The sequence below is a fragment of the Acinetobacter sp. X9 genome (assembly GCF_054889255.1).
Genome location: NZ_CM142679.1, coordinates 3,516,230 through 3,873,679, shown reverse-complemented (window position 1 = coordinate 3,873,679; position 357,450 = coordinate 3,516,230). Strand labels below are relative to the sequence as shown.

Annotated in this window: 326 protein-coding genes, 11 tRNA genes, 6 rRNA genes, 5 pseudogenes and 1 riboswitch; of the genes and pseudogenes, 226 read left to right on the top strand and 122 right to left on the bottom strand. The window is 39.7% G+C overall.

The genetic code is table 11. The features are described 5' to 3' along the window. Window positions 1–681 precede the first annotated feature (681 nt). The 5 genes from rpmH (at window position 682) to mnmE (ending at window position 4,781) form a co-directional block, all read left to right on the top strand. Window positions 682–816: a 50S ribosomal protein L34 gene (gene rpmH / locus ACYU0V_RS18455; protein ID WP_000831329.1), complete on the top strand. Its 135-nt coding sequence runs from the start codon at window positions 682–684 to the stop codon at window positions 814–816. Between the two features lie 29 nt (window positions 817–845). Then, complete coding sequence (gene rnpA, locus ACYU0V_RS18450) at window positions 846–1,238, top strand: ribonuclease P protein component (protein ID WP_005063921.1); 393 nt, start codon at window positions 846–848, stop codon at window positions 1,236–1,238. A gap of 10 nt (window positions 1,239–1,248) precedes the next feature. Next, window positions 1,249–1,569 carry a membrane protein insertion efficiency factor YidD gene (gene yidD, locus ACYU0V_RS18445; protein ID WP_086393766.1) on the top strand — a complete coding sequence of 107 codons (321 nt, stop codon included), beginning with the start codon at window positions 1,249–1,251 and terminating at the stop codon, window positions 1,567–1,569. 5 nt (window positions 1,570–1,574) lie between these two features. After that, window positions 1,575–3,335, top strand: a complete 1,761-nt coding sequence (gene yidC, locus ACYU0V_RS18440; protein ID WP_002115440.1) for a membrane protein insertase YidC — start codon at window positions 1,575–1,577, stop codon at window positions 3,333–3,335. Between the two features lie 90 nt (window positions 3,336–3,425). Next, a complete protein-coding gene (gene mnmE, locus ACYU0V_RS18435; RefSeq protein WP_461848575.1) occupies window positions 3,426–4,781 on the top strand; it encodes a tRNA uridine-5-carboxymethylaminomethyl(34) synthesis GTPase MnmE in 1,356 nt (451 codons plus the stop codon). A gap of 48 nt (window positions 4,782–4,829) precedes the next feature. On the opposite strand, the gene ACYU0V_RS18430 is transcribed toward mnmE, so the two are convergent. Beyond that, window positions 4,830–5,093: a metal/formaldehyde-sensitive transcriptional repressor gene (locus ACYU0V_RS18430; protein ID WP_002115414.1), complete on the bottom strand. Its 264-nt coding sequence runs from the start codon at window positions 5,091–5,093 to the stop codon at window positions 4,830–4,832. Window positions 5,094–5,150: 57 nt separating this feature from the next. Between ACYU0V_RS18430 and dmeF the strand changes: the two genes are divergently transcribed. Together dmeF and ACYU0V_RS18420 are read left to right on the top strand one after the other, a co-directional pair. After that, entirely contained in the window at window positions 5,151–6,131 is a 981-nt protein-coding gene (dmeF, locus tag ACYU0V_RS18425) for a CDF family Co(II)/Ni(II) efflux transporter DmeF (RefSeq protein WP_213034659.1), read from the top strand. A 95-nt stretch (window positions 6,132–6,226) separates the two neighbouring features. Further along, a complete protein-coding gene (locus ACYU0V_RS18420; RefSeq protein WP_032038253.1) occupies window positions 6,227–6,925 on the top strand; it encodes a DsbC family protein in 699 nt (232 codons plus the stop codon). Window positions 6,926–6,977: 52 nt separating this feature from the next. On the opposite strand, the gene ACYU0V_RS18415 is transcribed toward ACYU0V_RS18420, so the two are convergent. The 8 genes from ACYU0V_RS18415 to ACYU0V_RS18380 all read right to left on the bottom strand — a co-directional run bounded on the left by ACYU0V_RS18415 (window position 6,978) and on the right by ACYU0V_RS18380 (window position 14,482). Beyond that, window positions 6,978–7,229, bottom strand: coding sequence for a GlsB/YeaQ/YmgE family stress response membrane protein (locus ACYU0V_RS18415; RefSeq protein ID WP_461848571.1), 252 nt, complete (start codon window positions 7,227–7,229; stop codon window positions 6,978–6,980). 172 nt (window positions 7,230–7,401) lie between these two features. After that, on the bottom strand, window positions 7,402–7,929 hold the full coding sequence (gene hpt / locus ACYU0V_RS18410; RefSeq protein WP_002115408.1) for a hypoxanthine phosphoribosyltransferase: 528 nt from the start codon (window positions 7,927–7,929) through the stop codon (window positions 7,402–7,404). A 214-nt stretch (window positions 7,930–8,143) separates the two neighbouring features. After that, complete coding sequence (guaD, locus tag ACYU0V_RS18405) at window positions 8,144–9,469, bottom strand: guanine deaminase (RefSeq protein WP_461848569.1); 1,326 nt, start codon at window positions 9,467–9,469, stop codon at window positions 8,144–8,146. Window positions 9,470–9,525: 56 nt separating this feature from the next. Continuing rightward, complete coding sequence (locus ACYU0V_RS18400) at window positions 9,526–10,581, bottom strand: aromatic ring-hydroxylating oxygenase subunit alpha (RefSeq protein WP_206236890.1); 1,056 nt, start codon at window positions 10,579–10,581, stop codon at window positions 9,526–9,528. A 292-nt stretch (window positions 10,582–10,873) separates the two neighbouring features. Next, a complete protein-coding gene (locus ACYU0V_RS18395; RefSeq protein ID WP_461848566.1) occupies window positions 10,874–12,034 on the bottom strand; it encodes a glutathionylspermidine synthase family protein in 1,161 nt (386 codons plus the stop codon). A 21-nt stretch (window positions 12,035–12,055) separates the two neighbouring features. Next, window positions 12,056–12,421, bottom strand: coding sequence for a hypothetical protein (locus tag ACYU0V_RS18390; protein ID WP_032053122.1), 366 nt, complete (start codon window positions 12,419–12,421; stop codon window positions 12,056–12,058). A gap of 188 nt (window positions 12,422–12,609) precedes the next feature. Beyond that, the gene (locus ACYU0V_RS18385) at window positions 12,610–13,566 is read right to left on the bottom strand and encodes a TerC family protein (RefSeq protein ID WP_017386224.1); all 957 of its coding nucleotides are present in this window, start codon (window positions 13,564–13,566) and stop codon (window positions 12,610–12,612) included. A gap of 319 nt (window positions 13,567–13,885) precedes the next feature. Then, window positions 13,886–14,482, bottom strand: a complete 597-nt coding sequence (locus tag ACYU0V_RS18380) for an undecaprenyl-diphosphatase (protein ID WP_060466610.1) — start codon at window positions 14,480–14,482, stop codon at window positions 13,886–13,888. A gap of 135 nt (window positions 14,483–14,617) precedes the next feature. On the opposite strand from ACYU0V_RS18380, the gene ACYU0V_RS18375 reads away from it, so the two are divergent. Then, entirely contained in the window at window positions 14,618–15,868 is a 1,251-nt protein-coding gene (locus ACYU0V_RS18375; RefSeq protein WP_461848564.1) for a low temperature requirement protein A, read from the top strand. Between the two features lie 67 nt (window positions 15,869–15,935). On the opposite strand, the gene mpl is transcribed toward ACYU0V_RS18375, so the two are convergent. Next, complete coding sequence (gene mpl, locus ACYU0V_RS18370; RefSeq protein ID WP_151283554.1) at window positions 15,936–17,309, bottom strand: UDP-N-acetylmuramate:L-alanyl-gamma-D-glutamyl-meso-diaminopimelate ligase; 1,374 nt, start codon at window positions 17,307–17,309, stop codon at window positions 15,936–15,938. Window positions 17,310–17,549: 240 nt separating this feature from the next. Between mpl and ACYU0V_RS18365 the strand changes: the two genes are divergently transcribed. Further along, the gene (locus ACYU0V_RS18365; RefSeq protein WP_075384089.1) at window positions 17,550–17,912 is read left to right on the top strand and encodes a DMT family protein; all 363 of its coding nucleotides are present in this window, start codon (window positions 17,550–17,552) and stop codon (window positions 17,910–17,912) included. A gap of 70 nt (window positions 17,913–17,982) precedes the next feature. Here ACYU0V_RS18365 and ACYU0V_RS18360 read toward each other — a convergent pair whose 3' ends face one another. Next, a complete protein-coding gene (locus tag ACYU0V_RS18360; RefSeq protein WP_060466613.1) occupies window positions 17,983–18,441 on the bottom strand; it encodes a hypothetical protein in 459 nt (152 codons plus the stop codon). A 228-nt stretch (window positions 18,442–18,669) separates the two neighbouring features. Between ACYU0V_RS18360 and purE the strand changes: the two genes are divergently transcribed. The 3 genes from purE to ACYU0V_RS18345 all read left to right on the top strand — a co-directional run bounded on the left by purE (window position 18,670) and on the right by ACYU0V_RS18345 (window position 22,308). Further along, window positions 18,670–19,185, top strand: a complete 516-nt coding sequence (gene purE / locus ACYU0V_RS18355) for a 5-(carboxyamino)imidazole ribonucleotide mutase (protein WP_002115451.1) — start codon at window positions 18,670–18,672, stop codon at window positions 19,183–19,185. Window positions 19,186–19,194: 9 nt separating this feature from the next. Beyond that, entirely contained in the window at window positions 19,195–20,316 is a 1,122-nt protein-coding gene (locus ACYU0V_RS18350) for a 5-(carboxyamino)imidazole ribonucleotide synthase (RefSeq protein ID WP_461848561.1), read from the top strand. A gap of 699 nt (window positions 20,317–21,015) precedes the next feature. Continuing rightward, on the top strand, window positions 21,016–22,308 hold the full coding sequence (locus ACYU0V_RS18345; protein ID WP_068550883.1) for a lytic murein transglycosylase: 1,293 nt from the start codon (window positions 21,016–21,018) through the stop codon (window positions 22,306–22,308). A 63-nt stretch (window positions 22,309–22,371) separates the two neighbouring features. Here the strand turns inward: ACYU0V_RS18345 and ACYU0V_RS18340 are convergent, their stop codons facing one another. From ACYU0V_RS18340 to ACYU0V_RS18315, 6 genes and pseudogenes are all read right to left on the bottom strand, one after another. Then, on the bottom strand, window positions 22,372–22,746 hold the full coding sequence (locus ACYU0V_RS18340; RefSeq protein ID WP_014207668.1) for a hypothetical protein: 375 nt from the start codon (window positions 22,744–22,746) through the stop codon (window positions 22,372–22,374). Window positions 22,747–22,847: 101 nt separating this feature from the next. Beyond that, window positions 22,848–23,855 (bottom strand): annotated as a pseudogene (locus tag ACYU0V_RS18335) (M57 family metalloprotease). 91 nt (window positions 23,856–23,946) lie between these two features. Further along, entirely contained in the window at window positions 23,947–24,852 is a 906-nt protein-coding gene (locus tag ACYU0V_RS18330) for a matrixin family metalloprotease (RefSeq protein WP_461848558.1), read from the bottom strand. 329 nt (window positions 24,853–25,181) lie between these two features. Next, a complete protein-coding gene (dnaK, locus tag ACYU0V_RS18325) occupies window positions 25,182–27,122 on the bottom strand; it encodes a molecular chaperone DnaK (protein WP_002115449.1) in 1,941 nt (646 codons plus the stop codon). A gap of 118 nt (window positions 27,123–27,240) precedes the next feature. Next, a complete protein-coding gene (gene grpE, locus ACYU0V_RS18320) occupies window positions 27,241–27,795 on the bottom strand; it encodes a nucleotide exchange factor GrpE (protein ID WP_461848555.1) in 555 nt (184 codons plus the stop codon). 162 nt (window positions 27,796–27,957) lie between these two features. Further along, a complete protein-coding gene (locus ACYU0V_RS18315; RefSeq protein WP_017386232.1) occupies window positions 27,958–28,851 on the bottom strand; it encodes a LysR family transcriptional regulator in 894 nt (297 codons plus the stop codon). Between the two features lie 107 nt (window positions 28,852–28,958). Here ACYU0V_RS18315 and ACYU0V_RS18310 point away from each other — a divergent pair, with 107 nt between their 5' ends. Then, window positions 28,959–29,825, top strand: a complete 867-nt coding sequence (locus ACYU0V_RS18310) for an MBL fold metallo-hydrolase (RefSeq protein WP_461848552.1) — start codon at window positions 28,959–28,961, stop codon at window positions 29,823–29,825. Window positions 29,826–30,216: 391 nt separating this feature from the next. Beyond that, window positions 30,217–30,447, top strand: coding sequence for a hypothetical protein (locus tag ACYU0V_RS18305; protein WP_000733015.1), 231 nt, complete (start codon window positions 30,217–30,219; stop codon window positions 30,445–30,447). Window positions 30,448–30,616: 169 nt separating this feature from the next. On the opposite strand, the gene ACYU0V_RS18300 is transcribed toward ACYU0V_RS18305, so the two are convergent. Further along, a complete protein-coding gene (locus tag ACYU0V_RS18300; RefSeq protein ID WP_461848547.1) occupies window positions 30,617–30,943 on the bottom strand; it encodes a hypothetical protein in 327 nt (108 codons plus the stop codon). Window positions 30,944–31,153: 210 nt separating this feature from the next. On the opposite strand from ACYU0V_RS18300, the gene ACYU0V_RS18295 reads away from it, so the two are divergent. From ACYU0V_RS18295 to ACYU0V_RS18255, 9 genes are all read left to right on the top strand, one after another. Beyond that, on the top strand, window positions 31,154–32,224 hold the full coding sequence (locus ACYU0V_RS18295; RefSeq protein ID WP_032057538.1) for an alpha/beta hydrolase: 1,071 nt from the start codon (window positions 31,154–31,156) through the stop codon (window positions 32,222–32,224). A 157-nt stretch (window positions 32,225–32,381) separates the two neighbouring features. After that, window positions 32,382–32,939, top strand: a complete 558-nt coding sequence (locus tag ACYU0V_RS18290) for a peptidylprolyl isomerase (protein ID WP_461848545.1) — start codon at window positions 32,382–32,384, stop codon at window positions 32,937–32,939. Window positions 32,940–33,329: 390 nt separating this feature from the next. Next, window positions 33,330–34,867 (top strand): 16S ribosomal RNA (locus ACYU0V_RS18285). Between the two features lie 59 nt (window positions 34,868–34,926). Further along, window positions 34,927–35,003 (top strand) — tRNA-Ile (locus ACYU0V_RS18280). A gap of 55 nt (window positions 35,004–35,058) precedes the next feature. Further along, window positions 35,059–35,134: transfer RNA gene (locus ACYU0V_RS18275), tRNA-Ala, on the top strand. Between the two features lie 352 nt (window positions 35,135–35,486). Then, window positions 35,487–38,377, top strand: a 23S ribosomal RNA gene (locus ACYU0V_RS18270). 21 nt (window positions 38,378–38,398) lie between these two features. Beyond that, the gene (locus ACYU0V_RS18265) at window positions 38,399–38,533 is read left to right on the top strand and encodes a hypothetical protein (protein WP_447512500.1); all 135 of its coding nucleotides are present in this window, start codon (window positions 38,399–38,401) and stop codon (window positions 38,531–38,533) included. Between the two features lie 32 nt (window positions 38,534–38,565). Further along, window positions 38,566–38,680 (top strand): 5S ribosomal RNA (gene rrf / locus ACYU0V_RS18260). Together the 16S, 23S and 5S rRNA genes with 2 tRNA genes alongside form the textbook arrangement of a ribosomal RNA operon. Window positions 38,681–38,830: 150 nt before the next feature. Continuing rightward, window positions 38,831–39,142 carry an ankyrin repeat domain-containing protein gene (locus ACYU0V_RS18255; RefSeq protein ID WP_174725012.1) on the top strand — a complete coding sequence of 104 codons (312 nt, stop codon included), beginning with the start codon at window positions 38,831–38,833 and terminating at the stop codon, window positions 39,140–39,142. A 45-nt stretch (window positions 39,143–39,187) separates the two neighbouring features. Here the strand turns inward: ACYU0V_RS18255 and ACYU0V_RS18250 are convergent, their stop codons facing one another. The 5 genes from ACYU0V_RS18250 to ribF form a co-directional block, all read right to left on the bottom strand. Continuing rightward, window positions 39,188–39,730 (bottom strand): NADPH-dependent FMN reductase, encoded by a 543-nt coding sequence (locus ACYU0V_RS18250; protein WP_174725014.1) that lies wholly within the window; start codon window positions 39,728–39,730, stop codon window positions 39,188–39,190. Window positions 39,731–39,866: 136 nt separating this feature from the next. After that, window positions 39,867–40,349 (bottom strand): FKBP-type peptidyl-prolyl cis-trans isomerase, encoded by a 483-nt coding sequence (locus ACYU0V_RS18245; RefSeq protein ID WP_057067883.1) that lies wholly within the window; start codon window positions 40,347–40,349, stop codon window positions 39,867–39,869. Window position 40,350: 1 nt separating this feature from the next. Continuing rightward, on the bottom strand, window positions 40,351–40,881 hold the full coding sequence (lspA, locus tag ACYU0V_RS18240) for a signal peptidase II (RefSeq protein WP_060466523.1): 531 nt from the start codon (window positions 40,879–40,881) through the stop codon (window positions 40,351–40,353). Further along, a complete protein-coding gene (gene ileS / locus ACYU0V_RS18235) occupies window positions 40,874–43,711 on the bottom strand; it encodes an isoleucine--tRNA ligase (protein ID WP_227062393.1) in 2,838 nt (945 codons plus the stop codon). Before ileS ends, lspA begins: the two co-directional genes overlap by 8 nt. Before the next feature lie 61 nt (window positions 43,712–43,772). Continuing rightward, the gene (gene ribF, locus ACYU0V_RS18230; protein ID WP_199114006.1) at window positions 43,773–44,774 is read right to left on the bottom strand and encodes a bifunctional riboflavin kinase/FAD synthetase; all 1,002 of its coding nucleotides are present in this window, start codon (window positions 44,772–44,774) and stop codon (window positions 43,773–43,775) included. Window positions 44,775–44,981: 207 nt separating this feature from the next. Between ribF and ACYU0V_RS18225 the strand changes: the two genes are divergently transcribed. Then, window positions 44,982–46,115 carry a TDT family transporter gene (locus tag ACYU0V_RS18225; RefSeq protein WP_199114007.1) on the top strand — a complete coding sequence of 378 codons (1,134 nt, stop codon included), beginning with the start codon at window positions 44,982–44,984 and terminating at the stop codon, window positions 46,113–46,115. Window positions 46,116–46,195: 80 nt separating this feature from the next. After that, window positions 46,196–46,762, top strand: coding sequence for a 5'-methylthioadenosine/S-adenosylhomocysteine nucleosidase family protein (locus ACYU0V_RS18220; protein WP_068562832.1), 567 nt, complete (start codon window positions 46,196–46,198; stop codon window positions 46,760–46,762). A gap of 37 nt (window positions 46,763–46,799) precedes the next feature. Here the strand turns inward: ACYU0V_RS18220 and ACYU0V_RS18215 are convergent, their stop codons facing one another. From ACYU0V_RS18215 to ubiG, 12 genes are all read right to left on the bottom strand, one after another. Then, entirely contained in the window at window positions 46,800–47,420 is a 621-nt protein-coding gene (locus ACYU0V_RS18215; protein WP_081309559.1) for a TetR/AcrR family transcriptional regulator, read from the bottom strand. Window positions 47,421–47,679: 259 nt separating this feature from the next. Continuing rightward, window positions 47,680–48,480 (bottom strand): ABC transporter ATP-binding protein, encoded by an 801-nt coding sequence (locus ACYU0V_RS18210; protein ID WP_068562831.1) that lies wholly within the window; start codon window positions 48,478–48,480, stop codon window positions 47,680–47,682. Window positions 48,481–48,493: 13 nt separating this feature from the next. Then, complete coding sequence (gene ssuC / locus ACYU0V_RS18205; protein ID WP_002120785.1) at window positions 48,494–49,291, bottom strand: aliphatic sulfonate ABC transporter permease SsuC; 798 nt, start codon at window positions 49,289–49,291, stop codon at window positions 48,494–48,496. After that, the gene (gene ssuD, locus ACYU0V_RS18200; RefSeq protein ID WP_014208027.1) at window positions 49,288–50,463 is read right to left on the bottom strand and encodes an FMNH2-dependent alkanesulfonate monooxygenase; all 1,176 of its coding nucleotides are present in this window, start codon (window positions 50,461–50,463) and stop codon (window positions 49,288–49,290) included. The genes ssuC and ssuD overlap by 4 nt, the downstream gene beginning before the upstream one ends. 26 nt (window positions 50,464–50,489) lie before the next feature. Continuing rightward, window positions 50,490–51,473, bottom strand: a complete 984-nt coding sequence (locus ACYU0V_RS18195; protein ID WP_461848538.1) for a sulfonate ABC transporter substrate-binding protein — start codon at window positions 51,471–51,473, stop codon at window positions 50,490–50,492. A gap of 72 nt (window positions 51,474–51,545) precedes the next feature. Further along, window positions 51,546–52,514: a sulfonate ABC transporter substrate-binding protein gene (locus ACYU0V_RS18190; protein WP_005804832.1), complete on the bottom strand. Its 969-nt coding sequence runs from the start codon at window positions 52,512–52,514 to the stop codon at window positions 51,546–51,548. A gap of 334 nt (window positions 52,515–52,848) precedes the next feature. Further along, on the bottom strand, window positions 52,849–54,204 hold the full coding sequence (gene argA, locus ACYU0V_RS18185; RefSeq protein ID WP_086398851.1) for an amino-acid N-acetyltransferase: 1,356 nt from the start codon (window positions 54,202–54,204) through the stop codon (window positions 52,849–52,851). 120 nt (window positions 54,205–54,324) lie between these two features. Beyond that, complete coding sequence (locus ACYU0V_RS18180) at window positions 54,325–54,654, bottom strand: RcnB family protein (RefSeq protein WP_002120775.1); 330 nt, start codon at window positions 54,652–54,654, stop codon at window positions 54,325–54,327. 212 nt (window positions 54,655–54,866) lie between these two features. After that, complete coding sequence (locus tag ACYU0V_RS18175) at window positions 54,867–55,280, bottom strand: RcnB family protein (RefSeq protein WP_009387402.1); 414 nt, start codon at window positions 55,278–55,280, stop codon at window positions 54,867–54,869. A 216-nt stretch (window positions 55,281–55,496) separates the two neighbouring features. Further along, window positions 55,497–56,243, bottom strand: a complete 747-nt coding sequence (locus ACYU0V_RS18170) for a YciK family oxidoreductase (RefSeq protein WP_002120710.1) — start codon at window positions 56,241–56,243, stop codon at window positions 55,497–55,499. 68 nt (window positions 56,244–56,311) lie between these two features. Next, entirely contained in the window at window positions 56,312–57,013 is a 702-nt protein-coding gene (locus tag ACYU0V_RS18165; protein ID WP_079381046.1) for an HAD family hydrolase, read from the bottom strand. Beyond that, entirely contained in the window at window positions 57,010–57,723 is a 714-nt protein-coding gene (gene ubiG, locus ACYU0V_RS18160) for a bifunctional 2-polyprenyl-6-hydroxyphenol methylase/3-demethylubiquinol 3-O-methyltransferase UbiG (RefSeq protein WP_005804826.1), read from the bottom strand. Before ubiG ends, ACYU0V_RS18165 begins: the two co-directional genes overlap by 4 nt. Window positions 57,724–57,903: 180 nt before the next feature. On the opposite strand from ubiG, the gene ACYU0V_RS18155 reads away from it, so the two are divergent. Further along, entirely contained in the window at window positions 57,904–58,521 is a 618-nt protein-coding gene (locus tag ACYU0V_RS18155) for a thiol:disulfide interchange protein DsbA/DsbL (protein ID WP_002120747.1), read from the top strand. 87 nt (window positions 58,522–58,608) lie between these two features. Here the strand turns inward: ACYU0V_RS18155 and ACYU0V_RS18150 are convergent, their stop codons facing one another. Both ACYU0V_RS18150 and ACYU0V_RS18145 read right to left on the bottom strand, forming a co-directional pair. After that, entirely contained in the window at window positions 58,609–59,256 is a 648-nt protein-coding gene (locus ACYU0V_RS18150) for a TetR/AcrR family transcriptional regulator (protein ID WP_025464204.1), read from the bottom strand. Window positions 59,257–59,394: 138 nt separating this feature from the next. Continuing rightward, window positions 59,395–60,033: a TetR family transcriptional regulator gene (locus ACYU0V_RS18145; RefSeq protein WP_033850857.1), complete on the bottom strand. Its 639-nt coding sequence runs from the start codon at window positions 60,031–60,033 to the stop codon at window positions 59,395–59,397. 173 nt (window positions 60,034–60,206) lie between these two features. On the opposite strand from ACYU0V_RS18145, the gene ACYU0V_RS18140 reads away from it, so the two are divergent. From ACYU0V_RS18140 to ACYU0V_RS18115, 6 genes are all read left to right on the top strand, one after another. Continuing rightward, on the top strand, window positions 60,207–61,232 hold the full coding sequence (locus tag ACYU0V_RS18140) for a ferredoxin reductase (protein WP_461848532.1): 1,026 nt from the start codon (window positions 60,207–60,209) through the stop codon (window positions 61,230–61,232). 30 nt (window positions 61,233–61,262) lie between these two features. Continuing rightward, window positions 61,263–62,405: a fatty acid desaturase family protein gene (locus tag ACYU0V_RS18135; RefSeq protein WP_078221350.1), complete on the top strand. Its 1,143-nt coding sequence runs from the start codon at window positions 61,263–61,265 to the stop codon at window positions 62,403–62,405. Between the two features lie 159 nt (window positions 62,406–62,564). Beyond that, window positions 62,565–63,281: a ribonuclease PH gene (gene rph, locus ACYU0V_RS18130; RefSeq protein WP_002120794.1), complete on the top strand. Its 717-nt coding sequence runs from the start codon at window positions 62,565–62,567 to the stop codon at window positions 63,279–63,281. A gap of 133 nt (window positions 63,282–63,414) precedes the next feature. Continuing rightward, window positions 63,415–63,549 carry a hypothetical protein gene (locus tag ACYU0V_RS18125; protein ID WP_262442144.1) on the top strand — a complete coding sequence of 45 codons (135 nt, stop codon included), beginning with the start codon at window positions 63,415–63,417 and terminating at the stop codon, window positions 63,547–63,549. A gap of 21 nt (window positions 63,550–63,570) precedes the next feature. Beyond that, window positions 63,571–65,739: a phosphocholine-specific phospholipase C gene (locus tag ACYU0V_RS18120; RefSeq protein WP_461848529.1), complete on the top strand. Its 2,169-nt coding sequence runs from the start codon at window positions 63,571–63,573 to the stop codon at window positions 65,737–65,739. A gap of 453 nt (window positions 65,740–66,192) precedes the next feature. Continuing rightward, a complete protein-coding gene (locus ACYU0V_RS18115) occupies window positions 66,193–66,360 on the top strand; it encodes an ABZJ_00068 family colistin stress protein (protein ID WP_000938939.1) in 168 nt (55 codons plus the stop codon). Here ACYU0V_RS18115 and nadC read toward each other — a convergent pair. Next, window positions 66,357–67,202, bottom strand: a complete 846-nt coding sequence (nadC, locus tag ACYU0V_RS18110) for a carboxylating nicotinate-nucleotide diphosphorylase (RefSeq protein ID WP_005804819.1) — start codon at window positions 67,200–67,202, stop codon at window positions 66,357–66,359. The genes ACYU0V_RS18115 and nadC overlap by 4 nt on opposite strands. A 171-nt stretch (window positions 67,203–67,373) precedes the next feature. Between nadC and ampD the strand changes: the two genes are divergently transcribed. Both ampD and murJ read left to right on the top strand, forming a co-directional pair. Then, window positions 67,374–67,943, top strand: coding sequence for a 1,6-anhydro-N-acetylmuramyl-L-alanine amidase AmpD (gene ampD / locus ACYU0V_RS18105; RefSeq protein ID WP_311078963.1), 570 nt, complete (start codon window positions 67,374–67,376; stop codon window positions 67,941–67,943). 72 nt (window positions 67,944–68,015) lie between these two features. Further along, the gene (gene murJ / locus ACYU0V_RS18100) at window positions 68,016–69,566 is read left to right on the top strand and encodes a murein biosynthesis integral membrane protein MurJ (protein ID WP_171061948.1); all 1,551 of its coding nucleotides are present in this window, start codon (window positions 68,016–68,018) and stop codon (window positions 69,564–69,566) included. Window positions 69,567–69,614: 48 nt separating this feature from the next. Here murJ and ACYU0V_RS18095 read toward each other — a convergent pair whose 3' ends face one another. The 5 genes from ACYU0V_RS18095 to ACYU0V_RS18075 form a co-directional block, all read right to left on the bottom strand. Then, window positions 69,615–70,310: an FKBP-type peptidyl-prolyl cis-trans isomerase gene (locus ACYU0V_RS18095; protein WP_461848524.1), complete on the bottom strand. Its 696-nt coding sequence runs from the start codon at window positions 70,308–70,310 to the stop codon at window positions 69,615–69,617. A 49-nt stretch (window positions 70,311–70,359) separates the two neighbouring features. Further along, a complete protein-coding gene (locus ACYU0V_RS18090; RefSeq protein ID WP_009387700.1) occupies window positions 70,360–71,085 on the bottom strand; it encodes an FKBP-type peptidyl-prolyl cis-trans isomerase in 726 nt (241 codons plus the stop codon). A 192-nt stretch (window positions 71,086–71,277) separates the two neighbouring features. Then, window positions 71,278–73,461, bottom strand: a complete 2,184-nt coding sequence (locus ACYU0V_RS18085) for a polysaccharide biosynthesis tyrosine autokinase (RefSeq protein WP_347747115.1) — start codon at window positions 73,459–73,461, stop codon at window positions 71,278–71,280. Between the two features lie 18 nt (window positions 73,462–73,479). Next, window positions 73,480–73,908: a low molecular weight protein-tyrosine-phosphatase gene (locus ACYU0V_RS18080; RefSeq protein WP_101664283.1), complete on the bottom strand. Its 429-nt coding sequence runs from the start codon at window positions 73,906–73,908 to the stop codon at window positions 73,480–73,482. A 2-nt stretch (window positions 73,909–73,910) separates the two neighbouring features. After that, complete coding sequence (locus tag ACYU0V_RS18075; RefSeq protein WP_101664282.1) at window positions 73,911–75,011, bottom strand: polysaccharide biosynthesis/export family protein; 1,101 nt, start codon at window positions 75,009–75,011, stop codon at window positions 73,911–73,913. A gap of 355 nt (window positions 75,012–75,366) precedes the next feature. On the opposite strand from ACYU0V_RS18075, the gene tviB reads away from it, so the two are divergent. From tviB to galE, 19 genes are all read left to right on the top strand, one after another. Continuing rightward, complete coding sequence (gene tviB / locus ACYU0V_RS18070) at window positions 75,367–76,641, top strand: Vi polysaccharide biosynthesis UDP-N-acetylglucosamine C-6 dehydrogenase TviB (protein WP_101664281.1); 1,275 nt, start codon at window positions 75,367–75,369, stop codon at window positions 76,639–76,641. Window positions 76,642–76,654: 13 nt separating this feature from the next. Next, on the top strand, window positions 76,655–77,779 hold the full coding sequence (wecB, locus tag ACYU0V_RS18065) for a non-hydrolyzing UDP-N-acetylglucosamine 2-epimerase (RefSeq protein ID WP_347747117.1): 1,125 nt from the start codon (window positions 76,655–76,657) through the stop codon (window positions 77,777–77,779). A gap of 36 nt (window positions 77,780–77,815) precedes the next feature. Further along, window positions 77,816–79,072: a UDP-N-acetyl-D-mannosamine dehydrogenase gene (wecC, locus tag ACYU0V_RS18060; RefSeq protein WP_101664279.1), complete on the top strand. Its 1,257-nt coding sequence runs from the start codon at window positions 77,816–77,818 to the stop codon at window positions 79,070–79,072. Window positions 79,073–79,095: 23 nt separating this feature from the next. Next, on the top strand, window positions 79,096–79,626 hold the full coding sequence (locus ACYU0V_RS18055) for an acyltransferase (RefSeq protein ID WP_158640831.1): 531 nt from the start codon (window positions 79,096–79,098) through the stop codon (window positions 79,624–79,626). Then, window positions 79,613–80,827 (top strand): hypothetical protein, encoded by a 1,215-nt coding sequence (locus ACYU0V_RS18050; protein ID WP_317809834.1) that lies wholly within the window; start codon window positions 79,613–79,615, stop codon window positions 80,825–80,827. Before ACYU0V_RS18055 ends, ACYU0V_RS18050 begins: the two co-directional genes overlap by 14 nt. A gap of 1 nt (window position 80,828) precedes the next feature. Then, window positions 80,829–81,920, top strand: coding sequence for a glycosyltransferase family protein (locus ACYU0V_RS18045; protein WP_317809832.1), 1,092 nt, complete (start codon window positions 80,829–80,831; stop codon window positions 81,918–81,920). A gap of 1 nt (window position 81,921) precedes the next feature. Further along, window positions 81,922–83,214 (top strand): O-antigen polymerase, encoded by a 1,293-nt coding sequence (locus ACYU0V_RS18040; RefSeq protein WP_317809830.1) that lies wholly within the window; start codon window positions 81,922–81,924, stop codon window positions 83,212–83,214. A gap of 2 nt (window positions 83,215–83,216) precedes the next feature. Beyond that, a complete protein-coding gene (locus ACYU0V_RS18035; protein ID WP_461848518.1) occupies window positions 83,217–84,251 on the top strand; it encodes a polysaccharide biosynthesis protein in 1,035 nt (344 codons plus the stop codon). Between the two features lie 2 nt (window positions 84,252–84,253). Next, complete coding sequence (wbjC, locus tag ACYU0V_RS18030) at window positions 84,254–85,363, top strand: UDP-2-acetamido-2,6-beta-L-arabino-hexul-4-ose reductase (RefSeq protein WP_461848517.1); 1,110 nt, start codon at window positions 84,254–84,256, stop codon at window positions 85,361–85,363. Window positions 85,364–85,375: 12 nt separating this feature from the next. Continuing rightward, window positions 85,376–86,506, top strand: a complete 1,131-nt coding sequence (gene wecB / locus ACYU0V_RS18025; protein ID WP_000734324.1) for a non-hydrolyzing UDP-N-acetylglucosamine 2-epimerase — start codon at window positions 85,376–85,378, stop codon at window positions 86,504–86,506. An 11-nt stretch (window positions 86,507–86,517) separates the two neighbouring features. After that, complete coding sequence (locus tag ACYU0V_RS18020) at window positions 86,518–87,711, top strand: glycosyltransferase family 4 protein (RefSeq protein WP_317809822.1); 1,194 nt, start codon at window positions 86,518–86,520, stop codon at window positions 87,709–87,711. Between the two features lies 1 nt (window position 87,712). Beyond that, a complete protein-coding gene (locus ACYU0V_RS18015; RefSeq protein WP_317809819.1) occupies window positions 87,713–88,669 on the top strand; it encodes an NAD-dependent epimerase/dehydratase family protein in 957 nt (318 codons plus the stop codon). A 3-nt stretch (window positions 88,670–88,672) separates the two neighbouring features. Further along, window positions 88,673–89,689, top strand: coding sequence for an MraY family glycosyltransferase (locus tag ACYU0V_RS18010; RefSeq protein WP_317809816.1), 1,017 nt, complete (start codon window positions 88,673–88,675; stop codon window positions 89,687–89,689). Further along, window positions 89,682–90,215 (top strand): PglD-related sugar-binding protein, encoded by a 534-nt coding sequence (locus ACYU0V_RS18005; RefSeq protein WP_057067830.1) that lies wholly within the window; start codon window positions 89,682–89,684, stop codon window positions 90,213–90,215. Before ACYU0V_RS18010 ends, ACYU0V_RS18005 begins: the two co-directional genes overlap by 8 nt. Window positions 90,216–90,427: 212 nt before the next feature. Beyond that, a complete protein-coding gene (locus tag ACYU0V_RS18000; RefSeq protein ID WP_461848514.1) occupies window positions 90,428–92,302 on the top strand; it encodes a polysaccharide biosynthesis protein in 1,875 nt (624 codons plus the stop codon). 11 nt (window positions 92,303–92,313) lie between these two features. Then, a complete protein-coding gene (gene galU, locus ACYU0V_RS17995) occupies window positions 92,314–93,189 on the top strand; it encodes a UTP--glucose-1-phosphate uridylyltransferase GalU (RefSeq protein WP_461848512.1) in 876 nt (291 codons plus the stop codon). Between the two features lie 106 nt (window positions 93,190–93,295). Then, entirely contained in the window at window positions 93,296–94,558 is a 1,263-nt protein-coding gene (locus ACYU0V_RS17990; RefSeq protein ID WP_461848511.1) for a nucleotide sugar dehydrogenase, read from the top strand. After that, window positions 94,555–96,225 (top strand): glucose-6-phosphate isomerase, encoded by a 1,671-nt coding sequence (gene pgi / locus ACYU0V_RS17985; protein ID WP_461848509.1) that lies wholly within the window; start codon window positions 94,555–94,557, stop codon window positions 96,223–96,225. The genes ACYU0V_RS17990 and pgi overlap by 4 nt, the downstream gene beginning before the upstream one ends. Continuing rightward, the gene (gene galE / locus ACYU0V_RS17980; RefSeq protein WP_461848508.1) at window positions 96,218–97,234 is read left to right on the top strand and encodes a UDP-glucose 4-epimerase GalE; all 1,017 of its coding nucleotides are present in this window, start codon (window positions 96,218–96,220) and stop codon (window positions 97,232–97,234) included. The genes pgi and galE overlap by 8 nt, the downstream gene beginning before the upstream one ends. Before the next feature lie 43 nt (window positions 97,235–97,277). Here the strand turns inward: galE and ACYU0V_RS17975 are convergent, their stop codons facing one another. After that, window positions 97,278–98,648, bottom strand: coding sequence for a phosphohexomutase domain-containing protein (locus ACYU0V_RS17975; RefSeq protein ID WP_461848507.1), 1,371 nt, complete (start codon window positions 98,646–98,648; stop codon window positions 97,278–97,280). Window positions 98,649–99,023: 375 nt separating this feature from the next. On the opposite strand from ACYU0V_RS17975, the gene lldP reads away from it, so the two are divergent. The 4 genes from lldP (at window position 99,024) to dld (ending at window position 104,604) form a co-directional block, all read left to right on the top strand. Beyond that, window positions 99,024–100,691, top strand: a complete 1,668-nt coding sequence (gene lldP, locus ACYU0V_RS17970; RefSeq protein WP_461848506.1) for an L-lactate permease — start codon at window positions 99,024–99,026, stop codon at window positions 100,689–100,691. Between the two features lie 37 nt (window positions 100,692–100,728). Further along, window positions 100,729–101,463 (top strand): transcriptional regulator LldR, encoded by a 735-nt coding sequence (lldR, locus tag ACYU0V_RS17965; protein ID WP_461849966.1) that lies wholly within the window; start codon window positions 100,729–100,731, stop codon window positions 101,461–101,463. Further along, entirely contained in the window at window positions 101,460–102,605 is a 1,146-nt protein-coding gene (gene lldD, locus ACYU0V_RS17960; protein WP_002050500.1) for an FMN-dependent L-lactate dehydrogenase LldD, read from the top strand. The genes lldR and lldD overlap by 4 nt, the downstream gene beginning before the upstream one ends. A 292-nt stretch (window positions 102,606–102,897) precedes the next feature. After that, the gene (gene dld, locus ACYU0V_RS17955; RefSeq protein ID WP_461848504.1) at window positions 102,898–104,604 is read left to right on the top strand and encodes a D-lactate dehydrogenase; all 1,707 of its coding nucleotides are present in this window, start codon (window positions 102,898–102,900) and stop codon (window positions 104,602–104,604) included. Window positions 104,605–104,652: 48 nt separating this feature from the next. Here the strand turns inward: dld and ACYU0V_RS17950 are convergent, their stop codons facing one another. Together ACYU0V_RS17950 and ACYU0V_RS17945 are read right to left on the bottom strand one after the other, a co-directional pair. Continuing rightward, window positions 104,653–105,867 carry an amino acid aminotransferase gene (locus ACYU0V_RS17950; protein ID WP_005309021.1) on the bottom strand — a complete coding sequence of 405 codons (1,215 nt, stop codon included), beginning with the start codon at window positions 105,865–105,867 and terminating at the stop codon, window positions 104,653–104,655. Between the two features lie 335 nt (window positions 105,868–106,202). After that, window positions 106,203–106,337, bottom strand: a pseudogene (locus tag ACYU0V_RS17945) (hypothetical protein). 45 nt (window positions 106,338–106,382) lie between these two features. Here ACYU0V_RS17945 and ACYU0V_RS17940 point away from each other — a divergent pair. The 8 genes from ACYU0V_RS17940 to ACYU0V_RS17905 all read left to right on the top strand — a co-directional run bounded on the left by ACYU0V_RS17940 (window position 106,383) and on the right by ACYU0V_RS17905 (window position 114,798). Next, entirely contained in the window at window positions 106,383–107,093 is a 711-nt protein-coding gene (locus tag ACYU0V_RS17940; RefSeq protein ID WP_014208068.1) for a GntR family transcriptional regulator, read from the top strand. Beyond that, entirely contained in the window at window positions 107,086–107,970 is an 885-nt protein-coding gene (gene prpB / locus ACYU0V_RS17935; RefSeq protein WP_004706036.1) for a methylisocitrate lyase, read from the top strand. The genes ACYU0V_RS17940 and prpB overlap by 8 nt, the downstream gene beginning before the upstream one ends. A 259-nt stretch (window positions 107,971–108,229) precedes the next feature. Further along, window positions 108,230–109,387, top strand: coding sequence for a bifunctional 2-methylcitrate synthase/citrate synthase (gene prpC / locus ACYU0V_RS17930; RefSeq protein ID WP_004795430.1), 1,158 nt, complete (start codon window positions 108,230–108,232; stop codon window positions 109,385–109,387). Next, window positions 109,387–111,993, top strand: a complete 2,607-nt coding sequence (acnD, locus tag ACYU0V_RS17925; RefSeq protein ID WP_461848500.1) for a Fe/S-dependent 2-methylisocitrate dehydratase AcnD — start codon at window positions 109,387–109,389, stop codon at window positions 111,991–111,993. The genes prpC and acnD overlap by 1 nt, the downstream gene beginning before the upstream one ends. Window positions 111,994–112,211: 218 nt before the next feature. Further along, a complete protein-coding gene (locus ACYU0V_RS17920; protein WP_063097886.1) occupies window positions 112,212–112,727 on the top strand; it encodes a hypothetical protein in 516 nt (171 codons plus the stop codon). A 322-nt stretch (window positions 112,728–113,049) separates the two neighbouring features. Further along, window positions 113,050–113,184: a zinc ribbon-containing protein gene (locus ACYU0V_RS17915; protein WP_001983336.1), complete on the top strand. Its 135-nt coding sequence runs from the start codon at window positions 113,050–113,052 to the stop codon at window positions 113,182–113,184. 122 nt (window positions 113,185–113,306) lie between these two features. Beyond that, the gene (locus ACYU0V_RS17910; protein WP_086354728.1) at window positions 113,307–113,882 is read left to right on the top strand and encodes a DUF4126 domain-containing protein; all 576 of its coding nucleotides are present in this window, start codon (window positions 113,307–113,309) and stop codon (window positions 113,880–113,882) included. A 406-nt stretch (window positions 113,883–114,288) separates the two neighbouring features. After that, a complete protein-coding gene (locus ACYU0V_RS17905; protein WP_151283533.1) occupies window positions 114,289–114,798 on the top strand; it encodes a GNAT family N-acetyltransferase in 510 nt (169 codons plus the stop codon). Window positions 114,799–115,428: 630 nt separating this feature from the next. On the opposite strand, the pseudogene ACYU0V_RS17900 reads toward ACYU0V_RS17905, so the two are convergent. Next, window positions 115,429–115,513, bottom strand: a pseudogene (locus ACYU0V_RS17900) (hypothetical protein); the annotation flags it as partial. A 740-nt stretch (window positions 115,514–116,253) separates the two neighbouring features. Between ACYU0V_RS17900 and ACYU0V_RS17895 the strand changes: the two are divergent. Further along, window positions 116,254–117,483, top strand: a complete 1,230-nt coding sequence (locus ACYU0V_RS17895; protein ID WP_461848496.1) for a beta-ketoacyl synthase N-terminal-like domain-containing protein — start codon at window positions 116,254–116,256, stop codon at window positions 117,481–117,483. A 98-nt stretch (window positions 117,484–117,581) separates the two neighbouring features. On the opposite strand, the gene ACYU0V_RS17890 is transcribed toward ACYU0V_RS17895, so the two are convergent. Further along, window positions 117,582–118,283, bottom strand: coding sequence for an SDR family NAD(P)-dependent oxidoreductase (locus ACYU0V_RS17890; protein ID WP_033850933.1), 702 nt, complete (start codon window positions 118,281–118,283; stop codon window positions 117,582–117,584). A 250-nt stretch (window positions 118,284–118,533) separates the two neighbouring features. Here ACYU0V_RS17890 and ACYU0V_RS17885 point away from each other — a divergent pair, with 250 nt between their 5' ends. The 7 genes from ACYU0V_RS17885 (at window position 118,534) to ACYU0V_RS17855 (ending at window position 123,980) form a co-directional block, all read left to right on the top strand. Continuing rightward, window positions 118,534–119,118 (top strand): TetR/AcrR family transcriptional regulator, encoded by a 585-nt coding sequence (locus ACYU0V_RS17885; RefSeq protein ID WP_417891171.1) that lies wholly within the window; start codon window positions 118,534–118,536, stop codon window positions 119,116–119,118. Between the two features lie 200 nt (window positions 119,119–119,318). Continuing rightward, window positions 119,319–120,518, top strand: coding sequence for an MFS transporter (locus tag ACYU0V_RS17880; RefSeq protein WP_461848493.1), 1,200 nt, complete (start codon window positions 119,319–119,321; stop codon window positions 120,516–120,518). Between the two features lie 487 nt (window positions 120,519–121,005). After that, on the top strand, window positions 121,006–121,509 hold the full coding sequence (locus ACYU0V_RS17875; protein ID WP_461848491.1) for a DUF2867 domain-containing protein: 504 nt from the start codon (window positions 121,006–121,008) through the stop codon (window positions 121,507–121,509). A 78-nt stretch (window positions 121,510–121,587) separates the two neighbouring features. Further along, on the top strand, window positions 121,588–122,289 hold the full coding sequence (locus tag ACYU0V_RS17870; protein ID WP_461848490.1) for a DUF1003 domain-containing protein: 702 nt from the start codon (window positions 121,588–121,590) through the stop codon (window positions 122,287–122,289). Between the two features lie 111 nt (window positions 122,290–122,400). Next, entirely contained in the window at window positions 122,401–123,066 is a 666-nt protein-coding gene (locus ACYU0V_RS17865; RefSeq protein ID WP_461848489.1) for an RluA family pseudouridine synthase, read from the top strand. Between the two features lie 127 nt (window positions 123,067–123,193). After that, the gene (locus ACYU0V_RS17860; protein ID WP_004706008.1) at window positions 123,194–123,574 is read left to right on the top strand and encodes a ribonuclease E inhibitor RraB; all 381 of its coding nucleotides are present in this window, start codon (window positions 123,194–123,196) and stop codon (window positions 123,572–123,574) included. A 25-nt stretch (window positions 123,575–123,599) separates the two neighbouring features. After that, window positions 123,600–123,980 carry a nuclear transport factor 2 family protein gene (locus tag ACYU0V_RS17855; RefSeq protein WP_461848487.1) on the top strand — a complete coding sequence of 127 codons (381 nt, stop codon included), beginning with the start codon at window positions 123,600–123,602 and terminating at the stop codon, window positions 123,978–123,980. A 43-nt stretch (window positions 123,981–124,023) separates the two neighbouring features. Here ACYU0V_RS17855 and ACYU0V_RS17850 read toward each other — a convergent pair whose 3' ends face one another. Further along, a complete protein-coding gene (locus ACYU0V_RS17850) occupies window positions 124,024–126,123 on the bottom strand; it encodes a TonB-dependent receptor (protein ID WP_461848485.1) in 2,100 nt (699 codons plus the stop codon). Between the two features lie 74 nt (window positions 126,124–126,197). Between ACYU0V_RS17850 and ACYU0V_RS17845 the strand changes: the two genes are divergently transcribed. Continuing rightward, complete coding sequence (locus tag ACYU0V_RS17845) at window positions 126,198–127,343, top strand: DUF1624 domain-containing protein (RefSeq protein WP_461848483.1); 1,146 nt, start codon at window positions 126,198–126,200, stop codon at window positions 127,341–127,343. Between the two features lie 39 nt (window positions 127,344–127,382). On the opposite strand, the gene ACYU0V_RS17840 is transcribed toward ACYU0V_RS17845, so the two are convergent. After that, on the bottom strand, window positions 127,383–127,850 hold the full coding sequence (locus ACYU0V_RS17840; protein WP_005804788.1) for an Lrp/AsnC ligand binding domain-containing protein: 468 nt from the start codon (window positions 127,848–127,850) through the stop codon (window positions 127,383–127,385). 136 nt (window positions 127,851–127,986) lie between these two features. Here ACYU0V_RS17840 and ACYU0V_RS17835 point away from each other — a divergent pair, with 136 nt between their 5' ends. From ACYU0V_RS17835 to ACYU0V_RS17815, 5 genes are all read left to right on the top strand, one after another. Continuing rightward, window positions 127,987–129,252: a D-amino acid dehydrogenase gene (locus ACYU0V_RS17835; protein WP_461848481.1), complete on the top strand. Its 1,266-nt coding sequence runs from the start codon at window positions 127,987–127,989 to the stop codon at window positions 129,250–129,252. 20 nt (window positions 129,253–129,272) lie between these two features. Beyond that, window positions 129,273–130,376: an alanine racemase gene (alr, locus tag ACYU0V_RS17830; protein WP_461848479.1), complete on the top strand. Its 1,104-nt coding sequence runs from the start codon at window positions 129,273–129,275 to the stop codon at window positions 130,374–130,376. Between the two features lie 10 nt (window positions 130,377–130,386). Beyond that, window positions 130,387–130,746, top strand: coding sequence for a RidA family protein (locus ACYU0V_RS17825; RefSeq protein ID WP_049064657.1), 360 nt, complete (start codon window positions 130,387–130,389; stop codon window positions 130,744–130,746). Between the two features lie 162 nt (window positions 130,747–130,908). Continuing rightward, complete coding sequence (locus ACYU0V_RS17820; RefSeq protein ID WP_004705996.1) at window positions 130,909–132,348, top strand: amino acid permease; 1,440 nt, start codon at window positions 130,909–130,911, stop codon at window positions 132,346–132,348. A 378-nt stretch (window positions 132,349–132,726) separates the two neighbouring features. Beyond that, window positions 132,727–134,151 (top strand): amino acid permease, encoded by a 1,425-nt coding sequence (locus ACYU0V_RS17815; RefSeq protein ID WP_081409944.1) that lies wholly within the window; start codon window positions 132,727–132,729, stop codon window positions 134,149–134,151. 62 nt (window positions 134,152–134,213) lie between these two features. Here ACYU0V_RS17815 and ACYU0V_RS17810 read toward each other — a convergent pair whose 3' ends face one another. Then, a complete protein-coding gene (locus ACYU0V_RS17810; protein ID WP_032010330.1) occupies window positions 134,214–135,095 on the bottom strand; it encodes a LysR family transcriptional regulator in 882 nt (293 codons plus the stop codon). 165 nt (window positions 135,096–135,260) lie between these two features. Here ACYU0V_RS17810 and ACYU0V_RS17805 point away from each other — a divergent pair, with 165 nt between their 5' ends. The 7 genes from ACYU0V_RS17805 (at window position 135,261) to ACYU0V_RS17775 (ending at window position 143,856) form a co-directional block, all read left to right on the top strand. Beyond that, entirely contained in the window at window positions 135,261–136,778 is a 1,518-nt protein-coding gene (locus ACYU0V_RS17805; RefSeq protein WP_212512047.1) for a CoA-acylating methylmalonate-semialdehyde dehydrogenase, read from the top strand. A gap of 11 nt (window positions 136,779–136,789) precedes the next feature. Next, on the top strand, window positions 136,790–137,680 hold the full coding sequence (mmsB, locus tag ACYU0V_RS17800; protein WP_461848476.1) for a 3-hydroxyisobutyrate dehydrogenase: 891 nt from the start codon (window positions 136,790–136,792) through the stop codon (window positions 137,678–137,680). Window positions 137,681–137,761: 81 nt separating this feature from the next. Further along, window positions 137,762–139,411, top strand: coding sequence for an AMP-binding protein (locus tag ACYU0V_RS17795; RefSeq protein WP_174739171.1), 1,650 nt, complete (start codon window positions 137,762–137,764; stop codon window positions 139,409–139,411). A gap of 11 nt (window positions 139,412–139,422) precedes the next feature. After that, window positions 139,423–140,550 carry an acyl-CoA dehydrogenase family protein gene (locus ACYU0V_RS17790; protein ID WP_191000866.1) on the top strand — a complete coding sequence of 376 codons (1,128 nt, stop codon included), beginning with the start codon at window positions 139,423–139,425 and terminating at the stop codon, window positions 140,548–140,550. Between the two features lie 21 nt (window positions 140,551–140,571). After that, window positions 140,572–141,345 carry an enoyl-CoA hydratase gene (locus ACYU0V_RS17785; RefSeq protein WP_191000865.1) on the top strand — a complete coding sequence of 258 codons (774 nt, stop codon included), beginning with the start codon at window positions 140,572–140,574 and terminating at the stop codon, window positions 141,343–141,345. Between the two features lie 12 nt (window positions 141,346–141,357). Further along, a complete protein-coding gene (locus ACYU0V_RS17780; protein ID WP_461848475.1) occupies window positions 141,358–142,383 on the top strand; it encodes an enoyl-CoA hydratase/isomerase family protein in 1,026 nt (341 codons plus the stop codon). 120 nt (window positions 142,384–142,503) lie between these two features. Beyond that, the gene (locus tag ACYU0V_RS17775) at window positions 142,504–143,856 is read left to right on the top strand and encodes an MFS transporter (protein WP_086376411.1); all 1,353 of its coding nucleotides are present in this window, start codon (window positions 142,504–142,506) and stop codon (window positions 143,854–143,856) included. An 89-nt stretch (window positions 143,857–143,945) separates the two neighbouring features. On the opposite strand, the gene abaI is transcribed toward ACYU0V_RS17775, so the two are convergent. Both abaI and ACYU0V_RS17765 read right to left on the bottom strand, forming a co-directional pair. After that, on the bottom strand, window positions 143,946–144,512 hold the full coding sequence (gene abaI / locus ACYU0V_RS17770; RefSeq protein ID WP_461848473.1) for an acyl-homoserine-lactone synthase AbaI: 567 nt from the start codon (window positions 144,510–144,512) through the stop codon (window positions 143,946–143,948). 63 nt (window positions 144,513–144,575) lie between these two features. After that, the gene (locus tag ACYU0V_RS17765) at window positions 144,576–144,992 is read right to left on the bottom strand and encodes a DUF4902 domain-containing protein (protein ID WP_002118068.1); all 417 of its coding nucleotides are present in this window, start codon (window positions 144,990–144,992) and stop codon (window positions 144,576–144,578) included. An 822-nt stretch (window positions 144,993–145,814) separates the two neighbouring features. Between ACYU0V_RS17765 and abaR the strand changes: the two genes are divergently transcribed. The 9 genes from abaR (at window position 145,815) to ACYU0V_RS17720 (ending at window position 162,885) form a co-directional block, all read left to right on the top strand. Further along, complete coding sequence (gene abaR / locus ACYU0V_RS17760; protein ID WP_046813537.1) at window positions 145,815–146,531, top strand: LuxR family transcriptional regulator AbaR; 717 nt, start codon at window positions 145,815–145,817, stop codon at window positions 146,529–146,531. A gap of 806 nt (window positions 146,532–147,337) precedes the next feature. Further along, the gene (locus ACYU0V_RS17755; RefSeq protein WP_373883574.1) at window positions 147,338–149,227 is read left to right on the top strand and encodes a fatty acyl-AMP ligase; all 1,890 of its coding nucleotides are present in this window, start codon (window positions 147,338–147,340) and stop codon (window positions 149,225–149,227) included. 50 nt (window positions 149,228–149,277) lie between these two features. Beyond that, on the top strand, window positions 149,278–151,053 hold the full coding sequence (locus ACYU0V_RS17750) for an acyl-CoA dehydrogenase (protein ID WP_373883741.1): 1,776 nt from the start codon (window positions 149,278–149,280) through the stop codon (window positions 151,051–151,053). Beyond that, window positions 151,050–151,310, top strand: a complete 261-nt coding sequence (locus tag ACYU0V_RS17745; protein WP_001030690.1) for an acyl carrier protein — start codon at window positions 151,050–151,052, stop codon at window positions 151,308–151,310. The genes ACYU0V_RS17750 and ACYU0V_RS17745 overlap by 4 nt, the downstream gene beginning before the upstream one ends. Beyond that, window positions 151,307–155,266, top strand: a complete 3,960-nt coding sequence (locus tag ACYU0V_RS17740) for a non-ribosomal peptide synthetase (RefSeq protein WP_373883573.1) — start codon at window positions 151,307–151,309, stop codon at window positions 155,264–155,266. Before ACYU0V_RS17745 ends, ACYU0V_RS17740 begins: the two co-directional genes overlap by 4 nt. A 24-nt stretch (window positions 155,267–155,290) precedes the next feature. Beyond that, the gene (locus ACYU0V_RS17735) at window positions 155,291–158,941 is read left to right on the top strand and encodes an outer membrane lipoprotein-sorting protein (protein ID WP_461848468.1); all 3,651 of its coding nucleotides are present in this window, start codon (window positions 155,291–155,293) and stop codon (window positions 158,939–158,941) included. Next, window positions 158,938–160,212 carry a porin gene (locus tag ACYU0V_RS17730; RefSeq protein WP_461848466.1) on the top strand — a complete coding sequence of 425 codons (1,275 nt, stop codon included), beginning with the start codon at window positions 158,938–158,940 and terminating at the stop codon, window positions 160,210–160,212. Before ACYU0V_RS17735 ends, ACYU0V_RS17730 begins: the two co-directional genes overlap by 4 nt. Before the next feature lie 53 nt (window positions 160,213–160,265). Beyond that, window positions 160,266–162,131, top strand: a complete 1,866-nt coding sequence (locus ACYU0V_RS17725) for an alpha/beta fold hydrolase (RefSeq protein WP_461848464.1) — start codon at window positions 160,266–160,268, stop codon at window positions 162,129–162,131. Further along, entirely contained in the window at window positions 162,124–162,885 is a 762-nt protein-coding gene (locus ACYU0V_RS17720) for a 4'-phosphopantetheinyl transferase family protein (RefSeq protein ID WP_199114059.1), read from the top strand. The genes ACYU0V_RS17725 and ACYU0V_RS17720 overlap by 8 nt, the downstream gene beginning before the upstream one ends. A 163-nt stretch (window positions 162,886–163,048) precedes the next feature. On the opposite strand, the gene ACYU0V_RS17715 is transcribed toward ACYU0V_RS17720, so the two are convergent. After that, window positions 163,049–163,124, bottom strand: a tRNA-Gly gene (locus ACYU0V_RS17715). 45 nt (window positions 163,125–163,169) lie between these two features. Further along, window positions 163,170–163,245 (bottom strand) — tRNA-Gly (locus tag ACYU0V_RS17710). A 230-nt stretch (window positions 163,246–163,475) separates the two neighbouring features. On the opposite strand from ACYU0V_RS17710, the gene ACYU0V_RS17705 reads away from it, so the two are divergent. The 5 genes from ACYU0V_RS17705 (at window position 163,476) to ACYU0V_RS17685 (ending at window position 166,309) form a co-directional block, all read left to right on the top strand. Further along, the gene (locus ACYU0V_RS17705) at window positions 163,476–163,784 is read left to right on the top strand and encodes a BolA family protein (protein WP_002114074.1); all 309 of its coding nucleotides are present in this window, start codon (window positions 163,476–163,478) and stop codon (window positions 163,782–163,784) included. An 11-nt stretch (window positions 163,785–163,795) separates the two neighbouring features. Continuing rightward, entirely contained in the window at window positions 163,796–164,188 is a 393-nt protein-coding gene (locus tag ACYU0V_RS17700; protein ID WP_005071964.1) for a SirB2 family protein, read from the top strand. Between the two features lie 76 nt (window positions 164,189–164,264). Further along, window positions 164,265–165,107 carry a ParA family protein gene (locus ACYU0V_RS17695; RefSeq protein WP_005071966.1) on the top strand — a complete coding sequence of 281 codons (843 nt, stop codon included), beginning with the start codon at window positions 164,265–164,267 and terminating at the stop codon, window positions 165,105–165,107. Window positions 165,108–165,117: 10 nt separating this feature from the next. Beyond that, a complete protein-coding gene (locus ACYU0V_RS17690; RefSeq protein WP_002114091.1) occupies window positions 165,118–165,504 on the top strand; it encodes a hypothetical protein in 387 nt (128 codons plus the stop codon). A 214-nt stretch (window positions 165,505–165,718) separates the two neighbouring features. Next, on the top strand, window positions 165,719–166,309 hold the full coding sequence (locus ACYU0V_RS17685) for a LysE family translocator (RefSeq protein ID WP_017399730.1): 591 nt from the start codon (window positions 165,719–165,721) through the stop codon (window positions 166,307–166,309). Window positions 166,310–166,317: 8 nt separating this feature from the next. Here ACYU0V_RS17685 and ACYU0V_RS17680 read toward each other — a convergent pair whose 3' ends face one another. Then, window positions 166,318–166,959 carry a DedA family protein gene (locus ACYU0V_RS17680; protein WP_005071971.1) on the bottom strand — a complete coding sequence of 214 codons (642 nt, stop codon included), beginning with the start codon at window positions 166,957–166,959 and terminating at the stop codon, window positions 166,318–166,320. A 194-nt stretch (window positions 166,960–167,153) separates the two neighbouring features. On the opposite strand from ACYU0V_RS17680, the gene ACYU0V_RS17675 reads away from it, so the two are divergent. Next, window positions 167,154–167,591, top strand: a complete 438-nt coding sequence (locus ACYU0V_RS17675) for a DoxX family protein (RefSeq protein WP_214286653.1) — start codon at window positions 167,154–167,156, stop codon at window positions 167,589–167,591. Between the two features lie 65 nt (window positions 167,592–167,656). Here the strand turns inward: ACYU0V_RS17675 and ACYU0V_RS17670 are convergent, their stop codons facing one another. Then, the gene (locus ACYU0V_RS17670) at window positions 167,657–168,874 is read right to left on the bottom strand and encodes a DUF445 domain-containing protein (protein WP_171056882.1); all 1,218 of its coding nucleotides are present in this window, start codon (window positions 168,872–168,874) and stop codon (window positions 167,657–167,659) included. A 385-nt stretch (window positions 168,875–169,259) separates the two neighbouring features. Here ACYU0V_RS17670 and guaA point away from each other — a divergent pair, with 385 nt between their 5' ends. The 7 genes from guaA (at window position 169,260) to ACYU0V_RS17635 (ending at window position 174,735) form a co-directional block, all read left to right on the top strand. Next, entirely contained in the window at window positions 169,260–170,828 is a 1,569-nt protein-coding gene (gene guaA / locus ACYU0V_RS17665) for a glutamine-hydrolyzing GMP synthase (RefSeq protein WP_002114136.1), read from the top strand. 172 nt (window positions 170,829–171,000) lie between these two features. Beyond that, window positions 171,001–171,345, top strand: a complete 345-nt coding sequence (locus tag ACYU0V_RS17660) for an SMI1/KNR4 family protein (protein ID WP_060466363.1) — start codon at window positions 171,001–171,003, stop codon at window positions 171,343–171,345. Between the two features lie 225 nt (window positions 171,346–171,570). Then, window positions 171,571–172,077: a PadR family transcriptional regulator gene (locus ACYU0V_RS17655; RefSeq protein WP_060466364.1), complete on the top strand. Its 507-nt coding sequence runs from the start codon at window positions 171,571–171,573 to the stop codon at window positions 172,075–172,077. A gap of 60 nt (window positions 172,078–172,137) precedes the next feature. Beyond that, complete coding sequence (locus ACYU0V_RS17650) at window positions 172,138–172,443, top strand: DUF3861 domain-containing protein (RefSeq protein WP_461848457.1); 306 nt, start codon at window positions 172,138–172,140, stop codon at window positions 172,441–172,443. 158 nt (window positions 172,444–172,601) lie between these two features. Next, window positions 172,602–173,549 (top strand): pirin family protein, encoded by a 948-nt coding sequence (locus tag ACYU0V_RS17645; RefSeq protein ID WP_262467903.1) that lies wholly within the window; start codon window positions 172,602–172,604, stop codon window positions 173,547–173,549. Continuing rightward, window positions 173,546–173,953, top strand: coding sequence for an OsmC family protein (locus ACYU0V_RS17640; RefSeq protein WP_002114081.1), 408 nt, complete (start codon window positions 173,546–173,548; stop codon window positions 173,951–173,953). Before ACYU0V_RS17645 ends, ACYU0V_RS17640 begins: the two co-directional genes overlap by 4 nt. 113 nt (window positions 173,954–174,066) lie before the next feature. Continuing rightward, window positions 174,067–174,735: a glutathione S-transferase family protein gene (locus ACYU0V_RS17635; protein WP_033851013.1), complete on the top strand. Its 669-nt coding sequence runs from the start codon at window positions 174,067–174,069 to the stop codon at window positions 174,733–174,735. A 39-nt stretch (window positions 174,736–174,774) separates the two neighbouring features. Here the strand turns inward: ACYU0V_RS17635 and ACYU0V_RS17630 are convergent, their stop codons facing one another. Further along, window positions 174,775–175,389 carry an SPOR domain-containing protein gene (locus tag ACYU0V_RS17630; RefSeq protein ID WP_005804763.1) on the bottom strand — a complete coding sequence of 205 codons (615 nt, stop codon included), beginning with the start codon at window positions 175,387–175,389 and terminating at the stop codon, window positions 174,775–174,777. A 158-nt stretch (window positions 175,390–175,547) separates the two neighbouring features. After that, window positions 175,548–177,338: an arginine--tRNA ligase gene (gene argS, locus ACYU0V_RS17625; RefSeq protein ID WP_104080461.1), complete on the bottom strand. Its 1,791-nt coding sequence runs from the start codon at window positions 177,336–177,338 to the stop codon at window positions 175,548–175,550. 494 nt (window positions 177,339–177,832) lie between these two features. On the opposite strand from argS, the gene ACYU0V_RS17620 reads away from it, so the two are divergent. After that, a complete protein-coding gene (locus ACYU0V_RS17620) occupies window positions 177,833–179,530 on the top strand; it encodes an NAD-dependent malic enzyme (RefSeq protein WP_057105003.1) in 1,698 nt (565 codons plus the stop codon). Between the two features lie 44 nt (window positions 179,531–179,574). Here ACYU0V_RS17620 and ACYU0V_RS17615 read toward each other — a convergent pair whose 3' ends face one another. Continuing rightward, window positions 179,575–180,495 (bottom strand): Dyp-type peroxidase, encoded by a 921-nt coding sequence (locus ACYU0V_RS17615; protein WP_063097935.1) that lies wholly within the window; start codon window positions 180,493–180,495, stop codon window positions 179,575–179,577. A gap of 158 nt (window positions 180,496–180,653) precedes the next feature. Between ACYU0V_RS17615 and ACYU0V_RS17610 the strand changes: the two genes are divergently transcribed. Then, a complete protein-coding gene (locus tag ACYU0V_RS17610; protein ID WP_005071994.1) occupies window positions 180,654–181,280 on the top strand; it encodes a LysE family transporter in 627 nt (208 codons plus the stop codon). 1 nt (window position 181,281) lies between these two features. Here the strand turns inward: ACYU0V_RS17610 and znuB are convergent, their stop codons facing one another. From znuB to ACYU0V_RS17595, 3 genes are read right to left on the bottom strand one after another with little or no spacing between them, the layout of a single operon-like run. After that, the gene (gene znuB, locus ACYU0V_RS17605) at window positions 181,282–182,091 is read right to left on the bottom strand and encodes a zinc ABC transporter permease subunit ZnuB (protein ID WP_461848451.1); all 810 of its coding nucleotides are present in this window, start codon (window positions 182,089–182,091) and stop codon (window positions 181,282–181,284) included. 3 nt (window positions 182,092–182,094) lie between these two features. Further along, entirely contained in the window at window positions 182,095–182,883 is a 789-nt protein-coding gene (gene znuC / locus ACYU0V_RS17600) for a zinc ABC transporter ATP-binding protein ZnuC (protein ID WP_347926795.1), read from the bottom strand. Then, a complete protein-coding gene (locus ACYU0V_RS17595; RefSeq protein ID WP_002114130.1) occupies window positions 182,856–183,353 on the bottom strand; it encodes a transcriptional repressor in 498 nt (165 codons plus the stop codon). The genes znuC and ACYU0V_RS17595 overlap by 28 nt, the downstream gene beginning before the upstream one ends. 127 nt (window positions 183,354–183,480) lie before the next feature. Here ACYU0V_RS17595 and ACYU0V_RS17590 point away from each other — a divergent pair, with 127 nt between their 5' ends. The 10 genes from ACYU0V_RS17590 (at window position 183,481) to ACYU0V_RS17545 (ending at window position 191,657) form a co-directional block, all read left to right on the top strand. After that, window positions 183,481–184,320, top strand: coding sequence for a metal ABC transporter solute-binding protein, Zn/Mn family (locus ACYU0V_RS17590; protein WP_002114115.1), 840 nt, complete (start codon window positions 183,481–183,483; stop codon window positions 184,318–184,320). Between the two features lie 170 nt (window positions 184,321–184,490). Next, entirely contained in the window at window positions 184,491–184,889 is a 399-nt protein-coding gene (locus ACYU0V_RS17585) for an ATP synthase subunit I (protein ID WP_005072004.1), read from the top strand. A gap of 104 nt (window positions 184,890–184,993) precedes the next feature. Next, complete coding sequence (atpB, locus tag ACYU0V_RS17580; protein WP_002114072.1) at window positions 184,994–185,869, top strand: F0F1 ATP synthase subunit A; 876 nt, start codon at window positions 184,994–184,996, stop codon at window positions 185,867–185,869. A gap of 84 nt (window positions 185,870–185,953) precedes the next feature. Next, window positions 185,954–186,199: a F0F1 ATP synthase subunit C gene (gene atpE / locus ACYU0V_RS17575; protein ID WP_000424060.1), complete on the top strand. Its 246-nt coding sequence runs from the start codon at window positions 185,954–185,956 to the stop codon at window positions 186,197–186,199. Between the two features lie 38 nt (window positions 186,200–186,237). Beyond that, window positions 186,238–186,708, top strand: a complete 471-nt coding sequence (locus tag ACYU0V_RS17570; protein WP_001024691.1) for a F0F1 ATP synthase subunit B — start codon at window positions 186,238–186,240, stop codon at window positions 186,706–186,708. Window positions 186,709–186,720: 12 nt separating this feature from the next. Beyond that, complete coding sequence (locus ACYU0V_RS17565; RefSeq protein ID WP_002114070.1) at window positions 186,721–187,257, top strand: F0F1 ATP synthase subunit delta; 537 nt, start codon at window positions 186,721–186,723, stop codon at window positions 187,255–187,257. Window positions 187,258–187,303: 46 nt separating this feature from the next. Further along, a complete protein-coding gene (atpA, locus tag ACYU0V_RS17560) occupies window positions 187,304–188,848 on the top strand; it encodes a F0F1 ATP synthase subunit alpha (protein ID WP_002114049.1) in 1,545 nt (514 codons plus the stop codon). Between the two features lie 77 nt (window positions 188,849–188,925). Next, entirely contained in the window at window positions 188,926–189,795 is an 870-nt protein-coding gene (gene atpG / locus ACYU0V_RS17555; RefSeq protein ID WP_002114131.1) for a F0F1 ATP synthase subunit gamma, read from the top strand. Window positions 189,796–189,825: 30 nt separating this feature from the next. Continuing rightward, window positions 189,826–191,220, top strand: coding sequence for a F0F1 ATP synthase subunit beta (atpD, locus tag ACYU0V_RS17550; RefSeq protein ID WP_002114045.1), 1,395 nt, complete (start codon window positions 189,826–189,828; stop codon window positions 191,218–191,220). Window positions 191,221–191,237: 17 nt separating this feature from the next. Then, window positions 191,238–191,657, top strand: coding sequence for a F0F1 ATP synthase subunit epsilon (locus ACYU0V_RS17545; protein WP_003655525.1), 420 nt, complete (start codon window positions 191,238–191,240; stop codon window positions 191,655–191,657). Window positions 191,658–191,715: 58 nt separating this feature from the next. On the opposite strand, the gene ACYU0V_RS17540 is transcribed toward ACYU0V_RS17545, so the two are convergent. From ACYU0V_RS17540 to ACYU0V_RS17525, 4 genes are all read right to left on the bottom strand, one after another. Next, the gene (locus ACYU0V_RS17540) at window positions 191,716–192,312 is read right to left on the bottom strand and encodes a hypothetical protein (protein WP_130174210.1); all 597 of its coding nucleotides are present in this window, start codon (window positions 192,310–192,312) and stop codon (window positions 191,716–191,718) included. Between the two features lie 141 nt (window positions 192,313–192,453). Next, complete coding sequence (locus ACYU0V_RS17535; protein WP_461848441.1) at window positions 192,454–192,999, bottom strand: glutathione peroxidase; 546 nt, start codon at window positions 192,997–192,999, stop codon at window positions 192,454–192,456. 120 nt (window positions 193,000–193,119) lie between these two features. Next, window positions 193,120–193,884, bottom strand: coding sequence for an AraC family transcriptional regulator (locus tag ACYU0V_RS17530; protein ID WP_461848439.1), 765 nt, complete (start codon window positions 193,882–193,884; stop codon window positions 193,120–193,122). Between the two features lie 21 nt (window positions 193,885–193,905). Further along, a complete protein-coding gene (locus ACYU0V_RS17525) occupies window positions 193,906–195,120 on the bottom strand; it encodes an MFS transporter (protein ID WP_086266220.1) in 1,215 nt (404 codons plus the stop codon). A gap of 135 nt (window positions 195,121–195,255) precedes the next feature. Between ACYU0V_RS17525 and ACYU0V_RS17520 the strand changes: the two genes are divergently transcribed. Both ACYU0V_RS17520 and ACYU0V_RS17515 read left to right on the top strand, forming a co-directional pair. Next, on the top strand, window positions 195,256–195,909 hold the full coding sequence (locus ACYU0V_RS17520) for a TetR/AcrR family transcriptional regulator (protein WP_081035512.1): 654 nt from the start codon (window positions 195,256–195,258) through the stop codon (window positions 195,907–195,909). Between the two features lie 103 nt (window positions 195,910–196,012). Next, window positions 196,013–196,933, top strand: coding sequence for a DMT family transporter (locus ACYU0V_RS17515; RefSeq protein ID WP_079380978.1), 921 nt, complete (start codon window positions 196,013–196,015; stop codon window positions 196,931–196,933). 392 nt (window positions 196,934–197,325) lie between these two features. On the opposite strand, the gene ACYU0V_RS17510 is transcribed toward ACYU0V_RS17515, so the two are convergent. From ACYU0V_RS17510 to ACYU0V_RS17500, 3 genes are read right to left on the bottom strand one after another with little or no spacing between them, the layout of a single operon-like run. Then, window positions 197,326–197,895: an L-threonylcarbamoyladenylate synthase type 1 TsaC gene (locus ACYU0V_RS17510; RefSeq protein ID WP_262442210.1), complete on the bottom strand. Its 570-nt coding sequence runs from the start codon at window positions 197,893–197,895 to the stop codon at window positions 197,326–197,328. A 51-nt stretch (window positions 197,896–197,946) separates the two neighbouring features. Beyond that, window positions 197,947–199,080 (bottom strand): DNA-processing protein DprA, encoded by a 1,134-nt coding sequence (dprA, locus tag ACYU0V_RS17505; RefSeq protein ID WP_032063701.1) that lies wholly within the window; start codon window positions 199,078–199,080, stop codon window positions 197,947–197,949. A gap of 20 nt (window positions 199,081–199,100) precedes the next feature. Further along, complete coding sequence (locus ACYU0V_RS17500) at window positions 199,101–200,255, bottom strand: LysM peptidoglycan-binding domain-containing protein (RefSeq protein ID WP_461848435.1); 1,155 nt, start codon at window positions 200,253–200,255, stop codon at window positions 199,101–199,103. 122 nt (window positions 200,256–200,377) lie between these two features. On the opposite strand from ACYU0V_RS17500, the gene def reads away from it, so the two are divergent. From def to ACYU0V_RS17480, 4 genes are all read left to right on the top strand, one after another. Then, window positions 200,378–200,908 (top strand): peptide deformylase, encoded by a 531-nt coding sequence (gene def / locus ACYU0V_RS17495; protein WP_002114101.1) that lies wholly within the window; start codon window positions 200,378–200,380, stop codon window positions 200,906–200,908. Between the two features lie 43 nt (window positions 200,909–200,951). After that, complete coding sequence (locus tag ACYU0V_RS17490; protein ID WP_461848432.1) at window positions 200,952–201,386, top strand: DUF2946 family protein; 435 nt, start codon at window positions 200,952–200,954, stop codon at window positions 201,384–201,386. 72 nt (window positions 201,387–201,458) lie between these two features. Beyond that, a complete protein-coding gene (locus ACYU0V_RS17485) occupies window positions 201,459–203,537 on the top strand; it encodes a TonB-dependent copper receptor (protein ID WP_461848430.1) in 2,079 nt (692 codons plus the stop codon). A 53-nt stretch (window positions 203,538–203,590) separates the two neighbouring features. After that, window positions 203,591–203,797 (top strand): hypothetical protein, encoded by a 207-nt coding sequence (locus ACYU0V_RS17480; RefSeq protein WP_126645095.1) that lies wholly within the window; start codon window positions 203,591–203,593, stop codon window positions 203,795–203,797. Between the two features lie 67 nt (window positions 203,798–203,864). Here ACYU0V_RS17480 and ACYU0V_RS17475 read toward each other — a convergent pair whose 3' ends face one another. Beyond that, entirely contained in the window at window positions 203,865–205,079 is a 1,215-nt protein-coding gene (locus tag ACYU0V_RS17475) for an oxygenase MpaB family protein (RefSeq protein ID WP_202745404.1), read from the bottom strand. Window positions 205,080–205,166: 87 nt separating this feature from the next. On the opposite strand from ACYU0V_RS17475, the pseudogene ACYU0V_RS17470 reads away from it, so the two are divergent. The 8 genes and pseudogenes from ACYU0V_RS17470 (at window position 205,167) to cysK (ending at window position 212,729) form a co-directional block, all read left to right on the top strand. Then, window positions 205,167–205,737, top strand: a pseudogene (locus ACYU0V_RS17470) (TetR/AcrR family transcriptional regulator). A gap of 519 nt (window positions 205,738–206,256) precedes the next feature. Continuing rightward, a 16S ribosomal RNA gene (locus ACYU0V_RS17465) occupies window positions 206,257–207,794 on the top strand. Window positions 207,795–207,853: 59 nt separating this feature from the next. Then, a tRNA-Ile gene (locus ACYU0V_RS17460) sits at window positions 207,854–207,930 on the top strand. Between the two features lie 55 nt (window positions 207,931–207,985). Beyond that, window positions 207,986–208,061, top strand: a tRNA-Ala gene (locus ACYU0V_RS17455). A 352-nt stretch (window positions 208,062–208,413) separates the two neighbouring features. Next, a 23S ribosomal RNA gene (locus ACYU0V_RS17450) occupies window positions 208,414–211,304 on the top strand. Window positions 211,305–211,325: 21 nt separating this feature from the next. Continuing rightward, window positions 211,326–211,460 (top strand): hypothetical protein, encoded by a 135-nt coding sequence (locus tag ACYU0V_RS17445; RefSeq protein ID WP_447512500.1) that lies wholly within the window; start codon window positions 211,326–211,328, stop codon window positions 211,458–211,460. Window positions 211,461–211,492: 32 nt separating this feature from the next. After that, window positions 211,493–211,607: ribosomal RNA gene (gene rrf, locus ACYU0V_RS17440) — 5S ribosomal RNA — on the top strand. Between the two features lie 123 nt (window positions 211,608–211,730). After that, window positions 211,731–212,729: a cysteine synthase A gene (cysK, locus tag ACYU0V_RS17435; RefSeq protein WP_461848427.1), complete on the top strand. Its 999-nt coding sequence runs from the start codon at window positions 211,731–211,733 to the stop codon at window positions 212,727–212,729. A gap of 55 nt (window positions 212,730–212,784) precedes the next feature. Here cysK and ACYU0V_RS17430 read toward each other — a convergent pair whose 3' ends face one another. The 4 genes from ACYU0V_RS17430 to ACYU0V_RS17415 form a co-directional block, all read right to left on the bottom strand. Beyond that, window positions 212,785–213,393: a lytic transglycosylase domain-containing protein gene (locus ACYU0V_RS17430; RefSeq protein ID WP_081039240.1), complete on the bottom strand. Its 609-nt coding sequence runs from the start codon at window positions 213,391–213,393 to the stop codon at window positions 212,785–212,787. A 280-nt stretch (window positions 213,394–213,673) separates the two neighbouring features. Continuing rightward, entirely contained in the window at window positions 213,674–213,907 is a 234-nt protein-coding gene (locus ACYU0V_RS17425) for a DUF2798 domain-containing protein (RefSeq protein WP_202744957.1), read from the bottom strand. Window positions 213,908–213,911: 4 nt separating this feature from the next. After that, entirely contained in the window at window positions 213,912–214,478 is a 567-nt protein-coding gene (locus ACYU0V_RS17420) for a flavodoxin family protein (RefSeq protein ID WP_202744958.1), read from the bottom strand. Window positions 214,479–214,496: 18 nt separating this feature from the next. After that, window positions 214,497–214,982 carry a DUF2938 domain-containing protein gene (locus ACYU0V_RS17415; RefSeq protein ID WP_461848424.1) on the bottom strand — a complete coding sequence of 162 codons (486 nt, stop codon included), beginning with the start codon at window positions 214,980–214,982 and terminating at the stop codon, window positions 214,497–214,499. 81 nt (window positions 214,983–215,063) lie between these two features. Here ACYU0V_RS17415 and ACYU0V_RS17410 point away from each other — a divergent pair, with 81 nt between their 5' ends. From ACYU0V_RS17410 to ACYU0V_RS17395, 4 genes are all read left to right on the top strand, one after another. Continuing rightward, window positions 215,064–215,468, top strand: a complete 405-nt coding sequence (locus tag ACYU0V_RS17410) for a helix-turn-helix domain-containing protein (protein WP_461848422.1) — start codon at window positions 215,064–215,066, stop codon at window positions 215,466–215,468. 150 nt (window positions 215,469–215,618) lie between these two features. Beyond that, on the top strand, window positions 215,619–216,878 hold the full coding sequence (locus ACYU0V_RS17405) for an esterase-like activity of phytase family protein (protein ID WP_461848420.1): 1,260 nt from the start codon (window positions 215,619–215,621) through the stop codon (window positions 216,876–216,878). 212 nt (window positions 216,879–217,090) lie between these two features. After that, window positions 217,091–219,469: a YgiQ family radical SAM protein gene (locus tag ACYU0V_RS17400; RefSeq protein ID WP_461848418.1), complete on the top strand. Its 2,379-nt coding sequence runs from the start codon at window positions 217,091–217,093 to the stop codon at window positions 219,467–219,469. Between the two features lie 313 nt (window positions 219,470–219,782). Beyond that, a complete protein-coding gene (locus ACYU0V_RS17395) occupies window positions 219,783–220,283 on the top strand; it encodes a DUF2726 domain-containing protein (RefSeq protein ID WP_017385843.1) in 501 nt (166 codons plus the stop codon). Window positions 220,284–220,430: 147 nt separating this feature from the next. Here ACYU0V_RS17395 and ACYU0V_RS17390 read toward each other — a convergent pair whose 3' ends face one another. After that, complete coding sequence (locus ACYU0V_RS17390; protein WP_002121652.1) at window positions 220,431–220,784, bottom strand: RidA family protein; 354 nt, start codon at window positions 220,782–220,784, stop codon at window positions 220,431–220,433. A 193-nt stretch (window positions 220,785–220,977) separates the two neighbouring features. On the opposite strand from ACYU0V_RS17390, the gene ACYU0V_RS17385 reads away from it, so the two are divergent. Then, a complete protein-coding gene (locus ACYU0V_RS17385) occupies window positions 220,978–221,094 on the top strand; it encodes a hypothetical protein (RefSeq protein WP_002121660.1) in 117 nt (38 codons plus the stop codon). 4 nt (window positions 221,095–221,098) lie between these two features. On the opposite strand, the gene dinB is transcribed toward ACYU0V_RS17385, so the two are convergent. The 4 genes from dinB to ACYU0V_RS17365 form a co-directional block, all read right to left on the bottom strand. Next, window positions 221,099–222,154: a DNA polymerase IV gene (gene dinB / locus ACYU0V_RS17380; RefSeq protein WP_017400142.1), complete on the bottom strand. Its 1,056-nt coding sequence runs from the start codon at window positions 222,152–222,154 to the stop codon at window positions 221,099–221,101. 1 nt (window position 222,155) lies between these two features. Beyond that, entirely contained in the window at window positions 222,156–222,914 is a 759-nt protein-coding gene (locus tag ACYU0V_RS17375; protein ID WP_461848415.1) for a glycoside hydrolase family 25 protein, read from the bottom strand. A gap of 76 nt (window positions 222,915–222,990) precedes the next feature. Then, window positions 222,991–224,382 carry a multidrug transporter subunit MdtD gene (gene mdtD, locus ACYU0V_RS17370; RefSeq protein WP_133482122.1) on the bottom strand — a complete coding sequence of 464 codons (1,392 nt, stop codon included), beginning with the start codon at window positions 224,380–224,382 and terminating at the stop codon, window positions 222,991–222,993. A 170-nt stretch (window positions 224,383–224,552) separates the two neighbouring features. Continuing rightward, window positions 224,553–225,176, bottom strand: coding sequence for an LOG family protein (locus ACYU0V_RS17365; protein WP_032012517.1), 624 nt, complete (start codon window positions 225,174–225,176; stop codon window positions 224,553–224,555). Between the two features lie 326 nt (window positions 225,177–225,502). Here ACYU0V_RS17365 and ACYU0V_RS17360 point away from each other — a divergent pair, with 326 nt between their 5' ends. The 6 genes from ACYU0V_RS17360 (at window position 225,503) to ACYU0V_RS17335 (ending at window position 234,074) form a co-directional block, all read left to right on the top strand. Continuing rightward, a complete protein-coding gene (locus ACYU0V_RS17360) occupies window positions 225,503–227,092 on the top strand; it encodes a TerC family protein (RefSeq protein WP_086265375.1) in 1,590 nt (529 codons plus the stop codon). A 73-nt stretch (window positions 227,093–227,165) separates the two neighbouring features. Next, window positions 227,166–227,633, top strand: a complete 468-nt coding sequence (locus ACYU0V_RS17355) for a YchJ family protein (protein WP_087090465.1) — start codon at window positions 227,166–227,168, stop codon at window positions 227,631–227,633. 45 nt (window positions 227,634–227,678) lie between these two features. Further along, a complete protein-coding gene (locus tag ACYU0V_RS17350) occupies window positions 227,679–228,323 on the top strand; it encodes a trimeric intracellular cation channel family protein (RefSeq protein ID WP_016144082.1) in 645 nt (214 codons plus the stop codon). An 82-nt stretch (window positions 228,324–228,405) separates the two neighbouring features. Continuing rightward, complete coding sequence (niaP, locus tag ACYU0V_RS17345; RefSeq protein WP_086265373.1) at window positions 228,406–229,725, top strand: niacin transporter NiaP; 1,320 nt, start codon at window positions 228,406–228,408, stop codon at window positions 229,723–229,725. 151 nt (window positions 229,726–229,876) lie between these two features. Next, entirely contained in the window at window positions 229,877–232,096 is a 2,220-nt protein-coding gene (parC, locus tag ACYU0V_RS17340; RefSeq protein ID WP_087090463.1) for a DNA topoisomerase IV subunit A, read from the top strand. Between the two features lie 298 nt (window positions 232,097–232,394). After that, entirely contained in the window at window positions 232,395–234,074 is a 1,680-nt protein-coding gene (locus ACYU0V_RS17335) for an AMP-binding protein (protein WP_461848412.1), read from the top strand. A 40-nt stretch (window positions 234,075–234,114) separates the two neighbouring features. Here the strand turns inward: ACYU0V_RS17335 and ACYU0V_RS17330 are convergent, their stop codons facing one another. Beyond that, a complete protein-coding gene (locus ACYU0V_RS17330) occupies window positions 234,115–234,507 on the bottom strand; it encodes a hypothetical protein (protein WP_033851266.1) in 393 nt (130 codons plus the stop codon). Window positions 234,508–234,613: 106 nt separating this feature from the next. Between ACYU0V_RS17330 and ACYU0V_RS17325 the strand changes: the two genes are divergently transcribed. Beyond that, entirely contained in the window at window positions 234,614–235,012 is a 399-nt protein-coding gene (locus tag ACYU0V_RS17325; RefSeq protein WP_002121258.1) for an MAPEG family protein, read from the top strand. A gap of 127 nt (window positions 235,013–235,139) precedes the next feature. Beyond that, on the top strand, window positions 235,140–235,664 hold the full coding sequence (gene ppa, locus ACYU0V_RS17320; protein WP_002121243.1) for an inorganic diphosphatase: 525 nt from the start codon (window positions 235,140–235,142) through the stop codon (window positions 235,662–235,664). 106 nt (window positions 235,665–235,770) lie between these two features. Here the strand turns inward: ppa and ACYU0V_RS17315 are convergent, their stop codons facing one another. Beyond that, on the bottom strand, window positions 235,771–237,111 hold the full coding sequence (locus ACYU0V_RS17315) for an OprD family outer membrane porin (protein ID WP_461848411.1): 1,341 nt from the start codon (window positions 237,109–237,111) through the stop codon (window positions 235,771–235,773). 736 nt (window positions 237,112–237,847) lie between these two features. Between ACYU0V_RS17315 and ACYU0V_RS17310 the strand changes: the two genes are divergently transcribed. Both ACYU0V_RS17310 and ACYU0V_RS17305 read left to right on the top strand, forming a co-directional pair. Further along, window positions 237,848–238,036 carry a hypothetical protein gene (locus ACYU0V_RS17310; protein ID WP_044102661.1) on the top strand — a complete coding sequence of 63 codons (189 nt, stop codon included), beginning with the start codon at window positions 237,848–237,850 and terminating at the stop codon, window positions 238,034–238,036. 38 nt (window positions 238,037–238,074) lie between these two features. After that, complete coding sequence (locus tag ACYU0V_RS17305; RefSeq protein WP_033851261.1) at window positions 238,075–238,896, top strand: TorF family putative porin; 822 nt, start codon at window positions 238,075–238,077, stop codon at window positions 238,894–238,896. 41 nt (window positions 238,897–238,937) lie between these two features. Here the strand turns inward: ACYU0V_RS17305 and ACYU0V_RS17300 are convergent, their stop codons facing one another. Together ACYU0V_RS17300 and ACYU0V_RS17295 are read right to left on the bottom strand one after the other, a co-directional pair. Then, window positions 238,938–239,816, bottom strand: coding sequence for a dihydrodipicolinate synthase family protein (locus ACYU0V_RS17300; RefSeq protein ID WP_461848410.1), 879 nt, complete (start codon window positions 239,814–239,816; stop codon window positions 238,938–238,940). A gap of 15 nt (window positions 239,817–239,831) precedes the next feature. Then, window positions 239,832–240,608: an aldolase gene (locus ACYU0V_RS17295; RefSeq protein ID WP_461848408.1), complete on the bottom strand. Its 777-nt coding sequence runs from the start codon at window positions 240,606–240,608 to the stop codon at window positions 239,832–239,834. A gap of 111 nt (window positions 240,609–240,719) precedes the next feature. Between ACYU0V_RS17295 and pdxR the strand changes: the two genes are divergently transcribed. After that, window positions 240,720–242,153: a MocR-like pyridoxine biosynthesis transcription factor PdxR gene (gene pdxR / locus ACYU0V_RS17290; RefSeq protein ID WP_461848406.1), complete on the top strand. Its 1,434-nt coding sequence runs from the start codon at window positions 240,720–240,722 to the stop codon at window positions 242,151–242,153. Window positions 242,154–242,177: 24 nt separating this feature from the next. On the opposite strand, the gene ACYU0V_RS17285 is transcribed toward pdxR, so the two are convergent. The 3 genes from ACYU0V_RS17285 to ACYU0V_RS17275 form a co-directional block, all read right to left on the bottom strand. Beyond that, entirely contained in the window at window positions 242,178–242,723 is a 546-nt protein-coding gene (locus ACYU0V_RS17285; protein WP_141316626.1) for an NADPH-dependent FMN reductase, read from the bottom strand. A gap of 103 nt (window positions 242,724–242,826) precedes the next feature. Next, on the bottom strand, window positions 242,827–244,314 hold the full coding sequence (locus ACYU0V_RS17280; RefSeq protein ID WP_461848403.1) for a YifB family Mg chelatase-like AAA ATPase: 1,488 nt from the start codon (window positions 244,312–244,314) through the stop codon (window positions 242,827–242,829). Window positions 244,315–244,379: 65 nt separating this feature from the next. Then, on the bottom strand, window positions 244,380–244,607 hold the full coding sequence (locus ACYU0V_RS17275; RefSeq protein WP_046812233.1) for an accessory factor UbiK family protein: 228 nt from the start codon (window positions 244,605–244,607) through the stop codon (window positions 244,380–244,382). Window positions 244,608–244,885: 278 nt separating this feature from the next. Here ACYU0V_RS17275 and glnK point away from each other — a divergent pair, with 278 nt between their 5' ends. The 6 genes from glnK (at window position 244,886) to ACYU0V_RS17245 (ending at window position 250,386) form a co-directional block, all read left to right on the top strand. Beyond that, window positions 244,886–245,224: a P-II family nitrogen regulator gene (gene glnK, locus ACYU0V_RS17270; protein ID WP_000780326.1), complete on the top strand. Its 339-nt coding sequence runs from the start codon at window positions 244,886–244,888 to the stop codon at window positions 245,222–245,224. A gap of 57 nt (window positions 245,225–245,281) precedes the next feature. Further along, window positions 245,282–246,676 carry an ammonium transporter gene (locus ACYU0V_RS17265; RefSeq protein WP_461848399.1) on the top strand — a complete coding sequence of 465 codons (1,395 nt, stop codon included), beginning with the start codon at window positions 245,282–245,284 and terminating at the stop codon, window positions 246,674–246,676. A 158-nt stretch (window positions 246,677–246,834) separates the two neighbouring features. After that, complete coding sequence (gene nrdR / locus ACYU0V_RS17260) at window positions 246,835–247,293, top strand: transcriptional regulator NrdR (RefSeq protein WP_000543541.1); 459 nt, start codon at window positions 246,835–246,837, stop codon at window positions 247,291–247,293. 15 nt (window positions 247,294–247,308) lie between these two features. Next, a complete protein-coding gene (ribD, locus tag ACYU0V_RS17255; RefSeq protein ID WP_057070650.1) occupies window positions 247,309–248,394 on the top strand; it encodes a bifunctional diaminohydroxyphosphoribosylaminopyrimidine deaminase/5-amino-6-(5-phosphoribosylamino)uracil reductase RibD in 1,086 nt (361 codons plus the stop codon). Next, window positions 248,391–249,683, top strand: coding sequence for a DNA adenine methylase (locus tag ACYU0V_RS17250; RefSeq protein ID WP_002121221.1), 1,293 nt, complete (start codon window positions 248,391–248,393; stop codon window positions 249,681–249,683). The genes ribD and ACYU0V_RS17250 overlap by 4 nt, the downstream gene beginning before the upstream one ends. A 43-nt stretch (window positions 249,684–249,726) precedes the next feature. Next, the gene (locus tag ACYU0V_RS17245; protein WP_002121149.1) at window positions 249,727–250,386 is read left to right on the top strand and encodes a riboflavin synthase; all 660 of its coding nucleotides are present in this window, start codon (window positions 249,727–249,729) and stop codon (window positions 250,384–250,386) included. A gap of 60 nt (window positions 250,387–250,446) precedes the next feature. Here the strand turns inward: ACYU0V_RS17245 and ACYU0V_RS17240 are convergent, their stop codons facing one another. From ACYU0V_RS17240 to ACYU0V_RS17225, 4 genes are all read right to left on the bottom strand, one after another. Then, window positions 250,447–250,665 carry a hypothetical protein gene (locus ACYU0V_RS17240; RefSeq protein ID WP_461848396.1) on the bottom strand — a complete coding sequence of 73 codons (219 nt, stop codon included), beginning with the start codon at window positions 250,663–250,665 and terminating at the stop codon, window positions 250,447–250,449. A 132-nt stretch (window positions 250,666–250,797) separates the two neighbouring features. After that, window positions 250,798–251,436, bottom strand: coding sequence for a cell division protein BlhA (blhA, locus tag ACYU0V_RS17235; RefSeq protein WP_161283109.1), 639 nt, complete (start codon window positions 251,434–251,436; stop codon window positions 250,798–250,800). A 38-nt stretch (window positions 251,437–251,474) separates the two neighbouring features. Further along, window positions 251,475–251,882, bottom strand: coding sequence for a DNA polymerase III subunit chi (locus ACYU0V_RS17230; protein ID WP_002121193.1), 408 nt, complete (start codon window positions 251,880–251,882; stop codon window positions 251,475–251,477). Next, entirely contained in the window at window positions 251,875–253,323 is a 1,449-nt protein-coding gene (locus ACYU0V_RS17225) for a leucyl aminopeptidase (protein WP_005079478.1), read from the bottom strand. The genes ACYU0V_RS17230 and ACYU0V_RS17225 overlap by 8 nt, the downstream gene beginning before the upstream one ends. 143 nt (window positions 253,324–253,466) lie before the next feature. Between ACYU0V_RS17225 and lptF the strand changes: the two genes are divergently transcribed. From lptF to ACYU0V_RS17205, 4 genes are all read left to right on the top strand, one after another. Next, complete coding sequence (gene lptF, locus ACYU0V_RS17220) at window positions 253,467–254,567, top strand: LPS export ABC transporter permease LptF (RefSeq protein ID WP_002121169.1); 1,101 nt, start codon at window positions 253,467–253,469, stop codon at window positions 254,565–254,567. Next, on the top strand, window positions 254,567–255,637 hold the full coding sequence (gene lptG / locus ACYU0V_RS17215; RefSeq protein WP_002121203.1) for an LPS export ABC transporter permease LptG: 1,071 nt from the start codon (window positions 254,567–254,569) through the stop codon (window positions 255,635–255,637). Before lptF ends, lptG begins: the two co-directional genes overlap by 1 nt. A 126-nt stretch (window positions 255,638–255,763) precedes the next feature. Continuing rightward, window positions 255,764–257,311 carry a 2,3-bisphosphoglycerate-independent phosphoglycerate mutase gene (gene gpmI / locus ACYU0V_RS17210; protein ID WP_262462615.1) on the top strand — a complete coding sequence of 516 codons (1,548 nt, stop codon included), beginning with the start codon at window positions 255,764–255,766 and terminating at the stop codon, window positions 257,309–257,311. A gap of 15 nt (window positions 257,312–257,326) precedes the next feature. After that, a complete protein-coding gene (locus ACYU0V_RS17205; protein WP_262462617.1) occupies window positions 257,327–258,511 on the top strand; it encodes a S41 family peptidase in 1,185 nt (394 codons plus the stop codon). 3 nt (window positions 258,512–258,514) lie between these two features. Here ACYU0V_RS17205 and ACYU0V_RS17200 read toward each other — a convergent pair whose 3' ends face one another. Genes ACYU0V_RS17200 through gacA form a run of 3 tightly spaced genes read right to left on the bottom strand, consistent with a single transcriptional unit; the run spans window position 258,515 to window position 262,165 of the window. Beyond that, complete coding sequence (locus ACYU0V_RS17200; RefSeq protein ID WP_262462619.1) at window positions 258,515–259,927, bottom strand: sigma-54-dependent transcriptional regulator; 1,413 nt, start codon at window positions 259,925–259,927, stop codon at window positions 258,515–258,517. A 23-nt stretch (window positions 259,928–259,950) separates the two neighbouring features. Further along, a complete protein-coding gene (locus ACYU0V_RS17195) occupies window positions 259,951–261,519 on the bottom strand; it encodes a sensor histidine kinase (RefSeq protein WP_262462620.1) in 1,569 nt (522 codons plus the stop codon). A 10-nt stretch (window positions 261,520–261,529) separates the two neighbouring features. Then, on the bottom strand, window positions 261,530–262,165 hold the full coding sequence (gene gacA, locus ACYU0V_RS17190; RefSeq protein WP_002121174.1) for a response regulator transcription factor GacA: 636 nt from the start codon (window positions 262,163–262,165) through the stop codon (window positions 261,530–261,532). Between the two features lie 212 nt (window positions 262,166–262,377). On the opposite strand from gacA, the gene pbpG reads away from it, so the two are divergent. Further along, window positions 262,378–263,424: a D-alanyl-D-alanine endopeptidase PBP7/8 gene (gene pbpG / locus ACYU0V_RS17185; protein WP_031946764.1), complete on the top strand. Its 1,047-nt coding sequence runs from the start codon at window positions 262,378–262,380 to the stop codon at window positions 263,422–263,424. A gap of 107 nt (window positions 263,425–263,531) precedes the next feature. On the opposite strand, the gene thrC is transcribed toward pbpG, so the two are convergent. The 4 genes from thrC to xerD form a co-directional block, all read right to left on the bottom strand. Next, on the bottom strand, window positions 263,532–264,671 hold the full coding sequence (gene thrC / locus ACYU0V_RS17180; RefSeq protein ID WP_002048893.1) for a threonine synthase: 1,140 nt from the start codon (window positions 264,669–264,671) through the stop codon (window positions 263,532–263,534). A gap of 54 nt (window positions 264,672–264,725) precedes the next feature. Further along, window positions 264,726–266,027: a homoserine dehydrogenase gene (locus ACYU0V_RS17175; protein ID WP_002121263.1), complete on the bottom strand. Its 1,302-nt coding sequence runs from the start codon at window positions 266,025–266,027 to the stop codon at window positions 264,726–264,728. A gap of 243 nt (window positions 266,028–266,270) precedes the next feature. After that, window positions 266,271–267,086 (bottom strand): DsbC family protein, encoded by an 816-nt coding sequence (locus ACYU0V_RS17170; RefSeq protein WP_032006847.1) that lies wholly within the window; start codon window positions 267,084–267,086, stop codon window positions 266,271–266,273. 146 nt (window positions 267,087–267,232) lie between these two features. Continuing rightward, on the bottom strand, window positions 267,233–268,153 hold the full coding sequence (gene xerD / locus ACYU0V_RS17165; protein ID WP_199978399.1) for a site-specific tyrosine recombinase XerD: 921 nt from the start codon (window positions 268,151–268,153) through the stop codon (window positions 267,233–267,235). Window positions 268,154–268,296: 143 nt separating this feature from the next. Here xerD and ACYU0V_RS17160 point away from each other — a divergent pair, with 143 nt between their 5' ends. The 5 genes from ACYU0V_RS17160 (at window position 268,297) to ftsW (ending at window position 273,410) form a co-directional block, all read left to right on the top strand. After that, on the top strand, window positions 268,297–268,560 hold the full coding sequence (locus ACYU0V_RS17160; RefSeq protein WP_001991212.1) for a FeoA family protein: 264 nt from the start codon (window positions 268,297–268,299) through the stop codon (window positions 268,558–268,560). Continuing rightward, entirely contained in the window at window positions 268,557–270,410 is a 1,854-nt protein-coding gene (gene feoB / locus ACYU0V_RS17155; RefSeq protein ID WP_002121211.1) for a ferrous iron transporter B, read from the top strand. Before ACYU0V_RS17160 ends, feoB begins: the two co-directional genes overlap by 4 nt. A 20-nt stretch (window positions 270,411–270,430) precedes the next feature. Next, window positions 270,431–270,682 (top strand): DUF6587 family protein, encoded by a 252-nt coding sequence (locus ACYU0V_RS17150; protein ID WP_005804073.1) that lies wholly within the window; start codon window positions 270,431–270,433, stop codon window positions 270,680–270,682. Window positions 270,683–270,842: 160 nt separating this feature from the next. Continuing rightward, the gene (gene murD, locus ACYU0V_RS17145; RefSeq protein WP_461848389.1) at window positions 270,843–272,189 is read left to right on the top strand and encodes a UDP-N-acetylmuramoyl-L-alanine--D-glutamate ligase; all 1,347 of its coding nucleotides are present in this window, start codon (window positions 270,843–270,845) and stop codon (window positions 272,187–272,189) included. A 24-nt stretch (window positions 272,190–272,213) separates the two neighbouring features. Next, window positions 272,214–273,410 carry a putative lipid II flippase FtsW gene (gene ftsW / locus ACYU0V_RS17140; RefSeq protein ID WP_005079447.1) on the top strand — a complete coding sequence of 399 codons (1,197 nt, stop codon included), beginning with the start codon at window positions 272,214–272,216 and terminating at the stop codon, window positions 273,408–273,410. Between the two features lie 53 nt (window positions 273,411–273,463). Here ftsW and gluQRS read toward each other — a convergent pair whose 3' ends face one another. From gluQRS to ACYU0V_RS17110, 6 genes are all read right to left on the bottom strand, one after another. Next, entirely contained in the window at window positions 273,464–274,360 is an 897-nt protein-coding gene (gene gluQRS / locus ACYU0V_RS17135) for a tRNA glutamyl-Q(34) synthetase GluQRS (protein ID WP_461848387.1), read from the bottom strand. Between the two features lies 1 nt (window position 274,361). Then, window positions 274,362–274,898 (bottom strand): RNA polymerase-binding protein DksA, encoded by a 537-nt coding sequence (gene dksA / locus ACYU0V_RS17130; RefSeq protein ID WP_002121205.1) that lies wholly within the window; start codon window positions 274,896–274,898, stop codon window positions 274,362–274,364. 211 nt (window positions 274,899–275,109) lie between these two features. Next, a complete protein-coding gene (cpdA, locus tag ACYU0V_RS17125; RefSeq protein ID WP_086265349.1) occupies window positions 275,110–275,922 on the bottom strand; it encodes a 3',5'-cyclic-AMP phosphodiesterase in 813 nt (270 codons plus the stop codon). A 4-nt stretch (window positions 275,923–275,926) separates the two neighbouring features. Beyond that, a complete protein-coding gene (locus ACYU0V_RS17120) occupies window positions 275,927–276,553 on the bottom strand; it encodes an NUDIX domain-containing protein (RefSeq protein ID WP_461848384.1) in 627 nt (208 codons plus the stop codon). A 75-nt stretch (window positions 276,554–276,628) separates the two neighbouring features. Then, window positions 276,629–278,506 (bottom strand): phosphomethylpyrimidine synthase ThiC, encoded by a 1,878-nt coding sequence (gene thiC, locus ACYU0V_RS17115; protein WP_002121180.1) that lies wholly within the window; start codon window positions 278,504–278,506, stop codon window positions 276,629–276,631. 89 nt (window positions 278,507–278,595) lie between these two features. Then, window positions 278,596–278,730: riboswitch (TPP riboswitch) on the bottom strand. A 34-nt stretch (window positions 278,731–278,764) separates the two neighbouring features. Continuing rightward, window positions 278,765–279,847, bottom strand: coding sequence for a hypothetical protein (locus ACYU0V_RS17110; RefSeq protein ID WP_461848382.1), 1,083 nt, complete (start codon window positions 279,845–279,847; stop codon window positions 278,765–278,767). Window positions 279,848–279,954: 107 nt separating this feature from the next. Between ACYU0V_RS17110 and ACYU0V_RS17105 the strand changes: the two genes are divergently transcribed. The 4 genes from ACYU0V_RS17105 (at window position 279,955) to phoU (ending at window position 283,689) form a co-directional block, all read left to right on the top strand. Further along, a complete protein-coding gene (locus ACYU0V_RS17105) occupies window positions 279,955–280,536 on the top strand; it encodes a TetR/AcrR family transcriptional regulator (protein WP_461848381.1) in 582 nt (193 codons plus the stop codon). Beyond that, entirely contained in the window at window positions 280,529–281,434 is a 906-nt protein-coding gene (locus ACYU0V_RS17100; RefSeq protein WP_461848379.1) for a DMT family transporter, read from the top strand. The genes ACYU0V_RS17105 and ACYU0V_RS17100 overlap by 8 nt, the downstream gene beginning before the upstream one ends. A gap of 80 nt (window positions 281,435–281,514) precedes the next feature. Further along, complete coding sequence (gene abuO / locus ACYU0V_RS17095; RefSeq protein WP_032070635.1) at window positions 281,515–282,861, top strand: multidrug efflux outer membrane protein AbuO; 1,347 nt, start codon at window positions 281,515–281,517, stop codon at window positions 282,859–282,861. 105 nt (window positions 282,862–282,966) lie between these two features. After that, entirely contained in the window at window positions 282,967–283,689 is a 723-nt protein-coding gene (gene phoU, locus ACYU0V_RS17090; RefSeq protein WP_000075183.1) for a phosphate signaling complex protein PhoU, read from the top strand. Between the two features lie 305 nt (window positions 283,690–283,994). Here the strand turns inward: phoU and ACYU0V_RS17085 are convergent, their stop codons facing one another. Continuing rightward, window positions 283,995–284,264: an oxidative damage protection protein gene (locus ACYU0V_RS17085; protein ID WP_000089995.1), complete on the bottom strand. Its 270-nt coding sequence runs from the start codon at window positions 284,262–284,264 to the stop codon at window positions 283,995–283,997. A 9-nt stretch (window positions 284,265–284,273) separates the two neighbouring features. After that, window positions 284,274–285,707 (bottom strand): argininosuccinate lyase, encoded by a 1,434-nt coding sequence (gene argH / locus ACYU0V_RS17080; protein WP_002121138.1) that lies wholly within the window; start codon window positions 285,705–285,707, stop codon window positions 284,274–284,276. Between argH and ACYU0V_RS17075 the strand changes: the two genes are divergently transcribed. The 30 genes from ACYU0V_RS17075 (at window position 285,698) to ACYU0V_RS16930 (ending at window position 314,981) form a co-directional block, all read left to right on the top strand. Continuing rightward, window positions 285,698–286,837, top strand: a complete 1,140-nt coding sequence (locus tag ACYU0V_RS17075; RefSeq protein ID WP_461848373.1) for a sensor histidine kinase — start codon at window positions 285,698–285,700, stop codon at window positions 286,835–286,837. The two genes, argH and ACYU0V_RS17075, sit on opposite strands and share 10 nt — an antisense overlap. A gap of 60 nt (window positions 286,838–286,897) precedes the next feature. Further along, entirely contained in the window at window positions 286,898–287,638 is a 741-nt protein-coding gene (locus tag ACYU0V_RS17070) for a LytR/AlgR family response regulator transcription factor (protein ID WP_262522042.1), read from the top strand. 100 nt (window positions 287,639–287,738) lie between these two features. Further along, window positions 287,739–288,656: a hydroxymethylbilane synthase gene (hemC, locus tag ACYU0V_RS17065; protein WP_461848371.1), complete on the top strand. Its 918-nt coding sequence runs from the start codon at window positions 287,739–287,741 to the stop codon at window positions 288,654–288,656. A 3-nt stretch (window positions 288,657–288,659) separates the two neighbouring features. Continuing rightward, a complete protein-coding gene (locus ACYU0V_RS17060) occupies window positions 288,660–289,427 on the top strand; it encodes a uroporphyrinogen-III synthase (protein ID WP_126645277.1) in 768 nt (255 codons plus the stop codon). Window positions 289,428–289,435: 8 nt separating this feature from the next. Continuing rightward, entirely contained in the window at window positions 289,436–290,278 is an 843-nt protein-coding gene (locus ACYU0V_RS17055) for a hypothetical protein (protein ID WP_461848368.1), read from the top strand. A 9-nt stretch (window positions 290,279–290,287) separates the two neighbouring features. Next, window positions 290,288–291,481, top strand: coding sequence for a membrane protein (locus ACYU0V_RS17050; protein ID WP_032006826.1), 1,194 nt, complete (start codon window positions 290,288–290,290; stop codon window positions 291,479–291,481). A 7-nt stretch (window positions 291,482–291,488) separates the two neighbouring features. Further along, window positions 291,489–291,929 carry an acyl-CoA thioesterase gene (locus ACYU0V_RS17045; protein WP_199993249.1) on the top strand — a complete coding sequence of 147 codons (441 nt, stop codon included), beginning with the start codon at window positions 291,489–291,491 and terminating at the stop codon, window positions 291,927–291,929. A 194-nt stretch (window positions 291,930–292,123) separates the two neighbouring features. Continuing rightward, complete coding sequence (locus ACYU0V_RS17040; RefSeq protein ID WP_000801427.1) at window positions 292,124–292,450, top strand: H-NS histone family protein; 327 nt, start codon at window positions 292,124–292,126, stop codon at window positions 292,448–292,450. Window positions 292,451–292,784: 334 nt separating this feature from the next. Next, the gene (gene gspN / locus ACYU0V_RS17035) at window positions 292,785–293,528 is read left to right on the top strand and encodes a type II secretion system protein N (RefSeq protein ID WP_032005861.1); all 744 of its coding nucleotides are present in this window, start codon (window positions 292,785–292,787) and stop codon (window positions 293,526–293,528) included. Next, window positions 293,528–294,364 carry a type II secretion system protein N gene (locus tag ACYU0V_RS17030; protein ID WP_461848363.1) on the top strand — a complete coding sequence of 279 codons (837 nt, stop codon included), beginning with the start codon at window positions 293,528–293,530 and terminating at the stop codon, window positions 294,362–294,364. The genes gspN and ACYU0V_RS17030 overlap by 1 nt, the downstream gene beginning before the upstream one ends. A 41-nt stretch (window positions 294,365–294,405) precedes the next feature. Beyond that, window positions 294,406–296,682 (top strand): type II secretion system secretin GspD, encoded by a 2,277-nt coding sequence (gspD, locus tag ACYU0V_RS17025; RefSeq protein ID WP_262442373.1) that lies wholly within the window; start codon window positions 294,406–294,408, stop codon window positions 296,680–296,682. Window positions 296,683–296,722: 40 nt separating this feature from the next. Then, complete coding sequence (locus ACYU0V_RS17020) at window positions 296,723–297,349, top strand: FHA domain-containing protein (RefSeq protein WP_262442372.1); 627 nt, start codon at window positions 296,723–296,725, stop codon at window positions 297,347–297,349. A 66-nt stretch (window positions 297,350–297,415) separates the two neighbouring features. After that, a complete protein-coding gene (locus ACYU0V_RS17015) occupies window positions 297,416–298,084 on the top strand; it encodes a phosphoglycolate phosphatase (protein ID WP_461848360.1) in 669 nt (222 codons plus the stop codon). 108 nt (window positions 298,085–298,192) lie between these two features. Next, complete coding sequence (gene trpE / locus ACYU0V_RS17010) at window positions 298,193–299,686, top strand: anthranilate synthase component I (protein WP_032005869.1); 1,494 nt, start codon at window positions 298,193–298,195, stop codon at window positions 299,684–299,686. A gap of 98 nt (window positions 299,687–299,784) precedes the next feature. After that, window positions 299,785–299,860: transfer RNA gene (locus tag ACYU0V_RS17005), tRNA-Thr, on the top strand. Window positions 299,861–299,914: 54 nt separating this feature from the next. Then, window positions 299,915–299,998 (top strand) — tRNA-Tyr (locus ACYU0V_RS17000). Between the two features lie 37 nt (window positions 299,999–300,035). Continuing rightward, window positions 300,036–300,111 (top strand) — tRNA-Gly (locus tag ACYU0V_RS16995). A gap of 13 nt (window positions 300,112–300,124) precedes the next feature. Next, a tRNA-Thr gene (locus ACYU0V_RS16990) sits at window positions 300,125–300,199 on the top strand. 147 nt (window positions 300,200–300,346) lie between these two features. Then, the gene (gene tuf / locus ACYU0V_RS16985; protein WP_005065785.1) at window positions 300,347–301,537 is read left to right on the top strand and encodes an elongation factor Tu; all 1,191 of its coding nucleotides are present in this window, start codon (window positions 300,347–300,349) and stop codon (window positions 301,535–301,537) included. Window positions 301,538–301,597: 60 nt separating this feature from the next. Beyond that, window positions 301,598–301,673: transfer RNA gene (locus ACYU0V_RS16980), tRNA-Trp, on the top strand. Between the two features lie 75 nt (window positions 301,674–301,748). Then, complete coding sequence (gene secE / locus ACYU0V_RS16975) at window positions 301,749–302,189, top strand: preprotein translocase subunit SecE (protein WP_002114837.1); 441 nt, start codon at window positions 301,749–301,751, stop codon at window positions 302,187–302,189. Between the two features lie 7 nt (window positions 302,190–302,196). After that, window positions 302,197–302,730 (top strand): transcription termination/antitermination protein NusG, encoded by a 534-nt coding sequence (nusG, locus tag ACYU0V_RS16970; protein WP_002115092.1) that lies wholly within the window; start codon window positions 302,197–302,199, stop codon window positions 302,728–302,730. Window positions 302,731–302,839: 109 nt separating this feature from the next. Continuing rightward, complete coding sequence (gene rplK / locus ACYU0V_RS16965; protein ID WP_001074682.1) at window positions 302,840–303,268, top strand: 50S ribosomal protein L11; 429 nt, start codon at window positions 302,840–302,842, stop codon at window positions 303,266–303,268. 3 nt (window positions 303,269–303,271) lie between these two features. Then, the gene (rplA, locus tag ACYU0V_RS16960; protein ID WP_005804118.1) at window positions 303,272–303,967 is read left to right on the top strand and encodes a 50S ribosomal protein L1; all 696 of its coding nucleotides are present in this window, start codon (window positions 303,272–303,274) and stop codon (window positions 303,965–303,967) included. Window positions 303,968–304,278: 311 nt separating this feature from the next. Further along, window positions 304,279–304,785 carry a 50S ribosomal protein L10 gene (rplJ, locus tag ACYU0V_RS16955; protein WP_002115099.1) on the top strand — a complete coding sequence of 169 codons (507 nt, stop codon included), beginning with the start codon at window positions 304,279–304,281 and terminating at the stop codon, window positions 304,783–304,785. Window positions 304,786–304,827: 42 nt separating this feature from the next. Next, entirely contained in the window at window positions 304,828–305,199 is a 372-nt protein-coding gene (gene rplL / locus ACYU0V_RS16950; protein ID WP_001229360.1) for a 50S ribosomal protein L7/L12, read from the top strand. Window positions 305,200–305,503: 304 nt separating this feature from the next. After that, window positions 305,504–309,592, top strand: coding sequence for a DNA-directed RNA polymerase subunit beta (gene rpoB, locus ACYU0V_RS16945; RefSeq protein WP_068529595.1), 4,089 nt, complete (start codon window positions 305,504–305,506; stop codon window positions 309,590–309,592). A gap of 86 nt (window positions 309,593–309,678) precedes the next feature. Beyond that, on the top strand, window positions 309,679–313,872 hold the full coding sequence (gene rpoC / locus ACYU0V_RS16940) for a DNA-directed RNA polymerase subunit beta' (RefSeq protein ID WP_002114988.1): 4,194 nt from the start codon (window positions 309,679–309,681) through the stop codon (window positions 313,870–313,872). Window positions 313,873–314,052: 180 nt separating this feature from the next. After that, window positions 314,053–314,418 (top strand): hypothetical protein, encoded by a 366-nt coding sequence (locus ACYU0V_RS16935; RefSeq protein WP_005065793.1) that lies wholly within the window; start codon window positions 314,053–314,055, stop codon window positions 314,416–314,418. A 206-nt stretch (window positions 314,419–314,624) separates the two neighbouring features. After that, window positions 314,625–314,981 carry a hypothetical protein gene (locus ACYU0V_RS16930; protein WP_002115127.1) on the top strand — a complete coding sequence of 119 codons (357 nt, stop codon included), beginning with the start codon at window positions 314,625–314,627 and terminating at the stop codon, window positions 314,979–314,981. A 43-nt stretch (window positions 314,982–315,024) separates the two neighbouring features. Here the strand turns inward: ACYU0V_RS16930 and ACYU0V_RS16925 are convergent, their stop codons facing one another. Then, window positions 315,025–315,510: a DUF4442 domain-containing protein gene (locus ACYU0V_RS16925; protein ID WP_005079397.1), complete on the bottom strand. Its 486-nt coding sequence runs from the start codon at window positions 315,508–315,510 to the stop codon at window positions 315,025–315,027. A gap of 117 nt (window positions 315,511–315,627) precedes the next feature. On the opposite strand from ACYU0V_RS16925, the gene ACYU0V_RS16920 reads away from it, so the two are divergent. The 5 genes from ACYU0V_RS16920 to htpG all read left to right on the top strand — a co-directional run bounded on the left by ACYU0V_RS16920 (window position 315,628) and on the right by htpG (window position 321,513). Beyond that, window positions 315,628–316,506 (top strand): alpha/beta fold hydrolase, encoded by an 879-nt coding sequence (locus ACYU0V_RS16920; protein WP_174723760.1) that lies wholly within the window; start codon window positions 315,628–315,630, stop codon window positions 316,504–316,506. A 101-nt stretch (window positions 316,507–316,607) separates the two neighbouring features. Then, a complete protein-coding gene (locus ACYU0V_RS16915) occupies window positions 316,608–318,032 on the top strand; it encodes a Na+/H+ antiporter family protein (RefSeq protein WP_032005724.1) in 1,425 nt (474 codons plus the stop codon). 329 nt (window positions 318,033–318,361) lie between these two features. After that, window positions 318,362–318,952 carry an OmpW/AlkL family protein gene (locus ACYU0V_RS16910; RefSeq protein WP_461848351.1) on the top strand — a complete coding sequence of 197 codons (591 nt, stop codon included), beginning with the start codon at window positions 318,362–318,364 and terminating at the stop codon, window positions 318,950–318,952. Between the two features lie 186 nt (window positions 318,953–319,138). Continuing rightward, window positions 319,139–319,492, top strand: coding sequence for a lysozyme inhibitor LprI family protein (locus ACYU0V_RS16905; protein WP_001060531.1), 354 nt, complete (start codon window positions 319,139–319,141; stop codon window positions 319,490–319,492). A 101-nt stretch (window positions 319,493–319,593) separates the two neighbouring features. Then, window positions 319,594–321,513, top strand: coding sequence for a molecular chaperone HtpG (htpG, locus tag ACYU0V_RS16900; protein WP_461848349.1), 1,920 nt, complete (start codon window positions 319,594–319,596; stop codon window positions 321,511–321,513). Window positions 321,514–321,597: 84 nt separating this feature from the next. On the opposite strand, the gene ACYU0V_RS16895 is transcribed toward htpG, so the two are convergent. The 3 genes from ACYU0V_RS16895 to ACYU0V_RS16885 all read right to left on the bottom strand — a co-directional run bounded on the left by ACYU0V_RS16895 (window position 321,598) and on the right by ACYU0V_RS16885 (window position 324,823). Further along, window positions 321,598–322,494, bottom strand: coding sequence for a selenocysteine synthase (locus tag ACYU0V_RS16895; RefSeq protein ID WP_447510932.1), 897 nt, complete (start codon window positions 322,492–322,494; stop codon window positions 321,598–321,600). 125 nt (window positions 322,495–322,619) lie between these two features. Next, the gene (locus tag ACYU0V_RS16890) at window positions 322,620–323,762 is read right to left on the bottom strand and encodes a hypothetical protein (RefSeq protein WP_125511944.1); all 1,143 of its coding nucleotides are present in this window, start codon (window positions 323,760–323,762) and stop codon (window positions 322,620–322,622) included. A gap of 359 nt (window positions 323,763–324,121) precedes the next feature. Further along, a complete protein-coding gene (locus ACYU0V_RS16885) occupies window positions 324,122–324,823 on the bottom strand; it encodes a DsbA family oxidoreductase (RefSeq protein ID WP_075383417.1) in 702 nt (233 codons plus the stop codon). A 177-nt stretch (window positions 324,824–325,000) separates the two neighbouring features. On the opposite strand from ACYU0V_RS16885, the gene ACYU0V_RS16880 reads away from it, so the two are divergent. After that, window positions 325,001–325,759, top strand: a complete 759-nt coding sequence (locus ACYU0V_RS16880; protein WP_461848347.1) for a hypothetical protein — start codon at window positions 325,001–325,003, stop codon at window positions 325,757–325,759. Window positions 325,760–325,780: 21 nt separating this feature from the next. On the opposite strand, the gene ACYU0V_RS16875 is transcribed toward ACYU0V_RS16880, so the two are convergent. Continuing rightward, window positions 325,781–326,146: a MerR family transcriptional regulator gene (locus ACYU0V_RS16875; protein ID WP_461848345.1), complete on the bottom strand. Its 366-nt coding sequence runs from the start codon at window positions 326,144–326,146 to the stop codon at window positions 325,781–325,783. Window positions 326,147–326,217: 71 nt separating this feature from the next. Between ACYU0V_RS16875 and ACYU0V_RS16870 the strand changes: the two genes are divergently transcribed. Next, window positions 326,218–326,862, top strand: coding sequence for an RBBP9/YdeN family alpha/beta hydrolase (locus ACYU0V_RS16870; RefSeq protein ID WP_461848343.1), 645 nt, complete (start codon window positions 326,218–326,220; stop codon window positions 326,860–326,862). 68 nt (window positions 326,863–326,930) lie between these two features. Here the strand turns inward: ACYU0V_RS16870 and ACYU0V_RS16865 are convergent, their stop codons facing one another. After that, complete coding sequence (locus tag ACYU0V_RS16865; RefSeq protein WP_461848342.1) at window positions 326,931–327,647, bottom strand: YidX family protein; 717 nt, start codon at window positions 327,645–327,647, stop codon at window positions 326,931–326,933. Window positions 327,648–327,925: 278 nt separating this feature from the next. Between ACYU0V_RS16865 and ACYU0V_RS16860 the strand changes: the two genes are divergently transcribed. Further along, complete coding sequence (locus ACYU0V_RS16860) at window positions 327,926–328,417, top strand: hypothetical protein (RefSeq protein WP_372549326.1); 492 nt, start codon at window positions 327,926–327,928, stop codon at window positions 328,415–328,417. A 47-nt stretch (window positions 328,418–328,464) separates the two neighbouring features. Here ACYU0V_RS16860 and fadA read toward each other — a convergent pair whose 3' ends face one another. Both fadA and fadB read right to left on the bottom strand, forming a co-directional pair. After that, window positions 328,465–329,637 (bottom strand): acetyl-CoA C-acyltransferase FadA, encoded by a 1,173-nt coding sequence (fadA, locus tag ACYU0V_RS16855; RefSeq protein ID WP_461848340.1) that lies wholly within the window; start codon window positions 329,635–329,637, stop codon window positions 328,465–328,467. A gap of 12 nt (window positions 329,638–329,649) precedes the next feature. Next, window positions 329,650–331,803: a fatty acid oxidation complex subunit alpha FadB gene (gene fadB, locus ACYU0V_RS16850; RefSeq protein WP_002114932.1), complete on the bottom strand. Its 2,154-nt coding sequence runs from the start codon at window positions 331,801–331,803 to the stop codon at window positions 329,650–329,652. A gap of 368 nt (window positions 331,804–332,171) precedes the next feature. On the opposite strand from fadB, the gene ACYU0V_RS16845 reads away from it, so the two are divergent. From ACYU0V_RS16845 to ACYU0V_RS16800, 10 genes are all read left to right on the top strand, one after another. Continuing rightward, entirely contained in the window at window positions 332,172–333,191 is a 1,020-nt protein-coding gene (locus ACYU0V_RS16845; protein ID WP_461848338.1) for a hypothetical protein, read from the top strand. Between the two features lie 189 nt (window positions 333,192–333,380). Then, a complete protein-coding gene (lpxO, locus tag ACYU0V_RS16840; RefSeq protein ID WP_000598899.1) occupies window positions 333,381–334,295 on the top strand; it encodes a lipid A hydroxylase LpxO in 915 nt (304 codons plus the stop codon). A gap of 83 nt (window positions 334,296–334,378) precedes the next feature. Beyond that, window positions 334,379–334,504 carry a hypothetical protein gene (locus ACYU0V_RS16835; RefSeq protein ID WP_081309762.1) on the top strand — a complete coding sequence of 42 codons (126 nt, stop codon included), beginning with the start codon at window positions 334,379–334,381 and terminating at the stop codon, window positions 334,502–334,504. Then, entirely contained in the window at window positions 334,501–335,544 is a 1,044-nt protein-coding gene (locus ACYU0V_RS16830) for a DUF1311 domain-containing protein (protein WP_081309761.1), read from the top strand. Before ACYU0V_RS16835 ends, ACYU0V_RS16830 begins: the two co-directional genes overlap by 4 nt. Before the next feature lie 309 nt (window positions 335,545–335,853). Further along, a complete protein-coding gene (locus ACYU0V_RS16825) occupies window positions 335,854–336,384 on the top strand; it encodes a peptidoglycan hydrolase (RefSeq protein WP_025468489.1) in 531 nt (176 codons plus the stop codon). 133 nt (window positions 336,385–336,517) lie between these two features. Next, entirely contained in the window at window positions 336,518–338,317 is a 1,800-nt protein-coding gene (gene uvrC, locus ACYU0V_RS16820) for an excinuclease ABC subunit UvrC (protein WP_461849963.1), read from the top strand. Between the two features lie 121 nt (window positions 338,318–338,438). Beyond that, a complete protein-coding gene (locus tag ACYU0V_RS16815) occupies window positions 338,439–339,233 on the top strand; it encodes a thioesterase family protein (RefSeq protein ID WP_461848332.1) in 795 nt (264 codons plus the stop codon). 118 nt (window positions 339,234–339,351) lie between these two features. After that, complete coding sequence (pgsA, locus tag ACYU0V_RS16810; protein ID WP_002114808.1) at window positions 339,352–339,939, top strand: CDP-diacylglycerol--glycerol-3-phosphate 3-phosphatidyltransferase; 588 nt, start codon at window positions 339,352–339,354, stop codon at window positions 339,937–339,939. A gap of 127 nt (window positions 339,940–340,066) precedes the next feature. Continuing rightward, window positions 340,067–340,921 (top strand): methylated-DNA--[protein]-cysteine S-methyltransferase, encoded by an 855-nt coding sequence (locus ACYU0V_RS16805; RefSeq protein ID WP_199113776.1) that lies wholly within the window; start codon window positions 340,067–340,069, stop codon window positions 340,919–340,921. Next, window positions 340,918–341,529 carry an alpha-ketoglutarate-dependent dioxygenase AlkB family protein gene (locus ACYU0V_RS16800; RefSeq protein WP_005065844.1) on the top strand — a complete coding sequence of 204 codons (612 nt, stop codon included), beginning with the start codon at window positions 340,918–340,920 and terminating at the stop codon, window positions 341,527–341,529. Before ACYU0V_RS16805 ends, ACYU0V_RS16800 begins: the two co-directional genes overlap by 4 nt. Window positions 341,530–341,713: 184 nt before the next feature. Here ACYU0V_RS16800 and ACYU0V_RS16795 read toward each other — a convergent pair whose 3' ends face one another. After that, a complete protein-coding gene (locus ACYU0V_RS16795; RefSeq protein WP_002114686.1) occupies window positions 341,714–342,487 on the bottom strand; it encodes an IclR family transcriptional regulator in 774 nt (257 codons plus the stop codon). A gap of 367 nt (window positions 342,488–342,854) precedes the next feature. Here ACYU0V_RS16795 and ACYU0V_RS16790 point away from each other — a divergent pair, with 367 nt between their 5' ends. From ACYU0V_RS16790 to ACYU0V_RS16775, 4 genes are read left to right on the top strand one after another with little or no spacing between them, the layout of a single operon-like run. Beyond that, window positions 342,855–342,986, top strand: a complete 132-nt coding sequence (locus tag ACYU0V_RS16790) for a hypothetical protein (protein ID WP_002115031.1) — start codon at window positions 342,855–342,857, stop codon at window positions 342,984–342,986. Continuing rightward, a complete protein-coding gene (locus ACYU0V_RS16785) occupies window positions 342,977–345,076 on the top strand; it encodes an FUSC family protein (RefSeq protein ID WP_461848329.1) in 2,100 nt (699 codons plus the stop codon). Before ACYU0V_RS16790 ends, ACYU0V_RS16785 begins: the two co-directional genes overlap by 10 nt. Further along, window positions 345,069–345,275, top strand: coding sequence for a DUF1656 domain-containing protein (locus ACYU0V_RS16780; RefSeq protein WP_002115096.1), 207 nt, complete (start codon window positions 345,069–345,071; stop codon window positions 345,273–345,275). Before ACYU0V_RS16785 ends, ACYU0V_RS16780 begins: the two co-directional genes overlap by 8 nt. Window positions 345,276–345,314: 39 nt before the next feature. Further along, entirely contained in the window at window positions 345,315–346,316 is a 1,002-nt protein-coding gene (locus ACYU0V_RS16775) for an HlyD family secretion protein (protein ID WP_311081392.1), read from the top strand. 43 nt (window positions 346,317–346,359) lie between these two features. Here the strand turns inward: ACYU0V_RS16775 and ruvX are convergent, their stop codons facing one another. From ruvX to recN, 3 genes are all read right to left on the bottom strand, one after another. Then, the gene (gene ruvX / locus ACYU0V_RS16770; protein ID WP_002115066.1) at window positions 346,360–346,800 is read right to left on the bottom strand and encodes a Holliday junction resolvase RuvX; all 441 of its coding nucleotides are present in this window, start codon (window positions 346,798–346,800) and stop codon (window positions 346,360–346,362) included. Next, window positions 346,800–347,354, bottom strand: coding sequence for a YqgE/AlgH family protein (locus tag ACYU0V_RS16765; RefSeq protein WP_002114753.1), 555 nt, complete (start codon window positions 347,352–347,354; stop codon window positions 346,800–346,802). Before ACYU0V_RS16765 ends, ruvX begins: the two co-directional genes overlap by 1 nt. A 125-nt stretch (window positions 347,355–347,479) precedes the next feature. Beyond that, window positions 347,480–349,147, bottom strand: a complete 1,668-nt coding sequence (gene recN, locus ACYU0V_RS16760; RefSeq protein ID WP_461848326.1) for a DNA repair protein RecN — start codon at window positions 349,145–349,147, stop codon at window positions 347,480–347,482. Window positions 349,148–349,261: 114 nt separating this feature from the next. Between recN and ACYU0V_RS16755 the strand changes: the two genes are divergently transcribed. The 4 genes and pseudogenes from ACYU0V_RS16755 (at window position 349,262) to ACYU0V_RS16740 (ending at window position 352,776) form a co-directional block, all read left to right on the top strand. Beyond that, entirely contained in the window at window positions 349,262–350,572 is a 1,311-nt protein-coding gene (locus ACYU0V_RS16755; protein ID WP_461848324.1) for a tetratricopeptide repeat protein, read from the top strand. 76 nt (window positions 350,573–350,648) lie between these two features. Next, window positions 350,649–350,975 (top strand): pyrimidine/purine nucleoside phosphorylase, encoded by a 327-nt coding sequence (gene ppnP, locus ACYU0V_RS16750; protein WP_002115102.1) that lies wholly within the window; start codon window positions 350,649–350,651, stop codon window positions 350,973–350,975. Between the two features lie 102 nt (window positions 350,976–351,077). After that, complete coding sequence (rlmB, locus tag ACYU0V_RS16745) at window positions 351,078–351,827, top strand: 23S rRNA (guanosine(2251)-2'-O)-methyltransferase RlmB (RefSeq protein ID WP_005079348.1); 750 nt, start codon at window positions 351,078–351,080, stop codon at window positions 351,825–351,827. Between the two features lie 35 nt (window positions 351,828–351,862). Then, a pseudogene (locus tag ACYU0V_RS16740) lies at window positions 351,863–352,776 on the top strand (DMT family transporter). Here ACYU0V_RS16740 and coaE read toward each other — a convergent pair. The 4 genes from coaE to pilB are packed head-to-tail and all read right to left on the bottom strand — an operon-like array spanning window position 352,773 to window position 357,196. Continuing rightward, window positions 352,773–353,369: a dephospho-CoA kinase gene (gene coaE, locus ACYU0V_RS16735; RefSeq protein WP_461848321.1), complete on the bottom strand. Its 597-nt coding sequence runs from the start codon at window positions 353,367–353,369 to the stop codon at window positions 352,773–352,775. The pseudogene ACYU0V_RS16740 and the gene coaE overlap by 4 nt on opposite strands. Window position 353,370: 1 nt before the next feature. Beyond that, window positions 353,371–354,231: a prepilin peptidase gene (locus tag ACYU0V_RS16730; RefSeq protein ID WP_410563478.1), complete on the bottom strand. Its 861-nt coding sequence runs from the start codon at window positions 354,229–354,231 to the stop codon at window positions 353,371–353,373. Further along, complete coding sequence (locus tag ACYU0V_RS16725) at window positions 354,231–355,457, bottom strand: type II secretion system F family protein (protein WP_005065874.1); 1,227 nt, start codon at window positions 355,455–355,457, stop codon at window positions 354,231–354,233. The genes ACYU0V_RS16730 and ACYU0V_RS16725 overlap by 1 nt, the downstream gene beginning before the upstream one ends. 26 nt (window positions 355,458–355,483) lie before the next feature. Then, window positions 355,484–357,196 carry a type IV-A pilus assembly ATPase PilB gene (pilB, locus tag ACYU0V_RS16720; RefSeq protein WP_086264341.1) on the bottom strand — a complete coding sequence of 571 codons (1,713 nt, stop codon included), beginning with the start codon at window positions 357,194–357,196 and terminating at the stop codon, window positions 355,484–355,486. Window positions 357,197–357,450 lie beyond the last annotated feature (254 nt).

Genomic DNA, 357,450 nt, shown 5'->3' with positions numbered 1-357,450 from the left:
GTGTATCCCCTATTTCTGCGTTTTTAAATTCAAATAATCTAAAGATTAACCCTTCCTGATGAGAAGGGGTCGCCATTCTAACCAAGTTATCCACATCTGTCATGACGATTTCAGTTGATTTTGTCTAAAAAGAAATCTCTTGTGAATAAATTTAAATTCAAAATGGCTTGTGTATAACTTTTTGCACAACCTGTGGATAAATTAACACATAAACTTATCCACAATCCATAAATATAGTAAAAACAGAGTTATCAACAACTCAAATATATGTTTTTTAAATTTAAAAGTGCGAAATCCACAGAAAAAGTTATCCCTAATAAGAATAAATTTAAATTTCTAAATTTGAATTTATTTAATAGGGTGGTGATCTTTTGTGGATAACTGCAAAATATGAATTTAAATTCAAATACAGCAAATCCAAACCAAGATGGTATCTTGTTTTGTTGATAAGTATGTATATAAGGTGTGTGTATATTAAAAGTTCTAATAAAAATAGACAATTACTTTGTGTATAACTTTTAAAGCTATATATTGCACTGAATTATGACCGTGATAAAAAGAAGAGAAGAGATTAAAAATTTGGGTTAAATACAAAACTTTCTTGGTTTTTCATTGACAGCGTAAACATTGCACAATAAAATCGCGGACCTTTATAGAAAGATCATTTTTGGGAGTTTCAATATGAAACGTACTTTCCAACCATCTGAATTAAAGCGTAAACGCGTTCATGGTTTCCGTGCTCGTATGGCAACTAAAGCTGGTCGTCAAGTATTAGCTCGTCGTCGTGCAAAAGGTCGTCATAGCTTAACTGTTTAATACTGTTACGCTGACCAGACTTGGGTGTGATGACACTTTACAGTTTTAGCACAGACGTGCGAATACGCTGTGCTGCAGATTATAAAAGTGTATTTGATGGTGCGCTTTTTAAAGTGCATCAACCCCATTTTTTATTTCTTGCAAAATTAACCGAACAGCCTAAAAGCCGTTTGGGTATTGTTGTTGCTAAGAAAAAAGTGCGCCGAGCGCATGAAAGAAATCGAATAAAACGTCTTGCTCGTGAGAGCTTTCGTCTACATCAGCCGAATTTTGGATCAGACATAGATGTTGTGGTGATGCCGAAAGTTGGTATAGAAACGATTACGAATGCTGAGCTATATCAACAATTAGACTTTGCTTGGCAAAAATTACAGCGCTTAGCAAAAAAACATTCTAAAGTTGGCACAACCTCGCAGAATTAAGAGATAGCCAATGGTCCGTTTTCTACGTTGGTTGATTCGACTGTATCAAATTGCGATTAGTCCGCTTCTTGGACCCCGTTGTCGTTATATCCCGACTTGTTCCCAATATTCGATAGAAGCATTGCAAACTCATGGTGCGATAAAAGGCGTTTGGTTATCTTCTAAACGGATATGTCGTTGTCATCCGTGGGGAGGATCTGGATATGATCCGGTACCGCCAAAAGCAATTCGTTTTATTTCGTTTCATCAAATAGATTCTCAAACGCATCATGTTGCTGTACCCTTTCGTGATCGTTTACTGAAGCAAAATCTCTCTAACCATTTGGGGTAATAGATATGCAACAATGGGCCAGGTTTGCAATTCTCGGGGCCATGTTTGTCACCGCATATTTGCTCATTTTGGCTTGGCAAAAAGATTATGGAAATGCTGCAACTGCTCCGCAACAACAAGCGGCAGCTGTAAGTTCGCATGAAGTATCTGCTGATTTGCCAAATGCTAAAAATGCAACAGTGGCTTCCGATGTGCCACAAGCAAATATTGCGCAGTCACAAACCACAGATGCAACTGCACCTGTGAATCAACAGCTTATTTCAGTACAAACTGACCTTTACCATATTTGGATTAATCCAAAAGGTGGTGATATTGTTCGTATTGAATTACTCTCACACGACAAAAGCAAAGACAGCGATCAACCTTTTGTTATGCTTGAAAATGATGCCAAGCGTACATATGTTGCTCAATCTGGCTTAATTGGTTTGAATGGACCAGATAGTAGTCGTGGTGGTCGTCCATTATATGCTGTTGAAAAGACATCATATACTTTGGCTGATGCTAAAGGTGTACAGGACCAAAAGGGTCAATCTGAAAAAGTTTTAAACGTTCCAATGGTATTTAAAACACCTGAAGGCGTTGAAATTATTAAAACTTTTACCTTTACTCAAGGTCAATATCCAATTGTTGTAAAACATCAAGTAATTAACCGTAGCCAACAAAGTTGGCAAGGACAGATGTTTGGACAATTAAAGCGCGATAATTCTGAAGATCCAGGTAAATCTTCTCAAGGTATTTTCACTCTAGGAACTTTCTTAGGTGGAGCTTGGGGAACGCCTGATGCACATTACAACAAGCTTAAATTTGCTAATTTCTCAGAAGAAAAAGTAAATACTGAAGCGAAAGGTGGATGGGTTGCGATTGTTCAGCATTATTTTGTAAGTGCTTGGATTCCTGGAAACCTTAAGCTGACTCAAGCGAATGGTCAGCCTTATGTAGCTAAGCTTGAATCTCGTCAATCTGCTGATCACATGAATATCATTGGTTTTACCTCACCAGTGATTAATGTTCCGGCAGGCACTTCAATGGAAGTGGATGCAAAACTTTATTCAGGTCCGAAAGTACAATCTGAATTAAAAGATTTAGCTGTTGGTTTAAATCAGACTGTTGATTATGGTTGGTTATGGCCGATTGCTAAACTCTTGTTCTTAGGTCTTCAATTCTTCCATAGCATTGTTGGTAACTGGGGATGGTCAATCATCTTGCTTACCATTATGGTGAAGATGATCTTGTGGCCTTTATCTTCAAAAAGTTATCGTTCTATGGCGAAAATGCGTGTGATTGCACCAGAAATGCAACGCATGAAAGAAGAGTTCGGTGAAGACCGTATGCGCTTCTCGCAAGAAATGATGGCTTTATATAAGCGTGAACAAGTAAATCCACTTTCAGGTTGTTTACCATTGTTGCTACAAATGCCAATTTTCCTTGCTTTGTACTGGGTACTCATGGAAAGTGTGGAATTACGTCACGCACCATGGTTAGGTTGGATTCAAGATTTGTCAGCAATGGATCCTTGGTTCATCTTGCCGTTAATCATGGGTGCTACCATGTTTGCGCAGCAAATGTTGAACCCACAACCCGCTGATCCAATGCAGGCAAAAGTGTTCCGCATTATGCCGATTATGTTCACGGTATTTATGTTGTTCTTCCCTGCCGGTCTCGTACTATACTGGATTGTGAACAACAGTATTACTATTTTACAGCAGTCGTTTATTAATAAGAGCGTTGAGAAAAGTCGTATCAATAAGACTGAATCAGCTTCTTAATCGTTGAACTTTTGCTGAATAAATCCGCTTAAGATGGTAATCTTAGGCGGATTTTTCTTTGGCTGGATTTTAGGTTTTTAGGTGAATAATATGCAAAGTCAAACCACGATTGCCGCAATTGCAACGCCACCTGGGCGTGGTGGTGTGGGCGTGATTCGCCTATCTGGACCTAAGGCTTATGAAATTGCTCAAAACCTGACACAAAAAAACTTGCCAGAAGCGCGTATGGCAGGTTTCCGTAAATTTTATGATGCTGATGGCAGCATTATGGATGAAGGGATTGTTCTATGCTTTCCCAATCCTCACTCGTTTACAGGTGAAGATGTTGTAGAGCTACAAGGCCACGGCGGTCCAGTCATCCAAAATGCCTTGCTTGGGCGTCTATTTGAGCTTGGTGCAATTGCTGCAAAAGCCGGCGAATTTTCCATGCGTGCTTTTGAAAATGGCAAGATGGACTTGGTACAAGCGGAAGCGATTGCCGACTTGATTGATGCGACTTCGCAAGCTGCGGCACGCTCTGCGGTTCGCTCTTTACAAGGCGCTTTTTCAACAAAAATTAATACTGTTTTAGAAAAACTGATTCATTTACGCTTGCATGTTGAAGCAGCAATTGATTTTCCTGAAGAAGAAATCGATTTCTTGGCAGATGGTAAAATTTTAGCTTTACTTGAAGATGTTCAGCATTCGGTACATGCTGTTCAAACCTCTGCACGACAAGGTCAATTATTACGTGAAGGTTTGCAAGTCGTTATTGCTGGTAAACCAAATGCGGGTAAGTCGAGCTTGTTGAATGCACTTGCTGGTGTTGAGCGTGCAATTGTGACCGATATTGCTGGTACTACTCGTGATGTTTTACATGAAAAAATTAGCTTAAATGGTCTACCAATCACCTTAACCGATACTGCGGGTCTTCGTGAAACAGGTGACATCGTTGAAAAAGAAGGGATTCGTCGTGCAATCAAAGAAATTGAACAAGCTGATTTGTTATTGCTGGTTTATGATTTAAACCAAGGTGATGACCCATTAAAACTTGCTCAAGAGTATTTTGCGGAACATATTGAACCGCGTCGTTTAATGTTAATTGGTAATAAATGCGATTTAACTGGTCAATTAGCTGAAATAAGTGATTTTCAAGGTTTCCGTCATATAACCGTTTCTGCAAAACAAGAGATGGGCGTGCAAAGCCTCGTAGATGCGATTACAGCGCATGCGGGCTTCCACCCTGAGGAAGACACCTTTATTGCAAGAACACGTCATTTAGACGCAATGAAGCGCACACAGCTCTATCTTTCAGAAGCACGCGAGCAACTTGTTGTGTTTAACGCAGGTGAACTGGTTGCTGAGTCACTACGTCTTGCCCAAAATGCTTTAGGTGAAATTACCGGTGACTTTAGTGCCGATGACCTATTAGGCAAGATTTTTGGTTCATTCTGTATTGGAAAATAATTACAAAATTCTGAATGATGCACATGGCTGTGTCATTCAGTCACCTCGTTAACCGTATCTTTTTAGAACCTTTAAAAACTCATCTAGCTCATTTTGATCAACTTGTGCGTCTTTGAGCACGTGGTGATGTAAATGCTGTTCCATTAATTCACTCATCAAACCGTTTATTGCCCCTTTAATTGCAGCAACTTGTTGTAGTATTTCTATGCATGAAATATCTGGTTGTTCAACAGCATGCTCAATGCTGTTGATTTGTCCTTTTAGTCGTTTTACACGATTAAGTATTTTTTTATCCTGACCAATGTGACTCATCTGGGTTCTCTTGTATAATTCAATATACTGGTAGGGAGTATATTGGGTTTAAATATTATGCAGGATCATAGTGTATCACGTCATCATCAACATCAGTTTGATGAAGGAAATCCACTTGCACAAAAACGTATTTTGATTGCAACAATTTTAACGGCATCCATGATGGTGTTAGAAATATTCGGTGGATGGTTTTTCAATTCAATGGCACTACTGGCTGATGGTTGGCATATGAGTTCCCATATGTTGGCTCTCGGTTTAGCCTATTTTGCCTATCGCGCGGCTCGTCATTATTCCAAAGATCGTCGGTTTAGTTTCGGAACTTGGAAAATCGAGATTTTAGCGGGTTATAGCAGTGCAATTTTGTTGATGGTTGTCGCCATTTTTATGGCGTTTCAGTCGATACAACGTTTATTTAATCCAGTTGAAATTTTTTATAATGAAGCGATTCCGATTGCAATTTTAGGTTTGGTCATTAACTTGATTTGCGCATGGTTACTTCACGATGATGGGCACCATCACCATCACCATCACCATCACCATCACCATCACCATCACGAGCATGATCATGGGCATCACCACCACGATTTAAACCAAAAAGCTGCATTTTTACATGTGGTTGCAGATGCAGTAACTTCTGTTTTTGCAATTATTGCGCTTTTCGCAGGTAAGTATTTCGGATGGGATTTTTTAGATGCACTTTTAGGAATTTTAGGTGCTATTTTGGTTGCAAAATGGTCTCTGGGATTAATGAAAGAGACAGGAAAAACCCTTTTAGACGCAGAAATGGATCATCCGGTAGTTGAAGAGATCCGTGAAGTAATTGCTGAGTTTCCTAAACATATTGAAATTACGGATATTCATGTCTGGAAAGTCGCGAAAGGTAAGTTTTCTTGTATTTTGGCACTCGAAACTGATGATATTTCTTTAACCGCAGATCAGATTCGTCATGCTTTGTCCATTCATGATGAAATTGTGCATATTTCAGTAGAAATTAATACTCTAAAACCTATTTATGTTCCACGTGAAACATTGGCATAAATGAGTGGAAGTTTGGTTATAACTCGGTAATCAGTTCTGTTTTAAAAAGCTGAACTGATTAAAATGATCTCCTCTCCAACGCATGAGTCGGTTTTATGCTTAAAAAATTAGGAATATTGGCATTATTTAGCCTAACTGCAAGTGTGAGTTTCGCTAATGTAGATACTGTTAGGGAAAATATTAAAAAACAATATCCTAATTTGAAAATTAGCAATATTCAGAAAACTGAAATGCCCGGGCTATATAGCGCTAATCTTGATCAGCAAATCATTTATGTTGGTGAAGATGGGCAACATATGTTTGTAGGCTCTATGATTCGGTTAAAAGACCAAAAGAACTTAACCAAAGATCTAGTTTTAGGACAGAACTCAATTGATTGGAAACAACTGCCTTTAAAAGATGCGATTAAAACAGTCAAAGGTAATGGCCAGCATGTTTTAGCAGTATTTTCTGATCCAAATTGTCCTTATTGTAAGCAGCTTGAACCTGAACTCGATAAGCTTAAAGATGTGACTATTTATACGTTCATCTATCCTTTAAAACCTCAGTCTATTGTGGTTTCTAGACAAGTTTGGTGTGCACCAAATCAATCTTACTCATGGAAAAAACTGATTCAGCAAGGTGTTAAACCAACAGTTACGAGCTGTGCAAACCCAATTGACCGTAATTTGGAATTAGGAAAAAAACTCGGCTTTAACGGCACCCCTACCCTAATTTTTGCGAATGGTTTCAAACTGGTTGGCGCACGCTCTGCTGAAGAAATTCAGGCCGTATGGAAAGAGTTAGGTCTTTAAAATAAATTAAAAAAAGCACCATAAGGTGCTTTTTTTATAAATGAATTAAAGTTTAGCTTTTTCGTGTAATCAAGTTGTAGATAAAAAGAATAACGATGGCACCAATCACGGATGCGATAAAGCCTGCAGCTGAGTTTTCGCCGTAAAGTCCAAGTAAACGACCACCATAAGTAGCTAGAAGTGAACCTGCAATACCAATCAAGGTCGTTACGATGAAACCTGCTTTATCATCCCCAGGATGCAAAGCACGAGCGATTAAGCCAGCAAAGAAACCAACTACAATAGCAACAATAAGTGACCACATATTTGTTCTCCAGTTGTTTTTTTGATGAAGTTAATGATTTTGCTTCATATTCTATCGTGCGGTAGAGCTGTCTATTTTGTCTGTAGCAGATTGCGATTTTTTGTGTCTTTTTTGTTCAAAGCTAAGGCTTTATATAAAAAAATAGCACCTTGCGGTGCTATTTCTCTGAAATTTATAAACCAATTTCACCAATAAATGGCAAGTGGCGATATTTTTGATCGTAGTCTAAGCCGTAACCCACAATGAATCTGTCTTCAACTTCAAAACCTAAAAATTTCACTTCAAGATCAATTTCACGGCGAGATGGTTTACTCACTAATGTGCAGAGTTGAATTGAATTTGGCTCGCGAGTTTGCAACATTTCAACGACTTTGCTTAAGGTATTGCCTGAGTCGATAATGTCTTCAACAACCAATACATCTTTACCGCGAATTTCACCGTCAAGATCTTTTAAGATTTTGACATCTCGACTTGAAGTCGTACCGCCGCCGTAGCTAGACACTGTCATGAAGTCGAGTTCATGCGGTTTAGTAATTGTACGGCACAAGTCTGCCATGAAAATAACAGAACCACGAAGTAGTCCAATAAGAACTAATTCTTTATCACTATTTGCATAGTGAGCGTTAATTTGCTCGCCGAGCTCTTTGACTTTTGCTTGAATTTCTTCGGTTGAAATCATGATGCTCATTGCAACAGTCATGGCAGATTCCTACAAGATATAAAAGAAAAAATAAAAAAGGTGTTGACCTGCAACACCTCGAAAATCTGAGTTAATGGTAAAATTTTAAAGCAAAATGACGTTTCATGCACCCTTTGATGGCTGTGAAATTTTATCATTTTGCGGATTATGTCGATCACGCTTTAATGCAAGAGCACATATTCCAAATAATAACAAAAACTTAACAATGACTTTTTTATTTGGCTGTTTCTTTTTGATAAGCACGGTTTCCATAAATATAAGTCGCCTCAATATTACGGTCATCACCTAAAGTGAATAATGCAAACAGTGAGTCTTCAACAGATTTGGATTTAGACTGGCGAAGTTCCTGTAATGCTGTTGGCTTGAGATTCAGTACCACAAAGTCTGCTTCTTTACCGACATTGAAGTTGCCTAACTGATCTTGTAAATCAAGCGCTTTTGCTCCACCTAAAGTTGCATGATAGAGCGCTTCATAAGCTGAAAGTTTATCACCTTGTAACTGCTGAACCTTATAAGCCTCGTTAACGGTTTGCAGCAAACTAAATGATGTACCAGCACCGATATCTGTCCCTAAGCCTACTTTCACTTGTTTTTCCCAAGTTTTTTTCAGTGGAAATAAACCACTGCCTAAGAACAGGTTTGACGTTGGGCAAAATGCAATAGCCGATTGTGTATCATGCATACATTGCCATTCTTGATCTTCTAAGTGAACGCAATGAGCAAATACAGAACGTTTACCAGTCAGGCCATAATGTTGATAAACATCTAAATAGCCTGCTTGTTCTGGAAATAAAGATTTCACCCAAGCGATTTCATCTTTGTTTTCACTTAAATGGGTATGTACATAAACATCTGGAAATTCTTGTTTTAACTGCCCTGCTCTTTCTAACTGTTCAGGTGTAGACGTTGGTGCAAAACGTGGAGTAATCGCATAGAGAGCACGGCCCTTACCATGCCATTTCTCAATCAGTGCTTTGGTGTCGCTGTAAGCTGTTTCTGGCGTATCACAAAGCGCTTCAGGTGCATGGCGGTCCATGAGTACCTTACCAGCAATTAAACGCATCTGAACGTGTTCTGCGGCTTTAAATAAGGCATCAACAGACTCGGGGTGAACCGTACAGAAAACCAATGCTGTGGTTGTACCGTGTTTCAGTAGCTCTTGAACAAAGAATTGGGCAATTTCACTTGCATATGCTTTGTCCTGAAACTGGATTTCAGTTGGGAACGTATAAGTATTGAGCCAGCTCAAAAGTTGTTCGCCGTATGCTCCAACCATTTCTGTTTGCGGGAAATGAATATGGGTATCAATAAAGCCAGGTACAATCAATTGTTCTGGATAATGTTGAATCTCAACCCCAGCAGGTAGATGCTGCTCTGCATCTTCCCATGCACCAAACCATTTGATTTTTCCATGTTCACTAACCAATACACCATCTTCCAAATAACGCACTTGATTTGGAATATCAGTTGGCTCAGAGACGGTTTGCTGGATATCTAAAAAACGACCACGCACAACGGTGGTATTTGCGATCAATGACATGGAAAGCCTTTATATTTTCACTTTTTTCGATTGATTGTACCCCAGTTAGCCAATATTTAAACGGTATAACGTTTACTTAGTCCCCATTCAGCCAAAATCCGTCGATAAGTCGTTGATGAACGGTCTGCTTCAAAATGTGCTTCCATCATTAAATCAAGCGGCAGTTCTTCTGGCTTTTGTGATTCGACCATATCTTGGTCTTCGGCAAAAATTTGGGCATTAAACGCATATACCTTTTCTAAATCACCTGTCTGATCAAAGTTACGGGTGAGTGGAACAAATAAACGGGTTTTATTGATTGAAATAGGACAGCACGCATTCAAGATTTTTAAGACCCCACCTTCTGGAAAATCGACTGTAAGGACGGCTGAAAAAGGTGGATAGACATCAAAGGTGCGCTTCCACAAAAAGCCTTCTGGCTCGAGATGTTTTAGTTCATGTGGATAATTACTGACATTACTGATATAGACCGTTTTTAAACCATAGTCGGTACGTTCAGTATGATATTTAGGGACGACGGGATTATCACGACTCGCAAAGGCATTATGATGTACCCACGCAAAATGAGCGACATCTATAAACCCTTCAAGTTGACGTCCGCTAGAACCGCCAATATCTACAAAAGGCGGTAAAATTGATTGATGCTCTGCGTGGTCCCAAGTATCTAATATAGGAATATTGGCTTTAGCAATATCACGACCATGAATACTGGTCCAAATGAGACCATATCGTTCAACAACTGGAAATTTGGTCAGAGAAAAACGATCAGAAATTTTGGTTAACTCGGGTTGAGCTGGTATTTGAGTACATTTCCCTTCAGTGTTATAGCGTAGACCATGATAAGGACACACAATCTCCTCACCATCCACCCAACCTTTGGTTAAAGGAACCCCACGATGTGGACAAATATCTCGAACTAGATGAATTTCACCACTTTCTGTTTTATATAACGCCATATTGACGTCTAGTAGCGTGACTCGTTGAGGTGCAGTAGAGACATCTTGAGTACGTGCGACGGGATACCAGTGAGTAGATAAAATTTCCCAATCTTTTGCTTCAAAACTACTGTTACACGGCATGGCAAGGGGCGTTAAAGTTGGAATCGCATTCATGGCATCACTCCTTAAAAAAATCAGGGCTCTCACGAGCCCTTAAAATCTAGGCTTTTTTCTTTTTAGGAGATGCAAAGAGCTTGCCAATATTGATTTTTAATTGAAGAAATAAGAATAAAATTATTAAATTACATAAGATTAAGTCATTATATTTTTGAATTTTTGTTCTAATTTAGCTTTAGAAACTAAAGTTCATTATTCGCTATATACGTAAAATGCACTGTTTGATTGCGAATCAAGCATAATAAAAAAGCACCTCAAAAGTGCTTTTTTAAATACCTCTAGGTACTTATTACTCGACAAAATAATGTGCTGCAAAGTGAGCATCATTACCAATAATGTCATAGCAATCTTCACGAATAGACATACCTGCACATTGATGTCCGACCATCCATAAACCGAGTGTAGGCAGTTGTCCTGAAAATAATGGGGTATCTACCCATTTCTGTGCGACATAACCGTATTTGTCATAGTCATCAAAATAAAAGCTACCAGAAGCCGCACCTTGGTCATGGCCGTCTTGTAAAACTCGAATATTGGCCCCTTCCCTTGCCAAAATCGGCTTTTTCACCCATTTGCCAGACAAAGCTTGTTGCGGTTCATACGCATGGGTTTCAATCAACAATGGATGGTTTGGATAACGCTTCCAAAGCTCAACCAGAATCGCTTTATTTGAAAGTAACATTTTCCAACAAGGTTCAATCCACTGTGTTTGTGGATGGATATATTGAGAAAAGGCTTCTTCCCAGATCCATTCCCATGGGTAGAGCTTAAATATGTTTTGAATGGGCTGATTATGGAGATCAACAAAATCTTGCCCGTTCCAGCCTATGTTTTCCATAGAAAGCTCGGAAACTTGTAGATGAGCTTGATAAGCCGTATCCATCAAGTACTCTAAATTACCCCAGTCTTCCCTTCCAGCCTCCTGACAAGCAGCAAAATGCACATGGCTACCACGCGGTAAAATTGTTTTCCAGCGTTTAATCAGGTCTTCATGAATGCTATTGAATTGATCTCGGTTTGCAATGCCTGAGACTTGTTCTATCCACAGCCACTGCGCGACAGAGGCTTCGAGTAAGCCAGTCGGCGTGTCGGCGTTATATTCCAGCATTTTGATATTTCGCCCATCGTAAGCGAAATCAAAGCGGCCATACAGCATCGGAGCATTTTGTTTCCATGAATGTTCAATATGGTTTATAGCGACTTCAGGAATTTGAAAATAAGCAGGATAGTCGCCCCGTTGAATAAGGTCTCCTACTACCAATAAACACATCTGATGCAGTTCATTTGCTGCATCTTCAAGTTGTTCAATCTGCTTAAGGGTAAACTCATAAGCAACTCCTTCAGACCAGTAAATTGAGCCATCAAGAGAAGGTAAATTAAAATAATCAAAACCAATATTTTGATGCTCCACTTGCCAGTCTGGTCGTGGAGTAAATATTTTTCTTTTCATATTGAGTGAATGCCTAAAGACTTAGCCGCCGAAAGAAAAACCGCTACGGCCAAAACCACCACGAATTGGGGATGAAAAAGACGAACTTTTCGCTGTGCTTGAAATAATTGGTTGGCCTACACTCAAATTGCTGTAAGGATGTAAGGTATTGCCGTGATAAGAAACTTCCCGATTATTTCGATAATACGCAGGACCTAAATAGCGACTACCAACATAGCTAGAACCATGTCCACTGGAGCTATTTTCTTGTTTACATGTTTCATTATTCCAGTCGCGAGCACAGTCATATTGGTTGTTATATACGTCTTGTACTAAAGGACCATCATTATGACTACATGCCGTGATTAATAGAGGGACAACGACAAGATTAATTTTTTTAGAACGCATGAGACTCCACACATTTTAATAAGTATGTTCGGCATAAAATACCGAATAGCTGTTATCTATTATGTTTCTGATTAGGAAAGATAAATTTTAAGTTGGCATATAATATTAATCTGTTTTTTTAAAGTACAGTCTATTTTGAAAATTTAGATAACAAGGCATCTCACGTGTAGATGCCTTGTTGTGATGAATTAAGACTGCAATTGCTTTTTGTTGTGTCGTAGAGAAAGGTAAGCAGTGATTGCTAACACTATTACGATAAAGCTTAACGAGATCCAGATTGGCATGTGGAATACATCAAGCAACAACATTTTCGCACCAATGAACAATAAGATGATGCCTAAACCGTATGGTAAGTAATGCAATTTAGTCGCAGCGCCAGCAAGTAAAAAGAACATTGCGCGTAAACCTAAAATTGCCATTAAGTTCGCCGTTAAAACAATAAACGGGTCGCTAGTTACCGCGAAAATAGCAGGAATAGAGTCTACTGCGAAAATCACGTCTGAAGCTTCAACCAAAATCAAAACTAGAAATAACGGCGTTGCCCACAATAAACCGTTTTGACGTACAAAGAATTTGTCACCTTCAAGCTGTGGTGTAATGCGCATATGGTTACGTAACCATTTTAAGAGCTTGATATCTTCAATATTGGTTTCTTCATCTTGGCCTTTTAAGAACTTAAAGCCTGTATATACTAAGAACGCACCGAAGATATAAAGTACCCAAGAAAACTCTTGAACGAACCATGCACCAATAAAAATAAAGAGGGTACGTAGTACGATGGCACCTAATACGCCGTAGAGCAAAATTTTACGTTGTAGTGCAGCTGGAATAGCAAACGCTGCGAAAATCATTAACCAGACGAAAACGTTGTCAATTGCGAGGGACTTTTCGAGTAAGTAACCCGCAAAGTATTCCATAGTTTTTTGGTTTGCTAAGGTCACCCCAACTGTTTGTTGTAGGTAAAGCCATAAACCACCACCAAATAGGGCTGCGACGCTTACCCACGCCACACTCCAGTAAGCAGCTTGCTTAATTGAGACATCCTGACCTTGCTTTTGCTTAAAGCCTAAAAAGTCAATCAGGAGCATCACAATGACTATGCCAAAGAATGCTATGTACAGCCATAAATTGCCGATCGATTCCATAAATCCTCCATACATCCGGCAATTGGGCATAAAAAAACCTCGACCAGTTGCCAGATGAATTAAACATCTGTATCAACATGATCAAGGTCTTGCCTACATCATGAATTTCACGATGCTCAGATACCGACTTTTTAATAAAAGCGTATTGACGATATCTGACACATAACACTGCTGTTATGTTTGGAGGAGGCTACTCCCCTTGTCAAACTAAATTCTGTTTTGGATAAAACATATCCAAGTCGACATAGAATGGCAGATTTTTTTGTATTACGCAACTGAACTTAATGTCGTGGTTTGAATGCAAAAAAAGATCTATAGGTTATTTAATTAAACCGCGGTCTAAAAGTGGTTTGCAGATAATCTGATAAATATGAATACAGAATGCCGTCAAACTTGTACCGTAAGCATTCCAGAAGTAATAACCTGCTGTATTGACTAGTAGTGCGACAATAAAAGCCCCTAACATGTCTAAAGGGAAATGCACACCTAAATAAATACGTGACCACGCTACCACAAATGACAAAAATAACAGAATGATTCCAATCATTTTGCGCTGAGCAAACAAATAAGATAAAGCAATGGTGCTGAAAATCAGCATATGATTACTTGGAAAAGATGCCGTTGGTGCATGTTCAATAAAAGTCGTACCCACACCCATGACAAACGGTCTTGAGTGATGGTAAAACAGAGAAATAACGTAACCTACTAAAAGTGATACGCAGGTTAAAAAGACAGATTTAATGACCCTATTTTTTAAATCTTGATCGCCATAAAACCATAAAAATGTAAGGATGAATAAGAGAATATAGAGGAGATCATTAGCAAAAAAGATAGCAAGACGAATGATAAATTGACTCGCATCCTGAGCCCCATTAATCACATGGAATAAGCTAAGGTTGAGTGTTTCTAAAGACATTCATATTCCAAACAAGAACAAAAACGTGAGCTATGATAAAGAATTAAGCTTAAGGTCTTGATAAAGAATTGTCACAAAAATGAAATATAGCTCGCTGATGGGTAAAGATTAAACAACAGGTCTAGATATTTTTTAATGCGTGTTCTGGGCGTTAATATTAAAGTGTTAACGTGTTGGCACTTTATTCGAGAACGTTATTTTATGACTACTCAAGAAAAACAGAAAAAATTAAGCTTGAGGCCCCTATCCCCAAGAGATCCTGATCAGCAGCATAGAGCAGCGACTCCACTCGAATTATTGTTCGATTTAATTTTTGTGGTCGCGATTGCAACAGCGGGTCAGCAGTTACATCATGCAATTATTGAAAATCACCTCTGGCATGCATTACCAAGCTACCTGATGGTATTTTTTGCGCTGTGGTGGGCATGGATGAATTTTTCATGGTTTGCCTCGGCTTACGATAACGATGATGCATTGTATCGATGTCTTACCTTTATACAGATTGTAGGGTCATTGGTGATGGCAGCGGGTATCCCTGATGTGTTTCGTAGTCAGGATTTTGATGTAATCATTATCGGTTATGTGATCATGCGCATGGCCTTGGTGACTCAGTGGCTCAGAGCAGCAAAACATGATCCTGAAAGGCGAGTTACGGCTTATCGCTATGCAATAGGTATAGTCTTAGTACAAATTGGCTGGCTTGTGGCTAACTTTGCTCATGTACTTTCAATACCTCTATTTTTATTTCTGGTTGTAGTGGAGTTATTTGTTCCAATCTATGCAGAAAAATATTCACCAACGCCGTGGCATCCTCATCATATTGTAGAACGTTATGCCTTACTCACAATTATTGTGTTGGGTGAGTCGATTGTCGGTAGTTTTAATACCATACGTGATGCTTTAGCCGCTCAATCAATGAATATCCCTGCCATTTTCTTGATGGTGGGTGGATTGATGCTCATGTTCGCAATGTGGTGGGCTTATTTTGATCGTAGTGAACAACACCATCATGTAAAAGGTGTACGCCCATTTGTTTGGGGATACGGCCATTATTTTGTTTTTGTCAGTATTGCTGCGGTAGGTGCTGCGCTTGCTGCTGCCGTGGATGTTACAACCCATCATGCGCATATTTCTGATTTATATATGGGAATAGTTGTTGCGGTGAGTGTAGTGCTTTATACCACCTGTATTTGGGTACTTTATGAGTTCCAATGCTTATCTGGAATCACGAAATGGTTTTACCCAATCACAGCGCTCATTATTTTATGTATTCCGTTTATTTGTAATAACGTGGGATATAGCGTTTTTGCGATGGGCATTGTCTATAGTTTACGTTTAATGATTTCTACTAAATTTATGACCAATATAAAGCCAGAAAAGCTTTAAAAGGCACTGATAAAAAAATGGGTTTCAATTTGAAACCCATTTTTTATTGAATCATCTAAAGCGAAATTTAAGCAGCTTTTGCTTTTAATGCACTCATTAATTTTTGATGTAAGCCACCAAAGCCACCATTAGACATAATCACAACGGCATCGCCCTCACCTGCTTCATTGACAATACGCTCAATAATTTCATCAAGTGAACGGCTCACTTGAGCATGGTTAGAAGCAGCTTCAATTACAGGTTGTAAATCCCAATCTAAGCCTTCTGGCTGATACCAGATCACTTCGTCTGCTAAGCGTGCTGAATGTGCTAAGCCATCTTTATGACTGCCCATACGCATCGTGTTTGAACGTGGTTCAATAATGGCCCATAAACGGCGTTCACCTAAGCGTTTACGTGCGCCATCTAAAGTCGTGTCAATTGCTGTTGGATGGTGAGCGAAGTCATCATAAACCTCAATACCATTGACTGTGTCGAGTAATTCCATACGACGTTTCACGCCACCAAAGTTAGACAAAGCTTCACAAGCTGTTTCAAGCGCCACACCCACATGCTGAGCGGCTGCAATGGTTGCTAAAGCATTCGCTACGCTATGTTGCCCTGTCATGGTCCATTTAACTTCACCAACGGCATTGCCATTTTCGAGTACTTTAAAATGACTACCATCAATTGAGATTAATTCGGCAGACAATGCAGCTTTTTCATTCGCTTCTAAACTTGTACGAATCACTGGTGTCCAGCAACCCATTTCAAGCACTTCATCAATATGAGTTTCAGTAATTGGCGCAATAATACGACCTTCACTTGGAATGGTACGCACAAGATGATGGAACTGTTTTTGAATCGCTGCTAGGTCATCAAAAATATCGGCATGGTCAAATTCAAGGTTATTTAAAATCGCCGTTTTTGGGTGATAATGAACAAACTTAGAACGTTTATCAAAGAAAGCGGAGTCATATTCATCGGCTTCAACGCAGAAATATTTGCCACCGCCTAAACGAGCACTTTCACTAAAACCAAGTGGGACACCACCAATTAAAAAGCCCGGATTTAAACCAGCTTGATCAAGTACCCAAGCTAACATGGTCGTAGTTGTTGTTTTCCCGTGAGTACCTGCTACACCAAGTACATGTTTACCTTGTAAAACATGATCGGCAAGGAACTGTGGACCAGAAATATATGGCAGACCTTCGTTTAGCATGTATTCGACAGCATCAATACCACGTTTCATAGCATTGCCGACAATAACCAAGTCCGGATGAGGCTGCAAATGACTACGGTCATAGCCTTGCATGAGTGTAATGCCTGCATTTTCTAACTGGGTAGACATCGGTGGGTAAACGTTTAAATCGGAACCAGTTACCTTATGTCCTAAATCACGAGCCAAAAGTGCTAAAGAGCCCATAAAAGTGCCACAAATACCCAAGATATGCAGATGCATTGCTCGCCTTCTCCACTGCTTTTGTACACAACATTAAAATGAATTGCTGTGTGTGCATTATTGATAAATTTGCCAGCAACGATAGCAAGGCTAAACTCGAAAAGATAGTCAAAAATCGTTGTTGTTCTATGTGTTTGAGACCCTAATAAAACTACAGCTTTATTTTTTAGATTTAAGCTGAATTACAGTTTTATCTTTTATAATGTTTTGTATCGTTAAAATACTTAAATCATCGTGATGATGAAGGATGTGCCTTTGAGCCCAACGGTTTTAGCTTTTACGCTATTAATTATTTCTAACTGCTTTATGACACTTGCATGGTATGGGCATCTTAAATTTTTGCACCACGCTCCACTTTGGCAAGCGATTCTATTCGGTTGGATTATTGCCTTACTTGAATATAGTTTTATGATTCCAGCCACTCGTATGCTAAGTGCACAAGGCTGGTTACTCGGTGAAATGAAGATCACTCAGGAAGTGGTTACATTGGTCGTGTTTGTACCTTTTATGATTTTCTTGTTTAAGCAACCCTTTAAACTCGATTACTTATGGGCGATGTTATGCCTATTCGGTTGTGTTTATTTCGTATTTAGAAGCCAGTAAGCTCCTATGGCTTGTGAATTAAATGATTTATTCTATTTAATAACAAGCCATAGTTAGTAGACATAACTATTTATTTAGCTGAATACTTACATGCTTTTTTTAGAATTTTAGAAAATTGCTGATCTCTTGGCGTTGGGTCTTCATAGTCAAAAGCATAATTACTGTCTGTTGTAGTTAAACTTAAGGCGCCATCAGGCTCAAAATTAGACATGGCAAAACCATAGGTCTGATCGTCACAGTAAATGCGATATTCAGTAATTGAATATAAATTTCCTACTTCAGTCGCACCAAGATAATAACCAGTCATCAGAACTGGTTCTCTCTCATCAGTAGCAGATGTTCCAGTAACAATAAATTTCTCTTGGACTTTGCCAGTTAATGCTCCACTTTTGATTTCTCCGTTATAACCCTTTTCTTTATTTAAAGTTTTAATGGTTTTTTGAAATTCATCGATGTTTAAATTTACTAAAGCCGCGTAACTCGTTGTTGTGCAAAGTGTGAGTATTAGGACTCCAAGAAATTTTTTCATTATTAAGCTCTTATTGATTTGATTAAGTGCGTTATATTAATAAAAATTGAGAATGTGTCACTGTTAAAGCATGACATTTTTTGATGATATTAAAAATATTCGCAGAGCTAGTCAGTTAAATTTTCGTGAGATGAAAAATCAGTCTATAATAGTGGGCTTCCGAACCATTTAAAACTTGGCTCTCGTCGAGATTTATCTTCTTTTACTTTTGTCTCTGGAACATTAGCAATGAATGCGGCCGCAGCACAAGACGCTCAACCTCTCGTTGGAATTATTATGGGTTCTCAATCTGATTGGGCAACTCTCGAAAACACAGCCAATATGCTTAAACAGCTTGGTGTCCCATTTGAAGCGGAAGTGGTATCTGCTCATCGTACTCCAGATCGTTTATTTGAATATGCAGAAACTGCACGTGATCGCGGTATTCAAGTGATTATTGCCGGTGCAGGCGGTGCAGCGCATTTACCTGGAATGTGTGCCGCAAAAACTGATTTACCTGTTTTAGGTGTGCCAGTTAAATCATCAATTTTAAATGGTGTAGATTCTTTGCTTTCAATCGTACAAATGCCAGCAGGTATTGCAGTGGGTACTTTGGCGATTGGTCCAGCTGGTGCGACGAATGCAGCAATTATGGCTGCACAAATCTTAGGTTTAACTCGTCCTGAAATCGCAAAAAATGTTGCTGATTTCCGTGCTGCGCAAACTGATAAAGTGGCAAGCAAAAATATTCCGGGTCAGGTGTAAGAGGCTGAGATGGATAAAACTATCGGTATTTTTGGTGGTGGACAACTGGGCCGTATGATGGCTCAAGCAGCGTTACCATTAAATATTCAATGTACTTTTTTTGAAGCAAATACAGATTGTCCAGCAGGTGTTTTAGGCCAAGTCTTTTCTAGCCAAGATGAGCAAGGCTTAAAGCAGTTTATTGAAAGTGCTGATGTTTTCAGTCTTGAATTTGAAAATACGCCAGTTGAAGATGTTGATGTTTTAACACAAACCAAAACATTGCACCCTCCCCGTGTTGCTTTAGCGACTGCGCAAAATCGTTTGTCAGAAAAAGCATTGTTTGATGAGCTTACTATTCCTGTTGCGCCGTATCGTGCTGTAGATAGCTTAGAAAGCTTGAAAAAGGCTGTTGCTGAGCTTGGTTTACCGATTGTACTTAAGACTGCAACTGGTGGATATGACGGTAAAGGTCAGTTTGTACTTCGTTCAGAAGACCAGATTGATACTGCTTGGGCTGAACTTGGTCCTGCAAAAAGTCTAGTTGCTGAAAGCTTTGTTAAATTCTCTCGTGAAGTTTCAATTATTGCGGTGCGCGGCCAAAATGGTGAGGTAAAAACTTGGCCACTGGCTGAAAATCACCACCATAATGGTATTTTATCGCATTCAATTATTCCAGCACCGAATAGTGAAGCTTTGCAACCCGTTGCTCAAGACTACATTACTCGTTTGTTGAATCACCTTAACTATGTTGGTGTGCTGACTCTCGAGCTATTTGTAACAGAACAAGGTTTATGTGCAAATGAGATGGCACCACGTGTGCATAACTCAGGCCACTGGTCAATTGAAGGCGCGGTTTGTTCTCAGTTTGAAAACCATATTCGAGCTGTTGCAGGATTACCATTAGGCTCAACAGAAGTTATTCGCCCAACAGTTATGATCAATATTATTGGTCAACATCCTAAAACTGAGGATGTACTTGCCTTAAATGGTGCTCATCTGCATCTTTATAACAAGTCAGAACGTGCTGGCCGCAAATTAGGCCATATTACTTTAATGCCTGTGGATAGTAATGAATTGACGAATTTATGCCGTCAATTGGCAGAAATTTTGCCAGAACCACTTGCTTTAACAGCAGATATGACCCTCTAAAAGTATTTTTAATTCTCTAAAAAGCGATCTTCGGATCGCTTTTTTTATCTTTAAATTTAAAAAATGATAGAACATACATATTTTAGGGTTGTGGATAACTTTTTATAGGAATTTTTGAATTTAAATATTGATGGTATTTTTTAAATTTAAAAAGTGAAGCTTGATTATTTTGAATTTAAAGTTAGTTATCCACAAGAGAGTTTGATTTGTAGCTGATGATAGAGCTCATGTTTTTTGAATTCAAAACTAGTGGTGTTTGCTAAAGTGTTTTAAATTTAAAATAACGCGGTAAGTTTGAATTTAAATTATGCGTGATTTTTGAATTTAAAAATATAGATTGTTTGGTTGATTGGATTTTTCGTGTCATCAAGAATAATGAAATATAGAATGGAATCAATAAATAGAGCTGTTTTTGCTCGATTGTGGATAAGTTTATCCACAGAAACGCCTGCGTTATAGTTTAAATTTAAAGAAGTACTTTTGAATTTAAACTTGAGTATCGGTTTTGAATTCAAAAACAATAATTTTGATCTAGAGAATTTTAAATTCAAAAATAAAGTAGAAAATTTGAATTTAAAACATGGGAAATGAATTTAAAGTAGAGATTATGAATTCAAATTTACGTTTTCTCTCTGAAATTTTGGACTCATAATGGTATGGTACTTACAAATTTAAATTTAAAAATCGAACTAGGATAATATGCGACGTTTTTCTTGTATTGTTGGCTCTGTATTTTTAGCGATGACTCAGGCTCAAGCAGAGCTCGTAATTAATGGTTCTACAATATCTAGCAGTGCTACTGTTCCAGTAGTGACGAGTGAAGATTATACGCCTAATAATAATTTCCAAAGCTGTTTGGCAAATTTACGTTCTCAAGCAATTGCTGCTGGAGTATCTGGTACAACTTATGATCGTTATACCCAAAACTTGACCCCAGATTATTCAGTTATTGATAAATTAAACTATCAACCAGAATTTTCGACACCAATTTGGGATTATCTTTCTGGTCTAGTTGATGAAGAGCGCGTTGAGCTTGGTAAACAAAAACTGGCGCAACATCGAGATGTTTTAAACCGTGCTTCTCAAATCTACGGTGTGCCGCCGGAAACAATTGTAGCAGTGTGGGGTGTTGAAAGTAATTTTGGTGATATTTCTGGTAAATATCCTTTATTACAAGCACTCGGCACTTTAAGTTGTGAAGGGCGTCGACAAAGTTATTTCCGCACCGAGTTTTTTGCCACTATGCGTATTTTACAACGTGGTGATTTAACCGAAGATCAACTGAAAGGTTCATGGGCTGGGGCATTTGGTCATACTCAATTTATGCCATCTACCTATGAACGTTTAGCTGTTGATTTTGATGGAGATGGTCGTCGAGATTTAGTGTCGAGTACAGCTGATGCACTGGCTTCAACTGCTAATTTCTTAAATAAAGCAGGTTGGCAAACAGGAATGCCGTGGGGTTTTGAAGTCAAAGTTCCCCAAGGTATGTCAATTGATGGAGAAGGGCGACGTTCAAAGAAAGCTTTAAGTAGCTGGAGTGCACGAGGGGTGACCCGAATTGATGGTTCTCCACTTGTTCAAGGAGCTTTATCTGGTAATACTTCAGCGGGTTTAATGGCACCTGCAGGTATAAATGGTCCAGTATTTTTAGTATTTAAGAATTTTGATGCTATCTACAGCTATAACGCTGCGGAAAGCTATGGACTTGCGATTGCACATTTATCTGATCGTTTAAAAGGTGCTGGTCCATTTGTTGCGTCTTGGCCAACTGATGATCCGGGAACTTCACGTGCAGAACGTCGTGAAATCCAACAATTTTTGATTAATCGTGGCTATGATATTGGTGCAGTTGACGGCCTTATTGGAGATAAAACCCGCGTAGCTATTCGTCAGGAGCAGACTCGTTTAGGTTTAAATCCAACAGGACGGGCAGGGCAACAAATTTTACGTGCATTCCGTCAAGAACAAGCTCAGAAAATGATGCAATAAACTGGAAATAATAAAAAAGGTCTGCTCATGCAGACCTTTTTTATAGGTACTTATATAAGATAATCACTCTAATTTAACTGCTTCCAAAATATCAAAAATAACTGACGTAACATCTTGGCTTAAATCACGATCATTAAAGATTTCATACGCAGTGATCGTGACATCAGTATCACTTGGTAATTGCTTTTGCTCTTCTTCAATTAAATGTTCAATCGGTAACAGAGTCTGTTTTACTTCAAGATGGAGAATATCTTTATATTCGATATTTTCATCCTCAAGCTCGATTTCATGCTCATTGAAAAAGGGAATTAAAATAGAATGGAGGTATGGTTTAATTTCAATAATATCAAACAGTTCAATATCACGAGTTTGTTCAATCGTGCTGATATGATCATTTACTTCAATCAGGATATGATAATAACTCATCTTGATCTCCATTCTATTTTCGTTAGCTCTTATGACCACAATAACATGACTTTGATATCAATTTCGATGTATCTACATAGAAATAGATACATCATTTTATATCAAGCTTTTAATTATTGAGGTAAAGCATTTAATAGATCACGGTCAGCATCAGTAAGTCCAGTGATTTTTTTGTCACCATCTTTACGTACTGAGTACATTAATGCATTTGGTTGATCACTATGTTTTAAACCAAGTGCATGTCCTAACTCATGAGCAATCGTTAAGCGTAAATCATCAATAGACTTAAACTCATAAATCACAATTTGTTTGCCGTTATAGATACCTTTTTTAAAGACATCCGCTTGAGCATTTTGCTTAAATTGGTTCAATGAATTATTAAACTCATTATTAATCTGATTAAAATGAGTCACTTTGACATTTAAGTCTTTAGCTTGCTGATTATATGCAGCAATTTCTTTCTTTAAAGCAACAGTTTGTTTTTGCAAATCTTTCTGAGTTTTAGCCAAAGATTTAGCGCTGTATTCAGGTGCTAATTTGCCTTGGTTAAGCTCCATCATTAGTTGGTCAAGATTTTTCAATTTGCCATTCAAAATCTGCTTCTTATTTTCAAGCTCAGACTGAGTTTGACTAAGGGTTTGCTTCAATTGCTTAATTTGTTGCTGTTCATCAATTACACGTTGCTGTTCTCGTTGGAACTGAGCTGCGATTTTTTGACGCTGTTCAGAACGGCTTTGGCTATTATCGTAAACTAAACGAATTTCTAACTTTGCATTTGGATCATAAGTAAAATAATCCTGTCCAGTACCTTGTTTCCAAATGTCTGCAGCTTGTTGACTAATTTGAATTAATTGGTCTTGGCTTAAACCAAAACGTGGATCAATATCAGCAATTTTGTAAGTCAAATGTTGACCTGCTTTTTGCTGGATTTGAGTATGAGCTGGAGTTGCAAGATTAGCATTAGCCTGAAAATTAGAAAAAGCAAAGGCTACGCCTAATAACAAAGATGTTAAACGCATAATCGAAGGGGAGATTTAAAAAAAACGTATTATAAGAATGTAAAATGAAAAATCAATCAAAAAACGTACAATTTGGATAAATAAATGAGACTTTAGTCTCATGATTTTTTACCAAATACTAAATTATTTTTTAGAAAAAATTTAATATTTTTGGTTTTGTGTAGTTTTTTTAATCATTTAACTTTAATATTTTTTAATTGGATCTATAAATTGAACCTAATAAATCTAAATCTGAATCTGTTAATTTAAAGTTATGAATATCTTGCTCTTTTAAATAGGGATACATTAAAGATTTTGGGTTGGTAGTATGGTTTAGTCCTAAAGCATGCCCAAGTTCATGAGCAAGGGTCAAACGTAAGTCATTTAAAGAAGCATAGCCGTAAATCTGGATTTGGTTTTGACTGAATAATCCTTTATGGAAGGGTTGAATACTCGTTTTCTGCTCTAGTTTGAATTGTGTTTTTAAAGCGCCTAAGTCACTTTGCTCTCGATTTAGCTCTTTAATTTTTAAGTTAAGTGATTGAATCTTAAGATTTAGACTGTTAGATTCATTTCGTAAATTTTCCGATTTTTGCTCTAGTTGTTTTTGCCATTCTTTTAAATTATTGGCACTAGAGTACTGCTGTTCTCCTTGATTAAAGCGCGTTACATCTTGTTGATATTGTTCAAACTCCGCTTTTAGATTGGCCTTTTTCTTGTTCAAATCAGTTGATAGTTTAGCAACCTCTTGTTTATTTGAAACAATTTCTTCATTTTTAATGTGCCAAGCTTCCTGCTTTTGCAAAAGTGCATCCAAATTGTTTTGCTGTTCATCTTTAACCAGTTGATGATCATCATAGATTAAGTTAATTGACAATTGAGCCTGTGAATCATAAATAAAATAGATCTTCCCAGTTTCTTTTTGCCAGATTTCAGCAGCTTGTTGGCTTACCTCAACTAATTGTTCTTTAGTGAGTTGAAATCGAGGATCAATAAAAGCAATTCGGTATTTTAAAGGCTGATGAGATGAATTAATTGGCAGATTGCTTTGAGCAAAAAGTGTTGTTTGTAAGCCCATGCATAAGCATAAGCTCAATCCCCACCATAGAAATTTTTTCATGGCAAAATAAAAAATATAAATAAATCTTATTGTTAGCTACTTAATTTAATTCGTCAAAACGATAAAAATCTCAATAGATTAGGTGAGGTTTGTGATATTGGTCGAAAAATTAAAAAAGATGTTCTTAGACTTGGCAATAATCAAATAATTAATGTAGTAAATAACAGTGATTTTTTAGCAAAAAAATATTATTTAAAATTAAATATTTAGTTTTTATCATTGATCTTTCTGACAGAAACATTTGAATAATATCATTAAAAAACTTATTGTTACTTTTTGTAAACAATAAAAAACCGCGCCTAAGCGCGGTTTTTTATTAAAGAAACAAATTATTTTTTGTCATCTTTAACTTCAGTGAACTCAGCGTCTACAACACCATCATCTGCTTTTTGTTGACCCGCATCACCACCTTGGAATGCATTTGGATCAAAGCCTTCAGCACCACCAGCTTGTTGCGCTTGTTCATAAGCACGTTGAGTGATAGGCATCAAGATGTTTTGTAAAGCTTCAGTTTTTGCTTTGATATCTTCTACATCATTTTCTTTTGTTGCTGCTTCAAGTTCAGAAACGGCAGTGCTTACAGCTGTTTTTTCATCTTCAGTAACTTTATCACCAAGATCTTTAACAGCTTTGTTCGAGCTTGAAATTAATGCATCAGCTTCGTTACGCGCTTTTGCAAGTTCTTCAAACTTACGATCTTCTTCAGCATTCGCTTCAGCATCTTTAATCATTGCTTCGATTTCAGCATCAGACAAACCTGAGTTCGCTTTAATCTGGATCGATTGCTCTTTACCAGTGCTCTTATCTTTAGCAGATACTTTCAAGATACCATCAGCATTGATGTCGAAAGATACTTCAATTTGTGGCACACCACGTGGAGCAGGTGGAATATCGCCTAATTGGAAGTTACCCAACAATTTGTTTTGTTGAGCCATCTTACGTTCACCTTGGTAAACTGAAATGTCTACGGCAGGCTGGTTGTCAGCAGCAGTAGAGAACACTTGTGATTTCTTCGCAGGAATCGTCGTGTTTTTCTCAATGATTGGTGTTAATACACCACCCATTGTTTCAATACCTAAAGTTAATGGAGTTACGTCTAATAAAAGAACGTCAGTTTTGTCACCAGACAATACCGCACCTTGAATCGCAGCACCGATTGCAACTGCTTCGTCAGGGTTCACGTCTTTACGTGGCTCTTTACCAAAGAACTCTTGTACTTTTTGTTGTACAAGTGGCATACGAGACTGACCACCAACCAAGATCACGTCAGAGATGTCTGAAGTCGAAAGACCAGCATCTTTAAGTGCGATTTTACAAGGCTCAATAGTGCGAGCAACTAAATCAGCAACCAAACCTTCAAGTTTCGCACGTGTTACATTGATCACTAAGTGTTTAGGACCAGTTGCATCAGCAGTGATGTATGGAAGGTTGATTTCAGTTGCATTTGATGAAGAAAGCTCGATTTTTGCTTTTTCAGCAGCTTCTTTCAAACGTTGTAACGCAAGTGGATCATTTTTCAAGTTCACACTTTGTTCTTTCTTAAATTCTTCAACTAAGAATTCAATTAATGCGTTATCAAAGTCTTCACCACCAAGGAAAGTATCACCGTTTGTTGATAACACTTCGATTTGTTGGTCGCCATCAAGGTCTGCGATTTCAATGATTGATACGTCAAAAGTACCACCACCTAAGTCGTAAACTGCAACTTTACGGTCGCCTTCTTTTTTGTCCATACCGAACGCAAGCGCAGCAGCAGTTGGTTCGTTAATGATACGTTTAACGTCTAAACCAGCGATTTTACCCGCATCTTTAGTTGCTTGACGTTGAGCATCGTTAAAGTAAGCAGGAACAGTAATAACTGCTTCAGTAACTGTTTCACCTAAATAGTCTTCTGCAGTTTTCTTCATCTTTTTCAAGATTTCAGCAGAAACCTGTTGAGGCGCTAATTTTTTATCGTTTACTTCAACCCAAGCATCGCCATTGTCTGCTTTGATGATTTTATAAGGTACAAGACCGATATCTTTTTGTACCGCTTGATCTTCATAACGACGACCGATTAAACGCTTGATAGCGAATAATGTATTTTTCGGGTTAGTTACTGCCTGACGCTTAGCACTTTGACCTACTAAGATCTCGCCATCTTTATAAGCAATGATCGATGGAGTTGTACGTGCGCCTTCAGCGTTTTCGATTACTTTTACTTTATCGCCTTCAAGTACAGCAACGCATGAGTTGGTAGTACCTAAGTCAATACCAATAATTTTTGCCATGTGACGTTTTCCTCAAAAATTCTTTTGCAATGTTTTTGCTTGTTATCCGATATGAGAGTGAATCTATTTTTTTCAAGCGTTTTAGCGAAAAAAAATCTAAAAACTCTCAAAAAATTATTTATTGACCAACCATAACCATAGCAGGGCGCAATAAGCGACCATTTAATGTATAGCCCTTTTGTAAAACGCTACCGATTTCATTTGCTTTAGCATTTGGGTCAATACCGACAGCTTGATGTAAATCCGCATTGAAGCCATTTTTCGTATCAGCTTCTACAACACCAAATTTTTCAAGTGTGGTTAACAGCGACTTCAAGGTCAGTTTAATACCTTCAAGTACTGGCGTTTCTTCATCGCCAGCTGCTTGAATTGCACGCTCTAAATTATCAACAGAATCTAGTAATTCTTTTGCAAATTTTTCAAGCACAGTCTCTTTATGCTTGTCAGACTCACGTTGAATACGCTCTACACTTTTTTGTGCTTCGTAAACTGCATTCGCAGTACGTGCTTTTTCAAGTTTTAGGCTTTCTTCTAATTTGGTGATTTGCGCTTGTAAAGATTCAACGGTAACGTCGTTTGCATGCTCTACACCTTCAGCCTGAGTTTGCTCATTAGATTGCTCTGCTTGCTCGTGTTGAATGTCTTGAGCTTGCTCATTTTGCTCATTAGCCATTGATGATCTCCGTTTAAATGGGTTTTTAAACATGTACAGTCCTTTTGGCATCAGCATTTACTGGGTAAAACCTGAACTGCCATGCATATGCTGTAATTCATTAATAGGGATGAAGTATGGGCATTGCCTAAAAATTCAAGCGTACACGGCAATTTAAAACTTTTAATTTTGCGGTTTTAAGTAAAAATCTAAATTTTCGATCATAAAAGCAATAAATTCCTGGGTTATTTTGGGCAAATGTTGTCTTGAAGCATATACCACCGACAAACTTAATTCGGGAGCCGAAAAGTTTTTAAATAAAGGCACTAACCGTTTTTCTTTTAAATCTTTATTAACTAATAAGGTCGGTAACATTGCCACACCTTGAGCATGTACACACATGTCATAAACAGCATTTACATCATTACTTTTAAAGGTGACGTTTAAAGGATAATTCTGCGGTTGCTGTTCAGTATCAAAAAGTGTCCAAAATTGATGTTGGCTATGGTGAGCTAAACATTCATGTTGAATCAGTTGCCTTGGATGGGAGAGGGGGCTGTGTTGCTTTAAATAATCAGGATGAGCGCAGAAAACGGACTCGATTTGACAAACAGGTCGTGCAATTAATCCATCTGCAACTTTTTGCGTTATACGTAAGGCTAAATCGACCTGAGCATCAATTAAGTCCATTGTATTTTCAGTCAGATATACATCAAATTGAATATGCGGATGTTGCTGTTTAAATTGGCGAATACATTCTCCAACCCCTAATTGAAATAAAAATAAACCGCAGGTAAAACGAATCGTACCATTATGTTGTTCAGGTGCGGCTAACTCTTGTAGAAGTTGCTGTTGTTGTAAAATATTTTCGCAGTAGAGGAGGGCTTTTTCACCTGCTGGTGTGAGAGATATTTTTCGTGTATTTCTTTGAAATAGTCGAGTTGAGAATGTGTGCTCTAGGTGCTCAAGATAGCGTGAAACCATCGCACGGGAATAATTTAGATGTTCTGCGGCTTTGGTTAAATTGCCATGTTGAGCAATAGAAACAAAGACGTGTATGGCTTTTAATGTGTCCATATACTTTATCATTGTTACAATATGTGCAACAGTTTATCTTAATTTAGTGCATTTACCTTACAAGAATTGCAATTTAAAGTATTTCTCATGAATTTGGAGAATACATAATGAAATTTTTTAAATTAACTGCTTCAGCCCTAGCAACTGCCACTGGTTTAACGGTAGCTTCCTCAGCTTTTGCGCAAGATTTGAAGATCCAAAGTTTTCTGGCTAAACCCGAACATTTCGGCGTGACTTCTACTTTAATTGAAGGCGATAAAGAAGTTCTGTTGGTGAATGCACAATTCTCGAAATCTGAAGCATTACGTATTGCTGCAGATATTCTCGATAGTGGTAAAACACTAAAGACAATTTTCGTAAGTTATGGCGATCCGGACTATTACTTTGGCTTAGATGTATTTAAACAATACTTCCCAAATGTACAAATCATCGCAACACCAGAAACTGTTAAACATATCCAAGATACTCAAGCACTTAAAGTGAAATATTGGGGCCCACAAATGGGTGCAAATGCGCCTAGCCAAATTATTGTTCCTCAAGTTTATACCGCTAAAACTTTAAAACTCGAGAATGAGTCGATCGAGATTAAAGGTAAGAAAGAACTTACTTATTTATGGATTCCTTCTTCAAAAGCAGTTGTAGGCGGTATTCCAGTCTCTTCAGGTATTCATTTATGGGTGGCAGATACACCAAAAGTTAAAGATCGCAATGAAGTGATTCAAGCTTTAGAAAGTATTAAATCACTCCAACCTCAAACAGTTGTCCCAGCTCATATGGTTGAGGGAGCTCCACAAGGTTTAGATGCGGTTAACTTTTCTATCGACTATCTCAAGAGCTATGAGAAAGCGGTCAAAGTAAGTAAAAATGCGAGTGAGCTAAGTCAGTTCATGCAGAAACAATATCCAACATTGAAGAGTGTGGATAGCCTAGAGCTAGGTGCAAAAGTTGTAAAAGGCGAGATGCAATGGCCATAATTAAAATCGAAACACCATAAATTTTCTAAAAAGCCGTGGTCTATCCCCGGCTTTTTTTATGAAATAAGGCATTTTCAAGTAAAAAGTCTCTGTAACATTCTACGCACGTTATATAGCGTTTCTATGAAGAGAAAATTTTTAACGAGAGTAAAAGGCTAAGATAAAAATTAGAAATTGATAAAAATAAACAAAAGCTTAAGTTATAGCTTCTATATAAAAGGTAGAGGTGAGGCTAAGGAAGAGGTTTTAATAAAAAATTGCACAATTTGTACTTCTATTACTACAAAAGACAACCAATGATACGCACGCCAGAAAAAAAAATTGTGAATTATAGGCAGCGCGAAGATGAACTTTGCATTTAAATATTTGTCGTAATGAAAGGAAAGTGATTATGAAAAAATTAGGTCTTATCTCTGTAGTGCTTGCTGGTGTTGCTTTTACAGCTGTTGGTTGTGCATCTGAAGCTGGCTTAAATGCATCAGGTTCAGCTCAAACTAGCGCTAGCCCATCTGGCGTGCAAGCTGGTGTTGGTGTAGATGCAGGTGTTTCTGGTCAAGCACAACCAGGTCAAGTTGATGCTGGTGCTTCTGGTTCTGTTTCAGGCTCTGCAACTGCTCAGTAATTCTTAGCGATAAGAACAGTTAAAAGATTATAGAGTACATATATTCAAGATGCCGATTTATATATGAAATGAGCTGCTACTCATTATTCTATAGTCAAGAGAATGTGGATTTCTCAACAAAAAAGCCCCAAGAGATTTTTTCTTTGGGGCTTCCATATTCCAATAGATTTTAGTCATCATCATGATAATCTTTATGATTGTGATCACGATCTTCTAATCTTTTCTTCTCCCATTCACGGTGTCTTTTTTCCCACTCACGACGATTTCTATCCTGTTCGCGAGCATCTTTACGTTGTTGTTCGTATATTCTCTTACGCTCTTCCCAACGTTTTCGTTCCCAGTCACTATAGCGACGTCCATCATTGCGGTCATAGCGATCATCATCATGATCATGGTAAGCATAACCACCGCGGTAATAAGGATCATCTGTATAAGCAACACAACCTACAGTTAAAAGACTGGTTGCTAATAAAGTAACAACTAGTTTTGCTGACATAGCACAATCTCCTTTTGTCTGTTAACAATAATTGGCAAAAAAGTCCTGTTTTAAACGACAGATTTGTTAATGACATTTGCTATAAATCAGATTAGCGTAGATTGGTTTTTACCTTTGTATCTTGATTACATGAGTTGTATGCGAATATAGTCAAACAACAAAGAATTCTGTAGAAAATATGAAGGATAAGAGGAATTCATGGAGATAGGCATGACAGCATTTAATCAAAAAATTCAAACATTGCTAGATAAGGGCCAAGGGCCTGCTGCTCGAGCTCTTGATAAGTTACCTCGATTAGCTCAAGAATCACTTGCCAAAATCCTTGGATATGCCTACCAATACCCAGAGCTCGACTCGTTTACTAAATGTATGATGGCCGTACAAATTAAACAGGGACGTATTGGTTTCATTGGTTCAGATCCTATTGAGTCTAGACGGCAGTTTGATACACAAATGTTGGCTATACGCCAGAAATCAACTGAAATTGATTCAGTAGAAGACATTCGTTTGCCGCTTCAAAGTGGAACTGTTTTCGCAAGACACTATCATCCGTCACCGAATAAAAAATTACCTCTGATTGTTTTCTATCACGGGGGAGGGTTCGTTGTGGGTGGTTTAGATACTCATGATGAGGTTTGTCGTATATTGGCAAAATATGCAAAAGTACAAGTACTCAGTATTGATTATCCACTTGCACCTGAGGTCTCACCTCAACATTTAATCCAATCATGTGAAGATGCATTAGCTTGGGTATATCAAAATCGCAGACAACTAAAAATATTAAAAAATCGTATTGCTGTAGCAGGGGATAGTGCAGGCGGCAATATCAGTACGGTTGTGGCTCAACGATCAGTAAACAAACCTTATGCTCCACAAGCACAGCTTCTCATTTACCCTACAGTTGATTTTAAAAGCCGACATCCTTCTTTCTATGCCTATAATGAAGGATTGGTTTTAACAGATAATGATATCAATTATGTTACCCAATATTATGCAACTCAGCATAATGTAGAATTAGATGATCCAATTATTTCTCCAACCTATGGTAATTTGAAAAAGAATCCACCAGCTTTTGTGATTACGGCTGGTCATGACGTATTGCATGATGAAGCGAAAATTTATAGCTATAAGCTAAGACAAAATGGCGTCAAAATGCATTATGAAGAATATCCAGATCAAACCCACGGTTTTATAAACTTGACACCTATTTCGAAAAAGGCAAAACGCTATACCATCGAGATCAGTAAGAACTTCAGAAAGTTCTGGGATAAAAATAGTTAAATAAAAGTTTAGTCCATGTTTCACGTGGAACGTGGACTAATACTCAAATCTAAAATATAAAGTACTAAATAAAAGATAATAAATACTCACTAGAATTCTTTTATATAGATGATTAAATTTATCCTTCATTAAGTTTTGCATTTTATTGTAGGAAGATATGAAAAAATTATTAATGTTATGTTGTTTGGGTATAAGCAGCCATTCAGTCTGGGCTGACACTTTAGTTGAAATGCAAACAAATTTAGGCAATATTGAAATACAACTTTATGATGATAAAGCACCAAACAGTGTGAAGAATTTTAAAGACTATATAAAGTCAGGTTTTTATAAAGATACGATATTTCACCGCGTAATTCCTGGTTTTATGGTGCAGGGCGGTGGACTTACTGCAAATATGCAGGAAAAGACTACGCGAGCACCTATCAAAAATGAAGCTGGAAATGGAATTGCTAACACACGCGGAACGTTGGCGATGGCTCGTACTGCAAATCCTGACTCAGCTACTAGTCAGTTTTTTATTAACGTTGCAGATAATAATTTTTTAAATCGTTCTGCTGGTAATCCGGGTTACGCAGTTTTTGGAAAAGTAATTAAAGGAATGGATGTGGTTGACCGTATTGTTCAGGTCCCTACATCAAACTATGGCATACATCAAAACGTACCAAAACAGTCTATAAAGATAGTAGATATAAAGTTTAAAACTCTTCAAAAATAAATTAACTATATAAATCAAACGCTTGTTTGTTTTTGAGATTTTTTTTGGCTGAAAAAGAACCGGTCGAACGTGCATATTTATAAAAGTGCTTGCGTACCAGTTTTTTTTCCCTATAATGCACTCATCCCGACGCGATACACGAGAATATCTTAGCTTACAGGGTTGAGATGAAAGCTTAGTATTGCGTTGAATTCTGTCTCTGACGAAGAGCAGAAAAATCATTAAGAGAATTGAAGAACAACTTGTGTGGATTTTTACTGATTGATTAATCGAAATAATTTTCATTGATTGATTGGTTTAAATTACTCGAAGTTTATTTGAGCGAAATTTAAGTCAGTAATTGATGAGCCAGAATTGGCACCTTGTCTTTAATAAGGTGCAAAATGATTTTAACTGAAGAGTTTGATCATGGCTCAGATTGAACGCTGGCGGCAGGCTTAACACATGCAAGTCGAGCGGAGAGAGGTAGCTTGCTACCGATCTTAGCGGCGGACGGGTGAGTAATGCTTAGGAATCTGCCTATTAGTGGGGGACAACATTTCGAAAGGAATGCTAATACCGCATACGTCCTACGGGAGAAAGCAGGGGATCTTCGGACCTTGCGCTAATAGATGAGCCTAAGTCGGATTAGCTAGTTGGTGGGGTAAAGGCCTACCAAGGCGACGATCTGTAGCGGGTCTGAGAGGATGATCCGCCACACTGGGACTGAGACACGGCCCAGACTCCTACGGGAGGCAGCAGTGGGGAATATTGGACAATGGGCGCAAGCCTGATCCAGCCATGCCGCGTGTGTGAAGAAGGCCTTATGGTTGTAAAGCACTTTAAGCGAGGAGGAGGCTACTTTAGTTAATACCTAGAGATAGTGGACGTTACTCGCAGAATAAGCACCGGCTAACTCTGTGCCAGCAGCCGCGGTAATACAGAGGGTGCAAGCGTTAATCGGATTTACTGGGCGTAAAGCGCGCGTAGGCGGCTAATTAAGTCAAATGTGAAATCCCCGAGCTTAACTTGGGAATTGCATTCGATACTGGTTAGCTAGAGTGTGGGAGAGGATGGTAGAATTCCAGGTGTAGCGGTGAAATGCGTAGAGATCTGGAGGAATACCGATGGCGAAGGCAGCCATCTGGCCTAACACTGACGCTGAGGTGCGAAAGCATGGGGAGCAAACAGGATTAGATACCCTGGTAGTCCATGCCGTAAACGATGTCTACTAGCCGTTGGGGCCTTTGAGGCTTTAGTGGCGCAGCTAACGCGATAAGTAGACCGCCTGGGGAGTACGGTCGCAAGACTAAAACTCAAATGAATTGACGGGGGCCCGCACAAGCGGTGGAGCATGTGGTTTAATTCGATGCAACGCGAAGAACCTTACCTGGCCTTGACATAGTAAGAACTTTCCAGAGATGGATTGGTGCCTTCGGGAACTTACATACAGGTGCTGCATGGCTGTCGTCAGCTCGTGTCGTGAGATGTTGGGTTAAGTCCCGCAACGAGCGCAACCCTTTTCCTTATTTGCCAGCGAGTAATGTCGGGAACTTTAAGGATACTGCCAGTGACAAACTGGAGGAAGGCGGGGACGACGTCAAGTCATCATGGCCCTTACGGCCAGGGCTACACACGTGCTACAATGGTCGGTACAAAGGGTTGCTACCTAGCGATAGGATGCTAATCTCAAAAAGCCGATCGTAGTCCGGATTGGAGTCTGCAACTCGACTCCATGAAGTCGGAATCGCTAGTAATCGCGGATCAGAATGCCGCGGTGAATACGTTCCCGGGCCTTGTACACACCGCCCGTCACACCATGGGAGTTTGTTGCACCAGAAGTAGCTAGCCTAACTGCAAAGAGGGCGGTTACCACGGTGTGGCCGATGACTGGGGTGAAGTCGTAACAAGGTAGCCGTAGGGGAACCTGCGGCTGGATCACCTCCTTAACGAAAGATTGACGATTGGTAAGAATCCACAACAAGTTGTTCTTCATAGATGTATCTGAGGGTCTGTAGCTCAGTTGGTTAGAGCACACGCTTGATAAGCGTGGGGTCACAAGTTCAAGTCTTGTCAGACCCACCATGACTTTGACTGGTTGAAGTTATAGATAAAAGATACATGACTGATGATGTAAGCTGGGGACTTAGCTTAGTTGGTAGAGCGCCTGCTTTGCACGCAGGAGGTCAGGAGTTCGACTCTCCTAGTCTCCACCAGAACTTAAGAGAAGTTCGGATTACAGAAATTAGTAAATAGAGATTTAGATCTTGGTTTATTAACTTCTGTGATTTAAGTATCACGGTATTAAGCATGACCTGACGAAGGCGTGTTTATTCATTAACAGATTGGCAAAATTGAGTCTGAAATAAATTGTTCACTCAAGAGTTTGGATTAAGCAATTAATCTAAATGAATTGAGAACTAGCAAATTAACTGAATCAAGCGTTTTGGTATGTGAATTTAGATTGAAGCTGTACAGTGTTTAAGTACACAGACAACAGATAGTAGCGATGAAGAATCGCACGGACAACACTCACTTGTAGGTGTTGACGACTGTTTGGGGTTGTATAGTCAAGTAATTAAGTGCATGTGGTGGATGCCTTGGCAGTCAGAGGCGATGAAAGACGTGATAGCCTGCGAAAAGCTCCGGGGAGGCGGCAAATATCCTTTGATCCGGAGATTTCTGAATGGGGGAACCCACCTACTTTAAGGTAGGTATTGCAACATGAATACATAGTGTTGCAAGGCGAACGAGGGGAAGTGAAACATCTCAGTACCCTTAGGAAAAGAAATCAATTGAGATTCCCTCAGTAGCGGCGAGCGAACGGGGATCAGCCCATTAAGTTATGTGTGTTTTAGTGGAACGCTCTGGGAAGTGCGAACGTAGAGGGTGATATTCCCGTACACGAAAGGGCACACATAATGATGACGAGTAGGGCGAGGCACGTGAAACCTTGTCTGAATATGGGGGGACCATCCTCCAAGGCTAAATACTCCTGACTGACCGATAGTGAACCAGTACCGTGAGGGAAAGGCGAAAAGAACCCCTGTGAGGGGAGTGAAATAGATCCTGAAACCGCATGCATACAAGCAGTGGGAGCACCTTCGTGGTGTGACTGCGTACCTTTTGTATAATGGGTCAGCGACTTATATTCAGTAGCAAGGTTAACCGTATAGGGGAGCCGTAGGGAAACCGAGTCTTAATAGGGCGTTTAGTTGCTGGGTATAGACCCGAAACCAGGCGATCTATCCATGAGCAGGTTGAAGGTTGGGTAACACTAACTGGAGGACCGAACCCACTGTCGTTGAAAAGCCAGGGGATGACTTGTGGATAGGGGTGAAAGGCTAATCAAGCCTGGTGATAGCTGGTTCTCCCCGAAAGCTATTTAGGTAGCGCCTCGGACGAATACCATAGGGGGTAGAGCACTGTTTCGGCTAGGGGGTCATCCCGACTTACCAAACCGATGCAAACTCCGAATACCTATGAGTACTATCCGGGAGACAGACTGCGGGTGCTAACGTCCGTAGTCAAGAGGAAAACAATCCAGACCGCCAGCTAAGGCCCCAAAATCATAGTTAAGTGGGAAACGATGTGGGAAGGCATAGACAGCTAGGAGGTTGGCTTAGAAGCAGCCACCCTTTAAAGAAAGCGTAATAGCTCACTAGTCGAGTCGGCCTGCGCGGAAGATGTAACGGGGCTAAAACTATGTGCCGAAGCTGCGGATTTGACATTAGTCAAGTGGTAGGGGAGCGTTCTGTAAGCCGATGAAGGTGTATTGAGAAGTATGCTGGAGGTATCAGAAGTGCGAATGCTGACGTGAGTAACGACAAAACGGGTGAAAAACCCGTTCGCCGAAAGACCAAGGGTTCCAGTCCAACGTTAATCGGGGCTGGGTGAGTCGACCCCTAAGGCGAGGCCGAAAGGCGTAGTCGATGGGAAATTGGTTAATATTCCAATACTTCTGTGTAATGCGATGAGAGGACGGAGAAGGTTAAGTCAGCCTGGCGTTGGTTGTCCAGGTGGAAGGATGTAGGTATGTATCTTAGGCAAATCCGGGGTACTCTATACTGAGATCCGATAGCAAGCTGTACTTGTACAGTGAAGTGGCTGATACCATGCTTCCAGGAAAAGTCTCTAAGCTTCAGTTACACAGGAATCGTACCCGAAACCGACACAGGTGGTCAGGTCGAGTAGACCAAGGCGCTTGAGAGAACTCTGCTGAAGGAACTAGGCAAAATGGTACCGTAACTTCGGGAGAAGGTACGCTGTTGTTGGTGATGGAACTTGCTTCCTGAGCTGACGACAGCCGCAGAAACCAGGCCGCTGCAACTGTTTATTAAAAACATAGCACTCTGCAAACACGAAAGTGGACGTATAGGGTGTGATGCCTGCCCGGTGCTGGAAGGTTAATTGATGGGGTTAGCGTAAGCGAAGCTCTTGATCGAAGCCCCAGTAAACGGCGGCCGTAACTATAACGGTCCTAAGGTAGCGAAATTCCTTGTCGGGTAAGTTCCGACCTGCACGAATGGCATAATGATGGCGGCGCTGTCTCCAGCAGAGGCTCAGTGAAATCGAAATCGCTGTGAAGATGCAGTGTACCCGCGGCTAGACGGAAAGACCCCGTGAACCTTTACTGCAGCTTGACACTGAACTTTGACCTTACTTGTGTAGGATAGGTGGGAGGCTTTGAAGTTGGAACGCTAGTTCCAATGGAGCCGTCCTTGAAATACCACCCTGGTAATGTTGAGGTTCTAACTCTGTCCCGTTATCCGGGACGAGGACCGTGTCTGGTGGGTAGTTTGACTGGGGCGGTCTCCTCCTAAAGAGTAACGGAGGAGTACGAAGGTGCGCTCAGCGTGGTCGGAAATCACGCGTAGAGTATAAAGGCAAAAGCGCGCTTAACTGCGAGACCCACAAGTCGAGCAGGTACGAAAGTAGGTCTTAGTGATCCGGTGGTTCTGTATGGAAGGGCCATCGCTCAACGGATAAAAGGTACTCTGGGGATAACAGGCTGATACCGCCCAAGAGTTCATATCGACGGCGGTGTTTGGCACCTCGATGTCGGCTCATCTCATCCTGGGGCTGAAGCAGGTCCCAAGGGTATGGCTGTTCGCCATTTAAAGAGGTACGCGAGCTGGGTTTAGAACGTCGTGAGACAGTTCGGTCCCTATCTACCGTGGGCGCTGGAAATTTGAGAGGATCTGCTCCTAGTACGAGAGGACCAGAGTGGACGAACCTCTGGTGTACCGGTTGTGACGCCAGTCGCATCGCCGGGTAGCTATGTTCGGAAGGGATAACCGCTGAAAGCATCTAAGCGGGAAGCCTACCTCAAGATAAGATTTCCCTAGGAATTTATTCCTCTAAAGAGCCGTTCGAGACTAGGACGTTGATAGGTTGGATGTGGAAGCATAGTGATATGTGAAGCTGACCAATACTAATTGCTCGTGAGGCTTGACTATACAACACCCAAGCAGTTGTATATGAAGCATCAATCGATTCATAAATATGCAAAGCAACTTGATTTAGTTAAACACTTAGCTAAAATGAACAACGAAAAATCAGATTCAATCAGCCCATCTGTAAAGATTTGGAAAACGCAACGTATCACACAGTGAATAAAACGAAGCAAGTATCCATAAACAGTTGTGCTGGCGACCATAGCAAGAGTGAACCACCTGATCCCTTCCCGAACTCAGAAGTGAAACCTCTTAGCGCTGATGGTAGTGTGGGGTTACCCATGTGAGAGTAAGTCATCGCCAGCTCATTATTACAAACACCCCCGTTCTAACGAATGGGGGTGTTTTTTATTGGGGGAATTTAATTTTTAATAAAAGATAGATCCAAAATTAGATTTGTATTCTGGCTGTATTCTATGAATATAATGATGAACTCTATTATTTTTGGGTACGTCCATGAAAATCAATTCTTTCTCTCCAATACCTGAAGATGATGAAGAGCTATCTTTGCCTGCATTGATTTATTGGGCATCTCTAGGTGATATCGATCAAGTAAAAGAATTACTAATAGAGGGAGAAGATCCTAATCAGACAGATGATGAGGGGTATAGTGCTCTACAAGCAGCTGCTGAAAATGATCATTTAGAGATAGTAAAGCTCTTAGTTGAAAAAGGTGCACATGTCGCTTACAAAACTGAATACACAGCATTAGAGCTTGCAGAAATGGCAGGTAATACTGATGTAGTGGAGTATTTAAAGAGTTTATAAAATTAAAAAGGCCTCTTTTGTTTAGAAAAGAGGCCTTTTGTTCAATTAAGGCAAATGATATTTCTGTAGTTTCTCAACAATGGATTGAAGACCTTTTACTTCAAACTCATTAGCTTCGAATTTTTCATCTTTATTACGTTTAAATATATCTCTTATCTCTATTACAGCGTTGGGGTCAATGATATTTAAACTTGAGGTGACTTGACGTATTTGGCTAATAGAGCGAGAGCCATTTGTTGAACCATAACCAATAAATGCAGCAGGTTTACCACCCCATTCCTTACCGACATAATCGAGTGCATTTTTTAAAGCTGGACTATAACCATGATTGTATTCTGGGCTAATAAAGATAAATGCGTCTGCTTGAGCAATTTTGTCTGCCCATTCTTGTTGTTTAGGTTGATCATAAATCCCGGTAGCAGGTGGATGAGAACCTGAAAATAACGGTAAATTCCATTCTTTTAAATCAATTACTTCTGTCTGAAAATCTTCTAGATTAAATGATGGAATTGTGGATTCTAGCCAATTGGCAACTTTAATTGCTGTACGTCCTTCACGAACACTTCCTACGATAATATAGACCAGCATGTATTTTCCCTAAGAATTTTTATCTTTATAACTTAATTCATTATATAGGTAGGAGAGAATATAGAATTTGTAAGGATTCTTATGTCACTAATAAAAATTGAATCATAAAAAAGCCCTCATTTAGAGGGCTTTTTATTTACATTAGCTTAATGCCTTGTTGGCCTTCAGGAGTAACCTTGAATATTTCTACTTCAAAGGTAATATTTTTCCCAGCTAATGGGTGATTAAAATCAATTTCTGTAATGTCATCATTAACTGATTTTACTACACCGAATAAGGTGGTTTTTGCCTTATCTTCAAATTCGATCATGTGACCAGGAATAGGGCGTTGTTCAAACTTAACTGTATCGAAAGTTTGAACATTTTCTGGATTCCACGGACCAAAAGCATCTTCTGGTGGAAGGTGTACTGTACGGCGGTCACCTGCACGTAAACCGAATAATGCTTTTTCGAAACCTGGTAAAAGGTTTCCGTCACCAATAGTCAGACTAACTGGCTCTTCACGGCTACGTGTATTGTCAATTTCTACACCATTTTCGATAGCTACAGAAAAGTGTAGGTCGACTTTAGAGCCTTCTTGGATACGAATTTCTTCGTTAGGTTGAATAATTTCGGTCATATTATGCATCCGAATTTTGGTTACGTTGCTTCTCAAGGAAGAATGTATCAATGAGTAGCAAAATCGTACCTAGAGTGATGGCACTGTCCGCAATATTAAAAGCTGGAAAGTGATGATCTTGGTAATAAACATGAATGAAATCGACCACATAACCTAGGGTAATACGGTCAATTAAATTGCCTAAAGCTCCACCTAAAATTAAAGCGATGGCTACAGGTAGCACCACCATTTTTTTAGGCATACGCATTAACCAAAATACAAAAAGTACTGAAACTAAGCCCGCCAAAGATGTGAAGAAATAGCGCTGCCATCCTCCTGCATCAGATAAAAAGCTAAAAGCTGCACCATAGTTATGTAATAGTGTCCAGTTTAAAAATGGAAGTACAGGTACAGGATCTGCATAGTTTAGATGTGTACTCGCAATCCATTTTGTCCATTGATCCAATACAATGGCAAGGACTGAAAGTCCAAGCCAAATCAGATTATGTGGATAAAACTGGAATAAGCCTTTTTTAGCTTGTGAATTAGGCATATTTTCTCACTTCGCCACGACCAGTGACGTTCACAATACAACGACCACATAAACCAGGATGATCGGCATGTGTATTTACATCTGGAAGAACGTGCCAGCAACGTGCACATTTTTCACCTTCAGCTGCAGATATTTGTACACGTAAGCCTTCCATTTCAGTTGCTTCACCTTGCTCAGCAAATGGATGTACTACTACTTGCGAAGTAATAAGAACAAAACGGAGTTCATCAGCCAGTTGGTTTAAAACTGTTTGTAATGATTCACTTGCCCAAAGTTCAACTTTGGCTGAAAGATTACTGCCGACAAGTTTAGCGTTACGCGCTGCTTCAATCTGTTTATTTACTGCAGATTTTACGCTAATCAATGTTTGCCAATCTTCTTCAGAAAGCAAGTTTGCTTTTGATGAAACAGGCAAGTCATACCATTCTGATGTAAATACATACTTTTCAGTTTGTTCTGGAATCAGTGGCCAAGCTTCTTGAGCGGTAAAGCTTAGGATTGGGCTCATCCAACGAATAAATGCTTGAACAATATGATAAAGCGCTGTTTGTGCAGAACGACGTGCCTGAGAATCTGCTTTAGTGGTGTATTGACGGTCTTTGATAATATCTAGGTAGAAACCACCTAAGTCATTAATACAGAAGCTTGTTAATGCACTACACACCACATGGAAGTTCATTTCTTCGTAAGCAGTGATAATAGTTTGTTGTACTTCATTCGCACGCTGCAAAATATATTGATCAAGAGCGATAAGGTCATCTACGTCCAAAGCATCAGTACTTGGTTTGAAACCATTTAGGTTCGCAAGCAAGAAGCGTAGGGTATTACGAATACGGCGATAGCTATCACTTACACGGCTAAAGATTTCTTTCGATGCTGCGATTTCATAACGGTAGTCGCTAGACGCTACATATAGTCGTAAACCATCTGCACCAAGCTGTTTGATGATTTCTTCAAGCGGGATATAGTTGCCTAAAGATTTCGACAATTTACGACCGTTTTCGTCCACTGTAAAACCATGAGTTAACAAGGCTTTATATGGCGCACGATTGTGAATTGCCATAGATGTTAATAAAGAAGATTGGAACCAGCCACGGTGTTGGTCTGAACCTTCTAAATATAAGTCAGCAGGGCTTTCTAATTCATCACGTTGCTCAAGTACAGCGTAATGCGTTGTACCAGAGTCGAACCATACATCGAGTGTATCGCGAACAGCATTGTATTGTTCAGCATCTTCACCAATGAAATCTTTTGCTTCACGTTTGAACCATGCTTCGATACCTTCTTCTTCGATCAGTTGAGCAACTTCTTCGATGAGTTCAGGTGTACGCGGGTGTAATTCGTTCGTATCTTTATGAACGAAGAATGGAATTGGAACACCCCAAGTACGTTGACGTGAAATACACCAGTCCGGACGACCTTCGATCATTGATTCAATACGGTTTTTACCCCAGTTCGGTACAAACTCGATATCATTTTCAATGGCATTAAGCGCACCTTCACGTAATCCTTTTTGATCCATGCTAATGAACCACTGTGGTGTAGCACGGAAAATAATTGGAGTCTTATGGCGCCAGCAGTGTGGGTAGCTGTGTTTAATTGGTTGATGAGCCCATAAACGGCCTACAGCGCCCAAAGCTTCGATGATCTTTGGATTGGCTTTATAGATGTGCTCACCAGCATAGATTGGAGCAGTTGGGAGATAAACACCGTTACCACCCACGGGGTTATCTACTTTAAGGTTGTATTGAAGACCTACTTTATAGTCGTCTGCACCATGGCCAGGTGCTGTATGTACGGCACCTGTACCGCTTGTTGCGATAACGTGTTCACCTAAAATAACCGGAACTTGACGATCAGTAAGTAGAGGATGTTGTAGGGTAAGGTTTTCAAGAGCCGAACCTGTAAAATCAGCTAAAACAACTGGGTTTTCAAGCTTGTAACGCTCAATCGCTGAAGCAACTAGGTCTTTAGCAAGAATGAAGTTTTGCTTACCGCGCTCAGTAGATACTTGTACCAATTGATATTCAATTTCTGCATGCAACGCAACGGCTTGGTTAGCTGGTAATGTCCAAGGTGTAGTGGTCCAGATCACGATATCTGTCGGATCTTGAACTTCTACGTTTAAGCGGGCACTTAAATCTTTTAGATCTACAACGCCAAAGCCAACATCAATTGCGTCAGATTTTTTATCTTCGTATTCAACTTCTGCTTCAGCAAGCGCTGAACCACAGTCCATACACCAGTTCACTGGCTTTAAGCCTGGCTGGATATGACCATTTTTCTGGATAAGACCTAGAGCACGAACGATATCGGCTTCTTGTTTGTAATTCATGGTGAGATAGGGATTATCCCAATCACCTAAAATACCAAGACGTTTAAAGTCAGTACGTTGTAAATCAATTTGTTTTAGCGCGTATTCACGGCAAAGTTTACGGAAAGTTGCTGCGTCAACTTTCTCGCCCACTTTACCCACTTTTTCTTCGACTTTTAGTTCGATTGGTAAGCCATGACAGTCCCAACCCGGAACATATGGTGCATCAAAACCTGAAAGCGTACGGCTTTTTACAATAACGTCTTTGAGTACTTTATTGACCGCGTGACCCAAGTGAATTGTACCGTTCGCATATGGAGGGCCATCATGCAAAATATATTTTTTCTTGCCAATACGCGATGCACGAATCTGCTGATAAATGTTGTCGGTATACCACTCTTCTAACCATTTCACTTCACGTACTGCCAAATTTGCTTTCATTGCAAATTGAGTATCCGGCAGGTTTAGCGTGGCTTTGTAGTCCACTGCATTCTCAGGAGTTTGCTTATCGCTCATGCAAGTTTTCTTCCAGTTTAATCAGCGTGGGAGCTGACATGTTTTACAATCAAAATTCGAATTAAAAAGGAAATTGTGTCGTGTCGTTACGGTATTGTCGTAACTGTTGCACGTCATTATCAATTCCAGCCTTAAGTGCTTCAAGCGAAGGGTAGTTCAATTCACCATGAAGATAGTGAAGAAAAGTCACCCGCATAAATAAGCCATACAGATTAGCAGAAACATCAGGGAAATGTACTTCTAATCTCCATTCTGGATGTTCTTGCTGAATGGCGGGGCGTGTACCGACATGACCTGCGCCATAGAGGCTATTTTCATGATATCCGGCAATTCCCGGTTTCTCAGGTGTTTCTTGGCACACTTTTTCAGTGAGAGAAGTTGTTTCGCAAATGACTTCAACGCCATAAATACCGTTTAAACAAGGTTTATGGCGATTGAGACGAACATTAATGGTTGGAAAAGCAAGAGTTCGTCCAATTTGGTCACCATATTGGACACGCCCAGTAATACTGTATGGACGGCCTAATAATTTAGCTGCTAAAGCAAGATTACCCACTTGAAGTACTTGGCGAATACGGGTTGAACTTACGCGTTCACCTTCAAGTTCAATGGTATGTAAATTTGTTACTTGGAAGCCATAATCTTTTAAAAATTCACTGTTGCCTTGGCGGTCTTTACCGAAATGAAAGTCATCCCCCAAAACTAATGACTGGGCATTTAATTTGTTTTTTAATAAATCTGCGAAGGCAGATGCGCTCATGCTACGGAAATGTTCATCAAATTTAGCAACCGCAATATAGTCAACGCCAAGCTCAGCTAGGTATTCAACTTTTTCCCGTAATGAATTAATACGAGGAGGTGCATCGTAACCTTTAAAGAACTCAAGCGGTTGTGGCTCAAAAATCATGACCAGTGTTTTTAAGCCTTGTGCTGCAGCAATGTTTTTGAGTTGAGCAATCATCGCTTGGTGGCCTAAATGGACACCATCAAAATTACCAATAGTTACCGCTGTTGGAGGTAACTGAAAATTAGGCGATAACGCATTGAGACGAAGCAGTTTCATGAACTTAAAATATGGCTATTTTTGCAAGGGCTATATATTGCCATAATCTCACAGATTCGTCTTGTTGTTGTGTTTTTACTCAGTTATTTTTCAAAATGAATATCTTTATATTTAAAATACTGATGAATTAAATAAAAATAAATCAATTTTTCTTATTAGTGGTTTGCTCTACTATATCTTTATCCACTCTTTGATTAGAGAACTAAGATGAAAAAACCCTTTTACCAATTAAATCATAGCAAAGATGTTATACGGCATTTTACTCCAAATTGGTTTACAGCGACTATGGGTACTGGCGTGGTGAGTATGATTTTAATCCAGCTGCCATTTGCTCAATCTTTTTTATTCACATTAGCAACTTGGTTATGGCAATTTAATATTGTTTTATTTAGCGTTTTTTCAGTTCTTTATTTATTGCGGTGGTTTCTTTTCCCTCATGAAGCGAAGCAAATATTTAATCATCCAAATATGAGCTTGTTTTTAGGGGCTATCCCAATGGGGCTCGCAACGATATTAAATGGTTTTTTAAGCTTCGGTGTCGGGCTTTACGGTGAAGTGGCTATCCATATTGCTCAAGCTTTATGGTACATCGATGTCTTTTTAGCGCTAGCAATTGCGTGGATCGTGCCATTTTGTATGTTTAGTCGTCAGAACCATCAGCTACATACGATGACTGCAATCTGGCTTTTACCTGTGGTTGCCTGTGAAGTAGCAGCAAGTTCTGCCGGCATGTTGGTTGCACATTTACCAGCAGATATGCATAGCTTTCATTTATTAATGGCTGGCTATGTACTTTGGGGAATCTCTGTTTTACCAGCATTCGCTATTCTGACAATTTTAATGCTGCGTATGGCTTTGCATCAGCTACCTGAAAAAGAAGTCGCTATTTCTAGCTGGCTCTCTTTAGGCCCGATTGGTACAGGTGCATTAGGTTTATTGTTACTCGGGCAGCAGGCACAAAGAGTGGCGCCAAATGTAGGATTTGACCAATTTGCTAATGTCTTTCAAGCTTTAGGAGTTGTAGGTAGTCTCGTGCTTTTAGGTTTTGGATTATGGTGGCTTGGTCTTGCGATTTTAACAACGCTTCGTCACGCAAAGACAGGTATTCCATTTAACTTGGGCTGGTGGGGCTTAACCTTTCCATTAGGTGTATTTATTCTCGCACTATTTAATTTAGGACATCAGGTTGAAATTGTATTCTTACAATACGTTGCTGTCGCATTGAGTATTCTGTTATTGACGATGTGGGGCGTTGTAATGAAGAAAACGCTAGCAGGCGCATATAGTGGTCAACTGTTTTTTTCTCCATGCTTAATCGCTTTACAACAAAAAGTGCAGTAATGATGAAAAGGTGCAAAAAGCTTTTGCACCTGATTTATACTTATTTTCTAACTTATTTAATTTTGATTTGAGCTTTTTGAATGAACACTGATATTGCTTTAATTATGGCACTTCCTAATGAATCTAAAGGTTTGTTTGAACAGGCAGGTGTTGAAGTCCATTACAGTGGTATTGGTAAGATTAATGCTGCCTTTAAAGCATTTGAGGTTATTCAAAAAACTGGCTGTAAAACTTTAATTAATCTAGGTACAGCTGGAAGCTCTGCGTTTAATCGACATGATTTGGTCGAGGTGAAGACTTTTGTACAACGTGATATGGATGTTTCACCCCTAGGGTTTGAAGTAGGTGTAACGCCGTTAGATGATTACTTGCCAGCTGAAATTCATCTTCAACCACATTTTATTGATTTGCCAAAAGCAGTTTGTGGAACTGGTGATTCATTTGAAACTGGTCAGCCAAAAGTAGCTTGTGATGTGGTGGATATGGAAGGATATGCTTTAGCTAAAGTGTGCCACAAGTTAGGTGTACGATTAATCTCGGTGAAGTATATTACTGATGGGGCAGATGACACTGCACATCTGGATTGGGAAGAAAATTTATTGTTAGGTGCCCAGAAGCTCTTAGCCCTTTATCAAAATCATTTCTAAAAAAAAAGATCGGCAAATTTGCCGATCTTTTTTTATTTTAACGAGGCAATACGCCGTAGAGCATCATATGTACCGTATGCTCAATCGAACGCTGGAACATACTGCGGTTACGAAGCGTTTTACCAGTCACCATTTCCATTTGAGTTGCAAAATCTGCATAGTTTTGCGTAAGGCCCCAAATATTTAAGATTAATAATTCTGGGTCGATATCTGGGGAAATCTTTCCTTCTTCTTGCCAAGTCTGAATGACTTTAGCTTTGCGTTTAAATAGCTTTTTCAAAGGCCCTTTCAGTATAGGCAAAATATGTGGAGCGCCTTGAATAATTTCTAGTGCAAACAATCTAGATGCTTTCGGTTGGCTACGAGACAGTTCGATTTTTTGAATTAAATAGTGAGATAAGGCTTCGGTTGGTTCTAATTCAGCTTCTAAAGTTTGTAAGGGGGCCAACCATTTTTGTAAAACGGTTGTGAGCACTTCTACATATAAAGACTCTTTATTTTCATAGTAATAGAAAATATTCGACTTATGCATGTCGGCGAGTTGGGCAATTTCATCCAGACTTGCTCCACTGAACCCATAGACTGAAAATACGTCAAGGGCCGCAGCAAGAAGCTGATTGCGCTTTTGGGTACTCTTTTTTTGTTCCATCTGCTGCATAATTAAAAAAATAATATTCCCATTGTAAGGGAAATTGTTTGATTTGTGCACAGGTGTCTTGCTTTTTTAATCAAAAAACAGCTAGTTATTTGCGTAATAGATATACTATTGTGCAAAAAATAGAGAGATTCACTAGTTTATTGTTATTCTTAAAAATATTTTTTAAATTTCGCCCTAAAAAAGAGCAATAAAACAGCAGTTTTATTGCTCGTAAATTGGGCATTTTTCGGTTGAACAGTTCTCATTACTCATCGCAACCTTAAGTTGCCAAAACCGCATCGAGTACTTGTTGTTCAAGCTGAGCAAAAGTAATACTTTTTTTACGCGGGCGCGGCAAATTAACTTGGAAACTTTGAGCAATCTTGCCCTTATCTAATAAGATAATACGGTCAGCTAATTGCACTGCTTCACTCACATCGTGTGTGACTAAAATTGCAGTAAAGCCTTGCTCCTTCCATAAGCGTTCAATCAAGCTTTGCATCTCAAGCCGAGTTAGAGCATCTAATGCGCCCAAAGGTTCGTCTAGCAACAATATGCGCGGCGTATGCGACAGTGCACGGGCTAGGGCAGTACGCTGACGTTGACCACCTGAAAGCTGGGAAGGCCATTGTCCCGCTTTTTCTTTTAAACCTACTTTTTCTAGTAATTCTTCGGCAAAAGCATGTTGCGATTTTGGTAGCCCAAGTTGAACATTTTGAAGAATATTTCTCCAAGGAAGTAAACGTGGGTCTTGGAACATTACTCGAATATCATCGTTCGTAATGCCTTCACGTAAATGTCGCGCAGATTTAAATTTGATTTCCCCAAAGCTGGCTTTTTCAAGTTGAGCAATTAAACGTAGTAACGTGCTTTTACCACAACCACTTCGGCCAACAATTGCTAAAAACTCACCCGGCTGGATGTGTAGGTCAAGATCTTCGAGGACCTTTACCTCACCATAAAATTTATAAAGTTGCTCAATCAGAATCTCTGCTCCTAATACAGGTTCTTGAGATTCTGTTGGTTCTTCCGGAATGAGCTGCACTTCATTCTGATTAATATTTAAATTCAGATTTGTCATGTTCTAAGCTCCCTTATTTCTGATATCCAGAGTGCCAACGTAGTAAATAGCGTTCCAAAAGCTGTGCTAAAACATCTGCCAGTTTGCCTAGTAAGGCGTACAGAAGAATACCGACCAGAACTACATCCGTTTGTAAAAACTCACGTGCATTCATGGTCATATAACCAATACCTGCTTGAGCTGAAATGGTTTCAGCAACAATGAGCAATACCCAAACCAAACCTAAAGCAAAGCGTAAACCCACTAAAATAGAAGGCATCGCACCCGGTAGAATAATTTCTTTGTAGAGCTGCCAACGTGAAAGTCCGTAGCTTTTACCCATCTCAATCAATTGAGGGTCAACTGACCGGATACCGTGATAGGTATTGATATAGATAGGGAAGAAAACACCTACGGCGACTAAAAATAATTTCGCTGTTTCATCAATACCGAACCACAAGATGACGAGTGGGATAAGTGCTAAGGCTGGGATGTTACGAATCATTTGTAAGGTCGTATCGAGCAGGGTAGAGGCGAAACGCGAAGACCCGTTGAGTAGACCTAATAACAAACCTAAACCGCCGCCTATCAGAAGGCCAAGCAGTGCACGACCAGCACTGACTTTAACGTGCTGCCAGAGTTCGCCACTCACCAGTAGATGCCAAAAAGCGGAAACTACAGCAGTAGGTGCGGGTAAAATACGGCTTTCTAAAAGACCCGAACTTGAGGCAATTTGCCAAACAACCAATAGAAGAATAGGGAAAATCCAAGGCAGCAAACGCTGCCCGATTTGTTTTGTTCCACGTGAAACAACACTTTCAGCTTTGCTCATGCAGGCTCCTTGACGGAACTATTTAGCTTCTTCTCGTCTGGAACATAATTGTTGGCAATAATTTCACCGAATGGACCGGTTAAATTTGGCTGAGCAAGTTTAGCGCGAGTTTCAATTGGTAATAACGGGAATACTAACTCTGCAAAACGAATTGATTCTTCAAGGTGTGGATAGCCTGAGAAAATGAAAGTATCAATACCTAAATCAGCATATTCCTGAATACGAGCAGCAACTGTTTCAGGATCGCCTACAAGTGCTGTACCTGCACCACCACGAACTAAACCAATACCAGCCCAAAGGTTTGGAGATACTTCTAGTTTGTCTCGATTACCACCATGGAGAGCCGCCATACGTTGTTGGCCTACAGAGTCCATTTGTGCAAATTTTTTCTGTGCCGCAGCAATAGTCGCATCATCAAGATATTGGATAAGCTCGTTCGCTGCTGCCCAAGCTTGTTCGTTGGTTTCACGAACAATCACATGTAAGCGAATGCCATAAGTTAATTTGCGGCCTTTAGCCTCAGCTTTAGCACGAACATGTTCGATCTTTTGTTTAACTGCCTCTGGTGGTTCACCCCACGTAAGGTAAGTATCGACTTGCTCAGCAGCCAAATCGACAGCGACGTCTGAAGAACCACCAAACCAAAGTGGTGGATAAGGCTTTTGAACAGGTGGGTAAAGTAGTTTTGCATCATCCACTTGTAAACGTTCACCGTGGAATGTAAAAGCTTCACCTGTATGTGAGCGTGTCAAAATCTCACGCCAGATTTTTACGTATTCATTGGCAGTTTGATAACGCGTTGAGTGATCTTCATATAAACCATCACCGCGTAATTCAGCCTCATCACCACCAGTCACTAAGTTGAGTAATACACGACCATTCGACAAGCGGTCAAACGTTGCAGCCATACGTGCTGCCAAAGCTGGTGTGGTTACCCCTGGTCGTAATGCAACTAAAAATTTAAGGTGTTGAGTTGCATCAATTAGGCTAGCCGCCGTAATCCAAGGATCTTCACATGAACGACCTGTTGGAATAAGTACACCTTCGTAACCTAAATTATCTACTGCCACAGCAATTTGCTTCATATAGGCATGGTCAACCTGACGAGCGCCTTTACTTGTACCTAAATAGCGACTATCACCGTGGGTAGGAATAAACCAGAAAATTTTCATGTGCATTACCTATATGTCTATTGAAATTACTTGGCACCCCAAACAGCTTGTTTAATGCTGATTGGCTTTGGAATGATGCCTTGTTGAGTAAAAATGTCTGCGAGTTGCTGCTGCTCAGCAATCACTTTGCTGCTGAGTGGAGCTGCCGATGAGGGGCGCGGACGGCGTTTAATAAATAAATCACTGGTTGCAGGTTTAAGACCTGTACTTTGACCAATCGCACCTGCCGTTTCTGCTTGATGGCTTTGAACCCATTTATCGGCTTGATTGATTTGTTTGATGAGCCCTGAAACAGATTTAGGATGTTGCTTAACAAAATTTGGAGCTGCTAAATAAAATGTATAATTCGGGCTTAAGCCTTTACCCGATGCAAGAACACGAGCTTGGTCTTCTAGTTGTGCTGAAGCGAAGTAAGGATCCCAAATTGCCCATGCATCAACGGCACCTTTTTGAAATGCTGCGCGAGCATCGGCAGGGGTAAGCCAGATGGGGGTAATATCGCTCCAGTTTAGGCCTGCTTTACGTACGGCTTGTACAAGTAAGTAATGTGAACTCGAACCTTTTTGCAGCGCAATACGTTTGCCTTTAAGGTCTTTCAGCTGTTTGAGTTGCGAATTTTTTGGAACTAAAATTGCCGATGCCAAGGGCTTAGCAGCTTCATAAGCAATATAATATAAAGGCTTGCCAGCCGCTTGAGCATAGACAGGAGGTGTATCTCCAGTAACGCCTACATCAAGCGAACCGACAGCCAAAGCTTCTAAAATTTGTGGACCGGCAGGGAACTCATTCCAAGTAATTTTTGCATTTGGGAATTCTTGCTCAAATAGCTTTTGCTGTTTGGCAATTGCAAAGTTAATAGAGCTTTTTTGAAAACCAATACGAAGTTCTTTGACAGTTGGGTCAATTGCCCAAGCTGGCGCTGCGATTGTTAAGCCTAATACAGTGAATGCACTGAGGCGCTTAATTAATTGTGTCCACTGACTCTTACTAAATAATGACTGATGTTGCATATTGATATCCTTGTTCCCCTTGAGGTCAGGCACAGCATTTATATGATTATTTAAGCCGTGCCCAAGCTGGGTTTATTTCAGTTTTAAAATGGCATCTTGAATGGTGAGTTTGTTTGGAATGAGCTTTTGTGCATAAAAAGCATCAGCTACTTGTTGTTGTTCTTGTGCAACCTTGTCAGAGATTGGCTGAACTCCAAAACCCATACGTGAAATTGAAGTTTTGAGTACATCAAACTCAAGTGCGGTAGGTTTTTCGAGTAACTTGGCAGCTTCATCCTGATGTGAACTTACCCACTCAGTGGTCTGGTTAAGGGTTTGCACAACAGTGTTGAGTACTTTCGGATTATTTTCTGCAAATTTACGGTCAGCTAAATAGAACTGATGATTACTCACCAAGTTTTCGCCTGTTGCTAAAACTCGGGCCTGAATTTGATGTTCAGCCGCTGCAAAGAACGGGTCCCAAATCACCCATGCATCGACAGCACCTTTTTCAAAGGCAGCACGTGCGTCTGATGGCGGCAAATAAACTGGTTGAATATCACTTAAGCTTAAGTTGTTGGCTTCTAAAACTTTTAACAATAGGTAATGAACATTCGAGCCTTTATTAAGAGCAACACGTTTGCCCTTTAAATCTTTAATAGATTGGATTGGAGAGTCTTTTTGTACCAATAGTGCTTCAGCTTTTGGCGCAGCAGGTTGGTTTGCGACATAGACTAAATTTGGATTGGCAGCCTGAGCAAAGATCGGTGGCGCTTCACCTGCTTCACCGAGTGAAACACTTCCTACGTTTAAACCTTCAAGCAATTGAGGGCCAGCAGGGAACTCAACCCATTTCACTTGCACGCCTTGTTCTTTTAATGCTTTTTCTAAGTCACCACGAGCCTTTAAAATAGGAAGAATCCCATATTTTTGATAGCCGATATTTAAGGTTGTGGTGGCTTGTTCCTCTTTTTTGGCACAACCACTTAACATCATCACTCCTGCAAGGCTGGCCGCGATGACTGAATATTTTGCCCATGAAGTGGTGTTGAAAAGTGCCATGAGATTTCGTGCTCCCCGAAAGAGAAAAAGAAAAAATAATTGGATGAGCAGATACCCTAAATGGATTTTTATTTCAGAAAAAATAAGTATTCGGTCTTTATTTATGCAAAAAAAAGCTAAACACAATAGGCTATAAACTTATGCGAAAAAAAGATTTATCTATTAGAAATATATTTAATGAATTTTGATTAAGTTGATGTAAATAAAATAAAAAATATTAAAACCTTAAAAAATTTAGATTTAAAAAAAGTACAACCATAAATTAATCGTGTTTACGGTTGTACTTTTTGAACTAAGCTTATCTGAAATAAGAATATCTTAAAAAGAGCAAAGGCTAAGGAAGCAGTTTCTTAAAGACTAAAGAATTCCTTTGATAGTTATAAAGCGCCTGACGAGCATTTGGTAAATCATCAACACTCACCTGATGGAAACCGTGCTCTAAGAACCAGTGGGCGGTACGGGTGGTTAAAACAAATAATTGACGAATACCTTGTTCTTTTGCCTTTTCTTCAAGGAATTGCAAAATCTGGCTGCCACGGTTCGATTTACGATAACTTGGGTGTACTGCGACGCAGGCAATTTCTGCTGAACGTGTTTCATTAAATTCGGTTGGAATTGGATAAAGTGCAGCACACGCTAGAATCGTACCATCGCGTTCAATAACAGCGAACTGGCTAATCTCTTGCTCTAAACGTTCACGCGAACGATAAACCAAGATACCTTCTTCTTCTAATGGACGTAATAAATTCATTAAACCGCCCACATCTTGAATGTTGGCCATGCGAACTTCTTCATAATGCGCATCGGTAATCATGGTACCGATACCATCTCGAGTAAATAACTCTTCGAGAAGTGCGCCATCATAGGCATAAGAAATAAGATGAACGCGGTGTACGCCTGATAAAGATGCTTTTTTTGCCTGTTGCAAATGCAAAGTGAGTGTTGGGCTAATGGTTTGGTATTGTTGAATATAGTAGTCCAGTTGATGTGGGCTTAATTCACGTAATATTTGCTCATCTTCATTCAGCAATCCTTGTTGCTCACCTAGAAAAATGAGTTTATCTGCTTTTAAATAAGTTGCAGTTTTGGTCGCAACTTCTTCTGCTCGCAAGTTAAACACCTCACCTGTAGTGGAGTAACCTGTTGGCCCTAGCAGTACAATATTATAGTTGTCGAGGTGTCGATCAATCGCATCTGTATCGATAGAACGAACTTCACCTGTAAGCTGGAAATCCATGCCATCACGAATACCATAAGGTTTAGCAGTCACAAAATTACCTGACACCACATCTATGCGAGCGCCGTACATTGGCGAGTTTGCTAAGCCCATAGAAAGCAATGCTTCGATTTCTAGGCGGATAGAACCTACAGCACTCATGACACAGCTTAAAGATTCACGTGTGGTAATACGGCTGTTGTCATAAAAAGGAGTTTCGATTCCTTTTTCTTTTAGGTTTTGATTAATTTGCGGACGTGCGCCGTACACGAGAATTAAGCGAATACCAAGAGAGTGCAATAAAGCAATGTCGTGAATGATATGTTCAAAATTAGGATGACGGACTGCTTCACCACCAAACATCAACACAAATGTTTTATCGCGGTGAGCATTAATGTAGGGCGCTGAGTGTCGAAACCAGTGTACATAATGCTGGGTATTATTATGCGACTTACTTACAGGCTTACTTGACATACCGATCTCGAATCAACAGCAAAAAGATATAAAGATGATTCTAAACAAAAAAGATTAAAGCCGCATGTTTTAGATAAAAAAACACCCAAATTGAAATTTGGGTGCTTAAAAAGTTTTAAATTAGTAAACCACTCTAATGATTTTATGACTTTGTTCATTCACCAGTACATAATTTCCATTCACTTTATACCATTTTTGGTAACGACCCGGTTTAGTCAATTTTTGGTGTTGACGATAGTCGATCACGTAACGTGAATGTCGATACTCATGCGGTACAACCTGACCTACTCTCCACGCATTACGATGATCATCTTTTTTAATCACTTTAACTGTTTTTACTTCATGGTTTTGGTAATTGCCATGATGATTATGATCATTTGGTGCTGCCATGGCTGTTGTTGCAACTAAACCACTAAGAGAAAGAACAATCGCTGTTGTTAATTTTTTCATTGTAAACCTCGAATGATGAGCTGAATTTCAATAATTAAAGATTAGTGAACAATTGCAGATAAATCGTGGAGGCCAAGAAGAATAAATGTGAAAACTCCCTATGAAATAAGAAGAAATTAAGAAAATTCATCATTTAAGAATATAAAAAATAAAAAAGGATAAAACCCAGAGGCTTTATCCTTTTTATTCAGCGATAGCGAGGGTCTATCGCCTTAAAAACCACGAATACTCACAATGCTATTAGAATCTGTGTCGACTAAAATATAGTCATTGTTGATTTTATACCATTGCTGATTACGGCCTGGTTTTGGCAAGTTACTGTCTTTATAGTCGACTTTATAGCCATTACCACGATAGTGCTGTGGCATAACATAGCCAGGCTGCCAGCGATGTTGTTTTAAGCGTTCAAAGCCACGTTCTTCGCGCATACGGCGTTCGTCACGGATACGATCTTCATCATGATCACGTCCAAATCCTGGCCCACGATCATTCCACTCACCGCGTGGCCCTCCACCTTTAGGTCCTTTGGGACCATGGCCTCGGTCAAAAGGAGGATCGGCAAAGCTTGCCATACTTGTGGTCAGTACGGTTATGCAAAGGGCTAAGATGGTGAACAACTTTTTCATGATGCATCCTCGTTTACATCTGATGTCTCTCATGTTGAATACTCTACGCGCAAAATGCAGAGAAACTGTGAAGATCATTTAATGGTTCAATTAAAATTACGGATAGATCAAGGGTTTTTATCAATAATAAAAAAGGCTTGTATATCTTTTCAGGTATAGGCAAGCCAGATTTGATGATTGGCCGTAATTTAATTTAGCTTTTTCATCTTTAACTTTTTAATCCTGCGCATCAATACTTTGACCATTGAGTGCCAAGCTGTCTTCACCCATTAAATAGAGGTAGGCAGGCAAGATCGACTCTGGTGTAGGTAGCGTTTTCGGATCTTCTTGTGGGTAAGCTTTCGCACGCATTGCGGTACGTGTTGCGCCTGGATTAATGCAGTTAAAGCGGATATTTGGATAAGTATTTTCCGCTGCAAAAATTTTACTCACTGCTTCAATTGCAATTTTGGAGACAGAATATGCGCCCCATAAAGCTCGTGCTTCACGGCCTACACCTGAACTGGTAAATACAACAGAGGCGTTTTCTGACTTTTGCAAAAGTGGTAATAAGGCTTGAGTGAGGGCAAACGGAGCACGTAGGTTAACTGCCATCACATCATCCCATACTTCTGTAGGATAATGTGCTAGCTCTACACGTTCACCTAAAATACCCGCATTATGCAAAATACCGTCTAGACGTCCAAACTGCTTTTCGAGCGTATCGACTAAAAAGTCGTAATCACGGTCAGAGGCACTTGAAAGCTGTAGTGGTAAAATCGCAGGTTGCGGTGCACCTAGACTCTCAATTTCATCATAAATAACTTCAAGTTTATTTAAGGTTCTACCATGTAGGACAACGGTTGCACCATGTAGGGCATAACTTAGAGCCGCAGCTCGCCCAATTCCATCACCAGCACCGGTAATTAAAATAATTCGATCTTTGAGTAGATCCGGACGAGGTTGGTATTCTGAATATTTCATTGGTAAACCTCCTTCTTTTTATATTGATAAAACGAATAGCCGTTAAAAAAGTCTATAAAACTCTGATGTTAACTTATCATACGCTGATTTTCCTGTAGAGCAGGAAGCTTTTGACGTAACATATCGTGTAATTCTGTCACTGTATTTACAATCGAATCGGCCTGCCATGATGCTAAATCATCACGGTGTTCGATAGGTAAATAGCCATAAGCTGCCAAGATGGTATACATATCGGCATTGCGACCAGCATCAATATCACGTGGGTGGTCGCCCACATAAATAATTTGATCTGCTGGGATATTTAACTGTTTAGCAGCCAAATACATTGGTTCAGGATCCGGTTTGGTTTTACTGACATCTTCAGGACATACCAAAACCGCACAGCGTTGTGTCAGATTTAACTTTTCTAAAAGAGATTCACTTAAACCACGTGGTTTATTGGTCACAATACCCCACGGGATTTGCGCAGCTTCTAACTCTTCTAGAAGTGGATACATGCCTTCAAACAGATCTGTATCAACCACAATATTATTGCCGTACAGATCTAAAAAGTTTTGACGATGTGCCAAGAAAATTGGATTGGCTACATCCAACTCTGGATAGACCAATTTCACCATCGCACGTGCACCTTCAGAAACCTGAGTGCGAATAAGATCTGCTTCTACAACAGGGCGTCTTGCATCACGGCACATTTGCTGAATAATACGAATGAAATCCGCAGCTGTATCGATAAGCGTACCGTCTAAATCAAATAAAACAGCTTTCATCATGCACCTGTATTAATCGTATGAACCATATAGTTAACGTCAACATTTGGCGCTAACCAGTAATGCTTGGTCAGTGGGTTGTAATGTAGTCCGGTCATTTCTTTTAATGTAAGGCCTGCATTACGAATATCATGTGCCATTTCAGATGGTCGAATAAATTTATGATAATCATGCGTACCTTTTGGCAACATGCGTAGGACGTACTCTGCACCGATAATGGCAAATAAATAAGATTTTGGGTTACGGTTAATGGTCGAGAAGAACACATGGCCGCCCGGTTTAACCAGAGCCTGACAAGCTTTTACAATAGATGCCGGATCTGGAACGTGTTCCATCATTTCCATACAAGTCACCACGTCATATTGACCTGCTTGTTCTTGTGCTAATTCTTCTACAGGAATTTGACGATATTCAATATTTTGAACATTTTCTTGCTGAGCATGTAAACGGCCGACAGCTAGAGGTGCTTCACCCATATCAATGCCTAATACATCTGCACCACGACGTGCCATACTTTCGGCCAAGATGCCGCCACCACAGCCGACATCAAGTACTTTTTTACCAGCAAGACCGCCTGCACGTTCATCAATCCAGTTAAGACGTAGTGGATTGATCTGGTGAAGTGGGCGAAATTCAGAATGTTGATCCCACCATTTGGCAGCAAGTGCTTCAAACTTTGCGATTTCTTGTAAATCAACATTCAATTGCGACATGGTGCTACCTCTAAACTTGAGTTATCTTTTTGGATGTAGTTCGCCGTTAGTGTAGCGATTATTGGGAAAAAAGCGATAAACCCAATAAAAAACTTCACAGAAGCAAAACGAATTTAGCATATTTGTTTTATATTTAGGGCATAAGCTAATGCATAACAACTTAGAGGAAAAGCTGTAGCAATGAAAAAATTGGTTTTGGGTGGTTTGAGTGCAGCAATTATGGCCGTATCGGGTAGTGCAATGGCAGCAGATTTTGTTGCTGGTAAAGACTACACCGTGATTGCCAATCCAGGCAAAGTGGAAGTTCCGGGGAAAATCGAAGTTCGAGAGTTCTTTTGGTATGGATGCCCACACTGTTTTAAACTTGAACCGCATATGCAAACGTGGTTAAAACAGATTCCTAAAGATGTACGTTTTGTACGTACACCTGCTGCAATGAATAAAATGTGGGAACAAGGGGCACGTACGTACTATACATCTGAGGCATTAGGTGTACGTAAACGCACGCATTTACCACTATTCCATGCGATTCAGGTGAACGGTCAACAAATTTTTGATCAGGCTTCTGCTGCGAAATTCTTTACTCGTTATGGCGTACCTGAGCAGAAATTTAATAGTACTTATAACTCGTTTGCTGTGACGGCAAAAGTTGCTGAGTCAAATAAACTTGCTCAACAGTACCAATTAACAGGCGTACCTGCAGTGGTCGTGAATGGTAAATATGTTGTGCAGGGTGAAGATGGTAAAGTTACTCAAGTTCTTAATTATTTAATTGAGAAAGAACGTAAAGCAAAATAAGTTGTTTAGGCTTTACTTCAAAAATGGGCTTCATACGAAGCCCATTTTTATATTTAATTTATCGTTAATTATCACGAAATAATTCAATTAATTTTTCTGGTTTTCATCTTCAATTTGAAAATTTAAAACGTCAAAATTAGCGGTTTGAGTCGGCAGTGATAATGCTTGATTAATATATAAATTAATTAATTTTTGGCGAGAACCAATCGAACGCTGATAATAAGTAGAATTTAAAAGTAGTGATGCACCATAAGTCAGTGACCAGATATAAGACAAATAATCACGAATCGACATGTCATAATTTAATGATTTTAAATACTTTTCGGTAATATCTTTAATTGCCAAAATACGCTGTTGGCGAATTTCATAAAGCTCTTCGAAAAGATGCTTCAACTTAGACTCTGTCATCGTCAGATTTTCTTCAAGTTGATGCAATAGAATCGTTTTACCTGGTGCAAGCAAATGGTGAAGCATGTAATGAGGAGCATACTCTTTGAAATCTGTATTATATTTTTTAGAAATTTCTAAAATTTGCTTTTCATTTTGAATAATGAGCTCAAGTAGAAGCTCATTTTTACTTCTAAAATGCTTATAAAGTGTGCCTTTAGCAATATCTAGCTCGGCCACCAACTCATCTAGAGTAATTTCCTGATTGTTTTCTAATAACAACTTTTCTGCCACGCTCAGAATTTTTTCTTTACGCATCAAAAACTGTGTATGACGATCAAGATTCATAGGTATTCCCACACCAGTTTGGCCTAACTAATAGTTTACTTCCTGTAAAAAAGAAAAAGACTTTTCTCGAAATTTCTAGCCTTTTTCTTTCTCTCTTTACGTATTACCACATAACCTGTTTTTTGTCATTTGCCGCTTCTATCGTTCCCAGTTTGCAATCCCTCTAAAGAGTAAGCGAACTTGTGTAGAAGCATTTTCAATAAAGGCAGTTTGTTGCAGCTTGAGCTGTTCACCTTGATATTGTTTCGATAGGTTGAGCCACGTCATTGCCCATGTAAATGACATATTAGTCAAAATGGTAGATAAGACATTTAAGTCTTGAGAGTTTTGAATATGTTTAAAATTTTCGAGTTTAGTAAGATCAGTTGTTAGATCTTCAATCAGAAATTCAATTTCTCTGGCAATTGCTGCACGGACTGTTTCTGAGCCACCCCAACGTTCAGCAATCATAAATTGCCATTGCTTAGGGCTATGATTTACCGCCTGCACAAATAGCTCAATACTGGTTTGGGTTTTAGCAGATTTATGTTGTAAATAACTTTGACCAAGTTGATGTAAAACACTTTTTAAATGTAGGGCAACTTGGTCAACCAGTTCTTTGCCGAGCTCATCCATGTCCTGAAAATGGCGGTAGAACGCTGTCGGTACTAAACCTACTTCACGTGCAACTTCACGCAAACTGATACTACTGAACGAACGCCCAGACGTGCTTAGATGCAAGGCTGCATCGAGAAGTGCCTGACGACTTTGCTGTTTTCGTTCATCCCGTATCGACATTAAAAGAACCTATTTAAACCGTGAGCCAAAGTCTAACAAAAAAGAGCAAACTTTCATAAAAAAAATAGTGAACAAGTGTTGACTGAGTGAACAGTTATAAATATAGTGTACATATGTTCACTATACGAACATGTGTTCACTCAAATAAATAGCCAGATACAAAAGAGGAACGTATGAACGCAACACTTAGTTATCAGCCACATTGGGTTCGAGAAGATTTCGTTGATTTTGTCTTGCAGAAAATTAACGTGACTTGGGCGTGGAAAAGGGTACTTGCAGAAGTTACTGTAGTTCAGCCACTTCATACCGATATGGTGCTCATTAGACTTAAACCGAATCGTAATTTTAATTTCGATCAGGTTCGAGCAGGTCAAAGTATTTTGCTGACTTTGCTCATCGATGGCGTTTACCAACAGCGTAGTTATTCAATTATTGAAGTGACTACTCAGGGTGAAATCGCTTTAGGTATTAAAGTACAAGGTTTGGTGTCTCGTGCAGCTCAACTATTACATGTGGGTGAGTGTGTTGAGATTTCACAACCACAAGGTGATTTTATTTTGCACCAAGGTCAGCATCCTGCGATTTTGATTGCGTCAGGAAGTGGCATTACTGCAATTTATTCACTCTTGCAGCAAGCTTTGAAACAGCAGCTTGAACAAATTCATGTCATTTATTTTAATCGTGCGGAAATTTTTCATGCTGAATTAAAGGCTTTGGCAGAACAGCACCCACAGCTTCAATATCACTTTTTTAATACCACCGAGCAAAAACAGCATTTAACTGAAAGCTTACTGCAAAAGCTGGTTCCAGATTTTGAGCAGACAGCAACTTATGTTTGTGGTCATCATGGCATGATGCAGCAAACCAATGAAATTTATGCACAAAAAGCTGCTCAGTCGCAGCTTCATCAAGAGTATTTTCAGCCACTTCAAGTGACTGGTACACATGTAGCACAGCCTGTTATTTTCCGCCGTGCTCAACACGAGTTTTTAGCTGAAACAAATTTACTGAGCAGTGCAGAGCAAGCTGGTTTACGCCCACAACATGGTTGCCGTATGGGTGTCTGCAATAAATGCAGCTGTACCAAGGTAAGCGGAGTTACTCAAAACCTGTTAACTGGTGAAATTGAAGATCAACCGAACCGCCCAATTAAACTATGCGTGAGCCAGGCATTAAGCCCAGTCACAATTGATCTATAAAAAGAATTAAAGAGGATTAACCCTATGAATATGGCATTAGAATTTTCTACTGTTTCTAAATCTGCTCATTTAACACCTGAACAGACTGAAGAGTTTGGCCGCCGTGTTGAACAGATTCGTCAAGACGTTATGCAAAGTCTTGGTGAGCAAGATGCAAAATATATCTACAAAGTACGTAATTTTGTTCGATATACCGAAATCGCATCGCGTGGCATGTTGATGTTTGGTGGTTGGATTCCGCCAGTCTGGCTACTAGGCACAGGCTTATTAGGTATTTCTAAAATTGTAGAAAACATGGAACTTGGTCATAACGTCATGCACGGTCAGTTTGACTGGTTAAATGAACCAAGTCTGAACGGTAATACTTACGATTGGGATACCATTGCCTCTGGTGATGACTGGCGTGAAACACATAACTATGTGCACCACACCTATACCAATATTGTCGGTAAAGACCATGATGTTGGTTATGGTATTTTGCGAGTAAGTGATCAACAGAAGTGGGAACCCCGCCACCTGTTTAATATTCCTCTAGGTCTACAGTTAATGTTTTTCTTTGAGTGGTATGTAGGCGTGCAAAACTTACATCTTGAAGATGCATTAGTTTATAAAACCAAGAGTTGGAAACAGGTGTGGAAAGATTCGGCTAAAGTCCGTAAAAAAGCCACACGCCAAGTTTTAAAAGACTATGTGTTTTTCCCTGTGATCTCTGGCCCTATGTTTTTACCGGTTTTTGCAGGAAATGTAGTTGCGAATATTATTCGTAACTTGTGGTCATCTGCTGTGATCTTTAATGGTCACTTTACTGAAGATGCAGAAACGTTTGAGCCTGATAATACTGATACCGAAACTAAGGCCGAGTGGTACTTACGTCAGATTCGTGGTTCAAGTAATTTTAGTGGTACAGAATGGCTACATTTTATGAGTGGTAACTTAAGCCATCAGATTGAGCATCATTTATTTCCAGATATGCCAGCCAACCGCTATAAAGAAGTAGCACCGAAAATTAAGGCACTTTGTGCAGAATATGGCATTAACTATAACGAAGCGAACTTTATGCGTCAGTTCTGGAGTGTATGGGTACGTTTAGCGAAATGTTCACTGCCAAACCATACCACTGGAAAAGTGATGCAGACATTAGAAAAGTTAAAAGCAAAATTCAAATTTGCATAATCTCAGTTAATCCAAAATAGCTCCTTTTTAGGGGCTATTTTTATTTTTGAGTTATGAAACTTGCAGACTTACATTTGAAAGTAGGGAATAAACTCAACCTGTCAAAATCCTTTGCTATACTATGCCCAAGTTTGTATTTAAGAGAAGTTAGGAAGGATTATGCGTATTGACCAACGTGCATTAGACCAATTACGTGAAGTGAAAATTACACGAAACTACACCCGTTATGCTGAAGGTTCTGTGCTGGTCGAATTTGGTCACACCAAAGTCCTTTGTACTGCAAGCATTGATAACTCAGTGCCACGCTTTTTAAAAGGCCAAGGCCAAGGCTGGGTAACGGCAGAATATGGCATGTTACCGCGTTCAACCCATTCACGTTGTGACCGTGAAGCGGCTCGTGGCAAACAAACTGGTCGTACTCAAGAAATCCAACGTTTGATTGGCCGTAGCTTACGTGCAATGGTTGATTTGAAAAAGCTCGGTGAAAACACGATTACCATCGACTGTGACGTGATTCAGGCAGATGGTGGTACGCGTACTGCTTCAATCACTGGTGCTGCTGTAGCATTGGTTGATGCGATGAATGTTTTATTGTCTCAAAAGAAAATTAAGCATGATCCGCTTAAAGGGTTGGTTGCTGCAATTTCTGTCGGTATGTATCAAGACGAAGTGTTGCTTGACCTTTGCTATGAAGAAGACTCGAACTGTCAAACTGACTTAAATGTAGTAATGACACAAGCTGGCGAGTTTATTGAAATTCAAGGTACTGCCGAAGACAAACCGTTTACCCGCGCTCAAAGCAATGCCATGTTAGAAATGGCTGAAAAAGGGATTGCCGAGCTCATTAAAAAGCAACAAGAAGCTTTAGGCTGGTAATTTTACGCTTTCTAAAAAACGCATCTTTGGATGCGTTTTTTTATGCCTTCATCAAATCGACATAAAAACATCACTTGCCTGTCACTTTTACGCTTTATTAGTAGTTCGCATTTAAACCGTTTGGAAAAAACCAATGCGAAAACTTTCACTTTTATTCATTACATCTTTAGCGCTTATGCTCAGTGCTTGTAACGATGATAACGACTCAGATAATTCATCGCCAACAACACCGCCCACCAGTAATTGCAAAATGCACTGTGCACCATAATAAGAACTCAGGATAGAACTAATGAATCGTCGCGAATTTCTTTTAAACTCTACAAAAACAATGTTTGGGACAGCTGCTCTAGCGAGTTTCCCGCTGAGTATTCAAAAAGCGTTAGCAATTGACGCCAAAGTTGAAAGTGGAACAATTCAAGATGTTAAACACATCGTGATTTTGACTCAGGAAAACCGTTCTTTCGATAATTATTTCGGAACATTAAAAGGTGTGCGTGGTTTTGGTGATCGTTTTACGATACCAATGACGGAAAGCCGAAAGGTGTGGGAACAATACGACGCCAAGAAAAATAAAGTACTGCCTTACCATCTTGACAGCCGTTTAGGAAATGCTCAGCGTGTTTCAGGTACACCTCACTCATGGTCTGATGGTCAAGCTGCTTGGGACAATGGTCGTATGAGTGATTGGGTGGCATATAAAAAACCGCAGTCGATGGGCTATTACAAAAAGCAAGAAGTCGAATATCAGTTTGCTTTAGCGAATGCTTTTACCATTTGTGATGCTTACCACTGTGCTATGCATGCTGGGACCAACCCAAACCGTAAGTTTATTTGGACTGGAACTAATGGTCCTACAGGTGCAGGTGTTGCGAGTGTTGTAAATGAATTTGATGGGATTGGGGCATCAACAGAAGGTTATGAATGGACGACTTATCCTGAGCGCTTACAGCAAGCTGGCGTAACATGGAAAGTCTATCAAAATATGCCAGATAACTTTACCGATAACCCGTTAGCTGGTTTCAAACAGTATCGCCGTGCAAATGAGCAATCTGGTCAACCTGTCAGTAACGACACGCTAACGTGTCCAGCATACGATGAAAAGATTGATGCGCCTCAACCACTTTACAAAGGTATTGCCAATACCATGCCGGACGGTGGTTTTTTAGGAACTTTTAAAGCTGATATTGCGCAGGGTAAATTACCGCAAGTGAGTTGGTTAGTTGCTCCTGCAACTTACAGTGAACATCCGGGGCCATCTAGTCCTGTGCAAGGCGCTTGGTATATTCAGGAAGTATTAAATGCGTTAACTGAAAATGCTGAGTTGTGGAGTCAAACCGTTTTATTGGTGAACTTCGATGAAAATGATGGTTTCTTTGACCATGTTCCTTCACCAAGTGCACCGTCTAAAGATGCAAATGGTGTTGTATATGGAAAAACCACTTTAACGGATCAGCAAGTATCTTATGAGTACTTTAACCATCCAGCAGTAGCGACTTCGAAATCTCAACCTAAGCCAGACGGTCGAGTGTATGGTCCGGGTGTACGTGTTCCAATGTACGTGATTTCACCATGGAGCCGTGGAGGATGGGTAAACTCTCAAGTCTTTGATCATACTTCTATTTTACAGTTCTTGGAAAAACGCTTTGGTGTGCAAGAGCCGAATATTAGCCCATATCGCCGTGCTGTATGTGGTGATTTAACGACTGCATTTAATTTTAAAACACCGAATCTTTTGCCTGTTGCTGAACTAGATGGGAAGAAAACCAAAGCCGAAGCCGATGCGATTCGTGTTGCTCAAGCTTTATTGCCACAAGTTCCTGTTCCGAGCCAACAGCAATTTCCTCAGCAGGAAATGGGAATTAGGCCATCACGTGCTTTGCCATATATTTTGCACACCAGTGCCAAAGTCGATGTCACTCAAAAAACGGTTAAGCTGATGTTCTCTAATACGGGTAAACAGGCAGCCGTTTTTCATGTCTATAACCGATTAGATCTTACGGCAATTCCACGTCGTTATATGGTTGAGGCGGGTAAACAGCTCGATGATGTATGGAATGCTACAAATGGGCAGTACGATTTGTGGGTGCTTGGACCAAATGGTTTCCATCGCGCGTTTAAAGGCGATTTGAGTCAAGCTAACCAGACTCAAGTATTACCGGAAATTAGAGTGTGTGTGGAAGAGTGTGATGCGAATTTGTATTTAAAAGTGCGTCATGATGGTAATAAGTCAGTCAAGCTAAACGTCAAAGCAAATGCTTATCTTCCAAACAAGACATGGACGATTGAAACCAATAGTTCTGAAAAAGAATTAGTTTGGGATATGTCTGAATTTGGTGGCTGGTATGACTTCACTGTGACTTTAGCTGATGATACTACTTTCAGTCGTCGTTTCGCAGGCCGTATAGAAACTCAAGAAGATTCAATTTCTGATCCATATATGGGTTATCTAGAGTCTTAGGTTGGTAAGTTATTTCTGTTAATGAAGGTATTGAAATTTATTCCTCATTAATTGGTGCTAAAAGTCATCTGCAACCTGTCTATAATCTATAAGGATCTTATTTTTGCAACAAAATAGGATAGAGGATGAAAGTGGGCAGGTTTTGCAGATGACAATGCCTTTGGTCTTACGTGGCTTTAGCCGCCACTCAGGGCGAAACCAAAGTAACAGAATGAGCTGTTGGCAAAAAATTCTAAGCGATAAGACTCTGCCGTGTAGGAAAAGAGATATCCATGTCACGATAGTAAATAAAGGGAGTTATGCTGTTGATATAAAATATTATGTGGGAATATGCTGTCGTATAGATGAATAATAAAAATAAAGACTTACCTTTTGTAACAGAATCTCCTAAGCCTGGTCATATTTATCTTTTACCTTGAAACCCTGAATTTTTTAAAGTAATGGGGAAAATTTATGCTACAAGGTTTTATTGTATTATTAGCAGTAGTGACATTTGTTCTAATGGCTGCCGATCCACGTGATAGTGGGGCACAAGCGACTCAGTCAGCGTGGCAAAAAACACAAGCGGCAGACATGACCAAGTCGCAAAAAAATACTAATAATGACGCAGATTTTATCTAAGCATTAAAACGCATAGATAAATCAACAGCTCTAACGTCTTTAGTTAGGACACCCATAGAAATATAGTCAACGCCAGTGGTGGCAACTTCACGCAAGTTTTCAATAGTGATATTGCCAGAGGCTTCGAGTTTACAGCGGCCCGCCACATGTTTTACGGCATCAATCATTTGCTGTTGACTGAAGTTATCGAGCATGACAATGTCAGCACCAGCTTCAAGCGCTTGATTTAGTTCATCCCAAGTTTCAACTTCGACTTCAACAGGTTTGCCCGGTGCGATTTGATGTGCTTTGGCAATTGCTTGAGCAATACCACCTGCTGCCATAATATGGTTTTCTTTAATTAAGAACGCATCAAATAAGCCAAGACGATGGTTTTGTCCGCCCCCGATAGCAACCGCATATTTTTGTGCAATACGTAAGCCTGGTAGAGTTTTACGTGTATCGAGAAGTTTTGTATTTAAACCTTCAAGATGTTGAACATATTCAGCAGTTTTTGTTGCAACAGCAGACAAAGTTTGAATAAAGTTTAAAGCAGGGCGCTCTACAGTCAGTAAGCTACGTGCAGAACCAGCAAGCTTTAAAAAGGCTTCGTTTGCAGCAACACGTTCACCTTCTTGTTTTAGCCAAGTCACCTGAACAGTATTGTCATAAGCTGAGATGAGCGCATTAACCCACGGTTGTCCAGCTAAGACCATATCTTCGCGGCTAATAATGGTTGCCGTGGCTTGCTCATCTTCAGGTGTGAGCATAGCGGTAATGTCACCGTCCCCAATATCTTCTTGTAATGCTTGTTGAATATTGATTTGAATTGATTGTTCAAGCAAAGACTGAGGTATGCTCATACGGTTTCCATTTTGTCGATGACCCTAAAACTTGCGATATATTAGCATCGTCAACCTGAAAAATAAGCTATTTTATGAGATTAATCGCGATAAACAATCGCATTTACTGCTTTGAAAAGCGCATAACTGTTTTAAACTAAAACAATTGGCAAGCAATTTATTGGCGTCTCAATGAAGCAAATCACACCGTATGAAGTTATAGATGGACAATTAAAAGGGGCGAGACAAATCCCTTCTCCAAATTTTAACCAGCGTCCGACTGGCACCGAAATTCAAATGATTGTGGTTCATAATATTAGTTTGCCGCCGTCTCAATTTGGAGGTGGCTATATTGAGCAGTTTTTTCAAAACAAGTTAGATTGGTCAGTTCATCCTTATTTTCAGACTATTAAAGGCATGCAAGTTTCTACACATCTGTTAATTTTACGAACAGGTGAAGTTCTACAGTTTGTTAACTTTAACGAGAGAGCATGGCATGCAGGGCGTTCAAGTTATTTAGCCAAAGTAGAATGCAACGATTATTCAATTGGTATAGAACTTGAAGGAAGTGATGATTTACCTTTTGAAGATGTACAATATGAAGTATTAACTGACGTTGTTACTGCTATTCGCCAAGCTTATCCAGAAATTAAAAACCATATTGCAGGGCATTCAGATGTTGCTCCTGGCCGAAAAACCGATCCAGGCCCTTATTTTAAATGGCAGCACTTTAGACAATTGTTAGCTCAGAAAAAAACTTGAGTTTGTTCATCATTTCACAACGAAAAGATTTTCTAGTTTCATTACAATAGCGTCTTTCGAATATAGCTGTAGGTGAGTGCGATGGCATTGTGGCGATCGACTTTTATTGTCAGTGCAATGACGATGTTGTCACGAGTGTTAGGATTAGTACGTGATGTCGTATTGCTCAACGTGTTTGGTGCAGGTAAAGATTTTGATACCTTCGTCGTCGCTTTTCGTATTCCTAACTTCTTTCGACGACTATTTGCCGAAGGCGCCTTTTCTCAGGCCTTTATCCCAGTCTTAACTGAATATAAAACAGGTCGAGCACACGCTGAAGTACAGATCTTAATTAGTCGGGTATTTGGCTGTTTGCTAACAGTTATGACCTTACTCACTTTTGTGGCTATGGTTTTAGCACCTGCAATCATCTATATGTACGCACCGGGCTTCCACAGCGATCCGGAAAAGTTCGATTTAGCTGTCAGTATGTTCCGTTTGACCATTCCATATTTAATGTTTATGTCGCTCACGGCTTTTGCCAGCAGCATCTTAAATAGTTATGGCTCGTTTGCCTCACCAGCTTTTTCGCCAGTTTTATTAAATGTAGCGATGATTGCAGGAGCGTGGTGGCTTACGCCGTATATGGCTGAGCCAATCAAAGCATTAGGCTGGTCAGTTGTTGCGGCTGGGGTATTACAGTTAGCGATACAAATTCCTGAATTATGGCGTAAAAACCTACTGATTCCACCTAAAGTTGATTTTAAACATGAAGGTGTAGAACGTATTTTAAAATTAATGCTTCCAGCATTATTTGGTGTATCTGTGACTCAGATTAACCTACTGTTAAATACGATTTGGGCATCATTCATGCAAGATGGTTCAGTGTCTTGGCTCTACAGTGCCGAACGTATGACTGAGCTACCTTTAGGTTTAATTGGTGTTGCGATTGGTACAGTAATTTTGCCTTCGCTTTCTGCCCGTCATGCAGAGCAGGATCAAGCAAAGTTCCGTGGTATGATCGACTGGGCTGCAAAAGTCATTGTATTGGTAGGATTGCCGGCAAGTATTGCCTTATTTATGCTTTCAACACCGATTATTCAAGCATTATTCCAGCGTGGTGAGTTTGATTTACGTGATACACAAATGACAGCTCTAGCATTGCAATGTATGAGTGCAGGTGTAATTTCTTTCATGCTTATTAAAGTATTTGCACCTGGTTTCTATGCACAACAAGATACAAAAACACCAGTGCGCGTAGGCTTAATGTCGGTCGCAGCCAATGCAATTTTAAACGTTGTATTTATTGGCTTTTTTAAGCTTATTGATTGGCATGCAGAACATATGGCACTTGCACTAGCATCTTCAGGTTCAGCGTTAGTAAATGCCGGTTTACTCTACTTCTATTTGCATAAGCGTAATATTTTCCGATTTGGTTCACATTGGAAGAAATTAGGACTTCAATATGGTTTAGCGAACCTTGCTATGATTGCAGCGCTTTGGTTTGGGCTCAATTGGTATAACGGAGAGCTTTCACAGTGGTTACGTGTTGCCGAAGTCGTAGGGCTATGTGTAGTTGGGATAATTGCTTACCTGATCGGTTTAATCCTTACGGGTTTTCGACCTAGAGATTTAAAACACTAAAAATAAAAAAAGCGATCTAAAATGATCGCTTTTTTTATACTAATACATTTATTTTGGCAAAACTTGCAGCAATTCGATATCGAAAATTAAAGTGCTATTCGGACCAATCGTGTCACCTGCACCGACTTCATCGTAAGCGAGATTTGCAGGAATAAAGAAACGTGTTTTACCGCCTTCTTTCATGGTTTGTAGACCTTCAGTCCAGCCTGCAATCACTTGGCTAAGCTGAAATTCAACTGGATGATTACGTGCGATTGAGCTGTCAAAAACAGTTCCGTCGAGTAAACGACCTTCATAATTCACTTTAACACGTGATACAGCTTTCGGTTTTTTACCTGTACCTTCTTTTAATACTTGATATTGGAGGCCTGATTTAGTTGTGATTACACCTGATTTTTTTGCATTATCAGCAAGGAATGCAGTACCTGCTTGAGCATTTTGTTGACCTACTTTTTGAAATTCAACAAGCTGCTTAGCTTCTAAAGTTTTTTTATAATCATTAATCGCTTTCGCCATTTCTTCGTCAGTTAAGCGTGCGGTTTTGTTCTGAGCACCTTCTTGTAAACCTTGATAAAAAATATCAAGATTTAGATCAGTTAAAGCATCAGTATTATTACGGCCCATTAAATAGCCATAGCTATAGCTAAACTGTTCTTTCGCCGGGCTTTTATTTGTAATAGGTGCAGCAGCAAAAACAGATAAACTCATCGTTGATGTTGCAATAATTAAACCAATTTTTTTCATGCCGTTTTCCAAAAAAAAGGAGAGTACTGTTTTACTCTCCTGAATGTTTTTATTTCACTGAAATGAGTTCTACATCAAAAATCAGCGTACTGTTTGCTGGAATACCAGGAAGTTCCTGAGGACCATAAGCAAGATTAGATGGAATGAAGAACGTCGCTTTACCACCTTCTTTCATGAGCTGAAGTCCTTCAGTCCAGCCTGGAATAACCTGATTGAGTGGAAACTCAACTGGTTCACCGCGCTTATAAGAACTATCAAATACTTGACCATTAATTAATCGGCCTTCGTAATGTACTTTAACCATAGACTGCGCAGTTGGTTGTTTACCTGTGCCTTCTTTAGTAATGATGTATTGCAAACCAGACGCTGTAGTTTTTACACCAGCTTTTGTTTTATTTTCTGCAAGGAATTGAACATCTGCAGATTCAGACGCTGCACCAGCGGCTTGCTGTGGTTTATCTTGTTGTTGCATTTTTTGCTGCAATTCTTTTTCATAAGCAGCAACAGCAGCTTTTAACTCTTCTTGAGTATAAGCACTTGGTTGCTTATTACGAGCATCATGAATCCCTTTCACAAATGATTTTGTGTCTAGTTCAGGTGGAGTTTGCTGAGCAACTTCGTACCCAAGAACATAACTGATTTTTTCAATTGGAGAGGCATTTTTATTTGCTTTGCTTCCGACTTCTGTGGTCGGATGTTGGCTTGCATAATAAACTGGTACAAGTGCAGCACCGCCTAAAACTACAGCGACAGCAATGGGTAAGGCTTTACTCATAAAAGGTTCCAAAAATAATCATTTGAGTCTAAAAAGGCTGCTTTTGATCTTAGCATGCTTAAGCATAGAATGTTTAAGAAAAAAAACGAGTGGTTTTTTATATATTTTAGTTAGTTTTAGTAGGAATAGACTTAAAAAAATCTTAAATAAAAAAACCGGATCATTTGATCCGGTTCTCTTATCACTTTACGATTAATCTTCTTTTTGTGCTTTATAAGCATAGGCATAGTTGTAACCATAACCGTAGCCCGCACTAGCACGTTGAATGTCGTTAAGAATGAAGCCGTTGACCTTAACACCTGCTTGTTCAAAGCGATTAAGGGTTAATTCAAGCTCTTTCATTTGCGACTTAGCATAACGCGCAACAATTAAGTTCACACCAGTATATTGCGAAATAATAATGCCATCGGTTACCGCAAGTACTGGTGGAGTATCGATAATGATGTGGTCATATTGACTTTGTAGCTGTTCAAGTAGTTCTTTAAATTGGTTAGAGCTTAAAATCTCTGAAGGATTTGTCGGGCTCTTACCACGAGTAATCACATCAAGGTTTGCTACAGGAGTTTTGTGTAATACTTTTTGTAGATCAGCTTGTCCACTTAACAATTCAGAAAGACCTGGTTTTACATCAACATCGAAGTATTTATGCATATAACCACGACGCATATCGGCGTCAATGAGTAGTACACGTTTATCGCCTTGTGCAAAAATTGTTGCAAGGTTGGTCGAAATAAACGATTTACCTACTTCTGGAGAAGGTCCTGCAATCATGATGATATTATTTTTTGCATTTGCTAATGCAAAGTGAATCGCGGTACGGATACTACGTAAGCTTTCAATTGCAATATCATCACTATTTTTAACTGCAAGAATAGGAATACTCTTCTTCTTCTTTAAAATCTTGATACGACTTTCTTGTATTGGAGAGCGTGGAACTGTTGCATAAACAGGCAAATCTAGTTCATTTTCAATTTGGCCAGAATCTTTAATACCCGTACGTAACATATTACGTAATAAGGCAATTAATGTTCCTATAAAACCGCCTAAGAATAAAGATAAAATAAGGACTTGTAACTTTTTAGGTTTAATTGGCTCAACTGGCTCAACAGCAGTATCTACAATACGAACATTCCCAATTTCACCGGCTTTGGCAATACGGAGCTGTTGGTAAGAGTTGAGCAGGGCTGTGTAGAGCTGGGTTTTAACCTCTACTTCACGATACAGCTGTAAGTATTGGCGTTGTACATCTGGTAGTTGCTTCAAAGTACTGTTGAGTTCACCAATTTGTTTATTAATAGCAGTAATTTGGCCATTAATTTCACGCATTGCAGGATGTTCAGCGGTATATTTTGCCGCCATTTCTGCCTGCTTTTGTTCAAGCTCAGCTTTCTTCGTTTCTAAAGTGATACTTTGCGTTAAATATAGTTCTGATTCTTTAGTAACATCAACAGTGTTGTACTGTTGGCGGAATTTGTTGAATTGACGTTCAGCATCGTCTAATTGTTTTTTCAAATCTGGAAGCTGTTCATCCAAGAATTTTAAAGTCTGAGCAGATTCTGCAGAACGGCGTTCAACATTTTGGGCACCGTAAGTTACTAAGATTGAATTTAAGACTTGAGTAATATGCTCTTTGTCATGTCCTTGATAATTTAAACCAAGAATACCTGTTAATTTACCACGTTCAGCTACTGAATAATTTGAACGTATAACCTCTACAGCCGCGGGGATAGATAGTTTTTTAATATTATACTTTGATTCTAAGCGATCTTTAGTAAAAATAGTGACTTTCCAAAGACCATATGGCCCCGTTACTTGATTAATCTGATTAATAGGAACAGTTAAGAGAACTCTATCTGTGTCTAGGTCAATTACATTTAGAGACTGTTTATCAAAATTCAGCAGTAAATCTTTATCCAAGTAATAGGCAGGTACTTCAAAGTCACGAATTTCAAAGCTTTTAAAATCATCTTTAAATAAAACTGATTTTTTAGTGTACTCGGTTTTATATTCAGTATTATTTAATAAGCGATGAGTAAAAGTATTTTCAGTGCTTGAAACTTGTATATCAAGATGCAAGTCTTTAATGACTGAACCCAATACCAAACGTGATTTTAGAATTTCAATTTCAGCTTGAGCTGGAGACTTTTGCTCGATCATTTCAGATAGGTCACCTAAAAGGGCAGCAGAAGCCCCTTTACTGTCTTCAACTTGAACCAAAGCATCCACCGAATAAGTATCTGGTGTTACGCGTAAATAAAGTAGTGCACATACAAGGCTTAAAATAATGCAGAGTGCAATTAGTTTCCACTGAGCAATCAGTGAAAAAAATAATTCCTTTAAATCAATTGTATCTTCGGTATTGGTATTTTGGTTCATAAGCTTAAAATCTGAATGTTAAATATAAGGTTTCCAGTCAGCAATGCACTGTTGAATAAGTTGGCAGGTTTCATCAAAAATAGCCTGATCATGTTGATAAGGGTCAGGCACATTTTTATTTTGCCAATGACCTAAGCGATAGGTTTTACCTTTTGCAAAAGGCCAGGTCTGTTCAATATGTTTTTGCTGGTTGTGACTCATGACTAAAATAAGGTCAGCTCTTTTAATATGTTCAGCATTTAGCTTACGGGCTACATGTGGTTGCATATCAATGCCTAAACGTTGCATGCAAAGTTGGGCCTTTTCATCTGCTTGATGGCCAATAAGTCCAGAAATGCCTGCAGATTCGATATTGAGCTGTGGGTATTGCTTTTTTAAGAAATATTCAGCCATGGGGCTTCGGCAAATATTTCCAATGCAGACCACCAAAATATTCTTAAATTGCATAATTATTGTCCCAAACGGTCTATGTTATATAACGCACTTGAGAATGGAATAATTTGATTGACCACACGCTGCCAACGCGTTAAGCCTGTAGCATCTACATAGACAATATCGTTACTACGTAATTTAAACTGGTTAGCTAAACCAAAGTCACCAATACTTATTAAGTTTAAATGGTAGAGCTCAGTTGTTCTGTCATTTGGATTAGTACGCAATACATAAATGCGACTAGCACTAGCAGATAAGGGGTTTAAACCTAGACTTTCACCTAGAGCATCGCTTAAAGTCATACCTTGATCACGCATTGGTAAAGCTTGATTCTTACCAGATTCACCCATGACATAAATTTTCTGGTTTTCTCGGGTACTGACATAAATTGTGTCATTTGGTTGCACTAAAAGTTTATGTAAAGAGTAGCCCGCTTTTTCTAAATCAATCGTATTTAGATTATAGGTTTTTCCATTACGAATAAGTTGGATATAGGTATTATCACCTTTATCAGTTACTCCTCCAGCAAGACCTAGAGCTGCGTATACACTAACTGGTTGATCACTTAAGTAGAACTGACCACCCTTTATGACGCTGCCTTGAACAGAAAAGCGCTGACCTTCATAAGATAAAACTCTTACGACGACATCTGGATTCTTTAAGAAGCGGGCAAGCTGATTATGAAGTTCTTTATTGACTTGGGCTAATGTCTTTCCGGCAGCTTTGTAGCGCCCTACTAATGGAAATTGAATATAACCAGCCTGATCAATTGGATAACCATTGGCTTGAATGGATTGGTCGCTAGTAATGCTATTTACAGGCGGAGTAATTTCAGGATAAGCCCAAAGTTGAATAGATAGAATATCACCAGAACTTAAACGGTATATAGGCTGTTGGTTCTTAAATAAGGTTGCATAGTCACGTTGATAGTCAACTTGAGCAGGTTGTATAGCTGGTAATGTTTCTTGTGAAATTTTAACCACATTAACCGTAGTTCCAAGGTCGGTTTTATAAACTCCTTCACTCGGAATATCATAAGTTTGTAAACCGGAAGTAACTGCACAACTAGCAGCACTTAAACTTAAGGCAAGAACAGAAAAAAACTGGCAATACTTCACACGCGACCCTTTGTGTATTTATCTTTAATTGATATTGTCCACTGCATAGTAACAAGTGTCTATTAAACGCAGGCTGAACAGATTCTAGCTGAAAAGAAATGAAAAAACATCGAAAAATCGTATAGCTTTGTATGTTTAGTTTATCTGAGTTGTCCTTTTAGACTAGAGTCATTAATCAGAAATATTAAAAATGTACTGTTTTAGCTAAACTAATAAATTCTACTTCTAAGTGTAGTAAACACATTTATACAATTGGTATGCGGTGCTCACTTAAAATCTGATATAGTACGTTGCATTGTAAGTGCCAAAAGCATGATTTATTAGATATAAACTCTAAGGAAAAAGGCTCGTTTATATGCAAATTGCCAATTTAAAAATAGCAATTATTGGGTTGGGCTATGTAGGCCTGCCATTGGCAGTTGAGTTTGGGAAAAAAGTACCCGTAGTTGGTTTTGATATTTATCAAAAACGTATTGATGAGCTCAAAAGCGGTAAAGATCATACCTTAGAAGTGTCTACACAAGAATTGCAACAGGCGGTGCAATTAAGCTATACCGCTGATTTGAGTGATTTAAAAGACAGTAACTTTTTTATTGTTACCGTTCCAACACCGATTGATGATTTTAAACAACCGGATCTCACACCTTTAATTAAAGCATCGACTAGTATTGGTCAGGTGCTTAAAAAAGGTGATATTGTAGTTTATGAGTCGACAGTTTACCCAGGTGCCACAGAAGAAGTTTGCATTCCTGTTTTGGAAAAGGTTTCAGGGCTAAAGTTTAATAAAGACTTTTTTGCAGGTTATAGTCCAGAGCGTATTAATCCTGGTGATAAGCTTCACCGGGTAACGAATATTTTAAAAATCACTTCAGGATCGACATCTGAAGTAGCTGATTATGTTGATGAAGTATACAATCTGATTATTGAAGCAGGAACTCATAAAGCACCGAATATAAAAGTAGCAGAAGCTGCTAAAGTTATTGAAAATACACAACGTGATGTCAATATTGCTCTTATTAATGAATTAGCCCTTATTTTTAATAAATTGGGTATAGATACAGAAGATGTGCTTAAAGCAGCTGGAACAAAGTGGAATTTCTTACCTTTTCGACCAGGCTTAGTAGGTGGACACTGTATTGGGGTGGACCCATATTATTTAACCCATAAAGCTCAATCTATTGGACTGCATCCGGAAATCATTTTAGCAGCTCGCCGCTTAAATGATCGTATGGGGGAATATGTGGCGACTCAACTCATTAAAGAAATGGTAAAGCGTCGAATTCAAGTTGTTGGTGCCCGCATATTAGTATTGGGTCTCAGTTTTAAAGAAAACTGTCCAGATATTCGCAATACAAAAATTATCGACTTTATTAAGGCCCTTAAAGAATACGATTTGGATTTAGATATATATGATCCATGGGTCGATGATACAGAAGTCCAACACGAATATGGTTTAGCACCAGTTAAAGAATTGAAGCAAGGTGTGTATGATGCGGTCGTTATTGCTGTCGCTCATGATCAGTTTAAAGCAATGACTGCGCAAGAGTTTCACGCATTAGGTAAAGCCAATCATGTACTTTATGATTTGAAATATGTATTAGATCAACAAGAATCATCTATACGGTTATAAGGAATTAGTTCAGGTGAAGAGAGTTTTATTGGTATTTGGAACAAGACCAGAAGCAATAAAAATGGCGCCATTAGCCTTAAAATTACAGCAAAATATTGAAGACTTCGAGACTAAAGTTTGTGTAACTGGACAACATCGCCAAATGCTGGATCAGGTTTTAGAGCTCTTTAATTTAGAACCAGATTTTGATTTAAATTTAATGAAGCCCGGTCAAACACTATCTGATGTTACTTCAGGGGTGCTAAAAGGTTTGGAGCAAGTTTTTGAAGAGTGGTTGCCAGATGTAATTCTTGTTCATGGAGATACGGCAACAACTTTTGCAGCTTCATTGGCAGGCTATTATCATAAAATTAAAATTGGTCACGTTGAAGCTGGCCTGCGAACAGGGGATCTTTACTCACCATGGCCTGAAGAGGCAAATCGTCAGCTTACAGGGGTTTTAGCAAACTATCATTTTGCTCCTACACAATCCTCTTATGCAAATTTGGTAAAAGAGAATGTAGATCCTGAAACAGTTATTGTGACTGGGAACACGGTTATTGATGCACTATTACAAGTAAAAGATAAGGTTGAACAAGATGAAGCTTTAATTCATAAGTTCGAGCAAGAATTTAAATTTCTTGATAAAAATAGAAAGCTAGTTTTAGTTACAGGCCATAGACGTGAAAATTTTGGTCAAGGTTTTTTAAATATTTGCACTGCATTAGCGAATCTTGCAAAAAAATATAGTGACATCCAAATTGTATATCCAGTCCATTTGAACCCGAATGTACAAAAACCTGTAAATGAATTGCTATCAGGTATAGATAATATCTTTTTAATTCAACCACAAGATTATTTGCCATTTGTGTATTTAATGAACCGTAGTTATCTCATCTTAACTGACTCAGGGGGGATTCAAGAAGAGGCTCCTTCTCTTGGAAAACCTGTCTTGGTTATGCGTGATACTACTGAACGACCAGAAGCTGTTGACGCGGGCACTGTGCGTTTAGTTGGTACTGATGTGAGTACAATTGAAAAATCAGTATCGGAGCTATTGGAAAATAGCTCAGTATATAATGCTATGGCTGCTGCACATAATCCTTATGGTGATGGTACATCTTGTCAGCAAATTATTGATTTCTTAAGAAGAAATTAATTTTTTATTATTTTATTTTAATTTAAAGTATTGAATATGAATAAGTCATTTAAACATATCTGTGTTATAGGTTTAGGTTATATTGGTTTACCAACAGCAGCAACTTTTGCAGCACATGGAATAAAAGTTACTGGTGTGGATGTCAATCAACATGCCGTAGATATGATTAACCAAGGAAAAGTGCACATTGTTGAACCTGACTTAGATGCATTAGTGCGTGATGTGGTTGCACAAGGTAAGTTATCTGCTCAAACTACTCCATTAGAAGCTGATGCATATATAGTTGCAGTTCCTACTCCTTTTAAAGATGACTATCAACCTGATTTAAAATATATTGAAGCAGCTTCCAAAGCCTTAGCTCCTTTTTTGAAAAAAGGTAATCTCGTTATTCTTGAGTCTACCTCACCTGTAGAAGCAACTGAACAAATGTCAGCTTGGTTGAGCGAAGCTCGCCCCGACTTAAGTTTTCCTCAACAAAAAGGTGAAGAGGCAGATATTTTAGTAGCACACTGCCCAGAACGAGTATTACCAGGTAAGGTTTTGCAAGAACTGATTAGTAATGACCGTATCATCGGTGGTATGACGCCGCGCTGTTCAAAAGCAGCTTGTGAGCTATACAAAACCTTTGTGAAAGGTGAGTGTATAGAAACAAATGCGCGTACTGCAGAAATGTGTAAATTAACAGAAAACTCTTTCCGAGATGTTAATATTGCCTTTGCAAATGAGCTGTCTATTATTTGTGATAAGTTAGATATTAATGTTTGGGAGTTAATCTCTCTCGCAAATCGTCATCCTCGAGTAAATATTTTACAACCAGGCCCTGGTGTAGGTGGACACTGTATTGCTGTTGATCCATGGTTTATTGTGGCTAAAACACCAGAACAGGCGCGATTGATTCGTACCGCACGTGAAGTAAATGATGCAAAACCTGAATGGGTCATCGATCAAGTTAAAATTAAAATTACCGAATTTTTACAAGCTAACCCAAATAAGACAATTCAAGATGTAACGATTGCTTGCTATGGCTTAGCTTTTAAACCTGATATTGATGATCTTCGTGAGAGCCCAGCATTAGAGATTACTAAAAAATTGGCTGAACAGGGGTTAAATATATTAGCGATAGAACCTAATATAAATGAATTACCTGAAGGATTATCAAAAAACATTCATTTAAGTAATATACAATTTTGTACTAAAGCAAATATTCATTTAATTTTAGTTGGGCATAGAGAGTTTAAAGAACAGATTAATCTTCTAAATAAAAAATACTTAATATCTGCTGTGCATATTTAGTAAAAAGGAATGGTAATAATTAAATGAATATTATTTATAAAATAGTGATATTGCTAACGAAGAATCAAATTTTTTCTTCTCAATTACTAAGAAACTTAAGGTGGTGGGCTTACAGAAAGTATTTTAACACTCCTCTTTTATATGTTGCGGAATATGTGAAAATTGTAAAAGCTCATCCACATGATAATACTTTTTTTAAAGTAGGAAATGATGTACATATTGGTGAATATGCTTATATAGATTTTTCAGGAGGGGTTGAAATTCAAAACTCGGTCGCAATTTCACAAAATGTAAAAATTTTTACTCATAATCATAATGTACATGGCGAATTTAAAGATTGGAATAAAAATCCTATAAAATATTCTTCTCTTTTAATTGAAGATTATGCTTGGATCGGTTCAAATTCAATAATTTTAGAGTCTGTTTCTTGTATTGCCGAGGGAAGTATTGTAGCTGCAGGTTCAGTTTTGACTAAAAATACTGAACCATATGGAATTTATGCAGGAAATCCAGCTAAAAAAATTGGCACCAGAGTAGTTGATGAAAATAAATAAAGACCTCACTCTATCACTTTTAATTTATTTAATTAGTGTAGGAGGGTTAACATTATCAGATTTAATAGTGGTTAGCTCATTTAGCCATGATAGTGTTTCACAATGGGCTTTTTTCAAGTCAGTAATATTCGTTTTAGGTGGATTATGTATTTTTGGTTTTGATCAACTATTATTGAGAGAGGCTTCTTACTATATAGAAATTAAAAAACAATTTTGGCTTCAAAGTATATTTTTGTCAGCTGTTTCTTCTTTCTTTTTATTCTTATATTTGCATAGTGTCTTTGAAACAATATTATGCTTTTTTATTCTTGTTTTTTATTCAACTTTTTTGTTTGAGGCTTCGTACTGGAGAGGACAAGGTAAGTTACTAATATCTCAGTTGTATACTAATTTATGGAAACTTTTTCTATTTGCTGTACTTTTTATTATAATTGTTTTAAAGATGAAGGAGAATATATTAAATATTTATTTTAGTAGTATAGTGTTATCTTTTTTTATTCTTATGATATTTAAATTTTTTTTAATTAATAAAAACGATATAAGCTCAGAAAAAGTGACCACTAAGGAAAGAGTAAGTTTTTTTATTTTAGGATTTTATTTTTTTGTACATAATATTAGTTTAGTTATGGCAAATTATGGTGAACAATTTTTAATAAATTTATTTCACAGATCGAGATTGTCTGCAGATATTTTTACTTACATTACTTTATATGCTTCTCTAGCTTTAGCTGCAATCAGTTTTGTAGGTTTTTATTTAGGACCGCTAGTAAGAAATAATAAAAATTTTAATTTAGAGAATTATTATTATTATTTTAAGTATTTGATTTTGCTTTCAGTTGTAACTTTATTAATTAATTCTGTAATTATTGTATTTTTAAAACCTATTTTTTTTAAAGAACTTGAATTTGATCCTATTTTATGGCTTTTGACACTTTTTATGACTTTTTTTAGAGTTATATATATATTACCTTCATTATGTTTAGGAGTTTTTGGTTCAGAAAAAGTTTTAATGAAATCATCTTTTTATACATTTACTGCTGTTATTATATATATTGTTATATTTTCATTGTTGTTACAAAATGATAGCAAAAAAATAGTATATGTTTTAATGTGTTTAATGTCTGTGCATTGGTTATTCAAATTGATTCTGTCAAATTATTTTGTCCATTTAAGTTTAAGTAAATTAAAAAGTGAGGCCTAATATGAGTTTTAAAGTAATAGCACCTTTGCCTTGTGCAAAGAAGAGGATTAGGCTAAAAAAACTAATTGATTTTAAAAGTTCCTTAAATGAAAAAACTTATTTTTTTGGTTGGAATCGCGAAAATAATGAAATTGAATATGATGATGAATTATATCAAAGAAAATTTATTCTTTCTGGAGGTGGTTATGTTAATAAAAAAGCAAGATTAATGTATATTATATGGTTTTTTAGTGTTTTAAAATTATGTTTATCTTTTAAAAAAGGTGATGTGGTGTGGGTATTAGGTTTTGAATCTACTTTACCTGCTTTAATAGTTTCTAAAATAAAAGGTTTTAAAGTTATTTTTGATGATGCAGATCGTTTTAGTTATTTGTTTAATCAAAATAGCAAATTTATAAGGATTGTTCGTTATTTTGAGTATTTAGCTTCTTCAGTAAGCTTATTGCATATTATTCCATGTTTTGAACGTTACGAGTTTAAAACAAAAAAAATGTTTATATTAAAAAATACGCCTGAAAAAAAAGAAGTACAAAAAGCAAAAGAAATAGATATTTCAGAAAATATATTAAATTTTAGAAATAGATTTGAGAAAGTAATTTATATTAATGGGTGGTTAACTAAAACTAGAGGTATGGCTCAAGTTTTACATCTTGCAAAACAAAAAAATATTGGGTTGTTAATTGCTGGGAAGTCAGATTCTGATTATATTGATAAGCTTTCTTTTTTAGAGAATGTACTGTATGTAGGGGAATTATCTTCAATTGATGCTTTGAGCCTCTATAGAGTTTCTGATTTTGTACTAACTTATTATGATCCAGCTATTTATATTAATCGTTTTGCTGAATCAAATAAATGGGGAGATGCCATAGAAATGAATACTCCTATTATTGTTAATAGCGAGGTTGTTACAGCTAAGTTTATTAAAGATAATGGATGTTGTATATCTGTTCCTTATAATGAAACTAAAGAGCTTATCATTCAAATAAATAATACAAATACTTTTTATCTGCGTGAGAGGATGGCTTTTTTATCTAATCAAATAAAGTGCTTTGAAGAGCAGTTGAGAACCCTTTTTAGTAAAGTAGGTATATAGCATGGTTTATACTTTCTATATCATAGTATTTCTAATTTTAATAACTTTTTTTGCTAATTCCTTGAAGGGTCAAGGAATTAGTTTTTTCTTTAGAAATACGATTTGTTTAGGCAGTATTTTCTTTTTTTTAATTCATATTCTAATGCCTATTTTGCAAAAAGAAGTTGATTTTTTTAGATACCCTGTAATTTATACTGATTTTGATTTTATTTTATCTTTATTTGTTTCTTTTTTTATTTTTGTGTCTTTCTTTTCTATTTTTAATATAACTATGCCAAGCTTTAGTCAAATTAAAGTTCAAGAAAATTTTGTTTTTAAATATTTTATATTTTCTTTTTTTATTTTTTTAATTGGCTCTTTTTTTACAATATCAAATTTGCTTGATATTTTTTCAATGGGTTTGGATGTTTATTTGTCAGATAGGATCTCTTTTGGTTATGGAGAGGCGTATAAGATGCTTTTATCTGATTGGGTTTATGTTTCTGCAATTTTATTTTTTATAGGAATTTATATATCGCCTTCAACAAAATGGGGGGGTATTTTTAAGTTTGCTTTTTTAATATCTTTTATTTATACAGTTTTTTACTATTCTATTACAGGGAATAGAAATTCAATTTTTGTTATTTTAGTAGTTTTATCTTCTTTATATTTTATTTTAAAAAAGAAAAATATTTCTTTTTTATTTAAAGTTTTTATTGGTTTTTGTGTGAGTATTGTATTTTACCTATTGCACTATGTTGGCCAACAAAGAAGTAGTGGATTTCAAGGAGGCGAGAAAGAGTCTACCTCATTTAAAGATTTTGTTGAATCATTCAATGGAGCTTTTGGTAACCATGAGAATATTCTTTGGTTAGTTAGTAATACATATGATTATCAATATGGTGTTACTTATTTAGCTGCTTTTACTAACTTTATACCTAGATTTGTTTGGCTTGATAAACCTTTAGGTGCAGGCCCTAGATTGAAAAATTTTATTTATCCCGGCAGTTATATACCCGGTCAAGAGGGTAACTCTTCATTAACAACTGGATTGGTTACAGAAGCATTAATAAATTTTAATTTTATCTTTTCAATCGTTTTTGTAATTATTTTCGCTTTTATTTTAAAATTAATCGTTAAGAAACTAATTAAATCTAATAATTTATTATTAGCCTTATCAGGCGTGATTTTAGCTATATGTATTTCTACTTTAATGCTATATAGCGAATTTTTGGGTTTCTTAAGTAGAATTATCTTTATGATACTTCCTATATTGATTGCAGCAATCTTTTTTAAAATACGTATATTGAGGTAAAAATGTTCAGTGAAAAAACTTTATTAATTACTGGTGGCACAGGATCTTTCGGTAATGCTGTTCTAAAACGTTTTTTAGAAACAGATATTAAAGAAATTCGAATCTTTAGTCGCGATGAAAAAAAGCAAGATGATATGCGTAAAAAGTACCATTCATCTAAGCTTAAATTCTATATTGGTGATGTGCGCGACTACAACAGTGTTTTAAATGCTACTCGTGGTGTGGACTATATTTACCATGCAGCTGCCTTAAAGCAAGTTCCATCTTGCGAATTCCACCCAATGGAAGCTGTAAAAACCAATGTAATTGGGACAGAAAATGTACTTGAAGCGGCAATTCAGAACCGCGTTAAACGTGTAGTATGTTTAAGTACTGATAAAGCAGTTTACCCAATTAATGCAATGGGTATTTCTAAAGCAATGATGGAAAAAGTAATTGTTGCTAAATCAAGAAATTTAGAAAATTTAGATATTGTTATTAGCTGTACCAGATACGGTAATGTAATGGCATCACGTGGTTCGGTAATTCCTTTATTTGTTGATCAAATGCGTAAAGGTAAACCATTAACTATTACCGATCCTAATATGACTCGCTTCATGATGACACTTGAAGATGCGGTAGATTTGGTTCTGTACGCCTTTGAACATGGTGAAAATGGAGATATTTTTGTACAAAAAGCTCCGGCTGCAACAATTGAAGTTCTAGCTCAGGCCTTAAAAGAATTACTAAACGAGAATGATTATCCTATTACCATTATGGGAACCCGCCATGGCGAGAAAGCATATGAAGCTTTATTAAGCCGTGAAGAAATGGCTGTTGCAATCGACCAAGGTGACTATTTCCGAGTGCCGGCAGACCAACGCGATCTTAACTATGAAAAATACGTAGAAGATGGTGACTTAAAGATTACAGAATTTGATGATTATAACTCGCATAATACTGAGCGATTAGATGTTGAAGGAATGAAGAAACTATTACTTAAGTTAGAGTTTGTAAGAGCTTTGACTAAAGGACAATATGTAGATCCAGAGGCATAAATATGAAGATCTTAGTAACAGGTTCAAATGGCTTTATAGCAAAGAACTTGATTCAATTTTTATCAGAAAAACCTGAGATTGAGATTTTAAAAGCTCATCGTGAAACAACAGATCAAGAGTTTGAACAATCAGTTTTAGCTGCTGATTGGATTATACATTTAGCAGGAGTGAATCGCCCTCTAAATGAAGAAGAATTTGCTGAAGGCAATACCACTTTAACGGAAAAGATCGCTCAAATTTTGCAGCAAGCAAATAAGAAAACGCCTGTTATTTTATCGTCTTCTATTCAGGTTGAGCGTGATAATCCTTATGGTAAAAGTAAGTTAGGTGGTGAGCAGGCACTGGTAGCTCTTAATCAAGCACAAGGTAATCCAGTTTATATTTGTCGTTTAGCCAACGTTTTTGGTAAGTGGTCACGCCCTAACTATAATTCAGCTGTTGCGACTTTTTGCTATAACGTTGCAAATGATTTGCCGCTACAAATTCACGATGAAAATGCTGTGATTCGTCTTGTGTATGTCGACGATGTAGTGGAAACATTCTGGAATATTCTGAATGGGCAACAAGTTGAACAAATTTTCCAAGTCGAACCTGAATATCAAATTACAGTAGGTGATTTGGCTAAAGTTTTAAATGGCTTTAAAGCATCAAGAGATACACTTATTACTGACCGTGTGGGAACAGGTCTTACTCGTGCACTTTACTCAACATACTTAAGTTTTTTTAAACCTGAGCAATTTGATTATAGTGTTCCAAAATATGGTGATGCCCGCGGCGTATTCGTTGAAATGCTGAAAACTCCAGATGCAGGACAGTTTTCTTATTTTACTGCTCATCCAGGCATTACTCGTGGTGGTCATTATCACCACACAAAAACTGAAAAGTTTCTTGTTATTAAGGGTAAGGCCCTATTTAAGTTTAAGCATGTCGTGACAGGTGAATTTTATGAGCTTGAAACGCAAGGTAATGAACCAAGAATTGTAGAAACAGTGCCTGGTTGGACACATGATATTACTAACATCGGTGATGATGAGATGATAGTGATGCTGTGGGCAAATGAAATTTTTGATCGTAATAAGCCAGATACTTATGCGATGCCAATAACAAATTAAGAGTATAGATTTGTGAAAAAGTTAAAATTAATGACAGTGGTGGGCACACGTCCAGAAATTATCCGTTTGTCTCGCGTAATGGCTGCGTGTGATGAATATTTTGATCATGTTATTGTTCATACTGGTCAAAACTATGACTATGAATTAAATGAAATTTTCTTTACTGATTTGGGTATCCGTAAACCTGACCATTTCTTAAATGCAGCTGGTGCTACAGGTGCAGAAACGATTGGTAATGTCATTATTGCAGTGGATAAAATTTTAGATGAGGTAAAGCCTGAAGCTTTACTTGTTTTAGGTGATACTAACAGCTGTATGGCAGTATTACCTGCAAAACGCCGCAAGATTCCAACTTTCCACATGGAAGCTGGAAACCGTTGTTTTGATATGCGCGTTCCTGAAGAAATTAACCGCCGAATTGTTGATCATACTGCTGATATTAATTTAACGTACAGTACGATTGCCCGTGATTATTTATTAGCGGAAGGGTTACCAGCTGATTTAGTAATCAAATCGGGTAGTCCAATGTTTGAGGTACTTCATCATTACAAAGCAAAAATTGAAGCCTCAGATGTTCTTGAACGTTTAAATTTAAAAGAGCATGAATATTTTATTGTGAGTGCTCATCGTGAAGAAAATATTAACTCAGATCAGAACTTCTTAGATTTGGTAGAGATGTTAAATGCAGTTGCAGAGAAATATAAATATCCTGTGATTGTATCTACACATCCTCGTACTCGTAAGCGTATTGAAGAGTTAAATGTTGAATTTCATCCTTTAATTCAATTACTAAAACCACTTGGTTTTAGTGACTACAACAAGTTACAGCTTTCAGCAAAAGCCGCTTTGTCTGATAGCGGAACAATTAACGAAGAATCATCAATTTTAAACTTCCCGGCACTTAACTTACGTCAAGCACATGAGCGTCCAGAAGGAATGGAAGAAGCTGCTGTAATGATGGTAGGTTTAAAAGCGGAACGTATTTTACAAGGTTTAGCAATTTTAGAAGGTCAGACTAGAGGTGAAGATCGTCTTTTACGTCTAGTTGAAGATTATAGTATGCCAAACGTAAGTGAAAAAGTTGTGCGTATCATTATGAGCTACACAGATTATGTAAATCGAGTGATTTGGAAGCAATTTTAAGGTTATAAACTGTGAAAAAAGTATTGGTTGTTTCAGAGTTTATTGATCCTGATCAAAATTCTACAGGATACTTTTGGTATAAGATTATACAGAAACTTGCTCAATCCGATGGGGTTGAGCAGTTATCTGTTATAGCGCCTTATTCAGGAGATCGTGAGGAAATACAGAAAAAGTTCTGTAGCAAGATTGGCTTCTTATTATTTTTACATGCTTCTTATGATAAAAATAATTTATTTAAGCGATTGCTTGGTCAATTACAGCAAACTTTTGGTTTTTTTAAGATTTTGTTAAAAAACTTAGCTAAGGATAAGGTTGTTGTTTCTGGAACAAACCCACTTTTTCTCCTAGTTTTATTAGCTTTTTTAAGGGTATTCATTCCATTTAAATGGTATTTGCTCGTTCATGATGTTTTTCCTGAGAATTTAGTTCCTGCAGGAATTTTAAAGAAAAATTCTGTCTTATTTAAAATAATGAATTTTATTTTTAATCGTATCTATTCTAGAGCCGATCATCTGATCGTGATTGGCCGTGATATGAAAAACTTAATGAGACAAAAAACGGGTAGCGATAATATTACAGTGATTCCGAACTGGGTAGATTTCACTGAAATAGAGGTTAGACAGAAACAACAGTCTTCAATTATTAGCTCACTGGGCTGGAACGAAAATATAGTTTTCCAATTTTTTGGAAATATGGGGCGTGTCCAAGGTATCTCTAATTTATTAGCTGCAATAAACTTAATCAATAATCCATCTGCCAAATTTTTATTTATTGGCGGTGGAAATGATGCTCAATTGGTAAAAGAGTTTGCTGAAGAAGAGAACAATAAAAATAAAGTTGCTTATATTGGAGAGTTAGCTGCCCAACAGCGAAGTTTAGGTTTGAGCTCATGTGATATTGCTATCGTAACTTTAGCAGAAGGCATGCTTGGCCTCGGTGTTCCTAGTAAGGCCTATTTTACTATGGCTGCTGATAGACCAATTTTAGCTATTATGGAAGAAGATGCAGAAGTGGCTAATATGGTTAAAGAACATAATATTGGCTGGATCTGTGAGCCAAATGATCCAGTTAGATTAGCGTCATTAATTGATGAAATTTGCAAAACTAAGTTGAACAAAGTGTCTAATTCACCACGTCAAATTTTACAAGATCATTATCATCAGGATAAGTTGCTGCAAAGTTTTGCTGACATTGTGGAATCGTAATATGAAAAATATTTTAGTTACAGGTTCATCTGGCTTTGTTGGTAAGTCTTTGATCCGTTCACTCATTCTAAGTAATAAATATCAAAAGATATATGCTTTAAATAGACAGCAATCGCATATTCTACCTGAAAAGGTGGAGCAGTTAGTCGCGACTTCTGAATCTGTTTTTTCGACACCTATTCCTAATGATATTGATGTAATCATACATTTAGCAGGAAGAGCACATATATTAAATGATAATGTGCAAAACCCTTTAGAACAGTTTAGAGCGGTAAATGTGGAGGGTACATTACAACTCGCTCGACAAGCCTTAGAAAATAATGTTCAGCGGTTTATTTTTATTAGTTCAATTGGTGTAAATGGAGCCGTAACAAATAAAAAAGCTTTTGATGAATTAGATCCACCACAACCTCATGCGGATTATGCAATTTCTAAGCTGGAAGCGGAGCAAGCATTAAAAGAATTATTTGAGAATACAAATACTGAGCTTGTCATAATTAGGCCGCCATTAGTATATGCTGCTGATGCTCCTGGCAACTTTGCTCGATTACTTAAACTTGCTTCAACTAACCTACCTTTACCTTTTGCTTCCCTCAATAATAGGCGCTCTTTTGTTGCTTTAGAAAATCTAGTTTCATTTATCGAAGCTTGTATTGAGCATCCTCAAGCAAAAAATGAATTATTTTTAATTGCAGATAATGAGGTACTTTCTACCCAACAGCTTGTGATTTCAATAAGAAAAGGTATGGGGCGAAAGGCAAACTTAATTTATATCCCTAAGTTTCTTATGAGGGTAGGGGCTATATGTGTCGGTAAGAGTAAGTTGTATGAGCAATTATTCTTATCTTTAGAGATCGATGCTTCAAAAGCGCGTAATTTATTAAATTGGACTCCTCCAATTAATGCGTATGCTGCTCTAGAAAAAACAGGAAAAATATATTTTGAGAGAAGTGAGTAACTTATGCTGATGACTTGGGTAATATTAGCGAGTTTTTTAATTTCATTTTTGCTTACAGGCTATATGCGCCATTACGCATTGAAGAAAAATATTATTGATAATCCAAATGAAAGAAGTTCTCATACAATTCCGACACCACGTGGCGGAGGGGTGTCTATTGTTATCACTTTTTTATTAGTTTTAGTGGGATTGATAGTTAGTCATCAATTAGAAGCAACTACAGGTTCAATTTTAGTTGCTGCTGGATTGGGCGTTGCAGTTTTAGGTTTTCTTGATGATCATGGCCATATCAATTCAATGCTTCGATTAGCAATTCACTTTGTTATTGCCATTAGTACTGTTTTTTTCCTAGGTGGTTTCTCTGAGGTTACATTATTCAATGGAAACCTGCAGTTAGGTTGGTCCGCAAATATTATTGCAGTACTTTTTCTTGTATGGTTACTCAATTTATATAATTTCATGGATGGGATTAATGGAATTGCCAGTGTTGAAGCAATTACTACTGTACTCAGTCTTGGTTTTATTTATTTAGCATTAGGTACACCGTTATCTAGTGAATTATTATTTATTTTAGCGGCATGTGTACTTGGTTTTGTTCTATGGAACTTTCCTAAAGCTCGTATTTTTATGGGAGATGCCGGCAGTGGTTTTCTCGGATTAATTCTAGGTATTCTGGCTTTAATTTCTTTAAAAATAGACCCTGCTTTATTTTGTGCATGGATCATATGTCTAGGTGTATTTATCGTCGATGCCACTTTTACATTAATCCGTCGGGTGATTAATGGGCATAAAATGTATGATGCGCACAGATCTCATGCATATCAATACGCTTCACGCAAATACAATAGTCATACTACAGTAACAATTGGTGTACTGCTGATTAATGTATTTTGGCTTTTACCTATTGCATATCTTGCATCACAAAAAGTAATGATGCCAGAATCTTTATTGTTAATAGCTTACATTCCTTTGATTTTACTTGCTTTATTCTTTGGTGCCGGAAAAACTGAAAATGCTTAAAAAGAATGTTTTATTAGTTTTAGGTGCAGGTGGGCATGGTAAATCTGTTGCAGAAGCTGCTCTCTTGTCGGGCAAATGGAAAAAAGTGGTATTTGCTGATGACAGTTGGCCACAAAAAACAGATATAGCGGGCTTTCCGATTGTTACGAATATAAATAGTATCCCAGATATACTGTCAGATATTTCTGCTGCAATTCCTGCTGTAGGAAATAACCAGCTCAGACAAAAATGGTTTCAACTATTAGAAAATTTATCGATACCTATTGCTACAGTTGTTCATCCATCTGCCATCATAAGCCCTAATGCTGAAATTGGTGATGGAGTAACTATTATGGCTGGTTGTGTAGTGGGATTTGATGTGAAAGTAGGAGATGGAGCAATTATAAACATGGCTGCGTCAATCGATCATGATACTCATATTGGTGAATTTGCTCATCTTAGTGTAGGTGTTAAAGTTGTAGGGAATAAGAAAATAGACTCCTTATCATTTCTACCAGCTGGTAGTGTGGTTACTCATTCAATGTAGTGATAATTTCTTAATTTAGAAACAAAAGATGTAAAAGTGTACAACTTTATAACCCCTATGATTGATAAGACTTTCTAGGGTAAGTAATGTGTTACAGATTTAGTAATAATGGTTTGATATACATTATGTAACCAATGCGTAAAACTTGTTTCTAGTTATATAAGAAATGAGTATAAATATCGCACGGTTACTAGAACGATTAGAAGAGTATTGTGAAAAAGATTATCTATCAATTCGCATCAGCCCCAAGACTTGCGAAACAATGTTTTTTGGTTCTTATAGACCTTTTTGCTGTTCCTGTTATTTTGTGGTTATGTTACGCCCTTCGTTTATTTGACTTAGGTGCAGAAGTTATTCCAGGTATCAATTATGGCGTAGCAATTGTTACAATTGTTGCTATTTTAAGTTTAATGATAACTGGAGTTTATCGGTTTATTGTTCGAACATTTAACGAAGCCTTTATTGCTAAATTAGCGATAGCTGTTGCGCTGATGGTCATTGTTTTATATGGCATGAATGCTTTTTCACCTGCATTTGTTCCGACTTCAATTCCATTAATGTTTGGCTTCTTAATGTTTGGTTGGGTTTGGTGTAGCCGTGCATTTATTCGTTTTATTGTGAAAGCTGCATTACAAACGAGTGAAGAGCGTAAACGTGTAGCCATTTATGGTGCGGGTGATGCTGGTCAGCAAATTGCAGCAGTACTTTATCGTTCGGGTGATCATTTACCAATGTTCTTTATTGATGATAATACCTCTTTACACGACCATATGGTTGGCGGTTTAAAAGTACTATCTTTAGAGAAAGCTTTACAACGTTTTGAAAAATATAGAATAGATGAAATTTTATTAGCATTACCTTCTGTAGGACGTGTACGTAAAAGTGAAATTATTCAACAGCTAGAACCTGCACATCTTAAAATTACTGAACTTCCTGGTCTTACACAACTTGTTGATGGTGAGCTCAAAGTTGCAGATATTCGTGAAGTAGACATTATTGATTTGCTGGGACGTGATCCTGTACCCCCAGTAGACCATTTGCTCGCAAAAAATATTCGAAATAAGATCGTCATGGTTACTGGTGCCGGTGGTTCAATTGGTTCAGAATTATGCCGTCAAATTGTTAAGAATCAGCCTAAAATGCTGATTATTTATGAAATTACAGAGTTTGCCCTTTATAGCATAGAAAAAGAATTACGCTTAATGGCTCAATGTGAAATTGTTCCTATTTTAGGTACAGTGCAAGATCAACAGAAACTAGAGCGCATCATTGAGCAATATGGTGTTCAGACCGTTTACCATGCTGCTGCTTATAAACATGTACCTTTGGTTGAGTGTAATCCAATAGCAGGATTAAAGAACAATGCAATTGGTACTGCGAATAGTCTAAATGCAGCTGTGAAAAAAGGTGTAGAGACATTCGTTCTCATCTCGACCGATAAAGCAGTACGCCCTACCAATGTGATGGGTGCATCGAAACGTATGGCAGAGCTTTATTGCCAGGCCATGGCTGAAGCTCAAAAACAGACTCAAATTAGTATCGTGCGTTTTGGTAATGTATTAGGATCTTCTGGCTCAGTAGTACCGTTATTTAAACAACAAATTGCCAAAGGCGGTCCAATCACTGTGACTCATCCAGAGGTAACACGCTACTTCATGACTATTCCTGAAGCATCTCAGTTAGTTATTCAAGCTGGTGCTCTAGGTAGAGGTGGTGATGTATTTTTACTTGATATGGGTGAACCTGTTCGTATTCAGGACTTAGCTCGACAAATGATTTCTTTAAGTGGCTTAACCGTGCGTGAACAAGGTTCAATGCAAGGGGATATCGAAATTCAATATAGTGGATTACGCCCAGGTGAGAAACTTTATGAAGAATTGTTAATTGATCAAGAGAATACTGAATATACCGAGCATAGTAGAATCCTTCGATCATTTGAAAAATTCTATCCTCTTACAGAAATTCAAGAAGTTTTTGATCGAGTAAATAATATGACAGCTGTCCAGCAAGATATTGATTGGGCGTTATGTCAACTTGAACACTATGTTGATGGCTATAAACGTAGTAAAGATATTATGGTTAATTAGAGAGTGAATGTGTGATTAAAAAGGCAGTTTTACCTGTAGCTGGATTAGGTACACGTTTTTTACCGGCAAGTAAGTCAATTCCTAAAGAAATGGTAACGGTAGTTGATCGTCCTGCGATTGAATATGTAGTGCGTGAAGCTGTAGAAGCAGGAATTGAGCAAATTATTTTGGTAACGCACTCATCTAAAGCATCAATTGAAAATTATTTTGATCGAAACTTTGAACTTGAAACGACTTTAGAGCAGAAGAAAAAGTTTGATTTGCTTGATGAGATTACTCAAATTATCCCACCTCATGTAAGTGTAGTGAGTGTAAGACAGCCTCAACCTTTGGGTTTGGGGCATGCTGTTTTATGTGCAAAAAGTATTATTGGGCAAGATGATTTTGCTGTGTTGTTACCAGATGTATTGGTCAAAGATAACTCAGGGAAAAATGATTTATCGCGTATGATTTCTCGTTATGACGTGAGTCAAGCTGCTCAAATCATGGTTGAAGCAGTACCCGATCATTTAGTAGATCAATATGGGATTGTTGATGTAAAACAGAGTCCGGCTGAGGGTGAAAGTATTGTCATGCAGGGTATTGTAGAAAAGCCCGCTGTCGGCTCTGCACCTTCTAATTTATCTGTAGTCGGACGTTATATTTTACCGGCTAAGATTATGCAGCTTCTAGAAAATACTCCGAAAGGAGCGGGCAATGAAATTCAGTTAACTGATGCTATTGCGATGCTTCAAAGTACAGACATAGTGGAAGCCTATCGGATGCAAGGTCAAACTTTTGACTGTGGCAGTAAACTTGGTTATTTGAAAGCTGTACTACATTATGGTGTTGCACATCCTAAATTGGGATTAGAATTTAAACATCTGATTCAAGAACTTAAACTATAAAGTTTTGTAGCTCTGCTTAAGTATTTGTAAAAACTGCTGAATATGGTAGCAGAGCAGTATATTCTTTTCCTGGAAAAGGAATAGAAATCTATAAATCAGGTGTGCAATGAAAATCGCAGTATTTGGAACAACGTTACATGCCGGTGTTATGGCGGCATTATTGGCTGAATATGGTAACCAAATTTATTGGTGTACCTGTGTAAGTTGTGAAGAAGATGTTTCTGTCCTTTCCTATCAAGATCAAGAAGTAAATAATTATTTAAATAAACAAAGAAAAGCAGGTTTTTTAATTGAGAGCCCTTTTTCCGAGATCCCTTTAGATATTGAAGTATATTTATTTTGTTTTAGTCCCACACAAATGGAACTTGCTTTAAAAACCGTACAAAAACTGAGTGAGAGACCAATTGTTCATCCTAGATTAATGATTAATGGTTCAACTTTTGGTTTACACGGTACAGAAAAATTAAAACAGCACTTGCCAAAAGATGATTGGGTTTACTTTCCTGATGTGATTCAGGAGGGTAATGCTATCAATAGTGTATTGAATGTAAAACATGTCATTGTTGGTGTTGAATCTAGGAATGCAAGTGAGACCATGCAAGAACTATTGCGTCCTTTTTTTCAATTTAGCTATCAATATTTATTTATGCCAATTTTAGATGCGGAGTTTACCAAACTTAGTATCTCGGGCATGTTGGCGACCCGCATTAGCTATATGAATGATTTGGCTGTGGTTGCCGAAAAGTTAGGTATTGATATTGCGAATGTAAAGCATGGTATTGCTGCTGATACACGAATTGGTGCTGCATATTTATCGCCAGGTGTAGGATTTGGTGGTGAGAATTTTTCACATGATATTTTAACGCTTTCAAGTACTGTATCTGAAACTGGAACAAAAAGTCGTCTTTTAGAGCAGGTTTGGGCGATTAATGAGCAGCAGAAAGAGATTTTATTCCGTAAGTTATGGAATTATTATCACTGTAGTCTAAATGGTAAAACGGTTGCGATTTGGGGAGCTTCTTTTAAAGAAAATACTTCAAATATACATAACTCACCGATACATATTTTATTGGCTGCGTTATGGGCACAAGGCGTAATAGTGCGCCTGCATGATCCTCAAGCATTAGATGAAATAGCTGCAATTTACGGGCCTCGGGAAGATTTAATTTTATGCACTGATCAATATGAGGCTGCACAAGATGCTCATGCATTGTGCCTCGTTACGGCATGGAAGCAATATTGGAGCCCTGACTTTAAGCAACTACAACAGTTAATGAAACATCCGTTAATTTTAGATGGACGTAATATTTATGATCCAGCATATGTAAAAGCGAAAGGCTTTGCTTATGAAGGAGTAGGTCGCTTATGAGTAAATCAATTGAGCAATTTCCGAAGGAATTAGTCTCGCCTCTAGCTCATCTTCAAACTTTAGGTGAAGAAAACTCAAAATTACATATCAAAGAGTTATTTGCTTTAGAGCCAGATCGTTTTCATAATTACTCAGTAAAGTTTGATCAATTATTTTTTGATTATAGTAAGCACCGAGTAACTAAGGATATTTTAGAACAGTTAGTAGCTCTTGCGAAGAATAAAAATTTAACCCAATGGATTAATCGTCTTTTTTCACAAGATAAAATTAACTGTACCGAACAACGTGAAGCAATGCACTGGGCATTGCGTTTACCAGCTGACTATTCAAAGTTTCCAGATTTAACAGAACAGGTTCATAGTCAGTTAGAACGTATGTATGCCTTAGTGGAAAAAATCCATGCAGGGCAATATCGTGGTGCTACTGGTGAAGTGATCCAAGATGTCGTCAATATTGGAGTGGGTGGTTCTGATTTAGGGCCACAAATGGTGACTCATGCGTTATCTGATTTTAAGGTGAAAACGGCTAAGCCCCTTAACGCTCATTTTGTTTCAACGATGGATGGTAGTCAGTTATCAGAACTGCTCCATCAACTTCGCCCAGAAACTACTTTATTTATTATTTCTTCAAAATCTTTTGGGACAATTGATACCTTATCAAATGCCCAAACAGTACGTCAGTGGTTAGAAAAGACATTAGGGAAACATGCCCGCGTATTAAAAAGCCATTTTATTGGTGTGTCCACAAAAGCTGACAAAATGTCTGAATGGGGTATTGCACCTGAAAATCAATTATTACTGTGGGATTGGGTAGGTGGCCGCTATTCACTATGGTCTTGTATTGGTTTGCCTATTGCTTTGACGATTGGTGTTGACGGGTTTAAGCAACTTTTAGCAGGGGCTCACGCCGTCGATGAGCATTTTCAAAATACAAGTTTTGATCAAAATATTCCTGTTTTAATGGCATTATTAGGAATTTGGAATAATAATTTTTTAAATATTCAGACTCATGCGGTCTTGCCTTATGATGGACGTTTAAAATATTTTGCTGCTTATTTACAACAATTAGAGATGGAGTCTAATGGCAAGTCGGTGCAGCGCAATGGTCAAAAAGTTGAGCTAGATACTTGCCCAATTGTGTGGGGTGAAGTTGGTCCAAATGCCCAGCATGCGTTCTATCAATTGCTACATCAAGGCTCCCAAGCAGTCAGTTGTGATTTTATTGCACCAATTCAACGTTATAATGCAGACCACTTTACCTATGCTGAAAACGCAGATGCCTTAGTTGAGCAACATCATCTTGCTCTCTCTAATTGCTTGGCGCAATCACGCTTATTGGCTTTCGGTAATGAAGCTTTGGATTCAACTGAATTAGAAAATCTGCCAATTTATAAGCAATATGAAGGTAATCAGCCGAGTTCTACCTTATTATTAAAAGAACTTAATCCTTATAGTTTAGGAATGTTAATTGCTTTATATGAACATAAAGTTTTTGTTCAATCTGTAATTTGGAATATTAATCCATTTGACCAGTGGGGAGTTGAAAAGGGTAAACAGATCGCTGATCAGTTACTCCCGATTTTAAGTGGCGTTCAAAATGATTCTTCAAAACTTGACGCTTCAACACGTGGATTAATTAAAATATTGTTAGGAAAAGTAGATGGCTAAAATTCTAGTCACTGGTGGCGCAGGTTATATTGGTTCACACACATGTGTTGAACTTTTGCAGGCTGGTCATGAAGTTATCGTTTTTGATAATCTTTCAAATAGTTCTGAAGAATCTTTAAATAGAGTTCAAGATATCGCCCAAAAAAGTTTAACTTTTGTGCATGGTGACATCCGCAATGCAGATGAGTTGGACCGTGTATTTCAAGAGCATCCTATTGATGCGGTTATTCATTTTGCAGGTCTGAAAGCAGTGGGTGAAAGTCAGGAAAAGCCACTCATTTATTTTGATAATAATATTGCCGGCAGCGTTCAACTGGTTAAATCGATGGAAAAGGCAGGTGTCTATACGCTTGTATTTAGCTCATCTGCAACAGTTTATGATGAAGCCAACATATCTCCATTAAATGAAGAAATGCCAACAGGTATACCAAGTAATAACTATGGATATACTAAACTGATTGTTGAGCAATTATTACAAAAATTGTCCGCATCTAATCCAAAGTGGTCAATCGCATTGCTTCGTTATTTTAACCCTGTAGGTGCACATAAAAGTGGACGTATTGGGGAAGACCCACAGGGTATTCCAAATAATTTAATGCCGTATGTGACACAAGTTGCTGTTGGTCGCCGTGAGAAACTATCCATTTATGGTAATGATTATGAAACTGTGGATGGTACTGGGGTGCGTGACTATATCCATGTGGTCGATTTAGCGAATGCGCACTTATGTGCTCTCAATAACCGATTGAATGCGACAGGTTGTCGTGCATGGAATATCGGTACGGGTAATGGTTCATCTGTTTTGCAAGTTAAGGATACATTTGAAAAAGTTAATGGCGTGCCTGTAGCTTTTGAATTTGCACCGCGGAGATCTGGAGATGTAGCCACATCTTTTGCAGACAATAGTCGTGCACTTGCTGAGTTGGGTTGGCAGCCGCAATATGGTTTAGAAGATATGCTTGCTGATAGCTGGAATTGGCAGAAGCAGAATCCTAATGGATATAATTAAATAGCAATAAAAAAGGAGCTTATAGCTCCTTTTTTATTATGAATTAGTTCTGAATCAATCCAGTCAACTCATCTACATAATATTGCATTTGCTGAGCTTGGCGGTCTGCACGGCTTTCAATATTGAGACGTAATAAGGGTTCAGTATTTGAAGCACGGACGTTAAAACGCCATGCGCCAAAGTCGAGGCTTACACCATCGGTACGGTCAATTTGTGGATTCTGATCGGCATAAAAATCGAAAATCTTTTGAATAGTGGTTTGTGTATCAGCTACTTTAAAGTTGATTTCACCACTACAAGGAAATTTGGTAATCATATTTTCAACGAGTATTGAAAGTGATTGTCCTGTTTCAGAGAGTAGGGCAACGGTCAGTAACCACGGAATCATACCGCTATCGCAGTAAGCAAAGTCCCGGAAATAGTGATGTGCACTCATTTCTCCGCCATATACGGCATTGTGTTCACGCATGACATCTTTAATGAATGCATGTCCAGATTTTGACTGTATAGCCACACCTTTGTATTCATCGATGATATCAAATGTGTTCCAGACTAAACGTGGGTCATGAACAATTTTTTCGCCTGACTGTTTGATTAAGAAAGCTTGAGCCAATAGACCAACAATATAGTAGCCCTCAATGAACTGTCCCTTTTCATCAAATAAGAAACAGCGGTCAAAGTCACCGTCCCAAGCAATTCCCATATCCGCTTTATGCTCAAGTACAGCATTTCGGGTACTGTCACGATTTTCAATTAAAATTGGGTTAGGAATGCCATTTGGGAACGTACCATCTGCTTCATGGTGAATTTTAATAAATTCAACGGGTACGTTAAGCGCTTTAAATTTTTCTTCAATGGCATCAATCACGTGACCAGCTGCACCATTACCTGCGTTTACCACCAACTTTAATGGGCGGATTTTTGCAGGTTCGATATAGGTAATTAAGTGATCAACGAACTCAGGCAAAATGTTATAGCTTTGAGTTGTACCTTTTTGACTAACTTCTTCAAAGTTATTGGTCTCTGCTAAAGCCTGAATTTCTTTTAAACCTGTATCTGCACTAATTGGACGAGCATTTTCTCGAACCAATTTCATACCGTTATAATCCATTGGGTTATGACTAGCAGTAACTTCAATTCCACCTTGTACATTTAAATGAAAAGCTGCGAAGTACACTTCTTCAGTTCCCGTCATGCCTAAATCAAGAATATTTACACCCGCATCATTTAAACCGCGGATGGTTGCTTGTTTTAAAGACTCACTGCTTAGACGAATATCACAACCTACAACCACGGTCTTTGGTTTATAGATTTGCCCGTAAGCGCGGCCAATTTTATAGGCAATTTCTTCATTCAATTCGGTGCCGAGTTTGCCTCGGATATCATAGGCTTTAAAACAGGTTAAAGTAGTCATTATTCAGTTCAATACAAATGATTTAAGTTTTGGGTATTATTATACATTTACCAATAAATGGTTATGTTTATCGTTTTTATATGCAATTTTTTCACTCCATTTCTGTAAGTTATATTTAAATTTATAAAATTTTTTTTACGACTTTAGTCTAATAAGTAAATCCCTAAGTTTGAAGTGTCTTGATTTTACTCAATCATATTGGTCATACCAATTTAAGTGTTTATTTAATTATTGATCTTACCAATAACTGTGTTTATGATGCGACCTGTAGTTAAAGGAATAACATTTACGCTTAAATTTTAATTGGTCATACCAATTTGTGTTAAATGTTTAAAATTCTAAGGTACAAAAATTTCGCCCTAGCATTTCAAGGAGATGACAATGCTCAATATGTGGCAACAACTTTATGACCCTTTAAATAATATTTGGCTGTCTAGTGCGGTTGCGTTAATCCCGATTGTTTTCTTCTTTTTGGCATTGGCTGTTTTTCGTTTAAAAGGTAGTATTGCGGGTACAGGCACAGTCATTATTGCATTATTGATTGCACTATTTTTCTATCAAATGCCGGGTCAAATGGCCTTTGCGTCAATCATTTACGGTTTCTTCTACGGTCTATGGCCAATTTCATGGATCATTATCGGGGCAGTTTTTCTATACAAGATTTCGGTAAAAACAGGCCAGTTTGAAGTTATCCGCTCAAGCATTTTGTCGATTACCGAAGACCAACGTCTGCAAATGCTATTGGTTGGTTTTGCATTCGGTACTTTCCTTGAAGGGGCGGCGGGTTTTGGTGCTCCTGTAGCAATTACCGCTGCACTCCTTGTTGGTTTAGGCTTTAAGCCACTTTACGCTGCTGGTTTATGTTTAATTGTAAATACAGCGCCAGTGGCATTTGGTGCAATGGGTATTCCAATTATTGTGGCGGGGCAGGTTTCCGGTGTAGACACTATGGAAATTAGCCAAATGGTTGGCCGTCAGTTGCCATTTTTAGTCATTATTGTGCTGTTTTGGATTATGGCGATTATGGATGGCTGGCGTGGTGTTAAAGAAACTTGGCCTGCGGTGTTAGTCGGTGGTGGTTCGTTTGCGATTGCCCAATATCTTACATCTAACTTCATTGGTCCTGAGTTACCAGACATTACCGCAGCAATTGCGTCTTTGGTCAGCCTGACTTTGTTATTCCGTGTTTGGAAACCAAAACATATTTTCCGTTTTGAACCTGAAGCTGGCCAAACTTTAACTCAGCAACCAACCACGGTTCAACGTTATAGCATTGGAAAAATTGTGAAGGCATGGTCTCCATTTGCCATCTTAACCGTGATGGTGACGATCTGGAGTATTAAGCCATTTAAAGCATTATTTGCAAAAGATGGTGCTCTTGAACATTGGATTTTTAAACTTGAAGTACCATATTTGCATAAATTGGTCGAAAAAATGCCGCCAATTGTGGCAGAGATGAAACCATATGAAGCGATTTATAAGTTTGACTGGTTCTCTGCAACAGGTACTGCAATTTTTATTGCTGCAATCATCACTGCTATTTTCTTGAAAATGAAAGCAAGTGAGGCAGTAACGACTTTTGGTGAAACACTCAATGAGTTGAAAACACCGATTTACTCGATTGGTATGGTGTTGGCGTTTGCTTTTATTGCGAACTATTCAGGTTTATCTGCAACTTTAGCTTTGGCTCTATCGCATACGGGTCATGCGTTTACTTTCTTCTCACCATTTTTGGGCTGGCTTGGTGTGTTCCTTACGGGTTCAGATACCTCTTCAAACGCTTTGTTCTCGGCATTACAGGCAACTACAGCGCAGCAAATTGGTATTCCAGAAGTATTGCTTGTGGCTGCCAATACCAGCGGTGGTGTGACAGGTAAAATGATTTCGCCACAGTCGATTGCCATTGCTTGTGCCGCAGTAGGCTTAGTTGGAAAAGAGTCTGACTTGTTCCGTTTCACGGTAAAACATAGCATCATATTCACTGTCTTTGTTGGCATCATTATTACGGTTCAGGCTTATCTGGTGCCGTGGATGATTCCATAACTCCAGTGAAGGAAACGCGATGAGAATCTCCGATCAAGTGGTCATGAAATTGCAGGCATTAATTGAAGAGCGTCACATGAAAAAGGGTGACCGTTTGCCTGCCGAGCGCCAGCTTGCAACTAGCTTAGGGGTTTCTCGTCCGTCTTTGCGTGAAGCGATTCAACAGCTCAATAGTCAAGGGGTGCTCAGTAGTCGCCGCGGCGATGGGACTTATATTCAGCAGTTACCTGAACAGTGGCCACAGCAACTGATTGTGAACCCGATTAGCAACCTGATTGAAGAAGATCCACTCTACCGTTTTGATGTGCAAGAGGCGCGGTTATTACTTGAAGGTGGCACTGCTTGGTATGCCGCATTACGCTCAACGCCTGAAGATCGCGTCAAAATTCATCATTATTTTAATGAAATTAGCCGCCATCAAAATGCGGGTGACTCGGCACAGGCTGCGGTGGCCGATGCTGAATTCCATTTAGCGATTGCTGAAGCATCTCACAATGTGGTGCTGATCCAAATGATGCGTAGTCTGTTCGATTTGCTGCAATACAACGTCTTGTTAGGACGTAAAAAAGTTTATAACGACCCCGTAAATGGTGACTTGCTGAGCGAGCAGCATTTTCAGGTAATGGATGCTATTGATCGTAAAGATCCCGAGGCCGCACGCCAAGCTGTCTGCGGTCATATTGAATTTGTGATTAATCATGTGCGTTCTCTGGATGAAGATGAAGCTCGCCAGAAACGTGCAAATCGTTTAAATAGAGTTGATTCAAAATGATTATTTCTTCTGGCAATGATTATCGTGCTGCGGCACAACGTCGCTTACCTCCATTTTTATTTCACTACATCGATGGTGGAGCGTATTCGGAATATACCTTAAAGCGTAACGTACAAGATTTGTCAGAAATTGCATTGCGTCAACGTGTACTCAATGACATGTCAGCGTTAAGTTTAGAGACAAAACTGTTTAATGAAACGCTGTCGATGCCGGTTGCATTAGCGCCTGTGGGTTTAACAGGTATGTATGCACGCCGTGGTGAAGTGCAAGCCGCAATGGCAGCCGATAAAAAGGGCATTCCATTTACACTTTCAACGGTTTCGGTGTGTCCGATTGAAGAAGTTGCACCTGCAATTAACCGTCCAATGTGGTTCCAGCTTTATGTATTACGTGACCGTGGTTTTATGCGTAATGCTTTGGAACGTGCAAAAGCAGCAGGCTGCTCAACACTGGTATTTACCGTAGATATGCCTGTGCCAGGTGCACGTTACCGTGATGCTCATTCGGGTATGAGTGGGCCAAATGCTGCGATGCGCCGTTATATGCAGTCTATGTTCCACCCACATTGGTCATGGAATGTCGGCTTAATGGGCCGTCCGCACGACTTGGGCAATATCTCTAAGTATTTAGGTAAACCGACTGGGCTTGAAGACTATATTGGCTGGTTAGGCTCAAACTTTGACCCATCCATTTCATGGAAAGACCTTGAGTGGATTCGTGAATTTTGGGATGGCCCAATGGTGATTAAGGGTATTTTAGACCCTGAAGATGCGAAAGATGCGGTACGTTTTGGTGCAGATGGCATTGTGGTATCGAATCACGGCGGTCGTCAGTTAGATGGCGTAATGTCTTCTGCTCGTGCATTGCCTGCAATTGCTGATGCAGTAAAAGGTGATTTGGCGATTTTGGCTGACTCAGGCATTCGTAATGGTTTAGATGTGGTGCGTATGTTAGCGCTCGGTGCCGATACGGTTTTACTTGGCCGTGCATTTGTTTATGCCTTGGCAGCAGCAGGTGGGCAAGGGGTGTCGAACTTGCTTGATTTAATTGATAAGGAAATGCGTGTTGCGATGACGCTGACAGGTGCTAAGTCGATTTCGGATATTAATGCTGATTGTTTAGTACAGGCGATGAAGCTCTAACGTTTCCGTATTAACTTTGATGATATTGGCACGACGGAGCCTTATCGGGAAAAGTTCAATGTAAGTAGCTAATTGCCGTTACTTTTTTAAAAAAGTAACCAAAAACTTTAGTTTCGATGACGGTACGTCCTTGCTACCGCATCGAAACGGCGGCATCCATGCCGCCAACCACGATAGTAAATACAGGGCTGATTCACATTAGGGAATGAGCTAATTAAATTATAAATTACAAACGGTAAGATCCCGTCGTGTTGGTCTAATTTGATAAATGGATGACCAAAAGGAAACCATCATGCAAACATTTTCTCCTCAAGCAGTGATTGATCGCTTACAAAATATTGTAGGGCGTTCGCATGTTTTGACCGATGACCAAAGCACGCGTCAGTACCGCCAAGGTCGTCGTTTTGGTGAGGGGAAAGTACTTGCAGTGGTGGTACCAGGGACCTTGCTAGAGCAATGGCAAGTGTTGCAGGCTGCAATTGAGGCAGACTGTATTGTGATTATGCAGGCGGCAAATACGGGCCTAACAGGCGGTTCAACCCCGTATGGTGATGATTATGACCGTCCTGTGTTGGTGATGAGTACACGCCGTTTAAAGGGCATACAGGTCATTCATGACGGTAAGCAAGTGATTTGTTTACCGGGTGCGACCTTAGATAATTTAGAGCAAATTTTAAAAGGTTATGATCGTGAGCCACATTCAGTAATTGGTTCATCTTGTATTGGTGCATCAGTACTTGGCGGTGTGTGTAATAACTCGGGCGGTGCCTTGGTACGCCGTGGTCCTGCGTATACTGAACTGGCGTTATATGCTCAGGTGAATGCTGCTGGTCAATTAGAACTGGTGAACCATTTAGGGGTGAATTTAGGTTCGACTCCCGAAGAAATCTTGACTCGTTTAGAGAGGCAGCAATACCAAGCCGTAGATATTTTAGATGACAGTGAAAAGCAGGCATCGGACCATCGCTATGCACACGATGTGACACAAGTTGATGAAGATACACCTGCTCGTTTTAATGCAGACCCGTCACGTTTGTTTGAGGCTTCGGGTTCGGCAGGTAAAGTTTGTGTGTTTGCGGTACGTCTTGATACTTATGAAAAAGTAGAAAGTAATGTTTTTTATATAGGTACTAATGATGCTGATGATTTAACAGCGATTCGCCGTTATTTACTGACCTCTTTGCCAAGCCTGCCGATTGCAGGTGAGTATATTCACCGCGATGCTTATTTGATTGGTGAAAAGTACGGAAAAGACACGTTTTTGTTTATTGAAAAATTTGGCACAGCCAATGTTCCCAAAGCCTTTGCGATGAAAGATAAAGTCGATGGCTTTTTGGAAAGATTTAAAATTAAAGGTTTAACGGATCATATTTTACAAGCGATTACCTTCTTTTTACCGAGTCATTTGCCGAAGCGTATGACCGAATATCGAGACCGTTATGAGCATTATTTAGTTTTACGCGTTGAAAATAATTCAAAAGCTCAGACCGAGCAGTTTTTAAAAGAATATTTTGCAGTACATCAGTCCGGTCACTATTTCGTGTGTAGCGAAGAGGAAGGCCGAAAGGCTTTCTTACACCGTTTTGCGATTGCAGGGGCGGCAATTCGTTATCGTGATACGCACCGTAGTGAAGTTGAAGATATTGTAGCGCTTGATATTGCGTTACGCCGTAATGACCGTGAGTGGGTAGAGCAACTGCCAGACGAGATGGAAAATAAAATCATCCATAAACTCTATTATGGGCATTTCTTTTGTCATGTGTTCCATCAGGACTATATTCTTAAAAAGGGCAATGACCCATTAGAAATGGAACACCAAATGTGGAAATTACTCGATGCGCGCCGTGCTGAATATCCGGCAGAGCATAATGTCGGGCATCTCTACATTGCCAAACCTGCCTTAGCGAACTTCTACCAAAAACTCGACCCAACCAATAGCTTTAATGTGGGGATTGGACATACCTCAAAACTGAAGTATTGGGGCAAGGCTAAATCTTAATATCGAGACATAAAAAAAGGCGCCGAAGCGCCTTTTTTTATAGATGTCTTATGCAGCTTCTACAGATTTAGCAAGTACTTCTGCAACTGCTTTAGCAACAGTGTAAACATTGTTCATGTTTAAACCTGCTACACAAATACGACCACTACGTACTAAGTAGATTGCATATTCTTCACGCAAGATATCAACTTGCTCAGCAGTTAAACCTGTGTAGCTGAACATACCTTTTTGGTTTACAAGGTAGCTAAAGTCACGGTCTGGTAATGCTTTAGTCAGTTCGTCTTTCAAGATGCTACGCATTTTAATAATACGCTCACGCATCTCTTTCACTTCACCTTGCCATTGTTGGTTAAGTTCAGCGTCATTTAACACTTCATCAACTAACCAAGCACCTGTTGTAGGAGGGCTAGAGTAAATACGGCGTACAGTCGCTTTTAACTGACCAAATGTGCATTGAGCAGCTTCTGCATCGTCACAAACGAAAGTTAAGCCGCCAACGCGCTCGCCATATAAAGAGAAGATTTTAGAGAACGAGTTGCTCACAATGAAGTTTAGACCCGCTTGGTCTAAAGCACGGATTGCATACGCATCTTCTTCCATACCATCACCGAAACCTTGGTAAGCGATGTCTAGGAATGGAATAAGGTTACGGTCTTTTAATACTGCAATTACTTGGTCCCATTGAGCTGGGTTTAAGTCAGCACCAGTTGGGTTGTGGCAGCATGGGTGCAATAACACAATGCTTTGCTCAGGCAAAGTTTTAAGTGTAGAAAGCATACCGTCAAAATCTACACCACGTGTTTCGTTGTCGAAATATGGGTAGAAATGAGTTTTGATGCCAGCGCCATTGAAAATCGCAACGTGGTTATCCCAAGTTGGTTGGCTTACCCAAACGTCTGAATTTGGAAAATAAGTTTTTAAGAAATCCGCACCAACTTTCAATGCACCTGAACCACCAAGTGTTTGGATGGTTACAGCACGGCCAGCTTTAACTGCTGGACTGTTTGCACCAAATAAAAGTGCTTGAATTGCTTCACGGTAAGGTTTGAAGCCTTCCATTGGCAAATAAAGTTTGGTTTTACCGTTTTTAGGCTCGATACGCTTTTGCGCTTCAATAATGGTCTCTAACTGAGGAACAATGCTGTCTTCGTTATAGTAAAGACCAATACTCAAGTTTACTTTTCCAGAACGAGTATCAGCATTGAACTGTTCCATTAAAGAGAGGATTGGATCGCCTGCGTATGGGGGGATATGTTGAAACATCAAAAAAGTCCTTTCATTCAACAATATGCATAGTGCTGGGTTTTTTCTGTCTCGAAAAATACGCCACAACTATGTCGATGCTCAATAATGTATCAATAAAGCTACCGTGAAGCACCTGATAATTTCACTAATATCGATATTTTCTGGATGAAAATGATAAAAAGATTTAAAAGAAATTACTGTAAATAGATACTAATTTATAACTCATGCTTTCATTCAAGCAGATTGTCTACAATCTTGCTGTAATACATTGGTTGTAGACTAAAGTTTGAAACAAAAGATTAGAGACCGAAAAGCAACTAAAAAAGTGCCATAAATCTATAGGTAAATTAATATTAAGTAACTGTTTTATATGTATTAATTAGAAAGTGGTTTAATGGTTTAAATATAAGGTGAGATAACAGGTCATACTATAAAAATTGACCTGATGCGTTCTGTAAAGTGTCAACAATCACCTTGATTTTTTTCATTCATACCGCTATAAAACTCATAATTGATTAAAAATTGTCGACAATATGCAAGATTTGACTTACGCACCAGAGCCATTACAAAGTCAGGGAAGAACACTGACCGAGAATGTATTTAAACAAATACAGACGGCGATTGTTTTGGGTCAAATTCCGGCAGGTAGCAAGATTTCTGAGCCTGAACTGGCTAGGACTTATGGCATTAGTCGTGGGCCTTTGCGTGAAGCGATTCATCGCCTTGAAGGGCAACGTTTGGTTGAGCGTACTGCACACGTGGGCGCGCGCGTGGTTTCGCTTTCACTGCAACAGTTTAAAGAGCTTTACCAGATTCGTGCGTCATTAGAAGGTTTAGCTTGCAAACTTGCGGCACAGCATATTGATAAAAAGCAAATTTTGGCGCTACGTGATGTCTTACGTATGCATGCCGAAGATGAAAACTTTAAAGCAGGTAAGGGATATTACTTACAAGAAGGACAGGACGATTTTCACTACTGCATTATCAAAAGTAGTGGCAATAAAACCCTAGAAAAAATGCTATGTGATGAGCTCTATCATCTCATCCGCATGTACCGAATTCAATTTTCAAACACACCCGATCGACCGAGCAAAGCTTGGGACGAACACATCCGTATTTTAGATGCAATTGCAGAAGGCGATGGTGAACTTGCCGAGCTGCTGATGCATCGACATATCAATGCTTCTTACAAAATTATTGAGCAAACACTGCTACAAGCACAAGGAGAACATAACAATGGCTAAACAATCCGCAGGTCAGCTATTTCGCGATGCAGTAGCCCAAGAAAAGCCATTACAAGTGGTTGGAACCATCAATGCCAATCATGCACTTTTGGCAAAACGTGCAGGTTATAAAGCGATTTACTTATCAGGTGGTGGTGTAGCCGCTGGTTCTTTAGGCTTACCTGATTTGGGAATCAGTAACCTTGATGATGTGTTGACAGACGTACGCCGTATTACCGATGTATGTGATCTTCCTTTATTGGTCGATGCGGACACAGGTTTTGGCGCTTCTGCATTTAACATTGCCCGTACGACAAAAGCACTGATCAAGTTTGGTGCTGCGGCAATGCACATTGAAGACCAAGTGGGCGCAAAACGTTGTGGACACCGTCCGAACAAAGCCATTGTGACTCAAGAAGAAATGGTTGACCGTATTAAAGCTGCGGTCGATGCACGTGGCGATGACAGCTTCGTGATTATGGCGCGTACAGATGCATTAGCAGTAGATGGCTTACAAGCTGCAATTGACCGTGCAGGTGCCTACATTGAAGCGGGCGCAGACATGTTGTTCCCTGAAGCAATTACTGAGCTTGATATGTACAAGCAATTTGCTCAAAAGACAGGCGCACCGATTTTGGCAAACATTACCGAGTTCGGTTCTACACCACTGTTTACCACTGAAGAGTTAGCATCTGCCGATGTAAGCCTTGCGCTTTATCCGCTTTCTGCTTTCCGTGCCATGAACAAAGCAGCCGAAACCGTATATGAAACCTTGCGTAAAGAAGGTACGCAAAAGAACGTGGTTGATATTATGCAAACGCGTAAAGAGTTATATGAACGCATTAACTACTATGCGTTTGAAGACTACTTAGACAACGCATTTGCTAAAAAGAAGTAAACCAACCCTCTTTTAAAAGAAGGGGGAAGCGATGGTCTTGGCTATCGTGAGGGCGGCATGGATGCCGCTACGTTGGACTGCGATATAGGGATATATCGTCAGACCAACAAGGATTTTTGCTTACTTTTCATCCGTGAAAAGTAAGGCGAACGGCAGGTTAATCCAAAAATGGATGAGAACTCGGCAAGAAGCTGTCGCGTTTTTACCCAAGTAAAAATTGAACAAACAACAAATTCTGGTTGATATAAAGGATGATTCTATGAGCTCAAATGAAACAACAACAGGCTTCAAACCAAAAAAATCAGTTGCACTTAGCGGACAAGTTGCAGGCAACACAGCACTTTGTACCGTAGGACGTAGCGGTAACGACTTGCACTATCGTGGCTATGACATTCTTGACCTTGCAGCGGGTAGCCAGTTTGAAGAAGTTGCTCACTTGCTCGTACATGGCAAACTACCAAACAAAGCTGAACTCAAAGCGTATAAAGCAAAATTAAAAGCACTTCGTGGCTTACCAGCAGCTCTTAAAACTGCACTTGAACAATTACCACCATCTGCACACCCAATGGATGTGATGCGTACAGGTGTATCAGTGCTAGGTTGTTTAACACCAGAACACGAAGACCACAATGAAGCGGGCGCAAAAGACATTGCTGATAAATTAATGGCAAGCCTAGGCTCAATGCTGCTTTATTGGTATCACTTCAGCAATAACGGTCGTCGTATTGAAGTTGAAACAGATGACGACTCAATTGCAGCGCATTTCTTACATTTACTTCATGGCGAAAAACCATCTGAAGAATGGATTCAAGCAATGCATACCTCTCTTATTTTGTATGCTGAGCACGAGTTCAACGCGTCTACATTTACCTCACGTGTGGTTGCAGGTACAGGCTCTGACATGTACTCGGCAATTACAGGCGGTATTGGTGCGCTTCGCGGACCTAAGCACGGTGGTGCGAACGAAGTTGCATTCGTGATTCAACAACGTTACGACAACGCAGACGAAGCAGAAGCTGATATCCGTAAGCGTGTTGAAAATAAAGAAGTCGTAATCGGTTTTGGTCACCCTGTCTATACAGTTTCTGACCCACGTAACGAAGTGATCAAGAAAGTTGCACACGACTTAGCAGAAGCACAAGAGAACACCAAAATGTACCTCATCGCTGAACGTTTAGAAGCCGTGATGAAAGAAGTGAAAAACATGTTCCCGAACCTCGACTGGTTCAGTGCAGTGAGCTATCACTTAATGGGCGTTCCAACTGCCATGTTCACACCGTTATTTGTGATTGCACGTACAGCAGGTTGGTCAGCGCACGTGATTGAACAACGTCAAGACGGCAAGATCATTCGTCCAAGCGCGAACTACACAGGCCCTGAAAACCTCGAATTTAAACCATTGGCGGAGCGTGGTTAATGAACACAAAATACCGTAAACCGCTGGCAGGAACCCAGCTTGAATATTACGACGTGCGTCAAGCCGTTGAAGATATTCAGCCAGGCGCATACGAGAAACTGCCTTACACCTCTAAAGTACTCGCAGAGCAATTGGTACGCCGTGCCGATGCCGAGAACTTAACTGCTTATTTAACACAGTTAATTGAACGCCGTCAGGACTTGGACTTTCCTTGGTATCCTGCGCGCGTAGTGTGTCATGACATCCTAGGCCAAACTGCTTTGGTTGACCTTGCAGGTTTACGTGATGCGATTGCTGACAAAGGTGGTGATCCATCTAAAGTTAACCCAGTTGTACCAACACAGCTCATTGTCGACCACTCTTTAGCAGTGGAATACGGTGGTGCTGACCCAGACGCTTTTGCAAAAAACCGTGCTGTTGAAGACCGCCGTAACGAAGACCGTTTCCACTTTATTGAGTGGACCAAAACTGCATTTAAAAATGTCGATGTGATCCCTGCGGGGAACGGCATTATGCACCAGATTAACCTAGAGAAAATGTCTCCGGTGATTCAGGCGCGTGATGGCGTAGCATTCCCAGACACTTGCGTAGGTACAGACTCACATACACCACATACAGACGCTTTGGGCGTAATTTCGGTAGGTGTTGGTGGCTTAGAAGCTGAAAACGTAATGTTGGGCCGTGCATCTTGGATGCGTCTGCCAGACATTATTGGTGTTGAGTTTGTAGGTCAGCGTCAGGCAGGCATTACTGCAACAGATATCGTACTTGCCTTAACAGAGTTCTTGCGTAAAGAGCGCGTGGTGGGTGCATACCTTGAGTTCTTTGGTGAAGGTGCTGACAGCATGTCTGTGGGCGACCGTGCAACCATTTCGAACATGACACCAGAATATGGCGCCACGGCTGCGATGTTCTACATCGACCAAAACACAATTGACTACTTACGCCTAACAGGCCGTGAAGATGCTCAAGTGGCATTGGTTGAACAGTACGCAAAAGAAATCGGCCTTTGGGCATCTGACATGACCAAAGCAGAGTATCCACGTGTACTTCGTTTTGACCTATCGACAGTCACACGTAACATTGCGGGTCCATCAAACCCACATGCACGTGTTTCAACTGCGGACCTAAAAGAAAAAGGCATTGCAGGTGTTGTTGAAAACCGTTCTGACGGCTTAATGCCAGATGGCGCAATCATTATTGCGGCAATTACCTCATGTACCAACACTTCTAACCCACGTAACACCGTAGCGGCAGGTTTGTTGGCACGTAAGGCAAATGAACTTGGTTTGGTTCGTAAACCTTGGGTGAAATCATCGTTTGCACCGGGTTCAAAAGCGGCTGCACTTTACCTTGAAGAAGCGGGTGTTCTAAAAGACTTAGAGCAACTTGGCTTTGGTATTGTGGCTTACGCTTGTACGACCTGTAACGGTATGTCTGGTGCGTTAGATCCAGTCATTCAGCAAGAAATTATTGACCGCGACTTGTACGCAACCGCAGTACTGTCTGGTAACCGTAACTTCGATGGTCGTATCCATCCTTATGCAAAACAAGCGTTCTTGGCATCTCCACCGCTTGTCGTGGCATATGCAATTGCAGGTACGATTCGTTTTGACATCGAAAAAGATGCGTTAGGTCATGACAAAGAAGGTAACCCGATTTACCTGAAAGACATCTGGCCATCTGACGCTGAAATTGATGCGTTAGTTAAAGAAGCCGTGAAACCTGAACAGTTCCGTAAAGTCTACATTCCAATGTTTGACTTGGGCGAAGTTGAACAAGCAAAGAGCCCACTTTACGACTGGCGTCCACAAAGTACTTACATCCGCCGTCCACCATATTGGGAAGGGGCGTTGGCTGCACCACGTACTTTGGCGAACATGCGTCCGCTTGCGATTTTGGGTGACAACATCACTACCGACCACTTGTCGCCTTCAAATGCGATTTTGATGGACTCGGCTGCGGGTGAATACCTTCACAAAATGGGCGTACCAGAAGAAGACTTCAACTCATATGCAACGCACCGTGGTGACCATTTGACTGCACAACGTGCAACATTTGCCAACTCGAAACTGTATAACGAAATGGTGGTGCGTTCAGACGGAACCATTAAGCAAGGTTCAAAAGCGCGTGTAGAGCCGGAAGGCGAAGTGATGCGTATGTGGGAAGCGATTGAAACCTACATGAACCGTAAGCAGCCGTTAATCATTATCGCGGGTGCTGACTACGGTCAGGGTTCAAGCCGTGACTGGGCTGCAAAAGGTGTACGCCTTGCAGGTGTTGAAGCGATTGTGGCAGAAGGTTTTGAGCGTATTCACCGTACCAACTTAGTGGGGATGGGCGTGTTACCTCTTGAGTTTAAACCGGGTGTAAACCGCAAGTCTTTAAAACTAGATGGTACAGAGCTTTATAGCGTGATTGGTAATATCGCGCCGCGTTCGACTTTAACTTTAGTGATTGAACGTGCTACTGCGGATGGTAAAGAAGAGATTCTTGAAGTACCTGTGACTTGCCGTTTAGATACAGAAGAAGAAGTTTCTGTATATGAAGCGGGCGGTGTATTACAGCGTTTTGCGCAAGACTTTTTAGAAGGTCAAGTGGCTTAATACCTTAGTTAAAAATAATTGATATTGTTTTAAAAGCCCCGCTTTAGAGTGGGGTTTTTATTTGTTTATACGTAGCTTATTAATTATAAAAAATGACTGTATATATTATATTTTTTTAAATTATTTTGTTTTTGTCATCAAATTCTCTTTAACTTACATTAAGATACGCGGCTCTTACACTTAAATATAAATCACAATAGATTTCTTGGAAAATATCAATGCGTAACTTACTCATTATTTCAATTTGCTCTCTTATATTAACTGCTTGCGGGACTATGCCTTATGTAAGTACAGAATATCCTTTACGTGCAGGCTTAATTCAACCTGTAAAAGTCGTTGGCAAGGCTGATGTGACCAATGCTCAAACTTCAGATGACCGAGTGATTGTATATTCTTATATGGGAACAAAACTGGACTCTAGCATTAAGGCAATTACAGAAACGATGGTACAACAGACTCAAAAGGAACTATTAAAGAATGGTCAACCTGTTGATGGTAATGGATCGAAATCGATTGCGATTAAAGTAAATTCATTACGTAGTACCTACACCAATCTGCTTTTCTGGCGCAGTAAAATTAAATTCGAAGTGACTTTAGGAAATGGACAAACTATTCCATTTACAGTTCCTCATACGAGTGGTGTGTTAGTACAAGACTTAAATGGATGTATTGCAGAGGGGGTAATGACTTTACTCAATGATGCACGTGTAAGAAGTTATTTAGCAGAAAAATAAGAATATAAAAAAAGCCCGACATCCTGTCGGGCTTTTTCGTATTTGGTTGCTAGATATGACTCCTGTCGTATCTCACGCTCCTGGTGCTTGAACCTATTATTGTTGTTTTGTGTTCCGGAACATCCTGTTCCTGTATGAGTTCATATTAGAAAAAAAGCAGAGGATAGCCAATCGGCTAAATCCCTAAATCTATGTAAGATAAATCGTACAAATAACATTTTTTGCATTTATGCCATCATCATCGGGCGAAATGGACAATTGACATTCACTTTAAGTGGGTTATATTCCTGTTTAATATATATACGATTATAGGAATGTAATCATGGTAACAGCTGGCGAAAAACCCGGAACAGGCTTCTATTTCTGTGCTCAGTGCGGACATCGAGTGTTTTTAGAAATTAACACTGACCCTTTACCACCTTGCACGAAATGCTACTGCACACAATTTAAACGTTAAGAATGAAATAATATTTGCGTTCGCATTTAACAAAAAGCCCTGTCACCTGATGGGGCTTTTTGTTAATTTAAAATTAAGACTTATATAACAAGACCCGTGATGGGCATGAAAAGGAAACCGTTATGGAAACAATATTAGGTTTATGTATTGGCGTGGGGCTGAGCGCTGCCTGCGGTTTTCGCGTGTTTGTGCCGCTACTGGTCATGAGCATTGCCACTATGATGGGATGGTTTGAGCCATCAAAAGGTTTTGAATGGTTAGCTCTGCCATCGGTGTGTTTGGCTTTAGGCGTGGCAACGGTGTGTGAAGTTGCAGCTTATTATATTCCTTGGGTCGATAATGCTTTAGACACAGTCGCAACCCCTGCGGCCATGATCGCGGGTACGTTAGCAACAATGGCGGTGAGTAGTGGAGAAATGTCTCAGTTTGCCAGTTGGGCGGCAGCGATTATTGTCGGTGGTGGCACGGCTGGCGTAGTGCAAATGAGTACCGTTGCTGCACGTGGTGTTTCAACTGCAACCACGGGTGGCTTAGGGAATTTTGTTGTCGCTACAGGGGAGTGGATTGGAGCAATCTTACTTTCGGTTTCGGCCATGTTAGTGCCTGCACTTGTTGCTGTAGTGGTGCTGATTGCGGTTATTTTAGCGGTACGTTGGATCCGTCATAAAAAGCAAGAACAGGCGCATAGTCCTCTATAGGTTTAGCCTAAACATCACTTTAAATAGCAATAAAAAAAGCCCAACATCCTGTTGGGCTTTTTCGTATTTGGGTACTAGATATGACTCCTGTCGTATCTCACACTCCTGGTGCTTGAACCTATTATTGTTGTTTTATGTTCTGGAACATCCTGTTCCTGTATGAGTTCATAATAGTAAAGAAGTAGGGTGTCGCCAATCCGCAAAATCCCTAAAAGTTTGTAGGATAAAACGTACATTGAAACATGGTGTGAGGCATTTTGTAGTTACAACGGGGGCGAATAGACGGGGCTTACTTTTATATCTAATCATTTAAGATGTTAAGAAGAATAAGAGTTGCTATTGATAACAATATGTTATGTTTAAGTTTGGTTGTAAAAAGAACAATTTTATCGGGAGTACTCAATAAATGACCGTTATGTTGGTAAAACCTCATTTAAGGTTTAAAGAGAGCTATAACAACTATATTAATGAATTAGCAGATGAAGATCGTCACCCTTTGACAACGGAGTTTGACCATACAAATTTTGAATCATTTTTGAATAAACTGAGAGATTATGAAAAAGGGGAATCCCTAGAAGAAGGGCATGTTCCTAACATTACATATTGGTTAGTAGAGGATAATGAAATTATTGGCGCGTCTAACTTGCGAATTAAACTCAATGAACAGATTGAATATTGTGGTGGACATATTGGTTTAGGTATTCGTCCATCTAAACGTGGACAGAATTTTGGCTCGAAATTGTTAGAGCTTACAATTCAGGAGGCATGGAAGCTAGGCCTAACGGAGTTACATATACATTGTTATAAATCTAATTTAGCTTCTGCAAAAACTATTCAAGCAAACAATGGTCGCCTTCACTCTGAAATTACTCTCAACCAAGTGGTTCAAAGGTATGTTGTGAATAGAACAATATAAGAATTTTCTTTTAGGTTATTTTTAAATGGCAATAAAAAAAGCCCGACATCCTGTCGAGCTTTTTCGTATTTGGTTGCTAGATATGACTCCTGTCGTATCTCACGCTCCTGGTGCTTGAACCTATTATTGTTGTTTTGTGTTCTGGAACATCCTGTTCCTGTATGAGTTCATATTAGGAAAAAATTGGTAAGTCGCCAATCCGCAAAATCCCTAAAAGTTTGTAGGTTAAAACGTACAAGATCGTCTTTTAATTTATTATTATGTTCTCATGGCTTGTTTTAAATCGAGATATATCCATGCTAAGTGGTTGTGAAAAATGTGATGAATGTGGAAGCCAATACTTAAAAAGTAAATCTAGCATGGCATCCTTGTGTCCTGAATGCGCCTCTATAATTTATGGATATACAAATTGTAAGCATGTCTTTAAAGAGGGGCGTTGTAAACATTGTTATTGGGATGGCAGTACAACCACTTATATTGAAGATTTAAAGAAAAACTCATAAAAAATTTAGGACTCCTATTTATTCTTATTTTCTCTCAGCCTCTGTGCCACAACAGACTTTAATTTTTTGCGCTGATTTAAAGTAAAACACCATCGCAACACAGAGATAAAGGAGCTAAGCCAAACGCTTAGCCCAGACTACTTTTGTCACACCGCTGCATGAAGCTAAAAAGTAGGGGCAAAGTCCTGTGGGAGAACAGGACTTTGCAAACTGAAAAACCATAGCTACCTAGAACCAAATTTAAAGCCAAAATAGGTTTATAAATTGTCATATTATTCTCATAATGATTTATATCTATGAGTAGAATAAAAATATAATTAGTTTTGAGGTTTAAAATAATTTTTAGGTAATAATTAATCCTTCCATCTATGTAGGAAAATATAATAATTAAATTTTTAAAATAAAAATAATTTATAAATTAAAAAACTAGGCAATAGAAAACCTAAATTTTAAATAAATAAAATGATTAAGTAGAAGAGGAAATAAGTTTGAAAAATGTCATGGTCAACTCCTTAAAATTATGGAGTCCTACCACCAGATTACCGCGAATTAATTTATGGTGGTAGAACGAAAGGGGGTTGACAGACTGGGATCCATGGAACCAGCACGCACGGGGCGTCCCCCATCCGTCCTACCGCAAAGAAAAGGGGACGCAAGGGTCTAACGACTTATAGATTGTACTATAACCCGCCGTGGATCAACGGTCTGTCAAAACCGACTGGCAATGTGGCCAGCAACGAAATAATAATCGGTGATTTTAATTACGTCAATTTAATATTTAAAATATTTTTGATTTAATAATAAATCTAAATGTATTTTTAAATAAAAATATTATTATTAACTTTTTATTTATATTCGATGAGAAAAAATAATAAATATAGAAATATTTTGCCAGTTCTAAAAAAGAACTTGACTGTTAAGATCTATTTTTGTCGTTTTTATAGAGATAAGAATGGAACGAGTTGTAATAACAGGTATGGGAATCAACTCCTGTATTGGAAATACATTAGAGAAAGTAACCGACTCCTTAAAAGCAGGCCGCTCAGGCATTCGCTATAACGATGTCTATGCACAATTGAATTTTCGAAGCCATGTGAGCGCCACAGCCGAAATGGATTTTGAAAATATTGATCCAGAATTAAAAAAACACATGGGCGTTTGTGCCATGTATGCATACAACTCAGCGGTCGATGCGCTACAACACGCTGAGCTTGATGCAACTGACATTGCTAATAACTCAAAATATGGCGTGATTGGGGGAACAGGCGGCAGCTCGACAGCTTCCATTATCGACATGCTGCATAGCTTAAAAGAAAAAGGCGCAAGCGGAGTATCACCTGATTTAGCACCACGCTATCTTACAAATACGGTGAGTTCTAACTTAGCAAATGCTTTCAACCTAAAAGGTATATCTCAATCCATTGCAAGTGCCTGCGCTACTTCAGCCGACGCAATTGGTTATGCATTTCATCTTATTGCCGCTGGTAAACAAGACTTAATGCTGGCGGGTGGCGGCGAAGAAGACCATTGGTCCCAAACAGCAATATTCGATGCGATGGGGGCTTTATGCTCTAAATATAACGATGCACCAGAAACTGCTTCACGCCCATATTCAGTAGATAACGATGGCTTTGTGATCGCTGGCGGCGGTGGCATGGTAGTTTTGGAATCTTTAAGTCATGCCCAAAAGCGCGGAGCAAAAATTTTGGCAGAAGTGGTTGGGTACGCTGCCAATAGTGACGGTGTCGATATGGTTGCCCCAAGTGGCGAAGGCGCGACTCGCTGTATTAAGCTAGCACTCGCAGAAGCCAAACAAAACGGCTGTGAAACCATCGACTATATCAACACGCATGGCACTTCAACGCCAGCAGGAGACATTCCCGAACTATTGGCCATAGAGCGAGCTTTTGGTGGCGAAAAAGTACCGCCACTCAGTTCGACCAAGTCGATGACTGGACATAGTTTGGGGGCAGCAGGTGTACACGAAGCCATTTATTCTATTTTAATGCTGCAAAATAACTTTATCGCGCCAAGTATTAATATTACCGAGCTACGAGAAGAAGCTAAAAGTTTTGATATTGTTCAAAAATGCAGAGAAACCGAACTAAAAACAGTCATGAGTAATAGCTTTGGTTTTGGTGGCGTAAATACTTGTCTGGTTTTTAGAAAGTGGGAAGGGTAATTTAAAACTCAGAATATATATGGGCTTGAGAAAAAGAATAAATTTAGAAAGTTAAGAAAAGCGTAATTGATTACGCTTTTTCTCTCATAAGACATAGTTTAAGCAGCTTGAATAGCTTCACCACAAAAGGAGACAGTTTCTTGTTTATGCTGGTGTAAGTACCAGAACTGCTCTGCAATAGTTTCTGGATGTACCGTGTAGGTCTTATCTTGTGCTCCAGATGTCCCATCAACGAAACCATTCACAATCACTTGGCTCACGTAAACATTTGAGTCAGCAAGACTATGAGCAAGTAAATTGGTGGTTTTGTATTGAGCGGCAGCGGTGGTTGCTAAGGATGAGTACTCTTTAGCAACCAAGTCGATACCCACTGCATCGAAAGCAAAAATTCCGTTTGTCGATAAAATGCTACCGTGGTTCTTCTCTAAATCGCCTAAGCAAGCTTGTACCGTCGCAATATAGCTCGAAACACGAATATGAAAGCTTTTGGTGAGCTCTAGTGGAGGGGTTTTTAGGATATTACCTTCAATATCATGGAAAGCATTCCAATGAATATTTTTAATCTCTCCTAATCGGTCTTTAATACGATTAATAAGATTTGGTATATCTTCAAGAACCGCTAAATCACATGCAAAAGCGTAAGCTTCAATACCTTGTGTTTTAAGTTCTAAAATGGCTTTTTCGAGTTTTTCAGCATTACGTGCCACTAAACCGATTTTATAGCCTTCTTTACCAAATTTATGTGCTACGGCTTTGGAAATACCTGTTCCATAACCAAAAATTATAATATTGTTGTTCATTATAAAGTTCCAAAAAACCAATCATTTGGTTAGAAATAGTTTATAATATGTTTTTATAATGTATTCAAGCGCAAAAGTTATCTCTAAGAATAGTGCCCAAAGAATAAAAATGCTTAAAAGTGGGGATTAGGGAGTCAGCTTTACATGAGTTATTCGGCTAAACATGCGCTATTGAAAGAATTATTAGTTTGACTTCTCCATGGGTCTGTCATAAATTAATTGGAATGATCGTTCTTGTTAGGTCTGTTTTATGCGAACCAAAGAATTTGAAACTGATGATATTGCTGATGCTGCAATGCAGGTTTTTTGGCGCCGTGGTTATGCTGCAACTTCAGTTCAAGACTTGGTTGACGGTACGGGGCTATCTAGAAGTAGCCTTTACAGTACCTTTCAAAACAAACAGGGTCTTTATCAAACAGCGTTACAGCGCTATGAACTTTTAACTACACTTAATAATGTGAAGCTGTTATCTGGTTCCGGTTCACCGAAGGCACTTATTCGACAATTACTGGTAAATGTGGTCGAAGATGAGCTGAATGATTCAGAACACAAAGGCTGCCTCGTTGCAAATGCTTGTTTGGAACTGGCTGGACATGATGAAGATGTCTCTCAATTCGTTGTAACTAATCTACAGAAACTACAACATGCTTTAGAAAATTTATTAATTAAAGCTCAACAATCTGGTGAAATTGCTTCTACTCAAAACCCGCGTGCGTTAGCAAGTTTCTTTCTAAATACTATGCAAGGTCTGCGTGTTTTAGGGAAAGGCAGTCCTCATGAACAAAGAAAGCAATGTTTAATGGATGTGGTCGAGGTTGCTTTAAACGTTTTATAAAACTCATTTAAACCTTAACTATGGTTGAGCTGGATAGTTAAGGTTTTTATTTAACTTAAATTGGAATGATCATTCCAGAATAATGATTCTAGTTCACATGGAGAACAAATGCCTTCGTACCCTACTAACCTTATAAAACAAGCTTATAGCGATGCAGAGCAGAGTAAGTACGCTGTAAAAGAATGTGAGTGTAAACCTTTATGAATATTAAGAGTGATGGAACATCTCATCAGCTAACTAATGAATTCTCTACTCAATTACCGATTTGGAAATTGTTGGCTTTTACAGTTGCAGGCTTTCTGACCATTATGACAGAAACCATGCCAGCAGGGCTTTTGCCCCAAATCAGTCAAGGCTTACATATTTCAGAAGCTTACGCAGGGCAGCTTATTGCAGTATATGCCTTAGGTTCGGTTCTGGCGGCAATACCGCTGATTAGCCTTACTCGTAGTTGGAATCGGAGACCCTTATTACTCAGTGCGATTGCAGGGTTACTTTTATTTAATGCAATTACGGCCTTATCAAATGATTATATTCTGACTTTGATTGCTCGTTTTATTGCAGGGATGGCAGCGGGTGTTATTTGGGGGCTTTTAGCAGGTTATGTAAGACGCATGGTCTCTGCATCGTATCAAGGTCGAGCTTTAGCAGTTGCTGGCGTTGGGCAGCCAATTGCTTTATCAATTGGTGTGCCTTTGGGTGCATGGTTGGGAACGCTGTTTGAATGGCGCGGCGTATTTTGGATCATGTCTTTATTGGCATTAGTTTTATTTGTCTGGATTCGTTTTAGTATTCCTGATTTTGCGGGACAATCAGTACAAAAAAGATTGCCCATTTTAAAAGTTCTTTTAATGCCGGGTATTAGAGCTGTTTTAGCAGTCGTCTTCCTTTGGATATTGGCTCATAGTATTCTTTATACCTATATTTCACCATTTTTGGCCTCTACAGGGCAGCTATACAAAGTTGAGACTATCCTGTTTATATTCGGCATTTCTTCAATTGTAGGCATTCTCATTACAGGCATGTTTATCGATCGTTCATTAAGAAAAATAACGCTTTTAAGCTTATTTATCTTTGCAATCGCAACAGCACTATTAGGTGTTTATAGTTCTTCAAGTTTTATCGTACTGGCGGGTGTTGTGTTATGGGGAGTCACTTTTGGTGGGGCTCCAACACTATTACAAACAGCTCTGGCAAATACTGCGGGACATGAAGCAGATGTAGCACAGTCGATGTTGGTCACGGTATTTAACCTTGCTATCGCATTTGGTGGAATGATAGGTGGGGGACTGCTTGAAAGTTTTGGAGCAGCTTCTTTTCCGTGGTTTATGCTAGTTTTTGCCCTGATTGCGTTATGTACTGTTTACTATGTCCGTAAACATGGTTTTATTTCTTCATAAAAGATTTTTGCCCTTCATGGTTAAAAAGTGAAGGGTGACTTAATTTTTATAGCTTGATGTACTGTCACTCAAAATAATTAATAACTTGGTAAAATAAACCGAAAAATAAAAACAAAGTGGAATTTAAGTTTAACTAATTATAAGTAAATGGAAATAAATTCTTTTAAATTTATCTAATGGCGTAAAAATTCCCAGAAATATTAAAAATTAGCTTTTCTTAGAAAAACAATCCCGCAGGGTGCTGGCTAAACTATATCTCAAGGGTGTGATAGGGATCGAAAAGAGTAGCATGCACCAAAATGTATAACGTTAGTGTGTACTCACCCAAAAGGTCTCGATTCGGCTTAGGACGCTATAGATCAAAAGTTTATAGGCATAAGGTTCTAACTTACAAAGTTATAATTGTTGAAGTAAACCATAGATGTTTTCCCTTGACACCCTAAAAAATTCTCTATAATAAAAACGATACTTTACAAGAATATAATTTATGAATAAGCCTTATCTTTCCACCTTGCCGCATGACAGTCAAATCTCATCCCAATTGAACAATGCCTACTTCCACGACTCGTGGAGCATTGTGCTTGGTCAACCTGACCTGAATGTATTTGAGCAGCTTATTAAACTGTTCCATCACACTCCACAGTGGGTAGAGTGGAGCATGAATATGCGTAATAAAATTACTTCAAAGATTGGGCTTAAGGATTTAGGAAGTTTTAAGCAAATTGATACTCATAAAAAAGAAAATGAGTATGTCGCAGGCGACCGAATTGGAATTTTTACCTTGTTGCAGCGTACAGAAAATGAATTAGTGATTGGAGACGATGACAAGCATTTAAATGTGACTTTATCTATATACAAGAATGAAAAGACCAAAGTGCTTACCGTAACCACAGTGGTACATATTAAAAATTGGCTTGGGCGATTGTATATGCTACCTGTAATTCCTGCCCATCGAAAAATAGTACCAGCGACTTTACAGATTTTAGGTTAGAACACTCTTTTTATTTACGGTGCGATCAACCAAAATCGTTTATATACTAATCTTATTATCAATTGCGAGCTGGATAATATGGAGAATAAAAACCAGAATCGGCAATGTGCCGTTTGCAGCAAGAATTTTCCATTAAAAGATCTAGTATCTGGTGAAGTCATTCGTAATGTGATTAGTGATGAAATTTTAAAAGACCATCCAGACTGGAGTTACTCAAGTTTTATTTGTCGGGCTGACCTGGCAGATTATCGAATTAAATATGTGCAGTCGCTATTACGCTCAGAAAAGGGCGAACTCTCTAATTTAGAAAATGAAGTGATTGGCAGTATGCAACGCCACGAGCTAATTAGCCGAAATACAGAGTCAGATTTTGATCAGAATTGGACATTTGGAGAAAAGTTAGCAGATAAGATTGCGACATTTGGTGGTAGCTGGCCTTTTCTCATTTGCTTTGCTCTATTTTTGACAGGTTGGATTATTCTAAATACGGTAGTGATGGTAATCCGTCCTGTCGATCCTTATCCCTTTATTTTGCTGAATTTAGTATTGTCATGCTTAGCTGCAATTCAGGCACCTATTATTATGATGAGCCAAAACCGCCAAGAAGCCAAAGACCGCTTACGTTCTCAACATGATTATCAAATTAATTTAAAAGCCGAACTTGAAATTCGCCATTTGCATGAAAAAATGGACCACCTTTTATCGCATCAATGGGAAAGGCTTGCGCATATTCAAGAAATTCAGCTTGATCTTTTAGCTGAAATGAATAAAAAACGATAAAGATTTTCTGAGTTTCACGTGGAACATGAGTAGAGCGTTATAGATTATTTTGCGGTAGGTTCGAAATTTCTTTATGATTTGCCGCCATGCTCCATTGCTGTTTCTACGACCATGCCTTTAAACGACAACTTTGTTTACGCTCCACCACAAGATCCGCTTTCAATTTTATTTGAAGATGACGATTTAATTGTGGTTGATAAACCTGCGGGTTTGTTGTCGGTCATGGGCCGTTTACCAGAGCATCATGACAGTGCTTATTTACGGGTGTTAGAAAAATTCCCTTTAGCGAAGGTCACACATCGTTTAGATATGGCGACATCAGGCTTACTCATATTTGCCAAGCATCGCGATGCAGAAGTAGCGGTAAGTAAAATGTTTCAGGCCAGAACAGTTAAAAAGCATTATATTGCTTTGGTGCAAGGCCAAGTCACACAAGAGGGCAGCGTAGAAGTTCCGCTCATTACTGACTGGGAAAATCGCCCAAGACAAATTGTACATTTTGAATTAGGCAAACATGCTAAAACCTTGTTTCAACCGTTGGTTTATGATGAAAAAACAGATCAAAGTCGAGTGTTACTTGAACCTGTAACAGGGCGTTCACATCAGTTACGTGTCCACATGATGCATATAGGACATCCGATTATGGGGGACAAGTTATATCACCCTGAGCCTAAACGTTTTCACTTAAACCGTATGGCCTTACATGCCGCATATTTGGCTTTTCAGCATCCATTGAAAGGAACAGATGTGGTCATTGAATCGCAAGTGCCTTTTTAAAATTTATATACAATTAAAAATTCAATTTGGTGCAATTGGGAACGGAATATATACCCAAACTGCAATAAAAGTCGGGTATTCTAAGTCCGAATAATATTAATACTGCGACAACAACAAGGATCACTTTATGACTCGTGACTACGAACAATTTCCAGATGACGATAACGGCAATGTACTTTGGCAAATGGCTGAAGATGGGGATGATTTAACCGAGCTGCATGAAATTGAATTTTCTATTGCATTTCAAGATCAAAAAAATGCAGAGCAATGTGCACTCTATTTACTTTACCAAGAACAAAAAGTTTCACTTTTCCAAGATGACTCTGTTGAGCCAAACGAGTGGGTGATCACCATCTTCGTGAATATGGAACCTGAGTATTCAGACATTGTTGACTTAGAGCAATGGTTTGCCAGCATCGCTGAAAAATTTCAGGGCGAATATGACGGATGGGGCTGTATGGCCTATGTCTTTGAGGAAGAAAGTGAAGAAGACGACCTCTTACAATAAGGTCTAAAAAGAGTAGGAGATACTCATGAACTTATCTCAAAAACAAATTGCGGTACGGTTTTTAGAACTTGCTGCAGCAGGCGAAGTTGATGAAGCCTACAGCAATTACACTGCGCCTAACTTCAAGCATCACAACCCTTATTATGCGGGTGATGCAACTTCGTTGAAGGAAGGTATGCGTGAAAGCGCGGCTGAAAATCCCAATAAAGTCTTTGATGTCCAACATGTCATTGAAGATGGGACTTTGGTTGCCGTACATTCGAAACTTGAAATGCAAATGAATGACAAACCTACCATTTTGGCTGTGGTTCATATTTGTCGTTTTGAAAATGGAAAAATTGCTGAGCTTTGGGATATCGGGCAAATGCAGCCTGAACCGCTTGTGAATGAAAATGGCATGTTCTAATAAAAAGCCCGAAATAATTCGGGCTTTTTATTTTATAGATGAATTAAAACTTCCACTGTGCGGAGATTGAAGCATTCAGTGGCTCACCCGGTTGAACCCACAAATCGCTATAGCTTGAAACATAGTAAGTTTTATCAAATAAATTGTTTACGTTCAGTTGATAGCGTAAGCGGTCAGATGGGGCATAGTAAGCATTTAAGTTCACGAGGGTATAGCTTGGTAAATTAAAGCCATTATCAAGGTTATGTCCGCTACGTTCGCCCACATAAGTAAGGTTGGCACCTACACCTGCTTTTGTTGAGCCTTCTTGTAGAAACTCATAATTGGTACTTACAGCACCTTGGTGTTTTGGCACATTGCTCAGACGGGCACCTTTTGGCAAGTCTTGGTCTTTTTCAATTTGAGCATCGGTATAGCTATAGTTGGCATTGACGAACCAGCGGTCAGTGATTTGGCTATTTAAGTCAAACTCAATTCCTTTACTACTCACTTCGCCTGCTGCAGTTTGAAGGTCTTTGTCGATGGGATCGGTTGTCAGCACATTCTGTTTTTTCATTTTAAACAGAGCAACACTCAGTACACTTTGGTCATTCACTTTATATTTGGTGCCTACCTCGTAGCTTTCGCCTTTTTCAGGGGCAAAAGTCTGACCATTTCGGTTCATACCACTATTCATGGCAAATGAGCGGCCATAGTTTGTATAAAACGCCCACTGATCAGAGGCTTTGAAATTTACTCCGAAACGCGGACTATTTTGATGAAGTGTCTGGTTGTCCTCGGTCTGTTTTATATGATTTTTAAAATCTTGCTCGACCTGATCAAAACGGTTGCCAACTAGCACACTCCACTGATCATTAAAAAAGATCTGGTCTTGTACATTCAGTGCAAAATAGCGTTGGCGCTCTTTAGTGTTGGTAAATGGAGCTAAGTTCGGTAAATATTTACCATATTCAGGTTGGTAAATATCAATAGTATTCACTGTAGTGGGAGAGTTTGAATCATGGTTTCGACGCAGTTGATATTGTTTATAGTCGAGTTGACCAAGCTCGGTTGAAAGCAAAATTTCATGGCGCGCCCACGAAGTATCAACCTTGCCAAGTAACTCTGTCTGAGCCAGAACATCTTGACTTGTATAATCACGATAGCGACGTTGACGCTCTAAAGTACGGCCATCGGCTTGCATACGACGAGGTTCGGTTGCAAAGCCGACCATTTTGGCATCTTTATAACTGACAGCACTATTTAGCTTCCAGTCAGGGTTAAATTCGTGACTCAGACGTAATTGGTAAAAGTAATCTTTTATTTTCAAATCGCCGTCGTCAGGTTCACCTGTAAAGGTTTTCGGGTCCATCACAAACTGGTGATTGACGGTGCTGACACCACGGTCAAAGGTTCCTTTATGCTCTGTAAATTCACTATCAAAGTCGAGTTGTGTTTGGTCTGAAATTTTCCATGTGAGCTGCGGTGAAAAGAACCAGCGTTCACTACTGACATGATCACGGAAGCTTTGATTATCTTCATGAGCCACTGCTACACGATAGGCCAGTTCATCGTTAATAGGCGCCGTGTGTTCCAGGCTTATTCGATATTGTTCTTGGGTATTGGCACGTAGGTTAAGTTCACTTTCGCTTTGCCACTGCGGTTTTTTACTGTTGAGGTTCAGCAAACCACCTGTTTCGCCGCGGCCATATAGCGCAGCCATTGGCCCTTTTAAAAACTCTAAAGATTCAATATTTACGACATCTTTTGGCGCATTAATCCCTCGGTTGACACTCAAACCGTTACGGATCATAGATGCACCTAAATTGGGATCAGTACTAAAACCACGGAAAGAGTAGTTATCCCAAAAGCCGCCACCAAAACTGTTTTGATGAAAAACCCCGCTCACCAAGCTTAATGCGTCATCAATCCGTTGAACGTCTTGTTGTTCCATCATTTGTTTTGAAACATAAGCACGGTTAAAAGGTACGTCTAAAACATCGTGAGAAAATTTAGTCGCCGAGCTATTTTGACTCACACCTTCTTGGGTACTTTCAGCCTGAACGCGTATGGTCTCAAGTACCGTTGACGTTTCTTCTGCCCAAGTGAATGTCGATATAAATGATAGACCCAACGAAGACAACAATCCTAATTTGTGTTGCATAAATAATCAGCCATGAAAGACAAAAGAACTATAATGTAATAGTATAACGTTACATTATTTTGTTGATTACTGCTATGTCTTTAGAAAAGAATATTGAACGTTTACAGTCGATTGATGCATTGCGTGGTTTGGTGATCATCATTATGTTGCTCGACCATGTCAGGGAAACTTTCTATTTACATAAACAGGTTACCGATCCAATGGACGTAACAGTAACAGAACCAGCATTATTTGGCAGTCGATTATTGGCACATATTTGCGCTCCGGTTTTTGTACTTTTAACGGGTATTTCTGCATTTTTATTTCAATCAAAAAAACAGGACTTACAACAAACGCGTGCCTTTCTATTAAAACGCGGCTTATTTTTAATTGTGTTAGAGCTTACCCTTGTGAATTTTGCATGGACAGCAACCTTTCCACCCCAAGTCATTTACTTACAGGTAATTTGGGCGATCGGCATTAGCATGGTGGTGCTAGCGTGCTGTGTAAGTTTGCCTTTACCAGTTCTTGCGGGTGTAGCGTTGGTGATTATTTTTGGGCACAACCTGCTAGATTCTGTGCACTTCTCACAAGGCATCCTACAGAATATATGGTTCGTTTTACATGAACGTGGCTGGCTTGAGTTTGCGGGTATCAAGCTTCGCACAAGTTACCCTGTTTTACCTTGGATTGGGGTAATTTTATTAGGCTACGTTTTAGGTCAGTTGTTTAGTTCAAAATATACAGCAAAGCAAAGAGGCCGTGCTTTACTCAGCCTTGGTTTAGCAAGTATTGGGCTATTTGTTTTATTGCGTTTAATCAACGTCTATGGTGACCAGCCGTGGCAGTATTTTGAGTCATTACAACTGAGCCTTATGAGCTTTTTTAACCTCACCAAGTATCCGCCGTCTTTATTGTTTATTTTGCTAAATGTTGGGATCGGACTAATTGTACTGACCGCTTTTGAACGTATGCAGCAATACTCATTTCTAAAACCATTGGTCGTGTTTGGCTCGGTGCCGATGTTCTTTTATTTACTGCATTTATATGTGCTGAAACTGATGTATGTATTTGCACTCAGTATATGGGGAGCTAACTATGGGAGCTATTTGTCGGTCGGCCATGTATGGATGCTGTGGCTAATCACGATTGTACTGTCTTTTGCACTCTATCCAGCAGTTAAATGGTTCTCGAAGTTCAAACATCAAAACAAGCATATCTCGATTTTAAAATATTTCTAATTTTCAAACGTGAGTAAAGCGAGTTCAAGAATGCTCGCTTTATTTACTCACATCTAGATACAGAGTTTCTTTGACTTCTTCCATGACCACATAACTGTGTGACGATGCTGAAGCGGGGAGTTTCTTTAGTAGATCTCCTAATAAGCGACGATATGCACTCATTTCTTTTAAACGCGCTTTTACGAGGTAGTCAAATTCGCCTGAAATAAGGTGACATTCAAGCACTTCAGGAATTTCGACTAAGTCTCTGGCTACCTGATCAAACACATCGCCTGATTTGGCAGATAACTTAATTTCTAAAAAGACAAGCAGGTTACGGTCCACAAAGGCTGGGTTTAACCGAGCGTAATAACCCATGATAATGCCATCGCGTTCTAGGCGTTTTACACGCTCCGAACAGGGGGTGGTCGACAGGTTAACTCTCGATGCCAATTCACTAATCGCAATTCGTCCTTCGCGCTGCAAAATATCCAGAATCATGCGATCTATACGATCTAAGGGGCGCATAGATATTTCCTCTTTTTTTAAAATTCTCGTGAGAAAAACATAAATTTACCTAGATTATAGCCTGAAAAACAGTGAAATAAACTATTGAAGCAGAAATATACTAGTTAAATAAACTGGTGTGCGTGAGGGAATGGAAATGCGCGTAATTGTTTTAGGTAGCGGCGTTATTGGAGTGGCAAGTGCCTATTATCTAGCTCAACAAGGAGCTGAGGTCACTGTTCTTGACCGTCAGTCAGGTCCTGCTGAAGAAACAAGCTTTGGTAATGCAGGTCAAATTTCGCCAGGGTATTCGACCCCTTGGGCAGCACCAGGAATCCCTTTTAAAGCTGTGAAGTGGATGTTCCAACATCACGCACCGCTTGCGATTAATTTAGATGGCAGCATGTGGCAGTTACAGTGGATGGCGCAAATGCTAAAAAACTGTAATCCACAAAGTTATGCTGTGAACAAAGAACGTATGATGCGTGTGGCTGAATACAGCCGTGATTGCTTACGTGAACTTAGAAAAGATACAGGCATTAATTACGAAAACCGCGCTAAAGGTACGTTGCAGTTATTCCGTAAAGACGCGCAAATGGAAGCGGTTCAACGCGACATTAGCGTGCTACAAGAGTGCGGCGTAAGCTACGAATTATTAAATGGCAACGAACTTGGTCGTGTAGAACCAGCGTTGGCAAATGCACAAGATAAACTCGTTGGTGGTTTACATTTACCAAATGACGAAACAGGCGACTGTTATTTATTTACCAATGCTTTAGCTCAAATTGCTAAAGAGTTAGGTGTTAACTTCCAGTTTAATCAGAACGTAGAAAAATTGATTGTTGAAGGCGATCAAATTAAGGGCGTTCAGGTCAATGGTAAGGTCTTAACCGCAGATCGTTATGTACTAGCGTTTGGTAGTTATTCACGTGATTTCTTGAAACCACTTGATCTACAGTTACCTGTATATCCTGTCAAAGGTTACTCGTTGACGATTCCTATTGTTGACCCAGCTTTTGCTCCACAATCTACAGTGCTTGATGAAACCTACAAAATTGCGATTACTCGTTTTGACCAACGTATTCGCGTAGGTGGAATGGCAGAGTTAAGCGGTTTCAATTTAGGTCTAAACGAAGACCGCCGTGCAACCTTGCAAATGGTGACTCAGGACTTGTTCCCGGGCGGTGATATGGCACAGGCTTCTTTCTGGACGGGTCTACGTCCAATGACTCCAGACAGTACCCCAATTATTGGTGCGACTCGCTTTAAAAATCTGTTCTTGAATACAGGTCACGGTACTTTAGGCTGGACCATGGCGTGTGGTTCAGGAAAATTAATCAGTGACATCGTATTGAATCATAAGACTGATATCAGTACCGATGGTCTTTCAATTCAGCGTTATTCACACGCACATGCTGCATAACGGACGTTAGGAAATTAATCATGCCTCGTCCTATTACCGCAGTCATCCACCGTCAAGCCTTACAAAATAACTTGGCGGTGGTACGCAAGGCTATGCCAAACAGTAAGGTCTTTGCCGTTGTAAAAGCCAATGCTTATGGACACGGAATTGAACGTGTTTATGAAGCATTTAAAGCAGCAGATGGCTTTGCCTTACTTGATCTTGATGAAGCAAAACGAATTCGCGCTTTAGGTTGGACAGGTCCAATTTTGTTGCTCGAAGGAGTTTTTTCTCCTCAAGACTTATTTGATTGTGTGCAGTATCAACTCAGTTTCACCATTCATAGTGAAGCGCAAATTGAGTGGGTAGAAAAGCATCCTTATCCGGCTCAATTTGATGTTTGCCTAAAAATGAACAGTGGTATGAACCGTCTTGGTTTTAAACCACAGCACTATGTTCAGGCATGGGAACGTTTAAATAACTTGGCAAATGTGTCCAAGATTACGCACATGATGCATTTTTCAGATGCAGATGGCGATCGTTTCGGCCAGCAAGGCATTGATTATCAAATTACTGCCTTTGAAGAAATTGTAAAAGATTTACCGGGTGAAAGGTCGGTAAGTAATAGTGCGGCAATTTTGCGCTATCAAGACCAGCTCAAATCAGATTATGCACGTAGCGGCATCATGCTCTATGGCAGCTCGCCAGACTACCCGACGCATAGTATTGCGGATTGGGGCTTACAACCGACCATGAGCTTACGCAGTGAAATTATTTCTGTTCAGCATTTAGAACCGAATGAAAGCGTCGGTTATGGCTCAAACTTTGTGGCAGAGCAATCCATGACGATTGGGATTGTGGCTTGCGGCTATGCCGATGGTTATCAGCGTATTTCACCAACAGGCACACCTGTTTTAGTGGACTCTGTCCGCACTCGTACAATTGGCCGCGTCAGCATGGATATGTTGGCAGTCGATTTAACGGGCATTGACAGTGCCAAAGTCGGCAGTGAAGTCGTGCTCTGGGGCCAATCAAGTACAGGCGTCGTTTTACCTATTGATGATGTCGCAGTTTCATCCGGTACGGTGGGTTATGAACTGATGTGTGCCGTCACTGCCCGTGTTCAATTTATTAATCAGGTATAAGGAAATCCGAATGTCTAATTCAGATATACAAAAGATTAACACTAACGAAGTCATGAGCGCCGTGACTGTTTTTAACAAAGTGGTTTATTTGTCAGGTCAGGTACCTAAAAATACCGAGCAAGACGTGGCAGGCCAAACTCGTGAAATTCTTGCAACGATTGATGAACTTTTGGCACTTGCTGATACCGATAAATCTCGCTTGCTTTCTGCGCAGCTCTATTTAAAAAATCTTTCTGACTTTTCAACCGTAAATGCAATTTGGGTTGACTGGTTAAAAGGGTGTGTTGCGCCATCGCGTGCCACAATTCAGGCCGATTTGGTCAATCCAAATTGGTTAATTGAAATTGCCGTGACGGCAGCACAAAAGTAATTCGTTTTTACTCCAAAAATGATGATGTATCTAACAGAAGGAAGATAGATACGGTTTATCCAGTCATTTTTTGGTGAACAGATTCAGTGACCTATGGCATACGGTTCGATTTTCGCCATAGGTTGCTGATCTTAACAAAGGAATTCAAAAAGGAATTTTAATATGACAACGGCTCGTCATTCAGATGCAGAAAATTCTCCTGATCATCTGCAACGAAAACTGTCTAACCGTCATTTACAACTGATTGCTATTGGCGGTGCAATTGGAACCGGCCTATTTATGGGCTCGGGTAAAACAATCTCCCTCGCAGGTCCTTCAATCCTTTTGATCTATATGATTATTGGAGGCATGTTCTTTTTCTTAATGCGTGCAATGGGTGAGTTACTCCTTGCAAATCTGCATTACAAATCTTTTGTTGATATGGCTCATGACCTGATTGGTCCTTGGGCGGGTTACTATTTGGGTTGGACTTATTGGTTGGGCTGGGTGCTGGTCGGTATTGCGGATCTTTCAGCAGTCATTAACTATTTGAGCTTCTGGTTGCCCGATGGAGCAAGCTTCTCTCCAACACAACAAGCCATGATTAGTGCAGGCTGCGTATTATTTGTGATGGGCCTTAACCTCCTAACAGTACGCCTATTTGGTGAAATTGAATTTTGGTTTGCACTCATTAAGATTTTGGCCATTATTGGCCTGATCGGAGTGGGTGGCTATATGATTTTCAGTCATTTCCAAGCTCCTCAAGGTGCTGTTGCAAGCATTAGTAATGTCTGGTCACATGGTGGTTTATTCCCGAAAGGTACAGAAGGCTTCTTGGCAGGATTCCAGATTGCTGTATTTGCTTTTGTCGGGGTGGAACTCGTAGGTACAACGGCTGCCGAAACCAAAGATCCACAGAAAAACTTGCCTAAAGCAATTAATGCGATTCCGGTACGTATTATTCTGTTCTATGTGTTGGCGCTATTTATTGTGATGTCAGTAACCCCGTGGGATCACATTCGTGCAGATAAAAGCCCGTTTGTTGAGTTATTCTTAAATGCGGGTATTCCTGTTTCAGCCATCATCATGAACTTGGTGGTACTGTCTTCAGTGATGTCTTCAATGAACAGCGGTGTGTTTTCAACCAGTCGTATGCTGTTCGGTTTATCAAAAGACGGTCAGGCACCGGGTGCATTTGGGCGTTTATCAAAACGTGCTGTACCTTCAAATGGTTTGATTTTCTCATGTATTTTCATTATGGGTGGGGCAGTGCTTCAGTACTTTGTTCCAAACACCATGGAAGCATTTACTTTAGCAAGTTCACTGTGTGTGATTCTATTCATTAGTGTCTGGAGTCTCATTATGGTGTGCTATTTACGCTATCGTAAATTACGTCCTGAATTACATGAAAAATCGACTTTCAAAATGCCGGGTGGCGTTTGGATGAGTTATGTGGTTTTGGCATTTATGCTTTTTACTTTGGTTATCTTGGCGCTAGAGCCAGATACTTTAAAAGCTCTGTATGTCAGTCCAGTATGGCTAGTCATTTTAGGTGTTACCTATCATATGTTGTACAAACCACGTATGAAAAAGCTAGGACGTGAACTCGTTAACGATCATTAAGTTTTATTAAAAAGCCAATCAATCATGATTGGCTTTTTTTATTTTCATCAGTTTTTTTATCGGAATAATGTTGTTTATTTTTGAATCAATAGCACAGTTTAGAGGGGGGTAGAAAAGCGACATCTTGTATTACCACATGCTACACTCCGGCTAATCTGGAAAATCCAGATATGTTAATTAAAATTGCCGTGAAGGCAGTACATAAATAATGTGACTTAAAAAAACAGGACAAACGATTTATCAATTAAGGAAAAAATATACTTGAACATCTTGTCCTGAGGTATAGACTCAGCAACCCACGATATACGGTTCGTTTTTCTCCCTATAGGTTGCTGATTTTAAGTTAAGCAAAATATAAAAAGGACTTCTAATATGACAATGGTTCATCATCCCGATGAGGCAAGCTCCCCTGATCATTTACAACGGAAATTAAATAATCGCCACTTACAAATGATTGCAATTGGCGGTGCAATTGGAACGGGCCTATTCATGGGCTCGGGCAAAACCATCTCCCTCGCAGGTCCTTCAATCCTCGTGATTTACATGATAATTGGTGGCATGTTCTTTTTTCTGATGCGTGCATTGGGTGAACTATTACTTGCCAACTTACATTACAAATCATTTGTCGATATGGCTTATGATTTGATCGGACCATGGGCTGGCTATTATATAGGCTGGACTTATTGGTTAGGCTGGGTACTGGTCGGTATTGCTGACTTGTCTGCGGTCATTAACTATTTAAGTTTCTGGCTGCCTGAAGGCGCCAGTTTCTCACCAATGCAACAAGCCATGATTAGTACAGGCTGTGTACTATTCATTTTAGGGCTTAACCTTCTTACGGTGAAGTTGTTTGGTGAAGTTGAATTTTGGTTCGCACTCATTAAGATCTTGGCCATTATTGGCCTGATTGGAGTCGGTGGTTATATGCTCCTTACTCATTTTCAAGCTCCGCATGGTGAGGTTGTGAGTGTAAGTAATGTGTGGTCGCATGGCGGCATATTTCCAAAAGGCGTAAGCGGATTTTTGGCAGGATTCCAGATCGCCGTATTTGCCTTTATTGGTGTTGAGCTGATTGGTACAACAGCTGCTGAAACCAAAGATCCAGAGAAAAATCTACCAAAGGCAATTAACGCGATTCCTGTACGTATTATTCTATTCTATGTGTTGGCACTCTTTGTGGTGATGTCAGTAACACCTTGGGATCACATTCGTGCAGATAAAAGCCCATTTGTTGAGTTGTTCTTAAATGCGGGTATTCCTGTTTCAGCCATCATCATGAACTTGGTGGTGCTGTCTTCAGTGATGTCTTCAATGAACAGTGGTGTGTTTTCAACCAGTCGTATGCTGTTCGGTTTATCGAAAGATGGTCAGGCGCCAAGTGCATTGGGACGTTTATCAAAACGTGCCGTACCTTCAAATGGTTTAATCTTCTCATGTATTTTCATTATGGGCGGGGCAGTGCTTCAGTACTTTGTTCCAAACACCATGGAAGCATTTACTTTGGCAAGTTCACTCTGTGTGATTCTCTTTATTAGTGTATGGCTTCTGATCATGGCATGCTATTTACGTTACCGTAAGTTGAGTCCTGAGCTTCACGCAGCATCAACCTTTAAAATGCCAGGTGGGGTGTTGATGGCGTATGTTGTCATTGCATTCTTCTTGTTTACTTTAGTGATTTTGGCACTAGAGCCAGATACATTGAAAGCACTCTACGTTAGCCCAGTATGGTTAGTAGTTTTAAGCGTAACCTACTATGCATTCTATAAACCGCGTATGAAAAAACTAGGCCGAGAAGTCTTTTAATTATCCTTTCTCGATTTACCCAAAAAGCCAATCATGATTGATTGGCTTTTTTATTGAGATGTCTAATCAACCAGTAAGTGTTGATATTTATCGGCTTGTTTACGTAAATAATCCCAGACGAGTTTAATGCGCGGTTCGTGCTGTAAATCAACAAAGGTCAGCATCCAGAAGGTATGCGTGAAACGAACTTGCTGCTCTAATACTTCTTCGAGTTCAGGTTTATCGTCTGCTAGAAACTTGGGCAAAATCGCAAGCCCTGCACCCGCACTGACCGCAATTTGCTGGGCCAAAATACTGCTGCTACGGAAGTTAGCATTGAGTTTCAAAGGTAACCGCTCTAAACAGTACAGCTCAGGGCTATACACCAGATCATCAATATAATTTACAAAGCGATGCTGAGTTAAATCTTCTAAACCGCGAATCGGTGGGTTTTGCGCTAGATAGTTTTGGCTGCCATAAATTTTTAAGCAGTAGTCTGACAAGCGAGTAATGATATAAGGCCCCGAGGTTGGGCGCTCAATCGACACGACAATGTCCGCTTCACGGTGTGAGAGCTTAATCATTTTTGGCACTGGAATCAGATCGATGGTGAGCAGTGGGTATTGAATGGAGAACTCAGCCAGTAAACGAGCTAAAAACGCAGTTCCAAAACCTTCAGGTGTGCCAATTCGCACACGACCTTGCAAAGGTTGATGTGGTTTTTCAATTTGTAAGAAGGCCTGTTCCATTTGCTCAACTCGAGGAACCAGTGCCATGCCTTCGAGTGTCAGCTCATAGCCTGTTGCTTCACGTTTAAACAACGTTGTACCCAAAGCAAGTTCTAGAGCCTGAATTCGTCTAGCCACCGTACTATGCTCGACACCAATAATACGTGCAGCATTGGTTAAGGTTTTAGTGCGAGCTAAAACCAGAAAAAACTGTAGATGATCCCAATCCACTTTCATTTTTGTTATTGTCCCTGTGCATATTTGCACAACAATCGTGCATGAATTTGCGTTGGTGGTCAAAGCTTTCTTTGTTAGTCTCAAATGAAACCTGAATAAAGAAAATACATAGATCAGTATTTTCTAATAACTGAACACAATAAAAATATGGCCTACGGAGAGGTTATGAACACAATCCAAAAAATCGAATTGGAAACCGCTAAGTTACTCATTAACGGACAGTTTATCGAATCTAAAACACAGGAATGGCAAGATATTATTAACCCAGCCACTCAGGAAGTGATTGGTCGCGTACCATTTGCTACAGTTCAAGAAGTTGACGCTGCTATTCAAGCCGCACAAGATGCTTTTGCTTCTTGGCGTCAAACGCCAATTCAGGCACGTATGCGCATTATGCTTAAGTTACAAGACTTAATTCGTGCCAACATGAAGGAAATTGCACAAGTCTTGACTGCTGAACAAGGCAAAACCTTGGCAGATGCCGAAGGTGATATTCAACGTGGTTTAGAAGTAGTTGAGCATGCTTGTTCGATCGGCACTTTGCAAATGGGTGAATATGTCGAAGGTGTAGCACGTGGCGTAGACACCTATACCTTGCAGCAACCTTTGGGTGTCTGTGCGGGTATTACGCCGTTTAATTTCCCTGCCATGATTCCACTTTGGATGTTCCCAATGGCAATTGTGTGTGGCAATACCTTCGTTTTAAAACCATCAGAACAAGACCCGTTATCAACCATGATGCTGGTTGAACTTGCGATTCAAGCAGGTATTCCAGCAGGTGTCTTAAACGTTGTGCATGGCGGCAAAGAAGTGGTTGACCGTTTGTGTACCCATAAAGACATTAAAGCGATTTCATTTGTGGGTTCAACTGCGGTTGGCACACATGTTTATAACCTTGCAGGACAACATGGCAAACGCGTGCAGTCGATGATGGGCGCAAAAAACCATGTGGTTGTCATGCCAGATGCCAATAAAGAACAAACCTTAAATGCCTTAGTCGGTGCAGCATTTGGTGCAGCAGGGCAACGCTGTATGGCATTGTCGGTTGCAGTCATGGTTGGCGACAGCAAACAATGGATTCAAGAGTTAGTTGAAAAAGCGAAAACCTTAAAAGTAAACGCAGGCCATGAGCCAAATACTGACATTGGCCCAGTCATTTCAAAACGTGCCAAAGCGCGTGTAATTGACTTGATTAATAGCGGTGTTGAGCAAGGTGCAGAACTTCTGCTTGATGGTCGCAATGTGCAAGTGCAAGGTTATGAGTCGGGCAACTTTGTAGGTGCAACGATTTTTAGTGGCGTAAATACCGACATGCGTATTTATAAAGAAGAAATCTTTGGTCCGGTACTTTCTATTATTTGTGTTGACACACTTGATGAAGCGATTGCTCTTATCAATGCCAACCCATTTGGTAACGGTGTAGGTCTATTCACACAAAGTGGTGCCATTGCACGTACTTTCCAAAACTTAATTGATATTGGTCAAGTCGGTATCAACATTCCAATTCCTGTACCTGTACCGTTCTTTAGTTTTACTGGTTCAAGAGGTTCTAAACTCGGCGATTTGGGACCATACGGCAAACAGGCTGTCCAGTTCTATACCCAGACCAAAACTATTACCAGTCGCTGGTTTGAAGATAGCCATGAAGTTGGCGGTGTAAACACCACCATTAGTTTACGTTAAGGGGATCACGGATGAATATCGCCTTTATCGGACTAGGAAATATGGGCGGCAAAATGGCCCATAACCTACTAAAAGCCGGAATCAAAGTGTATGGTTATGACCTCAGTGAAGTTGCTATTCAGCACTTCGCCGAGGCAGGTGGCATAGTCTGCGACAGCCCTCAGGCAGCAGTAAAACAAGCTGATGTAGTCATTAGCATGCTACCTGCCGCAAAGCATGTTAAAGACGTTTACTTGGGTGAAAATGGTGTTTTGGAAGTGCTAAAAGCAGGTAGCTTATGCATTGATAGCAGCACCATTGACCCGCAAACCATCAAAGATATTTCGGCTGTTGCGCATAGCAAAAATATTAAAATCTGTGATGCACCAGTCTCTGGTGGAACCATTGGTGCTCAAGCGGGAACTTTAACCTTTATGGTGGGTGCCGATGATCAAACCTTTAACGACGTAAAACCTGTACTCAGCCATATGGGCAAAAATATTGTTCATTGTGGTGATGTCGGTGCAGGCCAAATTGCCAAAATTTGCAATAACCTGATTTTAGGTATTTCAATGGCTGCGGTGGCCGAAGGCATGGCATTGGGTGTGAAACTCGGCATTGACCCACAAGCATTGGCAGGCGTCATTAACACCTCAAGTGGTCGTTGCTGGAGTTCAGATGTATGTAACCCATGGCCGCATATTAATGAAAATGCGCCTGCGTCTCGAGGTTATCAAGATGGTTTTGCCACTCAGCTGATGCTAAAAGATTTAGGACTCGCTGTAGAGGCCGCGGGCCAAGTCAAACAGCCCGTTGTATTAGGTGGTATGGTGCAACAGCTTTATCAGCAAATGTGTATGCGCGGTAATGCCAATCTCGATTTTTCGAGCATTATTCAGCAATACCTGCCACAAGAGGCATAACGGTAAAGCCAAAGGATGGCTTTAAACCAATAAATCAAACCCTGTCGTGAATAACAACAAATCCGGACTGAGGGAAAAGATATGATGGATTATCAAAATGCTGTACAGGCTTTCGATTTGGAAAGCACTGCTAAACAGATGTTGTCAGGTTCACTCGATGCACTGAACGCTTGTTATGAATGCTGTGATCGACATGCAGATGGCGACAAAATCGCGCTGTACTGGCAAGGAAAAGACGGACGAAAAGAGCAATATACCTTCCGTGAATTAAAAGAATGGTCGAGTCAATTTGCCAACTTTTTAAAAGCACAAGGTGTGAAAACGGGTGACCGTATTTCAGGTCTATTACCAAGAACACCTGAACTGATCGTGACGATTTTGGCAGCTTGGCGAATTGGTGCAGTCTATCAACCGTTATTTACTGCATTTGGCCCAAAAGCGATTGAGCACCGTATTCAGCTTGCACAAAGTAAGCTAGTAGTGACCGATATGGGGAACCGTAGCAAGCTTGATGAAATTGAAAATTGCCCTGCAATTGTGACGGTGGCCGACGCACAAGGTACTCCGCTTAAAGCAGGCGATTTTAATTTCTGGAATGAGGTGAAGCAGCAGTCCGATCAATGTGATCTGGTGATGCGTAACATTCAAGATCCTTTCTTGCTCATGTTTACTTCAGGTACTACAGGTCCTGCTAAACCTTTGGAAGTGCCTTTAAAAGCACTGATTGCCTTTGGTCGATATATGCAAGATGCCATTGGTTTAACAGAAGAAGACTCGTTTTGGAATATTGCCGATCCGGGTTGGGCGTATGGTTTGTACTATGCGATTACTGGGCCGTTATTCTTGGGCCACGCTACTTTGTTCTATGAAGGTGGGTTCAGCACAGATAGCCTATGCCAAATTGTGAAAGATTATAAAGTTAACAACTTGGCAGGTGCACCAACGGCTTACCGTATGATGATGGCAGCAGATCCAGCGCAAATGGCGCCGTTAAAAGGTCAGTTCCGTGTGGTGAGCAGTGCCGGTGAGCCGCTGAATCCTGAAGTCATTCGCTGGTTTAAACAAGTCCTTGATGCTCCGATTTATGACCACTATGGGCAAACTGAAGTCGGCATGGTGGTGTGTAATCATCATGGTTTAAAACATGAAATCCATGCTGGTTCAGCAGGTTTTCCAAGTCCGGGCTATCGTGTTGCGATTGTCAATGAACAAGGTGAAGAACTTCCGCCAGACACACCAGGAATTTTGGCAGTCGATATTAGCCAGTCTCCAATGATGTGGTTTGGTGGCTACAAAGAAAGCCGTAAATCGCCTTTTGTTGGTCATTACTACTTAACGGGCGACACTGCCGAGTTACATGCCGATGGCAGTATGAGCTTTGTAGGACGCAGCGATGATGTAATCACCACATCGGGTTACCGCATTGGTCCATTCGATGTAGAAAGTGCTTTGCTTGAACATGATGCTGTCATTGAGGCGGCAGTGATTGGTGTACCTGATCCAGACCGTACCGAAGTGGTTAAGGCATTCGTGATTTTATCCGCGACTACTCAACCATCAGAAACACTTGCTGAAGAACTCAGTCAATTTGTTAAAAGACGACTTTCTGCTCATGCTTACCCACGTTTAGTTGAATTTGTGAGTGAATTACCTAAAACTCCAAGTGGCAAAATTCAGCGCTTTTTATTGCGTAATCAAGAAATTGCTAAACAACAAGCTAAAGCAGGGTAAAGGAAATAATAATGCAATTTACCGAAGAACAATTACTTATCCGTGACATGGCGAAAAGTTTCGCCCAAGAACAAATTAAGCCTAATGCCAGCGATTGGGACCGAGACGGAACTTTCCCAAAAGAGACTCTGGCTCAAATGGGCCAACTCGGTTTTATGGGTATGCTTGTTTCAGAGCAATGGGGCGGTTCAGACACGGGTAACTTAGCCTATGTACTGGCACTCGAAGAAGTTGCGGCGGCAGATGGTGCAACCTCGACCATCATGAGCGTACATAACTCGGTTGGTTGTGTACCTATTTTAAAGTTTGGTACCGATGAGCAAAAAGAACGCTTTTTAAAAACTCTGGCACAAGGTGAAATGATCGGCGCTTTTGCCTTAACCGAACCACATACAGGTTCAGATGCGGGAGCCATTAAAACCCGAGCGGTGAAAGATGGCGATGATTACATTTTAAATGGTGCTAAGCAGTTTATTACCTCGGGTAATAATGCCGGTGTCATTATTGTGTTTGCCGTGACTGATCCGAGCGCGGGCAAAAAAGGTATTAGTGCCTTTTTAGTCCCACGCGAAACACCGGGTTATGAAGTGATTCGTGTAGAAGAAAAACTCGGTCTGCATGCGTCAGATACCTGCCAGATTGCCCTGACAGATGTGCGCATCCATAAAAGTCTTATGTTGGGTAAAGAAGGTGAGGGCTTGAAAATCGCTCTTGCCAATTTAGAAGGTGGACGTATTGGTATTGCTGCACAAGCAGTCGGTTTAGCACGTGCGGCGCTCGAAGAGGCGACCCGTTATGCCAAAGAGCGTATTACTTTTGGAAAACCAATTTTTGAGCATCAAACCATCGCATTTCGCCTTGCCAGTATGGCAACTGAAATTGAAGCAGCGAGACAACTGGTTCACTACGCTGCGCGTTTAAAAGAAGCAGGTCAACCGTGTCTCAACGAAGCTTCAATGGCCAAGTTATTTGCTTCAGAAATGACTGAGCGTGTGTGTTCGAGTGCACTACAAGTGTTTGGTGGCTATGGTTACCTCAGAGATTTCCCTATTGAACGTATTTATCGTGATGCACGTATTTGTCAAATTTACGAAGGCACCAGTGATATTCAGCGTTTAGTGATTGCACGTAGTCTATAAAATCAGAACAAGGAATAAATAATGCAGTGGCACAGTATTTTATTAGAAAAGCGTAATGGGGTTGGACTGATTACATTAAATCGCCCTCAAGCGCTCAATGCTTTAAACAGCGAATTAATTAGTGAAATTAATCAGGCATTAGATCAGCTCGAAAAAGACCGCGAAATTGGCTGCATGGTATTGGCAGGTTCTGAAAAAGCTTTTGCCGCAGGTGCCGACATTAAAGAAATGGCTGATTTAGCCTTTCCAGATATTTATTTTGATGACTTTTTCCATCTTGCAGACCGTATTGCACAGCGCCGTAAACCTCTAATTGCAGCGGTGAGTGGCTATGCATTAGGTGGTGGCTGTGAACTAGCGCTCATGTGTGACTTTATCTATTGTGCTGATAACGCTAAGTTTGGTTTGCCTGAAGTCACTTTAGGGGTAATTCCAGGTATTGGTGGCACACAACGTCTAACCCATGCAATTGGTAAAGCCAAAGCAATGGAAATGTGTTTTACCGCTCGTCAAATGGGCGCTGTAGAAGCAGAGCAAAGTGGTTTAGTCGCACGTGTGTTTAGCAAAGAAGAATTACTTGAACAAACCTTGCAAGCAGCTGAAAAAATTGCGACACGATCTTTAACTGCAAATATGATGCTCAAAGAAACCATTAACCGAGCTTTTGAAGTGAATCTGACTGAAGGCTTGCGTTTTGAAAGACGCATGTTCCATTCAATATTTGCAACATTTGACCAAAAAGAAGGAATGCAGGCGTTCGTTGAAAAACGAAAACCAAATTTTAAAAATCAGTAAGAGATCAATAAAATGAATACAGAAAATCACTTAATGATTGAGCAACAAGGTAAGTTGGGCATTATTACCTTAGACCGTGTGACTCATCTCAATGCATTGTCGCTAGACATGATTAAAAGTATTGGTGCCCAATTGGAACTGTGGCGAAATGATGCTGCTGTTCAGGCAGTATTAATTAAGTCAAATAGCCCAAAAGCCTTCTGTGCAGGTGGCGATATTCGCTATCTCTACGACAGTTATAAAAATGGCACGGCTGATTACAAAGGCTACTTTAGTGCCGAATATAAAATGCTAGATATACTGCGTGAATATGAAAAGCCAGTCATCGTCTTGCTTGATGGCTATGTTTTAGGTGGCGGATTTGGCTTGGCTCAAGCTTGTCACATTGTTGTGAGCAGTGAAAAGTCCAGATTTGCTATGCCTGAAACAGCGATTGGCTTTTTCCCAGACGTTGGCGCAACGCATTTCCTGTCTCGCCTTGATGATATTGGCGTTTATATGGCAATTACGGGCGAGCAGATCAGCAGCAGCGATGCGCTCTATCTCGATTTAATTGACTACCATGTGCCAAGCGAACAGTTACAAGCTTTGCAAGATGCTCTCGTTGAAGCGCCAAGTTTAAGCAAAGAGGGAATTGAACGCATCATTACCCGATTTATTACTCGCCCTGCCGAAAGCGAATTACAACAATTGGCTGAAGGTATTCGTAAACACTTTGGATATCAGCATTTAGATGAAATCGAGCAAAGTCTTGAAAATGAACAAGATGAAAGCTTAAAAACTTGGGCAAGTAAGATGCTCAGCATTTTGCAGCAGCGCTCATTTATTGCCAAACAAACCAGTTTAAAACTACAACATTTAGGTCGAGGGCTCTCTTTACCTCAGTGCATGCAGCTTGAACGTGATTTACAAGATATCTGGTTTGAGCATGGCGACTTTATTGAAGGTGTTCGTGCACTCATTGTCGATAAAGATAAACAACCACAGTGGCAAGAACGTAATTCGAGATTTGAGCCAATTTTAGAAAAATTGAGCTAAACCGAATTACAAAAACATAAAAAGCTTAAGGAGATAAAGCGAGACCTGAACATGCTTATGGTCAGGGCTGGTCATAAGCATAAAAAAGATAAAACAAGAAAATCTAAAAAGGATATTACGATGCAATCAATACATGGAAACGGTTCAAATACTAAAAAGTCGTCACATCGATTAGCAGGCATCTCTAGCATGGTCGGCACCACCATTGAGTGGTATGACTTTTTTATTTACGGTGCGGCAGCAGCGCTCATTTTTAATAAGCTATTTTTCCCAAATCTAGACGCACTTACCGGCGTGCTTGCTGCATTTGCAACCTATGCCGTTGGATTTATTGGGCGACCATTAGGAGGCCTAGTCTTTGGTCACTTTGGTGACAAGATTGGCCGTAAATCGATGTTGCTACTGACCTTGATGCTCATGGGGATCCCAACCGTACTTATTGGCTTATTACCGACTTATGAATCAATTGGATATTGGGCTGCGATTGGTTTGGTTGTCTTGCGATTCATTCAAGGTATGGCAATGGGCGGTGAATGGGGCGGTGCTGTGCTCATGGCCGTTGAACATGCACCAGAAGGCGGTAAAGGATTCTGGGGAAGCTTGCCTCAAGCCAGTACAGGTGGTGGCTTAATGCTAGCCTCAATCGCGTTGGGTCTGGTGTCGTTATTACCTGAAGAAGCACTGTTTAGCTGGGGTTGGCGTTTACCATTTCTTGCCAGTATTATTTTACTGGCAGTGGGTTGGTATATACGTGTAAAAGTGCCTGAGTCGCCAGATTTCGAAAAAGTAAAACAACAGTCTGAAGAAGTCAAAGTTCCTGCTTTACAGGTTTTTAAAAACCATCCAAAGCAACTCATCACCATTATTTTGGCTCGCGCAGCTGAGAATGCATGGTTTTATATTGCCTCAACATTTACATTGGCTTATACCACTGCACAACTTGGAATCCCACGCCAAGAAATTTTATTTGCCACCATTTGCGGCGCAGCCGTCATTTTATTTATGACGCCGTTATGTGGACATTTGTCGGATAAAGTCGGCCAACGCAATATGTTTATGTTTGGTCTATGCATATTGGCGCTTTACTGCTATCCATTCTTTACCATGCTCAACACAAAAGATCCTGTATTAGTTTGGACAGCAATTGTTTTAGCGATTGGTGTTGTGTTTCCGATTATGTATGCACCACAAGCTCAGCTTTTTGCACGTCAATTCCCCGCGGAAATTCGCTATAGCGGAATTTCAATTTCGGTGCAGTTGGCTGGCGTATTAGGTGGTGGTTTAGCACCAATGATTGCTACTAAATTATTGAGCGTCGGGCAGGGTAATCCATATTTAATTATGCTTTATATTGGAAGTATGGCTGTGGTTGCAATTATATCGACGACATTTATGCCACGCGATTGGAGTCCTAAAACAGATGAAGCTTATTATAAAAAGTCGAATTTAAATTTAAAAACCAAGATTGATTGATAGGCCTTAAGATTCTTGGTCATATTGCTACGTGACTATATAAAGATTGGGACTCATGCAGAAAATATGTAGGAGTCCCAAATAAGCAATTAAACATCAATCAGGCATGCAAACATAGAATATCCGTCAATAACCATGGGTGGACCTGCACGATGAGCACGAAAACCCGCAGCACGTAATAAACGTTCTACACCAAGAGGAGAGGTCGTAATAAGTTGTTTTGCGCCTTGTTCTCTTGCAAAGTTAATAGCTTCTTGCAGAATGGCAATAGAAACTGGCGATGACACTGCTTGGTTAGCTGTTGTAGGTGGATTCGAGAAATCTACAGCTGAAAACCTTGAGAGTTCCCAAATTTCTGGTGAGCAAGGAATAGGCATGCCATTAAGTAATTGAGGAAATATCTCACCAAGTAAATAAGGTTGAGTAGTCGGTAGTAATCTGGCACAACCAATAATATTAGATTCTCTATCTTGAGCGACGACATAGGCGGTATCGACTTTGTCAAACTGATCTAGTTCTTCATTATTAGGACAGTTCAACTCCCAACCTAAATATTCAACAAATACCCTATAGCGGTAATTTTTAAATTTAGTATATAGGCCTTCTGAAAAATTATTTTGAAATCCAGCAATAACATTCATTACAAGTGCTTCCACTTATTTTTCAAGTGACTTTACTTAACAGGTGGGGAAGCGGTAACTGTAAGAATTTACAGGTTTCTAAGAGAAATATGGGGTTAATTTAGCCATTGTTTGGGTTGTATTGATTTGAGCATAAATGAACTGTTCCCAGAACAAAGTATCGATTTTCTTTTCAATTAGTGTTTCAGTAACTTCAAATCCAATATCTGTACCAGATACATCAACAAGCATAATATTGCTTCGAGGCAGTCCAATTCTTTTTATACTCGTGATGCCATTGTACTCAATAAATTCCCAATCCCATCCCGTACTTAAAGCTGGAGTCAGTGATGTTGCCCATTCAGTAAAACCATAATAGAGAATTTGAGAATCTTCTATTTGTGTTGACTCAACAATAGATATGAGGTGTTGGAGCGGATAGTTCATAAGCTGGTTTTCATTCAGTCGAATAAAACCATCTGCTGATATTGAGAAATGAGGGGGGATGGTGACCATGCTACCTGTTCAAGTGACTTGAATTGGGGTTCAATGGATAAATAACATAAATTATTGCCAATAAAATACTGTTATGTTTAACAGGTTGAAGGCAATTTTATGACCAACATCGTTAAGCTGATCTTATTAGAGAGGTATTAGGATATTAAGATTTACTTATATGATAATAAAATGAATTTAGATTTTTAATGAGAAATAACTTCTTGAAAGTTAATAAATAGCACAACCGATCATGAAATTTATATAGCGCACTTGTTCTCATTATTAAATGGATAATGGCTGATAATACAAATTATAATCTAATTAGTTGATTTTTTAAATTATTGTGAATTTTTTTAGTTTGTATATATAATAAATGGTAAAATTACATAACTTCGTTGTTGTGGAAAGTTATTATTTAATTAAATTAACAAAAAATATAATATCAAGAATAAATTCTAGGCTACTTTTATCAATTTAAAAATAATTATTTTTTGGAATAAAATGCATCCTGTAAAATTTTTTTTTCAAGCATAATTTGCACCTGAAATATAACAACTTTAAAAGCTTTCAGAAATTTAGTTTATCTGAATAATTTACAACCATTTAGGCTTAAAAGTGTTGTTAATTGAATGATGAATTCAAAATCTATAATTGAGAAATCAATAAAAGAGGAATAGGTGGTGAAATATTTTAGTAACCTAAAAATCTTTTAGATTCTCGGATCGATCGCTTTATTGAAATAAGGGTAAAAGACAAGGCTTATACTTCAATTTGATCGCTTGGATTTATAAAATGTAAATGAACAAAAAATGATTTTTGGTCGGAGTCTAATGAGAGCAAATGGACAGTTGGCAAGAGGATTTATTATCAGCATTTCTGGTCGTACAAGATGAATACCAGTTATTTGAGATCGTTAAATCTACAGCTTCAAAGCTTGGCTTTGATTATTGTGCTTATGGTATGCAGTCGCCATTATCCATTGCTGAACCAAAAACGATTATGTTGAATAATTATCCAGAAGCATGGCAAAAGCGTTATGTAGAACAACAGTATGTCAAGGTTGACCCAACTGTGCAGCATTGTATGGTATCACTTCAACCTCTTGTCTGGTCGAGCCAATCTGCAAAGACACAAGAAGAAAAAGATTTCTGGGAGGAGGCACGTTCTTATGGCCTTAATGTGGGTTGGGCTCAGTCAAGCCGTGATTTTATTGGGACCAGAGGAATGTTAACACTCGCAAGATCCAGTGACCAATTGTCAGAGAAAGAGCAAAAGGCACAATATACAAATATGTACTGGTTGACTCAAATAGTACATTCCAGCATTGCTAAAATTGTGAATGATGTCGAGTTCTCTCAGTTTAATCTTTATTTAACAAACCGTGAAAAGGAGGTGCTACGTTGGACAGCTGAGGGTAAAACGTCAGCTGAGATTGCCCAGATTCTCGGAGTAACTGAAAGAACAGTAAATTTCCATCTCTGTAACTCAATGCAAAAGTTAAACGTAAATAATAAAATATCAGCAGCTATCAGGGCTGTAATGCTAGGCCTTTTGTAAAACCAAGTTTATAATATGAAGTTGAATAAAGATATTTTGTTTGTATTTTAAACCAAATGTTAAAAATAATATTTATTTTAATAAATATAAATAATTTAATTTTTATTTAAGCTATCTAAAGTTTAATTAAATTTAAATTGTTGTTTTATTTTGATTTAGAATACAATATTTATTGTGATTAAAATATATATTATTACTGCTGCCTTTAATTTTTTAATATTTTTACACAATCTTAAAGTGAAGTTGATAGATTTAAGAAATTAACTTATAACTCTTGGATGATACCTAATTTTGAATCTTGAATTGTTAGTTAAATATGATTAACTCAATTCTTTCCTTTGAATTTAAAGGGTGGTGGAGTGAATATATTTCTGAATTGGATTAAATTTAATCATAGAAATTATAAATGTTATCTCAAGTAAGAACCTAAATTTAAGGATCCATAAAAGAAAAATTCGAACTAAGTAAGTATTTTTTAGATTAGAAAATCTTCAAAATCTTTACTTAAGAGTTTCTGGATCGAGACTATAGAATGAGTTTTTAAATTTAATTAATCAAAAAAACTTATACTCTATGACTGAATAAAAATAATTATAAAAGTAATTTAAATTCTTAATTTTAAATAAAAGCTATCTAACCTGTAAATACTTACAGGTGTAATAAAAAACACCCACACATAAAATATAATGTGAATTTATATTTTAAACAAAAAAGTATATTCATTTTTATTAAACCCCCAGCTAGAAGTTGAGTTTCTGAAATAGCAGGTTTTTTTAAGGGTTAATTATAATTAATCGGAGTAAGTTATGGCTGTAATGTGTACGGATAATATCATTGCAACTTTGGAATCCCACGCGAAATTAAATGGAGCTAAGACCGCTTTCGAGTATTTAGGACGTCAATCTGGTGGTATTCAATCTCTGACGTATGCGGAACTCAATAAGCGAGTTCAACACCAAGCTCAGATACTACTAAACCTTGTAGACAGTGGCGATCGTGCAGTATTGCTATTTGAACCTGGCCTAGACTTTATCGTATCGTTCTTTGCTTGTCTGAAAGCCAAAATTATCGCAGTACCAGTCAGCTTACCGTTTAATCGTAATGGTTTTTCTAATATTTTGAATATTATGAATGACTGTGAGCCAAAGATCGTACTCACAACAAAAAAGATTCTTGAGCTATCAGGTCTGATCACATTAAAGGCTCAAAATGAAAGTTTAATACTGCATGCCGTTGATGCCCAATTGCAGCGTGATTTGGTAGAAAAGGATTTTCCGCTTATTGCAGAACAAGATATCTGCTTCCTGCAATATACTTCAGGATCAACAGGTTGGCCTAAAGGGGTGATCGTTACCCATAAGAATATTATGGCAAATGAAGTCATGATTGCCGAAGCATTTTGTACGCAGCCAGATGATATTGGTCTGACATGGCTACCTGTTTATCATGACATGGGATTGATCGGATCAGTTTTGCAGACTGTGTATGTAGGTCTGACCTGCTATGTAATGTCACCGCTGGATTTTATTCGTAAACCACTGAAATGGCTACAATTTATTAGTGAGAAAGGTGTCACGATCAGTGGTGGACCAAACTTTGCCTATGAATTGTGTTTGCATCGTATCTCTGATGAGGATGCTGCAGCGCTTGATCTGAGTCGCGTTCGTGTAATGTTTAACGGTGCCGAGCCAATCAAAGCTCACGTTATGCAGCGCTTCATGGAGAAGTTTAATACTCAATCGAAATTGAAACTGGATACTTTCTTACCATGCTATGGCTTGGCAGAGGTCACGCTCTTAGTCAGTGGTGTGACTGGTCCTCTCAATGCAATTTCACTTGATCGTGACAAATTAAATGCTCACTTGGTACAAAGCAGTCAAGACCAGAATGCTGTGCAAGTGGTGAGCTGTGGCAAGATATCTGCGCACATAGATTGCCGCATCGTCAATCCGCATACCCGTCAAGAAGTAGCTGATCATGAAGTCGGTGAAATCTGGTTGGCGGGTGAGAGTGTGACAGCAGGTTACTGGCAGAAGCCAGAGGTCAATCAGGAAACTTTTGCGGCGACTATCATTGATGATGCGGGTCAGCCTAGCCAAGTACATTACTTAAGAACGGGCGATATGGGCTTTATCAAAGATGGAGACCTTTATGTGACTGGTCGTCTTAAGGATGTGATTATTATTCGTGGCAAGAACTATTACCCACAAGATATCGAGTGCTCTGTTGAAATGGCGCATCCTGCTGTTCGTAAAGGTTGTGTTGCAGCAGTGAATGTTGCTGATTCTGACGGTGTTACGGTTGTACTTGAGATCAAAAAGAAATCACTAGATAAGACTCTCAATTTTGAAGCTATTAGAACTCAGGTTAAGGAGCAAGTAACAGCTGAGATTGGCTTGCCTGTAGAAGGTGTCTTTTTACTGCATCAAGGCCGAATAAATAAGACCACGAGCGGCAAAATTAGAAGAAGAAAAATTAAAGAGCAGATCGAACGCGGTCAATTGGTCTGTTTAACCCATCCAAACCGTAGAACGATGATTGCTCGAAACTATGTCAAAAACGGTTTAGAAGTCATCCGTGATCGTGAGCAGCGGGGGCAGCTGATTCGTTATAGCTCTAATCTACTCAACTCAATGATCAAGGAACGTGAAGTGCGCAAGCTGATTTTTAATCGTCTGAAAAGTGCTTTGTTTTAACCCTTACCCTTTAATCATTTGAGTGAAAATTCATGTCACTTACATCCAATTTGCGGCAGTTTCAATCTGCTGCTCGTCTGGAGCAAATTTTAGGCTCCGTACATGATACTAACAACGACTTTTCTTGGTCTGCTGCCATCGAGCGTGATGAGAAAGAACAGTACCCTCAGCGTGCTGTTGATTTTCTGAATGCGGTGGGTATGAACCGTTTCTATGTACCTTCAGAACTTGGAGGTCGTATGGAAATTGGTGAAGAATTGCTATATCTGCATCGCGTGTTAGCACGACGAGATCTAACCATCAATTCGACTTATAGCACGAATGCTTGGTCCGTGATTGTATGGATCGGCGGTAATGAGAACCAATGCCAAAATATTGCTAGTCGAATTTTGAGTGGTGCTGCTCCAGCGCTGGCTTATAGCGAGAAAGCTCATGGTGCCGACCTACTATCTAGTGAAGTGACAGCGCAATCTACCGAGAGTAAATATGTTTTAAATGGCGAAAAATGGTCAATTAACCGTGCCACTTTAGGAGACTCTTTAAGTCTGATCGCTAAAACATCAGACGATCGTGGACCACGTAGCCTAAGCGCATTCTGGCTCGATAAGCGTCATATGGCCTCAAAAGGAACATATAGCCTGAACCGACTACCAACAGTGGGTATGCGTGGGCTAGATATCAGTGGTATTGGCTTTAACAATGCTGAAATTCACAAAGATGCTTTGATCGGTGAAGAAGGCCAAGGGTTAGAGCTTGGTCTCAAGACTCTACAGGTAACACGTGCATATTGCAGTAGCTTCTCTCTTGGTGCTGGCGATACCATGCTCCGTATCGCGACCGAGTTTGCTATTGAACGCGAGTTATATAACAAAAAAGTAATAAGCATTCCGTTGGTACGTGAGCAACTCGCGACAGCCTATGCCTACCTTTTAGCTGCTGAGGTGTTATCACTCGTTGGTGCACGTGGGTTACACGTTTGTATCAATCAGTTCAGTACATGGTCACCAATCGTCAAGGTACTCGTACCTGAGTATGTAGAGTCACTCGCCAAGATCACTTCTTCAGTGCTTGGGTCGCGTTTTTTCTTAAGAAATGCATATGCGGATGGTATGTATCAGAAAGCATTCAGAGACCATCTAATTGTTAGTGTGTTTGACGGGAGTAGCACCGTCTGTCTAGACAGCCTGAGTTTCCAGCTCAAATCTGCCAATAAAGGTCGTAGCAAAAAAGCTGACCATCTCAAACAAGCCGAAGCTAAAGCACGCTATCGCCAGTTGTATGACTTGCAGGTAGAGACAGGTGCTATTGATTTCCGCGAGCTTGAAATTTTCAACCGAGATGGTGACTTGGTGATGGAATCACTAGGGACAATCATCGAAATGCTCAACGATGCCGATGTCACAGCAGGGTTGTCTGCTGAGACACTCACCACGCTACGTGAACAAGCAAACCAACTTCTGGTTGAGCAGCATTCGTTGGATCAAAAAATTCAGGATTACTTCTCAAATTCTGAGCAAAGCAAAGAGTTTGAAACGCTGCGCTTTACTCTTGCGCGTAGTTATGCAGAGTTATTTGCTCGCATTGCTGTGCTGGGTTTCTGGGTCTTTAACCGTCAGGGCTTAAGACCTGCTTTACAGGATGGTGCATGGCTGATCATTTTCTTAAATTCCGCTGAAGGGCAGACAGCCCCTCCAATGACGTCATTACGTGAAAGCACATTGGCAGATTTGCTAGACCGAATTTCAACCAACCATATGTTATCTGTCATCGATTTTGCACTGGCACCACGTGATGCCAAACCGGTTAAAGAGGAAATTACCCCATGAATAAAGATAAAGCTTACTGGAGCGCAATCATTCGTACGCTAGTAGCCAAAGAAATGCGTGTAGAGCCTGAAACTATTGATCCAGACCAAAAATTTACCAGTTACGGTCTTGATTCGATTGTTGCTTTGTCTGTGTCTGGGGACCTAGAAGATCTGACAAAACTAGAGCTTGAGCCGACACTATTATGGGATTACCCGACTATCAATGCGTTGGCTGAATATCTTGTTTCTGAGTTGCAACAGGGAGTTGCTTCATGAACAACCTTGCACGACTAGAACCAGAAGTTCTGTCTCGTCATGCGATTTCTGCGGAACAGCTTGGTATTTGGTACATCCAGCGTCTTGAGCCAACTTGCAGTGCCTACAATATGGTGGTGGCCTTTGATGTGAAGGTCAATCAACCATTAGGCAACAAGCCGATGGAGATTCTGGAAGCGGTCATGCATGATTATCCGCTGTTGCGAGTAAGCATGCCTGCCAATGATCAGGGGATTGAGCAACTGATCTGGGATCGCGTCTATCCGAATATTATCTTTTCTGATGCTCGTCATATTGAAGCTTCTGATTTGACGCAATTGGTTGAACAAGATACCAAGCAGCCGTTTGACCTGACTCAGCCACCATTGTGGCGTATCCATTGTTATGAGCGTGGACAAAATCACTATGTGATTGCAGTTGTGATTCATCATGCGCTCATGGATTTTTGGTCAATTGGTCTGTTGCTACGAGACGTCAGCAAACGTTTTGGACTCGTTGCAGAGTCCGATACAGTAAACGGAATTGAGTTTGCACAGTATGCCGATAAGCAGCAGAGCAGCGTAAACAATGATACTGATGAAAGTTTAATTTTCTGGAAAAATGCGTTGAAGCATGCACCACATGTGCATAGCATTCCACTTGATTACCCTCGCCCAGCTGTACAGCAACATAAGGGTAGCTCACTGGCTTTCCGTGTACCTGAGTCAGTGTCATCTGGTCTTGTAAACTTGGCGAAAGATTATGAGATCACATTGTTCGGACTTATGCTATCTGGTTTCTATATCCTGCTGCACAAACTCTCTAATGAAAATAATCTAGTCATTGCCACACCTGTAGCTGGTCGACTTGAACGCTCTTTGCGTAATGCATTGGGGCAGTTCGTCAACACAATAGCTATTCAAATGGACATTGATGCTGATTTGACTTTACGTCAATTTACACAGCAAGTTCAGGAACAATTAAGACAGAGCCTTAAGCATCAAAAAGTTGCTTTTTCTAGAGTAGTTGAGGCTGTTTCACCAAAGCGTGATGGCAGTATTAACCCATTGGCTCAGGTAGGAATGTTCTGGGAACGTCTCGGTGGTATGGATGAGTTTAAAGAACTACTTCTGCCAATCCAGACCCCAGCTACTTTGGTTGGTCAAGATTTAACTTTAGGAAGTTTTCCTGTTCGCCAGCAAGAAGGACAGTTGGATATTACGCTAGAAATGGGCGGTGAATATCAGGGTGAACTTGTTGGTGTGTTGAAATACAACACGGAGTTATTTTCTACGCAGTCTGCTGAGAATATGGTGCAACTGCTGCAAGCTGTACTATCTGAGATGGTGGCTCATCCTGAACGTAAGATCGTTGAGTTAAATATCGCACCTGATTATAAAGATGGCATTCAGTTCGAGGCCCTTCGTGGAAAGACGACTGATTATGCCCAGCATGATCTATTCGCAATGATTTTAAAGCAGATTGATGAGCGTGGTGACAATCATGCTTTGACCTCGAACGATCATGCGGTTAGCTACCGTGAGTTAGGTCAACATATTGCTGGTATTGCTGAATATTTGCGTGAACACGGCATTACACGTGGCGATCGTGTAGGTCTCATGTTAGACCGCACAGCATTATTGCCAGCAGCAATCATTGGGATCTGGGCGGCAGGGGCAGCTTATGTGCCACTTGATCCTAACTTCCCAACTGAACGTTTACAAAACATCATTGAAGATGCCGAACCTAAAGTCATCTTGACTCAAACCGAGTTAATGGATGCTCTTAACAGTTCTGTGCCTCGCTTAGATGTCAATCAAGCTGGTGTTGTGCCACTTGATGAAGTGCGCGAGACGCTTGCTTTTGGTGACATTGCTTATGTGATGTACACATCAGGCTCGACAGGTAAGCCTAAAGGTGTACGTATTGGGCATCCTTCAATCATCAATTTCTTGCTATCTATGAATGATAGATTGCAAGTAACGACTGAAACTCAGTTGTTAGCAATCACCACGTATGCATTTGATATTTCAATTCTTGAATTACTCATTCCGCTTATGTACGGCGGTGTGGTGCATGTTTGCCCACGTGAAGTATCACAAGACGGCAATCAACTCGTAGATTATCTAAATGCTAAGTCTATCAATGTTTTGCAGGCTACACCGGCTTCTTGGAAAATGCTCCTAGACAGCGAATGGAGCGGCAATGCGGGATTGACAGCACTCTGTGGAGGCGAAGCGTTAGATACTATTCTGGCAGAAAAACTGCTGGGTAAAGTTGGTTGTCTATGGAATGTCTATGGTCCGACCGAAACTACAGTGTGGTCTAGTGCGGCTCGTATCACTGATGCAAAGTGTATTGATTTAGGTGAACCACTGGCGAATACCCAGCTTTATGTTCTTGATGAGCAGCAGCGTTTAGTTCCACCAGGCGTTATGGGTGAGCTTTGGATTGGCGGTGATGGTCTGGCAGTTGATTACTGGCATCGACCTGAACTGACAGATGCACAATTTAGAACATTGCCATCTCTACCAAATGCTGGTCGACTCTACCGTACAGGGGATAAAGTCTGCCTGCGCACAGATGGACGTTTGACTCATCATGGACGTTTAGACTTTCAGGTCAAGATTCGTGGATTCCGTATCGAACTAGGTGAAATCGAGAATGTTCTCAAACAAATCGACGGTATCACAGATGCAGTAGTGCTAGTTAAGACTACAGCTGGCAATGACCAGAAATTGGTGGCATATGTAACTGGACAAGAGCTTGATATTGCTGGTTTGAAAAAGACCCTGCAAATCCATCTTCCAGCTTATATGGTGCCAAGTGCGTTTATCCGATTGGATGAATTTCCAATGACGGCCAACAATAAGTTGGATCGTAAGGCATTTCCTGAGCCGATCTTTGAGCAGAGCAATGATTATGTTGCACCGCGTGATCCGATCGAAATCGAATTGTGTACTACCTTTGAACAGATCTTGTCGGTCAAGCGAGTTGGTATACACGATGATTTCTTTGAATTAGGTGGGCATTCTTTATTAGCTGTGAAGCTTGTCAACCATCTTAAAAAGGCTTTCGGTACCGAACTGTCAGTTGCTTTGTTGGCACAATATTCCACTGTGGCGAGTTTGAGTGAAATCATTCGCGAAAATAAAGAAATTAAGCCATCTATCGTAATTGAACTACGCCGTGGAACCTATGAACAACCGCTGTGGCTGTTTCATCCAATTGGTGGCAGTACCTTCTGTTATATGGAGCTTTCGCGTCACCTCAACCCGAATCGTACCTTACGTGCTATTCAGTCTCCTGGACTGATTGAAGCCGATGCTGCGGAAGTGGCAATTGAAGAAATGGCGACGCTCTATATTACTGAAATGCAAAAGATGCAGCCTCAAGGCCCTTATTTCCTCGGTGGCTGGTGTTTCGGTGGTGCAATTGCATATGAGATCAGTCGTCAGTTGCGTCAAATGGGGCAACAGGTCACAGGTATTGTCATGATCGATACTCGTGCTCCAATTCCAGAAAATGTGCCTGAAGATGCCGACGATGCCATGCTTTTGTCTTGGTTCGCCCGTGATTTGGCTGCACCTTATGGCAAAAAGTTGACGATCCCAGCGCAATACTTGCGTGAATTGAGTCCAGATCAAATGTTTGATCATGTACTTAAAGAAGCTAAGGCCATCAATGTTCTGCCTCTAGATGCAGATCCATCAGATTTCCGACTTTACTTTGATACCTATTTAGCGAATGGCATCGCACTCCAGACCTATTTCCCAGACCCTGAAGATTTTCCAATCCTTTTGGTTAAGGCAAAAGATGAACTGGAAGATTTTGGGGAAAGCTTGGGTTGGGATCAACTGGTCAAAGACACGTTTACACAAGTGGATTTGCCTGGTGACCATTCATCAATTATGTACGCTGAGAATGTTGTGGCTGTAGCCCAGACCATTGATCAGATGTACCCAATTCCTGCATAAGAAATACAAGAAGGTAGAACCACTATGGTGACCATAGAACATGCTTTCCTCATACCGGCCGAGATTGACAAGGTTTTCAACTACCTTGCAAACCCGGCCAATGATGCAGGTTGGCAATTGTCGTGTAAGCATTCTGAGCTGCTAGACAGTACTCCGCGTGTGGGTAGTAAGTACGAAATTGGTTTTAGCTTTATTGGGCGTGAAATGTCCTTTAAAGGTGAAATTACACATCTAGTACCGAACGAATTGTATGCGTTTAAAGTAGTGGAAGGACCCTTTCACTACACCGGTACTTACCGTTTCAAGCCACATCCGGAAGGTACGTGGATTGAATGGGTGTTTGAGGCAGAACCAGGTAGCTTTTTTGGTGTATTGCCGCCAGCGCTGCTAAAAAAGATGGTGCTCGCTCAGTTCAAGAAAGATGTTGATAATCTTCAAGCATTGGCTCAGAAGGGTGAAGCCTATGAGTCGGTTGGCAATGAAAATAAACCAACTATCGAGACCAATAAACCACCTCGTAAGACTCAACAAATGATGGAGAAATACGCGCGTTGGATTCTTAGCCATCGTCGTATTGTCTTGACTGTGGTGATGCTCTTAACACTTGCTCTAGCGTATCTGGCATCTGGTGTAAAAATTATTATTGACCCAGATGCACTTGCGCCTAAAGGGCATCCTTATATCACCTCGACCAAGCTGATTGAAAAGAAATTCGGCTCCAAATATATGGTTGTGATCGGTATTACACCGAAGCAGGGTGATATTTATCAGCCGCAAGTGTTGGAGAAAGTCAAACGCATTACCGAAGAAGTTGATAATGCACCGGGCGTAGTCCGTTCCACTATGATGAGTCTGGCTGCACGTCAGGCGAAAGGTATCGAGGCGAATGCAGAAGGGTTCGATGCCAAGAAACTATTGCCGAGTAGTTCAGTCACTCAGGAGGATATTGATCACCTGAAAAAACTACTGGCACTGAATCCAACCTATATGAATTCAGTGGTATCTAAAGATCAACGAACTGCTGCGATTTTGCTTGAGCTTGAGGAAAGTCCAGAGGGCTTCCAGAAAATGATGGGCCCAATCAACAAAATCGTAGAGAGCGAACAATCTAAAGATATGACGATTAGTGTCGGTGGCAATCCTGTGTATCTGGATAAAGCTGAAGACTACTCTAAGCGTATCAATATTTTGTTCCCGATTGCTGTATTAGTGATTGGTTTATTGCACTTTGAAGCATTCCGCAGTAAGCAAGGTTTGATTCTGCCACTCGTTACAGCTTTGTTGGCTGTGGCATGGGGTATGGGCATGATGGGCTTGTTCAAACAGCCAATGGATATCTTTAACTCACCTACACCAATTCTGATTCTGGCCATTGCAGCAGGGCACGCCGTGCAGTTGCTCAAGCGCTACTATGAAGATTTTGATCGTTTGATTGCTCAGGGAATGGAACCTAAAGCTGCCAATAGCGAAGCTGTAGTGCAGTCTTTGGTTCGTGTGGGTCCGGTTATGGTGTTGGCTGGTGGTATTGCAGCGGCTGGATTCTTCTCTCTGTTGACCTTCAACATTCCAACGATTCGTTCATTTGGTATTTTTACAGGAATTGGGATCATCAGTACGCTGGTGATTGAGATGACTTTTATTCCAGCACTCCGCTCAATGTTGCCACCGCCTTCGGCTACAAAGGTCAAACGTAAAGGCTTGCCGATCTGGGATTGGATTCCAAACCGTATTGGTGATGTCATTTTGTCAGTCCGTTCGCGAATGATGTTAATGACTGCAATTGCTGCGATGGGTGTCCTTCTTGCGATCGGCACTAGCCGTATTGTGGTCGATAACGATAGCCGTAATTTCTTCTCTCGTGACCTACCAATGCAGCAAGACGACAGTTTTTTAAATCAGTCTCTTGGTGGCACAAACAGCCTTTACATTATGGTTGATACGAAGGTTCGTGATGGTATTGAAAACCCTGAAATCCTAAAAGCGATTGATAATACAGAAAAGTTCGCGAATTCAATTCCAGAGGTGGGTAAAACCATCTCTATCGTGGACTATATCAAACGAATGAATCAGGCAATGAATGCCGATCAGCCACAGGCATTTCAGGTTCCTGCAACCAAAGATGTCGTTGCTCAGTATCTGCTGTTGTATTCAATGTCTGGTGAGCCGACTGATTTTGAATCTTACGTTGATACCACTCAACGCTATGCCAAGATCACGATTCTTCTGAAAACAGGTAGTAATCATCGAATCAAAGAAATCCTTGAGTCGCTAAAAACGTATATGGCGGGTCAATTGGGTGATAAAGCTGTAGTAAGTTTTGGTGGTGATGTGACGCAAACCATTGCTTTGACTGAAACGATGGTTCACGGCAAGCTCATGAACATTCTACAAATTTCATTTGCTGTATTCTTTATTTCAGCACTGGTCTTCCGTTCGATTTCAGCTGGACTGATTGTCCTGACACCACTTCTGTTCTCAATTCTTGCCATCTTTGGCGTGATGGGCTGGCTCGACATTCCGCTCAATATTCCGAATTCCCTTATCTCAGCCATGGCTGTAGGTATTGGTGCGGATTACGCCATCTACTTCCTCTATCGCTTGCGTGAAATCTTGCGCGAAGAAGAGGGCGATATCAAAGATGCGATTCGTAAAACTTTAAGTACTGCTGGTAAGGCTTCGCTTTTTGTTGCGACTGCAGTCGCTGGTGGGTATGGCGTATTGTCTTTGTCGCAAGGCTTCCATGTCCATCAATGGCTAGCAATGTTTATTGTGATTGCAATGCTTTTCAGTGTATTTGCAACCTTAATTATGGTACCTACAATGATTCTGATGTTGAAACCTCGTTTTATCTTTTCTTCAAAGAAGAAGAGCCTTCCTATTGCACAAACAGTTGTGACAAGCCTTTTGTTGGGTACGGCGCTTACCTTTTCATTGCCTAAAACATCTCATGCAGATGAAGTTCAAGACATTGTTAATCGTAGTAATGATGCGTCTAAGTTCTTGTCTTCAAGTGCTAGCGCCAAATTTATTTTGACCTCTAAAAGTGGTGAGCAACGTATACGCCTGACTAAAAATATGACCAAGCTTGCGGGAAATACTCAAAACAACATGCGTTTGACCGAGTTTATCTCGCCAGCAGATGTACAAGGCACCACAACGCTATTGATTGAGAATGCAAAAGGCAGTGATAGCATGTTTGTCTATTTGCCTGCATTGAAAAAAGTACGCCGTCTTGCATCAGCGAATAAGGGTGATGCTTTTATTGGCACAGACTTTAGTTATGGTGATGTCCTTGGCTATAAGTTAAGTGACTGGAAGTACACGAAACTTGCAGATGGCAAATTTAATGGCAAAGATTGTTACATGATCGAAGCAACGCCAATCAATAATACTGTGAAGAGTGACTTTGGTTATAGCAAACGTCGCATGTGCATACTCAAAGACAACTTTGTTACAGCAACCATCGACATTTGGGATACAGCAGGTAAGCCGTTAAAGCATATTGAGTTCACGGATATCCGTCCTTACGGCAAAGTGAAACCAAGATGGCAAGCCATGAAATCTATGGCGAGAAATCTGCAAACTCAGCATATGACACAAGTGATCGTCAATGATTTTGTCGCAGAAAAAACTTTATCCGATAAGATTTTCTCACCGCAGAGTCTTGAAAAATGACGCAAGGTGCCTATTGGGTATTTGCATGCTGCAGTAGCTTTATGCTACTGCAGCATGCTTATGCAGATGACAGCGAAATGAGTTTTGTGAGCCAGAACTCAGCCAGACTCGATGTCTGGTCATCAGATCGTGATTTAAGTTCGTTAAAAAATATTGGGCAAGCAAGTTTCTGGTCCAATGGTACGCTCAAGTTTAACCCTGAGTTCAAGATCCGTTATGACATAAATATTGGAGATGAAACGGACCATACTGTAAACCCAGATCAGGTGAGTAAGGTAAATCGTAACTTACGTGAGTTGTACGCCTCTTACAACTGGGACCAGACCGTCTATGTCGATGTTGGCCGCCAGATTGTCGTCTGGGGGAGAGCTGATGGGATTAATCCAACAGATAATCTATCGCCTCGTGATTATACGCGTCTAGTACCAGATGAGACAGATCAACGTCTTGGAAATGATGCACTCAAATTGACGTATATTCCTGAATCTGGAACCAATAAATGGACAGCGTTGTGGTATCCGCGTAGTCGTTCAGATGTGATTCCATTGCGTCAGATTGCTGGTGTTCAATATGACATAGACCGTAAGAGCCGACCTGCATTTGCAATGCGCTGGGATTATTCTGTAGATGGTTTAGATGTTGGTGCATCATATTTCTCGGGTTTGGATCATATGCCCGATCTGTCAGTTCTTTCAGCGTCTCCAACAGGAGAGGCCATATTGCAACTGAAAAATAATCCTATGTCTGTTTATGGAGTAGATTTCAGTTATAACCATAACGATATCGTATGGCGAGGTGAGGCGGCCTATACCCAAACTGACTCAGAAGGTAGTGAAGATCTTACGCACAAAAAAAATAATCTGACTGTAGTCATCGGTCCAGAATTAGCATTGAAGAATTCCACCGTGAGTTTGGTCGGCGTGTACAAACATACGGAGGACTTAAGATCTGCCGATAGTCTAATAAATCCATCATTGAGAACAGTTTACCGTTATCAGCAAACCATCAGTAATCAATATGAGCAGGATCAGTACGGAGCTATGTTGCGCTATGCACTTAATCTACTGAATGATAATCTGAAATTAGAAGTAACAGGATTCTATTTTGCACCAGAGCCTAATGAATTATTAAGAGTACGTATTAATTACAACCTCGATGACCACTGGCAGTTTAATGTAGGTGGAGATCGCTTCTGGGGCAGAAATGATACGGTGTTAGGACAATTTAGAGATAATAGTCTGGTATATGGCCAGGTTCGATATAACTTTTAAGACAATTCGCTCCAAAACAATGCTGGAGTGCCCAGTATCTAATAAGGTGATATATGGATAATTTAAATAACGCAAAAAAAGATAATTTTTCACAGAAGACCATATTAGTAACAGGTGCGGCGGGTTTCATTGGCAGTAGACTGATCGTTGATCTTCTGCGTGAAGGTCATCAGGTGATTGCTGCACTGCGCAATGCCGCAACCAAGAAAGATAAGCTGTTAGGTTTTATTGCAACAGAAGGGTTAGTTGATCCATCTATTTCGTTTGTTGAATATGATTTAAACCGTGACTTTAAGCTGGACTCTTTGCTAGCAGATGCTCAGACAAAGATCCATGTGATTTATCATCTTGCTGCATCATTTAATTGGGGCATTAGTAAAGCTGAAGCTGAGCGTACGAATATTAAGTCTGGCCTTGCCTTGATTGAATGGGCGGCAACATTGAAGCAGCTTGAGCGATTTATCTGGATTGGTGGATATCGTGTTGCTACTCCACCGCAAGAGTCGGCTGATGAGTTGTATTGCAAACATGGTGGCTATGAGGCTTCGAAAATTTTAGGACATCAAGCTTTTATTGAGGCTTGTAAGCGTTTAAATGTGCCATGGACCGCAATAAATCCGGCGACAGTCATTGATGGTTTTTATAACTATGGCGATATGCAATACATTGGTGTCGCTGACATGATCGATAAGCTATATCAGGGACGTCTGCTGGCATTACCAGGTGGCCGCGATACATTCCTGCCACTGTGCAATATGCAATATATCGTGAGCTTCTTGATCCGAACGATGTCTTATCCTGAGACGATTGCCCAGGAGTATATGTTGCTTGATCCTGCGACACCAAAACTTCATCGTCTAGTTCATCTCGCTGCTGAGCATTTAGGGGTTAGCTCACCACATTTACAAGTACCCAAAGGTCTATTAGAGAAACTACCTGAGGCATTGCTTGGTGGCTCAAAAGAGCAGCTCGCTTTCATTTCTACCGAGCACTATCATGTTGCTGGGGCTGAGGCGATGGCGGCGAAGATGGGCATCGCAGACCTGATCAATATCATGCCTTATTTTTCTCGCTGGATTGATCGTTTGGTGCTTACACGCTTTGGTCGTATGCAAGCTCCAACACCTAATTCTTTTAGCTATCAGAACCGATATTGGACAGAAATCTATACTAAACAGCCTGTTGGTTCAGAAAAATCTTCCGCACTATTTTTACACGGCATTCCATTCGATAGCGCATGTTGGTTTCCAATCATAAATAAAATTACATATGATCAGGTCGCTATGATGGACTTGCCCGGACTTGGGCATTCAGGTAGTTATGAGGTGATGGAGGACAACAATCATCAGTTTATCGATACTGCTGCAAAGCTTTTAGCGCCAAATAGTGTTGTGATTGCCCACTCGTTAGGATGTCTCTTTGCATTGAGCCTTGCAAAGAAATACCCAGATAAAGTTGCACGCCTTATTCTCATATCGCCTTATTTTGTTCAGGCACAGGCTGCCAAAATGTTTCAGATACAAGCTATATCTAATCTCATTTTCCGTTTTGTGCCAAAAGATGTGATTGCTAAAGACTTACATCCAGAGGGACAAAAAAATCCATCTGTTGGTTATGCGATGGATTCATTACGCCGGGTGTCGGTAGCCAAGCATATTAGTGAGTATATGCACCGTATTAGTTTGCCTCAGCAACGAGCATCTCAAACAGCTTTGTTAAATGAGCTTAGCTCTAAAGTTGAAATCATTGTTGGGGAGAAGGACCCAATTGTTACTACAATAAGTCCTAATATTCCTGTACATATCATTGCTGGCGCAGGCCATAATCCGCACGTTACTCATGTAGAAGCGGTTTATGATTATCTCACACCAGTTCTAACCAAATACATCAGCACCACAGCACAGCTCAGTGATGTCTGATATTTCCAAAGTACAGGTTTATGTCTGCCCAGTTTCACGGGTGCCACAAAACCACTTAATATTGAGTCATTATCTCAGCTTTCTCAATGCGGCAGAAAAGTTGAGATATGATCAATATCATCCTCATGCGGCACGAATTTTCTTAATCTCTCGTGTCTTAACGAAGTTTGTTTTATCAGATAAGTTGGGTATTTCACCCCATGAGGTCAACATTCAATTACAACCTAACGGCAAACCTTTTGTACAAGGCAATAAAGCTGTTTATTTCAATCTTAGTCATTCAGCAGACGTTATTGTTCTTGCGGTGACTGAAGAAGGGGAAATAGGAGTCGATGTTGAACGGGTGGACTGTGAGTTCGATTGGATGCGTGTCGATAGCGTGTTAGCGCCAAGTGAAATTGAATGGATTCAGGAAAATGAAAGGATTGATCCATCCACTGTATATCAACGGTTTTTTCAAATATGGACCTTAAAAGAATCCTATATTAAATGTACTGGCGAAGGAATGAGTCGTCATTTAAAGAAGCTCAACTTTCATGTGTTAGCTGAACATATAGAGTTTCTCGATTCAACGCGTGATATTCAAAAGACAGAAGAATATTATTTCCAAAGCTATGTCTATGATCATAACTTTATCTTTTCAATCTGTTTACAGCAGCTTCTTGCCCAAGAAAGATTTGATCTGGATTGTTTTCAATTAGTGCCATGTATATCTACGCATCGGATAACACCAGTACACTGCAAATATAACTAGATTAACTCGATACAATTAATGGTTTAAAAATCTGAGTCTATTAATGAAATATTCGGCCTTGAGCTGAGCTATTCTCAAAATATGTTGTGAATCGATAGAACGTAAAATCATGGATCGATAAAAAGAAAAAAGCCCCAGTCTTTCGACTAGGGCCTTTTAAATTTGGAGCGGGAAACGAGACTCGAACTCGCGACCCCAACCTTGGCAAGGTTATGCTCTACCAACTGAGCTATTCCCGCATATATAAGCAGTTTTTACTAAAACTTTCTCAAAAAAAACCAATTTGGAGCGGGAAACGAGACTCGAACTCGCGACCCCAACCTTGGCAAGGTTATGCTCTACCAACTGAGCTATTCCCGCGTGCCGCTTATAATACATTAAGCAAAACAAGGGTCAACAACTTTATGCAAATAATTATGCTGATTGCATAAAATAAAAACAGAAATGAGCATTTAGCGGTATTTCTATTGTTAAGTTGCCGAATAAATAGACATTTTGTTTGAAGTCAAAGCATACAAGAGCAACTTTTGTTTGTGTGTAGACAAGGTATACTAGGTTCAAATATACGAATAATCGTAAAAGGAAAAGCTATGAGCCTTGAACAACAGTTGATTGAACGGTTACAAACACTTGCACCTAGCCATTTGGAAGTTATTAATGAGTCTGCTGGGCACGGTGGTTATTTTCCAGGTAAAGAATCTCATTTTAAAGTGATTATAGTGAGCGACGAATTTAATGGATTGCGTTTGGTTCAACGTCATCAAAAAGTATATGCCTTAGCTTCTGATTTGATGAATCCGGGCCAAATTCATGCTTTAGCGATTCATGCTTATTTGCCAAGTGAGTGGCAAGGTCAAGCTCCTGCTAGCCCAGAATGTGCACATGCACCTAAAAGCTAAGGGTTAATTTCATGGATGCACATTTACTCACTAAAATTATTCATATGACTGCGGTAGCTGCCGCACTTATGGTCTTTGTTTTACGCGCTTCAACTCTGTTTATAGGTGTTCAAGGTGAACAACCCAATCCAGCAGGGCGTAAAGTATTAGTTGCCTTACAACATTTGTCATTTACCGTGGTTTTCATTACGGGTGCAATTTTGTTAGTCATGAAAGACTTTCAAGTACAACCGTGGTTTTACGCTAAAATTATTCTATTTTTAGTGTTGTTATCTTCCCTGATGAAAGCCTTTAAAAAAGATGACACTCTTTTATTGGCACAGCGCCGTGCAGGTTTGGTCATTAGTGCGATTGCATTTATTGCTATTATTATCTTAGTGATTGTGAAACCTGTTTTTGCTTAATTGTTCTACATTCTTTGCCTTTTTGATTAAGCTCTAGGTTAAACTGCGTACAGTAAAATAATATGCAGAGGGAAACATGTTAACTCGTGTGGTGTTTAACCAAAAAGGCGGTGTAGGGAAATCAAGTATTACTGTAAATTTGGCTGCAATTAGTGCCAAACATGGCTTAAGAACATTGGTGATCGATCTTGATCCTCAAGCCAATTCTAGTCAGTATCTTTTAGGTGACGAAGCAACCTATTCTGCTGAAAAATCAATTTTAGAGCCAAATATCGAAAATTTCTTTGATGATGTGTTGGGCAACAATCAACAAAAAGGTCTAATCGGTAATGCATTAGGTTCAATTTTAAAAGCTCCAAGAAATAAAGATCTCGACAGTTTTGTTCATTCAACTCCTTTTGCAAAATTAGATGTGCTTCCAGCAAGTCCGACACTGGGTGCGCTTGAACATGCGCTTGAAAGTAAACATAAAATTTATAAATTACGTGATTCGATCCAAAACTTAGTCGGGCGATATGACCGTATCTATATAGACACACCGCCAGCATTTAACTTTTTTACTCTCTCTGCTCTGATTGCGGCAGATAAAGTACTTATTCCTTTTGACTGTGATGTTTTTTCAAAGCGTGCGTTACAAACATTGATTGAAAATGTTCTCGAAACGCAAGATGATCATAATGATCGCTTGGAAATTGAAGGAATTGTGGTGAATCAATTCCAATCCCAAGCAAAATTACCTCGGGAAGTGGTTCAGCAGTTAAAAGATGAAGGGTTGCCTGTACTCAATAGCATGTTACCGCCTTCGATTTTGATGAAAGAATCGCATCAGAAAAATTTACCTTTGGCCCATTTGGCACCCGAACATAAATTGACTCAAGCGTATGAGACATTGTTTGGTGAGATTGAGCCAAAACGATAAGAGAAAAATGATGAAAGGCTTATATATTGCGCCTTTAGTGGCAGCCACTTTACTTCTTGGCGCTTGTGCTACAACGGTAAAACCGACTTATGTGTCTCCGACACAATATCAATCTTTGAGTTGCCAACAGCTACAAAGTGAATATAACCGTATTCAGCAATATATCGACAATGGAGTGCAAACTCCAAAAAGTACAGGTATGGGTGTTGGTCTTGGACTCGGCGGTGGCTGGGGACGAGGTGGTTGGGGCTTCGGTCCATCTATTTCTGTAAATATGGGACAGTCTTCTTCAACGAAAAACACCGAACTTTCACGTGTTTTAGGCCAACAAGAAGCAATTGTTCAGGCTGCTCAGTTTAAGAATTGTCCAATTATTGTTCGTAAAAAGACCAATTAACAGTCAACTTTACATCACAATATGCTAATTAAGGCATGTTGTGATGAATAAAGTTTAGCAAAATGTTTCATAATAAAATCAATATAAATAAATTAGTTATTAGTTTTTAAGCTTCTAAAAACCTGTATTTTCTGTAATCAATAAGCCTCATGAACTTGCTATATTTTGCCTGTTTCGTTTAAGGTGGCCCCATCTTGGATATTATGGAAACTTTATGATTGAGAGTTGGTTTTTTGTATTAGCAATGTTGGCTGTTTTGCTAATTCCGGGGCCGACAAATGCTTTACTTGCAACCGCAGCTCATTCTCAAGGTTTATCTAAAGCTTTTTGGCTTATTCCAATGGAATGGTTAGGCTATGCTTATGGCATTAGCTTCTGGGCTGTATTTATTCATTTGGCAGCTCCAGTTTGGCCTGCGCTATTGCTCATTTTGCATATTACAAGTGTGGCATATGTGTTCTGGATGGCATTCCGATTATGGAAAACTACCCATTTACAACAATTTAGTCAAACTCACCGTAATATTCGCCCACGTCAATTATTCTTCTCAACCTTAAAAAATCCGAAATCCTTACTTTTTGCCGCAGGTATTTTTCCAGCCGAAACATGGAATTCGCCTGAAAATTGTCTAATGGTATTTGGTGTTTTTACATTGACGCTCATTCCAGCTGCAAGCTTCTGGATGATTTTTGGACGTGCACTATTAACGGGTCCAGTACAAAAAATAAAAGCCGATCATTTATATAAAGGATCGGCTATGTTGCTTATTTTATGTATGCTTCCAGTGGTATTCCGTTTCTTCTAAATTAAGCCTTAAGCATTGGTTTTCCGGCTTTTTAGTTTTTCACGTATAAAGCCGATGATACCCGGTAAAACACTAATAATAATGATGCCAAAAATAAGATGAGTGAAGTTGTCTTTAACGATTGGCATATTTCCAAATAGATAGCCTAACGCCACAAAAGAAGCGACCCAACAAAATGCGCCAATCACATTATAAGTTAAGAAAAACTTATAGTTCATGCTACCAGCACCCGCAACAAAAGGGGCAAAAGTACGGGCAAATGGAACAAAGCGAGCAAAAATAATTGTTTTGCCACCATGACGAGCAAAGAATTCTTGAGTTTTAATTAAATGCTGCTTATTAATGAATCGTGAATTCATTTCAAATACACGTGGACCGATAAAACGACCAATATGGTAGTTCACTGTATCGCCTAAAACGGCAGCAATGAAGAGTAGAGCACCCAATAACCATGGATCCATCGCACCTGTAGATGCTGCTAAAGCACCAGCTGCAAATAGTAAACTATCTCCCGGTAAAAACGGCATAACCACTAAACCGGTTTCGACAAAGATAATTAAAAATAAAATGCCATAAATCCACGTCCCGTAATTTGTAATAAACTCGGCGAGATGTTGATCAACGTGTAGAATAAAATCAAGAAGTTCCATGAGATGATTAAGTGGTAAACCGTGCTCAAATCCTAGCAGTGACCCTATAGAAAGTCAGTATAAAACATCAAAAATATACAAATTGATCATCCTGTTTGTGCAACGATATATATGGATTTTGAGTATTTAATTATCAATGTCCCAAACCTAGAATGAGCTCATCAATAAATAAGCATTTAAATAAAGGTGGCAAAATGTTTAATCCAAATGTAGTGGTCAAAAATATCGTAACGCAATCAGGTGCAGACAGTTTCATTAGCCTTATTGCGCGTCTTCTTATGGCTTATATCTTCCTTGTTGCAGGTTGGGGGAAAATTACCGGTTATGCAGCAACTGCTGGATATATGGAAGCAATGGGGGTTCCAGCAGGAATTCTTCCTTTAGTGATCTTGGTTGAGTTTGGTGGTGGTTTAGCCTTGTTATTTGGTTTCCAAGCACGCTTTGCGGCTTTTGGACTTGGAATCTTTAGTATTCTTACTGCATTTTTATTCCACCAAGGTGGTGCTGATGCAGCAGCGCAATATAACAATGGCATCCATTTCATGAAAAACCTTGCAATGGCAGGTGGTTTATTCTTCCTGATGCTTCATGGCGCTGGACGTATTAGTTTGGATCATGCAATCGAGAAATAATATTCAAGACAAAATAAAAACCGGATGATCAACTCATCCGGTTTTTTATTTCTAGGGACGTAAAATTAGAGCATGAACTGAATTTGTAATTCCCCAACAACAAAACCAAGTACTGCACCTACTGCAATAAGTGCCCACTCATCTTCTTTAAACGCAGGGCGTAACATACCTTCAAATTCAGATGGTGTTAGTTTTTGCATACGTTCAATGAGTGTGCTACGAATATTCATAGCATCTTCTGCATAAGATTCTACGTATTTCATCGTCTCTGGAAGTCGTTGCATAATACGTTCAGCAACTTGCGATTTCATATCCTGATATTTTTCTCCGCCAATTGCGTAAACAACAAGTGGACGAATTACACCTGCTTGCATATCAATTTCTTGTTTGACATGACGGTTAACCAGATCAATAACACGCGCAGAATGTGTACCAGAAAATAATTCTTCCATCATATGACGAGAAGTCAGAAGCTGTTTAGAAATGAGCGCAGCATAGTCGGCGGCAACTTCATTTTGACGTTTAATAAACAAACCTTGCCACGTATAGCCCAATATTTTCTTAGGGTATAGTGGTCTAAACATCATTTGTAATGCAATCCAGTCACTGAAAAACCCCACAAAGCCGCCAAACATTGGCAGCATCCAAGGGTATTTACCTTGCGTGATAATCCAGCACAGCATCTGAATCACACCAATACCGAAGCCAAATACAAATCCGACATTACTAAAAAATTTAAATTCTTGTTTACCCACTCGTTTAAAAATATTGTTGAGTAGGCGTTTGTCTTTAAGCAAGTTGCTAATAACAAGATGTTTAATATCAAAATATCGGTTCACATCACGTTGTACTTCACTCATGATGTGTTCAACAATCTCGGGTGCTTTTGATTGCACACGACGAATGAGTCTTTGACGTGCAAACTCTGGCATGCCTTCCCATAATCCCGGCTGATACTCTTGCGCAACATCACGGGTAATATCTTCAGCTGCTGCAAGCAGTGGTTTTTCTATTTCTTTGGCAATACGTTTAGGATCTAGGCGTGCAAAAATTTCTTCAGGTTTAATGAGTTTGGCTGTCATGAGCTCAACAGCAATTGTTGCCATTTTCTCGGCTTTGCGTGGCACGATGCCTTGCCAACCTAGAAATGGTTTAATGCCTTTAAACTCAAGTGGTGAAAACATCATCTGAATGGCGATTACCTTGGTGATGTAGCCAATTAAACCACTCATAAAAGGAATAGAGATATACAACCAAAAATGTTGCTGGAAATCTGCAATCATAGTTTGAAGCATTGTTGTTCCTTAGATTTCTATTGATTTTGATAGGGGGCAACAAGCCATAAAAATGGATAATTGTTTAAGCACAGACAAATATCGCTTATGGTATCTACCTTTCCATGGTAATGCCTGTTTTATCGGCTCATCTTAACATCAAATTCAAGGTGATGTTGCATAGAATGTGATGAATTTATCAATACACATGGAGTTTTTAAGCGTAACCCATACAGTTGATAAATATAAGTAAATTTTGATTTATATCAAACAATCCAATTATAGAAATGATTCTGATATGAAAAAAATAAGATATATGATGATTTGCGGTGCGCCGAAGCGCGAAAAATGTTAAAATGGCGCGCTTAATTCTTTTGCCATTTAGTGGTTTGTCATGACTACCAATACTCAAATTACTGAAGATCGTATCCTGATTCTGGATTTCGGCTCTCAATATAGTCAGCTCATTGCACGTCGTGTACGTGAAGCTGGTGTTTACTCTGAAATGTATGCTTTTGATATGTCTGAAGAAGACATTCGTGCTTTTAAGCCAAATGGCATTATTTTGTCAGGTGGACCTGAGAGTGTGCATGAAGAAGGCAGCCCTCGCGCACCACAAGTAGTGTTTGAGTTAGGCGTTCCAGTATTGGGTATTTGCTATGGCTTGCAAACCATGTCTGAACAGTTAGGCGGTAAAGTTGAGCCGGGTACTGTACATGAGTTTGGTTATGCCGAAGTTGATATCGTTAAACGCGACCAACTGATTGGTAACTTACAAGACCGTGAAAACCAACTTCATGTTTGGATGAGTCATGGTGACAAAGTTAGCCAGATTCCAGAAGGCTTTACCATTACTGCAAGCACACCAAGCTGTCCAGTTGCTGCTGTAAGTGATGAAGCGCGTCGTTTCTATGGCGTGCAATTCCACCCAGAAGTAACACACACGGCAAAAGGTGAAGAGTTACTTGCAAACTTCGTTCATAAAATTTGTGGATGTGGTGGCCTTTGGACACCTGAACACATCATCGATTTACGTGTAGAACAATTACGTGAACAAATCGGTAATGAAAAAGTTCTTTTAGGCCTTTCAGGTGGTGTTGACTCATCTGTCGTTGCTGCGCTTTTACACAAAGCAATTGGCGACCAGCTAACATGTGTATTTGTTGATAACGGTTTACTTCGTTTAAACGAAGGTGACCAAGTGATGCAAATGTTTGCTGAAAACATGGGTATCCGTGTTATTCGTGCAGATGCTGAACAACGTTTCTTAACTGCATTGGCTGGTGAAGTTGATCCAGAGAAAAAACGTAAAATCATTGGCCGCGAGTTTATTGAAGTATTTGCTGAAGAAGCACGTAAACTTGATGGTGTGAAATTCTTGGCACAAGGTACGATTTACCCAGACGTAATCGAATCTGCTGCAAGCAAACAAGGTAAAGCACACGTAATTAAATCACACCACAACGTGGGTGGTTTACCAGAAGATTTAGCATTTGAATTGGTAGAACCTTTACGTGACTTGTTCAAAGATGAAGTTCGTAAATTAGGTACTACACTTGGCTTGCCACATAGCATGATTTACCGTCATCCATTCCCGGGCCCAGGTTTAGGTGTTCGTATTTTGGGTGAAGTGAAGAAAGAATATGCTGATATTCTTCGTCTTGCTGATGACATCTTCATGCAAGAGCTTCGTGACAGCGGTTGGTATGATAAAACTGCTCAAGCGTTTGCCGTATTCCAACCTGTTAAGTCAGTTGGTGTTGTAGGTGATGGTCGTCGTTATGCATGGGTAATTGCGCTTCGTGCAGTTGAAACGGTTGACTTTATGACAGCTCGTTTTGCACATTTACCATACGAATTGGTTGATAAAATCTCAACGCGTATTATGAATGAAATTAAAGATGTATCACGTGTTGTATACGACGTGTCATCTAAACCACCAGCAACGATTGAGTGGGAATAATTTTCCTCTAGTTGTTGTTAAAAAAGGACGCATTAGCGTCCTTTTTTATTACTTAACGATTTTAATAAGAGTAAATTTATTAGCTCAAGGAACTGTATATAGAGGGTTGAATATAATATTTTATAATTTTATATGCTGGATTGGTTTTATCTAATTTTAAGGTCTAAAGGTTATGCCCCTATTAAATGAAATAAGAGCAAAAATTGAAAGAGATTTCCATAGACAACTACCAGATATATATTTTGAATTATTAAAATTTTCAAATGGTTTTTTATTTGAAAGTGGCGTAGTTATTTATTCTTCTGATGAGGTTTTTGAAAGAAATCAAACTTTTGAAGTGCAAAAGTATGCTGGAGATTATTTAGCCATAGGTGATGATAGTGGTGGAATATCAATTCTTATACCATTTCTAGGGACAGGTGTTTTTGCCGTAGATCAAGGCAGCATGGATCCTAATGACATGAGTAAAATTAGTGATTCCTTAATGAACTGGTTTAAAGCTGGATGCCAAATTTAGCTTTTGGCAAATGAATTTTAAATAAGATAAATAAACCAAGGTTGGTTTATAAGAATGGTTTTTAAGAGTGCTTAAGCACTCTTTTTTATTACTTAGCTTTTAAAGCTCAAAATTAATTTTTATAACTATCAAAGCAATAGATCAACTCTTATTACTTTTACTTGATCAAAGATATACTAAGATATATCTTAATAATTATAAATTGATCATTTTGGATCTTAAAAGATGAAACAACAATCAGAACAGCATCATGCTGAACATCATCGTTCGGGACGCCGTGGAAGACTTTTTGAAGCTGGACGCATGAAACTTTTGGTACTCCACCTTATTCAGCAAAGCCCAAAGCATGGCTATGAAATCATTAAAGAAATAAGTGATTTGGTAGGCGATGGCTATACGCCAAGCGCAGGAACAATTTATCCAACATTAACCAGTCTTGAAGAAATGAATTTGATTAATTTACTGGATGTAGAGCGTAAGCAATATCAAATCACGGAATTTGGGAAAGCTTACTTAGCTGAACAACAAGACAAGTTGAAAGAGTTATTAGAAAAATTACGCCTTAGACGTGAAATTCACAGTAATGATGAATTAATCGAAATTCATCGTGCAATGGAAAACCTAAAAACAGCCTTGCGTTTGAAGTTGAACTCGGCAGGTCTCCAACAAGAGCAGATTTATCAAATTGCCGAAAAAATTGATCAGGCTGCTGTTGCTATTGGGCGGCTATAAATCGACCTTAAACAAGTTGAAATTTTTCAAAGTTATTAATTTTTAAAAGAGAATTTATATATGAAACAACATCAATATCATGTCACGGTACAACACTTAAAAAATGCAAAAGGAGAGGCCTCTACTTATACTGAACGCCTTGGGTTCTATGCGGGAAATCATGACGATATTTTTGAAATTGTTGAACGCTTAAAAAAAGCAGATTTTTTTGATGATGAAACAACAAAATCTTTTGGTGTTGGCTTGAAGTTATTTAGTGAAGTCATGTTAGAAAATCGAGACCATCCACTATTTCAAGAGTTTCTCCCACAATTTGGTCAATTTATGAAAAACCTAAAACAGCTCGTTAAAACTCAATCAACTTAAGCTGCTCAGTGCAGCTTTTATTTTTCTATAATTAAAAAATGGATTGTCTCATTCATAGCACCCTGTGTATTACTAAAAGACTATATTGAATAATGAGTGTATTGTTAAGATCATTACAACGACTCATTGCAAAAGCATAGGTAAAAGAGAGTAATATCATGAGCAATAATAATGATTACGATATTTCTGATTCAAAGGATTGCGAAAAATTTGCCAATCAGTTTATTCAGGAATTTCCAATTCGCTCTGCTGAAATTGGACAGGGGACAGTCATTAAGCGGGCTTTACCTAGCCGACAAAAACGAATGATTGGTGCGTGGTGTTTCCTAGATCATGCGGGCCCAGTAACTTTTCCGGCGGGTGATGGTTTAGATGTTGGTCCTCATCCTCATATTGGTTTGCAAACCTTCACGTGGATGATTGAAGGCACCATGATGCATACCGATAGCTTAGGTTCAAAACAACTGATTCGACCTAAACAAGTTAATTTAATGACGGCAGGTCACGGAATTTCACATACAGAAGTTGCACCTGATACAGAAACTCAAATGCACGCTGCTCAGCTCTGGATTGCCTTACCAGATGCTAAGCGCAACATGGATCCGAAATTTGAACATTATCCTGAACTGCCTGTTGTTGAGAAAGACGGTCTAGAGTTTACCGTGCTTGTGGGTGAATATTTGGCAACTACTTCTCCAGTCTTGGTACATACGCCGTTAGTGGGTGTTGACTTAATTGCTACCGAAGATACGAAAACTCGTATTCCATTAAATCCTAATTATGAATATGGTTTTATGGCATTAGAAGGTGTTGCCCATGTAAATGGTCATGAGTTAACTGCTGACAACATGGTTGTTTTGGATACTGGACTGAGTGAAATTGAGATTGAAGTAAAAAAAGGCAATCGTATCCTTTTGATTGGCGGTGAACCGTTTGAAACACCAATTTTGCTATGGTGGAATTTTGTTGCACGTACAATGGATGATTTAAAAGAAGCCCGTGAGCAATGGATTAACCATGATGCACGTTTTGGTGAAATTCCAGATTATGTTGGTGCACGTTTAGAAGCCCCTGTTCTTCCAGATCAAATGAGAGCATCAAAATGACAGCAGTAATCGCAAGCAGTAAAGCAAAGCCCCTTGCTGAACAATGGAAGGGCGAAATCACCAGTGGTCGTCACCAATATTTTTGTGATGAGCCAGAAAAGTTAGAAGGGCAAGATCAAGGCCCAGCGCCATATGATTTGCTCACTGGAAGTTTAGCCGCGTGTACGCTCATTACTTTAAGAATGTACGCAAAGCATAAGGGTTATGATTTTGGTGAGTTTTCGGTTGAAATCGATTTTCATACCAATAGAGAACATGAAGAACATATAGAACGTCGTATTGTTTTTAAAGACTTGCCAAACGAAGAGCTTCAACAAAAAATCTTAGCGGTATGCGGTAAAACCCCAGTCACTAAAACTTTGTTACGTAGTTTAGACATTCATACTGTGCTTGTTACAGCGTAAAAATGCTATTTTGTTGAGGTGGATGATTTTATATCCATCCCACAAATGGAATAAAACAGCATGTTCACATGCTGTTTTTTATGTAAAAAAGAAAAATAAAAGCAGGCAATAACATGATTAGTGTACACCACCTGGAATGTTCGCGATCGTTTCGAATTCTATGGGCTTTAGAAGAGTTGGGCTTAGATTATGATATTCATTATTATCAACGTCTACCTAACTATTCCGCTCCAGAAACATTGAAATGTATTCATCCTTTAGGTAAAGCTCCGATTTTGACTGATGATGAACAAGTCATCGCAGAATCTGCTGTGATTTTAGAATATTTACAGCAGCGTTATGATCAGAAGCAACAATTTAAACCTACAGAGCCACAAGATTTACAGCAGTATATTTACTGGATGCACTATGCAGAAGGTTCACTTATGCCGTTATTAGTCATGACTTTGGTCATGAATAGTGTAAACAAGCATGTGCCATGGTTAATTCAACCAGTAGCTAAAAAAATCACGGAAGGGGTGAAGGCAAATTTTGTTCGACCACGTATGAAAGATCATATTAGTTTTTTAGAAAACTATTTGGCAGAGCATGAATATTTTGCAGGTGATTTTTCATTCGCTGATATTCAAATGAGCTTTCCTTTGGAAGCTTTACAATCTCGCTTACAGGGTAAATACCCTCATATTCAAGCTTTTTTACACCGTATTCAGCAAAGACCTGCGTTTCAAAAAGCGAGACAAAAGGGAATTGGTTCTAATGAAAGGAATTGTGCTGATATTTAAAAGAAAAGGAACAAATATTTGTTCCTTTTTATTTTCATTTTACTTGCGTTTGATTACGATTGAGTCAATACCACTGTGTTGTAAGGTCTGCTGAGCAGCCAAGGCAGCGTCTTGAGTATCATACGGTCCAGAAATAACGCGATACCATGTTTGTCCGTTTTCAGTACTTTTGACTACATCAGCAGATAAGCCATTTAAAATGATTTCTGCACGGCGGGCATCAGCCTGATCAGGATCATTATAACTACGAACTTGTAAAATATAGGTAGGTTGCTGAGGAGTTGTAGCTGACTGATTCGGGTCAATTCCTACACTTTCAGAGGCAGCTGGTTGAGTGGTACTTGGTGCCTCAACGATCATAGCAGTGCCTTGATTTTTGCTTTCAGGGATCGCTTGTTCAGGAATAGGGGTAACCTGTTGTTGAGGCAATAGGTCGTAGAAGCGATAGTCTTTATTAGTATCTTCTTCTTGATAATGTTCAGAAGTAATCTGATTTTTCGCAGGAACAGGTTGCCAAGGTTTCCAAAGCATAAGCATTACAGCGATACATAAGACCGCTAAAATAGCGACAAGTGTCCCTAACCATTTAGGAATTAGGGGCTTTTTAGGCTTATTAGGTCTTTCAGATACACCGCGTTGCGTTTTGCCAAACACGTGGATTATTCCTCTGTATTTTGATTGTTTTTTAATTCGAGTTTGAGTCTCGTCTTACGATGCTAAAAAACAGTGGTTCGTATTGGTATTTTAACTATACAAACCACCGCTTACTATATATTGCATGACCTTTGTTTTGCTGTCATGCAATATATTTATTACATAGATTCTGGTGCAGATACACCAAGTAATTCTAAACCATTACGAAGCACTTGTTGTACATTGATTGAAAGCAATAAACGGGCTTGTGTAAGCTCTGCATCATCGCTTAATACTTTATGTTCATTGTACCAACCGTGGAACAGGGCAGCTAACTCTTTTAAGTAATTACCAACTTGGTGTGGTTCATAGGCATTTGCCGCTCGCAACACTGCATCTGGATAAGCTGCCAGTTTAGCAAGAATCTCGGTTTCTGCATCAAGAGACAAGCGTGCTGCATGTGGGCGAGCAGTGTTTACATCGAATTGTAAGTTTGTGCTTGCTGCTTTTTCTAACATGCGGCAAATACGTGCATGTGCATATTGAATATAGTACACAGCATTGTCTTTACTTTGTGACACAGCAAGGTCAAGGTCAAAGTCGATGTGTTGTTCACTCTTACGCATTACGTAGTAGAAACGAGCTGCGTCATTGCCTACTTCTTTACGTAAGTCACGTAAAGTCACGAATTGACCTGAACGAGAAGACATTTGAACCATCTCGCCGCCACGCCATAAACTTACGAACTGAACTAAAAGAACAGTCAATTTCTTAGAGTCGTAACCCATTGCATCAATCGCCGCTTTTACGCGAGAAATATAGCCATGGTGGTCAGAACCCCAAATATCGATTAGGTCAGTATAACCACGTTGTAGTTTATTTAAGTGGTATGCAATGTCAGATGCAAAGTAAGTCGTTTGGCCATTACGACGCTTAACAACACGGTCTTTTTCATCACCAAATTCAGTCGACTTGAACCAGATGTTGCCATCTTTTTCATAAAGGAAGCCACGTTGATCAAGTGTTTCTAAAGCTTCATCAATTTTTGCACTAAGAGATGCTTCACTAAACCATTGGTTGAACGTTACACCAAAGTCAGCAAGGTCATCTTTAATGTCATCTAAAATGGCGTGAAGGGCAGCTTGATGAAATACGCGGTAGCCTTCACCCAATAATTGTTGTGAGTTGGCAATAAGGCCATCAATATGCTTTTCTTTATCACCAGATAACACAACTTTGTTGCCTTCGCTATCTAGCTCTTCAGCATATTGCACATCTTCTGGTACATCTTTATAAACATTCGCAACTTCACGAACGTAAGCATCACCATCTTTATCAATGATGCCTTGTGCGATTTCTTTAACGTAATCGCCTTGATAAGCATTTTTAGGGAATACAAGGTTTTGTCCAAGTAGTTCCAAATAACGTAAATAAGTAGAAGTCGCCAAAATATCCATTTGACGGCCAGCATCATTCACGTAGTACTCACGGTCAACTTTAGCACCCGTTGCTTCAAGTAAATTAGCAACAGTCATACCGTATGCCGCACCACGTCCATGACCTACGTGTAGGCTAGACGTAGGGTTTGCAGAAACAAATTCGACTTGAATCTTTTTCGCTGCATTTGCTTGGCTACGACCAAAAATTTCTTTTTGTGCTTGAATTTGATCAAGAATAGCAAAGCGCTGATCTGCATTTAAAAAGAAGTTAATAAATCCAGGTCCTGCGATTTCAGCTTTACTGATATCTGCCACTTCTGGTAATGCAGCTAGAACTTTCTCGGCTAAATCACGTGGTTTCATACCAGCAGCTTTCGAGCCGATCATGGCAATATTAGAAGCAAAGTCGCCATGGCTTCGGTCTTTGGTGCGTGTTAAGTTGCTTGTGTTTTTCCAGTCGGAAGGAAGCACCCCTTCTTGTTGAAGAGTTTGCACTGCATGGTCGAGAGCTGCTTGTATTGCCGTATTCATATCAATCGAAAATAGATGTCGCAGAAAAACGTCAAATATAGCAAATTTCCGATGACTTAGGGGAGGGGATTTAATATTCCAATAATTCTTTATGCAAATTACTGATGATTATTTTTTAAATGAATGTCGGTTGATGAATCGCCTTACTATTCTGAAAATAATGAATTACAAGCCTTCTGGGCAGTTTTTGTGAGTAAATTACGTGTTTAATTTAATATTATTTCCTGAGGAAATACCTGATGCCGCTAAATCATATAATTATGGCTTTTAAAGTTGAGAAAATAAAAGAAATTTTTAAAATCATAAAAATATTAAGATACTGATTTTTATTATTTATTTTTAAACATGTTTTAACTAAATAGTGTTTAATTTTAACATCACGGTTTAAAATATCTATTTTGATCGAATTAGGCTTAAGCTTATACGCACAAAGAGTTTTAGAGACCATACAAAACGTGTTTTTCTCTACTCTAAGCTGGAAAATGAGATAGGCAATGATATCAGGACACCCAAGTAAACATCCCCTTTATATTCCATATGCAGGTTTTACACTTTTAGAGTTACCACTCTTAAATAAAGGTTCGGCTTTCACTGAAGAAGAAAGAAGTAACTTTAACTTACACGGTTTACTCCCCCATATTATTGAAACTATTGAAGAGCAGAGCCAGCGCTCTTATCAGCAATATTGCGCTTTTACTGATGATATCAATCGTCATATCTATTTGCGTAATATTCAAGATACCAACGAAACCTTGTTCTATCATTTAATCGAAAATCATCTTGAAGAAATGATGCCGATTATTTATACCCCAACAGTGGGTGAAGCATGTCAGCGTTTCTCCGATATCTATCGTCGTCATCGTGGTGTTTTTATTTCATATCCAGATCGTGATGTGATTGATGATATTTTGCAAAACGTAAATAAAAATAATGTAAAAGTGATCGTCATTACTGATGGTGAACGTATTTTAGGTCTTGGTGACCAAGGTATTGGTGGTATGGGTATTCCTATTGGGAAACTTTCACTTTACACCGCTTGTGGTGGAATTAGCCCAGCCTATACATTGCCAATCACAATTGATGTAGGGACGAATAATCCACAATTGTTAAATGATCCGATCTATATGGGTTGGCGTCAGCCACGTATTAGTGGCGATGAATATTACGCATTTGTCGATATGGTGATTGAGGCTGTGAAGCGTCGTTGGCCAAAAGCGTTAATTCAGTTTGAAGATTTCGCACAAAAAAATGCGATGCCGCTTTTAGAAAAGTATCGAGATAAAATTTGTTGTTTTAACGATGATATTCAAGGAACAGCAGCGGTATCTGTAGGTAGTTTGATTGCTGCAAGTCGTGCAGCAGGCAAGCAATTAAAAGATCAAAAAATTGCTTTCTTAGGTGCAGGCTCTGCGGGATGTGGTATTGCAGAGCAAATCGTTGCACAAATGGTTGCTGAAGGTCTGACTGATTCTGAAGCACGTGCACGCGTTTATATGGTGGATCGTTTTGGCTTGATTACCGAAAATCAGCCAAACTTACTAGACTTCCAACGTAAGTTAGCCCAAAAAGCTGAGGTGGTTGATCAATGGGGCAATATTGAAGAAGTGATTTCACTCCTTGATGTTGTTAAAAATGCTAAGCCTACAGTGTTAATTGGCGTTTCTGGTCAACCGGGTCTGTTCACCGAAGAGATTATTAAAACCATGGCAGCGAATTGTGAACGACCAATTGTCATGCCATTGTCTAACCCAACTTCACGTGTTGAAGCTGTGCCAGCAGATATTGTGGAGTGGACTGAAGGTAGAGCGTTAATCGCAACAGGTAGTCCGTTTGCTCCTGTGAATCATCACGGCAAACTTTATAATATTTCTCAGTGTAATAACTCGTACATTTTCCCGGGCATTGGGCTGGGTGTGGTGGCATCGGGTGCTAAACGAGTTACTGAAAATATGTTAATGGCTTCAAGTAGTGCTTTAGCGAATTGCTCACCTCTACTAAAAGATCCGCAAGCTGATTTATTACCACCTTTAGGTGAAATTCAGCAAGTCTCTAAAGTGATTGCATTTGAAGTTGCGAAAGCTGCTATGGCAGATGGCGTGGCAGTAACGATTAGTGATGATTTGCTACAGCAAAAAATTGATCAATCATTCTGGAAACCTGAATACCGCAAATATAAGCGTATTCCTTTCTAAGGTTGAGAACGTAAAAAGAGGAGCTTAAGCTCCTCTTTTTTATTTTAGTCTTCTAAAACTTCTTCTAGCAATTCTTCGCTAGGTGCAAAGTAATATGCGCCATCAAGTGGAGTCACGAAATGCAATAAGCGATCATGGATACCATCTCCACTTGTACCAAACATACGCTTTAACATGGCATCAATAATGGCGAGGTCCTTAGTATAGGCAATGAAAAATAAGCCCTGATCGCCTCGACCATCGCCATAAGGTAGGCTATGGCGCAAGATTTCCATTTCTTCGCCTTCCTCATCTTCAACGACAGTACGGGCAACGTGAGCATTTTCTGGTTTAACGTCATCATCAAGTTCAATTGACTCAAGCTTAGTACGACCCATGACATTTTCTTGAGCATCAACTTTTAGTTTTTTCCATTTTTCTAAGTCGTGTGCATAGCGCTGTGCAAATATGAAACTACCATCTGCAAATACTCCAGCACTTTCTGGGAGTAGGGCTGTTTCCGCGCGGTCATCTGGAAATTGAGGGTTTTCAGTACCATCTATAAAGCCAGTAATATCGCGACCATCGAAATAACGGAAGCAAACACGCTCATCAAGAACTTCAACTTTATCTTTAATACCTTCAAAAAATGCTTGGCTTAATGCAAAACAAATATCAGAACGCATACTAGCAATATGGATGAGGACATCAGCGGGAACGGCTGGCATGTTGAATGCGCCGTTTTCTGGTTCAAGTTGTTTAAAGCCAGCAGGAGATTGACTGTAAAGTTGCTTCCAAAGTTCTGGACCAAAAGCGACTGCTGTTTTAATTTGCGCGTCTGAATGCTGAGTAATGAGACGGTCGCGTGTTTCAAACAACGCTTCGAGTTGTTCTTTTAATTCATCAATTGATAAGTCTTTTAAACGAAGAACAATAAATCGGGCATGATCTGATGGCAACGGCAAAATGACAGATTGAGCAGTCATTGGAAGGTATCTCCTCAATTATAATTTAGTATGAGCTTTAATTATTGTGCCTGATGCGAAGAGCGGTTAGTAGTCTATTTCTTGATTTTATTGTTTGAATTCTCATCAATATAGTTTTATAAAACAGTATAATTCCACTTTTATTGTCTATTTTTACTATGTCTTTGCAAGTTTGGTTTGCCTATATGTTGGCCTGTTGGGTCATTAGTGTCTCTCCGGGTGCGGGAGCTATTGCCTCAATGTCGAGTGGTCTAAACTATGGTTTTAGACATGGTTACTGGAATGCAATCGGTTTGCAAGTTGCCTTGGTGCTTCAAATTATGGTGGTGGCAGCAGGTGTTGGGGTCTTATTTGCCACAACTCCTTTAGCTTTTCAGGCGGTTAAGTGGTTTGGCGTAGCCTATTTATTATATTTAGCCTATTTGCAGTGGACAGCACCTGTAAAAGATATAGAAATTCAACAAGAAAAAAGAGATAAATCTGCTTTAGCTCTGCTATTAAATGGTTTTGTAGTCAATATTAGTAATCCTAAAGCGATCGTATTTTTATTGGCAGTTTTGCCGCAGTTTTTAGATTTGAGTAAGCCTCAATGGATACAATATCTAATTATGGCGGCCACTATGATTACGATCGATTTGATTGTAATGGCTGGATATACGGGGCTTGCATCTAAGGTTTTAAGATTACTTCGATCCCCTAGACAACAAAAATATTTAAATCGGGGCTTTGCTGTGATGTTTAGCTGTGCGGCTTTATTATTGAGCACAGTTCATCAGGCGTCCTAACTTAGGCCGCCTGCGTCTGATTTTTTAGTTTTTGAGTTATAAAAATAACAGCAAAACTTAATGCCATACATAAAACAATACTAAGACCTGTAGAGATATTAAGTGCTGCACTTGACCATAAGCCGACACTAACACCAACCTGGGCCAACACGAATGCCCAAATAACCATTTGCTTTGGTGAGTTTGCCAATAGACGAGCGCTTAAGGCTGGTATTACGAGTAATGCACCCATTAGCAAAGAACCTACAGCACGCAAAGCTAAAACTGTAAATAAAGCCAATAACAGCATAAAAATAAGGCGTTGCCAGTTTGCATTCACCCCTTCACTAATTGCGATATCTGGATCAATTGCAAACTGTATTTGTGGCTGCCAAAAACGGTAAAGAATTACGAGTGATATCGCAATAATTAAAGTGAAAACAGGAAGATCTGGCCAATCAATACTAAGTAAATCGCCAAACAAATAACTTAAAAGCTCTGGCCTTAAACTTGGAACATGTTGAATAAACAACAGGCCACTACAGAGTAATGTTGCTGAACATAAGGCTAGTAGAGCATCATTGGGTAAACGGTTGTCATGTAAAGCCCATAAAACGCCTACCAGTAAAACCGCTGTACCTGCAACACCAAGCCATAATGGAAGACTTAAAGCTCCCGCAATAGCTACCCCAAGTAGTGTTCCGTGCGCCATCGTGTCAGCAAAAAAAGACATTCGTCTCCAAAGCATTAAACAACCCAGAGGTGCCGTTAAAAATACTAGTAGAGTTCCCATAATCCATGCGGGTAACAATAGTTGTAACCATTCCATCATGGCTTAAGCTTCCGGTTCTGGGTGAATGTGAGGACGGTCATTATGAGGGCAGGGGTGTGCAGCATCACCGTGAGCACAATGGTCATGATGATGTTGATAGAAAACCCTTTGAGTACCAAATATTGCCTGATATTCAGGGTGTTGCTGAATATTCTCGGGTAGCCCACTACAGCAAATATGTTTATTTAAACACACTACGCGGTGTGTTCCTTGCATCACCCATTGTAAGTCATGAGAAACAATTAAGATCGCGCAACCATATCGTTCTGGCAGACTGCGAACATAATCATAAAGTTCTGCTTCTGACTGAATATCTAAGCCTTGCATGGGTTCATCAAGAACTAAAATATCTGGTTGGCGAAGTAGAGCGCGAGCCAATAGTACTCGTTGGCGCTCTCCACCAGAAAGTTGTTGTACTTTTGATTGTTGTAACTTTGAAATACCTGTGTCTTGAATAATTTCCTGACGCAGGGCAGGGTTGCATTTTTCTAAATCAAGAAGGTCCTGAACACGTAAAGGAAGGCTGTGTGAAGGATTAAACTTTTGTGGCACATAAGCCATTTTAAGTTTTTTATGATTGATAACACGCCCGCTACTCGGCTGGAGAATACCGAGTAGAACTTTAATCAGTGTTGATTTGCCTGCACCATTGGGTCCAATTAAAGACACAATTTCATTTTGATGTAGGGCAAAATCAACTTTCTTTAATATATCCCGATCATCACGATGAACAGAAACCTGCTCAAGCTGAATTAATACAGGATTTAAGGAGTTGTGCGGCACTGTTGGCATTTCCCCGAAATTTCAATAATGCTGTGTTGAGCCACGAAGTCATCTGAAGCTGCAAGCTGGTCAAGCTGGTGTGTGAGGCCTTGAGAAGAAGCTTCTTTAACCATATGACATTCGGTGCAAATCAGGAATGCTGCTTGATGGCCTTCACGCGGGTGGCAGCAAGGAATATACGCATTAATAGAAGTTAGGCGGTGAATGAGGCCTTTTTCTAATAAAAAATCTAAAGTCCTATATACAGTTGGAGGCGCAGCAGGGCGATCAGTTTGACTTTTTATACGTGCCAATAAGTCATAGGCACCCATTGGACCCGATGCATTTAAAATGAGTTCCAGAACTTCTTTGCGCAAAGGTGTAAGGCGTGCGCCAGTCGCAGAACATAAACTTTCTGCTTCAGCTAAACGGCTTGCGACATTATGGTGATCATGCACACCATGCAAAGAATCATGATGTTCATGCGAGCAGGAACTCATAGGGATAACCTCGAATTTTTAACGGAATATTAGCATGAAGCGATGCTTCATTCGATTAATCTTAGGTATTTTTGTAACTTTGTTATATTATAACATGCTTCGAGCTAATTTAAATTGATGGTCTGTCATGTTCCGTTTTTTTGTTTTCAGTATGTTCTCACTTTTGAGTACGTTAGGGTGGAGTCAGGGTTTGGTGGTTTCTACACACCCGATTTATCTGATTGCAAAAGAAGTCACTCAAGGGGTCGAAGAACCTCAACTCTTATTAAAGGGACAAACTGGGCATGACGTACAATTAACTCCAGCGCATCGTAAAGCAATTAATGATGCGTCTTTGGTGATTTGGTTGGGTAAAGCGCATGAAGCGCCCTTAAATAAATTATTAGGTAATAATAAGAAGGCGATTGCACTATTAGATAGTGGCATTGTTTCTGTTTTACCTCAGCGAAGTACACGCGGTGCAGCTTTACCTAATACAGTAGATACACATGTGTGGTTAGAGCCCAACAATGCAGTTCGAATTGGTTTCTTTATTGCTGCTTTGCGCTCTCAGCAACACCCTGAAAATAAGGCAAAGTATTGGAATAACGCCAATGTGTTCGCTCGTAAAATGTTCCAGGCAGCACAAGCTTACGATAGTTCAAGTAATGGCAAACCGTATTGGGCATATCATGATGCCTATCAATATTTAGAACGCTCACTAAACTTAAAGTTCGCTGGTGCTTTAACAGATGATCCTCACGTTGCACCAACAGCAGCTCAAATTAAGTATCTTAATGATAGTCGACCAAAAAATCAGATGTGTTTGTTGGCAGAGAGTTTTACCACTAAGAGTCAATATCAAAAATTAGGTAACATTACTTTTCAACCAGTAGACGAGAGCATGAATAATGAGGATGATTTCGTCACTGCATGGAAGAAACTGGCTATAAAAACAGATAAATGTGTATTAAGTACGCAAAAGTAAGATAAAAAGTAAACAAAGGCTGACTGTAGCGTCAGCACCACCTGTCATGAAAAACCCCGACTAAAGTCGGGAAAAGATTGCATGTTCAGGGGTGTAACTCTATAATGCCTGCGATTAAAAGCGATCATCAGCTAAACTTGTCAAGCATTTATGCTGTGAGTGGATAAATAATGAGCCAAACTAGTCGCTTGATTGACCGACGATTAGCAAAAGCTTTGGTCTTCTTACAAGCATGTATGATCCCTGTTTCCGCACTTGTGGCGTGGAGCATAAAAGACATGACAGCAGCATTAAGTGCGGCACTTGGTGCGTTGGTCTGCTGGCTTGCTACGGGTTATTTTTCGTGGCAATCCTTCAGAACAGCAGGTGCACGAGCATCAAAACAAGTGCTGTCTAACATGTATAGGGGCATGTTAGGCAAATTTGCAATCATGATCGTTGGATTTATTTTGATTTTGAGCAATGTTAAACCTTTATCACCGTTAGCATTGCTGTTTGGTTTTATTCTCGTTCAGGCAATGTCGTGGGTCGCTCCGTTTTGGGTGTCACGTCTACAAAAACGGGTGTAGAAACAAGAAGAATTGAAGATTTTTTGGAGGGTGGCGAGATATCGACAGTACGCCGATGTTCGTTTCCCTTCTTTTTAGTAATTGACATTGACCAGGTGTGATTTATGGCTGCTGAAGAACATGCCCTCACTTCGACAGAGTATATCAAGCATCACTTGACCAATATGACCTATGGCAAAATGCCAGACGGTACATGGAAATTGGCTGAGACTGCTGAAGAAGCTCATTCGATGGGGTTCACTGCAATTCACTTGGATTCAATGGGTTGGTCAATTGGCCTTGGTGTGATTTTCTGTTTGATGTTCTGGATCGTTGCGAAAGCTGCAAATGCAGGTGTTCCAACTAAATTCCAGTCAGCAATCGAAATGATCATTGAGTTTGTTGACTCAAGTGTCCGTGATACTTTTCATGGCAAATCACGTTTAATCGCTCCGCTTGCACTCACTATTTTCGTGTGGATTTTCCTCATGAACTTAATGGACTTGATCCCAGTTGACTGGATTCCTCAAGTTGCAGCGTTTGTAGGTGCAAACGTATTTGGTATGGACCCTCACCACGTTTACTTCAAGATCGTTCCATCTACAGATCCAAACATTACTTTAGGTATGTCTTTATCTGTATTTGTACTTATCTTGTTCTACAGCATCCGCGAAAAGGGTGTTGGTGGTTTCGTTGGCGAGTTGGCACTTAACCCATTTAACCCAAGTAATCCAGTTGCAAAAGCGTTGCTTATTCCAGTGAACTTGATTTTGGAATTGGTAACATTCCTTGCTCGTCCGATTTCATTAGCTCTCCGACTATTCGGTAACATGTATGCCGGTGAGTTGATCTTTATCCTAATTGCTTTATTGCCGTTCTGGATTCAATGGGCGTTGTCTGTGCCTTGGGCGATCTTCCACATTCTTGTAATCACGTTGCAGGCATTCATCTTTATGATGCTTACCATCGTTTACTTGAGCATGGCAAGCGAAAAACATTAATGGTATTGCCTAACTATCAAATGATGGTTGGGCTGAATTTTTTTAATTTAATTTGGTAATAACCTAACCTCTGAGGAATTTTTCATGGAACTCACTTTAGGTCTAGTTGCAATTGCATCTGCTATCTTGATCGCTTTCGGTGCTTTAGGTACAGCGATTGGTTTTGGTCTTTTGGGTGGTCGCTTTTTAGAAGCTGTTGCTCGTCAACCAGAATTGGCTCCACAACTTCAAACTCGTATGTTCTTAATCGCGGGTCTTCTTGATGCTGTGCCTATGATCGGTGTTGGTATTGGCTTGTTCTTCATCTTCGCTAATCCATTTGTAGGTTAATCATCTTAATTCCTAAATCCACTATTTGAGGAATTGCAATGAATATCAACCTCACATTGATTGGTCAAGCGATTGCGTTTGCATTCTTTGTTGCATTCTGCATGAAGTTTGTTTGGCCACCACTAATCAATGCGATTAGTGAGCGTCAGCGTAAAATCGCTGATGGCTTAAATGCAGCAGAAAAAGCGAAAGCTGACCTTGCCGATGCACAAGCGCAAGTTAAGCAAGAACTTGATGCAGCTAAAGCACAAGCGGCTCAATTGATCGAACAAGCGAACCGTCGTGCAGCGCAATTGATCGAAGAAGCTCGTACTCAAGCTGCGGCTGAAGGTGAGCGTATTCGTCAACAGGCTAAAGAAGCTGTTGATCAAGAAATCAATTCTGCTCGCGAAGAATTACGTCAACAAGTAGCTGCTTTGGCAGTAACTGGTGCAGAAAAAATCCTGAACCAGCAAGTTGATGCAGAAGCTCATAACGCCATGCTGTCTCAGCTGGCTGCTAAACTTTAAGCGAGGCGAATTATGGCTGAACTCTTGACGTTGGCACGTCCGTATGCCAAAGCAGCATTTGCTTATGCTTCTGAGCAAGGTGCAACAGACAATTGGTCGAATGCGTTACAAGTGCTCAGTGCTGCGGTGCAAGACGAAGCATTTTCCGCTTATTTAAATCGCCCTGAACTTACTCCTGCGGAGCAAGTGAAGCTTTTTGCTAAAGTTTTAGGTGAAGATCAATCTCAAGCAGTGTCTAACTTTTTGACACTTCTTGCAGATAACGATCGTTTAATGTTGTTACCTGAAATTGAAGCAGAATATGAACAGCTTAAATCACAGAATAACAACAATGTGGATGTCGTGATTGAATCGGCTTTCCCGTTAACTGCTGAACAAGAGCAACTGTTGAAATCTGCTTTAGAAAAGCGTTTTAACAGCACAGTAACTGTTTCAGTTGAAGTTAAACCTGAGCTTATTGCAGGTGTTGTAATTCGTGCAGGCGATCAAGTGATAGATGATTCTGCGCTTAACAAGCTTGAAAAAATGCGTACTCGTCTTCTTGCATAATGCAAATGATGAAGACTGAACTAATAAAAGATTGAGGAATAGCGCAATGCAACAACTGAATCCATCCGAGATCAGTGCGCTCATTAAACAGCGTATCGGAGATCTGGACACCAGCGCGACCGCTAAAAACGAAGGTACCATTGTTATGGTATCCGACGGTATCGTGCGCATTCACGGTCTTGCTGATGCAATGTACGGTGAAATGATCGAATTCGACGGCGGCTTATTTGGTATGGCACTGAACCTAGAACAGGATTCAGTGGGTGCCGTTGTTTTAGGTAACTACCTAAGCCTTCAAGAAGGTCAAAAAGCTCGTTGTACAGGTCGTGTATTAGAAGTTCCAGTTGGTCCTGAACTTCTTGGCCGTGTTGTCGATGCTTTGGGTAACCCAATTGATGGTAAAGGCCCAATTGATGCGAAATTAACTGATGCTGTTGAAAAAGTAGCACCAGGCGTAATTTGGCGTCAATCTGTAGATGAGCCTGTTCAAACTGGTTATAAATCAGTTGATACAATGATTCCTGTTGGCCGTGGCCAACGTGAGTTGATCATCGGTGACCGTCAAACTGGTAAAACAGCGATGGCGATCGATGCGATTATCGCTCAGAAAAACTCTGGCATTAAGTGTGTATACGTTGCGATTGGTCAAAAACAATCAACAATTGCAAACGTTGTACGTAAGCTAGAAGAAACTGGCGCTATGGCGTATACAACTGTTGTCGCTGCTGCGGCTGCTGATCCTGCTGCAATGCAGTATTTAGCTCCGTACTCTGGCTGTACAATGGGTGAATACTTCCGTGACCGCGGTGAAGACGCTCTTATTATTTATGATGATTTGTCTAAGCAAGCTGTTGCTTACCGTCAAATTTCATTACTTTTACGTCGTCCACCAGGTCGTGAAGCGTATCCGGGTGACGTATTCTATCTTCACTCACGTCTTCTTGAACGTGCTTCTCGTGTATCTGCTGACTACGTTGAGAAATTCACTAATGGCGCAGTAACTGGTCAAACTGGTTCTTTAACTGCATTGCCAATTATTGAAACTCAAGCAGGTGACGTATCTGCATTCGTACCAACGAACGTAATTTCGATTACTGACGGTCAGATCTTCTTAGAAACATCATTATTCAACGCAGGTATTCGTCCTGCTGTGAACGCGGGTATCTCTGTATCTCGTGTTGGTGGTTCTGCTCAAACTAAGATCATCAAAAAATTGTCTGGTGGTATCCGTACCGCTTTAGCACAATACCGTGAATTGGCTGCGTTTGCTCAGTTCGCTTCTGACCTTGACGAAGCAACTCGTAAGCAACTTGAACATGGTCAACGTGTAACTGAGTTAATGAAGCAAAAACAATATGCTCCTTACTCAATTGCTGACCAAGCTGTTTCTGTTTATGCATCTAACGAAGGCTACATGGCTGACGTAGAAGTTAAGAAAATCGTAGACTTTGATGCTGCGTTAATTTCTTACTTCCGCTCAGAATATGCTCCGTTGATGAAACAAATCGATGAAACTGGTGATTACAACAAAGACATCGAAGCAGCAATCAAAGCAGGTATTGAAAGCTTTAAAGCGACTCAAACTTACTAAGTTTAGTTTTAGTTAAGTTTGGTTCACGGATCAACCTTCGGAAGCTCGAAAGAGCTTTCGAATACTAGGTTAAGCGTATGGCAAATTTAAAAGAAATTCGCGCCAAAGTAGCTAGTATCAAGAGCACGCAAAAGATTACTCGCGCGATGCAAATGGTAGCTGCTTCTAAAATGCGTCGTGCGCAAGAGCGCATGGCTCAGGGCCGTCCGTATGCCGATAATATGCGCCGTGTAATTGCTCACTTGGTACAAGCAAACCCTGAATACAAACACCGTTATATGGTTGACCGCCCAGTTAAGCGTGTTGGCTATATCGTAGTGTCTTCAGATCGTGGTTTGGCAGGTGGCTTGAACATTAACTTGTTCAAGAAAGTTGTGCAGCATGTCAAAGCACAACAACAGCAGTCAATTGAAGTTGAATTTGCTTTAATTGGTCAAAAAGCGGTTTCGTTTTTTAAGAATTACGGCGGTAAAGTGCTCGGTGCAACTACCCAACTTGGCGATGCGCCGAGTTTGGAACAGTTAACTGGCTCAGTCCAAGTTATGCTTGATGCATTTGATAAAGGCGAATTAGATCGTATCTATCTCGTATCAAATGGCTTCGTTAATGCAATGACTCAGCAGCCTAAAGTAGAACAACTTGTTCCTTTAGCACCGGCAGAAGAAGGCGATGATCTCAACCGTACTTATGGTTGGGACTATATCTACGAACCAGAAGCAGAAGAATTGTTAAATGGTTTGTTGGTTCGCTATATCGAGTCTATGGTTTATCAAGGTGTGATTGAAAACGTTGCATGTGAGCAGTCAGCTCGTATGGTCGCGATGAAAGCAGCGACAGACAACGCAGGACAATTGATTAAAGACCTACAACTCATTTACAACAAGCTGCGTCAAGCCGCGATTACTCAGGAAATTTCCGAGATCGTTGGCGGTGCCGCTGCCGTTTAACATTATTAAGTTTGAATTGAGGAGACAGCAATGAGTAGCGGTCGTATCATTCAGATCATCGGCGCGGTTATCGACGTCGAGTTTGAGCGCAATAGCGTTCCTAAGATCTATGACGCTCTCCAAGTTGACGGTACTGAAACTACATTAGAAGTTCAGCAACAGCTTGGCGATGGTGTTGTTCGTACCATCGCAATGGGTTCTACAGAAGGTCTTAAACGTGGCCTTAATGTAACTAGCACAAATGCACCGATTTCTGTTCCAGTAGGTCCAGCTACGCTTGGTCGTATCATGGACGTTTTGGGTCGCCCAATTGATGAAGCAGGTCCTGTAGCGACTGAAGAGCGTTTGCCGATTCACCGTCAGGCACCTTCTTATGCTGAACAAGCAGCTTCTACTGACCTTCTAGAAACTGGTATTAAAGTAATTGACTTACTTTGCCCGTTTGCAAAAGGTGGTAAAGTTGGTTTATTCGGTGGTGCTGGTGTTGGTAAAACCGTTAACATGATGGAGTTGATCAACAACATCGCTAAAGCTCACTCAGGTTTATCTGTGTTTGCTGGTGTTGGTGAACGTACTCGTGAAGGTAACGACTTCTATCACGAAATGAAAGATTCTAACGTTCTTGACAAAGTAGCAATGGTCTACGGTCAGATGAACGAGCCACCAGGTAACCGTTTACGCGTAGCGTTAACTGGTTTGACTATGGCTGAATACTTCCGTGATCAAAAAGACGAAAATGGTAAAGGTCGTGACGTATTATTATTCGTCGACAACATCTACCGTTATACACTTGCGGGTACTGAAGTATCAGCATTGTTAGGTCGTATGCCATCTGCAGTAGGTTACCAACCTACACTTGCAGAAGAAATGGGTGTTCTTCAAGAGCGTATTACATCTACTAAGTCTGGTTCGATCACATCGATCCAAGCAGTATATGTACCTGCCGATGACTTAACAGATCCATCTCCTGCAACTACATTTGCTCACTTAGATGCAACAGTAGTATTGAGCCGTGACATCGCATCTTCTGGTATCTATCCAGCGATCGATCCACTTGACTCAACTTCACGTCAGTTAGACCCATTAGTTGTTGGTCAAGAGCACTATGAAATTGCGCGTGCAGTACAAAACGTATTGCAACGTTATAAAGAGCTTAAAGACATCATCGCAATCTTGGGTATGGATGAGTTAGCTGAAGAAGACAAATTGGTTGTTTACCGTGCGCGTAAAATCCAACGTTTCTTCTCTCAACCATTCCACGTAGCTGAAGTGTTTACTGGTGCTCCTGGTAAATTAGTACCGCTTAAAGAAACTATTCGTGGCTTTAAAGGTCTATTAGCTGGTGAATACGATCACATCCCAGAACAAGCGTTCTATATGGTTGGTGGTATTGACGAAGTGATTGCTAAAGCTGAGAAACTCTAATTTAAGGAGATCATCTCATGGCGACTATGCAATGTGATGTCGTAAGTGTTAAAGAGTCTATTTACTCTGGCGCAGTAACGATGTTAATCGCGAAAGGTGCTGGTGGTGAGCTTGGTATTTTGCCAGGACATGCTCCACTTGTAACTTTGCTTCAACCGGGCCCGATTCGTGTTCAGTTGGAAAATGGTACAGAAGAAATCGTCTATGTATCTGGCGGTGTTTTAGAAGTTCAACCTCATGTTGTAACGGTTCTTGCAGATACTGCAATCCGTGCTGACAATTTGGATGAAGCTGCAATTTTGGAAGCACGTAAAAATGCTGAACAATTGCTTGCGAATCAAAAGAGTGATTTGGACTCAGCAGCTGCATTGGCATCTCTATCAGAGATTTCAGGTCAGCTTGAAACTATCCGTAAGATGAAAAACCGCGCACTATAATTGCCGGTTTGAGATTGGAAAAGCCACCGTAAGGTGGCTTTTTTTTATGAGTTAATTTTTAAGATTCAGTTTTGGAATCTGATTTTTCATCTCCTGCCATAATCATGGCAGCAAGCTTCACCATATCCATTTGAATGGTATTAAGTTGCTTTTCAATTTGGTCAAAGTCAATTTGATCCAATTTCCCATTTAATAAAGGCATACTTAGAGCTTGTTGATTGGCATGTAATAAGCTTTGTCGAATATTCTCAATTTCCTGACTTTTGATATCTAAAGTCAGAAGTGCTTGATTTAAACCTTCTAGTTGCTGTTTTAAAGTAGTGACAGTAGTTTTTAGTTCATTCTGATTCTTATCTTGGATGGCTTGTTCAACATCAAGCTGAGTATCTTTAAGTTGTTCAACGTAGTCACCAGCTTTAAGCTGTAAATTAGCAGCATCGCGGACCATATAAAAAATGTTGCCACTTTTAAGTTCGGTTTTGTTGGGGGCAATATCTGACTCTTGTTGTTCAATGTTTTGGTTAGATGCCTGTTCAGCTATTTCAGTCTTTTCTTGTTCGGTAGCATGGTCTTGTGCCTGATCGCACCCGAGTAAAAGCATGCCTGAGGCAAAAATTACAAAAGGAAGAAATGCACCTTGTAAAACTTTTTTCATAACTAAAAACAACATCAAATAAAGCAAATAGATACTATAGGCATAAAATATGAAGAAAAATTGTATTGTTGCAAACGAACAACATTTCGAGGAGAGCATAAAAAAGAGCGTATAAAACGCCCTTTCTCACATTTTAAAATATTATTTTGCTAACTCTGCTTCAACTGCTTTAACGATCTGTTCATCGTCTGCTGTTAGGTTCGGAGCAAAGCGAGCTACGACTTCACCATTTTTATTAATTAAAAACTTTTCGAAGTTCCATAAAACTTCTGGAGCAGGGTTGGTCGGAATACCTAAGCTTTCTAAACGCTCACGGAAGGGACCTTCACCAGTGCGTTCCGGCTGAGCCGTTGTCAAAGCTTGGTAAAGTGGATGCTTACCTTCGCCGACTACAGAAACCTTAGAAAATAAAGGGAAATGAACATCATAATTTAATGAACAGAACTGTTGAATTTCTTCATCAGAACCTGGTTCTTGTTCTTTAAAGTTGTTTGCTGGGAAACCTAAAATTTCAAGACCTTGGTCTTTTTTTGCTTGGTAAAGCTTTTCTAAGCCTTCGTATTGTGGAGTTAAACCGCATTTAGAAGCAGTATTTACGATAAGTAGAACTTTACCTTTATATTGTTCAAGATCGACCGTTTCGCCTGAAATGGCTTTTACTGGAATGTGATATACAGATTGTGTCATGAGTCTTTCCTAAAGATTGTAATTGATATCAAGTAACGCATTTGTTTTAACTGCTATTGAGGGGTAGTGCAATAATATTCGTGTTCAAAAAAGGAAAAGTTTTTAAAGATAAACTGAATTCTAGTTATTTCTGATTTGGATAGGTGTTTGCCCAGTGTAACGTTTAAAAAACTCAATAAAACTTGAGCTATGTTGATAACCTAAATCGTATGCTAAACGCTTGATAGGCGTCCCTTGGCGAATCTGATGAATGGCATAAACAATTTTGGCCCGATTTCTCCATTCGGACAACGAAAGCTGAAGCTCTTGTTGACTCAAACGTAATAAGTGACGATCACTGACCGAAAAGTTTTGTAGCAACTGCTGTAAAGACTGATCAAAAAGTAATGGATCTGAAAGTTTTTCTAAAATAGGCAATAAAATAGGATGTCGTGTTTGCGGTAAATAATGCGAATATGCAGGAGCTTGTTTAAGTTGATCGAATAGAACTTGTAAAAGATGTTCTAAGTATTCAGATTGTCCAGTTTGTTTTTGCTGCTCTAGAATTTGTAAAACTAAGGTTCGAAAGAAAGGTTGAATACTAAAACATTTACAGATATCACCTAAAATAGAACAGAGGTGAGGGTGTAGTCGAATACAGATATAGTGAATTTCATGGTCAATATGAGTAGATTGATGAACAGTTTGAGGTGGAATCCAAAGACCATAGCTAGGTGGAGAAAGATATAGCTGTTCTTCAATCTCCATTTCTAATATGCCATTTAAACTGAAATTAAAATCTCCCCAAAGAGATGCATGAGGACGAACAATATCTTCTTTTTGGTATAGAAATTCATGAACTTCTATACTGTTTAATAATGAAAATTGTTGGTCCTCATTGTTCATCTATATGCTCTGACTCATATTTTAATTTTCACAAGTAGCTTTAGGATTATTTAAACCTTTCGCTAAGGTAAATGTACTTACTAATGCTAGGGCAACGAAGCTTAATACACCATAAATTAAAGTATTTTCATTGAAATGATCAACCACATATCCCCCTAATAATGAACCTGTCGCAATCATCACCTGAAACATACCTACAAAAAGCGGCATACCTTTTTCAACAGCATGTGGTGCGTGGACAAACATCCAGATATTTGCTGAGGTAGGGAAAGCGCCAAATGCAAATCCCCATAACGCGGTTAAGACAATAGCACCAAACTCATGAACGGCAAAAAGAGGAAATCCAAAAAATACGATTGCAAAGCATGTGCCCACAAAAGCTAATGTATAACGGACATTTAGATTGCCACTATATCCGGCAAAAGCATTCCCGAAAATACCTGCAATTCCATAGAGCAATAATAATGAACTAATGGTTGTCCCGTTAAAACCGGCAACATTTTTAAAGAAAGGTGCTAAATAGCTATAGGCACAAAAATGAGCGAGTCCGATCAATAAAACAATCAACATGCCACTACGTGCTTTAGGAGTGCGTAATAGTGCTGGCAAATCTTTCATATGAATTGCCGAGTCTGGTACAAGTTTAGGTAAAAAGATTAATTGTAAGATTAAAACAACTAAGCCAATGCCTGCTGTAATTCCAAAAGCACTACGCCAGCCATAAAACTCGCTTAACCAAGTTCCAATCGGTACACCTAGAACTGTAGCAAAAGTCACACCTGCCATCACGACCGCAGTTGCTTTAGCAATAGGAAGGTGTGAGGGAGCTAATTTTCCACTTAGAGCAATGGCGGTCGCCCAGAAACCACCAATTGAAATACCTAAAATTAAGCGGCTTAACAATAAAATATGAAAGTTTTCAGCAAATGCGGTAATGGTATTGGCAATAACCATAATAGCTGTCAGCAAGATAAGTACATAACGCCGATCAAGTTGTTTTACAGATACAGGCAATAGAGGGGCTGCAATTGCTGCCATAATGCCGGGTACCGTAATAATCAGACCTGCTGTACCTACAGAAATATTTAAATCTGTTGCGACACTATTTAAAACACCAACGGGTAAAAATTCACTTGTAACTAAGGCAAATGCTGCGATAGAAACGGCCAAAATGGCAAACCAGCTTCCTTGAGTGGAGGTCGTGGGTCGCGCTTTAGAGATAGACGATTGGTCCATAGGAAATCCTTACTTGGCTAAATTTGGAGTAAAGAAAGACAATTTATTAATTAACTAACGATCATTATGAAAATAAAATAGTTGATAAAAAATCGAACGTCAATTAATTTAATAACGATTGTTATAAAAATAGATGTGATCTTTATGACAAATAGGCATGAAACGAATTTAGCTGCTGCAGAAGATGCGCTGAAAAAAAAGCGCGGACGTCCTAAATGCTTTGATGAACAAGAGGTTCTGCAAAAAGCAATGTTGCTCTTTTGGGAGCATGGCTATGAAGCAACGTCTATTAGTGATTTAACGCAAGCTTTGGAAATTACAGCACCAAGCCTATACAGTGCCTTTGGTGATAAGGCGGGGCTGTTTTACAAAAGTGTTGATTATTATTTAGCTCATGAAGGATGTCCGATTGACACTATATTTGTAGAAGCAAAAACTGCAAAAATTGCTGTTGAGTTATATCTTTATGACATTGTTAAAAGATTGGTTCAGCCCAATAAGCCAGCAGGTTGTATGGTGGTCGTTGCGGCTATGAATTGCTCTGATGCCACTCAAGATGTACAGCAAAATCTATTAGATAAGCGCATAAAGACAAAAGAAAAATTATTAAAACGTCTTCAGCAAGGGGTAGAGCAAGGGGATTTATCTTCTCATGCACCTTTACAGGAAATGACTGATTTTTATACCACTGTCATTCAAGGCCTTACCATTCAAGCAAGAGACGGTGCGAGTAGCGAGCAATTACATAAAGTGGTAGGTCATGCCGTGAAAGCTTGGACATTATTCTAAAAAGGATAATGTCCTAAGTTCGATATCAATGTCGGAAATACGATATTTCAATTTATTAAGACATTCTTCAAAATAAAATCTCTTTTGTAGATGGTGTATTGCTATGAGTCAGGTCATGAAATATCACAAATGGGCGTTTATTTTTCCCATTTTGGCAGTATTGATTTGGTCTTTAAATATTGTAGTCACCCGCTATGTCTCGGATTATATCTCTCCGGTAAGTATTAGTTTTTATCGGTGGTTAATCGCTTTTATTATTTTGACTCCATTTATGTTTATGTCTGTGTGGAGACAAAGACGACTAGTCATACCCTATTTACCTAAGCTTGCTGTGTTAAGTGCATTTGGGATGGTGCTTTATCAAGGCTTAGCTTATACGGCTGCCCATTATACCAGTGCAACCAATATGGGAATTGTGAATGCATTTATTCCCATCTTTACGATCTTTGTTTCGCTTGCCATTTTAAAAGATGTGCCTAATCGCTTTGCAGTTTTTGGCAGTATTCTATCTTTTGCAGGTTTGTTATATGTCATGTCCCAAGGAAATATTAATAAGCTTTTAAGTGGTGGCGGACACCTTGGTGATGCTTTGATGATTATTGCCGTATTCTTCTATGCATTTTATGGAGTATTCCTTAAAAAATGGCAGTTGCCACTACCAATTATGACAAGCTTATATGTTCAGATTGGATTTTCTGTCATATTTCATATTCCTTTAATTCTCTGGTTTGGACTTGATGCTTTAAATGTACAAAATGCACCAAGTGCTATTTATGCAGGTGTATTTGCTTCACTTATTGCGCCTTTAGTTTGGATGTTAGCTGTTCAACAACTCGGTCCTAATAGAACAAGTATTTTTATGAACTTGGTGCCTGTCTTTACAGCAGTTATTGCAAGCGTCTGGTTATCTGAGCAGTGGACCATTTATCACACGCTAGGTGGGATTGTTATTTTGATTGGTATTATTATGGCTCAGAAGAAGGTGAGTCCTAAAAAGAGCGAATTGATGCAAGAACAAAACTAAAGTTGCTAAAAAAACTATGGCATATTTTGAAAAAAACTCATAAAAATATGCCAATTTTTTCTTAGTTAAAGGTTTTCTATATGATTTATAAATAGTTTATAGAAATAGGTTGTAATATAAATATTAAAAAAGCCGAGTAAAAATATTAATATAATTTTAATTTATAGGCAAAAAACCGCAAATTCCCTACACTTTTCATGCTTTTTTTAGAGAAATAATATATTTCTCTCATTGAATCTCTTACCACATAATAGCGGCCACTACGAAAGGCGCTCTTTTCTTTGTAAATTACCTTTCGTTCCACAGATATCCAAACCCTCTGGATGTGGTATATACCCATCCTTTTTTATGCTCAGTTATCCCTATATAACTGAGCTTTTTTTTGTTTGAAATTAGGCGCGAATAATCTCTCTGGTAAGAGCGTTAATGATTCGGCTTGGTTGTTGACTCTGGCCTAAGTCACCATTCAGATAGTTTAATTGTGAACCAAAGTATTGGCAGGCATCCTGTAGTGAGTGCGCAGGTTCTTGCCCACTTGGGTTCGCACTAGTCGAGACAATAAAGCCATGAAAAGCATTACATAATGCCACACATAAAGGATGTGTAGTGACTCGAACAGCGACAAGAGGATGCTCACCTTTAATCCATGAAGGAATATGTTCACCAGCAGGTAATAGCCAAGTTGTTGCTCTTTCTGAAGGTTGATGATTAGTCCAACAATCAATAATTTCTTGTTGGGTTGTTTGAGGTAGAGAAGTTAGTAGGTGCTCAACTTGGTTAATATGACCTGCTAATAAAATTACACCCTTTTCAATAGGCCTTTGCTTTAGTTCAAGAATCTTTTGAAAAGCTTGCTCATTAAAAGGGTTGCAACCTAGCCCCCAAACTGCCTCAGTTGGATATGCCAAAACTTGACCTTGTTGTAAACATTGGGCTGCTTCGGTAACTGAGGTGGTAATCATGGTAATACTCTTCCTTTCAATCAGACAGAATTGCTATTGTGCGCTCCAATACTAAGAACGACAACGTAAATACAATCCTGATTGTTGCATACATAAACCAAGTAGTTCTAGTTCCATCAGTGAAGAGGTGAGTTCTGCAACAGGCTGAGAGTGATGTAAAACAAGCTGATCAATATTTTGTCCGACCCAGTCTAAAGATTGATAAAGGTTAATTAAATGCTCAGGAATTTCTGGAGTACTAGAAACTACAGCCTCCTCGGTGGAGTTCTGTTGCTGACTTTGCCACTGAGTGGGTAAAGCAAGGTCTTCAATAATTTGTTCAGGATGATCGACTAAAATTGCTCCCTCACGAATAAGTTGATGGCAACCTTGATGAAACTCACTGTAAATATGACCAGGAATGGCAAATACAGTTTTACCTTGTTCGGCAGCTTTGTTCGCAGTGATGAGAGAACCACTTTTTAATGTAGCTTCTACCACTAACACGCCTAAACTCAAACCGCTGACAATTCGGTTTCTACGTGGGAAATGTTGTTGTAATGGAGGTGTTCCAGGCAAAAACTCAGTAATGATGGCGCCGTTTTGAGCCAAAATATGTTCTGCAAGTTTTTTATTTTGAGCAGGGTAGGTACTGTCTAAACCTGTTCCTGTCACAGCAATCGTACGTTGATGTGCTGATGCTCCTTGGTGAGCAGCTTCATCAATGCCATATGCTAAGCCACTACTCACATAAAAACCTTTTTCACTTAAATAATAGGCAAAATCATAAGCAACTTGGCGACCATGCGGGCTTGGTTTTCGACTGCCGACAATCGCAATTTGCGGTTGCAATAAAGCTTGAGCTTGGCCTTTTCCAAAAATTATAGGTGGATGGTCTGTATAAGGTAATAACTGAGTGGGATAGCCTGAGTCATCTTTCGTTAAAATAAAGTCAGTATGTTGATGGATCTGTTGAATTAGTTTTTCAAACTGAGCTAGACCTTGAGCGGTTTGAAACTCAGCTACGCGTTTTAAATGATTAGCATGTAACCCGAGATTGCGCCATTGAGATAATCCAGCAGGTTGGAGCGCCTTTTCACAGCTACCAAAATAATCGACAATCTTTTTAAAGCTGACTAAAGAGTGTTGCACCAAATACCACACTTTAAGCGTGTGGTAATGGTGTGAAGAAAGTTGAGTAAGCATTGTAAAAGGTACATCCAGCATTAATCATTATAGCGGGGTGGCTGAATGCTTGAACCAACTTTAACTGGTAAATCGCTTTCTAATACGTAGGCATAACTCAACTGATCAAAAGTTCTAAAGACCATCAGACTACCAATTTGTTGTCCTGGTAACTGTATTGGTTCTTTGGTTTTAGGATCTCGAATGGTTTCACCTTGTTGCGTAATATCAAAAATTTGTCCTACTTGAATACCTTGTGCCATACCTCGATCTAAAGTCACTACACTATTTTTGGCAGCAGTACCAATTGATCCCATTACACGAATAATTTTGCCGCCATCGGTCACCTGAGTGGCATCTACTGGATAAAATAAAGTAGGCAATGTTGCTTCTTCTTCTGGCATTACCCGATCACCACGACGTACTTCAGAATTGTAGCTATCAGTTAACTCAAGCGTGGTAATGTCTTTTTCAGAAGAGATCGCGATCCCTGAGGCAACTTGTTGTAACTCAATACCTAGACTGTGTTTTTTGCCTTTATTATCTGTGAAATAATAAGGTTCACCTTCACGATAAACTGCATAACGTTGACCATCAATTAAACCTTCTCCGCGCGCATAAATAGTCTGACCTTTTGCCGCCAGTACACGTTGATCGGCAGTACCGACTACATAAGGAGTATGTTGAATTGCATCGATAGGTAGAATAGTGCTGTGTTCTAACCACTGTTTGATATGTTCAAGAGGAATAACAGGTACGTTATTGTTAAGTGACTCCACACGAACTTGAGGTTGTAAATTTGTCATTTGACCTGTGTAACGGCGAATAATGCCGGCACAGCCATCTCCTTCATCTTTTCCAACCAATGGGCGGCCATCTAAACTACACAGCAGTAATCGATCACCTGGATAAATCCAGTGCGGATTTTTGACATGCTGATTGTTTGCCCAAATTTCAGGCCAGCGCCAAGGTTTACTCAGAAAATGACCGGAAATATCCCATAGCGTATCTCCTCGTTTTACAACGTAGACATGTGGTGCATTACTTTTAAGAGAGGGTGGATTATGGTTCGGACTAGCAGCATAAGTCTGTGCTACCGTACTGAATGCAACCCCTGTAAAAAGTGCCAAAGCAAGTAAATGCTTTTTTATCCCCAAAGCATGAAATTGAACCATGCCGTCAAAAACCTTTTTCATTATGATAATTCCTAAAAATTATGCGTGCAGATGCGTTATAATAGGCGGCTAACACACAATTTTTCGATGAAGTATTTCCTTCATTTGGTTTTTCAATCAATGGCATAAGTGAGGACGTCAGTATGGCCTTATTACCTATTTTAAGTTTTCCTGATCCCCGTCTTCGTACCATTGCTAAGCCTGTTGAAGAAGTTACTGATGAAATTCGTCAACTTGCAGCAGATATGCTTGAAACCATGTATGCCGCACCCGGTATTGGTTTAGCAGCTTCACAGGTAGATCGTCATATTCAGCTTATCGTCATAGATTTGTCTGAATCTAAAGATGACCCTATGGTTTTCATTAACCCCAAAATAACTCCACTGACAGAAGATAAGCAGCAGTACGAAGAAGGCTGCCTATCGGTGCCACAAATATACGACAAAGTTGAGCGCCCGTCACGTGTGAAAATTGAGGCAATTAACCTTGAAGGTCAAGCATTTGAGTTAGAAGCTGATGGACTTCTCGCTGTTTGTATCCAACATGAAATGGATCACTTAAATGGCAAATTATTTGTGGATTATTTGTCGCCACTTAAACGTCAGCGTGCTCGAGAAAAAGTCGAAAAAGTTGTTCGTCAACGTGAACGTGAAAAAGTTGCAGTAAAACGTTAAAAATTTCTATTCTTGAAACATTAATGTAGTGTGGATGTGATTTTTGGTTTTTCGTAGTGGCTTACTGCTTGCATGTGCAGCAGTATTTTTACAGGTTGCGGTATTTCTACAGCCGCTATTACCGAAGCAGTATCAAATTGCTCCGGTCTGTGAAACTATTACCCTCGCTTTGCTTAAACCTAAAGCACAGATGGAAACCATGTCACATGCCATGCATTCACATCATGAACATCATGAACATCATGTTGAACAGGCTCAAGCCTCTGAGCAACATGATCATCATGATGCAAATCACCAGTGTCAATATTGTACCGTCTATGCCAATCTGGTTTTGCCACCTGAATTTGGCGTAAAAGAAGTTTTAGTCCGCATACAAGTCCGCTTAGTCGCTTATCAACAAGCATTTAGACATGTCTACTTTGCACTACAGCGACTTTTTCTACTCCCGCAAGGGCGTGCACCACCTCTATTTGCATAAATAAAAGCAATTTTTTGTTGGGGTCTTAACTGACTTCGATATCACTTTATTTATGTTTTAGAGCGTATAAAAATGCCACATTCTAAATTTTTACTACAACCTTTATGGGTTGCGATGTTTGCTGTCTCTCATTCGGGGCTAGTTTTTGCTAATTCAGAAAAAAATGATGCCGATACCAAAGCGTTTCACTCATTAGCACCTATTGTTGTTACAGCACAACAAGGCAACGATGCAAATGGTCTGATTGTACATGCAGACCCGAAACAGCCCATTCAGCCAGTGCCTGCTACAGATGGTGCAGACTACCTACAAAGTATTATGGGTTTTAACTCAATACAAAGCGGTGGAACCAATGGTGATGTGACCTTCCGAGGCATGTTTGGTTCACGCATCAAAATTCTAACTGATGGAACTGAAAATTTAGGTGCATGCCCAAACCGTATGGATGCACCGACTTCCTACATTTCACCAGAAAGTTATGATCGTATTTCTGTGATTAAAGGCCCGCAAACAGTTCAATATGCCAATACAGGTTCTGCTGCAACAGTCCTTTTTGAGCGTCAGCCTGAACAGCTCACCACAGAAAAACCTTATCGGGGTCAAGCGAGTGTCTTGCTAGGTTCATTTGGACGTATTGATCATAATGTTGAAGCGGCAATTGGCGATGAGAAAAAATATATCCGTTTAAATGCCAACCGTTCAGAGTCGAATAGTTATCAAGATGGTGATGGAAATACCGTGCCGTCAGCATGGAAAAAGTGGAATGCTGATGTAGCGCTTGGCTTTACTCCAGATGAAAACACGTGGGTCGAAATCACGGGTGGGAAATCTGATGGTGAATCGCTTTATGCTGGACGTTCAATGGATGGTTCTCAGTTTGCGCGTGAAAGCTTAGGTCTGCGATTCGAAAAGAAAAATATCACTGATGTCATTAAGAAAATTGAAGGGCAGGTGAACTACAGCTATAACGACCATATTATGGATAACTTTAGCTTGCGGCAGCCAGAACTAAAGCATGATCATGAAACTCATGAAATGTATCTAGATAAATCAGCTATGCAAGTAACGCGTAGAACACTAAATTCACGTTTAGCCATGACTACTGAATGGAATAAATGGAGTTTGATTACAGGTATAGATTCTCAATTTAATAAACATGGTGGAAGCATGTCTTCACCAAAAATGAATATGCCGTTTAGTCAAGATATGCGTTTTCAATCATATGGTGCTTTTGGTGAGCTTGGTTATCAATGGAGTGAAAACTCAAAGCTGGTGACAGGTGCACGACTTGACCAAGTGAAAATTGATGCGCTTAAGCTCAATGTTGACCGTTCAGAAACTTTACCTAGTGCATTTGTTCGTTGGGAAAATCAACATCCTGAGCATGACCTAAAAAGCTATATTGGTTTAGGTTATGTAGAGCGTATGCCTGATTATTGGGAACTTTTCTCGCCTAAACATGGTAATGCGGGCTCAACCAATACTTTTAATGGTGTGAATCCTGAGAAAACACTACAGTTAGATCTGGGCTTTCAGCAACAACATGGTCCTTTAAATACATGGGCTTCTGCTTATGCTGGTTTGGTTGATGACTACATTTTAATGAGTTATCACCATCACTCAAGTACTGGAATGGGTGGGCATGATATGAGCCATGATATTACTGCGGGTGCCAAGAATGTCGATGCAACCATCGCAGGTGCGGAAGCGGGTATTGGATATCAATTTACCGATCATATTCAGGCAGATTTGAGTGCGATGTATGCATGGGGTAAAAACACCACAGATGACAAACCATTACCTCAAATTTCACCTTTAGAAGGTCGCTTAAATATTCGCTATGTGGCTGACAAATATAATTTAGGTCTTTTGTGGCGAGCTGTGGCTGAGCAAAACCGTGTGAGTCTACATCAAGGTAATATCGTAGGATATGACTTAAAACCAAGTAAAGGTTTCTCGACTCTTTCTCTAAACGGAAGTTACAACCTTCGTAAAGATATCGATGTCTCTGTTGGCATTGATAACGTATTAGATAAGACCTATACCGAACACTTAAATAAAGCGGGTAGTGCTGGCTTTGGATTTGCGAGTGAAGAGCAGTTTAACAATATCGGAAGAAACTACTGGGTCCGTATGAGCATGAAGTTTTAAAAAGCTTAACGAATTAAATGAACTGAAAATATTAATTTAAAGAGAGAAATGAAATGACTAATAAATTATCACCTGAACAATCTTGGTGGGGATGGAAGTTACTTATTGTGGCTTCTATTCTGAGTTTATTGTTTATGATTGTTTTTTACTTGGCGATCAACAATGAACCTGACTACATGCCAAGTCAAAAAAAGAAGCAGATGACGGAGTCACACGAGCAAATGAATCACGCTGAAATGCACAGTTCATCAGCTCAATAAGTTCCTTAATATTTGAAAATGGAAGTCTAATTAATGGGCTTCCATTTTTGTTTTTAAGTTTTAAAAGTTATTGATGCATACTCGCTAAGGTTTTTGCCTTACCTTGATTCTGATAAAGCGTTAAGCCAAGTTTTTGTATATTACGGCCTGATTTAGATAAAAACTTTTCAACTTTTGGTGAAAGCTTTGCACCATTATAAAGTAGTGAATTACGCACAATTAGATAATAAGCAAACCATGAGGCAGACTGCTGAGGCAATCCGAGTAGTTTCATTCTCTTCTTGCCAATAAAAAATTGGGTAAGTTCTAAATGTTGTCGATAAGCAAGCTTCTGCTGCAGAGGGCGTAAATGCAGATATTTTCTCTCAAAAGGCTCTTTGGATAAGCTTGATCCTAACTCAACACTGCTGTGATCGGAGCGAGGGTGAGCAAACTGCATCCAGTAAAGTAACCTCCAACCCTCAGATTCAGATTGAATAAGCCATTTTTCATCAATACCCATTAACCAGCCAATATAACGCCAAAAATGTAAAAAACTCTTGGCTTTTTGTTTGGTCGGCCATACACCTAAAGCTCTAATACCAAGTAAAACTACACTGCTAAAAGCCAAATTAGTCATTGCTAAATCAAATTGATTAAGAGGAATTCCCCAAACCTCACTATCCCAACGATCAGACTTTTTTAATTGTCGGCGAACGAGTGCATGAATAAAGCGAACATAAATCGTTGACGTAAAACCTGAACTTAGACGGTCAAGTCCTTGAGGTTCAGTAATATCAACCCACCATTTTGTGGTTTCTGCTAAACGAGTACCCGCTTGTTTCTTTAATGCACCCGTTAAAATTAGTGGCTGATTAAACCCCGGATATAAATATCCCGCCATTAAGGATAAATCTCTAAGAATAAAACCATTATTTATTCCTAAATGATGAGTAAATTTAACAGCCTCATCAATTTGACGCTGATCTAACCATTCAGGCTTTTGCTCAATGTAATTAAAGAAATTTTCTAACTCAGTAGGTAGCGGCTCAGATAGGTTATCGCGGCCTTGAAATAATATCTTCTCAAAAATCATTCGGTGACCTTTGGGATCTTCCATAACCCAATCAATCACCTTATCCATTTCAACGTCTCCTTCACAAAGAGCACGTTGTAAAGACACATATTCTTTATAGTTTGGTTGTACAGGTTTTTCGCAACAGATATTTAAAAACTGAGTAAAGAAATTACTGTCTTGCATGTCATTAAAAGAAGCAAGTCGAGTCGGGCTAATCATTTGCATATCGTTACTTACTTATTGAACTGAATAATAAATAGGCTAATATGAATAATTATTCGCATTCAATTCGCATTTAACGAATAAAAAACGATGAGAAAAGCCCCACAGCAACAGCGTTCAAAAATTATTGTTGACCATATTTTAGAGGCAACACAGTACTGTATTGCCCAATATGGATTGCTTCATACAACGACTCCTAAAATTGCAGAGAAATCTGGAGTGAGTGTAGGCTCGATTTACCAATACTTTGAGAATAAAGATCAAATCATAGAAGAACTATTGCGCCGTAAAAGCGAACTATTAGGACAACAACTCAAAGAATTAGTTATGCATCAAGGAAATATTCCTTTAGATCTGCTTATTCCCTTGGCGATAGAGCTAGGATTTAATGCATTAAAAGCCGATCACGGATTTTTTATAGAAGTACTGAAACATTGGCATGACTATAGTCATTCGCAAGCTGCTCAGATTTTAGAAAAGCATTTTTTTGAAGTAGGGCTATATACATTCAGTAGAAATCCTCATCAGTGGGACTTCGAACAGGTAAAGCATAAATCCTTTGTAATTATTAATAGTACGCTTTTTACGATGATGCGATATGTAAGTCAGAACAATTTTCTTATCTCAGAACAACAACTTAAACGCGAATTATCGAGCATGATACTGGCTTATTTAAGTCAAAAATAAAAAATTAAAATAATTATCAATATAAAACAATAGTTTAATTCGTGTGGTGGTTTAAAAGTAAACGCTCAAGTCATTAATTTTTAATTTTCGCTTGCAAAGGGAATTTAATGGTCTATAATGCACATCCATCGGCGGTGATGCAGATAGAAACTTGTTGAAAAACAGTTACTTGGAATTGAGTTGGTTGCTTTAAGTGATGAATTTGATGGTAAGTTGGTTTGAGAGATAAGTTTTAAAAATATCGAAATTACCTGTTGACTTTTAAGAGATTAAGAGTAATATAGCCGACCTAGCTTGCTGGTGACGAACCAGGAAGAAGATCATTAAGAGAATTGAAGAACAACTTGTGTGGATTTTTACTGATTGATTAATCGAAATAATTTTCATTGATTGATTGGTTTAAATTACTCGAAGTTTATTTGAGCGAAATTTAAGTCAGTAATTGATGAGCCAGAATTGGTACCTTGTCTTTAAATAAGGTACAAAATGATTTTAACTGAAGAGTTTGATCATGGCTCAGATTGAACGCTGGCGGCAGGCTTAACACATGCAAGTCGAGCGGAGAGAGGTAGCTTGCTACTGATCTTAGCGGCGGACGGGTGAGTAATGCTTAGGAATCTGCCTATTAGTGGGGGACAACATTTCGAAAGGAATGCTAATACCGCATACGTCCTACGGGAGAAAGCAGGGGATCTTCGGACCTTGCGCTAATAGATGAGCCTAAGTCGGATTAGCTAGTTGGTGGGGTAAAGGCCTACCAAGGCGACGATCTGTAGCGGGTCTGAGAGGATGATCCGCCACACTGGGACTGAGACACGGCCCAGACTCCTACGGGAGGCAGCAGTGGGGAATATTGGACAATGGGCGCAAGCCTGATCCAGCCATGCCGCGTGTGTGAAGAAGGCCTTATGGTTGTAAAGCACTTTAAGCGAGGAGGAGGCTACTTTAGTTAATACCTAGAGATAGTGGACGTTACTCGCAGAATAAGCACCGGCTAACTCTGTGCCAGCAGCCGCGGTAATACAGAGGGTGCAAGCGTTAATCGGATTTACTGGGCGTAAAGCGCGCGTAGGCGGCTAATTAAGTCAAATGTGAAATCCCCGAGCTTAACTTGGGAATTGCATTCGATACTGGTTAGCTAGAGTGTGGGAGAGGATGGTAGAATTCCAGGTGTAGCGGTGAAATGCGTAGAGATCTGGAGGAATACCGATGGCGAAGGCAGCCATCTGGCCTAACACTGACGCTGAGGTGCGAAAGCATGGGGAGCAAACAGGATTAGATACCCTGGTAGTCCATGCCGTAAACGATGTCTACTAGCCGTTGGGGCCTTTGAGGCTTTAGTGGCGCAGCTAACGCGATAAGTAGACCGCCTGGGGAGTACGGTCGCAAGACTAAAACTCAAATGAATTGACGGGGGCCCGCACAAGCGGTGGAGCATGTGGTTTAATTCGATGCAACGCGAAGAACCTTACCTGGCCTTGACATAGTAAGAACTTTCCAGAGATGGATTGGTGCCTTCGGGAACTTACATACAGGTGCTGCATGGCTGTCGTCAGCTCGTGTCGTGAGATGTTGGGTTAAGTCCCGCAACGAGCGCAACCCTTTTCCTTATTTGCCAGCGAGTAATGTCGGGAACTTTAAGGATACTGCCAGTGACAAACTGGAGGAAGGCGGGGACGACGTCAAGTCATCATGGCCCTTACGGCCAGGGCTACACACGTGCTACAATGGTCGGTACAAAGGGTTGCTACCTAGCGATAGGATGCTAATCTCAAAAAGCCGATCGTAGTCCGGATTGGAGTCTGCAACTCGACTCCATGAAGTCGGAATCGCTAGTAATCGCGGATCAGAATGCCGCGGTGAATACGTTCCCGGGCCTTGTACACACCGCCCGTCACACCATGGGAGTTTGTTGCACCAGAAGTAGCTAGCCTAACTGCAAAGAGGGCGGTTACCACGGTGTGGCCGATGACTGGGGTGAAGTCGTAACAAGGTAGCCGTAGGGGAACCTGCGGCTGGATCACCTCCTTAACGAAAGATTGACGATTGGTAAGAATCCACAACAAGTTGTTCTTCATAGATGTATCTGAGGGTCTGTAGCTCAGTTGGTTAGAGCACACGCTTGATAAGCGTGGGGTCACAAGTTCAAGTCTTGTCAGACCCACCATGACTTTGACTGGTTGAAGTTATAGATAAAAGATACATGACTGATGATGTAAGCTGGGGACTTAGCTTAGTTGGTAGAGCGCCTGCTTTGCACGCAGGAGGTCAGGAGTTCGACTCTCCTAGTCTCCACCAGAACTTAAGAGAAGTTCGGATTACAGAAATTAGTAAATAGAGATTTAGATCTTGGTTTATTAACTTCTGTGATTTAAGTATCACGGTATTAAGCATGACCTGACGAAGGCGTGTTTATTCATTAACAGATTGGCAAAATTGAGTCTGAAATAAATTGTTCACTCAAGAGTTTGGATTAAGCAATTAATCTAAATGAATTGAGAACTAGCAAATTAACTGAATCAAGCGTTTTGGTATGTGAATTTAGATTGAAGCTGTACAGTGTTTAAGTACACAGACAACAGATAGTAGCGATGAAGAATCGCACGGACAACACTCACTTGTAGGTGTTGACGACTGTTTGGGGTTGTATAGTCAAGTAATTAAGTGCATGTGGTGGATGCCTTGGCAGTCAGAGGCGATGAAAGACGTGATAGCCTGCGAAAAGCTCCGGGGAGGCGGCAAATATCCTTTGATCCGGAGATTTCTGAATGGGGGAACCCACCTACTTTAAGGTAGGTATTGCAACATGAATACATAGTGTTGCAAGGCGAACGAGGGGAAGTGAAACATCTCAGTACCCTTAGGAAAAGAAATCAATTGAGATTCCCTCAGTAGCGGCGAGCGAACGGGGATCAGCCCATTAAGTTATGTGTGTTTTAGTGGAACGCTCTGGGAAGTGCGAACGTAGAGGGTGATATTCCCGTACACGAAAGGGCACACATAATGATGACGAGTAGGGCGAGGCACGTGAAACCTTGTCTGAATATGGGGGGACCATCCTCCAAGGCTAAATACTCCTGACTGACCGATAGTGAACCAGTACCGTGAGGGAAAGGCGAAAAGAACCCCTGTGAGGGGAGTGAAATAGATCCTGAAACCGCATGCATACAAGCAGTGGGAGCACCTTCGTGGTGTGACTGCGTACCTTTTGTATAATGGGTCAGCGACTTATATTCAGTAGCAAGGTTAACCGTATAGGGGAGCCGTAGGGAAACCGAGTCTTAATAGGGCGTTTAGTTGCTGGGTATAGACCCGAAACCAGGCGATCTATCCATGAGCAGGTTGAAGGTTGGGTAACACTAACTGGAGGACCGAACCCACTGTCGTTGAAAAGCCAGGGGATGACTTGTGGATAGGGGTGAAAGGCTAATCAAGCCTGGTGATAGCTGGTTCTCCCCGAAAGCTATTTAGGTAGCGCCTCGGACGAATACCATAGGGGGTAGAGCACTGTTTCGGCTAGGGGGTCATCCCGACTTACCAAACCGATGCAAACTCCGAATACCTATGAGTACTATCCGGGAGACAGACTGCGGGTGCTAACGTCCGTAGTCAAGAGGAAAACAATCCAGACCGCCAGCTAAGGCCCCAAAATCATAGTTAAGTGGGAAACGATGTGGGAAGGCATAGACAGCTAGGAGGTTGGCTTAGAAGCAGCCACCCTTTAAAGAAAGCGTAATAGCTCACTAGTCGAGTCGGCCTGCGCGGAAGATGTAACGGGGCTAAAACTATGTGCCGAAGCTGCGGATTTGACATTAGTCAAGTGGTAGGGGAGCGTTCTGTAAGCCGATGAAGGTGTATTGAGAAGTATGCTGGAGGTATCAGAAGTGCGAATGCTGACGTGAGTAACGACAAAACGGGTGAAAAACCCGTTCGCCGAAAGACCAAGGGTTCCAGTCCAACGTTAATCGGGGCTGGGTGAGTCGACCCCTAAGGCGAGGCCGAAAGGCGTAGTCGATGGGAAATTGGTTAATATTCCAATACTTCTGTGTAATGCGATGAGAGGACGGAGAAGGTTAAGTCAGCCTGGCGTTGGTTGTCCAGGTGGAAGGATGTAGGTATGTATCTTAGGCAAATCCGGGGTACTCTATACTGAGATCCGATAGCAAGCTGTACTTGTACAGTGAAGTGGCTGATACCATGCTTCCAGGAAAAGTCTCTAAGCTTCAGTTACACAGGAATCGTACCCGAAACCGACACAGGTGGTCAGGTCGAGTAGACCAAGGCGCTTGAGAGAACTCTGCTGAAGGAACTAGGCAAAATGGTACCGTAACTTCGGGAGAAGGTACGCTGTTGTTGGTGATGGAACTTGCTTCCTGAGCTGACGACAGCCGCAGAAACCAGGCCGCTGCAACTGTTTATTAAAAACATAGCACTCTGCAAACACGAAAGTGGACGTATAGGGTGTGATGCCTGCCCGGTGCTGGAAGGTTAATTGATGGGGTTAGCGTAAGCGAAGCTCTTGATCGAAGCCCCAGTAAACGGCGGCCGTAACTATAACGGTCCTAAGGTAGCGAAATTCCTTGTCGGGTAAGTTCCGACCTGCACGAATGGCATAATGATGGCGGCGCTGTCTCCAGCAGAGGCTCAGTGAAATCGAAATCGCTGTGAAGATGCAGTGTACCCGCGGCTAGACGGAAAGACCCCGTGAACCTTTACTGCAGCTTGACACTGAACTTTGACCTTACTTGTGTAGGATAGGTGGGAGGCTTTGAAGTTGGAACGCTAGTTCCAATGGAGCCGTCCTTGAAATACCACCCTGGTAATGTTGAGGTTCTAACTCTGTCCCGTTATCCGGGACGAGGACCGTGTCTGGTGGGTAGTTTGACTGGGGCGGTCTCCTCCTAAAGAGTAACGGAGGAGTACGAAGGTGCGCTCAGCGTGGTCGGAAATCACGCGTAGAGTATAAAGGCAAAAGCGCGCTTAACTGCGAGACCCACAAGTCGAGCAGGTACGAAAGTAGGTCTTAGTGATCCGGTGGTTCTGTATGGAAGGGCCATCGCTCAACGGATAAAAGGTACTCTGGGGATAACAGGCTGATACCGCCCAAGAGTTCATATCGACGGCGGTGTTTGGCACCTCGATGTCGGCTCATCTCATCCTGGGGCTGAAGCAGGTCCCAAGGGTATGGCTGTTCGCCATTTAAAGAGGTACGCGAGCTGGGTTTAGAACGTCGTGAGACAGTTCGGTCCCTATCTACCGTGGGCGCTGGAAATTTGAGAGGATCTGCTCCTAGTACGAGAGGACCAGAGTGGACGAACCTCTGGTGTACCGGTTGTGACGCCAGTCGCATCGCCGGGTAGCTATGTTCGGAAGGGATAACCGCTGAAAGCATCTAAGCGGGAAGCCTACCTCAAGATAAGATTTCCCTAGGAATTTATTCCTCTAAAGAGCCGTTCGAGACTAGGACGTTGATAGGTTGGATGTGGAAGCATAGTGATATGTGAAGCTGACCAATACTAATTGCTCGTGAGGCTTGACTATACAACACCCAAGCAGTTGTATATGAAGCATCAATCGATTCATAAATATGCAAAGCAACTTGATTTAGTTAAACACTTAGCTAAAATGAACAACGAAAAATCAGATTCAATCAGCCCATCTGTAAAGATTTGGAAAACGCAACGTATCACACAGTGAATAAAACGAAGCAAGTATCCATAAACAGTTGTGCTGGCGACCATAGCAAGAGTGAACCACCTGATCCCTTCCCGAACTCAGAAGTGAAACCTCTTAGCGCTGATGGTAGTGTGGGGTTACCCATGTGAGAGTAAGTCATCGCCAGCTCATTATTACAAACACCCCCATTCCAATGAATGGGGGTGTTTCTTTATGTGCGGAATTTATACCTACAATTCTTTATATGATTATAATGGAAGAAATTCATATCAAGTCTAATAAGGATATAACATGTCTACCGATCAACAATTCCCAACACGCAATAATTTAGGTATCGCAGTTTATTCAAATAATGCAGAAGCTATTGGTAATACTCCTTTAGTTCGTATCAACCGTTTAATTAAAACTGGTGCAACTGTATTAGCGAAAGTAGAAAGTCGTAATCCTGCCTTTTCTGTGAAATGCCGTATTGGGGCTGCACTTATTGCAGATGCAGAAAGAAGAGGTGTGTTGAAAGAAGGCATGCATATAGTTGAACCAACTAGTGGTAATACAGGGATTGCATTGGCTTTTGTTGCGGCGGCGAAGGGTTATCCAATTACTTTGACTATGCCAGCCAGCATGAGTCTTGAACGCAGAAAAGTATTAAAAGCTTTAGGTGCTAATTTAGTTCTAACTGAACCGGCGAAAGGGATGAAAGGTGCGGTTGATGAAGCGGTACGATTAGCAACTGAGCAACCAGATGTTTATTTTTTACCTCAACAATTCGAAAACCCAGCTAATCCACAAATTCATGTGGACACAACTGGCCCAGAAATTTGGCAAGCAACAGGTGGGCAGGTTGATATTTTAGTTGCTGGCGTAGGTACTGGAGGTACGATAACGGGTATTTCTCGTTATTTTGAACAGGTCCAAAATAAGCCATTGTACTCAGTAGCAGTTGAACCTGCTGAGTCTCCAATTATTACTCAAACTAAAAATGGTGAAAGTATTACGCCTGCACCTCATAAAATTCAGGGGATTGGTGCAAACTTTATTCCAAAAAATCTTGATTTGGATTTGGTTGATGAAGTCTTACCAGTGAGTAGTGAAGAAGCAATTCAATGGGCGAGAAACTGTGCAACTCAAGAAGGTATTTTGGTAGGTATCTCAAGTGGTGCTGCCTTGGCTGCTGCAGCTAAAATTGCAGAGCGTCCTGAAAATGCTGGTAAAACAATAGTTGTTATTCTTCCTGATAGCGGAGAACGTTATTTATCTTCTGTTTTATTTGAAGGTTTATTTGACGAATAAAATTAAGTATGTAAAAAAGCCCATTAATAGATGGGCTTTTTTATTTGATCTGAATTTATAATGCACTTTTTAAAGTTTTCTGATGACGTTTCACAGATCGAGCATATTTTTTTGCTTTGTGTCGTGTCCAGAAGCTTCGCTCATATCCAGTTGGTCCCACATTATAATAAGCTGTTGCCTTGAACCAACTATCAGCTGACTGATAATAGTGATTTAAGATATAAGCACCACATTGAATATTAGTGGTTTCATCATATAAATTCCCCGCACAAGTTTGTTGCCAATAACTCGGAATAATTTGAGTTAAACCGACGGCGCCAGTAGGAGAGCGAGCATTACTATTGTAACTAGACTCTTGCCTGATGACTGCTGCGAGTAAAAGAGGGGGGACATTATATTGGTCAGCACTTTGAATAATCATTGGAGATAGCCGATTGGCTGTGCTCGCTGGAACAGAATAAGCTTTTTGTAAGCCAGACGAGAGTTTATTTGAGCGCCAGGAAAATGAGCCACTATTCGGTCCTAAGCTTGTACATCCTGTCATTATTGTCATCAATACAATAATAAAAAATTTGAGGCTAAGGCGGTGTAATTCTGATGGTTCAAAATGATCTTGAGCTAAAGATGAGGTAAGCAAAATACAAAACCAATAATCAAATTTCAAATGAAATGATGGTATTCAGCCGTACTTATCGGATCAATATAAGTTCTGTTGCTTAGCACATCTAGAAAGTAAGAATTTTGTATAATTAAAATGAAAAAACCCCGACATCCTGTCGAGGTTTCTTCGTATTCAGCTTTATGTAGCTAACTCCTGTCAACTACCGCTTCCTGCGTTCTTATTCTTCTTCAATGAGACATCCTGTCTCTCTATGATTTATATATTATGAAAAAATACTAAAGCTGAATATCCGCAAATCACCGCAAGTTTTGTACGTTTTAACTTACAGGCGTACTTTTTCAACTTTCTTAAGTATGATGTCGACTAATTTCTGCGTTATAGGAGCACAAATCAATACACTTGGGAAAGCTAATATCCATGCAATGATCCAAGCTGATACCCACAATGAAACGAAGTGATGATTTAGCCCTACAGCCTTGAAAGTTGAAATACCTGAAACTATAAAAGACATCATTCCTGATAAAATTAAGAGGAATAAAAGTTTCTGTGCTTTCATGGTCTTATATTCCTTGATAAGCACTTAAGGTTAATGCAAAATTTTCTCCAAATTGTTGAGCAGTTTTAATATCTCCTTCATCAAAACCATCTGCATTACTGCCATGTTCAGCTTGAGCCATTAAGCCTGACCATGAACCGAGACGATTGGCTGCTTGCGTATAAGGAATGCCTTGGTGCTGTTCAGGCATGATTGGATTACCGACCCATAACATGCCGTGTTGCATACAAAAGGTGAAAATCGAAATTAACGTCGATTGTTTATCACCAGCAGGAAGAGATGAAACGGTAAATCCAGCCGCTAATTTCCCTTTAAAACTTTGTTTTTTCCATAATGGACCAGTTGCGTCCATGAGTTGTTTTAACTTGGAAGATACACCACCTAAATAAGTGGGGGATCCCCAAATTAAGCCGTCATATTGGATGAGAATTTCTGGGCTGTTGATAATATCTTCAGTATTGAATAAATCTGCTTTCATATTTTTATGGCTCAAAATACCAGTTTGAATTTGCTGAGCAATAAATTGGGTGTGACCTTGGCGGCTATGGTAAATGATGGCAACAGTCTTCATGAGCAGTCTCCTTTTTATTTAAATTTGAAATAGTTTTGCAGTGAGATATAAGCCACAACCAAAAACACTATGGTTCATCAAACTTTTTAGGCAGTTCAAAAAAGGACGAGGGGTTTTTGAAGAAGCAAAACCACTACCCATAGCAGGTTGCATAATAAAAAAAGGAATGAGAACGGTGACTACACCAAACATTAGAGCTGAATAAAATTGAGGATGGCTAAGCCAAGTTGAACCAATAATGAAAAGAAAACTCAATGCAAAGATAATCCCAACACTATAGTGAGCAATCCAACCCAATAAATATTCCTCCTTAATTTGTGGGCTTTTTGCAATAGATTGATGGATAAGTTTCCCTTGAAATATCCAACCAACCCAGCGGCCGAGGAAGGCAAAATTTAAGGTCGGAATTTTGAATATCTTTAATATGAACAGCCATATATCCATAACGACGGTTGCACCAATACCAAGACATAAAGCTTGAAAGAACAACGTAGAGGTATTCATTTTTACACCTTGCTTTTATACGTATGAAACGTGATAAATTTATTGTGCAAGTTCAAGTTCACTTGAAGTCAAGAGGTTATTATGGATATTGGTGAAGTTGCTAAAAAGGCAAAAGTCACAACGGCTACACTACGTTTTTATGAAGAGAAGGGATTAATTAAATCGATAGGGCGGCAAGGCTTACGTCGACAATATGGCAAGCAGGTCATTGATCAATTGGCATTAATCTCTTTAGGTCGTGCTGCGGGTTTTTCCTTAAATGAAATCGCAACAATGTTTGGGCAAGATGGTAAGCCTGAGTTTGATCGGCAAAAATTAAAAGATAAAGCTGAACAATTAGAGCAAATGGCAAAACGATTGCATTTTATCAGCCAAGGATTAGAACATGCTGCTGTATGTCCTGCTGAAAATCATATGGAATGTCCAACTTTCCAAAAATTTTTAAAAGCAGCAATTGCTGGAGAATATCAGCCAACAAAACTTTAATCAGTTTTCAGCAAAGAAGTCGAATTTTTAAGGTTGTATTAAATAGTTAGTCTTGTCATATTTTTGCCATAAAGATTTCATCTTTTTGAAGTAAAAATTTCATATAAGCTTGATTAAATTTGCTTAATTTTTTACCAAATGTATAAAACCATGAGCAAAAAAACATTAGCGGTATTATTATGCTGTGCCAGTTTAGGATTGGCGGCATGTAATGATGATAACGACCACGAACAAACTTCACCTACTGAAAACGTTACCGAACCAACCTTAATTTCTTTTGCTAAGTTACCTGTAGAAACTTATGCTGCTGGTCCAGACTCTGGCGCATATGTGAAAGGTGCAAATGGAATTTATCCTCCATTTAAAGGTCAACCTGTACAGGGGTTTTCTGCTGCATTAAAAAATGAAGATGGCAGTTATATGGCGATGGCCGATAATGGTTTTGGAACTCAAGATAATTCATCAGACTTTTTACTTCGTATTTATAAAATAAAGCCTGATTTCAAAACTAAAACTAAAGGCACAAGCCAAGTTACTGTACAAAGCTTTATCCAACTGCGTGATCCGAATAAATTAATTCCATTTAATATCGTTAATGGTGATACAGCTGAGCGTTTATTAACGGGTGCTGATTTTGACCCAGAGTCGATGCAGCGTACTAGTGACGGGACCTACTGGATTGGAGATGAGTTTGGACCTTATTTACTTCATTTCTCAGCAGATGGCGTGTTATTAGATGCACCAATCGCTTTACCAAATCCATTAAATCCGACTCAAGAATTACGTTCACCACAAAATCAGTTTAATAAAGCACAAATTAATTTTGTAGAACCTCTAGTTCAACAAAGTGGCGGTTTTGAAGGAATGGCGATTTCGCCAGATGGGCAGTATCTTTACCCTCTTATAGAAAAGCCAATTAAATCAATTCGAGAAACGGAAAGACAGTTGCTGATTTCGCAATTTGATGTGAAGAAAAAAGCGTATACAGGAAAATATTATTGGTTCCAGTTAGACAGTAAGGCAACCAATATTGGTGACTTCCAACTCTTTAATGATAAAGAAGGCATTATTATTGAACGTGATGCAACTCAGAATAATTTAGGTGGATATAAAAAATTAATCCGTATTAAATTGAATGAGTCAGGTCAGCTAGTAAGCCGTGAAGATTTAGTCGATTTAATTAAAATTGCTAACCCGAATTTGTTGTATGGCACAGCTAGAGCAGGGGATATTGGTACGGGGGAGGTTTTTGCTTTTCCATTTGAAACCATTGAAGATGTAATTATTGAAAATGGCACAACGCTGACGGTTTTCAATGATAATAACTTCCCTGGTTCGACAGGACGTAACGCAAAACTGGCTGACGATAACGAGATTATTCAAATTCGTTTGCCAAAAGCTTTGTTCTAAGCTCTATAAATAAAAATTAAAACTGCGGCGGATTTTGTTCCGCCGTATTTATTCTAAGAATAAAATATTGAGTAAAGTTTAATCAAATTAATTTCTATATTGTTGTTTTCGCATGTTTTATAAACAGGGAAAATGAATGAAATTCATGTTAAAATGATCGGCTTTCATCTTTAGATGTCTCTCCTTCATCTGCTAGCCGAGATTCGCAAGCCATGTCTACTGCCTACACCATGCAAACTGCGCCAAAAGCGTTGTTTGATTACGACAAATATTGGGCGTCGTGTTTTGAACCAGCGCCATTTTTGCCGATGTCACGAGAAGAAATGGACCAACTCGGCTGGGATGCTTGTGACTTTATTTTAGTCTGTGGTGATGCTTATATTGACCATCCATCATTTGTATCGGGTGTGATTGGACGTGTGCTTGAGGCACAAGGTTTCCGTGTCGGAATTATTGCGCAGCCAGACTGGACCAATGTTGAAAGCTTCCGCGTTTTAGGTAAGCCAACGATTGCTTGGGGTGTAACCGCAGGTAATATGGATTCGATGATTAACCGTTATACGGCAGATCGTAAAATCCGTTCGGATGATGCATATTCTCCAAACAATGAACCGAATAAACGTCCTGACCGCGCAGCAACAGTTTATTGCCAACGTTGTCGAGAAGCATTCCCTGATGTACCTGTGTTATTGGGTGGTATTGAAGGCAGTTTACGCCGTATCGCACACTACGATTATTGGTCAGATAAAGTCCGTCGTTCGATTTTGATGGACTCAAAAGCCGATTTGCTCATGTATGGTAATGGTGAGCGTGCCATTATTGATGTGATGCACCGTTTAGCTAAAGGTGAAAAAATCCACGAGATTACTGATGTTCGTGGTACGGCATTTATTATTAATAAACATAACAAAGCATCAAAAGCAAAGTTTATTGAAGTTGCGAGTAATGATGTAGATACGGTTGGGCGTGTTGATCCAATTATTAACCCATATGTCATGACAGAAGATATTGATGGCTGTGAGGTTGAAAAAGAAAAGGGTAACTCTTTAGCTCAGTATCAAAATTTCCAAAAAGAGATTGTTGCAAATCCGATTGTGCGTGAAGGCGACAAACTTGATGACGACACTCAAATCGTTCAATTAAAGCCAGCACCGTCAAAAGCAATTAAACACAAATTGCCACCACGAGAGTTGGCGGTTATTCGTTTGCCTTCTTTTGAAGAAGTGGCAAATGATCAAGTGCTTTATGCGCATGCAAACCGTATTTTGCACCTTGAAACCAACCCTGGTAATGCTCGTGCACTCGTTCAACGCCATGGTGAACGTGATGTGTGGATTAACCCACCTCCAATTCCTTTAACTACAGAAGAAATGGACTATGTGTTTGATCTTCCATATGCACGTTTGCCACATCCTACTTATGGTGATGCACGTTTCCCTGCATTTGATATGATCAAATTCTCGGTCAACATTATGCGTGGCTGTTTTGGTGGTTGTACATTCTGTTCAATTACAGAACATGAAGGGCGTATTATTCAAAACCGTTCGGAAGATTCGATCTTACGTGAGATTGAAAAAATCCGTGATACAGCACCAAACTTTACCGGCATTATTTCAGACTTAGGTGGTCCAACAGCAAACATGTACCGTTTGCACTGTAAAGATCCAGAAATTGAGAAGAACTGCCGTAAACCTTCTTGTGTTTATCCGGGTGTTTGTCAAAACTTACATACCGATCACGCGCCTTTAGTGCAGCTTTATCGTAAAGCGCGCGCTATTAAAGGTGTGAAGAAGATTCTAATTGGTTCTGGACTGCGCTATGACCTTGCGGTACTCAACCCTGAATATGTCAAAGAGCTGGTACAACACCATGTTGGTGGTTATTTAAAAATTGCTCCTGAACATACCGAACAAGGCCCGTTATCTAAGATGATGAAACCGGGTATTGGTACGTATGATCGTTTCAAGCAAATGTTTGACCGTTTCAGTAAAGAAGCTGGAAAAGAACAATATTTAATTCCTTACTTTATTGCTGCGCATCCGGGTACTTCAGATTATGACATGATGCATCTTGCAATTTGGTTGAAAAAGAATGGTTTCCGTGCCGATCAGGTACAGACTTTCTATCCATCACCAATGGCAACGGCAACAACCATGTATTATTCGGGTAAAAACCCGCTTGCTAAAGTCGCTCGCTATACTGAAAAAGTTGATATTGTAAAAGGTGAAAAACGCCGTCGTCTGCATAAAGCATTCTTGCGTTATCATGATCCAAACAACTGGCCATTACTTCGTGAGGCCTTAAAAGAGATGGGGCGTGCAGATTTAATTGGTAATTCGAAGCAGCATTTAATTCCGACTTATCAGCCAAAAGGCACAGAAGGGGAATATAAGTCTGCTCGTAAGAAAAATTCGTCTACAGCAGGGGATTCGGTTAAACGAAATAATCAGCAAACGAATAATCATTCGAATCAGAAGCGTCCACAAAAAGGACAGGTTCTAACGCAACATAATGGTTTGCCTCCTCGTGAAACAGGAGAAAAAAGACCGTTTAGTGGGAAAAGTAAACCTAAATCTAAAGTTCGTGGATAATGATAAAACAGGCTCTTAAATAGAGCCTGTTTTGTTTTTTATAACTCTATTTAAATCGTATAATGAGATTTTTGAGGATTTAAAGTACAAAAAACGTAACGAATAATGATAAATAGCCAAAATCTGACGAGCTGCACTTGATTGTTATTGATTCTATGATTATAAATAATGTGAGGATGGCTAAATTTAAGCCAAGCTTGATAACTACAAGTGAAATTACTAAGTGAACCTTTTAAAAAACGGCTGTGTCGTTATCAATTAAAACAAAGCGTGATCTAGCAAAATCATTATAAAAAACTTAAAGGATGGACCCATGTACTATTTAATCACGATCTTATTATTATTTCTGGTTGTTGTTATGGCAGTGAAAAGTCTGTCACGAAGGCATCAACATGATAGTGCTTTAAAGCGCCGTGCAGTGTTAACTAGCCATGAGCAAATGACCTTAACCAGACTACAAACTGTTTTGCCCAAATTTACCGTATTAGCGCATGTATCTTTTGATGCACTTTTAACTACAAAATACGCGCATACACGTCGTAAATATCAAAATATGTCAGCTGATTTTGTTGTGCTTGATCAAAATTATCAGGTAGTTGTAGTCGTTGTTCTAGGGGAAAATGGTTTACGCCGAGCGCATCAACAATATGAACGTCGCCTATTACAATTGGCTGGCTATCGTGTTCTTCATTATAGCAGTGTGCCTGATTATCATGACTTAAGAAGAGACTTATTGAGTCCTGAATCAGAATTAGCAACTTTGCATGCGACACCCCAGCTAGAAAGAATGTCAAACGCTTTTGTGAAGCCTTAAAAATTCGACATTAACAGAATTGATCTGAGAGCTCATTTAAGAAGATTTAAATAAAATGCTGAAATTCAAAATTTTAAAATTACTAAAAAATTGAGCAATATCACCTAAGATATTGCTCAATTTTACGTGGATTTATAATTATAAAAATTATGGAAGTACCGCAACAACCGTCATTTCTACAAGTACATCTGGCGCATAGAGTTTTGATTCTACGCATGTGCGTGCTGGTGGGTTCCCTTCGCTAATCCATGCATCCCAAACCGCATTCATAGCTGCATAATCTTTTTCAATATCTTTTAGGAAAATCATGACAGAAAGGATATGGGTTTTATCTGTTCCAGCTTCTGCTAATAGACGATCAATATTATCTAAAGTTTGTTGAGTCTGCCCTGTGACATCTGCACTTGTATCATCGGCGAGTTGCCCAGCTAGGTGTACTAAATTACCTGAAATCGCAACTTCGCAATAGCGTGAAGTAACATGTAAACGCTTTACCGTCATAAAAATGCTCTAAGGTGGCTTTATTTAATAGTTTTGATTTTATGAAGAGTTGCTAGGTCGGTGCAAGCAAGTAGAAAAGAATTTCAGTAGATTATTGTGAGGAAGAGATATCTAAGCCATGTATCAGAAGAGCCCTGCAATATTCGGATTTGGTCGTCACGCCAATCACAGGACGATATGCCGAAAGTAAAGGTTGCTTTGGCATGTTGCAAATACATGGGTAATGAATATGCGTGGATTAGGTTACTCTAAAGTTTCAGTAAAAGGGAGTCTATTTTGTTTAAAAGTTGCTCTTTTGAGTGAAAAGTAGTCAATTACCAGAGGTTAAGCTGGAAGTCATCCGCTTGGGTCTGTAATTGATAAACGCCTATACCAATCAGGCGAAACTGGAAATGTTCGGGAATCTGCATTTCATTTAATAATAAAAATAAAACTTGGATTAAGTCCTGTAGCGACTGGATCGGTCTTTTAAAGCTTTTACTATGTTGTAAAGTCTGAAAATTCTTAAGTTTAAGCTTAATATTGACACCACGTGCATTGAGCTGTTTTTTCTCTAGTGTTTGCCACACTTTTTCAGCTAATCCATGCCAATAGGGCTGACATTGAGCCAAAGTAAAATCACTATCAAAAGTTGTTTCTTTCGAAATTTGTTGGCGAGCTCTTTCAGCTTGAACGGGTCTATGGTCAATGCCCTGAGCATATAGATAGAGTTGTTGTCCATATTTACCAAAGTGGTGAACCAAAACAGCTTCTTCAATTTTCTGTAAATCACCCAGCGTATGTAGCTGAAGCTGCTGCAATTTTTCCTGGGTGACTTTGCCCACACCAGGAATCTTTTTAAGTGGAAGGTCTTGAATAAAAGTAGCAACTTGCGAAGGTTTGATTACACATAAACCATTAGGTTTGTTCCAATCCGAAGCAATTTTTGCCAAAAACTTATTTGGTGCTACACCAGCCGATGCAGTAAGCCCAGTTAATCTAAAAATATCTTCTCGAATGTGCATAGCAACTTCAGTTGCACTCGCAATCTGTTTTAGATTTTCAGTGACATCCAAATAAGCTTCATCTAAAGATAAAGGCTCAATAAGTAGCGTATATTGCTGAAAGATCGAGTGAATTTGAGCAGAGACCGTACGGTATTTTTCAAAATTTGGTTCAATAATGACAACTTGAGGACATAATTTTCTTGCCTGACTCATCGACATAGCAGAACGCAAACCAAATTCACGGGCAGGGTAGGAGGCCGCAGCAATTACAGCGCGCGGATGATGCGAAGATATAACGACAGGAAGATGCTTTAGATCAGGACGCTCTCGCAATTCGACCGATGCATAAAAGGCATCCATATCGATATGAATGATTTTGCGCATATTATTGTGCTTTCACGATGCCTTGCTGCTGTAAAAATTGATGCCACTCTTTGACTGAACCCTCATAAACATTGAGATCTACAGACTTTGTGATTCCTTCAATTTTACCCTGATTACTATGCTGCCAAAAGAGCCATTTTCTTTTGTCTTTCAGCTCAGGTTTTCCTTCGTAATCTCTGACCCAAAGTGGTGTATTAGGGAAACTTCCTATTAATACAATATGGTAAAAAGTTTTGGAAATATAAAAGATAGGCTGTTTGCCATAGTGCTGTTTTAAGCGGTCATGCATGATGCCTATTTCTTTAAGTAATTGTTCTTTGGTGTGCGCATTAATACAGTTACCGTCATATTCTAGATCGATAACAGGAGGAAGGGCATCGGCTTTGTTGGGTACAGTCGCAATAAAGTTATTAGCTTGCGTTTTACCATCACGGCATAGACGATAAAAGTGATAAGCACCTACATGAAACCCATGTTCACGTGCCTTGAGCCAATTTTCCTGAAATTTTGAATCTTTGTAATCACCACCTTCGGTCGCTTTTAAATAGACGAATTGGAATTTTTCCGGTGATATTTTTTTCCAGTTAACATCACCTTGATGATGAGAAACATCGAACCCTTGCACCGGATAATCCTGCGCAACGGCTTTTTGTTGATAGAACAGACCAAAATAAGCTAAGACTCCCATAACACAAGCTAAGCCAATTCCGATTAGGGTATTGTGCCGTGATGTGAAAAAAGTTTTAGCCAGTTTGCTCATTCAAAACTCGTTAAAATTTGAAGTCGACATCATAGCGTGATTCGCGAGCGAGAAACTATGCTAAAAATGCAACCGCTTATACAGACGTATCCTTTGGAATTTGCCAGAAAATAAAAGCAGTAATGACATTGATACAACCGAGACAAATGAGAGTGACATGAAACGCTGTTGTCACGTGGTCTGCACCATAATATTGAGTAAAGATATTAATGAGGGTACCTGCTAGTGCTACACCAATACTCATTGATAGCATCATGATCATCGACAAGAAACTATTACCGCTACTTGCATCTTGTTGAGGCAAGTCTTTCAAGGTTAATGTATTCATGCCAACAAATTGCAGTGAATTTAATGTGCCAAACAAGAAAAAGTGTAAGGCTCTAAACCAAGTTGGGGTATCGACGGTCATGATTGCAAAAGAGGCAATACACAGCCCAACTAATGTTGTGTTAATAAGTAAAAAACGTCGGTAGCCAATTTTTTGAATAATAGGTCTGACAATTGGCTTTGAAAATAATGAGCCCAAGACCAATGGAATCATCATTAAACCAGCAATAAAGGGTTCAAAACCAAAAGCAACTTGTAGCATGAGTGGTAAAACAAAAGGTAACGCATTCCCACCAAAGCGAGCAAAGAAATTACCTAAAATACCAATCGCATAAATTTTGTTTCTAAAGAGTCGGCTACGAAATAATGCATTTTGATGAGTATGTGAATGATAGGCATACCAAAGCGTTGCTATTATTCCGACGACTAATAATGAAATACTAAACCATTTTGAATATTCAGGTGAGGCTAGATGTTCGATCCCTAAAGACCATCCGATCATGGCTACAACTAACAAGATGAAGCCACCCAAATCAAATGTTTTGACTGAGGGTTCTTTTACATTTGGCATGACTTTCAATGTCATTAATATGCCAAGTATGCCCATAGGAATATTAATGAGAAAAATCCAATGCCAAGTTGCAACTTCAACTAACCATCCGCCCAAAGTTGGCCCCGCCAACGGCCCGAGTAAACCCGCAAGGCTCATTAAGCTCATCGCAGCTAAGAACTGAGTTCGAGGAATAATTTTTAAAAGTGATAGCCGGCCAACAGGGAGTAATAAGGCGCCGCCTATGCCTTGGATGACTCGGAAAAATAACAGCTGATTGAGACTCTGAGAAAGACCACAACCTAAAGAAGCCAGAGTAAAGATTACGATTGCCGACAAGAAAATATTTCTAACACCAAAGCGGTCTGCTAACCATCCACTTAGAGGAATGCAGGCAGCAACCGATAATACATAGGCCACCACTACACTATGCATGCGTAAAGGATCTTCATTTAGATGATGAGCCATCGCAGGAATAGCAGTATTTACAATGGTTGTGTCCAAGGCCTGCATAAAAAAGCCAATAGAAACCAAAAGAACCAGTAAGCGATATTCGGGTTGCAAGGCTTGGTGAGTCGGCGTGGCATTCATAACATTTGAAAATTAACGTTTTGGTCTAGTGTAAAACAAATTGAATTTAAAAGAAGTAAGCCAATGTTGAATACCCCTTTACTAAATCTAAGTTCTTTTGAAGGCAGAGGTGAAAATAGTTAAAATAAAAAAAGCGGCAGAACCGCTTTTTAAATAGAGTAGGTGGACAACTAGACAACAAATCTTTTTGGCATTTTTAAGTTTTTAATGACGTTATAAATTTGGTCAACATCATCACAGACAATTAATTTAGCTCGGTGCTGAAGGGGAAGGAAACCTTCTTGAACTGCATGGTCCAATTGGGCAATTAATGCATTATAAAAACCATTTACGTTATATAAAATCATGGGCTTTTGGTGTTGGTTGAGTTGGCCCCAAGTAGCAATTTCCAATATTTCTTCAAATGTCCCTAAACCACCTGGTAATGCAATGAATGCACTCGCGCGTTCTGCCATCATGGCTTTACGTTCGTGCATAGTTTCGACCACATGTAATTCAGTTAGACCTGCATGTGCGACTTCATAATCAAGCATAAATTCAGGGATTACACCGACAGCCTCTCCGCCGTTTGCGAGAACGCTATCTGCGACTTGTCCCATTAAGCCGATACTGGCACCGCCGTAGACTAAACCAAAACCTTGGTCAGCAATTCCATGAGCAAGTTCAATTGCTTTTTCTCGGTAAATTGGATTATTTCCTGCACGTGAACCACAATATAATGCAATAAGAGGTTGTTTTGTTTTTACAGCTGTTATTGGTGAATCATTTACTGCCATTGTTAATACGCTATTCATTGCTTTATTTTCACCTTATCACGTTCATATTTCTTGTCTACACTAAGCAAAAGATATGACAACTTTATAAGCAGATTTATAAGAAAGAGTCATGTTTTGTATGGGTTTGGTGAATGCTAATCATGAACAAATAAAAATGATGAATTTATGTTAAATCTTGCCTATACTAAAAATTCGTTTAACAACATATGAACAAATATGGGTAGTGGTTGTAGTCGCTCCGTTTTAATTTCTTGTCTTAAAAAAACATTTTCCTCACTTTGTGAAGGCGCGCCTGTTGTGTTGCCAAATAAAGATAAAATTCAAACAACACAGGAGCAGGATCGATGATCTTTGAATGGATGTCTGATCCCTCTGCGTGGGTGGGTTTAGCAACTTTAATCGTTCTTGAAATTGTATTGGGGATCGATAACCTCGTTTTTATTGCGATTTTGGCTGAGAAATTACCGCCAGAGCAACGAGCTAAAGCCCGTATAATCGGTTTGGTGCTCGCGTTAGGAATGCGTCTTGTACTCTTAGCCTCAATTGCTTGGGTCGTGACACTGACTGAGCCACTCTTCCATATTTTTGATCATCCATTTTCTGGTCGTGATTTGATCTTGTTGTTCGGTGGTGTGTTCTTATTATTTAAAGGCACCATGGAATTGCATGAACGAATGGAAGGAAAACAACTCCATAAAGAAGATAATCCTGTTCATGCAGCGTTCTGGATGGTTATTGTCCAGATTGTTGTACTGGATGCCGTATTCTCATTAGACAGTGTGATTACAGCTGTTGGTATGGTGAAAGAGCTGTCAGTGATGATGGTTGCGGTTGTTATTGCGGTCGGTATCATGTTGTGGGCATCCAAACCCCTCATGGACTTTGTCAATAAACATCCAACAGTTGTCATTCTATGTCTTGGCTTCTTGATGATGATCGGTTTCTCTTTGGTGGTGGAAGGCTTTGGTTTCCATATTCCGAAGGGTTACTTATATGCTGCAATTGGCTTCTCAGTTTTGGTGGAAGTTATCAATCAGAGCATGCGCCGCAATCAGGAAAAGCTAGTTACAACCACAGACTTGCGTTATCGCACTGCCTCTGCGGTTTTACGTATGTTAGGCAGCAAAAATAGTGGTTCTTCAGATACTCAATCTTCTGATAAAGAAGATGTATTGGCGACGCAAGCTTTTGCAGATGAGGTTTTTGACGAAGAAAATGGCGCTTATCACAGTGTGCTTGTACAAGGTGTGCTTGGTTTATCAGAGCGCCCTGTAAAGTCTGTTATGACTCCACGCCCTGAACTTGAGTGGATTGACTTAGACGATGAGCCTGAAGTTTTAAAAGAACGTTTAATGTCGATGACACATTCTCGTTTGATCGTTGCACGCGGTGAACTTGATAATATTGAGGGTATTGCGCTTACGCATAAAGTTTTAAACAACTTTATTGAAACAGGGGTAATTGATTTCCAAAAGCATCTACGTGAACCTGTGATTGTGCATGAAAATGCTCAAGTGCTTATGGTGATGGAGCAATTGCGTCAAGCACCTTTACAAATGGCGATCGTATTAAATGAATATGGTTCCATCGAAGGTATCGCAACACCAATTGATATTTTAGAAGCAATTGCTGGTGAATTCCCTGATGAAGATGAGTTAGACGCTGCTGCTGAAAGCTTGGCAGACGGTTCATTAATGCTTGAAGGTTCGACTGACATTCGCCACGTATCACTTTTATTAGGTCGTGATCTCGTTGACGAAAGTGAACAGTATTCAACTTTGTCTGGCTATTTGTTGTTCCATTTAGGCCGTTTACCGGAAAATGGTGAAGCTGTTGAGGCGGATGGTTATCGCTTTGAAGTGATTACAATGGAAGGTCATAAAATTGAGAAAGTTCATATTGTTTCTATCGAACAAGATGAATCAAAAGATTAAATGACGTTTTAAGTCTAGAAACATCATAAAATAGCTCAACTCTGAGCTATTTTTTTTATTTGAGAAATACCAAATGACCCAACAAACTTGTCCATGTGGAAAAGGCAGCTATACACAATGTTGTGAGCCTTTACATTTAGGCACAGCCAAAGCACTAACGGCAGAGCAGCTGATGCGTTCACGTTATAGCGCTTTCGCATTACAGCAAATTGATTATATTGTGCAAACGACTGCTTTAGGGCAGCAAACAGCACTTGATAAAGATGCTATCGCAGAGTGGAGCAAACAAAATCAATGGTTGGGTTTAGAGGTGGTTAACGCCAACGAAAAATTAGATAAAACCCATGCACAGGTTGAGTTCAAGGCTCATTATCATGATGGACAAAAAGCCCAAATTCATCATGAGGTTTCACATTTTGTGTATCACCAGCAAAAATGGTTTTTCCTCGACCCAACGGTTGATATGAAGATCACGATGAAACAACCCTGTATATGTGGTTCAGGAAAAAAATTTAAGCAATGCTGTGCACAATTTCTCTAAGTTTATCTTAAAATACGCCCACTGTTTGGCCTGAGGGAAAGGGCGATGTTACTCACCGTTATTTATATTATTGCGATTACTGCGGAAGCCATGACAGGTGCATTATCTGCTGGTCGACGGAGTATGGACTGGTTCGGTGTCGTACTGATTGCCTGTGTAACTGCTTTAGGTGGTGGTTCTGTGCGAGATGTATTGCTTGGTCACTATCCTTTAACTTGGGTAAAACATCCAGAATATTTGGTTCTGACCTGCTGTGCTGCATTTGTCACGATTATTATTGCCAAATGGATGCGTCATCTACATAACATCTTTTTAGTACTTGATGCTTTAGGCTTGATTGGTTTTACAATTATTGGTTGCCAGATCGCCCTACAAATGGGACATGGTTTTGTCGTATCAGCAGTAGCTGGGGTGTTGACTGGAGTATCTGGCGGTATTTTACGTGATATTTTATGTAACGATGTCCCGTTCGTTTTCCGCCGTGAACTCTATGCGAGTATCTCTTTTGTGGCAGTCATCTGTTACTGGGTTTGTCAGGATTTAGGATTAAGTTTAGAGCTAACTGTCATTTCAACCTTGGTTTTTGGTTTTACCTTACGTCTGATTGCAATCTATTTTGGCTTAGAAATGCCTAAATTTATTTATAAAGATGATGATGCAGAATCGGCTTCTTCAACCGACGAACATTAATCATGCAGAATTCGATGTGAGCATGCTATAACAATAAAATATATTGTCTTGCTCACTTATTTTTTCCAGTAGAGTTTTTCCTATGGATCTGGTTTCACGTATACAAAATCTTCCAATTGGCAAATTCCACTACACACTATTGTGGGTGGTTGGTTTAGGTTGGATGTTTGATGCGATGGATACCGGTATCATTGCTTTTATCATGACAACGCTTGTTAAAGACTGGGCATTAACACCAGCCGAAAGCGGTTGGATTGTGAGTATTGGTTTTGTAGGAATGGCTATTGGGGCTGTTTGCTCAGGGGCTTTAGCAGATCGCTTTGGCCGTAAGACAATATTTGCTGTTACCATGGCGATCTATAGCATTGCGACTGCCTTATGTGCTTTTGCTCCAGACTTAAAGTGGTTATTAATTTTCCGTTTTATTGTTGGTCTTGGACTTGGTGGACAGTTACCCGTTGCAGTGACATTAGTGAGTGAATATATACCTGCACATGTACGTGGCCGTTTTATCGTACTACTCGAAAGTTTTTGGGGGTTGGGCTGGTTAGTTGCTGCACTCATTTCTTATTTTATTATTCCTAAATTTGGTTGGCATATTGCCTTTCTTATGGGTGGCCTCCCACTGATTTATATTTTAGTAATTTGGAAAAAACTCCCTGAATCGATACCTTACCTGATTAACCGTGGACGTGTTGAAGAAGCACACGTCTTAGTTCAAAAATTAGAAGCTCAAGCAGGCGTTCAAATTGTTCACCACATTGAAGTCGTGCCTGTAGCCATGCGACAAAAAGTCTCTTTTAAACAACTTTGGAGTGGTCAATTTGCTCGTAGAAGCTTAATGCTTTGGCTGATCTGGTTTGGAATTGTGTATTCCTACTATGGCATCTTTACATGGCTACCAAGTTTATTAGTGAAACAGGGCTATGATATTGTCAAATCATTTGAATATGTATTGCTTATGATTTTGGCTCAGCTACCGGGTTACTTAGCAGCAGCATGGTTTGTAGAGCGTTTAGGTAGAAAAATTACGCTCGCTGCGTTTATCGGTTTTTGTGCCTTGTCTGCATATTTCTTTGGACAAGCCGATAGTGTAAATAGCATTATGTTTTGGGGCTGTCTCATGTCATTCTTTAATTTGGGTGCATGGGGCGTGTTATATACCTATACACCAGAGCAATATCCAGCCAACATTCGGGCTTTTGGTTCAGGCTGGGCATCGGCAATGGGGCGTTTAGGTGGAATTTTAGCACCGATAGTCGTCACTCATATGATGGTTTCCAAAAATGGGTTTAGCCATGTTTTTATGATGTTTACTATTGTTTTACTTTTGGTTGCAGCTGTAATTTTAATATTAGGTGAAGAAACCCAAGGTAAAAGACTAGAGTCGATAGGCCTCTAGTTTGCCTAACTTTATAGCAAGTAACTAAAAATATAGAGAGATGAGACATAATTTGACGCTCAGGTGACAGAGTCCCTCTTGTGTCTGTAACATAGCCCACTTAGCATAAGACTCACTTAAAATAACGACTGATTTGGAAGATAAGCTGACTATGACCAGCCTTGCGCATCAAGCGACAGAAAACCGCTCTGTAGCCGAATTTACTGAACAGGCTTACCTGAATTATGCCATGTACGTCATCATGGATCGTGCATTGCCACATATCAGTGATGGCTTAAAGCCTGTACAGCGCCGTATTGTCTACGCCATGAGCGAGTTGGGCTTAAAAAGCAGTGGTAAGCCAAAAAAATCGGCTCGTACTGTGGGTGACGTACTTGGTAAATACCATCCGCATGGTGATTCGGCATGTTATGAAGCCATGGTATTGATGGCTCAGCCATTTAGTTATCGTTATCCTCTAATTGAAGGTCAAGGCAACTGGGGGTCACCAGATGACCCTAAATCGTTTGCTGCGATGCGTTATACCGAGGCAAAACTTTCCGCTTACAGTGAATTATTATTAAGTGAGCTAGGTCAAGGTACGAGTGAATGGCAAGATAACTTTGATGGTTCTTTAAAAGAGCCAATTACCTTGCCGGCACGAGTTCCCAACATTCTACTAAATGGTACAACCGGTATTGCGGTTGGTATGGCGACCGATATTCCGCCACATAATTTACGTGAAGTGATTAAAGGGACAATTGCCTTAATTCGTAACCCGCAAACATCAGATGAGAAATTGGCTGAATATATTCCAGCGCCGGATTTACCAACCAAAGCTGAAATTATTACTCCGCGAGAAGAATTACTCAAAATCCAGACTACGGGTCGTGGTAGTTACCGCATGCGAGCGGTTTACACTATTGAAAAAAATGAAATCGTGATTACCGAATTACCGTATCAAGTATCGGGCTCGAAGGTAATTACTCAAATTGCCGATCAAATGCAGGCTAAAAAGCTGCCTCTAGTGGTGGATGTGCGTGATGAGTCAGATCATGCCAACCCAACACGATTAGTGATTGTACTTCGTTCTAATCGTATTGATGCTGAAGCAGTGATGAGCCACTTATTTGCAACTACGGATTTAGAATCGAGTTATCGTGTTAATTTAAACATGATTGGTGAAGATGGTCGTCCTCAGGTTAAGTCGATTCGACGTATCTTACTTGAGTGGATTGAGATCCGTAAAAAAACAGTTACTCGCCGTTTGGAATATCATTTAAACCGAATTGAAAAACGCCTACATATTTTGGCAGGTCTTTTAATTGCTTATCTCGATATTGATACAGTTATTCGTATTATTCGTGAAGAAGATCAGCCAAAACCTGTACTGATGGAACATTTCAAAATTGATGAGATACAGGCAGAAGCAATTTTAGAACTCAAGTTACGTCATTTAGCAAAACTTGAAGAGATGGAAATCCGTCAAGAGCAGGATGAACTTTCCGCAAAAGCAGCGATTATTCGTGAACAACTCGAAAATCCAGAATCTTTGAAAAATCTGATTATTAGTGAATTAAAGGAAGATGCGAAAAAGTTTGGTGACGAGCGCCGTTCTCCAATCGTGGCGCGTGCTGAAGCTGTTCAGATTAAAGAACAAGATTTAATGCCAGCTGAAGCAGTAACGGTAGTTTTATCTGAAGCTGGATGGATTCGTGCTGCAAAAGGTGCAGATGTTGATGCAGAGAATTTAAACTATCGTGCTGGCGACCAATATTTAAGCCATGCGGTGGGTAAAACCAATCAACGAATTTATTTCCTTGATGAGACGGGGCGTAGTTACGCCTTGCCTATTAGCAGTCTGCCATCAGCAAGAGGTTTAGGCGAGCCATTAAGTTCGAAACTTGCTCCTGCAAGTGGAGTCGCGTTTATTCAGGTCTATTTAGATGATGAAGAGTCAGAACTGATTGCTGCTAGCTCATCAGGTTATGGATTCAAAACTCAAACCAAACAGCTAGATACTAATGCCAAAGCAGGAAAGACATTCTTGTCGGTTCCTGAAAAATCAAAAGCTTTGCCGTTAGTATCTGCCCAAAACATGACACATTTAGCTGTGCTCAGCTCAGCAGGTCGACTCTTAATTATTGATTTGGCAGAACTGCCAAATTTAAATAAGGGTAAAGGTAATAAGTTGATACAACTTGAAGCAAAAGAGCAGATTTTATCCATGACAACCCTGAACTTAGATGAAATAATTCAGGTGGTTGCAGGTCAACAACATCTAAAACTAAAAGGTGATGATCTACAAAAATACATGGGTAAACGTGCTTCAAAAGGTCACCTCTTACCACGTGGATATCAAAAAGCAAATAAACTGTTGATTCAGAGATAAAGCTAGCGTCGGGCAACATAAATACGCTATATATGGCAACATGTTCAAGCAATGAACTGAACTTGTTGGTATTGAATAACGATTAAAAGGACAGCAATTTGGAGTACGTAATTTGTACTCCATATAAAAAAATTTGACAGGGTCAAATTGTCAAAACTTCTGTCTCATAATCTTGTTCGAAAGTGTCATGAATGTGCCAATAAGTTTTAAATATGTTCTGGCACCAAGAAGCTAAAGAATAGCTGGGGCATTGAATAACAGTTATTACTAAGGATTACGAATCGGAGATAATGGCATTATGGAAAAAATTTGGTTTGCAGAATACCAAAAGACAGGGATTCCAGAAACAGTAGCATTGCCTGCGGAAAATACCTCACTAGTTGATATTTTTGAGAATAATTTCCAAAAGTTTGGTTCTCGTGATGCTTTTATCTTCATGGATAAGGCAATGTCATTTAACGAGTTAGAACTTGCAAGTCGTAAGTTCGCGACCTATTTGCAAAATTTGGGGTTAGCAAAAGGGACTCGTGTTGCAGTAATGATGCCAAACGTATTGCAATATCCTGTAGTGGCATTAGCTGTTTTGCGTGCGGGCTTAGTTCTAGTGAATGTAAACCCACTTTATACGGCACGTGAGCTTGAGCATCAATTAAATGACTCGGGTGCAGAAGTGCTCGTGATTATCGAAAACTTTGCCAGTGTTTACCAAAGCATTTTAGGTAAAACTCCTGTGAAACATGTTGTGGTTGCGACAGTAGGAGATATGCTTGGTACGCTTAAAGGTACATTAGTAAATTTCGTATTACGTAAAGTACGTAAGCAAATTCCTGCTTGGAATATTCCAGGATACGTTAAATTTAATACAGCATTAAATAAAGAAAGCCCGAGTAGTTATAAGCGTCCAAATTTAACTTTAAGTGATACTGCCGTGCTTCAATATACGGGTGGTACTACAGGTGTTTCAAAAGGTGCGGAATTAACACATCTTAATTTGGTTGCTAACCTTTTACAGTGTGATGGTATCTTCCAAAGTAAATTTGGTGCAAACGATGGCGCTAAAGGCGACCGTATTGTTTGCGCATTACCGCTTTATCATATTTTTGCGTTCATGGTTTGCGCGATGTACGGTATGTATAAAGGTCAGGCAAATATCTTGATTCCGAACCCACGTGATTTACCAGCGGTAATTAATGAATTACGTAAATATCAGCCATCATTCTTCCCAGCAGTAAATACATTATTTAATGCTTTAGTAAACAATGAAGAATTTAAACAACTTGACCATAGCAATCTAAAAATGGCGATGGGCGGTGGTATGGCAGTTCTACCTTCTACAGCAGAAGCGTGGAAGAAGATTACTGGTACAACCATTATTGAAGGTTATGGTTTGTCTGAGACTTCTCCGGTAGCGACTGCAAATCCTCCTGCATCTACTGAATTTAGCGGCACAATTGGTATTCCATTACCTTTAACAGAAGTTGCTATTTTAGATGATGGCGGTAAAGAAGTCGCCTTAGGTGAGCAAGGTGAAATCTCTATTCGTGGTCCTCAAGTCATGAAAGGCTATTGGAAGCGTCCTGATGAGACTGCGAAAGTCATGACTGCAGACGGTTTCTTCCGTACTGGTGATATCGGCGTTATGGATAGCCGTGGATATACTAAAATTGTAGACCGTAAAAAAGATATGATTTTGGTTTCTGGCTTTAACGTTTATCCAAGCGAAATTGAAGAAGTTATTGCTAAACATCCAAAAGTATTGGAAGTTGCAGCAATTGGTGTTCCTGATGAAAAATCAGGTGAAGTGCCAAAACTCTTTATCGTGAAAAAAGACCAAAGCTTAACGACCGAAGAAATTTTGAACTTTGCTAAAGAAAACTTAACAGGTTATAAACGCCCTCGTTATGTTGAGTTTATGGATGAATTACCTAAATCAAACGTAGGCAAAATCTTACGTAAAGACTTACGTAAGCCAGCCTAAAAAGTTAATAAAAAAGCGCCTTAGGGCGCTTTTTTTGTTTTTACATTTTGTTGTGGCTCTTCATAAACCAGCGGTCTATGTAAGGACGACCAATTCCTACCATCCCAACAAAAACTAGCATTGTGCCCAATTGCAAACGCAAATGAGTTAAATCGAGCTGACCATAACTTAAATAATTATCTGCTAGGCAATATAGGGTAATCACAATTAACCAATGCCATAAAGGAAGTCGTTTAATACCGACTGCAATAAAAGTAATTGTTAAAATAACAAAGGTGCCCAGTGTCGATTGCCAATTTAGATTTGCACAAATCACACTCAATAAAAAAGCGACAATAGGAAGTACGATTTTTAATATACGGTCTACCTGAAGTTGATTTTGTTTTTGCTTCTCTAAGACGTCAAACAATTCTTTTTGATCAGGTTGTTGCATATATGGCCCTATTAATCAGTGATGACAAGTGATTGCATAAAATTTCAGGTAAAAACGCAATGTTATGATAGCATGATCAACAGTATTTTCAGTGATGGATGGCACTATGCAGGGCATCAGCGGCATTATCTATATTATTTTAGTGGCATGTTTGCTGCCATACGCATTTACCGTAATTGCAAAATTTACAGGTGGTTTCCAGCCCGTCGATAATCAAAATCCGAGAGCTTTTTTGGCTAAAACAACAGGCCTTGCTGCTCGCGCTAATGCCGTACAACAAAATAGCTTTGAAAGCCTACCTTTATTCTTAACTGCTATTTTAATGGCTGAATATATGGTTGTTCCGGAATATTTTATTCTGAGATTAGGTTGGGCATATATTATTTTAAGAGTTATTTATGGCATTTGCTATTTAAGTAACTGGGCAACTTTACGCTCTATTGTTTGGTTCTTATCGATATTGTGTCCAATCTTTTTACTTGTGGTCACGATTAAACTGACTTGAGTGTCATTCTGTCATCATTCATATCAACTTTCGCGTGTGCCCATTGTATAATCGGCATCATTTTGATGATATCCACGCTATAATCGAGTGGATTTTACATCTGACTTCATAACGAAAGAGTATTGATATGAGTTACAGCAATATCCCAGCAGGTAAAGATGCGCCAAATGACATCTATGTCATTATTGAAATTCCTGCAAATGCAGCACCAATTAAATATGAAATCGATAAAGATTCTGATGCATTGTTCGTAGACCGTTTCATGGGTACAGCAATGTTCTATCCAGCGAACTATGGTTATGTTCCAAATACTTTGTCTGAAGATGGCGACCCATTAGACGTACTTGTTGTAACTCCTCATCCTGTTGCTGCTGGTTCAGTCATTCGTTGCCGTCCAGTGGGCAAATTAAATATGGAAGATGACGGTGGTATTGATGCGAAATTAATCGCTGTTCCACACGAAAAATTATCTCCACTTTATAAAGACGTGAAGGAATATACAGATCTTCCTCCGTTATTGATTAGCCAAGTTGAGCATTTCTTCAGTCACTATAAAGATTTAGAACCAGGTAAGTGGGTAAAAATCAGTGGTTGGGAAGGTGCTGATGTTGCTAAAGCCGAAGTATTAAAAGCAATTGAAGCTGCTAAATAAGCTTTAATTTATAAGCTCAGAATTTCTGAATTGATATTTTGAGCTTAATAAAAAACCTACATCTGTTGCCAGACGTAGGTTTTTTTATACTTGATAGATTTGTGAATTAGAATAATTTCACAGGAATATCAAGGAATAAACGCCATTCGTTGGTATCACCGATATAGTTGCCATTTTGATATTCATCACTAGCACGGTAATAAGAGTTACGAATACGAAGGCTCGTATCTTTAGCAAAACCACTTTGAACTGTGTATTTCACTTGGTTAAAGAACTCACGTTCTTGAGCATCATCAGTTACGTTCTTAACTTTAATGTCCCAACCATATACAAATGCAGTTGTCCAGTTTAGACCAGGTAATACACCTAATTTACCAAAGTCAAGACTGTACTGAATTTGTGCAGATTTTTCATCGTTACCGATGAAGTCAGATAAGTAAGAGTTTGGCAAATAAATACTTTGACCGCCGTCAGCATTTTCACCATAGTCATAACCGACATTACCACTATTTTGTTGGTAAGCAACCATGATGTTATGTGGGCCAGTATTATAGGCTGTAGAAATTGCCCAAATATTGTTTTTACGATTAGATAGGTCATCTGTAGTTTGTGAATAAGTAAAAGCACCTTCATCAAACTTAGTGTGATAACCACTGAAATCGTAAGTTAATGAGCTGTCATTCGCCAATGGTTGCTTATAGTTTACATTAACGTAGTGACGTTCAAGCTTATCTTTACTATCTAAACCATAGTAAGATGCATTTAAATTATCATCAAACTTGTATTTAGCACCCCAAACAATTGCGCGGTCAAGATGACGACCATCTGTGTTCACTTGATCAGAATATTGATCTTTAGTGAATTTACCAGCAATGACTTCTAAATCTTTAATTTCACGGCTCGTTAATAACGTACCAGTAAAGTATTCAGGTACTAAACGAGCTGTGTTACTTGCAAGAACGGGTAAGTCGAGTACTTGAGTACCGTAACGCACTGTTGTATTTGAAAAACGGGCTTTAAGGTTAGCACCACCACGAGCCCAGTGATCATAAGAGTCACCAGCACCTTTTGTTAGTACGCCTTTGTCATTGAGACCTGTTTCACGTGGAATCATGTTATTGCCGGCATTTTTGTTTGCGCCGATTTTAAATGAGCCATCACCAACAACACCAACACCGAATCCAACAATACCCTTGGTAAAGCCAGAATCAATATTTACAATTGCCGTTTGAGCAAATGAACTAGTATCTTTAACTTGTACAGGTTTGCCTGTAAGGTTTTCAACATAGTTGGTTTTGTCACGGCTGATGTAGCCTGTACGGAAGAGAATAGAACCGTTCGCATCTTCAACAAATCCTTTTGCCTCACTTTGCTCGCTTGCCTGAGCTGAGGAAATTATTGCCGCAGAAATGAGAACTGCTAATGTAAGTTTTTGTGCTTTTAGCATATTTAAAGAACCTCATAAAAACGATAAATCCTGTGCCTTGTTATTGTTCAAAGCCTAGGATTTCCATCAATTGTATAAGTAATCTATAAAAAAGATATATTTTTGTTGATTTTATTTTATATATGCTATGCAGAAATTGATTAATGTGCTACTGGTTATTAATAAATTTACTAATAGTCTTTTATACTTAATCTATTGTTTAAAATAAAAAAAGTAATTTATTTTTTAGTGGATTTTTACCATTTATTTTATATTTAAACTTCAAAAAATAGTTGAATCTTGTGTTCATTTTTTACGCTTTTTTGTTGGATATGTTTACTTTTTAATCTTATTTTAAGTTTCTTTTTTCGTCACTTTTATTTTTATACCTTTTAAATTATTACTATATAACGTTATTTTAAAAATGGAATGTACAAAAATAGATCACTAACAGATGATCAATAGAATATGTTTGGGTTGATCAAATTTAGTGCAATACGTTGCTTGTATTTTGTGCACTACTCTTTTTATCCATATTATTGCTTAAAAAAGACCCAAAATAGTACATCTACTTTAAACAAGGAATAAGTAAACAAATCCAATGAGTAGAAATGCGCAATCACAGATCATTACAAGCACTGTCCTCCAGAAATTTACATATTTTTTATATCTCTCCTCTAAGATTAAATAGAAAATTTATGTGCAACAAATGAATACTTCACGCCTCGCTCATTAATTTCCGATAAGGGGTTTTCGTATGTTTAGTATTTTTTGTCGCATAAGAATTTTATTTTATCACTATGTTTTTTATAGATATATTTTTATAAAAATTACAGAGAAATTTTATAATAAAGTGAGTTTGATCTCAAAATTAATGAAGAGCACTGATAGCAAATTTGTACTTGGCACAGCAATTGCTAAAGCTCAAGTAACACAATTTGTTTAATTCCTATAAATCGTGCATTCATTGTGGGGGAGATCAAAATGATGAAATTTGCACTTAAGGCAGTAACTCTTGGTATCTTTGCAGCAGGGTCAACTATGGCTATGGCTGAAGATGCTCCATCTTTTTATGGAATCACGGCAACAGGTAATGTAGCCGCGACCACAGACTACCGTTTTCGCGGTGTTACTCAATCTTCAAATAACCCAGCTATTCAAGGTGGGTTCACTTTTTCACACAAGTCAGGGGCTTATTTATCGCTCTGGGGCTCAAGTGTTGATTTTGGTGTAACTGGGAACTCAACAGAAACTGATGTCGCGTTGGGATATACCAATACTTTAAAATTATCCGATACGCTTGCGCCAACGTATGATATCGGTGTAATTCATTATGGTTATATTGGTTCTGGTCATAGTTTTGACCGTAATGGCATAGGTTATGATGGTAAAAATGGTCTAGATTTTAATGAAGTTTACGGTAAATTAACTTTTGCTAATTCTTTACTTAAAGGCGATGCACTCAGTGTAGGTGTGAACTATTCAGATGACTACTGGGCTAATTCTAAGCAGTTCTGGTATTTTAATGTCGGTTATTCTGCGCCAATTGCAGATACAGGATTTACAGGACTTGCTTCAGTTGGCTATAACAAATTCAAAAATAAAGAAGCTTTAGCCGTAGTTGGTGGTGGCCCTGGTAAAGATGATAGCTATATCGATTATAAAGTCGGCGTAAACTATAATATTTTAGGTATTGTCGCTGAGCTAGATGTTGTTGGTACAGACATTAGTACTTCTGGCATGACTGATGCTCAGAAAAAACCTTATGACACAGGCTTAGTATTTAGTTTAACTAAAACATTCTAAGTTTGAGTTTAAAAAAAGCGGGTGAGTAACCCGCTTTTTTATTAGTTTTCTATTTCAGAAAGTAGCTGTTTTAACTGGTTAAGCTCAATATCCGTAGCTTTAGATAATGGCTTGCGTGGTAAGCCCGCAGAGACACCTTTTAGTTGTAAACCAGCTTTAATCGTTTTAGGTAAACCACCATTTACAATAAAGCGTAGTAGAGGAAGTTGCTGATAAAATGACTTCTGGGCCTGTTCCAATTCACCATTTTTCACATGTTCAATAAGCTGTTGAGGTCGCTGACCTAACAGGTTCGGTGCTGCTGTACACCAACCGCTTGCTCCCGCACATAAAGCTTCTAAAGCCAGAGGGTTACACCCGTTATAAAAAGGGAGTTCTCCTTTTGATAACTCATAAATTTTATGCATGCGCTGAATATCACCGCTACTTTCTTTCACCATCGTAATATTTGTAATGCTATTAAACATACGCACAATTAACTCTGGAGACATATCAACACCGCTAGTCGCGGGGTTATTATAAATCATAATTGGTAGTGTAATTTCTTCGGCAATTGCTTGATAATATTCAAAAATCTCTTGGTCTGTTAGCTTCCAATAAGATATAGGAATCACCATAAGTGCATCTGCACCATAGCTTTGCGCGACTTGCGCCTTTTTGATGGCTTGATCAGTCGTGAGTTCTGAAATTCCAATAATGACAGGCACGCGTTTATTAATACTTTCAATTGAAGTTTTTGCGACTAAGCACCATTCATCCCATTCAAGATAAGCGCTTTCGCCTGTACTGCCTAAAGGCGCAATCGCATCGCAGCCATTTGCAATCAGCAAATCCAGCATTTGTTTCAAAACAGGAAGATTAATGGTGTTGTCATCAGAAAATGGTGTAACAGGGTAGCCAATAATGCCGTTTATTTTCATGGTGGAAATCTCTTTTTAAATACAGTCAGAATGTTTTTTCAAAGCTTTACGTGCGTAGTAGGCAAAGTTCACTTTGTTGCGTTTATCGGTAGAAACCCAGTCATGAGCTTCTTTTGCTAAAGCATGGGGGATGGGCTGGATTTGTCCGGCAGACATGGCTAGCAGTTGCAGTTGAGCTGCTCGTTCAATTAAAAGAGCCAAGTTGCAGGCTTCTTCAATGGTTTTTCCTGTGACCAATTGACCATGATGAGACAATAAAACAGCGCGGTTTTTACCAAGCGCAGAAGAAATCAAAATACCTTCTTCATTGCCTACAGGAACACCCGGCCAATGACCTACAAATGAGCAGTCTTCGTAAAGTGCACAAACGTCCATTTGGGAAATCATAAGTGGAACCTGTAGCATCGATAGGGCTGCTACATGGGTAGGATGAGTATGGATAATGCAGTTCACTTCTGGATGTTCTTTATAAATCCATGTGTGAAAACGATTGGCTGGGTTTGCCATTCCTTCTTGATTGATAGGTTCTAAATCTTGATTCACCTCAAGTAAATTTGAGGCAGTAATTTCATCAAAACCTAAACCAAAACATTGGGTAATAAAGGATTCTTTATTTTCACTACGGCAGGTAATTTGGCCTGCTAAACCAGCATCATGGCCCTGGTCAAATAAAATACGGCAAGTGAGTGCAAGCTTTTGACGATCAGTTAAATCTGAGTCGCTAATCCACTTTTGCATGTCTTGCTGTGCGTGTTGCATCAGGTCTTGTTTGTTTACAGCAGCAGTCTTCATCTCTTCTCCAGTCCAGTTGACCAAATTAAGTAGGTGAAGGCAGAATAGAAAATAGCTGGATGAATCAATACATCCAGTTTTTATAAGTTATATGGTCCAGATGGGGCGAATATGCTAAGACCTTGGCAAGTACATTTTCGTATCGATGAAAGAGAAGAAAAAACGGTATTTCTAAAACTGACTAACTTGATTAGTCAGGAAATTTTATGTGGCCGTTTAGTGCAGGGTACGATGCTGCCGGGGTCTCGTAGCTTGTCAAAAGAACTAGGAATTAATCGAAAAACCGTACAAGCAGTCTATGAAGAGTTAGAGGCACAAGGATGGCTTGTGACCCGTCCCCGAAAAGGCACATTTGTGGCGGATGTTTTGCCGGAAAAACAGCTTCAAATAGAGCCAGTATCTGAGCGAACAGTTAATGATAAACCAATCACTCAAGAAGTGATTCAACGCCCACATAACGATGGTGTGCCAGATCCGAGGCTTATTCCCTACGAACTATTTTCGCGGGCATACCGGCATGCACTGATTAAAATTACGCAAAACCAGTACATGGGATATGGTGACCCACGAGGTATGGTTGAGCTAAGACAGGCTTTACAACAAATGCTGTCGATGGAACGTTTTATGAATGTTGCCGAAGATGAGATTTGTATTGTACGTGGTAGCCAGATGGGAATTTTTCTTGCCTCTCGAGCATTACCCAATCGGCAGGGCGTTATCGTTGTTGAAGAATTATATTATCCATCTGCTTTTAAAGCATTTCAATCAAATGGCTTTCAAGTGGTTTCTGTCAAATTAGATGAACAAGGTATCGTCATTGACGACCTAGAACGGATTTTACAAGAGCACTCAGTTGCTGCCATTTATACAACTCCGCATCACCAATATCCTACAACTGTCACCATGACCATGTCTCGCCGTCTTCAACTCTTAGAGCTTTCAAAAAAATGGGGGGTTTATATTATTGAAGATGATTATGACCACGAATTCCACTATGACAGTCGGCCTATGCCACCCTTAGCAAGTTTGCCTCATTCTGATTTAGTCATTCATGTGGGCTCATTATCAAAGGTCTTTGCACCCGGTATTCGCTTGGGATATATGGTAGCGTCCCTAACAATCATTCAATCGATTACAGAAGATATTCTATTGATTGATCGGCAAGGCAATAACATTACGGAACTTGCTTTAGCAGATTTAATGCAGCGAGGGGAAATCAAGCGGCATATCCGTAAAATGAAAAAAATATATCAACTACGCCGTGACCATGCCTTAGCTGAGTTCCATCGAGTTTTTGCTGAGACTGTTCAGATACAATCACCTGCAGGTGGAATGGCCTTATGGGCGAAATTCCAGAAAGCATTTACTCAAGATCAGCTTATGAAATTAAAAGAACTCAACATTGATACAGAGCAGAAGTTTAAACAGGGGGAGCCTTCTAACCATTGTATTCGTTTTGGCTTTGCTGCTTTATCAGAGAAGGAAATCACTGCTTTAATCGAGACCTTAAATCGAGTTCTTAATAAAGCAACAGCGGACTCATAATACGCTGTTTTATTTTAAGAAAGTTCACTCTAATTCATTTCTACATTTTTGAATCTCTGAGACAAATTTAAGCAGAAAGGGGGTAATTTGTGACTTATATTTTTCGGTTTGTAGCATCTCGCTAATTTTTTCAGGAGATTTGCCGATGAGAGAAATCCTTAAAAATAAATCTTCAAAGAAATTGCTACTAACAGTCGACAATACTCTTCTTAAAGAAACTAGCATGTCGTCGCCGCGGCTAGATGCATGAACCAGGACAATAGGTATATCTATAATTTCGGTACGGGAAACCATCCAATCAATTGCATTCTTGAGACCACCTGGAATACAACGGATATATTCTGGACTTGAGATGATAATGCCATCTGCATCAGAAACAGATTTGATGAAATCTTCCACTACAGTAGGCGTTTTTTCTCCTTCATTATCTGGAGAAAAGACAGGCAGATTATTAATATGATCAAAAACTGTCAATTCAATGTCGGACGGTGCTATATCCTTCATTGCTCTTAATAGAGCAGTGTTTGTAGATTCTTTTCTTGCACTACCTGAGATAGCCAAAATTTTCATAGCATCCTCTTTACTTCTATTAATACATACGGAGTAATAAATTCTCTTATTAATAACTTCTATAAATATTAAAAAAGCGGACTCATAATCCGCTGTTTTTATTTTAAGAATGATTGCCTCGATAAGAGAGCGCTTCTGTAAGATGAGGACTTTGGATCATCTCACTTTGCGCCAAATCGGCAATGGTACGAGCAACCCGTAAAACACGATGATAAGCACGAGCCGACAGATTCAAACGTTGTTGAGCCATTTCAATCATTCGTTGAGAAGTACTATCAAGTACAGCATATTGCTCAAGTTGTTTCGGTGAAAGTGCTTGATTTAAACAATCTTGTCTTTGCATTTGTTGCTCATAAGCATAAATCACACGTTGCCGTACAGTTGTAGAGTCTTCAGCAGGCGTTGGATCTTGCAGTTCCTGAGCTTTTAAAGGAGGTACATCAATATGTAAATCGATACGGTCAAGTAATGGCCCTGATATACGGTTTTGATAGCGCTTAATACTCTCTGGTGAACATTGGCAACGGCTATCTTGATTAAACGCATAACCACATGGGCAAGGGTTCATTGCTGCAATGAGCTGAAAGTTTGCAGGATAGGTAATTTGCCGAGCTGCACGTGAAATAATGATTTCTTTTGATTCAAGTGGCTGACGTAAGACTTCTAGCACTTTTCTGTCAAACTCGGGGAGTTCATCTAAAAACAAAACCCCTAAATGAGATAAGGTAATTTCACCAGGTTTAGGATGTGAACCGCCCCCAACTAGTGCAATGGCTGATGCTGTATGGTGGGGCGCGCGAAATGGACGCTGACCAAAGGTATGCGGTGTATTTGAAATAGAATAAATACTCGCGACTTCAAGCGTTTCCTGATTAGAAAGCGGTGGCAAAATTGAAGGAAGACGTGACGCGAGTAAAGTCTTACCTGTACCTGGTGGCCCTTTAAAGAGCAGCGAGTGCCCGCCTGCAGCGGCTATTTCTAGTGCGCGACGTGGGCGTAGCTGACCCTTTACATCTGCCAGATCAAATTTATAAGGCATTTGGTTTGAGTTCGCTGCAGGTTCAATCGAAGATAGCGATTTCATGCCCAGAAAATGATCACAGACTTCTTTTAAATGGCTCACTGGATAACATTCAAGGTTCGGTAAATGGCTAATATCCTGACTATTATCGAGAGGTAAAAGCATTTTATGCCTGGCCTGTTGACACGCCATTGCCAAAGTTAAAGTACCTGACACTGGTCTTACATGGCCATCTAAAGCTAATTCACCAATTAATTCAAAATCTTCGGCACAGTTTTCTGGGAGCTGGCCAGAAGCAATTAAAATACCTATAGCAATAGGTAAATCTAGACGTGATCCATCTTTGGGCAAATCTGCTGGTGCAAGATTAATGGTCAATCTTTTAGTTGGAAATTGAAATCCACTATTAATAATGGCTGAGCGAACCCGGTCTTTACTTTCTCTTACCGCCGCCTCTGCTAGGCCGACAATAGTAAGAGAAGGTAAGCCTTGACTCACATGTACCTCAACTTCAATCAGAGGCGCATGTAAACCTAAAAGTCCCCGTGTATAAATTTTAGAAAAAGACATCTTATTGTTCCATTATGGTGCTTCATTTTTAATCGTTGTAAAGTATAAATGCGCTACGTTGGTGCTTATTTTTTATTCTTTAAAGTTTCTTCTAACAAACTTACTTGTCTTTGTAGCTCTTCTAAACGTTGATTGGCTGATTGAAGTGCAGTCTTTTGACGGTCGATCTCTTGTTTGGAAACAAGATCCAACTTTTCGACCGCTTCATTTAATAATGCACGTAAATTTTTTTCCAAATCTTTTTTAGGCTCATCAATTTGTTCCAGAATGGCCTGTAGCAAAGTTTCTAGCATGAAATATCCAAAGTGTTGTATTACCTTATGGTTTACAGTTTAACACTGCTTAAGCGCTGGATATAGGTTTCAATTCTTTTAGTGCAAATAGATCATTAAATCAGCATATAACACTACTGAAAATTCATTTTATTTTTGATAGCTCATCTACATCTTGCTCACTAAATAGGTTATAAAGAAAGTTCATGCAAAAGATTCATTTCCCTCAACCTTTGAAATATTGGCATGAAAATTGAACATAAAACCTTACTGGTGAAAAGAAGCCGAAGGAAACAAACATGAAGCTTGTAACTGCAATTGTAAAACCGTTTAAATTGGATGACGTGCGTGAAGCACTCTCTGACATTGGTGTACAAGGGATTACCGTAACTGAAGTTAAAGGTTTTGGTCGTCAAAAAGGGCATACTGAACTCTACCGTGGCGCGGAGTATGTGGTTGATTTCTTACCTAAAGTAAAAATCGAGATTGCGATTAGTGATGAAATGGTGGACGCAGTAATTGAATCAATTACACGTGTGGCAAGCACTGGAAAAATCGGCGATGGTAAGATTTTTGTGACTAACCTGGAACAAGTAATCCGTATCCGTACGGGTGAAACTGGACCGGATGCTGTCTAAATTGGCACAAAGCTTGCTGAGTAGAAAATAACTCGCAAATGAGGTTGGGGGACACGAATGAAAAAAATGCTTATGGCGCTCAGTCTATCAGGCGCTCTTTTGGGTGGTACTGCCGTTTGGGCAGAAGAAGCTGTAACAACGCCAACATCGGAAGTTGCGGCCGCATCAACATCACAAGCTACTGCAACTACTGCAGAAGCACCAGTTGCTGAAACTCCAGCAGCTCCAGCACCGACACCTACGCTTGATACGGGTGATACCTCTTGGATTTTAGTTTCAACCGCATTGGTTCTATTAATGACCATTCCGGGATTGGCATTATTCTACGGCGGTATGGTACGTAAAAAAAATGTACTCAGTACGATGATGTTCAGCCTTTCAGCTGCAATCTTGGTAAGTTTGCTGTGGGTGATTGCTGGTTACTCAATCGCGTTCTCTGGCACAGGTGCATTTTTTGGTGATTTGTCTAAAGCAATACTAAACGGGGTAGCGTTTGATGCATTAAGTGGGACAATTCCTGAAAGTCTCTTTGTTATTTTCCAAATGACTTTTGCCATTATTACAGTGGCGATCCTTAGCGGTTCTATTGCAGACCGTATGAAATATTCAGCTTTCATGGTGTTTATTGCAGTTTGGGTGCTAGTTGTTTACGCACCAATTACCCACTGGGTGTGGGCTGCAGATGGCTGGTTATTTAAAGCAGGCGCATTAGATTTTGCTGGTGGTACAGTTGTACATATCAACTCAGGTGTTGCAGGTCTAGTTGCTGCTTACATGCTTGGAAAACGTATTGGCCTTGGCCGCGAATCTATGGCTCCGCATAACCTGACTTTAACTGTAGTGGGCGCAAGCTTACTTTGGGTGGGTTGGTTCGGCTTTAACGGTGGTAGTGCTCTAGGCGCTGGTGCTCGTGCAAGTATGGCAATTTTAGTGACTCAAGTTGCCGCTGCTGCTGCTGCATTCTCTTGGTTAGTTGTTGAACGTATGATCCGTGGTAAAGCATCTGTATTAGGCGGTGCTTCTGGTGCGGTAGCTGGCTTAGTTGTGATTACACCAGCAGCAGGTTTTGTTGGGGTAGGCGGTGCTTTAGTCATGGGCCTTATTGGTGGCGTAGTGTGCTTCTGGGGTATTACAGCACTTAAACGCTTACTTAAAGCCGACGATGCTTTGGATGCGTTTGGTTTACATGCTGTAGGTGGTATTGTCGGTGCGATTTTAACTGGCGTATTCTACAGTGACGAAATTATTAAAGCAGCTAACGTTCCATTAGCAGCAACATTCACTGGCCAATTATGGGTACAAATTGAAGGCGTATTAGCAACCATGGTTTACAGTGGTATCGCGACTTTCGTTATTCTTAAAGTGATTGATCTTGTGATTGGTATTCGTGTTAATGCTGATGATGAACGCATGGGTCTAGATTTAAGCCAACATGGCGAACGTATTGAATAATCATTAATATATCTGTCTTAAAAGAACAGTCTTGCGCTGTGATCAAAGCGATGCTTTGATCTTGCTCAGGACTGTTTTTTTGTCTTGAAGAATGCTGGTTCTGTAAGTGTAGAAATTTTGCTACACTAGGTCAAAGTAATCGACCCTATAAATCCGCTATGCATTGTCCATTTTGCAACGCCGCAGATAGTAAAGTCATCGATTCACGTTTAGCCGCCGAAGGCTGTCAGATTCGTCGACGTCGTGAGTGTGTAAGTTGCGGTGAACGTTTTACCACTTTTGAAAGCTATGAAGTGGTAATGCCCCGTGTGATCAAATCGAATGGAAAAAATGAACCTTTCGATGAGGCCAAATTACGTCGTTCGTTAATGCATGCTTTGCAAAAACGTCCGGTCACACAAGAGCAGATCGAAACAGTTTTAAGTGATATCCAGTTGCAGATTCGCCGTTTAGGTGAGCGTGATGTGAAATCTAGAACAATTGGCGAAATTGTCATGCAATCTTTATTTGCCCTTGACCATGTTGCTTACGTCCGATTTGCTTCTGTCTATCAAGATTTTCAGGATGTTGAAGCGTTTCGCCGTCAAATAGAGCAAATGCAACAACGTGAACACTAATCATTTGAGATTTTTATGTCTGAGTTGAAACAAGATCAGTATTGGATGCAGCAAGCTATTGAACTTGCCAAACGAGGACTATATTCGACCAAGCCTAATCCAAATGTTGGTTGTGTGATTGTCAAAGATGATCAGTTAATTGGCCAAGGTTTTCATCCTAAAGCGGGTCAGCCACACGCAGAGGTTTTTGCCTTACGCGAAGCGGGTGAATATGCACAAGGTGCAACAGCTTACGTTACGCTTGAACCATGTGCACATTATGGCAGAACTCCTCCTTGTGCCGAAGCATTGGTGAAAGCCCAAGTTAAAAAAGTAGTGGTTGCTTGTCCTGATCCAAATCCATTAGTGGCGGGTAAGGGTGTTCAGATTTTGGAAAATGCCGGAATTGAAGTAGAAGTTGGCATTTGCGAAGATTTAGCATCAAAACTTAATCAAGGTTTTTTAAAGGCAATGTCTACAGGCATGCCTTATGTACGTTTAAAGGTAGCCTCAAGTTTAGATGGGCGTACTGCAATGGCATCAGGTGAGTCGAAGTGGATTACCGGTTCGGCTGCACGCCAAGATGTACAACATTGGCGTGCCATTTCTGGAGCAGTGATTACAGGTATTGAAACTGTGATTGCAGATGATTGTCAGCTTAATGTGCGTTCACTCAATAATTTTGATATCGAGATGGTTGCTCAGCCAAAACGGGTTGTTTTAGACCGCCAAGGACGTTTGCCACTTAACGCTAAGATCTTAGCGAATCCTGAAACTGTGATGGTAATGGGGCCGTATCGTCAAGAACTTGCTGATTTAGGCGTGATACAATTAGAAATTCAGCCTTTAAAAATGCTGTTACAGACCCTATCTAAGCAACATCAAATTTATGATGTGTTGGTTGAAGCTGGCGCAACATTGTCTACTGCCTTTTTGCAAGAAGGTTTGGTGGATGAATTGATCAGTTATATTGCCCCGACCTTATTGGGGAAAAGTGCAAGGGCCATGTTCAATGCAGAATTTGAATATATGGCAGAGCAACTTCGTTTTACACTTCTTGATGTGACAAAAATTGATCAAGATATACGCTTAAGGTTAATCCCTACGCAAGAGAAAGTATGAATTCAGAGCCTTCGGTTTATCACAAACGTCGTCATGCAGCCCGTACGACAGACGAATATCTTTTCCATCAGCTTGTGCCGTACTTGGGTAACAAGCGCCGATTGCTCCATCTAATTTTAGAAGCCCTTGAAATTACAGGGACACTGAATAGCAAGAAAAAGAATCCACCGATTTTTGCCGATTTCTTTGCCGGCAGTGGCGTTGTATCTCGTTTAGCACGTCAAAATGGTTACCGCGTGATTGCAAACGACTGGGAACCTTATAGTCATGCTTTAAATCATGCGATTTTAGCCTGTGTAGATGCACCTGCTTTTAAAGAACTGGGTGGCTATCAAAAGGCAATCGATTATTTAAATCGCTTACCTGAAGTTAAAGGTTGGGTAACGCATAACCTTTGTCCACGTAACGATGATGTATACGATCCAACTCGTGACCGTTTATTCTTTAAACGCCGTAACGGTATGCGTATCGATGCAATTCGTCAGCAGATTGCAACATGGCAGGCACAAGGTGCAATTAATGATGTAGAGATGAGTGCTTTGCTTGCGCCATTGCTCTATTCAGCTAGTTTTGTCAGTAACACGAGTGGTGTATTTAAAAGCTTCCACCAAGGATGGGGCGGACGTACTCAAACTGCGTTAGAACGAATTGAATCATTACTTTGGTTAACACCGAGCCGTTTTTGTGAGATTGGTGATCGCAAACGTCCGGCTGCTGAAATGTGGTGTGTAGATTCACAACATCTAGCAAATCAAATGAGTGGTTTTGAGGTTGATGTTGCCTATCTCGATCCACCATATAACCAGCACGCATATAGTAGTAATTATCACGTTTTAAATGCACTAACTTTATGGGATCAGGTGGATTTACCTTCACCGGATACCAAAGGTTATAAGAGTGGTATTGATAGAGCATGGCGTAAAGAACGCCCAAGTCCATATAACTCTTCTAAACATGCAAAAGATGCGTATGAGAAATTACTTTCAACGATCAATGCACGCTATATTCTGACCAGCTATTCAACTGATGGTAATATCGAGCCGAAAGATTTACTTATGGCCAATCTGGAACGAGGCAAAGTGACCTTGTTAACACAAGATGTTCCGCGTTATCGAGTGAGTAAACAACGACAGTCTGAACGTGCACGCGTGCTTGAGTTTATTGTGATTACTGATACTCATGCTAAGTCAGGACCACCATTACGTCAGTTATTAGGCCAGCTTTACCACTTCGCCGAGCTAGGTGGTGTAGATACCTCAGGCAATAGTACACAGCTCGCACTTTGGTAAGCGCTGCAATTTAAGCAGTGTAAAAAGATTTGGAGATTGAGCCATGTTTACAGGCATCATTGAAAGTTTAGGTAAAGTTGAAAGCCTGCAAAGTGTAGGTGGTGATGTACGTCTACGTATTCAGACTGATCTGGATATGTCTGATGTACATTTGGGTGATTCGATTGCAACCAATGGTATTTGCCTCACAGTGATTGAATGGGGCGATAATTGGTATGCAGCAGATGTTTCTCGTGAAAGTTTAAATCGAACGACTTTGGGTAACTGGAAAGTTGGGCAACGTGTCAATGTTGAAAAGGCAATGTTACCGACAACGCGCTTTGGTGGGCACATTGTAAGTGGTCATGTTGATGGCGTAGGTGAAATTACCGTAGTGCGTGAAGATGCTCGATCAATCTATTATGAAGTTACAGCACCGACAGAACTTGCTAAATATTTGGCGGAAAAAGGCTCTGTAACCGTTGATGGAATTAGCTTAACGATTAACCACTTGCGTGGAAATATTTTAAGCTTGAATTTGATTCCGCATACTGCAGAACGTACCAATATTGGAACGTGGCAAGTAGGCAGTAAGGTCAACCTTGAAGTCGACGTGTTGGCGCGTTATATCGAGCGTTTATTGCTAGGTGATAAAGCAGCTGAGCAAAAAACTGAGTCAAATATTAGTATGGCTTTTTTAGCTGAAAATGGTTTTTTAAAATAAAAGCCAGATCATCAAAATAAAAAAACCGGAACATATGTCCGGTTTTTTTATTTTTAAAAATTAATGCTTTGTGAGAGTAACCGAATGTGTGCCGACCCATAGTTTAGTATGCTGAGTACGTGTAATTGAAAACTCACCTTTTTCCGACGCTCGTGTCAGCAAGATTGAAAGCGAATTAAAGTCGTTATGACTCATATAAAGTTCTTGTGCTGAAAATGTCCATTGCTCACCCTGATTAAGCTGCTCAAGTTGCTTTGAAATCTGATGCGGAATGTCCATTTCTTACCCTCATTAATTCTCTTAAAATCACTACTTTCTATTCTCATAATCATTTGATCTACAAGAATAATATTTATGTCTATTTTGTGACATATAGGTGTCAGTTTTATGACAGAAGAAGTTTTAAAAACTTTACTTCTCTATTTTTTCATCAGAAAACTTAGAGTTCTTTAAAATATATTCAATTTCTTCTTGAGCTGCCGAATGTAGTTTAGCTCGGAAAGCCGTTACGGACTCTTCAATTAAGTTTTCAGCTTCAAGTTCTAAACGAATGCGTAAACTTTCAAGCTCAGATAAGATTTGATCATCGGTGATACTAAGTTTTACACCAGCGGAGTAATTGACGGCTGGGGTTTCAGGGTTTTTCTGATAGCGTGCAGTTTGTTCTGCAACTTCTTGTTCTAAATGACTGCGTAATGCCTGTAATGTTTCAGTCTGTTCATTAAACTTGCGAATTTCGTCTGCTTGCAACTCCGCAGCATAAGCAGCTTCTGATGCACGTTTGTCAGCAAGTGCTTTTTCTAAAGCGAGTTGACGACGGATACGTGCTTGCTCTATAAGCTCTGCCTTAAGGTCCGCGTAAGCTTGTTCAATTTTTTGCTGTGATTCTAACTGCGCTTTTTCGTCATTTAAAACCCAAAGCTGAATAGGGGTTTGTGGTTCTAATAAGTCGCAAATACGTGCCAGATCCTGTTGATAGGCATGACGGACAGCTTCAGGCGCATTTAACCATCTTTTTTTAAAATCTTGCCCGACATTTAATGCCACCATGCTTCTCCTTTGTTCAACAGTATTTACATTTTAGCGCGTTATAATTTAAAGGTCCGCGGTTCTATACCCAAACGGCGATACATTTTAAATTTTTCTCGACCAATTTGCTTGGCTGTTTCATTATTTTCAACAATTTCTATAATGTGGCTAAAATGATCAACTTGTTCAAGTGCATGATTGTTAAAATTAAATACTAACAAGCCTTGTTCAAGCGGTTGTTTAGCCGAAATACATACAGCAGCTTCAGCTTGATCAATCCCATGCGCAATGAAACTTGCAGGGTCGAAGTCCCATAATCTTTCATCAAGAGTTTGTTGTAGCTGCACATCTGGGCAATACCACCAGATTTTAGGATGCTTCTGCAAAATCTTTCGGCATAAACGGCAAGCACTATCGACTTGCCGTTCTTCACTGGTTTCAAACAGATAAAAACTAACTTTAGCCATTCGTATTTACACGATTCGCTAAAAATTGCATGAGTAATGGTACTGGACGACCTGTTGCACCTTTAGCTGGACCAGATAACCATGCTGTTCCTGCTACATCTAAATGAGCCCAACGGTACTCACGTGTAAAGCGTTCAAGGAAACATGCTGCCGTAATCGCACCGCCGTATGGACCGCCGATGTTCGCAATGTCAGCAAATGGTGAATCAAGTAATTCTTGATAATCTTCAATGACTGGCATACGCCATACACGGTCAAATGATTGCTCACCCGCTTGTTGAAGTTCAGCTGCTAAAGCATCATCTGGTGAGAACAAACCACTCAGTACTTTACCTAAAGCCACTACGCATGCACCAGTTAATGTTGCGATATCAACCACAACTGCTGGGTTGAAGCGTTTGATATAGGTCAATGTGTCGCACAGTACCAAACGACCTTCTGCATCGGTATTTAAGATTTCAACTGTTTGTCCGCTCATGGTTGTCACAATATCGCCTGGGCGAGTTGCTTTACCTGAAGGCATGTTTTCCGCAGCTGCAATTGCTCCAACGACATGAATAGGAAGTCTTGCCTCGCATAGCGCGCGAATAGTACCTAGTACAGAGGCTGCACCGCACATATCGAACTTCATTTCATCCATGCCTAGGCCTGGTTTTAAAGAAATACCGCCTGTATCAAAAGTAACGCCTTTACCAACAAGCACAACAGGCGCTTGATCGATTCCAGCTTGGTATTCGAGTGTTACGATACGACCCGGACGTTCAGATCCTTTGCTGACTGCAAGAAAAGCGTACATACCTAAATCAGCCATTTGCTGTTCATTTAAGACAGTTACTTTGAGTAAGTCAGGGAATTCTGCAGCTAAAGCTAATGCTTGTTCTGCCAAATATTCAGGGAAGCAAATGTTGCCTGGACGGTTGCCAAGGTCACGTGCATACGACTGACCAGACTGTACGGCATGCACTAAAGCCAGTTGTTTTTCATCGAGGCTCGTCGTTGAACTAATTAAATCAACCTGTTGTAACACAAATTCATTTTTTTTCGATTTAAACTCATCATAACCATAAGCTGCTTGAGTTAAGCTTAAAGCGAATAAATAATGGTATTCGACAGGTAACGCAGCAATATCAATCGCGATATGCTTAAATTTATTTTGTGTCGATTTGATAATGGTTTGGGCAAGTTTAGCGAGCTTAACCGCCTGAAGTTCGGCTGTTTTTCCTAGGCCAAGTAATTGGCTATGAGGTTGATTTGAAATCTGACCGAATAAAGGCAGAGTTTCATTGAAGTTGCCTTTGAATTGGGTGGCAGTAAGAACGCTTTCTAGGTTATTGATTTGATATGTGTTGATGTTGCTTTGTAGCTGTTCTGAATCAACTAAAACCCACAAAGATTCATTAGATGTCTGTTCGGGAAAAGTTGTATAAGTTGTAAATTTCATGGCTGCCGTGATTGCCTATAGAAAGTTATGTTGGATTAAAACATTGAAACACTTTCAAGCATAGCGTTGCAATGTGCGGTTTTATATTTTTAACATTCGGGTAAACTAGCACACGTCCCGATTAGCCTTTTGGAAGTATTACTTTGATTATTCGGCGTTATCTCGTCAAGCAAGTTGTCTCTACCTCATTGGTGGTCATTTCTTTACTGACCTTAATCATGATGGGTGGTCGTCTGATCAAATACTTTGGTGTGGCGGCGCAGGGGCGTTTAGATGCCAGTATCTTGTTTAGCATCATTGGATATCGTTTACCTGAATTTCTAACACTCATTTTACCATTGGGTTTTTTCATTGGTTTAATGTTGGTGTTTGGTCGTTTATATGTTGACCATGAAATGGCTGTATTAAATGGTAGTGGTGTAAGCCGTCATCAATTAGCACGATTACTCATTCCAATGACGCTGGTTTATATGGTTTTTCAATCTGTGCTTATGCTCTGGATGACGCCGTGGGGACTACGTGAGTTTGAAAAACTGACAACAACACAAGCTGTTCGAACAGGTTTTGATTTGGTTCGACCAAGAGAGTTTATTTCTTCTGGGCCATATACGATCTATGCAGGTTCATTGTCAGAAGACCGAAAGAATTTGAAGGACATTTTCTTTTATCAGCGCGCTGCTAAAGAAGATAAGCCAGATGTTATGATTTTGGCAAAGGAAGCGACTCGTGTAGAAGTTGCAAATGATACCGCCAATGTCGTTGATCTGGTACAAGGTCGTCGCTATGAAATATTCCCGGGACAACCAAAATATACACAAGCAGAGTTTCAGTCTTATCGTCTACGTTTAGAAAATGACAAAGATGTTAAGTTTGAGAGTGGCGATGTAGAAGCACTATCAACAACAAAACTCTTTTCAAAAACGAATGATCCAGTCATCAGAAGTGAGTTGGGATGGCGCTTATTTGGGCCATTCACCATTGTTATTGCGTTAATGCTATCAGTGGCATTGTCTGAGGTGAGCCCACGACAAGGCCGTTATTACCGTCTTATTCCGGCGATTTTTATTTTTTCCAGTCTGATCGTATTAATGATTGCAATCAAGACTCGTATTAGTAAAGAAGAACTCGATATTTGGGCTTATCCTGCCGTGTTGGTTGTGTATGGCGTTGCTGCCGCTTTATTCTCACGTAAGCAGAAGTTGGGACCAAAAATCAAGAAACAGATCAAGCGAGTGAAATTATAATGTTAGCACGTCGAATAGTCGCCAAATATGTGACGAAAACCACTGCGCTTGCGATGTTTGGCACCACAGTTGTTTTGTCCATTCTTCAGGTCTTATTTACATATCTTGGCGAGTTGGGTGAGCTCAAACCAGACTATAACGCATGGCAAGCTCTCGTCTATGTCTTGTGGGGAGCTCCTCGCTATCTCTATGAAATTTTACCTATCTCTGCCTTGATTGGTGCTGTGATTGGTCTGGGTTCATTGGCAACGAGCAGTGAGCTCATTGTTATGCGTTCAGTCGGTGTTAGCTTATGGCGTATTGTTGGTTGGGTTATGCGCTCAGCTTTACTACTTATTATTTTGTCGTTTGCTTTAAGTGAATGGGTTATCCCTTATACCAATGAAAAAGCACAAAGTGTTAAAAGCCATCGTTCTGTAGCTGCTTTAGGTGAAGTTAAAGGCTATTGGTCACGTGAAGGGCAACGATTTATCTATATCGACTATGCTAACTCTCAGGGTAATTTAAGAGACATTCAAGTGGTCGACTTTGATCAGAACTATTACTTGCAATCATTAATTAATGCTCAGCAAGGACAGTTTATTAAAAATGGTCAATGGGCTTTGAAAAAAGCTGAACAAATGGACATTTTGGCGGCAGGCAATGCCATCAAAACTGATCATGAAGAACAATCGCTTGCTTTAGCATTACAGCCTAAATATGTGCATATGGTGACTTTAGATCCTGAAGATTTATCGCCAAGCCAACTGATTAGCTTTATGCGTTATATGGATGAATATAGCCAGGTACCAAAGACGTACCAATTGGCTTTCTGGCAAAAAGTTGCTTCGCCATTTTCACTCATTGCATTAGTTCTCGTGGCGTGTTCTTTTATTTTTGGACCGTTACGCCAACAATCGATGGGCTTCCGTTTAGTGATCGCATTGTTTATTGGTTTGAGTTTCTATTATTTGCAGGATTTCTTGGGCTATGCAAGCTTGGTTTATTCTCCATCTCCAGCATGGTTTGTGCTCGTGCCTATCTTGTTAATGTTTGGTGCCGGAAGTTATTTGCTTTACCGCGCTCGCTAGTAATAAGTGATATTTATGGTTTTCATCAATCGCGGATATTGGTGAAAGCCATAGGAATAAATAGAGTCTTGACCGAAAATTCGGTAAGATATTGTGACGAAATTGTAGACAAAAGAGAAATTGATTATGACGGATGCAACTGCTGGCAAGATCCCTCACGTTCTGGTCATTATGGATGGTGTTGGACACCGTGAAGCGATTGAAGATAATGCTTTTCTTGCAGCAAAAACACCAAATTTGGCGGCAATGAAAGCCAAGCATCCGAATAGTCTAATTTCTGGTTCAGGTGAAGATGTTGGATTGCCTGATGGACAAATGGGGAACTCTGAAGTCGGCCATATGAATCTTGGCGCTGGCCGTGTGTTATATCAAGACTTTACCCGTATTACTAAAGATATCCGTACTGGTGACTTTTTCAAACATGAAGTGTTGATCGACGCTGTTGAAAAAGCTAAAGCTGCTGGCGGTGCTGTTCATATTATGGGACTACTTTCAGAAGGTGGCGTCCATTCACATGAAGATCATATTGTGGCGATGTGTGAGCTTGCATTAAAACGCGGTGCAAAAGTTTATTTACACGCTTTCCTTGATGGTCGTGATACACCTCCACGCAGTGCTCAACCATCTTTAGAAAAATTAGATGCATTATTTGCTCAATATCCGGGCCAAGGCCGTATCGCAACTATGATTGGTCGCTACTTTGCAATGGACCGTGACAACCGTTGGGATCGTGTTGAGCAAGCTTATCGCTTGTTGACCGAAGGTGAAGCACTTCGTACTGCGCAAACAGGGGTTGAAGGGTTGGAATTGGCTTATGCAGCCAATGAAAATGATGAGTTTGTAAAAGCGACTCGTATTGGTGATATTGCTAAAGTTCAAGATGGTGATAGCGTTGTATTTATGAATTTCCGTGCTGACCGAGCTCGTGAAATTACTCGCGCATTTGTAGAGAAAGACTTTGCTGGTTTTGAACGCAAAGTTGTACCAAATCTTTCTAAATTTGTGATGTTAACGCGTTATCAGGCAAGCATTGATGCACCAGTTGCATATATGCCAGAAGCCCTTAAAAATTCATTGGGTGAGTATTTATCTTCTTTAGGTAAAACCCAGTTACGTATTGCTGAAACTGAAAAGTATGCACATGTAACATTCTTCTTTAGTGGTGGTCGTGAAGATGAATATCCAGGTGAAAAGCGTATTTTAATTCCGTCTCCAAACGTTGCGACATATGACCTTAAGCCTGAAATGAGTGCTTATGAAGTCACTGATGAGTTGGTTAAAGCGATTAATTCGGGTGAATACGACTTATTGGTTGTGAACTATGCAAATGGTGATATGGTCGGTCATACAGGTGTGTTTGATGCTGCGGTTAAAGCAGTTGAAGCAGTTGATACCTGTTTAGGTCGTGTCTATGAAGCAGTTATGGCGAAAAAAGGCCATATGCTCATTACTGCTGACCATGGTAACGTTGAACAAATGCAAGACTACGAAAGTGGGCAAGTGCATACTCAACATACAACTGAGCTTGTGCCTTTTATCTATGTGGGTCCAACACAAGCAACAATTGCAGAAGGTGGTGTGCTTGCAGACGTAGCACCGACAATTCTCAATTTAATGCAGATTCCTGTTCCTGCCGAAATGCAAGGGCGTAATCTGATTACACTGTCTGCATAAGTTAAAGGTGATTGGATGCTGCAACACATTAAATATAAAAAACTTATTGTAAGTATGTTGCTGTGTTGCAGCCAATTTGCCTTTGCAGCGCCAGTTGTAAAAGAAAAAATGTCACCTTTGCATTCGGATTCGGAAGAACCGGAACATAGCTATGCAGAGGTGCCAATCGAGTCGATTCAACAGTTTGTGCAAATCTATGGAATTGTTCGAGATAACTATGTTGATGTGAAGTCTGACGATGCCTTGTTTCAACAAGCCATAAAAGGGTTAGTGAGCGGGTTAGATCGTTATTCGCGTTATTTATCGGCAGAAGAATATCGCCAACTGATTCAATACACAGAGGGTGATCTTGCATCAGTTGATTTTGCATTAAGCCCTGAATCACATGCTCATAAATGGATGATTCGTGATCTTAAAACCGGTTCTGATTCCTATAAATTAGGTTTGAGAAATGGTCAGACGATTCTCAAAATTGATAACCAAGATTTAAAAAATTTAAACCAAGATCAGGTGCTTGGACTACTTTACGGTTCTATAGGAAGTACACTTCAAGTACAAGCAGAAGAGCTAAACGGAAACATTAACTTAGTCCGTAATAAAAAAATAGAAACCGATATAGAACCTGTAATGTTACATAATCAGGTGCTCGTACTAAAAATTAGAGTGTTCCAACAAGACACTGCTAATGAAATTAAAAGATTAATTGAAGAAAATAGCTCCCCACGTTTAAAGGCTGTTTTAATCGATTTGCGAAACAATCCGGGTGGGTTGTTATCGGCAGCAGTTGAATCAGCAGATTTATTTTTAAATAACGGAATTATTGTTTCAACCAAAAGCCGTTCGGAAGGTAACCAGCAGTTTCAGGCTTTGCCCGGTAATGAATTTCAGAATATAAAACTGGGTATATTAATTAATCACCGCTCTGCATCGGCGGCAGAAGTTTTTACTGCGGCTATGAAAGAACACCAGCGTGCTTGGGTGATGGGTGAAAAAAGTTATGGAAAAGGTGTAGTGCAAAAGCTATTTCCTTTGCCAAGTGGGGCGGCTCTACAGATGACGGTCTCTCATTACTACACGCCAAATGGCAATATGATTGAAGGTCAGGGTATTCAACCTAACCAGTCCTATCCATTACCTGCAGAAATGAAAGAAGACGTATATTTAGAGCGCGTTGCAGATTTATTTCTAAAGAGGAAGTAATTTTTATACTTCCTCTCCCATTTCAGTATCTAAGCCAAATTTTTTGAGTCGATAGCGCAAAGAACGGAAAGTCATTCCTAACTTTTTAGCCGCTAAAGTTCGATTCCAATGCGTCATGTTCAGAGCATTCAGTAAAATATCTTTTTCGATATTTTCTAAGTAGCGTTCTAAACCTTCCATTGGAAATTTTGGGTGAGTCTGAACAGCCGGTGTTTGATTTAGTTGTTTCGTTACGATTTGCGGGCTCACGCTAGTGCCTCTAGGAGGAGGCGCTAAGTGTGTTAAATCAATGGACTCATCATCACTTAAAGTAATAGCTCGCTCAATCATATTTCTTAATTCACGAACATTACCCGGAAAGTCTTGCTGCAATAAGTAAGTTTCAGCGCTCGCCGTTAATTGCTTGCTTGAAATGCCCCATTCCGTACAAACCTTTTGAATAAAATGATTGGCCAATAGCAAAATATCTCCACCACGGTCACGCAGTGGCGGCAGCATAATATCCATAACATGAATACGGAAAAATAAGTCCTGACGGAATTTACCTTGTTGAACTAATAAATCTAAGTCTTGGTGACTCGCACTGATTACTCGAAAATCAACATCAATTTCCTGATCTGAACCTACAGGGCGAATCTTTTTCTCTTGTACTGCCCGAAGCAATTTAACTTGCATACTTAAAGGCAATTCGGCAATTTCATCTAAAAATAAACTGCCGCCGTGTGCCGATAAAATCAGACCTTGTTTGTCTTGGGTTGCTCCAGTAAAACTGCCTTTTTTATGCCCGAAAAGTTCACTTTCCATGAGCTCAGTTGGGATTGCTCCACAGTTAATTGCAATAAATGGTCCTTCACTGCGGTTGCTTAAGCGGTGAATCAGATTGGCAACAACTTCTTTACCCGTACCAGACTCACCTGTAACAAACACAGGTGCTTGGGAGCGGGCTATTTTTTTTATAGCTGTCCGTAAGTTTTGTATAGGTGGCGAACGCCCAATTAATAAGTCATTTTCTAATGTTGTTTCACCGAACTCATGCTCTGGTTTTGGCTGGTTGAGCGCCTTTTTTAACAATTGATCTAAGTGAATTTGGTTAATAGGTTTGCTGACAAAATCAAAAGCTCCCGCTTTTAATGCTGCAATTGCAATATCCATATTGCCGTATGCAGTTAAGACTGCAATGGGAGTGTGTGGGTAAGTTTGAGAAACATGTTGAACCAATTCTAAACCACTACCGTCAGGTAGATTTAAATCGGTCAAGCATGCATCGTAATGAAACTGAGTAAAAAGCTGTTTGGCCTGTTCAACCCGATAAGCAAGATGTGTCTTAATCCCCATTCGTGCAAGAGTCATTTGCATTAACAGGCACAAATCTTCTTCATCGTCTACAAGCAAAACGAGTGGTTGCTGTTCTGCCATTTCCCCAAAAACCTAATAAAAAATCAATATATTATTGGGCATTCTATTCTGAAGCATGCCCCTTGTTTTTGCTCTACATAAGTGAGCTTTGCATGGTTTGCCTCACAAAAACTATGAGACAAATATAATCCTAAACCAGTTCCATTAATTTCGGTACTAAAAAATGGTTTAAATAATTGAGATATATCACGTTTTGAAACACCTTCACCGTAATCGATCACATCAATATAAATTTTATTTGTTTGTGAATGGATATTGATCAGAACATAGGGCGAATCGGGTGCATTGTGTCGTAGAGCATTCCTAACAAGATTAATTAGCACTTGTCTGAGTTGCTTTTCATCAAACAATAGCTTTAAGGATAAATCAGAACTTTTAAGCTGGATTGCATGTTTAACATCAGATAAATCTTCATCTAATAACGTTTTTATGAAGTCGTTTAATTCGATCTGGATTGGGTACGTTCTTTCACTGCGGGCAAGTCCTAACGTATCTTGAACAATACTATCAATGCGTTTCGTTTGCTTGCCAATCATATTGCGTAAAGTATTTTGCTGTTCCGCGTCACTATCTTTGAGTAATTCATTTGCTTGAACAATGGCTGCAAGAGGATTACGAATCTCATGTGCAATACTTGCTGAGAGTTGTCCTAAAGCAGCAAGTTTGAGTTGTTGAGCTTGCTGATTAATCTGTTGTGCATCTTGTAAGATGAGTAGTGTTAATGCTTGTTGCGGCACCAAAAGATGTTGCACTTTAATATTAATAGAATAAGCCGACAGTCGGGACTCAAAAATAAATCGATCACCTTCTTTTAGGTTATCAAATTTAAGAATTTCAAATAAGTCAGCATGCCATTTTGCTAAGGGATATTTTTCACTGGCAAATTGAGGTGGAATTCCTAAAAGAGAGCAGGCGGCTGGGTTACTTAAAACAATGTCATAGTTTTCATCTAGAACTAAATAGCCCTCTTCAATTTGTTCCAAGATATAGCGGTTAATATTTTGTAGTTGATAGAGTTCTATTGATTGATGGAAAGTTAGCGCTTCAAGTAATTTAAAGCGCTGGACCGCAATTTGTCCTATTCCATGTACTACAAAGAACAAGAAGGCCAATAAGGCGCTATTACCAATCGTATTTAAATTATTGTAGTCAAATAAACTGCCAACGAAGCGTTGGTAAATAACCGCAATCACTGCAAGTAATGTAATGAGCAACGACATTCTTGCGCTAAGTAAAATGGCCGAAGTAAATATGGCAATCACATAGAGCAAGCTGAGTTGAAGATTTGGTTCACCTACAGAAAATGTAAGTAAACTCAGACAGATAATATCAACTACAAAAAATAAAATGAGCTGCCTTGTGGCCTGAGTAGCAATAAGCTTAAAGCATAAAAGTTGAAGAAGGCTTAAGAGCGAATAGCCGAGTAGTGTGTAAGAATATAAAGTGGGTTGTTGTAGACTATTGTCGATTTGAGCATCGGTTAAAACCAAAATAATATTCAGGCTAACCGCAATAATAAGGCGATATAAACCATACCACGTGCCCAAACGAAATATCGTATGGGACAAGGATGAGTTTACGGGAAATTGCATGTAAGTCTGATTAAGGCTTGATCAGACCGTAACGAATCGCGAGATGAGTTAGTTTAACATCACTATCAATGGCTAGCTTTTCAAAAATACGGTAGCGGTAAGTATTCACTGTTTTAACACTTACAAAAAGTTTGTCTGCAATTTCTTGAGCGCTAATACAATTTACAACCATCATTGCAACTTGCATTTCTCGTTCAGAGAGAGAATCAAATGGCGATTGCTGCGTATCGGATAAATAAGAACTTGCTAATTGCTCAGCAATATCGGCACTAAAGTATTTGCCGCCTTGCATCACTTTATTAATCGCCCGAACCATTTCGGTAATTGGAGCACCTTTGGTGATGTAACCTTTAGCTCCTGCTTTAAGCAAAAGAGAAGGGTAAGGTTCTTCTGCTAAGCCACTGACTGCAATCACTTTTGTATCTGGTGCGGTTTGCAGTAAACGACGTGTTGTTTCTACGCCGCCGATGCCAGGCATATTGACATCAAGTAGCACAACTTGAGGATGTTTCTGACGAACAATAGCAATTGCTTCTTCACCCGATTCGGCTTGTCCAATGACCTCTACATCGGCATGATCTTCTAACATACGGCAGATACCTGTACGTACAAGTTCATGGTCATCCACAACTAAAACTGTAATCAAGAAGACCTCCTTTCTTTCAAAAAACAAGTTTTTTGTTACATAAAGCAAAATTAGCTTGCAATGGAATGACAAAATTAGCAATCCTATTCTTATATAGTGAGCGAATAGTTGTGCACAATTGTGTCGGTAAAAGCGTTATACCTTATACCTCAAATGTAAGGCATAATTATAGTAAGCGCAAATGTGTATCACCCTGAGTCGAGTATTGTGCCGTGAAAAATTCTAAAAAGTCTTTAATGCATGTGCTAAGCATGTCTATTTTGCTTAGTTTGAGTTCAACAAGCTTTGCAGAACTCGTCAATAACCCGTCCTCAGGGAATAGTGGTACTGCAAGCTTAAATTGGTCTTCAGCTGATGCTAGCCAATTTTTAAATGATGAAGATGACGAACCTACTCCGCAAGGTTCAACATCGGTAACCACAACTTTGCGTGGTGGTAGCGCACCTAAAATTGTAGCATCTGCACCGAAGATTGCTCCAATCCGTGATACGACTGGTTACAATGCCCAGCCGAGTGTAAGCGCTCGAGCTGCACTTGTGATGGACGCGCAAACTGGTGAAGTGCTCTACAGTAAAAATACCAACGCTTCTGTGCCAATTGCCTCTATTACTAAGTTGATGACAGCAGTTGTAACGGCAGATGCCCGTTTAAACATGTCAGAAGAAATTACACTTGAGCAAATCGATTTTGCTGGTGCAAATGGTAAAAACTCAAGTTCAACCTTACGTGTTGGCGACAAGATGAACCGTGCAGAAGTTCTTCTGTTTGCTCTAATGAAATCAGAAAACCCAGCAGCGGCGGCTTTAGCACGTACTTATCCAGGTGGTCGTCCTGCATTCGTCGCTGCAATGAATTCTAAAGCACGTGCTTTAGGTATGAACGCAACCCACTATTATGAGTCAACTGGTTTAGATCCGCGTAATGTATCTTCTGCGCGTGACTTAGGGATTTTGGCAAGTACAGCTTCTCAATATGGTTTAATCCGTCAATTCTCAACTACACCGACTTATGACTTTAACTTGGGTTATCGCGTGTTGAAATCTAACAATACCAATGCTCTAGTGCGCAATGGTGGTTGGAATATTAACTTGTCTAAAACTGGTTATATTAATGAAGCAGGTCGCTGTGTTGTGATGCACACAACTGTAAATTCACGTCCGGCAGTCATTGTATTACTGGGTGAGCCAAGTACACAGGCACGTAATAATGATGCAACTAACTTGCTTGGTTGGTTGAGCAATTTGCCAAAACGTATTTAATTTAAATATTCAAAAAACGCTTCTATCAAGAAGCGTTTTTTTATGGCTATAAAAAAGACATAAAAAAACGGCTGTTTAATACAGCCGTTTTTTTGAAAAATCAGATCTTACATGTTAGATAAAATCGAATCTTTTACTTGGTCCATTGTTGCATCAATTGACAACATCACTGCATCAGCACATTGTTTGATTGCAGTATCAGGATCTTTCAAGCCATTACCAGTTACTGTACATACAATGACAGAACCTTCGGCAATTTTACCCGCTTTAATATCACGGATCGCACCGCCGATAGAAGCAGCAGACGCTGGCTCAACAAATACACCTTCATACATAGAAAGTAAGCGTTGAGCTTCTAAAATTTCGCTGTCTTGAAGTTCATCAAACCAGCCTTTAGAGTCGCGTACTACAGCTTTTGCATGGTTCCAGCTTTGTGGATTACCAATACGGATTGCAGTTGCAACAGTTTCAGGGCTTTCAACTGGAGCACCACGTAAGAATGGAGCTGCGCCAGAAGCTTGGTAACCCACCATTGTTGGTAAACCTTCTGGTTTTGGACCAGTGAATTGATCAGTAGCAGCATCATAAATCACTTGTTCAAACTGATCAGCAGGCTGGTTTGCTACAGCTTCGGTATAACCCATCCAGTGAGCGGTGATATTACCTGCGTTACCTACAGGTAAGCAGTGGTAATCAGGTGCGCGGCCTAAAGCTTCAACGATTTCATAAGCAATAGTCTTTTGACCTTGCAAACGGTAAGGGTTGATTGAGTTTACAATCGTTACAGGCGCTTGATCAGCAACTTCTTTTACAAGACGCATACCATCATCGAAGTTACCACGAATTTGCATAGTGATCGCACCATACATCATCGCTTGTGCCATTTTACCCATCGCAATTTTGCCTTCTGGAATCAAAACAAATGCTTTGATACCTGCACGTGCAGCATAGGCAGCAGCAGCAGCAGAAGTGTTACCGGTAGATGCACAGATAATCGCTTTAGAGCCTTCTTCAACCGCTTTGGTTACAGCCATGGTCATACCACGGTCTTTAAATGAACCAGTTGGGTTTAAGCCCTCGTATTTCACATAAATTTCAACATCTTTGCCAATAATACGTGGAATATTCTCAAGTTTAATGAGTGGGGTGTTGCCTTCACCCAAAGAGATAGCACGAGTAGTTGCCGAAACTGGCAAACGGTCACGATAACGATCTACAAGACCAGTATAACGATTGGCATTAGACATGATGGTGTTCCAATTAGAGATGAAGCGGGAGAGGGAATCTTTCCCTCAACCTGATTAACTATCGAGCGATTCTAAACGAATTCTTACGATTTCGCCACGAATTGCAGGTAATGCTTGAATTTGTGCAAGAGCATCATCCATTTTTGATTCAACGATTGGATCGGTCAGAATCACGATTGGAATAAGGTCTTTTAAACGAGATTGTTGCATGATCGCATCAATACTAATTCCAGCGCGACTTAAGATGGTAGTTACGTCTGCAAGTACGCCAGTTTGGTCTTCTGCGTTTAAGCGAATGTAATAACCTGTGGTCATTTCTTCACGGCTTAAAATTGGCACATTGGTTAATGCTTCAAAAGCCAACTGAGGAATTGTGCCTGCGCCGTCTTCGGTATAAGAGATGTCACGGACAATATCAATAACATCAGCAACAACCGCAGAAGCTGTAGGACCTGCGCCTGCACCCGCGCCGTAATAGAGTGTTGGACCTACGGCATTTGCCTGAACTAATACAGCGTTTTTAACGCCGTTTACATTCGCAATCAGCTGTTCATCTGGAATGAGTGTTGGATGAACACGTAACTCAATACCTTTTTCAGCACGACGTGCAATACCGAGATGTTTAATGCGGAAACCAAGATCTTCTGCATATTTCACATCTTGTGCAGTGATTTTGCTGATACCTTCGGTATAAACCTTATCAAATTGAAGAGGAATACCAAAAGCACAAGACGCTAAAATGGTAAGTTTATGCGCAGCATCAATACCTTCAACGTCAAAAGTTGGGTCTGCTTCTGCATAACCGAGTTCTTGAGCTTCTTTTAATACATCATCAAATGCACGACCTTTCTCACGCATTTCAGTCAGAATAAAGTTACCTGTACCATTAATAATACCTGCCAACCATTCGATATGGTTTGCAGCAAGACCTTCACGGATCACTTTAATAATTGGAATACCGCCAGCAACTGCTGCTTCATAAGCAATTTGCACAGCATTGTCTTCTGCTGCTTTAAATAATTCATTGCCATGTTCAGCGAGTAACGCTTTGTTTGCAGTCACGACTTGTTTGCCGTGTTTGATCGCTTCCATGATAACTTCGTAAGCAGGGTGGATCCCACCCATAACTTCTACAACTACATCAACGTCTGGTTGACGAACGATGTCAAGTAAATCGGCGCTTTGTTTAATCCCTTCCAATTCAAGATCTGGACGAGGGCGGCGTGTTCCAACGTGGGTAATTTGAATTTCTCGACCGGTGCGACGTTTAATTTCAGCGGCATTTTCTTGTAGTAGTTTAAGGGCTCCTCCACCTACGGTTCCTAGACCGAGTATTGCCAGGCGAACTGGTTTCACGTCACACTCCATTCATCATTTAATCATTTAGTTGAAGCTAGATCATAGCTAAAAAAAACGCCAGACTCTAGCGCTTTTAGTGCTTGTTCAATGAATTAGAGTGCGATGTTTGGAAAAGAAGAGTAGATCAGTCTTTAAACAGAGGTTGTTTAAATATTAATTATTGAAAAAACAAAGCGCTGCAATCAGAGCAGCGCTTTTTAAAAGAGATAGATGATTAATCATTCACCAGCTTAAAGGATGTTATTTATCCAGACGTTTAATTAATTCATCCGGTGTTAGATATCCACCTAAGTACTCGCCATCAACATTGTAAATAGCTGGTGTTCCATTTACACCCATGTTTAAGCCAAGTTGATATTGTTCACGCACAGGGTTTTTACATTGAGCAGGTGGGATATTAATACCTTGTACTGCTTGGTTAAAGGCAGCTTTACGGTCTGCACTACACCATACAGCTTCCATGGTCGGCATAAATTGTTCACCGCGTGGCCAAGCGATATAACGTACCTCAATACCTTTTTCATTAATTTCAGGTAAATGCTCATGTAATTTATGGCAATAAGGACAGCTTGCATCGGTAAACACATAAATCACATGTTTAGCCTTACCACCTTTAGCTGGGTAGACAATCAAATCTTCATTTTTTAAAGCAGCAAGATGCTTCTTGTTTTCTGAAGCTTGAAGATTATCGCCAATATTATGCAGTTCTTTACCACCTAAACGAATGACATCACCTTGAATCAGGTATTTACCATCGCTGGTTGTATAAATCGACGTCATCCCTTCGAGATTTACCCAATATAAGTTAGGCACTTCCGTAGGCTTGATATCTAAAATTTTGGCGTTGATGTTTGCATTCTTAAATTGTTTTTGCAAAGTTTCAATTAAACGCTGTTTCTCATTGCGTTCAATGATGGTTGAAGCTTCCCCAGTAGCAGGTGCGGTCGCAGTGAGCGCATCTTCTTTTTGTGGTTTGTTTTCTTTAGAACAAGCACTGAATAACAGGCTAGAAGCCAACGCACAGGCAAGAAAAAGTTGAGATCGGGTAAAAGACATAGATAACCCTTATTTCATCAGTATTTATAGTCAGAAGCTGCTAAGCATAACAAAAAATCTAGTGTGTATTGTTAAAACTTTCTTAACCTTTGTGAACGAAATCAATTGATTGTTGGGTGTATTTCAAATAATAAGTTTTAAATTTTTTACCCTCTAGGATGATGTTTTTCATGCAATTGTTGCATTCTCACTTGTGCTACATGTGTGTAAATTTGAGTAGTTGATAAGTCACTATGGCCCAATAACATTTGTACTACGCGTAAATCGGCGCCATGATTGAGCAGGTGTGTTGCAAAGGCGTGACGTAAGGTGTGAGGTGAAAGTTCAGCTTGAATATTGGCTTGTAAGGCGTAACGCTTAATAGCATACCAAAAGTTCTGACGGCTCATAATCCCGCCGTGTTGAGTTAAAAAGAGGTAGTCGGTTGAACTTTTATAAAGTTGAGGTCGAGCATCCTGTAAGTAGCGTTCTACCCATTCACAAGCAAATTGGCCTAGCGGGACCAAACGCTCTTTATTACCTTTACCAGTAATTCTTAAATAGCCTTGTTTTAAGTTAATAAGTTCTAGGCGTAAGTTCAGCAGTTCTGAAACACGTAAACCACATGCGTAAAGGACTTCAAACATTGCCCGATCACGTAATCCCAGTGCCGTATCAATATCAGGAGCCTGAATCAGTGCTTCGACATCTTCTTCTGATAAATCTTTGGGTAATGCTCTGCCAATTTTTGGAGAATGATGGGTCGCTACAGGATTATCGCTTCGTAATTTCTGTTCACGTAAAAATTTGTAAAACTGACGTAGGGCAGATAAGCAGCGGGCAATCGAGCGCGGGCTTTTTCCAACTTTAGTCAACTCAATCAAAACATCAGCGATATCATCACTTGTCCACTCTGGAAGAAATGATTTTTTATGAAGTTCGCTGCATTGAATAAGGTCAGATAAATAAGCATTACGTGTATGTGGACTTACCGTCTGAGCAACGAGATAGTCACGAAAACCTTGTAAAAAGCTCAAATGTTCAGGAATTTGAACAGGGCTTGGAATACGCGGTTTTTTATTCAACATACACTACATCCTCTAAACCTCTGTACTTTAAAAGAAACTTTAAGGTTTGTCGATTAAACTGAATAAGAAGTGAAATTTAACCTTATTTGGTAATTATTCTCATTTATATGTATACTATTAAAAAAGGTTTAGGATCGGATGCGGTGCGTTTATCAGCTTTAAAAGTGAAGCAAGCGGCGACCATCACCAAAGTGAATCGGATAGAAGTAGAGTCCGAGCAGCAAGATTTGGTCGCAATTCGTTTGGAAAGTCTGGGCTTTGTACCGGGCACACGAGTGGAAGTGATTACCAAAGGTGTTTTTGGTGGTGATCCGATCTTGATCCAAATAGGCTTTACTCGTTTCGCTTTACGTAAAGCAGAAGCGGAAAAAATTGAAATTCAAGTAGAAGAAGGAGTACCCGCATGAGTGATGCGTTACGTATTGCCCTTGTGGGAAACCCTAACTGTGGTAAAACCTCTCTTTTTAACCATTTAACTGGAACTCGACAAAAAGTTGCAAACTATGCGGGCGTAACGGTCGAGCGTAAGGTTGGTCATTTTCAGTTGCCTTCAGGCCGAGCAGTGCGTGTACTTGATTTGCCGGGTACATATAGCCTTAATGCCACCAGTCCTGATGAAGTAATTACCCGTGACGTGTGTTTGGGTAAAATTGCAGAAGAAGGGCAGCAAGATGCCTTTTTATGTGTGGTTGATGCCACTAACTTAAAATTGCATTTAGGACTAGTACTCGAAATGATCGAGTTGGGTCGTCCGATTTTACTTGTACTGAATATGATGGATGAAGCGCGTCGTCGTGGCATCCAAATTAATACTCAAAAGTTATCTCAGCGTTTGGGCGTACCAGTTGTTGAAACAGTTGCCGTCCGTAATGCGGGTATTGAAAATTTATTACATGCCCTTGATCAAGAAAAATACAGTGTGCCACAAACCGAACTGAGTGGTTTAACTGGAACTCATCACCAAAAAATCGATATGATTTTTAAAGATGTAGTTCATTATGTTGATCATGGAGATAAGCGTACTGATTTTCTAGATCGAATTTTCTTACATCCGGTTTTAGGCCTACTTAGCCTTGCCATCATGATGTTTATTGTGTTCCAAGCAGTGTTTGCATGGGCAGCTCCATTCATGGATGGTATTGAAGGCTTCTTCGGCTGGCTTGGTGAGGTAGTGGGAACTGTGATTACCCAACCTCTACTGCATAGTTTGGTTGTTGACGGAATTATTGCAGGTGCGGGTGGCGTAGTTGTGTTCTTGCCACAAATTTTGATCTTGTTCTTCTTCATTTTAGTACTCGAAGAATCAGGCTATTTACCGCGTGCAGCATTCTTACTTGATAAATTAATGTTCCAAGCGGGCTTAAGTGGTCGAGCTTTCATTCCTTTACTTTCAAGCTTTGCTTGTGCAGTACCGGGAATTATGGCAACGCGTAGTATTAGTGACCCTCGTGATCGTTTTACGACTATTATGGTTGCACCTTTAATGACCTGTTCGGCACGCTTGCCTGTATATGCCTTGCTGATTGCTGCCTTTATTCCAGAGAAAATGGTCTGGGGTATTTTCAACTTACAAGGTTTAGTGCTTTTCGGTCTGTATATGGCTGGTATTGTGAGTGCGCTTTGTGTTTCATTTTTAATGAAGTTTTTGCAAAAAGATAAGTCGCAACATGCTTTACTGCTAGAGCTACCAAGTTATCGTTTCCCTGATTTAAAAAGTGTGGGAATCGGTTTATTGGATCGTGCAAAGATCTTCTTGAAACGCGTCGGTGGGATCATTTTTGCGCTCTCTATTTTGCTGTGGTTCTTGTGTACTTTCCCGCAGCCACCAGAAGGGGCGACATTACCTGCCATAGATTATAGTTTTGCAGGTATGCTCGGGCATCTTATCCAGCCTTTATTTGCTCCAGTTGGTTTTAATTGGCAAATCTGTATCGCTTTAATTCCAGCTATGGCTGCTCGTGAAGTGGTTGTCGCGGCATTAGGTACAGTTTATGCCTTGTCTGCAACAGATGATGATGCTGTGGCACAAGGTTTGTCACATCTGATTAGTGCAGATGGAACAGGTTGGTCTTTGGCAACAGGTTTATCGCTTTTAGTGTGGTTCATTTATGCTCCACATTGTTTGGCAACATTGGCAACGGTACGCCGTGAAACAGGTTCATGGAAACATGTTGCAGCTATGACTGCATATCTGTTTGGTTTAGCTTATTTTGCATCGTTTGTTACCTATCAAATTGCTTCCCACTATTGGGGCTAAGGCAATAAAGGAGGTTGTATATGGTTCAATATCTGATTATTGCGGTTTTAGTGATTTGGAGTGCTGTAGTTGTTTTTAAGAAAGTATTTCCGAAAACAGCAAATTTAGTCTTTTCTTCACTCTCTGCATTTTGCGAAAAGCAGGGTTGGGCAACTTTGGCAAAGTGGCTTAAACCGAAAATGACCTTTGGTTGTGCTGGCGGTTGTGGTTGTTCAAGCGAAGATAAACCTACGAATACAGTTCAAGAAATTAAGCCGATTAAATGGCAGTAGATTCAGTATTTCTTGTTTCGTTTAAAAAGCCATCATATTGATGGCTTTTTTACGCACTGACACAAAAAAAGATGAATAAAGTTCAAACTGAAAAAGCATTCAAAACAGCAAAGTGCTAACATTTTTGCCATTCTGTCGATTGATAAATTGTGGGGCAAAAATGTTAATACAACGTGGTGGGTTAAAAGTTGTAGCAGGCTTGGGAATATCAGGCGTTTCTGCTGTAAATTTCTTGCATGAACAAGGCTACCAAGTTGCAGTAACAGATTCGCGTCCCACGCCACCAGGGCATGATCAGATTCCGGCAGGAGTAAAGACAAGTTTCGGTCAACTTGACCAAGAATTATTATTACAAGCAGAAGAAATTATTTTAAGTCCAGGCCTTGCACCACAATTACCGGAAATTCAGGCAGCTATTGCTAAGGGTATTTCTGTGGTAGGGGATATTCAATTATTACGCCGTGCAACCGATGTGCCTATTGTGGCTATTACTGGCTCTAATGCGAAAAGTACAGTAACGACTTTAATTGGCTTAATGGCTAAAGATGCGGGTAAGAAAGTTGCTGTAGGTGGCAATCTTGGACGCCCAGCTCTAGATTTATTAAAAGATCAACCTGAGTTAATTGTACTTGAGCTATCAAGTTTTCAGCTAGAAACCACGTCTCACTTAAATGCTGAAGTTGCTGTGGTTCTCAATATGAGTGAAGACCACTTAGATCGTCACGGCAATATGTTGGGTTACCATCAAGCAAAACACCGTATTTTCCAAGGCGTTAAAAAAGTAGTATTTAACCGTGATGACGCTTTAAGTCGTCCTCTCGTTCCAGATACCACACCAATGCAAAGCTTTGGTTTAAATGCACCAGATTTAAATCAATATGGTGTTTTAAGAGATGGCGATGGCACGCTTTGGCTTGCGCGTGGTTTAAAGCGTTTAATTAAAAGCTCAGATTTATATATTCAAGGCATGCACAATGTAGCAAATGCTTTAGCTTGTCTAGCATTAGGTGAGGCAATAGGCCTGCCTATGGAATCTATGCTTGAAACCTTAAAACAATTTAAAGGCTTAGAGCATCGCTGTGAGTATGTGAGAACTGTACATGATGTACGTTATTACAATGATTCTAAAGGCACCAACGTTGGCGCTACGCTTGCAGCAATTGATGGTTTAGGCGCTGCAATTGAGGTTAAAAAAGGTAAAGTTGCCTTGATTTTAGGCGGGCAAGGTAAAGGTCAGGATTTTGGACCATTACGTTCTTCTATCGAAAAATATGCCAAAGTTGTGGTATTGATTGGTGAGGATGCTCCGGTGATTGAACAAGCCATTCAAGGTGCAACCAAAATTTTACATGCAGCAACGCTTAAAGAAGCTGTAGAGCTGTCTCAACGTGAAACACAGGCCGAAGATGTGGTGTTGTTATCACCAGCATGTGCAAGTTTTGATATGTTTAAAAGTTATAATGACCGTGGTCAGCAGTTTGTTGCCTGCGTCAATTCGTTGGTTTAAAGAAAACATGATTAGGAATGTAGTATGGCAGGCTTAGCTCAGACCACAATCCAGAAAATCAATCATTGGTATGAACGGATATTGCCTAAATGGCCAGCGGAAGTGACGCCACGTAATGTCCTGATTTTCTGTGTCGTTGCATTATTGTGTATCGGTTCCGTGATGGTTGCATCTGCTTCGATGCCCTATGCTGAATATATGCATGAAAACCCGTTTCACTATGTGATTCGTCATGGTATTTCGATTGTCGCTGCGGGTGTGGTGGCTTATTTGACCTATCGAATATCACTAAATACGTGGTTTAAAAATACCTTCCCGCTGTGGTTATTAACTATGGTTCTGTTGCTTGCTGCTTTGGTGGTGGGTTCGGAAGTCAACGGTTCTACACGTTGGATTAAGATCGGTGGTTTTACCTTGCAGCCAACCGAGGTTGCCAAAGTCATGATGGCAATCTTTACCGCAGACTACGTTGTACGCCGTGCCAAAGAAGTTCGTACTCATTGGAAAGGGTTATTGCGTTTAAGTGGGGTTATGGCAATCACGGTTGGTTTAATTATTGCTGAGCCTGACTTGGGAGCAACTGTCGTTATTGTCATGATGATGGTTGGGGTGTTCTTTTTAGCGGGTGCGCCGCCAACTCAGTTCTTAATCATGCTTGGCGCGATTGTCACGGGTATCGTGTTTTTGATCTTATTTGAACCATACCGTTTCCAGCGTTTGATCTCGTTTACTGACCCATGGGCAGATCCATTAGGTGTAGGTTATCAGTTATCAAATGCACTAATGGCTTTTGGTCGTGGTGAATGGTTTGGTACAGGCTTAGGTCACAGTGTACAAAAACTATCTTATTTACCTGAAGCGCATACTGACTTTATGTTGGCAGTGCTAGGTGAAGAATTTGGTTTCGTGGGTATTTCTATTGTTATTGGCTTGTCTTTCTTGATGCTGGCATGTTGTATCAAAATTGGTCACCGTGCTTTGAAACATCATTACCTTCGTGCAGGCTATTTAGCTTACGGTATTAGTATTATTTTCTTGCTCCAGATTTTGGTAAATGCGGGCATGAATATGGGTTTAATGCCGACGAAAGGTTTGACTTTGCCATTCATTAGTTATGGTGGTACGTCTTTAATGATGTGTGCGGCGATGATTAGCTTAATCTTAAAGATTGATGCATCAACACAAGAAGTCAACCCAGAACGAGAAGAGTCAAACTTCTAATTGAGTATTTAGAAGTTTAAAAAGCCTGATTTGATATCGGGCTTTTTTATTATTTATAGATATGTGCCGCTGAGCTCTTGCCCATGGGGAATCAAATCAACATTCCACTGCGCTACAGCCTGCCTTAGCATCGCTCTAGGCTGATCTAAATCAACGTTGGGTTGTCCCAAGGCCAGTATTGCTTTTTGAAGTAATTCAGGCGCTTTTGATAAATCGAGTGCTTGGGCTAGATTTTGTTTAGAGAGCTTTTGCCCTTGGTCATTCATTGCAAGGGGAAGGTGCATATAGCTTAGTTGAGGATAACCTAGAAGCTGACCTAACCAAATCTGACGTTCGGTGTTATCTAATAAGTCCGCGCCTCGAACGACATGGGTAATACCTTGTAGATAATCATCCACAACGACCGCAAGTTGATAGTTAATAATTCCATCACGGCGCTTAAGAACAAAATCTCCAAGATCGTGTTGTAGATTAGAGCAATGACGTCCTTGCAATCGATCATCAAAACAGATCTGCTGATCTTGAACTTTTACCCGAATCGCTTGACCTTGAAAATCAAGATTGAGATCGCGGCAAGTACCTGCATAGATTGCATTTGAACCAAGCATTTTGCGGGTACATTGACATGCATAGATAAGACCTTCTTTTTTGAGTTGGTCTAATACACTTTCATAAATGTCTAAACGATTTTTTTGAAAGATGATCTCTGCATCGGGTTCGAACTGGAAGGCTTCAAGTGATGTGAGAATATGCTCTTCGCTGCCGGGATAAATACGAGGGATATCTGTATCTTCGACACGAACCAGCCATTTGCCTTGATGGACTTTTGCATCGCAATAGCTGGCAACAGCAGTAATGAGTGATCCAAAATGCAAAGGGCCGGTTGGCGATGGCGCAAACCGACCTGAGTATGAAAAGCTAGGCTTTTCTTGAGTAGCTACAGCGGTCATATTAACCGTTATTTTGCTTCTCTTTAATTTCTGCCAAAGTTTTGCAGTCAATACATAACGTTGCAGTTGGACGCGCTTCTAAACGACGTAAGCCGATTTCAATACCACAAGTTTCACAGAAACCGTAGTCTTCATTCTTAATAGCTTCCATAGATTGTTCGATTTTACGAATTAACTTACGTTCACGGTCACGTGTACGTAATTCAATTGCAAATTCTTCTTCTTGGGTAGCACGATCGTTTACATCTGGCAGTGCAGTTGATTCGTCTTGCATCGTATTTAAAGTACGATCAACTTCAGACATTAATTCAGCTTTCCATGCTTGCAGAATTTGTCGGAAATGCTCGAGCTGTCCTTCAGACATGTACTCTTCATTTTTCTTAGGTTGATAAGGTGCAATACCAAATAAACTTGCAGTTGTGCCTATGTCAGAAGTTTTAGGTTTCACTTTACGTGCACGTTTTGCAGAAGCTTTGTCACCTTCCACTACAACTTCTGTATGTTCATCCAAAACTTGGTTGTGGTTGTCATTCGCCATAATAGGGCATTCCTCATCATACACGTATTATCTATACGCAAAAAATATGGTGATATGCAAGTGTTTTTATAGAAAACCATCGATGGGATTTTCCCATCGGGTCGTCATCATATAGATTTTTCCTGCAAGATGATAGTCATTCCGCCCCGTAAATATTTTCAAAACGTGTTTGCCCCAGTCATAATTATATATAAGCATATAAGAAATAGGGCTAATAGCCTGAAATATCAGTGTTTATATGGCCTTGAAAATTTTCAAGACGGAAGACTTCTGTTTCAAAACTACCATCGTTTTTTAGACGAATGTAACGGTAGCCGGGAGCATTTTGATCGAGTGCAAAATCATTACTAAAGGGTTTAAACTGAACACTTGTCGAAGGTGTAGAGAAAAATTCGACCCCTTGCCAAATGTTGATTGAGTCTTGATGAACATGCCCGCAGACCAAAGCTTTTACATTTTTAAACGGCGTTAATGCTGTAAGCAAAGCATTAGAATTTTGTAACTTGTGATGATCAATCCATTTTGACTTCATGGCAAAAGGGTGGTGATGACAAGCCAGCAAAATCGGGTTATCTGCATACTCTTCAAGTAAAGCCGTTAAGTTCTCTAGCTGTTCTGCTGATAGATGTCCATCAATATGACCTTTTACCGCACTATTTAATAGAATAATCCGCCAGTTCCCTAAGCAAATGACCACAGGTTCCTGATGATTCTCTTTATGCAATGGAAAATGGTCAACATTGTCATGATTACCTAAGGTCTGAAAAAAGGGCAGACCAAGCGTTTGCATATATTGAATATAACGTTTGTAGGTAATAGGCGTTGGTGCCTGAGCTAGGTCCCCGGTATGGATAATTGCATCAGTTTCAGGATGTTTATTAAGTATCTGTTGAATAATGGCGTGAAAGCTTTCTTCAGGATTCATACCCACAAATTCTAAATGCGGATACTCCAATAGGTGGGTATCGGTAATTTGTATAATGACATGGTCTTTTTGTGAAAGTGTTGAGACTTGAAAAGTCACCGTCCTACCTCTTCGGGTTTATTATCGTTTTGCTGTGTTGGGCCAGCCATTGTAATGCCATAATGACAGGAGCATTTCTTAAACGCCCGCTGTCGAGTAGAGTCTGGATTTCACTATAATTAAATAAGTGCAGTTGAATATTTTCCCCCTCATCATCTACGCCAAAAACACCCCCTTCAGCGGGTAATTCAGTTTCGGCAACATAGAGATGAAATAACTCTGAGCAAGCACCAGCTGACGGGTAAAAGCTAAATAGATGCTCTAAATCTTGAACTTCGCAACCTGATTCTTCAAGGCTCTCTCGTCGAATACAACTTTCTGGTGATTCATCACCATCTATCACGCCTGCAATTATTTCTAACTGCCACGGTGATTGAGCATCATCTAAAGCCCCAACACGGAACTGTTCAATCAGAGCAAACTGTTGTTTTTGATCGTTGTAGAGTAGTACGCCAGCTGCTTCAGGCCGATGAACGAGTTCACGCTGCAATACATGAGTATATTCAGATTGATTAAATAGACGATGTCGAAGGCTGACTTTTTCAACTTGAATAAAACCACGGAATAGAGATTCACGTGATGTTACTTCTACATCTTTAGATGTATAACTTGGACGTTCAACAATACTCATGATTCGGTCAGGACGAAATCTATTTATTTCATCCTAACCGAGAATCAGGGCTAGGCAAGTGTTTTTTTTGAATATTTACACTTTATGATACAGTTTTTGACCTTGCTCCTGATAAACCTCTTTCATCGCTTTGAGGCCTTCTTCAACCTCTGAATCGTTATTGGTGAGGTTGTTGGCATAGTCGCGTACATTCTGAGTGATTTTCATTGAACAGAATTTTGGACCACACATTGAGCAGAAGTGTGCAGATTTATGAGCCTCTTTTGGTAAGGTTTCATCGTGCATACTACGTGCTGTATCAGGGTCTAGACTTAGGTTGAACTGATCATCCCAACGGAATTCAAAACGAGCTTTTGATAAGGCATTATCGCGAACTTGAGCACCCGGATGCCCTTTCGCAAGATCGGCAGCATGTGCTGCAAGCTTGTAGGTAATAATTCCGTCTTTAACATCTTTTTTGTTTGGTAAACCTAAGTGTTCTTTTGGTGTCACATAACAAAGCATCGCTGTGCCGTACCAACCAATCATGGCTGCACCAATTGCAGAAGTAATGTGGTCATAACCCGGAGCGATATCTGTTGTTAATGGTCCAAGCGTATAGAATGGTGCTTCTTTACACACTTCTAACTGAAGGTCCATGTTTTCTTTAATCATGTGCATTGGTACATGACCAGGGCCTTCAATCATGACTTGAACATCATGTTCCCATGCACGGTGAGTCAGCTCACCTAGGGTTTTAAGTTCGCTGAACTGTGCTTCGTCATTTGCATCTTGAATACAGCCCGGACGTAAGCCATCACCTAAGCTAAATGAAACGTCATAAGCCTTCATGATTTCACAGATTTCATCGAAATGTGTGTATAAGAAGTTTTCTTCATGATGTGCTAGACACCACTGCGCCATGATTGAACCACCACGAGATACAATACCTGTTAAACGGTTTGCTGTAAGTGGTACATAGCGAAGTAATACACCTGCGTGAATTGTGAAGTAGTCAACGCCTTGTTCGGCTTGTTCAATTAGTGTGTCTTTAAAGATTTCCCAAGTCAGATCTTCTGCAACACCATCAACTTTTTCAAGCGCTTGATAAATAGGTACAGTACCGATTGGAACAGGTGAGTTACGAATAATCCATTCACGTGTTTCATGAATGTTTTTACCTGTCGACAAGTCCATAATGGTGTCGGCACCCCAACGCGTTGCCCAAGTCATTTTTGCAACTTCTTCGTCAATTGAAGAACCAAGTGCTGAGTTACCAATATTGGCATTAATTTTAACCAAGAAGTTACGACCAATAATCATTGGTTCAAGTTCTGGGTGGTTAATGTTTGCAGGAATGATCGCACGACCTTCAGCAACTTCTTGGCGAACAAATTCAGGTGTAATTTCTTTTAAGTTTTTTGCACCGAAATTCTGACCAGCATGTTGACGCATATCAACGCCTTCACGCTGGCGTTGATTTTCACGAATTGCAATATATTCCATTTCAGGTGTGATAATACCTTGCTTGGCATAGTGCATTTGAGTGACATTTTTGCCTGCTTTGGCACGGCGTGGATTTTGAATGTGCGCAAAACGAATATCAGCGGTACGAATGTCTTTTAAACGTTCTTGACCAAACTTTGAAGTTAAACCAGAAAGTACGTCAGTATCGTTACGCTCTTCAATCCAGTTTTGGCGAACTGAAGGTAAACCTTTGTCTAAATCAATTTGAACATTTGGGTCGGTATAAACACCTGAAGTGTCATATACCATAACAGGAGGGTTATGTTCACCGCCAAGACCAGTAGGGGTGTCGGTTAAAGAAATTTCTCGCATTGGAACCTGAATGTCAGGGCGAGAACCCTCAATATAAACTTTTTTAGAAGCGGGTAAGATGCGGGTTAAATCTTTTGCATCTTGTTCATGTTGTGCTGAAATTTCAGCAGAAGAGAGATTCGTTAACTGGTTCATCACATGATCCTTATGAATAACATCAACGAATCAAGCACGACCAAAAACGATGGCGGATTTATCTTTATTAGATAAATTTAAGGCTTTAAGTTTTCAGATGGCTTGATTCCTACGCAGGTCTTAACCTGATCAGGTTCAACGGTACTTGTGATCAAACTTGTGTTGCGATAACACAGAATTTACACAATCTCAGCGAGCTATTACTCGCGCTCCGTCAAGCGATTTACAGACTAACATGTTTTAGGTTGGCTGGCATTGTCAATTTGTATCTATACAAACTGCATCCATATGGCAGTCACGATAGACTTCCGTGTTCCATGGCGAATCAAATTTTAATAGCTGCTCAAGCTGTTCATGAGTAATCTGATAATTTGATTTTTTATCACCATTTTTATCAGTTAAATCTATTTTAAATTGCTTATTACGCTCCTCTATAGGAGTGGCAATAAACTTAAGAAACAGTTGAGCGGATTTCGCTAAACTCGACTGATTTTGTGTAGACAAAAACCGAATTTGTTGAAGAGCATCTTTATCAAACCACGTATTCGGTGCATATTCATCTGACACTGGCGTGTTATCTAAACCAAAGAAAATAAAATAGCGATATTCATTAAATAGTCGTTTTGCATCACTAATAAAGTGACTTTTTGGATATTTCTGAATAAATTTTTCCCAAAAAAGTGCTCGTTCAGTAAGTTCTTTCCATGAAACGGCCAACGCACCATCGTTATAGAAAATATCCTGATTATCTTTGGCCATACGAGTTAAGAACTCTTTTTGGTCTGCTGGTAAGGACGTAGAAAAAACCTCAACTAAATAGTTTGGCTGACGTCGATAGGTAAACATACCCTCACCTTGATAGAGAAGTTCAATGTAGGCTTGGCCTTCATGTTGAAGTAAATATTGATCACGCGGGCTAAGTTGGTCGAAGAGTTTTTTCTGGGTTTTGATGACCTTTTTAAGGTCTTGTTTCTGTTCTAAAACGGCATGGCCAAATGCTTCAAAAGCTCTCCCTGTTTTTTCAGTGTAGTCTTGTTTAAGAAAACGTTGATACATCGCAGTTGAAGCATCAATAAGCTTAAGCTGCTCATCATTTTTTAAAGAGGGAACACAGCTTTTAAGCTTTTCATTAATTTGATTTAAATCTTCTATTTTGCTGTTTTGGTTGATTTTCTGCGTAGCAGCCATAATTTGTAAGCAACTGCTGTCTTGCTTTTGAGTAGCCTTTTGTTCAGTTGGTTTTTGCTCTTTAGATACAGCCTGATCTTGCTGTGATGTTTTATTACATCCAGCCAAAAGTAGTGCACTGCACATACTCATCATTAGAACTTTTTTCATCATTGTACTTTTATAGAAATTAATATTGCTCAAATTATAACGCTTAAAAAGGTTGCATCATTGTTAGAAAACTTTATTATTAGGTAGGTCGGTCTACTTAAGTAAAAGTTATGAATGATAAAACAGCAAGACAGAAAATTCTCGATGCAGCAGCAACCTTGTTTTATAACGATGGCATTACTGCAACAGGAATCAATTCAGTTACGGCTAAAGCCGATGTCGCTAAGATGTCGCTTTATAATAATTTTTCTTCAAAAGGCGATCTTGTTGATGCCTATATTGCTGCACGCCATCAAGAGTGGCTCGATCTCTATCAAAAGCGTTTAGCAAAAACAAACACAGCTAAAGAAGCCATTTTGGCTGTGTTTGATGCCTATCAGGACCATGCAGAATTTGCCTACGAAAAAGGGTTTCGAGGCTGTGGGTTATTGAATGCTGCCGCAGAGTTTCCAGCGAATAGTGCAGGGCGTACTTCGGTAAGACAGCATAAAGAAGAAGTGGAAGGTATTGTTGCTGAGCATTTAAAAAAATTAATACCAGACTCACAGCGCGTTAACTATGTGGCCACGCAGCTTTCTTTTCTTTTAGAGGGTTCTATGGCACGAGCAGGCTTAGAAGGAAACAGTCGTCAACTTCTATTAGCAAAACAAATGGCAGAAGATATTTTAAATAGAGAATGCCTACATGATTAGCCTCATTAAAAATAGTAGCTATGGGGGCACAATTGCGATTTTGGTTGCTTCTGTTTTGTGGGGAACAACAGGTACGGCGGCAGCATTTGCACCGACACTTGGCCCACTCGCTATTGGTGCCGTAGCGATGGGTGGTGGAGGACTTTTACAAGCTTTGGTTGCATCACGAGCAATACGCGAAAACCGTCAGTTTATAAGGGAAAATCTTTCAATACTGCTTTTAGGGGTAGCGGCGGTTGGTATTTATCCTTTGGCTTTTTATTCCTCAATGCATTATGCGGGCATTACGATTGGCACCGTTGTTTCAATTGGTACCGCTCCATTAATAGCAGCAATTTTAGAGCGATTTTTTGACCGCAAAGCTTTATCGGCTATCTGGTTTCTAAGTTTTGTGTGCGGTGTGCTTGGTGTAAGTATGTTATCGATGGGGGAAAGTCATGCGATCCAAGAGAGTACAAATCAATGGAATAAATTCTTCGGTATTTTTCTTGGGCTTGTCGCAGCTACAACTTATTCACTTTATTCATGGGCCGCAAAAAGATTAATAGATCGGGGTGTTGCCTCTAAAGCTGCAATGGGCATGATTATGGGGGGTGGGGCAGTTATTTTGCTTCCTACTTTGTTGGTTACAGGTGGAGGGTTATTGCATAGCTCAACCAATTTACTTGTGGCTGGTTATATGATGCTGATTCCTATGTTTTTGGGTTATTTACTTTTCGGTTTTGGATTAAAAACAGTAAATGCCAGCAAAGCGACGACCTTAACTTTATTTGAACCTTTAGTGGCTGCGATTTTTGCCATCGTTTTGGTGGGTGAGCATGTTTCATGGCTGGGTTGGATAGGCATGTTACTGATTTTTATTTGTATTTTAATCTTGTCAAAAACTAAGAACTCTTAAAAAACTAAAACTTTTAATGGCTTGAGTTTGATTTGAATTTTTCTTAGTCTTAAAGGCAAGTTTTATCGTTGATTTGAACAATGAAAATAAAATTAATGGTCGCTGTTGGCCTTTGGAGTTTTGCATCTTCGAGTTTTGCTCTAGATTTGGTTGAAGCTTATGAGCGCGCAAAACAAAATGACCCAACGTGGCAAGCCAATCAACAACAATATGAAGCAGATCAACTGAACTTAGGCTTAGCAACGGGGGCGTTATTACCTACTGTCACATTGTCTGGAAACATTACCCGTAATCGACAAACTGTAAAACGTTCAAACTTTCCGGGTGTTGATCAAGAAGGCCTGTCAGATGCTTTGGTAAGTAGTACGTCAACGACCCGACAAGCGACTTTAACAGCACGCCAGCCTCTATTTCGTATGGATGCTTGGGAAGGTTATAAACAAGTTAAAACTTCGGTTGCACTTAGTGAAATCACTTTAAGGCTGCAAAAACAAGATCATGTTTTAAATGTGGCAGAAGCCTATTTTAATGTGTTGCGTCAGCAGGCATTGAGTGTTGCATACCTACAAGAAGAAAAAGCTTTGCTTGAGCAGCTTAATATGATGAATGCCAAACTCAAAGAAGGTTTGGTGGCACGTAGTGATGTAAGTGAAGCAAATGCTCAATATCAAAATGCCAGAGCCAATCGTATTTCAACCAATGTTCAATTACTTTTAGCCCAAGAGCAGCTTTCTGAATATATTGGTTCTTATCAAGATAAACTCGCTGTACTGCGCAGTGATTTTAATTTTCAAAAGCCTTATCCAGCAGAACTTAATGACTGGCTTTCTTTGGCGCAGCAAAAAAACTTAAAGATCCAGCAAGCCCGTTTACAGCAAAAATATAGTGAAGATCAGCGCCGTGTCGAAAAGGCAGCGCTTTATCCTCAAATAGATGCTGTAGCAAGTTATGGCTATACTAAACAAACACCAGAGACACTCATTTCGACTGACGGAAAATTTGATCAGGTCGGGGTAGAAATGAACTGGAATTTATTTAATGGTGGACGGACCCGAACATCAATTAAAAAAGCCACTGTAGAAGTCAGTAAAGCGCAGGCACAACTTGATGCAGCCATTCGCCGTGCCAATGTCGATGTGAAAAGTGCGTTTATGCAGGTAGACACAGATCAAGCCAAACTTGAAGCAAGAAAGGCTGCAATGGATTCATCTTCTTTAGTTTCTCAAGCTTCAAAAGCGAGTTATAACGAAGGCTTGAAAAGTATGGTTGATGTTTTATTGGCGCAGCGTAATGCTTTTTCTGCAAAACAGGATTATCTTAATGCTCAGTATGACTATTTATTGAATGTGCTTCGTTTAAAAGCTGCGGTAGGCCAGTTGGGTGAAAAAGATCTGGTTGAGCTTAATAGCTGGTTAACTTATCAGTAATTAAATGCTTTTATCTGAAATTTAATTTTGTCATAAAAACTTAATGATTGCTGTGTTTTAATGCTCAATCATTTTATTCCCGCGCCATCATGTTGGAGGCTTCCCTTGAGTCCGAGTAATCCGGTGTTAAGCCATCATATTTCTTCTCAATTTAATGAAGATTTGCAAGATGTAAACACAAAGTTTATGACCATGGGTGGCTTGGTCGAACAGCAGGTTGCAAATGCAATTCATTCTTTACTTGATACCGACGCAAATTTAGCGATTGATGTTCAATTTAAAGATAATGCAGTCAATCAATATGAACGTGATATTGATGAAGGCTTGACGTTGATTTTGGCGCGTCGTCATCCGGCAGCGATTGACTTACGTATGGTGATTGCCATGAGCAAAGCCAATACTGACCTTGAACGCATTGGTGATGAAGCAGCGAAAATTGCCCGTATTGCACAAAACCTGTGTGAAGAGGGCGGGTCACCGCGTGGCTACATGGAAACACGTCATATTGGTAACCAAGTTCGTGTCATGATTCATGATGCACTTGATGCTTTTGCACGTTTAGATGCAGATCAAGCTTTACGTGTACTTTTAGCTGATGCTGACATTGACCGTGAATATCAATCAGCAACACGTACATTAATGACTTATATGATTGAAGACCCGCGTCATATTGCTCGTGTAATTAATGTCATGTGGGTTTTACGTTCATTAGAGCGTATTGGCGATCATGCTCGTAACATTGCTGAGCAAGTGATTTATATGGCCAAAGGCTTTGATGCTCGTCATACCAAAATTGAAGAAATTGAAGCCAAAGTCCACGAAAAGTAATCTTGAGCTGAAATATTTAAAGGCCTTGTTTGAAACAAGGCCTTTTTATTTTTAAAATTAATAGATAAAAAAATGTCCCGAACTTTGGGGGGAAGTTCAGGACAGAAAATCAAGTGCATAAACACGACAGGGATCGTGTTCTTCTTGCTATAGAGTGATATTAAGTTCTTCGCTTTTTGATGTCATGTAGAGTCCTGTGCGCTCTATGTAAGGCTTTTTATGTTTGTGTAAGTTTCACGTAAAAAAAGGCGGATCTATGTATATAGACCCGCCTTTTTAATGATGAATAAGCTAAAATAAACCGATTATTCTGGTTTCCAGCCTTCAGCTTTTTCTACACTTTCATCATTGTTAAAGAACTTCTCACGTTGTTCTTCCAGAAACTTTTTAGCTTCTGGTTCAAACACGTTTAAACGCTTTTCATTAATTAGCGTAGTTTGGTGTTGTAACCATTCTTGCCATGCTTGCTTAGAAACATTTTCAAAAAAATCTTGGCCTTTAGCACCTGGGAAAGGAGCGAAGTCTAAACCTTCCATTTCCTTTTGATATTTACGGCAAAAAACTTGTCGACTCATGGTTTATCCTTAAGCGTATAACTGTTCTAAACGTGTATGGGCACGCGCAATTGCAGCTTCAACCTGTTTTGGTGAAGTTCCGCCAATATGATCACGTGCATTTACAGAAGCTTCTAGAGTTAAAGCTTTGTCAAACACATCTGCTGTAATTAAGTCAGAGAATTGCTGTAATTGCTCAAGTGTGAGTTCAGATAAGTCTTTTTCTTCCGCAACACCTAATGCAACAGCTTTACCTACAATTTCATGTGCATCACGGAACGCAACGCCTTTTTTCACTAAGTAGTCAGCAAGGTCAGTTGCAGTTGAGAATCCACGAAGAGCAGCTTCACGCATGATTTCAATATTTGGAACCAATGCAGGAATCATGTCTGCAAATGCCATGAGTGAACCACGAACCGTATCGATTGCATCAAATAAAGGTTCTTTGTCTTCTTGGTTATCTTTGTTGTATGCCAATGGTTGACCTTTCATGAGCGTAAGTAAGCTAATTAAGTCACCAAATACACGGCCAGATTTACCACGAATAAGTTCTGGAACATCCGGATTCTTCTTCTGTGGCATGATTGAAGAACCAGTACAGAAGCGGTCAGGAATATTCACAAATTTGAACTGTGCAGAAGTCCAAAGAATGAGCTCTTCTGACATACGTGATAAATGCATCATGATAAGCGCAGCAGCAGCATTAAATTCGATGGCAAAGTCACGGTCAGATACAGCATCAAGAGAGTTTTCAGATACAGCTTCAAAACCTAAAAGTTCTGCTGTATAAGCACGGTCAATCGGATAAGTTGTACCAGCAAGAGCAGCTGAACCAAGTGGCATGCGGTTAACACGTTTACGGCAGTCTTGAAGACGTTCAGTGTCACGTACTAACATTTCAAACCATGCTAACAAGTGATGACCAAAAGTCACAGGCTGAGCAGTTTGTAGGTGTGTAAAGCCCGGCATAATTGTATTTACATTTTTGGCAGCCAAGCCTAACAAGCCTTTTTGTAAACGTTCTAATAATTTTAAAATATCATCAATTTCGTCGCGCAGGTAAAGACGAATATCAGTTGCAACCTGATCGTTACGGCTACGGCCTGTGTGTAATTTTTTACCTGTAATGCCAATACGTTGAGTCAAACGTGATTCAATGTTCATGTGAACATCTTCAAGATCGATGCGCCACTCAAAGTTTCCAGCCTCAATTTCTGAGCGAATGGTGCTTAAACCTTCAATAATGTCATCGCGTTCTGCTTCTGTGAGTACGCCAACTTTCGCAAGCATGGTAGCATGCGCAATCGAACCAGCGATGTCTTGCTTATAAAAACGTTGGTCAAACTGAACAGAGGCGGTAAATTCGGCTACAAAAGCGTCTGTCGCTTCAGAAAAACGACCACCCCACATACCTGAGGTTTGGTCTGGGGTTACTGAATTAGGGGGATTTGAAGATGTGGTCATGGTGGCTCAGTAAAATAAAAAAGAGTATATCACTTGCCGAAGCTCAACAAACAAAGTTGTTTCCTACAGCATACCGAAATCAAAATTCCTCCTATTTTTTTACGAAAAGCGGGCGTTGGCAACACTTATTCGAATTAATTATCGCAAGTAATGTTTTGGCACTGGTTTTGGCATTGGCTGAAGCGCAGTCTTGGCAAGCCTTAAGCGGGGGAAGGCTTTTTCAATACATCGTTTTTATTAACTGGGTAATATTGTCCTTTTTTGCATTGGTTGAACGCTTTCAAGCTTTTTTTAGCAGCTTACGTCAAGAGTTTGCCTTAGCTATTGGCTTTGTCATGCTGCAAAGCATTGTTGTTTTGACCACTTTAATGAGTAATTTTTTTCAGTTTGGTCTTTTAAATAAACATGCTTCTTTAACGCAGGGCTGGAGTGTTTATTTTACCAATGTACCTTTATATCTAAGCTATGGAATATTACTCGGGGCTTTCTGCTTACGTTATTTATATGTCAGGGAACAATGGTTGCATCAGCAATATGCCGAGTTAAATGCACGTATTCAGGCCATGCAAGCACGAATTCACCCTCACTTCTTATTTAATAGTTTAAATAATGTGGTGAGTTTAATTGCGATAGATCCAGATAAAGCAGAAAGCATGCTCATTAGTTTGTCTCGTTTATTTCGAGCGAGTTTCCAAGAGTTAAAATTGGTGAGTTTGCATGAAGAAATCGAGCTCAGTAAACAATATTTAATGATTGAGCAGGTGCGTTTGGGGGAGCGTTTAAAAGTAGATTGGAAAATTGAGCTTTCACCTGTGCAATTAAAACAGATCACTATTCCTTTATTGACATTACAACCCTTGTTAGAGAATAGTATTTTTCATGGGGTAGAACCAATGATGGGTAAAGCAACCATAGGGGTATTGGTTGAAATATTGCAAAATCAGGTCAGTATAGTCATTACCAACCCATATACAGACGATACAATAAATTCACGGAAAGGGCATGGAATCGCTCTTGAAAATGTTAAGCAGCGCCTGAAAGCGTATTATGGGAACACCGTTAGATTTCAGGTTTATAAAGGTGAAGCTTTATATACCACTATTATGAGCTATCAATATCAAACAAAATAATAAGTCAGTCAGAGTTAACCATAAAAAAATGGACCAAGTTAACGGTGACAAGGAGGATGAATGAAGGTGCTAATTTGTGATGATGAACCACTTGCAGTGGAGCGTTTATCACGTTTAGTTTCAAAGATGGGACATGAGGTTGTATCAACGGCTCATCATGGACAGGAGGCCTTGGAACAGGCACGGCTTCATCAACCGGATGTAATCTTACTTGATATTCAAATGCCAGGTATGAATGGGCTTGTCTGTGCAGAACAGTTGAGTCAACTCAATCCTCGACCTGCGATTGTATTTTGTACCGCCTACGATCAGCATGCATTAGAAGCTTTTAAAGCTCAGGCTCAAGCTTATCTTCTTAAACCGATTGATCCGGTTGAACTTGAGCAAGCTTTAAGTCAGTTAACCCAACTTACTCAAGCACAGCTCAATGCATTACCGAATTCTGAGCTTTTACAAGATTTAAAAACACAGCGTCATCAAATTGCAGCAAAAACCTATCGTGGTGTTGAGCTGATTCCTGTTGAAAATATCTATTACTTTTTAGCAGACCAGAAATATGTCACTGTGAGACATAAAAATGGCAGTGTATTAATAGATGAAACATTAAAAGAGCTTGAAACCGAATTTGCAGATCAGTTTATTCGTATTCATCGAAATGCCTTAGTTGCAGTCACATATTTAGATGGACTAGAGCTCGTTAGCTCTGGGCAATATCAGGTTCGTTTACGTGGCTTAGATGAGCGACTTTCAGTAAGTCGTCGACATTTGTCTACGCTTAGAGAGCGAATTCATCAGCTCTAAATTTAAAAGAGTTATCTTGGACTTGCGAGATTTTACTTGCAATTTTAAGGGATCAAGTTAAGTTTAGGGTGTATTGTTTGATCAGCCCATGCTTGAATTTATGAAAACCTTGAAAATTGCTACACGACAAAGCCCACTTGCTCTTTGGCAGGCAGAACATATTCGTGCCCGTTTAGAGGAGCTTCACCCTGATTTAACGGTGGAACTGGTTAAATTTGTCACGCAGGGCGATAAAATTTTAGATACGCCTTTAGCAAAAATTGGGGGCAAAGGGCTGTTTGTTAAAGAATTAGAAGCAGCACTTTTAGATGGGCGTGCAGACTTAGCTGTACATTCAATGAAAGATGTCCCAATGGCTTTGCCAGAGGGTTTAACTTTAGCAGTGATTTGTGAGCGTGAAGATCCGTTAGATGCTTTCGTTTCAAATCGGTTTGAAACATTCGCTGATTTACCACAAAGTGCAAAAGTTGGTACATCAAGCTTACGTCGTAAATCTCAAATATTAAAACAACGTCCTGATTTACAAATTATTGACTTGCGTGGAAATGTTGGTACACGGTTAGCGAAGCTAGATGAAGGTCAATACGATGCAATTATTCTAGCCAGTGCCGGTTTGAAGCGTTTAGGTTTGTCAGAACGTATTCGTCATTGTTTAACACCAGATATTAGTTTGCCTGCTGTGGGACAAGGTGCATTGGGTTTAGAGTGCCGTGCAGCTGACCAAGATGTATTGGCTTTAATTCAACCTTTATTACACACAGAAACAGATGTTTGTGTGCGTGCTGAACGTGCATTTAATGCCTACCTTGAAGGTGGTTGCCAGGTCCCAATTGCAGGTTATGCCACATTACAAAATGGTCAAATCCATATAGAAGGTCGTGTTGGGAGCCCAGATGGCCAAACATTATTACGTGCTGAACTGACAGACGAAGCCAATAATGCTCAGCAATTGGGTGAGAACCTTGCTCGAAACTTACTTGATCAAGGTGCTGGCGAGCTATTAAAGGCCCTCTACTAAACCATGTTGTTTATTAATACTCGACCTGATTCGCGTGCAGCTGAATTAACAGAAGCTTTGCAAAATGAAGGTTATCAGGTTGAGTCTTTACCCCTTTTAGAGCTCGTTGCTAAGCCCTTTTCCGAACACTTACTCCAGCTTTATCAACAATTAATTAGGGCGCAAGCTATTGTGGTCGTCAGCCCAACCGCTGTTGAAGTGGGTGTGGAATATTTAGTAAAAAGCGGTTTAAAAATTAGCGATTTAAAACATATTCAGTGGATTGCGGTAGGGCAAGCAACAGCCAATTGTCTAAACGAATATGGAATACAAGCACATATCCCCGATGTTGAAACTTCTGAGGGGATGTTGAACCTACCTATTCTGCATAATATGCAACAGACGGGTAGCGTGGCTTTTTGGCGGGGAGAAGGTGGACGCCAATTTATGATGGAGACCTTGCAACAACAAGGAATTCAAATTTTAAATTTTGTTCTATATCATCGGCAGTGCCCAGAAGCTTCATATTCTACATTCAAACATCTGACACAGAATTCAAATTATAATTTAAATAAATGGCTCGTCTTAATTACCAGTGAAGCGAGCTGGAAGTATTGGTTAGAGCTTTGTTCAAAAAATAATGTACAACCTGATGGTGTATATCTGGTTTTGGGACCTCGTCTTTTTCAAATTGTTAAAGAGTATCGCGATCAGCAACAGGCTCATTTTCACATTATTCAACTTGAAAATTTATCGCCTTCGGGGATGATTCATCACATTCAGGCATTATAAGGATTCATATGAGAAAACTTGTTTCTATCATCATTTTGCTGGGCATAGCTTGGTTGGCTAAGCTCAGCTACGATATGTGGCAAATTTCTCGTACTGTTCCCGAGCTTAAACAAAGCCTGCTGCAATCCGAACAGCACTATGCCAATTTAAATGATCAATTGGTTGCTTTACAGCGACAGTTGCAGAATCAACCTGTGAATATAGGGAGTAAAACCAGTTCAGTCACTCAACCAGATGCACCGCCGACAGGTATTGCTCCTACAGTTCTAATTAAACAAAAGTTAGATTTAATTCAATTTGCAATTGATCAGCAGCAGTTGATTTATGCAGTTGATCAATTAAACCAGTTACAGCAATCGCTTGTGCACTATGAAATTGCTCCAGCATTGCAACATAGCTTGAATCAATCGCTCGAGCAGGATAAACAGGCAGTTCAACAGTTTACTTTGGCTCAAAATCAACGCCATCAACTAATCGATGATTTATTACAGAACATTGATAAGAATATTCAACAAGCCTTAGCCCAGCCTAAATTTGAAATAGATCAATCCGAGACTGTGTCTTGGTGGAAAAAGTGGTTCCGTATAGAAAAAGTAGAAACGCCGTCTATTAATTTAATGAGTCGCAGTGTCGTGCTTAAAGAAGTGCAATTAAGATTATTAATTGCTGAACAGGCGCTCAATCAAGGAAAAATGACTGAGTATCAAAATGAGTTGCAATCTGTGATGCAAAAGTTAGATGAAATGCCTGATGCAACAAGTCAGCAGTTAAAAAAACGTATTGCTAAAGTGGCACATTTATCGGTCGTGCCAGTTCCTAAACTCTCTACACTTGGGCTAATTGGCTCATAAGGAGGATATATGAAGCACCTCCTGTGGGTTTATGTCGTCATCAGCTTAATACTCTTTGCAGCCTTAGCTTTATTTAGCTATGGCTATGGAATGGGATATGTCTATATTTACTGGCGACAATTGCAGCTGCAAACAAATGTCTGGGGATTAACTCTTACTTTTGTAGTGATGAGTTTTATTGCTCAACTCGTATGGCTGTGGATTAAACGTTATTCCTCTCGTGAACAAAGAAAAAGTGAAAACATCTTCCAGTTTAAAAACCTTCATCCTTATGAACAATTAGGTATTGTTTGGTTATTAGAAGCGGCCGAAGATCAACGTGTATTTATTGAACGTGTTTTTACTCAATCAGGGCTTTTAAAAAATATTATTGATGCCAGGTTTCTGGTTTTAAGTGGGGATTATCCAAAAGCATTGGCTGCTCTCGATCAATCACCACCTATGGCATTTGAATTGGCAGAGTTACAGCGAATTGAAATATTTTTGGCCGAAAATGAAGCCGATCGTGCATTAACTCATCTTGAATTTTTATACCAGCATCAGTTATCGCCTTGGTTACAAGAAATAGAAACTGCTTACCAGCAAAAATTAACTGCGTTATGGGGGCAATTAGCGCTGCAACATCCATGGGTGTATTTACGTTCCATGAAATATGGTTTGCTAGATGCTGAGCACCGTGATTTGTGGTTGCAACAACTTCTTCAGCAATTTGACCAAGCCTCTATTGATGACTTACATGCCTTGCAGCAACGTTATTTGGATTTAGAGTCTGAGATTCAAACTCGACCTTATAGCAGTAAGTTGTTATGGCTAAAACTGTTAGCACGCATGCCAGATATGAGCATGCAACATGCGGCGCTAACACTCCACTTATTAAAAGAGCAATTTGACCCAGAAGTATTTTATCTATGGTTTCAGCAACAATTGCTTAAACAAGTTCCAGACTATGCCGATGTTGAAGAAAAAATTATTGAGTTCGAAAATCAATATATGAGTTTACCAGTTTTAACCTTTGCAAAATGGCATGTCTATATGGCAACTGGGCGTCAAGCAGAAGCTGAAACATTATTATCATTATATCCAGATAATATTTTAATGAGCTATTTGCGTATTAAGTCAACGCTTAAAGAAGATGATGTGTTAATCAAACAGTTAAATCTAATCTTTGAAAATGATGCAAATTTTTTAAAGTTTAAAATATGAGGTAAAAATGAAAGAACTGTCTGTCTACCCGATAATATATGAACAGAAAGTAGCGTGGGGAGATATGGACGCTTTTGGTCATGTCAATAATGTACAATATTATCGATATATTGAAAGCTCACGTATTTTATATATGGAAGCAATCAATATATTAACCCCACATTTATATACCGTGGTAGCTTCAAGTCAGTGTAAATATTTAAAGCCTGTTTTTTATCCCGATTTATTGAAAATTGGTGTTCGCGTGGAAGAGCTCCGTAATAGCGCATTCCGTATGGCTTATATATTGTGGAGTGAAACCCAACAACAAATAGTCGCTACTGGTGAAGCTGTTATGGTATGCGTTGATAAATTAACAGAGCGAAAATGCGAAATACCGCAGGAAATAAAACAAAAAATTATTGAGCTAGAAAAATCAGTTGGGCATGACTTAATACATTTATCTTAAATAAATATTAATAAAATATATTTCATTTATAATTGGTAATGTAATTAAAAGGTAATTTTTTTGGTTATTCTGATGAACACGGCTTTCAAACTATTGCTTATTGAATAGATTATAAATAATATTGGTCTTGATTTTATGTTTTTAAATTTTGTCTGTATTATTTAGAATTGTCTGTAAGACTGGAGTATTTATTAATGAAACCGGATATCAGTGAATTATCTGTTGAAGAGTTAAAACGCTTACAAGAAGAAGCAGAAGCTTTAATTGCAAGTAAAAAAGATCAAGCAATCGAAGATGCTTATAATCAAATTATCGAGATTGCTGAAAATGTAGGTTTTAGTGTTGAACAACTTCTTGAGTTCGGTGCTCAAAAACGTAAGAAAACAACTCGTAAATCTGTTGAGCCTCGTTACCGCAACAAAAACAATGCTGAAGAGACTTGGACTGGTCGTGGTAAACAACCACGCTGGTTAGTTGCTGAAATTGAAAAAGGCGCAAAACTTGAAGATTTCTTAATCTAATCAAATTGCCGTTTTTAAAAGCCAAGCAAATTTGCTTGGCTTTTTTATTGATAAAAATATCTCAAAATTTTGCTATAAATATTATTTAAAAAATTGAGTGTTTAAATTGCTCTTTAAATGAATTGTTGAGATCAAATGTGCATTTACTTCATTGAGCGCCAAGTTTTCATGATTTTGTCATACGTTCAACTTATAGTCTCAATACCGAAGCCAAGCCCGATTGCTTGGTTTTTTTATATGAAGTGAATTGGCGATGTTGAAAAAGTATGCATAATGTCAGACTAGGGAGCTACTCTCAAAATAAGGACGATAATTTGCATGTTGGTAAGGCTGAATGAAGAAAAAGTCTAAGCAATGGAAGTGGTGGTTTTTTGCCCTCATTGCATTTTTAATTTTTATTATTTTACAGATCCCGGCGACTTGGCTTATTTCTAAATTTTCAAAGAATAATCAAACTCTACACAATGTAAGTGGAAATATCTGGCAAGGCCAAGCAGATTGGCGGCGTGGTACTTTGAGAGGTTCGATTCATTGGAAAACTAGACCTCTTGACCTGTTTTTATTAAGGTTCGCTGCTGATGTAGATATCCATAGTGGTAATACCCAATTAGCTGGGGTAATGGGCTATGGTGTGGGGAAAAAAGTAATTGTAAAGGCTATGAATGGTCAAATTGCGCCTGAAACATTAAAACAAATTGTGAATTGGCAATGGCCTACGAACAGCATTCAACTGAAAGATATTGAGTTTAATTATAAGAAAGAGCAGGGTTTCGCCGCAGTTGATGGTCAATTACATTGGGGTGGCGGTGCTTTAATTTATAATATTGGTGATCGTCAAGACCGTATGAATATGCCTTCTTTAAATGGCCAATTAACGGATCAAAATGGTCAATTACAAGTTGATATACGTGATCAACGCAGTCAAAAAATGGCGAATCTCTTATTAGATGCCAACATGATGCTTGATGTGCAGCTCACCCAAAGATTATTACTTAATATTCCATCTTATGATGGAAAAGCTGGTTTGGATACGTTTGTCATTAGTTCTCGTCAACCCTTAATACAAGGGGGTAACTAATGAAAGTATGGATTGAGAAATTACAGCAATTACAGTGGCAAAAATTAGATCGGTTAAGTGTAATTGTATTTGCCTTTTTGGTTTTATGGTTGTGTTGGAAATTAGCATCACTATTTTGGTGGGTAATTGCGCCTCCTCAAATGATGCAATTTGATCGGGTCGAGTTAGGATCACAGCAGCCACAAATTCCTAACATTAGTACTTTTTCACTTTTTAATGAACCTTCAGCCAATGCAGCACAGGAAAATGTCAACCTAGAATTACAAGGCGTAATGCTGGGTTATCCGAATCGTTTTTCCTCAGCTGTTATTAAGCTAGATAATACTGCCGACCGATATCGGGTAGGAGAAACAATAGGTTCTACCTCTTATCAGTTGGCAGAAGTTTATTGGGATCACGTGATATTACGTCAAGGTAATGGAAGTACTCGTGAACTCCAATTTAAAGGTTTGCCAAACGGTTTATATCAACCTATGACGCCAGATGCATCACAACCAACTGCTACTGCGCCTCAGTCGTCAGCACCTGTTAATACTGCTCAAGAGGCGTTAGGGCAAGCTATTCAGCAAATGCAAGGCAACCGTGAACAATATCTGCGTGACATGGGTGTCAGTGGGAACTCCAGTGAGGGTTTTGAAGTTACAGAACGTACACCCACTGCGCTTCGAAATAAGTTAGGTTTAAGGCCGGGTGATCGGATTGTTTCATTAAACGGTCAAACAGTTGGGCAGGGACAAACGGATGTGCAGTTACTTGAACAGGCTCGACGAGCTGGGCAAGTGAAAATAGAAATAAAACGTGGTGATCAAGTGATGACCATACAACAAAATTTTTAGTGATAACACGTCACCATAAGAGTTAGGAATTATCGCAAGTTATGGCTTTATTGAATCATCAACGTCCACTTTGGGCATTACTTGCAGCAGCCCCATTGATTGCGACAGTGAGCAGCAGCGTCTATGCCCAAACATGGAAGATCAATTTACGTGATGCTGACTTAACTGCTTTTATTAATGAAGTGGCAGACATTACGGGTAAAAACTTTGCAGTAGATCCACGAGTGCGTGGTAACGTCACAGTAATATCGAATAAACCCCTCAATAAAAATGAAGTTTATGACCTGTTTCTTGGGGTCTTAAATGTGAATGGGGTAGTGGCAATTCCTTCGGGTAACACCATTAAGCTGGTTCCAGATAGCAATGTTAAAAATTCGGGAATTCCTTACGACTCGCGAAATAAATTGCGTGGTGATCAGATTGTTACCCGAGTCATTTGGCTTGAAAATACCAATCCTAATGATTTAATTCCAGCACTTCGTCCATTAATGCCGCAATTTGCACATATGGCTGCAATTGCAGGGACTAATGCACTGATTGTTTCGGACCGTGCGGCAAATATTTATCAACTTGAAAATATTATTCGTAATCTAGATGGTACTGGCCAGAATGATATTGAGGCAATAGGTCTTCAATCGAGCCAAGCGGAAGAAATCATTACTCAACTTGAGGCCATGAGTGCTACGGGAGCATCTAAAGATTTTAACGGTGCACGTATCCGTATTATTGCAGACAATCGAACCAATCGTATTTTAGTTAAGGGTGATCCTGAAACGCGTAAGCGTATTCGCCACATGATTGAAATGCTGGATGTGCCTTCGGCCGACCGTTTAGGTGGTTTAAAAGTTTTTCGATTGAAATATGCAAGTGCAAAAAATTTATCAGAGATTTTGCAAGGCCTTGTAACAGGACAAGCTGTTTCTTCGTCAAATAGTAATAACAGTTCTTCTAATTCATCGAATCCGATCAATAATTTGATGGGTAATAACCAGAATTCTAGTTCAAATACCTCTGGTTCAAATGGTAGCTCAATTTCTACACCATCTATTAATTTAAACGGTAATTCGAACAATAATAATCAGAACAATATCTCTAGCTTTAGCCAAAATGGGGTGAGTATTATTGCGGATAATGCCCAAAACTCTTTAGTGGTTAAGGCAGATCCTCAATTAATGCGCGAAATTGAATCTGCTATTCAGCAGCTTGATGTTCGTCGTCAGCAAGTTCTGATTGAAGCTGCAATTATCGAAGTGTCAGGAGATGATGCGGATCAACTTGGCATTCAATGGGCGCTTGGTGATTTATCTAGTGGGATTGGTTTACTTAGCTTTAGTAATGTAGGTGCTAGTTTATCTTCTATTGCTGCTGGTTATTTATCGGGTGGTTCCGCTGGGGCTGCAGCCGCTATCGCTGGAGGTGCTAATAAAGGTAATGGGGCAACTTTGGCTCTGGGTAATTTTGAGAATTCCCGTAAGGCTTATGGTGCATTAATTCAAGCGCTTAAAACTAATACCAAATCAAATTTGCTTTCGACACCATCCATTGTGACGATGGATAATGAAGAGGCTTATATTGTTGTCGGTCAGAACGTTCCCTTTGTAACAGGATCGGTCACTACAAACAGTACGGGTATCAACCCATACACCACGGTTGAGCGTAAAGATGTCGGTGTGACATTAAAAGTCGTTCCACATATCGGTGAGGGTGGTACAGTTCGTCTGGAAGTAGAGCAAGAAGTCTCTGCTGTTCAAGACAGTCGTGGACAAGCAGCTGACTTAGTAACAAGTAAACGTGCCATTAAAACTGCTGTTTTGGCTGAACATGGGCAGACAGTAGTGCTTGGTGGTTTGGTGTCGGATGACACGTCACTTTCAAGACAAGGTATACCTGGGTTAAGTAGTATTCCCTATGTTGGGCGTTTGTTCCGCTCAGATAATAGAAGCAATGTAAAACGTAACCTTCTTGTTTTTATCCACCCAACAATTGTGGGTGATGCAAATGATGTGCGCCGTTTGTCTCAGCAGCGCTATAGCCAGCTTTATAGCTTGCAATTGGCTATGGATAAAAATGGCAACTTTGCAAAACTGCCTGAGCAAGTTGATGATGTCTACAATCAAAAGATGACACCACCGAGTATTGCCTCTCAGCCAAAAAACTATCAACAGGTTCCATCAGGTGGAAAAACCTCGACGGTAACTACACCTGTAGCGGTGGAGCCGGCAGTGCAAAAGCAAACCTTACAGTTACCTGATCCTGAAGTTAATCGTACTAAAAATACAGTAACAACAACGACACTGCGCCCAAGCACAGCACAGTAGTAGCATGTTATGATTGATAAAAAATGAATAGGACATACGCATGACTTGGAAACTACAAGCAATTACTGGTGAAATTACTGGCCAAGAAATTAATGTTGATCGTGATATGTTAGTAGGGCGTCATCAAGATGCTGATGTGTTGTTACAAGCTGCTGAAATTTCACGTCGCCATGCTGCATTGCTTCTAAAAGATCAAGCGCTATGGGTGCAAGACCTTAATTCTTCTAATGGCACATTTGTAAACGATATTCGTATTGAGCAAGACAAGCAGCTACATGATGGTGATATTGTTCAGTTTGCTAGTTTTAAATTTTCTGTATTGGCTCCTGCGCAGAAAATCACGGAATTACCTAAAATTGAAGCCGAACCTGTAAATACAACATCCTCTCCAGATTTAAGCGATCAAGGAATGCCGAGTCTTGCGGAGCGTGCCGCAGAAGTAGAAGTTCGTCGCGATGGTATGCCTCAGAATATTTCTATTCCAAAACCTGCACCTATTCCAGAGGGTGTAGATATTAATGCACAACAGCAAACACCTATCGCTTTTGATGAACCAGTTTCTCGTGTTGCTGAAGAAAGAGAGCAACAGAAGAATGCCTCAGTTGGTTTAATCACTATTATTATTTTAGTAATTTTAGCGGTATTGGCATGGTTATTCTTTAAATAATCCTTTGCTGCTTTTACAATCAAGGCATGCTAAACGCATGCCTTTTTAATTTTGAGTAGAAAAAAGATGTCTGTTGCACAACTAAATAAGCGCGATTTAATTTTATTTGATCTAGATGGGACGTTGGTTGATTCTGCTGCTGATTTGTATCGGTCTATGAATTTAAGTTTAGAGGCGCTAAGTTGGCCATTGGTAACAGAAGTCCAAATACGAGAATGGGTGGGTAAGGGAGCTTCAAAACTCTGTGAAAGTGTTCTACTCCATATTTTTGGAAAATTAGATCCTGAACAACATAAAGTCTTATTAGAAAAATTTATTGATATATATAGTGTAGAACTCTGTGTAAATACTCAAATTTATCCTGGTGTAACCGAGTTTTTAAAACATTGTAAAACTTTGAACATACAAATAGCATGCGTTACCAATAAGCCTGTACAACTTGCCCAAGGTTTGCTTGATGCTTTACAGCTTTCTCCATATTTTCAAGTCGTACTTGGTGGGGATAGCTTACCTGAGAGAAAGCCTCATCCATTGCCATTATTGCATTGCATGCAAAGCCTAAAAATATCTGCTTCACAATCATTAATGATTGGCGATTCAAGTAATGATATTGAGGCTGCGCGTCGTGCTGGAATTGATTGTATTGTGGTTAGCTATGGCTATAATCATGGAGAAAATATCTATGATTGCCAACCTCAGCAAGTTGTTGATAGTCTTGCTGAGTTAATTATCTAATGAATGAAATGGAGATCAGAATGAATAAGCGTATGGTTTTTCGATGGCGTGTCTAAACCGAATCTAGAAAAACACACTTTTAAATCGAAACCATATTAGAGAAAATTCATGACAACATTAGCGCAATTCGAGCAACTTAAGGCTGCTGGTTACAACACAATTCCAGTCTATCGCCAACGCTTAGCAGACACAGAAACACCTTTATCTGTTTTCGCTCGTTTTAAAGACCACACGCAAGCTTATTTATTTGAGTCAGTCGAAGGTGGCGAAAATTGGGCACGCTACTCTATGATTGGTTTAGGAGAGTCGACGGTTTTCTCATGTAATGCAGGTGTTCTGTCTATACAACATGCTGATGGCTCAATTACACAACAAGATTGCCAAGATCCATTTCAATATATTCGGGAATTTCAGAAGCAATTTAAAGTGCCATCTGCTGAGCTTTTGCCAAACTTACCGAGTTTTACGGGCGGATTAGTGGGTTATTTGGGCTATGATGCTGTTCGTTACATAGAACCACGTTTAAAGAATGTTCCTACAGCTGACCCAATTACATTGCCGGATTTGTGGTTGATGCTCTCAAAGACAGTCATTGTATTTGATAACCTTAAAGATACTTTATTTTTAATTGTTCATGCGGATACAGAGCAGAGTAATGCTTATGAAGACGCTCAGCAAAAATTAGATCAATTAGAGCAATTGTTAGCTACACCAGTAAGTCTGCAAGCTAAGCCACATACACCTCCACATTTTGAATCAATTACTGGTAAAGCAAAATTCTTAGAAACAGTCGAAAAAGTTAAAGAATATATACGTGCTGGTGATGTGATGCAGGTTGTTCCGGGGCAGCGTATGGTTTCTGATTTCGATGGAGAGGCTTTACAAGTTTATCGTGCTTTACGTCATTTGAACCCATCACCTTATTTATTTCTGGTACAAGGGCAAACGATTACAGATAAAAAGCCATTCCATATTGTAGGGTCATCGCCAGAAATTCTTTCTCGTTTAGAAAATGGTATTGCGACAGTGCGTCCTCTTGCAGGTACCAGACCACGTGGAAAAACTAAAGAAGAAGATCTTGCTTTAGAAAAAGATTTGCTTTCTGATGAAAAAGAAATCGCTGAGCATTTAATGCTGATTGACCTTGGTCGAAATGACGTTGGGCGAGTTTCTAAAATTGGCAAGGTGCAAGTGACAGATCAAATGGTGATTGAGCGCTATTCACATGTCATGCACATTGTCTCAAATGTACAAGGCGAAGTTCGTGATGATATCGATGCGCTAGATGTATTTAAAGCAACTTTCCCAGCCGGTACTTTATCGGGTGCACCAAAAATTCGTGCAATGGAAATTATTGATGAAGTCGAGCCTGTGAAAAGAGGTGTGTTTGGCGGGGCAGTAGGATATTTGGGATGGCACGGCGAAATGGATATGTCGATTGCAATCCGTACTTGTGTTATTCGAGATAAAAAGGTCTATGTACAGGCTGGAGCAGGGCTAGTTGCAGACTCAAATCCTGAATCTGAATGGAATGAAACGCAAATAAAAGCTCGCGCAGTGATCAAAGCGGTTGAATTATCATCAAACGGATTGATTTTATGAGTTTTTAGCGGTTTTTTTTAAAAAACCGCTTGCATCGTTTGGAAGTTTTGCTAAACTGCACACCGTTCCGATACGAAACGTACGAAACACTAAGAAGAGCCGGCATAGCTCAGTTGGTAGAGCAACTGACTTGTAATCAGTAGGTCCACAGTTCGAATCCGTGTGCCGGCACCATCTTAAAGGTGTGTAGTTGTGAAGTAAAGAACAACACTGAAATAAGTGTGATATGGTGAGATTCCCGAGCGGTCAAAGGGGGCGGACTGTAACTCCGCTACGAAAGTTTCGAAGGTTCGAATCCTTCTCTCACCACCATTAACTTCGATTGAAGTGGTATATATACCAACACAGTGCGGGAGTAGCTCAGTTGGTAGAGCGGCAGCCTTCCAAGCTGCATGTCGCGAGTTCGATCCTCGTCTCCCGCTCCATCGAAGGATAATCGCTCTTATAGCTCAGTGGTAGAGCACTCCCTTGGTAAGGGAGAGGTCTCGAGTTCAAATCTCGATAAGAGCTCCAGATACAGTTTAGTAGATTTTCTACAAAGATTTAAAAAGCAGGCTTATTAGTCTGCTTTTCAAGTATTGGGTGTTTGATTTTTTAGGCGATATGTCGATGCTGAGTTTTTGCTCAGAATTGTGTTCGACGTAAACGAGGACTATAAACATGGCTAAGGCTAAGTTTGAACGTAATAAGCCACACGTAAACGTGGGCACAATCGGTCACGTTGACCATGGTAAAACAACTTTAACTGCTGCGATTGCAACAATTTGTGCAAAAACTTACGGCGGTGAAGCGAAAGATTACTCACAAATCGACTCAGCACCTGAAGAAAAAGCACGTGGTATTACAATTAATACTTCACACGTAGAATACGATTCTCCAATTCGTCACTACGCGCACGTTGACTGCCCGGGCCACGCCGATTACGTTAAAAACATGATTACTGGTGCTGCTCAGATGGACGGCGCGATCCTTGTGTGTGCTGCGACTGACGGTCCAATGCCACAAACTCGTGAACACATCCTTCTTTCTCGTCAGGTTGGTGTACCTTACATCATCGTATTCTTGAACAAGTGTGACCTTGTTGATGATGAAGAATTACTTGAATTAGTAGAAATGGAAGTTCGTGAACTTCTTTCTACTTATGACTTCCCAGGTGATGACACTCCAGTTATCCGTGGTTCTGCGCTTAAAGCGTTGGAAGGCGATGCCGGTCAATATGGTGAGTCTTCAGTTCTTGCTCTTGTTGAAGCGCTTGACTCTTACATCCCAGAACCAGAACGTGCTATCGACAAAGCATTCTTAATGCCAATCGAAGACGTATTCTCAATTTCTGGTCGTGGTACTGTAGTAACAGGCCGTGTAGAAGCTGGTATCGTTAAAGTTGGTGAAGAAGTAGAGATCGTTGGTATTAAAGATACAGTTAAAACAACTGTAACTGGCGTAGAAATGTTCCGTAAACTTCTTGACGAAGGCCGTGCAGGTGAGAACTGTGGTATCTTACTTCGTGGTACTAAGCGTGAAGACGTACAACGTGGTCAAGTACTTGCTAAACCAGGTACAATCAAGCCACACACTAAATTCGACGCAGAAGTATACGTACTTTCTAAAGAAGAAGGTGGTCGTCACACTCCATTCTTAAATGGTTACCGTCCACAGTTCTACTTCCGTACAACTGACGTAACTGGTGCAATCCAATTACAAGACGGCGTTGAAATGGTTATGCCAGGCGACAACGTTGAAATGTCAGTAGAATTAATCCACCCAATCGCAATGGACCCAGGTCTACGTTTTGCGATTCGTGAAGGTGGTCGTACTGTAGGTGCTGGTGTTGTTGCGAAAGTAACTGCATAAGCATATTATAGTGACGGATTACGTCTCAGGTTGAGGGCTTTGGCTCTCAACTTGCATTATAGGTCAGTAGTTCAATTGGTAGAGCGTCGGTCTCCAAAACCGAATGTTGGGGGTTCGAGTCCCTCCTGACCTGCCATATTTTGAAATAAAAAGCTTGATGCTGGCTTAGTTGTTCATATAATAAGTCGCGAGTTCTACGACGAGTACAAAAATGTCGAATGATAAATCGCGTGACGCATTGAGCGACGCGCCAATTCCTCAAAGAAATAATTCTGCTGAAGTTGTTCGTTCTGGTTCGCCTTTAGATATTGTTCTATGGGTGATTGCAATAGCATTGTTGCTTTTAGCTACCATGGTGAATCAACATTTGCCAGCGTATTGGGCACCTGCAAATAATGTTTGGGTGCGCGTTGGGGCAATTTTTGCTTGTATCGTTGTGGCTTTAGGTTTATTATACGCCACCCATCAAGGTAAAGGCTTCGTTCGCTTGCTAAAAGATGCACGAGTCGAATTGCGTCGAGTAACTTGGCCAACAAAACAAGAAACAGTCACTACATCGTGGCAGGTTCTATTGGTTGTAGTTGTCGCATCATTGGTTTTATGGTGCTTTGACTATGGTTTGGGTTGGTTAATTAAGTTGATTATCGGGTAAAAGAGCTATGAAACGTTGGTACATTATTCATGCCTACTCTGGCTATGAAAAACAAGTGATGCGTTCACTTACAGAACGAATCCAGCGTAGCGCTGTTGCCGATAGCTTTGGTGATGTCCTTGTTCCTACCGAAGAAGTGGTAGAAATGAAGGATGGTAAGAAACGTAAATCTGAGCGTAAATTCTTTCCTGGCTATGTGTTAGTCGAAATGGAAATGAATGATGATACTTGGCATATCGTTAAAGAATGTCCAAAGGTTCTAGGTTTTATTGGTGGCACACCTGAAAAACCAGCACCAATCACTCAACGTGAAGCAGATGCGATTCTTGCGCGTGTACGTAATACTGGTGAAGCGCCACGTCCTAAAACGATGTTTGAACCAGGTGAAGAATTACTTGTTATTGACGGTCCATTCACAGACTTTAAAGGTGTGGTGGAAGAGGTTCAATACGATAAGTCACGTTTAACGTTGACGATTAATGTATTTAATCGACCAACTCAGGTTGAACTCGAGTTTCGCCAAGTCGAAAAAACGATTTAATCTCAATTGGTTGAAAAGCGCCCGATTTTATCGGGCATTGTTGTTGTAACAGTAATGTTGCGTAAAGATTGGGGAGCCTAGCGGCGTTTGTACCCAGAGGTATTTTAAAATGGCTAAGAAGATTGACGGCTATATCAAGCTGCAAGTTCCAGCTGGTAAAGCAAATCCATCTCCACCAATTGGTCCTGCATTAGGTCAACGTGGTGTAAACATCATGGCATTCTGTAAAGAATTCAATGCTGCTACACAAAAAGTTGAACCAGGTCTTCCAATTCCTGTAGTGATTACTGTGTACAACGACAAGTCGTTCACATTCATCATGAAAACTCCTCCAGCTTCTATTCTTCTTAAGAAAGCTGCTGGTATTCAAAAGGGTTCATCTGTACCAAACAAAACTAAAGTTGGTAAGTTGACTCGTGCTCAGTTAGAAGAAATTGCGACTACTAAAGAACCGGATTTAACTGGTGCTGATTTAGACGCACGTGTTCGTACCATCGCTGGTTCTGCACGTTCTATGGGCTTGGAAGTGGAGCTATAAGACATGGCAAAGTTAACTAAACGTCAAAAAGCCATTGCTGCTGCTGTTGAAGCAAACAAAGTTTACACTTTGGAAGAAGCAGTACAAGTTCTTAACAGCCTACCTGCTGCAAAGTTCAAAGAATCTTTGGATGTAGCTGTAAATCTTGGTGTAGACCCACGTAAATCTGACCAGGTTGTTCGTGGTGCAACTACATTACCTGCAGGTACTGGTAAAACTGTACGTGTAGCTGTATTTGCTCAAGGCGCGCAAGCAGAAGCCGCTAAAGAAGCTGGTGCTGATGTTGTAGGTTTTGATGACCTTGCTGAAAGCATCCAAGGTGGAAACCTTGACTTTGATGTTGTAATCGCTGCTCCTGACGCTATGCGTGTTGTTGGTAAGCTCGGTACAATTCTTGGTCCACGTGGTTTAATGCCAAACCCTAAAGTTGGTACTGTAACTCCTGACGTAGCGAATGCTGTTAAAAACGCTAAATCTGGTCAGGCTCGTTACCGTGTAGACAAAGCGGGTATTATCCATGCTGCGATCGGTCAAGTAGGCTTTGATGCTGCTGCTATCCGTCAAAACGTTGAAACTTTAGTTGCTGACTTGAAAAAGTTAAAACCTGCAACTTCTAAAGGTGTATACATCAAAAAGATCACTTTGAGCTCAACTATGGGTCCTGGTCTTACTGTTGATGTAAACAACGTTTCTAACTAAGTTTAGACTTAGTAAAGAATTTTAAAGTCCTGATTGGGGACAGAACTTAAATAGAAATATTTTTCTATTTGGTTGGGTAAGGCAAAGCTTTATCCCTTACTCATCAGGCGGACTTTGAATTGATAAATGAGAATTTATCAGCGTCAAAGACCTCAGGCGAAAAGATGTCATTTTCGAATAGCACTTTTCTTAATAAACCAGCCTGCGTAGACGCGGTGGTGTGATTTGTTCCTCCTCCGCGTGTAAGTCGAAAGGCTTACGAATTGGGAGTGTGCCCATTGGGTACATAAATCACCTTAGGAGGTTTTACAATGGCTCTTCTTATTGAAGACAAAAAACAGATCGTTGCGGAAGTAAGTGAAGTTGCTTCTAAGGCGTTTGCAGCCGTTGTTGCTGACTACCAAGGCTTAAGCGTAGAGCAATTAACAACACTTCGTGTTGAAGCTCGTAAGTTAGGTGTTTCTACACGTATTGTACGTAACACTTTGGCTAAACGCGCACTTCAAGATACTCAATTCAATATCTTGAACGACAACCTTGTTGGTCCAACAATTCTAGGTTTTTCAACTTCTGAAGATGACATGGGTGCAGCTGCACGTTTGTTCGAAGATTTTGCTAAAACTAACAAAGCATTTGAATTAAAAGCTGCTGCATTTGACGGCAAAGTTTATCAAGGTGCTGACGTTAGCGTAATTGCAAACCTTCCGAACCAAGAGAAAGCTCTTACTATGCTTGCCTCTGTCCTTCAAGCTCCTATTTCGAAATTGGGTCGCCTTATTACAGCGCTCAAAGAGAAAAACGAGTCAGAAGCTGCTTAATCAATTTTACACACCATTCAATATCCATTTGGAGTTATTCTCATGGCTTTAACTAACGAAGAAATCTTAAACGCAGTTGCTGAAAAAACTGTTCTTGAACTTGTTGAATTAATTTCTGCTTTCGAAGAGAAATTCAACGTTTCAGCTGCAGCTGTTGCTGTTGCTGCTCCAGCTGGTGGCGCTGCTGCTGCTGCTGAAGAACAATCTGAATTCAACGTTGAGTTGACTTCTTTCGGTGCTAACAAAGTAGCTGTAATTAAAGCAGTTCGTGAAGCAACTGGCCTTGGTCTTAAAGAAGCTAAAGACCTAGTTGAAGGTGCTCCTCAAGTTCTTAAAGAAGGCGTTTCTAAAGAAGAAGGCGAAGAACTTAAGAAGAAACTTGAAGAAGCTGGTGCTACAGTTACACTTAAGTAATTGTAAAAGGAGTCGGTTTTTAAATCGGCTCCATAAAATGGCTGATGGCTCTTGGGTCATCAGCCTTTTTGCGTTACAATAATCGGCTCGATTTTTGTTAGTTTTGTTTGATTTTTGAGAAAATCAAAATAAGACAAGTAATTTCAAATGTTTACCAATATTTTTCTTTTTTAAAAATATTGTTAAGCGTTTTTATACCACTAAAAATTGCAGCATTTGTAAACAGTGGTGGCCATATCGGCCTGCGTAATTCCTTCTGAGCCCGTTCTGCAGGCGGGCTTAGTTTACTTTCCGAGGACTCCAGATGGCATACTCATATACCGAAAAGAAACGGATCCGTAAGAATTTTGGTAAATTGCCCCAAGTAATGGATGCACCGTACTTACTTTCGATTCAGGTCGATTCGTACAGAACATTCTTGCAAGATGGCAAAACTCCAAAAAACCGCGAAGATATCGGTCTCCAAGCCGCATTTCGTTCAGTTTTTCCTATCGAAAGTTATTCTGGCAATGCTGCTTTAGAATTTGTTGAGTATAGCCTTGGTAAACCTGAGTTCGATGTACGCGAATGTATTCTTCGTGGTTCGACTTATGCGGCACCAATGCGCGTTAAAATTCGTTTGATTATTAAAGATCGCGAAACTAAATCAATTAAAGATGTACGAGAACAAGAAGTCTATATGGGTGAAATTCCACTCATGACTGAAAACGGTACATTCGTTATTAATGGTACTGAGCGTGTAATCGTATCTCAATTACATCGTTCACCAGGCGTTTTCTTTGATCACGATAAAGGTAAAACTCACTCAAGTGGTAAAGTGTTGTATTCAGCACGTATCATTCCTTACCGTGGTTCATGGTTAGACTTCGAATTTGATGCAAAAGACTTGGTTTACGTACGTATTGACCGTCGTCGTAAATTACTTGCTACTGTTGTGTTACGTGCATTAGGTTATAACAACGAACAAATCTTGAACTTGTTCTATGAAAAAGTACCTGTGTATCTTGACATGGGCAGTTACCAAATTGACCTAGTACCTGAACGTTTACGTGGGGAAATGGCACAATTTGATATTGCTGATAATGACGGTAAAGTTATTGTTGAGCAAGGTAAACGTATCAATGCTCGTCATGTACGTCAAATGGAAGCTGCTGGTTTAACAAAACTTTCAGTTCCTGATGAATACTTATATGAACGTATCATTGCTGAAAATATTACTTTACGTGATGGTGAAGTAATTGCTGCTAATACGTTGTTAAGCCATGAAGTTATGGTGAAACTGGCAGAAGGTGGTGTTAAACAGTTCAATATCTTGTTTACGAACGATATTGATCGTGGTTCGTTTGTTGCTGATACATTACGAGCAGACACAACAGCTGGCCGTGAAGAAGCTTTAGTTGAAATTTATAAAGTAATGCGTCCGGGTGAGCCGCCAACAAAAGAAGCTGCTGAAAACTTATTCAATAACTTATTCTTCTCTTCTGAGCGTTATGACTTATCTCCAGTAGGTCGTATGAAGTTCAACCGTCGTTTGGGTCGTCCATACGAAGTTGGTACTGACCAGAAGTCACGTGAAGTAGAAGGTATTTTATCGCACGAAGATATCATTGATGTATTACGTACATTGGTTGAAATCCGTAACGGTAAAGGTGAAGTCGACGATATCGATCACTTAGGTAACCGTCGTGTACGTTCTGTTGGTGAAATGACTGAAAACCAATTCCGTGTTGGTTTGGTACGTGTTGAACGTGCAGTTAAAGAACGTTTAAGCCAAGCAGAAACAGATAACTTGTCTCCACAAGATCTAATTAACGCGAAACCAGTTGCTGCTGCAATCAAAGAATTCTTTGGTTCAAGCCAATTATCTCAGTTCATGGACCAAAACAACCCATTATCTGAGATTACGCATAAGCGTCGTGTATCAGCGCTTGGGCCTGGTGGTTTAACACGTGAGCGTGCGGGCTTTGAGGTGCGTGACGTACATCAAACTCACTATGGTCGTGTATGTCCAATTGAAACACCTGAAGGTCCAAACATTGGTTTGATCAACTCGCTTTCTGTATATGCAAAAGCAAATGACTTCGGTTTCTTGGAAACACCTTACCGTAAAGTAGTAGATGGTCGTGTAACTGATGCAGTTGAATACCTTTCTGCTATTGAGGAAGTAGGTACTGTTATTGCACAGGCCGACTCTGCAGTAGATAAAGATGGCAACTTAACAGAAGAGTTTGTTTCTGTTCGTCATCAAGGTGAATTCGTACGTATGCCACCAGAAAAAGTGACGCATATGGACGTTTCTGCTCAGCAGGTTGTATCTGTTGCTGCATCACTTATTCCATTCCTTGAACACGATGACGCGAACCGTGCGCTTATGGGTTCAAACATGCAACGTCAGGCAGTTCCTACTCTACGTGCGGATAAACCGCTTGTAGGTACAGGTATGGAAGCGAACGTTGCACGTGACTCAGGTGTGTGTGTAATCGCAAACCGTGGTGGTGCAATTGAATACGTAGATGCTTCACGTATCGTTATTCGTGTAAACGAAGATGAAATGATTGCTGGTGAGGCTGGTGTAGACATCTATAACCTCATTAAATATACGCGTTCTAACCAGAACACTTGTATCAACCAAAATATTATCGTGAATTTGGGCGACAAAGTTGCTCGCGGTGATATCTTGGCAGACGGTCCGTCTACAGATATGGGTGAGCTTGCGCTTGGTCAAAACATGCGCGTTGCGTTCATGACTTGGAACGGTTACAACTACGAAGACTCGATCTTATTATCTGAGCGTGTACTTCAAGAAGACCGTTTAACTTCTATTCATATTCAAGAATTATCTTGTGTAGCGCGTGATACTAAGTTAGGTGCAGAAGAAATTACTGCCGATATTCCTAACGTTGGTGAAGCTGCACTTTCTAAGCTTGATGAATCAGGTATCGTTTATATCGGTGCTGAAGTTACAGCAGGTGACATCCTTGTTGGTAAAGTAACGCCTAAAGGTGAAACTCAGTTAACTCCTGAAGAAAAATTGCTTCGTGCAATCTTTGGTGAGAAAGCAGCTGATGTTAAGGATTCATCTTTACGTGTTCCATCTGGTACAAAAGGTACAGTTATCGATGTTCAAGTCTTCACTCGTGATGGCTTAGAGAAAGATGACCGTGCATTGGCGATCGAAAAAGCACAACTTGATGCTTACCGTAAAGACTTGAAAGAAGAATACAAGATCTTTGAAGAAGCAGCTCGTGAGCGTGTAATTCGTTTGCTTAAAGGCCAAGAGTCTAATGGCGGTGGTTCAACTAAACGTGGTGACAAACTCGTTGAAGAGGTGTTATCTGGTTTAGAGCTTGTTGATTTACTTGAAATTCAACCGGCAGATGAAGCAATCGCTGAGCGTTTAACTCAAATTCAAGTGTTCTTAAAAGAAAAGAGCGCAGAAATTGACGAGAAATTCGCTGAGAAGAAACGTAAGCTTGCTACAGGTGATGAATTAACAACTGGCGTATTGAAAGTTGTTAAAGTTTACTTAGCTGTTAAACGTCGTATTCAGCCTGGTGATAAGATGGCTGGTCGTCACGGTAACAAGGGTGTTGTATCTAACATCTTACCTGTTGAAGATATGCCACACGATGCTAACGGTGTACCAGTAGATATCGTATTGAACCCGTTGGGCGTACCATCTCGTATGAACGTGGGTCAGATTCTTGAGACTCACTTGGGTATGGCGGCTAAAGGGCTTGGCGATAAAATCGAGAAAATGTTGAAAGAACAGCGTACAGTTTTAGAACTGCGTGAATTCTTAGACAAGATTTATAACAAAGTCGGTGGTGAGCAAGAAGATCTTGATAGCTTAACTGATGCTGAAGTCTTAGCTCTTTCAGGCAACTTACGTGCTGGTGTGCCTTTGGCTACGCCTGTATTTGATGGTGCTGAAGAAAGTCAAATTAAAGACTTACTTGAGTTAGCTGGTATCTCTCGTACAGGTCAAACAGTATTGTATGATGGCCGTACTGGTGAACAGTTTGACCGTCCTGTAACTGTAGGTTACATGTACATGCTCAAATTGAACCACTTGGTTGATGACAAGATGCATGCTCGTTCAACAGGTTCTTACTCTCTTGTTACACAGCAACCGCTTGGTGGTAAAGCACAATTCGGTGGTCAGCGTTTCGGTGAGATGGAAGTCTGGGCACTTGAAGCTTACGGTGCTGCATATACACTCCAAGAGATGTTAACTGTTAAGTCGGATGACGTTGAAGGTCGTACACGTATCTACAAGAATATTGTAGATGGTAACCATTATATGGATCCGGGTATGCCTGAATCGTTCAACGTATTGACCAAAGAGATCCGTTCTTTAGGTATCAACATTGAACTGAAAAATGGTGACTAAGTCGTAAGACTCACGATTTTTTAGGTAAAAACAATATTTGTGACCCAGTCGGGTAAGCGTTGCTTCCCGACACACGGAGAAAAAAATTGAAAGACTTGCTCGATATCATGCGTAAGAAAACGGACTCAGATGGTCATGCACCAATTGAGTTTGACCGTATCCGTATTGGTCTTGCGTCACCAGAAATGATTAAGTCATGGTCTCATGGTGAAGTTAAAAAACCTGAGACAATTAACTACCGTACCTTTAAACCAGAACGTGATGGTTTGTTCTGTGCCAAAATTTTTGGTCCAGTAAAAGATTACGAATGCTTGTGTGGTAAATACAAGCGTATGAAATACAAAGGCGTCATTTGTGAAAAATGTGGCGTTGAAGTAACTACAGCGAAAGTTCGTCGTGAACGTATGGGTCACATTGAACTTGCTTCTCCAGTTGCACATATCTGGTTCTTAAAATCGTTACCGAGTCGTATCGGTTTATTACTTGATATGACACTTCGTGATATCGAACGCGTATTGTATTTTGAATCATACGTTGTAACTGACCCTGGTATGACTCCGTTTGAAAAGTATCAACTTTTAACAGACGAAGAATACTTCAATGCACTTGAAGAACACGGTGATGAATTCACTGCGAAAATGGGTGCAGAAGCGGTTCAGGACTTGTTGAAAGATATCGATCTTGAAGCTGAAATCGCACGTTTACGTGAAGAAATCCCTCAAACAACTTCTGAAACGAAGTTGAAAAAAGCGTCTAAGCGCTTGAAATTGATGGAAGCATTCAAAGATTCAAACAACAAGCCAGAATGGATGGTGATGAATGTACTTCCTGTACTTCCACCTGATTTACGTCCATTAGTTCCACTTGAAGGTGGTCGTTTCGCGACTTCTGACTTGAACGATTTATATCGTCGTGTCATTAACCGTAACAACCGTTTGAAGCGTCTTCTTGACCTTGCTGCTCCAGATATCATCGTACGTAACGAAAAACGTATGTTACAAGAGTCTGTAGATGCATTGCTTGATAACGGTCGTCGTGGTCGTGCGATTACTGGTTCTAACAAACGTCCATTAAAATCTTTGGCAGATATGATCAAAGGTAAACAAGGTCGTTTCCGTCAGAACTTATTAGGTAAGCGTGTTGACTATTCTGGTCGTTCGGTAATTACTGTAGGCCCTACTTTACGTCTTCACCAATGTGGTCTTCCGAAGAAAATGGCACTTGAATTATTCAAGCCATTCATTTTCGCGAAGCTACAAGCTTCAGGTCAGGCGACTACCATTAAAGCTGCGAAGAAAATGGTTGAGCGTGAGACTCCGGAAGTTTGGGACGTTCTTGCTTCTGTAATTCGTCAACATCCAGTCATGTTGAACCGTGCGCCAACACTTCACCGTTTAGGTCTTCAAGCATTTGAACCTATTCTTATTGAAGGTAAGGCAATCCGTCTTCACCCACTCGTTTGTGCTGCGTTTAACGCCGACTTCGATGGTGACCAAATGGCGGTACACGTTCCATTGACACTCGAAGCACAGTTAGAAGCTCGTGCATTGATGATGTCAACAAACAACATCTTGTCACCAGCAAACGGTGAGCCAATCATCGTTCCTTCTCAGGACGTTGTCTTGGGTCTTTACTACATCACACGTGATGCCGTAAATGCTAAAGGTGAAGGCATGGTGTTCGCGGATACTCATGAAGTAAACCGTGCACTTGCTACTGGTCAAGTTGCAATCCATGCGCGTGTTAAAGTACGTGTACACCAAACTGTTATCAATGAAAATGGTGAACGTGAACACCAAACTATTATTGTTGATACAACACCTGGTCGTTGTTTGCTTTGGGAAATTGTTCCACAAGGCTTAAGCTTTGACATGATCAACCTTGAGATGACTAAAAAGAACATCTCTAAATTGATCAACTCTTGCTATCGTAAACTTGGTTTGAAAGATACAGTTATCTTTGCTGACCAATTAATGTACTTGGGCTTCCGTCAAGCGACTCGTTCAGGTGTATCTGTAGGTATGGAAGACATGCTCATTCCACCTACTAAGCACACGATTATTGATAAAGCAGAAACAGAAGTTCGTGAAATCGAACAACAGTTCGAACAAGGTTTCGTAACTGCTGGTGAGCGTTATAACAAAGTTGTCGATATCTGGGCGCGTACAAACGACCAAGTTGCTAAAGCAATGATGGATAACTTGTCTTATACACTTGTTAAAAACAAACAAGGTGAAGACGAGAAACAAAAATCATTCAACAGCATCTATATGATGTCTGACTCTGGTGCCCGTGGTAGTGCGGCACAGATTCGTCAGCTTGCTGGTATGCGTGGTTTGATGGCAAAACCGGATGGCTCGATTATTGAGACTCCGATTAAAGCGAACTTCCGTGAAGGTTTAACAGTACTTCAGTACTTTATTTCAACACACGGTGCTCGTAAAGGTTTGGCCGATACAGCATTGAAAACTGCGAACTCTGGTTACTTGACTCGTCGTCTTGTAGACGTAGCGCAAGACTTGGTAATTACTGAACCTGATTGTGGTACAGCGGGTGGTTTAGTAATGACTCCATTCATTCAGGGTGGTGATGTCATCGAGCCATTACGTGACCGCGTATTAGGTCGTGTAACTGCTGAAGACGTACGTCGTGCATCTGATGATGAAGTTGTATTACCTCGTGGTACGTTAATTGACGAGAAAATCGCAGCTCAGCTTGAAGAGGCTGGTGTCGATGAAGTTAAAGTACGCTCAGTAATCGCATGTGAATCAACATTCGGTGTATGTGCTCGTTGTTATGGTCGTGACCTTGCACGTGGTCACTTGGTGAACCCAGGTGAATCAGTCGGTGTAATGGCTGCACAGTCAATCGGTGAGCCGGGTACACAGTTAACGATGCGTACGTTCCACGTTGGTGGTGCTGCGAGCCGAACTTCTGCTGCGAACAGTGTTCAAGTACGTAATAAAGGTACTGTACGTTTCCATAACGTGAAAACTGTACAACATGCAAAAGGCCACTTGGTTTCAGTTTCACGTTCAGGTGAAATTGGTATTGCCGATGATTTAGGTCGTGAGCGCGAGCGTTATAAACTTCCTTACGGTGCAAGCATCTTGTTGAAAGATGGTGAAGCTGTAGAAGCTGGCGGTATCGTAGCGACTTGGGATCCGCATACACATCCATTGGTAACAGAAGTTGCTGGTAAAGCGCGTTTCAGCCAAATCGCTGATGGCGTAACTGCAACATCGAAAACTGATGATGCAACTGGTATGACTACTGTTGAAATCTTGCCTGTAACAGCTCGTCCTGCTTCTGGTAAAGATTTACGTCCTGCAATCGTGTTGGATACAACAGATGGTGGCGAACAGTTCTACTTCCTGCCACAAAATACAATCGTAACTGTCCGTGATGGCGAAACGATTGGTGTGGGTGACGTTATTGGTCGTGTACCACAAGAAACATCACGTACTCGTGATATTACCGGTGGTCTTCCGCGTGTAGCTGACTTGTTCGAAGCGCGTAAGCCAAAAGAGCATGCAATTCTTGCTGAAGTATCAGGTGTTGTAAGCTTCGGTAAAGAGACTAAGGGTAAAAACCGTTTGGTAATTACTCCTGATGATGGTTCTGAGATTTACGAAGAATTGATTCCAAAATGGCGTCAAATCAACGTATTCGAAGGCGAGCATGTGAACCGTGGTGAGACTATTTCTGATGGTCCACAAAACCCACATGACATCTTGCGTTTGAAAGGTGAAGTTGCATTAACTAACTACATCGTGAACGAAGTTCAAGACGTTTACCGTCTCCAAGGTGTAAAAATCAACGATAAGCACATTGAAGTTATCGTACGTCAAATGTTGCGTAAAGTTGATATCACTGATGGCGGTGATACAAGCTTCATTAAAGGCGAGCAAGTGGATTACATCCGCGTTGTTCAAGAGAACCAAGCTGTCTTGGCTCAGAACAAGTTCCCTGCGAAGTTTGAACGTCAATTGATGGGTATTACGAAAGCATCGCTTTCTACTGACTCGTTCATCTCTGCTGCATCGTTCCAGGAAACAACTCGTGTGTTAACTGAAGCGGCTGTAACAGGTAAAGAAGATGATTTACGTGGCTTGAAAGAAAACGTTGTAGTAGGTCGTTTGATTCCAGCAGGTACTGGTCTTGCGTACCACTTAGAGCGTCGTCGTCAAGAAGCAGAAGCTGCAGAGCATGAGCTTCATAATGACTTCAGCGAAGTAGACCAAGCATTTAGCCAAGCATTAAACTCTGAACAATTCTAAGTTTAGACTGGCACTAAAAAAGGCACCTTAGGGTGCCTTTTTTATATACATTTATTTATAACAATTTTAAATTGTAATTACATAAACATATTAAAGAGTTATTATTTTATTACCTAAGCGGGATAAAGACTCCACAAAAACACATTAGGCTACCTGCTTATGAAGACTGGAGTAAATCTAATGAAAAAAATGATGATGATTGTTAGTGTTGGCCTGATGTCTACAACTTTGTTTGTTGGTTGTCAGAATGCAAGCCCAGAAAGTCAACGTATTGGTTCAGCTGCTATTGGTGGTGGCGCAGGTGGTGCGGTAGGAAAACACGTGGGCGGTAATATCGGCGCAGGTCTAGGAGCGGCACTCGGTGCAGGTGTTGCGGCTAATGCAAAAGGGTCTAGCAGTAAAACCGTACGTAATAGTGCAATTGGTGCTGGTGTTGGCGCTGTATTAGGTGGAGCAATTATTGGTGGTGACGCTGGTGCTGCTACAGGTGGAGCATTGGGTGGTAGTGCCGGTGCAGCCTATGAAGAGAAGAAAGGGAAGTACTAAAAATATCCTTAATAATTGTTAAACTATAGAAGTCTTTATGTGATTAAAGACTTCTTTTTTATAATTAAAATTTGGCTTAATAAATATAAAAGGCAGAGCTTTACAAAATATCAATCGATTAGGACAGACGGATAACACAATCTGATCAAATTCCTCATAAAAGGGGATTATTCTTTTCTCTAGAACAGATCATTGTGAGAACGGTCATGAAAAAAACAATTGGATTAGTTTCTGCTTTAATGTTGTCTACACTTATGTTCACAGGCTGCCAAAATATGAGCCCATCTGACCAACGTATTGGTGCAGCAGCAGCAGGTGGAGCACTTGGTGGTGGTTTAGGTAACCATGTAGGTGGAGGTATTGGTGCAGGCTTAGGCGCAGCGGTAGGTGCAGGCGTAGGCTCTAATACCCAAGGCGGCAGTAAACAGACAACGACTAAGAGTGCGATTGGTGCTGGTATCGGTTCAGTCGTAGGTAAAGCACTGATTGGTGGTGACTCTGGTGCTGCAATTGGCGGTGCGATCGGTGGTGGTGCTGGTGCTGCGATTGAAGAGAAAAGATAAAAAATTAACAAATAAAAAAATAAGCGCTTTTAGCGCTTATTTTTTATTGAGGAAAAGGTTTCGCCTTTTTACGTCTGATATAAAGCGTTTTTTGAACCTCTGCAATTCTTACCCCAGATTCATCAAAAATGTTTAGATGATAAGTTCTTAAAACAGGTTCATAGTTCTCGGCAAGTTCACGAATTTGTTCTATTTCAGCTAAATCAACTCGAATATCTGCATGTACAGTACTGCGCCCTGGGGAAAGAAAATTGATTTCGGCAGCTTTGTCCCAAACAATATATTTTGATCCGAGATGATGCATAAGAATCATCATATAAAATGGGTCAACCATTGAATAAAGGCTTCCACCAAAATGTGTACCGACTAAATTTTGGTTTTTCCAAGTCAGCGGCATCTTTACACGCACATGGCAAAGTTCTAAATTCATGATTTCAATATAAATCCCTGCGCCACGATAAGGGGGATAGTGATTAAATAGAAATTTTGAAATCGTAGGATTGTTCTGAAGTCTTCTTAAAATAGCCATAATAGTCAATTTTTTTTATTGCAACAGTATTCATACTAGATAAGTATCATCTTTTTTATATTGATGGCAATGCTCTATCCGACTAACGACATGATCGATTGAAAAACAAGATAGGAAATGATTATGCAGCCAAAAGTTCATACAGTAACAACAAGTGATCAACAAACGCTTTGTGCTAAAACATGGGGTGACGAAAAAAATACTCCCTTGGTTTTAGTACATGGCTATCCAGACAATCAAGAAGTATGGGAATCAATCATTGAGCATTTGATTAATGACTTCTACATTGTTACTTACGATGTACGTGGAGCTGGTTTGTCATCTATACCAAAACGTATACGTGATTACCGTTTAGAGCGTTTATCTCTAGATCTCCAAGAAGTTGTTGATGAGTTATTGTCAAATCGTCAATTCCATATGGCTGCACATGATTGGGGTTCGATTCAGTCTTGGGAGTCGGTCACTGAGCCTAAGTTCAAAGGTCGTTTATTATCATACACCACCATTTCTGGACCATGTCTTGATCATGCCGCTTTATTTTTACGTGATAAATTTAAATCTTCACCAGCTCAAATCTTAAAAATATTAACAAAATCTTGGTATATCGGGGCATTCCATCTTCCGTTATTAGCACCAACTGTATGGTCTCTTTTTAGCCCAGAAAAATGGGGTAAAGTTCTTACGCAGCTGGAAAGGAAAAGTAATTTACCTTTAAATAATAATATTAATGCTGATGGTAAATATGGCATTAATTTATATCGTGCCAATTTTATTCCCCGCTTAACTGACCCACGTCAACGTTATGCGCAGTGTCCAGTAAAAGCTGTTATTTTAAAATATGATACTTTTGTAAGCCCAGAATACATCACTGAGGCTATGCCAAAGTGGGTTGAAAAATTTGAATATGTAGAGCTTAATGCAAATCACTGGGCCATTCTGAGTGAGCCAGAGAAAATAGCAACTCATATTCGTGAGTTTATTAAAGCTCAAGCGTAACAGTGAAATAACTGCATAAAACTGTTAATTCGGCGATATTTTCGGCTTCATAGATATGAATCTGCTAGAATATCGCCTTTTGTTTTGCTCTGAACTTATTCATGAATGCTGTCGTTATTGCGATTGCAGTGATGTTCTTATTATCACTGGCGCGCGTTTCTGTCGTACTGACTTTAGTGGTTTCTGCCATTGTGGGTGGCCTCGTAGCAGGTTTAAGCCTTTCTCAAACCGTTGAAGCTTTTAACGCTGGTCTTGGCGATGGTGCTGAAGTTGCACTTGCCTATGCAGTGTTAGGGGCATTTGCTCTGGCTCTATCAAAATCTGGTTTACCTGATTTACTTGCCCATAAGCTGATTGGTTTATTGGGAATGGAAGCCGGGAAAAGCCGTCAGACTAAAGTGAAGTATCTCCTCTTAGGTATTTTATTAATTTCTGCTATTTTCTCTCAAAACCTTATTCCAGTTCATATTGCCTTTATTCCTGTACTGGTTCCGCCACTACTACGGGTAATGAACCATTTAAAATTAGACCGCCGCGCCGCAGCCTGTGTACTTACGCTAGGTTTGGTTGGTACTTATATTTTTCTTCCGGTTGGATTTGGTGCAATTTTCCTTGAACAGATTCTGATGGGAAATATCAACAAAATTGGGGCAGCGTACGGCTTACATGTTGATCGGGCAATGATGCCAATTGGCATGGCCATTCCTGTTTTAGGTATGGTGTTAGGCACCTTGGTTGCTGTATTTATTAGCTACCGTAAACCAAGAATTTATGCTGATCGTGCGATTACACCTGTGACCACGATTGATCTAGATAAACCTCTTCGCGCAACAACCCAGGATGAAACAGCTGACTTAAAAGCAGATGCTGAAGAGTTAAAGCATGAAGCAGAGCAAGCACCAGTTATTGCAAAGAAAACGATCTTGATGGCATTGCTCGCAATTGGCTTGACGCTTGCTGCACAGCTATATTCAGGTTCGATGATTTTGGGTGGTTTAGTCGGTTTTGCTGTTCTATCTACCGCCGGAATTTTTAAATGGCAAGATGCAGATGATGTCTTTGTACAAGGCATGCGAATGATGGCTTTAGTGGGCTTCATCATGATTTCTGCTGCCGGTTTCGCCTCAGTAATGACTCATACTGGTGATATTAATCAGCTAGTAAATGGTGTAGTTGAGATTATTGGAGATAACCGCGCGCTTGCAGCATTCTTAATGCTTTGTATTGGCTTATTTGTGACAATTGGTATTGGTTCATCTTTCTCAAGTGTTCCTGTATTAGCTGTTATTTATGTGCCTTTATGTGTGCAGTTTGGTTTCTCACCATTAGCAACGATTGCACTTATTGGTACAGCAGCAGCATTAGGTGATGCTGGATCGCCAGCTTCTGACTCAACCTTAGGGCCAACAGCTGGTTTAGGTGTAGATGGGCAACACGATCATATTTGGGATACAGTCGTACCTACCTTTATTCACTTTAATATTCCGCTATTAATTTTTGGCTGGATCGCTGCAATGGTTTTATAAAGTTTTTATAAAATATTAAAGTGTAAACCTTCTTAATCATGATCTTTAGATTTAAATTAAGAAGGTTTTTTATTATCTAAATAAAACATGTATTTAAAATAAATTATATTGAAATGCTCGGAATTTGAAAGTATATTAAAATAGTTGGTAATATAAAATAATCTTGATTAATGAGGTTGGAATAAAAACCTATTAAAATAGTTGGATAATATATAATTTTATTTAAAACAGTAGTTTAAAAATAAACTATAAAATAATTTTATAATGAGTATTGCATGGTTTTAAAATAAATGTTTATTATAAATATAAATAAGGTTGGAGATATTAAAGTGTTCAAAAAAGCTTTGGTTATTGCATTAATGGGGATGTCTTCTTTTACTTTTGCTGGTAACTGGCAAGTGAAATTTGGTGGTAGTGTTATTGCTCCATCTGAAGATACAACAACACCTTTAGGCGTGGTAAAAGCAGATCATGAATATACATTCACACCATCGGTAGAATACTTTTTTGGTCAGTCTCCATTTTCGGCAGAATTATTATTAGCAACACCTATTAATCATGACGTACTTGTGAATGGTGAAAGTAAAGCGCGTATTAAACAATTACCACCAACAATTACTGCAAAATATCATTTTAAAAACTCTACACGTTTCACACCGTATATTGGTGTTGGTGCTACAGCATTTATTCCTTGGGATGAAGAAGGGGCAGCAGTTAAAGTTAAAGAAGATTTTGGTTTTGCAGGTCAAGTTGGTTTTAATTTCCAACCTGCTGATGCTAAAAACTGGGGTGTATTTGTAGATGTACGTTATGCTGATATTAGTCCTGAAGTAACAATTGATCCATCAATTGCTAACTACAAGTTTGATTTAGATATTAATCCTTTTGTTTATACTTTGGGTTATAGCTATAAATTTTAAGCATAATAATAAATAGAAAAATATAATAATAAACCTAGACTCAGGCACCTCACATATATTTATGTGAGGTTTTTTTATGGATTTTATTTGCACTAAAAAAAGCATAAAACAGACAGTTTTACACATATTTTCTGCAAGTTTTTTTCTAAACTAATTTCTATTCATTACAAGCATGGGAATAAAAACATGAATAACAAATTAGCGATTTGTTTAGCACTTTTGAGTGGTATTGCTTTTACTCAAAATTTACAAGCTGCAAGTTTTTCGTGCGATGCTGCAAAAACGAAAACGGAAAAAAGTATTTGTAAAAACCGTTCTTTAAATGATGCAGATGTAAAAATGGCAACGACGTATCAAATCGTTTTGCATGCTTTACCTATGGGTGGGCGAGATAACCAGAAAGATACTCAGCAGCAATGGCTGAAAAAAAGAAATGCTTGTGCTGCCAATGTCAGTTGTATTAGCAAAGCTTACCAACAACGTCAAAAGCAGTTAGATACGATATTGCAAGATAGGGTGTTAAGCCACGGCCCATTTTAATTAGAGTAAAAATTTTTGATATTCAGGATTGAAAAATTCTAGAAGTACTCCATTCATAAAGCATTCGAGAACAAACAGCTTCAAAATTTAAGGAGTGATTTATGAGTGAACAAGCATCACAAAATTATAGTTTCCAAGCAGAAGTTGCCCAGCTTTTACATTTAGTGACGCATTCTCTCTATTCTAACCCTGAGATTTTCTTACGTGAGCTTATCTCTAATGCATCAGATGCATGTGATAAGTTACGTTTTGAAGGAATTAATCATCCTGAATATTATGAAAATGATCCAGACTTACATGTACGAATCAGTTTAAATAAAGAAGATAAAACGTTAACGATTTCTGATAACGGTATTGGTTTAAGCCAGCAAGAAGCAATTGATAACTTAGGTACAATTGCTAAGTCAGGCACTAAAGATTTCATGTCAAAATTGACGGGTGATCAAAAAGCAGATGCTCAGTTGATTGGTCAATTTGGTGTTGGTTTTTATTCAGGTTTTATTGTTGCCGACAAAATTACGGTTGAATCACGCCGTGCAGGCTTAGATGCATCTGAAGGGGTGCGCTGGATTAGTGGTGGTACAGGCGAGTTTGAAGTTCAGCAAATTGATAAGGCATCACGTGGTACCGACATTATTCTTCACTTACGTGATGATGCGCTTGATTATTTAGAATCTTATAAAGTTAAGCAGATTGTTAATAAATATTCTGACCACATTAGCTTGCCAATTGAAATGCAAAAAGAAGTTTGGCAGGAAGAAGAAGTTGCTGAAGGTGAAGAACCTAAAGGCGGCCAAATGGTCAAAACTGACGAGTGGGAAGCGATCAACTCGGCAAGTGCTTTATGGACACGTAATAAAAGCGAAGTAACTGAAGAGCAATATATTGAGTTCTATAAAAACTTAACTCATGACTTTGAAGCACCGCTCGCATGGGCACATAACCGTGTTGAAGGTAGTACGGAATATACCCAATTACTCTATATTCCAAGTAAAGCTCCACATGACATTTTTACTCGTGAAGCAAAAGCGGGAATTAAACTATATGTAAAACGCGTCTTTATTATGGACGATGCGGATAATTTAATTCCGAACTATTTACGCTTTGTTCAAGGTGTAGTGGACAGTGCTGATTTGCCGCTTAATGTTAGCCGTGAGTTGTTGCAAGAAAGCCGTGATGTCAAAACGATTCGTGAAGGTAATGCACGCCGTGTATTAACTGTACTTGATGGTTTGGCTAAATCGGAAGATGAAAAAGACCAAGAAAAATTTAAGACTTTCTACAGTGAATTTGGTTCAGTACTTAAAGAAGGCTTGGGCGAAGACTTTGGTAACCGTGAACGTATTTTAAAATTATTACGTTATGCGACTTCAACAAATGATGAAGTAACAACTTCTTTTGCTGACTATAAGGCACGTATGAAAGAGGGGCAAAAAGCCATCTATTATGTGACTGCTGACAGTCTAGCAGCAGCGAAAAACTCGCCACAGCTTGAGTTGTTTAATAAAAAAGGTATTGAAGTATTATTAATGGCAGAGCGTGTTGATGAATGGGCAATGAATTTTGTCCAAGAGTTTGACGGTACGCCATTAAAGAATGTATCTAAAGGCGCGGTTGATTTAGGTGATTTGCAAGATGCCGAAGAGAAAAAGGCACTTGAGCAAGCGGCTGAACAGTTTAAGCCTGTGGTTGAGAAATTAAGTGATTCGTTGAAGTCTAAAACTAAAGAAGTACGTGTAACAACTCGTTTGGTAGATTCTCCTGCATGTTTAGTAACAAGTGAGGGTGAGTTGTCTCCGCAACTTATTCGTATGCTTAAACAAGCGGGGCAAGCTGTACCTGAAATTAAGCCAATTTTAGAAATTAACCCTGAGCATCCTTTGGTGAAAAAACTTGAAGGTTCAGAACAGTTTGATGATTTGGCAAACGTGATTTTTGATCAGGCTGTGATTGCAGAAGGTGGTTTACCAGAAGACCCAGCAGCTTATGTGAAGCGTATTAATAGCTTATTGTTGAAATAATTTTTTGATATAAAAAAGCCTCTGAACTGTCAGGGGCTTTTTTGTGGATAAAGAAAGAGTTATCCACAACTTGATGATTTTTGGTTAAAAATTAACTTCAAGATTCATTTGCACACTAAGTTGATGCTTAGGATCATCATCAATATGATTAAAAAAATTAAGATCATTTTGCATAAAAATCCAATCTCGCCATATAGGCTGACGCCATGAAATATAAGGACCCCAGCTATTTAGTCGCATATCATTTTTGGTATATACACCACCGCTATAAATACCGTAAGTCAGACTATTATCTTTTACAAACTCAAATTGTTGAAAAGTCCAATTGCCCCAGTTGTAATCTTCATTTTCGCTCTTGTTCAAATTAAATTTATTAGAAAATAATGTGTTATCTTGCATTTTTTGCGTTAGGTTTAGCGTGGTTTCAGTGTAGTTTCGGCTAGTAGAGCCATAGCGAAATATCTGCTCTGTATCAAAGCTAATGTTATGTCTCAAATTCCATTTCTTTTTTGCCAGAAACTGGACATACACATCACTCTCAGAGTTAGATCCTAAATCAAGGTCATTTTCAAAAGGCATCCATGTTGAAATGGTGGCCCAGCTTGCACTCAGTGGATTAGTAGCCGAAACCTGTGCCGATGAGGTCGTCTTCTTTTTCTTACCAAAGGCTTTATAAGTTTGTTCAGGCTGAGTCGCACGTTTCCATAACGTATCATTTCCAAATACAGCCATAAGTTCTTGAATTAAACCAGCATCAGATAAAGCATTGTGTGCTTCTACTTCACAAGGTGAGTGTGAAAGTGATTGTCTTTTTACTTTAGCGAAGCTTGTAGAAGAATAGGGGTAACGCCGTGACCGTTGGTGTTTTAAAGAGTTATAAAAAAATTGAGTATGTGGAAGTAAAGCTAATAGACCTAAACTATAAATACAAATGAAGACTGTCGATTTATTTTGAAATGGAGAAGAAGAAAATTGATTCATTTTTAAAGATAAGGAATCAAAAATAAAATTAGAACAAAACTTTAAAAGGCTAATCTTAAAATTTTATTTAAAAATATTTTATTCTTCACCACCTTGGATAAGGTTCCAAGGTGATGCTATTTAGCTTAAAAGAGTGCTTCTAAGCGTAAGAAGGTACTAACAAAATGATTACGATCTTCACGGTGGTCATTAAAGTAATTTACATCGCCTTGTACAAAGAACCATTCCCGTAAAACGGGTTGGCGCCATGAAACAAACGGTCCCCAACTGTTTAAACGTAAGTCATTGTCGTTGTAATAACCACTTGTATAAATACCATAGTTAAAACGATTGTTTGCAAAGAAACTGTGCTCACGGAAAGTTCGGTTTTCCCAAGCTAGATCATCGTCTTGATCATCAGCATAGGTCAGGCTGAACTGATTCGATAAAAACGGTTGATTTGGCCTAGCATGTGTAAGTTCAAGATTGGTACGCAGATAGTTTTCGCTATCTATGCCGTAACGATAAATTTGCTCTGCATAAAACTTAAAATCATTACGAAGTTGCCAGTCTCTTGATGCTTTTAAACGAACATAAATATCGTCTCCAGAACGAATACCTAAGTCAGCATCTGTTTCAAAAGGTAACTTTTTCGAGAAATTTGACCAACGTAAAGCGATTGAGCTGTTGTCATCTCGAGTTCGTTTACCATCTAACTTTTTATTTGGATCTTGATTGGGATTCTGATTGACATTGGCTGGGCTATTATTAAATTCGTCATCTAAAGAGTCATCACCAAATACCACGCTAATGCGTTTCTCTAGAGTAGGTAATTTAATCTTACCGCGAATTCTGGGTTTGATTTCATAGTTATCGTATTCATTCCAATAGTTATCGACCATAACACGAATGGTTGCGGTAGCTGGCTTTTGTGGATCGACTTCACCAAACCAATTATCAATTTTTTCAGAAGTACGATCGGCCCAATTACGAATTTTCTTTTGCTTACGGTCAACCCAGGTTTGATCTTCTGTTTGTTCGGTAGGTGGAACAATAGGCTCATTAGACTGCTCTGGAAAAATGGTTGGAGTCGCGTCCACCCAGCGCGGAATTTGATCTAACAGATTTTCATCTGAGTTAACTTCGGTTTGTACTCCAGATGATGTACTTCCTACTTGTTGGTTTGTAGAAGAAGAGGCAGTCTCTGCATGAGCGATGCATACTGAACCAAATCCAATCGTTAAAAGTGCAAAAAGCTGCCGGTATGGCATTACATGAAATGTTTTCATATCTATCTTTATGTTTTGTTGTTGTTTCCACTTTTGTTGATTTTTCTAATAAAATCAAGAGGGAGACACAAAAGTTAAGTAAATTTAACTTTTTTTACATATTTGAAATAAATGAAAAAGTTTAAGCTAGTAGCGGTTATTTTTGGCCAAAAAAAAACCCCCAGTGAAGGGGGATGATAGATCAAGGAAATTTTAAATTCCGATCATTAAACACATAAAAAACAGAACATTACAGCGCGAATATTCTAAGCGGCAATAATAAACTGATTTTTAGCAATTAGATAGTTCTTTTTTTAGAACGCTCTATTGCTAAAATGGTGATAAAACATACGATTTGATCACATTTTAATTGTGTTGATCTATTTCTGTGGAATATCACATGATTCATCAGTACAAACAGCTGCATCATCTTGCTCGACTTCTTCAGTATTTGCTTTGATTTGCGCTTTTTCTAAAACTTGTAAAAAGACTTCACGAGGTTGAGCACCAGCAAGCGCGATTCTTTGGTCGAATACAAAAAATGGCACGCCAGTTACATTGAGCTGCTCTTGGGCAATTTTTTCATCATGGCGGACAAAGTCAGATAGTTCGTTGGTATCTAATACATATTCAACTTCAGCATTATCTAAACCAATACGAGATGCAATTTCTTCTACGACTTCACGTTCGCCAATTGCGAGACCTTCGGTCATATAAGCATGGAAAAAGGCTTCTTTAGCTTCATTACCTAAACCTTTGCTTTGTGCAAGGTGAATAATACGGTGTGCATTAAAACTATTGCCAGAGTTGGCTTTTTGCCATTGAAAATCAATACCTTCAGAGGCAGCCATGGCCGCAATATTGCGCTCCATTTCTTCCATCTCTTCATAGGTACGGCCATATTTTTTAGCTAAACGCTCAGTATTTGAAGTGTCATGTTTTGCTGGCGCATCAGGATCTAATTCAAAACTATGCCAGTGAATTTCAAGATCAATACCTGCTTCCGCAGCGACATGTTCAAGGCGTTTTTTGCCGATATAACAGAAAGGGCAAACTACATCAGACCAGACATCAACACGCATGGGAGAATCTCATAAATTTTAATTACCCATCATAATAGGGATGATGCACAAGGATTTAAAGCTTTGAGTAGCGAATACAGTGTTGCGTATTGTGAAATAAATGGCATATAAAGAAGAATAAGCTCTATTTTATAACTATAAAGAGCAAAACTATAAGAATGGAAATAGGAGGTGTGTATGCGCCGAGTTTTGATTGCGATTGCAAGTCTGGTTGTTATCACAAGTATTATTTTTTTCACCTATCAACATATCAAACAGCAGCAGGCCAAAGACAGTAGTCAAATGTTTGATGTGGTCATGACTGAAAAAATGAACCAGCTTTATGACCAAGCACAAGACTGGTCTAAGCCCGTCCAGCTCGATATTCATGATAAGCGTTTGGCAGGACACTATAAGCAAATTTCAGAATTCCTTTTAAGTTATTGGATTCAAAATATAAATGCACGAAACGCATACTTGAGAGAACTTAAAGCAGCCAAATGGGATACTTTCTTAAATGTGGACCGTTTAGATATTGATAAAAAACAAAAATTTGCAGAAACCGAAAAGATGCTAGCTGATGTCCGTAAAGCGTCAGATCTGTATCAGACTGAATATGAAAAGATTCATAAAACTTTCTTAGCAAAGGTTCAAGAACTATCGGTTGATGCAGAGATGAGGCAACTTCTTGAAATGAAATTGGGAACTCAGCAAAAAGCAGATCAAGATCATGCAATTTTTATGATTGAGCTACAAATTTTAGATAAAGCAGAAGAAATGTTTAAGCTTCTAAAAAATTATGAATGGCAAAAGAAAGATCAGATGATTCTTTTTCATGAAAATGCTCAGGTCAAAAAGTTTAATGGGCTTTATCAAGATGTTCTAAAGCTAAATGCAAAAATTGAAAAAATTAAGAAAAAGAATGTGGCTGCGCTCGAAGGAGATTTAAAAGAATAAGCGAAGTATGAGCATCAAATATTATGATTTGGTGCTCTCGACTTTTCCTTTGGTTAAAAAAGATTGTAATAAACTTTGAGAAGTTTGTAGTTTGTTTAACTGCTCAGACACATGCATGAGTTCAGTTTGCAGTTTTTCTTGAACCACTGAGCACAACGTAAATACGCGTTCATCTAAATCAAAACAAGGCAGCAAAACCTGAATATCTTTTAGGTGCATGCCTGCATCATTTAATATTTTGATTTTCTTAATATTTTCAATATCTTTTTGCGTATAACTTCGATAGTTATTACTCGCTCGAAGAGGCTGTATAAGCCCTAAGCTCTCGTAATAACGCAGCATACAAGGGCTTACTTTTGTGAGCTCGGCAACTTTAGCTAAGTTCATAAAATGGGGTTGACCTTAACAGTGGTGTCATAGTTTAGCATGTTTTTATCTTTCAAAATGGTACTTGTTCAATGATCAGAAAACTCATTTTATTGGTGTTATTCGGATTAATGTCATTTGTTGCAAATGCCAAAACACTTGAACTTCAGGAGAAGAACATGCGTCAAATATTTGTGCTTCATGGTTACTCTGCTTCTATAGATGATCACTGGTTTTTAGATTTAAAACATCAAATAGAAGATGAACATACAACTGTTACCTTAATTCCATTTCTAGATTCTGAGCATCCTGATGTAGATGCATGGCAAAAGGTTTTAGACCAACAGATCCCTAAGGTGGATGAGAATACCTATTTTGTTGCGCACAGTTTAGGAGTGATTACGTTACTGCACTTTTTGCAAAGACATGATTATCAACATATTGGAGGAATGATTTTAGTATCCGGATTCTCTGGTTTAATTTCAGATTCTTCTGTTCTTAATAGTTATATAACCAAGAGTAAAGTCGACACGGATTACTTTAAGGGCATAAAGAAAAAGCTAGTGTATTTATCGGATAATGATGATTTGGTTCCCCCAAAACTGACGATTGAATTGGCGAAAGAAATTGATGCGCCGTACATTAGTGTTCCTAATGGCGGGCATTTTTTAGGTAGAGAAGGTTATACGAAATTTCCGCAATTAGTTGATTCTTTAAAAGAGATGTTAAATGATTAATAAAAATCCCCGTAGTAAGCGGGGATTTTTTATCTTTACTGAAAGTTTGTAATTTTTTTCGTAGCCTATTAGGGCTGGTAAATGATACCCATGACTTTCGCAGGTAAAGCGATAATATCGAAAGTTAAGGTAAACGGAAGCAGTGGTAAACTTGCTAGCTTCTCTTTAGTTGATAAGGGCACTTTTCCACTTTTATCGTGAAGATATTGGATTTTGATGTGATACGGCTTAGATAAAGGGGTTATTGTTTTAAGATTTTTTACAGGAGGATAAACAGTTCCTTTAATATTTAAATCAAATTTATGTGGTTCTGATGTCTTTGCACAGCCACATGGAACTACACCATATTGTTTAAATAAAGCTGATTCTTTCTCGTTCAATTTCCCATTAGGTGGGGTGTAAGAAAATCTAATATGCCCGTAAAAATGATTACTATCCGGAACTGGAGCATTAAAATCTAGCTCATTACTTATTTGGATATATTGTGGATTTAATTGATTAATTAATTGAATGAAATCGTTACCGCCTTTACTAATGACATAACTATATTTTTTCCCTGCGATGACAACACTGTCCTCTGGTTCATTAGGGAGAGATACTGATGGTTTACCAAATGCAATTACATCATCTTCAATTAAAGTGATCCATTCATGGCCTGAGTCATATTTTGTAAATAGCTCTCGCGTGTTTTCACCAATAATTCGGTTACTCGCACAACCAGTGAGAAAGAAACTGACGAGTAGGCAGCTCATAAGAATATTCTGATTTAATACTTTAAAGTTCATTATTTCTGTTGAATTCAATGGATTTATAAAAGTCTGACTATAAACAAAAGATCTTAATATTTAAATCTAGTAGTATGATCTGACTTAGTTATACTCAGACTAATTTCTAAAATATTTTAGAAAGTCCCTTACTATTACATTAAAAATTTTAATTATATTTACCGTTTATCTGAGCCTTACTGAATCAAATTCGACTTTGTTGTAGCCTATTTATAGATACTTTTAATTTAATCATCATCTTTTAATTGAAATAGGGTGACTGATTTTTGGAGCAAGTTATGAGCTTTTTAAAACAATCAGCTTTAATCGCTGCATTTGCTTTTATGGGTTTACCGACTGTTCAAGCAGAAGAAGTGGCTACTTTACCAACAATTCGCGTTATGGCTGAATCTGAGTTACGTGAAGAGGTGGGATTTGTACCCTTCCAAGAAGATAAAAAAGTGCGTCAGGCGCTGCAACATCGTGAGTATAAAACGCATTACGATATACAAAATGCTTTAGTCCCTGAAGGTATGACGACAGTAGATTATCAGCCAGTCATGGCACAACCTGATTTGTCTCAACTTTCTCCATTCTTACAACAATACATTTTAGCGGTAGCGGGTGGAATACAGTCTTCTGATCCAACCAACGGCATTTTTGAAATGTTAAGACCTTTGAATATTAATCGAAGTAATGTCGATGCTTATCGTGAGGGTACGATGAAAGTTAACCTTAGTGACCTCATAAAATTACAACAGCAAATTCAGGATGGTTTAAAAGGACGTTAAAATAAAAATCCCCGCATTGAGCGGGGATTTTTTTATCTTGGTGTTAATTAAACACGTTCGATAATCGTTGCAATACCTTGACCAAGGCCGATACACATAGTCGCAAGACCAATTTGAGTATCTTGTTGCTCCATTACGTTCAACAAAGTCGTTGTGATACGCGCACCAGAACAGCCTAGTGGGTGACCCAAAGCAATCGCACCACCATTTAAGTTAATGATGTTTTGCTTGTCGTAAATACCTAAGCCTTTCATTACTGATAAGCCTTGAGCAGCAAATGCTTCGTTTAACTCGATAGTTTGAATATCAGCCATCGTTAAACCAGCACGTTTAAGCGCTTTTTGAGTTGCTGGAACTGGACCGTAACCCATGATTGCTGCGTCACAGCCTGCAACCGCCATAGAGCGAATTACAGCGCGTGGTTTTAAACCTAACGCTTGTGCGCGTTCAGCAGACATAAGTAACATTGCAGAAGCACCATCAGATAAAGCTGAAGATGTAGCCGCAGTTACAGTACCGCCTTTCGGGTCAAATACAGGACGTAATGCTTTGAACGCTTCAAGGTTTGCATCTGGACGAATTACTTCATCGATGTCGCAAAGGATTTTAAAGCCATTTGCATCGTGGCCTTCAACACCAACGATTTCGTTTTTGAAACGACCTTCTTGAGTTGCAGCCCAAGCACGGCGGTGAGATTCAACACCAAAAGCGTCTTGCTCTTCACGGCTAATACCATTCATGCGACCTAACATTTCAGCAGTTAAGCCCATCATATTAGATGCTTTTGCATAGTGTTTAGATGCTTCTGGGTTTAAGTCGATGCCGTGCATCATACCTACGTGACCCATGTGCTCTACACCACCAATAATGAAAATATCACCTTGGTTTGTTGCAATCTGTGCAGCAGCAGTATGAAGCGCTTGCATAGAAGAACCACAAAGACGGTTTACTGTTTGACCAGCAACAGTTTTTGGTAAGTCAGCCAATAAGCCAATGTTACGGCCAATGTTCATACCTTGTTCTAGAGTCTGGTTTACACAACCCCAGATCAGGTCTTCAACTTCGTTTACATCAAACTGGTTACGAGCAACGAGTGCACGAACCAATTCAGCAGATAAGCTGTCAGCACGTACATTACGGAACATACCGTTTTTGGTTTTACCCATTGCAGAACGTACGCCATCAACGATGACAACGTCACGTGGATTTAAAGTAGCCATTCACGTTGCTCCTTAACCGTAGAATTTTTTGTTGTTAGCAGCCATGTCACGCAACATTTGTGGCGCTTCATAAGCCTTACCTAAGTGTGCATATTTGTCGCAAAGTGCAACGTATTCAGCAACACCTGTTTGGTCGATATAACGACATGGACCACCACGGAATGGAGGGAAACCTACACCCATAATCATTGCCATGTCTGCTTCAGCAGCAGTTGCAACAATGTTGTCTTCTAAGCAACGAACTGTTTCGTTACAGAAAGCAAGCATCATGCGGTCAATGATTTCTTGGTTATCAAACTCGCGTTTTTCACCAGTGACGAAAGGAGCAATGATTTCATATGCTGTTGGATCAACAGTTTTTGCTTTTTTGCCTTTCTTATCGAGTTCGTATTTGTAGAAACCAACGTCATTCTTTTGGCCAAGACGTTTAGCTTCGTACATTGCTTGGATTGAACCTTTGTAGTCTGGCTTCATACGGTCTGGGAAACCTTCAGCCATGACTTCTGCACCATGTACACCTGTGTCGATACCTACAACGTCGATGAGGTAAGCAGGACCCATTGGCCAGCCAAATTTCGACATTACATTGTCAACTTGTTGGAAGTCTGCGCCGTCTTTTACAAGAAGGTCGAACGCACCAAAGTAAGGGAACAATACACGGTTAACCAAGAATCCTGGGCAGTCGTTTACAACGATTGGTGTTTTACCCATTTTTTGAGCAAGAACAACAGTAGTTGCAATCGCTTCTTCAGAAGTCTTTTCACCACGAATCACTTCTACAAGCGGCATCATGTGAACTGGGTTGAAGAAGTGCATACCTACAAAGTTTTCAGGACGTTGTAATGCTTTTGCTAAACGTGTGATTGAAATCGTAGAAGTATTAGAAGCAATAATCGTATTTTCACGAACATTCTTCTCAGTATCCGCAAGTACCATTTCTTTTACTTTTGGATTTTCTGTAACTGCTTCGATCACGATATCAACTTCTTTAAACTCATCGTAGCTTAAAGTAGGACGGATACGTGCAAGGGTTTCACCCATTTGCGCAGGTTTCATTTTCTTGCGTTCAACTTGTTTAGTTAACAAGCTGTTCGCTTCTTTCATACCTAGAGCAAGTTGTGGGTTACCAATATCTTTCATAATAATTGGTGTGCCTTTGCTTGCCGCTTGGTAAGCAATACCACCACCCATGATACCAGCGCCAAGTACAGCTGCTTGGTTTACAGGGTGTGCACCTTTTTCATATTTTTTAGCAGTTTTCTTAACAACTTGGTCATTGAGGAATAAACCAATCAATGCACCAGCTTGTGGTGTAATCGCAGCTTTTGCAAAACCTTCAGCTTCAGCTTTTAATGCTTCGTCACGCGCAAGGCTTGCACCCGCTTGTAATGAATCAAGTAATAGTTTTGGAGCAGGGTATTGAGCAGGGTTTGCTTTAGCAAGCACTGCACCTTTTGCAGTATTGAACGCCATCATTTGTTCAAGCGGGTTCAATTTTACAGCTTCAAGCTTTTCTTGACGTTTTGCTTTCCAGTTTAAACGACCAGAAATTGCTTGCTTAACCAAGTCAGTTGCAGCTTCAAGTAATTTATCAGCAGCTACAACCGCATCTACAGCACCATCTTTTAGAGCAGCAGCCGGTTTTTTAGGAGCAGCCATCGCCATCCATTCAACCGCGTTGTCGATACCGATCAGACGGCTTAAACGTACGCTACCACCGAAACCTGGGTAAATACCAAGTTTAATTTCCGGTAAGCCCACTTGTGCAGCTTCTGACATCACACGATAGTCACAAACTAAACACATTTCAAAACCGCCACCTAACGCCATACCGTTAATAGCAACTACTTTTGGAATCTCTAAATCTTCAAAGCTATTGAAGATTTCGTGAACAGGCATAAGCCAGTCAACAATCGCTTTTTCGCCTTGTGCGAAGTTTTCACCAAACTCGGTAATGTCTGCCCCAACAATAAATGTCGATTTGCCTGAGGTAACAACTAAGCCTTTAATATCATTATTTGCTTTTACCGCAGCAATAGCAGCTTGGAAATCTTCAATTGTTGCACGGTTAAATTTATTGACCGACTCACCTTGTAAGTCAAAGCGGAATTCTGCAATTCCGTCCGAAAGCATTTGGACGGTAATGGCATTGCCAGCGTGGATCATGCCTGATCTCCTTAGTTTTGGAGGACTTCTAAGTTGATGTTATGAAGCGTGTGCACATCTTAGGTACACATTTATGCTTCGCTAATCTTACGATAACTATATCTAAAAAAAACCTGACAAGTTGTATCAAGCCGTGACGCAAGGGTCATCAATTATTTTTAAATAATTTTTTTAATCTATATTTATGAAAAATATATTTTTAATTGTAAAAGCTTCTTGTTAAGAAGGGACAAGATAAAGTTAGAAAATGTAGTAGACAATTAATAAATTATTTTTGGTCTAGTAATAAAAATTAATATTTTGTGTGAATTATTAGACAGACAGTATTGTCTATTTTTTTATCTTTGGATAAACTTTGTGTTATAAAAATGTTCAATAAAGTATCTATTATGTTAAAAAATAAATTTATGATTTTGGCCATCCTTCCTTTTATGTTGAGTGCATGTGGAGGCGGTGGTTCTAGTGATAATAATTCTGCAAATAACACAGCAGTAGAGTCGAATGATTCAATTAAAAATGGATCACGATACTATGAGGTAAATTATCAAGTACTTGGAGAAAATAATGATAGCTTATCAATAAGTTATTATGAGATTAATAATAAACGTATTTATGGAGTAGATAGCAATCAACCCCTGAATCGATATATTGTGACGCAAAATCATTTATATACCCCTCAAGATAAGTTCACTTCAATAATTGACGTAAAATCAATGGATGAGTGGACTTTGAATGTTATAGATAATATTAAAACTGATTGGAAGCTTGAAAAAGTTAATCTAGCGGGGAAAAATATTTTTGACACAGTATTGCCAGGTTTTAGAAAATATGGATTTGATACAAATAATCCATATTTTACAGCTAGAAAGTTTTTAAGTTCATACGGACAAGATACTTTTCCTGCAGGTAGTACTTGTTATCGTTTGTCTTCCATCAAAAATAACCAAGAGTTTATAAATTTTAATACAAACAATCCTCTAGATTATTCTTTTGATCTCATACATGAAGACAATCTTCTAACTGCGCAGGGCTTTCAAACAGTTGCTCCTGATCTAGCAATAGTGAACAAACAAGGGCAGTTTATGGGAATAGATTGGACTACTTTGTATAGTACGAAAACTGGAGCAGAGTTAGATGGGTTTTCAGTGATTCAATATAATGGACAAGTTTTTGATGACGTTAGTTATAATGGTGTTCAGGAGCAGACCCGTACAGCACAGATACAATTTCTTAAAGATATAATATCTTCGAATTTATTGTCTGAAAATTCTGAAGCATTAAGAGAAATCAGATTTGATCTTGAAAATTTAGATAAAGGTTGTTTTTTATACAATCAAACTGCTGTCAACAAGCTTGAAAGTCTTAAGTTAATCAATTGGAATCAATAAATTATTTCTTTGTTTCAAAAGTTGCTAATTTTCTAGTAAATTAGCAACTACTATTACATATTCTGGTGAAAGATATAGTCACTAGCAGTAATGAAAGTAAAATCAGTATAATAAATATAGACAATGTGTTGAAGCCTTTACTACACAACACTATTTTTTAATTTTATTACTAAATTCGAGCAAAGATACATGATTAAGTGGATCATATTAGCGATTTTTGTGATATCAGCATTGTATATCCAACATCGCGGCAAAGTGCGTCACTCGTTTTATCGTCAATTTTTTGACCATTCAACCTTGCTCGCACCGATTAACTTTTTAATGTACATCTTTTCAAAGGTGCCGAATCAACCTTATATCGATACACAGCATTTTAAAGATTTAAAAGTGCTGGATGAAAATTGGGAAATGATTCGAGATGAAGCGAAAGCTTTATATGACCAAGGTGGGATTAAAGCTTCAAGTACCTATAACGATTTAGGTTTTAACTCATTTTTTAAAACAGGTTGGAAGCGTTTTTACCTCAAATGGTATGAATCGAGTCATCCATCTGCTGCTGAACTTTGCCCAAAAACTACAGCACTTCTTAAAACATTGCCGACAATTAAAGCAGCAATGTTTACCGAGCTTGCACCTGACAGCCGTTTGGTAAGACACCGTGATCCGTATGCAGGTTCTTTGCGTTATCACTTAGGTCTAATTACACCAAATGATGATCGTTGTTTTATTGACGTCGATGGCGAAAGATATTCTTGGCGTGATGGTCAAAGTGTTGTGTTTGATGAAACTTATATTCACTATGCTGAAAATAAGACTGATCAAAACCGTATTATTTTCTTTGCAGACGTTGAACGTCCAATGAAAGTAAAATGGATGGAGCGTTTCAACCATTGGTTTGGTCGTAATGTGATGACTGCGGCAAGTTCACCGAATGAAACAGGCGATCAAACAGGTGGCTTAAATAAAGCTTTTGGTTATGTTTACCAAATTCGTATTAAAGCTAAGGCTTTAAAAGCTAAGAACCGTAAGTTGTATTACTTCTTAAAATGGTTCCTCATGCTTGGGATTTTCTTCCTGATTTTTGTTCGACCATATGTATTTTAATAAAAGCGCCCGAAAGGGCGTTTTTTATTTTGATTATTTAAATAATTTGCATTTATTTTATGCATTTAAAAAAGATTATTAGCATGAATAGTACTTTATTTAAAATTTTAGGTGAATTTTATATTGATTATTGGGATGATAATACAACTGGTAAATATATACCTTTCTTGTACTTAATAAATTTAAAAATTTGCGTGGAATATAAATGAATACGGTGATGAAACAAGCTTTAGTAATAACTACATTCAGTGCAGCAGTAATATTGACTGGATGTGATAAATCTAAGCCAGAGCCAAAATCAAAAACAGAAAAAGTTGAGATAGTTTCGGATTGGAGTTGTACACACCCTGAAAATTTAAAACAGATTCAGACTTCTTTAAAAAAAGAATATTTGAAGCAAATTGAACGTAGCTTAAGACAAAGTCAATATCAGGTTGATGCAGATATTCTTAATAAAATTAATCAAGGTTTGAAGTTTGAAATTAAAAATATCCGCACTTTACCATTAGAAGATGAAAGTCAAAAAAATACACAATTAAGTTGTGAAAGCCAATTGGTCATTTCACTGCCGAAAGGTTTACAAAAACGTGCGGAAAAAGCATATATTGAAGAGTTGCGTCATTCTGATGAAGAATCGCAGACGCTCAATGACTATTTTTCGGATAATGAATCATCTTTGACTCTTGAAAATGATCAATTGAAAGGTGACTTCTTCTATAACATTACAAAAACAGATAAAGAGGGTTTGGTGTTTGACTTGCCAACTCAAAATAGTGTGATTGAAGGATTGGTTTTTGTTGCCACTAAAGCTGTGCAATATGCAGCCTATGTTAAAGAAAATGAGTTGATTGAAGAAAATATTGAAGAAAATCAGCAAATATCTGAACAAAATAATGAAGAGCAGACTGCTTTGGCTCAGGAAGCCATGGATGTTCGTAAAAAAGAATTGGATAGTGACAAAGCGAAGCAAGTGGAACGCTTAAATCAGTCTTGGGACAAATTGAGTGCTGAGAAAAAAACTCAATTTAAACAAGATCAATCGGATTGGTTTAAAAAACGTGATGTTGAATGTAAGGTGCTTGCACAAAAGACTGTAGATGAAATTCCTGAAAAAGACTTAGAAACTTACCAAAAGCAATCCGATTATTGGACTGCTGACATGCGTAAGCAAAACCAAGACATGCAATATACACAGTGCTTTACTCAAAAAACGATAGAGCGAACGGTTTATTTAAATAATTTAAATTAATCCTAAAACTCTTTATAAATGCTTGGCCAGTCGTATTGAAAGGAATGCGATTAACCAACTACGGGCAAATACTCTACTTTTACAAGTAGGGGTTTAAGCTCAGTAATTGAATTTCATTTGTAATGTATATTTATATAAATATTAAAGCGCCCGAAAGGGCGTTTTTTTATGAGATAGAGTATGTAATAACTTTTGTGATCTATTTCACAGTGCTGGCAATTTGTTACAACTATTAAAAGCCAAAGGCCAATTTTGATTCTACAATGGCGCGGTTTTTTCGAAGACTGGTCAGCGGAAGTAGGTTTTAAAATGGCTCATGCTCATCACGCAGCTCATGCACATGTTCATCATATCGAAGAGAGAAAAGAAGAAAGTTCTCAAGGCGATTTAAAAACAAAAGTGATGTTAAGACAAGCAGCTTCGACAACTGAAAAATCTAATCGATCTAGAACTCAAAATCATAAAACTGAAGATCAAAATATTAATCTGCATAAGTTTTCAAGTAAGCTCGAAAGTATCTCTGCCAACCATAGTAAAGAGAAATGTGCCAAAAATATCCGTATTGCTCTACAAGCGGCTGGAGCAGATGTGTCAAAGCATCCTGTAGCTGCTTCTGATTGGGGGCAAACGCTAGAAAAGAATGGTTATAAGAAAATTAAACCTGCTTTCAACCGTCCACAAGAAGGTGATATTTACATTATTGAGCGAACTAGTGGCCACACCTATGGTCATATTGCAGGCTATACGGGCAATGGTTGGTTCTCGGATTTTCGTCAAAAAACCTATGCGGTCTACAAAGAAAAAGACGTTAAATATAGTTACTATCGTCTAGATTCTTAAGCAAGTACGACACAGTCTGTTGGGTCATATCTAAATCCCTTTCCAAATTTATGTTCTGGCACAGTAAAGCACTTGAAAAGTAAGGATGAAAACATCACATTAGTTATTCAGTATTAAGCCATGCATGCCAATAGTGAATCAAAACGCTCGTCCTCATATTGAAAAAATTTTAGCCAACATGACCCAGCTTCCAGGTGTTTATAAAATGCTAGGGAAGGAGGGTGAATTGTTATATGTCGGTAAAGCAAAAAATCTAAAAAATCGGGTGTCGAGTTATTTTGTTAAAACGATTGAGCATCCTAAAACACAAGCTTTAGTTGCGCGAATTTATGATATTGAAACTTTGGTTACTCGTTCAGAAACCGAAGCTTTACTCTTAGAACAAAACTTAATTAAACAACACCGCCCGCCTTATAACATTATGCTGCGGGACGATAAGTCTTATGTCTATATTTTTGTTTCGGCTGATAAGCCTTATCCTCGACTTGCCAGTGGGCGTGGTAAAGGTAAGCACCAAATTGGTAAGTTTTTTGGCCCGTACCCAAGTGCCTATAGTGCACGCGATACGTTACTGGTTCTGCAAAAACTTTTTAATGTGCGTCAGTGCGAAAATAGTTATTTTTCACAGCGCAAGCGTCCATGTTTGCAATATCAAATCAAGCGATGTTCAGCCCCTTGTGTAGGTCTGATTTCACCAGAAGATTATAAAGAAGACGTTAATAATAGTATTCGCTTTTTGCAAGGTGATACCAAAGAGCTTAATCAAGAGCTTATTGCCAAAATGGAACAAGCAGCGACTGAGCTTGAATTTGAAAAAGCTGTTTTTTACCGTGATCGATTGTCTTTACTGCGTGAAGTTCAAGCACAACAAGCCGTGTTTAAAGTCAAAGGCGAAGCGGATATTCTGGCAATTGCATATCAGGCAGGTGTGACATGCGTGCAAATAATGTATGTACGCAATGGGCGAATGCTGGGTGGAAAAAGTTATTTCCCAGACATGCTTGGTGATGATCTTGGGCAAATGCTCAGTGACTTTATGGCGAATTTTTACTTTCAGGTTGCAGATGAAGTTCCCAATGAGCTTATCGTAAATATTGCTTTGCCTGACTGCAAAGAATTAGAAGAAGCATTGGCACAGCAGTTTGGCAAAAAAGTTCAGATTAAGAATAATGTTCGAGAAACTCGTGCCGAGTGGCTGGAGCTAGCCGAAATGAACGTTCAACATGCCATTAAGGGGCAGTTGAGTAATCATTTAGAACTTAATGAGCGTTTCCATCAGTTAGAGCAAGTAGTGGGAAGACCTGTCGATCGTATTGAGTGTTTTGATATTAGTCATACCATGGGGGAAGCCCCAATTGCCTCATGTGTTGTGTTTGATCAAGGGGGCGCTCGTAAGCGTGACTATCGCCAATTTGCGATTCAAGACATTACAGCAGGCGATGACTATGCTGCTATGCGTCAAGCTTTAACACGACGTTATAAAAAGGCCATATTGCCTGATTTGCTGTTGATTGATGGTGGTAAAGGCCAGCTCCATATGGCAATGGAAGTCATGCAAGAGCTTGGGCTGGACGCTTTTATGCTAGGTGTATCTAAAGGTGAAGGGCGTAAACCTGGACTTGAAACTCTGCATTTTACCGATGGCACAAAAATCCAGTTACCGGAAGACCATAAGGCATTGCATTTAATTCAGCAGGTGCGTGATGAGGCCCATCGTTTTGCGATTACCAAGCATCGTGCTAAACGTGACAAACGTCGAAGTACCTCAGTTTTAGAAGCAATTCCAGGGTTAGGGCCAAAGCGCCGTCGAGATTTATTAACCCATTTTGGTGGGATTCAAGGTGTTTTAAAAGCATCTGAAAAAGAGCTTACCCTTGTGCCTGGTTTTGGTGAAATGATGGCAAGAACGATTTATAAAATTCTGCATGAATAACGATAGGTTTCTATGCCGAGTGACCAAATAGTTGGCATATAAGTAGAAGAATGATCATTCACATTCCCTTTAAAATGATGAAAGATGTTTCATCAAGAGTCGGAGTGCTTTAGGGAAGTGAATGTCATTACTGCAATTGTTTGAAGAAATAAAGCAAAAGGAATCGATTGAAATACCTGAAGGGTGGTTACAAGGACGAACTGTTTTTGGTGGTCTTGTTGCTGGACTACTTATGCAAAAAGCTTGCTGCAATATTCAAGATCCAAATAAAAGATTATTAAGTTGTAGTGTTACTTTCGTGGGCCCTGTACAGCAGGGACCTGCCCAATTGACTATTGAAATTTTAAGAGAAGGAAAGTCGGTCACTACACTTGAAACACGTTTATGGCAAGATGGGGCGGTACAAACGATTTTGGTCGCAAGCTTTGGTGTGCCTCGTGCATCGAATATTGAAGTGCGACATGAGCCTATCGTTCCAGTTTATAGGCAACCTGAAGAGTTGCAACCTATTCCTTTTGCTAGACAAATGCCAGAATGCTATCAACATTTTGATGTATGCTGGGCGGAAGGTCATTATCCTGTTACAGGAAGTCAGTATGCTGACTTTGGAGGATGGTCAAGGTTTAATCCCGATAAGCATGAAAATCGTCAAATGACTTTGCCAGATTTAATTGTTTTGATGGATATTTGGCCGCCTGGTGTATTGCCGATGTTTAAGCAAGTTGCTCCTGCAAGTTCTTTAACTTGGCACATTACCTATGTCCATCCGTTCCAACATCAATTGTGTGACTGGTTTAAATATAAAGTGGTAACTGAATATGCAGGTGAAGGTTATTCCACAGAATATGCCCATCTTTGGGACCAAAATGATCATTTAATTGCAATTTTACGGCAAACTGTTACGGTATTTACCTAAGCAGTCCACTTCCTCGATTCATATATTTCGTATAAAGTGGCTGTTACAGATAGATACAATATTGAAGAAAGTATTTTTGTCTGTTACAAGATGCATGAAGACTTAATTGGCGGTGTTTATGACCACAGGGCGAATCCTGAATATCCCAAATATCCTAACATTAGCGCGTATCGCGCTTATTCCTGTATTTTTGGTGATCGCGTATTGGCCGCCTGCAATGGGTATTGGTGAGCATGAAGGTAGTATGAGTCGTCATATTATCTTGACGGCTATTTTTGTGTTTGCTGCTATTACCGATTGGTTTGATGGCTATTTGGCACGAACTTTAAACCAGACTTCAGCATTTGGCCGTTTTCTAGATCCAGTTGCAGATAAGCTCATGGTGGCGGCTGCACTGATTGTTTTAGTGCAGTGGAATCCAACCATTTCAATGGCTTTTGCAGCAATTGTGATTATTTCACGTGAAATTACAGTTTCTGCTTTACGTGAATGGATGGCAGAACTTGGCGCACGAACCAGTGTGGCAGTATCGACTGTAGGTAAATATAAAACAGCCTTTCAAATGATTGCGATTAGTGTGTTCTTACTCAATTGGCAGCCATTAGAAATGCTTGCCTATGCTTTGTTATATACGGCGGTCATTTTAACTTTATGGTCAATGTTTATTTACCTCAAAGCGGCTTGGCCTTATTTAAAGCAGCCTTAAGTGCATATTGAATGATGAAGCCTTTCTACAATGAAAGGCTTTTTTTATTTTTAAAGAGTGCAAGAATCGGGTCGTCATGGGGCTTTAGCTACTTTAATGTAAGATATAAGTGCTAAGGAGGTGACACATGCAAATGCTTTCTTCTCGGCAATTTGCTGTAATTGCCAATGTAATTGAATATTTATATGAACATCTAGACCAGCAACCGAGTCTGGACGATGTTGCGAGCCATATGAATTTAAGTTCAGGTTATATTCAACGCCAGTTTCAAGAATGGGTAGGGATTAGCCCGAAAAAATTTGTGCAATATATGAGTTTGCAACAGGCTAAATATTATCTGATGCAACACCGGAGTTTATTGGAAACCGCTTTAAATACGGGTTTATCTGGCACAGGACGTTTACATGATCTGTTTATTCAGCTTGAAGGGATGACGCCTGGGGAATATAAACAAAAGGGCGAAGGCGTTATTCTTAATTATTCGGTTGAGACAAGTCCCTTCGGTGAGTTGTTGGTGGTCAGTAGTGAAAAAGGCATATGTTCTATAAGGTTTACCGAAACTCACGCCAATATTGAACAACTCATTAAGCAGTACTTTCCGAAAGCTCAATTGAAAAATCAGTCACCGATTTGGCATCAACAAATTGCAAAGTGGTTTGAACAGGATTTTTCAGAACACTTACAGCAGAAACTTCCTCTTAATTTGGCTGGAACTCCATTTCAGCTACAAGTATGGGAAGCCTTGCTCACCATTCCAGAAGGGCAACTTCGGACTTACCAAGATATTGCAGAGCAAATTGGGAAGCCTAAAGCAGTCAGAGCCGTTGCTACTGCAATTGGACAAAATCCGATTGCATATCTGATTCCTTGCCATCGAGTGATCCGTGCCACAGGGATGGTCGGAGAATATCATTGGCAAAAGGGGCGTAAATTGGCATTGTTAGCTTGGGAGATGTCAAAGCAACATGGAGAGACCGTATGACCTTGGATTTATTTTCTCCAGAGCCTTGTGAGAATTTATTACCCTACGATGGTGAAGTTCAGGACTATGGTTGTATTTTAAGCCCTGAAGAAGCTGAACAATATTTTGATTATCTTTACCAACACCTCGCATGGAAACATGACGAGGCTAAGTTGTATGGCAAGCACTTTATTACAGCTCGAAAAGTTGCATGGTATGGAGATGACTACTATCAATATAAATATTCGGGTGTCGCACGTGATTCTTTACCGTGGGACAAAGCACTCGCTAAATTAAAACAACAGGTAGAGCAAATACTTTCAGAAAAATTTAATTCTTGTTTGGCAAATCTTTATGAAGATGGAACCCAAGGAATGGCTTGGCACAGTGACTCGGATGTTTCTTTGGCAAGAACCACCACAATCGCTTCTTTAAGCTTTGGTGCTACTCGTAAATTTTCTTTTAGACATATTCAAAGTAAAGAGAAAATTGAATTGTGGCTACAGCCAGGCCAACTCATTGTGATGCGTGGTGAGACTCAACAATATTGGCAACACCGTTTAAATCGCTCAACAAAGATTTTACAACCACGTATTAATCTTACTTTTCGGCAATTTAAGTTTTTATAAAAATAAGACAAGAAAAAAGCCCATGATGGCAGCATGAGCTTATTCCTCTGAGGGGGATGCTTCTACTGATGAGCTGCTGATGAAAAGAATCATCAATAGGAGCTAAAATCATAATATGAGAATATTGTGAGATATTCAATGTTTTAAAGTGTAAGAAAAGTTTAAATTATCATAAGGTGGGGTTTTAGATTTCACCTTTTTCAGATAATTCCATAAAACGTTGTTCAATAAGTGCTGCATTTTCTTGCAAAATTTCGATGAGCTTTTCAACATTTAAAAAATCAAAACGATTTTTAGAGGCAACTAAAGTCAAAGCTAAAGGTACTTCTTTGTTTGAAAAACGAACAGGAACCGCTAGACCTGAAACATTTGGGTCAATCTCACCTTGTGAGAAATAGAACCCTTGTTTTTTAATTTTACGCATACGCTGAATAAAGCTCGGTTCATCTTCAGCAAAACCTGATTGTTTTAATTCTTGCTGGTAACGGTGGTAGTAGTCTTGCATGCGTTGTTTACTTAAATGCGAAACCATTGTTTTTGGAGATGATCCAACGTAAATCGGTCTTGGGCAGCCTCGGCCATATGAAAGTAGCTCAGTGTCTTTAAATATTTCATGATGTATGTCAATGCAATAGTCATCATTTAAATAGGTAAGCAAACAGCACAGTTCAGTACGCTCTACAATATTTCGCATAAACGGTGTGCTGATCTGAACGAGTGGGTCGGTTGTTCTAGATATATAGTCAAGAACTGCAATTTTTGAGCCTAAGGTATAATCGCCAGAGGTTCCATTAATGCGTTTTAATAGATCAGCTGATACTAGCTCTTTGAGGTAACGGTAACTCGTTGGTTTGGACAAGCCAAGTTCTTCGCAAATAATATCGACATTAATGATTGGACGCGAAACCGAAAATAGGTCCAGTACGGTTAAAATTTTGCCAAAACTTGAAATTGCCATAGTGTCTTGTTCGTATCCTTTAACAACGAGTCATCTTTGAGTTTTTATAACAGAAAAAAAGAAGATTTGTCTCAATTCTAAAATAAATGCCTGATTTGAGTATTTTACTCTGACAAAGAGAAAACTTCTCTTGGCTTATACATCATATACGATAATTAAAAAATATATCAAATTATCAAATAGAGATATTTTAGTTGACTAAATCGCTTTATTTTGAAAAAATTGCCAAACAAAATATCTAATCGAGAAATTGATCGGTTCCAGATTGATTTCTTGATACCTCTTCTTTCCAAAGCTTGGCCGTTTAAATGGCGCCCAAACTGAAATCATTTCGGCCAATCAGGCGAGATGTGGAAAAATCATTGTATTGAAGGATGCTCCTCATATCATTTGCTTTGAGGCAAATGGCAAAGTTGTGTTGTCTTTAGAAAGACAATCAAATATTGAAGGGCATGCTCATCAGTTCAAATCTGTATTTGAGATGAGTTCATGTTATTAAAGCAAATACTGGCGTTTCGCCCGAGTAGGCTTGATCTGATCTTTGCCTTAAAAACATTTATTGCCGGAATGTTGGCACTATTTGTTTCGTTTGAATTAGATCTGATTAACCCGATGTGGTCGATTGGTACGGTCCTGATTATTGCCAATCCATATTCAGGAATGGTGTCTTCTAAATGTGTCTATCGAGTGGTAGGGACAATTGGCGGAGCTGTGATTGCCTTAACTCTAACACCGCATTTAATTAATACACCTTGGATATTTACCGTGGTGTTGTCGTTGTGGGTGGGTTTTGCGCTTTATGTGTCGTTACTCGATCGTACTCCACGTAGTTATGCTTTTATGCTGGCCGGTTACTCGACAGCCATGATCGTCTTCAATGCGATTACCTATATTGATCAATACAATATATTCGATATTGCTTTAGCTCGGGTCATAGAAATTTCGATTGGTGTGATTTCAAGTGCAGTGGTTTCTGCCACGATTCTTCCAATGCATATTGGCTCGGCAATTAAACAGCGGGTGATAAAAACCCTAAAAGATACAGAGAATCTGTTTGCTAATTTATTAAATACAGATTCGCAGCAGAACAATACTCAGCTCTTGGCTGCCATTACTCGCGACACCACAGATATTCATGCTTTGGCAGTACATTTGAGCTATGAAAAGGGTGAGCTGCATGGTATGACCAAACCCTTGCAGGAAATGCTTCATCAAATCTCAATGGTGGTCGCTAATCTAGTCGCTTTATCTGAGCGTATTAAGCAGCTTCAAGAACTTCGATTTATCGAGACTCATGCAGAAAAACTGCAACAACTTTCAGCTCATGTTGTACAGTTTTTAGAGCAAAAAGATCTGATTATTGATGAAAATATTTTGCAGTTACCTGATGAATTTGAAAGTGATTTTGCAAGTTTGATGGAGTCGGCTTCTACACACCAACAAGTTTTGGTTGCAGCCATGAAAATGGATGTGCGCCATTTCATTAGCAATGTTTTAGCGGTTAAAGTCTTGTGGCAGCGAATTCAGGAAGGTAATAAAGAAATTCCTGACAACATTACCCCAATGACGACCAAATATCCAAGTTTGCACCGTGATCATGGTGTGGCGATACGAGGCGGTATTAGTGCAGTCCTTATTACATTTATTGTGACTGGAGTCTGGATTGTTTCGGGGTGGAAAGCTGGATTTATGATGGCACAGATGGGTGCAGTAACCGCCTGTATTTTAACGGCCTTAGATAACCCGGTTCCGGTTCTGCGTATTTTTATCTGGGGCAGTATAGCTTCAGCAGTTTTAGTCTTCGTTTATGCATTTGGTATTTTCCCGCATGTCACAACTTTTTGGGAACTTGGACTGGTTTTATTACCGATGTTCTTATTCGCAGTGTCTATGATGGCTAACCAGATGCTGATGCCAGTAGGTATGGTGTTGGGTATTAATACCATGATGGGACTAAACCTGCACAATGCTTATAGCATGGATGCGGTGTCTTATCTTGATAGTTCATTTGCCATGATCTTAGGTGTTTTAGTGTCTTTGATTGTCATTGACGTTGTTCGTGCCATGTCACCAGATACAAGTGCAAGCCGTATTTTAGCCTTGCATTATCGCGCCATGCGACAAGCGATCTATCTGCCATATGGTCTTGATTTTAAGGTTCATCTACGCAGTATGCTAGATCGGATTGGGATTCTAAACAGCAAAATGGTGCAATCAGACGAGATTAAAACTTCAATTCATCAGGCTCTGATTGAGTCGAGTAGTATTGTTGATTTAAGCCGATTGCAAGAGTTAGCCAATCAGTTTCCTCAAGCATCTGAACTCACTCAGCATATTGGCGATTTGCAACAAAATCTGGATGAGTTGTTTAGAGCTAAAGAAAACGATGAAAATGATACGACCGCTTTAGTAGAGCGAATCTACCGAGCGTTATTTGAATTAAAACAGCTTGCTTCAAATGTTGAAGATATGACTATGCGACAAAGACTACTCATTTCACTGAACAATATTGCTTATAGCATGTGCCACGTTTCATCAGAGCAAATGAATGAAAACAGCACCCTGAGAGGAGCCACAGCAAATGGGTGAGTTTAATGTTTATGGTATTTATGTGCCTTCTTTGCTCGTTCAAGCACTCTTGGCATATATCTGTTTCCGTGGGTTAAGTCCTTTAACAAATAAGCTGATTGCACAAGGCTGGATTGCATTACCTAGTATTTTTAATTTGTGTTTTTACCTCTTATTACTTTTGGTAATACATCAAATTTTTGTTGGGGTCGGTGCGTAGAGATGTTTGCGAAATTAAAGATTGAGTTAGGTGAGTGAAATGAATCAGGTGGATTTGAAAAAAGTCATCCGTCCAGTAATTTTGATTGTCGCATTAATGGTGGCGGTCTATACCATTGTGCATTTATGGAATTACTATAACGCGGCGCCGTGGACGCGTGATGGTCGAGTTCGTGGTGACGTTATTCAAGTATCTTCGGATGTCGCGGGGCTTGTGACAGAAGTATTGGTTCAAGATAACCAGACTGTAAAAAAAGGTCAGGTGCTCTTTAAAATTGATGTTTCTCGCCGAGCTTTAGATGTAGAGCAGGCTAAATCTGATTTAGCAAAAGCAAATGCAGCTTTTGCCCAAGCGCAAGCTGGTTTAGCACAAGCAAAAGCGAACCTGATTAAATCAGATACGAATATTAAACTAGCCGAGAAAAACGCAAGCCGCTATTCAAACCTCATGGATGGCGCTATCTCTAAACAAGAACAAGATCAAGTTTTCGCAACACGTGATCAATCTCACGCTGAACATGAGCAACTCCAAGCTGCTATTCAACAAGCGGAAGCAACTGTTAAACAACAACAGGCTCTGATTGAGGCGGCAACGAGCAATTTGCATTTGGCCGAGCTTAATATGCATCGTGCTGCGGTAATTGCTCCAGCTGATGGTACTTTATCTAACTTTGATATGCGCCCAGGTAACTATGTTCAAGTTGGGCAGGCTGTTGCGGCATTACTTGACCGTAAACAACTTTACGTTGTGGGTTATTTTGAAGAGACGAAGTTAAACCGTATTCATGTCGGCGATCAGGCCAGTGTACAGTTAATGGGTGATAGCCAGAAAATTAAAGGCCATGTACAAGGTATTGCATCGGGTATCGAAGATCGTGAACGCTCAAGCAGTTCTAAACTTCTTGCCAATGTAAATCCAACGTTCAGTTGGGTTCGTTTAGCGCAGCGTGTGCCTGTGAAAATCGTATTGGATGAGACACCAAAGAACCAGCTTGCTTTTGTCTCTGGACGTACGGCAACTGTACATATTATCGAGAACTAAAACGAGAAATAAAAAAGGAAGGCTTTAGCCTTCCTTTTTTATTTTACGGTGTTAAACCGACCGGATTTCGATACCAACTCTGAATGAGTAAGGCGGCTGCAAAACTATCTGCCGAAAGTTTTTTTGCTCGACCTTGCTCTTGGTAGAAACCGAGTTCTTCTCGTGCTTCACGTGTAGTTAGACGCTCATCTACCATTAATGTTTCAATATTGGTTTGATGGCGTAAACGTCTCGCAAATTTGCGGGCACGTGTAGAAAGTTCTGACTCGCTATCATCCATATTCAGAGGCAAACCAACCAAAAATAGATCAGGTTGCCATTCTTTCACGATTTTTAAGAGCTGATCCCAGTTTGGAATTCCATCTTTCATCACAAATAGAGGGAGGGGATTGGCACTTTCAATTGAAGACTGGCCAATCGCCATTCCCATTTTTTGAGTACCAAAGTCAAAAGCCATAATCGATTTTGATTGTGTTTCGGTCATTAAGCATGTCCGATTTCAGATGCTAACCATGCACGATCTACACCGATTTTTTTATAGGCTGCATCCCAACGATCGTCATAAGGCAGGTTAAAAATCAGATCCATATCGGCATCACAAATGAGCCAGTCACCGCGCGTAATTTCATCTTCTAACTGGTTTTTACCCCAGCTCGCATAACCTAAAGCAATTTGATATCGGCCGACACCTTCATTGTGGGCAATCGCATCAAGAATATCTTTACTGGTGGTAATACAAACATTTTCACCTACAGCGATAGATGAGTGCCATGTCGGTTGTCCAGTATGAAGAACGAATCCAGCCTCGGGACGTAATGGGCCACCTTGTAAAACCACATGTGGATTTACATTGTCTGCTTCAATGTCGAGATCATTGAGTAATTCTTTAATTTGAATGCCGGAAGGGCGGTTAATAATAATGCCTTGAGCACCTTCTTCATCATGACGGGCAAGATAAATTACAGTGTTTGCGAAAAAGTCATCTGCCATTTCTGGCGGGGCAATCAGACAACGGTGAGTCAGATATTGTTTGGTCACCTAAGCGGTTCTCCCTCAAAAAATGTCACTAGAGGGTCTCTCGACCCTTTTATCTATATAGGTTCTTTTTATCAACATACAAGAGTTAATCGGTTTTCGCCAATCTTTTTCTCTCATTTTCTTTATTAATTTGAAGAAGCCTGAAATTTAAGTTGGCGTAATTGTTTTGCGTGTTGCAAGGTTGTTTCATTAATTTCAACACCGCCTGACATGCGTGCTAACTCAGAAATAATTTGATTTTCATCAAGTTGTACAATGGTACTGCTTGCTGGATCAGTTTGCTGTTTCTTCACTAATAAATGCTGATCTGACTGAGCAGCAACTTGTGCTTGGTGAGTAATACATAAAAGTTGAACATGTTGGGCTAAGTCAGCAAGTAAACGTCCCACAACTTCTGCTGTACCACCACTAATCCCGACATCAATTTCATCAAATACTAACACTTCTGCTTCGGTTTTTTCAGCGTTCATCACTTGCATGACAAGTGCAATACGTGAAAGTTCGCCACCTGAAGCGACGCGTGCTAATGGTTGTGGAGGAATACCCTTATTGGCAGTAAATAATAGCTGAATAAAGCTTAAGCCTTCAGCGGTAGGTTGCTCTAATGGTTCAAACTTAAACTCAAAATGTGCTTCTGGTAGTGCTAAAGGTTTGACTTGTTCGGTTAATTGTTTAGCAAGTGGAGCAGCAGCTTCACGACGAATGTTGTCTAAATGCTGAGCTTTCTCTAAGAACTCTTCATGCGACTTTTCAACTTGTTCTGCCAATGTTTCTGGGTCTTCAAGTTGATGTAATTGCTCAAGCTCACTTTGCCAAGCTTCATATTCTTCTTTAAGTGTTTCTGGTTGAGTGCGGTATTTACGTGCCAGACGGTGGAAAACTTCCAACTTGGAATTTAGTTCTTCCATTCGCTCTGGATCAAAACTTTGACGATCAATAAATTGACGCAAGTTTGCCGTTGCATCATCTATTTCACTTTGAGCATTCAGTAGAGAATTATAAATCTCGGAAAGTTGTTCGCTGCGGCCCGCGTGGGATTCTAATCTACGAATAATCGAAGACATTTCTTGAGTAATGTTTTGCTCAGCTTCATCAAGCACATTTAGGCTATAGCTACAATCTTGCATGATATGTTCATGATGACTGAGGCGATCGAACTCTTGCTCAATTTCTTTATAGTCAGTTTGAATGACCTCTTCGAGTTCTTCAATTTGATGCTCTAAAGTACCAATACGTTGTAGGCGGGTTGCTTGTGCATCTAAGGCTGCTTGATGCAAACGAATGGTACGATGCCATGTGCTATAAGCTTCACGTACATCATTTGCTTCAGCATAAAAATTATTATAACGGTCTAGCCAATGCTTTGGATAAGGCGGTTCAAGCAGCTGCTGCTGGCTGTGCTGACTATAGAGTTGAACCAGCAAGCGACCTAATTCTTTGAGTTCAGATAGACTGCTCGGGCGTCCATTAACCCATGCTTTGCTGCGTCCGGTTGCGAAAATAACACGACGTAAATGAATTTCCCCAGAATCATCATCTAGCTCGTGGTCTTGGAGCCATTTTGCTTCAGGACTATTATTTTGATAGGTAAAAACAGCGGTAATATCCGCTTTGTCCGAACCATAACGGACATAATTTGTATCTGTACGTTCCCCTAGGCAGGCAGAGAGTGCATCCAGTAATAATGATTTTCCGGCACCTGTTTCGCCTGTTAGAACATTAAATCCTTGTTCTATATCAATAGCCAAATGATCAGCTAATGCAAAATTAATTAAAGTTAAATGTGTGAGCATAAACGCATCCAACGCGCCAAATTATGGGTTAAAGATAGAGAAGTTTTGAATTTGCTACAAGTGATCTATTATTCTAACTGAAATTATAGAACAGCAAGATTGCGGATATTTACAATGAAAAAAACATTAAGCTTACCGAAACCACCAATAGGGATGATCAACCGCCATAAAAAAAACAATCCTGCGGAAATGAATAAAATTTTAAATCAGCATTTTAATGCATTTAAAAAGGCAGCAGCACAAGGGGATTATGCCAAAGCTTATCAACATGTTAAACAAGCTGTTAATTTGGTTCCCAAGCATGCTGGCGCCTTATCAGATTTAGCTTATACCGAATTACGCTTAGGTCGCTATAACGATGCCTATCAACATTATTTACAAGCGATTCAAGCAAGTGGAGCTAATGTAAATACAAACTTATATGATGGACTCACAGAAGTTTGTCATCATTTAAAGAAAAAAGAAGAAACAATCAAATTTGGACGCTTGGCAATTGCAACCAAAAAAGAACTAGCGAAAAGCGAACCTGTTTTGGCAATTCCAGATCAGGTACCACCAGCATTTAGTGCAAACCCTCAAGAAAATATTATTGCTTTTTCTTTGTTTGGGGCAAACCCTCGCTATTGTGAAACCTCTATTTTAAATATTCAGTTAGCCAAACAAATTTATCCTGAATGGACGTGTCGCTTTTATGTCGATGATACTGTGCCAGTACTGGTGCAACAGCGTTTAAAAGAGAAGGGCGCGCAAGTTATTCAGGTTACAGATTCTCAAAAACAGCTATCTGGTTTGTTTTGGCGCTTTTTGGTGATGGATGATCCGACAATTATGCGTTTTCTGATACGTGATGCCGACTCCATTGTCTCGCACCGCGAAAAAGCAGCTGTAGATGCTTGGCTCAAGAGTGATAAATGGTTTCACTTAATGCGAGATAATTATTCTCATACCGAGTTAATTTTGGCGGGAATGTGGGGTGGATGTACGGGGATTTTTCATAATATTGAAGCACATATCAGGGATTATGTTGCCACCGGACGTTATCTAGATAATCGGGTGATGGATCAGCATTATTTGCGCTACTGTATTTGGCCGACTTTAAAACAAAGTGTGCTTATACACGATAGCCAGCAATTCGATTCAGATGCTATCGATTTTCCAGCTTATGATCTGGCGTTAATGCAAAACGACAGCGAAAATTTTCATGTAGGAATGAATGACGGTTCACCGGTAGTTGCTACAGCAGTTGCCCATCCAACTGCACAGAGAGTGTGTTGGGTACTTCTAGATGAAAATCAGGTCGAAGTTTGCAGATACGATGCAATTGTGTCGAATAGTCGAAATATTGAGATTAACTTACCTTATGCTTTTGCCAAAAAAATTCAGGCACAGCAGTGGAAATTACAAGTCTATCCGTATGAAAACTGATTGATTAGTTATTTAGGCACAATTAAACTACATTCATCATAATTTATATAAATACGGCATTATCTGGAGAGTGTGCATGAGTTCAACCCAATTTGATCATGTAACGGTCATCAAAAAATCAAACGTTTATTTTGGTGGAGCATGTATCAGCCATACCGTGCAATTTGAAGATGGAACAAAAAAAACACTAGGTGTTATTTTGCCGACTGAGCAAGCTTTAACTTTTGAAACCCATGTTCCTGAGCGTATGGAAATTATTTCAGGTGAATGCCGTGTAACAATCGCGGACAGTAATGAAAGTGAGTTGTTCCGTGCAGGCCAATCATTTTATGTGCCTGGTAATAGTCTTTTTAAAATCGAAACTGATGAAGTGCTCGATTATGTGTGCCATTTAGAAGGCTAAGAAATTCCTATTCAAATCGGGTACACTATGCCCAAAGAAATCCTGTGAAGTTGGCTTTGCAGGATTTTTATTTTTTTGCTCAAACGTTGTTAGAGGTCATGCATGGCAAAACCGGAATATTATTATGGCGTTCATTCAGTGGAGTCATTGTTAGAACTTGAACCGGAACGTGTGCTAACCCTGTTTACTTTAAAAGGACGGGATGACCAGCGTTTGCAAAAGATTTTGCAATTGGCAGAGCCTTTTGGAATTAGTGTACAAAAAGCAAGCCGTGATAGTCTCGAAAAGCTTGCAGGTCTACCGTTTCATCAAGGTGTGGTTGCAGCAGTACGTCCGCATCCGACTTTAAATGAAAAAGATCTAGATCAGATCTTGGCTGAAACCCCAGATGCTTTATTGCTGGCATTAGATCAGGTGACAGACCCGCATAACTTAGGGGCTTGCATCCGTACCGCTGCTGCAATGGGCGTGCAAGCAGTGATTGTACCTCGTGATCGTTCGGCAAGTTTAACCCCAACAGCTCGTAAAGTTGCAGCGGGTGGAGCTGAAAAAGTTAAATTCATTCAAGTAACAAATTTGGCTCGTACATTAGCCCATCTCAAAGAGACGACTCATACACGTGTGATTGGCACTATGCTTGATGAAAGTGCAATGCCAATTCAAAAATGTGATTTCTCTGGCCCAGTCGTGATCGTAATGGGAGCCGAAGATACAGGTTTACGCCCAATTACACAGGCACAGTGTGATCATAAAGTTTATATTCCGATGTCTGGAAATTTACAGAGTCTAAATGTGAGCGTGGCAACAGGTATGGCACTTTATGAGGCTTGCCGTCAGCGTTCTGAGGTATAATCTAGCTGCCTTTCTAGTTTGTAAGCAGTCTTGATATGTCTCCCCGTAAGCAAGGTTATTTTTTGTATTGGTGACCATGTGCATTTGGGGCGGGTTTACACTTTTTGCCCGTTTAAATGCACAATGGCACATCAGTGCTTGGGACATTGCTGCACTACGCTTTGCTATCGCCTTCCTGATTTTGATGCCGATTCTGATCTATAAGAAAGATCTCGCTTTTTTATGGAGTAAGCACGCTGTTATTTTGGCGCTCATTGGCGGAGTCATTTATTGTCTTACCGTCTACACCGCATTTCTCTATGCTCCCGCTGCGCATGCTGCCATTTTTTTAAATGGTTGTATCCCAATTTGTACTGCAATTGCAGCATACATTTTATTTAGACAACCATTTGATAAGCATACATGGGTGAGTCTGGCAATTATGATCACTGCCTTGGCTCTCATGAGTGTGTTGATGTTGCGAGGTAATGCTTCTGCTTTTGGCATGGGGGATTTACTTCTTTTTATTAGTGCGATTTGGTGGGGCATTTTTACTGTATTACTTAAACAGTGGAAACTTTCCGCATGGCACTCTATGGCGAGTGTTGCGATTTGGTCTGCAATTATTTACTTACCCATCTATGCTTTATTTTTGCCTAAACACTTCATGGAAGTGAGTCCTGTTCATCTAGCGATACAGGGCATTTTCCACGGTGTGTTTGTCGTGATTATTGCGACATTAACCTATGTTGCTGCTATTCAGCGTCTTGGCGCTTTTAAAACGGGAAGTATTGTAACTTTGGCACCGTTTATTGCTGCTATTTTAGCTGTACCCTTACTTGGTGAGTCATTAAGCCCATCAATTGTAGTGGGCTTAGTAGGTATGGGAATAGGCGCTTTACAGCCTTGGCGCTGGTTTCGACAAGATAGCTTGGCACAAAAGATTCAGCAGCAAAATAAGCAAGATTAGTTGGTGCGCTTCAAATAGCTTTGATGTAAAGGCTCTAATTGCTGATATAAATGTTCGAGTAATCCGTCATTAAACACAATGTCATTGGCAAGTTCACGTTTACGCTCGCGTGGCATTTGTGCTGCAATAATTTTCTGGATTTGTTCTTGGTTTTGCCCATCTCGCTGGCTTGCACGCTGAATTTGAGTTTGTTCACTCGCATCAACTAATAGAGTGTGATTAACCAATTCATGCTGGTTGGTTTCAAAAAGTAGGGGTGAAACTAAAATCACATAAGGACTTTTTGGGTTTTGTAGCTGTTGAATAATAGATTGGCGAATGGCTGGATGCGTGATTTTCTCAAGTGTTTGTCTTGCTTCAGGGTTTTGAAAAATATATTCACGTAGGGCACGACGATCTAGATTGCCATCGGGTTGAAGAACCCAATCTCCAAAAGTTTGTTGGATTTTTTGGAGGGTGGGTTGGCCTTTTTCAACCACTTCGCGAGCAACGATGTCGGCATCGACGACTTGGATTCCTTGGGATTCAAACCATTGTGTTGCAGCAGATTTTCCACTGCCAATACCACCTGTGACTCCCAGAATAAAAGCCATCTTAACCTCCCAAATAAATTTTCATAATTTGGTCACCCCATAAAAAGGCAACCCAACCCGCAATGGCAATATATGGCCCAAACGCAAAGGGCTGATTATCATTACGTAATTTTAGTAAAATGATGCCAATAATTGCACCGAGTAAAGATGACAATAGCACAATTAATGGCAGCATCAATGGTCCCATCCACGCGCCTAATGCGGCAAGCAATTTAAAGTCGCCGTAGCCCATACCTTCTTTGCCTGTAATCACTTTAAATAAGTAATACACAATCCAAAGACATAAAAAGCCGATTAAATATCCCCAAATGGCTGAGTTAGGCGAGGTGTAAATATTAAAGGTATTAATACCTAAGCCGAGTGCAGCCAAAGGTAGGGTGAAACGGTCAGGTAGTAGCTGAGTATCAAAGTCTATAAATGTTAAAGCAATCAAAACCCAAGTGAGCACTAGCCCCCAAAGCATTTGTAGGGTTGGACCAAAAACCATGACGACTACTAATGAACATAGCATCGTGAGTAATTCAATCGCTGGATAACGAATGCTAATAGGATGTTGGCAATGGCCACATTTTCCTCTTAACATTAACCAGCTTATAACTGGAATATTTTGATACCAACGGATCGGTTGCTGACATGCAGGACATGATGAAGCAGGTTTACTTAATGTTAGCTTTTCATGCTCAATGATGGGTAGTTCGGGATTAAGCAACATTTGACATTCCTGCTGCCAATCTTGTTCCATCATTTTGGGGGTGCGATAAATTACCACATTCAAAAAGCTACCAATACATAGGCTCAATAGTGCGACTGCAATATAAAGTGCAGTTAAGTTTTGAATAAAATAAGCAATAATTTCTTGCATTATATGACTGAGCCCATTTGGAAAATTGGAAGATACATCGCAATCACTAGACCGCCTACGAGCACCCCTAAAATTGCCATGATTAAAGGTTCCATCATTGAAGTTAAACCATCAACGGCATTATCAACTTCATTTTCATAATAAGTGGCAACTTTATCGAGCATGCTGTCTAGTGCACCAGATTCTTCACCAATTGCGACCATTTGTATAGCCATAGATGGAAAACGATTTGAAACACGCATTGCAAATTGGAGTTGTTGGCCTGTAGCAACATCTTCACGAATTTTCATAACGGCTTCTTCATAAATGACATTGTTGGTTGCACCAGCCGTTGACTCAAGCGCATCAATGAGCGGAACGCCGGCGGCAAATGTGGTGGCTAAAGTACGGCTATAACGAGCAATAATCGCCTTATAAACCAGATCACCAAAGATAGGGAGTTTCAGTGTGAGTTTATCTAAACCATCACGGAATTTTTTACTACGCTTCTTGGCTTCCAGAAATGCGGCAATAATTGCCCCAATCACAATAATCATAATGAACCAGTATTCCTGCATCCATTTCGACATATTCACGACCATTTGGGTGAATGCCGGTAAATCTGCACCAAAAGAAGAAAACAGGTCTTGGAAAACAGGAACTACTTTAACCATCAAAATAATGGTAACAACCACAGCAACCACGATAACCGTTGCTGGATATTTCATAGCCTTCTTAATTTTCTGCTTAAGTAATTCACTTTTTTCTTTGTAAATTGCTACACGGTCCAACATGGTTTCAAGCGCACCAGATTGTTCGCCAGACTCTACGAGAGAACAAAACAAGTTATCGAAGTGTTGAGGATACTTTCTTAAAGCTGAAGCAAAGGTACTACCACCTTCAACTTCACCTTTAATCCCGAGTACCACCTCGCGCATGGCTGGGTTTTCTAGACCCTCCGCTACAATTTCAAAGCCTTGTACCAGTGGCACACCTGCTTTCATCATCGTTGCAAGTTGTCGGGTAAAAATTGTGATATCGAGTGTTGATACTTTCTTCTTAAATAAACCCTCAAGAATATTTTTACGCTTTTCCCGAATGTTACGGACAGTTACACCTTGTTTGCGTAGGGTGACTTTGGCTAAGGCCATATTCTTAGCTGGAAGTTCGCCCTTAATTTTTACGCCCTTACGGTCAACCCCTTCATAAGCAAAAGTCGGCATCATTTGTGCCTTTTTGATAGTCATGAATTATCCTTATTTTAAATTGTCTTTTATTCACTAGTCACGCGGTTGACTTCTTGTAAGGAAGTGACGCCTTGCATGACTTTCTTTAACCCTGAACGACGCAGATTATTAAACCCCAGTTTTTCAGAAGCAGCAGCGATTTCTAAAGCATTGCCATCTTCCATAATAATCTTGGAAATTTCAGGTGTAACTTTCATCACCTCGTAAATACCTACTCGACCTTTGTAGCCTTCACGACACTCAGTACAACCGACTGGTTGAAAAACTTGAAAATCGGGGTGGGTTAAATCCTGTTCGGTAAACCCCATTTCTATTAGGCTCTGTTTAGGGATGTCGGCAGGAATTTTACACTGCGGGCATAACCGACGCGCCAAACGTTGCGCAATCACCAGATTGACAGACGTCGCGATATTAAAGGATGGAACACCCATATTACGTAGGCGAGTAAGTGTTTCTGGAGCACTATTGGTATGCAGTGTGGACATTACCATGTGACCGGTTTGTGCAGCCTTAATCGCAATCTCAGCCGTTTCTAAGTCACGAATCTCACCGACCATAATAATGTCAGGGTCCTGACGTAAAAAAGATTTCAGTGCGGCCGAAAAAGTAAGACCTACTTTCGGGTTAACGTTAACCTGATTAATACCTTCAAGGTTGATTTCGACTGGATCTTCGGCAGTGGAAATATTAGAGCTTTCAGTATTTAAAATATTTAAGCCTGTATATAAAGATACCGTTTTACCAGAACCTGTAGGGCCTGTAATGAGAAGCATACCTTGTGGTTTATCGAGTGCTTCTAAAAAAAGAGCTTTCTGATCTTCTTCATATCCTAGAGCATCAATGCCGAGCATTGCGCTAGATGGATCTAGAATACGCAGAACCAATTTTTCACCAAACAAAGTTGGAAGTGAGTTCACACGAAAATCGATGGCTTTAGTTTTTGATAACTTAAGCTTGATACGACCATCTTGAGGCACTCGTTTTTCGGAAATATCCATTTGAGACATGACTTTTAAACGAGAAGCTAAACGGTTAGCCAATTGCAAAGGCGGATTTGCAATCTGACGCAACACGCCGTCGACTCGGTAACGGACCCGATATGATTTCTCATAGGGTTCAAAATGTAAGTCTGAAGCCCCCATACGAATTGCATCGATGAGTAATTTATTAATATATTTAACAATAGGTGCTTCATCGCCTTGAGGCGTTTCTTCCTCATCCTCTTGTGAGGGTGGAGCTTCAAGATCTACATCAAGATCAAACTCTTCATCACTAAATTCGAAGCTACTTTCTTCGGTAAATTGCTGTGCCAGAATTTTCTCAAGCTTATGGTGCTCGACAATAACTGGCTCAACCATGAGCTTGCTATTGAAGCGAATGGCATCAATCGCTTCAATATTACTTGGATTGCTGGTCGCGACATATAAAATCTGTCCTCTTTGTATAAGAGGTAAGACCCGATGTTTTAAAACAAGTTTCTGATCAACCAAATCTTTGGGAATTTGGTTTGTGTCGTAAACATCCAGATCAAAATATGGTTCAGCAAATTCAATAGAAATTGTTTCTGCTAATAAAGAAGGGGAGAGATGAACCTCTTCAATCAGGTACGCCACCGTATCCCGTTTAGCTCTTTTTGCTGCATCTAATGCTGTTTGCATGGTCGCTGCCGACACATGTTTTTCTTCGACTAATCGCCGAAAAAACCCCGAAAATTTTGGAGATGTATTTAAGACTGACATCTGCCTACCTGTGCTCATATGTTTATAATTGGTATATAAAAAATTATACTTTTGTTATCTAAAATTACTACCTGAGAAAATGATGCTCTGGTCTTGATCCACTCGCCAAAGCTTGAACTAGTCGAAGTTTTTATTCATTAATTTTTGAAAGACGATTCTTTAGATTCAATAAAGTTTTATAACTGTTTTCAATTAGTAGAAAAGATATGGGCAAAGCCGTTAAAGAAAAGTATCTGAAATTTGTATAAATGCGT

Excerpts from the sequence above, each read along its gene's own strand:
- ACYU0V_RS17060 (WP_126645277.1), top strand. The coding sequence starts at position 288,660 with ATGTTGTTTATTAATACTCGACCTGATTCGCGTGCAGCTGAATTAACA.
- purE (WP_002115451.1), top strand. The coding sequence starts at position 18,670 with ATGAATGCGGCCGCAGCACAAGACGCTCAACCTCTCGTTGGAATTATT.
- argA (WP_086398851.1), bottom strand. The coding sequence starts at position 54,204 with ATGTCAAGTAAGCCTGTAAGTAAGTCGCATAATAATACCCAGCATTAT.
- dnaK (WP_002115449.1), bottom strand. The coding sequence starts at position 27,122 with ATGGCAAAAATTATTGGTATTGACTTAGGTACTACCAACTCATGCGTT.
- murD (WP_461848389.1), top strand. The coding sequence starts at position 270,843 with ATGTTAATACAACGTGGTGGGTTAAAAGTTGTAGCAGGCTTGGGAATA.
- ACYU0V_RS18345 (WP_068550883.1), top strand. The coding sequence starts at position 21,016 with ATGCGACGTTTTTCTTGTATTGTTGGCTCTGTATTTTTAGCGATGACT.
- ACYU0V_RS16865 (WP_461848342.1), bottom strand. The coding sequence starts at position 327,647 with ATGAACTTTAAAGTATTAAATCAGAATATTCTTATGAGCTGCCTACTC.
- ACYU0V_RS16725 (WP_005065874.1), bottom strand. The coding sequence starts at position 355,457 with ATGACTATCAAAAAGGCACAAATGATGCCGACTTTTGCTTATGAAGGG.
- mmsB (WP_461848476.1), top strand. The coding sequence starts at position 136,790 with ATGAATATCGCCTTTATCGGACTAGGAAATATGGGCGGCAAAATGGCC.
- ACYU0V_RS18420 (WP_032038253.1), top strand. The coding sequence starts at position 6,227 with ATGCTTAAAAAATTAGGAATATTGGCATTATTTAGCCTAACTGCAAGT.
- recN (WP_461848326.1), bottom strand. The coding sequence starts at position 349,147 with ATGCTCACACATTTAACTTTAATTAATTTTGCATTAGCTGATCATTTG.
- ACYU0V_RS18090 (WP_009387700.1), bottom strand. The coding sequence starts at position 71,085 with ATGAGTAAAGCCTTACCCATTGCTGTCGCTGTAGTTTTAGGCGGTGCT.
- ACYU0V_RS17525 (WP_086266220.1), bottom strand. The coding sequence starts at position 195,120 with ATGGACCAATCGTCTATCTCTAAAGCGCGACCCACGACCTCCACTCAA.
- ACYU0V_RS18080 (WP_101664283.1), bottom strand. The coding sequence starts at position 73,908 with ATGCAATTTAAGAATATTTTGGTGGTCTGCATTGGAAATATTTGCCGA.
- ACYU0V_RS18190 (WP_005804832.1), bottom strand. The coding sequence starts at position 52,514 with ATGGCACTTTTCAACACCACTTCATGGGCAAAATATTCAGTCATCGCG.
- niaP (WP_086265373.1), top strand. The coding sequence starts at position 228,406 with ATGGATCTGGTTTCACGTATACAAAATCTTCCAATTGGCAAATTCCAC.
- ACYU0V_RS17655 (WP_060466364.1), top strand. The coding sequence starts at position 171,571 with ATGAAACAACAATCAGAACAGCATCATGCTGAACATCATCGTTCGGGA.
- mnmE (WP_461848575.1), top strand. The coding sequence starts at position 3,426 with ATGCAAAGTCAAACCACGATTGCCGCAATTGCAACGCCACCTGGGCGT.
- ssuC (WP_002120785.1), bottom strand. The coding sequence starts at position 49,291 with ATGAGCAAAGCTGAAAGTGTTGTTTCACGTGGAACAAAACAAATCGGG.
- gpmI (WP_262462615.1), top strand. The coding sequence starts at position 255,764 with ATGACGGATGCAACTGCTGGCAAGATCCCTCACGTTCTGGTCATTATG.
- ACYU0V_RS17030 (WP_461848363.1), top strand. The coding sequence starts at position 293,528 with ATGAAAGTATGGATTGAGAAATTACAGCAATTACAGTGGCAAAAATTA.
- ACYU0V_RS16755 (WP_461848324.1), top strand. The coding sequence starts at position 349,262 with ATGAAAAAAACATTAAGCTTACCGAAACCACCAATAGGGATGATCAAC.
- ACYU0V_RS18400 (WP_206236890.1), bottom strand. The coding sequence starts at position 10,581 with ATGAATGCGATTCCAACTTTAACGCCCCTTGCCATGCCGTGTAACAGT.
- ACYU0V_RS17300 (WP_461848410.1), bottom strand. The coding sequence starts at position 239,816 with ATGAAAATAAACGGCATTATTGGCTACCCTGTTACACCATTTTCTGAT.
- ACYU0V_RS17640 (WP_002114081.1), top strand. The coding sequence starts at position 173,546 with ATGACAGCAGTAATCGCAAGCAGTAAAGCAAAGCCCCTTGCTGAACAA.
- ACYU0V_RS18220 (WP_068562832.1), top strand. The coding sequence starts at position 46,196 with ATGAACACTGATATTGCTTTAATTATGGCACTTCCTAATGAATCTAAA.
- glnK (WP_000780326.1), top strand. The coding sequence starts at position 244,886 with ATGAAGCTTGTAACTGCAATTGTAAAACCGTTTAAATTGGATGACGTG.
- ACYU0V_RS17890 (WP_033850933.1), bottom strand. The coding sequence starts at position 118,283 with ATGAACAACAATATTATAATTTTTGGTTATGGAACAGGTATTTCCAAA.
- ACYU0V_RS17990 (WP_461848511.1), top strand. The coding sequence starts at position 93,296 with ATGAAAATCGCAGTATTTGGAACAACGTTACATGCCGGTGTTATGGCG.
- ACYU0V_RS18040 (WP_317809830.1), top strand. The coding sequence starts at position 81,922 with ATGGTTTATACTTTCTATATCATAGTATTTCTAATTTTAATAACTTTT.
- ssuD (WP_014208027.1), bottom strand. The coding sequence starts at position 50,463 with ATGAAAATTTTCTGGTTTATTCCTACCCACGGTGATAGTCGCTATTTA.
- ACYU0V_RS18245 (WP_057067883.1), bottom strand. The coding sequence starts at position 40,349 with ATGACCGAAATTATTCAACCTAACGAAGAAATTCGTATCCAAGAAGGC.
- galE (WP_461848508.1), top strand. The coding sequence starts at position 96,218 with ATGGCTAAAATTCTAGTCACTGGTGGCGCAGGTTATATTGGTTCACAC.
- ACYU0V_RS17615 (WP_063097935.1), bottom strand. The coding sequence starts at position 180,495 with ATGACTGCTCAATCTGTCATTTTGCCGTTGCCATCAGATCATGCCCGA.
- ACYU0V_RS17355 (WP_087090465.1), top strand. The coding sequence starts at position 227,166 with ATGACCCAACAAACTTGTCCATGTGGAAAAGGCAGCTATACACAATGT.
- mdtD (WP_133482122.1), bottom strand. The coding sequence starts at position 224,382 with ATGAATGCCACGCCGACTCACCAAGCCTTGCAACCCGAATATCGCTTA.
- ACYU0V_RS17705 (WP_002114074.1), top strand. The coding sequence starts at position 163,476 with ATGAGCCTTGAACAACAGTTGATTGAACGGTTACAAACACTTGCACCT.
- ACYU0V_RS16915 (WP_032005724.1), top strand. The coding sequence starts at position 316,608 with ATGAATGCTGTCGTTATTGCGATTGCAGTGATGTTCTTATTATCACTG.
- dmeF (WP_213034659.1), top strand. The coding sequence starts at position 5,151 with ATGCAGGATCATAGTGTATCACGTCATCATCAACATCAGTTTGATGAA.
- ACYU0V_RS17205 (WP_262462617.1), top strand. The coding sequence starts at position 257,327 with ATGCTGCAACACATTAAATATAAAAAACTTATTGTAAGTATGTTGCTG.
- ACYU0V_RS17240 (WP_461848396.1), bottom strand. The coding sequence starts at position 250,665 with ATGGACATTCCGCATCAGATTTCAAAGCAACTTGAGCAGCTTAATCAG.
- thrC (WP_002048893.1), bottom strand. The coding sequence starts at position 264,671 with ATGTCTAATGCCAATCGTTATACTGGTCTTGTAGATCGTTATCGTGAC.
- ACYU0V_RS17055 (WP_461848368.1), top strand. The coding sequence starts at position 289,436 with ATGAGAAAACTTGTTTCTATCATCATTTTGCTGGGCATAGCTTGGTTG.
- ribD (WP_057070650.1), top strand. The coding sequence starts at position 247,309 with ATGTCTGAGTTGAAACAAGATCAGTATTGGATGCAGCAAGCTATTGAA.
- ACYU0V_RS16890 (WP_125511944.1), bottom strand. The coding sequence starts at position 323,762 with ATGAAAACATTTCATGTAATGCCATACCGGCAGCTTTTTGCACTTTTA.
- prpC (WP_004795430.1), top strand. The coding sequence starts at position 108,230 with ATGAGCTCAAATGAAACAACAACAGGCTTCAAACCAAAAAAATCAGTT.
- ACYU0V_RS16815 (WP_461848332.1), top strand. The coding sequence starts at position 338,439 with ATGTCATTACTGCAATTGTTTGAAGAAATAAAGCAAAAGGAATCGATT.
- ACYU0V_RS17850 (WP_461848485.1), bottom strand. The coding sequence starts at position 126,123 with ATGCAACACAAATTAGGATTGTTGTCTTCGTTGGGTCTATCATTTATA.
- ACYU0V_RS18140 (WP_461848532.1), top strand. The coding sequence starts at position 60,207 with ATGAACGCAACACTTAGTTATCAGCCACATTGGGTTCGAGAAGATTTC.
- ACYU0V_RS17050 (WP_032006826.1), top strand. The coding sequence starts at position 290,288 with ATGAAGCACCTCCTGTGGGTTTATGTCGTCATCAGCTTAATACTCTTT.
- ACYU0V_RS16930 (WP_002115127.1), top strand. The coding sequence starts at position 314,625 with ATGAAAAAAACAATTGGATTAGTTTCTGCTTTAATGTTGTCTACACTT.
- ACYU0V_RS18395 (WP_461848566.1), bottom strand. The coding sequence starts at position 12,034 with ATGAAAAGAAAAATATTTACTCCACGACCAGACTGGCAAGTGGAGCAT.
- ACYU0V_RS17020 (WP_262442372.1), top strand. The coding sequence starts at position 296,723 with ATGACTTGGAAACTACAAGCAATTACTGGTGAAATTACTGGCCAAGAA.
- ACYU0V_RS18050 (WP_317809834.1), top strand. The coding sequence starts at position 79,613 with ATGAAAATAAATAAAGACCTCACTCTATCACTTTTAATTTATTTAATT.
- ACYU0V_RS18035 (WP_461848518.1), top strand. The coding sequence starts at position 83,217 with ATGTTCAGTGAAAAAACTTTATTAATTACTGGTGGCACAGGATCTTTC.
- abaR (WP_046813537.1), top strand. The coding sequence starts at position 145,815 with ATGGACAGTTGGCAAGAGGATTTATTATCAGCATTTCTGGTCGTACAA.
- ACYU0V_RS16895 (WP_447510932.1), bottom strand. The coding sequence starts at position 322,494 with ATGAATCAATTTTCTTCTTCTCCATTTCAAAATAAATCGACAGTCTTC.
- ACYU0V_RS17200 (WP_262462619.1), bottom strand. The coding sequence starts at position 259,927 with ATGGCAGAACAGCAACCACTCGTTTTGCTTGTAGACGATGAAGAAGAT.
- ACYU0V_RS16805 (WP_199113776.1), top strand. The coding sequence starts at position 340,067 with ATGCAAATGCTTTCTTCTCGGCAATTTGCTGTAATTGCCAATGTAATT.
- ACYU0V_RS17445 (WP_447512500.1), top strand. The coding sequence starts at position 211,326 with ATGAAGCATCAATCGATTCATAAATATGCAAAGCAACTTGATTTAGTT.
- ACYU0V_RS16825 (WP_025468489.1), top strand. The coding sequence starts at position 335,854 with ATGGCTCATGCTCATCACGCAGCTCATGCACATGTTCATCATATCGAA.
- ACYU0V_RS17500 (WP_461848435.1), bottom strand. The coding sequence starts at position 200,255 with ATGAAAAAGGTTTTTGACGGCATGGTTCAATTTCATGCTTTGGGGATA.
- ACYU0V_RS17420 (WP_202744958.1), bottom strand. The coding sequence starts at position 214,478 with ATGAAGACTGTTGCCATCATTTACCATAGCCGCCAAGGTCACACCCAA.
- ACYU0V_RS18305 (WP_000733015.1), top strand. The coding sequence starts at position 30,217 with ATGAAAAAATTAGGTCTTATCTCTGTAGTGCTTGCTGGTGTTGCTTTT.
- ftsW (WP_005079447.1), top strand. The coding sequence starts at position 272,214 with ATGGCAGGCTTAGCTCAGACCACAATCCAGAAAATCAATCATTGGTAT.
- ACYU0V_RS18155 (WP_002120747.1), top strand. The coding sequence starts at position 57,904 with ATGAAAAAATTGGTTTTGGGTGGTTTGAGTGCAGCAATTATGGCCGTA.
- ACYU0V_RS16870 (WP_461848343.1), top strand. The coding sequence starts at position 326,218 with ATGATCAGAAAACTCATTTTATTGGTGTTATTCGGATTAATGTCATTT.
- ACYU0V_RS17865 (WP_461848489.1), top strand. The coding sequence starts at position 122,401 with ATGCCTTTAAACGACAACTTTGTTTACGCTCCACCACAAGATCCGCTT.
- ACYU0V_RS17675 (WP_214286653.1), top strand. The coding sequence starts at position 167,154 with ATGTTTAATCCAAATGTAGTGGTCAAAAATATCGTAACGCAATCAGGT.
- ACYU0V_RS17700 (WP_005071964.1), top strand. The coding sequence starts at position 163,796 with ATGGATGCACATTTACTCACTAAAATTATTCATATGACTGCGGTAGCT.
- hemC (WP_461848371.1), top strand. The coding sequence starts at position 287,739 with ATGAAAACCTTGAAAATTGCTACACGACAAAGCCCACTTGCTCTTTGG.
- ACYU0V_RS18210 (WP_068562831.1), bottom strand. The coding sequence starts at position 48,480 with ATGACAAATCTGAATTTAAATATTAATCAGAATGAAGTGCAGCTCATT.
- ACYU0V_RS17170 (WP_032006847.1), bottom strand. The coding sequence starts at position 267,086 with ATGTCTTTTACCCGATCTCAACTTTTTCTTGCCTGTGCGTTGGCTTCT.
- ACYU0V_RS17280 (WP_461848403.1), bottom strand. The coding sequence starts at position 244,314 with ATGTCTTTTTCTAAAATTTATACACGGGGACTTTTAGGTTTACATGCG.
- ACYU0V_RS17825 (WP_049064657.1), top strand. The coding sequence starts at position 130,387 with ATGTCTAATTCAGATATACAAAAGATTAACACTAACGAAGTCATGAGC.
- ACYU0V_RS17765 (WP_002118068.1), bottom strand. The coding sequence starts at position 144,992 with ATGGTCACCATCCCCCCTCATTTCTCAATATCAGCAGATGGTTTTATT.
- ACYU0V_RS17245 (WP_002121149.1), top strand. The coding sequence starts at position 249,727 with ATGTTTACAGGCATCATTGAAAGTTTAGGTAAAGTTGAAAGCCTGCAA.
- ACYU0V_RS17735 (WP_461848468.1), top strand. The coding sequence starts at position 155,291 with ATGGTGACCATAGAACATGCTTTCCTCATACCGGCCGAGATTGACAAG.
- ACYU0V_RS17895 (WP_461848496.1), top strand. The coding sequence starts at position 116,254 with ATGGAACGAGTTGTAATAACAGGTATGGGAATCAACTCCTGTATTGGA.
- rpmH (WP_000831329.1), top strand. The coding sequence starts at position 682 with ATGAAACGTACTTTCCAACCATCTGAATTAAAGCGTAAACGCGTTCAT.
- rplK (WP_001074682.1), top strand. The coding sequence starts at position 302,840 with ATGGCTAAGAAGATTGACGGCTATATCAAGCTGCAAGTTCCAGCTGGT.
- pilB (WP_086264341.1), bottom strand. The coding sequence starts at position 357,196 with ATGTCAGTCTTAAATACATCTCCAAAATTTTCGGGGTTTTTTCGGCGA.
- yidC (WP_002115440.1), top strand. The coding sequence starts at position 1,575 with ATGCAACAATGGGCCAGGTTTGCAATTCTCGGGGCCATGTTTGTCACC.
- ACYU0V_RS17315 (WP_461848411.1), bottom strand. The coding sequence starts at position 237,111 with ATGCTAAAAGCACAAAAACTTACATTAGCAGTTCTCATTTCTGCGGCA.
- ACYU0V_RS17650 (WP_461848457.1), top strand. The coding sequence starts at position 172,138 with ATGAAACAACATCAATATCATGTCACGGTACAACACTTAAAAAATGCA.
- ACYU0V_RS18010 (WP_317809816.1), top strand. The coding sequence starts at position 88,673 with ATGCTGATGACTTGGGTAATATTAGCGAGTTTTTTAATTTCATTTTTG.
- ACYU0V_RS18055 (WP_158640831.1), top strand. The coding sequence starts at position 79,096 with ATGAATATTATTTATAAAATAGTGATATTGCTAACGAAGAATCAAATT.
- ACYU0V_RS17725 (WP_461848464.1), top strand. The coding sequence starts at position 160,266 with ATGGATAATTTAAATAACGCAAAAAAAGATAATTTTTCACAGAAGACC.
- ACYU0V_RS17860 (WP_004706008.1), top strand. The coding sequence starts at position 123,194 with ATGACTCGTGACTACGAACAATTTCCAGATGACGATAACGGCAATGTA.
- guaD (WP_461848569.1), bottom strand. The coding sequence starts at position 9,469 with ATGTCATTGATCGCAAATACCACCGTTGTGCGTGGTCGTTTTTTAGAT.
- ACYU0V_RS16860 (WP_372549326.1), top strand. The coding sequence starts at position 327,926 with ATGAGCTTTTTAAAACAATCAGCTTTAATCGCTGCATTTGCTTTTATG.
- rplL (WP_001229360.1), top strand. The coding sequence starts at position 304,828 with ATGGCTTTAACTAACGAAGAAATCTTAAACGCAGTTGCTGAAAAAACT.
- ampD (WP_311078963.1), top strand. The coding sequence starts at position 67,374 with ATGAAGCAAATCACACCGTATGAAGTTATAGATGGACAATTAAAAGGG.
- atpE (WP_000424060.1), top strand. The coding sequence starts at position 185,954 with ATGGAACTCACTTTAGGTCTAGTTGCAATTGCATCTGCTATCTTGATC.
- ACYU0V_RS17305 (WP_033851261.1), top strand. The coding sequence starts at position 238,075 with ATGATGAAATTTGCACTTAAGGCAGTAACTCTTGGTATCTTTGCAGCA.
- ACYU0V_RS17295 (WP_461848408.1), bottom strand. The coding sequence starts at position 240,608 with ATGAAGACTGCTGCTGTAAACAAACAAGACCTGATGCAACACGCACAG.
- ACYU0V_RS17950 (WP_005309021.1), bottom strand. The coding sequence starts at position 105,867 with ATGTTTCAACATATCCCCCCATACGCAGGCGATCCAATCCTCTCTTTA.
- ACYU0V_RS17905 (WP_151283533.1), top strand. The coding sequence starts at position 114,289 with ATGACCGTTATGTTGGTAAAACCTCATTTAAGGTTTAAAGAGAGCTAT.
- atpA (WP_002114049.1), top strand. The coding sequence starts at position 187,304 with ATGCAACAACTGAATCCATCCGAGATCAGTGCGCTCATTAAACAGCGT.
- ACYU0V_RS17685 (WP_017399730.1), top strand. The coding sequence starts at position 165,719 with ATGATTGAGAGTTGGTTTTTTGTATTAGCAATGTTGGCTGTTTTGCTA.
- ACYU0V_RS16830 (WP_081309761.1), top strand. The coding sequence starts at position 334,501 with ATGAATACGGTGATGAAACAAGCTTTAGTAATAACTACATTCAGTGCA.
- ACYU0V_RS17045 (WP_199993249.1), top strand. The coding sequence starts at position 291,489 with ATGAAAGAACTGTCTGTCTACCCGATAATATATGAACAGAAAGTAGCG.
- ACYU0V_RS17875 (WP_461848491.1), top strand. The coding sequence starts at position 121,006 with ATGAATAAGCCTTATCTTTCCACCTTGCCGCATGACAGTCAAATCTCA.
- ACYU0V_RS17610 (WP_005071994.1), top strand. The coding sequence starts at position 180,654 with ATGTCTTTGCAAGTTTGGTTTGCCTATATGTTGGCCTGTTGGGTCATT.
- ubiG (WP_005804826.1), bottom strand. The coding sequence starts at position 57,723 with ATGTCGCAATTGAATGTTGATTTACAAGAAATCGCAAAGTTTGAAGCA.
- ACYU0V_RS17535 (WP_461848441.1), bottom strand. The coding sequence starts at position 192,999 with ATGACACAATCTGTATATCACATTCCAGTAAAAGCCATTTCAGGCGAA.
- ppa (WP_002121243.1), top strand. The coding sequence starts at position 235,140 with ATGAGTTACAGCAATATCCCAGCAGGTAAAGATGCGCCAAATGACATC.
- ACYU0V_RS18165 (WP_079381046.1), bottom strand. The coding sequence starts at position 57,013 with ATGATGAAAGCTGTTTTATTTGATTTAGACGGTACGCTTATCGATACA.
- atpD (WP_002114045.1), top strand. The coding sequence starts at position 189,826 with ATGAGTAGCGGTCGTATCATTCAGATCATCGGCGCGGTTATCGACGTC.
- ACYU0V_RS18120 (WP_461848529.1), top strand. The coding sequence starts at position 63,571 with ATGAATCGTCGCGAATTTCTTTTAAACTCTACAAAAACAATGTTTGGG.
- lldD (WP_002050500.1), top strand. The coding sequence starts at position 101,460 with ATGATTATTTCTTCTGGCAATGATTATCGTGCTGCGGCACAACGTCGC.
- ACYU0V_RS18415 (WP_461848571.1), bottom strand. The coding sequence starts at position 7,229 with ATGTGGTCACTTATTGTTGCTATTGTAGTTGGTTTCTTTGCTGGCTTA.
- ACYU0V_RS16925 (WP_005079397.1), bottom strand. The coding sequence starts at position 315,510 with ATGGCTATTTTAAGAAGACTTCAGAACAATCCTACGATTTCAAAATTT.
- ACYU0V_RS17400 (WP_461848418.1), top strand. The coding sequence starts at position 217,091 with ATGTCTACTGCCTACACCATGCAAACTGCGCCAAAAGCGTTGTTTGAT.
- lldP (WP_461848506.1), top strand. The coding sequence starts at position 99,024 with ATGACAATGCTCAATATGTGGCAACAACTTTATGACCCTTTAAATAAT.
- fadA (WP_461848340.1), bottom strand. The coding sequence starts at position 329,637 with ATGGCTACTTTAAATCCACGTGACGTTGTCATCGTTGATGGCGTACGT.
- ACYU0V_RS16785 (WP_461848329.1), top strand. The coding sequence starts at position 342,977 with ATGTTATTAAAGCAAATACTGGCGTTTCGCCCGAGTAGGCTTGATCTG.
- ppnP (WP_002115102.1), top strand. The coding sequence starts at position 350,649 with ATGAGTTCAACCCAATTTGATCATGTAACGGTCATCAAAAAATCAAAC.
- ACYU0V_RS17390 (WP_002121652.1), bottom strand. The coding sequence starts at position 220,784 with ATGACGGTAAAGCGTTTACATGTTACTTCACGCTATTGCGAAGTTGCG.
- gspN (WP_032005861.1), top strand. The coding sequence starts at position 292,785 with ATGAAGAAAAAGTCTAAGCAATGGAAGTGGTGGTTTTTTGCCCTCATT.
- lptG (WP_002121203.1), top strand. The coding sequence starts at position 254,567 with ATGTTAGCACGTCGAATAGTCGCCAAATATGTGACGAAAACCACTGCG.
- mpl (WP_151283554.1), bottom strand. The coding sequence starts at position 17,309 with ATGCATCTGCATATCTTGGGTATTTGTGGCACTTTTATGGGCTCTTTA.
- def (WP_002114101.1), top strand. The coding sequence starts at position 200,378 with ATGGCCTTATTACCTATTTTAAGTTTTCCTGATCCCCGTCTTCGTACC.
- acnD (WP_461848500.1), top strand. The coding sequence starts at position 109,387 with ATGAACACAAAATACCGTAAACCGCTGGCAGGAACCCAGCTTGAATAT.
- ACYU0V_RS17670 (WP_171056882.1), bottom strand. The coding sequence starts at position 168,874 with ATGATTGCAGATTTCCAGCAACATTTTTGGTTGTATATCTCTATTCCT.
- ACYU0V_RS17085 (WP_000089995.1), bottom strand. The coding sequence starts at position 284,264 with ATGAGTCGACAAGTTTTTTGCCGTAAATATCAAAAGGAAATGGAAGGT.
- ACYU0V_RS17695 (WP_005071966.1), top strand. The coding sequence starts at position 164,265 with ATGTTAACTCGTGTGGTGTTTAACCAAAAAGGCGGTGTAGGGAAATCA.
- ACYU0V_RS17415 (WP_461848424.1), bottom strand. The coding sequence starts at position 214,982 with ATGAATACCTCTACGTTGTTCTTTCAAGCTTTATGTCTTGGTATTGGT.
- ribF (WP_199114006.1), bottom strand. The coding sequence starts at position 44,774 with ATGAAACTGCTTCGTCTCAATGCGTTATCGCCTAATTTTCAGTTACCT.
- ACYU0V_RS16730 (WP_410563478.1), bottom strand. The coding sequence starts at position 354,231 with ATGCAAGAAATTATTGCTTATTTTATTCAAAACTTAACTGCACTTTAT.
- ACYU0V_RS17815 (WP_081409944.1), top strand. The coding sequence starts at position 132,727 with ATGGTTCATCATCCCGATGAGGCAAGCTCCCCTGATCATTTACAACGG.
- ACYU0V_RS17070 (WP_262522042.1), top strand. The coding sequence starts at position 286,898 with ATGAAGGTGCTAATTTGTGATGATGAACCACTTGCAGTGGAGCGTTTA.
- ACYU0V_RS17780 (WP_461848475.1), top strand. The coding sequence starts at position 141,358 with ATGAATACAGAAAATCACTTAATGATTGAGCAACAAGGTAAGTTGGGC.
- thiC (WP_002121180.1), bottom strand. The coding sequence starts at position 278,506 with ATGAACCAGTTAACGAATCTCTCTTCTGCTGAAATTTCAGCACAACAT.
- ACYU0V_RS17745 (WP_001030690.1), top strand. The coding sequence starts at position 151,050 with ATGAATAAAGATAAAGCTTACTGGAGCGCAATCATTCGTACGCTAGTA.
- parC (WP_087090463.1), top strand. The coding sequence starts at position 229,877 with ATGACCAGCCTTGCGCATCAAGCGACAGAAAACCGCTCTGTAGCCGAA.
- ileS (WP_227062393.1), bottom strand. The coding sequence starts at position 43,711 with ATGAGCGATAAGCAAACTCCTGAGAATGCAGTGGACTACAAAGCCACG.
- ACYU0V_RS17820 (WP_004705996.1), top strand. The coding sequence starts at position 130,909 with ATGACAACGGCTCGTCATTCAGATGCAGAAAATTCTCCTGATCATCTG.
- ACYU0V_RS18385 (WP_017386224.1), bottom strand. The coding sequence starts at position 13,566 with ATGGAATCGATCGGCAATTTATGGCTGTACATAGCATTCTTTGGCATA.
- ACYU0V_RS17275 (WP_046812233.1), bottom strand. The coding sequence starts at position 244,607 with ATGCTAGAAACTTTGCTACAGGCCATTCTGGAACAAATTGATGAGCCT.
- ACYU0V_RS17870 (WP_461848490.1), top strand. The coding sequence starts at position 121,588 with ATGGAGAATAAAAACCAGAATCGGCAATGTGCCGTTTGCAGCAAGAAT.
- coaE (WP_461848321.1), bottom strand. The coding sequence starts at position 353,369 with ATGGCTTTTATTCTGGGAGTCACAGGTGGTATTGGCAGTGGAAAATCT.
- grpE (WP_461848555.1), bottom strand. The coding sequence starts at position 27,795 with ATGGCTAATGAGCAAAATGAGCAAGCTCAAGACATTCAACACGAGCAA.
- atpB (WP_002114072.1), top strand. The coding sequence starts at position 184,994 with ATGGCTGCTGAAGAACATGCCCTCACTTCGACAGAGTATATCAAGCAT.
- ruvX (WP_002115066.1), bottom strand. The coding sequence starts at position 346,800 with ATGACCGAAACACAATCAAAATCGATTATGGCTTTTGACTTTGGTACT.
- ACYU0V_RS17785 (WP_191000865.1), top strand. The coding sequence starts at position 140,572 with ATGCAGTGGCACAGTATTTTATTAGAAAAGCGTAATGGGGTTGGACTG.
- ACYU0V_RS18265 (WP_447512500.1), top strand. The coding sequence starts at position 38,399 with ATGAAGCATCAATCGATTCATAAATATGCAAAGCAACTTGATTTAGTT.
- tviB (WP_101664281.1), top strand. The coding sequence starts at position 75,367 with ATGCAAATTGCCAATTTAAAAATAGCAATTATTGGGTTGGGCTATGTA.
- pdxR (WP_461848406.1), top strand. The coding sequence starts at position 240,720 with ATGCTAAGACCTTGGCAAGTACATTTTCGTATCGATGAAAGAGAAGAA.
- ACYU0V_RS17645 (WP_262467903.1), top strand. The coding sequence starts at position 172,602 with ATGAGCAATAATAATGATTACGATATTTCTGATTCAAAGGATTGCGAA.
- ACYU0V_RS17265 (WP_461848399.1), top strand. The coding sequence starts at position 245,282 with ATGAAAAAAATGCTTATGGCGCTCAGTCTATCAGGCGCTCTTTTGGGT.
- rnpA (WP_005063921.1), top strand. The coding sequence starts at position 846 with ATGACACTTTACAGTTTTAGCACAGACGTGCGAATACGCTGTGCTGCA.
- ACYU0V_RS17660 (WP_060466363.1), top strand. The coding sequence starts at position 171,001 with ATGCCCCTATTAAATGAAATAAGAGCAAAAATTGAAAGAGATTTCCAT.
- ACYU0V_RS17805 (WP_212512047.1), top strand. The coding sequence starts at position 135,261 with ATGAACACAATCCAAAAAATCGAATTGGAAACCGCTAAGTTACTCATT.
- hpt (WP_002115408.1), bottom strand. The coding sequence starts at position 7,929 with ATGACTGTTGCAATGAGCATCATGATTTCAACCGAAGAAATTCAAGCA.
- ACYU0V_RS18170 (WP_002120710.1), bottom strand. The coding sequence starts at position 56,243 with ATGAAATATTCAGAATACCAACCTCGTCCGGATCTACTCAAAGATCGA.
- rlmB (WP_005079348.1), top strand. The coding sequence starts at position 351,078 with ATGGCAAAACCGGAATATTATTATGGCGTTCATTCAGTGGAGTCATTG.
- ACYU0V_RS17105 (WP_461848381.1), top strand. The coding sequence starts at position 279,955 with ATGAATGATAAAACAGCAAGACAGAAAATTCTCGATGCAGCAGCAACC.
- nusG (WP_002115092.1), top strand. The coding sequence starts at position 302,197 with ATGAAACGTTGGTACATTATTCATGCCTACTCTGGCTATGAAAAACAA.
- ACYU0V_RS17590 (WP_002114115.1), top strand. The coding sequence starts at position 183,481 with ATGTTCCGTTTTTTTGTTTTCAGTATGTTCTCACTTTTGAGTACGTTA.
- ACYU0V_RS18095 (WP_461848524.1), bottom strand. The coding sequence starts at position 70,310 with ATGAAAAAAATTGGTTTAATTATTGCAACATCAACGATGAGTTTATCT.
- pgsA (WP_002114808.1), top strand. The coding sequence starts at position 339,352 with ATGACCACAGGGCGAATCCTGAATATCCCAAATATCCTAACATTAGCG.
- ACYU0V_RS17405 (WP_461848420.1), top strand. The coding sequence starts at position 215,619 with ATGAGCAAAAAAACATTAGCGGTATTATTATGCTGTGCCAGTTTAGGA.
- ACYU0V_RS18330 (WP_461848558.1), bottom strand. The coding sequence starts at position 24,852 with ATGAAAAAATTTCTATGGTGGGGATTGAGCTTATGCTTATGCATGGGC.
- ACYU0V_RS18360 (WP_060466613.1), bottom strand. The coding sequence starts at position 18,441 with ATGAAAAAATTTCTTGGAGTCCTAATACTCACACTTTGCACAACAACG.
- rpoB (WP_068529595.1), top strand. The coding sequence starts at position 305,504 with ATGGCATACTCATATACCGAAAAGAAACGGATCCGTAAGAATTTTGGT.
- ACYU0V_RS17680 (WP_005071971.1), bottom strand. The coding sequence starts at position 166,959 with ATGGAACTTCTTGATTTTATTCTACACGTTGATCAACATCTCGCCGAG.
- ACYU0V_RS17100 (WP_461848379.1), top strand. The coding sequence starts at position 280,529 with ATGATTAGCCTCATTAAAAATAGTAGCTATGGGGGCACAATTGCGATT.
- ACYU0V_RS17545 (WP_003655525.1), top strand. The coding sequence starts at position 191,238 with ATGGCGACTATGCAATGTGATGTCGTAAGTGTTAAAGAGTCTATTTAC.
- ACYU0V_RS18295 (WP_032057538.1), top strand. The coding sequence starts at position 31,154 with ATGACAGCATTTAATCAAAAAATTCAAACATTGCTAGATAAGGGCCAA.
- yidD (WP_086393766.1), top strand. The coding sequence starts at position 1,249 with ATGGTCCGTTTTCTACGTTGGTTGATTCGACTGTATCAAATTGCGATT.
- ACYU0V_RS18225 (WP_199114007.1), top strand. The coding sequence starts at position 44,982 with ATGAAAAAACCCTTTTACCAATTAAATCATAGCAAAGATGTTATACGG.
- rplA (WP_005804118.1), top strand. The coding sequence starts at position 303,272 with ATGGCAAAGTTAACTAAACGTCAAAAAGCCATTGCTGCTGCTGTTGAA.
- ACYU0V_RS17075 (WP_461848373.1), top strand. The coding sequence starts at position 285,698 with ATGTGGTCATGGTGGCTCAGTAAAATAAAAAAGAGTATATCACTTGCC.
- ACYU0V_RS16795 (WP_002114686.1), bottom strand. The coding sequence starts at position 342,487 with ATGGCAATTTCAAGTTTTGGCAAAATTTTAACCGTACTGGACCTATTT.
- ACYU0V_RS18340 (WP_014207668.1), bottom strand. The coding sequence starts at position 22,746 with ATGGAGATCAAGATGAGTTATTATCATATCCTGATTGAAGTAAATGAT.
- ACYU0V_RS17920 (WP_063097886.1), top strand. The coding sequence starts at position 112,212 with ATGCGTAACTTACTCATTATTTCAATTTGCTCTCTTATATTAACTGCT.
- ACYU0V_RS17775 (WP_086376411.1), top strand. The coding sequence starts at position 142,504 with ATGCAATCAATACATGGAAACGGTTCAAATACTAAAAAGTCGTCACAT.
- ACYU0V_RS16835 (WP_081309762.1), top strand. The coding sequence starts at position 334,379 with ATGAATAGTACTTTATTTAAAATTTTAGGTGAATTTTATATTGATTAT.
- ACYU0V_RS17690 (WP_002114091.1), top strand. The coding sequence starts at position 165,118 with ATGAAAGGCTTATATATTGCGCCTTTAGTGGCAGCCACTTTACTTCTT.
- ACYU0V_RS17325 (WP_002121258.1), top strand. The coding sequence starts at position 234,614 with ATGCAGGGCATCAGCGGCATTATCTATATTATTTTAGTGGCATGTTTG.
- ACYU0V_RS17310 (WP_044102661.1), top strand. The coding sequence starts at position 237,848 with ATGTTTAGTATTTTTTGTCGCATAAGAATTTTATTTTATCACTATGTT.
- dprA (WP_032063701.1), bottom strand. The coding sequence starts at position 199,080 with ATGCTTACTCAACTTTCTTCACACCATTACCACACGCTTAAAGTGTGG.
- ACYU0V_RS18250 (WP_174725014.1), bottom strand. The coding sequence starts at position 39,730 with ATGCTGGTCTATATTATCGTAGGAAGTGTTCGTGAAGGACGTACAGCA.
- ACYU0V_RS18255 (WP_174725012.1), top strand. The coding sequence starts at position 38,831 with ATGAAAATCAATTCTTTCTCTCCAATACCTGAAGATGATGAAGAGCTA.
- dksA (WP_002121205.1), bottom strand. The coding sequence starts at position 274,898 with ATGGCGAATGACAACCACAACCAAGTTTTGGATGAACATACAGAAGTT.
- ACYU0V_RS16775 (WP_311081392.1), top strand. The coding sequence starts at position 345,315 with ATGAATCAGGTGGATTTGAAAAAAGTCATCCGTCCAGTAATTTTGATT.
- ACYU0V_RS18290 (WP_461848545.1), top strand. The coding sequence starts at position 32,382 with ATGAAAAAATTATTAATGTTATGTTGTTTGGGTATAAGCAGCCATTCA.
- fadB (WP_002114932.1), bottom strand. The coding sequence starts at position 331,803 with ATGATCCACGCTGGCAATGCCATTACCGTCCAAATGCTTTCGGACGGA.
- argH (WP_002121138.1), bottom strand. The coding sequence starts at position 285,707 with ATGACCACATCTTCAAATCCCCCTAATTCAGTAACCCCAGACCAAACC.
- ACYU0V_RS18005 (WP_057067830.1), top strand. The coding sequence starts at position 89,682 with ATGCTTAAAAAGAATGTTTTATTAGTTTTAGGTGCAGGTGGGCATGGT.
- ACYU0V_RS18350 (WP_461848561.1), top strand. The coding sequence starts at position 19,195 with ATGGATAAAACTATCGGTATTTTTGGTGGTGGACAACTGGGCCGTATG.
- ACYU0V_RS17975 (WP_461848507.1), bottom strand. The coding sequence starts at position 98,648 with ATGACTACTTTAACCTGTTTTAAAGCCTATGATATCCGAGGCAAACTC.
- ACYU0V_RS18150 (WP_025464204.1), bottom strand. The coding sequence starts at position 59,256 with ATGAATCTTGATCGTCATACACAGTTTTTGATGCGTAAAGAAAAAATT.
- ACYU0V_RS17015 (WP_461848360.1), top strand. The coding sequence starts at position 297,416 with ATGTCTGTTGCACAACTAAATAAGCGCGATTTAATTTTATTTGATCTA.
- lpxO (WP_000598899.1), top strand. The coding sequence starts at position 333,381 with ATGATTAAGTGGATCATATTAGCGATTTTTGTGATATCAGCATTGTAT.
- ACYU0V_RS18135 (WP_078221350.1), top strand. The coding sequence starts at position 61,263 with ATGGCATTAGAATTTTCTACTGTTTCTAAATCTGCTCATTTAACACCT.
- blhA (WP_161283109.1), bottom strand. The coding sequence starts at position 251,436 with ATGGTGGCATTAAATGTCGGGCAAGATTTTAAAAAAAGATGGTTAAAT.
- alr (WP_461848479.1), top strand. The coding sequence starts at position 129,273 with ATGCCTCGTCCTATTACCGCAGTCATCCACCGTCAAGCCTTACAAAAT.
- ACYU0V_RS17480 (WP_126645095.1), top strand. The coding sequence starts at position 203,591 with ATGACTAATAAATTATCACCTGAACAATCTTGGTGGGGATGGAAGTTA.
- ACYU0V_RS16800 (WP_005065844.1), top strand. The coding sequence starts at position 340,918 with ATGACCTTGGATTTATTTTCTCCAGAGCCTTGTGAGAATTTATTACCC.
- ACYU0V_RS17485 (WP_461848430.1), top strand. The coding sequence starts at position 201,459 with ATGCCACATTCTAAATTTTTACTACAACCTTTATGGGTTGCGATGTTT.
- ACYU0V_RS18180 (WP_002120775.1), bottom strand. The coding sequence starts at position 54,654 with ATGAAAAAATTAACAACAGCGATTGTTCTTTCTCTTAGTGGTTTAGTT.
- ACYU0V_RS17230 (WP_002121193.1), bottom strand. The coding sequence starts at position 251,882 with ATGGCTAAAGTTAGTTTTTATCTGTTTGAAACCAGTGAAGAACGGCAA.
- ACYU0V_RS17635 (WP_033851013.1), top strand. The coding sequence starts at position 174,067 with ATGATTAGTGTACACCACCTGGAATGTTCGCGATCGTTTCGAATTCTA.
- ACYU0V_RS17595 (WP_002114130.1), bottom strand. The coding sequence starts at position 183,353 with ATGAGTTCCTGCTCGCATGAACATCATGATTCTTTGCATGGTGTGCAT.
- ACYU0V_RS18430 (WP_002115414.1), bottom strand. The coding sequence starts at position 5,093 with ATGAGTCACATTGGTCAGGATAAAAAAATACTTAATCGTGTAAAACGA.
- wbjC (WP_461848517.1), top strand. The coding sequence starts at position 84,254 with ATGAAGATCTTAGTAACAGGTTCAAATGGCTTTATAGCAAAGAACTTG.
- ACYU0V_RS17365 (WP_032012517.1), bottom strand. The coding sequence starts at position 225,176 with ATGAATAGCGTATTAACAATGGCAGTAAATGATTCACCAATAACAGCT.
- ACYU0V_RS17880 (WP_461848493.1), top strand. The coding sequence starts at position 119,319 with ATGAATATTAAGAGTGATGGAACATCTCATCAGCTAACTAATGAATTC.
- ACYU0V_RS17360 (WP_086265375.1), top strand. The coding sequence starts at position 225,503 with ATGATCTTTGAATGGATGTCTGATCCCTCTGCGTGGGTGGGTTTAGCA.
- ACYU0V_RS17740 (WP_373883573.1), top strand. The coding sequence starts at position 151,307 with ATGAACAACCTTGCACGACTAGAACCAGAAGTTCTGTCTCGTCATGCG.
- ACYU0V_RS16875 (WP_461848345.1), bottom strand. The coding sequence starts at position 326,146 with ATGAACTTAGCTAAAGTTGCCGAGCTCACAAAAGTAAGCCCTTGTATG.
- dld (WP_461848504.1), top strand. The coding sequence starts at position 102,898 with ATGCAAACATTTTCTCCTCAAGCAGTGATTGATCGCTTACAAAATATT.
- ACYU0V_RS17335 (WP_461848412.1), top strand. The coding sequence starts at position 232,395 with ATGGAAAAAATTTGGTTTGCAGAATACCAAAAGACAGGGATTCCAGAA.
- ACYU0V_RS17570 (WP_001024691.1), top strand. The coding sequence starts at position 186,238 with ATGAATATCAACCTCACATTGATTGGTCAAGCGATTGCGTTTGCATTC.
- ACYU0V_RS17885 (WP_417891171.1), top strand. The coding sequence starts at position 118,534 with ATGCGAACCAAAGAATTTGAAACTGATGATATTGCTGATGCTGCAATG.
- ACYU0V_RS17515 (WP_079380978.1), top strand. The coding sequence starts at position 196,013 with ATGAGTCAGGTCATGAAATATCACAAATGGGCGTTTATTTTTCCCATT.
- ACYU0V_RS16885 (WP_075383417.1), bottom strand. The coding sequence starts at position 324,823 with ATGCGTGTTGATGTCTGGTCTGATGTAGTTTGCCCTTTCTGTTATATC.
- ACYU0V_RS17620 (WP_057105003.1), top strand. The coding sequence starts at position 177,833 with ATGATATCAGGACACCCAAGTAAACATCCCCTTTATATTCCATATGCA.
- cysK (WP_461848427.1), top strand. The coding sequence starts at position 211,731 with ATGTCTACCGATCAACAATTCCCAACACGCAATAATTTAGGTATCGCA.
- ACYU0V_RS17835 (WP_461848481.1), top strand. The coding sequence starts at position 127,987 with ATGCGCGTAATTGTTTTAGGTAGCGGCGTTATTGGAGTGGCAAGTGCC.
- ACYU0V_RS16905 (WP_001060531.1), top strand. The coding sequence starts at position 319,139 with ATGAATAACAAATTAGCGATTTGTTTAGCACTTTTGAGTGGTATTGCT.
- ACYU0V_RS18145 (WP_033850857.1), bottom strand. The coding sequence starts at position 60,033 with ATGTCGATACGGGATGAACGAAAACAGCAAAGTCGTCAGGCACTTCTC.
- ACYU0V_RS16845 (WP_461848338.1), top strand. The coding sequence starts at position 332,172 with ATGTTCAATAAAGTATCTATTATGTTAAAAAATAAATTTATGATTTTG.
- wecC (WP_101664279.1), top strand. The coding sequence starts at position 77,816 with ATGAATAAGTCATTTAAACATATCTGTGTTATAGGTTTAGGTTATATT.
- rph (WP_002120794.1), top strand. The coding sequence starts at position 62,565 with ATGCGTATTGACCAACGTGCATTAGACCAATTACGTGAAGTGAAAATT.
- ACYU0V_RS17350 (WP_016144082.1), top strand. The coding sequence starts at position 227,679 with ATGTTACTCACCGTTATTTATATTATTGCGATTACTGCGGAAGCCATG.
- ACYU0V_RS18175 (WP_009387402.1), bottom strand. The coding sequence starts at position 55,280 with ATGAAAAAGTTGTTCACCATCTTAGCCCTTTGCATAACCGTACTGACC.
- ACYU0V_RS17120 (WP_461848384.1), bottom strand. The coding sequence starts at position 276,553 with ATGAGTATTGTTGAACGTCCAAGTTATACATCTAAAGATGTAGAAGTA.
- ACYU0V_RS17730 (WP_461848466.1), top strand. The coding sequence starts at position 158,938 with ATGACGCAAGGTGCCTATTGGGTATTTGCATGCTGCAGTAGCTTTATG.
- ACYU0V_RS17195 (WP_262462620.1), bottom strand. The coding sequence starts at position 261,519 with ATGCAATTTCCCGTAAACTCATCCTTGTCCCATACGATATTTCGTTTG.
- ACYU0V_RS17565 (WP_002114070.1), top strand. The coding sequence starts at position 186,721 with ATGGCTGAACTCTTGACGTTGGCACGTCCGTATGCCAAAGCAGCATTT.
- ACYU0V_RS18375 (WP_461848564.1), top strand. The coding sequence starts at position 14,618 with ATGCGTGTTCTGGGCGTTAATATTAAAGTGTTAACGTGTTGGCACTTT.
- ACYU0V_RS17915 (WP_001983336.1), top strand. The coding sequence starts at position 113,050 with ATGGTAACAGCTGGCGAAAAACCCGGAACAGGCTTCTATTTCTGTGCT.
- ACYU0V_RS17795 (WP_174739171.1), top strand. The coding sequence starts at position 137,762 with ATGATGGATTATCAAAATGCTGTACAGGCTTTCGATTTGGAAAGCACT.
- ACYU0V_RS17910 (WP_086354728.1), top strand. The coding sequence starts at position 113,307 with ATGGAAACAATATTAGGTTTATGTATTGGCGTGGGGCTGAGCGCTGCC.
- nadC (WP_005804819.1), bottom strand. The coding sequence starts at position 67,202 with ATGAGCATACCTCAGTCTTTGCTTGAACAATCAATTCAAATCAATATT.
- ACYU0V_RS18045 (WP_317809832.1), top strand. The coding sequence starts at position 80,829 with ATGAGTTTTAAAGTAATAGCACCTTTGCCTTGTGCAAAGAAGAGGATT.
- ACYU0V_RS16935 (WP_005065793.1), top strand. The coding sequence starts at position 314,053 with ATGAAAAAAATGATGATGATTGTTAGTGTTGGCCTGATGTCTACAACT.
- feoB (WP_002121211.1), top strand. The coding sequence starts at position 268,557 with ATGAGTGATGCGTTACGTATTGCCCTTGTGGGAAACCCTAACTGTGGT.
- guaA (WP_002114136.1), top strand. The coding sequence starts at position 169,260 with ATGACTACCAATACTCAAATTACTGAAGATCGTATCCTGATTCTGGAT.
- znuB (WP_461848451.1), bottom strand. The coding sequence starts at position 182,091 with ATGATGGAATGGTTACAACTATTGTTACCCGCATGGATTATGGGAACT.
- ACYU0V_RS18115 (WP_000938939.1), top strand. The coding sequence starts at position 66,193 with ATGCTACAAGGTTTTATTGTATTATTAGCAGTAGTGACATTTGTTCTA.
- ACYU0V_RS17840 (WP_005804788.1), bottom strand. The coding sequence starts at position 127,850 with ATGCGCCCCTTAGATCGTATAGATCGCATGATTCTGGATATTTTGCAG.
- ACYU0V_RS17475 (WP_202745404.1), bottom strand. The coding sequence starts at position 205,079 with ATGCAAATGATTAGCCCGACTCGACTTGCTTCTTTTAATGACATGCAA.
- ACYU0V_RS18310 (WP_461848552.1), top strand. The coding sequence starts at position 28,959 with ATGAAATTTTTTAAATTAACTGCTTCAGCCCTAGCAACTGCCACTGGT.
- ACYU0V_RS18380 (WP_060466610.1), bottom strand. The coding sequence starts at position 14,482 with ATGTCTTTAGAAACACTCAACCTTAGCTTATTCCATGTGATTAATGGG.
- prpB (WP_004706036.1), top strand. The coding sequence starts at position 107,086 with ATGGCTAAACAATCCGCAGGTCAGCTATTTCGCGATGCAGTAGCCCAA.
- ACYU0V_RS17845 (WP_461848483.1), top strand. The coding sequence starts at position 126,198 with ATGTCTTTAGAAAAGAATATTGAACGTTTACAGTCGATTGATGCATTG.
- ACYU0V_RS17540 (WP_130174210.1), bottom strand. The coding sequence starts at position 192,312 with ATGAAAAAAGTTTTACAAGGTGCATTTCTTCCTTTTGTAATTTTTGCC.
- nrdR (WP_000543541.1), top strand. The coding sequence starts at position 246,835 with ATGCATTGTCCATTTTGCAACGCCGCAGATAGTAAAGTCATCGATTCA.
- trpE (WP_032005869.1), top strand. The coding sequence starts at position 298,193 with ATGACAACATTAGCGCAATTCGAGCAACTTAAGGCTGCTGGTTACAAC.
- ACYU0V_RS17510 (WP_262442210.1), bottom strand. The coding sequence starts at position 197,895 with ATGATTACCACCTCAGTTACCGAAGCAGCCCAATGTTTACAACAAGGT.
- ACYU0V_RS17410 (WP_461848422.1), top strand. The coding sequence starts at position 215,064 with ATGGATATTGGTGAAGTTGCTAAAAAGGCAAAAGTCACAACGGCTACA.
- ACYU0V_RS18390 (WP_032053122.1), bottom strand. The coding sequence starts at position 12,421 with ATGCGTTCTAAAAAAATTAATCTTGTCGTTGTCCCTCTATTAATCACG.
- pgi (WP_461848509.1), top strand. The coding sequence starts at position 94,555 with ATGAGTAAATCAATTGAGCAATTTCCGAAGGAATTAGTCTCGCCTCTA.
- ACYU0V_RS18315 (WP_017386232.1), bottom strand. The coding sequence starts at position 28,851 with ATGGACACATTAAAAGCCATACACGTCTTTGTTTCTATTGCTCAACAT.
- ACYU0V_RS17790 (WP_191000866.1), top strand. The coding sequence starts at position 139,423 with ATGCAATTTACCGAAGAACAATTACTTATCCGTGACATGGCGAAAAGT.
- ACYU0V_RS17720 (WP_199114059.1), top strand. The coding sequence starts at position 162,124 with ATGTCTGATATTTCCAAAGTACAGGTTTATGTCTGCCCAGTTTCACGG.
- secE (WP_002114837.1), top strand. The coding sequence starts at position 301,749 with ATGTCGAATGATAAATCGCGTGACGCATTGAGCGACGCGCCAATTCCT.
- ACYU0V_RS16880 (WP_461848347.1), top strand. The coding sequence starts at position 325,001 with ATGCGCCGAGTTTTGATTGCGATTGCAAGTCTGGTTGTTATCACAAGT.
- ACYU0V_RS18215 (WP_081309559.1), bottom strand. The coding sequence starts at position 47,420 with ATGCAGCAGATGGAACAAAAAAAGAGTACCCAAAAGCGCAATCAGCTT.
- ACYU0V_RS17585 (WP_005072004.1), top strand. The coding sequence starts at position 184,491 with ATGAGCCAAACTAGTCGCTTGATTGACCGACGATTAGCAAAAGCTTTG.
- tuf (WP_005065785.1), top strand. The coding sequence starts at position 300,347 with ATGGCTAAGGCTAAGTTTGAACGTAATAAGCCACACGTAAACGTGGGC.
- ACYU0V_RS18365 (WP_075384089.1), top strand. The coding sequence starts at position 17,550 with ATGAAGGATGTGCCTTTGAGCCCAACGGTTTTAGCTTTTACGCTATTA.
- ACYU0V_RS17110 (WP_461848382.1), bottom strand. The coding sequence starts at position 279,847 with ATGATGAAAAAAGTTCTAATGATGAGTATGTGCAGTGCACTACTTTTG.
- ACYU0V_RS18125 (WP_262442144.1), top strand. The coding sequence starts at position 63,415 with ATGCGAAAACTTTCACTTTTATTCATTACATCTTTAGCGCTTATGCTC.
- ACYU0V_RS17225 (WP_005079478.1), bottom strand. The coding sequence starts at position 253,323 with ATGAAATTTACAACTTATACAACTTTTCCCGAACAGACATCTAATGAA.
- ACYU0V_RS17755 (WP_373883574.1), top strand. The coding sequence starts at position 147,338 with ATGGCTGTAATGTGTACGGATAATATCATTGCAACTTTGGAATCCCAC.
- ACYU0V_RS17810 (WP_032010330.1), bottom strand. The coding sequence starts at position 135,095 with ATGAAAGTGGATTGGGATCATCTACAGTTTTTTCTGGTTTTAGCTCGC.
- gspD (WP_262442373.1), top strand. The coding sequence starts at position 294,406 with ATGGCTTTATTGAATCATCAACGTCCACTTTGGGCATTACTTGCAGCA.
- znuC (WP_347926795.1), bottom strand. The coding sequence starts at position 182,883 with ATGCCAACAGTGCCGCACAACTCCTTAAATCCTGTATTAATTCAGCTT.
- ACYU0V_RS17285 (WP_141316626.1), bottom strand. The coding sequence starts at position 242,723 with ATGAAAATTTTGGCTATCTCAGGTAGTGCAAGAAAAGAATCTACAAAC.
- atpG (WP_002114131.1), top strand. The coding sequence starts at position 188,926 with ATGGCAAATTTAAAAGAAATTCGCGCCAAAGTAGCTAGTATCAAGAGC.
- rplJ (WP_002115099.1), top strand. The coding sequence starts at position 304,279 with ATGGCTCTTCTTATTGAAGACAAAAAACAGATCGTTGCGGAAGTAAGT.
- ACYU0V_RS17855 (WP_461848487.1), top strand. The coding sequence starts at position 123,600 with ATGAACTTATCTCAAAAACAAATTGCGGTACGGTTTTTAGAACTTGCT.
- ACYU0V_RS17330 (WP_033851266.1), bottom strand. The coding sequence starts at position 234,507 with ATGCAACAACCTGATCAAAAAGAATTGTTTGACGTCTTAGAGAAGCAA.
- ACYU0V_RS18300 (WP_461848547.1), bottom strand. The coding sequence starts at position 30,943 with ATGTCAGCAAAACTAGTTGTTACTTTATTAGCAACCAGTCTTTTAACT.
- lspA (WP_060466523.1), bottom strand. The coding sequence starts at position 40,881 with ATGCCTAATTCACAAGCTAAAAAAGGCTTATTCCAGTTTTATCCACAT.
- gluQRS (WP_461848387.1), bottom strand. The coding sequence starts at position 274,360 with ATGACCGCTGTAGCTACTCAAGAAAAGCCTAGCTTTTCATACTCAGGT.
- xerD (WP_199978399.1), bottom strand. The coding sequence starts at position 268,153 with ATGTTGAATAAAAAACCGCGTATTCCAAGCCCTGTTCAAATTCCTGAA.
- dinB (WP_017400142.1), bottom strand. The coding sequence starts at position 222,154 with ATGCGCAAAATCATTCATATCGATATGGATGCCTTTTATGCATCGGTC.
- ACYU0V_RS16780 (WP_002115096.1), top strand. The coding sequence starts at position 345,069 with ATGGGTGAGTTTAATGTTTATGGTATTTATGTGCCTTCTTTGCTCGTT.
- ACYU0V_RS17250 (WP_002121221.1), top strand. The coding sequence starts at position 248,391 with ATGAATTCAGAGCCTTCGGTTTATCACAAACGTCGTCATGCAGCCCGT.
- ACYU0V_RS17395 (WP_017385843.1), top strand. The coding sequence starts at position 219,783 with ATGTACTATTTAATCACGATCTTATTATTATTTCTGGTTGTTGTTATG.
- ACYU0V_RS18195 (WP_461848538.1), bottom strand. The coding sequence starts at position 51,473 with ATGCAACATCAGTCATTATTTAGTAAGAGTCAGTGGACACAATTAATT.
- ACYU0V_RS17940 (WP_014208068.1), top strand. The coding sequence starts at position 106,383 with ATGCAAGATTTGACTTACGCACCAGAGCCATTACAAAGTCAGGGAAGA.
- ACYU0V_RS17150 (WP_005804073.1), top strand. The coding sequence starts at position 270,431 with ATGGTTCAATATCTGATTATTGCGGTTTTAGTGATTTGGAGTGCTGTA.
- ACYU0V_RS17040 (WP_000801427.1), top strand. The coding sequence starts at position 292,124 with ATGAAACCGGATATCAGTGAATTATCTGTTGAAGAGTTAAAACGCTTA.
- abuO (WP_032070635.1), top strand. The coding sequence starts at position 281,515 with ATGAAAATAAAATTAATGGTCGCTGTTGGCCTTTGGAGTTTTGCATCT.
- ACYU0V_RS18015 (WP_317809819.1), top strand. The coding sequence starts at position 87,713 with ATGAAAAATATTTTAGTTACAGGTTCATCTGGCTTTGTTGGTAAGTCT.
- argS (WP_104080461.1), bottom strand. The coding sequence starts at position 177,338 with ATGAATACGGCAATACAAGCAGCTCTCGACCATGCAGTGCAAACTCTT.
- htpG (WP_461848349.1), top strand. The coding sequence starts at position 319,594 with ATGAGTGAACAAGCATCACAAAATTATAGTTTCCAAGCAGAAGTTGCC.
- ACYU0V_RS17425 (WP_202744957.1), bottom strand. The coding sequence starts at position 213,907 with ATGAAAGCACAGAAACTTTTATTCCTCTTAATTTTATCAGGAATGATG.
- ACYU0V_RS16920 (WP_174723760.1), top strand. The coding sequence starts at position 315,628 with ATGATTATGCAGCCAAAAGTTCATACAGTAACAACAAGTGATCAACAA.
- ACYU0V_RS17530 (WP_461848439.1), bottom strand. The coding sequence starts at position 193,884 with ATGAACAATGAGGACCAACAATTTTCATTATTAAACAGTATAGAAGTT.
- ACYU0V_RS18085 (WP_347747115.1), bottom strand. The coding sequence starts at position 73,461 with ATGAACCAAAATACCAATACCGAAGATACAATTGATTTAAAGGAATTA.
- ACYU0V_RS17375 (WP_461848415.1), bottom strand. The coding sequence starts at position 222,914 with ATGAGCAAACTGGCTAAAACTTTTTTCACATCACGGCACAATACCCTA.